The organism is Streptomyces sp. NPDC088785, from assembly GCF_044750685.1.
In the GTDB taxonomy this organism is placed as follows: Bacteria; Actinomycetota; Actinomycetes; order Streptomycetales; family Streptomycetaceae; genus Streptomyces.
On sequence record NZ_JBIVKH010000002.1, the window covers coordinates 169,862 to 623,155 of the forward strand.

Genomic DNA, 453,294 nt, shown 5'->3' on the forward strand with positions numbered 1-453,294 from the left:
GACGTGGTCGTCGAGGAGGGCGACGTCGTCTCCATCGACGGCTCCAGCGGCAAGGTGTACCTGGGCGAGGTGCCGGTCGTCCCGTCGCCGGTCGTCGAGTACTTCGAGGGCCGCATGCACGCGGGCGCCGACGACGCCGACGAGCTGGTCGGCGCGGTCCACCGGATCATGGCCTACGCGGACCGGGTCCGCCGGCTGCGGGTCCGCGCCAACGCCGACAACGCCGAGGACGCGCTGCGCGCCCGCCGGTTCGGCGCCCAGGGCATCGGCCTGTGCCGCACCGAGCACATGTTCCTCGGCGAGCGCCGCGAGATGGTCGAGAAGCTGATCCTCGCCGACACCGACGCCGAGCGCGAGGAGTCGCTGAAGCAGCTCCTGCCGTTGCAGAAGCGGGACTTCGTCGAGCTGTTCGAGGCGATGGACGGCCTGCCCGTCACGATCCGCCTGCTCGACCCGCCGCTCCACGAGTTCCTGCCCGACATCACCGAGCTGTCGGTGCGCGTCGCCCTCGCCGAGTCCCGCCAGGACGCCAACGAGAACGACCTGCGGCTGCTCCAGGCCGTGCACCGGCTGCACGAGTCGAACCCGATGCTGGGCCTGCGCGGCGTCCGCCTCGGCCTGGTCATCCCCGGCCTGTTCGCCATGCAGGTACGGGCCATCGCCGAGGCCGCCGCCGAGCGCAAGAACGCCAAGGGCGACCCGCGCGCCGAGGTGATGATCCCGCTCGTCGGCACCGTCCAGGAGCTGGAGATCGTCCGCGAGGAGGCCGACCAGGTCATCGCGGAGGTCGAGGCCACCAGCGGCGTCAAGCTGAAGCTGGCCATCGGCACCATGATCGAGCTGCCCCGCGCCGCGCTGACCGCCGGTCAGATCGCCGAGGCCGCCGAGTTCTTCTCCTTCGGCACCAACGACCTCACGCAGACCGTCTGGGGCTTCTCCCGCGACGACGTCGAGGCCAGCTTCTTCACCGCGTACCTGGAGAAGGGCATCTTCGGCGTCTCCCCGTTCGAGACGATCGACAAGGACGGCGTGGGCTCCCTGGTCCGCAACGCCGCAGAGGCCGGCCGCGCCACCCGCCCCGACCTCAAGCTCGGCGTCTGCGGCGAACACGGCGGCGACCCGGAGTCGGTGCACTTCTTCCACGAGGTGGGCCTCGACTACGTCTCCTGCTCGCCGTTCCGCATCCCGGTCGCCCGCCTCGAAGCGGGCCGGGCGGCCTCCACCTCGACGGGCAGCGACCACCGCTGACCCGAGGACCCCGGAGCCGCCGCCGGTCCCCGACCCTCACCGATCGGCGGCGGCTTCCGGTGCGCACGGCAAGGGCGGTACCCCTGTGCGGGGGGTGCCGCCCCTGCACGTGGTCCGGGGCGGACTTGAACGCGGTCCCGGGGCCCACTTGACTGTCGGGCGACCGCCTTCGCCGAACCGTTCAGGGAGCGCAGCCATGACCGGCTGGACCGCACGCGACATCCCCGGCCAGCGCGGCCGCACCGCCGTGGTGACCGGGGCCAACAGCGGCATCGGGTACGTCACCGCGCGGGAGCTGGCCCGGGCGGGCGCGCGGGTCGTGCTCGCCTGCCGGAACGCGCGGCGGGGCAGTGCGGCCGTGGACCGGATCCGGGACGAGGTGCCCGGCGCCGCCGTCGAGTTCGCCGCGCTCGACCTCGGCGACCTGGCCTCCGTGCGCGGATTCGCCGCGGGCTGGGCCGGGCGGCCGCTCGACCTCCTGATCGACAACGCCGGGGTGATGGCGCTGCCGTACAGCCGCACCGCCGACGGGTTCGAGACCCAGTTCGGCGTCAACCACCTGGGGCACTTCGCGCTGACCGGCCTGCTGCTGCCCAGCCTGCTGGCGGCGGACGCGCCCCGCGTCGTGGCCGTCTCCAGCATGCTGCACGGCCTCGCCGACCTCGACGTCGGCGACCTCAACAGCGAGCGGCGGTACCGGCGCTGGACCGCCTACGGCCGCTCCAAGACCGCCAACCTGCTCTTCGTCCACGAGCTGGCCCGCCGGGCGGCCGGCGGCGGCCCGCTCGCCGTGGCCGCGCACCCCGGCTTCGCCGACACCTCGCTCCACACGCGCGGCGCGCGCATGGAGGGCCGCAGGGGGCGGGAGCGGTTCTACGGGGCGGGCAGCCGGATCCTCGCCCAGTCCGCCGAGGGCGGCGCGCTGCCGACCCTGTACGCGGCGACCGCGCCCGGCGTGCGGGCCGACGCGTTCTACGGGCCGCGCGTGCTGATGTGGCGCGGGGCCCCGGCCCGCTCCTGGCGCGCGCCGTGGACCCGCGACGACGCGGCGGGGGAGCGGCTGTGGGCCGCCTCCGAGCAGCTGACCGGGGTCACGTACGAGGGGCTGAAGGGCTGAAGGGCCGACCGGGCGCCGTCCCCCGCGCCCCGGGGCGTCACAGCGTCGCCAGCAGGGCCCGGGCCCCCTCGCCGTCCACCCGCGCGCCCAGCTCCCGCAGCACCTCGTCCCCGGCGACCAGCAGCCCGCTCGCCCTGGCCCGCCCGGCGCCCGTCTCCAGGCGGTGCCACAGCACGGGGTTCGCGGTGAGCACCGCCGGATCCAGCTCCACCCGCGCGCCCAGGGCGTCGCGCAGCACGAGGCGCGGGGTGATGCCCTCGCCCCGGCGCACGGAGACCAGCAGGTCCGTGCAGACATGGCGGCGGCGCAGCAGCCCGCGCACGGCCAGCCAGCCGGGGCCCGCCGTGACGCGCGGCGGGTGCAGGACCGCGTACAGCAGCAGGGACAGGACCGCCCACAGCACCCCGCGGGCCGGGCCGAGCGTCCCGCTCGCCGCGTCGATCAGCGTGATCAGACCGAACAGCAGGACGGCGCAGAGCACCGCGGCCCGTCGTTCCCGCGCCCAGTTCCGGTCGATGAGTTCACCTGCCATGCGGGGCACGCTAGGCCGCACCGGAGCCCGCGGCGCCCGGCTTTGACGTTTCGCTGATGGGGGAGCACCGCACCTTTACCCTTCGCTGACGGCGACACGCGGCCGTATCGTCCCTGTCGCAATCCCGTTGCATGGTTGACCGTTGGGGCCGACGGCCCCACGGCGAAGCCACAGGGAACGGACAGGGGGACACCCGCGATGACCATCAGCCGCAGGGAACTGCTCGCCACCGGAGCCGCCGGCTCCGCGCTGGGCCTGCTCAGCGCGTGCGGTTCCCACACCGGACGCGACGACGGCGGCTCCGAGGACGGCCCGGCACTGTCGCAGTGGTACCACCAGTACGGCGAGCAGGGCACCGAGCAGGCGGTGAAGAAGTACGCGGCGGCGTACGGCAGGGCGCACGTCACCGTCCAGTGGCGCCCCGGCAACTACGACCAGCAGACCGCCGCCGCCCTGCTCACCGACTCGGGGCCGGACGTCTTCGAGGTCAACGGCCCGAGCCTGGACATGATCCGGGGCGACCAGGTCGCCGACCTGAGCGACCTCCTCAAGGGCGTCGAGGACGACTTCAACCAGGCCGTCCTCGCCCCGAAGCGCCACGACGGGAAGATCTGGGGCATCCCGCAGGTCATCGACATGCAGATGCTCTACTACCGCAAGAGCCTGCTCGACGACGCGGGCGTGCGGCCACCGGCCACGCTCGACGAACTCGTCGACGCGGCCGCCGAGACGACCACGAAGAAGGTCAAGGGACTCTTCCTCGGCAACGACGCGGGCGCCGGCGTCCTCGGCGGCACCCCGCTGTACGCGGCGGGGCTCAGCCTCGTCACCGACGACGGCGCCGTCGGCTTCGACGACCCGGCCGCCGCCCGCACGCTCGGCAGACTCCGCCGCCTCTACACGGACCGGTCGCTGCTGCTGGGCGCGCCCGCCGACTGGTCCGACCCGTCGGCGTTCACCCAGGGACTCACCGCCATGCAGTGGTCGGGCCTGTGGGCGCTCCCGGCCGTCCAGAAGGCCCTCGGCGACGACTTCGGCGTGCTGCCGTTCCCGAAGGACGGCCCGCACGGCGCACCGTCCGTGCCGGTCGGCGCGTACGCCGCCGCCGTCTCCACCCGCGGCAGGCACCAGCGGGCGGCCAAGGACTACCTGAAGTGGCTGTGGGTCGACCGCACCGACTACCAGGAGGACTTCGCGCTCGCCTACGGCTTCCACATCCCCGCGCGGATCTCGCTCGCCAAGAAGGCGGCGGCGCTGCGCGAGGGCGCGGCGGCCGACGCGGTCCGCTTCACCACCGACCACGGCTACGCCCAGCCCCTGCTGTGGACACCGGCCGCGCAGACCGCGTACCAGGACGCCCTCGACCGCGTCATCAAGAGCGGCGCGCACCCGGACAGCGAGCTGAGGAAGGTCGTGCGGAAGGTGTCGGCGGAGCTCGACCGCGTGAAGAAGAAGTGACCTCCGCGGCGGTCAGGCTCCGCGAGCGCCACCGGGCCCTGTGGTTCTGGGTGTTCGTCGGCCCGTTCGTGCTCGGGCTGCTCGTCTTCACCTACGTCCCGCTCGGCTGGAGCGTCTACCTCAGCTTCTTCGACGCGCACAACACCGTCACGCCCGACACCTTCGTCGGCCTCGACAACTACAGGGCGCTGCTCGGGGACGACGCCTTCACCAGCAGCCTGTGGACGTTCTGCGTGTTCACGCTCTTCATCGTGCCGGCCACCTACGCCGCCTCGCTGGCCCTCGCCCTCATGGTGAACCGGCTGCGGCGTGCGCAGGCGTTCTTCCGCTCGGTGTTCTTCCTGCCCGCCGCGTGCAGTTACGTCGTCGCGGCCCTGATCTGGAAGATGTCCCTCTTCAACGGGGTGCGCTTCGGGCTCGCCAACACCCTGCTCGGCTACGGGGGCGTGGACCAGATCGCCTGGCTGTCGACGACCGACCCGCCCTGGTACTGGCTCGTCATCGTCACCGTGCGGCTGTGGCTCCAGGCGGGCTTCTACATGATCCTGTTCCTGGCCGGACTCCAGCGCATCAGCCCCACGCTGTACGAGGCGGCGGCCGTCGACGGCGCCCGGCCCGGCTGGCAGGTGTTCCGGCACATCACCTTCCCGCAGCTGCGGGCCACGTCCGTCGCCGTCGTGCTGCTGCTCGTCATCAACGCCTTCCAGGCCTTCGACGAGTTCTACAACCTGCTCTCCGACGCCCGCGGCTATCCGCCCTACGCCCGCCCGCCGCTGGTCTACCTCTACTACACGGCCCTCGGGCAGGGGCAGAACCTCGGCCTGGGCAGCGCGGGCGCCGTGCTGCTCGCCCTGATCATCGCCGTGGTCACGGTCGGCCAGGCGCGCTGGTTCGGCCTCGGCCGGAAGGAGGCCGACTGATGGCCCGCGTCCGGGACGACGCCCTGGTCCGGGTGGGCCGCGCGCTGCGCCTCGCCCTCGTCGTGGCGCTCGCGCTGCTCTTCCTGATCCCCTTCTACCTGCTGGTCCGCAACGGTCTGGCGCGCGAGGAGGACATCACCTCGCCCGACTGGACGTTCTTCCCGACGGACATCCAGTGGGGCAACCCGGGCGAGCTGTTCGACGACACCTCGGTGCCCTTCCTGCGCTCGCTGCTCAACTCGGCGCTGATCGCGTCCGTCACGACCGCCGGCACGGTGCTGCTCGCGTCCCTCGCCGGGTACGGCCTCGCCCGCATCCCGTACCGGCACGCGAACACGGTGTTCTACGCGATCCTGGGCACCCTCATGGTCCCGGCGGCCGTCACCTTCGTCCCGACCTTCGTCCTGGTGTCGTCGCTCGGCTGGGTGTCGACGCTGCGGGGCCTCATCGTGCCGACCCTGTTCTCGGCGTTCGCGTGCTTCGTCTTCCGCCAGTACTTCCTGGGCTTTCCGCGCGAGCTGGAGGACGCGGCGCGCGTCGACGGGCTCGGCCACTGGCGCACGTACTGGCGGGTGGTCGTGCCGAACGCGCGGCCGGTCTTCGCCGCGGTCGGCACGATCGTCTTCATCGGGGCGTGGAACTCCTTCCTGTGGCCGCTGGTCATCGGGCAGGACCGCAACGCCTGGACGGTCCAGGTGGCGCTGTCGTCCTTCACCACGTCCCAAGTGGTGCGCCTGCACGAGCTGTTCATCGCCGCGGCCGTGTCGGTCGTGCCGCTGCTGCTGGTGTTCCTGCTGTTCCAGCGGTGGATCGTGGCGGGGGTGGAGCGGTCCGGGATCGACTGACCGCCCGCGCCCCGGGGGAGCGGGCGGGACGCGGCGCGGGTCAGGCCGCCGCGCCGCCGTCGATGACCAGATCGGCGCCGACGACCGCGGCGGCGTCGTCCGAGGCGAGGTAGAGGACGGCCGCGGCGACCTCGGCGGTGGCCGCGACCCGGCCCAGCGGCGACTCGTCCTTCATCCGGATCTCCCGCTCGGCCTCCGTCTCGCCCGGCCGCAGCGACATCGGGGTCGCGGCGGCGCCCGGGCTCACCGCGTTGATCCGCACGCCGTCGGCGATGTGGCCGAGGGCGGCGCCGCGGGTCAGGGCGGACACGGCGGCCTTGGCGGCGCCGTACGCGGTGACGCCCGGCAGGGTGCGGTGCGGGCCGATGTTCGAGGAGATGTTGACGATGGTCCCGCCCGATTCCTGGCCGCGCATCCGGGCGATCTCGGCCTGGAGCGCGTGGAGGACGCCCGTGACGTTGATGTCGAGCAGCGTGTGCCAGTCCTCGGCGGACAGGTCGGCGACCGGGGCGCCGCCGCGGAAGACGCCCGCGTTGTTCACCGCCACGTCCAGGGAGCCGAAGCGGTCGACGGCGGCGGCGACGAGGGCGTGGACGTCCTCGGCGCGGCTGACGTCGGCCGGATGCGCGAGCGCGGTGCCGCCCGCCGCCCCGATCAGGGCGACGGTCTGCGCCAGCGGGCCGGGGGTGCGGCCCGCGACGACCACGTTCGCGCCCTCCGCGGCGAGCGCCAGCGCGACGGCCCGGCCGAGGCCGGAGCCGGCGCCGGTGACGAGAGCGGTCCGGCCGGAGAAGCGTGTGCGGGACATGACTCACCTTTTCTAGAACGAGCGGTTCAGTTTGAGGGCGGGCGTCGTGACCGGACGCCGAGGGGGGCGGGATGTCTCAGTCCGGCAGGGTGTCTCGGTCCAGCAGCGTGAGGGCCTGCTCCGCCGCGTCGCGGACCCGGGCCGGGTCCTGCGACACCTTGCCGGTGACCCGCAGGCCCTGGAGCAGCACGAGCAGCATCCGGGCGAGCGCGCGCGGGTCGCGGCCGCCGGGCAGCTCGCCCCGGGCGCGGGCCCGGACGAGCGCCGAGTGCAGCAGCGTCTCGATCTCCTCCCAGGACCGCTCCACGCGGCGCGCGGCCGGGGCGTCGTGCGGGCCGAGCTCCGCCGCCGTGTTGGTGACCAGGCAGCCCAGTAGGCGCCGGTCGGGGTCGGCGGCCTCGGCCGCGAACCGGCGGACCAGCGCGCGCACGGCGTCCAGCGGCGGGCCGTCCGCCGACAGCTCGGCGACGGTCAGTGCGCCGGTCGTCTCGGCGTACCGGTCCATGGCCCTCAGGTACAGGTCGTGCTTGCTGCCGAACGTCGCGTAGAGGCTCGCGCGCCCGATGCCGAGGCGGTCGACGAGGTCCGCCATCGACGTCGCCTCGTAACCGCGCGCCCGGAACAGCTCCACGGCCGCCTGCAACGCCACGTCGGGGTCGAATTCCTTGGTCCTGGCCACGGAGCGACCCTACGGCTTTCTGGAACGGACGGTCAACTGCCGTGCGGCGGGGCGGAGGTGCGCGCCGGGTACACCCGCACGGCGACCCCGTCCTCGTCGAGGCAGCGCCCCGTCCCCAGGTCGAAACGCTGCTTCAGCAGCGGCGACGCCACGAACGGGCGCCCCTGCGCCGAGCCGACCAGGCCGCGCGCGAGCACGGCCGCGCCGGTGTACGGATCGGTGTTGTCGACGGCGTGCACCCGGCCGGCGCGGTCCAGGAACAGCGCCGCCTGTCCGCCGTCCGGCAGCAGGGCGGCGACCCCCCGGCCCGGCGTGAGGCACGCCAGCGCACACACCGTCAGCCAGCCGTCGTCCAGGCGGAGTTGCACCATGGCGGTCGTCCTCTCGGGGGCGGTCGTGGCCGGAGTCATCGGGCGATCGGTCCTTCCAGGGGGATCAGCGGCAGCTCGGGCCTGATCTGGTCGCGCTCGGGCACGAACCGGATCGTCGGGTCGGGGGTGCCGGGCGCGTTCACGAAGGACACGAAGCGGGCCAGCCGCCCGGGGTCGTCGAGGGTGTCCGCCCACTCGTCGCGGTAGTGCGCGACATGGGTCCGCATCAGGGCCTCCAGCTCGGCGCAGAGGCCGAGCGAGTCGTGCACGACGACGTCCCGCACGTGGTCGAGGCCGCCCGCGATCCGCTCCAGCCAGGCCGAGGTGCGCTCCAGGCGGTCGGCGGTGCGGATGTAGAACATCAGGAAGCGGTCGATCAGCCGGACCAGCTCCGTGTCGCTCAAGTCCTGCGCCAGCAGGTCGGCGTGGCGGGGCGTCATGCCGCCGTTGCCGCCCACGTACAGGTTCCAGCCGCTGGCCGTGGCGATGACGCCGAAGTCCTTCGACCGGGCCTCGGCGCACTCGCGGGCGCACCCGGAGACCGCCGACTTCAGCTTGTGCGGGGCGCGCAGGCCGCGGTAGCGCAGCTCCAGGTCGATCGCCATCCGGACGCTGTCCTGCACCCCGTACCGGCACCAGGTCCGCCCCACGCACGACTTCACCGTCCGCAGCGCCTTGCCGTACGCGTGCCCCGACTCGAAACCGGCGGCCACCAGACGCGCCCAGATCGCGGGCAGTTGGTCGACCCGGGCGCCGAACAGGTCGATCCGCTGCCCGCCCGTGATCTTCGTGTAGAGCCCGAAGTCGCGCGCGACCTCGCCGATGACGATGAGCTTCTCCGGGGTGATCTCGCCGCCGGGCACACGCGGCACGACCGAGTACGAGCCGTTCTTCTGGAGGTTCGCGAGGAAGTGGTCGTTGGTGTCCTGCAACGCGGCCTGCTCGCCGTCCAGGACGTGGCCCCGCGCGCCGATCGAGGGCGCCAGCGAGGCGATGACCGACGCCACCGCCGGCTTGCAGGTCTCGCAGCCGTCGCCGCCGCGCGCCGCCTCCCGCCCGTGCTCGTCGAGCAGCCGGGAGAAACCGGTGATCCGCCGCACGCGCACGATCTCGTACAGCTCCTCGCGGGTGTGCGCGAAGCAGCCGCACAGCCCGTCGTCGCCGCTCTTCGGCAGCAGCTGCCCGAGCAGTTTGACGCAACTCCCGCACCCGGTACCGGCCTTGGTGCACCGCTTCACCTCGGGCAGGGTGCCGTGCGCGCGGACGGCCGCCTTCGTCACGTTGTGGCAGGAGCAGACGACGGCCCCGTCGGGCAGCGCCTCGGGGCCGAGCGGGACGGCCCCGCCGGACCCGGCCGGGAGCACCAGCGACCCGGGGGCGACCGGCGGCACCGTGCCGGTGAGCGCGCGCAGCGTGCCGTACGCCTCCGCGTCGCCCACCAGGACCCCGCCGAGCAGCCGCCCGTCGTCGCCGATGACGAGCTTCTTGTACGTGCCCGAGCGCGCGTCCGCGTAGACGACGTCGAGACAGCCGTCGGCGGTGCCGTGCGCGTCGCCGAAGGACGCCACGTCCACCCCGAGGAGCTTCAGCCGGGTGGACAGGTCGGCGCCGGTGAACACGGCCGGGGAGGCGTCCGGGTCGGCGGCGGCGATGGCGCCGGCGGCGGTGCGGGCCATCTCGTAGCCGGGGGCGACCAGCCCGTACACCCGGCCGTCGCTCGCGAGCGCGCACTCGCCGATCGCGTAGACGTCCGGGTCGCTGGTGCGGCACCGGTCGTCGACCGCGATGCCGCCGCGCTCGCCGACCCGCAGCCCCGCCTCCCGCGCCAGCTGGTCGCGCGGGCGGATCCCGGCGGAGAACACCACGAGATCCACGGCGAGTTCCCGGCCGTCCGACAGCCGCATGCCGGTGACCCGCCCGGCGGCGTCCGTGACGACCTCCCGGGTGCCGACGCCGGTGTGCACGGCGAGCCCCAGGTCCGTGACGTTCCGCAGCAGCGCGGCGCCGCCGCCCGCGTCGACCTGGACCGGCATCAGGCGGGGCGCGAACTCCACGACGTGCGTCGCGAGGCCGAGCCCCTTCAGGGCGCCCGCCGCCTCCAGCCCCAGCAGGCCGCCGCCGACCACGGCGCCGACCGCCGCGCCCGACCGCGCGTACTCCTCGATGGCGTACACGTCCGCCATGGTCCGGTACACGAAGCAGCCGGTGGCGTCGCTGCCGGGCACCGGCGGCACGAAGGGGGCGGAGCCGGTGGCGAGCACGAGCGTGTCGTAGGCGAGGGTCAGGCCGGAGCGGGCGCGCACGGTCCGCGCCGCGCGGTCCACGGCCTCGGCCGGATCGCCGAGGTGCAGCTCGATGCCGTGCCGGGCGAGGAACTCCGGGTCCGTCATCGACAGCTCCTCGGGCGTGGTGCCCGAGAAGTACGAGGTCAGGTGGACGCGGTCGTAGGCGGGCCGGGGCTCCTCGCACAGCACGACCACCCGGTGCGAGGCGGTGAGCCCGCACGCGGCGGCCGCTTCGAGGAAGCGCTGGCCGACCATGCCGTGGCCGACGAGGACGAGGGTGGGCGGTGCCGGGTCGGCCGGGCCGGACACCGGGGCGGGGGCTCCGTCGTACGCGTGCGCTGCGGTCATGCACCGCAGCGTGTGCGGCCGGTGTTTCCCGGTGGCGTCCCGTCGGTTTCCCGGGAGGAACGGTGGGCTCAGCGGGCCGGACGGACGGATGTGAGGGATCGCCGGGATCGCCGGGGGCGCCGGGGGCGCCGGGAGCGCCGGGGGCGCCGGGGTCACGGACGGCGCCGGTGCGGACGCCGCGCCCCGGCGCACCGCCCGGGGGGCCAGGCTCAGATGTGCCTCAACTCTCCCGGGATCGATGGCCCGGGCACGTATCGCCTCCCTAGGGTCGTGGTCATGCCTGACATCACCCTGACCACCACCGTCGTCCTCTGCGTGGCCGCGCTCGCCGCCGGCTGGGTCGACGCGGTGGTCGGCGGCGGCGGTCTGCTGCTGCTCCCCGCGCTGCTGCTCGGACTGCCCAACGGCGCGCACGCGGGCCCGTACGCGCTCGGCACCAACAAGGCCGTCGCCATCGTCGGCACCACCGGCGCCGCCGTGACCTACGCCCGCAAGGCCCCCGTCGACGTACGCCTCGCCGTCCGCATCGGCCTCGCCGCGCTCGCCGGCTCCACCGGCGGGGCGGCGCTCGCGGCGGGCCTGAGCACGGACGTCCTCAAACCGGTCGTGATGGTGGTCCTGGTCGCGGTCGGCGCGTTCGTCATCTTCCGCCCGTCGTTCGGCACCGCCCCGTCCGCGGCGCCGGCCTCCGCCCGCCGCGTCCTCGCCGCGATCGGCTTCGCCGGCCTCGGCATCGGCTTCTACGACGGTCTGATCGGCCCCGGCACCGGCACCTTCCTGGTCCTCGCCCTCACCGCGATCCTCCACCTCGACCTGGTGACCGCCTCCGCCACCGCCAAGATCGTCAACTGCTGCACCAACGCGGGCGCGCTCGCCATGTTCGCCTGGAAGGGCACGGTGTACTGGCAACTGGCCGCGCTGATGGCCGTGTTCAACCTGGCCGGCGGCATGATCGGCGCCCGCACGGCGCTCAAGCGCGGCGCCGGGTTCGTGCGGATCGTGCTGCTCACGGTGGTGTGCGCGCTGGTGGTCAAGATGGCGTACGAGCAGTGGGTGGCCTGAGCGCCGCGGCTCAGCGGCTGCCCGTCAGGTGGGCGAAGACCACGACGTTCCCCTGATAGCCGGTCCGCCGCGAGTACGGGCCGCCGCAGGTGATCACCCGCAGCTCGGGCCGCCCGGCCGCCCCGTAGACCTTCCGGTCGGGGAAGGCGTCGGCCCGGTACACCTCGACGGCGTCGACCGTGAACACCGCCACCGAGCCGTCGCGCCGGTCCACCTCGACGGTGCTGCCGCGGGCGAGGGCGCCGAGGTCGTAGAAGACGGCGGGGCCCTCGGCGTTGTCGACATGGCCGGCGACGATCGCCGTGCCGCGCTCGCCCGGGCGGGTGCCGGCCTCGTACCACCCCGCGAGGTTCTTCCTGCGCGGCGGCGGGACGTCCAGGCTCCCGGCACGGTTCAGGCCGAGGCCCATCAGCGGGGCGTCCACGCGCAGCGACGGGATGCGGATGCGGTCGGGCGGCGACGGGGACAGCGGGGCCGCGCCGGGCGCGTCCGCCGGGCCGGTCCCGGGGTGGGCCTGCGCCGCGGACGGCTGCGGCGGCGGATGCCCCTCGGAGCCGCTGGCCAGGAGCCAGCCGCCCGCGCACAGGGCGAGCACGGTGACCGCCCCCATGACGGTGTTGGCCCGGCCGGGCCGGCGGGGGACGCGGCGGTCGGCGCGATCGCGCAGGCGCATGACGACTCCTGAACACTCCTGCCAGGGCCTGCCCCGGCCCCTTCCGGCCGCGAGGGGGGGTGCGGCCGGAAGGGGCGGGGAGGTGTGGCGGTACCGGTGGACGACGGACGGGCCGGGGACGGTCGCCCGCGGGCGGCGGAGGGAGCCCGCGCGGACCGTCGCCGCCGTCCGTCAGATCCCCTCGCCTCTCGCCCGGCGATGGAGGAGCCAGGTACCGCCCGCGGCGGCGACGGCCAGCGCCGCCACACCCGCCGCGGTCTGCACGGGGTCGGGGCCGAGTGCGCCGCCGACCCCCGTCTCGATGTGTCCGCGGGGCATCTGCGCGCCCGGCGAGCCCGCCCCGGCGAGGGACACGATCAGGTCGCCGGTGACCAGGGTGCCGGTGCCGGAACAGCGGGCGACGATCTCGTACGTGCCCGGCTGCGCCGACGGCGGCACGGTGAAGGAGCCCGCGGAATCGGTGTCCGTCCCCCTCGGCGCGAGGGTGAAGGTGCCCGCGCCGACCGCGCTGGCGTCGCCCGACGCCGTGCCCTGGGGGCCGCAGGCGGTGGTGTCCACGGTGACCCTGGCCCCCGGGGCCGTCGTCGCGGGGTAGACCTCGAGGCCGCCCTGCGCGGCTCCCGCGGGGGCGATCGCGAGGCCGGTGAGGGCGACGGCGAACGCGGCGGCGGTCAGCGGTCGGCCAGTGCGCATCGTTGCTTGCTCCTTGTGCGTCCAGCTCGGGCGGCGGACGCGCCCTGCAAGCACGAGCAAAGTGGCAGTCGCACCGCGACGCCTGCTGATGTGCCGTCAGAAAGGCGTTTCGGAGTACGTCGCTGACGGTGTGACGGGAACATTCCAGCAGGTCATCGGCGTGTCGGACGAGATTTGCCCGAAAGGCGGTGCCCGGCGTGCGACCGGGTGACTCTGGCGCCCCGTCAGTTCCGCCGGGCGGCCGGAGCCCGCACCGGCCCGCGGGTGAGGGGCTGCCCGGGGCGACGGGGGCGACGGGGGCGACGGGGGCGACGGGGGCGACAGGGGTGACGGAGGTGACGGGGGTGACGGAGGTGACGGACGGGCGGGGCGGCGACGGTCAGGGTGTCAACGCCGCCCGCACCCCGTCCTCCTGACGCCCCAAAAAGTGCGGATCCGGACGGAACGTCACATCCGCCAGGGCCTTGGCCGCCGCCAGAACCTCCCGCGCACCCCCGGCGTACCAGGTCGCGTCGTGCACCTCGTCGACCCCGACCCCGTAGGAGGACACCCCGGCCGCCTCGCACAGCGCCACCGCCCGCCGCACATGGAACCCCTGGGTGACCAGCACCGCCCGGTCCACCCCGAAGATCTTCCTGGCGCGCACGCACGAGTCCCACGTGTCGAACCCGGCGTAGTCCCGGACGACGGCCCGCGAGGGCACCCCGTGCCGGGTCAGATACGTCCGCATGGCATCGGGTTCGTCGTACTCGGCGCGACTGTTGTCCCCGGTGACGAGCAGCACCCTGACCCGCCCGGAGCGGTACAGCCCGGCCGCCGCGTCGAGCCGGTGCGCCAGGTACGGCGACGGCTCGCCGTTCCACAGCCCGGCGCCGAACACCACGGCGACATCGGTGCGCGGCACGTCCGACACGTCCCGCAGCCGGTCGCCGGACGCCGCGAACAGCCAGGTCGCCGGCGCCAGCGCCAGCACGCACAGCGCCATCACCACCTGCACGGCCCACCGTTGTTCCCGGCGGGTGCGGGGCAGTCTCGGGCGGGGCAGACGCATGGCACGACCTCCGGGCAGACAGCGGCTCTCGCAGGCACAGGACGCCGCCGCGGCCCCGGCGGTTCACGCTCACCGCCCCGGCCCCGGCACCGTGAACCCCGCGCAACGACCCGTCACCACCCCGCAACAGCCCGGCAACCCCCCTCGGGCAGGATCGCTCCATGACGGACGAGTCGTACGGCACCCCGCACCCCGGCACGACGCACCGCGACCCCGCCACGGCGGGCCTGGACAGCGCGGCGGGCCTCCTCGGCATGATCAGCACCCAACTCGGCGCCCAGCTCAGCAACCGGCGCCCCCCGCACCACCGCCCGCGGCCCCCGGCCCCGGCCCTGGTGCTCGTGGCGCACGGCAGCCGCCACCCCGGCGCCCTCGCCACCGCCACCGGACTGGCCGACCGGATCCGCGCCCTGCGCCCCGCGCTGACCGTCCGCCTCGCCCACATCGAGCTGACGGCCCCGCTGCTCGGCGACGCCCTCGCCGCGCTCCCCGCGGGCCGCGCCGTCCTCGTCCCCCTCCTGCTCTCCCGCGGCCACCACGCCGGCCGGGACCTCCCGGCGGCGGCCGCCGCCGCCCCCCACCTGCGCACCCGCGTCGCGGACCCGCTCGGCCCGCACCCGCTGCTCGTCGACGCGCTGCACGACCGGCTCGTGGAGGCGGGCTGGCCCGCAGGACCGCTGCCCGCACGCGACCTCCGGCGCACCGCGGTGGTCCTCGCCGCCGCCGGGTCCCGCGACCCGCTGGCCGCCGTCGACATCCGCCGCACCGCCGGCCTCCTGGCCCGCCGCCTCGGCGTCCCGGTCGTCCCCGGCCACGCCTCCGCCGCCGCGCCCGACGTGGCCACGGCCCTGCGCGCCCTCGCCGCACGCGGCCGCCCCCGGGTCGCCGTCGCCTCCTACTTCACCGCGCCCGGCCGCTTCGCCGACGGGGCCGCCGCGGCCGCCGCCCCGCACCGGGGCATCGCCGCGGCCCCGCTCGGCACCCACCCGGCGCTGGCCCGGCTCGTCCTGCACCGCTACGACAGCGCGCTCGCGGCGCCCGGCACCACCGCGGCCCCGCACCTCGCGTCCGCCTGAGCACCCGGGGCCCGGGTGCCCGCCGCCCTTTTGTCGGTGGCTGCGTCTACTGTCGACGCATGGAAGGCAGCGAGACGTACGACGAGGACGCGACCGAGCGCTGGGCCCCCGAGCCCGACAAGCGCCCCGGCCGCACCGCGTTCCAGCGCGACCGGGCCCGGGTCCTGCACTCGGGCGCCCTGCGCCGCCTCGCCGGAAAGACCCAGGTCGTCACCCCGGGGACCACGAGCCGCCACGGGGACGCCAGCCCCCGCACCCGCCTGACCCACTCCCTGGAGTGCGCCCAGGTCGGCCGCGAGCTGGGCGCCGCGCTCGGCTGCGACCCCGACCTCGTCGAGACCGCCTGCCTCTCCCACGACATGGGCCACCCGCCCTTCGGGCACAACGGCGAGCAGGCGCTCAACGAAGTGGCGCAGGACTGCGGCGGCTTCGAGGGGAACGCCCAGTCGCTCCGCCTCCTCACCCGCATCGAGCCCAAGCGCTTCGTGCGCGCCGAGGGCTCGGGCGAGCTGATCAGCGTAGGACTGAACCTGACCCGGGCGGCGCTCGACGCCGCGACCAAGTACCCCTGGCCGCGCGGCGAGCACCCCACCGACCCGCACTCCGTGAAGTTCGGCGTGTACGAGGACGACCGCCCCGTCTTCGACTGGGTGCGCAAGGCGTCGCCGGGCCGCCGCACCTGCTTCGAGGCCCAGGTCATGGACTGGGCGGACGACGTCGCGTACTCGGTGCACGACCTGGAGGACGGCCTGCACGCCGGCCACCTGGACCCGATCGTGCTGCACGCCGAGCCGGAGCGGGCCGACATCTTCGCGGTCGCCCTCGGGCGGTACGTGCCGGCGGACACCGACCCCGCCGAGCTGGCCGCCGCCCTCGACCGCCTCCTCGACCAGGAGTGGTGGCCGCACGGCTACGACGGCACGGCGGTCGCCCAGGCCCGCCTCAAGGACGCCACGAGCCAGCTCATCGGCCGGTTCTGCCTGGCGGCCGAGGGCGCGACCCGGACGCGGTACGGCACCGGGCCCCTCACGCGGTACGGCGCCGAGCTGGTCGTGCCGCGCGCCGCCCGGCACGAGTGCGCGGTGCTCAAGGCGGTCGCCGACCGGTACGTGATGCAGCGCCCGCAGCAGGAGGCGCTCCGCGCCGACCAGCGGATCGTGGTCGCCGAGCTGGCCGAGGCCCTGACGGCCCGCGCACCCGACGGACTCGACCCCCAGTTCCGCGCCCTCTTCGACGACGCGCCCGACGACCGGACGGGGAAGCGCGTGATCGTGGACCAGATCGCCTCCCTGACGGACGCCTCGGCCCGCACCCTGCACGCGAGACTCACCCGGCACGCCCCGCCACCGCACCCGGCGGTCGGCTACGGCGCGTAGGCACAAGACAGTGGGGGCATGCCCCGATAGGGCCACGCCCCCTTCCCCCATCACGCTCCGTGCGGGACGCTCGCATATGACGGCAGCGCAACGAGGAGGCATCAAGTGGTCGACGCGGACCAGACGTTCGTCATCGTCGGAGGAGGGCTCGCCGGTGCCAAGGCCGCCGAGACCCTCCGCTCGGAGGGCTTCACCGGCCGAGTGATCCTCATCGGGGACGAACGGGACCACCCGTACGAGCGCCCGCCCTTGTCCAAGGGCTACCTACAGGGCAAGGAGGACCGCGACAGCGTCTTCGTCCACGAACCGGCCTGGTACGCGAGCCACGACATCGAGCTGCACCTGGGCCAGACGGTGACGACCATCGACCGCGCCGCCCGGACCGTCCAGCTCGGCGACGCGACCGTCATCGGCTACGACAAGCTGCTGCTCGCCACCGGCGCCGAGCCGCGCCGCCTCGACATCCCCGGCACCCACCTCGCGGGCGTCCACCACCTGCGCCGCCTCGCCCACGCCGAGCGCCTCAAGCACGTCCTGGCCTCCCTCGGCCGGGACAACGGCCACCTGGTGATCGCCGGCGCGGGCTGGATCGGCCTGGAGATCGCCGCCGCCGCGCGCGAGTACGGCGCCGAGGTCACCGTCGTCGAGCCGGAGGCCACCCCGCTGCACTCCGTCCTCGGCCCCGAGATCGGCCAGATCTTCGCCGACCTCCACGGCGACCACGGCGTCCGCTTCCACTTCGGCGCCCGGCTCACCGAGATCACCGGCCACGACGGCATGGTGCTCGCCGCGCTCACCGACGACGGCGAGGAGCACCCGGCGCACGACGTGCTCGCCGCGATCGGCGCGGCCCCGCGCACCGCGCTCGCCGAGTCCGCCGGGCTCGACCTGGTGGACCGCGAGCACGGCGGCGGCATCGCCGTCGACGCGACGCTGCGCACCTGCGACCCCGACATCTTCGCCGCCGGCGACGTGGCCGGACTCCAGCACCCGCTGTACCGCCACCGCCTGCGCGTGGAGCACTGGGCGAACGCGCTGAACGGCGGCCCGGCCGCGGCCCGCGCCATGCTCGGCCAGGACGTCACGTACGACCGGGTGCCCTACTTCTTCTCCGACCAGTACGACCTGGGCCTGGAGTACTCGGGCTGGGCGCCCCCGGGCAGCTACGACCAGGTGGTGATCCGCGGCGACGCGGGCAAGCGCGAGTTCATCGCCTTCTGGCTCCGCGACGGCCAGGTCCTCGCGGGGATGAACGTGAATGTGTGGGACGTCACGGACCCCATCCAGCAGCTGATCCGCACCGGCGTGCGGCCCGGCACCGAGCGCCTGTCCGACCCGAGCGTCCCGCTCGGCGATCTGCTGGCGGAGTGACGGGAGTGTCGGCGGGTCACCGTAGACTTGCCGCGTGGCGGGCAGGATCAATGACGAGGACGTGAAGGCGGTTCGGGACGCGGTCCCGATCGACGCCGTGGTGTCCGAGTACCTCCAGCTGCGCAACGCGGGCGGCGGCAACCTGAAGGGCCTGTGCCCCTTCCACGACGAGAAGTCCCCGTCCTTCCAGGTCAGTCCGAGCAAGGGGTTCTTCCACTGCTTCGGCTGCCAGGAGGGCGGCGACACCATCACGTTCGTGATGAAGATCGACCACCTCTCCTTCTCGGAGGCGGTCGAGCGCCTGGCCGGCCAGGCGGGCATCACGCTGCGCTACGAGGAGGGCGGGTACAACCCCACCCACCAGCGCGGCGAGCGCATCCGCCTGGTCGAGGCGCACAAGGCCGCCGCCCAGTTCTACGTGGACCAGCTGGAGTCCCCGGAGGCCGAGATCGGCCGGGCGTTCCTCGCCGAGCGCGGCTTCGACCAGGCGGCGGCCGCCCACTTCGGCGTCGGCTACAGCCCGGCGGGCTGGGACCACCTCACCAGGTTCCTGCGCGGCAAGGGCTTCAGCGACAAGGAGCTGACCCTCTCCGGGCTCTCCCAGGAAGGCCGCCGCGGCCCCATCGACCGCTTCCGCGGCCGGCTGATGTGGCCGATCCGCGACATCGGCGGCGAGGTCGTCGGCTTCGGCGCCCGCCGCCTGCGCGAGGACGACAACGGCCCGAAGTACCTGAACACGCCCGAGACGCCGATCTACAAGAAGTCGCAGGTCCTCTACGGCATCGACCTGGCGAAGAAGGACATCGCCAAGTCCTCCCACGCCGTGGTCGTCGAGGGCTACACCGACGTCATGGCCTGCCACCTCGCCGGGGTCACCACCGCCATCGCCACCTGCGGCACCGCCTTCGGCGGCGACCACATCAAGATCCTCCGCCGGCTCCTGATGGACAACGGCTCGGCGCGCGTCATCTTCACCTTCGACGGCGACGCGGCCGGGCAGAAGGCCGCCCTGCGCGCCTTCGAGGACGACCAGAAGTTCGCCGCCGAGACCTACATCGCGATCGCGCCGGACAACATGGACCCGTGCGACCTGCGGCTCGCCAAGGGGGACGACGCGGTCGCCGACCTCGTCCAGCCCCGCACCCCGCTCTTCGAGTTCGCGCTCCGCCAGATCGTCGCGCGCTACGACCTGGAGACCCCGGCGGGCCGCGCCGCCGCGCTCGACGAGGCCGCGCCCGTCGTCGCCCGCATCAAGAACAGCGCCTCGCAGCACGAGGTCGCCGTCCAGCTGGCCGGCATGCTCGGCATCCTCGACACCCAGTTCGTCGTCAAGCGGGTGGCGCAGCTCGCCCGTTGGGCCCGCGACCGCGGCGGCAAGGGCCCGGCGCCCGCCCGCTCCGCGCAGGCCGCGCCGCTCGGCGCCGCCCCGCACGCCTTCGGCGGGCCCGCGCTCACCCTGCGCAACCCGGTCTTCACCACCGAGCGCGAACTGCTCAAGCTGGCCCTCCAGCACCCCGACCTGGTCTCCCCGATGTTCGACGCCTACGGGGTCGACGAGTTCACCGCCGCGCCGTACGCGGCCGTGCGCGCCGCCATCCTGGACGCGGGCGGCGCCGAGCAGGGCGTGCACGACTCGCACACCTATCTGGTGACGGTGCGGGAGGCCGCGCCGGACGACGCGGTGCGGGCCATGGTCACCGAGCTGGCCGTCGAGGCCATCCACCGCAAGACCGTCGACCAGGCCTACGCCGACATGCAGCTCGTCGCCGTGCGCCGCCGGGCCGTGGAGCGCCGCATCCGCGACGTGCAGGGCACCTTCACCCGCCTCCACTCGGCGGGCGACCCGGAGCGGCTGGCCGCGGTGCAGAACGAGCTGTGGATCCTCCAGCAGTACGACCAGTCCCTGCGGGAGCGCGGCGCCGACGCGCTCTAGGGCCTGTCGGCCCGGCGCGGCGCCGTTCGCGGGTGCGCGCGACGGCCGGGTCCCGGACCTCCGCGCGACCCCGCACACCCACACGCGCCGTTTGCCCGTGTTCCGGACCGGGAAGCAGGGGCACCCGTACAGCTCGGTAACCGATCGGTCACGCACCGGACTCAAAAAGTCATCGCACGCCCCTCGTGGCGGCACTGTGTCGTACTCCACACTGGGGGCGGTGCCTGAGTCCTCGGAGCGCGGCCGGAGCCCGGACAGCAAAGGGTCCGAAACCCCCGCGGTTCCGCTCATCGCGTACGGGCCGGACAGTGGCGTTGCTGCCGCTGCCGCCCCCCTGCCGCACGCCTCAGAAGCGATCACCCTGGAGGTCGCCCCCGTGCAGACCCAGACCCTCACCCAGAGCGACAGCACAGCGCAGGCCCTGTCCGACCCCGGTACCGCACAGGACACCGACGTCCTCGACACGGTGCCGCCACAGAGCCGCGTCACGCACCACCCCGAGTCGGACGACCCCCCGGCGTCCGAGTCCCCGGAGCCGCCCGAGCCGGTCCGCAGCACCCGCGCCGACACCAGCGGCCCCTCCTCCGACCTGTTCCGCCAGTACCTGCGCGAGATCGGCCGGATCCCGCTGCTCACCGCCGCCGAGGAGGTCGAGCTCGCGCGGAGCGTGGAAGCGGGCCTGTTCGCCGAGGAGAAGCTGGGCAGGGCGTCCGACCTCGGCTCCCGCCTCACCCTCGACCTGGACAAGCTGGTGGTGATGGGCCGGATGGCCAAGCGCCGCCTGATCGAGGCGAACCTGCGCCTGGTCGTCTCCGTCGCCAAGCGCTACGTCGGCCGCGGCCTGACCATGCTCGACCTGGTCCAGGAGGGCAATCTCGGCCTGATCCGCGCGGTCGAGAAGTTCGACTACGCCCGCGGCTACAAGTTCTCGACCTACGCCACCTGGTGGATCCGGCAGGCCATGAGCCGTGCCCTCGCCGACCAGGCCCGCACCATCCGGGTCCCGGTCCACGTCGTCGAGCTGATCAACCGGGTCGTCCGCGTCCAGCGCCGCATGCTCCAGGAGCGCGGCTACGAACCCACCCCCGAAGAGGTGGCCGACCACCTGGACCTGGCCCCCGAGCGGGTCAGCGAGGTCCTGCGCCTGGCCCAGGAACCGGTCTCGCTGCACGCCCCGGTCGGCGAGGAGGACGACGTCGCCCTCGGCGACCTCATCGAGGACGGCGACGCGGCGAGCCCCGTGGAGTCCGCGGCCTTCCTCCTGCTGCGCGAGCACCTGGAGGCGGTCCTCTCCACCCTCGGCGAACGCGAACGCAAGGTGGTGCAGCTCCGCTACGGCCTCGCCGACGGCCGCCCCCGCACGCTGGAGGAGATAGGCCGCATCTTCGGCGTCACCCGCGAGCGCATCCGCCAGATCGAGTCGAAGACCCTGAACAAACTCAGGGACCACGCCTTCGCCGACCAGCTGCGCGGCTATCTGGACTGAGGCCCCGTGCGCGGCGCGGGGGACGGGCCGGCCGGTCCCGCAGGACCGGCGCCCGCCCCTCCCCGCGCGCCCTAGTCCACCTCGGCCACGGCCTGCGCGAACTGGGCCTCGTACAACCGCTGGTAGGCGCCGCCGGAGGCGACCAGCGCGTCGTGCGAGCCCTGTTCGACGATGGCGCCGTTCTCCATGACCAGGATCGTGTCGGCATCGCGGATCGTCGACAGGCGGTGCGCGATGACGAACGAGGTGCGGCCGGCCGCGAGGCGGGCCATCGCCTTCTGGATCAGGACCTCGGTGCGGGTGTCCACCGAGCTGGTCGCCTCGTCGAGGACGAGGATCACCGGGTCGGACAGGAACGCCCGCGCGATGGTGATGAGCTGCTTCTCACCGGCGCTGACGCCGGTGCCGTCGTCGTCGATCACGGTGTCGTAGCCGTCGGGCAGCGTCCGGATGAACCGGTCCGCGTGCGCCGCCTTCGCCGCCGCCTCGACGTCCTCCCGGGAGACGTCCTTGGCGGCGCCGTACGCGATGTTCTCCGCGATGGTGCCGCCGAACAGCCAGGTGTCCTGGAGGACCATGCCGATCCCGGTCCGCAGGTCGTCGCGGGACATCGCCGCGATGTCGACGCCGTCGAGGGTGATGCGGCCGCCGCTGACGTCGTAGAACCGCAGCAGCAGGTTGACGAGCGTGGTCTTGCCCGCGCCCGTCGGCCCCACGATGGCCACCGTGTGGCCCGGCTCCGCGGTGAGCGACAGGTCCTCGATGAGCGGCTTGTCCTTCTCGTAGCGGAAGGCGACGTGCTCGAACTCGACGTGCCCGCGCAGGTTCTGCGGCTTCTCGCCGACGGCCGGGTCGGGCGTCTGCTCCTCGGCGTCCAGCAGCTCGAAGATCCGCTCGGCCGAGGCCACACCGGACTGCACCAGGTTCGCCATCGACGCGACCTGCGTCAGCGGCATCGAGAACTGGCGCGAGTACTGGATGAACGCCTGGACGTCACCGATCGACAGGGTGCCGGAGGCCACCCGCAGCCCGCCGACCACGGCGACCAGCACATAGTTCAGGTTCGAGATGAAGAACATCAGCGGCTGCATGATGCCGCTGTTGAACTGCGCCCTGAACGCGGCCTCGTACAGCGCCTCGTTCTGCTCGGCGAACAGCTCCGCCGACTCCTTCTGCCGCCCGAACACCTTCACCAGGTTGTGGCCGGTGTACATCTCCTCGATGTGCGCGTTCAGCCGGCCGGTGGTCTTCCACTGCTGCACGAACTGCGGCTGCGAGCGCTTGCCGACCTTCGCCGCGACGAACACCGACAGCGGCACGGTGACCAGCGCGACCAGCGCGAGCAGCCACGAGATCCAGAACATCATGGTCAGGACGCCGATGATGGTCAGCAGCGAGTTGAGCATCTGGCCCATCGTCTGCTGGAGCGTCTGCCCTATGTTGTCGATGTCGTTGGTCGCCCGGCTCAGCACCTCGCCGCGCTTCTGCCGGTCGAAGTACGACAGCGGCAGCCGCGACAGCTTGGCCTGCATGTCGGTGCGGAGCCTGGCCACGGCCAGGTTGATCGCCCGGTTGGCGAGCCGGGTGCCGATCATCATGGCCAGGCCCGCGCACGCGAACACCGCGAGCCCGAGCAGCAGCACCTGCCCGATCCGGTCGAAGTCGACGCCCTGGCCGGGCGTGAAGTCCACGCCGCCGAGCATGTCGGCCATGCCGCCGTCACCCTTGGCCCGCAGGCCCTCGATGACCTGCTCCTTGGTCTGCCCGGCCGGCGTCTGCCCGCCGATGATCCCGCCGAACAGCAGGTCGGTGGCGTGACCGAGGATCTTCGGCCCGACCACCGAGAGCCCCACGCTGATCACCACCGCGATCAGCACGGCCACCACCGACGCCCGGTGGGCGGCCAGCCGCTTCAGCAGCCGTTTGCCGGACCCCTTGAAGTCCATCGAGCGCGAACCGGGCGCACCGGCCGCCATCCGCGCCGCCATCGGCCCGCTCATCAGGCGGCCTCCGCTTCCGTCAGCTGGGAGAGCACGATCTCCCGGTAGGTCTCGTTGTCGGCCATCAGCTCGTGGTGGCGTCCGGAGCCGACGACCCGGCCCTCGTCGAGGACGACGATCCGGTCGGCGTCGCGGATGGTGGCCACCCGCTGGGCCACGATCACCACGGTCGACTCGGCGGTCTCGGCGCCGAGCGCCCGGCGCAGCGCCGCGTCGGTCGCGTAGTCCAGCGCGGAGAAGGAGTCGTCGAAGAGGTAGATCTCCGGCCGCTGGACCAGCGTGCGGGCGATCGCGAGCCGCTGGCGCTGGCCGCCGGAGACGTTCGTGCCACCCTGGGCGATCGGAGCGTCGAGGCCGCCTTCGAGCCGGCCGACGAACTCCTTGGCCTGCGCCACCTCCAGCGCGTGCCACAGCTCCTCGTCGGTCGCGTCGGGCCGCCCGTAGCGGAGGTTGGTGGCGACCGTCCCCGAGAACAGGTACGGCTTCTGCGGGACGAGGCCGACCGTCTTCGCCATCAGCTCGGGGTCGATCCCGCGGACGTCCTCACCGTCCACGTACACGGCCCCCGCCGTGGTGTCGTACAGCCGGGGGACCAGCCCGAGCAGCGTCGACTTGCCGCTGCCGGTCGAGCCGATGATGGCCGTGGTCTCCCCGGGGCGCGCCACCAGGTCCACCGCCCGCAGCACCGGCTCCTCGGCGCCCGGATAGCCGAACTCGGCGCCGCGCAGCTCCAGGTGCCCGCGCCGGCGCAGTTCCCGTACGGACGTGCCGGCGTCCGGCGGGACGACGCTGGACTCGGTGTCCAGCACCTCCTGCACCCGCTCCGCGCACACCTCGGCGCGCGGCACCTGCATGAACATGAAGGTGGCCATCATCACGCTCATCACGATCTGCATGAGATACGCGAGGAACGCCGTCAGGTCGCCGATCTGCATGCCGCCGCTGTTGATCCGGTGGGCGCCGAACCAGACCACGGCGATGGACGCCACGTTCACGATCGTCATCACGAACGGGAACATCAGTGCCATGATCCGGCCGGTGGCCAGCGAGGTCTCCGTCAGGTCCCAGTTGGCCCGGCCGAACCGGTCCTTCTCGAAGTCGTCGCGCACGAAGGCGCGGATGACGCGGTTGCCGGTGATCTGCTCGCGCAGCACCCGGTTCACGGTGTCCAGCTTGACCTGCATGGACCGGAACAGCGGCCGCATCCTGCGGATGATCAGCGACAGCACGATCGCCATGACGGGCAGCACGGCCAGCAGCACGCCCGACAGCGGCACGTCGAGCCCGAGGGCCATGATCACGCCGCCGACGCACATGATCGGCGCGGACACCATGAGCGTGAAGCCCATCAGCACCAGCATCTGGATCTGCTGCACGTCGTTCGTGGTGCGGGTGATCAGCGAGGGCGCCCCGAAGTGGCCGACCTCACGCGCGGAGAAGGACTGCACCCGGTCGAAGACCCCGGCCCGCACGTCGCGGCCGAGCGCGGCGGCGGTCCGGGCGCCGAAGTAGACGGCGCCGGTGTTGCAGACGACCTGGACGACCGTGACACCCAGCATCAGGGCGCCGTACGTGAGGATGTAGCCGGTGTCGCCGTCGACGACACCGTTGTCAATGATGTCCGCGTTCAGAGTGGGCAGATACAGGGCCGCGCAGGTCTGCAAGAACTGCAGCAGGACGAGCACCCCGATGGGTTTCTTGTACGGACCGAGGTGGGTCCGCAGGAGTCGTATGAGCACGCTCTGTCTCTCGGTGGTCGGCGATCTGGGGTGAGAGCGGTTGGGGAGGGGGAGACGTCCGCCGGGACGGAGGACGCATGGACCCCTATCGTCGGACACTCCCCCCGCGTTACCTCAACCGATTAACCCAAGAGAGCTCAAAGACCGGCCACGCGCGGACCGCGCACCCGCGGGCCCGCCGAGGTCCCGCGCCTACGACTGGGCGAACGCCCCGGGGTGGATCTGCTCGCGCACCGCGCGGAACTGCTGGCGCACCGCCTGCCCCACCGGTAGCTCCTCGCCGGGTTCGAGGACCTGGGAGGCCGCGCCCCGCCACATCGGCAACTGGCCGGACATCGCCCATGCGGCCTGCCGGGCGGCGCCGAGCGCCGCGTAGTCGGCGGGCTGCGGCACCACGACCTGGGTACCGAACAGCAGCGGCGCGACGGCCTGCACGGCGTGCAGCTCGGCGGCGGCCCCGAGCAGGAACACCCGCCGCACCTCGACCCCGCGCCCGCGCAGCACGTCCAGCGCGTCGGCGAGCCCGCACAGCATGCCCTCGAACGCGGCCCGCGCGAGGTGCTCGGGCTTCATCGACTCCCGCCTGAGCCCGCTGAGGGTGCCGGCGGTGTGCGGCAGGTTCGGCGTCTTCTCGCCCTCCAGATACGGCAGGAGTACGAGGCCGTGGGCGCCCGGCGTCGACTTCATGGCGAGCTCCGACAGCTCGTCGAGCCCGCCGTCGAGCCCCAGCATCTCCGCCGTGCCGCGCAGTGTGCGCACCGCGTTCAGCGTATGCACCACCGGCAGATGCATGCCGGTGGCGTCGGCGAGCGACGTAATGGAACCGCTGGAGTCCACCAGCGCCTCGTGGTGCACGGCCATCACCGACCCGGACGCGCCGAGCGAGACGACGGCGTCGCCGGGGGAGACGCCGAGCCCGAAGGCGGCGGCCATGGTCTCCCCGGTGCCGGCCGAGATGATCAGCCCCTCCGGGGTGGTGCCCGCCGCGTCGCCGGGGCCGAGCACCTCCGGCAGCGCGGCCCGCTGCCCGAGCGCCAGGTCCACCAGGTCGGGCCGCCAGGAGCCGGCGGCCGCGGACCAGTAGCCGGTGCCCGAGGCCCCGCCGCGGTCGGTGGTCCGGCGCGAGGGGCGGCCGAGCAGCTGCCACACGAGCCAGTCGTGCGCCTGCATGAGGAAGGCGACCCGCCGCGCGTTCTCCGGCTCGGTCCGCGCCAGCCAGCGCAGCTTGGTCACCGGCTGCGCGGCCTGCGGCACGCAGCCCACCGCCTCGGCCCACGCCTCGCGCGAGCCGAGCCGGTCGATCAGGTCGGCGGCGGCCACCTGCGCCCGCTTGTCGGCGCCCACCAGCGCCGGACGCACGGTGTTGCCCTGCGCGTCGAGCGGCACCAGCGCGTTCTGCTGCGCCGACACGCCGATGGCCTGCACGCCTTCCAGGAGCCCGCCGCCGGCCGCCTCGCCGAGCGAGAGCAGCCAGGCCTGGGGATCGACGTCACTGGGCCGTCCGCCGCCCTCCGCGGTCTCCAGCGGATGGGGCGCGTACCCCTGCCGGAGCACGGCTCCGGTGTTCGCGTCACAAACGACAATGCGCGTGAAATCGGGCGAACTGTCCAGCCCGGCGACTATCCCCATGCCGGAAATTCTGCCTGACCGCCGGGGCGCGCGTGCCGTCAGGTGCTGCTGGTGCCCCAGTCGTCCTCCTGGGTGCCGCCGCCGCGCTCCCGCAGCGACCGCACCCGCTCGGCCACGGAGTCCGGGACCCTGCCCTCGACCTTGGTGCTGACCGAGTGGAACGCCTTGCCCGCGTACTGGCGGGTCTGCTGCGCGGCGGACTCGGCCGTATTGCGTACGGCGGGGTTCTGGGAGATCTCGCGAGCCGCCTTCTTGAGCTTCTCGTACCGCTCCCGTCCGGCCTTGGTCCCCAGGACGTAGCCCAGGGCCAGACCGCCGATGAATGTGAGCCGGTAGCGCATGTCGGCCACCCTTTCCCTAGCGAGACGTCATGGACGATGCGGTCGTCGTGGCGATCATCGTCGTGCCCGATGATCGCCGGGGGATACCGATTGGCGGAGCACCCCCCTGCTTGCGCTAATGTATGTGTCGCAGCGAGCGCACGCCGCCTGGCAAGTACCCGGGTAGCGGCGTTCGAAGCAATCGAGGTCATTCCCCTGTAGCTCAATTGGCAGAGCAGCCGACTGTTAATCGGCAGGTTACTGGTTCGAGTCCAGTCGGGGGAGCTCGATCTCCTGTAGCTCAATTGGCAGAGCAGCCGGCTGTTAACCGGCAGGTTACTGGTTCGAGTCCAGTCGGGAGAGCTGTCGAACAAGCCCCTTCGGAGTCCACTCCGGGGGGCTTTTTCGTGCCCGCTGGAACCGGCCGGCCACGGAGGGTGTCCTCAAGGTCGTGCAGAGCCGAACCATCCGAGGCAGGAGATCGTATGAGCGGCTATGCTGCGGCAGACGGCGCGCACACATGTGCGCGGCGCGCCGTTACGGGGCGGTAGCTCAGCCGGTTAGAGCAGCGGACTCATAATCCGTCGGCCGTGGGTTCGAGTCCCACCCGCCCCACTCGCGGGTCCAGGCAGAAACGATCTGACCTGGGCCCTTCTTACCCCCGCCTGACGGCGTGTCAAAACAGGCCGGGGTTGACGCGGCAAAACATCCACTCGGATGGACGCGTTGCCCGAGCGTTGCCCGAAGCGTCAGGGCGTTGCCGGGCCGTCAACCTCAGGCTCTTCAGGATCCGTCACTGAGGGTGATTCCTGCGAGGTGCGAGCGCGAGCAACGATCGAAACCACGGCCTCCGCCTCGGCTGCGAGCAACTGTGGAAGCACGTGCGTGTAGGTGTCCGAGGTGATCTGAAGCGACCAGTGACCTAGCCGCTTCGAGATCACCTTCATCTCTGTTCCGCCCGCCAGAGCGAGCGTCGCCGAGCCGTGCCGGAGGTCATGCAGCCGGATCGGCGGAAGCCTGGCGAACTCGATCAGCCGCAGGAACCGGCGGGTGATCCACTCCGGAGAGAGCGGCTGGCCCACCTCGTCGACGAAGACGCGGCCGGAGTCAGACCAGGGCACCCCCAGCTCGGCCAGCTCTTCCTTCACCCGGCGCCGGCGGTCCAGCTCCGCTGTCAGCAGGCTGTGCAGCTCGTCGTCCACGGCCATGCTCCGTGCCGGGTCCGCCTTCGGCTTGCCGAGGAGTACGGCCTTCCCGAAGCGCACATACTGCTGCACGATGTGGATGAGGCGTGCTTGGAAGTCCATGCCGGTGTCCCAACGAAGGCCGGCGGCCTCACCGCGGCGAGGGCCGCGGAAGGTGAGCAGGTGCCACAGCGGGTGGAACGGGTCATCGACCACGGAGTCGAGAAACCGCCCGGTGAGCTCTGGCGTCCACACCATGACAGGGAGGGGCCGTACCCCGGTCTCCGGCCACGCCGCTACCAGGGATGGCGTCCACACTTCCGCGCGAGGACGCTCGGGGTCCGGCAGCTCGATCATGGCCGCCCAGTTGCGTAGGACGCCTCCGCCTTTCTCGACGGCAGTGTTGAGTGCCGACGAGAGGGTGTCCCGGATGCGGCGCATGGTGCTTGCTCCGGTGGTGCGCAGCCTCAGACCACGAGCTTCTACGAGAGCCGTCCATGCCTCACTCACCGCCCGACGCGCGTCGGCGCGCGCCAGGCGCTGCACCTCCGCTCCTCCTTCGTGCCCCCGCACCGCCGCCGCAAAGGCGAGAAACTCCCGGATTGGAAGGAGGAGCACAACCGCTCGCACAAACAGGTTCGTGCCCGAGTCGAGCGCACCTTCGCCCGTATGAAGGGCTGGAAGATGCTGCGAGACTGCCGACTCGAAGGCGACGGCGTCCACCATGCGATCCTCGGCATCGCCCGCCTGCACAACCTCGCACCCACCGGATAGGCCAACGGACGGCACCGCCGCCGACCCCGCCCTCACCAGGTCCAAGATCAGTTACGGGACAACCCTTAGATTGAGATATGTACCAACGGTGGGTGGTGTCATCCCGGCCCGCGCAGGGCCAAGTTTTCCGCTCGATCGAGAACGGGTTGGGACATAACCCCAGTTCAGCGTGATGGTGCCGGAAGACTTTGCTGTGTAACTGCGCCCTGGGCCAGACGTCCAGCTAAGATTCACGATGCTCGACCAGTTCTCCCCCGCAGAGGCCGAAACCTGGATCTGTTTGCAGGATCTGGTGGTTTCGGTTGGCCCGCCTGGGCCTGCCAGGCCATCGTCGGGAGAACTGGAGGAGTAGTGGAGGATCCGAACGAAGAGGAACCGTCGGAGAGTTGGACTAGCCCCGAGAGGTGGCAAGTCGGACTGGCTGCGGTAGCTCTGCTAGTAGCGGTGATCGCCACAGTGGGCCAGTTCCTCGTGCAGTAGCGAGACCCACGCATGAACCCGCCGGTGGCAGGGAGCGCTGATACGCAGCGAGCCCGGCCTCTACGAAGTCGGCCGGGCTCGTGACTGCTGCGCGGAGGGCCCGACTCGGGTGGTGCCGAGCGGGTCCTTCGTTCTTGCGGTACGTAGCTACAGATGCCGAAGCTTCGTAGCTCCATTCATTAATGTACCCCGAGAGGGTGTGACATTGCGCAATCTCGCGCAACCTGCCTGCTCAGCGGACCCGGGTGATCGAGACAAGTGCGTGTCGGGTGGTCCCAAGGTCGGACTGTCTGCAGGGGCCTTGATTGTGGGTGTGATCGCCCCAGGGAGTCAGTGACGGGTGTAGGTCTGCGAACCCGAAGCCCCGTCAGGTGCGTCCTGACGGGACTTCGGCACGTGGTGACGGCAGTAGTTGACGGCAACATCAGCGGACGGGGACCGCGCAGAGCCTGACGCCAGCGACATCTCGGCAGCCTTGAGAGGCTATCGATGGAGGCAAGAGTGATGGATATCGGGCAGCTCATGGATAAGTTGGGCCGCTCTGGTGTCACCGTCATCCTCAAGGTGGATGACGAGCGGATGGTGGAAGGCGGAGAGCCCTGGACGTTGGTCATGTCCGGCCCGGGGCTGGGGGAACAGGGGTTCATCCGTGCCGAATCCTTCACCCTCGATGACTGTCTGGAGCAAGGGTTCACGTAGCTGCGGGCCAGGCCCGGCGACTGGGATTGGCTGACGGGGATCCAGTAGTCATCGAAGTGGGGCCCTCCCGAGAATCTCGGGAGGGCCCCATGCCGATCGCCTGGCGCTGGGTGCCGCCCCACGCGGCCGGGTCCGCCTCCGGCGTCGTCGTCACCCCGGCGGCCCCGGCATCGACCGAGCACCCAGGTCGCCGGGTCACCGGAGTCGTCGTTCCGCAGGGAGCCGGGGGGCGCCCGATGCACCAGATGGTTGCGTTTCGCGGACAACGGTGCGCTTTGGGGAGGGACCCGCGGGCGCGCGCCCCCTAGACTCGTCAGAACCGCGATCGGCTCCCTCGGATCGGGCTCTCCCCCCCGGAGCGGTGATCGAGCGGTGATCGAGCGGTGTGCGTACGGGGATGAGCGGAGTCGGCGCCGGTCATCCCCGATGTACCGGCTCCCCCTTTTCCCGCTCACCCCTTACCCGGCCCACCCCGTACCCGGCCCACCGGACCTAGCGCCCCCGCGGAGACTGCCAGGTCACCGTCGTGCCCGTGCCGTCCCCGTGCTCCCCGTCGTCCGCCACGGTCAGCCGTACGCCCGGACGGCCGCCCGGCAAGGTGGCCCGCGCGTCGACGGTGACCTCGATGCGGGAGACCGCGCGCCGCCGGGACGCCGTGGCCAGGGCGCGGCGCAGCGCGGTCAGCAGCTGGCCCTCGACCGTGCCGTCCAGCACCCCCTCGACCGGCCCGGTGAACGTCACCGACGGCGCGAACCCCAGCACCGCGGCGGCCCCCGCCGTCTCGCGCAGCACCCGGCCGCGGAACGTCGTCGGGGCCTCGGCCGGCGGCTGTTGCAGGGCGAAGATCGTCGTACGGACCTCCTGGATCGTCGACTCCAGCTCGTCCACCGCCAGGGACAGCGCCTCGCGCACGTCACCGACCGTGGCCCGGCGCTGGGTCGACTCCAGCATCATGCCGGTCGCGAACAGCCGCTGGACCACCAGGTCGTGCAGGTCGCGGGCGATCCGGTCGCGGTCCTCGAAGACGGCCAGCCGCTCACGGCCCGCCTGCGCGTCCGCCAGCACCAGCGCGAGGGCGGCCTGCGAGGCGAACTGGGTGGCCAGCAGGTGATCGACGGACGTGTACGGGCGGGCCCCGCGCGAGCGCGGCAGGGCGAGGGTGCCGATCAGCTCGCCCCCGGCCCGCAGCGGCAGCATCATGCTCGGTCCGAAACGGGCCCTGACCTCGGTCGTCATCCGCGGGTCCGTCGCCGAGTCGTCGATGAACACCGGCTCGCCGGACAGGAGCTGGGCCAGGACGTCGCTGCCCGGCCGGATCGTCGCGCCGAGCAGGGCCCGCGGTTCGTCCGTGGCCGACGCCGCCACGATCGACATGCCGCCCTCCTCGGTGGGTTGCAGGACCACCCCGGCGGCCGCGTCGGCCAGCAGCCGGGCCCGGTCGGCGACCGTGGTCAGGGCGTCCTCGGCGCGGCCGGTGAGCAGCGCCGTGGTGACCGCGGCGGCGCCCTCGATCCACCGCTCCCGCTGCCGGGCGGTCTCGTACAGCCGGGCGTTGCCGATGGCGATGCCCGCCTGCGTCGCCAGCACCCGCAACAGCGCGTGGTCGTGGACGGTGAACGCCTTCCCGGTCAGCCGCAGCCGCCCGAACTCCGTCTCCTGTACGCGGACGGGGACGGTCAGCGAGCCCCGCCGGTCCCCTCCCGCCTCCCCGGTGCCGACCGAGTGGAGGAGGCTGCCGTGTCCGGGGTCGATCACGTCGAGCACCCCGTGGGGCGCGCCGGTCAGCGCCGCCGCGCTGTCCACCAGGTGCTGGAGCACCGTGTGCAGCTCCAGCTCGGTGCCCACGCCCAGCACCGCCTCCAGGAGGACGGGGAGCCCGGTGTCCGACGGTCCTGGTCGCCCGGTCACGGTGCGCGCGTCCCCCTCGGTGGCCCGGGACGCGCCGCGCGCGGCCCCGGGGTCCGTCGTCGTGATGTCAGCCGGCCAGCGGGTCGAGGACCATCGGCTGGATCCGGCCCTCCAGCATCGCGCCCAGGCCCTGCACCGCGCACACGTCGGGCCGCTCGGCGATCTGCACCGGCATGCCCGTCGCCTCGCGCAGCATGTGGTCGAGGCCGGGCAGCAGGGCCGAGCCGCCGACCAGCATGATGCCCCGGTCCGCGAGGTCGGCGACCAGGTCCGGCGGGCAGTCCCGCAGCACCCGGCCGATGCCGTCGAGGACCGCGGTCAGCGGGGTGTGGATCGCCTGCCGCACCGCGGAGGTGTCCACGTGCACGGAGCGGGCGAGGCCGGTCGCCACGTCCCGGCCGTGGATCTCGGTCTGCTCGGGGCCGTGCGGGGTCAGGCCGTTGCCGCTCAGGGCCAGTTGCAGGGGCCGCACCGACTGGGAGGGCAGCATCAGCTCGTGGTGCTGGCGCAGGTGCTGGACCACCGCGTGGTCGATGGCGTCGCCGCCGACCGGGATCCGGTCGGCGGTCACGATCGCACCGAGCGAGAGCACGGCGATCTGGGTGGTGGCCGCCCCACAGACGATGATCATGGTGGCCTCGGGCTGCTCGACCGGCAGCCCGCAGCCGACGGCGGCGGCGATCAGCGTGTCGACGAGTTCGACGCGGCGCGCGCCGAGCCCGACCAGGGTCTCCACGGCGGCGCGCTGCGCCAGCGGGTCCGCGTCGTGCGGGGTGCAGGCCGCCGCGCGCAGCCGGGGCTTGCGGCGCAGCGTGCGCCGCAGCTTCTCGCCGAGCAGCTGGCGCAGCATCCGCTGGGCCATCTCGATGTCGACGACCGTGCCGCCGGAGACGGGGCGGACGACGCGGATGTAGCCCGGGGTGCGGCCGGTCATCCGCTCCGCGAACTCGCCGACCGCGATCAGCGCCCCGGTGCGGGTGTTCACGGCGGCGCAGCTCGGCTCGTCGACGACGAGGCCCGCGCCCTTCACGTACACCCGGGTGCGCGCGGCACCCAGGTCGACGGCGAAGTGGCAGCGGCGCAACTGCTCCAGACTGACGGTCATGGCAGATCCTCCCGAGATCGCGGCCCCCAGAGAAGGCACGTCGGGTCGCGGGTCCGCGGCCCTTCTGGCATCGTGCGGCGGGGTCCGGGATTCCGCGCGCTGGAGTGGGCCGGACGGGGTGGAAGCACGAACAGGCCCGTCCCGACAGCGCATCTGACGCTCCGCCACCTGAGTGAGCCGGCCTCGTGCGGCGGCCCGCCCGGGGACGGGCGGCGATGGCGGGAACGCGCCAGGGCAGCACCCGCCAGCCCTCGGCAACTTCCCCGCAACACAAGGCTCCTGACACTCTTCCCAGCACTTGGGCGACACCCCCTGAGCCCGGGGCCCGGAAGAGAGGCAACGATGTCAAGAGGACCTGCCGCGAGACGTGGAGCGGCCCTGCTGTCCGCGGGGCTGGCGTTCGCGCTGCTGCCCGCCGGAGGCGCGCACACCGCACCCGGCAAGACCCCCACCAGGGCCGCGTCCGCCGCGCACACCGTCACCCTGGTGACCGGCGACAAGGTGACCGTGACCGACCTCGGCGGCGGCCGGAGGACCGTCGCCGTGGACCGGGCGCGGGGGGCCACCGGCGCCGTGCGCACCCAGGTGTCCGGCGACCGGGTGACCGTCGTGCCCGACGAGGCCCGGCGCTATCTCGCCGACGGCAGCCTCGACGCCCGGCTGTTCGACGTCAGCGAGCTGATACGGGAGGGGCTCTCGGACGGCAGGGCCGACGCGACGCCCCTCATCGTGACCTACGCGGGAAAGCGCGCCCGCGCCGCGGCCGCCCTGCCCGAGGGCGCCGAGCGGACCCGGGCCCTGCCCAGCGTCGGCGGCGCCGCCGTCGCCGCCGACAAGGGCCGCACCTTCTGGAACGGCCTCACCACCGCGAGCGGCTTCGGCGACGGCGTGGGCAAGGTGTGGCTCGACGCCCGGGTCACCGCCGACATGGCGGAGTCCAACGCGCAGATCGGCACCCCGCAGGCGTGGCAGGCCGGCCTCACCGGCAAGGGCGTGAAGGTCGCCGTCCTCGACACCGGCTACGACGCCACCCACCCCGATCTCGCCACGCGCGTCAGCGAGTCGAAGTCCTTCATCGAGGGCGAGGAGGTCGCCGACCGGCAGGGCCACGGCACCCACGTGACCTCGACGGTCGGCGGGTCCGGCGCCGCCTCCGACGGCAAGGAGAAGGGCGTCGCCCCCGACGCGACCCTCGCCGTCGGCAAGGTCCTCAGCGACGCGGGCTCCGGCTCCGAGTCGCAGATCATCGCCGGTATGGAGTGGGCCGCCAAGGACATCAAGGCGAAGATCGTCTCCATGAGCCTCGGCTCGGACACCGGCAGCGACGGCACCGACCCGATGTCCCAGGCCGTGAACACCCTCTCCGCGCAGACCGGCACCCTCTTCGTCATCGCGGCGGGCAACTACAGCGCACCCGGCACCATCGGCGCGCCGGGCGCCGCCGACGCCGCGCTGACCGTCGGCGCCGTCGACGCCGACGACCGGGCCGCCTACTTCACCAGCCAGGGCCCGCGCCTGGGCGACAACGCCCTCAAGCCCGACGTCTCCGCCCCCGGCGTGGACATCCTCGCCGCCCGCTCCTCCCTGGCGGAGGGCTCGGGCAGCTACACCACCATGAGCGGTACGTCGATGGCGACGCCGCACGTCGCCGGGGTCGCCGCCCTGCTCGCCCAGGAGCACCCCGACTGGACCGGCGCCCGGCTCAAGGACGCGCTGATGTCCAGCAGCAGGCAACTGGACGCCTCCGCCTACGCGCTGGGCTCGGGCCGGGTCAGTGTGCCGGACGCCGTCGGCGCCGACGTCACCGCCACCGGCAGCGCCGACCTGGGCTACTACAAGTGGCCCTACGACACCAACGCGCCGGTCACCCGGACCCTCACGTACAGCAACTCCTCCGACAAGCCGGTGGAGTTGAGCCTCGCCGTGCAGGGCGCCGCGGCCGGTGCCGCCACGCTCGCCGACTCCACCCTGACCGTGCCCGCGCACGGCTCCGCCGCCACGACCGTCACCGGCGACGGCGCGAAGGCCGCCGTCGGCACCAACAGCGGCCAGATCGTCGCCAGTTCGGGCGGCAAGACCGTCGCGCACACCGCGATCGGGCTGGTCAAGGAGGAGGAGCGGTACACGCTCACCGTCCATGTGAAGGACCGCGACGGCGCCCCCGCCGCCGCCTCCCTCGCCGTGCAGCAGCTCGTCGCGGACACCGACCCGGTCAGCTACGCCACCGGCGACGACGGCACCGTGGAGCTGCGGCTGAAGCCGGGCACGTACTACGTGGACACCTTCCTCGACGTGCGCGGCAGCCACGGCGAGGACTCCCTCGGCCTCGGCTACCTCGCCGACCCCGAGGTCACCCTCGACCACGACCGCGAGATCACCCTCGACGGGCGGCGGCTGAAGGAGGTGGCCGCCGACGTCGGGCGCACCGCCGAGACCCGGCAGCTGCTCATGGAGGCCCACCGCAAGGCCGGCGGCGCCGAGATCACCAACGCCGTCCAGGTCCCGCTCGTCTACGACAGCGTCTTCGCCGCCCCCACCCGCAAGGTCACCGAGGGCAGCTACGCGTACCGCACCGTCTGGCGGCTCGGGAAGCCGCTGCTCCAGGTCGACGGGGTGCGTGACGCGGTCGTGCAGTCCGGCGGCACGCTCGCCGAGGGCCGCCGCCGGCTCGCCGTCGTCGACGCGGGCGCGGGCACACCCGCCGACTACGCGCACCTGAAGGTGCGCGGCAAGGCCGTCCTGGTCCGGGCCGACGGCGCCACCGCGCCGGGCGCGCTCGCCCAGGCCGCCCAGGACGCCGGGGCCGCCGCGCTGTTCGTCACCGACGGCACGCCCGGCCGGCTCGGCGCGTACTTCGGCACCGACGACTACACCGACCGGCCGCTGACCATCGCGACCGTCGACGCGCGCGACGCCGGGGTCCTCGCCGCCGCCGCGAGGAAGGGCCGCACGCTCGGCACGACCGGCACCCGGTACACGCCGTGGGTGTACGACCTCGCCGACGAGCACACCGGATCGGTGCCCGGCGGCTCGCTGGCCTACCGCCCCGGCAGCCGCGAACTCGCCGTGCGCGACGTGCGGTTCCACGCGCCGAAGCCGCAGCAGGGCAGCGAGTTCCGGTACGCGCTCAGCGACGCCTTCCCCATCGGCCTCGGCTTCCAGGAGGCGGTCGCCTACCCGGCCGAGCGCACCGACCACATCTCCACCGGCCCGGGCCAGAAGTGGCACGAGTCCGTGCAGGCGGGCCCGGCGCTGTCCTGGGAGGAGCGCGGCGGACTCGTCGCCTACCGGGGCGGCTCGCACGAGCGGCTCGACTGGTTCCAGCCGGTCTGGCACCCGTGGCTGGGCACCGGTCTCGGCTGGGGCCAGACCCGCACCGGCGACAACCTGGAGTTCAACACCCCGGGCTGGGGCGACTCGGGACCGGACCACACCGGCTTCGGCGACCCGTTCAGCGCCGACTCCGGGATGACGCAGGAGACGGCCGTGTACGTCGACGGCGTGGAGGCGGACCGCAGGGTGAGTTCGGGGGTGTACGTCTGGGACGCCGATCCGGCCCCGCACACGTACAAGGTCACGACGGACACCGCGCTCGACCCGAAGCTGTGGGGCGTCGCCACCGAGGGGCACTCGGCGTGGACGGTGCGGTCGGCCCGGACGCCGGCGGACACCGCGACGCGGCTGCCGCTCATCAACCTCGGCTTCGACCTCGACACCGACCTGCGGGGCACGGTCGCGGCCGGCAAGCGGCTCGCGGTCGGACTGTCCGCCCAGTACGTCGTGGGCGCGGCCGACACCGGCACGATCGGCGGCGGCAGCCTGGAGGTGTCGTACGACGACGGCGCCACCTGGAAGAGCGTCTCGCTGAAGAGCGCGAAGGCTTCCTGGAAGGGCGAGTTGAACGTGCCGCGCGGCGCCCGGCACGTGTCGCTGCGGGCCGCGGCCCGGGACGACAGGGGCGGCAGCGTCCGTCAGGAGATCGTCCGGGCGGTCGCCGTGAGGTAGCCGCGGGGTAGTCGTGGGGTAGTCGTGAGACAGCCCGGCGACCGGGCCGCTCATGGACGACGCGACGGCGCCGCCTCCCCGTGGGACCGGGGGAGACGGCGCCGTGTGCGTGCGTCCGACGGTGTGTCACACCGTGGCGTCGCGCCGGGTGTTACACGAGCCAGCCGACGAAGTGGACGATGCCGGCGAGGATGTCGGTGAGCAGGTTCATGGTGGTGCGTTCTCCTCGGTATTGCGTCTTGCCTGTGTGTGGGACATGCACTGCATCGCGATGCGTTCGCCACGGTCTGCAGCCCGTTGCTTGCGCCCTGTAAGCATCGTTGCTGTTGCGTGCCCCAGGCAAACTCTGGAGCGACGACCACCTGTTCGAGGGAACAACTGCGCCCCTGTTCGTTTACGGCGGCGGCGCCGCGATCCCGCGCACCACACCCAGCTCCACCAAGTCCTGCGGCCTGAGCCGGAGTTGGTCCGCCGTGTGTTCCGCCTGGTCGGGGCGCCGTTTGAGGATCGCCGCCGCCAGCTCGGGCGCGATGACGGAGAAGTACGCGTCCGGCGCGATCCAGGTGTTCCCGGGCGCCGACAGCGCGAGCGCGCCGCCCGAGCCGCCCTCGCCGATCGCCAGCGTCGTGACCGGCACCGGCGACTCGGCGACCGCGAGGAACACCTCGGCGATCGCCGGACCCGCCGCCGCCCGCTCCGCCGCCGCGTCGTTCGCCGCCCCGGGGGTGTCGACGAGCGTCAGCACCGGCACGCCGAGCCGGCCCGCGAGCCGGATCAGCCGGGCCGCCGTCCGATAGCCCGCCGGGGTCGTCGCCGTACCGCACTGGGCCGCGTACGCGACGGTCACGGCCGCCTCGCCGTCCCCGAGCGCGCCGAACCCGCAGAGCATGCCCGGGTCCCGGCCGCCCGTGCGGTCGCCGCTCAGCTCCTCGCGGTGGCCGAAGTACGCCGCCAAGTAGGCCCGGGCACGCGGCCGTTCGGGGGCGCGGGCGCGCAGCACCGCCGACCAGCCGGTGGGCGGCGGGTCCGTGCGCCCCTGCGCGGCCGGGACCGGGGCGGCGCCCGGGGCGGGCCGTGTCAGCAGGCGCAGCCAGCGGCCGAGGACGGCGCGCAGCTCGCCGGGCGGCACGACCGCGTCGAGGGACCCGGCGGCGAACTGGCTCTCGGCCGTGTACGCGGCCGGGTCGGCGTCCGCCGGGCGGACCCGGGACCCCGCGAAGCCGATCTGGGCGCCGGGGCAGGCGAGCGTGATGTCGGCGCCCGCGCCCAGGGTCGCCCAGCCGCCGCCCGTCGTCGGATCGCAGGCCACCGTGACCTGCGGCAGGCCGGCGGCCCGGGTCAGCGCCATCTGGCCCGCGACCCGCTGGAGCTGGGTCAGCGCGATCATGCCCTCCTGCATCCGGCTGCCGCCGGTGGCGACCAGGGCCACCACCGGCAGCCGGTGCGCGCGGGCGTGGGCGTGCGCGGCCTCGACGCGGTCGCCCGCGCGGCGGCCGAGGGAGCCGCCCAGGAAGGTGAAGTCGAAGGCGAGGAGGACGACCGCGGTGCCGTCGACGGTGGCGGTCGCGGCGGTGACGGACTCGGTGCCGCCGCGCTCGGCCGCCCGCGCCAGCACCGTGTCGTAGTCCGGCCAGCCCAGCGGGTTCGGCTCGGCGGGCGGCGGGGGAGGGGGGAGCTCCCGGAAGGATCCGGGGTCGGCCACGCCCCTGGTCGCGTCAGACATCGCCGAGCGCCCGCTTCAGGATCTTGCCCATGTCGTTGCGCGGCAGGGACTCCAGGTAGTGGACCGTGCGCGGGCGCTTGTGCGGGGACAGCCGGGCGGCGACGTGGTCCGCCAGCTCCCGCGGCGTCGGACGCCGCGCGGCGTCCGCCGGGACGATCCACGCCACCACCCGCTCGCCGAGGTCGTCGTCGGGGGCGCCGGTGACCGCCGCCTCGCGCACGCCCGGGTGCTCCAGGAGCGCGTTCTCGATCTCGCCCGCGCCGATCTTGTAGCCGCCGCTCTTGATCAGGTCGGTGGCCCTGCGGCCGATGATGCGGACCTGGCCGTCGGCGTCGCGGACCGCCATGTCCCCCGTGCGGAACCAGCCGCCCGGCGCGAACGCCGCCTCGGTGGCGTCGGGGCGGTTGAGGTAGTGCAGGAACAGGTTCGCCCCGCGGACCTGGATCTCGCCGACCGCCTCCGGGTCGCCGGGCGGCACCTCCGTGACCCCGTCGTCCTCCGTGAGGCGCAGCTCCACGCCCGGCAGCGGCACGCCCACCGTGCCGGGGCGCGCCGCGCCGTCCACCCGCACGCTCGTGTTCATCAGCGTCTCGGTCATCCCGTACCGCTCGACGATCCGCTGCCCGGTGGCCGACGCGATCCGCTCGTGGTCGTGGACCGGCAGCGCCGCCGACCCCGAGACGAGGAGCCGGGCCCCCGCGAGCGCCTGCGCGAGCGCCGGGTCGTCCGGCAGGGCCTCCGCGATGCGGTGATACATGGTCGGGACGCCGAACAGCATCGTCGCGCCCGACGCCAGCTCGCGGGTGACGCCCTCGGTGCTGAACCGGCCCAGGTGGCGCACCGCGCCGCCGCGCCGCAGCGGGCCGACGACGCCCAGAATCAGACCGTGGACGTGGAACAGCGGCAGCCCGTGGACCAGGGTGTCCGCCGCCGTCCACCGCCAGGCGTCCTGGAGCGCGTCGAGCGTCGCCGAGACCGCGCGGCGCGGCAGCACCGCGCCCTTGGGCGGGCCGGTCGTGCCCGAGGTGTAGACGACGAACGCCGGGGTCGCGGGGTCCGGCTCCGGCGGCAGGGACGGCACGGCGGCCGGGACCGCGGCGTCCGCGTCCACGTCGACGCGCGGCAACCGCGCCAGGGCGGGCGGCAGTTCGGCGTCCGCCGCCGCCAGCACCGCCTCCGGGGCGCTGTCCCGCACGATGTGCGCCAGCTCACTCTCGCCCGACCTCGGGTTCAGCGGCACGGCGGCCACCCCGGCCAGCAGCGCCGCGACCACGCCGACCACCGTCTCCGGCGTGGGCGTCGCCCACACGGCGACCCGGGACGCGCCGCCGATCCGGGCCGCGAGCGGAGCCGCCACCGCCGCCAGCCCGCCGTGGGTCAGCGCCCGGTCGCCGAAGCGCAGCGCGGGCCGGTCGGGGGTGTCGAGCAGGGCGGGCAGCAGACGTGGCACGGGGCGCTCCTCGGTCGATCCTCGGCGTCGCGAAAAATTGGCTGATTGGCTCAGCCAATCCGAGCCTGACGTGTGGCAGGCGCCCGCGTCAAGGACGTACGCTGCGGGGCGGCAGCACGCCAGGAGAGGGCGGAGAAGGACCGGATGACCGACGCACTGCGGCCGATGGGGGCGCGCCCGCGCCTGTACGAGCAGGTGCTCGGCCGGCTGCGCGCGTACGTCGCCGAGGGCGGCCTGCGCGCGGGCGACCGGCTGCCCACCGAGCGGGACCTCGCCGCGCGGCTCGGGGTGAGCCGGGCCTCGGTGAAACAGGCCATCGTCGTCCTGGAGGTGCAGGGGCTCGTCGAGGTGCGGCAGGGCGGCGGCACCTATCTGGTGCGCGACGGACTCGACGTCGCCGAACCCGTCGAGCGGCTCGTGGAGCGCAGGAAGCGGCTGCCGGACGTGCTGGAGGCGCGCGAGGCCCTGGAGACGAAGCTGGCCGAGCTGGCCGCGGAGCGCCGCACCGACGCCGACCTCGCCGCCCTGCGCGCCGCGCTCGACTCGATGGCCGAGGACATCGCGGCGGGCGGCCTCGGCACCGAGGGCGACCGGCTCTTCCACGCGGCGGTGACCGCGGCGGCGCACAGCGCGCTGCTCGCCGCGTTCATGGCGGAGATCGACGGGCCGATCGCCGAGTCCCGCACCGAGTCGCTGCGCCAGCCCCGGCGCCCCGGCCGGTCGCTCGCGCAGCACCGGGCCATCCTGGAGGCCGTCGCGGCGGGCAACGGACGCGGCGCCGCCGCGGCCATGCGCCAGCACGTGCGGGCCGTGGCCGAGGTGCGGCTGCTGGACTGGGACCCCGGGCCGGAGCCGGGCACCGCCCCGTAACCCCGCCCGCGCTCCACGGGTTAGGGCTCCGTGGGAATCTGGCTGCTCAACAACTTCAGTACGTTCGCCCTCGCCGTGCTGCTCGGGGGCGGCGCCGTGGTCCTCGCGCTCGGGGGGTGCCTGCTGGTGCGGCGGAGGTTCCCGCGCCTGTCGGCGGGCACGTACAACGACATGATCGGGGTCGTCCTCGGCATGTATGCCGCGATCTACGGGATCATCCTCGCCTTCGTCGTCGTCGCCGAGTGGGAGGGGCTCAACGAGGCCGGGACCAATGTCGCCGCCGAGGCCAGCCAGACCGCCGAAGTGCTGCGCGACGCCTCCGCGTTCCCGCCCGAGCAGCAGCGCCGGGTGTCCGCCGCGATGGACGCCTACGTGCACGGCGTCGTCGACCGGCAGTGGCCGCTGATGCGGCAGGGACGCCCCGACCCCGGGCTCACCAACCGCGAGGTCGTCCGGCTCTACACCGCCTTCCAGGAGTACGAGCCGCGGACCAACGCCCAGCAGGCGTACTACGAGCAGGCCGTCAGCACCCTCGGAGAGGTCGCCGAGGCCCGCAGGACCCGGCTCGCCGACTCCGAGCAGTCCCTGCCGATGCTCCTCGACCTCCTCGTCTACGGCGGCGCCCTCGTCATGCTGCCCCTGACCTTCCTCTACGGCATGCGCAGCATCCGCGCGCAGCTGATGTTCGTGGCGTCGGTCGCCGCCCTGATCGGGGTGAGCCTGCTGCTCTGCCTGACCCTCGACCACCCCTTCGCCGGGGACATGGCGGTCTCCCCGCAACCGTTCAAGGAGGGTGTGCTCGCGCAGTACTGGCCGTAGGATCACCGCGACTGTCGACTGCTCAATCTCTCGTTCGACCAACGGTCGATCACCGTATCCGCCCGGTGTCGGAGTCGGCGTGGGGCGCGCGTCCCCACCCCACGCCCGCACTGGAAGGCTCCAGTCGCGATCACGGGCCGGTCCTCCGGACGCCGACGGCCCCGCTGTGACGCGGCCCGCCGGGCGCCGAAAGGGACGTGCCGTGTCCTCGACACCGGCCGACTACCGCACCGCGCTGCGCACTCCGGGCGCCGCCGCCTTCTTCCTCGCCGGATGCGTCGGGCGGGTCGGGCTCGCCATGACCGGGCTCGGCATCGTCTGGCTGGTGCACGACCGCACCGGCTCCTACACCACCGCGGGCCTGGTCACCGGCTGCTTCGCCGTCACCGACGCGCTGGCCGGGCCGCAACTCGGCCGGCTCGTCGACCGGTTCGGCGAACGCCGGGTCGTGCCGTACGCGCTCGGGGCGCACGGGGTGGCCGTGGCCCTGCTGTTCGCGGGCGGGCCGGTGCCCGTCGCCGCGACCGCGGGCGCCCTCGCCGGGGCCACCCTGCCGCAGCTCGGCGCCCTGTCCGCGGCGCGCTGGGCGGCCCTGCTGCGCGGCACGGGACAGGACGCCGTGCTGCCCGGCGCCTTCGCCCTGGAGGCGCTCGCGAACGGCCTGTCGTTCCTCGTCGGCCCGGCCCTCGTCAGCGCCGCGGGCGCCGCCGGACGGCCCGGGCTCGGCAGCGGGCTCGCCGCCGCGCTCGTGATCGGCGGCGGCCTCGCCTTCACCCTCCAGCGCCGCACCGCGCCGCCGGTCGCGGACCGCGCCGAACGGCGGCACGCCGGACGGGCGTTGCGCGCCCCCGCCTTCGTGGGGCTCGCCGCGAGCACCCTCGCGCTGGGCGTGTACTTCGGCGCGACCCAGGTCTCCGTCTCCGCCTACGCGGTCGGGCGCGGCACCCCCGACCTGGCGCCGCTGCTGTACGCGGTGTCCAACTGCGTCAGCCTGGCCGGGGGATGGGCCTACGGCGCCCGCCGGTGGCGGGCCGCGCCGGTGCGGCAGCGGGCGCTCGCCGCGGCGGCGCTGCTCCTGGCCTGCCTCCCGGCGACCGTGCTGGACGCGCCGGTCGCGCTGGCCTGCGCGCTCGCCCTGACCGGCCTCGCGGTGCCGCCGCTGCTGGCCGTCACGTCCGTCCTGACCGAGGCCGCGGTGCCCCGGGCCGTGCTCACCCAGGCCCTCACCTGGCTGGGCTCGGCGAGCGCGGCGGGCTCGGCGGCCGCGGCCGCCCTGGCGGGCCGGGCGGTGGACGCCGGGGGCGCCCACGCGGGGTTCACCGTCGCGGCGGGGGCCGCCGCGACGGTGGCGGCGCTGGCGGTGGCGGCGCGGCCGGCGCGGGGGGCCCGGGAGCTGTCGCCGTAGCGGCGGCCGGGCCCCCGCACGGGACGCCCAGGACGGACACCCGGGTGCGGTGGCGCGTCGGGTGCTCCGACTCGTCCAGGACCGCCACCGCCAGGTCCGCGTACGACAGCGGCGTGTCCCGCGCCGGCGCGTGGTCGCCGCCGAAGGCGTAGCGGCCGGTGCGGGGCAGGGCCGGATCGAGGGCCGCGGGCGGGGTGAGCGTCAGCCAGTCCGCGGCGGAGTCCGGCGCCGCCCGCAGACGGGCGAGGCCCGCCGTGTGGGCGCGGGCGAACGGGACGATCGGCGGGGGCAGCCGGGCCGGGTCCTCCAGGAGCGGGCGGCCCGCGCCGTCGAGGAGGTCCGCGAACAGGCCGATCACCAGCAGCCGCGGCACCCCGGACCCGAGCAGCGCGTCCGCCGCCTTCACGAAGAAGTCCGGATCGAGCCCGGCGAAGCCCTGCTCCGGGCCGCTGAAGGGGGAGACGGCGTGCACCGCCGCCCGGTGCCCGGGGGCCAGCTCCGCCATCCGGGCGGCGTCGGTGATGTCCCCGGCGACGAGGCGGACCCCGGGGTCCGCGGCCGGCGCGGCGTGCCGGTCCGGGTCCCGCACGACGGCCGTCACCCGGTGTCCGCGGGCCCGCGCCTCGGCGGTCACCGCCCGGCCCGCGCGCCCGGCCGCGCCCACGATCAGGATGCTGGAATCGGTGGTCATGGCGGGACGCTAGCCCCGCCCCCGCCGGTTACCGCAACGGTACCGGCGGTGACCTGGCAGGCCGTAGCCTCGGAGGGTGACCGCGCCCCGCGACCCGCGACCGCCCGACCCGCGACCGTTCGACCCGCGCTGCCCGTCCACCGCGATGCCGATCCGGATCGGCGACAAGTGGACCGGCATGGTCGTGCGCTGTCTCCAGGACGGCCCGCGCCGCTTCGGCGCACTGCGCGCGCCGCTGCCCGGCGTCACGGCGAAGGTGCTCGCGCAGACCCTGCGGGCCATGGAGCGCGACGGGCTCGTCGCCAGAACCGCGTACGACGAGAACCCGCCCCGCGTCGAGTACGCCCTCACCCCGCTGGGCCGCAGCCTGATCGGCCCGCTCGACGCGGCCCGCGCCTGGAGCGAGGAGCACCTCTCCGCGCTCCTCGCGGCGCGCACCGCGAGCGAACGACGTACCCGCACCACGAAGGAGCAGCCCCGCATGTCCCGCATAGCCCTGGTCACCTGCCGGCCCGCACCCGACATCAGCGTCGACCGCGACCTGCCGCCGCTCGTCGCGGAGCTGGAGCGCTGCGGCGCCGACGCGGTCGCCGCCGAGTGGGACGACCCGGACGTCGACTGGGCCGCCTTCGACCTGGTCGTCCTGCGCTCCACCTGGGACTACAGCTGGCGGCGCGCCGAGTTCCTGCGGTGGGCCGGGCACTGCGCCGCCGTCACCCGGCTCGCCAACCCCGTCGACGTGCTCCGCTGGAACACCGACAAGCGCTACCTCGGCGAACTGGCCCGCGCCGGCGTCCCCACCGTGCCCACCGTGTACGTCGCGCCCGGCGACACCCCGGCGCTGCCGGACGACCGCGCCTTCGTCGTCAAGCCGGCCTCCGGCGCCGGAGCCCGCTACGCCGCCCGCTACACGCCGGCCGAACGGGACACCGCGCTGGCGCAGGTGGCCCGCATGCACGCCGAGGGCCTGACGGCGATGGTGCAGCCGTACGTCGACGGGATCGACGCGGGCGGCGAGCGCGCCGTGCTGTTCTACGGCGGACGGTTCCTGCACGCCGTGCGCAAGGGCGCCGTCCTCGCCCCGGGCGTCGCCTTCGACGCGCGCAAGGTCGCCCATCCGGCGCTGGAGCCCTGGCGGCCCACGGACGCCGAACGCGCCGTCGCCGACCGGGCGCTGGCCGCCGTCCCGGGCGGCGCCGAGCGGCTCCTGTACGCGCGCGTGGACCTGGTCGACGGCCCCGACGGGCAGCCGTGCGTGATGGAGCTTGAACTCGTCGAGCCCAACCTCTTCCTGAGCGCCGTGCACCCCGGATCGCTCCCGGCGGTCGCCGAGGCGATCCTCAAGGCGGCCGGCTGAGCGTCCCGGCTACCCCTGCGTCCAGCGCTGGAGCAGCCCGTAGGTGAACTCGGCCCGCACCTCGCGCGGCACGCCGGCCGCGTCCGGCGCCGTGAACGCCAGGCCCCAGCGGGTGGGCGCCGAGCCCTCCAGGGGGCGGGCCGGGGGGAAGGCGCGGGCCGCCTCGTCGACCGTGCACGACCAGGGGGTGAGGTCGTCGAGGGTGCGCAGCTGCGGTCCCGGGGCGCCGGGGGCGCGGATCAGCCAGTCGTTCCAGACCGCCCCCTGCGGCGAGAGCAGCACCTCGAAGCGCAGGTCGGGCCAGAGCGGCACCGGCCACAGCAGCGCCTCGCACTCCAGGGCGCCGACCCGGCGGACCAGGGTCTGTTCCGGGGCGCCCAGGACCGCGCGGTAGCGGGAGACCGCCGCCCGCGCGCGCGGCGAGCGGACCATGGCCTGCCAGCGCCGGTTCGCCTCCCGCATGTCGGCGGCGGAGACGCCCAGCTCGGCGCGGGCGGCCTCGACCAGCTCGGGCCGGTGGTCGGCCATCCTGCGCAGCAGGACCAGTTGGAAGTGCAGCGGGGTGAAGGGCTCGGCGGGACCGGAGGACGGTGTGGGGCGGGGCATGCCCTCCATGGTCGCGCAGCGCCCGCCCATTGCCCGGTCAACGGCACTGTGCATAGCCTGTGTTCGCGATACCGACCGAGTGTTGACATACCGAACAAGGGAGGGGGGCGGCCGTGGGACGTCTCGTACCAGCCGTGACCCGGGCTCTGGACATCCTGGAGCTCTTCCTCGACGGGGACGGCACGCTGTCCGCCCCCGACATCGTCCGCAGGCTGGGACTGCCGCGCACCACGGTCCACGAGCTCGTCACCACGCTCGCCGCCCGCTCCTACCTGGTGCAGGTCCCCGGCGAGCCGGGCCGCTACCGCCTCGGGGTGCGCCCCTACCAGCTCGGCAGCCGGTACGCGGAGCAGCTCGACCTCGCCGCCGAGGGCCAGCAGGTCGCCCGCGCGGTCGCCGAGACGTGCGACGAGACGGTCCACGTGGCGATCCTCGAAGGGACCGACGTCATCTACATCGCCAAGGTCGACTCCACGCACGCGGTGCGGATGGTCTCGGCGGCGGGCCGCCGGCTGCCCGCGCACTGCACGTCCGTCGGCAAGATGCTCCTCGCGTCCCTGCCCGAGCCCGAGCTGGCCGCCCGGATCCCGGACACCGGCCCGCTCGCGGCCATGACGGAGAACTCGATCACCGACCCGGCCGCACTGCGCGAGGCCCTGCACGCGATCCGCGAGCGCGGGGTCGCCGTCGAGAGCCGGGAGTCCAACCCGGACGTGTCCTGCGTCGCCGCGCCGGTGCGCGACCGCACCCGCCGGGTCGTCGCCGCGCTCTCCATCTCCGTACCGATGATCCGCTGGACGGACGCCCGCGAGGAGGAGCTGGCACGGCTCGCCGCGCGGGGCGCGGCGGACCTGTCCGAGCGGCTCGGCCACCGGGGCGCGGCGTGAGGGCCGAGGTGGCGGTGCGCGCGAGCGCCGAGCTCGGCGAGGGGCCCACCTGGGACGCCGCCACCGGGCGGCTGGTCTGGGTGGACATCCTCGGCGCGCGCGTGCACACCTTCGCGCCCGGCACCGGCCGCCGCACGGTCCTCGCCACCGAGCAGCACGTGGGCGCCGCCAAGCCGTGCGCCGACGGCGGCCTCGTCGTCAACCTCCGCGACGGCGTGGGCCGTTACGCCCCCGGCGGCGCCTTCTCCTGGCTGCACCGCAGCCCGGTCCCCGGGCGCCGGGGCAACGACGCGGCGGTCGCCCCCGACGGCGCCCTGTGGGCGGGCACGATGGCGTACGACGAGACGCCCGGCGGCGGCGACCTGATCCGCCTCGCGCCCGACGGCACGGTGACGGAGGTGCTGGACGACGTCACCGTCTCCAACGGCACCGGCTGGAGCCCCGACGGCACGCTCATGTACTACGTCGACACGGCGACGGGCCGGATCGACGTCTTCGACGTGGAGGGCGAGCGCGTCGTGCACCGGCGCGGGCTGGCGCGCGTCGAGCCGGGTGCCGGACACCCCGACGGGCTCACCGTGGACGCCGACGGCTGTGTCTGGGTGGCCCTGTGGGACGGCGCGGCCCTGCGCCGCTACACGCCCGCCGGCGTCCTGGACCGGGTGGTCCCGCTGCCGGTGCGCCGCCCGACGGCCTGCGCCTTCGGCGGGCCCGGCCTGAGCGACCTGTACGTGACCTCCGCCCGGGTGGGCCTGGACCCCCCGTCGCCGCTCGCCGGTTCGCTGCTGGTGCTGCCCGGCATCGGCCGGGGGCTGCCGCAGCCCGCGTTCGGGTTTCCCGTGAGCCGGCTGTGAGACAGGTCAACTACCGTCCATCTACTGCTCGTTGAACCTGCCGGATTCCGCAAAGCGGAGGTCTGGATTCGACTCCTGCCCTTTTGAAGTGCACGCGCCAATCGGATGATCGGGGACAGCCGCCGAGGCCACCGCGTCGGCGGCCACGACATCCGCACCGCCCCTGTCCACCCTTCTCAGGAGGCTGTACGTTGCGCGACACACACCCCCCAAGAAAGCACGGCCGCGGCCGTGTGGGCGCCGGGATCCTCGGCGTCGCGGCGCTCGTCTTCGCCGGACTCGGCACGGCGGCCCAGGCCGACGCCGCCGCCCCCCGCACCCCGCACGTCACCTGGCAGCGGGCCTGCGCCCAGCCGGCCAGGGCCGGTGAGATGGCCTGCGGCGCCAAGCGGGTCACCGGCGGCACCACCGCCTACGCCCTCCAGCGCGCCCAGGCCGGACACGCCGCCCCCGACGCGGCCGACGCCTCCACCCCGTCCGGCTACGGACCGGCCGACCTCCAGGCCGCCTACGGCCTGACCTCGGCGGCGGCCGCCAAGGGCGCGGGCGAGACGATCGCCGTCGTCGACGCCTACGACGACCCGAACGCCGCGGCCGACCTCGCCAAGTACCGCTCCTTCTACGGCCTCCCGGCCTGCACCGCGGCGAGCGGCTGCTTCAAGAAGGTCGGCCAGACCGGCTCCACCACCTCCCTGCCCAGCGCCGACAGCGGCTGGGCCGAGGAGATCTCCCTCGACCTCGACATGGCGAGCGCGGTCTGCCCGAAGTGCAGCATCCTGCTCGTCGAGGCCAAGTCCGCCTCGATGGCCAACCTCGGCACCGCCGTGAACCGGGCCGTCACCCTCGGCGCCAAGTACGTGTCCAACAGCTACGGCGGCTCCGAGTCCTCCGCGGACAGCGGCTACGACTCCTCCTACTTCAACCACCCCGGCGTCGCCATCACCGTCAGCGCGGGCGACGAGGGCTACGGCGCCGAGTACCCGGCGGCCTCCCGCTACGTCACCGCGGTCGGCGGCACGGCCCTCACCCGGGCCGCCTCCACCACCCGCGGCTGGACCGAGTCCGTGTGGCGGACCAGCAGCACCGAGGGCACCGGCTCGGGCTGCTCCGCCTACGACACCAAGCCCGCCTGGCAGACCGACACCGGCTGCGCCAGGCGGACCGTCTCGGACGTCGCCGCCGTCGCCGACCCGGCCACCGGCGTCTCCGTCTACGACTCGTACGGCATCACCGCCGGCTGGTACACCTTCGGCGGCACCAGCGCCTCCTCGCCGATCATCGCGGCGGTCTACGCGCTCGGCGGCGTCCCGTCGGCCGGCTCATACCCGGCGAAGTTCCCGTACGCCGTGGCCGGGACCTCCGCGCTGAACGACGTCACGACCGGCAACAACGGCAGCTGCTCCAGCAGCTACCTGTGCACCGCGAAGACCGGCTACGACGGTCCGACCGGCTGGGGCACGCCCCAGGGCGTCTCCGGCTTCACCGGCTGACCGCCGCCCCGTGCGGGGTGCGGGCCGCGGCGAGGGGGCGCCGCGGCCCGCACCCGTGTCCGCCGCCGCCGGGCGCGCGCAGGAGGCGGAGGAGCGGGAGCCGTCCCCGACAATGACCCCATGAGGATCTCCGCCCGCGCCGACTACGCCGTCCGCGCCTGCCTGGAAATCGCCGTGCGCGACGGCGCCGAACCGGTCAAGGCGGAGACCGTCGCCGCCGACCAGGACATCCCGCACAAGTTCCTGGAAGGCATCCTCGGCGACCTGCGGCGCGGCGGCATCGTCGTCAGCAGGCGCGGCGGCAACGGCGGCTACCTGCTGGCCCGCGCCGCCGACACCATCACCGTCGCCGACGTCGTGCGCGCCGTCGAGGGCCCCATCGTCTCGGTGCGCGGCGAGCGGCCCACCGCCCTCGCCTACAGCGGCGCCGCCGAACCGCTGCTCCCGCTCTGGGTCGCGCTGCGCGCCAACGTCCGCAAGATCCTCGAAGGCGTCACCCTCGACGACCTCGCCCACGGCGGGCTCCCCGAACCGGTGCGGCAACTGGCCGACGACCCGGCCGCCTGGCACAACCCCTGACGCCGCCGCGCCCGGGTCCGGGCACGGCGGCGTCAGGGGCTGTCCGCAGGGGCGGGCCTAGCGACCGCCGCGCCGCTTGTTCCAGACGTCGAAGCCGACCGCGGCGAGCAGCGCCAGCCCCTTGATCACCGACTGCCAGTCGGAGCCGACGCCGAGCAGGTTCATGCCGTTGTTCAGCACGCCGAGGACGAGACCGCCGATGATGGCGCCGAGGACGGTGCCGACCCCGCCGCTCATGGACGCGCCGCCGATGAACGACGCCGCGATCGCCTCCAGCTCGAAGTTGAGGCCCGCCTTGGGCGAGGCCGCGTTCAGCCGGGCCGCGACCACCAGGCCGGCCAGCGCCGCGAGCACGCCCATGTTCAGGAAGACGTAGAAGGAGACCTTCTTGTCCTTGACGCCGGACAGCTTGGCGGCGGGCAGGTTGCCGCCGATCGCGTAGATGTGCCGGCCGAAGACGGAGTTGCGCATCAGATAGCCGTAGCCGACCACCAGGGCGCCCAGCACCAGGAGCACGATCGGGGTGCCCTTGTAGCTGGCGAGCAGCATGGTGACGACGGCGATGGCCGCGACGATCGCGATCAGCTTCAGGACGAACAGGTTGGACGGGACCACGTCGAGCGCGAACTCCCGCTGCCTGCGCCGGTCGCGCAGCTCCTGCCACACCACGGCGCCCGCGAGGAGCAGGCCCAGCAGCAGCGTCAGGTTGTGGTAGTTGGTCTCCGGGCCGACCTCCGGCAGGAAGCCGTTGCCCAGGTCCTGGATGCCGCTCGGGAACGGGCCGAGGGTCTGCCCCTTGAGCAGGATCTCGGTGAGCCCCCGCCACACCAGCATGCCGGCCAGGGTGACGATGAACGACGGGATGCCGCCGTAGGCGATCAGATAGCCCTGCACGGCACCGGCCGCGCCGCCCATCGCCAGGCAGATGATCATCGCGACCGGCCAGGACACGTCGTGCGAGACCATGAGCACCGCGGCCGTCGAGCCGACGAACGCGGTGAGCGACCCCACGGACAGGTCGATGTGACCCGCGATGATCACCAGCATCATGCCGATCGCGAGGATCAGGATGTAGCTGTTCTGGAGCACCAGGTTGGAGACGTTGCGCGGCAGGATCAGATCGCCGTCGGTCCACACGGCGAACACCGCGATGAGCAGGCCGAGCGCGATGAGCATGCCGTACTGGCGCATGTTGCGCCGCAGCCCGTCCACGACGAGGCCGAGCAGTCCGCCCCCGCCGCCGCTCCCGGCGCCCGCGCCGTCCTCGCCCGGCGGGGCCGCCGGGGTCTTCGTCAGGTCCGTACTCATCGCGCCACCTCTTTGTCCTTCGTCATCAGGCGCATCAGCGATTCCTGGGTCGCCTCGGCGCGCGGCAGCTCACCGGTCAGGCGGCCCGCGGCCATCGTGTAGACGCGGTCGCACATGCCGAGCAGTTCGGGCAGCTCGGAGGAGATGAAGACGACCGCCTTGCCCTGGGCGGCGAGCTTGTCGATGACCGTGTAGATCTCGTACTTGGCACCGACGTCGATCCCGCGGGTGGGCTCGTCGAGCAGCAGGATCTCCGGGCCCGCGAAGATCCACTTGCTGAGGACGACCTTCTGCTGGTTGCCGCCCGACAGCCTGCACACCGGTTCGAAGACCGTCGGGGCCTTGATGTTCATGGAGGTGCGGTACTCCTCGGCGACCTGCCGCTCCTCGTGCTCGTCGACGATGCCGCGCCTCGCGACCTTGCCGAGCGCGGCGAGGGAGATGTTGCGGTTGATGGTGTCGATGAGGTTGAGGCCGTAGTGCTTGCGGTCCTCGGTGACGTACGCGATCTTGTGGCGGACCGCCTCGGAGACCGTCCTGGTGCGGATCTCCCGCCCGTCCTTGAGGACCGTGCCGCCCGCGTACCGGCCGTACGTGCGCCCGAAGACGCTCATCGCCAGCTCGGTGCGGCCCGCGCCCATCAGGCCCGCGATGCCGACGATCTCGCCCCGGCGCACGGTCAGCGACACGTCGTCGACGACCTTGCGCTCCCGGTCGATGGGGTGGTGCACCGTCCAGTGGCGGATCTCCAGGGCGGGCGCCGAGCCGGCCTGCGGGGTGTGCGGGGTGCGGTCGGGGAAGCGGTGGTCGAGGTCGCGGCCGACCATGCCGGAGATGATCCGGTCCTCGGTGGTCTCCGGGGCCTTCACGTCCAGCGTCTCGACGGTGCGTCCGTCGCGCAGGATCGTCACCGAGTCGGCGACCCGGCGGATCTCGTTGAGCTTGTGCGAGATGATGATCGAGGTGATGCCCTGCTTCTTCAACTCCAGGATGAGATCGAGGAGTTTGCCGGAGTCCTCGTCGTTGAGCGCGGCGGTCGGCTCGTCGAGGATGAGCAGCTTCACCTCCTTGGAGAGCGCCTTGGCGATCTCCACGAGCTGCTGCTTGCCCACCCCGATGTCGGCGACGGTGGTGTTGGGGTTCTCGTCGAGCCCCACCCGGCGCAGCTGCCGCGTCGCGTGCCCGAGGGTCTCGTGCCAGTCGATGAGTCCGCGCGTGGCGTGCTCGTTGCCGAGGAACATGTTCTCGGCGATCGACAGGTAGGGCACCAGGGCCAGCTCCTGGTGGATGATGACGATGCCGCGCTTCTCGCTGGCGTTGATGTCCTTGAACGCGCAGGAGCGGCCCTCGAAGAGGATCTCCCCCGCGTAGCTTCCGTGCGGGTGGACGCCGGAGAGCACCTTCATCAGGGTGGACTTTCCGGCGCCGTTCTCCCCGCAGATGGCGTGGACCTCGCCGGCGCGGACGCTCAGGGAGACGTCCGACAGCGCCTTGACGCCGGGGAAGGTCTTGACGATCGAGCGCATTTCCAGGACGGGTCCCGCCATGGCTGTGCCCTTCAACTAGTCGCTGGTAGGGGGAGGTTCGGGCTACTTCAGGCCCAGGTCCTTCCTGGTGTAGTAGCCCCCGTCGACCAGGGTCTTCTCGTAGTTCTCCTTGGTGACGGCGACCGGCTCCAGGAGGTACGCGGGGACGACCTTGGCGCCGTTGTCGTACGTCTTGTCGTCGTTCGTCTCGGGCTTCTTGTCGTTCAGCACGTCGTCGACCATGGTCACCGCGCGCTTGGCCAGCTCACGGGTGTCCTTGTAGACCGTCGAGTACTGCTCGCCGGCGATGATCGACTTCACCGAGGCGACCTCGGCGTCCTGGCCCGAGACGGGCGGCAGCGGCTTGCCGGCGGAGCCGTAGCCGTCGGACTTGAGCGCGGAGATGATGCCGATCGAAATGCCGTCGTACGGGGACAGCACCGCGTCGACCCGGTCCTTGGCGTAGGCCGAGGTGAGGATGTCGTCCATGCGCTTCTGGGCGGTGGCGCCGTCCCAGCGCAGCGTGGTGACCTGGTTGAGCTTGGTCTGCCGGGACTTGACGACGAGCTGCTTCTTGTCGATGTAGGGCTGGAGCACCTTCATCGCGCCGTTGAAGAAGTACTTGGTGTTGTTGTCGTCGTTCGAGCCGGCGAACAGCTCCAGGTTGAACGGGCCCTTCTTACCGCTGGTCAGACCGATCTTCTCGATCAGCGAGGTGGCCTGGAGCTCGCCGACCTTCTCGTTGTCGAACGTCGCGTAGTAGTCGACGTTCTTGGAGTCCAGGATGAGCCGGTCGTAGGCGATCACCGGGATCTTCGCGTCCGCGGCCTCTTGCAGGACGTTGTTGAGCGACTTGTTGTCGATGGCCGCGACGACCAGCGCCGAGACCCCCTGCGTGATCATGTTCTCGATCTGTGAGACCTGCTGGTCGGGGTCGTCCTCACCGAATACCAGCTTGGTCTTGTAGCCCTTCGCCTTCAGCGACTTGACAACGTTGTTCCCGTCCGCGATCCAGCGCTCCGAGGACTTGGTCGGCATCGCGATGCCGACGGTGGACCCCTTGGCGCTGCCCTTCTTCTCGTCCTTGCCGCCCTCGCCGTTCTGGCCGCACGCGGCCAGGGTCAGGGTGAGCGTGGCGGTCGCGGCTATTGCGCTGAGGACGGCTCGGCGGTTTCGCATGGTCATCATCCTTGATGTGTGTGTGCGAACTCGGTCTGCGGTGTGAAGTCGCTTGCGCGGGGCGGGGATTGACCGAGTGAAGGTGTGTCGGATTGTGCGCGTCTGTGTTGTGTGCTGTGAAGTTGTGTTTCAAGAACGTTATTGACTGGTGTCGAAGCGCCGGAGGTCGCCGGGCAGCCGCGATCCGAGCGGCGACATCCCGCCGTCGGCCCCGTGCCGCGCCAGCAGATCCAGCGCGAGCCGGCCCCGGCGCACCCGCTCGCGGGCGGTGTCGAGGGTGACGCCGCGCAGCTGGGCGCCGTACGGGTAGAGGCCGGGAGCCTTGGCGAGCCCGAACTTCAGGTACAGGGGCGCGCCGCGGCGCACCAGTTCGGCGATCTCGTACATCCGGACATAGCCGCCGAGGTCGTCCGGGGCCTCCACATACATGTCCATCGGAGCGGCCGACACCCGGCGGATCTCCGTGAGATGAGCGAGCGTCAGGTCCGAGGGGACGTTCAGCGAGTCGGCGCCCAGGCGCTCGTACACGGCGTACGAGGCCGGGTTCACGGGCCCGACGAGCGCGGACACCTTGAGCGTGGTGTCGGCGGGGATGACGCCCCGGGCGCGGGCCCGGTGCAGCGTCCACAGCACGCCCTCGTCGGCGACGAGCAGACATCCGACGCCCAACTCGGTGGCTCGCACGGCGTCTTCGACGCATCCGGCGACGGCGTCGTGGCCGCGGGCGCGCAGCCCCGCGCCCCCGGAGCCGGTGCGCACGGAGGCGCCGGTGTCCCAGGTGCCGCGCGGCCCGGTGAACAGGCACAGCTCGATGCCGCGCGCGGCGGTCGCCTCGGCCATCTCCACGATCTCGGCGTCGCGCAGCATCCAGACGCCGCTGCCCTGGCTGATCCGGTGGACGGGCACGTCGAGCCGCGACGCCTCGTCGAGGACGACCCCGACGGCCTCGGGCCCCTCGACGGACGGGATCTCGACCCGCCAGCTGCCGCCGTCGGGGAAGGTGTGCGGGGAGGAGTCCGCCGGGTCGTGCGCGGGTGCGCCCAGGCCGAGTTCGGAGAGGGCGGGTTCGCCGGGGCGACGCGGTGATGAGGTCACGCTGGTCCTTTGCGTTGGCGTCTGTTCGGTATGTCGAATGAGGTTCGGGACCGCTCCCGCGGGCCCGTGCGACCGGCCGGGGCCGATGGCCCTAGGGCCGCAGCAGCACCTTCCCCACCGTCGGATCACCGGCCCCGACCAGCCCGATGGCGTCGGCGAACCGCTCCAGCGGCAGCTCGTGCGTGACGAGCGGCAGCGGATCGAGCAGCCCCGCCCCGAACGCCCGCACCGCGTGCGCCCACGCCCCGGACCCGGCCCCGAAGACGGTGCGCACCTCCAGCTGCCGCAGCACCAGATCCGCCGGGTCGAGCCCGTCCGCCCCGGCCGGCGGGAGGCCGGTGAGCACGAGCCGTCCGCCCCGCCGCAGCAGCGACGCGGCGGTCCGGGCGGCGGTGGTCGCTCCGGCGGCCTCGACGACGACGTCGAAGTCGTCCGGCAGGCGGTCGCCGTGCAGCCGGACGTCGCTGGCCCCGAACGTCCGTGCCAGGGACGCGCGTCCGCGCCCCGCGCCGACCACCAGCAGCTCGGCGGGGGAGTGCGCCGCCAAGAGCTGCACGGCGAGCATCCCGAGCGTCCCGTCCCCGACGACGGCCACCCGCTCGCCCGGGCGGACCCGCGCCTTCAGCGCGGCGGCGGCGACGCAGGCGGCCGGTTCCAGCAGCGCCGCCGCCGTGAGGTCGGCGGTGTCCGGCAGGACGTGCAGCAGCCGCGCCGGCAGCACCAGCGTGGCCGCCATCGCGCCCGGCCGGGTGAAGCCCGTCTCCTCGTACCCGGCGGTGCACAGGGTGGTCTCACCGGCGTGGCAGCGCGCGCACACCTGGCAGTTGCGGAACCCCTCGCCGACGGCCTTGCGCCCGACGAGCGCGCGCGGCACCCCGTCGCCGACCGCCACCACCACCCCGGACCACTCGTGGCCCGGGGTGAGCGGGTAACGCACGTACGCCTTGGGCCGGTTGCCCTGGTAGACCTCGCGGTCGGAACCGCAGATCCCCACCGCGTGCACCCGGACCAGCGCCTCGCCCGGGCCGGGCGCCGCCGGCTCGTGGGCGACGACGCGGTGCCGGCCCGGCGCGTCGACGACGACGGCGGCGCTCACGCGGCGCCGCCCCGGCCGCCGCCCCGGGGGTCGCGCTTCTCCCAGCCCTCGGCCCACAGGTCGAAGCGGGCCTGCTGCTGCGGGAACTCGGCGGCGGCGGCCACGTCCAGCTCGACGCCGAGGCCGGGCGCGTGGGACAGCTCGAAGTAACCGTCCACGACCTGCGGCGCCCCCGTGACGACCTTCTTGATGTCGGCGTCGGCGAAGTCGTTGAAGTGCTCCAGGATCTTGAAGTTCGGTGTGCTGAAGCCGACCTGGAGGGAGGCCGCGGTCAGCACCGGGCCCCCGACGTTGTGCGGGGCGACGAGGACGTAGTGCGCCTCGGCGGTCGCGGCGAGCTTGCGGGTCTCCCAGATCCCGCCGAGGTGGCCGACGTCGGGCTGGATGATGTCCGCCGCCTGGCTCTCGAACAGTTCGCGGAACTCGATCCGGTCGTGGATCCGCTCGCCGGTCGCGATCGGCATGTCCACCTTCGCGGCGACCTTCTCCAGCGCCTTCAGGTTCTCCGGCGGCACCGGCTCCTCCAGCCACGCGGGCTCGAACGGGGCGAGGTCGCGCGCCAGCCGGATCGCGGTCGCGGGCGAGAACCGCCCGTGCATCTCCAGCATCAGCTCGGCGTCCGGGCCGATCGCGTCGCGCACGGCCTCGATCAACGACACGGCGTACAGCGACTGTTCGTGGTCCAGCTCGAAGCGGCCGGTGCCGAAGGGGTCGATCTTCAGCGCCCGGTACCCGCGCTCCATCACGGCGCGCGCGGCCTTGTGGTACGCCTCCGGGGTCCGCTCGGTGGTGTACCAGCCGTTGGCGTACGCCTTGACCCGGTCGGTGACCTTCCCGCCGAGCAGCTGCCAGACCGGCACGCCGAGCGCCTTGCCCTTGATGTCCCAGCAGGCCATCTCGATGACCGCGACACCGGACATGACGATCTCGCCCGCCCGCCCGTAGTCGCCGTACTTCATCCGCTTGACCAGGTCCTCGACCGCGAACGGGTCGGAGCCGACGATGTGGTTGGCCAGCGCCTCGTGCAGGTAGCCGACGAGCGCGTCGGTGCGGCCCAGCATCCGGGTCTCGCCGATGCCCGTGAGCCCCTCGTCGGTGTGCACCTGGACGTAGGTGAGGTTCCGCCACGGAGTGCCGACGACGTGTGTGCTGATTCCCGTGATGCGCACGGCAGTTGCCCCCTGAGCCGTTCGATATTTCGTCACGCGTTCGAAATGCTGGCGTGACAGTAAGGACGGCCCCGCGGGGGTGTCAATGGGTGTGCGCGCACCGATCGCCGGACCGCCGCACCCGGCGCCGGAGTTGTCCGGCGGTGCGGTGAAGGCGAGGTCCGCCCGGGGTGCTCCGGGGAAGCGTCAGGCGATGCCGAGCATCCTGCGCAGCATGTCCCGGAAGGCCGTGCGCTCCTCGTGCGACAGTCCGGCCAGCGGCTCGCGCGCGAAGTCCAGGGAGTCCCGCAGGCCCCGCGCGACCCGCAGCCCCTCCTCGGTCGGCGCCGCCACCTTGACCCGGCGGTCGCCGGGCGAGGGCTGCCGCTCGACGAGGCCGCGGGTCTCCAGCCGGTCCACGATCCCCGTGATGTTCGACGGCTCGCACTTCAGGCGCTGGGCGATCTGCCGCATCGGCAGCGGCCCGAGCGTGAGCAGGCTCAGGACGCGGGCCTGCGCGCCGGTCAGCCGGTGCCGGGCGGCGGCCTCATCGTACTCCTGGTGGTAGCGCGCGACGACGCCCCCGATCAGCTCGACCACTTCGATCGTGAGCGGGTCCATTCGGCGGGAGCGGGAGGCGGTCATGGGTTCCAGAGTACCCATTTACTTGACATAGTGAAATATTCAGACGCATGGTTGTTTCAGGTACTGAAATAGTTCCGGGCCGAGCCGTCTCCTAGTCGAAGGGTCATCGCATGTCCGCCGACACCCCCCAGATTCCCGCCACCGGTCGCGAGTGGGTCCTGCTCAGCCGCCCGGTCGGCTGGCCCAAGCCCGAGGACTTCGAGCTGCGCGAGACCCCGGTCGCCGAGCCGGGGGCCGGCCAGGTCCTGGTCAAGAACCTCTACGTCTCCGTGGACCCGTACATGCGCGGCCGGATGTCCGCCGCCAAGTCGTACGTCGCCCCGTACGAGCTGGGCAAGGCCATGCAGGGCGGCGCGGTCGGCGTCGTCATCGCCTCGAACGACGAGGGCGTCGCGGTCGGCGACCACGTCCTGCACTTCTTCGGCTGGCGCGAGTACGCGACCTTCGACGCGAAGCAGGCCGTGAAGGTCGACCCCGAGGCCGCGCCCCTGTCCACGTACCTCGGCGTGCTCGGCATGACCGGCCTCACCGCGTACGCGGGCCTGCTGCGCACCCTGTCCTTCAAGGAGGGCGACAGCGTCTTCGTCTCCGGCGCGGCCGGCGCGGTCGGCGGCCAGGTCGGCCAGATCGCCAAACTCAAGGGCGCCTCGCGGGTCATCGGCTCGGCGGGCTCCGACGAGAAGGTGAAGCTGCTCCTGGAGGAGTACGGCTTCGACGCGGCCTTCAACTACAAGTCGGGCGACGTCCACACGCTGCTGAAGGAGGCGGCCCCCGACGGCATCGACGCCTACTTCGACAACGTCGGCGGCGACCACCTGGAGGCCGCCATCGCGCGCCTGAACCGCGACGGCCGCATCGCCATCTGCGGCGCGATCTCCGTCTACAACAACACGGAGCCGGCCCCCGGCCCGCGCAACCTCTCCCGCCTGATCCAGACCCGCGGCCGCATCGAGGGCTTCCTCGTCGGCGACCACTACGACCTCCAGCCGCAGTTCGTGCAGGAGGTCGGCGCGTGGGTCCGCTCCGGCGAGCTGAAGTACCGCGAGACGGTCGTCGAGGGCGTCGAGAACAACCTGGAGGCCTTCCTCGGTGTGCTGCGCGGCGACAACACCGGAAAGATGGTCGTAAAGCTCTGACCTGCCACAAGTGACCCCGGTCACATCCAGCAGTTCCATGATTCGGTAACCTCGTTCCGCCTAACGAAAAACAGTGAACGCGCGAACGAGGGAGCCGGTCCATGGCCATCACGCAGTCCGACGTCGTCTACACCGCCGTAGCCACCGCCGAGAACGGTCGCGACGGCCGGGTCTCCACCGATGACGGCAAGCTGGACGTCGTCGTCAACCCGCCCAAGGAGCAGGGCGGCTCGGGCAACGGCACCAACCCCGAGCAGCTCTTCGCGGCCGGCTACAGCGCCTGCTTCCAGGGCGCCCTGGCCGTCGTCGCCCGCCAGGAGAACGCCGACATCACCGGATCGACCGTCACCGCGAAGGTCGGCATCGGCAAGAACGACGACGGCTTCGGCCTGATCGTCGAGATCGCCGCCTCGATCCCGAACGTCGACCCGGCCGCCGCCCGGGCGCTCGTCGAGAAGGCCCACCAGGTCTGCCCCTACTCCAAGGCGACCCGCGGCAACATCACGGTCACGCTCTCGGCCTGACCGCCACGGCCCGATGCCCGTCCCGTAAAGTGCGCGCCATGCGTGATCTCGGGGCGGGCTTCGGCTATCTGATGAAGGGGCAGCGCTGGGTTGCCCGGCACGGCAAGCGGTACGGCTGGAGCCTGCTGCCCGGCCTGATCACGCTCGTGCTCTACGCCGTGGCCCTGGTCTGCCTGGCGCTCTGGGGCGACGACTTCGTCTCCTGGGCGACCCCGTTCGCCGACGACTGGTCCTCCCCGTGGCAGGGCCTGTTCCGCGGCTTCCTGACGGCGGTCCTGTTCGCCCTTTGCCTGCTGCTCGCGGTCCTCACCTTCACGGCCGTGACCCTGCTGATCGGCCAGCCCTTCTACGAGTCCCTCTCCGAAGAGGTCGACCGCAGCGAGGGCGACGGCTCGGTGCCCGAGTCGGGGCTGCCGCTCTGGCGCGACCTGTGGATCTCCGCCCGCGACAGCCTGCGCGTCCTGGTCCGCGCGGGCCTGTGGGGCATCCTCCTCTTCGCGCTCGGCTTCGTCCCGTTCGTCGGCCAGAGCGTCGTCCCCGTGCTCGGCTTCTTCGTCACCGGCTTCTTCCTCACGGAGGAGCTGACGGCGGTGGCCCTCCAGCGGCGCGAGGTGCAACTGCGCGACCGCCTGGCCCTGCTGCGCTCCCGCAAGGGCCTCGCGTGGGGCTTCGGCGCCCCGCTCGCGGTGGCCTTCCTGGTCCCGTTCGTGGCGGTGTTCCTGATGCCGGGTGCGGTGGCGGGGGCCACGCTGATGGTGCGCGACCTGGAGGGGGACGCCCGCCCGCCGGTGCCGGACGCCGCGGACCCGGCCGCGGGCGACCTCCACCCGGACCCCTACGGCCACGGGTCGGGCGGGTCCCCGCGCGGGGCGAGCGCGTAGCACCGTACGCGCGGTGGGCGGCCGGGCCCGGTCCGGCCGTGGCTACCGCTCCGCGCCGAGCAGCCCCAGGAAGTCCCGGAACGCCTCCGGCATGTCGACCTCGTCGGGGTCCAGCAGCCACTGGTACTGGAGCCCGTCCATCACCGCGACCAGCAGCGGCGCCGCCCGCTCCGGCGTGAGCCCGCCCGGCAGCCGCTCCCCGTACTCCTGGCGCAGCACCCGCGTCATCGCCTCGCGCACCCCGGCGTAGCGCTCGGTGAAGAAGGCCCGCGCCGGATGCCCGTCGGTCACCGACTCCCCGAGCAGCGCGGAGAAGGTCTGCACGACGCCGGGCCGCATCGCGTTGTACTCCACCAGCGAGCCCAGCAGGTCCAGCCGCCACCGGGAATCCGGCACCGCGTCCCACTGGTCCCGCTCCGCCAGGACGGCCACGAGCAGCGCCTCCTTCGACGGGAAGTGGTGCAGCAGCCCCTGCTGGGTCAGCCCCACCCGCTCGGCGACGGCCGCGAGGCTCGCGCCGCGGTAACCGCGCTCGGCGATCACTTCCAGCGCGGCCCGCAGGATCTCGGCCCGCCGCCCCTCGCTCCGGGCACTCCTGGTGCTGCTCATGCCCGTCACCGTACGACATGGACCGACGGCCGCCGGACCGTGAATATAACGGAGAGATAACGAAACCTACTGCTCTACAGGTAACGGGTGCAGGATGGAGGGACCAGACGTGAGGAACCCCGACGAGGAGGTGCCGGCATGGCGCAGCACACGGACGGAGACCGGCGGGACCGGGCCCGCGAGGCGGCCGTGGAGGCCGCACTCGGCAAGCTCGACCTCGACACCAAGGCCCGGCTGCTCGGCGGCCAGGACATGTGGTCGCTGCCCCCGGTCCCGGAGATCGGCCTGAGGTCCCTGGTGATGTCCGACGGCCCGATCGGCGTCCGCGGCACCCGCTGGACCGCCGACGACCCGTCGATCGCCCTGCCGTCCCCCACCGCGCTCGCCGCCACCTGGGACCCCGCGCTCGCCCGCCGGGCCGGCGCCCTCCTCGCCCAGGAGGCCCGCCGCAAGGGCGTCCACGTCCTGCTCGCCCCCACCGTGAACCTGCACCGCTCACCGCTCGGCGGCCGCCACTTCGAGGCGTACAGCGAGGACCCGTACCTCACCGGCGCCATCGGCACCGGCTACGTCCGGGGCGTGCAGTCCGGCGGCGTCGGCACCACGGTCAAGCACTTCGTCGCGAACGACGCCGAGACCGACCGCTTCACCGTGAACAACCTCGTCGGCGAGCGCGCCCTGCGCGAGCTGTACCTCGCGCCCTTCGAGGCCATCGTCGAGGGCGCCCGCCCCTGGGGCGTCATGACCGCCTACAACCAGGTCAACGGCACGACGATGACCGAACACCGCCACCTCGTGAACGGGATCCTGCGCGGCGAGTGGGGCTTCGACGGCTTCAACGTCTCGGACTGGCTCGCCGCCCGCTCCACCACCGGCGCCCTCCAGGGCGGCCTCGACGTCGCCATGCCGGGCCCCCGGACCGTCTACGGACCGGCGCTCGCCGCCGCCGTCCGCGCGGGCGAGGCCGACGAGTCGGCCGTCGACGACGCCGTCCGCCGCGTCCTGCGCCTGGCCGCCCGCGTCGGCGCCCTCGACGGCGCCGAGCCCGCCGTCACCGACCCCCCGGCCGGCATCGACGGCGAGGCACTGGCCCGCGAGATCGCCCGCCGCGCCTTCGTCCTCGTCCGCAACACCGGCGTGCTGCCGCTGCGCCCGGACACCCGCGTCGCGCTCATCGGCGCCGCCGCCCGCGACGCCCGCGTCCTCGGCGGCGGCTCCGCCACCGTCTTCCCCGCGCACGTCACCTCCCCGCTCGACGGCCTCGGCGCCGCGTTCCCCTCGCTCGCCTACGCCGTCGGCGCCGACCCGAGCGACGAACTCGCGCCCGCCGACAAGGGGTTCGAGCTGCGCGCGGTGTGCCGCGACGCCGCGGGCGAGATCCTCGGCGAGGGCACCCTGCCCAGCGGACAGCTCCAGTGGCTCGGCGACGACCTGCCCGCGGGCGTCACCCATGACGCCCTGCACAGCGTCGAGATCACCGGCACCTTCACCCCGCGCGAGAGCGGCGACCACGCCTTCGGCACCCGGGGCCTCGGCGCCTTCACCCTCACCGTCGACGGCACCGTCCTCTACGACGGCGTCCAGGCCATGGGCGCCGAGTCCGACCCCTTCGAAGCGGTCTTCGGCGCCCCGCAGGAGCGCGGCACGGCCACGCTCACCGCGGGCCGCCCGGTCGAGGTCTCCCTGGTCCACCCGCTCGACAGGTCCGTCGCGATGCCGCTGCCCGCGGTGCTGTTCAGCCTCGTCCACCTCGGCCCGCGCCGCGACGCCGACGCCCTGATCGCCGAGGCCGTCGAGGCCGCCCGCGACGCCGAGGCCGCCGTCGTCGTGGTCGCCACCACCGAACGCGTCGAGTCGGAGGGCTTCGACCGCACCGACCTGCGGCTGCCCGGCCGCCAGGACGACCTGGTACGCGCCGTCGCCGCCGTCAACCCGAACACCGTCGTGGTCGTCAACTCCGGCTCCCCGGTGGAGCTCCCGTGGCGCGACGACGTGGCCGCCGTGCTCCTGGGCTGGTTCCCCGGGCAGGAGGGCGGCGCCGCCCTCGCCGACGTGCTCACCGGCGCCGAGGAGCCCGGCGGCCGGCTGCCCACCACCTGGGGCGCGCTCGCCGACGCCCCCGTCACCCGGGTCACCCCGACCGACGGCGAACTCGACTACACCGAAGGCGTGTTCATCGGCTACCGCGCCTGGGACCGGTCCGGCGCCACCCCCGCCTACCCCTTCGGCCACGGCCTCGGCTACACCGACTGGAGCTACGAGTCGATCGACATCAACAGCGCCGACAGCACTGACAGCACCGGCGGCACCGACACCACCGGCGGCATCACGGTCACGGTCCGGGTGCGCAACACGGGGGAGCGGACCGGCCGCGAGGTCGTCCAGCTGTACCTGGCCCCCGCGCCCTCCGGCGCCGACACCGACCGCCCGGACCGCTGGCTGGCCGGCTTCGCGACCGTCACCGCCGCCCCCGGCGAGAGCGCCGAAGCGGTGATCGCCGTCCCGCGCCGCGCCTTCGAGACCTGGGACGAGAGCGCGGGCGCCTGGATCCGCCGGGAGGGCGCCCATGTCCTGACCGCCGGCCGCTCCCTCACCGACGGCCGCCTGCACGAGACGATCGTCGCCTGACGATCCCCCGGACGGGGGCGGCGGCACCTGACCCCGCCGCCCCTTCGGCCCCCGCCTCCCCGGCCGCCGACCCTCAGCGCACCCCGAACCCGTACACCGTCTGCGACCGGTACACCTCGCCCGGCCGCAGCACGGTGGACGGGAACTCCGGCCGGTTCGGCGAATCGGGAAAGTGCTGCGTCTCCAGCGCGATCCCGTCGCCCGGCGCGAACGGCAGCGACCCGTCGAAGTGGTCGGCCGTGTAGAACTGCACCCCCGGCTCGGTCGTCGCCACACTCAGCACCCGCCCCGACGCCGGGTCGAACACCTCGGCGACCTCCACGGCCGTCTCCCCGGTCCCCTTGTCGAGCACGTAGTTGTGGTCGAACCCGGGCCCCGCCCTGCGGGCCTTGCGCAGGTCGAACCGCGTCCCGTCGACCGCCCGCAGCTCCCCGGTCGGGATCAGGGTGTCGTCGACGACGCTCACCCGCCCGGCGTCGATCCGCACCTCGTGCCCGGCCACCGCGCTCCCCGCACCGGCCCCGCCCAGGTTCCAGTACGTGTGATTGGTGAGGTTCACCGGCGTCGCCGCGTCGGTGACCGCCTCGTACGAGATCCGCAGCGCGCCGCCGGCCTCCAGCGCGTACGTCACCGAGACCTCCAGGCGCCCCGGGAAGCCCTCCTCGCCGTCCGGCGACACCCGGCTGAGCCGCACCCCGTGCTCCCCGGCGGGCTCGGCCACCCACACCCGCTTGTCGAAGCCGCGCTCGCCGCCGTGCAGCGCGTTCGGCCCGTTGTTCGCGGCCAGCCGGTACTCCCGCCCGTCGAGGCGGAAGCGACCGCCCGCGATCCGGTTCGCGTACCGGCCGACCAGCGCGCCCAGATAGGGCTCCGGGTGGGCCAGATACCCCGCCAGGTCGGGGAAACCGAGCACGATGTCGGCGATACCGCCCGCCCGGTCGGGCACCTCCACCGACTGCACGACGCCCCCGTACGTCAGGACGCGTACCCGCACCCCGTCCCGTTCCAGGACCCACCGGTGGACGTCGATCGGGCCGCTGTCGTCGCTGCCGTCGGCCAGGGTGCCGAAGAGTTCACTGCGCATGATCGAGACCCTACGCCCGGCCCGCGCCCCGGCGGCCCCGGATGCCTCAGCCGGCGGGCTTCTCCGCGGTCACTCCGCGATACGCGATCTCCGCGAGCCTGGCCTGCCCGTTCACACTCGGGTGGAACCAGTCCCACTGGCTCAACTGACCCTGCCCGAAGCGGTAGCCGAAGACCGCGCCGCCGTCGTAGCGGCACCGCTTGTCGGCGGCGCACACGTCCTTCAGCACCCGGTTGTACGCCTCGACGCGCCGCTGCACGGCGCCGCGCCGGGCGGTCGCCGCCGCGTCCATCGCGTCGGGGTCGGCCAGCATCGACGAGCAGATGCCCAGCTTCCACACCTGCTTGCCCAGCGGGTTCTGCCGCCCCTGCGACCAGAGCCGCTTCAGATCCGGCACGCTCACCACGTACACCTGCGCCGTGGGCACCGTGCGCCGCAACTGCCGCAGGGCATCGGTGAAGTCGGAGCGGAACGCCGCCACCGGGGTCATGGCGTCCGCGCTGCCGCGGCACGCGTCATTGGCGCCGGCCATCACGGTCAGCAGCTCGGGGCGCCGCTGCGCGGCCCGCGCCACCTGCCCCGGCAGATCCGCCATCCGCGCCCCGGTGCGCGCGTAGTTCCAACTGTGCTTCTGCGCGCCGGTCCGGCCCAGCAGCCGCACGGAGAGGCTGTCGACGTCCTTGTCCGTGCCCGTCGCCCACGACACCTCGGGGCAGTCGGACAGCACCCCGCACGCGTCGAAGCCCCGGGTGATCGAATCGCCCACGGCGGCGACCGACCGCGGGCGGGTGTCCCACGTCGGAGTGGGCTTCGGCGACGCCTTCGAGGCGGACACCGAGCCCCGGGAACCGGGGGAGTCGGCCCCCGGCCCGTCGCACGCGGTGAGCCCCGCGGCGCCGAGCACGACGGCCGTCACGGTGGTCAGCACCGCCCGAACGGCGGTTGACCGATGACCTGGCTCTCGCATCCCGCGGCACCTCCATGCCCGACTGTGCGTCCCGCCGAGTGAAAGGTCGGCGTTTACGTGCCCCCGGACCGACAGTACGTCACACTCCTTGCACCGCTGCGCGATAGCCTCGCCACGGGGTCCCCGGTCGACCCGGTGGGACTCCGCTGTACCGGTTCCGCTAAATTACAACACGTCAGATGTGTCCCTTTTTGTCTGTACCCATCCGGTCCGGGCGACGAGGGAATGAAGGCTCGGCACGGGCGCGAGGCCGCTGGGGAAGGCGAACCTCGACCCACACTGGAGGTCCCGGTGACGACACGTGGAGTTCTGTACGTGCACTCCGCGCCGCGCGCGCTGTGCCCGCACGTCGAATGGGCGGTCGCGGGCGTACTCGGCGCGCGCGTCAGCCTCGACTGGATCCGGCAGCCCGCGGCGCCGGGCACCTGGAGATCGGAATTCTCCTGGCGCGGCGAGGCCGGCACGGCCTCGAAGCTCGCGTCCGCGCTGCGCGGCTGGCAGCTGCTGCGCTTCGAGGTGACGGCCGAGCCCTGCGCCGCCGCCGAGGGCGAGCGCTACAGCGCCACCCCCGAACTCGGCATCTTCCACGCCGTCACCGGCATCCACGGCGACATCCTGGTCCCCGAGGACCGGCTGCGTGCCGCCCTGGCCCGCTCCCAGGCCGGTGAGGTCCACCTGGAATCGGAACTCGCCCGGCTCCTCGGCAAGCCCTGGGACGACGAGCTGGAACCCTTCCGCCACGCGGGCGAGGGCGCCCCGGTCCGCTGGCTCCACCAGGTGGTCTGAGCCCACGACCGCGGCGGCCCTCCGCCGTCGCACCGCATACGCACACGGGCCCGCCCGGGGATTCTTCCCCGGGCGGGCCCGTGTGCGTATGCGGTGCGACGGAGCGTCAGACGGAACGGAAGGCCAGCACCACGTTGTGCCCACCGAACCCGAACGAGTCGTTCAGCGCGGCGATCCGCCCGTCGACCGGCAGCTTCCGGGCCTCACCGCGCACGATGTCGGCGGCCGCCTCGGCCTCGGGGTCGAGGTTCTCCACGTTGATGGTCGGCGGCGCCAGCCGGTTGTACAGCGCCAGCACCGACGCCACGGACTCGACACCACCGGCACCACCGAGCAGATGCCCGGTCATGGACTTGGTGGCGGACACCGCGAAGTGGTCGGCGTCGTCGCCGAACACCTTGCGCAGCGCCTTCAGCTCGGCCACGTCACCGGCGGGCGTCGACGTCGCGTGCGCGTTCACGTGCACGATCTCGGCCGGGTCCAGGTCGGTGTTGTCCAGCAGGTTCTGGAGGGCGTGCGCGATACCGCGGCCCTCCGGCTCCGGCTGCACGATGTCGTGGCCGTCGGCGGAGATGCCCTGGCCGACCGCTTCCGCGTAGACCCGGGCGCCGCGCGCCTCGGCGTGCTCGGCGGACTCCAGGACGATGACGCCGGCGCCCTCACCGAGGACGAAGCCGTCCCGGGCGACGTCGTAGGGGCGCGAGGCGCCCTGCGGGTCGTCGTTGTTCTTGGACATCGCCATCATGTTGCCGAACGCGGCGATGGGCAGCGGGTGGATGGCCGCCTCGGTGCCACCGCAGACGACGACGTCGGCGCGGCCCGTGCGGATCATCTCGATGCCGTAGCCGATGGCCTCGGCGCCCGACGCGCAGGCGGAGACCGGCGTGTGCACACCGGCCCGGGCGCCCACGAGCAGGCCCACGTTGGCCGACGGGCCGTTCGGCATCAGCATCGGAACGGTGTGCGGGGAGACGCGGCGGACGCCCTTCTCCTTCAGCACGTCGTACTGGTCGAGCAGCGTGGTGACGCCGCCGATACCGGACGCGATGACGGCGCCGAGGCGGTCGGGGTCGATGCTCTCGTCCTCGCCGGCCTTGGCGGTGAAACCGGCGTCGGCCCACGCCTCCTTGGCGGCGATCAGCGCGAACTGCGCGGAACGGTCCAGCTTGCGGGCCTGCGGGCGAGGGATGACCTCGCTCGGGTCCACGGCGGCCGTCGCCGCGATACGGACCGCCTGCTCGGCGGCCCACTCCTGGTCGAGGGGCTTGACGCCGGAACGTCCGGCGATCAGGCCCTCCCAGGTGGAGGTCGCGTCGCCACCCAGCGGTGTGGTTGCGCCGATACCGGTGACGACCACGGTGCGATTGGTCGGGCTCACAGGAATTCTTTCTCCAACGGATGCGAGGGATTCAGCGGCGCCACCGCCGGGTGGCGGAGCGACTGACCGGTCAGGTCGAGCTTGTGGCTCAGGCCTGGTGGTCGAGGATGTACTTCGTGGCGTCGCCGACGGTCTTCAGGTTCTTGACGTCGTCGTCGGGGATCTTGACGTCGAAGCGCTCCTCGGCGGCGACGACGACCTCGACCATGGACAGCGAGTCGACGTCCAGGTCGTCGGTGAAGGACTTGTCCAGCTGGACGTCCTCGGTGGGGATGCCGGCGATCTCGTTCACGATCTCCGCGAGACCGTCGACGATCTCCTTCTCGGTGGCGGCCATGTTGGCGCTCCTTCGGTGTGTTTCCAGAGGGTATGGCGGTACCCGCACGGATCGGGTGATCCGTACGTGATGCCTAGGGGAGGGTAACGACCGTGGCGGCGTAAACGAGACCCGCCCCGAAGCCGATGACGAGCGCGGTGTCGCCGCTCTTCGCCTCGCCGGTCGCCAGGAGCCGCTCCATCGCGAGCGGGATCGAGGCGGCCGAGGTGTTGCCGGTGGTGCGTACGTCCCGGGCGACCGTGACGTGCTCCGGCAGTTTGAGAGTCTTCACCATCGAGTCGATGATCCGCTCGTTGGCCTGGTGGGGAATGAAGACATCCAGGTCGTCCGAGGTGATCCCGGCCGCGTCCAGCGCCTGCTGGGCGACCTTCGCCATCTCGAACACGGCCCAGCGGAACACCGCCTGGCCCTCCTGCGTGATCGCAGGGAACTTGACGTTGCCCGCGGAGTCCAGGGGCAGCTGTGCGACGTCACCCACGCGGAACCGGTCCCACGGGATCGTCTGCTTGATGGTGCCGGCCTTGTCGCCCTCGGAACCCCACACGGTCGGGCCGATCGCGGGCTCCTGCGACGGGCCGACGATCACGGCACCGGCGCCGTCACCGAACAGGAAGGCCGTCGCGCGGTCCTCCAGGTCGGTCAGGTCGGACAGCCGCTCCACGCCGATGACCAGCACGTACGCGGCACTGCCCTCGACGACCATGCCCTTGGCGAGGGTCAGGCCGTAGCCGAAGCCGGCGCAGCCCGCGGAGATGTCGAACGCCGCGGCCTTCTGCGTACCGAGCTTGTCCGCGATCTCGGTGGCGATGGCCGGGGTCTGCGCGAAGTGCGAGACCGTCGACACCACCACGGCGCCGATCTGCTCCGGAGCGATGCCCGCGTCGGCGATGGCCTTGCCGGACGCCTCGATGGACATCATCGCCACGGTCTCGTCGTCGCCGGCCCAGTGGCGGGTGGAGATGCCGGAGCGCGAGCGGATCCACTCGTCGGAGGAGTCGATCTTCTCGAGGATCACCTCGTTCGGCACGACCCGCGTCGGCCGGTAGCCACCGACCCCGAGGATACGCGCGTACGGGGCGCCCTGACTGGGCTTGATCTTCGACATGCTGCTCGGGTCTCCTTCTCAGGCCGTTGCTTCGGTGCCCGCTGCGGGAGCAGCAGAATGATGCGTGGCGATCAGGGCGCGGGCCGCGTCGAGGTCGTCGGGGGTCTTCAGGGCCAGCGTCCGCACACCCGGCAGCGCACGCTTGGCGATCCCGGTGAGGGTGCCGCCGGGGCACACCTCGATCAGCGTGGTGACACCCAGGGCCTGGAACGTCTCCATGCACAGGTCCCAGCGGACCGGGTTCGCGACCTGGCCGACCAGGCGGGAGACCACCTCGGCGCCGGTGGCCACGGTCCGCCCGTCCTTGTTCGAGACGTACGTCACCGAGGGGTCGGCCGGGGACAGCGCCTCGGCGGCCTCCGCCAGCGTCGCCACGGCCGGTGCCATGTGCCGGGTGTGGAACGCCCCGGCCACCTTCAGCGGCACCACACGGCGCACACCCTCGGGCTTGTCGTCGTTCAGCGCGGCCAGCTCCTCCAGGGTGCCGGCGGCCACGATCTGGCCCGCGCCGTTCATGTTCGCCGGGGTCAGGCCCAGCTTCTCCAGATGCGGGACGGTGACCGCGGGGTCGCCGCCGAGCAGCGCCGACATGCCGGTGCGGGTGATCGCGGCGGCGTCGGCCATGGCGAGGCCGCGGGTGCGCACCAGGCGCAGCGCCGCGGTGTCGTCGAGGACACCGGCGAACGCGGCCGCGGTGAACTCACCGACGCTGTGCCCCGCCACCGCGTCCGGCGCGACGTCGCCGAGCGCGGAGGCGGACAGGAGGCCGGCCGCGACGAGCAGCGGCTGCGCCACGGCGGTGTCGCGGATCGCGTCAGCGTCGGCCTGGGTGCCGTAGTGGGCCAGGTCGAGTCCGATGGCGTCGGACCACGCGGCGACGCGGTCGGCGGCGCCGGGGAGGTCGAGCCAGGGAGTCAGGAAGCCGGGCGTCTGAGCGCCTTGGCCGGGAGCGACGAGTACGAGCACTCTCACACTCTCTCTTGTGGACGGTGCGGGCCGCCCGTGGGGACAGGGACGAAGAACCGAAGACGGAATTGTAGGCCCCCGACAAAAGCCTACGACTGGGGATCCCCATCGGCCAGACGCCCCAGGATGAGGGCGATCCGCAGGGTGAAGGCCGAGCGGACGTCCGACGGCGACCACCCGGTGACGTCGGTCACACGTCGGAGCCGGTAGCGGACGGTGTTCGGGTGGACGAAGAGCATCCGCGCCGCGCCCTCCAGGCTGCTCGCCTGTTCGAGATAGACGCTGAGGGTCTCCAGGAGCGCCGAGCCCGCCTCCTCCAGCGGTCTGTAGATCTCCTCCACCAACTGCTCGCGGGCGGACGGGTCGCCCGCGATGGCGCGCTCGGGCAGCAGATCGTCCGCCAGCACCGGGCGCGGCGCGTCCTGCCAGGCCCCGCACGCCTTGAGCCCGGCGGCCGCGGCCTGCGCGGACCGGGTGGCGGCGAGCAGGTCGGGAACGACGGGCCCGGCGACCACGGCACCGGCCGCGAACGGCCCGATCAGCGACTTCGCCACCGCCAGCGGATTGTCGCTGCCGCCCGCGATGACGACGAGCCGGTCCCCGAGCACCCCGGTGAGGACCTGGAGCTTGGCGTGCCGCGAGGCCCGCCGGATCGCCTCGACGGTCAGCTCGCTGTCCCCGTCGGGGGCCGTACCGAGCACGACGCAGACGTGCTCCGGGGAGTTCCAGCCGAGGGCCGCGGCGCGGCTGACGGCGCCCTCGTCGGCCTCCCCGGACAGCACGGCGTTCACGACGAGTGATTCGAGGCGTGCGTCCCAGGCGCCGCGCGCCTCCGCGGCCTGCGCGTACACCTGGGCGGTCGCGAAGGCGATCTCCCGCGCGTACACGAGCAGCGCCTCGCGCAGCACGCTCTCGTCGCCGGGCGCGGCCACCTCGTCGATGGCCGACTCCATGACCTCGATCGTGGTGCGCACCATCTCCACGGTCTGCCGCAGCGTGATGGCCCGCGTCAGCTCCCGCGGCGCGGTCCCGAACACATCCGTCGAGATCGCCTGCGGGGCGTCGGGGTGCCGGAACCACTCGGTGAACGCGGCGATACCGGCCTGCGCCACGAGCCCGATCCACGACCGGTTCTCCGGCGGCATGGCCCGGTACCAGGACAGCGTCTCGTCCATGCGCGTGATGGCCTGCGCGGCCAGCGCCCCGGACGACTTCTCCAGGCGCTTCAGGGTCGCCGAGTGCGGATGCGGGACCGCGTGGGCGTCCGGGCGGCGGTTCGCGGGGTCGTTCGCTGAGGGCTGCGCTGCTTCCGATGGGGGCACGGGGACAAGACTGCCTTATCGGAACGGCCCGGCGGAGTGGAGGGTCCGCCCCGAGCGGGTCCGTGGCCGGGAAAGGGCGGCTACCGTGGAGTACGTGATTGATGTACGTCGCTCCGGCGACCGCTACCCAGGAGGCGAGCCCGGGGCCGGGATCACCTCCTTCCACGCGTTCTCCTTCGGCCCGCACTACGACCCGGACAATCTGCGCTTCGGCGCGATCCTCGCCTGCAACGAGGAACACCTGGCTCCCGGCGCAGGCTTCGACGAACACCCGCACAGTCACACCGAGATCGTCACCTGGGTCGTCACCGGCGAACTCACCCACCGGGACACCGCCGGCCACGTCTCGATCGTGCGCCCCGGCGACGTCCAGCGGCTCAGCGCCGGCGGCGGCGTCCGCCACGTGGAACGCAACGACGGCACCGAGCCCCTGACCTTCCTCCAGATGTGGCTGGCCCCTCGCGACCCGGGCGGCGAGCCCGCCTACGAGGTGGTGCACGGCATCGCCGACTCCACCCCGTACGACGTGCCCGAGGCCGGCGCGCTGCTGCACGTGCGGCGCCTGACCGCGGGGGAGCGCGCCGCACTGCCCGCCGCGCCGCACGTCTACCTGCACGTGGTCCGGGGCGACGTGCGCCTCGGCGACAGCGCACTGGCCCCGGGCGACGCCGCCCGCCTCACCGGCGAGAGCGGCCCGGAGCTGCTGGCCGCGACGGACGCCCAGCTGCTGGTCTGGGAGATGAACTGACGCCGTCCCGCGCCGCCGGATCCGTCAGAGCTCGGCGCGCACCGCGTCGGTGAACCGCGGCCACACCTCGGCCGCCCACGGCCCGAACGCCCGGTCCGTCAGCGCCACACAGGCCGCCCCGGCGTCCGGGTCCACCCACAGGAACGTCCCCGACTGCCCGAAGTGCCCGAACGTCCGCGGCGACGACGAACTCCCCGTCCAGTGCGGCGACTTGTGGTCCCGGATCTCGAAGCCGAGCCCCCAGTCGTTCGGATTCTGATGTCCGTACCCCGGCAGCACCCCCTTCGTCCCCGGGTACTGCACCGTCATCGCCTCGGCCACGGTGCGCGGGTCCAGCAACCGCGGCGCCTGCACCTCCGCGGCGAACCGCACCAGGTCGTCCACCGTCGACACCCCGTCCTTGGCGGGCGAACCGTCGAGCGTGGTCGACGTCATCCCCAGCGGCTCGCACACGGCCTGCCGCGCGTACTCCGCGAACGGGATGTCCGTCGCCTTCGCCAGATGGTCCCCGAGCACCTCGAAACCCGCGTTCGAGTACAGCCGCCGCGTTCCCGGCTCCGATGTCACCTTGTGCTCGTCGAACGCCAGCCCGCTGGTGTGCGCCAGCAGGTGCCGCACCGTCGACCCCTCCGGCCCGGCCGGCTCGTCGAGCTCGATCGCCCCTTCCTCGTACGCGACCAGCGCCGCGTAGGCCGCCAACGGCTTGGTGACCGAGGCCAACGGGAAACGGTGGGTCGTGGGCCCGTACGTCCCCAGTACGGAACCGTCCGCACGGACGACGGCTGCGGCGGCGGTCGGGACCGGCCAGTTCTCGATCAACGCGAGGCTCTGCATGCCTCCGAGCCTAATTCCTTTCCGGGAGGGGGCGGGCTTGGGTGGGGGCGGGCTTGGGAGGGGTTGGGGTGGGGAGGGGCCGAGCTGCGGAGGGGGTGGGGTTGGGAGCGAGTGGGCTCGGGGGGTTGGGTTTGGGAGGGTGTGGGCTCGGGAGGGGGTGGGCTTAGGGGGGTCTGGGTGTGGGAGGGCCCGAGCCTGAGGGGGCCTGAGCCGGGAGGGGCGGCCCCGACTGTCTTGCTCACCTTGTCAGCCTCATCGCGGGCGCCGAGGTGCGGGCGAAACCGAGGGAGGCGTACAACGGCTCACCGTCCGCCGTCGCCAGCAGCTCCACCCGGCGCACCGCGCGCTCCTCGTACGAGGCCAGCAACGCCTCCACGCAGGCGCGTGAGTAGCCCCGCCGCCGGTGATCGGGATCGGTGCACACATTGAAGACGTGCGCGGAGACACCGGAGGGGTTGCCCGGACCGCCCAGGCCGCGCTGCACCACCCCGGCCGCACACGCGGCGAGCCGGCCCGAACCCCCCGGAGCGTCCACCACGAACGCCGTCAACTCGGCTTCCTCCCGCGCCAACTGGACCCGCAACACCTCCAGCGCCGGCCCCTGCCAGGCCACGTCGTCGCTGGGTCTCATCGAGTCCAGCATGATCTTGCGCAGGCGAACCAGTTCCTCGGCATCCGCGGGGACCGCACGGCGGGCAGGCGTCATGATCCAGACCGTAGCGAGGGCCCGCCCCGGCCGTCCTGCGGATTTCTCCCCGATCTGCTTGCCTGGAGTGCACTCCAAGGTTCTAGCGTGGGGCCCATGACGGTGATGGAGACCACGCCCGCACCCACCCAGGCCGGGGTCGACGCCTGCAAGTCGGCCCCCGAAGCGCATCCACGTCCCGACGGCCAGGACCGCTACACCATCAGCGAGGTCTCGGCCTCCACCGGGCTCACGGCGCACACCCTGCGCTGGTATGAGCGGATCGGCCTGATGCCCGACGTCGACCGCTCGCACACCGGCCAGCGCCGCTACAGCAACGGCGACCTGGACTGGCTCGCCTTCGTCAACAAGCTCCGGCTCACCGGGATGCCGGTCGCCGACATGGTCCGCTACGCCGAACTCGTGCGTCTCGGCGAGCACACCTTCGGCGAGCGCCGGGACCTCCTCGAATCGACCCGTCGCGATGTCCTGCACCGCATGGCCGAACTCCAGGACACCCTGGCCGTACTCGACCACAAGATCAACTTCTATGCGGGGGCCGCTGCGCCCTCGCCGTAGTGCGCCTCGCTCTTTCTGGTGGGGCCCACGGTCTCGGCGGGGGGTGCCGGATCGTGGGGCGGCCGGACAGAGCCGAGTGCCGCATGGCCGGGTGGCAGGGCAGCGCGGAGTGCCGCATAGCCGGGTGGCCGGGCAGCGCGGAGTGCCGCATGGCCGGGTGGCAGGGCAGCGGGGGACGCCGGACGGTCGGGTGGCCGGGGAGCGGAGGGCACCGGATGGTGGGGTGGCCGGGTAGCGCAGGGTGCCGGCTGGTGGGGCGGCCGGGGAGCGCTGGACGCCGGATGGTGGGGCGGCCGGGCAGCGCAGGGCGCCGGATGGTGGGGCGGCCGGGCAGCGCGGGACGCCGGGCGGTGGGGCGGCCGAGCGCCGGGGCAGGCACGGTGCGGTCATGGCCCTCATGCCAGCCCCAGCGCGAACACCGCGAACCCCGCCGCGAGCAGCCCGGCCAGTGCCCGGCGTCCACCCCGGGGCCGCCTCCACGGTGATTCGAAGCCGCGCGCACAGCGGCCGGTCAGCACGAGGAGCGCCGCGAACACCGGTAGCCACGCGATGCGGGCCGCTATCCAGCCGAGCGTGTCGGGCGGGGCGGTCAGGCCCGGTAGCGCACCGGCGAACGCCGCCGCCGGGACGGCCGCCGTGAGCATCGCCGTCTGGTGCCAGCACAGAATCGTCATCGCGGACAGGTTGATCACCACGACCGGTGCCCACAGCGCGGGCCGCCGGAGCAGCCTGCCGATGCGGTCCCGCAACAAGATCGCGGCGCCGCTCTGCGCGGCTGCCAGGGTCAGTACCAGCAGCGACGGCGGATGTGAGTTCGTCCGCGCCTCGCCCGGGACGCCGACCATCGACGCCGGGTAGTGGAAGGCGAGGAGCAGCAGGGCGAACAGGGCCGTCCCTGCGATCAGCAGAACCCGGGCGCCCCGCCGGCCGAGCCTCTTCTCGCCCCAACTGACGCCCAGTTGATAGGCGAACATCCAGCCGGGGAGCAGATTCAGCAGGCTCAACCAGGACGGCACGGCGGACGCGGCGGGCCCGTACCGCAGAACGTCGACGAGGGCGACGGAGCCGAGCAGCGGTGCCGCCGACCACGCCCCGAACCGCCGCGCGGCCCGCACGCACCAGGGGGTGAGCGCGGTGATCACCGCGTAGACCCCGACGAACCACAGCGGCTGTATCACCAGCGTTGCCCCGGTGCGCAGGGTCTGCCAGGGCACTCCGAGCGCGTGGAGCACGGGGATCGACGCCGCCCAGACCGCCGTCACACCCACCACCGGCCGGCCCAGCCGGGCGAGTCTTCCGCGCAACCAGTCGGCCTGCGACGTGCCGCGGTCCCGCGCCCGACGGTGGGAGAGCGCCGATGCGTAGCCGCCCACCAGGAAGAAGACGCCGAGCATCTGAAGCACCCAGCTCAGGGGGGCGAAGAAGCCGAAGTCCGTCAGGGGGCTGGCGTTGTGCAGCGCGCCACCGGAGTCGAGGACGAAGCCGCCGAGGAGCCAGTGGCCGACCGGGACGGCGAGCAGTGCCACGGCCCGCAGCCCGTCCACGGCCCGGTCGCGGTGGGCCGGGGTCCTGGCGTCGATCGAGGCGACCGCCCGGGAAGCGGCGGCTCGCAGTGAGGTGGGTGTCATGACGTATCTCCCGTGGAGTCTCCTGTGGCGATGTCGGTGAAGGCCCGCAGCGAATCGGTTCCGGGTGTGAAGTAACCGGTGTGACCCTCGGCCTTCTCGGCGGGTATGCGACGGGCGCCGAACGAGGAGGACGTCGGATCCGCGCCGTGCCCGAGGCCGAACAGCTCGACGTTGGGCACCTTGGCGATCCAGTCGCTGTCGTCGCGCGCCGCCCACACCCGGGCCCGGGTGTGCAGATCGGCCACGCTGTCGGCGCGCACCCCCGGCGAGGCGAACACCACGAGGTCCGACGCCGGGAGCCGGGCCGCGGCGAGCCCGCACACCACCGAGCCGTAGCTGTGGCAGAACACGGCGGGCCTCGGGGCTCCGACGGCGACGAGCCCCTGCGCGAAGCGGGCCAGCCGGGGCGCGCCGGCTTCGGCGAGGCGCCCGGTGGCGGCGTCGGGGCCGAGACCCACCGGCGTCGTGTATCCGACCCACGCCACCACCGCGGTCCGTGCGTCCGTCGCCCGATAGAGGGCCCGAGCCATGCCGGCGGGAGTGCCGTACGGGTCCCTGGCCCGGTCGAAGGAGTCCAGGTCGATGTCCGAACCCGGCACGATCACCGATACGTGCCGGGCCGTACCGAGGTCGCCGTAGACCTCGGCGACCTGGCCCCGTCCGCGCGGGTCGAAGGCGAGAATGCGGCGCTGCGGCGCAAGCAGTTCACCACAGCGCTCGGCACGGGCGCGGGCGGCCGATCGCTCCTGCTCGGTGCGGGTCGCGTCCCCGGCCACGGCGTGCGCCCGGTCGCGCTCGGCGCGCAGTGCGCGTGCGTTGGCCTCGTACCGCAGCGCGATCGGAGCGCCGTCCAGATTGCCGACGACCGAAGGGTGCCGGACGACCAGCTCATGCTGTTCGGAGGGGCTCAATCCGGCGAAGAAGGACCCGACTTGAGCTGGTGTCGCCGACGCCGGGTCGGGCATCCGGACGGGCAGGGCGTGGTCGGCGCGCCAGGACGCGGTGCCCGGCGGCGGGCCGGTGAGCGGACGCTGCTCGTGCGCCGACGCCCACCCCGCGGTACCGGCGATCACCGTCGTCGTGAGCGCGGCGGCGACCAGAGTGCGCCGGCCGCGACGCTTCCATGAGCTGAGGACCATCGTCCTTCTCCCCCTCGTCCGTTGGCTTGACGAGGGGAAGGTATGGATCCGGCCGAGCGCGGCACGTCACACCACGGAGCCAACTTGGGGGTGATACCTGGGTATCCATGAGGGATACCCCAGTAGGGGGTCGTGAGCGTGTGCGTCGCTCAGCAGGCAGGACGCGGTGATACCGGAGTGCCCGGCGCGTGGGGAGCGGGCATCGGCCGGCCGCTCGTCCGGAACGGGGTGCTACCCCGGTAGGGGTTACTGCTCCCCGGGTGTGACGAGCCCCGACTCATACGCGAAGATCACGACTTGGGCCCGGTCGCGCAACCCCAACTTGGCCAGCACGCGCCCGATATGGGTCTTCACGGTCTGCTCCGCGAGCACCAGCTTCTGGGCGATCTCCTGATTGGACAGGCCGCGTGCGATCAGCTCCAGGACCTCGAGCTCACGCGGAGTCAGTGACTTCAGGTGCGGCGAGCGGTCTCTGCGTACCGGCCTCGTCCGCGTGAAGTCCTCGATGAGCCGCTTGGTCACCGTCGGTGCCAGGAGTGCCTCGCCCGCGGCCACCACCCGCACCGCGGCGATCAGATCCGTGGGCGGTGCGTCCTTCAGCAGGAATCCGGAGGCTCCCGCCTGCAACGCCGCGTAGACATAGTCGTCCACGTCGAACGTCGTCAGCATCAGGACTTTGGGCCGGTGCACCACGCCGGGCGGCGGGTCCAGCAGCTCCCGCGTCGCGGCGAGCCCGTCCATCTCCGGCATCCGGACATCCATGAGGACCACGTCGGGATGCGTGGAGCGACTGACCTCGACACCCTGCCGGCCGTCGGGGGCCTCACCGACGACGTCGATGTCGCTCTGCGCCGCCAGCAGCGCGGCGAAACCCGCTCGCACCATGGTCTGGTCGTCGACGATGATCACGCGGATGGTCATGCGGGCCGAATTCCTTTACACCGTCGGGGAGTCGGGCACGGTCAGCGGAAGCCGGGCCGCGACGCGGAAGCCCCCGTCGGGCAGCGGGCCCACGTCCAACGTGCCGCCGACCAACCGTACGCGCTCGCTCATCCCCACGAGTCCGTGCCCGGTGCCGCTCGATTCGAGCGGAGCGGTCGGCTCCCGGGCAGGCCCGTTCACCACGAGCACCAACAGGGCGTCGGCGTCGAGCCCGATCGAGATCTGCGCCCTCGCGCCGGGCGCGTGCCGCACCACGTTCGCCAGCGCCTCCTGCACGATGCGGTAGGCGGAGAGGTCCACCGCCGGTGACACGTCGGCCAGTTCACGGACCAGGGTCAGCTCGGGGTACGACAACTCGGTCGGTACCCCGCCGCGTATCGTCGCCTCCACCAGCTGCCGCAGGTGTGCGAGGCCCGGCTGGGGTGTCAGGTCACCCTGCGCGTCCTCGCTGCGCAGCACCGCCAGCAGGCGCCGCATCTCCGTCAGTGAATCGCGGGCGCCGGCGGCGATCGAGGCGAACTCCTTGCGCACGTCCTTGCTCAGTCCCGGAAGTCGGTAGGGCGCGGAATCCGCCTGCACGGTGATCACCGACATGTGATGGGCGACGACGTCGTGCAACTCCCGGGCGATCCTCGCCCGCTCCTCCAGCAGGGTGCGCCGGGTCCGTTCCGCCTCGCTGATCGTCTCCTGCTCGACGAGCCTGCGCTGCGTCTCGCCGCGCTCGCGCATCAGAGCGCCCAGCAACAGCACCCCACCGCTCAGCACGATGAGCAGCACGCCGGTGTCCTGGCTGGTGCTGTCGCGGAAGAGACCGACGGTGATGCTGGCGGCGACGGTGATCACCCAGATCCCGATGAGGGCCCGTCTGCTCTGCCGCAGGGCGAGAGCGACGCACAACGCCAGGTACCCCACGACGACCATGGGCGTCCACGGCGAGGGGTGGTGGGCGTCTCCCCGAAGCAGCGGGATCGTCCCCAGCACATCCGCGACGAACATGATGTACCAGGCGCTCAAGGGCCGGGAGACCGCGAGCAGCAGGGGCGCCGTCTGGGCGACCGCGATCGCACCGGCGAGACCGCCGCCCACTCCGTAGTCGTTCGTCAGCACCTGGGCGGTGACCGGGATCAGGACAGCGACGAAGCCGAGCGCCAGCACGTATGGCAGCAGGCGGACCCAGCGCTGGGGCGCGCGGGACAGGAACGGCTCCGCCGCGGCGCCGTCGGCCGCCGAGGCGATCCGCGCCCCGGCCGACGCGAGCCTGCCTCCCACGGCGCGCAGACGCCGGCGCAGCGAATCTGTCGCGCGCTCGGGGCCCGGCCGGTCCGGATCGTCGTCCGGCGGGCGCGGGCTCTGGTCGGGGGAGTGCGGTGCAGTGCTCATGGCCCGTTCAGCGTAGGCAACGGTGCCACCGCGTGACGTCATACCGGGGTGCTCACCGCACCCCCTACCCAGGTATCACCGCCCCCGGCAGGAGCTGGCCGCCGCAGCCGACAGGCAGAGCCGGGCGCGCGACCGTCACCACCGGGAGCACGGCCGTCACAGCTCGGCGAGCAGCTCGGCCTTCTTCGTCGAGAACTCCGCGTCCGTGACCAGGCCCGCCTGGTGCAGCTCGCCGAGATGCCGTATCCGGTCGGCGATGTCCGCCGGGTCCCGGCGTGCGGGCACCGTGGCCTGCGCGGTGGGCTGGCCGGGAAGGGACGGAGTCGAGCCGGATGCGCGCACGGCCGCGAGCACGGACGCGGCGAACGGCAGCGACTCGTGGACGGGCCCGTAGCCGAGCCCGAAGACGACCGAGGCCGGATCCTGGTCGGCCTGCCCCGGCTGCTGTTCCGCGACGTCACGGTGCAGGAGCCGCAGGTGCCCCTCGAACAGCTCGGGCGAGCGCCATTCGACACCGCTCAGATCGCCGACCGGGAAGGTCTTGTCGCCGGCCTTCCACTTCGCGGACGACGCCCCCGTCCAGAACCAGCGGAAGGAGACCGCGGAGCCGTCGAAGGAAGCCTTGCCGTCATACGCCTTGAAGTGGAGCGGAGCCTCGGGAGGGGGCACCAGACAGCCGTCGCTCCGCACGTCCTCGTCGGCGACGAGCTGCCCGCGCAACTCGTCCGCGTAATACTCCGCGAGCGCCTCCCGCTCGGCCGGCAGCACGAGCCGGTACGGATCACTGCTTTCCTTCAGCTGCCCGGCGGCGGCGTCCATCAGCGGGTCGGCGCCCGGTCTCGGGACGGCCTGGAGCACCACCGTCCCGCGCTTGCCCGGAGTCAGGGTCACCGCCGCGATCGCTTCCAGAGGGATGCGGCGCTCGCCCAGCGCCTGAAGGAGCTTCGGCGTGCGGATCCCCCGTTCGAAGCGGATGCGCACGGAGTCGGACCCGAACTCCCAGGCGGCATGAAATCCAGCCAGTACGTCACCCATGCGGCTCATCGTATGCGGCACACCCGCCTCCGTCGCCTGTTGCGTCGGACCACTGTTCCGCCGTTCTCTACGCGCGTCAGGCCGACGCGTCGCCGGAAAATCCCTCCTGGCAGTCCTGGTCGGCGTCGGCACAGTGCACCGATCGGTACGAGCCAGTTCCGATCTCGGCGAAGTTCCGGAGGCTTTCGGTGCCCGGCTCGAAGTAGCCCGCGTGGCCCTTGGCGCCTCCCGCGGAGACGACCCGGGCCCCGAAGCCCGCCGAGACCGGGTCGGCGCCGTGTCCGAGGCCGCCCACTTCCATGTAGGGCACGTCCTGGATCCAGTCGTCCCGGTCCCGCATGGCCCACACGCGCGCGTGGGTGTGCAGCCCGGCGGCGCTCTGGGCCCGCATCCCGGGACTGCCCGCGACCGCGATGTCACCCACCCGCGACGGCAGGCCGCGTGCGGCGACGCCGCAGACCACCGAGCCGTAGCTGTGGCAGTACAGGGCGACCGGCGAGCGGCCGGGCAGGCCGCGCAGCATCGCGTTGAGCCGCACGGCGCCGTCCTCCGCGCGCATGGCCGTGGCGGCATCCACCCCCAGCCCCGCCGGGGCCGTGTAGTCGGCCCACGCGATCACCGCGGTGCGGGTGCGCGGGCTCTTCTCGCGCTCGGCGTCGTACAGAGAGCGCGCCATGCCCACCGGAGCCGAATACTTGCGGAACGTCCGCTGGAACGTCAGCACGTTCGTGTCGACGCCCGGAACCACGACGGAGACGCGCTGCGCCCGGTCGAGATCGCCGAACACCTCGGCCACCCGGCCGCTGCCCATGGGATCGAACGCGAGGATCTTGCGGTCGGGATCGGCCAGGAGCGAGAAACGCCGCATCCTCTGCCGCGCGTCGGAGTGACCGGCCGAGGAGAGCCGCTTGTCGTGCATGCGCTCGTGCTCCACCGTGCGCGCCTCGTCCAGCGCGATGCGGTTGGCGCGATAACGCAGCGCTACAGGCGCACCGTTCATGTTGCCGACCGCGAGCGGGTAGCGGTGGACGAGACGACCGCGCTGGTGGGGAGTCAGCGAGGCGAAGAAGTGCCCGAGGCGAGCGGGTGAGCCGTCGTGCGGGGGCAGCGCGTGCCGGCCTATGCGGCCGTGGTCCCAGGCGCTGAGAGCGGATCGGAGCGGCGTGTCGACGCCCCGCTGGTGACGCACGGCGGTCCAGCCGGTGGTCGCCAGCATGACGAACACGACGGCCAGCGCAAGCAGTGCGCGCCAGACGTTCAGTGGGGGGGATGAGTCGAAGGAAGTCACTGCGGAACACCCTAGGAGAAGCACGGGGCACGCCGTTAAACGAGTGAGACGTATCACGTTTCGTGAGGTGTATTTGGGTAAAAGCGGACGGAGTTGAGGTCAAGCCCTCACTCTGTGTAGAGATGCGAGGTGCCGGTCGTGCGCGGGCGCACGGCCCGCGGCACGGCGAATTCCTTATGCGCCGCTCACGTGCGGGTGTGCCGCCACCGTTCGCCGATGGTCGGCGTCAGGTGATCGAGATACGTCTCCGTGAGCGCACGGATGGCGTCGATGCTGGTGTCCTCGCCGGCCCCCCACAGCCGCCCGGCCAGACGCATCACGCCGCTGAACGCGGCCACGGCCACGCGCGGGCGCGGATCACTGTCCACGTCCACGCCCTCACGCTCGGCGATGACGCGCGCGATCTCCTCCTCCAGCTCGATGGACCGGCGCAGGTGCACGGCCAGCAGGGAAGGCGTCGACTCGATCAACTGATACGTGCGCATGTGGAGTTCGACCGGGATGACTTCTTCCACGGATCGGCTCAGCGCGTCCCAGGTGCCGAGAACGGTGTGCCGCAGTGCCTCGAACGGACTCTCCTGCGACGGGCGTTCGCGCAGGGCGGCGACGAAGCGGCTCTCCACCATGTCCTGCACCGCGAAGGCGGCCTCCTCCTTGTTCGAGAAGTACCGGAAGAAGGTGCGCTGGGACACCTCGCAGGCCTCTACGATCTCGTCGACCGTGGTGCGGTCGAAGCCCTGTGTCGTGAAAAGCTCAAGTGCCGAGCGCACCAGCGCTGTTCGTGTGCGCTGCTTCTTGAGTTCACGCAGGTTGAGTCGGGCGGCCATGTTCCTCTTTTTCCTCTTTCCGGCCGTTCGTGCGGCTCGGCGGCAGTGTGAGCGAGGCGACAGTTACCGAATGGTGAAATGCTTTGTCAACTGTCAGGAGCTGTCACTAGCCTCGAACGTATGACTAGTCAGATCACTGTCGACAAGGCGGACCGGGTTCCGGAGCCCGACCCGGCCCCGGCATCGGCCAAGGGATTTCGCGGCCACCCCTGGTTGACCCTCTTCTCTGTCGCGATCGGCGTGATGATGGTCGCCCTCGACGGCACCATCGTCGCCATCGCCAATCCGGCCATTCAGAAGGACCTCGGCGCGAGCTTCGCCGACGTCCAGTGGATCACCAACGGCTACTTCCTCGCCCTCGCGGTCACGTTGATCACCGCGGGCAAGCTCGGCGACCGGTTCGGCCACCGGCAGACCTTCCTCATAGGCGTGGTCGGCTTCGCCGCCGCCTCCGGAGCCATCGGCCTGTCCGACAGCATCGCTCTCGTCATCACCTTCCGCGTCTTCCAGGGCCTGTTCGGCGCGCTCCTGATGCCCGCCGCGCTGGGTCTGCTGCGCGCCACGTTCCCGGCCGAGAAGCTGAACATGGCGATCGGCATCTGGGGCATGGTGATCGGCGCCTCGACCGCGGGCGGTCCGATCCTGGGCGGCCTGCTCGTCCAGCACGTCAGCTGGCAGTCGGTGTTCTTCATCAACGTGCCCGTCGGCGTGCTCGCCCTGATCCTCGGGCTGGTCATCCTGCTCGACCACCGGGCCAAGAACGCGCCGCGTTCCTTCGACGTGCTCGGCATCGCGCTGCTGTCCGGCGCGATGTTCTGCCTCGTCTGGGCCCTCATCAAGGCCCCGACGTGGGGCTGGGGCGACGGGCTGACGTGGACGTTCATCGCCGCCGCGGTGGTGTGCTTCGTGCTCTTCGCGCTCTGGGAGACCAAGGTCGCCGAACCGCTCATTCCGCTCGGCCTGTTCCGCTCCGTGCCGCTGTCGGCCGGTGTGGTCCTGATGGTGCTCATGGCCATCGCGTTCATGGGCGGCCTGTTCTTCGTCACCTTCTACCTCCAGAACGTGCACGGCATGAGCCCGGTCGACAGCGGTCTCCACCTGCTGCCGCTGACCGGCATGATGATCGTCGCCTCCCCGCTGGCGGGCGCGATGATCACGAAGGTGGGTCCGCGGATCCCGCTCGCCGGCGGCATGACCTGCACCGCCGTCGCGATGTACGGCATGTCCACGCTCGAGGCGGGAACCGGCAGCGGCATCATGTCCGTCTGGTTCGGCCTGCTCGGTCTCGGCCTGGCCCCCGTGATGGTGGGCGCCACCGAGGTCATCGTGGGCAACGCCCCGATGGAGCTCTCCGGCGTCGCCGGCGGTCTCCAGCAGGCCGCGATGCAGATCGGCGGCAGCCTCGGCACCGCCGTGCTCGGCGCCGTGATGGCGTCGAAGGTCGACAGCGACCTCGCGGGCAACTGGGCGGGCGCGAAGCTCCCGCCGCTCACCCCGGCGCAGCTCGACCAGGCGTCGGAGGCTGTCCAGGTCGGTGTCGCCCCGGTCCCGGACCACACTCCGGCCGGCATCGCGGCGAAGATCACGGATGTCGCCCACGACACGTTCATCTCCGGCATGAGCCTGGCCTGCCTGGTCGCCGCCGGTGTCGGGGTCGTCGCCATCCTCGTCGCGCTGCTGACCAAGCGGGGCGACAACCCGGAGGCGGCAGGGGGCGCCGCGCACATCTAGCACCCGTCAGCCGAACGGGCGGGCGAGAAATCGCCCGTGTGGGGGAAGCCCTCGGGAACTTTCCGAGGGCTTTCGCTTGTCCGGGTGACGTCTCTCGACAGCCCTTCCCGGAATCGAATCCTCCGGGCCAGAGTGTGAGGCAAGCGATCAGTCGCGAACGCAACTGGTCGACATGACACGGGGGTTGATGCACATGCGTACATCCATGATGGTCAGGCTCGCGACGGCCGCGATCGCGATCGTCGCGCTCACACCGGGCTTCGCCACCGCGGCCGCGCCACCGACGCTCGGCGCGTGCGGGCCGGGGGAGCTGTGCCTGTGGTCGAAGACCGGCTTCAAGGGGGCCCGGCACACCTATGAACTGGCCGGGACCGACATCGAGAGCTGCGTCGCGCTGCCGGAGGGGAGCAGCGCGGCCTCCCTCGCCAACCGCACCCGCCGGCCCGTCACCACCTATCAGTCCGCGGAGTGTGCCGAGACCGGGGAGTTCCAGACCTACCCCGGCAGTGGGACCTGGGAGCCCGAAACCCCCTACCACGTGCGGGCGTTCAAGATCTGGGAGAGATAGCGGAGAGCCGCGCGCGGTAGACGGGGACAAGTGGGGTACTCGGTGGAGCGCCCGAGTCGACGAACCCAAGGAGTGATGATGGCGGGCTTCGGACACACCACGCGCAAACACCCCCGCTCACGTGACCACATGGGTCCACGGAGCGGGCCGGACCGCGCGACGCTCGGAATCATCGGAGTCATCTGCGCCGTCGTCGGATTCCTGACCCTGGGGATCGTGTTCGGACCGGTCGCCGTCGTCTGCGGCTGGCTGGCCATGGGGCGCCGCTGGACCGGCACCCAGTCGATACCGGCTCTGGTGGCGGTCGTCCTCGGCGCGATCGACACTCTGCTCGCGGTCATCTGGCTGATCACGTCGGCCGGCATCGCCGCAGGCGGACTGTTCTGAGCGCGACCGACGACCGACCGCCGAAAGCGGTCAACTCCCTTCAGCCCCGGGTACGTTCCCGGGGCTGACGGGGGCAGGACCATCCCTACGCGGGTGATCCTAAGGACCACCTCTGTGTTGGGCACATCCCTACGCGGAGCGCCCCGGGCGATCTAACGGGGAGCCCGGGCGATCACCGGGGAGCGGGGCGCCCGGACGATCCCCTAGGGAGCAAGGGCTGACGGGTCGGGGAACGCCGAAGGGCGGCGGGACCGAAGTACCCACCGCCCTCGGAAGAGCCGCTTGCCACCACTCCTGCTGAACATCCGCTGACGACACCGCTGATGTGATGCGCTCACCATGAGCGCATGCACCCCGGGGACGCCCTCGCGAGCGGCACGCGCTCCGGCTGGCGCGATCAGGAGCGCACGCGCTCCGCTGACACGCGCATCACCGAGTGCACACGCCCGGCGACGCACGCGACATGCGCCCCACTGACGCCCTCACGAGCGCACGCGCTCCGCTGATAGACATCTTCATCACGAGCACACACGCCCCGGCGACACCTTCACGAGCGCATGCCCTCACGAGCGCACGAAAGCCCTCACAAGAGCACGCGCTCCACTGACGCGGTCGCAAGCGGCATGCACCCCGCGGAGGTGCTGGCGAGCGCACGCGCTCCGCTGACCGACGTCCTCGTCACGAGCGCACACGCTCCACGGACACGTTGATCACCGGGCGGCGCGCGCCTTCCGGTGCGCGCCGCCCAGCAAGAAGCTACGCGTCGCCCCCCGCCGCACCGGGATCGGCGGCGGTGACGTCGAGCAGCTGATAGCGGTCGATCGCCTGCTTCAGGACCGATCGGTCGACCTTGCCCTCACGGGCGAGCTCGGTGAGTACCCCGACCACGATCGACTGCGCGTCGATGTGGAAGAAGCGGCGGGCGGCGCCCCGGGTGTCCGCGAAGCCGAAGCCGTCCGCACCCAGCGACTGGTAGGTGCCCGGCACCCAGCGGGAGATCTGGTCCGGCACCGAGCGCATCCAGTCGGACACGGCGATGAACGGGCCCTCCGCGCCGGACAGCTTCTGCGTGATGTACGGGGTGCGCTGCTCCTCCTCGGGGTGCAGGAGGTTGTGGCGCTCCACGTCCACCGCCTCGCGGCGCAGCTCGTTCCACGAGGTGGCGGACCAGACATCGGCCCGCACGTTCCACTCCGAGGCGAGGATCTGCTGGGCCTCCAGGGCCCACGGCACAGCGACACCCGACGCCATGATCTGTGCCGGGATCGTGCCCGACGTGCCCGTGCCGACGCGGTGGATGCCCTTGAGGATGCCGTCGACGTCGACGTCGGCCGGCTCCGCGGGGTGCTGGATCGGCTCGTTGTAGACGGTGAGGTAGTAGAAGACGTTCTCGCTGTCCGGACCGTACATCCGGCGCAGACCGTCCTTGACGATGTGCGCGATCTCGTAGGCGTAGGCCGGGTCGTAGGCGACACAGCCCGGGTTCGTCGACGCCAGCAGCTGCGAGTGGCCGTCGGCGTGCTGGAGACCCTCACCGGTCAGCGTCGTACGGCCGGCGGTCGCGCCGAGCACGAAGCCGCGCGCCAGCTGGTCGGCCATCTGCCAGAACTGGTCGCCGGTGCGCTGGAAACCGAACATCGAATAGAAGACGTACACGGGGATGAGAGGTTCGCCATGGGTGGCGTACGCGGAACCGGCGGCGATCAGCGAGGCGGTACAGCCGGCCTCGGAGATGCCGTCGTGCAGCATCTGGCCGGTCGGCGACTCCTTGTAGGCGAGGAGCAGCTCACGGTCCACGGACTCGTACTGCTGGCCGAGCGGGTTGTAGATCTTCGCGCTCGGGAAGAAGGAGTCCATGCCGAAGGTGCGGTACTCGTCGGGCGCGATCAGCACGAAGCGCTTGCCGATCTCCTTGTCCCGCATGAGGTCCTTGAGAAGCCGGACGAAGGCCATGGTCGTGGCGATCGACTGCTGGCCCGAGCCCTTCTTCACGCTCGCGTACGTCTTGTCTTCCGGCAGTTGCAGCGGCTTCGCGCGCACGACACGGGTCGGCACATAGCCGCCCAGTGCCTGGCGGCGGTCGTGCATGTACTGGATCTCCTCGGACTCGCGGCCCGGGTGATAGTACGGCGGGGCGCCGCCCTCCAGCTGCGCGTCCGTGATCGGGATGTGCAGCCGGTCGCGGAAGCCCTTCAGGTCGTCGACCGTGAGCTTCTTCATCTGGTGCGTGGCGTTGCGGCCCTCGAAGTTCGGGCCGAGCGTCCAGCCCTTGACCGTCTGCGCCAGGATCACCGTCGGCTGGCCCTTGTGCTCCTTGGCCGCCGTGAACGCCGCGAAGATCTTCTTGTGGTCGTGACCGCCGCGGCCCAGGTGCAGGATCTGGTCGTCGGTCATGTTCTCGACCATGGAGCGCAGGCGGTGGTCGTCGCCGAAGAAGTGCTGGCGGATGTACGAGCCGGGCTCGGTGGCGTACGTCTGGAACTGTCCGTCGGGGGTGGTGTTCAGCTTGTTCACCAGGACGCCGTCGCGGTCCTGCGCGAGCAGCGGGTCCCAACTGCGGTCCCAGACCAGCTTGATGACGTTCCAGCCGGCGCCGCGGAACTGGGACTCCAGCTCCTGGATGATCTTGCCGTTGCCGCGCACCGGCCCGTCGAGGCGCTGGAGGTTGCAGTTGACGACGAAGGTGAGGTTGTCGAGACCCTCTCGAGCGGCGATGGAGAGCTGGCCCAGCGACTCCGGCTCGTCCATCTCGCCGTCGCCGAGGAAGGCCCACACCCGCGACTTGGAGGTGTCGGCGATGCCGCGGGCCTCCATGTAGCGGTTCATCCGGGCCTGGAAGATGGCACCGAGCGGGCCGAGACCCATGGAGACGGTGGGGAATTCCCAGAAGTCCGGCATCAGGCGCGGGTGCGGATACGAGGACAGGCCGTTCGGCGCCTTCGACTTCTCCTGACGGAAGGCGTCCAGCTGGTTCTCGCTGAGCCGGTCCAGGAGGTAGGCGCGGGCGTAGATGCCGGGCGAGGCGTGCCCCTGGAAGAAGATCTGGTCGCCGCCGTCGCCCTCGTCCTTGCCGCGGAAGAAGTGGTTGAAGCCCACGTCGTACAGGGAGGCCGAGGAGGCGAAGGTCGCGATGTGGCCGCCGACGCCGATGCCGGGGCGCTGGGCGCGGGACACCATCACCGCGGCGTTCCACCGCGTCGCGTTGAGGACCTTGCGCTCGATCTCCTCGTTGCCGGGGAAGAAGGGCTCGTCCTTGGTGGCGATCGTGTTGATGTAGTCCGTGCTGCGCATCTCGGGCACGGCCACGCGCTTCTCGCGGGCGCGCTCGATCAGCCTGAGCATCAGATAGCGGGCCCGCTCGCGGCCGCGCTCGTCGACCGCCGCGTCAAGGGAATCGAGCCACTCCTGGGTCTCTTCGGGATCGAAGTCCGGGACCTGGCTGGGGAGGCCGCCAATGATGATCGGGTTGCGATCGGATCCGGATGCCACGCTGTTCCCTCACTGTCGGTGATGCCGCTGCTGCACTGCCGCTGCTGCACTGTCGGGTACGCCGCTGTCCATCGTGTACCGCGGAATCGGAATCGTCATCTCTACCGTGAGGAAATCCGGATTCCGTTCGGTACCCCCTACCCCGTGAGCGCGCGCACACAATTCGCAACGATACGCTCATGTCGTTCAGGTGTTTCGGGGGGCCGTTCGGCCCTGATCACCCACAGTGGTCGGGCAGGGCGGGCAAACCAGGCAGAATGCAGTGGCATACATCACTGACCTGGGGGGATCCTTGACTGGAGATGCGGTGACACAGCCGGGAACGTCACCGTTTCGGCGGTCTCGGCGGCCGGGTACTTGCGCGATCCGTCGCGCACGTGTGGACTACGGCCAACGCTTCGCGTGCGCGCGAAGCTGAAGACAACTTCGTAAACATGATCAGGAGGCAAACCGTGAGCGCGACCGCGGACCACGCGGAGACGAACCTTGCCGTGAGGCTTGGTTTCCAGCCCGACCAGGTGGTCCAGGAGATCGGCTACGACGACGACGTCGATCAGGAGCTCCGCGAGGTCATCCAAGGGACCATCGGCTCCGAGCTCGTCGACGAGGACTACGACGACGTGGCTGACGCCGTGGTGCTCTGGTTCCGTGAGGACGACGGGGACCTTACTGATGCGTTGGTGGATGCCATCGCGTACATGGAAGAGGGCGGGTCCATCCTGCTTCTGACGCCGAAGACCGGGCGGGACGGGTACGTCGAGCCGAGTGAGATCGGTGAGGCGGCCACGACCGCCGGACTCTCCGCGAGCAAGAGCATCAGCGCGGGCAAGGACTGGACCGGCAGCCGTCTTGCCACGCCGAAGGCAGCCGCCAAGAAGCGGTAAGCGTCCCGGCGGAACGGGAAATTAGGAGATGAGGCCCTGGTGGGCGCGCTTCGGTGCGTCCGCGAGGGCCTCAGGCATACCCCGGCCCGCCCCTGGGCCGAGCGGAGCCGCCCCCGCCGCCCCCGCCGCCCTCGCCGGGCCGGCCGGGCTCGCCGACCCCGGCCGGCCCGGCGAGGGGCCGCAGGAGCACACCGGCCGCGGGAACTAGGCTGAAGCCACCCGAACAGCCCCATCGAAGGGAAGCTTCACCATGGCGATCGAGGCCGGCACCAAGGCTCCGGAATTCGAGCTGAAGAACCAGCACGGCGAGAGCGTCAAGCTCTCGGACTTCCGGGGCGAGAAGAACGTGGTGCTGCTGTTCTACCCGTTCGCCTTCACCGGCGTGTGCACCGGCGAGCTGTGCGCCCTGCGCGACGAGCTGCCGAAGTTCGTCAACGACGACGTGCAGCTGCTCGCCGTGTCGAACGACTCCCCGTTCTCCCTGCGGGTCTTCGCCGAGCAGGAGGGCCTGGAGTACCCGCTGCTGAGCGACTTCTGGCCGCACGGCGAGACCTCGCGCGCGTACGGAGTCTTCGACGAGGAGAAGGGCTGCGCGGTGCGCGGCACCTTCATCATCGACAAGGAGGGTGTCGTCCGCTGGACCGTCGTCAACGGCCTGCCGGACGCCCGTGACCTGAACGAGTACGTCAAGGCGATCGACAGCCTGTAGACGCACTCTGTAAAGAAGCCCGCAGGGCGACACCCTGTAGGAAGCCTCGCGGGGTGCGGGAACCCGTCACTAGGATCCATACGTTGATCCGATGCCAGACGTACTACGGGGCTCCCCGCCCCCAAAGACCACAGGGAGGACTCGTGGGAGTCAGCCTCAGCAAGGGCGGCAACGTATCGCTGAGCAAGGAGGCCCCGGGCCTCACAGCGGTCGTCGTGGGCCTGGGATGGGATGTCCGCACCACCACCGGCGCGGACTTCGACCTCGACGCCAGCGCGATTCTGACGAATGCCGAGGGCAAGGTCCGCAACGACCAGGACTTCGTGTTCTTCAACAACCTGAAGAGCGCGGACGGCTCGGTCGAGCACACCGGTGACAACACGACCGGTGAGGGCGAGGGCGACGACGAGCAGGTCAAGGTCGACCTCGCGACCGTGCCGGCCGACGTCGACAAGATCGTGTTCCCGGTGTCGATCTACGACGCCGAGAACCGCCAGCAGTCCTTCGGCCAGGTGCGCAACGCGTTCATCCGCGTCGTGAACCAGACGGGCGGCGCCGAGATCGCCCGTTACGACCTCTCCGAGGACGCCTCCACCGAGACCGCGATGGTCTTCGGCGAGCTGTACCGGAACGGGGCGGAGTGGAAGTTCCGCGCCGTCGGCCAGGGTTACGCCTCGGGCCTGCGCGGTATCGCTCAGGACTTCGGCGTCAACGTCTGAGCCGTAGCGCACCACCACGTTCATCCGTCCGGCGTCGCACTCGTGCAGTGCGGCGCCGGACGCGCTGGACCCGGCAGAGCCAGCAGTTCCAGCAGAGCCAGTAGCTCCAGCAGGACCAGTAGTTCCAGCAGAGCCAGTAGTGCCCGCAGAACCAGCAGTGCCCGCAGAACCAGCAGTGCCCGCAGTGCCTACACCACGGGGAGGACCAGCAATATGGGCGTCACGCTCGCCAAGGGAGGCAATGTCTCCCTCTCCAAGGCCGCACCGAACCTCACGGAGGTGCTGATCGGCCTCGGCTGGGACGCACGCTCCACCACCGGAGCCGACTTCGACCTGGACGCCAGTGCGCTGCTGTGCAGCGGCGGCCGGGTGATGGGCGACGAGTGGTTCATCTTCTACAACCAGCTCACGAGCCCGGACGGGTCCGTCACGCACACCGGTGACAACCTGACGGGTGAGGGCGACGGCGACGACGAGTCGATCATCATCGACCTCGCCAAGGTCCCGGCCACCTGCGACAAGATCGTCTTCCCCGTCTCGATCCACGACGCGGACAACAGGGGGCAGACCTTCGGCCAGGTCAGCAACGCGTTCATCCGCGTCGTGAACCAGGCGGACGGCCAGGAGCTCGCCCGTTACGACCTCTCCGAGGACGCTTCGTCCGAGACCGCGATGATCTTCGGTGAGGTGTACCGGTACGGCGGCGAGTGGAAGTTCCGTGCGGTGGGCCAGGGGTACGCGTCGGGGCTCCGGGGCATCGCCCTAGACTTCGGAGTCAATGTTTCGTAAAGCCGTGCGCGGAGCGGGGGAGCCCCGTACAACCAGCACGGGGAAACCCGTACAGATGATGGGGTAGCCAGTGGTTCTGAAAACCTTCGGCTGGTCGTTCGCGATCACCGTGCTCGGTTTGATCGCGGCGGTGTTCTACGACGGCTGGACAGCTTTCGGGGTCGTCGCGATCCTCGCGATCCTCGAGATCTCGCTGTCGTTCGACAACGCGGTGGTCAACGCCGGAATCCTGAAGAAGATGAGTGCCTTCTGGCAGAAGATCTTCCTCACCGTCGGCGTGCTGATCGCGGTCTTCGGCATGCGGCTCGTCTTCCCGGTCGTGATCGTCGCGATCAGCGCCAAGATGGGTCCGGTCGAGGCCGTCGACCTGGCCTTCAACCAGCCGGACCGCTACCAGCAGCTGGTGACGGACGCGCACCCGTCCATCGCTTCCTTCGGTGGCATGTTCCTGCTCATGATCTTCCTCGACTTCATCTTCGAGGAGCGGGACATCCAGTGGCTGCGCTGGATCGAGCGGCCGCTGGCCAAGCTCGGCAAGGTCGACATGCTGTCGGTCTGCATCGCGCTGATCGTGCTCCTGGTCTCGTCGATGACGTTCGCGGTCCACGCCCACCAGCACGGCGGTGCGCACGCGGACAAGCAGTCCACCGTGCTCATCTCCGGTGTCGCCGGTCTCATCACGTACCTCGTCGTGGGCGGTCTCTCCAGCTTCTTCGAGAGCCGTCTCGAGGAAGAGGAGGAGCGGGAGCACGAGGAGGAGGAGAAGGCCGCGCGCGAGGGCAAGAAGAAGTCGGCGGTCGTGCTGGCCGGCCAGGCGGCGTTCTTCATGTTCCTCTACCTGGAGGTCCTCGACGCGTCGTTCTCCTTCGACGGCGTGATCGGCGCCTTCGCCGTCACCAACGACATCGTGCTGATGGCGCTCGGCCTCGGTATCGGTGCCATGTACGTCCGTTCGCTCACGGTCTATCTGGTCCGCCAGGGCACCCTGGACGACTACGTGTACCTGGAGCACGGCGCGCACTACGCGATCGGCGCGCTCGCCGTGATCCTGCTGGTCACCATCCGCTACGAGATCAACGAGGTCATCACCGGCCTCGTCGGTGTCGTCCTCATCGCCTGGTCGTTCTGGTCGTCGGTGCGGCGCAACAAGCGGCTGGCGACCGAGGAGGGGAACTCGGGGGACCCGGACCAGGCCGAGGTGCCGTCCGGGGTCTGAGCCACCGGGGCGCCGAGGTCCGGCCCGGACGCCCTTCCCGGCAGCCGAAGCCGTGCAGCGGGGCGGCCGGTTCGAGGACAACTCCTCGAACCGGCCGCCCCGCGGGCGTGTACGGGAGGCCGCGGATAGGTACGGGTAAGTACAGGCGGGGCACGCACGGCACGTACAGGCATGGGGGCGGTATGTCCTTCTGGGACAAGCTAGGGCGGGGCAACTCCGCGCAGTCCGACTTCGACTCGGGCAGCGCGGCCACCAACAGCATCGAACTCACCAAGCGGCACCCGGTCGTCTCGCTCTCCAAGCAGGGCGCGGCCACCGGCAATCTGCGGATCAACCTGTCGTGGCGGATGCGCACCTCGGACATCGGCGGGCCGGAGAGGAACAGCCTGCTGCGGCACCCGTTCAGCATGTTCAAGCCCGACGTCGTGCAGGCGCACACCCAGTCGATGGTCAACGTCGACCTCGACCTCGGCTGCCTGTACGAACTGGTGAGCGGCGAAAAGGGCGTCGTCCAGCCGCTGGGCGGCTTCCTCGGTTCGCTGAACGGGCCGCCGTACGTCAAGCTCAGCGGCGACGACCGGTTCGGTTCGGCGTCCGGCGAGACGATCTACATCAATCTCGACCACCGCGAGTCCATCAAGCGCCTGCTGGTCTTCGTCTACATCTACGACCAGACTCCGGCGTTCGACCGGACCCACGCCCACGTGACGCTCTACCCCAGCAACGGCCCGCGCATCGAGATCAGCCTCGACGAGCGCCAGCCGCAGGCCCGGTCCTGCGCGGTCGTCTCCATCGAGAACGTCAAGGGCGATCTCGTGGTGCGCCGCGAGGTCCGCTTCGTCTACGGCTTCCAGGCGGAGCTGGACCGCCTGTACGGCTGGGGACTCCAGTGGGGCCGCGGCTACAAGTCGAAGGTCTAGGCAGCGGCCCGACGCCCGGGCCGGGCGCCGGTCACCGGCCGATGAACTGCGGACCCTGCGGCGGGAGCCGGAAGGACGGGTCCGGGTAGGCCGGGGCGGCGACCGGCTGCGGATAGCCGTACGCGGGCTGGTGCTGCGGGGCCGGCTGCGTGGTGGGCTGCGGCGGGTAGCCGTACGCCGGCGGCCGCTGCGGCGGCGGCAGCGGGAACGACGCGGGCTCGGCGGGCCGTGCCCGCTGCGGGGCCGGGACCGGCTCGGTGGCCGGGGTGGGCGTCGGCGGCGCCGGCTCGTGGGCCGGGCCGGGGTCGGCCGCCTGCCGGGTCTGGGCGGACGCGGCGGACTCGTCGACCGAGATGCCGAAGTCGGTGGCGAGGCCGACCAGCCCGTTCGAATAGCCTTCGCCGACCGCGCGCAGCCGCCAGCCGTCCCCGCGCCGGTACAGCTCGCCGCAGATCAGCGCGGTCTCGGCGCCGGTCTCGGGCTTGATGTCGAAGAACGCGACCGGCTCGCCGCCGTCGACCGCCGCGTCGTGGACGGACATCCGCAGCGACGGTACGTGCTTGAACTCGACGTCCTCCGCGGAGGCCACCAGCAGGATGCTGCTGATCTCCGGGGGGATCCCGCCGAGGTCCGCCTGGACGGTGTCGGTGAGCCCGTCGGACACCCGCTTCTTGCCCAGCCGCCACACCTTGCCGGACGGATGCCGGGGCTGGTTGTAGAAGACGAAGTCCTCGTCGGAGCGGACCCGGCCGTCGGGGCCGAGCAGCAGAGCGGAGGCGTCCACGTTCGGCACGCCCTGTCCCAGTGTCCAGCGGAGCACGGCGCGCACGGCCGTGGCGTCGAGCGGGACGTTCGCCCCCTTGAGCATCGCGTGCGTCATGCCGTCATCCTGCCTTCCCCGCCCCGGCCGGGACAACGTGGGGTGCGCCGGGGCCCGCGACCTCGCCGGGATCCCCGCGGACCTCCCTGGACATGCACGGGTTACCAGAACTTCATTGCGGCCGGGAACCCTTGACATGGGTTTGTACGTACTATTACCGGCCACTCGTGCGTTTTACGTCGGGGAGTACCGGGCGGCTCGGAAGCCGCGACGGGTCGGGTCAGGTTCGGAGCAGGTCGTATCGGGGGAGTCTTATGCGTCATTTCGGGCACCTTGCCCCTCAGATGCGGAAGCGTCTGTTCCATCGGGAGCCGCAGCCCTTCGGCGCCGACTCCCCGCCCCGCATGCTCGCCGCGGCCCTGGGTGCCACGCTCTACAGCCCGGCCACCCGGCCACGCCTCGCGGACGACGTGCTCAAGCAGGCCGGCCGCGGAGTCGTCTCCATGGTGCTGTGCCTGGAGGACTCGATCGACGACTCGGAGGTCGAGGGCGCCGAGGAGAATCTGGTCCGCCAGTTCACCGACCTGCTCGCCAGGAGCGAGCGGGGCACCGTCGCCGAGCCGCCGCTGCTGTTCATCCGCGTCCGCACGCCCGAGCAGATCACCGACCTCGTCCACCGCCTCGGTCCGGCCGTGACGCTGCTGTCCGGATTCGTGCTGCCGAAGTTCACCGAGGAGCGGGGCGTGCCGTTCCTGGAGGCGCTGACCGCCGCCGAGGCCGCCTCCGGGCGGCGGCTCTTCGCCATGCCGGTCCTCGAATCCCCCGAGCTGCTGCACCTGGAGACCCGCACCGAGACCCTCGCCGGGATCTCCCGCACCGTCGACAAGTACCGCGACCGCGTCCTCGCGCTGCGGCTCGGCGTCACCGACTTCTGCTCGGCGTACGGGCTGCGCCGACCCGCCGACCTGACCGCGTACGACGTCCAGATCGTGGCCTCCGTCATCGGTGACGTGGTCAACCGCCTCGGCCGGGCCGACGGCACCGGCTTCACGGTGACCGGGCCGGTCTGGGAGTACTTCCGCCACCAGGAGCGGATGTTCAAGCCGCAGCTGCGGCGCAGCCCCTTCCTGGAGGAGGGCGCGGAGCCGCTGCGCGCCGCGCTCATCGAGCACGACATGGACGGCCTGCTGCGCGAGATCGCCCTCGACCGGGCCAACGGGCTGCTGGGCAAGACCTGCATCCACCCCTCGCACGTCCTGCCCGTGCACGCGCTGTCCGTGGTCAGCCACGAGGAGTACAGCGACGCGCGGGACATCCTGGGCCCCGGGCGCGACGGCGGGGGCGTCCTGAGGTCGGCGTACACGAACAAGATGAACGAGGTGAAGCCGCACCGCGCCTGGGCCGAGCGCACCCTCCAGCGCGCGGAGGCGTTCGGGGTGGCCCAGGAGGACGTCGGCTTCGTGGAACTGCTGACGGCGGGCCTGCCCGCATGACGACCGACACCACCACCCCCGAGACCAGCACCAGCACCGATACCGATACCGATACCGAGACGGGGACGAGCGACATAGCCGGCGAAGCACGCACGAACGTGGTGACCACAGGAGCCGCGAGACCCGCAGGGACCGCACCAGCAGCGACAGCCGCACCAGCCGCACCAGCGACAGGGACCTCGGGAGCCGGGGAGAGCGGGCGGGACGCGGTGTGGTCGGGGACCTGGGTGGCCGACCGGCTCGGTGTCGAGCTGGCCGGTGACCCGGAGCTGACCGGACTGCTCGGCCTCGCCCTGCGCCACAACCCCAAGCGCGCCCACCTCCTGGTGTCGAACGTGCTGGGCAAGCACGTCCCGCAGCGTCCGTCCGTGGTCTGGCGCACCGGCCACGACCTGGGCGTACGCGTCCGGGAACGGCTCGGCGACGAAGCGGCGCGGCGCTCCGTCGTGCTCGGCTACGCGGAGACGGCGACGGGCCTCGGCCACGCGGTCGCCGACGGCCTCGCCCTCGCCCCGTACCTGCACTCCACGCGCCGCCCCGTCGCGGGCGTGGCCCGCGCGGGCGGTTTCGAGGAGTCCCACTCGCACGCCACCTCGCACCTGCTGCTCCCGGAGAACCCGCGGCTGCTGGCCGGGGACGGCCCGCTGGTCCTCGTGGACGACGAGTTCTCGACCGGCAACACGGTCCTCAACACCATCCGCGCCCTGCACGAGCTGCACGCGCGCGAGCACTACGTGATCGTCGCGCTCGTCGACATGCGGTCGCCCGCCGACCAGGGCCGGCTCACCGCGTTCGCCGACGAGATCGGCGCGCGCGTCGACCTGATCGTGTCCGCGCGCGGCACCGTCCGGCTGCCCGACGGAGTCCTGGAGAAGGGGCAGGAGCTGGTCGCCGCCTACGAGAAGAGCGCGGCGGCCGCCCTTCCGCGCCCGCGCCGCACGCCGGGCGAGATCGTCCGGGTCGACGGTCTCGGCTGGCCCGAGGGCGTACCGGACGGCGGACGGCACGGTTTCCGCCCCGAGCACCGCGAGCGGCTGGAGGCGGCCCTGCCCGCCATGGCCGCGCGGCTGGCCCCGCACACCACCGGCCGCGTCCTGGTCCTGGGCAACGAGGAGCTGATGTACGCCCCGCTGCGGCTCGCCACGGCCCTGGAGGCGGCCGGCGCCGACGTCGCGTACTCCACGACGACCCGTTCACCCGTCCTCGCCGTCGACGACCCGGGCTACGCGATCCGCACCCGCCTCGTCTTCCCCGCGCACGACGCCCCGGCCGACGGGCCCGGCGAACGCTTCGCGTACAACGTGGCGGGCGGCGGCTTCGACACGGTCGTCGTCGTCCTCGACTCGGCGGGCGACACCGCCGAACTGGCCGCGCCCGGCGGGCTGCTGGAGCGCGTCGCCGAGCACACCGCGCGCGTGGTCGTCGCGGTCGTGCCCTCGTACATCCCCGAAAGGCCCGTCATGCCGTTGCCCGAGCCGCTGCGCGGCCCCGCCTTCTCCTCGTACGCGCCCGACGAGGTCGGCTGGCTGCTCCAGGACCTGTCCGACGTACGGCTGGAGGCGCCCACCGAGGAGCGCGAGGAGGCCGTGCAGAGCGGCGGCGCGCACTACGCGGAGTCGCTGCCGGTCGAGTACCAGCCCAGCGAGCAGTACCAGCGGTTGTTCCACGCGGCGCTCGACACGTCGGCCGCGCGGATCGCCCGGGCCGTCGGCGTGGTGACGGAGACGGTGCTCGCCGAGCGCGCGCCGCGCCGCCCGGTCCTCGTCTCGCTCGCCCGGGCCGGCACCCCGGTGGGCGTGCTCATGCGGCGCTGGGCGCTCGCCCGGCACGGCATGGAGCTGCCGCACTACGCCGTGTCCATCGTGCGCGGACGCGGCATCGACGCGACGGCGCTGCGCTGGCTGGCCGCGCACCACGACCCGGCGGACGTGGTGTTCGTCGACGGCTGGACCGGCAAGGGCGCCATCACGCGCGAACTGGCCGCCGCGATCGAGGAGTTCGAGGCGGGCGGCGGCCCGCGCGGCTTCGACCCGCAGATCGCGGTGCTCGCCGACCCCGGCTCCTGCGTGCGGACGTACGGCACCCGGGAGGACTTCCTCATCCCCTCGGCCTGCCTCAACTCGACGGTGTCCGGGCTGATATCGCGGACCGTGCTGCGGGCCGACCTGGTCGGGCCGGACGACTTCCACGGCGCCAAGTTCTACCGGGAGCTGGCCGGTTCGGACGTGTCGGTGGCGTTCCTGGACGCGGTGCAGGAGCGGTTCGAGGAGGTCGCCGACGCGGTGGTCGCCGACGTCAAGGAACTCCTCGACGCCGACCGCACGCCGACCTGGGAGGGCTGGGCCGCCGTCGAGCGGATCAGTGAGGAGTACGGCATCCACGACGTGAACCTGGTGAAGCCCGGGGTCGGCGAGACGACCCGGGTGCTGCTGCGCCGGGTGCCGTGGAAGATCCTGGCGCGGGCCGACGCGGGCGCCGACCTGGACCATGTGCGGCTGCTGGCGGAACAGCGCGGGGTGCCGGTGGAGGTGGTGGACCAACTGCCGTACACCTGCATGGGGTTGATCCATCCGCGGTTCACCCGGGGGGCCACCGGGGCCGACGGCAGGGCGGTCGCCAAGTGAGCGGGCGACCCGCGGTGACCGTCGTCGCCAGCGACCTCGACCGGACGCTGATCTACTCCGCGGGCGCGCTCGGGCTCACCGTGCCCGACGCGCGGGCGCCGCGGCTGCTCTGCGTCGAGGTGTACCAGGGCAAGCCGCTGTCGTACGTCACCGAGGACGCGGCCGGGCTCCTGGCGGAGCTGGGGCGCCGGGCGGTGTTCGTGCCGACCACGACGCGTACGCGCGAGCAGTACGGGCGGGTGCGGCTGCCGGGGCCGGCGCCGGCCTACGCGATCTGTGCGAACGGGGGGCACCTGCTGGTCGACGGGGTGTCCGATCCCGAGTGGGCGCGCGGCGTCCGGGACCGGCTGGCCGCCGAGTGCGCGCCGCTGGCCGAGGTGCGGGAGCGGATGGTCGCCGCCGCGGATCCGGCGTGGCTGCTCAAGGAGCGGGTCGCCGAGGACCTGTTCGCGTACCTCGTGGTCGACCGGGCCGCGATGCCCGCCGGGTGGGTCAAGGAGCTGGGGGAGTGGGCCGAGGGTCTTGGCTGGGGCGTGTCCCTCCAGGGGCGCAAGGTGTACGCCGTGCCGAAGCCGCTGACCAAGGGCGCGGCCGTCCGGGAGGTGGCCCGACGCACCGGCGCCGACCAGCTGCTCGGCGCCGGGGACTCGCTGCTGGACGCCGATCTCCTGCTGGCCGTGGACCGGGGCTGGCGTCCCGGGCACGGAGAGCTGGCGGACGCCGGGTGGACCGCCGCGGGCGTCACCGTGCTGGAGGAGCGGGGGATCGTCGCGGGGGAGGCGGTGCTGCGCGGCTTCCTCGGGGCACTGTAGAAACCCCGTCCGGGACGCGACTATCACGGCCGCGCGGCGACCCCGTCAGGCACACGAGATCCCCGCGCACGCCGGGCCCCGTCAGGCACACAAGGACCCCGCGCACGATCGCCCCGTCAGGGGCGCGGGGAACTGCGCGAGAAGCCCCACCGGCCGGCACCCGACCACGGCGCTGAACGGGCCGCACGAGCCGCCCGCCCCGCCCCGCCCACGCCCCCCGGCCCACGGAGTGTCAGCCGCAGCAGCCACCCCCGCAGCACCCACCACCCCCACCACCGGCCGACGGCGCCGGAGCCGGGGAGGAGGAGCCGGTGCCGGCCACGGACACCGTCGACAGGAGCTTGACGGTGTCGGGGTGGCCCGCCGGGCAGGTGGCGGGGGCGGCCGACTCGGCCATCGGACGGGACAGTTCGAACGTGTCTCCGCAGGAGCGGCAGCGATATTCGTAGCGAGGCATGGGCCAAGCCTAGCCAGCGCGTCAGCCGGCGTGGCGGGCCTTCCAGTACGGATTGTCGTGCGGCAGCCCGCCGCTGACCCGCCCGTACATCCCGAAGAACATCAGCAACAGCCCGACGACGAAGCTGAACAGGACGTTCTGCAAGCGGAAGGCGAGGAAGTTGTAGCGGGTGTCGAGCAGGGCGAGGTTCACGAACCCGCTCAGGATGAACAGGACGCCGAGGGTCATGTTCAGCGTCGACGCGACGGCACCGCCGGCCAGCATCCCGCCGATGAGCAGGAGCCCGGCACAGACGGACAGGACGCTGAGCGCGCCGTTGGTGTTCAGGCCCGCGACCGTGTCACCGCGGGTGTCGAAGAAACCGATCTTGTCGATGAACCCGAGGACGCCGAACACCACCAGCACCAGGCCCATCAGGCCCGCGCCGACGCGGTACACCATGCTCAGCCGGTGATCGACGGGCTGCCGCTCGTCGAGGGTGACGTGGTGCCGGGATCCCGGGTGAAGTACGTGCGTGGCCATCACGGCCTCGCCTCCTCCTCACAGCTCGCCCACGCCCCCTGCGCGCCGCGCGGCCGTGTGCGTACCTCCAGGGTCCGCCTGCCGGGCACCGGACGCCAACCGCACCGCCGGGCCCGCGCGGGGACGGCGCCGCAGGTCAGGCGCCGCCGCGCTCGTCGCGGATCTGGGAGACGACCCGGGCCACGGTCTGCCGCACGGCCTCCGTCTCGGTGAGGAAGTGCCAGTAGTCGGGGTGGCGGCCCTCCAGGCCCTGCACGGCGCGGTCGAGCCGGCCCACGGAGTCGTCGAGCGGCCGGGCGTGACGCGGGTCGGGCGTGGCGCGGCCGGTCATCGCCAGCCGCTGGGCGTCCCGGATCGCGAACCGGGTGCGGTCGATCTCCTGCTGCGGGTCCTTCGCCACCGCGTTCAGCCGCTGGAGGCGGTCGGAGGCGGCGGAGACCGATTCGTCGGTGCTGTTCAGCAGCGCGCGGACGGTGGAGAGGAGGGCCGTGGCGTCGGGCCAGCGCTGCTCGTCGCGGGCCGTGCGGGCCTCGGCGAGCTTGGTCTCGGCCTGCCGCACGTTCTCCTCCGCGAGGTCCGGGACGCGCTGGAGGTCCTGCCAGCACGCGGCGGAGAACCGGCGCCGCAGCTCGCTCAGGACCGGCTCGACCTGTCCGGCGCGGGTGGTCAGGGACTGCGCCCGGGTCCGTAGCGAAACGAGCCGGTGGTCGATCTCCGCGGCCTTCTCCGGAAGCCGCTCGGCCTCCACCCGGATCGTCTCGGCCTCCCGGGCGACGCGCTCCGCGCGCTCCAGCGTCTCGGGGACGCCGTGCCGGCCCGCGCCCTCGTTGAGCCGGGTCAGCTCCGGGCCGAGGCGGGCGAGCCGGGCGGCGAGGTCGTCGGCCTTGAGCCCCGCCTGCCGTACGCCGTCCAGGGCGGCCGTCGCGCCGAGCAGCGCCTGCCGGGCCCGCTCCACGGCGGGCGCGAGCCGGGCGAGCTGGGTCTCCGCCTTGCCGAGCAGCGGCCCGAGGCCCTGGGCGAAGCGGTCCAGGTCCGCCTTGGTGCGGGTCAACTGGTCCTTGGCCGCCGCCAGTTCGCCCCGGGCGCGGGTCGCCGTGCTCGCGTCGAGGTCGTCCCGGTCCAGGTCGTGGGCGTCGACGGCGGTGATGTACTGCGCGCTGACCTCGTCGATCCGGGTGCCGAGCTGCTGGAAGTCGCCGACGGCCCGGCGGGCGGCGGGGGAGTCGTCGACCGCTGTGATCGTCTCTATCGAGATGCGCAGGTCGCGCTGGGCGGTGTCCAGCTCGTAGAAGGCGGCGGCCGCGGCGTCCTTGGCCTCCTGGGCCTGGGCGCGCTGGGTCTCCGAGCGGCCCCCGAACCACTTGCGGGTGCCGCCTGCGCTGAACGCTCCGCCGAGCGCCGCGGTGAGCACCGGCAGAGGCAGCAGGGTGAGGACGAGGAGATCGCGGAGCGGTCCGGCCCGCCGCGCCCCGCGGCGCTGCCGCCGCAGCCGTGGACCGTGGGCGCGCGGTCGCTGAACAGCGGCGTCCCGCGTCTCGCCGGGGCGCTCGTCCGTCGCCGTCGTCACTAACTCTCCCGCGCTGCCTGTGCCGTCATCAGCCCTGCCCGCTGTCCATTGTCCCACCGGTTGATGACGAACACACGGGTCGGTCGGTTCGCGGTTCGTCGGCTGACATCCGTGTCCGGGGCGCGGTCGCCCGCCGTGGCACAGGTGTTTGCGGTACGGGCCCGTCGGCAGGGTAGGCTGTCGGCTCACCCTGGTCGCGGTACCAGGAGTGCGGGTGCGTAGCTCAGGGGTAGAGCGCCTGCCTTACAAGCAGGATGTCGGCGGTTCGAAACCGTCCGCGCCCACAGGTAGAAGTAGCAGGCCAGAGCCCCTCGGTGTGATCACCGGGGGGCTTCCGCTTTGTTCGAGTTTGTTCGAGATCCACAAAGAGTCCCCAGCCCCACCGGGAGCTTGCTCGGCCGGCGTGTGATCGAGCCCTGCCTCCAGGTCCGTAAGAGCCTGGGACGACGGGCCCTCATGCGGATCCACACCTGCCGTATCCACAGCATGAGTAGGACGCTGAGAAACCAGCAATCCGGCGGCGAGCTCGGGCTGTTCTCAGGTGCAGAAGTCGAACACCGAAACGACGGCCTGCATCAGCCGCCCGCGGCGCCGGTGGCCCGACGAGCAGTACCGGCGGAGGAACCATCGCCCGGTCTGCTTCACCGGTGCGCCGCAGTAGCACGTCTGCGGTTCGCGGATGCGCTCGATCGAGATCCACCCCATGAGCTGAAGGTACCCGGCCCGCGAGGTCGGCGAGGAGGTACCGAGATCGAGGTTCACGAGGAGGGCATCTCCGGCTCAGACGAGGATTGAAGGAGCCGGAACGGGAGACTCGGCCACGGACCGATACGCCTCGCCGACATCGTGGGCGGACCCGGTTGGCGCTCCCTTGGACGTCGACGGACTCCCGCCCGTTCACCTCCTCGGTCGAGGCGGGCCGGTCGCCCTGCAGGGGCGCGATCGGCCCGACGCCAGAACGCCCGGTCCCGGACCGTGGCCGGCGGACCGGCAGGGCTCAGGAGGACGGCCCGATGTGCTGGCCGAGGGCGGTCGAGTTCCCGAGTGCGCGGGCCAACTCGTGCTGTGCAGCGCCACGTTCGGCCGCCCCGCGCTCGCCCGCGCCGCCCCGGCGGCGCAGTACGAGCAGGCAGAGGCCGATGACGGCCGCGAGTGCGACCAGTGCGACGATCACGATGGTCATGTTTCCGCCCCGTTCTGCCGAGAGCCGCCCCCCGGCGGCCCATGCAGAGTGAATGTATCGCTGCCGACGGCCCAGCAGAAGGGTTCCTACCGGGTGGTAGGGGCGGTGGAGGTGGATTGGCCGGTGTGAGGCGTCATGTTCCCTATGTGGCTAGCTGTGGCTAGCTGTGGCTATATGAGGCGGGGGTGGCGTGCGCGGTATGGATGGGGGCACTCGCCGGTCATGGACACAGAGCGCCCCGAGGTGCGTGACGAGCAGGCGGATCCGGCCGAGTCCTTCTGGCTGAGCTCGCCGCTGCACGACGATTCCTGCATGTGGTGCACGCTCACGCGTGAGGCCGCCGGTCCGTCCGGTGCGGCCGGGGCCTGAGCGGGAGCCCCGGATCGCCGGGTCGCCCGGTGGCCCTTCGCGGGTACTCGGGTGGCATGGTGTGGCTGAAGGTGATGGCGTTGTGGGTCGGCGTCGGCCTGTTCTGGGGCGCGCTGGTGGGCATGGTGCTCGACCTGTCCTGGCCGGCGGCGCTGGGGTTCGGCGGGGCCTGGGGTGTGGTGGCCGGTCTGGTGTTCTGCGTGTGGATGCGGCGCCGGGCGCGGGCGGACGGGCGCTGACCGGATGGACATGGGCCGGTGAACCCGGGGCATGCGAGGCCCATGTGGAGACACGGGGCTGCGGGACATCGGGCGGATGCTGTGGTGGCCCCGGAGGGCCGGGCCGTGATGCGGTCCGTCGACCGGTTCCTCGTGTGGGCCGGTCCGGTGCTGGCCCTCGCGGGCGTCTGCCTGGGCGTCGCGTCACTGGTGGCCGGGGAGCCCGTACGAGCCGTCTGGCAGTTCCTGCTCGCGCTCCTCATGGGCGTCGTCGCGACCGGCGCCCGACTCCGGCTGCGGCGCACCGCGATGCCGCCCGAGCGACGCCGCTGACCTGGGGCGTCGGCCCCTGGGATGCCCGCGCGCCGGTGCTCCGGGGCCCCTGCGGGCCGCGCCGGTCCGGGCTTGCGTACGGGAACTGTCTAGGATCGTCCCGTGGATCTTCCTGACAATTTGATCGAATTGCAGCGCACGGCCGACGAAGAGGGCCGCAAGATCGAGCACCTCGACGACGGCGATCGGGAGCGGCAGCGGAGCATCTGGTTCGATGCCGCGGCTCGCGTGCAAGAAGCCGTCACCAGGTACGCGGAGGAGAACGGACTCGACTCCTACGACGTGGAGAAGCGGCTCCGGCAGGTCACCCGGCACCCTCCCCGCGCCGAGGGATAAGCCCGAGAGATAAGCCTGGGGGGTAGCCGAAGGGCGGGCGGCGGCCGGATCGGGCGGGTCGGATCCGGTGGACCTGAACACCTTTGCGGAGGAGTACGGGAGGAGCGGAAGGGTGTCAGGCGGCGTCGACCCGCGCCGTCGCCGTCCCGCAGCGCTCGGTGTGGGTGAGCCCGCGCGAGATGAAGGCGTCCGTGCAGCACGCCGCCTGGAGTTCGGCGTCCGGGTCGTGCGGGCGCAGGCAGCCGGGGCCGTGCACCTCGCCCTCGGACAGGCCCCACAGGCCGCAGCACGGCAGGCCGTCGTCGATCAGTTCGCCCTCCGCCAGCCGCCGGGCTCTCTCGTGTGCGGCGAGGATGCGGCGATGGTCCGCCCGGGACCGCTGGGCGCAGTAGGCGAGCAGCGCCGTGACGTAGGCGACGGTGGCGGCCCACCCCACGCCACCCGTGGCGGCCAGGTAGACCGTGGAGGCCAGGGCGAGGAGGGCGACGGCGGTGAGGGCGCGGGCGGTGCGGATGGCAGGAGTCATGCACACCAGATTCCCGGGCTTCGCGGCAACATGCTGACGCCGTCGCGGCCCCGGAGCGTGAGGTGCCGCGCCGAGGGCAGACGTACGGCATGAAGATACTGATCGTTCTGGTCGTCGTCGCCGTCGTCATCTGGTTCATCACCTCGCGCCGCAGCCGCTGACCCTCCGCGCCCGCCGCCGGGGGTGCTCAGTCCCCGGCGCCGGGCGCCGGCTCGTGTACGTGCTTCAGGCGGGCCCTGCCGTGCACCGCGTCGGCGCCGGTGAGGCTCGACCAGTGCCGGTGGCAGGTCACGAAGACCGCCAGCTCCAGCTCCCGGCGGCGGAGCTTCTCGACCGCCGCCTGCTCGTCCTCGCTCCACCCGGGCGACGCCGGGCGCTCCAGCCTGCGCCAGCCCTGGGTGTCACTGATCGCGTCGACCGGCTCGACCGACCACGGGAGCCGCTTGAGCAGGGCGATCAGCTCCGCCCGCACCTGGTGCAGTTCCTCCTGCCCGGCGACGAGGTCGCTCGGGAAGCCCAGGGTGCGGGTGGGGTCGTCGCTGTCATCTGTCGCTGCCACCCGGCAATGGTACGTCTGTTCGATTTTATGGGGCGAGCGACTTCGTAGACTTCGTGGGGGAGTTCACGCGAACGTGTGGCCGAGTGGCCGGATCGCGGCAGACTGGAGGCATGTGCCGCAGCATCAAGACCCTCCGCCCGCCCGCGCTCCCCGAAGAGGCCACCGAGGACGACATCCGGGCCGCAGCCTTGCAGTACGTACGGAAGGTGTCCGGGTTCCGGGCGCCGGCCGCGCACAATCGAGAGGTGTTCGAACGGGCCGTGGACGAGATCGCCCGGGCCACCGCCGAGCTGCTCGACGGCCTGGAGGTGCGGGGTGCCGCGAAGGCTCAGGCTTCCTGAGGGACCGGGCGGCGCATGATGAACGCCGCCACCGTGCCCGCGCCGATCAGCGCGAGGACGGACACGCCCGTGGACAGCCAGCTCGCGCCGAGCCACTGCGCGCCGAAGTAGCCGAGCGCCACGCTGTACGCGGCCCAGGCCACGCCCGCCAGCGCCGACCAGGGCAGGAACTCGCGGACCCGGCGGTGCGCCGTGCCCGCCGCGAACGAGACGATCGAACGGCCGGCCGGCGCGAACCGGGCGATGATCACGAGGAGTCCGCCGCTGGAGCGGGCCAGTGCCCCGCCGAGACGTTCCTGCGCGGTCGTGAGGCGGCGCGAGCGGGCGATGGCGCGGTCCAGGCGCTCACCGCCGCGCCAGGCCAGCCGGTAGGCGACGAGGTCGCCGAGGACCGAGGCCGTCGCGGCGCAGAGGGTGAGGGCCAGCAGCTCCGGGGTGCTGCTCGGCAGCTGCCCGGTGGCGGCGCCCGCCGTGCCGGCCGCCGCGGCGGTGGCGGCGGTGACCACGAGGACCCCGCTCGGCAGGACGGGCACGAACACGTCGAAGAGCACGGAGAGCGCCACGATCACGTAGATCCATGGGCTGTCGGCCAGCGACCCCACACTCTCCAGCACTGCGCGCCAACTTCCTGTACGAGCCGTTCCCTACGACCGTTCCCTCCACGCGGGAGCACACAGGGGCGGCTTCATGTCAGCTTTACAGCGTACGCGTCGGGTGTGGTGGAAGTGGCGAAAGTGGCACAGATGTTCCCCATCTCACGTCTCTCGTGTCCCGGTGTCCGGATGCCCCGGTTCCCGTTCACTCATGTGCGCGCGTGCACTCATATGCGGGTGCGCGGGACGGACGGGAGGAGCGGTGATGGTGACAGGGGTGCTGGCCGGTGCGCTGGCGGCGGCCGTGCTCGCGGTGGGCGGCGGGGCCGGGTGCGCCGCGGACTGCTACGGGACGCGGGCCGAGGGCAGATTCGCGCCGCCCGCGGCGTTCGTCCCGTCCCCCGCGGTCACGTACGACATGGGGCTGGTGCCCGCGGGGGCGTCGATCGCCGTCGAGCAGCGCGGTGACGCGTCCGGGACGACGGTGACCCTGGACGTCTCGGGGCTCGTTCCCGGCCACGCGTACGGGGCGCACGTGCACCAGAAGCCGTGCGGCGCGGACCCCGCGGCGGCCGGCGGGCACTACCAGAACGTGCCCGATCCGGGCCGGGCCGACGCCGGGAACGAACTGTGGCTGGACTTCACCGCCGATGCCTCGGGCAACGGTTCTGCGGCCGTGCGCACGGCGTGGGCGCTGCGCGCGGGCGGGGCGGGGTCGGTCGTGCTGCACGGCGCCCAGGGCGGCGCGGGGGACCGGGTCGCGTGCTTCTCGGTGCCGTTCGAAGGGGTTCCCGCCGCCCCTGGCCCCGGGGTGGCGTGACGCGCGCCGGGTGACCGGTGCGGCGCGACGGCGCCCGTCCTCTCCGCCTGCGCGGGGGAGGACGGGCGCCGCCGTGCGTCCGGGGTCCGCTCCGGGGGCGGGCCGGGGTCAGGCCGTCACGGTCTCCCGCTGCGGCGCGCTCCGCGGGGTCCGCGCGGCGCGGCGGGAGAACAGCCGGTCCAGGCCGAGGGCGCCCGAGCCGGTGAAGACGAGCAGCAGCATCGTCCAGCAGAACAGCGCCGAGGCCTCGCCGCCGTTCTCCAGCGGCCACAGGGCCGCGGGCTGGTGCACGTCGAAGTAGGCGTACGCCATCGAGCCCGACGCGACGAAGGCCGCGACGCGGGTGCCGAGGCCGAGCAGCACCAGGCCGCCGCCGACGAACTGGATGACGGCCGCGTACCAGCCCGGCCAGGTGCCGGCGGCCAGGGTGCCGCCGCCCTGCGCGCCGCCGAGCACGCCGAACAGGGCGGCCGCGCCGTGGCAGGTGAAGAGCAGGCCGACGACGATGCGGAACAGGCCGAGGGCGTAGGGCTGGGCGGTGTTGAGACGTCCGGTCATGGGGGGACTCCTTCGGTCGGTCGTCGGGACCCGGCCGAAAGAGGGGACGCGGCCGGATGCGCCGATGTGGCAGGCGCCGCCGTTGCCGCCGTTGCCACCGGTGGGGGAGTGGCCCAGATTAGGCGTGCCTAACTTGTGCTTGCAACTTCAACATTCGGCCATGTTCCGCCGTGAATGACCTCGACGGGAAGCCCCCTTTGCGCGCTTTCGGCCGTCTCGCGCAGGGCGGCCCGGGCCACCGCGTCGGCGTCCGAGAGCGTCACCGAGTCGACCCCGGGCCGGGCGCCGGCCGCCGTCACCCAGTGCACCCCCTCGGTCGGCACGCCGAAGGCGAACCGCCGCGCGTGCGCCCGCCCCTGACGGTTGATCAGGCGATACGGGCGCGGGGTGACGTCGAGGCCGCCGGTCTCGTGGCCGTCGACGGTGTGCGGGCGGGCCTGGCCGGTTCTCAGCAGCCGGGCGAGGAGGTCGTCGGCGGTGCGGCGCACGTCCGGTTCGGGGAGCCGGGCCTCGATGAGTGTGGTGGCCGTCACGGTCGACCCCGGCACGTCCGGCGAGTGCGCGACGAACCGGCCGCCCCGGGCGGTGACGTCCAGGCGCGGGCCGACGACGGTCAGCACGCCCGCCTCGATGAGGGCCGTCATCTCCTCGACGCGGCGGCGCGGCGGCCCGATGGACAGGAACGCGTTGAGCGGGGTGTACCAGCGGTCGAGGTGGTCGCGGCGCGAGGCGCCCGTCAGGCCGCCGTGGTCGACCACCAGGCGCAGTTCGTTGCGCAGGTCGCGCAGGACGTCGAGGGCGGCCTTCACGGGGCCCTCGACATTGCCGAGCGCGGCGTGGGCGGCGTCCCCGCGCAGGTGCGCCAGCAGCCAGTCGCGCCAGGAGGCGGGGGAGGCGGGGGAGGCGAGGGAGTCGGGAGAGTCGGGGGAGGCGAGGGAGGCCAGGGAGTCGGGGGAGGCCGAGGTGGGGAAGTGGGGTGCGTGGGGGTGCGAGATCCTGTCCCAGGACCAGTGGTCGGCCTCGGGTATCGCGAACTCCCGCAGGACGTCGGCCTCTTGAGGCTCTTCGGCCCCCGGCCGCCGGAGGGATGCCGGGAGCGGGGAGCGGCGCGCGGCGAGGTAGCGGTCGCGGAAGTCCGGGGCGGGTCGGCCTGCCGCCTTCAGCAGTGCCTCGTAGTAGACCGTCTCGACCTCTTTGGCGATCAGCGGCCAGATGTCGGCGAGGAAGTCGGGGGCGTCGCCGGAGTCGGCTCTCTTGCGGAAGCGGGCGATCGCCTCCGGGGTGAGCACCAGGGGCCGGTGCCGCCCGTACGGGCCCTTCGCGTTGTCGCCGCGCGCCTGGTACGGGACACCGCGGCGCGAACCGGCGTACAGGCGCGGTTCGGCGCCCGACGGGGTGTAGCGCAGGGTGCCCTGCGGCGTGCGGGTGTAGCGGCCGCCGCGGGCCTCGGTGAACAGGGCCATGTGGTCGAAGAAGTTGAGGCCCAGACCGCGCAGCAGGACCGTTTCGCCGGGGTGTACGCCGCTCAGGTCGAGGTCGGCCGGGTTGGCGGGCGGCACATGGCGCAGGCCGTGCCGCCGGGCGTACTCGGTGAGGGCGTGCTCGGTGCGGGTGGGGGAGACGGGGAGGTGGCCCTGGGTGAGGACGACGGCGTGCAGGCCGGTGAGGGTGCGGCCGTCGGCCAGGGTGAGGGCCTGGCGGCCGTCGGGGGCGTCGTCGAGGCGGACGGCGCGGGTGGCGTGGACGGTGACCGCGACGCCGGGCGGGGCGGCGGCGACCGTCTCGGCGAACACCCAGCGCAGGTAGCGGCCGTAGCGGGCGCGGGTGGGGTAGTCGTCGGGGCCGAGCGGCTCGTCGCGGGGGGTGTGGTGGGCCGCCCATTCGTGCAGGCTCGGGCCCGGGCGGATCGGGCCCGAGCAGTCGACGCTCTCGTCCGTGAACAGGGTCACCTGCGAGGCGACCGTGTTCATCAGCAGCTCCGGTGCCTGGTCCGTGCGCCAGACCGCGCCCGCGCCCGGGGGTGCCGGGTCGATCACGTGGACCGTGAGGCGGGCGCCGGGCGGCAGCAGCTCCTTCGCCGACGCCGTCAGGCGCTCCAGGGCGCTGGTGCCGCGGGGGCCCGCGCCGACTATGGCCAGGTCGAACTCGGGGGGTGCCGCTGCCCGTACCGGTGCCGGTACCGGGGTCGGTGTCGGGGTCGGCCGTGCCGTCGGTTCCGGGGCCGGTCCGGGGGTCCGACCGGCCGTGGGTCCGGGGGCCGGCCCGGGGGCCGGGTCGGCGGAGGGCTCGGTCGAGGTGCGGGGCAAAGCGGGACTCCCGGGGCATGTGGGGCTGCTGGAAGCGGATGGTCCGCCTCATCATGCCGTTTCGGGGGTGGGCGGGGTGTGCGGGTGTGGGGTGGATCACGGGTGGGGCGGGGTGGGGTGGGGTGCGTGGTTCCCCGCGGCCCTGGGGAGTGGTAGTGGTCTGGTGCGGGTCGGTGGGGGCTGGTCGCGCAGTTCCTCGCGCCCCTGATGGGGTGGTGGTCTGGTGCGGGTCGGTGGGGGCTGGTCGCGCAGTTCCTCGCGCCCCTGTGGGGGTTGCGTCCCTCGGGGGCTAGGACAGGGAGCGGGACGTGGTGCGGTGGAGGGTGGTGTCGGGGGTCGCCTGGTCCAGGGTGAGGTGGGCGGAGCGGGAGCGGAGGGTCAGGGTCATGAGCTGGTTGCCGAACCAGGGGCCGCCCGTCTTGCGCCAGCTCACCCGCGGAGCGGACGCGCGGGCGTGGCGGGCGAAGACGCGGCCGAGAGCGCGGCCCGCGCGGCTCCAGCCGAGGCGGAACCCGATTCGCATCCCGGCGGGGATGGAGTTGTGCACCGGCGAGCAGGTCAGCTGGAGGACGCGGGCCGAGGGCGCCGCCTCCGGCCAGCTCGGTTCGGCGATGTACGCGTGGTGGACGTCCCCGGACAGCACCGAGATCGTCGCCGGTGCGGCCGGACCCGACCCCGCCTCGGCGATCACGTCCGCGAGCCCGTCGAACGACACCGGGAACGCCCCCCAGTGCTCCAGATCCGCCCGCCGCCGCAGCCGCTCCCCGAACCGCGCCCACCGCGCGCCGCGCTCCCCGCGGCTCAGCGCCGCGTTCCAGTTCTCTATGTCGTGGATGAGGTGGGGCAGCAGCCACGGCAGCGAGGTGCCGATGAGCAGGTGGTCGTAGGGCTCGGTCCGGTCCAGGGCCTGGGTGCGCAGCCACTCGGCGGTCCCGGGGTCGATCATCGCGCGGTGCTGTTCGTCGAGGACGCGGGCCGCGCGGGTGTCCACCACCAGCAGGCGTACGCCCCCGAAGTCCCGGCGGTAGCTCCACCGGACCGAGGCGGGGTCGCTGTCGGCGCGGCTCGCGAACGCGCGGAGCGCGTCCGTGCCGTCGGGGGCCTCGCACACCGCGCGGTAGACGGGGTCGGCGGCCAGCTCGGACGGCGGCAGGTTCCCGATGTGCTGGTAGACCCAGTACGACATCAGGCCGCTGAGCAGGCGCTCCTGCCACCACGGCGTGGCCCGCATCTCGGCCAGCCACGCGGCGCTGGTGTTCCAGTCGTCCACGATGTCGTGATCGTCGAAGACCATGTTGCTCGGGACGGTGGACAGCAGCCAGCGGATCTCCGGGTCGAGCCAGGACTCGTAGTAGAGGCGCGCGTACTCCTGATAGTCCGCGACCTGGGTCCAGGGCGGTTCGGACAGGTCGCGGCGGCGGGCCAGCCACTCCTGGGTCGCCGGTGAGGTCTCGTCCGCGTAGATCTGGTCGCCGAGCAGGACCAGCACGTCGGGGCGGTCGGCGTCCGGGTCGGCGGCGAGGCGGGAGGCGAGCGTGTCCAGCGCGTCGGGGCCGACCGGGTCGTGGTCGCCGGCCGGCGGCGCCGCCCAGCGGCAGGAGCCGAAGGCGACCCGGGTCGTGTGACCGGCGCCGTGGGCGGGCGTGTGGATGGTGCTCGGCGGGAACCGGGAGTCCTGCTCGGGCCAGACCCGGCCGTCGTCGAGCAGCACCTCGTACGGGGTCGTGGTGCCCGGCGTGAGGCCGGTGACCGGGACGAGCGCGTAGTGGTGGCCGTCGATCTGGAACGTCCGGGCGCTGCCCCGCGCGCCGTCCGCGCAGCGCACCTCGGCGCGGCACGGCCGGCTCGTCTCGACCCAGACCGTCGCCGTCTCCTCGTCCACGTACCGCAGCAGTGGGCCCAGACGCAGGCTCGCCATGTCATGTCCTCCCCGGTCCTCCGACGTCTCCGTACCGTACGGAACGCCGGAGGTGAGCGGGGAGGTTCCGTGGGTCGGATCACTTCATGGACCCGTGCCCCGGATCGTTTCTCCGGAACGTTTCTCCCGGTCTCCGGGTCAGCAGCCGCTGAGGCCGGACTGGATCGCCGACTTCTCGGCCGAGTCGACCGACAGGCTGTAGTAGTGCTTCACCTGGACGTACATCCGCAGGTAGGTGCAGGCGTACGCGGCGCGCGGTGGCATCCACTCGGCCGGGTCCTGGTCGCCCTTGGACTGGTTGACGTTGTCCGTGACGGCGATGAGCTGCGGGCGCGTGAGGTCGTTGGCGAAGGACTGGCGCTGGGTCGTGGTCCAGCCGCTCGCGCCGGACTTCCACGCCTCGGAGAGCGGGACGACGTGGTCGATGTCGACGTCGGAGGAGGCCGTCCAGGTGGCGCCGTCGTACTCCGAGTACCAGCTGCCGGCCGTGGCGGCGCAGCTGGAGCTGGTGGTGACGTTCTTGCCGTCGCGCTTGAGGACGGTCTCGCGGGTGTCGCAGGTGCCGGACTGGGTGATCCAGTGCGGGAACTTGTCGCGGCTGTAGCCGTCGGAGGAGCCCTCGGTCTTCACGGTCAGCGTGGAGAGGTAACTGCGGGCCGTGGAGGCGGCGATGGGGGTGGGCGGGGAGGCCTGGGCCGGGGTCGCCGTGGCGAGGAGGGCGAGGGTGGCGGTGAACGCTGCCGCTGTGGCTGCGGCTGTGGTCAGGGCTGGAGTGCGGCGGTGGGGGCGGTTACGCGCGTAGATGGAGGGCGTGGAGTGGGGGGTGCGGGGCATGTGGACTCCCTTTGGGGTGGGGGGTGTTGGGGGTGCGGGTGGTTCGGGGTGGGGTGATGTCGGGGTGCCTGGCCATCGTGTGGGGGTGGGGTTTCGGGGAGATGTGCTGTGGATGACAGGGTCGCGTCAAGCTGGTGTGCGGGGCAAGGGGTGTGCCGGGTAACTGGGTTTTTGGTGGGGGGAGTTGAGGGGGCGGTCTGGGTGGGGGTGGGGGAGGAGTGGGTGGGGTGGGGTGGGGTGTTGTGGCTGGGCGTGCGGTTCCTCGCGCTTGTGGGTGGTTGTTCGGGTGCGGGCCGGTGGCCGCGTCTTGCCCAGTGCCCCGCGCCCCTGGGTCGTTTTTCGGGCGCGCCGCCGTGGGGGCTGGTCGTGCAGTTCCCCGCGCCCCTGGGTGGTTCGTCGTGTGCGGGCCGGTGGCCGCGTCTTGCGCAGTTCCTCGCGCCCCTGGGTCGTTTTTCGGGTGCGCCGCCGTGGGGGCTGGTCGCGCAGTTCCCCGCGCCCCTGAGGCATGCGCTGCGCGCAGCCTCCCCCTGAGGCTGCGCTCCGCGCGCCTCCACTGACGGGCGGGACGGGGCGCGCCTCTCCAGAGAGGCGGGATGGTGGTGCGCCTCTCATGGGGGGCGGGACGGTGGGGCGCCTCTCCTGGGGGCAGGGCGGGGGTGCGCCTCTCCTGGGAGGTGGGACGGTCGTGCGCCACTCCTGGGAGGTGGGGTGCTGGTGCGCCTCTCCTGATGAGATGGCGCACGCAGTGCGCATCTCAGGGGCGCGGGGAACTGCGCGATCAGCCACGACGGTGGCGCGCGTGACGAACTGCCCAGGGGCGCGGGGAACTGCGCGATCAGCCACGTCGAGAGCCGCACCCGAAGAACTGCCTAGCGGCGCGGGGAACTGCGCGACCGGCCACGTCGCGAGCCGCACCCGAAGAAGCGGCCAGGCAGGGGTGCGGGGAGGGGGGCGGTGGCTATTGAGGGGCTCGTTTTGTATCGTGTAGGAACAAAGTGGTTCCCGCCCGCTCTCCCTGACCGGTGGGCGGGGCCGCCTTGGTTCTTTCCGTCTTCGTTCTCTGGAGCCCGCCGATGACGGCCACGCCCACCGTGCTCTCCGCCCGCGCCCTCCTCCTCGACATGGACGGCACGCTGGTCAACTCCGACGCCGTCGTCGAGCGGATCTGGCGGCGCTGGGCCGCCACGCACGGCTTCGACGGCGACGAGGTCATGGCCGTCGCCCACGGCCGGCAGGGCCACGCCACCATGGCCGAGCTGCTGCCCGAGCGCCCCGTCGCACAGAACCGTGCCGACAACGCCCGCATGCTCGCCGAGGAGACCTCCGACATGGAGGGCGTCGTCCCCGTGCCGGGCGCGGCGGCGTTCCTGGACTCACTGATCTCGGGCGCGGTGCCGCACGCCCTGGTGACCTCCGCCGACGTGCCGCTGTCCACCGGGCGGATGGCCGCCGCCGGACTGCCGTACCCGCAGGTGCGGGTCACCGCCGAGAACGTCGGCGCCAGCAAGCCCGACCCCGAGGGGTTCCTGAAGGGCGCCGCCGAACTGGGCGTCGCCCCCGCCGACTGTGTCGTCTTCGAGGATTCGGGCGCCGGCATCGCGGCCGGGCGCGCCGCCGGGATGCGGGTCGTCGGGATCGGGCCCCGCGCCGGACAGCACGGGCCCACCGTGCACGTCCCGGACCTCACCGCCGTACGGGTCGAGGTCCTCGCCTCCGGGGAGATCCTGCTCCACGTGGGCTGACCTCCGGCGCCGGGCCGCGCCCGGCGCTCAGTGGGTCTCCGCCTCCAGGGCCCTGCGGGTCGCCGGGCCGTACGTACCCGCCTCGTCGCCCCGGACGCCGCGCGACATCTGGAAGTTGCGGACCCCGAACTCCGTCCGGCCGCCGTACCGGCCGTCCGGGTCCCCGAAGTACAGCGAGACCTGCTTCAGCCGCTGCTGGAGCGCGGACACCTCGGGGCCCTGGTCGCCCCTGCGCAGGGTCGCCGGGGCCTGTGTCGTCGGGGAGTGCGACGCCGACGGGGACGCGGGCGCCGACGACGTCGCCGACGCGCTGGGCGTGGCGGAGCGGCTCGCGCTGAGACTCGGCGACGGGGACGCCGTCGACGGCGTGGCCGACGGCGCCGACGCCGACGCGGTGGCCTGAGCCACGCGGGTCGTGGCCGACGCGCTCGGCTCGGCGCTGCTCGGCGCGGCCGACGCCGACAGCACCGCCGCCGAGGGGGCGCTCTCCGCCGTCGTCCGCACCTCGTCGCCGTCACCGCCGGACATCACCAGGACCGTCACCAGCGCCGCCGCGCTCAGCACCCCCGCCACCGCCGTCAGCAGCAGCACCGGGCCGCGACGGGCCGGCGGCGCCGGATCCTCGTCGTCCCCGCCGGGCGCGTCGAGGGGCGGCAGGTCCGCCAGGGTCGGCGGCGCCGGGGCGGGCGGGTGCGCGTACGGGTCGGTGACCCGGGGCGGCGGGGGCTGGGAGGGTTCGGGCAGGGTGACGTAGGGGCGCACCCGCAGCGGAGTGAAGTCCTCCGCCTCCCGGTCCGTCCCCTTCGCGCCCTCCGTCCCAGAGGCGACCGGTCCAGGCACGACCGTCGCCGACGCCCCTGTCCCAGAGACGCCCGCCCCAGGCACGCCCGCCCCAGGCACGCCCGTCGCAGGCACGCCGGTCCCCGAGGCGCCCGTCTCGGCTTCGACCGCCCCGGATGCGCCCGCCTCGGATTCGAGCCCGGATGCGCCCGCCTCGGACACCCCCGTCCCGGCATCGCCCGTCCCGCCGCCCCCAGCCCCGCGCCCACCGGCCCCACCGTCACCGGGACCGCCGCCGCCTTCAGGCCCGCGCTCACCGCCCCCACCGTCACCGGGACCGCCGCCGTCCCCAGCCCCGCGCTCACCGGCCCCACCGTTACCGGGACCGCCGTCCCCCACAGAAACGTCACGCCCATCGCGCCCGTTGTCATCCATCGTCCGCTCCCTCCCCAAGAGCCCCGCCCTCCCCCGAGAGCTGAGCGCATTATGCAGACCCCGCGCACCGGGCGCGCCGCCCACCCCGGCACAACCGGACATCCGGCCATCGCACAACCAGCCATCCGCCCCACCGCGACCAGACACCCGCCCCACCACACCCCGCCGCACCCCCGTCGAACCACCCCCACCACCCCACCCCACTCCACCCCACTCCACCCCGGAACGGCCCCGCCCCCTCCCTCAACAGGCCAAACCACCGCGCACCTACCAGGATGGAAGGACCAAGCCCCCGGGCCGGTCGGTGCCGGGGAGCCGTGGGAGGTGGACATGAGCAGCCCGGAGACCGGCGGCGACCCGGTGGGAGCGGCGGAGAGCGGCGGCGGCACCCGCAGCCACGATCCGGCGGCCGCCGACGCCGTCAAGAGCAGCAGCGTCCTCATCTCGATCGGCGCCCTGCTGCTCGGCATGCTGCTCGCCGCGCTCGACCAGACCATCGTGGCCACGGCCCTGCCGACGATCGTCAGCGACCTCGGCGGCCTGGAACACCTGTCCTGGGTCGTGACCGCCTACCTGCTCGCCTCCACGGCGGCGACGCCCCTGTGGGGCAAGCTCGGCGACCTCTACGGCCGCAAGAAGCTCTTCCAGATCGCCATCGTGATCTTCCTGATCGGTTCGGCGCTGTGCGGCATGGCGCAGAACATGGCCGAGCTGATCGGCTTCCGCGCGCTCCAGGGACTCGGCGGCGGCGGACTCATGGTCCTGTCGATGGCGATCGTCGGCGACATCGTGCCGCCGCGTGAACGGGGCAAGTACCAGGGGCTGTTCGGCGCCGTCTTCGGTGCGACGAGCGTGCTGGGCCCGCTGCTCGGCGGGCTGTTCACCGAGCACCTGAGCTGGCGCTGGGTCTTCTACGTGAACCTGCCGCTCGGTGTCGTCGCGCTCGCCGTGATCGCCGCCGCCCTGCACATCCCGGTCCGCTCCACCAAGCACCGCATCGACTACCTCGGCACCCTCCTCATCGCGTCCGTGGCGACCTGCCTGGTCCTCGTGGCGTCGCTCGGCGGCACCACCTGGGCCTGGGGCTCCGCGCAGATCATCGGGCTCGCGGTGCTCGGCGTCCTGCTCGCCGTCGTCTTCGTGTTCACCGAGTTCCGGGCCGCCGAACCGGTGCTGCCGATGAAACTGTTCCGCGTGCGCACCTTCACCCTGTGCGCCGTCATCAGCTTCGTCATCGGCTTCGCGATGTTCGGCGCGATGACGTACCTGCCGACGTTCCTCCAGGTCGTGCACGGCGTCTCGCCGACGATGTCCGGTGTGCACATGCTGCCGATGGTGGCGGGTGTGCTGATCGCGTCGACGGGGTCCGGGCAGATCGTCAGCCGCACCGGGCGCTGGAAGGTGTTCCCGATCGCGGGCACCGCCGTCACCGCGCTCGGCCTGCTCCTGCTGCACAATCTCACCGAGACCAGCTCCGCCTGGGAGATGAGCGGCTACTTCTTCGTCTTCGGCTTCGGACTCGGCCTCGTCATGCAGGTCCTCGTCCTCATCGTGCAGAACTCCGTCCCGTACGAGGACCTGGGCGTCGCCACCTCCGGCGCGACCTTCTTCCGCTCCATCGGCGCCTCCTTCGGCGTCGCGATCTTCGGCACGATCTTCACGAACCGGCTCACCGACCGGCTGGGCTCGGCGCTCGCCGGGCAGCCGCTGCCGCCCGGGGTGTCACCGGACTCGCTCGGCGCCGACCCGCGCGGCATCGCCGGGCTGCCGGCCGCGCTCCGGCCCGCCGTGCTGCACGCGTACGCCACCTCCATCACCGACGTCTTCCTCTACGCGGTGCCGATCGTGCTGGTCGCCTTCGTGCTGGCCTGGTTCCTGCGCGAGGACAAGCTGCGCGGCTCCGTCACCGCGCCCGACGCGACCCAGACCCTCGCCTCCAATCCCGTGGAGCGGTCCTCGTACGACGAATGCGCGCGCGCCCTGTCCGTGCTCGGGACGCGCGAGGGGCGGCGCGAGATCTACGAGAAGATCACCGCGAAGGCGGGCTACGACCTGCTGCCCGCGGCGAGTTGGCTCGTCCTGCGCATCAGGCGTTACGGCTGGGCCGAACCCTCCGCCCTCGCCGAGCGCAGCGCCGTGCCGCTGCCGGTGATCCTGGAGGCGGCCCGGCAGGTGGAGGAGCGCAGGCTCGCCGTCCGCGAGGGGCTCGACCTGGTCCTGACGGACGAGGGCCGGGCGGTCGCGGTCCGGCTCGGCGCGGCCCGCGAGGAGTCCCTCGCCGAGCTGCTCGGCGACTGGTGGGGGGACGAACGCCCCACGGACCTCATCCAGTTGGTGTCCGAGCTGAACGCCGAGATGTGCGGCTCGGACGCCGAGCGCCCGCACGACCCCGCCCGCACCCCGGCCGGTACGGCCACCTGATCCCCGTACCCGAACAACCGCCCCCGGCCCCGGCCCAGCCCTCCGCCCCGGCCCTCCGTCCAGCCCTCCGCCCCGGGCTGTGTCACGGCAGTTTCTTGGCGAACCAGTGCTCGGCGTAGACGTCGTCGTTGAACGGCTCGGTCTCCGCATACCCCAGCCGCGCGTACAGCGCCCGCGCCTCCGTCAGGTCCGCGCGCGTGTCGAGCCTGACCAGGCCCGCGCCGAGGGCCCGCGCCGCGTCCTCGGCGGCGCCCACGAGCAGGGCCGCGCCGCCCTTCCCGCGTACCTCCTCGCGGACGAACACGCGCGTCAGCTCCGCCGTGCCGCGATCCCCGCCCACCAGCCGCACCCCCGCGGTGCCGACCGGCTCGCCCGCGTACCGGGCGACCAGCAACTGGCCTGTGGGTGGGGCGAGTTGGCGGCCGGTCTCGCGCGCGATGCCGCGTTCGAGCTCCGCCGGGTCGGTCCTGCGGCCCTCGTGCAGCAGGTACCAACGGTCACTGACCTCGGTGTAGTACGCGCGCCAGAGCGCGGCGGCGACCGGGGAGTCGACGGGTTCGGGGGCGACGGTCCAGGTGGGGCGCATGGTGAATTGTGGGAGGGGCCGCCCGGGTGTCCGCAACCGATTTCACCGCCGGGCGGCCCGGATCTGTTTGGGGCGGTCAGGCGCGGCAACCCGGTGCGGGACGGACTCCGATACCGAAGCTGATACCGGGAAGGTCGGGAGACATCCATGTCGACAGGCGTGATCATCGCTCTGATAGTGGTGGGGATCGTGGTCGTCGCCGCTGCGGCCGTCTTCGCCGCGCGCACCGCATCCCAAGGCGGACACGGCCTCAAGCGCCGGTTCGGCCCCGAGTACGACCGTGAGGTGGCCCGGCACGACGGCGACACCAAGGCCGCCGAGCAGGTGCTCACCGAGCGGGTGCGGCAGCACGGCTCGCTGCGGGAGCACCCGCTGGAGCCCGCCGCCCGCGAGCGGTATCTGACGCGCTGGGCCGACGCCCAGGAGCGCTTCGTGGAGTCCCCCGACGAGGCCGTGGTCGAGGCCGACCGGATCCTGGCCGACCTCGCCAAGGAGCGCGGCTTCCCCGACGGCGCCCGCTACGACGAGCAGTTCGCCGCGCTCTCCGTCCACCACGGCCCGCACGTCCACGGCTACCGCCGGGTGCACCACGCGGCGCAGGGCCGGCCGGGCGCCGCCGAGGACAACCACTCCGGTACGGAGGACCTGCGCACGGCGATGGTCGAGGCACGGGCCCTCTTCGACGTCCTGCTCGGCACGGAGCGCACCGCGCACCGCACGCCCGACGACACCGCACCGCACCAGCAGAGCCGAGGCGGCCTCAAGGGCCGTCTGGCGAAGGGCAATTGAGGGGAGCCGAGGAACACGATGACGGACATAGAGCGCGAACGACAGGCCCGGCAGAGCGGCCTTCAGCACGACCCGGACGCCCGGCGCGACGACGCCGTCGCCCCGGACCGCGACCTGACCCGCGGCACGGACCCGGACCCGAACCGGGACACGACCCTCGACACGGGCCGCGACGTCCCCCTCGGCGCGAGCGCGGGCACGGGCACGGGCCGGGCCCCCGGTACGGGCACGGGAGTTGGCACGGGCGCCGGTACGGGCGCCGGTACGGGTACGGGGACCGGTCCCGGCAGGGCCGCCGGTACGGGTACCGGCACGGGCCTGGGCCCGGACGAGCCCCGCCACACCGCGGGCGACCGCCTCACCGACACCACCCTGGGCGCCCCCGGCGCCCCGGGCGCCGCACCGACGACGCCCCCGCCGCCGGCCACCGCCCCCGCGGCCACGCCGTCCCGGGACAAGACGGTCGGCCCGGGTGCCGACGAGCCGGGCCCGCTGGTCGCCGGGGCCAAGGGCCACGAGCGCAGCGCCTCCCCCCGCCACGGCGACAGCCACGGCCACGGCAGTCACGGCGGGCTGGGCACGACGGGCGGCGCGCGGCTCTTCGAGGCCGGTGCCCACGACGAGCTGAGCGACCGGCTGCGCCAGGCGGTCACCGGCTTCGTCGACCAGCCGCGGGCGGCCGTCGAGGAGGCCGATCACGTCCTGGAGGACCTGACGGCACGCCTCGCCGAGACCCTGGCCGGGCACCGCCGCACCCTGCGCACGACGTGGCAGGAGTCGACGGACGACACGGAGCAGTTGCGGCTCGCGCTGCGCGACTACCGCGAGACGGCGGAGAAGCTGCTCAACCTCTGACGCCGCCGGAACGGCAACAGGAACGAGAACAGGAACGGGAACAGGAACGGGCCACCTCCGCGAGGGGGGTGGCCCGTTCCGCTGTGCCCGGCGCCGCCTCAGCAGCCGCCGCAGTTGTAGTACGTCACGTCCCAGTGGTTGCCCTCGTCGGCGTAGATGTTGCCGGAGCCCGCCTTGTACTGCGGGGCGCCGTCGCCGCGCAGGCCGATGTAGGCGAAGTTGTTCTTGATGTAGTTCGTCAGGCAGGTGCTCTTGCCGAAGTCGAGCTTGTAGCCGTTCCAGTGCGAGTACGTGCCGCTCGCGTGGCCGGTCTCGGTGCCGCCGGTGATGTTCAGCGCGCAGCCGCTGGCCGACCTGAGCGTCTGGGCGCCCTGCGCGGTGGCCAGGTTGAGCTGGTCGAAGGACGTACACGTGGAGTTGTTGCGGTTGGAGCAGCCGCCGGACGACGACCAGGTGATGCCCGATGAGCTGAACATCGACGTCGCGGTCGCGTGAGTGATCTTGGAGACGGCGAACGCGTCGGTGGAGGTCGTCAGGACGCCGAAGCCGGGGGCCACGAGGGCGGCGGCGGAGAGCGCGAGAGCGGTGAGCGCGGAGCGAACACGCATGGGAGGTGGGGTCCTTCCTGCCAGAGCCGGTGCATGCGGTGGGGGAGCACGGGTGGGAGGTGCGGGGCGCCTGTGGTGCAGGTGGAACGGCTCAGATCGTGCCAGGGTCTACGCGCGTACGGAAGACCGCCGACGAAGCCTGGCGACACGGATGCCCCGCACCCCTCGACGGGAGTGCGGGGCATCCGTGCGTGCGGGACCGGGGGCGGACTACTCGCCCTTGGGCGCAGCCTGCTGCACGACCTCGAAGGACCACACCGAGGAACCGCTGGCGGCGGGCCTGGGGCGGTCGCCGCCGCCCTGGTGGGCCGCCTTCATCGGGCCCTCCATCCACGCCTGGAACGACTCCTCGTCGCGCCAGCGCGTGTAGACGAGGTAGTCGTCCGTGCCCTCGATGGGGCGCAGCAGCTCGAACCACTCGAAGCCGTCGGAGTTCTCGACGGCGCCCGCGCGGGACGCGAACCGCTTCTCCAGGACCTCGCGCTGTTCGGCCGGGACGGACAGGACGTTGATCTTCACGATGCTCATGCCCGCCATCCTGCCGCAGGGCGGGTACGGATCAGGTGAGCGGGGCGCCCTGCCCGTCGGTGACGCTCCAGCCCTCGGCCGCCGTCAGCCGCGAGCCGTCGGTGAACTCCACGACGAGCCGGCCGCCGGGGTGCACCACGGCCGCGACCGGCTCCGCGCCGACCAGGGCCAGCGCCGGGGCGACCCGCTGGGTGGCCGGGTCGAGCGGGGCCGTGCCGAGGGCGGCCGGGCCCGTCACGACGATCCGGGCGCCGGTCTCCAGGACGAGGGTGAGGTGGTCGTCCACCCGCACCTGGCGCACGGCGAGTCCGGCGACGGGCAGGCGGCGGCCCGCGCGGTCCAGCCGCCACCGCCGGACGACCTCGTCGACGTCGTACGGCTTCAGGCCGAGCGGCGGGCCGGGCGGCGGCTTGAACATCATGTCGCGGATCTTGTCGTTCAACTCCGTGAGCACCCGGCGGACCGTGTGCTCGGACGGGGTCATCGGGAAGGCCGCGAAGGCGTCCTCGACCTCTTTGCGCAGGGCCAGGGAGGGCGGCAGGACGGACAGGCCCTCGCGGGCCATCTTCCGCTTGATCCACCAGTTCTCGTCGTACGAGGTGGTGTCGTCGTCGGGCGCGAAGGGCTTGCCCGCGCCGGACAGGGCGGTGAAGTCGCCCCGGCGCTCGGCCGCGCGGATCTGCCGGTCGACGAATGACTCGAAGCTGACGCCTGGTGGTTTGCGTTCGGTCATGGACGCATTGTCCCGCACACCCCGCACGGCGGGGCGCTGGGGCTTAGGATTCGGCCGCTGCGCAGGACCGTCGGGACGACGTGAACGGTGGGGGGAACACGGTGCTCGAACTGACCATGGCCACGGTGACCGGAGCGGATGCGGGGGCGACGGCGGGGATGACGATGGCGGAGTCGCCGAGCGAGCCGGGGGCCGTGCTGCGGGTGGGCCGGGACGCCGGCGTGTGCCGGCTGGTCACGCCGGACGACTGGCTGTTCGTGTCGCGGGTGCACCTGGAGTTCCGGTGCGGGCCCGACGGGCGGTGGAGCGTCTTCTGGCTGCGCGGGTCGCAGGCCGACCCGTCGTCCGAGGTGCGGGTCCGCGCGGATCCGCTGGGCCCGCACGAGCCCGGTCTGCCGCTGCCCTACGGCGGGTCGGCCGAGCTGCCGCGCGGCGGCTCCGGCGAGGTCGTCGTCCTCGACCGGAGCGGGCCGCGCGGGGTGCACGTGGGCTTCTACCACGAGGCGTAGGCGGGCCGGCCGCCGTCGCGCGCTACTCCTGGCGCTGCTCCCGCCCTGCTCCTGGCGCTACTCCTGTACGTAGGCCAGGGCGAAGCCGTCGTGGCCCTTGGCGCCCACGGTCTGGACGGCCGTGGCGTCCAGCCGGGGGTGGTCGGCGAGGAGCTGGAGCGCGGTGCGGGTGCCGACGACGTCCGGGTCGGTGGTGTCGGGGTCGGTGACGCGGCCGCCGCGCACCACGTTGTCGACCACGATCACGCTGCCGGGGTGGGTCAGGCGCAGCGCCCACTCCAGGTAGTGCGGGTTGTTGGCCTTGTCCGCGTCGATGAAGACCAGGTCGAAGTCGTGCCCCTCCTCGACCAGTCGCGGCAGCGAGTCGAGGGCGGCGCCGACGCGGACCTCCACCGTCTCGTCCAGGCCCGCGCGGGCGAGGTTGGTGCGGGCCACCTGCGCGTGGTGGGGGCTGTACTCCAGGGTGATCAGGGTGCCGTCCGCCGGGAGGGCGCGGGCCAGCCAGATGGTGCTGTAGGCGCCGAGGGTGCCGATCTCCAGGATGGTGCGGGCGCGCTGGATGCGGGCGATGAGGTGGAGGAGTTTTCCGTTGACGGCCGAGACGCTGATGCGGGGGAGGCCGGCGGCGTCGCTGTCCGCCAGCGCGGCGGTGAGGGCTTCGTCTGCGGGGGCCAGCAGGTCGCTGAAGTACGTGTCCACTGCGGTCGGGATTCCCGGGGGCGGTGTCGTCATACCGGTCAGCCTAGATCTCCGGCTCCCGTCGCCGGCCGACGGCCGGTGGCCTCTTCTCGCGCCGGTCCCCGCGGCCCCTGACGGCAGACGCTGCGCGTCCGCGTCAGGGGCGCGGGGACCGTGTGGGGGGAGGGGGTCAGACGGCGGGCGGGGAGCCGGGGAGGGGGCGGCCGGCCGACTCGCGCATGCGCCATGCCGCCACTCCGCCCACGACGGCCGCGGCCATCATGTAGTAGGCCGGAATCATCAGGTTCCCGGTGCCGGCGATCAGCGCGGCGGCGATCAGCGGCGTCGTGCCGCCGAACAGGGAGACGGAGAGGTTGAAGCCGACGGACAGCGAGCCGTAGCGGACCTTCGTCGGGAAGAGGGCCGGGAGCGTCGACGGCATCGACGACGTGAAGCCGACCAGGAGCAGTCCGAGGCCGGCGAGGCCGAGGGCGATGGCCCAGGTCGAGCCCGCCCGGATCAGCAGCAGCGCCGGCACGGACAGGAGGACGAAGCCGAGGCAGGCGCCGCCGATGACCTTGCGGTGGCCGAAGCGGTCGTTGGCCATGCCCATCGGCAGCTGCACCAGCATCATCAGCAGCATCACGCCGATGAGGACGATCGTGCCGTGCGTGGCGTCGTAGTCCAGCTCCTCGCTCAGGAACGTCGGCATGTAGGACAGCAGCATGTAGTCCGTGACGTTGAAGACGAGGACCAGGGCGATGCAGGTGGCCATGGCGCCCGCGTTGCCGACGAACATCTCCTTGAGCTTCGGCTTCGGGAAGGACTTCTCCTTCGCCTCGGCCTCCTGCGCCAGCTTCTGGAAGGCGGGGGTCTCCTCCAGCTTCATCCGGACGTAGAGACCGACCAGGCCGATCGGGCCGGCGACGAGGAACGGGATGCGCCAGCCCCAGCTGTACAGGGAGTCGTCCGGCAGCGTCGTGATGAGGACGGTGGCCAGGGTGGCACCGGCGACGTACCCGGCGTTGGTGCCCAGCTCCAGGAACGAGCCGAAGAACCCGCGCCGCTTGTCCGGCGCGTACTCGGCGATGAAGGTGCACGCACCGCCGTACTCGCCACCGGTGGAGAAGCCCTGCACCATGCGCGCCACGATCAGCAGCACCGGCGCCCACACGCCGATCGACCCGTAGGAGGGGATCAGGCCGATCGACAGGGTGCCCGCCGCCATCATGATCATGGTGATGGCGAGGACGCGCTGCCGGCCGATGCGGTCGCCGAGCGGGCCGAAGAAGGCGCCGCCGATCGGCCGCACCAGGAACGCGGCGGCGAACGTGCCGAGCGTGGACAGCACCTGCGCCGAGCTGGACGCGGTCGGGAAGAAGACGTGGCCCAGGGTCGCGGTCAGATAGCCGTAGACACCGAAGTCGAACCACTCCATCGCGTTGCCGAGGGCCGCGGCCTTGACCGCCCGCTTGACGAGCGTGGGGTCGGTGACCGTGACGTCCTGCTCGGCCTTCCTGCCGCGGCCCCGCGCCGGAGCGTGGAGCCTGCTGGTACTTGCTGCGAGGGAAGCGGCGCTCGACAAGGTCTCGCTCGCCTGCCTTTCGTCGGGGACAACGGCAAGGCCGTTCACGCGTCAGCGGAACGGCCGAAAGCGACGATAGGGTGCACCACGATCATCGCGCTGCGTACCCGATCGGCTACGCTCCGCACGTAAACCGCCTCCGAGCTGGGGAAACGCCGAGCGTCGCAGACAGCCCAAACGGACTGAACTGTGAGCTATGTCGCGGAACCGGAACCGTGGAGCATGCAACTAAGTGGTCCGCACCACCGTCTTCCCGGGCATGTTTCGGGCATCTTCCGGTCAAATCCGGAGAGACGGACAGGTGAAGCGGGGGTTGCCTGCGTCTCACACCGATGGAGGCGGTGTGAGCCTCTGACGACGATGGGAGGGCGGGCAGCGCGTGGCGAATGTCGAGCACAGGGGTCCTGCGGGCCCCGCGGGAGCGGTGTCCGGGCGGACGAGTGCCCTGCGGGCGGGGCTGTGGCTGATCGCCGCCGTCCTCGCGGTGCGCCAGCTCGTCGCGGTCCTGAGCACCCCGCGCGGTGAACGCCTCACGGACCTGGAGACGTGGATCGGCCCGCAGGGCGTGCTGCACGTCAAGGACTCCCTCTACGACGCGCCCGACCGGTTCACCGGCACCCCCTTCTCCGGACTCGTCCTCAAGCCCTTCTCCCGCGCCGCCGAACAGGCGCTCGGCTGGGGCTGGACCTTCGGCTCGCTCGCCCTCGTCGTCGCCCTCGGCCTGGTGGCGGCCCGCGCGCTGCCGCAGCCCGTCTCCCGCCGCACGTCCCTGTTCGCCGCGCCCGTCGCGATCAGCCTGCTGATGCTGTCGCTGCCGGTGCGCAACGCGTTCACCACCGGCCAGACCAGCATCATCCCGGTCCTCCTCGTCCTGCTCGGCTGCTTCGCCGTGCGCGGCGAGCGGGCGTCGGGCGTCTGCGTCGGCGTCGCCGCCGCCCTCCAGCCGACCGTGCTGCTCTTCGCGCCGCTGCTGTGGTTCACCGGGCGCAGACGCGCGGCCGTCTCCTCCGCCGTCACCTTCGCCGCCGCCACCGCGCTCGCCTGGGCGGCGATGCCGCACGACTCGTGGACGTACTGGGTGCACCACCTGGCCGGCGCGGGCCTCGCCACCCACCCGGCGGCCAACGCCAACCAGTCCCTGCACGGCATGCTGCTCCGCTTCGGCCTCGAAGGCCCGCTGGAGATCGCCCTCTTCGCGCTGCTCGCCGTCACCGTCGCCGTGCTCGGCCTGCGCCGCGCCGTCACCTACGCCCGGGACGGCCAGCTGCTGCTCGCCGTCGCGATCACCGGCTGCGTCGCCGTCGCCGTCTCCCCGACCACCTGGCAGCACCAGCTTCTGTGGGTGCTGCTCGCCGTCGTCGGCCGGGTCGGCAAGCGCGCCTCCGACCGCTACATGTGGCCCGTTCTCGTCGTCCTCGCGCTCACCCTGCCGGCGACGATGATGCTGCCCAACATGACGTTCCTGGAGCCGGTCCGGGACAACATCGTGCTCATCGCGGCGCTCGCCGCCGCCTGTGTCGTCCCCTTCCTCTTCCGCACGTCACCGCTGTACGCGACGCCGGTGCCGACCGAGTACGCCGCGCCCGTGCCCGCCCGCTGGTCGTGGGTGCCGCTCGTCCCGGTCTGGCGGCGGGTCGTCGCCCGGCCCAACCTGATCCTGGAACTGCTCCTCATCCGCGTCGGCTACTCCGCCTACCAGCAGGTCCGGCTCGCCGCGACGGGCGGCACCATCTCGGGCGGGCGGGCCACGGCGGAGGCGCACGGGCGGCAGGTGCACTCGATCGAGCGGTTCCTGCACCTCGACATCGAGCACTGGGTCAACCACACGGTCTTCCACCACGCGGCGTGGCTGAAGGACTTCTTCAACTTCTACTACACGTCGTTCCACTTCGTGGTGCCGCTGAGCGTCCTCGGCTTCCTCTACCTGCGCCGCCCCGCCGACTACCGCTGGGCCCGCTCGGCCCTCGGCTTCGCCACCCTCCTCGCGCTGATCGGCTTCTGGGCGTACCCGCTCGCGCCGCCGCGCCTGATGCCCGGCCTCGGCTTCATCGACACGGTCCACGGCGTGCAGGACTTCTCGAAGCCGAACTACGGCACGCTGACCCAGCTCACCAACCAGTACGCGGCGATGCCCTCGCTGCACTTCGGCTGGTCGCTGTGGTGCGGTGTCGTGATCGTGGTCCTGTCCCGCCGCTGGTGGATCAAGGCCCTCGGCCTGGTCCACCCGCTGTGCACGGTCTCCGCGATCGTCGCGACCGGCAACCACTGGATCCTCGACGCGGTCGGCGGCGCGACGGTCGTCGGCGCCGGGTTCTTCCTGACGTACGCCCTTCAGGGGCCCCGGGCTCGGACGGTGCCGGATGAGACGCGAAAGACGGACGCCGACCCCGCCCGGGCGGTGGACGGGGCCGTGGCGGGGCGTGCGGCGGGGTCAGGCTGAGGGGGAGTCCGGCTGGGCCGGTTCGGCCAGGACGTCGTCGATGGTGGTGGCGGTGATGGCGCAGTCGAGCCAGCGGTCGAGGGTGTCGGGGTCGGTGCAGGAGGTGATCGTGGCGCGGGCGTCGTCCGGGACGGTGATGCCTCGGCGGTCGAGGATGCGCAGTATGGCCTTGACCTCCCCCTCGGCCCGGCCTTCGGCCAGGCCCTCGGTTCGGCCCTCGGCCAGGCCCTCAGTCCAGCCCTCGCTTCGGCCCTCGGCCCGGAGGTTCTGTGCGGTCTGTGAGCGGAAGAAGGAGAGGTCGACGGACATCAGGTTCCTCTGGAGATCTGCGGCCGAGGGCATCGGGTCAGGCTGAGGGGTGCTGCGGGGTCCCGGGCTCGGCCGGTTCGGCTAGGACGTCGTCGATGGTGGTGGCGGTGATGGCGCGGTCGAGCCAGCGGTCGAGGGTGTCGGGGTCGGTGCAGGAGGTGATCGTGGCGCGGGCGTCGTCCGGGACGGTGATGCCCCGGCGGTTGAGGATGCGCAGTATGGCCTTGGCCTCCCCCTCGGCCCGGCCTTCGGCCAGGCCCTCGGTTCGGCCCTCGGCCCGGAGGTTCTGTGCGGTCTGTGAGCGGAAGAAGGAGAGGTCGACGGACACCAGGTTCCTCCAGAGATCTGCGGCCGGGAGGGCTCCCAGGCCAAGTTCGGTGAGTTCGGAGAAGACCATCGCCGTGTCCCGGTCGGCGGTCTTCAGCGCGGCACCCAGCACTTTGAGTATGGCATCGATGTGCGGGTCCTTGCCGTGCGTGACGGCCGACAGCACGGCGAGCGGAAGGTCGGCCGCCGCCGCCTCCGGATCGGTGATCATCGGGACACTGCCCGGGCCCAGGACCAGCGGCCGGACGGTGAGCGTCGCCCACTGCGGCGGCCCGATGTCGATCGGCCGTGCCGCCCAGCGTTCGGTCGCCCGGTCCTGACACGTCACGAGCAGGACGGGCGGCAGCCCGTACTTCGCGTACAGGTGCGCCGCGTAATACGCCCACGCGCTCGGCTTCGCCTTGCTCTGCGCGCTCTGCGACTCCACGGCGAGGAGGTATCCGGAGCCGTCGGCGGAGTCGAAGCGCAGGAGGGTGTCCACCCGGCGCTCCAGTGGCCGTATCTCGGTCAGGTCCGTCGGCAGGAAGGACACGGCGACCGGGTCGGGGAAGGTGATGCCGAGCTTCCGGAGGGCCCGCGGGAACATCCCGGGGTCCTCCTGGAAGATGCGGTGCATCACCTCATGTGAAGAACTGACCATGGCCGGGACGGTAGGCGGGGTCGGGCATGTGCCGGTGGCGTATGCGGAGCGTTCACTCGGACGGGTTGGCTCTGGCCAGAGCTCCCGAGGATGCGGCGGCGACTGCGAGCGGGCACTCGAACCGCACAGTCTCGCGTGGGGGCAAACGGTGAGGTGCAGCGTGTAGACGTGGGGCTGCGCGGATTGGTGGTTCACGGGACGAGCGCGGCGAGGCGTGACTACGCTGAGCGATCGACTGGATACAACGGGCCCGACCATGGACCGAGTTGAAGGGGCTGCGCATGGTCCATATCAACGTCCTCGATCCGAGCGCCTCACCGCTCGACTACTACGGCTTCGAGCTGCGCCGGCACCGGGAGACCGCCGGGCTGACCCAGAAGCAGCTCGGGCAGATCGTCAATTACACCGGCTCACTGGTGGGACAGATCGAGACTGCCCGGAAGCTGCCCACCCCGGAGTTCAGCGAACGGTGTGATGCTGCCCTGGGGACTGACGGGTTGTTGTCGCGGCTGGTGGGGCTGGTGCTCAGGTCGCAACTGCCCTCGTGGTTCCAGCAGGTTGCCGTCCTTGAGGCGAAGGCTACGGAGATCTGCTCCTTCGAGTCGGGCATGGTGCACGGCCTTCTACAGACCCGCGCGTACGCACGGGCTGTGCTCGGCGCTCTCGTCAAGGAGAAGTTGGACGACCGGACTGAGGTGCGGCTGGCCCGGCAGCGCATTTTGCAGGCTGGGGACGAGCCGCCGCAGCTTTGGCTCATCCTGGGTGAGGCTGCGCTCTACCAGGACATGGGGGCGGGCATGAGCCAGATAATGCACGGCCAACTGGGCCACTTGTTGGGCTACGAGGACGATCCACGAGTCAACATCCAGGTACTGCCGTTCGCGGTGGGACCGCACGCCGGGATGACCGGCCCGTACAGCGTCTACCGGTTCCCGTCTGATCCGTCCATCGTCTACACCGAGGGGTATGGGCAGGGGCAGGCGACCGCCAACCCGGACACGGTCAAGGACTGTTCGCTCCGTTACGATCACTTGCAGGCGGCCGCGCTGTCCATTACGGACTCAGCGAAGCTGATCAGGCGCGTGATGGAGGAGCGTTATGGCGAGCATCCAGTGGCGTAGGTCGAGCTACAGCAGCGACCAGGGTGGCCAGTGCGTGGAGTGCGCGTCGCTCGGGGCGCTCGCCTGGGCCAAGTCCAGCCACAGCGGCGACCAGGGCGGCGACTGCGTCGAGGTCGCCGGAACGCCCTGCGCCTCCGTGGCCGTACGCGACTCCAAGGACCCGGCCGGCCCGCACCTGGCGTTCTCGCCGGAGGCGTTCGGTACGTTCGTGGCGGGCTACTCCGCGTCGTAGTTCTTGTCGCGCAGGTGCAGGGCGCGCAGCGCGGCCTCCAGGGCGAAGCGGTGTGTCGGGGTTTCGAGGCGGTCGCCGAAGTGGGCGTCGAGTTTGCGGAGCCGGTAGCGGACGGTCTGGGCGTGGACGCCGAGCGCGTCGCCGACCTGCTCCGCCGTGCCCCGGGTGGTCAGCCAGGCGTGCAGGGTCTCGACGAGCCGGGCGCGGCGGGTGCCGGAGGACTTGTCGAGCGGGGCCAGTTCGCGGGTGGCGATCTCGGTGACCAGCGCCTGATCGGCGAGCAGCCACAAGGTCACCAGGTGGTCGGCACAGTCGATGACCTGCTCATCGGCAACGATGTCATCATCGACGAGCTGAAGCACCTGCCGCGCCCAGCGCAGCGAGTCGGCGGCCTGCTCGGTCGGGATGGTCAGCCCGATCGCGTACGAGCTCTCCGGAGCCGCCGCCTCCAGCATCGCGCGGCGCTCCGGTGTGAGCGGTCCGGGGATGAGGAGATGGGGCTGCGGGGCGCCGAGATCGGCGAGGACGTCGACGGCCAGACCTGGCTGGATGTGTTCGGCCGGGGTGCGCAGCGCGATCATGGTCACTTCGGTCGGCAACTGCCAGCCGGTCTGCTCGCACAGGTTGTGGATGGTGGTGTGCCCCAACGGCGTTCCGGCGAGCAGCAGATGCAGTAACCGTCTGCGCACCACCTCGCCGGCCACGCCCGCTCGCGCCTGCACCTCCATGTATCCCTCGTGGGAGAGCGATTCGAGTTCGCCGATGTAGGCGAAGACGGCCTCCGCGAAGGTGAGGAGGAGAGTGGGGGAGAGGTCGAAGCGGCGGCCCAGGTCCTTGGCCCGGCGCAGGGCGACCCGGGCGCCGAGCCGGTAGGCACCCTGGAGGGTGGCCAGATCCCGGCCCTCGTACGCCTCGACCCGGCCGAACTTCTTGAGGAGTTCGTCCCGGGTCGCGGTCGACGCGTTCGGATCGGCGACCCGGTCCACGAAGGCGTACAGACTCTGCTCGACGCCCTGCCGGATCGCCGTCCCGCTCGGCCCGCTCAGCAGCTCCGCGTACTCCGGGAACGCGCGGGTCACCTCGACCCCGATCTCCTTGATGAGACCGGGGAGTTCGGGCCGCATGATGCGGGCGAACTCCTTGGGCAGCGGCCCCAGGGGGTCGTCGACATCCTTCGCGTGCGCGGGCAGGGGCATGGCCGCTTTCCTCGCTTGTCCGAGCGCCGGGTGGGGGCCGGGCGGGACGACGACGCACGGGTGCGCTGCTGTCCCACCCGCCAGGTGCATACCAACTGGGTCCATGAAAATTAGAACAACTACTGTGCGTTGTACATCTGTTGCGCAGAGATTGATCGCCGGGTGGGGGATGTGGCTGAAAGGTGATGGGGCGGTGGGGTGGTCACTCGGGCTTGGCTCCGGGCAGCGGCGGGATGATCGGGGGGCACTGGTTGGGCTCCGGCAGGTCGGGCAGGCAGGTCATGGCCTGGTTCATGACGATGCTGTTGCCGGGGCCGCTGAGCGAGGCCGTGAGCAGGCGGTCGAGGTTCTCGCCGTTCGCCTCGCAGCCGGAGAACGACGGGATGTCGACCTTGCCCTTGAGGATGCCGCCGGTCAGCACGTTGGTGTAGGCGTCGGTGGGCGAGGTGAAGTCGCCGCGCAGCGTGACCCGGTACTTCTTCGACGTGCGGCACTGGGAACCGACGTCCAGGGGTGTGCCGTTGACCTTCACGTCGTGGACGCGCAGCGACTGGAAGAACGTCGCGACGGCGAAGTTCTGCTGGTCGGGAAACGAGCCCTTGGTGCCGGTGGAGATGGTGATCTGGCCGTTGTCGAACGCCACCTTGGCGGTGACGGGGACGAAGCCGAAGTTGAGGATGGTCGAGTCGGCGTCCGGCAGGGTGAGTTCGCCCAGGGAGTCGATGCGGAAGTAGAACGGTCCTTCGGTGGCGAACTGGGACACCGCGCTGGCCTTGATGTTCATCAGGCCGGGGTCCTTGGCCGGATCATTGATGATCACGGAGCCGTTCGGCTTCCGGATGGTGGTCATGCCGACCGCGTAGGCGCAGGCCCGGGTTCCGTCGTTGATGTACGGCGGGGCGAGCACCGACCCGGGCAGCGGCTCCGGTATCTGGCTGGTGTCCATTTCCCCCGACGGCATCTCCGCCGCGCAGGTGGAAGCGCCGGCCGGGCTGTCGGAACCGTCCTCCGGCTCGACGGCTATCCCGTCCCGGGCGGTGTCCGACGGGTCGTCGGAGGCGCCGGGGGAGGACGCTCCCGGCTTCTCCGTCTCGGGCACACTGACGCCGGCGATCCGTCGCCCGGCCGCTTCCTTGCTCGCGGGTGTGCAGGTGACGGCGAAGGAAGGGGCGGCCGTCCCGTTCTCCGAGCCGCTCGCCAGCGGGCTGATCTTCAGGCCGAGTTCGCCCGCGAAGACCTCGACATCCCCCGCTTCGCTCACGGTGATCGTGGGTGCGCCGCCGGTGTGGCCCAGACGCAGGGTGCCGTCGGCCGGCGGGGTCGAGGCGCTCGCCGCCAGCGAGGCCCACGAGGCGTCCGCCGAGGACTTGCCCTGCTGCACCTGGACGCCCAGCGTCGCCTCACTGGTGATGCCGCTGACATCGCCGGGCAGCAGCGGAGCGAGTCCGGCGTAGGGAAGGGCTGCCTCCACCGTCACCGCCCCCGGATCGATCGGGGTGCCGGGCCGGGCGGACCGCGGCAGCTCGGTGGAGATCGTCACCGTCGCCCGTACCGTGGTGGGCGGGCCGGGCGTACCGGCGGTGGCCGATGTGCCGCCGTCCCCCTGCGTCTGCGCCGCTCCGTCCGTCTGCTTCTCCGCCGCCGGAGGAGGAACCGCACAGTCGTATGCGATCTCCACCGAGGCCGAGCCCTCGTCCGCGTGCGAGCCGGGACCCGACAGCAGACCGGCGGCGAGCGCGACCGAGGCGATCGGCACCACGCGCGCCAGGCGCACCGCCCGCGCACCGCCCGGCCGTCCGCTCCGCCTGCTTGGCGCTGTCATCCGTTGACCTCCATGGGTGGCGGGCACTGATCGGCCGGCCGCGCCGTGCCCCGGACGCGGCCGGCCCGCCGCCGGTGCGGGACCGGCGGCGGGCTGGGTCGAGAAGGGATCAGATCATCACGGGGACTTGATGACCGGGGAGGTGTTCAGGACGTAGTTGCCGAGGAAGTTCGCCTTGTCGCCGGCCTTGATCAGGCCGAGGCAGCTGGCACCCGCCTGGGCGGCGAGGGTGCCGCCACCGGTGACGTGCAGGGTGTGGGTGTTGTTCGTGTAGTTGCCGGTGACGCTGCCCGCGAACTTCGCGTTGCAGCCCACACCGGTGATGGTGGCGACGATACCGGTGATGGTGCCGTTGGCCTGGTTGGTGCCGGTCATGCTGGACACGTTGATGTTCCACGGCAGCGAGCTGGGGGCCACGGTGAAGGGGATGCCCGCCACGGTGCAGCCGCCGAAGCTGATGCCGGTGATGGTGCCGATGGGGGTTCCGGAGAGGCCCGTGCCGTTCGGAACGTTGCCGTTGGCCGTGGACGTCGCACACTGGAGCGTGGCGGCCGGCACGGACAGGGTCGGGTTGGTGGCCGTGGCCGTGTAGGCGCCGCCACCGGTCACGGTGAACGTGGCCAGCGAGGTGGCCGAGGCCGAGGAGACGGAGAGCCCGAGGGCCGCGCCCAGGGACGCTGCCGCGATCGCCGTGTTTCGGGTGAATCTGCGCACGGTTGATCCTTCCAGAGGGTTGAGTGCGAGCGGTACGGAATCCCGTCCGGCGTGGGCCGGTCGGGGGTGAACAGCGGTGCACACTCCACGCGGACGTTTTGGCCAAAACTGCGGGGATGGCTTGTCCGTCGCCTGCCGATGGACGTTACGAGCAAGTAACCTCGCCCCGCAATGGGGAATGCCCAGATTCCCACCGGCAGATTTATTCATCTCCTTTTCTTGTCCGCGGGCGCTCAGTTGATCTCTGGAGGTTTGTCGGCAGGTGAGTATTTCGCCGGCGGGCCCGTAAAACACTCAGCAAGTGCGCATCCGGGAACCGTGAATACTCACTCGCTGATAAACCGCTGGGTAGTAAAAATCCTGTCAGCAACTCCATTGCCGTCCTGGTTTCCTCGTGAGTAACGTCCCGGTTCCGGCCTCTGTCCGCTCGCGGCCCCGAGTCCCGCCTCCGCACCCCCCTCGCATCCGAAGGGAAACACCTCATGTCCGTAGTCAGACGTATGTCCGCCGCCCGAACCGCCCGCCTGGCCGCAGTAGCCGCCGCGACCACGCTCGCGACGCTGGCGGCGGTGGCCCCGGCCTCGGCCGCCGGCAGCCAACTGAACGGCAATTGGGCGCCGTTCAACCGCTGCCCGGTCGACAACGCGGCCATGCTGGGCGCCGACGGCATCGACAACCAGGCGACCTGTGTTTCCTCCAGCTCGCCCAGCGGTGTCATCAAGATCGGCAGTTCGGTCGTCCCGACCGGGAAGACCGACCTCCAGGTCGGCATCGTCACCCACTCCGACGGCACCAACTCGGTGATCGCACCGTCGGACGGTGCGCTCATCGCCGACCCCGCCGACCTCCCCGGCGGCCTGCTCGGGCTGATGTGCCCCAGCTCCGTGCCCGTCGTCAGCGCCGTCTGCGGACAGATCACCAACAGCACGCTCAACCGGATCGTCGCGACGGTCGAGTCCGTGGGCACCCCCTCGAACTTCCAGCTGCTCGCCGGCGTGTCCGAGGGTCAGCCGATCATCTCCATCCCGGTCCGCATCCACCTCAGCAACCCGCTGATCGGCGGCAACTGCTACATCGGCACCAAGTCCGCGCCGATCGTCCTGCGCCCGGGCAACGCCGCCGCGCCGAGCATCTCCGCGGACAACGCCACGTCCAACGGCACACCCGCCGCCGAGGGCCCCTTCGGCCGGCTCGCGCTGACCGGCTCGACCCAGCAGGACCTCACCTTCGCGGCACCGGGCGCCAGCGGATGCGGCCCCCTCGGGCTCGGCGCGTTCAACTGGGCCGTCAACCTCAAGTCCGGCCTCCCGGCCGCCTCGGGCGTCAACAGCGTCAAGCTCAACAACACCTCGACCTACCTGGGCACCCTGAACGACCCGGCGGCGTCCGCGCCGAACCAGGGCAAGGTGTTCTCCCAGTACTGGCACTCGGCGGTCAAGTAATGCGGTTGCCGCTGCGCAGGGCGGCGATGAGCGGGGTCGCGCTGGTCGCCGCGCTGGGGGCGTCGGGGACGTCGGCCTCCGCCGCGGGGAGCGGGGTGTGGACGGTCGGCCCGGGCGGGAGCTACACCGCGCACGCCTCCAGCCCCGCGTTCACGTTCCCCGCCGCGACGTTCGTCTGCACCTCGTCGACGGCGTCCGGATCGTTCGCGACCACGGACGCCGACGGAGTGGCCGCCGGGACGTTCACGCCGACCTCCTTCTCCGTCTGTTCCGTCGGGGGCATCCCCTTCACCTACACCGCGGGACCCACCCCCTGGAAGGTCAACCTCTTGCAGCGCAACGCTGCCAACCCCTCCAGGATCGACGTGTCCATCAGTGGCGTCACGCTCAAGTGGTCCGCGACCGGCTGCAACGTCACCTGGACCGGCACCGCCTACGGTCAGTACGACAACGGCACCGGCCAACTGCTCATCGGGCCCACCGGCGTGGCCGCCAGCCAACTGGTCGCCGGACCCGGGACGTCCTGCCTCGGGCTCGTGAAACCGGGCGACGTCCTCACCATCAAGGCCGCTTACGCCCTCACCCCGAAACAAACCATCACCCCACCCGCCTGACCCCGTTTATAACCCGGTGACAAAAAACCGGGCGCCCTTCTCGGACCGGCGCGAAATTGCTCGACCGCTCTTGCTAGCGCAGGTTACTCGGCCGTAACGTCTCCAAAAAGTACTTCGCTCCTGGTCGGCGTCCCCCGCCGTACAGGGGTCGTATGAGGGCCGACCGGAATCCTCCTTTCCGGTCGTCGCCTCGGTGGCGGGGTCCCGGTCTCTCGTCGTACCCCCGGCGGGACGGGGCCCCGCCACGCACTGTAAGGAGCCCTTGCGGGCTCCCTGGTTCTACTCATCTTCCGACAGGAGAGAACGGCTCTCTTGTCACCGGATGACAAGTTTCCAGGAAGATTCGGGGCGGCCGCTCCGGGATCTTGTCCGGCACGTATGAAGCGAATTACCGTGCGCTGCCGAGTTCGCTCGCTGAAGGTGAGAAGCGATGGGAATCGAAGTGAAGGTCGAGGGGCTCACCAAGTCCTTCGGCCGGCAGAACATCTGGCAGGACGTGAGTCTCACCCTGCCCGCGGGCGAGGTGAGCGTCATGCTGGGGCCGTCCGGCACCGGCAAGACCGTCTTCCTGAAGTCGTTGATCGGCCTGCTCAAGCCGGAGCACGGCCGCGTCCTGGTCAACGGCGTCGACATGGCGCGCAGCCCCGAACGGGACATCATGGAGGCCCGCAAGCTGTTCGGGCTGATGTTCCAGGACGGCGCCCTGTTCGGGTCGATGAACCTCTTCGACAACATCGCCTTCCCGCTGCGCGAGCACACCAAGAAGAAGGAGTCGGAGATCCGCCGCATCGTCATGGAGCGGATCGACGCGGTCGGCCTGCTCGGCTCCGAGGGCAAGCTGCCCGGCGAGATCAGCGGCGGCATGCGCAAACGCGCCGGTCTGGCACGGGCGTTGGTCCTCGACCCGCAGATCATCCTCTGCGACGAGCCCGACTCCGGACTCGACCCGGTGCGCACGGCGTTCATCTCCCAGCTGCTCATCGACCTGAACACCACCACCGACGCGACCATGCTCATCGTCACCCACAACCTTGACATCGCCGCGACCGTGCCGGACAACATGGGGATGCTGTTCCGCCGCGGGCTCGTCACGTTCGGGCCGCGCGAGGTGCTGCTCACCAGCCAGGAGCCGGTCGTCTCGCAGTTTCTGACGGCCAGTAAGCACGGGCCCATCGGGATGAGCGAGGAGAAGGACGAGGCCACGCTCGCCGCCGAGGCCTCCGGCGGGATGGCGGCACCGCAGCCCAAGGCGCTGGTGCCGCAGCTCCAGCCGACCCCCGGGCTCGGGGAGCGGGCCGCCGTGGCGCGGCGGCGGGAGCGGGTGCTCGGGATGCTGGATACGCTGCCGGGCTCCGCGCAGCAGGCCATCCGCTCCTCCTACGGTCGGCAGGACGTGCTCGCGCCCACCATGACGCTGCCCCAAAGGGGTGGAGCCTCGTGAGTGCGGATACACGTCTGCCCGCTCCGGAGGACACCCGTGTGCAGGAGCGCCGTAAGCGCTCGCGCAGTTCCCCGCGCCCCTACGGGACCCTTCTGGCCCCCCTCCGCCAGACCGGGCAGCTCTTCGCGCTCGCGCTGCGCGTCGTGCGGGACACCTTCCGGCGGCCCTTCCAGTTCCGGGAGTTCGTCGAGCAGTTCTGGTTCATCGCCAGCGTCACCATCCTGCCCGCCGCCCTCGTGTCCATCCCGTTCGGCGCGGTCATCGCCCTCCAGGTCGGCTCGCTGACCCAGCAGCTGGGCGCCCAGTCGTTCACCGGCGGCGCGAGCGTGCTCGCCGTCATCCAGCAGGCGAGCCCGCTGATCGTCGCCCTGCTCATCGCGGGCGCCGGCGGCTCCGCCATCTGCGCCGACCTCGGCTCCCGCAAGATCCGCGAGGAGCTGGACGCCATGGCCGTCATGGGCGTCTCGCCCGTGCAGCGGCTCGTCGTGCCGCGCGTGCTCGCCGCCATGCTCGTCAGCATCCTGCTCAACGGCATGGTGTCCGTCGTCGGCACCCTCGGCGGCTACTTCTTCAACGTCATCCTCCAGCACGGCACCCCCGGCGCCTACCTCCAGTCCTTCTCGGCGCTCGCCCAGCTCCCCGACCTCTACATCAGCGAGCTGAAGGCCCTCATCTTCGGATTCATCGCGGGCATCGTCGCCGCCTACCGCGGGCTCAACCCGCGCGGCGGCCCCAAGGGCGTCGGCGACGCCGTCAACCAGTCCGTCGTCATCACCTTCATCCTGCTGTTCTTCGTGAACATGGTGATGACCGGGATCTACCTCCAGATCGTTCCACCGAAGGGAGGTTGAGTCCCGCATGGCCTCTCCGCTCGTCTGGCTCGACCGAGGCGGTGACCAGCTCCTCTTCTACGTCCGGGCGCTGGTCTGGATACCGAGGACGCTCGTCCGGTACATCAAGGAGGTGCAGCGCCTGCTCGCCGAGGTCGTCTTCGGCTCCGGCGGCCTCGGCGTCATCGGCGGCACCATCGGCGTGATGATCGCGATGACGGCCGCCACCGGCACCGTCGTCGGGCTCCAGGGCTACGCGGCCCTGGACCAGATCGGCACCGCCGCCTTCACCGGCTTCGTGTCCGCCTACTTCAACACCCGCGAGATCGCCCCGCTCGTCGCCGGACTCGCCCTGTCGGCGACCGTCGGCGCCGGCTTCACCGCCCAGCTCGGCGCCATGCGCATCAACGAGGAGGTGGACGCGCTGGAGGGCATGGGCGTGCGCTCGATGCCCTACCTCGTGACCACCCGCATCATCGCCGGTGTCGTCGCCATCATCCCGCTCTACGCGATCGGGCTGCTCTCCTCCTACCTCGCCTCGCGCATCGTGACCGTCGTCTTCAACGGGCAGTCGCAGGGCACCTACGACCACTACTTCGACCTGTTCCTCTCACCCACCGACGTGCTGCTGTCGGTGCTGAAGGTGCTGATCTTCAGCGTCATGGTGATCCTCGCCCACTGCTACTACGGCTTCCGCGCCAGCGGCGGCCCCGCGGGCGTCGGCGTCGCGGTCGGGCGGTCGGTGCGCAACGCCATCGTCGTCATCGCCGTCACCGACTTCTTCCTCTCGCTGGCCCTGTGGGGCGCCACGACGACCGTGAAAGTGGCGGGGTGAGCGACCGTGGACACCATCCGACGCCGGCTCGCCGGCCTCGCCTTCCTCCTCGTGCCCGTCCTGCTGATCTGGCTGGCCGTCGCCGTGTACAACAAGGACTTCACCGACTCCGACGAGGTCACCGTCGACACCGGCTCCGTCGGCAACGAGATGCACCTCGGCGCCGAGGTGAAGATGCGCGGCGTCGTCCTGGGCGAAGTACGCGAGATCGAACCGACGGCCGACGGGGCCCGGCTCGTCCTCGCGCTCAAGCCCGGCGCCCTCGACCGCATCCCGGACGACGTGCACGCCCAGATGCTGCCGACCACGCTGTTCGGCGAGCGGTACGTCGCGCTCGTGCCCGACGCCGGCTCCACCACCACGGCGGGCGCCCGCACGCTGCCGGCCGGGGCGACCATCCCCCAGGACCGGTCCGCCAACGCCATCGAGCTCCAGAAGGTCCTCGACGACGTCCTGCCCATGCTCACCGCCGTCCAGCCGCAGAAGCTGTCCGCGACCCTGTCCGCCGTGTCCCAGGCCCTGGAGGGCCGCGGCGACCAGATCGGCGACACGCTCACCCAGCTCGACGCGCACCTGAAGAAGTTCAACCCGAACCTGCCGACGCTCAACGCGGACCTCAAGCAGCTCGTCCAGGTCTCCCACGTCTACGCCGACGCCGCCCCCGGCATCCTCGACGCGCTCACCGACTTCACCACCACCAGCGGCACCATCGCCGAGAAGGACAGCGCCCTCGCCGCCGCGTACGGGGACACCACCCGCGCCGCCGAGGACCTGGACGCCTTCCTGCGGGCCAACAAGGACAACATCATCCGGCTGTCCGCCACCTCGCGGGGCACGCTCGGGCTCCTGGAGAAGTACGCGCCGTCGTTCCCGTGCACCCTGCGCACCCTCGCCGAGTTCGTGCCGCGCATGGACAAGGCGCTCGGCAAGGGCACCGACCAGCCGGGCCTGCACGTCGACGTCACCACGGTCGCCTCCCGGGGCGCCTACCAGGCCGGACGCGACACCCCGTCCTACGGCTCCGGCGGCACCCCGCACTGCTACTCCGTGCCCTACCTCGGCGGCGCCTCCGCACGCACCCCGGCCGCCGCCACCGCGTCGGAGTCCGTCACCGGACAGGACCTCGGGACCGCCAACTCGCCGCAGGAGAACGACCTGGTGAACGAGCTGATCGCGCCCGCCGCCAAGACCTCGCCCGACGACCTGCCCGACTGGTCGAGCCTGCTCGTCGGCCCCGTCTACCGGGGAACGGAGGTGAAGCTCAAGTGACCGCCCCCGGAGGAGACTTCAGCCATGTGCGACGGCGCTCGATCGCCGGACCGCTCACGAAGTCGCTGATCTTCGTACTCGTCACCGCGCTCGCCACCACCGTGCTCGGCCTGTCCATCGCCAACAGCGGCGTCAACACCGACACCCGCAGCTACAAGGCGCTGTTCACCGACGTCACCGGCCTCATCGACGGCGACGGCGTCCGGATATCCGGCGTCAAGGTCGGCGAGGTCACCGACGTCCGCGTCGTCGACCACCGCACCGCCCAGGTCACGTTCACCGTCGAGAAGGACCGCACGCTGCCCGCCACCACCACGGCCGGCGTGAAGTACCTCAACATGGTCGGCCAGCGGTACGTGTCCCTGGGGCGCGGCACCGGCACGGCGGGCGCCGACCTCGCGCCCGGCGACACCATCCCGCTGGCCCGCACCACCCCCGCCCTCGACCTCACCCTCCTCTTCAACGGCTTCAAGCCGCTGTTCGAGGGCCTGTCACCGCGCGACGTCAACGACCTCGCCGGGTCCATCGTCAAGGTCCTCCAGGGCGAGGGCGGCACCGTCGACAGCCTCATCACGCACGTCGGCTCGCTGACCCAGACCGTCGCCGCGAAGGACAAGGTGATCGGCGAGGTCATCGGCAACCTCACCGAGGTGCTGTCGACGATCAACCACCGCGAGGACCAGTTCGACGACCTCGTCACCACCCTCCAGCGGCTCGTCTCCGGCTTCAACGAGGACCGCGAACCCCTCGGCCAGGCCGTCTCCGCACTGGGCGACCTGACGACCGTCACCGCCGGATTCCTCAAGGACACCCGCACCCCGCTGAAGGACGACATCCACCAGCTCGGCCGGCTGTCGAACCAGCTGAACGACGGGATCCCGCAGATCCAGAACTTCCTCGACAAGACCCCCGACAAGCTCAACGCCCTGTCCCGGCTGGCCAGTTACGGCTCCTGGTTCAACCTCTACCTCTGCGAGGCGCACGTCAGCGGGATCACCATGTCCGACGGGTCGAAGCCGCCCACCGGTATCTCCGTCAACGAAGCGAGGTGCCAGGGATGAGCCGGAAACGGCCGTGGCTGAAGCCCGTCCAGGAACGCAACCCCGTCCTCATCGCGGTCGCCGGACTGGTCGCCCTCGGGCTCGTCGCCCTCGCCGCGTTCAACGCGAGCAGCCTGCCCTACATCGGCGGCGGCACCTCCTACACCGCCGACTTCAGCGAGGCCGCCGGACTCGGCGACGGCGACGAGGTGCGCATCGCCGGCGTGAAGGTCGGCGAGGTCACCGGCGTCGGCCTCGACGGCGCCAAGGTCAAGGTCACCTTCAAGATCAAGGACGACGGCACCTGGATCGGCGACCGCACCACCGCCGCCATCGCCATCAAGACCCTCCTCGGCGACAAGTACGTCTCCCTCGACCCCGTCGGCACCGGCCGCCAAGACCCCGGCGCCCGCATCCCGCTGTCCCGCACCACCTCCCCGTACGACGTCACCCAGGCGTTCGAGGACCTCAGCGGCACCATCGACGACATCGACACCCGGCAGCTCGCCGCCAGCTTCGACACCATCTCGGAGACCTTCAAGGACTCGCCGCCCGACGTGAAGGCGGCCGTCAAGGGCCTGTCCGCGCTGTCGAAGACGGTCTCCTCCCGCGACACCCAGCTCGCCGAACTCCTCGCCGGCAGCAAGAAGCTGACGAAGACCCTCCAGACGAAGCAGTCCAGCTTCGAGACGCTCATCAACGACGGCGGCTCCCTGCTCACCGAACTGAAGAAGCGCCGCACCGCCATCAAGGCGCTGCTCAGCGGCAGCGAGGCGCTGGGCCGCGAACTCGACGGGCTCGTCGACGACAACGACCAGCAGCTCGGCCCGACGCTCACCGCGCTCGGCCGGGTCACCGCGGTCCTCGCCGAGAACAAGGGGAAGCTCGACAAGACCCTCTCCCTGCTCGGCCCCTACTACCGGCTCGTCGGCAACACCCTCGGCAACGGCCGCTGGTTCGACAGCTACCTGTGCGGCGTCGTACCGCGCACCTACCTGCCCGAGAAGTCGCTCCCCGCGAAGTCGTGCAGACCACCGAAGAACGGCAGTTACGGGAACGGGGGCTGATCGGGGCTCATGGCAACCACACGGACCAGGAAAAGGCTGCTCATCGGCTCCCTCGCGCTCGTCGTGCTGATCGCCGCCGGCATCGTCGGCGTCAGCGCCGCGAACGACGACGGGATGCGCGTCACCGCCTACTTCGACCGGGCCGTCGGCATCTACGACGGCTCCGACCTGCGCATCCTCGGCGTACGCGTCGGACGCGTCGACGGCGTGCACCCCGAGGGCACCCGGGTGCGGGTCACCCTCGACCTCGACGACGGGGTCAAGGTGCCCGTCGGGGCGCGGGCCGTCGCCGTCGCCCCGAGCGTCGTCGCCGACCGCTACGTCCAGCTCACCCCCGCCTACTCGTCGGGCGCGGCCCTCAAGGACGGCGCGGTGCTGCCCGCCTCCCGCAACCGCACCCCCGTCGAGGTCGACCAGCTCTACGACAGCATCACCGACCTCAGCAAGGCACTCGGCCCCGACGGCGCCAACCAGCAGGGCGCCCTGTCCGGGCTGCTCACCACCGGCGCCGAGAACCTCAAGGGCAACGGCAAGGACCTGGGCGACAGCATCGAGCAGTTCGGCAAGGCCGCCAAGACGCTCAACGGCAGCAGCGACGACCTGTTCACCACGCTCTCCCAGCTCCAGACGTTCACCACCATGCTGAAACAGGAGGACTCGGGCGTGCGCACCGCGCAGGAGACCCTCGACGACGTCACCGGCTACTTCGCCGAGAACCGCGACGACCTCGCCGGCGCCCTCAAGGAACTCGGGGCCGCGCTCGGCCAGGTCAAGAAGTTCATCGACGACAACCGCGCCCAGCTCAAGGACAACGTCGACAAACTGGTCCCGCTCACCCAGGCCCTCGTCGACCAGCGCGCCTCCCTGGCCGAAGCGCTCGACGCGGCCCCGCTCGCCGCGGGCAACGTCCTCAACGCGTACAACCCGAAGACGCGCACCCTCGACGGCCGCGCCAACCTCAACGAGCTGAGCCAGGGCGGCCCGCTGCTGCCGCTGCCCTCCGTGGGAGGCGACCAGTGAACCGGCGATCCACCGCCCGCACGGGCGCCGGCCTCGGCTGCGCCACCGTCATCACCGTCGCCTTCCTGCTCACCCTCGGCGTCATCAGCGTCCCCACGCCGTCCTTCGGCGGCCTGGAGGACGTGCCGCTGCCCGGCGGCGCCGACCTCGGCGCCCACCCGTACACCATCACCGCCGACATGAAGGACGTGCTCAGCCTCGTCCCGCAGTCCGCGGTGAAGGTCAACGACGTCGCCGTCGGCCGGGTCACCCACATCGAACTCGCCGGGAAGGACAGCTGGACCGCCCGGGTCACCCTGCGGATCAACGGCGACGTGCGGCTGCCCGCCGACGCCGGCGCCCGCATCGAACAGTCCAGCCTCCTCGGCGAGAAGTACGTCCAGCTCGTCGAGCCCGACAACGGCACCGGCACGCTGCACGCGGGCGACCGCATCCCCGTGGCCCGCACCGGCCGCAACACCGAGGTCGAAGAGGTCTTCGGCGCGCTGTCCCTGCTCCTCAACGGCGGCGGCGTCAACCAGCTCAAGACCATCACCCAGGAACTCAACAAGGCCGTCGGCGGCCGGGAGTCCGATGTCCGCTCCACCCTGCGCCGCGTCGACACCCTGGTCACCGACCTCGACGACCACCGCGGCGACATCACCGCCGCGCTCGACGGGGTCAACCGGCTCTCGGCGACCCTCGCGCACCGCAAGGAGGACGTCGACACCGTGCTGTCCGACCTCTCACCCGGCCTCAAGACCCTTGAGGAACAACGGGGTTCACTGATGACCATGCTGCGCTCCCTCGACCGGCTCGGGGACGTCGCCACCGACACCATCAACCGCAGCCAGGCCGACATGGTCGCCGACCTGCGCTCGCTCGCCCCCACCCTGAAGGCGCTCGCCGACTCCGGGCAGGACCTGCCGAACTCGCTCCAGGTGCTGCTCACCTACCCCTTCACCGACGAGGTGCTGCACGGCATCAAGGGCGACTACCTCAACACGTACCTGGACCTGGCGGCCGTGAAGGGGACCACGCTGATCCCGCCGCTGGTGGAGAGCACCGGCACGGCGACGCCCGGCACCGAGCGGCGTTCCAGCGGCGAGCGGTCCGGCAAGCGGTCCGGCGAGGGGGCCTCCTCCGACGCCTCGCCGCTGCCGCTGCCCGCCACCACCGCCCCCGGCCCGGGCGCCGGTACGGGCGCCGGTACGGGCGCGGGTGCCACGCCGAGCGGGGGTGCCTCCCGGTGATCACGCTCGCCATCCGGCTGAAGAACCTGGCCTTCCTCCTCATCGCCGTGCTCGTCCTCGGCTACCTCGGCATCCGCTACGCCGACCTCGGCCGCTACGTCGGGGCCGCCGACTACTACACGGTCAAGGTGCAACTTCCGCGCACCGGGGGCCTGTTCACCCACTCCGACGTCACCTACCGGGGCGTCTCGGTGGGCCGCGTCGGGCCGATCGACCTCACCGACGAGGGCGTCGAGGCCGAGCTGCGCATCAAGAAGTCCGCGCCGCACATCCCCGACGACGCCCGCGCGGTCGTGGCGAGCCTGTCCGCGGTCGGCGAGCAGTACATCGACCTGCGGCCCGAGCGCTCCGGCGGCCCTTACCTCGCCGACGGCGCCCGCATCGACCGGACGGCGACCTCCGTGCCCAAGCCGGTCACCGACGTCCTGTCGAGCGTCGACAACCTCACCACGTCCGTCCCGCTCGACGACCTCCGCACGGTCGTCGACGAGTTCGGCAAGGCCTTCGAGGGGCGCGGCGAGGACCTGCAACTCCTCATCGACAACGGCTCGCAGTTCGTCCAGGCCGCCGACCGGGCGCTGCCGGAGACCACCAAGCTCATGAACGACGGCGAGGTCGTCCTGCGCACCCAGGCCGAGGAGGGCGACGCCATCAAGTCCTTCGCGTCCGGCGCCAGCGACCTCGCGTCCACCCTCAAGGGCTCCGACGCCGACCTGCGCCGCCTGGTCATGGCGGCGCCCGACGCCGCCACCCGGATCAGCGGGCTGCTGCGCGACCTGAACCCCGAGGTCGGCGTCGTCCTCGCCAACCTCCTCACCACCTCCGAGGTCGCCGTCACCCGGCAGCGCGGCACCGAGGAACTGCTCGTGAAGCTGCCGGCGGCCGTCGCCGCGGGGGCCACGGCCGTCGACGGGAAGAAGGTCAACTTCGGTATGGCGGTCACGTTCTTCAAGCCCCTGCCGTGCACCGCGGGCTACTCGGGCACCACGTACCGGCTCGGTACGGACCTCGGCCCGGCGCCCGCCACGAACACCGGCGCCCGCTGCACGGCTCCCGCGTCGAGCGGCGTGGACGTCCGCGGCTCCGCGCACGCGCCGGGCGGCGGCGCCGTGCCGAAGCCCGCACGGCCCGGGGCGCTGTCGCTGCCCTCGGTGACCGACGCGTCCGGGACGGCCTCCGGGATGGCCGGGCTGCTCGGGCTCCCCGCGGGGAGCGCGCGGTGAGGCGGGCGCTGGCGGGAGCGGGGCTCGCCGTCGCGCTCGCGGTGTGCGGCACCGGTGCCTGGTCGTACGCGCAGGCCCGGGGGGACGACGACCTGGCGTACGGCCGGGCCCGGGACGCCGTGCTGTCCGACGGGCGGGCGGCCGTGGCCCGGCTGACGACCCTGGACGCGTCGACGTCGGCGCGGGCCGAGGCCGGGGTGCGCGAGTGGAAGGCGGTGACGACGGGACCGTTGCGGGCCGAGCTGGCCCGGGAGTCGCCGGCGGCCGGGGTCTCCTCGCGCGGGGTCGTCACGGACGCGGCGGTGACGTCGCTGGACGACCGGGCCGGGACGGCGAAGCTGATCGCGACCGTCCGGGTGACCTCCGGGTCGGCCGGCGCGGAGCGCAAGCGCCTGGAGGCGGTACTGAGCCGCTCCGCGGACGGCGCCTGGAAGGTCAAGTCGCTCGGCGCGGTGCCGGTGACGGGAGAGCAGAAGTGACCCACAGAACAAAGACCCAAGCCCGCGAGCAATCCGCCGGGCCACCTGAAGTCGAGCCGGAGCCCGATCCCACCCAGGGGCGCGGGGAACTGCGCAAGAAGCTCGCCGGGCCACCTGACGACGAACCCGATCCGGATCCCACCCAGGGGCGCGGGGAACTGCGCGATCAGCCACCGCCGGACGGGGAGTCGGAGACGAAGCGCGGGCGGGTCCGGGCGGGAGCCCGGCTCCAGCTCATCGCGATGGCCGTCGCCGCCGTACTCCTGGTGGCGACCGGCGCCACCCTCTTCACCCTCGCCCACCACCTCCGCACCGAACCGGCGACCCGCAACCACGCCCTCACGGACGCCGACGCCACCAACCGCGTCAACGGCGAGGTGAGCAGCGCCCTCGCCAAGATCTTCTCCTACTCGCCCGACGGCATCGAGGCCACCCGCCGCACCGCCGCCCAGGTCCTCTCCGGCAAGGCGGCCGCGCAGTACGCCCAGCTCTTCACCCAGGTGCAGAAGAACGCGCCGAGCCAGAAGGTCACGCTCACCACCGACGCCGTCCGCGTCGGCACGGCCGACCTGCACGGCGACACCGCGCACCTGCTCGTCTTCCTCGACCAGTCGACGCGCCGCGGCGACAGGAAGGCGGTCACGTCGGCCGCCCAGCTCTCCGTCACCGCCCGACTCCGCAACGACGTATGGCAGATCGTCGACATCAAGGCCAGGTGAACCATGCTGAAAAGACCGCTGCTCACCGTGGCGCTCGTGCTCTCCCTCGTCGCGGGCGGCTTCGCCGTCTGGGGCGGCTGGTCCTGGTACGGGGCCGCGCACGACGACACGGCCTCCTTCGCCGCCGCCCGTGACGAAGCCCTGGAGTCGGGGGAGCAGGCCGTGCAGAACCTGAACACCCTCGACCACCAGAAGCTCGCCGGCGGGCTCGACCTGTGGGAGAGCTCCACCACCGGCGCCCTCCACTCCCAACTGGTCAAGGGACGGCCGGAGTTCGAGAAGCAGGTGCGCAGTGCCAAGACGGTCAGTACGGCGAAGGTGCTCGACGGCGCCGTCACCGAACTCGACGAGCGGGCCGGCAAGGCCCGCGTCATGGTCGCGCTGCGGATCACCGTGAAGGCCGCCGGACAGAAGGCCACCGACAAGGACAGCCGGATGCTCGGCGAGCTCACCCGCACCGACGGTCACTGGAAACTCAGCGCCCTCGCCCAGGCCCAGGTCGGCGACTCGGCGTCGACCACCACCGACTGAGCGCGCGCCGCAGCCGCAAGAGGAGCCACCATGCCGTCGACCACCCGCCACACCCTCAACCGCCAGCGCCAGCGCCGGACCCAGAACCCGGCCCGCCCGTCCGCGCGGCCCACCGCAGAGGACACCACGGCCCCGGCCACCCCGGCCCCGGCCACCCCGGCCCCCGCCGCCCCGGCCCCCGCCACGAAGAGGACCCGCCCGGCCGCGGCCCCTGCGCCCACGACCGCCGGGAAGGCCGACGCGGGCGCCGCCCCGCGCCGCCTCCTGGCCGCCCTCTGCCTGCTCACCCTGCTCCTCGGCGGCTTCGCCGGCTGGGCGCACGCCAGGTCCCACGCGCTCACCGACACCGCCGCCGCGCGGAACACGGCGCTCACCGACCCGGCCCGCACCAGCGACGTCAAGGGCCAGGCGGAGAAGGCCGTCAACGCGCTCTTCTCCTACGACTACGCCAACCCGGCGACCGAGCGGAAGGCCGCCTCCACCCTCCTCACCGGCAAGGCCGTCGGCCAGCACCGCACCCTCCTGGCGCCGGTGCTCGCCCAGGCGCAGAAGCAGAAGACGGTCGTCACCACGACCGTCACCGACAGCGCGGTCGAGCGCATCGACGGCGACCGCGCCCGCGTGCTCGTCTACGCCGACCAGTCCAGCACCAGCACCGCGGCGAAGGCGAAGGACGCCGCCGGAAACTACGCGGGCGCCATGCTCGCCGTCGACCTCGTCCACCGTGACGGCCGCTGGCTGGTCTCCGCGATCGACACCTTCAGCAGCTGACGAAAGGCCCCCTCATGCCTACCCCCCCACCGAGCAAACGCCCTCGCCTGAGCCGACGACTGCGCGGCACCGCGGTCGCCGTCGCCGCGACGGCCCTGCTCACGGCTTCCCAGGCCCCGGGTGTCGTGGAACAGCTGACCAAGAGCCATGACAGCGGCACCGACCCGGTCGCCCTCGCGGGCGGCACCGGCGCCCTGCCCCAGGTCCCCTCGCAGGGCGACGACTCGTACCACACCGAGCTGCCGCCCCTGAAGACGCCGGACAACCCGGACCTGACGTTCCCGCCCGCCGAGATCCGCGCCGAGGCCGGTGTCCCCGCGACCGTCCTGGCCGCGTACCGCAGGGCCCAGGCGTCCGTCGGCCGCACCGACCCGGGCTGCCGGCTGCCGTGGCAGCTGCTCGCCGGGATCGGCAAGGTCGAGTCGGGGCAGGCGCGCGGCGGCGACGTCGACAGCAACGGCACCACCCGGCACCGCATCACCGGACCGGCCCTCAACGGCAACGGCTTCGCGCTGATCCTCGACTCCGAGGGCGGCCGGTGGGACGGGGACGCCGTCTACGACCGGGCCGTCGGGCCGATGCAGTTCCTGCCCGGCACCTGGCGCCGCTGGGGCGCCGACGGCAACGGCGACGGCACCGCGGACCCCAACAACATCTTCGACGCGGCGCTCGCGGCGGGCCACTACCTGTGCGCGGGCAACCGGGACGTCGGCACCGACAGCGGCCTGGAGCGGGCCGTCCTCAGCTACAACTACTCGCGCGACTACCTCCGTACGGTCCTGTACTGGATGGAGTTCTACCGCAAGGGCGTGCACCCGGTCGCCGACGGCCGGGGCGTCGTCCCGGACAGTCCCGGCGCGGGCTCCGACACCCCGGCGAGGAAGCCCGTCGCGGACCACAAGGGCGGCGGCATCGTCATCGGCAGCCCGCCGCCCACCCACCGGCCGAGCCCCCGCCCGAGCACCTCGCCGTCGCCCTCCCCCTCGCCGACCGGCGGGCCGAGCCCGAGCCCGACCCCCGGGCCCACCGACTCCGGGCCCGCGACGCCGCCCGTCACCAGCTCGCCGACGGACAGCACCTCGCCCCCGGCGACGGACGAGCCGGGCACCGGCACGCCGAGCGACGGCGGCTGCCCGTCCGACAGCGCGAGCCCGACGGACACCGCGAGCCCGACAGGCTCGCCCAGCCCCTCGCAGAGCCCGAGCGGGTCGGCCTCACCCTGCGCGACAGCCGGGAGCTGACGGCCGCGGCGACGGCGACTTCTCCCAGCCGGACCCGACCCGGTAGGTACCCGCCGCCGGGGCGACCAGCTCGGTGAACTCGCCGTCGCGCTGCCGCCGCACGGTCAGACAGCCGCCCTCGGCCCGCAGCCACGGCGAGTACGCGACCCTCAGCGTCGCCGTGCCCGCGCGGGCGAAGCGGACGACGACCCGCGCGCCGTCCGAGCGGACCACGGCGGCGGGCTCGGAGACCAGCGGGACCGCGCCGCGCACCCGGTAGATCCGCCAGTGCGGGCTGCGCCACACCGGCTCCAGATAGCCGGGCCCGGAGCGCACGAACGCGGCCTCCTGCTCGGCGAAGCCGTCCGGCGTGCCCCCGGACAGCACCACGAAGCCGACCGCCCACCGGTCAAGCCACTGCCGGTAGGTGGCCGCCGAGAACGAGCCGTCGTAGAAGAGCCGCCCCCGCTCCACGTCGAGCTGCCGGTTCCAGCCGCGCGCCATGTTCACGTACGGGGCCAGCGCCGTCGCCTCCCGGTGGTTGCGGGCCGGGATCACCTCCACCCGGGTGCGGTCCGCGCCGAGCCGCTCCAGTTCCCGTACGACGTCGCGGGTGTCGGCCGCCCAGGCGGGCACCCGCGTGGACACCCGCAGGTCGTCGGCCGTCTTCCGGGCCAGCCACGCCGAGGACAGCACGAGCGCCGCCGCGAGGACGAGCACCGGCAGCCGTCGGCGGTCCGCAAGACGGGCCTGGAGCGCCGCCAACAGCACGGCCGGGGCGAGGAGTTCGGCCAGCCGCTCGACGTTCGTGCCGACGGGGGAGGGGATCAGGTAGGTGAGGACGGTGCCCGCCGCGTAGACGCAGGCCGCCGCGCGCGCCACCCGCCAGGACCGGGGCCCGGCCAGGGCCAGCGCCAGCGCGAACACCACCGGTGGCCAGATCCGGTCCACCGGCATCAACTGCTCGCCCTTGAAAGGGAACAGCAGCGTCGTCGTGCCCACGACCGCGGCGGGCGGCGCCAGGTACGCGGCGGCCCTACCCCTGTCCCGGGCGCACAGGTACCCGGCGCCGACGACGGCCAGGAACAGCCCCGCCACCGGGGACGCCATCGTGGCGAGCGCCGCGCACAGCACCCCCGCCGGATACCGCCGTCCGGTCAGCGCCACGCCCGCGCCGAGCCCGAGGGCGACGCCGAGGGCGAAGGTGGTGCGGCCGGACGCCACGTCGCACCACAGGGCCAGCGACAGGAGCACGGCGGGCGGCAGCGGGCGGGCGATGCCGGTGCGCACCAGCAGGAGCGCGCCGAGCCAGGCGGCGGCGAGCCCGGACGCCACCGTGACCGGCCGCACCCCGAGACCGGCCATCAGATAGGGCGAGATCAGCGAGTAGTTGGCGGTGTGCATGCCGCCGTACCAGAACAGGTTGTACGCCGACGCGCCGTGGTCGGCGGCGAACCGGGCCCACGCCTGCTGGGCCGCGAGATCGCCGCCGCCGGTCGCGAGGAACAGCGCCCACACGGCGTACAGCGGCAGCGTCGGCGCGGTCGCGAGCAGCGGGACGCGGTGGCGTGCGGGCAGGGGCGCGCGGGGGCGTGCGAGGGGCAGGTCGACCGTGACCACGGGTACCGATCCGTCCGTTTCCGTCGTGTCGTGTCATCTCCGGGTGGGGCATGCTCCCCGGGAAAGACGCACGGTGCGACGCACGCGTTCAGCCGGCGCCCGGATCGGGCCGGAAGTTCACCCCTTCGCGGGCGTCGCCACCTGGAGCTCCTTCACGCCGTTGAGCCACGCCGCGCGCAGCCGGCGCGGATCGCCGACGAGCCGCAGATCGGGCAGGGCGTCGGCGATCGCGTTGAAGATCAGGTCGATCTCCAGGACCGCCAGCGACTTGCCGAGGCAGAAGTGCGGGCCGCCGCCGCCGAAGCCGAGGTGCGGGTTGGGGTCGCGGGTGATGTCGAAGGCGTCGGGGTCGGTGAAGACCTCCGGGTCGTGGTTGGCGGAGGAGTAGAAGATGCCGACCCGGTCGCCCTCCTTGATCTTCTGCCCGCCGAGTTCGGTGTCCTGGGTGGCGGTGCGCTGGAAGGAGACGACCGGGGTCGCCCAGCGCACGATCTCCTCGGCGGTGGTGGACGGGCGCTCGCGCTTGTACAGCTCCCACTGGTCGGGGTGGGTGAGGAAGGCGTGCATGCCGTGGGTGATGGCGTTGCGGGTCGTCTCGTTCCCGGCCACGGCGAGCAGGATCACGAAGAAGCCGAACTCGTCCGAGGAGAGGTTGCCCTGGTCCTCCGCCGCGACGAGCTGGCTGACGATGTCCTGGGCCGGGCAGCGCTTGCGCTCGGCGGCCAGGTTCATCGCGTAGCTCACGATCTCCAGGGCGGCCTCGGCGCCGATCTCCTCGGTGATCGCGTACTCCGGGTCGTCGTAGGCCACCATCTTGTTCGACCAGTCGAAGACCTTGGACCGGTCGTCCTGCGCGATGCCGATGAGTTCGGCGATGGCCTGGAGGGGCAGCTCCACGGCGACGTTCGTGACGAAGTCGAACGAGCCGTCGGGGCCGGCCTGTTCGCGGGCGGCGGCGACGATGGCGTGCGCCCGGGAGCGCAGGGCGCCCTCCAGGGAGCGGATGGCGCGCGGCGTGAAACCGCGCTGCACGATCTGGCGCACGCGGGTGTGCTCGGGCGGGTCCATGTTCAGCATGATCAGTTTCTGCACCTCGATCTGGTCGCGCTGGATCGAGGAGTTGAAGCGGATCACGGCGGTGTTGGTGTGCGAGGAGTAGAGCTCCGGATGCGTGGACACGAACTTGACGTCGGCGTGCCGGGTCACCGCCCAGTACCCCGAGTCGTCGAAGCCGGAGATCCCGCGTTCCTGTGGAATCCAGCGGACCGGTTCGGCCTGCCGGAGTTCGGCGAACTCCGGGTACGGCACGCGGTCCTGGAGCAGATCGGGGTCGGTGAAGTCGAACCCGTCGGGCAGCGCGGGGCACGGCATGGGGCCACTCCAGATTCTGTCTGACGCTCCGTCAGTTATGGCTCGAAAGGTAGTAACCGGTTCTAGAAGTGGCAAGGGGCGCGGGTGTGTCGGTTCCGTGTGTTGTCCTTGCACGGCCCTTGCGTACCCGGGGTAAGCGCACCGAGACTGCACACAGAACTGGTACGCGTTCTAGTTTCATCAGTCCGGGATTGCGTGGAGAGGACGACTGTCATGGCAGCCGAGCCCGTCATCGTCGAAGCCGTACGGACCCCGATCGGCAAGCGCGGCGGCGCGCTCGCCAATCTCCACCCGGCGTACCTGCTGGGGGAGACGTACCGCGAACTCCTCGGCCGGACCGGCATCCAGCCGGACTGCGTCGAGCAGATCGTCGGCGGCACGGTCACGCACGCGGGCGAGCAGTCCATGAACCCGGCCCGCACGGCCTGGCTGACGATGGGCCTGCCCTACGAGACCGCCGCCACCACCGTCGACTGCCAGTGCGGCTCCTCCCAGCAGGCCTCGCACATGACCGCCAACATGATCGCGGCGGGCGTCATCGACGTCGGCATCTCCTGCGGGGTCGAGGCCATGTCCCGCGTCCCCCTCGGCTCCGGGTCCAAGCACGGACCGGGCAAGCCGTTCCCGGAGGAGGGCAACGTCGACCTGCCCAACCAGTTCGAGGCCGCCGAGCGCATCGCCCGGCGGCGCGGACTGACCCGCGAGAACGTCGACTCGCTCGGCCTGATCTCCCAGGAGCGCGCCGCGAACGCCTGGTCCGAGGAGCGCTTCAAGCGCGAGACGTTCGCCGTGCAGGTGCCCACCACCGAGGCCGAACAGGCCGCCGGACAGGGCATGTGGCGCCTGGTCGACCGCGACGAGGGACTGCGCGACACCACCATGGAGGGCCTGTCCGGGCTCAAGGCCGTCATGCCGACCGCCGTCCACACCGCCGGCAACTCCTCGCAGATATCCGACGGCGCCGCCGCCCTCATGTGGGCGTCGAAACGGATGGCACGCGCGCTCAAGCTCCGCCCGCGCGCCCGCATCGTGGCGCAGGCGCTGGTCGGCGCGGACCCGCACTACCACCTGGACGGGCCCGTCGACGCGACCCGCACGGTGCTCGGCAAGGCCGGCATGACGCTCAAGGACATCGACCTCGTCGAGATCAACGAGGCGTTCGCGTCCGTCGTGCTCAGCTGGGCGCAGGTCTTCGACCAGGACCTGGAGAAGGTCAACGTGAACGGCGGCGCGATCGCCCTCGGCCACCCCGTCGGCGCGACGGGCGCCCGCCTCATCACCACCGCGCTGCACGAACTGGAACGCCGGGACAAGGAGTTCGCGCTCATCACCATGTGCGCGGGCGGTGCGCTCGCCACCGGCACGATCATCCAGCGGCTCTGAGGAGAACCCGAGACCCGGGGTGGGCCCAGCACCACCCCGGGCCCGGGGGCGGCTCGGATGTCGGCGGGCCGGGGCCGGTCCCTACTGTCGGATCATGACCTCAGAGACGAACAACTCCACCCCGGGCGGGCGCACTTCGGCGACGGCCCGGCGGGCCTGCGCCGTGACCCTCGCCCTGCTCCTCGCGGGCGGCGCGGCCCTCCCGGCGGCGGTCGCCGCCGACGGCGGACGGCACGCACGGCAGGCCCAGCACCCGGCGACGAGCGCGCGGGGGACGCTCGTCTCGCTGGAGCCCGTCACCGTCCTCGACCGCGCCGCCGTCACCCGATGGCTCGCCGACAAGGGCATGGCGACGACGACCGTACGGCAGGGGGTGCGGGCCTACCGGCTGACCTACCGCACCCTCGACGCGTACGGCGCACCCACCACCGCCACCGGCCTGTTCACCCTCCCCGCGGGCGGCGCCCACCGGCTCGACGTCGTCTCCGACACCCACGGCACGATGGTCGACCGAACCTACGCCCCCTCGGTCGGCGACGACTTCGGCCGCATCCCCTCCTACCTGTACGCGTCGTCCACCGGCAAGGCCGTCGCCGCACCCGACTACCTCGGCCTCGGCCGGGGCCCCGGCACCCACCCCTACATGGACACCGCGTCCTCGGTCACCGCCGCCGTCGACATGCTGCGGGCCGCCCGCGAGGCGGGCCGGCGCCTCGACCGCCCGCTCACCGGCGACGTCTACGCCACCGGCTTCTCCCAGGGCGGCCAGGTGGCGACGGCGCTCGGCCGGGCGCTGCGCGACGGCGCCGGGCACGGCCTGCGGCTGCGGGCGCTCGCCCCGGTCAGCGGCCCCTACGACCTGTCAGGCCAGGAGATCCCCGCGCTCTTCGACGGCCGGGTCAACCCCGTCAGCGGCGTCGTCTACACCTCGTACTTCCTGGTGGCCCAGAACCGGCTCGCCCCGCTCTACCGCGACCCCGCCGAGGCGTTCCGGGCCCCCTACGCCGACCGGGTCGAGGCGCTCTACGACGGCGCGCACACCGAGGAGGACATCGTCACGACGCTGCCGGGCTCGGTGAAGGAGCTGCTCACCCCCGCCTTCTACGCCCGCATGCAGCACCCCACCGGCGCCCTGAAGGCGGCCATCGACGCCAACGACCACTCCTGCGCCTGGAAGCCGGACGTGCCGGTCCGCCTGTACGCGGGCGAGGCGGACACGGACGTCCCGATCGCCAACGCGCGCAGCTGCGCGCGGCAGCTGGGCGGGGCCCCGGTCCTGAACCAGGGGGCGGTGGACCACTTCGGCAGCTTCCAGAGCGCGGCCCCGAAGATCGCCGCCTGGTTCCGGGGCCTCTAGGGACGCCGCTCCTCTAGGGACGCCGGTCCTCGAAGGTCACCGGGGCTTCGAAGGCGGCGCGGCGGGTGGCCCGGCGCAGGGCCTTCAGGACGGCGCCGCCGACGACCAGGGTCAGCACCACGGTGAGCGCCGCCCGGCCCAGGTCCCAGCCGAGCGAGGTGGCCAGGCAGTAGGCGAGGAAACGGGCCAGGTTGTCGTGGAGCGGGGCGTCCGGCTGGTACGCCACGGACGACGCGAGCGCGTTGATGAAGGGCCACCCGGAGAGGTTCATGATCGTGCCGTAGGCGAACGCGGCGAGGAACCCGTACCCGGCGAGCATCACGCGCTCCGCCCGCCCGCGCAGCGCGTGCGCCCCCGGCAACAGCCCGGCCCCCATCGTGAACCAGCCCATGGAGAGCATCTGGAACGGCATCCACGGCCCGACGCCGCCCGTCAGCAGCGCCGACGCGAACATGCTGAGCGAGCCGAGCACGAACCCGAAACCGGGCCCGAGCACCCGCCCGCTCAGCACCATCAGGAAGAACATCGGCTCGATCCCGGCCGTGCCCGCGCCGATGGGCCGCAGCGCCGCCCCGGCCGCCGCCAGCACACCGAGCATGGCGACCGCCTTCGGCCCCAGGCCGGACTCCGAGATCGTCGCGGCGACCACCGCGACGAGCAGGACGAGCAGCGCGGCGAAGAGCCAGGGGGCGTCCTGCGCGTGGGCGGTCACCTGCGACCCGGGCCCGGCGATCAGCGGCCAGCCGATCGAGACCACCCCGACGGCGCTGACCAGCAGCAGCGCGACGACGGAGCGCGGGCCCAGCCGCACGGGATCGACCCGCCGGTCGGACAGCGGGCTCATCCCAGCGCCTCCCCGACCTGGGCGACGGTCAGCCACCGCTGCGGCGCCAGCACCTTCGCCACCTGCGGCGCGAACGACGGCGACGACGTCACGATCTCCGGCGTCGGCCCGTCCGCGACGATCTCGCCGTCCGCGAGGATCGCCACCCGGTGCGCCAGCTCCGCCGCCAGTTCGACGTCGTGCGTCGCCAGGACGACGGCGTGCCCGCGCCCGGCGAGCCCGCGCAGGACCGTGACGAGGCGGGCCTTCGCCGCGTAGTCGAGCCCGCGCGTCGGCTCGTCGAGCAGCAGCAGCGGCGGCGCCGCGGTCAGCACGATCGCCAGCGCGAGGGTGAGCCGCTGCCCCTCCGACAGATCGCGGGGGTGCGTGTCGTCGGCGATCCCCGGCAGCAGGTCGCCGAGCAGGGCCCGGCAGCTGCCGGGCGCCGCGTCCGCGTCCTTGTCGGCCGCCGCGCACTCGGCGGCGACCGTGTCGGCGCAGAGCAGGTCCCGCGGTTCCTGCGGCACCAGCCCCACCTTCCGGATCAGGTCGCGGGGCGTCGCCCGGTGCGGCACCAGCCCGCCGACCCGGACCGAGCCGGTGGTCGGCGCGATCAGTCCGACGAGCGTGGAGAGCAGCGTGGACTTGCCGGCGCCGTTGCGCCCCATCAGGGCGACGATCTCCCCGGGCGCGACGGTCAGCCCGACGCGGCGCAGGGCGTCGACGCGCCCGCGCCGCACCCCGAGCCGGTCGACGACGGCGAGGGGAGCGCCCTCGGACCCGCGGGGGGCCGCGCGCCCGGCGGGCGGCCCGAGCGGCGCGAGCCGGTCCCGCAGCCCGGCCGCCGCGCGCCGCGCGTCGCGCACGGTGAGCGGCAGCGGCGACCACCCGGCCAGCCGCCCCAGCCCCACCACCGGCGGATACACCGGCGAGACGGCCAGCACGGCGGCCGGATCGCCGACCACCAGCGGCTCCCCCGGCGCGGGCAGCAGCGCCACCTGGTCCGCGTACTGCACCACCCGCTCCAGCCGGTGCTCGGCCATCAGCACGGTCGTCCCGAGATCGTGCACCAGGCGTTGCAGCACCGACAGGACCTCTTCGGCGGCGGCGGGATCCAGCGCCGACGTCGGCTCGTCGAGCACCAGCACCCGGGGGTGCGGGGTGAGCACGGAACCGATCGCGACGCGCTGCTGCTGCCCGCCGGAGAGCGTGGCGATGGGCCGGTCCCGCAGGCCGGCGAGGCCGAGCAGGTCCAGCGTCTCCTCGACCCGGCGCCGCATGACCGGCGCGGGCAGCCCCAGCGACTCCATGCCGTAGGCCAGTTCGTCCTCGACGGTGTCGGTCACGAAGTGCGCCAGGGGGTCCTGGCCGACGGTGCCGACGACATCGGCGAGTTCGCGCGGCTTGTGCGTCCGGGTGTCGCGCCCGGCCACGGTGACCCGGCCGGCCAGGATGCCGCCGGTGAAGTGCGGCACGAGCCCGCTGACCGCGCCCAGCAGAGTCGACTTGCCGACACCGGACGGGCCGGCCAGCAGCACCAGCTCGCCCTCGGGCACGTGCAGGTCGATGCCGCGCACGGTGGGCGCCCGCGCGTCGTCGTACGTCACGCGGACGTCCTCGAAGCGGATCATGACGACGCCTCCTGCTTTCGCTGGACGGATTCGGGAGCGGGCACCGGCGCGACGAACGCCGGGAGGAGCCCGACGAGGACCCCCGCCGCGGGCAGCAGAGGCAGCGCGGGCGCGGCCAGCGGCACCACGGACGGCTGGAGCGCGGCCGGGTCGCGGGCGGCGCTGAGGATCATCACGGCGGCGGCGACCGCGCCCGAGGCGGCGACGAGCCAGGCCCGCACACCCCACGCGTCGGGCCGGTAGCGGGTGCGCACCGAGCGCCGCCCGCCCAGCCACAGCCCGCCGAGCGCGGCGAGGACCCCGGCGAGCAGCACGGGCAGCCCGTACCCGGCGCCCGACGCGGCGAGCAGCCCGTACGTGCCCGCGCACACGCCGATCAGACCGCCCAGGGTGAGCACGGCGGTGGCCCGGCGCACGGCGGCCGGCACTTCTGCGGTGCGGCCGTAGCCCCGCGCGTCCATGGCCGCGGCGAGAGCCACCGACCGCTCCAGGGCGCCCTCCAGGACGGGCAGGCCGACCTGGAGCAGGCCGCGCAGACCGCTGTCCGGGCGGCCCCGCAGGCGGCGCGCCGCCCGCAGCCGCCGCACGTCGGCGACGAGGTTCGGCGCGAAGGTCATGGCGACGACCACCGCGACGCCCGCCTCGTACAGCGCGCCCGGCAGCGACTTCAGCAGCCGCGACGGGGAGGCCAGCGCGTTCGCCGCGCCGACGCAGATCAGCAGCGTGGCCAGCTTCAGCCCGTCGTACAGGGCGAACACCAGCCCCTCCGCGGTCACCCGCCCGCCGATCCGCACGCCCTGCGCCCAGTCGGGCAGCGGCACCTCGGGCAGCGTCACGACGACGTGCGAGCCCGGGACGGGGGAGCCGAGGAAGCAGGCGAAGACCAGCCGGATCCCGATGACCACCAGGCCCAGCTTCACGAACGCCCCGTACGAGCGGGCCCACGGCGCCTCCGTGCGGCGCGCCGCGACCACGTAACCGGCGACGCCGACGAGCAGCGCGAGCAGCAGCGGGTTCGTGGTGCGGGAGGCGGCCGTGCCGAGCCCGAGCGCCCAGATCCACCAGGCACCCGGATGCAGCGAACGGGAACGGCCGGCCCGCGGGGCCCGCAGCGCGTCGAGACCCATGACTCAGTCGCGGCGGCGCTTGGCCTGCCAGATCGCCGCGCCGCCCAGCGCGACGACGGCCACGACACCGGCGAGCACCCCGACCGACGGCAGCGACGACCCGCCGCCCCCGCCCGTGCGGTGCCCCTGATCCTGCTTCTGGCCCTGGCCCTGACCCCGGCCGCTCACCTGCTCGCCGCAGCCCGTGCGCGGGTACCCGGAGATGGCGCAGAGCAGCGCGCTGCTGTCGTAGCGCAGCGGTTCGGCGACGGCGGCCAGCGCCTCCGCGGCGGTCGCGTCCGTGCCGACCCGCGCGCACGCCGTCCGCGGCTTCGGCGGTGTCTCGCCGGACGGCGCGTCGGCGGCCGTCCCGAAGTCGACGACGACCGCGACCCGCTTCTTCCCGTCCCGCGGGTGCGTGCCGGAGCAGATGGTGCCGAAGTCGGCGGCCCCGCGCGGCTTCGTGGCGTCCTCGGAGTCCGCGCTCACCGCGAACCGGAACCCCTCGACGTCCCCGTCCGACGGCCTGTTCTGCCCGGGGCCGGTGGTCGCGTACGTCCAGGCGCCGTCGGCGCGCTCCCAGAACGACCAGTACCGGTAGCCCGCGGCCCGCGCGGGCGCGGCGGCGGCGAGAGCGAGCACGGCGGCGAGGAGGACGAGCAGGACGAGCAGCGGTCGGGCGGCGCGGCTCACTGCTGCCGCTTCTTACGCCCGCTGATCAGGATGCCGACGCCGACGGCGGCGATGAACATGACGCCGACGATCACCCAGGACACCGAGCCGCTGTCGTCGTCCTTCTTCTTCTCGTCGCCGGAGTCGGCCGATCCGGCGGAGGCCGGGTCGGGTCCCGTCCTGTTCAGCGCGGACACCAGGTCGGTGCCGCCGAAGTCGCGCGGGTCGTTGCCGGTGGCGTGCGCGGCGAAGATCAGCTGGGCGTAGGCGGCCGGACCGGCGCCCGCGGCCCAGTCCCGCGCGTTCTTCTCCAGCCAGGCGTAGGGGTCCTTCGTGTACTTGATGCCCTCGGCGGCGGCGACGGCCGTGACGGCGTCGGCGGTGTTGCCGTAGTCGGGCTGGTCCGAGGCGCCGGCCAGCTGTGACTTCAGGTACAGGTGGGTGGAGAGCTGGTTCTGGAGGTAGACGGCGCCGTTGTGCGCGATGCCGTCGGCGGTCTTCGCCGTCGCCCCGCCCTCGCAGGTGTACGCGTCCGGGGCGGTGCCCTTCTCGGCGGCGAAACCGGAGCCGAGGGCGCCGAGCACACCGGCGGCGGTGGCGTCGGCGTTCGCGACGAGGTCGCCCTTCTTGTCGGGCTGGTAGGCGAGCGCGCCGCCGTTCTTGCCGTCCGCGCAGGGCAGGGTCAGGGCGGCGAGGGCGTCGAGGCCGGACTTGCCGGACGCGGAGCGCACCTCGGCGGGCTCGTCGCCGGAGGTGGACAGGGCGCCGAGCACGACCGCGGTGGAGTTGCCGTCGCTGGCGCCGCCGGGGTTGTAGCCCCAGCCGCCGTCGGCGTTCTGGTTCTTCTTCAGCCAGGCCACGCCCTTGGCGACCTCGCCCTTGTGCCCGCCCACCGCGGTCAGGGCCTGTACGGCGGCGGCCGTGCTGTTGCTGTCCACCGGCGTCTTCGCGTCGCAGGCGGTGCCCGGCTCGGCCCGGAACGCGGCGAAGCCGCCGTTCTCGCACTGCTGGCCGGCCAGCCAGTCGACGGCCTTGGCGGCGGGGCGGACGCCTTCGGTGCGCTGCGCCACGAAGGCGAGGGACTGGCGCCAGACGCCGTCGTACGTGGGGTCTCCCGAGCCGTACAGGCCGCTGGGCACGGCGGTCTTGGGGGTCGCTGAGGGGGAGGCACCGTCCGCGAGGGCGGTCGGCGCCGCCGCGCCGCCGATCACGACGGTCGCGGCGACGAGCGCGGCGCTGCGGCGAATGTTCATGCTGGGGCGGGTGCCTCTCCCTGCGGGGAGCCGGGCGGCACGGCACGCTTCGGTTACCGGGCGGCGCCAGCTCCGTGTGCCTCGACGGTTCTGGGCCGATCATGGCGTGGGTGAGGCATTCCGGCTGTGACGGCTGCGGGTCAGCGCCGGAGTCGCACCGGCTTCCCCTCACACACGCGTGATGACGACGACCTTCACTGTACCGGGCCCCTCGCACACCTGACTGATCCCCGCCGCCCGGCGGGGGCCGGTCGCGCACCTGGGTGGTTCGTCGTGCGCGGGCCGGTGGCCGCTTCTCGCGCAGTTCCCCGCGCCCCTGAAGCGAGCTCCGCTCGCCCAGGAGCGCGCGGACCTCAGCCTCAAGCGCTGCCTCTGGGGGAGGCTGCGCGCAGCGCATGCCTCAGGGGCGCGGGGAACTGCGCGATCAGCCACGGCGGTGGCGCACCTGAAAGACGGCCCCAGGGGCGCGGGGAACTGCGCGATCAGCCACGGCGGTGGCGCGCGTGAAAGACGGCCCTAGGGGCGCGGGGAACTGCGCGACCAGCCACGGCGGTGGTGCGCGTGACAGACGGCCTAGGGGCGCGGGGAACTGCGCGACCGGCCACGGCGGTGGTGCACCCGGAAGACGGTCCCGGTGGCCACGATGGCGGCGCGCGGAAAGGGGGGGCGCCGCGCCATCGTGGCGGGTGGGGGAGGGGTCAGCGGACCTCTACCGGGCCGTCGTCCCCGCCCCGGGGCACCCCGAGATACCGCTCGACGGCAGCCCCGGCCCCGGCCGACCCGTCGTCCCCGTTCAGGTTCTTGCGGACGGAGTCGAGGATCGTCAGACCCTGCCCCACGAGCCCGGCGGCGATCTCGCCGAGCCCGTCCGCCCCGTTCAGGACGTTCACATTGGCCCCGGCGAGCCCGGCCGACGCCTCCTTCACGATCTGCGGCAACTGATCGATGAGCATGCGGTCCAGCGCGACCCGGTCGTAGGACGCCGCCGCCTCGGCCTGGATCTTCATGCGCTCGGCCTCGGCGAGGGCCAGCACCCGGATCCGCTCGGCATCGGCCTCGGCCGGCTTCACGATCTCCGCGATCAGCTCCTTCTCCCGCAGCTCGGCCTGGCGCAGCGCCAGCTCGGTCTGCGCGGCGAGCACCTCCTGCTGGGCGTGCGCGAGCGCGAGCGGCCCGGCCTGGTCGGCCTGCGCCTTGGCCCGGTCCACCTCGGCGCTGAACTCCGCCTGCACGATCGCGGTCTGCCGCGCGAACTCGGCCCGCTTGCGGGCCGCCGCCTGCTCCGCCTCGGCGGACGCCTGGTCGGCCTGCGCCTGCGCGATCTTCGCGGAACGCTGGATGGCCGCCTTGTGCGGCTGCGACATGGCCTCGATGTAGCCGGTGGCGCCGTCGTCGATGGACTGGATCTGGAGCGAGTCGACGTGCAGTCCGATCTTCGCCATCTCGGCCTTGGAGGTGTCCAGCACCTCCGTCGCCAGCTTCTGCCGCTCGGTGACGATCTCCTCGACGGTCATCGAGCCGATGATGGAGCGCAGGTGACCGGCGAAGATCCGCCCGGTGAGCACCGACATCTGCTCCTGGTCGGACAGGAACCGCTGCCCGGCGTTGACGATCGACTCCGTGTCGTTGCCGACCTTGAAGGCGATCACGGCCCGCACGGTCAGCGCGATCCCCTGCCGGGTCACGCACTTCTCGACGACCTCCGCCTCCGCCATCGCGAGGGACAGGAAGCGGGTCTTGCGGAACACGGGCAGCACGAACTTCCCGTGCCCGGTGACGACGCGGAACGGCGCTCCCCCAAGTCCCCGCCTGCCTCCCGAGATCAGCATCGCCTCGTCGGGTGCGGGAACGCGATATCCGAACATCCTTGACGTCTCCTTAGCGGGCGCCGCCGGCACCGTCGGCGCGGAGCGGATCGGCCCAGGCCATGACCACGACCTGCCGGGTGCCGCGTGATTCGATCACGAGCACGGTCGTCCCGCGCTCCAGGGGTTCGTCGGACCACGCGAGAAACGTCTCGGTCCCGCCCCTGACCCGTACCAGCACCTCGCCCGGCCCCCCGGCACCCCGGGTGCCGAGCACCAGCTCCCCCGTACAGCCGACCACAGCCTCGTCCGGCGCCATCGGCGGCCGCCCCCTTGTCGTTCCAGCTCAAGTGAGCTCTTGGGACCGGACGATACGCCTGCGCGTGCGCCCCCACCATCCACGCGCGGCAAAGATCGACGGCCCCGGTCAGGGCGCGGCGACGTACGCCGCCGGGTCGCTGCCGGCGACCGTCTCCGCCCGCCCCAGCTTCACCAGCCGGCGCAGATGGGCCTCCGCCTCGGACACCGCGATCGTCCGCGAGCCGTAGGGGATGTCGGCCCACGGACGGTTCCACTCCATGCGCTCCGCGAGCTGCCACGGGGTGAGCGGCACCGCGAGCAGGGCGAGCAGACCGGTCAGCCGGGACTCGTGGTGCTCCAGCAACTCCCGTACGCGGGCAGGCGCGTCGGTGAACGTGTGCTGGTGCGCCGGGAGGATCTCGGCGGGGGCCAGCCGCCCGACCCGCTCCAGCGAGTCGAGGTAGTCGCCGAGCGGATCGGTGACGGTGGCGTCGTCCGGATCCTCGTACAGGCCGATGTGCGGGCTGATGCCGGGCAGCACGTGGTCGCCGCTGAACAGCCGGCCGTGGCCCGGGAGCCGGTCCGGGTGCTCCTCCTCCAGGTGCAGGCAGACATGGCCCGGGGTGTGGCCCGGCGTCCAGATCGCGCGGAGCCTGCGGCCCGGCAGGGGGAGCAGGTCGCCGGGGGTGATCGTGCGGTCGGGCAGCGCCGGGTCCAGGCCGGGCAGGCGGCGCGGGACGCCGTCGTCGCGGGCGCGGGTGAGCGGGGCGACGTGCGCGTCGGGGGCCCCGGCCGCGATCAGCTTCCTGGCCATGTACGCGTACCAGCGCGACGGGTCGTTCTCCCGGGTGCGCCGCACCACCGCCGCGTCCGCCTCGTGCATCGCGATCCAGGCGCCGGACGCCTCGCGCACCTTCGCCGACAGGCCGTGGTGGTCGGGGTGGTGGTGGGTGATCAGGACGCCGGCGAGGTCGGTGACCGAGGTGCCGCAGTTCGCGAGGCCCGCCGTCAGCGTGTCCCAGGACTCCGGGTCGTCCCAGCCGGTGTCGACCAGGACGGGCCCCGCGTCGGTGTCGAGCACGTAGACGAGGGTGTAGCCGAGGGGGTTGTCGGGGATCGGGACCCGGATGCTCTGCACGCCGCCGCCGTGATCGGTCACCTGCGTCACGTTCGTCACCTCTGTCACCTCTGTCGCCTCTGTAACCGGGGGAGGGGGACCGTCGAACTCCCGCCACTGTAGGGCACCTTGTAGAACTTGTTTCAGTGGTCGCCCGGGTCGACCGTCCGGCCGGTCCAGACGTCCTCCCCGTCCGCGTCCACCTCGCCCGACGGCGTCAGACCGAGCGCGCGGGCCACCCGCGCCGACGCGTGGTGCCCGGGGTGGATGCGGGCCACGAGGTCCGGGGTGCCCCGGGCCGCCAGCCAGCGCGCCATCCCGAGCGCCGCCTCGCGCGCGAGACCGCGGCCCTGGGCGGCGGTGCCCACGACCCAGGCCACGTCCGCCGCCCCGGCCGCCACCGTGGCCTGCACGTACCCCGTGAGGCGGCCCGAGGCCTCCTCGCGCAGCACCCAGTTGTGCCACTCGGTGCCGGCGTCGGGGGCTCCCGCGACCTGCCGGGCGTAGCGGGCGCGCAGCTCCGCGGGCGCCGGCGGGCCGCCGCCGGTGAAGGTGTACAGCGCCGGGTCGGCGAGCACGCCCGCCATCTCGCCGGCGTGCTCCACGGCCAGCGGCACCAGGGTCAGGCGCCGGGTGCGGATCGGTTCGGTCGTCACCGTCGCACCCTACGTCCGGCGCCCTCCGGGACCCTTCCGTATCCCAACTAGAACTGGTATCAGTTCTGAGACACCGTCAGAAACGACCGGGAAGACGGGAAGCCGGACAGACGGGAAACCGGGACGTCGGGAAGAGGAAGTCAGCCATGACCGAGCTCGTGGAACACGGACAGCTGTTCATCGGCGGGGAGTTGACCGACCCCCTCGGCAAGGACGTCATCGAGGTCGTCTCCCCGCACACCGGAGAGGTCTTCGGCCGGGTGCCGCACGCCGCGCCCGCCGACGTCGACCGGGCCGTCGCCGCCGCCCGCCGCGCCTTCGACGAGGGGCCCTGGCCGCGCATGACGCTCGACGAGCGCGTCGCGGTCGTCACCCGCATCAAGGACGCCATCGCGGTGCGCCACGAGGAGATCGCCCGGGTCATCTCGCAGGAGAACGGCTCCCCCTACTCCTGGTCCGTCCTCGCCCAGGCGCTCGGCGCGATGATGGTCTGGGACGCGGCGATCAACGTCGCCCGCGGCTTCACCCACGAGGAGACCCGCGACGGCGCCCTCGGCAGGCTCCTCGTGCGCCGCGAACCGGTCGGCGTCGTCGCGGCCGTCGTCCCCTGGAACGTCCCGCAGTTCGTCGCCGCCGCCAAGCTCGCCCCCGCGCTGCTCGCCGGCTGCACGGTCGTCCTCAAGCCGTCCCCCGAGTCGCCCCTCGACGCCTATCTCCTCGGCGAGATCGCCCGGGAGGCCGGGCTGCCCGAGGGCGTGCTCTCCATCCTCCCGGCCGACCGCGAGGTCAGCGAGTACCTGGTCGGCCACCCCGGCGTCGACAAGGTCTCCTTCACCGGCTCGGTCGCGGCCGGCAAGCGGGTCATGGAGGTCGCCGCCCGCAACCTCACCCGCGTCACCCTGGAGCTGGGCGGCAAGTCCGCCGCCGTCGTGCTGCCCGACGCGGACGTCGCTTCCACCGTCGCCGGAGTGGTCCCCGCGGCCTGGATGAACAACGGCCAGGCCTGCGTCGCCCAGACCCGCATCCTGCTGCCGCGCTCGCGCTACGACGAGTTCGCCGAGGCGTTCACGGCCGCCGCCTGCGCGCTCGTCGTCGGCGACCCGCTGGACCCCGCCACCCAGGTCGGCCCGCTCGTCGCCCGCCGCCAGCAGCAGCGCAGCCTCGACTACATCCGGATCGGCCAGGAGGAGGGCGCCAAGGTCCTCACGGGCGGCGGCGCACCCGCCGACGCCGGTCTCGCCCACGGCTGGTACGTCGAGCCGACCCTCTTCGGCGACGTGCACAACGGCATGCGCATCGCCCGCGAGGAGATCTTCGGCCCGGTCATCTGCCTGCTCCCGTACGGCGACGAGGCCGAGGCCGTCACGATCGCCAACGACTCCGACTACGGGCTCAGCGGCAGCGTGTGGACCGCCGACGTCGCCCACGGCATCGACATCGCGCGGCAGGTGCGCACGGGCACGTACAACGTGAACACCTTCAGCCTCGACATGCTCGGCCCGTTCGGCGGCTACAAGAACAGCGGTGTGGGCCGGGAGTTCGGCCCCGAGGGCTACAGCGCCTTCCTGGAGCACAAGATGATCCACCTCCCGGCCGGCTGGGAGGGCTGAGGCGATGGGCGACCGGTGGCACGTGGAGGTCGACCGGGGCGTGTGCATCGGATCGGGCCTGTGCGTCAATCACGCGCCGGACGCGTTCCGACTGGACACCGCGCGCCAGTCGCATCCCGCCCGGCCCGACGCGGACGCCGGCGAGGAGATCCTCGCGGCGGCCGAGGGCTGTCCCGTCGAGGCCATCACGATCACGCTCCTGGGCAGCGGAGAGCCGGTGTTCCCGCCCGAGGAATGACCGGCGTGAGGACGCCTTCCCGAGGCCGGGACCGCCCCGCGGTCCCGGCCTCCGCCGTGCGGGCGGAAAGCGTATTCCCGAACAGGGCGAACAGATATTCCCCGTGCATTCCGCACAGTTTTCTCATGACAGCTGTGACTGTCCGGGCTCCTTCTCAGCGTGCGAATCTCGGTTCCGGTCGCCACCCGAGAAACGGGACGCCGAGGAGGGCAACGAACGCATGGACAAGCGGTACGAGATCTACGCGCTTGCCGACCCGCAATTCTACGAGACGCCGGAACGGCTCTCGGGGAACGGGCAGGCACGGACACTGCCCGAGTTCGACACCGCCCGCCGCCCGGTCCCCGCCGGTTGGCGCTCCGACAGCAACGGGGAGTGGCTGAATCTCACGCCCGTCGACGACGCCGGCGCCCCGGTCCAAGGCCCCAAGCAGGGCTGGAAGATCCACGCGACGGCGACCCGCGCGGGGGCCGACAAGACCGCCGAGATCATCTGGGACTACTGCGTACCGCGCGGGATACCGTTCAAATTCGTACCGGCCCCGCATCTGCTCCACCTGCGGAACGCGAAATACGCCGGGCGCGACACCAGTGGAAAATTCGCCACCATATATCCGGCCGACGATGCCCGATGTCGTCTCATTCTTGAAGAACTCGGCGAATTACTGACCGGATTTGACGGTCCGTACATCCTCACCGACCTGCGCTGGGGCGAAGGACCGCTGTACGTGCGCTACGGCGCGTTCGCCCGCCGCATGGTCGTCGACCCGCGCGGCACCCTCGTCAGCGCCGTCGAGGACGCGAGCGGACAGCTGGTGCCCGACAACCGGGAGCCCAGCTTCCACATACCCGAGTGGGTGTCCCTGCCCACCTTCCTGAAGCCGCACCTCGACGCCCGCAACGCCACCACCGTCACCGACCTGCCCTACCGCTTCGAGAAGGCACTGCACTTCTCCAACGGCGGCGGCGTCTACCGCGGCGTCGACACCCGCGACGAGCGGACCGTCGTCCTCAAGGAGGGCCGCCCGCACGCCGGACTGGCCGCCGACGGCGCCGACGCCATCGCCCGCCTGGAACGCGAGAAGGCCGCCCTGGAGCGGCTGTCGGGGCTCGGCGTCGCCCCCGAGGCCCGCGACTGGTTCCTCGTCGGCGACCACCGCTTCCTGGTCATGGACCACGTGCCGGGCCGCCCGCTCAACGCCTTCTTCGCCGAACGGCACCCGCTGATCGCCACCGACCCCGACCCCCGCAAGGTGGCCGACTACGCCGCCTGGGCACTGGGGATCGTCGCCGCCGTCGAGGCCGCCGTCGCCCGGGTCCACGAGCGGGGCGTCGTCTTCAACGACCTGCACATGTTCAACATCATGGTCGACCCCGACGAACACACGGTCACCCTCATCGACTTCGAGGCCGCCACCAGCGTCGAGGACAGCGGCGGCCAGATGCTCGCCCACCCCGGCTTCTGGGCGCCGCTCGACCGCTCCGGCACCGAGATCGACCACTACGCGCTCGCCTGTCTGCGCCTCGCGATGTTCCTGCCCGTCACCACGCTGTTCGTGGTCGACCGCGGCAAGGCCGCCCACCTCGCCGACGTGATAGCCGCCGAATTCCCGACCGTGCCTAGGAAGTTCCTCGACGAGGCCGTCGCGGAGATCACCCGGGACGCCGGCCCGCGCGGCACGGCCGCTCCCGCGGCCCCGCCGCGCACCGCCCCCGCCCTGCCGGAGCCCGCCGACTGGCCGCGCAGCCGCGACTCCATGGTCGCGGGCATCCTCGCCTCGGCGACCCCGGACCGCGACGACCGGCTCTTCCCCGGCGACGTCGTCCAGTTCGCCACCGGCGGCGGCCTCGGCCTCGCCCACGGCGCCGCCGGCGTCCTGTACGCCCTCGACCAGATCGGCGCCGACCGCTACGAACAGGGCGAACGCTGGCTCCTCGACCACACCGCGCCGACCCCGCGCGGCACCGCGCTCGGCCTCTACGACGGCCTCGCCGGCATCGCCTTCGCCCTGCACCACCTCGGCCACCCGCAGCGCGCCCTCGACCAGATCGACACCCTGCTGCACGAGAAGTGGCAGCGCCTGGCCGGGCAGTTGCACAGCGGACTCGCCGGAGTCGGCCTCGTCCTCGACCACCTCGCGCACGCCACCGGCGAGAGCGCCCTCGCCGACCGCGCCGCCGAGGCCACCGCGATCGTCGCCGAACGGATCACCGAGGCGGCGGCCGCCGACGGCAGGCCCGGGCCACCGCGCCGGGCGGGCCTGATGCGCGGACTGAGCGGACCCGCCCTGTTCCTGCTGCGCCGCCACCGCCGCACCGGCGACCCCGCGCTCCTGCGCCTGGCGCGACAGGCCCTTGAGCTCGACCTCCGGCGCTGCCGGACCTCGTCCGACGGCGGCCTCCACGTCGACGAGGGATGGCGCACCATGCCCTACCTCGCGGACGGCAGCGCCGGCATCGGCATGGTCGTCGACGACTACCTCGCCGTCGCCCCCGACGCGGAGCTGGACATGGCCCGCGCGGGCGTCGTCACCGCCGCCAGCTCCCGCTTCTACATCCAGCCCGGCCTGTTCGAGGGCCGCGCCGGGATGATCCTGCACCTCGCCCGCACCACCGCGCCCCAGGCCCAGGACCGCCACCTGGCCGCGCAGATCGACGGCCTCGGCTGGCTGTCGATGCGCTACCAGGACCATCTCGCCTTCCCCGGGCACCAGATGATGCGCCTGTCCATGGACCTCGCCACCGGAACGGCCGGCTGCCTGCTGGCCCTCGGCGCCGCCCACGGCGCCCCGGCCCACCTGCCGTTCCTCCCGCCGCCACGGCGGCCCTGAAGCCGGCTCCGGCACTGACCGGAACCGTGTCCCAACGCACCACCCGTCCCCATCGGCACGTACCCGCGTGCCGCAGACGAAAGGAAACCATCATGGCCCTTCTCGACCTGCAGAGCCTGGAAGCCGACGAGACCACCGGCGGCGGTGGCGGCGGCGGCGCCGGCAGCAACGTCAGCCTGCTGATCTGTGACAAGTTCAGCTCCAACAGCACCCTTCTGTGCCTGTGACCGACAGCAGCACCGCGGGCCCGTCCTCCTCGGAGGGCGGGCCCGCCCCTGGCGGCACCGGCCAGGGCGGCGACGCCCTGCTGCGCGCCGCGATCCGGCACAGCGCCGCCCGCTGCGCGACCCTGTGCCTGCTCAGCACCGCCGGCGCGGGCATCGGCCTGCTGCTGCCCTACGTGCTCGGACGCGCCCTGGACGCCCTGCTCCGCGCCCACGCGACGGGCGCCACCGGCGGCGACGCCGGCCACTGGCTGCTGATCTGCGCCGCGCTCGTCGCGGGCGTCACCCTGCTCGACTGCTGCGAGGACGTCCTCACCGGCACGACCTCCGCCCGCACCACCGCCTGGCTGCGCCACCGCCTCGTCCGGCACGTCCTGGACACCGGCCCGCGCGCCACCACCCGCTTCCCGGCCGGAGACCTGGTCGCCCGCCTGATCGGCGGCACCGCCCAGGCCGGGCCCGCCCCCGCGACCGTGGCCGCCCTCGTCGCCACCCTGCTCACCCCCCTCGGCGCGATCGTCGCCCTCGGCCTGATCGACCCCCGCCTCGCACTCGTGTTCCTGCTCGGCGCCCCCGCCCTCACCCTGCTGCTGCGGTCCTTCGCCCGTGCCTCGTCCGACTGCGTCAGCGGCTACCTGAGCGCCCAGGGCGACCTCGCGACCCGGCTCACCGAGGCGATCGGCGGCGCCCGCACCATCGCCGCCGCGCGCACCGCCGACCGGGAGACCGCCCGCGTCCTCGGCCCGCTGCCCGAACTGTCCCGGCAGGGCCTGCGGATGTGGCGGGTGCAGGGCCGGGCGAGCGCGGGCGCCGTCACCCTGGCCCCCCTGCTCCAGATCGCGGTCGTCGCCGCCGCCGGCCTGCTCGTGCTCCACCACGGCCTCTCCGTCGGCGAACTGCTGGCCGCCTCCCGCTACGCCGTCCTCGCCACCGGCGTCGGCGCGCTCGTCGGCGACCTCGGCGCCCTGGTCCGCACCCGGGCCGCCGCCCGCCGCGCCGCCGAGGTCCTCGACCTCCCCACGCCCGCCTACGGCACCGGCGAACTCCCCGCGCACGGCGGCCGCCTGGAGCTGCGCGGCGTGACGGCCCGGCGCGCCGGACGCACCGTGCTCGACCGCGTCGACCTGACCGTCCCCGCCGGCCGGACCCTCGCCGTCGTCGGCGCGTCCGGCGCGGGCAAGTCCACGCTCGCCGCACTCGCCGGCCGCCTCGCCGACCCCGACGAGGGCACCGTCCTCCTCGACGGCGTCCCGCTGCCCGCCCTGCGCCGCACCGCGCTGCGCTCCGCCGTCGGCCACGCCTTCGAACGCCCCGTCCTGCTCGGCGACACCCTCGCCGACACGATCGCTCTGGGCGCGCCGCGCGACCGGGTGGCCCCCGCCGCCCGCGCCGCCCGCGCCGACCCCTTCGTGCGCCGCCTCCCCGACGGCTACGACACCGCCTGCGCGGGCGTCCCGCTGTCCGGCGGGGAACTCCAACGCCTCGGCCTGGCCCGGGCGTTCGCGCACGGCGGGCGGCTGCTCGTCCTGGACGACGCGCTCTCCAGCCTCGACACCGTCACCGAACGCGAGATCGCCGCCGCGCTCCTCGACCACACCCCGGGCGCCACCCGCCTGATCGTCGCCCACCGGGCCACGACGGCGGCCCGCGCCGACCTGGTGGCCTGGCTCGACGGCGGCCGCGTCCGCGCCCTCGGCCCCCACGAGGGGCTGTGGCGGGACCCCGCCTACCGGGCGGTGTTCGCGGGGGAGGGCGGCCCCGCGTGACCCCCCTCTCCCGGCTCGGCCTGCGCTTCCTGCGGGGCCGCCGCGCCGTGCTCGGCCGGCTCGCCGCCTGGTCGGTCCTGGAGACCGGCCAGACGTTCCTGCTCGGCCAGGCCCTCGCCCGCGCCCTCGACGACGGCTTCCTCGCCGGACGGCAGCGCACCGGCCTGCTCTGGCTCGGCGTCGCCGCGCTCGGCGTCGCCGTGGGCGCCCTGGGCACCGCCCGGGTCTACGGCGCGGTCGCCGACCTCGTCGAACCGGCGCGGGACGCGCTCGTGCGCCGGGTCGTCGCGCGCGGGGTGCGGGACGCCGACGGGGGAGCGGTGTCCCGGCTGACCCAGCAGGTCGAGATCGCCCGCGACACTTTCGCCGGCCTGGTCATGGTCTCCCGGTCGTTCGTCTTCACCGCGGCGGGCGCCCTGATCGGCCTGTGCTCGCTCGCCCCCGTCCTGCTGCTCGTCGTCGCCCCGCCGCTGGTCGCCGGGCTCGCCCTGTTCCTGGCCACGCTGCGCCCGCTGGCCCGCCGCCAGGAGGTGTTCCTCACCGCCGACGAGGCGGTGTCCGCCCGCCTCGCCACGGTCTGCGCCGGCCTGCGGGACGTCACAGCGGCGGGCCACGAGGAGGCGACGGCCGACGCCACGGGCGTGCTCGTCGACCGCGAGGCGCGGGCCGCGCGCACCCTGGCCCGCTGGTCGGTGCCCCGCGTCCTCGCGCTCGCCGTCGGCGGCCACCTCCCGCTGCTGCTGCTCCTGTGCACGGCGCCCTGGACGCTGGAGCGCGGGGTGAGCGCGGGCGCCCTGGTCGGCGCCCTCGCCTACGTCACGCAGTCCCTGCTGCCCGCCTTGCAGAGCCTGATCCACGGCCTGGGCACCGGCGGCTCCCGCCTCGTCGTCGTCCTGCGCAGGCTGACCGCGCACGAGACCGTGCCGGAGCCCCGGGCGGCGGACGCCGGGCCCCCGCCGCCCGGCCCGCCGGCCCTGGAGGCCTCCGGCCTGACCTTCGCCTACGGCCCCGGCGCCGAGCCGGTGCTGCACGGCCTGGACCTCGCCGTCCCCGCGGGCGGCCACCTCGCCGTGGTCGGGCCCAGCGGCATCGGCAAGTCGACACTGGCCGGACTCGTCGCCGGGCTGCTCGTCCCCGACGCGGGCCGGGTCCGGGTCGGCGGACTCCCGGCCCGCTCGCCCGGGGCGGCCGCACAGCGGGTGCTGATCCCGCAGGAGGCGTACGTCTTCAGCGGCACCCTGCGCGCCAACCTCGCCTATCTGCGCCCCGACGGCGTCGGCGACGCCGAACTCGAATCAGCCATCGGGGCGTTGGGCCTCGGGCCGCTCCGGGAACGGCTCGGCGGGCTCGACGCCCCGCTCGGCCCGGCCGCGCTCGCGGCCCTCTCCGCCGGGGAGCGCCAGCTGATCGCGCTGGTCCGCGCCTACCTCTCGCCCGCGCCGCTGGCCGTGCTCGACGAGGCCACCTGCCATCTGGACCCGGTGGCCGAGGCGCGCGCGGAGCGGGCGTTCGCGGCGCGGCCCGGCGGCACCCTCGTCGTCATCGCGCACCGGATCAGCTCGGCCCGCCGGGCCGAGCTGATCCTCGTCATGGACGGGCGGCACGCCCTGTGCGGGGGTCACCGGGAGCTGCTCGCGCGCTCCGCGCTCTACCGGGACCTGACCGGGGTCTGGGACGGCGCCGCCCGCCCGTCGTCACAGCCAGCCCGCCCCTTGTGAGATGCGGATGGCGTCGACCCGGTTGCGGGCTCCCGTCTTGCGGGTGATGGCGGCCATGTAGTTGCGCACCGTGCCGTTGGACAGGTGCAGGCTGCGTGCTATCTCGGCCACCGACGCCCCCTCGGCGGCGAGCGACAGCACGCTGAACTCCCGCCTGGTCAAAGGATTCTGCGCGGCTTGCAGGAATCCGAACCCCAGCGACTCGTCGACGAAGCGCTGTCCCTGGGCGACCCGTCTTATCCCGGTGAGCAGTTGCTCGACGGGCCCGGCCTTGTCCACGTAGCCCAGCGCGTTCGCCTCCGCCGCCCGGCGCAGCAGGCCCGGCCGGCCGGTGGTGGCGAGCACCAGCAGGGCGCTCCCCGGGGTGCCGGCGTGCAGATCGTGCAGGGGCGGCATCCCGTAGTTCTCCTCGCAGTCGAGGTCGGCCACGCATATCTGCGGCCGCAGCGCGCCCGCGCGGCGGGAAGCGCCGCGCCAGGCCGCTTGATGCACCTCCAGATCAGGCTCCTTCGCCAGACGGTCGGCGAGAGCCGAACGTATGAGGCATAAGTCGTGCACGAGAAGTACCCGGATCACATGTCCCCCTCCAAGCGGCGGTCCGCTTCGGTGCGTCCCTTCCCATGTTCGTCGGTGCGAGGGCACCTTGGGCGGGGCGGGTTCCCGGAAGTCGACTCACAGAACGCGCCAAGGGGGAGTTAAGGGGCGCACGATATTCCGGCTGTGCGCCCCCGCAGGTCAGAGGGGCGCACGCCACCGGAGTCCGGCTCAATGGCGCGATTCGGTCGATGTCAGGTCGATCAGCCGGCACACCGTCTCGATGTCGATCTTGACCTGGGCTATCGACGCCCGGCCCGACAGCCAGGTGATCAGCGCCGAGTGCCAGGTGTGCTCGATGACCCGGACCGCCGACAGCTGCGCGGGGGTCGGGTCGTCCAGCTCCATGGCGTCCAGGATGATCGCCGTCGTCTGCCGGGACACCTGGTCCACCTCGGGGCTGACGCTGCGGTCCGCGAAGGTCAGCGCGCGGACCATCGCGTCGGCCAGGTGCGGCTCGCGCTGGAGGGCGCGGAAGGCCCGCATCAGCGTCTCGGCGACCCGCTCGGAGGGGGCGTCGGAGGACGGCGGACGCTTGCGGACCGTGGTGTGCATGTGCTGGAGCTGGTCCTGCATGGTCGCGACCAGCAGGTGCACCTTGCTCGGGAAGTAGCGGTACAGCGTGCCCAGCGCGACCTGGGACGACTCGGCGACCTCCCGCATCTGCACCGCGTCGAACCCGCCGCGCGCCGCGAGCTGCGCGCTCGCGTGCAGGATCCGGCGCCGCCGCGCCTCCTGCCGCTCGGTGAGCGCGGGCGCGCCCTGGGCGCCGCCGCCGCTCCTGGCATCCGGAGCTGTCATCTGCCTGCTTCCGTCTCCCGGGGCGGCGGCTCGTGGCGTGAATCACCCGAGCCGCCTGTCACAGCCCCGCTACCAGCCGGTAGATTCGATCCTCATTGAACGATCAAGTCTGAAACTTGTTCTAGATTAGCGTCCCCACGTAGTGTCCACTGGCAGGCCGGGATGTCCACGGGCAAGCAGGAGAGAAGGGTGGCCTGGAGTGACCGCGGAGTCGTTGCGCATCGCTCTCCTCACGTACAAGGGCAACCCGTTCTGCGGTGGCCAGGGCGTGTACGTCCGTCATCTCTCCCGTGAGCTGGCCCGGCTGGGCCACCGGGTCGAGGTCATCGGCGCGCAGCCCTATCCGGTGCTCGACGAGGTACCCGGCGCCGGGGGGCCCACGCTCACCGAACTGCCGAGCCTGGACCTGTACCGCAGCCCCGACCCGTTCCGCACCCCGCGGCGCGACGAGTTCCGCGGCTGGGTCGACGCCCTGGAATTCGCCACCATGCGCACCGGCGGCTTCCCCGAGCCCCTGACCTTCTCGCTGCGCGCCCGCCACCACCTGCGCGCCCGCCGCGGCGCGTTCGACGTCGTGCACGACAACCAGACGCTCGGCTACGGCCTGTTGGGCGACATCGGGGCCCCGCTGGTCACCACCATCCACCACCCCATCACCGTGGACCGGCAGCTGGAGCTGGATGCCGCCGGGAGCTGGCAGCAGCGGCTGTCCAAGCGCCGCTGGTACGCCTTCACCCGCATGCAGAAGCGCGTCGCGCGCCGGGTGCCCGCCGTGCTCACCGTCTCCGGCACCTCCCGCGACGAGATCGTCGAGCACCTCGGCGTGCGCCCCCAGCGCATCCGCGTCGTCCACATCGGCGCCGACACCGACCTGTTCTCCCCGGACCCGGCGGTCCCCGAGATCCCGGGCCGCATCGTCACCACCTCCAGCGCCGACGTCCCGCTCAAGGGCCTCGTCTTCCTCGTCGAGGCGCTCGCCAAGGTGCGCGCCGAACACCCCGACGCCCATCTCGTCGTCGTCGGCAAGCGCCCCGCGGAGGGCCCGGTCGCCCAGGCCGTGGAGCGGTACGGCCTCGAAGGCGCCGTCGAGTTCGTGAAGGGCATCAGCGACGCCGCACTCGTCGACCTGGTGCGGTCCGCGCAGGTGGCCTGTGTGCCCTCGCTCTACGAAGGCTTCTCCCTGCCCGCCGCCGAGGCCATGGCCACCGGCACCCCGCTCGTCGCCACCCGGGGCGGCGCGATCCCGGAGGTCGCCGGGCCCGACGGCGAGACCTGCCTCGCCGTGCCGACCGGCGACGCGGGCGCGCTCGCCACCGGCCTGAGCCGGCTGCTCGGCGACCCCGAGCTGCGGCGCCGCCTCGGCGCGGCCGGCCGCGCCCGGGTCCTCGACCGCTTCACGTGGGCGCGTGCCGCGCAGGGCACCGCCGAGCTGTACCGCGAGTCGATGGAGGGCGCCCCCGCCCACTCCGTCCGACCCCACCAGGAAACCCCAGAGGAAAGCAGGGCCACGTGCTGACCGTCGACTTCACCCGTTTCCCGCTCGCCGCGGGCGACCGCGTCCTCGATCTCGGGTGCGGGGCCGGACGGCACGCCTTCGAGTGCTACCGGCGCGGGGCCCAGGTCGTCGCCCTCGACCAGAACGCCGAGGAGATCGCCGAGGTCGCCAAGTGGTTCGCCGCGATGAAGGAGGCCGGCGAGGCCCCCGCGGGCGCCACCGCCACCGCGATGGAGGGCGACGCGCTCCACCTGCCCTTCCCCGACGAGTCGTTCGACGTCGTCATCATCAGCGAGGTGATGGAGCACATCCCCGACGACAAGGGGGTGCTCGCCGAGATGGTGCGCGTGCTCAGGCCGGGCGGCCGCATCGCCGTCACCGTCCCGCGCTACGGCCCCGAGAAGGTCTGCTGGGCGCTCTCCGACGCGTACCACGAGGTCGAGGGCGGTCACATCCGCATCTACAAGGCCGACGAACTCCTCGGCCGGATGCGCGAGGCGGGCCTCAAGCCGTACGGCACCCACCACGCCCACGCGCTGCACGCCCCGTACTGGTGGCTGAAGTGCGCGTTCGGCGTCGACAACGACAAGGCGCTGCCGGTCAAGGCGTACCACAAGCTCCTGGTCTGGGACATCATGAAGAAGCCCGCCCTGACCCGGGTCGCCGAGCAGCTGCTCAACCCCGTCGTCGGCAAGAGCTTCGTCGCCTACGCCACCAAGCCGCACCTGCCCCAGGCCGCCGGGACCACTGAGTGAGCAGCCCCGAGCGGACCGAACTCCTGGTCCTGCCGGGCGTTCTGACGGCGGATCAGGCCACCCGTACGGTGCACGGCATCCTCGCGGTGCAGCGCCCGGACGGCGCCCTGCCCTGGTTCCGCCGCCACCACCTCGACCCCTGGGACCACACCGAGGCCGCCATGGCGCTCGACGTGGCCGGCGAGCACGAGGCCGCCGAGCGGGCCTACGACTGGCTCGCCCGGCACCAGAACGAGGACGGCTCCTGGTACGCCGCCTACCACGACGGCGACCCGCACGACATCACCGACCGCGGCCGCGAATCGAACTTCGTGGCGTACGTGGCCGTCGGCGTCTGGCACCACTACCTGTCGACCGGTGACGACGCGTTCCTGGACCGCATGTGGCCCACCGTGCGCGCGGCCGTCGAGTGGGTGCTGCGGCTCCAGCAGCCCGGCGGGCAGATCGGCTGGAAGCGCGAGGAGGACGGCACGCCCGTCAAGGACGCGCTGCTGACCGGGAGTTCGTCGATCCACCAGGCGCTGCGCTGCGCGCTCGCCATCGCCGATCAGCGTGAGGAGCCGCAGCCCGACTGGGAGTTGGCGGTCGGCGCGCTGCGGCACGCGATCCGCCGGCACCCGGACCGCTTCCTCGACAAGAGCCGCTACTCGATGGACTGGTACTACCCGGTCCTCGGCGGCGCGCTGGAGGGGGACGAGGCCGAGGCGCGGATCGCGTCCGACTGGGACCGCTTCGTGGTGCCCGGGCTCGGGGTGCGCTGTGTGGTGCCCAACCCGTGGGTCACCGGCGGGGAGAGCGCCGAACTCGCCCTCGCCCTGTGGGCGATGGGCGAGTCCGACCGTGCGCTCGCGATCCTCCAGGACATCCAGCACCTGCGCGACCCGAAGACCGGCCTGTACTGGACCGGGTACGTCTTCGAGGACCGGGCGATCTGGCCGGAGGAACTGACGACGTGGACTGCGGGCTCCGTGCTCCTGGCCGTCGCCGCGCTGGGGGGAGACGAGGCGACGTGCTCCGTGTTCGGCGGCGTCGGGCTGCCGGGCGGAGTGGAGCCGGACTGCTGCGTCTAGGGCCTGTCCCGCGACAGGATCCGCCGGACGGGCCCTAGCGCCGGGTGCTCAGCGGAGCCGGCCGGCGATGGCGTGGCCGACGAGCAGGTAGACGACGGCGGCCAGACCGTAGCCGGCGACCACGCGCGCCCAGGCCTCGTCGAAGGTGAACAGATCGCGGGACCAGCCGGCCAGCCAGTTGGCCGCATGGTGGATGAACTGGACCAGGTCGTTGCCGCGATTGGCATCGAGCAGGTACATGAGTATCCACAGACCGAGTATCAGCGCCAGGATGTCGGCAACGACCACGATCGCTCGGGCCGCGCTGTTGCCGCTGCGAGTAGAGGACATGCTCTCCTTGTGACCGGAAGCCGTTCGATAAAACCCGAACGGTGGCGCTCGGGTGGTGGCGGTGTGAGGGACGGGTGACGCTGCGGGGACCTGTGCCGTTCCACCCCGGAGGTACCCGCGGTGTCCAGCTTCGCTCTTCCCGTCCGTCGTACGGTCGTGTCCGTCCTGCTGTGCGGTTCCCTGCTCGCGGGGACGACCGCGTGCGGTGGCGACGACAAGGACTCCGCCTCGTCCTCGTCGGCGTCGCCGTCCAGCTCGGCCGAGCGCCAGAAACTCGCCAAGACCCGCTTCGTGGCCAACGCCGGCATCGCGGCCGGGGCCACCTACCAGTGGATCGTGAAGCCGTGGCGCGCCGGCAAGTTCAAGAAGGGCGCCGACGGCCGGAAGTTCGCCCTGGTCAAGGCGGGTCTCGCGGGCGCCCTCACCTACAACCGGCTGAAGGCCGCCTCGAAGAACGCCCAGGGCGACCCCACGCTCTCCAAGGCCGTCGCCCCGCTCACCGCGGGCATCGACGCGCTCAAGGACCTGCCGAGCAAGCTGCGCAAGGGCGACGGCGTCGACTCGGTGGCCGGGTCGTTCGACGACATCATCAACAGCGTCAAGGACGCCGGAAAGAGCGCGGGCGCCGAGGTGAAGGACAAGGTGCCCTCCACCTCCCAGCTGACCGGCGGTTCCTGAACCCCCGGCGCGGCCTCAGGAGTTCAGCTCCGCGAGGACGCGCAGGGTGTGCGGGTCCGGCGACAGGACCAGCAGGTCCGTCACCGGGCCCTTGCGCCACAGCTCCAGGCGCTCGGCGATCCGGGCGCGCGGCCCGACGAGCGAGATCTCGTCGGCGAACGCGTCCGGCACCGCCAGCACGGCGTCCTCGCGCCGCCCCTCGGCGAACAGCTCCTGGACGCGGCGGGCCGCGTCCGCGTACCCCATCCGCGCCATGAGGTCGGCGTGGAAGTTCCGAGTCGCGTGGCCCATGCCGCCGATGTAGAAGCCCAGCATCGCCTTGACGGGCAGCAGCCCCTCGGCGACGTCGTCGCAGACCTTCACCCGGGCCATCGGGGCGACCATGAAGTGCTCGGGCAATTCGGTGAGCGACGCCTGGTACACGTCCGACCGGGTCGGCGACCAGTACAGCGGCAGCCAGCCGTCCGCGATCCGGGTGGTCTGCGCGATGTTCTTCGGGCCCTCCGCGCCGAGCAGGACCGGCAGGTCGGCGCGGAGCGGGTGCGTGATGGACTTCAGCGGTCTGCCGAGCCCGGTGCCGTCGTCGCCGCGGTAGGGGTGGGAGTGGAAGCGCCCCTCGGCCCGCACCGGCCCCTCGCGCCGCAGCACCTGCCGCACGACGTCGACGTACTCACGCGTCGCGGTCAGCGGTGAGCGGGGGAAGGGGCGGCCGTACCAGCCCTCCACCACCTGCGGCCCCGACAGGCCGAGGCCCAGCAGCGCGCGGCCGCCCGAGAGGTGGTCGAGGGTGAGCGCGTGCATCGCGGTCGCCGTGGGGGAGCGGGCCGCCATCTGCGCGATCGCGGTGCCGAGCCTGATCCGCGAGGTGTGCGCGGCGAACCAGGTCAGCGGGGTGAAGGCGTCGCTGCCCCACGACTCGGAGGTCCACACCGAGTCGTACCCCAGCTCCTCCGCCGCGCGCACCAGTGCGAGGTGGCCGGGGTCCGGTCCGCGTCCCCAGTAGCCGAGCGCGAGTCCCAGGCGCATGCGGTCAGCCCCTATCTGACGATGTGTCAGTTCCAGGGCGACTGTACGCGAAAGGCCCCCCGCCCGGAAGGTGGGCGAGGGGCCCGGGACTGCACGGGAAAGGCTCCCTGCCCGGGCGAACGGGCAGGGAGCCTTCGGCTGTTCGGCGCGGGTCAGCCGCGCTGGATCCCGCTGGTGTCCTGGAGGACGCCGCGACGGCCGTCCTGGGTCTGCGCGATCAGGCCGGGACCCCGCTGCTCGACGGCCAAGTACCAGGTACCCGGGGCCAGTTCGGCGATCGGCGTCGGGTTGCCGTCCTCCGCGTACAGCGGGCGCGGCACCGGGACGGCGAACCAGAACGGCGAGAAGTCCACGGAGCCGCCCTGCGTCGGGGCGGGCTGCGGCGTCGGGGCGGGCGCCTGCTGCTGGCCGTGCTGCTGGCCGTAGGGCTGACCGGGACCGGGCTGACCGTGCTGACCGGGCTGACCGTGCTGGCCGGGCTGACCGTGCTGGCCCGGACCCGGCTGCCCCGGCTGGGCGCCGTACGGCTGGCCCGGCTGCTGGGCGCCCGGGTAGCCGTAGCCACCACCCTGCGGCTGGCCGTAGGGCTGCGGCTGCTGGGGGCGCGGGGCGCCGACGAGCGCGGCCTTCAGGGCCGGGACCAGCGGAGTGGCGACGGCCGCGGCGGCCAGGACCAGGGCGGCGATGAGGCCGAGGATCAGGCCGGCACCGGCGCTGATGCTGTCCGGCAGGCTGTCGCTCCAGAAGCTGAACGGATCGAAGATCGTCCACAGCGCCGTCCACGCCGAGAAGATCGTCAGGGCGACACCGAACTGCCCGAGGTCGAGACCGACCACCTGACGCGGCTGTCCGAGACCACGCGCGACGACGATCAGTGCCGCACCGATGATGCCGGAGACGTACATCCCCATCACGAGGCCGAGGCTGTCCCAGGCATTCGGGATGTCGCCACCGGGGCTGTCGAACGCGTCGAGGAACGAGGCGATGAACAGCACTACCGCTGCTCCGATCACCACGCCGTCGCCTCGAGTGAGGGAGCGGATATTCACTTCAGGAGGTCCTTCGTCAGTCGGCTGGGTCTTCGGTGGAGGCGGCGCGGAGCGCAGGGGTGACGCCACACGGTACGGACGACACTATCGTCCGCGTCCTGCGGGTGTCTGCCGCGATCCACAGGGTGACAGCTACCCGCGCAGGAAACTCACGATTCCCTCAGAGATGCCCTGCGCCGCCTTCTGCCGCCACGCTCCCGAGGTGAGCCGGGCCGCGTCCTGCGCGTCCCGCATGTTGCCGCACTCGATGAAGACCTTCGGGACCGTCGAGAGATTGAGTCCGCCCAGGTCGGAGCGGGTGTCGAGGCCCGTCCCCCGGCCGATGTAGTTCGACGGCGGCTCGCCGGTGACCCGCAGGAAGGAGCCCGCGATGCGCTCGCCGAGCGCGCGCGAGGGACCCACGACGGGGCGGGTGTCCGCGGCGCCCGCCTGCACGGATGCGGGAAGGATCACATGGAAGCCGCGGTTGCCCGCGGCGGACCCGTCGGCGTGCACGGAGACCACGGCGTCGGCGTGCGCCGCGTTGCCGATGGCGGCCCGCTCGGTGACGCACGGACCCCAGGCCCGCTCGCCGTTCTGCGTCAACCGCACGGTGGCGCCCTGCTGTTCGAGGACCGTGCGCAGGCGGCGGGCCACGTCCAGGGTGAACTGCGCCTCCGTGTAACCCCCGTTGGTGGAGGTCCCGGTAGTGTCGCACTCCTTGCTGCCGTTGCCGACGTTCACCTTCCGGTTGATATCGGCCGGGTGCCGAAAGTTCCCCGGATTGTGACCCGGGTCGATGACGACGACCTTCCCGCGCAGCGCCCCGGAGCCGCCGCCGGCCGGCGCGGTCGACCTCTTCGGCGCGGTCCTCGACGGCGTGGGCGAGGACGTCGACGCGGACGCGGCCGGGGAGGAGGGGGCCGTGGACCGGGGGGACGCGGACACCGGCGGCGCCGAGGTCGACGCGGACTGACCGGCGGCGGGCAGCACCTTCGGCGGCTCGTTCTCGCCCGGCCCGTGCACGACCTGCCACAGCACCCAGGCCGCGAGGGCCGTCGGCACCAGGGCCGCGAAGGTCATCAGGACGGGCCGGCGGCCGAACCGGCGGCCGGGGCGGCCCCGCCGCGGATCGTCGTCGCGGTAGAAGTCTTCGAAGTCGTCAGGGTCCGGGCCTACGTATGACACGCCTCGACGATAACCGCGCCGTCAGCTCCCCGCGCCCGTTCGTCGCAGGACGCGCAGCGAGTCGTGCACCGAGACCTCGGTGAACGCCCCGGACGCGAGGGCCCGCAGGTACACGCGGTACGGGGCCTGCCCGGTCCACTCGTCGTGCTTGACCGGGAAGACGTCGTGGATGACGAGCAGCCCGCCGTGCGCGACGTGCGGCGCCCAGCCCTCGTAGTCGGCGTTCGCGTGCTCGTCGGTGTGGCCGCCGTCGATGAAGACGAGGCCGAGGTCGCCGCCCCACACCTTCGCCACCTGGGGCGACCTGCCGACGAGCGCGACGACGTGGTCCTCCAGACCGGCCGCGTGCAGCGTCCGCCGGAACGCGGGCAGGGTGTCCATCCGGCCGACGACCGGGTCGACGGTCTCCGGGTCGTGGAAGTCCCAGCCCGGCTGCTGCTCCTCGCTGCCGCGGTGGTGGTCGACCGTGAGGGCCGTGACCCCGGCCGCGCGGGCCGCGTCGGCGAGCAGGATCGTGGAGCGCCCGCAGTACGTGCCGACCTCCAGCAGCGGCAGCCCGAGCGCCGCCGCCTCGACGGCGGCGGCGTACAGCGCGAGCCCTTCGCCCAGCGGCATGAAGCCCTTGGCCCGCTCGAAGGCGGCGCGGACGTCCGGGCCCGGGGTGCTCCCTGAAACGGTCATGCGCCCATGCTGCCGTACGCCCCCGGGGCGCAGGTCAGCAGCCCTGCCACAACCGGGTCATCACCCGCACCCCGAACCGCAGGCCCTCCAGCGGCACCCGCTCGTCGACACCGTGGAACAGCCGCCCGTAGTCGAGGTCGGCGGGCAGCTTCAGCCCCTTGAAGCCGAAGCAGCGGATGCCCAGCCGGGTGAACGCCTTGGCGTCCGTGCCGCCCGGGTTGCAGTACGGCACCGGGTGGCCGTCCGGGTCCTCCGCGCGCACGGCGTCGCACATCGCGTCGACGAGCGGCCCGTCGAACGCCGTCTCCATCGCGACGTCGTGGTTGACCCACTCCCGGGACACGGAGGGCAGGAGCAACGCGTCGATGGCGTCGACGAGTTCCTGTTCATGGCCGGGCAGGAAGCGTCCGTCGACCCGGGCCGTGGCCCGCCCCGGGATGACGTTGGTCTGGTACCCGGCGGTGACCATGGTGGGGTTCGCCGAGTTGCGGAGCACCACCTGCATGAAGTCCGCGACGTGGCCCAGCTTGGCCAGCTCGGCGTCCAGGTCCTCGGCCTCGAAGTCGATCTGCACGTTCTGGAGGTCGGCGGCCGTGCGCAGCAGGGCGCGCACCGGCTCGATGAGACGTACGGGGAAGGTGTGACGGCCGATGCGGGTGAGGGACTCGGCGAGATCGGTGACGGCGTTCTCGTCGTTGGGGGAGGAGCCGTGCCCGGCCCGCCCGTGTGCGGTCAGCTCCATCCACGCCATGCCGCGCTGGGCGTTCTCGATGGGGTAGAGGCGCCGGGTGTCGTCGAGCGCGTAGGAGAATCCGCCGCCCTCGCCGATGGCCTCCGTGACGCCCTCGAACAGGTCGGGGCGGTGCTCGACGAGCCAGTGCGCGCCGAACTTCCCGCCCGCCTCCTCGTCGGCGAGGAAGGCGAGCACCAGGTCGCGGGCCGGCCTGACGCCCGTACGCGCGAAGTGGCGGGCGGTGGCCAGCATGACCGCCACCGTGTCCTTCATGTCGATGGCGCCGCGGCCCCACAGGTAGCCGTCGCGGATCTCGCCGGAGAACGGCGGCACCTGCCACTCGGCGGCGTCGGCGGGCACGACGTCGAGGTGCCCGTGGACCAGCAGGGCGCCGCGCGTGCGGTCGGCGCCCTCGATGCGGGCGATGACGCTGGCCCGGCCGGGCGCGCTCTCGACGAACTCGGAGGCGATGCCGGCCTCGGCGAGCGTGGCCTCGACCCAGCGGGCGCAGGCCCGCTCGTCGCTGGTCGGGTTGGAGGTGTCGAAGCGGATCAGCTCGGCGCACAGCTCGACGACGTCGCGCTGTGCGTCCTCGGACGCGAGGGTGGTCATGCCGCTCCTACGGGGGTCTGCTCGGCGGCGACGGGACGCGGGTCCTCGTCGTCGGCCAGGGTGGTGGTGCCGTACGTCCGGATCCAGCCGGGCAGTCCGAGCGCGGCGTAGAGGACGAAGGCGGTGGCCAGGGAGTTCAGGGCCGGGATGCCGCCGTCGTAGAACTTGCCGACGCAGAAGGCGGCGGCCCAGATCACGAGGGACATCGGCACCCAGGTCGGGGACGTGGCGGGCAGGGTGCCCGCGGCGCGGGTCGCTTCGAGCGGTCCGCGCATCCGGCGCACCACCCAGTACTCGGCGACGATGATGCCGCCGATGGGCGGGATGGCCACGCCGAGCACGGTCAGGAAGTCGGTGAAGTGGGTCATGATGCCGACCGCCGACAGGAGCGTGCCGGCGATGCCGAGCGCGATGGTGACGGCGCCGCGGTGCAGCCGCTTCTTGAAGACGACCTGGAAGAAGTTGACGACGCCGAGCGAGGAGCCGTACAGGTTCCAGTCGTTGATCTTCGCCGTCGACATCAGGACGACGAGGACCCCGAAGACGCCCGAGGTGGAGAGCACGATCTGCGAGACCTCGTTGCTCTTGACCAGGTGGCCGAGGAGGACGCCGGTCAGCCCCACGATGTACTCGGAGAGGATCATCGAGGACGCCGTCTGGAGGAAGACGTGCGAGCCCTTCTTGTTGTAGCGGGTCATCTCCGGGGCGACGATCGCGCCGGTCATGTAGCCGCCCGCGATGGCGGTCGCCGCGACGGACAGCGGGATCGCCTGGCCCGGCGGCGGGGAGCTGATCAGGTCGCCGAGCGAGTGCTCGCTCAGTGCGTCGATCACGGACCAGGCCACCATCGCGAAGAACAGCGGGGTCACGATCTTGGCGAAGACCGCCATGTACCGGAAGCCGAAGATGACCAGGACGGTGATGGCGAGCCCGGCGACGACGCACCACAGCCAGGAGGGGCCGCCGACCAGCGACGAGACGCTGTTGCCGAAGATCGTGTTCTGCACCCCGAACCAGCCCACCAGGCTGACCGCGATGACGAAGCTGACCAGCGCCGAGCCGTTGCGCCCGAAGCCGACCCAGCGGGTCAGCAGCGGTGTCGAGAGCCCCTCGCGCATCCCCGCGAAGCCGATCAGGAAGATGACGGCTTCGAGCACGACCGCGCCGAGCGTGAAGGCGAGGAAGGCGTCGCCGAAGGTCATGCCGACGCCGATGGTGGCGCCGAGGGTGAACTGCGAGATGGAGCCGGACTGGGCGAGCCACTGGAGCAGCATCGTCCAGAAGCCGAGCCGCTGGTCCCGCGGGACTCTGGACAGCGCGTAGTCGTCGCTGCCCACGTTCTTCTTCGTGGTGGCCATGGCGTCACGACTCCGTGGGTGTGGTGCCGAGGGTCTGGAGGTGGGTGAGCGAGCCGTAGCGGCTCACGAGGGCGTCGAACTCCGCCGCGTCGTGGAAGTCGAGGCGCCCGCCGCCGAAGCCCTTCGCGGTCTCGACGGCGAACCGGGCGGCGGCCGCGATGTCGCTCTCGTGGCTGGCGCCGGTCTGGCAGCCGGGGACCGCCGCGGCCGAGGTGACCGCGAGGCCGACGACCGGGGCCGCGGTGGCCGTGGCCGGCTGGAGGATCGAATTGATGTGGTGTGCACCGTTACCGTACGGGGTGATGTCCTGCGTGGTCACGGGGTACGTGACCAACGGCTCACCGGTGACGACCGCGAGGAGCTCGCCCAGCTGCTCGCTGACCCGCAGCACCCACCCCTCCTTGACCGTGGGGGACAGGGCGAGGCCCTTGTGGTTGATGATGCGGTTGCCCTTGGTGGTGTCGATGGAGAGCACGGCCTCCATGTCGGCGGTCACCTCGTGCCGGTTCATCGTGGCGATGTCGACCGGCGAGTCCATGAACGGCACCGGGTCGTGCGGCGCGGTCGGCGCGTCCGGGCAGACGTGCGTGGCGACGACGACGTCCCCGTCGAGCACGTCGCCGCGGCGGCGCATGTCGAGCAGCTTCGCGGCGGTGGCGAGCGCGGCGGCGGCGCCGTCCGCGTCGGAGACCAGGCCGATCGTCCCGGGCCGGGCGCCGACCCCGCCGAGCCGCCCGACGACGCCGAGCGTGCGGGCGTCGCCGCCCCGGCTGCGGCCCCGGGCGCCGGGGACGCGGACGAGCACGAAGTCGGTCGAGCCGCGCTCGCCCCGCACCGTGGTGACCTCGGCGCCGGACCCCTCCGGGCCCGCGACCGAGTCGAGATAGGCGACGGCGCGCTTGCCGTCGGCGTCGGGGTCGTCCAGCAGATCGACCACGTCCAGGACGTACTTCAGCATGCGGGTCCCTCTCCCTGCTCGGCGCCCGGTCGCGGGTTCCACCGGTGCTGACAGCAGGTTCGGGATCCGATAGCGTTGTCGGCAACTGTTTCCCGTTATCTGCAATACGAGTCTGGATGGTGAGATGCCGTGACCGAGATCCCGCTGGACCGGAAGACCCCGGCCGGCGCCCTCCAGACCGTCGACCGGGCGCTGCTCGTCCTGCTCGCCTTCGAGCGGACCCGGCCGGACTGGGGCGTCACCGAGGTCGCCGCCGAGTTCGGCTGGGACACCTCCGTCGCCCAGCGGCTGCTCTCCACGCTGGCCGGGCGCGGCTTCCTGGTGTCGGACCCGGCGACCCGGCGCTACCGGATCGGCCCGGCCGTGCTGCGGCTCGGCCGGCTCTGGGAGCGCTCCGGCTCCCTGGAGCTGCTCGCCGGACCGGTCCTGGAGGAGCTGCGCGCGGCGACCGGCGACACGGTCTTGTTCTGCCTGCCCGACAACGTCCACATGCGCTGCGTCGCGGCGGTGGAGGGGGAGGCGGGGCCGCTGCGCTACTACCCGCTGGTCGGCGAGCTGTACCCGGCGCACGCGGGCGCCACCGCCAAGTCGTACTACGCGTTCCTGCCCGACGAGCAGCGCCACCGGCTCTTCCGGGGCCGCCCCATGGCCCGCTTCACCGAGCGCACGGTGACCGAACCGGACGAGCTGGAGCGGGAGTTCCGCACCGTCCGCGCTCAGGGGTACGCCTGGACGGTCGGTGAGTACGACGCCGGGATCGGCACCGTCGCCGTGCCGGTGTTCCTCGGCCGCGAGCCCTACGGGAGCCTCAGCCTCGGCGCGGCCAAGGAGCGCTTCCCCGACGGTCCTGACGACCGGCTCGACGCGCTGCGCAGGGCGGCCCGCCTGCTGGAGCAGCGCCTGACCCACCCGCCGCAGCATCGGCGCCGCGCCCGCGCCACCTGACCCCGTCCGCACGACCGCCGTCTGGAGCCCCCCTCCCGTGTCATCCGTGAACCTGCTGCTGCTCTCCAACTCCACCCAGCACGGGCGGGGTTACCTCGCCCACGCCCTGGACACCGTCACCGGGTTCCTGCCCGCGCGGGCCCGCCTCGCGTTCGTGCCGTACGCGCTCGCCGACCACGACGCCTACACGGCGAAGGTGCGCGGCGCGCTGGAGGGGACGGGCATCGAGGTGCGCGGCGTCCACGAGGGCGGCGATCCGCGGGCCCGGCTGGCCGCCGCCGACGCCGTGTTCATCGGCGGCGGCAACTCCTTCCGGCTGCTGAGCGCGCTGTACCGCACCGGGCTGCGCGACGCCCTGATCGGGGCGGTCGGCGCCGGCCTGCCGTACATGGGCGCCAGCGCGGGCACGAACATGGCCGCGCCCACCCTGCGCACGACCAACGACATGCCCATCGTGCAGCCGCCGTCGTTCGCGACGCTGGGCCTGGTCCCGTTCCAGATCAACCCGCACTACCTCGACCCGGACCCGTCCTCCACCCACAAGGGCGAGACCCGCGAGCAGCGGCTGACCGAGTTCCTGGAGGAGAACGACGTCCCCGTGCTCGGGCTCCGCGAGGGCTCCTGGCTGCGGGTGGCCGGGGAGCGGGCGACGGTCGAGGGTGAGCGCCCCGCCCGCCTCTTCCGCCGGGCCGCCGAGCCGCGGGAGCTGCCCCGCGGCAGCGATGTGTCCGAACTCCTGCGCGGCGAGCCGCGGTTCGACGCCTGACGCGGGCCTCGGCCCTCAGGCGGCGGGGACGAGGGCCGCGGCGCCGACCGCGGCGGCGGGCAGCGGGCAGGCCGCGACCGGCACCTCCGCCCGGCGGCGGGCGAAGGTGACGAGCCGCAGCACCACGAAGCGCGCGACACCGGTGAGCGCGGAGGCGGACAGATAGACCGCCTGCTCCAGGGCCGGGCCCGGCGCGTCCACCGCGTACCGCAGGCCGGCCACCGCCAGGCACGTCACCACGTACGCGCCCACGGCCGACCCGGCCGACTGCGCGTGCTGGCTCCAGCTCGCCCGCCCGCCGGCGCCGAAGGTGAACCGGGCGTGCAGCTCGGTGGCCAGCAGCGTGGAGACCACGGTGACCAGCGCGTTCGCCAGCGCCCACGGGAGGTGGTGGGCGACGGCCGTCACGGCGAAGCTGGACGCGACCCCCACGCCGCCCCCGCAGAGCACGAACCGGGCGAACGCCACGGCGGCGCCCGGGGCCGCGCGATCCGCTCCGCGCCCCCGCTCCTGCCCGGTCGGCCCGGTCGGCCCGATCAGTCCGGTCGGTCCGGTCAGTCCGGTCGGTCGTCTCTGTCCGGTGTGCTGTCGCTTCCCGGTGTTCCCCATGGTCCCCGCCCCCGTCGATGCCCCGGCGCACCACTGCGCCCGGCCAGTGGTGCCACTATGGCACATCGATGGCGCCACGACGAGTCATTTATGGCGCGACGGGTGGCGGCCCCGTCCGGCGGCCGTCCCGCGCCCCGGCCGGCGGGCCGAGGACGGCGCGCGCCGCGTCGATGATGCCGAACGCCCGCGGGAAGTCCTTCAGTTGGGCCACCAGCGAGTCCAGCGCGACGAGCAGGCAGCGCGGTGGGACGCCCCGGGCGGTCAGGATGTCCGCGGACCACGCGGTGAACCGGGCGAACAGGTCGGCGGAGTCGACGTAGAGGGCGGTGGCGAGGTGCGTGACGAGGTGGTCGATGCCCAGGGCGGCGCGCTCGTTCTGGTACCGGCTGTAGCCGCGCGTCTCGGGAAAGCTCTCCTCGACGTCCGCCCAGGCCCGCGCGACCAGCTGCCGCTGGACCCGGCGGACCATCGTGTACTCCTCGTCCGCCAGGTGCGGCAGATCCGCCTCGGGCGGGCGGACCCCCTGCGCCCCGCGCGGCCGGCGCGGCTCCCCGGCGAGCAGGGCGGCGGCGCCGGGCGCGTCCCCGGCCCACTCGGCCCGCATCTGCCGGGCGTAGCGCCCCCGCGGGCCGAACGCCGGCCCGCCCGCGATCACCGGGAACCCGGCGCCCTGGCAGGAGCTGATCGCGTTGTGCGCGGCGGGCAGCAGCGTCTCGACGGACAGGGACAGCAGCACCGCCCGGGTCCGGGTGTACCGGGCGTGGGCGATCAGGTGCTCGGTGGGCACCTGCGCGCCGAGGTGGTCGACGCGCCAGCCGCGCAGCCGCAGCACCTCGCTGACCAGCCGCGCGGGCAGCGCGTGCCACTCGCCGTCGACGCACGCCACCAGGACCCGCCCCGCCGTCGTGCCGGGCAGCGCCGGGGCGGCGGTGTCGGCGACGGCCGCGACGCACCGCTCACTGATCGCCGTACCGGCGTGCTCCTGGGCCACCGTGATCTCGTTGGCCGCCCAGGCGTCGCCCAGCCGGACCTGGACCGGGGCGATCAGGCCGAGCAGGATCCGCTCGGCCGCGGCCCGCATCCCCGCCGCCGTGGCGGCGTCCGTGCCGAGCGCGCCGCGCACCACGGCGACGGCGCGCGTCTCGTCGCCCGCGTGGAGCGCCTGCCACAGCCGCTCGCGCGGCCCGGCGAGCGAGCCGGTCCCGCCGCCGTCGTCCGTGCCACCGCTCACGCCGCCCACCCTTCCCGGGCCGAGTCGTTCACCGGTCACCGCCCGGAGCCGGACCGGTCGCCGAGGTCGCCGGGGTCGCGCGGTCGGTGGGCGGTGCGGACGGCCGCCCGGGTGCGCCGATCGCGAGGACGGCCATGTCGTCGTGCGGGCCCTCGCCCAGCCACTGGGCGGCGATCATCTGCACGCGCTCGGTGACCGCCTCCGGCGGCAGGCCCGCGCACGGGGCCAGCACCGCGCGCAGCCGCTCCTCGCCGAACAGCACGCCGCCCAGCGGTCCGCCGCGCGCCTCGGTGATCCCGTCGGAGTACAGCAGGCAGGTCTCGCCCGGCTCCAGGACGACGTCGGCGCTGGTGAACTCCAGGTCGTCGACCGCGCCGAGCAGCGTCCCGCCGGCCGGCACCTCCTCGACCCGGCCGGTCGCGCGCACGACGAGCGGGGCGGGGTGGCCCGCGCTGGTCACGCGCAGGCGCACCCGGTCGCCCTCGCGGACCGCGCCGACCAGGACGAGCGTCACGAAGGGCGTCCGCCGGGCGGTCAGCAGCGCGCTGTTGAGGAGCGTCAGCAGCCGGGTGTGGTCGGCGGCGAACGGCAGGAGCGCCTGCACCGCGTGCCGCACCCGGCCCGCCACGACCGCGGCCTCGATCCCCTTGCCGCACACGTCCCCCAGCACCACCAGCGCCCCGTCCTGCGGCGCGGCCCCCGGGTGCAGGTCGTAGAAGTCGCCGCCGACGCGCTCGCCCGTGGTCGAGCTGCGGTAGCGGCCGGAGAAGCAGACGCCGTGCACCCGGCCGAGGTCGGGCGGCAGCAGATCGCGGGTCAGGACCTCCGCGAAGCGGGCCTGGCGGGCGTGGCTGCGGGCGAGGGAGAGGGCGGCGCCGGCGCGCGCCGCGAAGAGCCGGGCGAAGCGTTCCTCGGCGGGGGTGAACGCCGGGGTGCCGGGGCGGCGCAGCAGGACGAGACAGCCGGCCGGGGCGCCGTGTCCGGGCAGCGGCACCGCGACCACCGACCCGACGGCGCCCGCGCCCTCGTCCGCGAACCCCTCGGGCACCGCCCAGGGCGGCACCGTCCGCGGGTCGGCCCAGAGCGAGGACAGGCCGGGCAAGCCGCGTAACGCCTCGGCCAGGCCCGGCAGCCGGCCGGGATCGAGGGCGATCCGCTCCTCCGTCACCGGCCCGCCCGCGCCGCACCGGGTGACGGGGAAGGTCCGCCCGTCGCTCGTCCCGACGAGCACCGCCGCGTCCGCCAGTCTCCGGGCCGCCCACCGCACGGTCACCTCCCGGCAGTGCGCCACGTCCAGGGAGGCGAGCAGGTCGGCGGACAGCTCCTGGAGCAGCCCGGCCCGCGCCTGCGCCTGCGCCCGTTCCCGCTCCCGCGCGCCGTCGGACGGGGCGGCGTCGTCCACCAGCCACCAGGTCACCGTCCCCGCCGCGCCCGGCCCGGCCAGGGCCCTGACCGGCAGCTCCCCGATCCGGCCCGCGGCCCAGGGCGGGGAGCGGCGCGGCCCGTCGGCGGCGTGCCGCAGATGGGCCTCGGCCAGCCACGCCGGGCCCGCGTCGGCCAGCGCGGCACCGGCCGCGAGCCCGGGGAGCAGGGCGGCGGCCCGCTCGTTGTACGACAGCACGGTGCCCGCCGCGTCGGCCGTCACCGTCGGATACGGGTCGGCGCACCGCGTGGCGGCGGGTTCCGCGGCACACGAGTTCTTCTGCTTCGGCAAGGCGGTCATCCGTCCGGAACCCACGGGCCGGGGCCGCCCGCGGGTGCGGCCCAGATTACCGACGGCATATGACGCGTGGCCGCACTTCGCCATACTTCTGACAGCCTTCCCCGGCTGCTGAATAATCCGCCCCGCGCCGGGGCCGGTGCGCGGGGCCGGGACCGGCCGTGGCAGGCTTCCGGTATGCCGATCATCCCCGTGTCCGACGACGTGTCCCTGGCGTACGAGACCTTCGGCGACCCCGGGGATCCGCCGGTCCTGCTCGTGATGGGGTTCGGCGCCCAGATGATCGGCTGGCACGAGGACTTCTGCCGGGCCCTGGCGGCCGGCGGCCGGTACGTGATCCGCTACGACAACCGCGACTGCGGGCTGTCCACCAGCTTCGACGACCACCCGGTCGACGTGGGCGCGTTCGTCGCCGCCGTCGGCTCGGGCGACCTGCCCGCCGCCCTCGCGATGGCCCCCTACCGGCTGGCCGACATGGCCGACGACGGCCTCGGGCTGCTCACCGCGCTCGGCATCGACCGCGCGCACGTGGTCGGCGCCTCGATGGGCGGGATGATCGCCCAGACCATGGCCCTCTCCCACCCCGGGCGGGTGCTCACCCTGACCTCGATGATGTCCTCGACCGGCGAGCAGGAGTACGGCCGCCCGACCCCCGAGGCGCAGGCCGTGGTGTCCGCGCCGCGGCCCGCGGACCGCGCGGGCCACATCGCCGCGGCGGAGCGCGAACTGGTGTGGGCCTCGCGGCGGTACGGCGACGCGGCGGTGCTGCGCGACCTGGCGGCCCGCGGCTACGACCGCGCCCACCACCCGGCGGGCCTGGGACGGCAGCTCGCCGCGATGATCCTGAGCGGCTCCCGCGCCGAGGCCCTGCGCGGACTGCGGGTGCCGACGCTGGTGATCCACGGCCTGGACGACACGCTGATCGACCCCAGCGGGGGCCGGCGCACCGCCGAGCTGGTGCCCGGCGCCGAACTCCTGCTGCTCCCCGACATGGGCCACGACCGCCCCCGCCAGCTCTGGCCCCGGCTCATCGACGCCCTGCTGGCCCACACCGGCTGACCGGCCCGTCCGGCGCGTCCGGGAACGTGCCGAGGTCGGCCACCCGGAAGCCGTGCGGATAGCCCCGCACCTGGGGGCTCTGACGGGCGAAGCGCGGCACGCGGCGCGGCGGCAGCAGCCGCACCAGCCGGCCGCGCAGCCGCATCCCGCCGCGCACCGCGCGCTCCAGGACGGCGGGCGGCGCCCGGTAGCCGAAGGCCGCGCGCATCGGCGGGTCCATCAGGCACACGGTCGCCCGGCGCATCGCCGCGCCGAACGGGCCCGGGTACCAGGACGCCATCAGGTCGAGCGTGGCCTCCGAGACGGCGCGCCCGCCCTCGTCGTAGGCGAAGCTGCGGCGCTCGTAGTCGTCCATGAACTCCTCGAACTCCGCGTACGTCCGCGGGATGTCCTTGATGTTCATGCGCCGGCCCAGCGCCCGGTAGTACTGCGTGGACGCGCGGATCTCGTGGTCCGACAGCGGGCGCCAGCCGAACGCGTCGAGCCACCGCTTGGGGACCACGACGAAGGTGGCCAGGACGTACCGGAAGTCGTCGTCGGGGATGGCGTAGGCGCCGTGCATCCGGTTCATCCGGCGGATCGCGGTGCGGCCCTGCTCCGCGTCCATGCCGTGCTCGCCCACCGCGTCGAGGAGGAGCACCGTGTCGTCGTAGCGCTTCTGCGTGCGCTCGGTGAACTCGCCGGTGCGCGCGAGGAGCCGGCCGATGCTGGGGACGGCGTACGTGCGGTAGAGGGCGAAGCCGAGCGCCTGCATGAAGTCCCACGGGAACTCGTGGGTGGTGCTGATCCCGTAGATCTCCTCGTAGTCGCGGTCGGGGTCGAGGGCGAGGATCCGCCGGAGGTGGTCGTAACGCTGCACGGTGGGAGCACCCTTCGTCGTGCGGCGGCGCGGTCGCCGCGTTCTCCCTCCGCATGGTCGCGCCTCGGCACGGCTGAGCACAGAGCGCGAACGCGCCGGGCGGTCGCCCGGCGCGTTCGCGCTCTGTGCTGGGACTGGCTGGTGCGCTACGGCTGCGCGACCGCCGCCGCCTCCAGGGCCAGGTCCACGTCCACGGCGCGGTCCTCGCCGTGGTGGGTGGCCGCCGAGGCGCGCGGGGCGTGCCCGGCGGCGCTCGCCGCGAGGACGTAGGAGCCGCCCTCGGGGACCGCCAGGGAGTAGCGCCCCTCGGTGTCGGTGAGGGCCGCGCCCGCCCGGCGGCCGCGGCGGTCGATCAGGGTGACCCTGGCGCGGGGCACCGGCTCGCCCGCCGCGCCGAGCACCCGGCCGCGGAAGGCGGCGAGGGCCGCCTCGGCGCGCGCCAGGTTGGCGTCCTCCTCGCTGCTGGCCCGCAGCTGCACCGTCGCCGCCCTGCGCCGGGGCAGGAACAGCGCCAGCACCACGCCGACGGCGACGGCCGCCGTGGCGATCAGGAACGAGACGCGGAAGCCGTGCATCGTGGGGATGGTGGCGCCGCCGACGTGGTCGGCGGTGTTGGCCAGCACCATGCCGATGACCGCCGACGACACGGACGTGCCGATCGAGCGCATCAGCGTGTTCAGGCCGTTGGCCGCGCCCGTCTCGGAGGCGTCCACGGCGCCGATGATGAGGGCGGGCAGCGAGGAGTAGGCGAGGCCGATGCCCGCGCCGACGACCACCGCGATGACGATGGTCTGCCAGGCGGCGCTCATCAGGCCGAGGCCCGCGCCGTAGCCGACCGCGATGATCAGCAGGCCCAGGATGAGGGTGACCTTCGGGCCGAACCGGGCCGACAGGCGGGCGTAGACGGGGGCGGTGAACATCATCGTCAGGCCGAGCGGCGCCACGCACAGACCCGCGACGACCATCGACTGGCCCAGGCCGTAGCCGGTCGCCGACGGCAGCTGGAGCAGCTGGGGCAGGACGAGCGAGATCGCGTAGAAGGCGACACCGACCATGATCGAGGCCAGGTTGGTGAGCAGCACCTCGCGCCGGGCCGTGGTGCGCAGGTCGACCAGCGGCGCCTTCAGGCGCAGCTCCATCACGCCCCAGCCGAGCAGCACGGCGAGCGCCGCGCCGAACAGGCCGAGCGTCGTGCCGCTGCTCCAGCCCCAGTCGCTGCCCTTGGTGATCGGCAGCAGGAACAGCACCAGGCCGAGCGAGAGCCCGAGGGCGCCGGCTATGTCGAAGGTGCCCCGGGCGCGCAGCGGGCTCTCCGGGACGACGGCCAGCGTCAGGCCGATGGAGACGACGCCGAGGGCGGCGGCGCCGAAGAACAGCGCGTGCCAGTCGGCGTGCTGCGCGATCAGCGCGGCCAGCGGCAGGGCGAGACCGCCGCCGACGCCGATGGAGGAGGACATCAGGGCCATCGCCGAGCCCAGCTTCTCGCGCGGCAGCATGTCGCGCATCAGGCCGATCCCGAGCGGGATGGCGCCCATGGCGAAGCCCTGGAGGGCGCGGCCGACGATCATGACGAGGAGCTGGTCGGTGAAGCCGCACACCAGCGAGCCGACCACCATGATCGCGAGGCTGGTGAGCAGCATCCGGCGCTTGCCGTAGAGATCGCCGAGGCGGCCCATGATGGGCGTCGAGACGGCTCCGGCGAGGAGGGTCGAGGTCATCACCCAGGTGGCGTTCGAGGGTGCGGTGTCCAGCAGCTCGGGCAGGTCCTTGATCACCGGCACGAGCAGCGTCTGCATGACCGCCACGACGATGCCGGCGAAGGCGAGGACGGGGACGACGCCCCCGGTCCGTCGGGGAGTGGGCGTCGGCTGGGACGGTGCTGACATTGCGGAGGGCCTCCGGAGGGCAGGTTCGGATCGCCTGTGCGGGCGGAGTGCGAGCGGGGGTGCGTGTAGGTCGAACCTGTTCGCTCGGGCGACTATTCCGATGTTTGTCGTACGAGCGTGAACCTTGACCTTTTCATTACATGGGACCTCGCCGGGGTCGGGCGGCGGTGGATTCTGACTTGCCGTCAGATGTGCTCTTCCGCTCTACTGGAACGTGTTCTACCGTGCGCCGCATGGGGACCGCCGACAGTGCCTTCATCGCCATCACTCAGGACCAGCGGGAGCTCGCCGCCTCCGTGCGCGGCTGGATCGCCCGCGCCGCACCACCCGACGAAGTGCGCAAACTCCTGGACGCCCCCGCCGCGCCGGGCCACCGCCCCCCGTACTGGGACAGCCTCGCCGCGCAGGGCCTGCTCGGCGTGCGGCTCCCCGAGGCGTACGGCGGCGGGGGCGGGAGCCTGCCCGATCTCGCCGTGGTCGTCGAGGAGGCGGGCCGGGCCGCGCTGCCGGGACCGTTCCTGTCCACCGTCCTCGCCGCCGAGGTGCTGGCCCGCTCCGGCGCCCCGGACCTGGCCGGGCGGCTCGCCACCGGAGAACTGATCGGAGCCGTCGCCCTCACGGCCGGGGGCCTGAGCGCCGTCGCCGGACCCGACGGGCTCGTCCTCGACGGGACCGCGCCACCCGTCCTCACCGGCGCCGACGCCGACGTCCTGGTGCTCGCCGCCGACAGCGCGGACGGCGTCGTCTGGCTCGCCGTCGACGCGGCCACCCCCGGACTCGCCGTGCGCGCCCACGACAGCGCCGACCCGACCCGCCCCACCGCCGAGATCACCGCCCGCGGCGCCACCGTGCCCGCCGCCCGCGTCCTCGCCGCACCCGGCCCGACGGTCCGCGACCTCGCCGCCGTACTGTTCGCCGCCGACGCCTGCGGCACCGCCTCCTGGGCCCTGCGCACGGCCGCCGAACACGCCCGGGTGCGCGAGCAGTTCGGGCGGCCCATCGGACAGTTCCAGGGCGTCAAGCACCTCTGCGCCGACATGCTGCTCCGGGTCGAGCAGGCCGGCGCCCTCGTCTGGGACGCGGCCCGCGCCCTCGACGAACCCGACCCCGCCGCGGCCGGCGCCGGGCTCGTCGCCGCCCTCGCCGCCGCGACCGCCCTCGACGCCGCCCACAGCTGCGCCAAGGACTGCATCCAGATCCTCGGCGGCACCGGCTTCACCTGGGAGCACGACGCCCACCTCTATCTGCGGCGGGCCGTCGTCGCCCGGCAGCTGCTCGGCGCCGGCGACACCCACCGGCTGCGCGCCGTCCGCCTCGCCGAGACCGGCGTCCGCCGCGAGCTGCGCCTCGATCTGCCCGCGGCGGCCGGACCGTACAGGGCCGAGGCCCGCCGCGTGGCCGAGAGCGTCCGCGGCCTCGACCCGGGCGCCGCCCGCCGCGCCCTCGCCGCCACCGGCTACGCGGCCCCGCACCTGCCCGCGCCCTACGGACTCGGCGCGGGGCCGGTCCAACAGCTCGCCGTGCAGGAGGAATGGGCGAACGCCGGGGTGCGCGTCGCCGACCTCGGCATCGCCACCTGGGTCGTCCCCTCGCTGATCACCCACGGCACCGCCGAGCAGCGCGACCGCTACCTCCCCGCGACCCTGCGCGGCGACCTCCTGTGGTGCCAGCTGTTCTCCGAGCCCGGCGCCGGCTCCGACCTCGCCTCGTTGCGCACCCGCGCCGAACGGCTGCCGGACGGCCGGTGGCGGATCAACGGGCAGAAGGTGTGGACGAGCGCCGCGCAGTGGGCCGACCACGGCATCCTGCTCGCCCGCACCGACCCCGGCGCCCCCAAGCACAAGGGCCTGACGTACTTCCTCGTCGACATGAAGCACACCGCCGGCATCGACATCCGGCCGCTGCGCGAGATCACCGGCGACGCGCTCTTCAACGAGGTCTACTTCGACGACGTCCTGCTGCCCGCCGACGCCGTCGTCGGCGAGGTCGACGACGGGTGGCGGGTCGCCCGGCACACCCTGGGCAACGAACGGGTCCACATGGCCGACCAGCTGACCTTCGACACCGGCCTGGAGGCGCTGCTCGCCCGCGCCGGGGGGCTCGACGGTGCCTGCCGGGCGCGGATCGGGGTGCTTCTCGCCGAGGCGCATGCGCTGGCCTGTATCGGGCTGCGGACCACCCTGCGGCAGGTCGCCGGGGAGGCGCCGGGGGCCGGCGCCTCCCTCCGCAAACTCGTCCAGACCCCGCATCAGCAGCGGGTCGCCGAACTGGCCCTCGAACTCCTCGGCCCCGCCGGGGCGCTCCGCGAGGGGCCGGGGGAGCGCGCCCTGCACGGCTTCCTCCTGTCCCGCTGCCTCACCATCGCCGGCGGCACCACCCAGATCCAGCTCAACGTCATCGCCGAACGCCTCCTGAACCTCCCCCGAGACTGATTCCGTCCCCTCCCACGCGCGCCACCGTCGTGGCTGGCCGCGCAGTTCCCCGCGCCCTCGTTGCGGCTGGCCGCGCCCGTGGTTGGTCGGTCGGGCGCGCCACCGTCGTGGCTGGTCGCGCAGTTCCCCGCGCCCCTGAGGCATGCGCTGCGCGCAGCCTCCCCTTGAGGCAGCGCTCCGCGCGCCTCCACTGCCTGAGGCTGCGCTTCGCGCGCCTCCACTGCCTGAGGCCGTGCTCCGCACGCCTCTCCCAGGGGGCGCCTCCCAGATGAGATAGCGCACGCAGTGCGCATCTCAGGGGCGCGGGGAACTGCGCGAGAAGCGGCCACCGGGCCGCGGATGGAGAGCGACCCGGGGGCGCGGGGAACTGCGCGAGAAGCGGCCACCGGGCGTCAGGTGGAAGTGGACCCGGGGGCGGGGCGGCGGCAAAGGTGAAGGAGGGGCACCCGTATTGTCGCCGCGGTGGAGCTGAGACATCTCACCGGATTCGTCGCCGTCGCCGAAGAACTGCACTTCGGCCGCGCAGCGGAGCGCCTGCACATGGCCCAGTCGCCGCTCAGCCAACAGATCAGGCTCCTGGAGCGCGACCTCGGCGCCCGCCTCTTCGAACGCACGACGCGCACGGTCCGCCTCACCCCGGCGGGCCACGCCCTGCTCGACCCCGCCCGCAGCCTCCTGGCCGACGCGGCCACCCTGCGCCGCACCGTCCGCTCCGCCCACCTCGGCGAGACCGGCCGCGTCACCGTCGGCTTCGGCGGCGCCAGCGCCTACTCCGCGCTCCCGGCCCTCACCCGCGCCGTCAACTCCGAACTGCCGGGCGTGGAGCTGGTCCTGGAGAGCCAGATCTTCACCGGGGAGGCCCTCGCCCGGCTCATCGACGGCACCATCGACCTCGGCGTCGCCGCCCTGCCGGTCCGCCGCGGCATCACCGCCCGCGTCGTCCGCGCCGAGCCCCTGGTCTGCGCGCTCCCCGAGGGCCACCGGCTCGCGGCGAAGGACGGGGTCACCTTCGCCGACCTGCGCCGCGAACGGTTCGTGACGTTCCCCGTCGCCCGCGGCTCGGCCGTGCGCGAGGCGATGGTGCAGGGCTGCCACGACGCCGGGTTCGCGCCGCGCGTCGCGCAGGAGGCCCCGGACTCGTACAACCTGCTGGCGCTGGTCGGCGCGGGCGTCGGCGTGGCCGTGGTCGTGGGGTCCGCGCGCTCCATCCACCTGGAGCACGTCGTCTTCCGGCCGCTGGTGGGCGCCGACGTGCCGGTGCTGCCCATCGCGCTCGCCTGGCGCACCGGCAACGACAGCGCGGCCCTCGCCGCGGTCCTGGACGTGGCCGGGCGGGTCCTGCCCACCCCCGCCGACCATGTGGATTAGCGGCACACTCGTAGCCGTAATCAGTCTTGGACAGCACTTAATGCGCGGGGCACAGTGATCGGTATGACCGAGCCGCCCGCGCCGCCGCAGGCCGTACCGCTCGCCGGGATCAAGGTCGTCGACCTGTCGAAGATCCTCGCGGGCCCGTACGCCACCATGTCCCTCGCCGACCTCGGCGCCGACGTCACCAAGGTCGAGCACCCCGGCGGCGGCGACCCGACCCGCCGCTGGGGCCCGCCCTTCCAGGGCGGGGACGCCACGTACTACCTGGCCGCCAACCGCAACAAGCGCTCGGTGACGCTCGACCTCAAGACCCCCGAGGGGCAGGCCGAGGTGCACCGGATGCTGGCCGGCGCCGACGTCGTGGTGGAGAACTTCCGGCCCGGCTCCACCCTCGCCCGCCTCTTCGACCACCGGGCGCTCACCGAGCGGTACCCGCGCCTGGTCGTCCTGCACATCTCCGCGTTCGGCGAGAGCGGCCCGATGCGCGACGAGCCCGGCTACGACATGGTGGCGCAGGCCGCCGCCGGCCTGATGTCCCTGACCGGCGAGACCGAAGGACCGCCGGTCAAGGCCGGCTTCGCGATCGGCGACCTCGGCGCCGCGCTCTTCGGACTCGTCGGCGTCACCTCCGCCCTCGTCGAGCGGGCCCGCACCGGCCGCGGCCAGTACGTCACGACGTCCCTGTACGAGACCCAGCTGGCCCTGCACGTCAACTGGGCCACCGCCCACTTCGCCACCGGCGAGCGCCCCGCCCGCCTCGGCTCCGGCCACCCGAGCCTCGTCCCCTACCAGGCGTACGAGGCGTCGGACGGCCACTTCGTGATCGCGGTCGGCAACGACGACCTGTTCCGCGCGCTGTGCGCCGCCCTCGGCCTCGACGGGCTCGCCGACGACGAGCGGTTCGCGACGAACGCCGCCCGCGTCGCCCACCGGGCCGTCCTCAACGCCCGGTTGACGGACGTCCTCGCCCGGCGCACGGTCGGACAGTGGTGCGACGCGCTGAAGGCGGCCGGGGTGCCCGCGGCCCCCATCCGCCACCTCGACGAGGTGTACGCCTGCCCGCAGACCGCCGCCCTCGGCATGGTCCAGGAGGTCGAGCACCCGGTGGCGGGCACGATCCGCCAGGTCGCCTTCCCGGTCAGCTTCAACGGCGTACGGCCCGCCGTGCGCACCGCACCGCCCACCCTCGGCCAGCACGACGACGACCACCCCCGCACCCAGCAAGGAGCCCGAGCCTGATGCCGTTCCCCGCACTCGACCCCGTCGACCCGCTGCACCTCGAAGCCCTCCTCACCGACGAGGAGCGGGCGGTGCGCGACACCGTCCGGCAGTACCTCGACGACAAGGTCGAGCCGCACATCGCCGACTGGTTCGAGGCCGGCGAACTGCCCGATCTGCCCGGCCTCGCCCGGGAGTTCGGCACGATGGGCCTGCTCGGCATGCACCTGGAGGGCTACGGCTGCGCGGGCACCTCGGCGCGCGCGTACGGCATCGCCTGCCGCGAGCTGGAGGCCACCGACTCCGGCCTGCGCTCCTTCGTCTCCGTGCAGGGCTCGCTCGCCATGTTCGCGATCCACCGCTTCGGCTCCGAGGAACAGAAGCAGGAGTGGCTGCCGAAGATGGCCGCGGGCGAGGCCATCGGCTGCTTCGGCCTGACCGAGCCCGACCACGGCTCCGACCCGGCGTCCATGACCACCCGGGCCCGCCGCGACGGCGGCGACTGGATCCTCGACGGCCGCAAGATGTGGATCACCAACGGCTCCGTCGCGGCCGTGGCGGTCGTCTGGGCGCGGACCGAGGACGGCGTGCGCGGCTTCGTCGTGCCCACCGACACCCCCGGCTTCTCCGCGCCGCTCATCAAGCACAAGATGTCGCTCCGCGCGTCGGTGACCAGCGAGCTGGTGCTGGACGGCGTCCGCCTCCCCGCCGCCGCGGAGCTGCCGGCCGCGCGCGGCGTCGGCGCCCCGCTCACCTGCCTCAACGAGGCCCGCTACGGCATCGTCTGGGGCGTCACCGGCGCGGCCCGCTCGGCCTGGCGGTCGGCGCGCGACTACGCCCTCCAGCGCGAGCAGTTCGGCCGGCCGATCGCGGGCTTCCAGCTCACCCAGCAGAAGCTGGTCGACATGGCGCTCGAACTGCACAAGGCGACGCTGACGGCCCTGCACCTGTCGGCGCTCAAGGACTCCGAGGCCGGTGTGCACCCCGCGCAGATCAGCTTCGGCAAGCTGAACAACGTCCGCGAGGCCATCGAGATCTGCCGCACCGCGCGCACGATCCTCGGCGCCAACGGCATCTCCCTGGAGTATCCGGTGATCCGCCACGCCAACAACCTGGAGTCCGTCCTCACCTACGAGGGCACCACCGAGATGCACACCCTCGCGCTCGGCCAGGCACTGACGGGACACGCGGCCTTCCGTTAATCGCCCCGCCCTGCCACTATCTGACGATCCGTCAGCTAGTGGCAGGAGGGCCGCGCAGCCATGAGGTCGTACATCGTCGGCGTCGGCATGACCAGGTTCGAGAAGCCCGAGACCCGCGACTGGCAGTACTGGGACATGGCGAAGGAGGCGGGCGACGCAGCGCTCGCCGACGCCTCGATCACCTACGCGGACGTCCAGCAGGTCCCCGTCGGCTACTGCTTCCAGCCCTCCACGGCCGGGCAGCGCGCCGTCTACGAACTGGGGTTGACGGGCGTGCCCGTCTACAACGTCAACAACAACTGCGCGACGGGCTCGACCGCGCTGATGCTGGCCCGCCAGTTCGTCGAGGGCGGCGTCAGCGACTGCGTCCTCGCGCTCGGCTTCGAGAAGATGCGGCGCGGCGCGCTCGGCGGCGGCGCCGACGGCGGCGACTTCAAGACCTCCCCGGTCGCCCGCCACTACGCCGTCATGGCCGCCCGGCACGGCTTCGAGATGAGCCCGCCCACCGCCCAGATCTTCGGCGACGCGGCCCGCGAGCACGGGGAGCGGTACGGCACGACCGCGGCGCAGCTCGCCGCGGTCGCCGTCAAGAACCACCGCCACTCGGTCGGCAATCCGTACGCCCAGTTCCGGGACGCGTACACCGCCGACGAGATCCTCGCCGCCCGGACCATCCACGCCCCCCTCACCAAGCTCCAGTGCTCGCCCACCTCCGACGGCGCGGCGGCGGCCGTCGTCGTCTCCGAACGCTTCGTCGAGGAGCGGGGCCTGGGCGACCGCGCGGTCGAGATCGTCGCCCAGGCGATGACCACGGACACCGCCGAGTCCTTCGACTCCGGCTCCTGCGTCGACGTCGTCGGGCAGCCCGTGTCGCGGGAGGCCGCCCGGCAGGTCTACGAGGCGTCGGGGCTCGGCATCGACGACGTCGACGTCATCGAGCTGCACGACTGCTTCTCCATCAACGAACTGCTGACCTACGAGGCGCTCGGCATGTGCGCGCAGGGCGAGTCCGGCAAGCTCGTCGAGTCCGGTGCCACGACCTATGGCGGCCGCTGGGTGGTGAACCCCTCCGGCGGTCTCATCTCCAAGGGCCACCCGCTCGGCGCCACCGGCATCGCCCAACTCGCGGAGCTGACGTGGCAGTTGCGTGGCACGGCGGACGCCCGTCAGGTGCCCGGGGCCCGCGTCGGCCTCGCCCACAACATCGGGCTCGGCGGCGCGGCGGTGGTGACGATGGTGCGGCGGGCCGACGCCGGGGCGGCGGGCTGACGGCGGGTGGGCCCTAGGGCGGGTCCGGGAGGTCGCGCATGACGGCGATGACGGTGTCGGCGTCGCCGAAGACCACGCGCTCGGCCTTGCCGGGATTGACCCGGACCCCGAACCCGGGTCCCGCGCCCGCCCCCGCGTCGAGCCGGTAGCCGATGACGGAGCGACCGCGGCGGCGGCCGGCGGCCACGACGTCGGCGAAGGCGACCTCGCGGCCCAGCAGGACGTAGTCGGCGGCCGGGCCGAGGTGGATCCGGTTGCCGCCGGCGCTGAACAGCTCCTCGAACAGCGCGGCGGTCCGCGGGTTCTCGCTGATCTGCGTCATCAGGAGGCTGATGAGCCGCCCGCTGACGACGAAGTCGGTGCCGGGGCTCATGGGGGCGATCAGCCGGTCCCGGTCGTCGGACAGCTCGGCGGCCACGTGCAGGGAGCGGCCCGCGGCCCGCTCGGCGGCGCGCAGGTGCAGCAGGGTGTCCAGGACGTGGTAGTCGGAGTCCGCGGTGCCCGCGTCGCCCGTCGCCTCCGGGCCCAGCACGATCACACTGTCGTAGGCCAGGACGTCCAGGCCGGGCGGGAGCCGGGGCCCGCCGGCCACCAGGTCCAGGCGCGCGCCGGGACCCGCGTACCGGTCGAGCTGATCGATGATCAGCGGGGCCCTGCGGTTCCACCCCATGAGCAGCATCCGGGCCGGTCCGAGCGCGCGCGTCGCCGTCGCGGCGAGCACCGTCCCGTCGTGGGGGAGCGGCGCGTCCGACACCTGCGCGGTCGTGTCGTTCTCCGTGATGAGGACGATGCGGTCGTGCGGGGTGAGCACCGTGGCGGCGGGCGGGTTGAGCGCGGGCCCGCCGTCGGGGCGCAGCAGGCCGACCACGCAGGAGTGCGGGTACGACAGCAGCGCCTCGCCGTAGGTGCGGCCGGTCAGCGCGGGCTCGTGGACGGTGTGGAACTCGCTGCCCGCGAAGTCCAGCAACTCCTGGTGCACCACCGAAAGTCCGGGCTGGCGCGAGCACTGGGCGAGGAGGCGGGCGGTGATGGCGTCGATGTCCAGGACCCGGCCGCCGGGGCCCGCCGCGAGCACCGCGGCCGGGTGGTGCGCCGGTTCGCGCACGGCGGCGACGACGGTGGTCGCGGTGTCGTCGCCGACGACGACGCCGAGCGCCAGCAGCGTCCGTACCACCGTGCGGTCCCCGTCGCGGTCGCCGGGCGACAGGACGATGACCGCGGCGGCCGTGTGCGGGCTGACCCGGGCCAGCACGGCGGGGTCGGTGGGCGAGCCGCTGCGGCAGACCACGCGGGTGGTGCCGGTGGGCCCCACCTTGGTGGTGATCTCCTCCTCCATCTCCACCTTGTCCCGGGGCGCCAGCAGCGCCACGGTGGCCCGGCGCCGGTGGGCGTTGGCCGTCACCAGCTCGGAGATCACCGGGAACACCTGGTCCGACCAGCCGAGGACCACGGTGTGCCGCTCCTCCACGATCGTCGAGCGCCCGAGCCGCAGTTCGAGGATCTTGTCATTCATGCCGGTGGTGATCACGCTGACGAGGGTGGAGACGAACAGCAGGCTGACCAGCGCGAGCAGCACCGACAGCACGACGTAGGCCGGCGCCCCGACCGCGCCCCCGATGCGCAGGGTGGCGCCGACGGAGGCCCACACGGCCGCCGCCTGCCCCGCGAGGGTGGTGGGCACGGGCCGGCCGACCAGCACCTGGGCCACGCTCGCCGGCACGACGACGGCCAGGCAGGCGAGGGTCAGACAGGCCACCAGGGTGAGGGTGCTGCGGGCCAGGAAGTTGTCGAACCAGTACCGCAGCCGGGTACGGACCCCTCCTGTTGCCCGTCCGCGCATCCACCCGCCCTCCCGTCCCGCCCGGTGCGACGGATCGGTCCTACCCCCGGCGCCGGGCGCGGCCACCCCCGTGACCCGAAAGGATGCGAACCGCGCGATGCGGCAGAAGTCCGCCGGCCGGCGTGCTAGGGCCGGCCGGCGGGGTGGGTCAGGAGCCCGTCGGCACCTCGGGCGCGAGGGAGTTGCCCGCCGGGACCCGGCCGCAGTCCGACGGGGGCGTCTTCCCCGCGAACCTGTCGTTCAGCCAGTCCAGCGCGACGGGCGCCCACGGCACGGCGGTGCCGACGTGGCTGAGCGCGTCGTACTGCTGGTACTTGACGGCCGCGTCGCCCTTGTCGCAGTACTGCCGCACCAGCGCGCGCACGTCGGCCGCGACCATGACGCCGTCGCCCCGTCCGATGCCCGGGAGGTTGCTGAGCGTCCCCTCGAAGACACCGCCGTTGCCCTGCGCGATGTATCCGGGGGCCTTCGGCGTCGGGGCGGAGCCCAGGTTGAGCTTGTTCACGGCGGCGACGAAGGGCGGCACCGAGTTCGGGTCGGCGTACTGCGGCTTCACCAGCTTCTTCCACGTGAGGCCCGGGTACTGGCCGAGCGCGTTGACGATCGAGGCGTCCGCCAGCTTCTTGAAGACCGCCTGGCCGTAGCTGTTCAGGTAGGGCTCGAAGTCGATGTCGTAGGCGCGGGCGGCGCCGAGGACGGCCATGGGGGCCACCCCGGCCCACACCGAACTGCCGCTGATGTACTTGAGGTTGTGCGCCGGGTCGACGAGCAGCCCGCCCTCGGCGTAGCCGACCAGCCGCCGGTCGACGTCCGGCGCGTAGCTCGGGGCGAGCGCGGCCGCCCAGTGGGTGGCGATGGCTCCGCCGGAGTAGCCGGCGAGGCCGATGCGGGTGTCGGCGTTCAGCCCGGTCTGCGGGGCGCTGCTCGCGGCCCGGATCGAGTCCAGGGTGTTGGTGCCGTACTCGGGTCCGGCGGCGAAGTCGGCCCCCTGCCCCTCGCTGTCGGGGATGACGACGTTGTAGCCGGACAGCAGCAGCGGCACCAGGAGCAGCGACTCGCCGTTCGCGATCAGGCCGCCGAGCGAGACGTTGCCCGCGATGGCGCGGGACGGCGCGTCCTCGGGGTTCAGGGAGTCGTAGAACGACTGGTACGAGACCGCCTTGCTGCCGTCGCCGTTCGGGCTGCGCACGACCGAGGTCACCCCGGCGGACGGCCGGCCCTGCGCGTCCTCGGTGCGGTACAGCAGCTGCGTCGCCCTGACCGGGGTGGGGATCCCGAGGACGTGGTACTGGAGGGTCCGGGTCTTCAGCACCGTGCCCGGCGCGTACGACGCCAGGGGGGCGCTGCCGTCGTAGGTGTAGAACGAGTCGTCCGTGGCGGCCGTCGCGGACGGCGCGCCCGACGGCGCGGCCGCCGCGGCCGGCGGGAACGCGGTGACGGCCAGCACGGTGACGACCGCGCCGGCAAGGGTCCCAAGTGCGGAGCGATGCATGGTGTCCTCGGCCTTCGCCTCGTGGAGCATGGGGGACAGGGGGTGTACCTGTCGGTAACAGCGCCGCAAGTTACCAACAGGTAGACGAGTTGACCAGACTTCTAACAAGGGCTTGCGCCGAACGGCCGACGGCGAACGGCTGCTCGGGCGGGTTCCGCTCCCGGACGCGACAGCCACAGCTGAACCCGGCCCCGTGGCCGGCGCGGGCGTCGTGGTTCCCCGGACCTAGACCCAAGGGCGTACGGCCGGTGCCCCGAAATCCTGATGTACGGGGCACCCGCGGGCTGGGACCATGACGGACATGCCGCAGACCTCCCCCCTGGCCGCCGAGGCCGCCGACGCCGAGATACGGACCCGCAGGCCCGCCCCGCCCGCCTGGCTGGTGGTGGCCGTGGCCTGCGCCGGACAGTTCCTCGTCGTGCTCGACGTCTCCGTCGTCAACGTCGCGCTGCCCTCCGTGCGCGCCGACCTCGGGCTCAGCCCGACCGGCCTGCAATGGGTGGTCAACGCCTACTCGATCGCGTTCGCCGGCTTCATGCTGCTCGGCGGGCGGGCCGGTGACCTCTTCGGGCGCAAGCGGATGTTCCTCGTCGGGCTCGGCCTGTTCACCCTCGCCTCGCTCGCGGGCGGACTCGCCCAGCAGGACTGGCAGTTGCTCACCGCGCGCGCCGTGCAGGGCCTCGGCGCCGCCGTGCTCGCCCCCTCCACCCTCACCATCCTCACCTCGGCCGTGCCCGAGGGCGCCGCGCGCGCCCGCGCCATCGCCACCTGGACCGCCGTCGGCGCCGGGGGCGGCGCGGCGGGCGGGCTCGTCGGCGGGGTCCTCACCGAGGGGCTCGACTGGCGCTGGGTCCTGCTCATCAACGTCCCCCTCGGCGCCGTCGTCCTCGCGGCCGCCGCCCGCTGGATCAGGGAGTCCCGCGCGGGCGGCGAGCGCCGGCTCGACCTGCCCGGGGCGCTGCTCGTCACGGCGGGCACGGCGACCCTCGCCTACGCCGTCGTGCAGACCGAGGCCGCCGGCTGGGGGGCCACCGGCACGCTGGTGCCCATGGCGGTGGCGCTCGCGCTGATCGCCGCGTTCCTCGTCGTCGAGGCCCGTACGCGGGTGCCGCTGATGCCGCTCGGACTGTTCCGGGTGCGGTCGGTGGCGGCGGCCAACGCGGCGATGTTCGTGTGCGGCATGGGGTCGTTCGCCATGTGGTTCTTCATGACGCTGTACGCGCAGAACGTGCTCGGGTACTCGCCCGTCCAGGCCGGGCTCGCGCTGGTGCCCAGCTCGCTCGCGGTGGTCGCCGGGTCGAAGGCGGCGCCGCTGCTCATGCGGCGGTTCGGGGCGCGCAACGTCGCCGTGGGCGGGGTGCTGGTCACCGCCGCCGGGTTCGGGTGGCAGTCCACGATGAGCGCCCACGGGTCGTTCGTCCTCAGCATCATGCTGCCCGGGATCGTGATGATGGCCGGTGCCGGTTTCGCGATGACGCCGCTCGCGTCGCTGGCCACCTCGGGGGCGGCCGCCGGGGATGCCGGGCTGGTCTCGGGGCTGATCAACACGTCCCGCACGCTGGGTGGTTCGCTGGGCCTCGCCGTCCTCTCCACCGTCGCCGCCGGGCGCTCCGCGGGGGGTCTGGACGCCGCGTCCCTCACTCGCGGGTACGCTGCCGCGTTCCTGGTGGGGGCCGGGATTTTGCTGGTGGCGGTGGTGGTGCTGGTGGCGTGGATGCCCCGCCGTGACCGGTCGCACGATGCTCCGCGCTCTTGAGGGGGCCGGGGGGTGGGCCTCGGGTCGGGTACGCCGGCGGCCCGTCGCCCGCGGCCCCTCGCGCCCCTGGGTCGTTCTTAGCGCGCCCGCCCGGTGACGTTTCCCCGCACTTCTGGGTCGTTCGTCATCCGCGGGCCGGTGGCCGCTTCTCGCGCAGTTCCCCGCGCCCCTGAGGCATGCGCTGCGCGCAGCCTCCCCCAGAGGCAGCGCTCCGCACGCCTCTCCTGGGCGCGTGCCGCCGGGTGCGCCTCTCCTGATGAGATGGCGCACGCAGTGCGCATCTCAGGGGCGCGGGGAACTGCGCGACCAGCCACGACGAGAGCCGCACCCGAAGAGCTACCTAGGGGCGCGGGGAACTGCGCGGCCAGCCACGACGCGAGCCGCACCCGGAAGACCACCCAGGGGCGCGGGGAACTGCGCGGCCGGCCACGACGCGAGCTGCGCCCGGAAGTCAGAGCCAGCCCTGTCGGCGAGCGGAGCGCATGGCCTCCATGCGATTGCGGGTCCCCGTCTTCCCGATGGCCGAAGAAAGATAGTTGCGCACCGTCGACTCGGACAGATGCAACTTCCCGGCGATGTCGGAGACGGTCGCTCCATCGGCCGAAGCCCGCAACGCATCGGCCTCCCGCACCGTCAACGGACTCGGCCCCGCCGAAAGCGCCGCCGCCGCGAGCGCCGGATCGACCACCGTCTCCCCGCGCAGCACCTTGCGGATGGACTCGGCGAGATCCTCGACGGGCCCGTCCTTCACGAGGAACCCGGCCGCCCCGGCCTCCATGGCCCGCCGCAGATACCCCGGCCGCCCGAACGTGGTCAGGATCAGCACCCGGCAGTCCGGCACCTGATCCCGCAGCTCGGCGGCGGCGTCGAGCCCGCTGCGCCCCGGCAGCTCGATGTCGAGGAGGGCCACGTCGGGCCGGCAGGTCAGCGCGGTGTCGACGATGGTGTCGCCGGCCGAGATCTGCGCGACGACCTCCATGTCCTCCTCCAGGCCGAGCAGCAGCGCCAGCGCCCCCCGCATCATCCCCTGGTCCTCGGCGAGGAGGACCCTCACGGATTTTGCGGGGCGATGGTCCCGCGGCATCTCGTCCATGCGCTCAGAATACGGGCGGAGCAGGCGCCCGGAGCGGCGGAGGACCCTGGCCGCGCCGGACAGAACGGCGAACTTCCCCCGCGAGCAGCGCGACGGCGTGGGAGACACGCGCCCCGGGCCGGGCACGCACGGCACCTTCGCGCCCAGCTCCCACCGCAGCACGGCCCGGTGACGCCCGCGCACCGAGAGCCCGCCCGCCGTCGCCGCGCCCTACGCCGTCGCGCCCCACGCCGTCGCGCCCTACGCCGTCGCATCCGACAGCTCGCCCTCCCGCTCCGACTCACCGGCCCCGACAGGAAGTTCGGCCGTCACCGTGAAACCGGCGCGCACCCCCGGCCCCGCCGTCAGCGAGCCGCCCGCCGTGGCCAGCCGCTCGGTGAGGCCCTTCAGGCCGGTGCCGCCGACCCCGGAACCGCCCGCGCCCGCCGCCGCAGCCGGCCCGGTGCCGTCGTCGGCGACCCGCAGCCGCACCCGCTCCGCCGTCCCCTCGACGGTGATGGTGCAGGTGGTGGCCGCGCTGTAGCGGACCGCGTTGGTGACCGCCTCGCGCACCACCCAGCCCAGCAGCGCCTCCGACTGCGCGGACAGCGGCGGGCCCGACTGGCGTACGACGGGCTCGATCCCGGCGGCGGTGAGCGCCGAGCGCGCGTTGTCCAGCTCCGTCGCGAGGCTCCCCTCGCGGTACCCGGTGACGGCCTCGCGGATCTCGGTGAGCGCCTGCCGGCCCACCGCCTCGATGTCGGTGATCTGCTCCAGCGCGGCGTCCATGCTGCGCGGCGCGAGCCGCCGCGCCGCCTCCGACTTCACCACGATCACCGACAGGGTGTGCCCGAGCAGGTCGTGCAGGTCGCGGGAGAAGCGCAGCCGCTCCTGCTCCACGGCCTGCCGCGCCAACTCCTCACGGGCCGCGCGCAGTTCACGTACGGTCTCGGCCAGCGACAGGATCGCCGCCGTCACCATCGTGGACAGGAACGTCCCGTAGAAGACACTGATCGCGTCCCAGCCCTCCCGCAGCGCGCCGACCCCGCCGCCGAGCACGCTGAGCGCCAGGCCGATCCGGCCGATGTGCGGACCCCGGGCGAGCGCGCCCACCGCGAGGCCGAGCAGCGGGAAGAACGTCAGCCAGCTGCCGCCGTACCCGCCCGCGAGCGCACACGTCAGCACGGTCATCAGGCCGACCGCGACCCGCGTCGACGTCGCCTCCCGCGTCTCCTTGCGGAAGGCCCGGAACACCACGTAGATGTAGAGGGAGTTGAAGGTCAGCAGCGCGAGACCGCCGATCCACGGGTCGGGCGTCCTGCCCTGCACCAGGTTCGAGAACGCGCCCAGCCCCATCAGCAGCCACGGCAGCATCGTGAAGCCGTTGAGCGACGGGCCCAGCCGCTCGACCGGCCTGCCCTCCTTGCGGCAGGCCCGCTGCTCGGCCTTGACCCGCGCGTTCTCGGCCTTCCAGTCGTCGCGCGCGACCTGCCACGCCCGCCAGTGTTCCGTCAGCCTCATCGACCCGACTCCCCGTTCCCGTTCCGTGCCCCGCCGCCGTCCCGCCCCGTCGCGGACGGCGCTCGGGGGCTGCTCAGATGGTGCGCGCGGCCCTGCGGTACGAGACCACAGCGTACGAACCGAAGGCCAGCAGCCAGCCGGCCAGGATGCCGAGGGCGGCGGCCGACGGCGCGTGCCCGTCGGCGACGGCCGTCCCCAGTTGTGCGAACCGGTTCGTCGGCGTGAACGACGACACGTGCCGCAGCCAGTCCGGGAACAGCTCCACCGGGAACCACAGCCCGCCGAGCACGGCGAGCCCCAGATAGCAGAGCATGTTCAGCCCGCCCAGGGCCTGCGAGGTCAGCCGGTAGCCGTTGCCCAGGCCGAGCAGCGTGAAGGGCAGCGAGCCCAGCCACAGCAGCAGCGCGATGGCCGGCCACTTCCACGCGTCGAGCCGTACGCCGTTCACCGCCGCGCCCGCGACCAGCACCACCGTGACGGCGGGCAGCACAGTCACCGCGCCGGTCAGGGCCCGCCCGATCACGCCCTGGTGCGGCGCCATCGGCGTGATCCGCAGCTGCCGCAGCCAGCCGACCGCCCGGTCCTCGGCGACCCCGCCCGCCGTGTTCATCGCCGCGCCCAGCGCCCCGTACGCGGCCATTCCGACCATCGACACCGTCTTCCAACCGTCCTCCTCGGCGCCGAGGTTGGTGAACAGCAGGTACATCATCACCGGCATCGCGACCGTGCCGATCACATACCGTCCGTCGCGCAGCGTGCGCCGCACCTCAAGCCGCAGGTAGTCCCACATCACACACGCTCCAGCCGCTCGGCGGGACGGTCTTGGCCGGTCAGCGCCAGGAAGGCGTCGTCGAGGGAGGCCGGCGCGACCTCCAGGTTCCGTACGGCGTCCAGCGCGGCCAGCGCCAGCACGGTGGCGTCCGGGTCCCGCGAGCGCAGCCGCGCCCGGTCGCCGCGGACCTCCACCGCGCTCACCCCCGGCAGCAGCGCCAGGCCCTGCGTGCCGCGCCCGGCGAGGTCGAAGGAGACCAGGCTGCCGCCGCCCGCCCGGCGCAGCTCGTCCCCGCTGCCGTCGGCGACGGGCCGGCCGTGGTCGAGGACGACGATCCGGTCGGCGTGCGCGTCGGCCTCCTCCAGGTAGTGCGTGGAGAACAGCACCGTGTGGCCGCGCCGCGCGTAGGCCCGCATCGACGCCCAGAACGCGTGCCGGGCCTCCACGTCGAGCGCGGCCGTCGGCTCGTCCAGGACGATCAGCGCGGGATTCCCGGCCAGCGCCACCGCGAACCGCACCCGCTGCGTCTGGCCGCCCGACAGCCTGTCGACGCGCCGGTCCGCGAGCTCCTCGATCCCCGCGAGCCGCAGCGCCTCCGCGACGTCCATCGGCGCCGGGTAGCGGCGGGCCACGAAGCCGACCAGCTCGGCGACGGTGACCCGGGGCACGGCCCGGCCCTCCTGGAGCATCGCCCCGACCCGTCCGGCACGCACCGCGCTGTGCGGCGCCGTGCCGAACACCTCCACGCGCCCCTCGTCGGGCTCGTCCAGGCCGAGCAGCAGCGCGATGGCGGTCGACTTGCCCGCGCCGTTGCGGCCGAGCAGCGCGACGGTCTCGCCCGCGCCGATCCGCAGCGTCAGACCGTCGACCGCCCGGACGTCCCCGAATGTCTTGACGGCCCCCGTGAAGGACACCGCCGGTGTCGTTGTCGTCATGACAGCGACGGTACGGAGCGGGGGCCGCGCGCGGCAGGCACGACTGTCCGCGGTCCGCCGGTACAAATGTCACATCCGGGTGCGCCCCGCACCCTATCTGACGCATAGTCAGAAAGGTGCGGCCGGGGCCTTCCCAACCCGCCGCCTCTTGGCTATACATGAGGTCGCCGGGAGGATGAGAACACGTTCTACCGGTCCGCGACGACCTCGGTGCGGCCGACGGTGCGGACGGCCGCACCGAGGTCTTGACCCGTTCCGCCCGTCAGCCTGAGGAGCGCCTCCCCGATGCCCATCGACGCAGCGAAGGCCGTGGCCGCCGAACCCAGGTCCGCCGAGATCGCCTGGGACCACAAGGACATCCAGCTCTACCACCTGGGCCTGGGCGCCGGTCTGCCCGCCACCGACCCCGACGAGCTGCGCTACACCCTGGAGTCGGTGCTGCACGTCCTGCCGAGCTTCGCGACCGTCGCGGGCGCGGGCATGGGCGTCGTCGGCGGACTCGGCGCCCCGGGCGTCGACGTGGACCTCGCGCACGTGCTGCACGGCGGCCAGACGATCGAGGTGCACCGTCCGATCCCGGTCAGCGGCGCGGCGACCACCACCTCCCGGGTCGCCGCCGTCTACGACAAGACCAAGGCCGCCGTCCTCGTCCTGCGCACCGAGGTCGCCGACGGCGACGGGCCGTTGTGGACCGCCGACGCCCAGATCTTCGTCCGCGGCGAGGGCGGCTTCGGCGGCGAGCGCGGACCCTCCGAGCGGCTCGCGGTCCCCGAGCGCGCGCCCGACCGCACCGTCGACCGCCCGATCCGCGAGGAACAGGCCCTGCTCTACCGCCTCTCCGGCGACTGGAACCCGCTGCACGCCGACCCCGGGTTCGCCAAACTGGCCGGCTTCGACCGGCCGATCCTGCACGGCCTGTGCACCTACGGCATGACCCTCAAGGCCGTCGTCGACACCGTCCTCGGCGGCGACGTCTCCCGCGTCACCCGCTACGCCACCCGCTTCGCCGGTGTCGTCTTCCCCGGCGAGACGCTGCGCGTACGCATGTGGCAGGAGCCGCACCGGGTGCAGGTGACCGTGACGGCCGTGGAGCGCGACGAGGCCCCGGTCCTGGCGGACACGGTCGTCGACCACACCTGATTCCCGCACGTCGTCAGTCCCGTACGTCCACGTGAAGGAGCCGCACCCATGCGAGCAGCCGTACTGCACGAGATAGGCCAGGACAAACTGGAGGTGCTGGACGACGTCGAGGCGGTCGGCTTCGGCCCGGGCAAGGTGAGGATCCGGGTGCGGGCGACGGGCCTGTGCCACTCCGACGTCTCCGCGATGAACGGCGTCCTGCCGCAGCCCGCGCCGTTCGTCCCCGGCCACGAGGGCGCGGGCGAGATCATCGACGTCGGCGACGGGGTCGACGGGCTCGCCGTCGGCCAGCGCGTCCTGGTCTGCTGGCTGCCCGCCTGCGGCGCCTGTCCCGCCTGCAAGCGCGGCCAGACCCAGCTCTGCCTCGCCGGGTTCATGAACGCGGGCACCCCCAACTTCAAGCGGCCCGGCGGCGACGTCTTCGGCTTCGCGGGCACCGGCACCTTCACCGAGGAGGTCGTGGTGGACGCCGGCTGCGCGGTGCCGATCCCCGACGACGTCCCCTTCGACATCGCCGCGCTGATCGGCTGCGGGGTCACCACCGGACTCGGCTCGGCCATCAACACCGCCGACGTGGCGGCCGGTTCGTCGGTGGCGGTCATCGGCTGCGGCGGCGTCGGCATCTCCGCGATCCAGGGCGCCCGGCTCAAGGGCGCCGCCCAGATCGTCGCCGTCGACCCGGTGGCGTCGCGCCGCGAGGCCGCGCTGCGGTTCGGGGCGACCGAGGCCGTCGCACCCGACGGACTCGGCGACGCCAAGCAGCGGTTGACCGCCGGCGAGGGCTTCGACTACGTCTTCGAGGTCGTCGGCAGGTCGGCGACGGCCCGCACCGCGTACGAGACCACCCGGCGCGGCGGCACCCTCGTCGTCGTCGGCGCCGGCGCCATGGACGACTTCCTCCAGCTCAACATGTTCGAGCTGTTCTTCGACGAGAAGCGCATCCTGCCGTCCATGTACGGCGGCGGCGACGTCCTCGCCTCCTACGAGCGGGCCATCGCCCTGTGGCGGGCGGGCCGCATCGACCTCGCCTCGCTGATCACGCACCGGGTCCCGCTGGCCGGGATCAACGAGGCGCTGGAGCAGATGCGGACCGGCGCCGCCCTGCGCACCTGCATCGAGATCTAGCCCCCCCCGCACGGTCAACCGGCACCGGCGAAAGGAACGCCCCACCATGTCAACGCCGCTCAAGGGCCGCACGGCGATCGTCACCGGCGCGGGCCGCGGACTCGGCCGGGCCGAGGCGCTGGAACTGGCCCGGCTCGGCGCCCAGGTCGTCGTCAACGACTTCGGGCAGCCGGGACGCGACGGCTCGGGCGAGGCCGACACCACCCCCGCCGAGCGGGTCGCCCAGGAGATCCGCGAGGCGGGCGGCACGGCCACCGCCCACACCGGCGACGTCGCCGACCACCAGCAGGCCGGGGAACTGGTCCGGTCGGCGATCGACACGTTCGGCGGACTCGACATCCTGGTCAACAACGCCGGCATCCTGCGGGACCGCATGATCTTCTCGATGAGCGAGGACGAATGGGACTCGGTCATCCACGTCCACCTCAAGGGCCACTACAACACCACCCACTTCGCGGCCCGCCACTGGCGCGGCCGCGCCAAGGAGACCGGCGGCCCGGTCTACGGCCGCATCGTGAACACCTCGTCGGAGGCGTTCCTCGCGGGCAGTGCGGGCCAGCCCAACTACGCGGCGGCGAAGGGCGGGATCGTCGGCCTGACCACGTCCACCGCGCTGGCCCTCGCCAAGTACGGCGTCACCGCGAACGTCATCTGCCCCCGGGCCCGCACCCGGATGACGGAAGACGTCTTCGCCGGGTTCGCCCCGCCCGCCGACGGCCTCGACCCGCTCGCCCCCGAACACGTGGCACCCCTCGTCGGCTACCTCGCGGGACCGTCCGCGTCCCACGTCAACGGCCAGCTCCTCGTCGTGCACGGCGGCATGGTCGCCGTCGTCGAACGGCCCCGGGTACGGGCCAGGTTCGACACGCGGAAGGACGCGTTCACCTACGACGAACTCGACGCGCTGCTCACCCCGCACTACCGGGAGCGCCCACAGGGCGAGACCTTCGCGGCGGCCGAGGTCCTCGGCCTCAAGCACGGCTGAAGCACACCTGCGGCAAACGGAGAGGGCCCGGCGACCCCACCGGGTCACCGGGCCCTCCCACCGTCCTCGACGAACGCCTACGCCTCGTCGGCGCGGGCCCCGCGATGCCGCCCACGCGGCTCCGGCTGCTCGCTCGGCGCCGCCGACACGGTCACCGCGCCGCGGTGCCGCCCCGAGCCGCCGGAGGCCGGAACCCGTCCGCGCTCGTGGCGCTCCATGGTGTCCGTGCTGCCGTTCCTGCCCTTGCTTTCCCTCATCGGAAAACTCACCCCGTAAACCCTTACAAGATCGTTCACTTACAGCCCGGCGAGTCTAACCACCCGCCGTGCGCCCACCGAGCGGCGCCTGCCCCAGGGGGACGGGACGCGGTGCCGCCGCAGCCTCCGCGGCGGCCGGGACGGGCTGTCCGTCCGCGGCCGGAACCGATGGCTCAGGGGCGGATACCCGAGCGAGCGCGCATGACACCTCCCGCGTCACGCAGGGCAGCGAGAGCACCCCTTCGCGTGACCAGAAGCCGCTGCCCGCCAACCATCCGTCCGGCGCGGGCAGTTGCCGCATGGCTCCGTCGGACGGCCGCCACAGCCCGAGCCACGGCGCCCCGCCCGCCCCGTCCGCCGGGCCGTCGATCCGCAGCGCCACCGCGCACCCCTCCGGCAGCAGCGTCTGCCCCGGCTGCACGGCGAACGGCGTCACCGTGCACTCCGGGACCCGCAGCGCCTGCGGGAACCGCACCGGCAGCGTCGAGCCCAGCACCCCCCAGCCGAGCCGGGGCGCACCCGGCGTCGCCGCGTCCGAGCGGACCAGGATGAGCCCGCTGTCGAGGTCGGCGACGAGCAGCCGGTCGGCGCTCTCCTCGGTGATCTGGAGCAGCGGCGTCACCTCGCCGCCCCGCTCCAGATCGACCGCGACCGTCTTCACCGGCCCGCCCTCCGCCGGCTCCCGGTCCAGCGCCAGCAGCCGCCCCGCGCGGTCCAGCCACACCCCGCCCGAGCAGCGCCCCGGCACCTCGGCCACGTGCTCGGGGCCGAACGCGCCGCCCGCCACCAGCCACACCTGAGTGGACCTCGCACCCGGCTCAAGGGCGTACGCGCTGCGCCCGTCCGGCGCCGGCGGCAGCAGGTGGAGCTCCCCGCACTCCACCGCGCCGAGCGGCACCTCGCCGGTCTCCGGACCGGTCGGGTACAGCAGCGCGAACAGATGGCGCCGGCCGTCGGCCCGGCGCCGGATCAGCACCCGGCCGTCCGTCAGCGGCAGCACGTCGGTGTCCGGCTCCTCGGGCTGCCGGCCGGGCAGCGGCACCGCGTACGGCTCCGGCCCGTCCAGCGTCCACCGCTGCGGGAACCACGAGGTGCCGTCGTACGCGAGCCGTGCCGCGTACGACGCGTCCGCCGTGATCACACAGCCGGACCGCGGCGGCCGGGGCCGCATCTCCGGCGCGGTCTCCAGGGCCAAGGCCGTCATGGGGATCTGCCACCTCCGCTCGTCCCCCCTCTGGTGTTCTCCGGGCGAAGCTAGTTTTCGTCCGTACCTCCGGGGCGTGCCCGACCGCCCGCTTCACACCAAAGGGTGGCCGTGTCCGCAATCCGCTGAGAGGCGTGCGCCGGATGTGCTGGGGGAGCGGCCAAGAGCCCCCGGCGCGGCTGATGTTAGGTTTACCTAACTCATTGCTGTGCACATCTTGTGCGCCCGGAACTGGAGCAAAGCCATGCTCATACGCCCCCGTACGCGCGTCGCGGCCCTCGCCGCGACGGCGGCCGCCGCCCTCGCCCTCACCGCTTGCGGCTCCGGCGACGACGGCTCCGGCACGGCGGGCGGTGACCACGGCTCCGGCTCCAAGGCCGTGGCCCAGGGCGGCGACGACTTCTCCAAGGCGGCCGAGCAGACGGCGCGGATGGGCACGACGGCGAAGGCCGGCGAGTTCCCGCGCACCGTCACCCACGCGCTCGGCAGGACCGAGATCAAGAAGAAGCCGCAGCGCGTCGTCGTCCTCGACGTCGGCGAGCTGGACAACGTCGTCTCGCTCGGCGTCGAGCCGGTCGGCTACGCACCCACCGAGGGCGACGACGGCATCCCGTCCTACCTGAAGAAGGACGCGGGCAGCCCCAAGAACGTGGGCACCATCAACGCCCTCAACATGGAGGCCATCGCGGGTCTGCACCCCGACCTGATCCTCGGCAGCGAGCTGCGCGCCGCCAAGCTCTACCCGCAGCTGTCGAAGATCGCGCCGACCGTCTTCTCCATCCGCCCCGGCTTCACGTGGAAGGAGAACTACCTCCTCAACGCGTCCGCCCTCGACGAGAAGGCGCGGGCCGAGCAGAAGCTCGCCGCGTACGACGAGCGGGTGGAGCGGCTCGGCGCCGACGTGAAGAAGGCCAACGGCGGCACGGCGCCGACCGTGACGATGCTCCGCTACATGCCGGACCGCATCCGCCTCTACGCCAAGGCGTCCTTCATCGGCACCATCCTCGACGACGCCGGCATCCCGCGCCCCGAGAACCAGCGGATCGACGACCTGGCCACGGAGATCAGCCCGGAGAAGATCGACTCCGCGGACGCCGACTGGATCTTCACCGGCGTCTACGGCGACGCGAAGAAGACCCAGCGCGCGAGCGCCGAGGGCAACCCGCTGTGGAAGAAGCTCGGAGCGGTGAAGAAGGGGCGGGCCAAGGACGTCCCGGACGAGACCTGGTACCTCGGACTCGGCGTCACGGCGGCCGACGAGGTCCTGAAGGACCTGCGCGCCGACCTGGTCGGCTGACCGGGCCCCGCGCGGGCGGGAGCCCGGGGAACCTGTCTTAGGGAAGGGGCACGCGGCGCAGGTAACCTGTCTGCGTGCCCCGTCTGTCTGAAGTAACCGCCGCGCTCGCCGACCTCTGGCCCGCCTCCCTCGCCGAGGGATGGGACGCGGTCGGCACGGTCGCGGGCGACCCGGACGCCGAGGTCGGCCGGGTGCTCTTCGCCGTCGACCCGGTCCAGGAGATCGTCGACGAGGCCGTGAAGCTCGGCGCGGACCTGCTGGTCACCCACCACCCGCTGTATCTGCGCGGGACGACGACGGTCGCCGCGTCCACCTTCAAGGGCCGCGCCGTCCACACCCTCATCAAGAACGACATCGCGCTGCACGTCGCCCACACCAACGCCGACAAGGCCGACCCCGGGGTGAGCGACGCGCTCGCCGGCGCGCTCGGCGTCCGCGTGCTGCGCCCCCTCGTGCCCGACCCGGCGGACCCCTCGGGGCGCCGCGGGCTCGGCCGCGTCTGTGAGCTCGACCACCCGGTGACCCTGCGCGCGCTCGCGGGCACCGCCGCCGACCGCCTCCCGGCGACCGCGCAGGGCATCCGCGTCGCGGGCGACCCCGACGCGACGATCCGCACCATCGCGGTCTCCGGCGGCTCAGGCGACAGCCTCTTCGACGCCGTGCGCGCCGCGGGCGTCGACGCCTTCCTCACCGCGGACCTGCGCCACCACCCGGTGAGCGAGGCCCGCGAGCACTCCCCTCTCGCGCTGCTCGACGCCGCGCACTGGGCCACCGAATGGCCGTGGTGCGAACTGGCGGCGAGCCAGCTCGAGGCGGTCTCCGACCGCGAAGGCTGGGGCCTGCGCGTCCACGTCTCGCGCACCCCCACCGACCCCTGGACCGCCCACGCGGCGTCCAACAGCCCCCTCTCTACCTTTGGAGCCCCCAACTGAACGCCGCGCCCGCCGACCAGATCCGTCTCCTGGACGTCCAGGACCTGGACGTCCGCCTCCAGCAGCTCGCGCACAAGAAGAAGTCGCTGCCCGAGCACGCCGAGCTGGAATCCCTCGGCAAGGACCTCACGCAGCTCCGTGACCTGCACGTCGCCGCGACCACCGAGGAGAGCGACTGCTCCCGCGAGCAGACCAAGGCCGAGCAGGACGTCGACCAGGTCCGCCAGCGGGCCGCCCGCGACCAGAAGCGCCTGGACTCCGGGACCGTCAGCTCGCCCAAGGACCTGGAGAACCTCCAGCGGGAGATCGCCTCGCTCGCCAAGCGCCAGGGCGACCTGGAGGACGTCGTCCTGGAGGTCATGGAGCGCCGTGAGTCCGCGCAGGAGCGGGTGGGCGAGCTGAGCGACCGGCTCTCCTCCGTCCAGGCCAAGATCGACGACGCGACGGCCCGCCGCGACCAGGCCGCCGGCGCGCTGGACACCGAGGCGTCCTCGGTCGCCAAGGAGCGCGAGGCCGTCGCGGCCTCGATCCCGGCCGACCTGCTGAAGCTCTACGACAAGCTCCGCGAGAAGGAGGGCGGCGTCGGCGCCGCGAAGCTCTTCCAGCGCCGCTGCGAGGGCTGCCGCCTGGAGCTGAACATCACGGAGCTGAACGACGTCCGGGCCGTCGCTCCCGACACCGTCGTGCGCTGCGAGAACTGTCGCCGCATCCTGGTCCGCACCGCGGAGTCGGGCCTCTAGGCCCAGCCGTGCAGGGACAGTCCACCGGCGGGGCCCCGGGCCCCGCCGGCCCCGGCCCCGCGAGGGGCACCGAACCGGCGGCCCGGCCCCCGGACCTCGGCACCCCCACCACGTTCGTCCTGCTCCGGCACGGAGAAACCGCCCTCACCCCCGAGAAGCGCTTCTCGGGCAGCGGCGGCAGCGACCCGGAGCTGTCCGCGACGGGGCTGCGGCAGGCGGACCGGGCGGCGGCGGAACTGCACGCCCGGGCCACGGTCCAGGCGATCGTCACCTCGCCGCTGCGGCGCTGCCGCGAGACGGCCCGCGCCGTCGCCGAGCGGCTGCGCCTCGACGTGACGGTCGACGACGGCCTGCGCGAGACGGACTTCGGCGCCTGGGAGGGCCTGACCTTCCGGGAGGTGCGCGAGCGCCACCCGGCCGACATGAACGCCTGGCTGGCCTCGCAGGACGCGGCGCCCACCGGCGGCGGCGAGAGCTTCGCGCAGGTCGCGGCCCGCGTCGCCGGGGCCCGCGACCGGCTCGCCGGGATCCACCGGGGCCGCACGGTCCTCCTGGTCAGCCATGTGACGCCGGTCAAGACCCTGCTGCGGCTGGCGCTCGGCGCCCCGCCGGAGTCCCTGTTCCGGATGGACCTCTCGGCGGCGTCGCTCAGCGCGATCGCGTACTACGCCGACGGCAACGCCACCGTGCGCGCGCTCAACGAGACAGCTCACCTGCGGTAGCGCACGCCTCGCGGGCCAGCGCCTCGACGCGGCCCCAGTCCTTCGCGGCGATCGCGTCGCCCGGCAGCATCCAGCTCCCGCCGACACAGCCGACGTTCTTCAGCGCCAGGTACGCGCCCGCGTTGGCCGGCGAGACACCGCCGGTCGGGCAGAACCGGGCCTGCGGCAGCGGCCCCGCCAGGGACTTCAGATAGGCGGCGCCGCCCGCGGCCTCGGCCGGGAAGAACTTCATCTCGCGCACGCCCCGCTCCAGCAGCGCCACGACCTCCGACGTCGTGGAGACGCCGGGCAGGAACGGCACCCCGGACCCGCGCATCGCGACCAGCAGCGCGTCCGTCCACCCCGGGCTGACCAGGAAACGGGCCCCGGCGGCGACCGAGTCGGCGACGTTCCGGGGCGAGATGACCGTGCCCGCCCCGACGACGGCCTCCGGCACCTCGGCCGCGACCGCCCGGATCGCGTCGAGCGCGGCGGGCGTGCGCAGGGTCACCTCGATCGCGGGCAGCCCGCCCGCGACCAGCGCCCGCGCGAGCGGCACCGCGTCGGCGGCGTCCTCCACGACGACGACGGGGATGACGGGGGCGAGGTCCAGCACGGAGGCGGACGCGGCGGCGGCAGCGGCGGGGGAGGTCATGGCCTCATCCTGCCTCGCCCGCCGCAGCATGCGCAAAGGTCGTTGCGCATGCTGCAATGAACGGTCAGTGGATCTCGTCCACCAGCACGTCCAGGCTCCACGCCCGACCCGCCCGCGTCGGCTCCGCCACCTCGACCGTGTACCCCGACCGGCGCAGCACGTCGACCAGTTCGGCCGGAGTGGCCGGCGCGGCGCCGGACTGGAGCAGGGACCGCACGATCCGGCCCTTCGTCGCCTTGTTGAAGTGGCTGACGACCTTGCGGGTCGGCGCGTGCAGCACCCGCACCCCGGCCGTCCGCTCCGCCAGCTCACCCGTGGGCTTCCAGGCCGCCGCGTAGGCCGCCGAGCGCAGGTCGAGCACCAGCCCGTCCCCGGCCGCCGCGGGCAGCACCTCGGCCATCGGCGCCTTCCAGTACGGGCCGAGCGCGCCGAGCCCCGGCAGCTTCACCCCCATCGAGCAGCGGTAGGAGGGAATCCGGTCGGTCACCCGCACCGCGCCCCACAGGCCGGAGAACACCAGCAGCGAGCGCGCGGCCCGCTTCTTCGCGGCGGCGTCCAGCGAGGCCAGGTCCAGCGCGTCGTACAGCACCCCGGTGTAGATCTCCCCGGCGGGCCGGGCCCCGGCCGTGCGCAGCCCGGCGTTCTTCGCGACCTCCCCGCGCAGCCCCTCGCTCAGGCCCAGCACCTCGCGCGCCTTGGTCTCGTCGGCGGCGCACAGCTCGACCAGCTCGTCCAGCACCGTGGCCCGCGCCCGCGCCAGCCCCGGCAGCGACAGGCTCTCCGGCTTCAGCGGCGCCCCGCGTCCGGAAGCGGCCTTACCCTCCGACGGCGGCAACAGCACAAGCACGGGCTCTCCTCAAACACGTGGACGCACGTACGGAACCCCGGTACGGAACACACGTACGGCACGTCGGGCGACGACAGAAGCCCAGCGTACGGCGTGCCGACACCGCCACCTCCCCCTACGCTCGGTGCCATGCCCCTGCGCCCCCTCCGCGCGACCGGCGCGGCGCGCGAGCCCCTCGGCGCCGCGCTGCACGACCTGCGCGAGCGGCTGGACGTGCCCCGGGAGTTCCCGGCCGACGTGCTCGCCGAGGCCGCCGCGGCCGCCGCCGCGCCGCCGCCGCCCGCGTGCGACGCGACGGACCTCCCCCTCTTCACCATCGACCCGCCCGCCTCCACCGACCTCGACCAGGCCATGCACCTGGCGCGGCGGCCCGGCGGCGGCTACCGGGTGACGTACGCGATCGCCGACGTCGCCGCGTTCGTCGCCCCCGGCGGCGCGCTCGACGCCGAGGCCCACCGGCGCGTCACCACCCTGTACTTCCCCGACGACCGGACCCCGCTGCACCCGCCCGTGCTCAGCGAGGGCGCGGCCAGCCTGCTCCCGGACCGCACCCGCCCCGCCGCGCTGTGGACGATCGACCTCGACGCCGACGGGCGCACCGTCGCCGCCGACGTCGTCCGCGCCCTCGTCCGCAGCCGCGCGAAACTCGACTACGCGGGCGTGCAGCGGGCCATCGACGACGGCACCGCCGAAGAACCCCTCGCCCTGCTCCGCGACATCGGCACCCTGCGCGAACGCCTGGAGCGGGAGCGCGGCGGCATCTCCCTCGACGTCCCCGAACAGGAGATCGTCACCACCGCTGACGGCGACTACGCGCCGACCTTCCGCGCCCCGCTGCCCGCCGACTCCTGGAACGCCCAGATCTCCCTGCTCACCGGCATGGCCGCCGCCGACCTGATGCTCACCGCGGGCACCGGCGTGCTGCGCACCCTGCCCGCCCCCGACGGCGCCGTGGGCCGCCTGCGGCGCACCGCGAAGGCGCTGCGCATCGACTGGCCGCACCACGTCCCCTACTCCGCGCTGATCCGGTCCCTCGACCCGGAGAACCCGCACCACGCCGCCTTCCTCCAGGAGTGCACGACCCTGCTGCGCGGCGCGGGCTACACGGTGTTCACCGGCGGCGAGCGGCCCGCGCTCACCACGCACGCCGCCGTCGCCGCCCCCTACACGCACTGCACGGCGCCGCTGCGCCGCCTCGTCGACCGCTACGCCTCCGAGCTGTGCCTGGCCGCCTGCGCCGGGCAGGACCCGCCCGCGTGGGTGCTCGCCGCGCTGCCCGCCCTGCCCAAGGAGATGGCCGACGGCACCCGGCGCGCGAACACCGTGGAGCGCGAGTGCGTCGACATCGTCGAGGCGGCGCTGCTGCGCCACCGGATCGGCGACCTGTTCGACGCCGTCGTCGTCGACGTGAAGGAGCACGACCCGGCGACCGGCACCGTCCAGCTGACCGACCCGGCCGTCGTCGCCCGGATCGAGGGCGGCACCGCCGCGCTGCCGCTGGGGGAACCGCTGCGGGTGCGGCTCACGCAGGCGGATCCGGGACGGGCGAAGGTGCTGTTCGCTCCCGCGTGAGCGCGCCCGTCAGCGCCCGGTGCAGACCGTCGCCGTCCTCGGCGTGGAGCCGTACGACGCGCACTTCGCGGGGCCGTCCGAAGAATCCGACGTGCCGGACCGGAGGGTCGAGTTCGAGGGTGACGGTGGTCTGCGAGCCGATCGGCAGGTCGAGTTCGCCGTCGGCCGCGGGGTGGGTGAACCGGTTCTCGCGGCGCACCCGCGCGATCGCCTCCACCGGTACGCGCAGGTCGACCTGGGCCCCGCGGCGCACCCGCAGCGCGTCGGCCGTCAGCACGTGCGGCCGGGTGACGCAGGCCGCGTGCAGCCCGAGCACCATCACCACCGTGTAGCCGTCGAGGACGGTGACGACCGTGTGCAGCACCGGCATGCCGCGCAGCAGCACCCACATCCCGCACGACTCGACGACGCAGACGAACAGGAACGCGTACATCATCACGGCCTGCCCCCGCGCGTACGGGAAGCCGCGGGCCCCCGCCGGAACGCCGTGCCGCCGCCGCGCCGCCCACAGCCCGACGCTGACCAGCACCCGCAGCTCGTGCCCGGCGATCCGCCGGATCCGCGTCACCGGCCCTCCTCCGCCAGGCGCATCGCGAGCCGGACGGCGGCCGCCTGCCCGGGGGAGAAGTCCGCGAGGAAGGCGTCGACGAGCGCGTGCCCCCCGACGTCCCGCGGGGTCGGCAGGTCCGCCGGCAGGCAGGCGACCAGCGCGCGGGCCGCCCCGGCCACCCGCGGGTCGTCGGGCCCGGCACCGGCCAGCGCGTCGAGCAGCGCGTACACCTGCCGTACGGCGTCCAGGGCGCCCGGCGCGGTGAGGACGGGGGTCAGGACGGCCATCAGCCGGGCGCGGTCCTCGGGCGGGGCCGTCGCGTCCACGAGGGCCAGCACCTCACGGTCCTTCGCGGCCATCGGCGAGTCCGGGTCGACCTCGCCGAGCCCGGCGAGGAACGCGGCGAGCTCGGGGGAGAGCGGGCCGCCCGCGGGCAGCCCGCCCTGCCGCCGCGCGTCGTCGAGCAGCGCCCGCAGCCGCGCCCGCCGCTCCCGCAGGGCGCTCTCCTGGCGGGCGAGGTCGTCGTCCAGCTCGGTCAGCACCTCCACGAGGTCCCGCCCGGCGTCGTCGGCGAGCGCGTCGCGCACCTCGGCCAGCCCGAGCCCCAGCTCGGTCAGCCGCCGGATCCGCGCCAGCTCCACGGCGTGCCGCAGCCCGTAGTCCCGGTACCCGTTCCCCCGGCGTTCGGGCTCGGCCAGCAGCCCGAGGTGGTGGTAGTGCCTGATGGCCCGTGTGGTGATCCCGACGATCCGGGCCAGCTCTCCGATCCGCATGACGCCAGTAGAAACGTTGACGCTGCGGCAAGGTCAAGCGGAGCGACGCGTGCCGCCCGGCGCCGCGGGCCCGGGTAGGATGGCCGCACGGCAGACGAGCCGGGCGGGCGGCCGCGTGGGGTTCTTCGCGAACCTCCCGAGGAACGTCCGGGCTCCACAGGGCAAGGTGGTGGCTAACGGCCACCCGGGGTGACCCGCGGGACAGTGCCACAGAAAACAGACCGCCCGGTGCTTCGGCGCCGGGTAAGGGTGAAACGGTGGTGTAAGAGACCACCAGCGCCTGAGGTGACTCAGGCGGCTAGGTAAACCCCACCTGGAGCAAGGTCAAGAGGGAGCACCCCGGTGCTCCTGCGCGGACGATCGAGGGCTGCCCGCCCGAGTCCGCGGGTAGACCGCACGAGGCCGGTGGCAACGCCGGCCCTAGATGGATGGCCGTCACCCCGACGACCGCGAGGTCCCGGGGGACAGAACCCGGCGTACAGCCCGACTCGTCTGCCGCTCCACTCCGTGCACGCACGTCCTCACGAGGGCCGGCCCGATCCCGGGCCGGCCCTCGTGTGCGTCGGCGTCAGCGGGTCAGTGCGGTGACCCGGGGCGGGCGCGCGGCGGCGGGGGTGTGGGTCAGGGGGGCGAAGGCGGCCAGGAGGGCGAGGGCCGCCGCCGGGAGCAGGTCGAGGTCGACGGTGATCAGGACGAAGGCGAGGGCGGTCAGCGCCGGGGTCCTGGCGGGGACGTGACGGGCGGCGGCCAGCATCGTCAGCAGGGCCAGCAGCGCGAGCTGGAAGCAGAGCGGGCCGACCAGTCGCAGCGGGCCGGGCAGGGCGGGCAGGGCGGGGGCGAGGTCGCCGAGGATCACCCAGACGAAGCAGGCCGCGCCGAAGAGCCCGGCTCCCGTCGCGGTCTCGGTGGCGACGCGCCTGCTCAGGGAGGCAGCCGGCACCCGCGAGCGCAGCCGCACGACTAAGAGGCCGAGGAGGAGGAACGCGCCGAGGAAGCAGGTGTGCCCGAGGTTCCAGGCCACGCCGGGGCCGTGGCTGCCGTCCATGCCGTCGATCAGGCGCAGCACGCCGTACGACAGGAGCAGCAGGGGGATGGCGACGGCGAGGCGGCGGGCGGTGGGGGGCGTTGTGGAGGTCATGGTTCTACGGTCGCGGCCGCGGCCCCGCACCGGCATCGGGACCATCCCCGAGCGCACCCGGAGGGCCGCCCTAGGGGGCGGGCGGCGCGACTACCGGGGATGTCCCCGAGTTCGGGAGGCGCGGGCACGGGACGGGCATGAAATCTTCACCCCCTGCCTGTGAGGTCATAGGTGTACCGCGAGACCGCCGTCGATCCACAATCAGACGCCCGGTGAACGCGGCAGAGCGTTCACGCGACAGCGCGTGCAAGGGGTGGTTGTGATGTCGGACGAGGCCGACGGGGGGACTGTCGACCTCTGGTCGCTCGCCGAGGACGTGGTCGTCGAACCGGGAGCGCAGGAAGGTGAGTTGGTGCTCACCGGCCGCTGGGGAACCGAGCGGGTCAGCTTCTCGCACCCGGTGGTCGAGGAGGCGCTGCGCCGGATGGAGCTCGGTCCCGTCCTGCTGGCGAACCTCGAAGCCAAGTCGGCCGAGTCCGCCGAGGGCGGTGACGGTGGCGGTGGCGACGGTCGTGCGGACACCGACGGGGCCGACGGGGCGGACGACCACGACGAACGGGCCTGCCTGCTGGTGCAGTTGGAGCGGCTGTCCCATCTGATCGTCCGCACCCTCGGCGTCGACGACCTCGGCGGCCCGCTGCTCTCGGCGGCGCCGCTCTTCCCGCTCGCGCGCTTCAGCCTCACCCCGCTGCCCGGACGGCGGCCCGTACGGCTGCCCAGCGGGGCGTCCCTGACGGTCGGCCGCGGCGGCGTCACCGTGCAGGCGCCGGACTCCTCCTACCGGGTCCTGGTGCACCGGCCGGAGGCGGCGTGGGTGCTGGCGCGGCTCGCCTGGCCGGTCACCCCGGACCAGATGGCGGCGGCGCTCGCCCTGCCGGTCGGGGTCACGAAGCGGATCATGGACTATCTCGCGGCGGCGGGGATGGCCGCCGAGGCGGCGGACGACGAGCGGGTGCCGCCGCCGGTCCTGAGCGGCGGGGGCGGCGGCGGGGGCCGCGCGGTCCTGCGGGCCTCGGACGAGCCCGGCTGAACGCCGGGCGCCGGTCCCGACCGGCCCTAGGGGAGCCAGCCCGCCTCGCGGGCGATGCGGATGGCGTCGACCCGGTTGCGGGCCAGGAGCTTGGTGACCACGGTGGTGAGGTAGTTGCGCACGGTGCCGGGCGCCAGGTGCAGCTGCTTGGCGATCTCGCCGGCCTCCAGCCCCTCCGCGGCCAGCCGCAGCACCTCCGTCTCGCGTTCCGTCAGCGGGGTCTCCGCGGTGCCCCACACGGTGAGCGCGAGCTGCGGGTCGATGACCCGCTGGCCGGCCGCCACCCGCCGTACCGCGTTGGCCAGTTCGTGCGGCGGCGCGTCCTTCAACAGATAGCCGTTGACCTGCGCGCTCAGGGCGCGGCGCAGGGTGCCGGGCCGGCCGAGGCTGGTGAGGATCAGGGTCTTGCACGCGGGCAGCTTCTCCCTGAGCCGGGTGGCGGCGTTCAGGCCGTCGAGTCCCGGCAGGTCGATGTCGATGATGGCGACGTCGGGGCGGCAGGCGAGGGCGGCGTCCACGATCTCGTCACCGCGCTCCAGTTCCGCGACGACCTCCAGATCGTCCTCCAGGTTGAGCAGCGCCACCAGGGCGCCGCGCACCATGTTCATGTCCTCGGCCAGCAGCAGGCGTAGGGCCACCGACGCGCTCCTTTCCGGCTCAGGCGGCCGGTTCTCTGGGCTCCGGCACGACGGCGTCGCCACCGGACGGGATGCGTTCGGGGAACGCCGGTGCCTCGGCGACGAGACGGAAGGTGTGGTCGGGGCCGGTGTCGGTGCGCAGTTCGCCGCCGATCTCGTGCATCCGGGTCGTCAGGTTGCCCAGGCCGCTGCCGCTGTGGGCCGACGGATCCCGGTAGTCCGGGTCCACGCCGTTGTTCTCGACGCGCATCCGGACCCGGCCGTTCTCCTGGACCGTCTCGATCAGACAGGTGTCCGCCTTGGAGTGGCGCAGCAGATTGGTGATGGCCTCGCGCAGCACGGCCGCGAGCACGGTGCTGACCTGCTGGCTCATCGCACCGGCGTGCATCTCGACCCGGACGTTGACCTCCGCCGCCGTCAACAGCCCCTCGGCGTTGGCCACTTCCTCCACCAGGGACATGTCGCGCAGCCCGCTGGCGACGGTCCGCACGTCGGCCAGGGACTGCCGGGAGATGGCGAGCACGTCGTGGATCTCGGTCAGGGCGCGCTGCGGATGGGTCGGCACCAGGCGGTGGATCAGCTCGGTCTTCAGGGTGATCGCGGAGAGGCTGTAGCCGAGCAGGTCGTGCAGGTCGCGGGAGAACCGCAGGCGTTCCTTGGTGACCGCCATCCGGGCCAGCTCGCCCCGGGTGTCGTGCAGCACCCGCACCAGTTCCGTGAGCCGGGTCAGGCCGAACACCACCAGCCCGGTCAGCAGGGTGGACTGGCCCAGATAGAAGCTGTCGAGGAACGGGCGGCCCTCGAAGGCCGGCGGCAGCGCCATCGACAGGCCCACCGCGGCGTACAGCGCCCAGCCCAGGCGCGAGGGCAGCAGGAGCAGCAGCGAACCGGCCAGGAACCCGGCCATGCCGCCCCACTGGGCCTTGAAGACGAAGATCGGCAGATACGTCAGAAGCGCCTGGGCCCCCAGGGCGGCCACTTTCTCCCGCCAGGGGGCCCGGTGCGCCTGAGGACGCGAATGTCTGAGCTGGAGCGCGAAGATGGCGAGCACGCAGGCCAGGGCCGCCAGGTCCAGGCCGGCGCCGAGGCCGGCGCTCAGCACGTTGAGCATCGTGATGCACAGGAAGCTGAGCAGCGCCCCCATGAGGATGATCCGGGCCAGGCGCGGCGCGAGCATGTGCGGCGCCAGGGACTCCGGGTGCTCCTCGGATGGATCGGACGCTCCGGACGGCGTCGGGCGGTCCCCGGCTCCGACGCTCGAAAGATGTGAACCGTTCTGTGGCGACATTGCCCTACCGGCCCCCTCCGCTAGCACGCGGTCACCGCACACCGGAGGGATCATAGATCAAGTACCTGTCTGTGCCCAGAAGTTGAGGAACTAAACGAACATCGGTACGGGGTTGAGATCGGCATAACGCGTCGGTTCGGCCTGTTGGCCGAGGGCGACCGGTATGTCGAAGAGCCTTCCAGGGGCGAATCTCGGCCAGAAATGACGCATCCCGGGAATCACCACCTTCACTACCGGAAGATCCAGGTCCGGACGGGTCTGATCGAGGACCAGCAATTCCATTCCGCGCCCCCGGACCAATTCGGTTACAGCCATGACGTCGTCCCGCAGATCAGTGTGTGGCCGATAGCCGCGACCGTGCGCGGGGACCGGCGACATGGCCGGATCTGGCGCCAGGTATGGCTGATTGGCGAGCGTGGCGGTACGCCACCAGCGCACCGGCTCCGGGTCCGCGACCGCGTACCCCGAGCCGCCCCCGCCGGGGCCGAGCGCGGGCAGCAGCTGACCCATCTCGGTGAGCGCGCGGCGCAGCGCGATCCGCGGATCGAAGTGCGCGCCGAAGCCGAACACGATGTCCTCGGTGGGGCCGGCGGTGCGCCGGGACAGCGCCACCACGACCGGGATGCCGAAGTCGGAGGTGAGGTCGAGCGCCCACAGGGCCCGCCCGGCCCGCGCGCAGCCGGTCCGGATCCGCTCGACGTACGGGTCGTCGCTGCTGTCGAGGTCCACGCCGGGTCTTCGGGTGCGGTTGTACCACCACAGGGCCACCGCGTCGCGCTCCACCAGTTCGAGGAACCCCTGGAGCAGGGCGTCCTCCGGGCTGCTGCCCGCGGCGTTGCCGTTGGAGTCGGCGCACAGCCCGTCGGCGGCCGGCTCCTGGGCGAAGTACAGCAGGGACGTGGGCAGCAGCCGCTGGGTGCCGCCGGTGAGGGACCACACCGGCGTCCACTCCGTCGGGCGGTGCTCGTCGAACGGCGCGGGTACGTGGGTCAGCGCCGACCCGGTGCTGTTCCACCGCTGCCGCTCGCGCAGCTGCCGGTCGGAGTAGAGCTGGCAGTCGGCGGGGTGGACCGCGGCCGGGCCGAGCGCGGCCCAGCTGTCCCGCACCACCGGCTCGTCGCCGTGCCGGGTGCCGCTGTACCGCTCGACCGCCTCGCACAGGGCGCTGGTCCTGGCCTCGGTCTCGGTGGCGCCCTTGCCGCCGCTGAGCGCGCGCAGCCCGGCGCGCAGCCCCGACAGGGAGGCCGAACCCATCGCCAGGTTCTGCCCGGAGAGGTAGGACTCCACGAAGTCCGGGCAGTCGCGGGCCCGCCTGATGTCCTTGACGATGCCGGTGACCGGGTCGACGAGCGCGCCGTAGCGGTCGAGCATCTGGCGCGGGGTGAGCGCCCGGTGGCCGCCCGAGTCCTGGTCGGCCTTGGGCCGGGAGGCGGGGACGAAGGGGGCCCGCACCCGCCGGGTGACCAGCTGCGCGTCCCCGCACACCGGGCACTGCGGCAGCCGGGCCACCTGGTGCGCGCCGGTGGTCAGCCGCAGGGTGTCCAGGACGTGCACGGCGCTCTGGCCCGCGTGCCGCAGGCCTGCCAGCCACTTCGCGGTCTCCAGGGCGGCGAACCCGGCCGCCGCCGACTCGCCCGCGGGCAGTCCGGCGGCCGGCCGGCCCGCGGGGCCCGCCAGTCCGAGGTGGCGCTGGAGCGGCAGCTCCGAGCGGCGGTGGCCGCGCAGCCGGACGGCCAGGCAGGACCAGCAGGGCCCGGTGCCGGGCCGGAAGACGGGGCCCACCCAGGGGTCGGCGCCCCCGGTGCGGGCGAGCAGCCAGGGGGTGCCCTGCGCGCGCAGGGCGGCGTCGACGTCCTTGAGGCCGGGGGCCAGGTAGTCGTCGCACAGGACGAGGGCGAAGGCGGCGTCCTGCGCGCCCTCGGCGACCTGGATCCCGGAGTCCCGCAGGGTGCCGTGCAGCCGGGCCGGGTCGCAGCCGGGCAGCGCCACGACCCGGACCCGGGCCGTGGCCACGTCGCGTGCGGCCCGGCCGCCGTCGAGGCCGGCGAGGTCCCAGTAGGCCTCGGCGGACGCGTCCGCGGGGGTGGCGCCGAGCCGGAGCAGGCCGGCCGCCTCCAGGGCGTCGAGTGCCGAGCGCGCCGCCTCGTGGGAGAGGCCGGGAGCGGCGTCCCTGATCACCGTCTCCCGGTCGCGGGTGCCGTCCAGCAGAGGCGTCAGGACCTCGGCCGAACGCCCCCGCAGCGCGGTGACCCCGCGCTGCGAGAGCAGATAGGCGGCTTCTCCGGGCACGAGTGCGGCCCGCAGGTGGCTCTTGAAGCCGAGGAGGCCGGCGGAGCCGCGGTGTGTCCCGGAGAGGGTCATGCGGTGTGGTCCCCGACGGCCGGGGCGACGTGGGTGTAGGTCACGGTGAACAGCGCGCCGCTCTGGTCGGACGGCGCGTCCAGGTTCTCTATGACCAGCGCGCCGGCCTGCGCGGCGATGATCTGGGGGGTACCGATGCAGCTCTGGAGCGGGGTGTGCGGGGTCATCGCGATCAGGTCCCTTCGCCGTGCGCTGACATGGAGGAGTACGGGAGAGATTCTGCGAAGACTTGAGGGGCGGACCCAGTGCGGTCGTCATCACCCTGGGGTGAAGATTTCACAGTGAATTCTTCATGATCCATCACCTGACGAACACACGGCGGACCCGTTATGCCGGCACTGGGGGACGGCGTCCGCGGCTGGCACTGTCGACATGAACAGGCCTCGGCCCAAGGAGACCTCGGCCCAGGGAGACACAGATAGGAGCTGACTATCCGTCATGTTGGAGTTCCGCGTTCTCGGTCCCGTCGGGCTGTGGTCTGCCGCAGGTGAGGCCCCGCTGGGCGGCTGTAAGCAACGGACCATTCTGGCCACCCTCCTGCTCGCCGACGGGTGGATCGTCTCCGACTCCGACCTCGGCGGGGTGCTGTGGGAGCGAAGACCACCCGCCACCTACCAGGCGCAGATCTACACCTACGCGTCCCGGCTCCGCGGGCATTTCGCCGGCGGCGCCACCATCACGCGCTGCGGGCGCGGATACCGCATCGAGAAGGGGGACGCCCGGTTCGACCTGGACGACTTCTACCGGCTCGCCAAGGAGGGGCAGTCCCTGACGCGCGCGGGACGGGTCGGCGACGCGGCCGCCCGCTTCCGCTCGGCGCTCGACCTGTGGAGCGGGCCCACCCTCACCGGGGTGACCGACGCGCTGGTCGACAACGAGCGGTCGCGGATCGAGATGGCGCGGATGGAGGTTCTGGAGAGCCGGATCGACGCCGACCTCCAGCTGGGCCGGCACCACGATCTGGTCGGCGAGCTCACGCAGTTGGTGGGAGCGCACCCGCTGCGCGAGACGTTCCGGGCGAAGCTGATGATCGCGCTGCACCGCAGCGACCGGCAGGCCGAGGCGTTCGAGACGTTCCACGCGGGCTGCACCCTGCTGCGCGAGCAGCTGGGCGTCGACCCCGGACCGACCCTGCGCCAGGCCCACCAGTCCATCCTGGCGGGCGACTTCGAGCCGGCGCTGCCCGGCCGGGGCGACCTGGTGGCCGGTTCGGCCGGATGAGCCCGACGGCTCCCGGCCCGTACGCGAGGTCCAGTGCGTACGGGCCCGGGAGCCGCGTCCGTTTCCGGGGCGCCGGAGACGGGGGGAGCGCGAAGCGCCGGGGCCGTCGGGACGACCGGGACTGTCGGGACTGTCGGGACTGTCGGGATTTCCGGGGCTGTCGGGGCAGCCAGGACCGCCGGGATCGCCGGGACAGCCAGGATCGCCGGGACGACCGCGACCGCCGGGGCTGCCGGGGCTGTCGGGGCTGTCGGGGCTGTCAGGATCGCCGGGACAACCAGGACAGCCGAGGCCGCCAGGGCCGCCGGGACAACCGGGACGACCAGGACAGCCGAGGCTGCCAGGGCCGCCGGGACAGCCGGGACAGCCGGGATCGCCGGGACGACCGCGACCGCCGGGACTGTCGGGGCTGTCAGTACTGTCAGGATCGCCAGGACCGCCGGGGCCGGCGGGACAGCTAGGACAGCCAGGACCGCCGGGGCCGCCGGGATCGCCGGGACAGCCGGGGCCCCGGGAGCGTCGGGAGTGTCAGGCGGCCGCGGGTTCCGGGGCGCGGCGCAGTACCACCGGGCCCGCGTGCGCCGACGCGCGGGCCAGCGCCGCCGACAGGCCGGATCCCACGAACAGGTCGTAGACCTCCCAACTGCCGCCGATGCGCGGCTCGTTGTGGTCGATCCGGAGCGGGCCGCCGCCACCGGGCGTGAGTGCGTCGAGATCGCGCAGGTCCGCGACGATGCCGACCCCGGTGGCCTTCAGCACCGCCTCTTTGCGGGTCCACGCGCGCAGGAACAGCTCCTCGCGCTCCCGCTCGTCCCCGATGCCGCGCAGGAGGCCCAACTCGCCCTCCGACAGCGCGACGTCGGCCGCCTCGTCCACCCCCGCGCGCCCGGTGACCTGCTCGATGTCGATGCCCACGGGGCCGCCCGCGGTGACGGCGAGCAGCCAGTAGGGCCCCGAGCGCGACAGGCTGAAGTCCAGCCGGGTGGCGGGCGCCACGATCCGGGGCCGGCCGTGCGTGGGGTCGGCGCACCGCGGGCACGGGTGGCGGCCGAACCGGACCGCCGCGGGCGGGCAGCCGAGATAGTGGTCGGCGACGACCCGCCGCAGCGCCGCGTGCGCGCCCGCGTAGTGCCCGTCGAACGGGGCGCTGCGCCTGCGGAACGTCGCGTGTTCGTTCGCGTCGAGCAGGGCGACGTCGGCCGGGTCGGGCAGGTCGGGGACCCGGCCGTGCCAGACGTGGACGGCGTGGTTGCGGCTGAACCGGGCGATGCCCCGGTCCGACGCCGGCCCGCTCATCCGACGGGCTCCCGGTCCGCGGCCGTCCGACGGGCGCCGTCGGCGGCCGCGGGGAAGAGGGCTCCGGCGCGCGGGACGCCGGGGTGTCGTGCGCCGGGTTCGAGCGGGACTGCGGACATGGGATGCCTTTCTGCGAGGGGCCGCGGCGGCGGCAGCGGCCGGGGCGTGCGGCGAGAAGGAGGAGGGGGCCAGGACCGGGCGGGGGAGGTGCCGGTCCTGGCCCCCGGTCGGGGGGTGGGGCTGGGGAGGTCAGTCCGGCAGGAAGCCGCTCACCTCGACCCCCAGTCCCTGGGCGCGGGCCGCGGTGAGGAGGTGGTCGGCCAGGGCGATGTCCAGGACGCCGAGACCGAACGGCGCGTAGACGACCGTCCGGTCCGGCGCGGGCGCGTACCTCCCCCCGGCGGCGTCGTCGGCGTCGTCGAGGAGTAGCCGGCCGATCGTCGGGGCGATGAACGCGCGGTGGCCCGCCGCCTGGACGGCGAGGTCGAGCGAGGTGCGCTCGCGCAGCGCGTGCTCGGTGTCGTCGACGATGTTGTCCGCGTCGATCAGCGACTCGGGCAGCAGGTCCCGCAGCGAGATGTGCAGGACCACGGTGCCCGGCGCGGCCGCTTTGAGGTCCAGGTGCGGCTCGATGGCCGAGGTGGCGATCGAGACCAGACCGTGCGCGGCCAGCGCCTGCTCGGCGCTGTCCACCAGCCGCACCCGGGCCCCGGGCAGCATCTCGGCCGCCCGCGCGGCGAACTCGGCGGCCCGGCGCGGCGAACTGTCGTACACCGCCAGCGAGCCGAGGCCCGGCAGCGTGGCGCGGACGTGCCGCAGGATCTCCAGGTTGATGACCCCGCAGCCGATCAGCGCGAGGCCGTCGGGGCGCCGGTCGCGGGTGAGCAGCTCCGCCGCGAGGGCGGCGCTGGCCGCGGTGCGGGCGGCCGAGATCAGCGACCCCTCGATCACGGCCTCGGGGCGCCCCGTCTCCAGGGAGTTGAGGATGATCGAGGCGCTGGCCCGCTGCGTGCCGCGCTCGATGTTGGCGGGGAAGGAGGCGATCCACTTCATGCCGGCGGCCGGGCGCGGCCCGCCGCGGTAGGCGGGCAGCCCGATGATGCGGTTGCGCGGCTGCCCGGGGAACCGCAGGAACGTGGAGTGCGGGACCGCGGTGTCGCCCTGCTCGTGCAGGCGGTAGGCGTCCGCGACGACCTCGACGGTGTCGGACTCGCGGCCGTCGAGGAGCTGCGCGACCTCACGGTGTCGCAGGATCAGCATGGCGGGATCAGTACCTTTCCGGGAGGTGCGGGACCGGGGTCACCGGGTCGCCTTGAGGGTGCCCAGATACGGGTGCCACAGGTGGTCGGGGTTGGCCTCGACCGCGGCCACCGCCTCGCGCATCGCGGTCAGCGCCTTGGGCTCCTCGTCGTCGTACACGTCGCCCTGGAGCATCTTCAGGACGTCCTTGCGGTAGCGGGGGTCCTGGACGAAGGCGGTGAAGAGCACGTTCAGCCGGTAGTAGATCGAGATGAACTCGTACCAGTACTTCACCGCGCTGCGGATCTTGCGCTCGTAGGTGTCGAACCGCTCCTTGGCGTAGTCGCCCGCGGCGTGCGCCGCGATGATGTCCCGCGAGGCGATCCGGGCGCTGTTGAGCGCCACGCTGACACCGCTGGAGAAGATCGGGTCCACGAAGCGGGCGGCGTCGCCGATCAGGACGTAGCGGTCGCCGGTGATCTCCTTCACCGAGTAGCTGTAGTCGCCCTCGGCCTTCAGCGGGCGGACCTGGCGGCAGCCCTTGAGCGCGTCCTGGAGTTCGGGGCGGCTGCCGACGAAGTCCCAGAAGAACTCGTCCAGATCGCCGCTGCCCTCCTTGAAGCGCTTCTTCTGGGTGACCACACCGATGCTGGTGATCTTGTCGGTGATCGGGATCTGCCAGACCCAGGAGTCCTTGATCGGCAGGAAGTGCACGTAGATGTGTTCGGCCTGGGCCGCGGAGGTCGACAGCGCCTCCCGGTCGAGCCCCTCGAACCAGGCGTGCACGGCGTACTGGTCGAAGACCGGGTCCGCCACCTTGGTCCTGAGCTGGCGGCCGAGCACGGTCGAGCGGCCCGAGGCGTCCACGACCATGCCGACCGTGTACGCGACCGGCTTGCCCGCGATGCGGGTCCGCACGACGACCTCGGGGTCACCGAAGTCGACGCCGAGCACCCGGGCGCCGTTGATCACGGTCGCGCCCTGCTCCTGGGCGTGGCGCAGCAGGATCGAGTCGAAGCGGGAGCGGTCGACGTGGAACGTGTAGTCGCGGTCCACGCCCTGCTGGTCGCGCTCGACGAACTGGATGTCGGCCGTCCAGTCGTGCTGGAGGCCGCTGAAGCCGAGCCGGGGGATGTCCCGCGATTCGGCCGAGGTCCACGACGCCCCGTACTTGCGCGGGAAGTCGGCCTCGTCGATCTTGTCGAGGGCGTCGATCTCCAGGAGCACGGGAGTGGTGGCGGGCACCAGCGACTCGCCCACGTGCGGCCGGGGGAAGGTCTCGCTCTCCAGGACGATCACGGAGAGCCCGGCGCGGGCCAGGTAGGAGGCGGCGGTCGAGCCGGCGGGCCCGCCGCCGAGCACGGCGACGTCGAAGTCGAGGGCGGCCATCAGACGGTCTCCTTGTCCAGCTCGCAGATCATCGCGGCGATCGAGCCCGCGTTCTTGAAGTTCTTCGCGTCGATCCGGGCGGCGGGCACGGAGACGTCCCACTCGTTGAGGATGAAGGCCTGGAGCAGCGCGATCCGCAGCGAGTCGACGATCCCCCATTCGAGGAGCGGGGTGGTGGCGTCGATCGTGACCCCGTCGTCGGACCAGAGGAACTCGGTCCTGATGAAGTCCAGCAGTCGGCCGGTCACGGCATCGGTGTTCATGAGCGTCCTTTCGAGAGGGTCAGATGCCGCCGGACCAGCTCCGGGCGGTCGATCTTTCCGTTACGGGTTCTGGGCAGGTCGGTCAGGAGGTGCACGTGGTCGGTGATCATGTAGCTGGGCAGCCGCTCCGCGAGGTGCCGGCGCAGCGCGAGCGCGCCGGGCCGGGCGCCGTCCACGGGGACGACGAAGGCGACGAGCCGGGCGTCCATGCCCTCGCCGGCCACCACGACGGCCGCGCTGTCCACCTGCTCGTGGGCGTCGCAGGTCGCCTCGATCTCGCCGAGTTCGATCCGGTGGCCGCGGACCTTCACCGCGTGGTCGCGGCGGCCCACGTAGTCGAAGGAGCCGTCGGGCAGCACGGTGACGATGTCGCCGGTGGCGTACTCCTCGGGGCAGGGGCCCCGGCCCCAGTAGCCGAGCATCACCGTCGGGCCCGCGACGATCAGTTCGCCCTGCTCTCCCGGGGCGGCGACGGTGCCCGCGTCGGTCCTGGCCCAGGCCTCGTCGCCGCTCGCGGCCCGGCCGATCGGCACGGGACGGTCCCGGTCGAGGTCGGCCGGGCTCACCTCGTGCCAGGTGCACACGTTGGTCTCGGTCGGGCCGTACAGATTGAGCAGCCGGGCCCGCGTCCACGCGGCGAGCCGGCGGACGTGGGTGATCGGGAACGGCTCCCCGGCGAACAGCACCGCCCGCAGGTCCGCGGGCGCGGGCCGGTCCAGCAGCCCGCCGCCGCGGATCATCAGGATCAGCGCCGACGGCACCGAGTACCAGACGGTGATCCGCTCCCGGTGCAGGAAGTCCACCAACTCGCCCGGTGCATAGGCCAGTTCGGCAGGCACCAGGTGGACCGCGGCGCCGACCGAGAACGCGGCGTACAGATCGAGGACCGACAGGTCGAAGACGAGCGGCGCGTGATTGGCGAAGCGGTCGCCCGGCCCGGCGCCGAGCAGCTCCACGGCCCAGTCGACGAAGGCGCGGGCGTTGCGGTGGCTGATGCACACGCCCTTGGGCGTGCCGGTGGAGCCGGACGTGTAGAGGATGAACGCCGGGTCGTCGGGCTTCACCTCGGCCTCGGCGACCGGCACCTGGGCGCCGCCGTGCAGCGTCTCCTCCAGGTCGAGCACCGCGACGCCGGCCCCGAGCGCCGAGCGGATCCCGGCCAGGCGCGGCCCCGTCGAGCAGACGACGCGGGCGCCGCTGTCGCGGGCCACGGTGACGACCCGGGCGAGCGGCGCCGTGCCGTCCTGGGGCACGTAGACGGCGCCCAGGCGCAGCGCCGCCTGCATCGCCACCAGGACCGAGGGCGCCTTGTCGCCCCACAGGACGACGCGGTCGCCGCGGCCGACGCCGGCCCGGGACAGGAGCCGGGCGAAGGCGTTCGCCCGGCGGTCGAGTTCCCGGTAGCTCAGCTCGCGGCCGGCGGCCGAGACGGCCACGCGGTCGGGATGCAGCCGGGCGGATCGTGCGACCAGCTCGTGCAGGTTCACAGCCCTCTCTCCCTTGCTATGACGCTCCGGTGGATCTCGGTCGTGCCGGAGAACAGCGTGCTGGGCACGGCGTCGCGCAGCTGCTGCTCGATGCCGGTCGAGGCGAGGTAGCCGATGCCGCCGAACACCTGGACGGCGTCCCGGGCGTTGGCGACGGCGGCCTCGGAGACCGCGACCTTGGCCAGGGACACGGCGCCCGCGTCCGCGCCGCCCTGGTCGGTGAGCCAGCACGCGCGGTACAGCAGCAGCCGCGCGCCCTCCAGGCGCTCCGACATGACCGAGATCTTGTGCGAGACGGCCTGGAAGTCGGAGAGCCGGCGGCCGAACTGCTTGCGCGAGCGGACGTGGGCGACGCACCGCTGGAGCTGGTACGTCATCACGCCGAGGTAGATCGCGAACAGGCAGGCCCGCTCCCAGCCCATCGAGTGCTGGAAGATCATCCGGCCCTGGCCCTCGGTGCCCAGCAGGTACCGGGCCGGGACCCGCACCCCGTCGAAGGTGATGCGCCCGGCCGGGCAGCCGTGCAGGCCCATCTTCTCCAGCGGCGGCCCGATGCTCACGCCGGGCAGCTCGCGCGGGACCGCGAAGCCGCTGGTGCCGAGGAAACCGGCCGCGGGCTGGGTGACCGCGTAGGTCACGATCACGTCGGACAGCGGGGCGTTGCTCGCGAACGACTTCACCCCGTCGATCACGTAGTGGTCGCCGTCGCGGACGGCCGTCATCTCCAGCCGGGCCGAGTCGGAGCCCGCCGCGTCCTCGGTGATGGCGTTGGACGCGATCAGCGAACCCGCCGCGAGCCCCTTCAGGAGTTCGTCCCGCACCTCGGCGCCGGCGAAGTCGCGGATCGGCACCGCGCAGGCCAGCAGGTGGGCCGCGACCCCGAAGGCGAGCCCGGTGTCCAGGCAGCCCTGGCCGAACGCCTCCAGGCACAGCGCGGTGTCCAGGGCGCCGAGCCCGGCGCCGCCGGACTCCTCCGGCAGGCACAGGCCGGTCAGCCCGAGGGCCGCGGCCCGGCCCCAGTCGTCCCGGTCGAAATGGTCCGCCGGGTCCGTGCGCCGGCGGCCCGGCAGTTCGGTCTCGATGGCGGCCAGCAGATGGTCACGACGCTGCTGCTGCTCGCTCGTCAGGGCGAAGTCCATCGACGTCCTCCTTTCCGTAGGCGGTCAGCTCGGCATCGGACATGGCGTCGAGCTCGGAGCGGATCAGTTCCTCGATCAGCGACGCCAGTTCGGCGACGCTCGGGCCCTCGAAGACGGCCCGGATCGGCAGGTCCACGTCGAAGGCGTCCTGGAGGGCGGCGACCAGCCGGATCGCGAGGATCGAGTTGCCGCCGGCCCGGAAGAACCCGGTGTGCGCGCCGACCGGGACCGCGAGCAGCTCGGCGAAGATCTCCGCGACCCGCTCCTCGACGACGCCGCGCGGCGCCACGAGCCCCTCGGCGGGGGCCGCCGGGCGGGGGAGCGCCGAGCGGTCGATCTTGCCGTTGGCGTTCAGCGGCATCGCGGCCAGCGCGGTGAACGCGGTGGGCAGCATGTACGCGGGCAGCCGGGCGGCGCACAGCTCCAGGAGCGAGGGGTCGGCGGGCGCCTCCCCGTCCGGGACGTAGGCGACCGCGATCCGGCCGTCGTGCGCGGTGGCCACGGCCTGCCGCACCCGCGGGTGCTCGGTGACCACCGCCGCGATCTCGGCGAGCTCGACGCGGTAGCCGCGGATCTTGACCTGGGTGTCGGCGCGGCCGAGGAACTCCACCGCGCCGCCGTCCAGCACCCGCACCAGGTCCCCGGTCCGGTACAGCCGCTGCCCCGCCTCCCCGAAGGGGTCGGGCACGAACCGCCGGGCGGTCAGCGCCGGCCGGCCGGTGTAGCCGCGGGCCACCCCCGCGCCGCCGACGCACAGTTCACCGACCGCGCCGATCGGCACCGGCCGGAGCCAGGAGTCGACCACGTGCATCCGCACCCCGGGCAGCGGCCGCCCGATCGGGACGCTGCCGCGCACCGGGCCCGCCGGGACCGGGTGCACGCAGGTGCCCACGGACGCCTCGGTCGGCCCGTATTCGTTGATCAGCCGGCCGGGGCCGAGGAGCGACGCCCAGCGTTCGGCGAGCGCGGGCGGCAGCGCCTCGCCCGCGACGACGATCCGGGCGGCGAGACCCGCGATCCGCTCCTCGGGGAGGCCGGAGAGGATCTCCAGGTGGCCGGGGGTGAGCTTGAGGAAGGCCAGCGGGGCGGCGGCGGTCAGCCGGTCGCCCAGCTCGGTCAGCTCCAGGTCCTGCGGCAGCAGCGTCGTCGGTCGGCCCGCCAGCAGGCCCGCCCACAGGTTGGGGACGCCGAGGTCGAAGGCGACCGAGGTGAACACCGCCGCGCCCCCGGGCGCGGCGAGCGCCAATGCGTCGACGGCCCACCGCAGATGACCCGCGAGCCCGGCATGGGTGATCTCCACGCCCTTGGGCCGGCCCGTCGAGCCGGAGGTGTAGATCACGTAGGCGAGCCGGTCCGGATCGGCCGACCGGGCGGGCCGCGAGGCGTCGCCCGTGCGGTGCGCGGGCGACAGCGTCGTCACCCCGTCGGCGGCGACGCCCTCCGGGGCGGTGTCGCAGACCAGCAGCCGCGCCCCGGAGTCGGCCAGCATGTACCGCACGCGCTCGGCGGGGGTGCCCGGCTCCATCGGCAGGTACGCGGCGCCCGCCTTCCAGACGCCGAGCAGCGCGGCCATCAGGTCGGCGCCCCGGTCGACCAGGACGCCGACGACCGTGTCGGGGCCCGCGCCGTGCTCCCGCAGCCGGTGCGCCACCCGGTTGGCCCGCCGGTCGAGTTCGGCGAAGGAGACCTTGCCGGCCTCGGTCGCCAGGGCCGTCGCGTCGGGCGTGGCGGCGGCCTGCCGCTCGAAGAGTCCGGGGGCGTCGGCCGTGTACGCGGGGGCGGGGGTGCCGCTCCAGCGCAGCAGGGCCGCGCGCTCGGCGGCCGGGAGCAGGCCGAGGGCGTCGAGACGGTCCCGGGGCCGGCCCGCGGCCTGCCCCAGCAGCAGCACGAACTGGGCCGCCATCCGCTCGACGGTGTCCCGCCGGAACAGCGAGGTCGCGTACTCGAGACCGCCGGACATCCCGCCGTCGGGACGGCGGCGCAGGTACAGGGTCAGGTCCGTCTTCGCGATCCGCGAGACGTCGACCAGCGTCGCGAGGTCGGCCGGGTCGGTGGCGGAGCCGGTCGACTCCTCGTCGTGCAGGTCGAAGGCGACCTGGTACAGCGGGGTGCGGGCGGCGTCGCGCTCCGGCGCCAGCGCGGCGACGAGCTGCTCGAAGGGCAGCTCCTGGTGGGCGAACGCCTCCCGGCACGCGTCCTTGACCCGGTCGAGCCCGGCGCCGAAGGACAGCGAGCCGTCCAGGCCGAGCCGCAGCACGAGGCTGTTGAGGAAGAACCCGACGACGCCCTCGGTCCCGGGCCGGTCGCGGCCCGCCACCGGGGTGCCGACCACCACGTCCCACTGCCCGGTCTGCCGCGCCAGCAGCGTGGCGAAGCCGGTGAGCAGCGTCATGAACGGGGTCGCGCCGTGGGCCCGGCCCAGCTCGGTGAGGGCCGCGGTGACCTGCGGCGAGAGCTCCAGCGCCACCATCGCGCCGCGGCCGTCCCTGGTCGCCGGACGCGGGTGGTCGGCGCGCGGCTCCAGCGGCACCGCGCCCTCCAGCGCCTTGCGCCAGTACGTCAGTTCCCGCTCGGCCCGGTCCGGCGTGATCCGGTCCCGCTGCCAGGAGGCGTAGTCGGCGTACTGGATCGCCAGCGCGGGCAGGCCGGCCGGGCGGCCGGTGCGCACCGCGTCCAGGACGGCGGCGAACTCGCGCTCCAGGACGGAGGAGGACCAGCCGTCGCAGATGATGTGGTGCACCGAGAGCACCAGCACCCGGCGGCCCCCCGGCGCGGGGTCGGTCGCGAGCAGCGCCCGGGCCAGCGGCCCGCCCGCCAGGTCGAAACCGCGCTCCAGCTCCCGGTCGAGCACGGCGGGCAGCTCCTCGGCGGCGGCCGTGACCGTGGTCAGCTCCAGCGGGGCCGGCGCCTGGATCAGCTGCATCGGCTCGCCGTCCTCGACGACGAAGGCGGTCCGCAGCGCCTCGTGCCGCTCCACCAGGAGGCCGAGCGCGGCGGCGATCTGCTCCTCGCCGGCGCCGTCCGGCACCGGCAGGAACAGCGCCGACACCCACTCGCGGCTGCGCGGCCGCATCCGGTCGAGGACCCACAGGCGGCGCTGCCCGAACGACAGCGGGAGCGGGCCGGTGCGCGGCAGCGGCGTCGGGCCCTCGGGCTCGGCGGGCCCGGCCAGCAGGCGGGCCTGGGCGGCGATCGTGGTCGCGTTCAGCAGATCGCCGAGGGCCAGGTCCTGCCCGGTCGCCTTGCGCAGCCGGTTGACCAGCCGGGTGAACTGGAGCGACGTCCCGCCCAGTTGGTAGAAGTCCGTGTCCACGTCGATGGCGTCGGTCCGGAACAGCTCGCACCACACCCGCGCCACCGCCCGCTCGGCGGCGGACTCCTGGCGGGCGGGCCCGGCCGGGGCGGCCGGGACGGCCGGGACCGCCAGTGCGGCCAGCGCCGTGCGGTCCAGCTTGCCGCTGGACGTCGTCGGGAACCGCTCGACCGCCGTCAGCACCGACGGCACGTGCGTGCCGGGCAGCCGCTCGGCGAGATGGTCGCGCAGCCCGTCCGGGACCCGGTCCGCCCGGACGAAGGCGGCCAGCGCCGCTCCGCCGCCCGGCGCCTCGACCGGGACGACGGCGGCGCCGCCGACCCCGGGGTGCGCCTCCAGGACGGCCTCGATCTCGCCGGGCTCGATCCGGACCCCGTTGATCTTGACCTGCCGGTCGATGCGCCCCAGGTACTCCAGGACGCCGTCCGCACCCGCCCTGACCAGGTCGCCGGTGCGGTACAGCCGCGCCCCGGCGGGCCCGGCCGGGTCCGGCACGAACCGCTCGGCGGTCAGGTCGGCGCGGCCCAGGTACCCGCGGGCGACGCCCGCCCCACCCGCGTACAGCTCGCCCGCCGCCCCCGCGGCGACCGGCGCGCCGTCCTCGTCCAGGACGAGGACGCGCATGCCGTCGATCGGCCGGCCGATCGGCACCGGCCCGGACCGCTGGGCCGGGTCGAAGCGGTGGGCGGTGATGTCGATGGAGCACTCGGTCGGCCCGTACGTGTTCCACAGCGCGAGCCCGGGCGGCGCCAGGGCGAGCAGCCGCTGGGCCGGCTCGGCGTGCAGCGGTTCCCCGGCGCAGGCCACCACGCGCAGGGCGGAGCAGCGCTCCCAGCCGTCCGCGTCGAGCAGCTCGCGCAGCACGGACGGCACCACCTGGAGCACGCTCGTGCCGGTGTCGGCGACGGCCTCCAGCAGCGCAGCCGGGTCCCGCTCGGCGCCGGGCGGCGCGAGCACGACCGTGCCGCCGACGGTGAGCGGCGCGAAGATCTCCCAGCCCGCCGCGTCGAACGTCACCGGCGTCTTCTGGAGCACCCGGTCGGCGGCGCGCAGGCCGAGCCCCTCGACGGCCCACCGGATGCGGTTGGCGAGGCCGGCGTGGTCGACGACGACGCCCTTGGGGCGGCCGGTCGAACCCGAGGTGTGCAGCACGTACGCCGCGCCCCGCGGGTCGGCGGGCACCGGCGCGGACCCGGCGGCCGGGGCGGCGTCGCCGGTGAGCACCGGCGTCGCGCCGGTGGCCGTGACGGTGTCGTGCCCGGCGCCGTCGGTGACGATCAGGGCGGTCCCGGACCGCCCGACCAGCCCGGACAGCCGGGCGGGCGGATGGCCGGGGTCGAGCGGCAGGTAGGCGGCGCCCGCCCGCCAGACGGCGAGCAGGGCGACGACGAGGTCGACGCCGCGCGGCAGCAGCACGCCGACCGGGCGGTCGGGTTCGGCGCCGCGGGCGATGAGGCGGTGGGCCAGGGCATCGGCCCTCGAACCCAGCTCGGCGTAGGTCAGCTGCCTGCCGGCCGCGGCAACCGCCGGCCGGTCCGGGGTCAGCGCGATCTGCCGGGCCACCAGCTCGGGGACGGGCATCGGGGCACTCATGACAGGTCTCCTTCGGAGGTACGGGGGAGCGGGTCAGGACGTGAACTGCGGGACGCCGTAGCGGGCGAACCGCCGGGCGATGTCCGGGGCCTGCCGGGTGGTGGCGAGGGTGAGCAGCAGCAGGATCCGGGCCTTCTGCGGCAGCAGGTCCTCGGCGGGCAGCACCCCGGGGGCGTGGGCGTCGTAGACGGCACCGGACCCGGTGCGCGTCGCGGCCACCACGGTCACGCCCCTGCCGAGGACCTTGCCCAGCGCGGCGGCCTCGCCGTCCGACGGATCGCCGGCGACGACGATGCCCCGCACGCCCGCGTCGGCGAACGCGGTGATCGCCTCGCCGCCGGCGTCCGGGTAGGAGGCGACGACCTCGGTACGGGGCAGCGCGTCGCGCCGGATGCCGGACAGGTCGAACGGGGTGCGCCAGCCGTCCTCGCCGCACCGCTGGATCCGGGCGGGCGCCCGCAGCAGGCGCACCCGGTCGCCGTCGACGGTGCCGAGCGCGCCCACGTCCCTGGCCTGGAAGGCGTCGGGCCGCACGGTGGTGGTCTTGGTCGCCTCGCGCGCGGCCAGGATCTCGTTGTTGAACGTGACGACGGTGCCGAAGCACCGGGTGCGCCCGCTGGCGGCGAGCAGCACGGCGTCGTACAGGTTCGCGGGGCCGTCCGCGCCGAACACGTTGGACGGCCGCATCGAGCCGGTCACCACCACGGGCTTGGGACTGCGGACCGTCAGGTCGAGGAAGTAGGCCAGCTCTTCGAGGGACTTGGTGCCCGAGGTGACGACGACGGCGTCCGCCGAGCGCAGCGCCCGGTCGACCTGCCGGGACAGGTCGTAGTAGTCGGTCATCGCGGTCTCCTCCGGGCCCTCCTGGGCGGAGACCGCGGCCACCGCGTCGAGTTCGGGCCGCAGCCCGTCGACGACGTCCGCGATCGGCAGCGCGCTGCCGTCGTAGTCCTCGAATTCGGCCCGGTCCTTCGCGACGCCGGTGATGGTGCCGCCGGTGCCGATCACGGCCACCTCCGGCCTGCCGGACCGCTCGCCGCCGCCCGCCGCGGCGGGCACCGCGGGGACCAGGCCCAGCACGAGGGCCGCGAACAGCAGGACGGGCCGCTTCACGACAGCACCTGCCCGTTGTCGGCGCGCAGCGCGCGCGAGCGGCGGTGGTCGAGGTGGATGAAGGTCCGGTGCAGCCAGCGGTCCTCGCCGTCGTAGCGCGGCGTGAAGTGGGTCCTGCCGTGCAGGGTGACCCGGTTGTCGACGACCGCGAGGTCGCCCGGGCGCAGGTAGACGGCCCGGGTGACGGTGTCGAGGGCGGCCCGCAGCACCGTCATCGCCTCGGCCGCCCCGTCGTCCGCCGGGTGCGTGGCGTGGAAGTCGACGCGCACGTCCGGGTCGTCGAAGTCGCCGTGCAGGATCGCGTGCGGCGACGCCTGGCCGCCGGGGGCGCCGAAGGACGGCGGCACCTCGGTGCGGAACCGCTCCTCGCCGAGCACCTTGCGCACGTCGTGCGGGAGCAGCGCCGCGGCCCTGCGCACGGAGGCGACCCGCAGCCCCGCGCCGCCGTCGTGATCGGGGCGCACGCAGAACAGCGAGACCATGTCGGGGCGGTGCGGGTGGAACGCGTTCTCGACGTGCAGTTCGAGCGGGACGGAACCGGCGTTGCTCTGCTGCTCCTCGCGCCCCGCCACCGGGACGACGTTCTGCACCAGGGCGCCGCTCTTCTCGTCGCGGTACGCGATGACCTCGCCGATCTGCATGGAGACCAGGGCGGTGGTGCCGGCGGCCGGGGTGGCCGTCCGCTCGACCGAGTCGTAGACCGTCGGGGTCGGCGCGAGGGCGGGGCCCACGGGCAGATTGCGGACCAGCAGCACCCCCTCCAGCAGGGGGTCGTGCCGGAAGTCGCGCAGCCGGCGGCGCAGCCGCTCCGGCAGCCGCTCCGACATGCCGCGGCAGGCGTCCAGCCAGGTCCGGTCGTCGACCAGGCGGGGCTCCACCTCGGCGAGCGCCCCGGCGACGGCCGCGATCTCGTCCCGCTCCGCCGCGGTGAGGGTGAATATGTGGTCCTCGGTCATGACGTGCCTTCCGTGAGAAGAGTGGACAGCTCGCGCACCAGGGGGTCCGGGCCGAGCGCGACCGCTTCGAGCACCCGCGCGCAGCGGGCGGCCAGCCGGTCCGCCTCGGCGTGGCCGAAGGCGTCGGGCCGGTACCCGAGCCGCAGCGAGAGCCGGGCGCCCGGGACGACCGCGAGGCGCAGCGGGAAGTGGGTGTCGTCCGCCGCCTCGAACGCGGTGATCCGCAGCCGGCCGTCCAGCGCCGCGGCCCAGGAGGCCGGATCCATCGGGTAGTTGACGAACAGCGTGGTGGTGTCGAACAGCGTGCGCAGGCCCGCGGCCCGCTGGATCTCGGCCAGGCCGAGATGGTCGTGCGGCTGGAGGGCGGCCTGCTCCCGCTGGAGCCGGTGCAGTGCGCCGAGGAACGGCTCGCCGTCGGTGAACCGGACCCGGACCGGGACGGTGTTGGTGAACAGGCCGACCATGCCCTCGACGCCGGGCAGTTCGGGCGGCCGGCCCGACACCGACGACCCGAAGACCACGTCGCGGCTGCCGGTCAGCTCCCCGACGACCAGGGCCCAGGCGCCCTGGACGACCGTGTTCAGCGTCAGCCCGTGCGCCGCGGCCCGCGCCGTCAGCTCCCGGGTGGTGTCCTCGTCGAGTGCGCGGACGGCCAGCTCGTGCGCCACCTCCGTCCGGGCCTGCGCGCCGACCAGCGTCGGCCCGGGCAGCCCGGCCAGGGCGTCGCGCCAGGCGGTGCGCGCGGCGTCCCGGTCCCGGCCGGCGAGCCAGGACGCGTAGCGCCCGTACGGGGTGAGCGGCGGCAGCTCCCGGCCCGCGTACAGGGAGCACAGCTCCCGGACGAGCACCGACGTCGACCAGCCGTCCCACAGGATGTGATGGACCGTCAGCACCAGTCGGTGGCGGCGCGCTCCGAGGCGCAGCAGCCGCAGCCGCAGCAGGGGCGGCCGGGCCAGGTCGAAGCGGTCGGTGCGGTCCGCCGCGGCGAGCCGCGCGGCCTCGGCCGCCGGATCGGGCAGCCCGCTCACATCGCCCTCCCGCCACGGCAGTTCGACCCGCGCGGGCAGCACCTGGACCGGCTCGTCGAGATCGCCGTAGTAGAAGGCGGCCCGCAGATTGGTGTGCCGCTCCAGGGCGGCCTCGGCCGCCGCCCGCATCCGGGCGGCGTCCAGGTCGCCGTCGAGATCGAGGCTCAGCTGGGCCGCGTACACGTCGAGCGTGCTCTCCGTGCGCAGGCTGTGGACCAGGAAGCCCTCCTGCAACGGGGAGAGCGGCAGCAGGTCGGTGAGCGGCCCGTACTCCTCGGCCAGCTCGTCGATCGCGGTCTGGTCCAGGCCGGTCAACGGCACGTCGGACGGGGTGAGTCCGCCCGCCCCCGGGGCCCTCCCGTGCGCGGCCAGGGCCTCAAGGGCCGTCCGGAACAGGCCGGCCAGCCCGGCGATCCGCTCCTCGGTGAACAGCGCCCGCGGCCAGTGCAGGGTGGCGGTCAGCTCGGGCCCGGCCGGGCCGTCGAAGGTGGCCGCGACGATCTCCACCTCGTGCGCGCAGGGCATCCGCGGATCGGCGTCGGCGTGGAACCCGCCCTCGGCCAGCTCCCAGTCGGCGTCCCGGCCCGACGCGAACCGGCCCAGGTAGTTGAAGCCGAGGCGCGGCGCGGGCAGCGCCGCCAGCCGGGCCCGCGACGGCTCGTGCAGATGGCGCAGCAGGCCGTAGCCGATGCCGTGGTCGGGCAGCGCCCGCAGCTGCTCCTTGACCTGCTTCAGCGCGTCGCCCAGGGCCGGGCCCGCCGCCTCGACGTCGGGCCAGGAGACCGCGCCCGGGTCGACCCGGACCGGGTACATGCTGGTGAACCAGCCGACCGTGCGGTCGAGCCGGGCGCCGGGGACGATGTCCTCGCGGCCGTGGCCCTCCAGGTCGCACAGCACCGCGCCGTCCGCCCCGCGCCAGCGCCGGTAGGCCAGCGCGAGGGCGGTGAGCAGCACCTCGCCGACCCCGGCGCCGAACGCGGCGGGCACCTCGGTGAGCAGCGCGCCGGTCGTCCCCGGCGGGAGCGTCACCTCCAGGGTGCGGGCGGTGGCGAACAGGTCGGTCGCCGGGTCGAGCCCGCGGGCCGCGGTCCCCGGGTCGGGGGTCCGCGCGATCCCCTCCCACAGGGGCAGTTCGGCGGCGCGGGCGGGCGCCGCCTCGGTGAGCCGGTGCGCCCAGGTGCGCAGCGAGGTGCCCACGGCGGGCAGCGGGTCACCGGCCGTCGCCGCCGCCAGGTCCTGGAGGAGCACCCGCCAGGACACCCCGTCGACGGCCAGGTGGTGCACGGTCAGTTCGAGCCGGCCGGGCGCGCCGGGGCCGCCGGGGAACCAGACGGCCTGGTGCAGGACGCCGCGCGCCGGGTCGAGCCGGTCCCGCGCCGCCGCCCGCTGCTCGGTGCCCGGCTCCGCGACGCTCAGTTCGGGGGCGACCGTGCCGGGCGCCCCGACCTCCAGGCGTCCGCCGTCCCGCACCCGCAGGCGCAGCGCGTCGTGGTGGTCCACGAGGGTGCGCAGCCCCTGCCGCAGGCCGTCGGGAGTGGTGCCCGCGGGGGTGCGCACCAGCACCGACTGGCTGAAGCGGTCAGTGGGGACGTCCTGCTCGGCGAGCCAGGCGACGATCGGGGTGGGCGGCACCTCGCCGACCCCCGCGCCCGCCGGCTCCGCGACCTCGTCGTCGGCCAACGGGCGTGCGACCTGCGCGAGTTCGGTGACCGTCGGGTGCAGGAACACCTCGCGCGAGGTGATGACCAGCCCCGCCCGGCGGGCCCGGCTGACCAGTTGCAGCGCCATGATGCTGTCCCCGCCCCGGTCGAAGAACGACACCCGGGTGCCGACCCGCTCCAGGCCCAGCACCCCGGCGAACAGGGCGCACAGCGTCTCCTCGACGGGGGAGCCGGGCCGGTCCGCGGCGGCCGCCGGCTCCGGCACCGCCGCCGGGGCGGGCAGGGCCCGCCGGTCGACCTTGCCGTGCGGGGTCAGCGGCAGGGCGTCGAGCACCACCAGCACCTCGGGCACCATGGCCTCCGGCAGCACCCGCCGGGCCGCCTCCCGCACCTCGGCCGGGTCGAGCGGCCCCGCCGGGACCAGATAGCCGACCAGCCGCCTGGCGCCCGGCCGGTCCTCGCGGACCGCGACGGCCGCGGCCCGCACCCCGGGGTGCCGGCCGAGCACGGCCTCGATCTCGCCCGCCTCCATCCGCAGCCCGCGCAGCTTGAACTGCCCGTCACCGCGGCCGAGATACTCGATCGCGCCGTCCGGACGCACCCGGACCCGGTCCCCGGTCCGGTACATGCGCGCCCCGGCCGGGCCGAAGGGGCAGGGCAGGAAGCGGTCCGCGGTCAGCGCGGGCCGGTCGTGGTAGCCGCGGGCCACTCCGGCACCCGCGATGTACAGCTCCCCGGGGCAGCCGACCGGCACCGGGTCGAGCCGCTCGTCAAGCACATGGACCCGAACGCCCCTGACCGGGCGGCCGATCGGCGGCCGGCCCCCGCCGCGCAGCGGCCCGTGACCGGTCGCCGCGACCGTCGTCTCGGTCGGGCCGTACATGTTGAACATGCGCCGCCCCGGCGCCCAGCGGGCCACCAGCGCCTCGTCGACGGCCTCGCCGCCGACGATCAGCACGTCCAGGTCCGGCAGCCGCACCTCGGGCAGCGAGGCGAGGACGGCGGGCGGCAGCGCGAGATGCGTGATCCGCGCGGCGCGCAGCAGCACCGCGAGGTCGTCCGGGGCGAGCGTCCGGGTCTCCGGGGCGAGCACCAGGGCGGCACCGGAGACCAGCGCGGGCCAGATGTCGCCGCCGGCCGCGTCGAACCCGGGCGAGAGGTACTGCAACACCCGGCTGCCGGGCCCCAGACCGAACCGCCCGGCGTGGTCCAGCGCCAGGTTGGCGAGCGGCCCGTGCGGGACGACCACCCCCTTGGGCAGGCCGGTCGAGCCCGAGGTGTAGATGACGTACGCGGCCGTGTCCGGATCGGGGGAGGGGAACCCACCGCCCGGCGCACCGCCGGCCCCGGCCCCGGGCTCCCGGTCCTCCTCGGTGAGCACGCACACCGGGGCGGCGTCCGCCAGCAGATGGTCGATCCGCTCCCGCGGGTAGCCGGGGTCGATCGGCACATAGGCGGCGCCGGCCCGCAGGCAGGCGAGCATCGCGACGATCAGCCGGTCGGTACGCGGCATCAGCAGCGCGACCCGGGTGTCGGGGCCCGCGCCCGCGGCCCGCAGCGAGCGGGCCAGCGCGTCGGCCCGCGCGTTGAGTTCGCCGTACGTCACCGCGGTGTCCCCGCACTCGACGGCCGTGGCGTCGGCGGGGCCCGCGGCGACGAGCCCCGGCACGTCCGCGCCGTCCGCCGCGGCGGGCCCGCCCGCCATGGACAGCGTCGCCCGGTCCCGTTCGCTCAGCAGCTCCAGTTCGCCGATCGGCGTGTGCACGGAACCGGCCACCCGCGCCACGAACGCGGCCAGCCGCCCCGCGTGCGCCGCCAGCCCCTCGGCGTCGTGCAGCCCGGGGTCGGCGTCGAAGAGCAGCGCGCCCGGCGAGCCGTCGGAGCGGCCGCTGACCGCGATCGACACATCGGGCGCCGGACCCGCGGCGAGGTTCGTCACGCGGCCCGGGACACCGCCGAAGTCGAGATCGCGCTCGTACGGCATGAAGTTGACCAGCGGACCGAGCAGCCCGGCGTCGCGTCCGGTGACACCGAGCGCGCGGCACAGGTCCTCGTGCCGGTAGCGCTCGTGCCGCAGCGCCGCCGCGAACTCCGCGGCCACCACCGGGACCAGCTCGGCCAGCGACGCCGTCAGCGGGACGGCGAGCCGCAGCGCGACCGTGCCCGTCGCCATCCCCGGCACCCGCCGCGAACGCGGACCGCGGCGTCCGGAGACCGGCAGCCCGAGGATCACGTCGTCGTCGCCGGTCACCCGCCGCACGTACGCGGCCGTCGCGGCGACCAGCACCGTCTGCCAGGTCACGCCGACGGCCTGCGCCGCCGCGGCGAGCGCCGCCCGGCCGGCCGCGGGCAGCGGATCCTCCCGGCGCAGCCTCGGCGGCCGGTCGCCGGCCGGCGCGGCGCCGGGCAGCAGCGTGGGCTCCGGGCGGTCCGCGAACCGGTCCGCCCAATAGCGGGCGTCGGCCTCGAACGCGGGCGAGGAGCGGTACTCCGCCTCCTCCTCCACGAGGGACCCCAGCGGCTCGAAGCGCGCCTCGCCCGGCGTCCGGCCGCACAGCTCGGCGAGCCGGCCGCGCAGCAGATGGACACCGTAGGCATCCACCAGCACGTGGTGAATCCGGTAGAAGAACAACAGCCGCCGCGGGCCGAGCCGGAAAACGACCGCGTGCGAGAGCGGCCCTTTCTCCAGATCCACGGAGGTCGCCAGATCGGCGTCCATCCAATTCCCGGCCGCCTCCAGCGGATTCGCGAGATGGCTCAGATCGATCAGGGGCGGCAGCTCGGCCGATGGCGCGATCACGTACTGCCGCAGACCCTCGGCGTCCTCGCCGACGGACGCCACGCGCAGCACCTCGGCCTCGGCGCGCAACCGCACCCAGGCCCGCCTCAGCACCGCGGGATCCAGGTCGCCGCGGATGTCGATCTGCTCGCCGCAGTTGTAGCGCGTCCCGGAGGGATCCAGCTGATGGGCGAACCAGACGCCCTGCTGCGCCACGGAGAGGGGAAGCCGCCGTTCGTAGTCCATGGCCGAGATCGTGTGGCGCCGGACTATCAGCGGCCTATAGCAAAACCACCGCGCGACCACCCCGGACGACGGCACCCGAAAGGTATGGCCGGAATATGGATCCGTCATCGCGGGCGACTCGACCCTCGCCCACATGAATATCGCTGTGAACCCCGTGGCGCCCTTGCCCGCGGATCAAGTGCTGACGTTCCTGTTGCAGGCCGGCGCGCTTCTGGGCACCGCGCTGCTCCTCGGGCGGCTCGCCCGCCGGGTCAACCTTCCCGCCATCGTCGGTGAACTCCTGGCCGGCGTGCTCCTCGGCCCCTCCGTGCTCGGCGCGCTCGGCGTCTGGCACGGACCGAGCCCCGACCAGATGCACCTCCTCGACGCCGCGGGGCAGATCGGCGTCCTCCTCCTGGTCGGCCTGTCCGGCTTCGAACTGGACCTGCGCCTGGTCCGCACCCGCGGCGCGACCGCGGCCCGGATCAGCCTCGGCGGCCTGCTCCTCCCGCTCGCCCTGGGCGTGGCGGCGGGGTTCGTCATCCCGCTGTCGCTGCTGTCGGGCGGCGCGGACCGGCCGGTCGTCGCCCTGTTCCTCGGGGTGGCCATGTGCGTGAGCGCGATCCCCGTGATCGCCAAGACGCTCCTCGACATGAACCTGCTGCACCGCAACGTCGGCCAGCTCACCCTGACCGCGTCCGTCATCGACGACGTGTTCGGCTGGCTGCTGCTCTCGGTGGTCTCCGCGATGGCCACGACCGGGCTGCGCGCCGGAACCGTACTGACCTCCGTCCTGGAGATCGCCGCCGTGCTGCTGGTCGCCGCGTTCGTGCTGCGGCCCGTCGCCCGGACCGTGCTGCGCCGCGGGCCCTCCATCGCCCCGGTCACCGTCATCATCCTGCTGGGCGCCGCCGCCACCCAGGCCCTCCACATCGAGGCCGTGTTCGGCGCCTTCGTCTGCGGGGTCGTCATCTCCTCGGTGCTGCCCCGCCCGGAGAGCCTGGCGCCGCTGCGCACCGTCGTCCTGACCGTCCTCGCCCCGCTGTACTTCGCCCTCGCGGGCCTGCGGATGGACCTCACCGCGCTGGGCGACCCCCGGATCGCCCTGACCGCCACGGCCATCCTCGTCCTCGCCATCGCGGGCAAGTTCGTCGGCGCCGGGGTCGGGGCCTCGCTCAGCGGCCTCAACCGCTGGGAGGCACTGGCCTGCGGCGCGGGCATGAACGCCCGCGGGGTGATCGAGGTGATCGTCGCCATGACCGGGCTCCGGCTCGGCGTGCTCAACGGCGCCGCCTACACCGTGATCGTGCTCGTCGCGATCGTCACCTCCCTCATGGCACCACCCCTGCTGCGCAAGTCGATGGACCGCGTCGAGCACACCGCGGAGGAACAGATGCGCCTCAACTGGCCGTCGGCCCCCGAGACCAAGACGGAGATACCGTGAGCGAGCTGCCCCACATCGTCGAAGGGGCGCCCGGCGCCCCGCCCCTGGCCGACTTCGCCGCGCACCACCGCGACGACCTGCGCGACCGGCTGACCCGGCACGGCGCCGTGCTGCTGCGCGGCTTCACCGCCGGACCCGATCTGCTGGCCGGCGTCGACCGCACGGTCCGCGCCTTCGCGGGCGCGCCCCTGGAGTACGCGGAGCAGTCGTCGCCGCGGACGGCCCTGCAAGGCAACATCTACACGTCGACGGACTACCCGCCGGACGAGGAGATCTTCCTGCACAACGAGAACTCCTACCAGGCGTCCTGGCCCGGCGTGCTCTTCTTCACCTGCGTCGAACCGCCGCTCACCCGGGGGGCCACCCCGCTCGCCGACACCCGGCGGATCCTCGCCGCCCTCGACCCTGCCGTCCGCGCCGAGTTCGAGGCGCGCGGCTGGATGGTCGTCCGCAACTACCGGCCGCGCTTCGGCGTCGACTGGCGGGTCTCCTTCGGCACCGACGACCGCGCCGCGGTCGCCCGCCTCTGCGAGAGCCGCGACCTGCGCTGGTCGTGGCAGGACGGCGACGTGCTGCGCACCGAGGGCGTGCGCGGGGCGGTCCACCGGCACCCGGTCACCGGGGAGTCCGTCTGGTTCAACCACATCACCTTCTTCCACAACAGCACGCTGCCGCCCGACGTCCGCGAAGGGCTGCTCGAACTGTTCGGCCCCGACGGCCTGCCCACCAACAGCTACTACGGGGACGGCGGCACCATCCCCGACGACGTCGTCGCCCATCTGCGCGCCTGCTACCGGGCGGCCTCCCGCCGGTTCGACTGGCGGCGCGGGGACGTGCTGATGGTCGACAACATGCTGTCCGCGCACGGCCGGGAGCCGTTCACCGGGCCGCGCAGGATCGCCGTGGCCATGGCCGAGCCGATCGTCCCGGCCGGTCTGCGGTGAGCTGGCTGCGCACCTTCCACAGCCGGCCCCGGGCCCGGGTCCGGCTGGTGTGCCTGCCGTACGCGGGTGGGGGCGCGGGCCTCTACCGCACGCTCGCGCAGCGGCTCGGGCCCGGCATCGAGGTCGTGGCGGTGCAGTACCCCGGTCGGCAGGACCGGCGCGCCGAGGCGCCCGTCGACGACCTAGAGGTGCTCGCCGAGCGGATCGCCCAGGAGCTCAGCCTCCTGGACGGTCCGCCCGTCGCGCTGTTCGGGCACAGTCTGGGCGCCACCGTCGGCTTCGAGGTGGCCCGCCGGATGCTGCCGCGCTTCCCCTCGCCCGTCACCCGGCTGTTCGTCTCGGCGCGGATCGCGCCGGCCGATCACCGGCCCAGCGGGCGGGACTTCCGGGAGGACGCCGTGTTGCGGGCCTGGGCGCGGGGGGCGGGGGACGCCGCGCGGCAGGCTGTCGCCGATCCGGATCTGTGGCAGCTGGCGGCGCCGTCGCTGGCCGCCGATCTGATGATGTCGGAGACCTACGCCGGGCGGGCCGCGTCGAAGGTGACCTGTCCGGTCACCGCGATCGCCGGCAGTCGTGACCGTGGGTGCGGGGTGGTGGAGATGGGGCGGTGGGCCGCGCACACCATCGGGGGGTTCGAGGTCGCCGAGGTGGCGGGCGACCACTATTTCGTCGACACCGCGCCGGACGACCTCTGCGCCCTCATCGAGGCCGCCGTCTGACTCCTCCTCCCCCAGGCGCCGCGAACTCGTCCCCGAACGAGCCCGCGGCGCTTTCCCGTCCCTCCGAACGCCGCCACCCTTCTGGTCGCTTCACCGTCCACGGCCCGGTGGGGCTTCTCGCGCAGTTCCCCGCGCCCCTGGGCGGTTCTTCGGGCGCGGCTTTCGTGGCGGCTGGTCGCGCAGTTCCTCGCGCCCCTAGGTGGTTCCTCGGGTGCGCCACCGTGGTGGCTGGTCGCGCAGTTCCCCGCGCCCCTGGGCAGTTCGTCGTCTGCGGCCCGGTGGCCGCTTCTCGCGCAGTTCCCCGCGCCCCTGAGATGCGCACTGCGTGCGGCATCTCATCGGAGAGGCGCAGGGCCGTCCCGTCCTCCGGGAGAGGCGACGAAGCGCAGCCCCAGGCAGGGCGGCGCGCGCAGCAGGCCTCAGGTGTGGAGGCAAGCGCGGCAGGGCCTCAGACGCGGAGGCACGCGAGGCGCAGCCTCAGGGGGAGGCTGCGCGCAGCGCATGCCTCAGGGGCGCGGGGAACTGCGCGACCAGCCACGACGGTGGCGCGCGTGAGAGAGCACCCCAGGGGCGCGGGGAACGGCGCGAGAAGCCCCACCGGGCCCGCGGACGAGATGCGACCCAGGGGCGCGGGGAACTGCGCGAGACGCGGCCACCGGCCGGTAGGTGACGAACCACCCAGGGGCGCGGGGAACTGCGCGAGAAGCGGCCACCGGGCCGCACCCGAAAGGCCGTCCAGGGCGCGGGAAGCACGCCAGAAGGGGGCGGTGCCGGAGGTCGGCGCCGCCCCCTTGGGGGAAGGTCAGTCTCCCTTGGTGATCAGGTCCAGGAGCCGGCCCCGGAGAAAGAAGCGCGTGGCCACCACAGCCACGCTCACGGCGACGACGGCACAGGCCACCGCCACGGCGAGGATCGACCCCCAGGGCACGACGACGGCGAAGTCACCGGCCAGCTCGGTCAGAGCCAGCCGCTGCCCGCCCACGACGAGCCCGGCGGCGACGGCCCCCAGAACACACCCGGCGACGGCGGCGACCCCGGTCTCGGCGGCGACGTACTTCAGGGTGTCGCCCCGCGTCGCCCCGGACAGATTCAGCGCCGCGAGCTCCCGCCGCCGCCCGGGCGCCGCCATCACCAGGGTGTTGGCGATCGCCAGCAGCGCATAGCCCAGGGCGAGCGCGAAGATGATCAGCGTCGCGAGCCGGGCCTGCTTCTGCTGGCCGGACCGCAGGTCGTCGAGGTAGTCGCCCATGGCGGCGACCTCGACCGGCTGCCCCCGCGTCGCCTTGCGCAACGCCGCCCCGACCGCGGCCACGTCACCGCCCCGGTCCACCGAGACGTCGATCCGGGTCGCCGCGCCGCCGGCGGCGTGGGCGGCGGAGACGTAGCCGGTCTCGCCCAGCACCGAGGGCCCGGTCAGCGCGGCGACCGTGAGGTCCACCGCCGAGCCGTCGGGCAGCCCGGCCCTGACCCTGTCCCCGGCCGCGATGCCGAACTCGCCCGCGGTGTCCGCGTCGAGCACCAGCTGGTCGTCGCCGAACCGGGCGAGCGAACCGTCCGTGACCTTCAGGTTCTGCGTGGCGGACAGCGCCTTCGGATCCACCGCCCAGCTGGACAACGTACCGATGTAGCGGTCCTTCTCGCCGGACAGCCGCAGCTCGCCCGGCGTCAGCGCGGCGACCCGCACACCGTGCAGGCCGAGCACCTCGTCCCGTACCCCGTCGCCGATGGTCGCGCCGTCGTCGGCCACCACCGTGAAGTCCGCCCGGGTCGCCGCCCGCAGCCCCGCACTGCCCGCGTCGCCGGCGGCGAGCGGCGCCGTGAGCAGCGCACCGCCCAGGCCGAGGGCGAGGACCACCGGAGCGGCGACCGACGCGGTGCGGCGGCCGGCGAACAGCGCGCCCTCCCGCACGATCATCGCCCCGGCGCCGAGCCGGCTCAGCGGCCAGGACGCGAGGAACAGCACCGGGCGCAGCAGCAGCGGCGTCAGCAGCGCGCAGCCGCCCACGATCAGCACGGGCACCGGGAAGTAGTTCTGCATGCTCATCGCCGTGAGCGGGCTGTCCACGGCGGAGGCGCTCTTCTGGAGCCCGAGGCCGAGCAGGACCACGCCGAGCACGAGCCGGACCGGCGTCAGCGCGCCGCGCCGCCCGGTCGCCTCGCGCAGCGCCTCGGCGGGCCGCACCCGGCCCGCCTTCCACGACACCGCGACGGTGCCGATCATCGACGACAGCAGGCCGGCGGCGAAGGCGATCACCAGCGGCGGCCAGACGACGTCGATCTCGTACCAGGCCGGCGCGATGTCCTTGTCGATCATGAAGTCCTGGAGCATGGACGCCCCCTGAGTGCCGATCAGGCAGCCCAGGGCCGAGGCGACCACGGCCAGCAGCAGCGCCTCGAACAGCACCATCCGCCGCACCTGTCCGGGCGTCGCCCCGATGGTGCGCAGCAGGGCGAGCTCGCGGCGCCGCTGGTCGACCACGAAGGCGAACGTGGCGATCACCACGAAGATCGCGACGAAGGCCACGATCATCAGCGAGGTCCCCGCCATGCCCTCGGCGTCCCGCAGCTGGTCCCGGCCGCCCTCCTGGTCGGCCTCGGCGAGCAGCCGGTCCGCACCGGTCAGGACGCTGGCCCGGCCGGCCGCCGCCCGCACCTCGGCGGGGGAGGCGTAGGCCACCACGGCCTGCACCCCCGGCGACAGCTTTTTCGCCTCGGCGTCCGTGAAGAACAGCGCGTCCTCGAACCAGACCAGCCGGGTGACGCCGACGACCCGGTAGCCGGTGAAGGCGCCGTCCACGGCCACCCGCACCGTCCGGCCGACCAGCGACGGATCGCCGCCGCCGACCACGATCTCGCCGTCGGCCCGCGGCGCCCGCCCCGATGCGAGGTGGTACGGGGTGAACGCGGCCGTCGACCACGGGTGTCCGACCTGGTCGCCGGGACCGTCCGCGAGACGGGCGGAGAACGACCGGTCCTCGACCGTCCTCCCGGTGCCGGCCAGCGCCTTCACGGTCGCCGCGGGCAGCTCGCCGGGGCGCGCGATCGGGAACTCGCGCGGATCCCCGTCGTCGTCCTTCAGCCGGTAGGTGACCGGCTGGGTCACGACGGCCGGCGCGGCGGCGTACCGCTGCGGACCCGACAGGTCGGTGGAGCCGACGGCCCACAGGGCGAGGGTCATCATCGCGATGATGCCGACGCCCAGGGCGAGCGCGAGGAACGCCCCCGCGTAACTGACCGCGCGGCTGCGCACGGTGGCCAGCGCCAGCCTCACCATGACTGCTCCAGCTTCGTGATGCGCTCGGCGGCCAGCTCGGGCGTCGGCGACTCCAGCAGACCCGCCGGGCGGCCGTCGGCGAGGAAGACGATCTGGTCGGCGTACGAGGCGGCGACCGGATCGTGCGTGACCATGATGATCGTCTGGCCGTCGCGGTCGACCAGCTCGCGCAGCAGCTCCATCACCTGGCGCGAGGACTTGGAGTCGAGCGCGCCGGTCGGCTCGTCGGCGAACAGCACCTTCGGCCCGGTCAGCAGCGCCCGCGCGATCGCGACCCGCTGCTGCTGGCCACCGGACAGCTCGCCGGGGCGGTGCTGCTTGCGCTCGCCCAGACCGAGCCGCTCCAGCGCGGCGTCCACGGCCTTCCGCTTGGGCTTGCGGCCCGCGAGCATCAGGGGCAGCGCCACGTTCTGACGCGCGGTCAGCGCCGGGATGAGGTTGAACGTCTGGAAGACGAAGCCGACGTGGTCGCGGCGCAGCCGGGTCAGCGCCGCCTCGCTCAGTCCGCGCAGCGGCGTGCCGGCCAGTATGACCTCGCCGGAGTCGACCCGGTCGATGCCGGCCGCGCACTGGAGCATGGTCGACTTGCCCGAACCCGAGGGGCCCATCACCGAGGTGAAGACGCCCGCGGGGAAGTCGAGGGTCACCTTGTCGAGGGCCGTGACCCGGTTGTCGCGTTTACCGAACCCTCTGCTGACGGCTTCGAGTCGCACCATCGCCGTTCCCGTATCCATGCCGTCAACGCTAGGAGGGCGATCTATATCCGGCCCATAGTCCGCGCGGCCGGGGCCCGCCGGGCTCGCGGTATCTGGCGAATATGGATCGGTTATGGCGCGCTCCCGAAGCTCTGAAGGGTCCGTGCACACACGCGGACTCCTTGTTCACCGGAGGTGGGAAGAATGCACGCTGAGGAAGCCGACGACCGCCGTTATCTCGTGGTGCTCAACGACGAGGAGCAGTACTCGGTCTGGTGGGCCGACCGGGAACTGCCCGCCGGCTGGCACCCGGAGGGCACCGAGGGCAGCAAGGCCGAGTGCCTGGACCACATCGGCCGGATCTGGACCGACCTGCGGCCCGCGAGCCTGCGCCGCCGGATGGCCGCGGCCCGATGAACACCTCCCGCAGTCTGGTGTCCCTGGAGGACCTGGGCGACGACGACCTGGAGCGGATCGTGCGCCGCGGTGTCGCCCACTCCGCGGGCACCTCCACGCACCGGTCGCCGCTGGCCGGCCAGGTGGTCGGCATCTACTTCGCGATGACCTCGACCAGGACCAGGACCGCGTTCTGGTCGTCGGCGCTGCGGCTCGGCGCCCACGTCATCAACTTCGGCCCCGGCGACCTCCAGACCAACACCGGCGAGGCGTCCTCGGACACCGGCCGGGTCCTGGCGGGCATGCTCGACCTGCTCGTCGCCCGCACCGGCCGGCCCACCGGCGAGCTCGCCCAGTGGGCGGGCCGGCACCGGATGCCCGTGGTCAACGCGATGACCGAGGAGGAGCACCCGACCCAGGCGCTCGCCGATCTCACCACCCTGCGACGGCAGTTCGGCTCGCTCGACGGGCTGCGCGTGCTGTACGTCGGCGAGGGCAACAACACCGCCGCGGCCCTGGCCCTCGCCCTCGGCAGGACCGCCGGGGTCGAACTGGAGCTGCGCACCCCGCCCGGCTACGGCCTGGACCCGGCCGTCCTCGCGACGGCCCGGGACCACGCCCTGCGGCACGGCGCGAAGATCACGGAGCGGCACACGATGGACCCCGCGCCCCGCGGCTTCCACGTCGTGTACACCACGCGCTGGCAGACCACCGGCACCAGCAAGCCCGACGCGGACTGGCGGCGGATCTTCCAGCCGTTCCAGGTCACCCGGGCGCTGTGGCAGGGCAGTCCGGACGCGGTCTTCATGCACGACCTGCCCGCCCACCGGGGCGAGGAGGTCACCGCGGACGTCCTCGACGGGCCGATGAGCATCGCCTTCCAGCAGGCCGAGAACAAGATGCACAGCGCCATGGCCGTCCTCGAATGGTGCCGCGGCGCCGTCGTCGAGGACGGCGCCGCGAACGAGAAGGCATCGCTGTGGTGACCGAGGTCGGTTCCAGCGGCGCGTCGGCCCCGGCCGGCGCGCCGCCGCCGTTGCGGCGCAACCGCGACTTCCTGCTGCTGTGGACCAGCGCGGGCGCCGCCCAGTTCGGGGCGCGCATCAGCGTGATCGCCTATCCGCTGCTGGTCCTGTGGGGCGACGGCACGGCCTCCGACGCCGGTCTCGTCGCGTTCGCCGGACTGCTGCCCATGCTGGTGCTCCAGCTGCCCGCCGGGGTGCTGGTGGACCGCTGGGACCGCCGCCGCCTCATGCAGATCTCCAACGCGGTGGGCCTGCTGGCGATGGCCAGCGTCGTCGCCGCCGTCCTCGCCGACGCGGTGTGGCTGCCGCACATCATCGCGGTCGCCTTCGTCGACGGCTCGGCGACGATCTTCTACCAGCTGGCCGAGCGCACCGCCGTGCGCAACGTCGTGCACGCCGACCACCTGTCCTCCGCGCTCGCCCAGAACGAGGCGCGGGGCCGGGCGGCCGGCCTGCTCGGCCAGCCCATCGGCGGCGCCGCGTTCGCCGCCGCGAGCTGGCTGCCGTTCGGCGCCGTCGCGGCCGGGCACCTGCTGTCCCTCGTCAACCTGAGCCTGGTCCGCACGCCCTTCCAGGAGGAGCGCGCACCGGGCGGACGCGACTGGAAGGAGGAGGTGCGGCAGGGCCTGTCCTGGCTGTGGGGCCAGCGGTTCCTGCGCGCGGCGATCGCGGTGGTGGCGGGCACCAACCTGCTGTTCCAGATCGTCAACATGGCACCGCTCGTGATCATCAAGGCCCAGGGCGGCTCGGCGGCCCAAGTGGGCCTGATCGGGCTCGTGTCGGGGATCGGCGGGGTGGCCGGCGCGCTGTCGGCGAGCAAGCTGATGACCGGCGTCAGCCTGCCGGCCATCCTGATCGGCACCCTGGCGAGCTGGACCGTCCTGGTCCCGGCGGTCGCCCTGACCACGCAGTACTGGGCCATGCTCGCGCTGTTCGCGGCCATGTCCTTCAGCGGCGCCGCGCTCAACGTCGGCGCGGGCGCCTACATGGCGCAACTGGTGCCCGACGAGATCCACGGAAAGGCGATGAGCGCGGTCATGCTGGCCTCCTGGGGCGCCAACTCCCTCGGCGCGCTCGCGGCGGGCTTCCTGCTGGCGGCCTTCAGCACCTTCGCCGTCCTGATGGGGGTCGCCGTGGCCATGCTCCTGTGCACGCTCACCGCCGCCGCCAGCCCCGCGATCCGCAATCCCTGACCGCGACGCACCACCCGCTCGACCGCCACGCACCAGGGCCCGCCTCCCGACCGGGAGGCGGGCCCTGATGTCGTCCCGCTAGGCGATGGCCGTGCAGAGCCGGGCCGCCGTGCGGTACTCGAACACCTCGCGCACCGAGACCCCGACCCCCGCGCGACGCAGGATCTCCGTCGCCCGGTAGGCCCGGATCGAGTCACCGCCGAGGTCGAAGAAGTCGTCCTCGACCCCGACCCCGTCCACCGGGAGGACCGACTGCCAGACGGCCACCACCTGCTCCTCCAGCGGCGTCCGCGGCGCCAGCGGCTCGGCCCGCACGTATGCCTCGGGGCCCGGCGCGGGCAGCCCGAGCCGCCCGGACTTGCCCGCGACCGTCCGCGGCACGCCGTCCACCCGCACGTACGCGACCGGGACCATCGGCTCCGGCAGCACCCGGGCCAGCGCCGCGCGCAGCTGCGCCGGACCCGCGTCCCGGGCCACCACGTACGCCACCAGCTCGCCGTCGACGCCGGCCACGGCGGCGTCGGTGACCAGGCCGGTGGCGAGCAGGGCGGCGCGCACCTCGGCGGGCTCCACCCGGTGGCCGCGGATCTTCAGCTGGTCGTCGAACCGGCCGAGGAACTCCAGCCGGCCGTCGGCCAGCCGCCGCACCCGGTCGCCGGTGCGGAACCAGCGGGCACCCGGCGCGCCCCCCGGATCGGGCACGAACCGTTCGGCCGTGGCCCGCGGATCGCCGCGATAGCCCTCGGCCACCCCGGCCCCGCCGATGTACAGCTCGCCCGGCACCCCGGCGGGGACCGGATGGCCCGCCGCGTCGCGCGGTTCGGCACGCACCCCCCGAAGGGGCCCGCCGATCACGCTGCGGCCGCCGCCGGCGATGTCCCCGGCGGTGATCCGGTGCGCCGTCGCGTACACGGTGGTCTCCGTCGGCCCGTACACGTTGAACAGCGCCGTACGCTCCAACAGGTCCCGCCAGGGCGCCAGTTCGGTGGCGTCGAGCCGCTCCCCGGCCAGCAGCACCGTCCGCAGCCCCGGCCGGGCGCCCTGCGCCACGAGACCGGTCAGGCCGCGCAGGGCCGTCGGGGTCTGGCACAGCACGCTCACCCCGTGCTCGGTGATCGTGGCGAGCAGTTCGCGCGGCGAGCGGGTGCTCTCGCGGTCCGGGACGACCAGCGTGCCGCCCGAGACCAGCGCCCCGAAGATCTCGAACACCGAGACGTCGAAGGCGGGGGAGTGGGCCAGCGCCCACACCTCGCCCGGGCCGACGCCGAGCCGCTCCAGGGTCGCCGTCACGACGGCGACGGCCTGGGCGTGCCCGACCGCGACCCCCCGGGGCCGCCCGGTCGAACCGGACGTGTGGACGAGGTACGCCGGTCCGTCGGCCGGCGCCGGGGACAGGGCCACCGCCGCGGCGTCGTCGCCCTCGACCGGTACGCCGACCGTGCCGGGCAGCGCGAGCCCCGCTCCGGTCACCACGCACCGCACGTCCGCGTCGGCCGCGTACCCGGTGAGCCGGCCGGCCGGCAGCGCCGGGTCGAGCGGCAGATAGGCGGCGCCCGCCTTCAGGACGCCGAGCAGCGCGACGACGAGATCGGCGCAGCGCCCCACGTGCACGCCGACCCGGTCGCCGGGCCGGACCCCGCGGGCGGCCAGCCGCCGGGCCAGCCGGTCCGCGCGCCGGTCCAGCTCCTCGTAGGACAGGGTGACCGGCCCGGACACGACGGCGGTGGCGTGCGGGGTGCGCGCCGCCTGCTCCCCGACCAGCTGGTGCAGCGTCGCCGTCACCGGGGCCGCGGCGTCGGCCGGCGGCTCGGGCGCGGGGTCGGGCAGGACCGGGCCGCGGGCGTCGCCCTCCGGGTCGGCGGCCATCGCCTCCAGCACGCGGCGCAGCATCCGCCCGATCAGCTCCGCCTCGGCGCGGGACACCGTCCGCGCGTCGTGGCTGAGCCCGAGCCGGTCGGGACGGGCGATCACATTGAGGCCGAACTCGGTGCGCACACTGCCGCCACGGCCCGCCGCGACATCGACCACGTCCGTGTCCACCTGGTGGAAGTCCACGAAGTTGAAGATCGTGTCGATCAGCCGGCCCGCGCTCCAGCCGCGCTGGAGCGCCGACATCGGATAGCGCCGGTGCGGCCACAGCTCGACCTCGCGCCGGAACACCGACCCGACCAGCTCCCGCCAGGTCGCGGCCTGCCGGTCCACGGGGAACGGCACGGTGTTGAGGAACATGCCGTGCACCCGGTCGGCGCCGATCCGCTCCGGCCGGGTGTCGCAGACCAGCCCGACATGGACGTCGCGCTCCTCGGTGAGCGCCCCCATGACCTTGCCGAACGCCGCGAGGAGCACGCTCTTCACGGACGCCTGGGCGCCCGCGGCGAGTTCCCTGAGCGCGGGCTGGAGGTCCGCGAGGCCGACGACGACGTCACCGGCGTCCGCCGGCTCGTCCGCGCCGCCCCAGCTGTCGGGGAAGGCGAACGGGGTGCGGCCCGCCAGGACCCCGTCCCAGTAGGCGCGGTCCTCCCGCGAGGTGAGGGAGGCCCGTTCCTCCGCGACGAAGTCGGCGAACCGGACGGCGGGCGGCCGGTGCGGCTCGGGCTCCAGACCGTCCCGCAGCCGCCGGTAGCAGGCCACCAGCTCCATCAGCAGCTGGTGGTAGGTCCAGCCCTCGGTGATCAGATGCGCCTGGGTGAAGACGACGGTCCAGTGCGCGTCCGGTTCGAGCAGCACGGTCATCCGCATCAGCGGCGCCCTCGCGAGGTCGAACAGGTCGCCCCGCCCGGCCATCGCGCGCACCGCGGCCTCGATCCCGGCCGCGGTCTCCGCGCGCAGGTCGCGCACCTCCACCGGGATGCGCGCCCGCTCGTGGACGCAGCTCATCGGCACCGAGTACCCGGTCAGGTGCAGCGAGGTCCTGAGCATCTCGTGCCGTGCCGTCAGCTCGTCGACGGCACGGCGGAACGCCTCCGCGTCGAAGGGCGCCCCGTCCTTGATCCGGAACGAGGTGACGTCGTGATAGCTGTCGCGGCCGTCCCCGGAGAGCATCTCCACGGCCATGCCGATCTGGTTCTGCGCCAGCGGATAGGCGTCGGCCAGACCGTCCGGCAGCAGCGCCCGGTCCTCGGCGGACACCAGCGCGAACGGCGCGACGACCTGCTGGAGCGCCGCGTCCAGCAGCGGCCGTTCCGCCAGGACGGCGCAGAGCGCGGCGACGGTCCGCAGCTGGAAGATGTCGCGCACCGTCACGTCAAGACCCTCGGCGCGCAGCACACCGGCGACGGTGACCGCCCGGATCGAGTCGCCGCCCAGGTCGAAGAAGGCGTCCTCCACCCCGATCCGGCCGACCGGCAGCGCGTCCTGCCACGCCGCGGCCACCCGCCGCTCCAGGGCGGTGCGCGGCGCGACGTGCGCGGCCCGAGCGAACGCCGACGAGCCGGGCTCCGGCAGCGCCTTGCGGTCGACCTTGCCGTTCGCGGTCAGCGGTACGCCGTCCAGCGCGACGAACGCGGCCGGGATCATGTACTCGGGCAGCGTGGGGGCCAGCGCCGCCTTGAGCGCCGCCGGGTCGACCGCGGTGTCCCCGGCCGGCCCGTCCTCCGGGCCGGCGACCACATAGCCGACCGGCTGGCCCGCCCGGACCGCCACGACGGCCTGGCGCACCAGGCCCGTCGCGACCAACGCGGCCTCGATCTCGCCCAGTTCGACCCGGTGCCCGCGGATCTTCACCTGGTCGTCGATCCGGCCGAGGTACTCCAGGCTGCCGTCGGGCCGCCAGCGGGCCAGGTCACCGGTCCGGTAGAGCCGGTCGCCCGGGCGCCCGCCGAACGGGTCGGGCACGAACCGCTCGGCGGTCAGCGCCGGCCGGCCGCCGTACCCGCGGGCGACCCCGACACCGCCCGCGTACAGCTCGCCCGCGATGCCCGCGGGCAGGGGGCGCAGCTCGCCGTCGAGGACGTACAGCTCGGTGTTGCGGACCACCGTGCCGATGGGGACGCGCTGCACGGGGGCGTCCGCCACCGTCAGCACCGCGTGCGTGATGTCGTCCGAGCACTCGGTCGGCCCGTACGCGTTCACCAGCGGGATGCCGGGGAACCGCGCGAACCAGCGGGTGCACAGGTCCGCGGGCAACTCCTCGCCCGTGACCACGAGATGCCGCAGCGGCGCCAGCGGGGGCGCACCGGCGCCCAGGTCCCACAGGTCGAGGGCGGCCCGCAGCAGCGAGGGCACCACTTCGAGCACCGTGACGCCCTCCGCGTCGACCAGCCCGAACAGGGCCTTCGGGTCGAGGGCGAGGGAACGGCCGGCGACCCGGGTGCGGCCGCCCGTCACCAGCGCCGCGAGCATCTGCCACACGGAGATGTCGAAGCCCTGCGAGGCGTTCTGCACGATCGTGTCGGCGGCCGTCAGACCGAGGTCCTCGGCCTTGGCCAGCAGGTGGTTGCCCATGCCGCGCCGGTGCACGAGAACACCCTTGGGCAGGCCGGTGGAGCCCGAGGTGTAGATGACGTACGCGAGCTGGGCGGGATCGGCGCCGCCGCCGTCGAGCACCGGCCCCGCGTCGGGCCCGGCCGCCTCCACGACGGTGTCCGCGCGCAGGCCGTCCGGGGCGCCGCGGCCCCGCACCAGCAGCCGGGCCCCCGAGTCGTCGAGCATGTACGCCAGCCGGTCCGCGGGCAGTTCGGGATCGAGCGGCACATAGGCCCCGCCCGCCCTGAGCACCGCGAGGACCGCCACGACCAGCTCCGCCGAGCGCTCCATGCACAGCGCGACCACCGTGTCCGGGCCGACGCCCAGGCCGGCGAGCCGGTGCGCGAGGCGGCCCGCGCGCTCGTCCAGCTCCCGGTACGTCAGCGTGTCCGCGCCGTCCGTCAGGGCCACCGCGTCCGGGGTCCGCCGGGCGAAGCCGGCGACCTTTCCGGGCACGTCCAGGGTGAGCGGGGCCCGCACCTTCGTGGTCCACGCGGTGAGCTGCTCCCACTCGCCCTCGGGCAGCCGGATCGCCCGGGCGTCGCCCTCCGGGTCGGCGGCCATCGCCTCCAGGACGGCCCGGAACATCCCGGCGACCCGGTCGGCGTTGTGCGCGTCGACGAAGCGCGGGTCGGCCGTCACCCAGATGTGGCCCACCCGGGAGGAGACCGTCAGCGGGAACTCGGTCGGACTGTCGTCGGTCCCGGCCATCCCGACCAGATCGGTGTCGACCTGCCGGAAGTCCTGGTAGTTGAAGTACACGTTGACCAGGCGCTGGCGCCCCGGCACGTCCCGCTGGATCTCCGCGAGCGGGAAGCGGCGGTGCGGCCACAGCTCCACCTCCCGCTCGAAGGTGCGCCGGACCAGGTCGCGCCAGGTCCCCGCGGACCGCTCGACCGGGAACGGCAGCGTGTTCAGGTACATGCCGTAGACCCGGTCGGCGCCGACCGCCTCCGGGCGCGCGTCGCAGATCAGACCGGTGTGGAAGGCGGCCTCGTCGGTGAGCTGGCTCATCACCTTCGTGTACGCGGCGACCATGACGCTCTTCAGCGACGCGTCGGCCGCCGAGGCGAGCCGGCGCAGCCCCGCCTCCAGGTGGGACCAGGGGGTGCGGCGCACCAGATAGCGCGAGCCGGCCGGCAGCGCCGGATCGCCCCAGCCCGCGGGCACCCGCATCGGCGCGTGGGCGCCGGTGACGCCCTTCCAGTACGCGCGGTCCTCGTCCGAGGCGACCGAGGCGAGTTCGGCGGCGATGAAGTCCGCGAACCGCACGGCGGGCCGCTCGAACGGCGCGGGCGCCCGGCCGTCCCGCAGCCGGTCGTAGAGGTCGAGCAGCTCCATGATCAGGGTGTGGTGGCCCCACCCTTCGAGGATCGGGTGGCACTCGGTGATCGACAGCCAGTACCCGCCGTCGTCCGTGACGTGGGCGAACACCCTCATCAGGGCCGGGGTGTCGAGGTCGAAGAGGTGGGCGCGGTCGCGGGCGGCGAACGCGGCCAGCGCCCGCTGGACGTCCTCCTCCGCCGGCGGGCCGTCCGCCGAGAGCACCTCCATGTCCACCGGCATCACCGCCTGCGCGTGCACGACCTGCATCGGGACCGAGAACCCGGACAGATGCAGCGAGGTGCGCAGGATCTCGTGCCGCGCCACCGCGATCCGGGCCGCCTCGCGCCACGCGGACAGCGAGAACGGCTTGGGGTCCTTGATCCGGAACGAGGTGACGTTGTGATAACTGTTCTGGTCGTCCGCGAGCATCTCGACGAGCATGCCGATCTGGTTCTGCGACAGCGGATACGCGTCGGCGGCGCCCGCCGGCAGCCGCTCCCGGTCCTCGTCCGAGATCAGCGCGAACGGCGCGACCCCCTCGTCCGACCCCGTCAACTCCGGCCGCTGCGACAGCAGTGCGCACAGCTCGGCGACCGTGTGATGGGCGAACACGTCGCGGACCGAGACGTCGAAGCCCGCCGTGCGCAGCGCGCCGACCAGCGCGACCGCCCGGATCGAGTCGCCGCCGAGGTCGAAGAAGCTGTCGTGGACACCGACCTCGCCGGCCTCCAGCACCCGCGTCCACACCGCGGCGATCCGCTCCTCCAGCGGGGTGCGCGGCGCCGTCCTGGCCGTGCCCTCGTCCAGGCCGGGAGCGGGCAGCGCCGCGACGTCCAGCTTGCCGTTCGCGGTGAGCGGGATCCGCTCCAGCGCCTGGAACGTGCCGGGGATCATGTACGCGGGCAGCGACAGCGCCAGCCAGGCGCGCGCCGCACCGGGCTCCAGCTCCCCCTCCGCGCCCACGTAGTACGCGGCGAGCCGGCCGTCCACGGCCAGCACCCGCGCCTCGGTGACCGCGGGATGCGCGGCGAGCGCGGCCTCGACCTCGGCGGGCTCGACCCGGTAGCCGCGGATCTTGAGCTGGCGGTCGACGCGCCCCGCGAACTCGACGGTGCCGTCCGCCAGGACCCGGCCCAGGTCGCCGGTGCGGTACAGCCGGGAGCCGGGCGGGCCGTACGGGTCGGGCAGGAAGACGCCGGCGGTCGCCCCGGGCCGGCCCGCATAGCCGCGGGCCACCCCGGCGCCGCCGACGCAGACCTCGCCGACGACACCGGGCGGCACCGGCGAGAGGGTCTCGTCCAGGACGTACATGGTGGTGCCGGGGATGGGCCGCCCGATCGGCACGACCTCGCGCTGCGGGCCGCTCACCGCGTGCGTGGAGTTGCCCACGGTGATCTCGGTGGGGCCGTATTCGTTGATCAGCCGCCCCGCGCCGAGGAGGGCGCCCCAGCGCTCGGCGGTCGGCCCGAGCAGCGCGTCGCCTCCCGTGACGACGGTGTGCGCCAGGCCCGCGATGTCGGCGTCGGCCAGCTGGTGGCCCAGCAGTTCGAGGTGGCCCGGGGTGAGCTTCACGAACGCGTAGGGGGCGCCCCCGCTCAGCAGCGCGCCGAGATCGGCGAGGTCCAGGTCCTGCGGCAGCATGTGCACCGGCCGCCCCGCGAGCAGCGGCCCGAACAGCACCGGGACGACGACGTCGGAGGAGACGGTGGAGAACAGCGGGGCGCCCGCGCCCGCGGGCCCGCCGACGTACGCGGCCCGCACCCAGTCGAGGTGGACGGCCAGCGAGGCGTGCGAGATCTGCACCCCCTTGGGGCGGCCCGTCGAACCGGAGGTGTGGATGACGTACGCCAGCGCGTCCGGCGCGGGCAGCACCCGCGGACCGGGGCCGTCGGCGTCCCGCGGGTCGGCCTCGTCCACCACCACGACGGTGCCGGAGAAGACCTCGGCCAGCCGGGCCGCGCGGGCCCGGTCGGTGACGGCGACCCGCGCCCCGGCGTCGGCGAGCAGCGCCGCCCACCGCTCCGCCGGGAAGTCCGGATCCAGCGGCAGGTAGGCGCCACCGGCCCGCCAGGTGCCCAGGAAGGCGGCGAGCAGATCCGGCCCCCGATCCAGCAGCACGCCGACGACCGACTCCACGCCCACCCCGGCGCGCGCCAGCCGCCCGGCGACGAGCCCGGCACGGTCGTCGAGCTCCTGGAAGGTGGCGGTGCCCGCACCGGTGACGGCGGGGGCTTTTGGGGTGGCCGCGACCTGCTCGGTGAAGCGTTCGAGGGCGGAGCGGTACGGCGCGGCGGCCGCGCCCCGGCCCGCGGCGAGGAACCGGTCCCGCTCGGCGTCGTCGAGGAGCGGCACGGCGGACAGCGGCCGGCCGGGGTCCGCGGTGAGCCGGTCCAGGAGCCGCACGAGGTGACGGCCCATCGCCTCCACCGTCCCGCGGTCGAACAGGTCGGTGGCGTAGATCAGCCGCCCCGCGAAACCGTCCTCGCGCGCGTCCCGCACCTGGAGTTCGAGGTCGCAGCGCGCCGTGCCGCCGTCGGCGAGGAACGGCTCGGCCGTGATCCCGGGCAGCCCGGGATCCGCGCCGCCGGCCTCGTGCAGGGTGAACACCGCCTGGTAGAGCGGCGTACGCGACAGATCGCGCTCCGGCTCGACCTCGGCGACCACCCTGGCGAACGGCACCGCCTGGTTGTCGAACGCGTCAAGTCCGGTCGTCCGGGCCCGGGCGACGAGCGCGGCGAACGAGTCGTCGGCGGCCCACTCGCCCTTCATCACGAGCGTGTTGACGCCGTAGCCGACCATGCCCTGCAACTCCGGCCGGGTGCGCCCGGAGACGACGGTGCCGACCGCCACCTCCCGGCGGCCCGCGTACCGGCCGAGCAGCAGCTGGTAGGCGGCGAGCAGCACGGTGAAGACCGTGGTGTCCTGCGCGTCGGCGACGGCCCTGACCCGCTCGGCGAGCCCGGCCGGGAAGACCAGGCCGACCTCGGCCCCCTCGTGGCCGCGCACCGCGGGACGCGGCCGGTCGAAGGGCAGCTCCAGCGGCTGCGTGCCGGTCAGCCGCGCCTTCCAGTACGCGAGCTGCCGCGCGAACCGGTCACCGGCGGCCTGCTCGCGCTGCCAGGCCGCGAAGTCGGCGTACTGCACCGCGGGAGCGGCCAGCGGCAGCGGCTGCCCGGCGGCGAACGCCGCGTAGATCTCGGCCAGTTCGGACATCAGGATGCCGGTCGACCAGGCGTCGCAGGCGATGTGGTGGGACAGCAGCAGCAGGACGTGGTCATCGGCCGCGATCCGGACCAGCAGAGCCCGGGTCGGCCAGTCGCGCGCCAGGTCGAAGGGGCGGGCGCAGGCCTGCCGCACCGCGGCGCGGGCACCCTCCTCGTCCGCCTCGGCCACCGCGAGGGTGCCCGCGCGCGGCGGGTCGACGAGCTGCTCGGGCTCCGCGCCGTCCAGCACGTGCCGGGTCCGCAGGATCTCGTGCCGCTCGACCAGCGCGTCCCAGGCCCGCCCGAACACGTCCGCGTCGAGCGCCCCGCGCAGCCGGAGCGAGACCGGGACCAGGTACTCGGTGCTCCCCGGGTCGAGCCGGCTGAGGAACCACATCTGCTCCTGTCCGAACGACAACGGCAGCGGGCCGGACCGGTCGGCGGGCCGGATGACCGCCCGCGCCCGCCGCCCCCCTCCGGCCAGCCGCTGACGCAGCAGTCGCGCGCGCACATCGTCCTCGGGCGGCGCCATCACGGAATCTCTCGGGGTCATCTCGGCCTCTCCCAGTCAAGGATCCATATCAGCCTTCCGATGCTGGCGACGGCCGCCATACCCACTCCATATTCGGGCCGTCGGGCCGTCGGGCCACGGCCCGACCGGCCCCGCGGCGGTGGAAGGCAAAAGGGCCCGCGGTGCTCACCCGGGCCGGATGCCGACACCCCGTCGCGGGGGCCGGACATGACACATCGGTACGTTCCGGGCCCCGCGGCTACGGCGCCGCCACGGGCGCCTCCGGCTTCCAGAGCTGCGAGACCTCGCCGAACCGCTCGCCGACCCACACGTCGTCGTAGATGGTGTCGAGATAGCGGTCCCCCCGGTCCGGGAAGATCAGCACGCAGTGCGAGCCGGCCGGGATCTCCCCGCGCAGCTGGTGCAGCGCCGACACCACGGCGCCGGACGAACCGCCCGCGAGCACCGCCTCCTCGCCGACCAGCCGGCGGCAGCCCACGACGCAGTCCAGATCGGTCACGTGGACCACCCGGTCGGCCGCCGACGCGTCGAACAGGTCGGGCCTGACCGACGCGCCGTGCCCGGGGATCAGCCGCCGGACCCCGCCGGCCTCGCCGAAGAGCACACTGCCGACGGCGTCGACCGCGACCATGGTCGTCATCAGGCCGTGGGCCCGGGCGTACTGGGCGCAGCCCTGGAGGGTGCCGGTGGTGCTGGTCGCGCAGAACAGGTAGTCCACCTTGCCGTCCAGCGCCTCGGCGATCTCGCGCATGGTGCGCCGGTGCGCCGCCGGATTGAGCGGATTCCCGTACTGGTTCGGCCAGAAGGCGTGCGGGATGGTCGCCACGAGCTGGCGGACCCGCTCCAGCCGGCGCCCGAGATATTCGCCGGTCCGCGGATCCGGCTCGGTCACCTCCTCGATCTCGGCCCCGAACGCCCGCAGGATCGCGAGATTCTGCCGGGGGGTCTTCGCGTCCACCACGCAGATGAAACGGACGCCGTGATACCGGCACAATTGGGCGATCCCCACGGCGAGATTGCCCGAACTCGATTCGACCACGACCGAGCGGGCCGGGTCGATCTCGCCGCTGCGGATCCGGTCGAGGACCATGCTCGCCGCGGTCCGGTCCTTGATGCTGCCGCCCGGATTGAAGCCTTCGATCTTGGCGAACACCCTCCCGTCGAAGCCCGGCAGAAGCCGGGGCAATTCCACCAGGGGCGTGCCCCCGACGGTATCGAGGATGCTGCCCGCAGCCGTTCTCTCCATAGCCACTCCTCTTTGAAGTACCTCCTTCAACCGTTGGTCCGGACGCTATAAGTGCCCTATACGGAAACGGATATGGCTGGAATGTAGGAATGGGCTCCAAGGTCTTGTCGAACACCCCGAGAGGAGGCCGAATGAACAACAACCTGAACAACAACGCGAACAACAACAACGCGAACGTGAACAACAACGCGAACGCGAACAACAACTGAGCGGCGCCACCCACAAAGCCCGGCTCCACGATCGTGGAGCCGGGCTTTGTGGGGCCGGGGGAGGGGGAATTCAGTCGGACATCGCCACCAGGACACGGCGCGCCCCCGCGTACGGCCGGCGCCCGTGGGCCACCAGCACGTTGTCGACGACCAGCAGGTCGCCGGCCCGCCAGTCGACGTCCACGGCGGTCTCCAGGCCCCGGTCCCGGATCTCCAGGACGTACGCGGGGTCGATCGGCCTGCCGTCCGCGAAGGTGACGTGCTGCGGCAGGTCCTGCTCCGGCATGATCCGGGCCAGCGCGGCGGCGGTCTCGTCGCCGAGCGCCGCGTGGTGCCACTGGTCGGCCTGGTTGAACCAGACCTCGGTGCCCGTGACGGGATGGGTGACGGTGGCCGGGCGTATCTGCGAGATCCGCAGGCCGCCGTCGCGCTTCCACTCCCACGTCGTCCCGGACAGCGTCGCCAGGTGCGCCTCCGCCGCCGCCCGCTCGGACACCTCGAAGGTGTCCTGCCAGCTCTTGCCGAAGCCGTGCCCGTCGTGCAGGTTCTGGGTGTAGCGCACCCCGCCCGCGAAGGCGGCCCGCAGCCGCGGCGAGAGCGCCGCCAGCCACGCATCGCCCCGCACGACCGGGGTGGCGCCCCCCGACCCCGGCGCCGTCTGGCAGTAGAAGGCGAGCCGGGAGGGCCAACGCGCCGAGTACGACAGCTCGTTGTGCATCGAGATCGTCTGCCCGGCCGGGTACTCCGTCGACGTGTAGATCCGGTCGCCCACATGGCTGCGGGGGGAGTTGCCGTGCACGTAGGCGAGCCGGTTGCGCAGGACGCGGTCGAGCACGCCGTCCAGGGCGGCGGGCGTGATGTCGAAGCCGCGGAACACCACGGCGCCGTTGCGCAGCAGTGCCTCGTCGAGGCTCGCGGTCAGGTGGTCGGGCAGCGGCCCTCGCTCGGGAGTGATCTCCGTCGGGGCCCAGGTCATGGTGTCGGTCATGAGCACGAGCGTCCCGCCGCGGGCTATACGGCTCCGATATCCCCGTCCTCCCCGTCCTCCCCGTCCTGCCCGTCCTGTCCGGCCTCCCCGTCCTGCCCGTCCTGTCCGGCCTCCCCGCCCGGCCCGGCGTTCCGGTGCGGCCGGACCGGCACCACCAGCGGTGTTCCCGTCCGCGGATGCGCCAGCACCTCCACCGGGTGCCGGTAGACCTCGCTGAGCAGGGCGTCCACCAGGACGTCCTCCGGCGGCCCGCAGGCCGTGATGCGCCCCGCGTGCAGCACCGCCACCCGGTCCGCGTGCGCGGCGGCCAGGCCCAGGTCGTGCAGGACCACGACCACCGCGTCACCGGCGGCGGCCCGCTCCCGGCAGACGCGCAGGACCAGTTCCTGGTGGCGCAGGTCCAGGGCGGCCGTCGGCTCGTCCAGGAGCAGCAGCTGGGCGGACTGGGCGAGGACCCGGGCCAGGGCGACCCGGGCGCGCTCGCCGCCGGACAGCGCGGCGAAGGGGCGGGCGGTGAAGGCCGTCGTCTCCGTCGCCGCCAGCGCCGCCGCGATCACCGCGTCGTCCTCGTCCTCGCGCGCCGTGCCCGCCCAGGGGGCGCGCCCCATCCGCACCACGTCCGCCACCGGGAACGGGAAGGACAGCGTCGCCGACTGGGGCAACAGGGCCCGGCGCAGCGCCAGTTCGGGCGCCGACCAGGCGGCGGCCGGCCGGCCGTGGACCAGCAGCCCGCCGGAGACCGCGGGCAGGTCGGCGGCCAGCGCCGCCAACAGGGTCGACTTCCCGGCGCCGTTGGGCCCGACCAGGGCCAGCACCTCGCCCGCCCGCACCGTCAGGTCCACGCCCGACAGGACGGCCCGGCCGCCCAGCTCCACGCGCAGGGCGCGGGCCTCGGCGACCGTGTCGCCCGGCGCGAACCGCCCGGGGAGCGTCCGTGAGCGGGTCCATCTCCTCATGCCCAGCCTCCTTGCCTGCGGCGGGTGCGGCGCAGCAGCCAGAAGAAGAACGGGCTGCCGGTCAGGGCCGTGAGCACCCCGATGGGGAGTTCGGCGGGCGCCGCCACCGTGCGCGCGGCGAGATCGGCCGCCACCAGCACGACCGCGCCGCCGAGCGCGCTGCCCGGCACCAGGAAGCGGTGCCCGGGACCGGCCAGCATCCGCAGCAGGTGCGGGACGACCAGGCCGACGAAGCCGATGACGCCGGACACCGCGACGGCCGCCGCGGTGAGCAGGGCGATGACGAGGATCAGCGTGACGCGCAGCTTCTCCACGTCCACGCCCAGGTGGCGCGCGGGGCGTTCGCCGAGGGAGAGCAGGTCCAGCCGCCGGGAGAAGAACGGCGCGACGAGCAGGCCGGCCGCCGCGCAGGGCAGCACGGCCAGCACCTTCGGCCAGGTCGCCTGCGCCAGCGAGCCGAGCTGCCAGAACGTGATCTGGTTGACGGCGGCCGTGTCCGCGTAGGACAGGAACAGGCCGATCAGCGCGCCCGCGAAGGCGTTCACGGCGATGCCGGTCAGGATCAGCGTGACGATCTCCGTGCGGCCGCCCGAGCGGGACATGACGTAGACGACGAGCACCGTCGCGAGGCCCGACACGAACGCGCAGACCGTGATGGTCCACGTACCGAGGAAGTTCAGGCCGAGCGCGATGCAGCCGACGGCGCCGACGGCCGCGCCCGACGAGATGCCGATGACGCCGGGCTCGGCGAGCGGATTGCCGAACACGCCCTGCATCAGGGCGCCCGCGCAGCCGAGCGAGGCGCCGACGAGGAGGGCGAGCACCACGCGCGGCAGGCGCACGTTCCACAGCACCGACTCGCCGACCCGGTCGAGCGCGTGCCCGCCGAGGCCGGTCCGGTGCTGGACGGAGGCCAGGATGTCGCCGGGCGCGATGTGGTAGGCGCCGATCCCCGCCGAGACCAGGGCGAGCAGCAGCAGGGCCAGGGCGAGTCCGGCCGTCAGCAGCCAGGCGGTGCCGCGCCGGGCGGCCGGCGCATCGGCGGGCGCCTCCCGGCCGGCCGTGCGCGGGGTGGCGGTCGCCGTCATCTCAGGCACCGCCCGTTCCGTAGAGCTGCCGCACGATGGAGCGCAGCACCTGGTCGGTGCGGGGGCCGTAGTTGAGGAGCACGCCGTCCTCGACGGAGACGACCCTGCGGTCCACGCCCGCCGGGGTCTCGGCGACGCCGGGGATCTTCACCATGCCGTCGACGCCGCCGACCGAGTCGAGTCCCTTGCTCATGACGAGGATCGCGTCCGGCGCCGCCTTCGCCAGCGCCTCGCTGGTGATCGCGGTGAAGTCCTTGCGCAGGCCCGATGCGGCGCCCGCGTCGACGGCGCCCGCCGCTTCGAGCAGCGAGGTGGCGCCGGACTCTTTGCCGCCGAGGAGGTAGACGGAGGCCGAGCCGCGCAGGTAGAGGAAGGCCACCCGGGGCCGGTCCCGGCCGCTCTTCGGCTCGGGGATCGTCCTGCGCACGGCGGCGATCCGGTCCTCGGAGCGCCGGGTCAGCTCCGTGCCGGCCGCCGGGACGCCGAGGGTGTCCGCGACGGCCCGGATCCGGGTGCCGACGTCGGCGAGGCCGGTCGCCGGGGCGATCACGACGACGGGGACGCCCGCGTCCCGGATCTGCCGCATCGCCTCGGCGGGGCCGGTCGTGGCCTCCGCGAGGACCAGGTCCGGCCGCAGGGAGAGCACGCTCTCCGCGGACACGTCGTGGTTGCGGGTGACCACCGGCAACTTCGCGGCCTGCGCGAACGTGGCGGTGATGTCGCGCGCGACCACGTGTGCGCCGAGTCCGAGCGTGAACACCAGCTCGCTGAGGCTGCCGGAGAGCGGCACGATCCGGTCGGCCGCGCGGACGGTGACCCGCTCGCCGTCGGCCGAGGTGACCGTGGCGGGCAGTGCGGGGGTGGGCGCCGGGCTCAGCGGCTCGACGCGGTTCGGGGCCGCCGCCCCGGCGGTGGCGCGCGGTGCGGCGGCCCCGGTGGTGGTGCCCGAGCAGGCGGTGGCGAGCAGCGCGAGGGCCAGGAGCAGTACGCAGATCAGCACCCCCGTCCGTCGGGGGGAGTGCGCGAGGGCGCCGTGCGTGGACACGCGGACACCGTCCTGTCGTGGTGGGAGGGGCTGTTGACGAGAGCGAGCATAGTTTAGGTTAGCCTTACCTAAGTCGCCAGGGTCTGGTGACGTCACCCGGAGGAAGAGCCATGCCCCGACGCGCCCGGATACGTGTCCGCGTCCTCGCCGTCACCCTGTTCACCGCGCTCCTCGGCGCCCTGCTGCCGGTCGCCGGCGCGCACGCCGCCGCCCGTACCGTGCAGGGCGGCCGGCTCGACTGGGGCGTGAAGTCGTCCTTCCAGAGCTACATCACCGGGCCCATCGCCCAGGGCACGTACTCGCTGACGGGCGGCGCCGCCACGGTCGGCGCCAGCCAGTTCCGCTTCCACTCGGCGCGCGGCTCGTACGACGGATCGACCGGCGCCTTCACCTCCTCGTTCTCCGGCGGCGTGCACTTCGTCGGCCACAAGAAGTCCGACGGAACCCACGAACTCGACATGACGCTCAGCAGCCCGACCGTCCGCATCGCGGGCGGCGCCGGGACGCTGTACGTCGATGTCGTGAGCAGGGCGAAGGGCACCGGGGCGGTCACGTCGTCCCGCCAGGTGCCCTTCGCCTCCCTCTCCCTCGGCGGGATCGACATGAGGGGCGACGGCACGGCCGTCACGCTCAACAACCTGCCCGCCACGCTGACGTCGCAGGGCGCCCGGTCCTTCGCCGGCTACTACACGGCGGGCACCGCGCTCGACCCGGTGAGCCTGTCCGCCGACGTCGCGCCGCGGAAGGCCGAACCCTCCGCCACGGCCACGAAGAAGGCCGCGCCGAAGGGCGCGAAGGAGAAGAAGGCGGCGAAGGCCGCGCGGGACGCCGGGAGGATCCGCGACGGAGCGGTCGACTGGGGCGTGCGGCGCACCTTCCGCGAATACGTCACCGGGGACATCGCCCAGGGCGGATGGACCCTCGGCGACGGCGCCCAGGACGGCGGCGCGCTGTTCCGCTTCCCCCAGGGGGACGGCACGTACGACAAGAAGAAGCGGACCCTGCGGGCCGCCTTCGACGGCTCCGTCCGCTTCACCGGCGAACACGGCCTCGACCTGCGACTCGCCCGCGTCAGGATCTCCGTGACGGACGGCAGGGGCACCCTGCGCGCCGACACGGGCGGCGCCGGCGGCACCACGAGGAACACCGCGCTCGTGACGTTCGAGGCCGGTGACCTCAAGGCCGACGACGGGCTCGTGCAGGTGCGCGAGGCGCCGGCCGTGCTCACCGCCGCCGGGGCGAAGGCGTTCGGCGGGATGTACCGCGCGGGCACCGCCATGGACCCCGTCTCGCTGGCCGTCGCCCTCGACGCGAACGTACGCCTGCCGGCCCTGCCCGACCTCGGCAGCTCGGCGTCACCGGCCCCAGCCCCCGGGGCGACGGCGCCCCGGTCCGCCGCTCCGGCCGCCGCCGCGACGGACAGCGGCCTGTCCGGGGGAGCGGTCGCCGAGATCACCGCCGCCGGCGTGATCGCCCTGGCCGCCGCGGCCGGCCTGCTGGTCCGCCGGCGCCGCCGCACCCCCGAGGACTCCTGACCCGGCCGCCCCCGCGGCCCCGAACTCCCCACTCCGCAGCGGCTGTCCACCCCCCCCCGGCAGCCCACCTGAACCAGGATCCACCCAAGGAGGAACCACCCCCATGGCACGCATCGCCAGACACCCGATGGCCCTCGCCGCCGCCACGGCCACCGTCGTCGCGCTCGGAGCCGGCGCGCTCGTCCTGCCCGCCGCGGCGGCCGACGGGGCCCCGGCCGGCATCGAGTTGAAGAACGGCACCCTCGACTGGGGCATCAAGCAGTCCTTCCGCTCGTACGTGACCGGTGCCGCCGCGGGGTCGATCGCCGCGACCGACGGCGCCACGCAGGCCGCGGGCAACGGCCCGTTCACCTTCACCGGCGGCACCGGCACCTACGACACCGCCACGCACGGCACCGACACCTCCTTCAAGGGCGCCGTCCGCTTCTCCTCCAAGGCGCACGGCTTCGACATCCGGGTCAGCGACGTGAAGGTGGTGACGTCCGGCACCACCGGCCACATCGACGCCGACGTCTCCCTCAACGGCACCGTCCAGAACGACATCGAGTTCGCCACCCTCGACCTCTCCGGGGTCCGGCCCGGCCAGGGCGCCGGCGGCGCGATGACCTTCAAGGACATCCCCGCGACGCTGACCGCCAAGGGCGCGGCCGCCTTCAACGGCATGTACAAGGAGGGCACCGCGCTCGACGCGGCGACGCTGACCGTCACGGCCGGCTCGGCGCCCACCGCCTCGCCGACCCCGACCAGGACGCCCCAGCCGACCCCCACGGCCACGGCGACCACCACCCCGGCGCCGTCGACGACCGCCCCCGCCCCGTCGACGACCGCCCCGACCAGGCCCGCCGCGGCCTCCGGCGAGATCGCCGACGGCAATCTGGACTGGGGCGTCAAGGAGTCCTTCCGTTCGTACATCACCGGCCCCGTCGCGAAGGGCAAGGTCGAACTGAGCGGCGGCGCCGCCAGGAACGGCTCGGTCTACCGGTTCGGCGACGCGAGCGGCGTCTACGACGCCGACGCCAAGTCCCTCGACGCGAAGTTCGCGGGCGGGGTCCGCTTCCTCGGCCACGAGGAGGGCGGCGCCTACTCCCTCGACCTGCGGTTCAGCGACCTGCGCGTGACGGCCAGGGGCACCGGCGGGAAGCTCGTCGCCGACGTCTCCAGCAAGGACCGCGAGAGCGGCAGGGTCACCACGTACGACAACCTGACGGTGGCCACGCTCAAGGTCGGCGCCGGCGCCCTGACCGCCAAGGACGACGTCGTCGAGCTGGACGGCGCCGCGGCCACCCTCACCGCCGCGGGCGCCAAGGCGTTCGGCGGGTTCTACCAGGCGGGCGCCGCGCTCGACCCGGTCACGGCCGCCGTCTCCCTCGACGCGGACGCGACCCTCCCGGTCGGCTCGGGCGGCTCCGACGGCGGTACGTCCGGCGGCACTTCGGGCGGCACCGGCACGACCGGCTCCACCACCACGGGCGGGACCGGCACGACCGGCTCGACCACCGGCGGCTCCCTCGCCGCCACCGGCGCCGACGTCCCCGCCGGCCCGCTCGCCGCGGCTGCCGCGCTGGTCGTCGCCGCGGGCGCGGGCACCGTGTTCGCCACCCGCAGGCGCCGCACCCGGCAGGGCTGATCCACACCGGCCCCGGCCGCCCCGGCCGTCCCCGGGGGCGGCCGGGGCCACCGCGGTCAGATCAGCGGCGGGCGCCCGAGCCGCGTCATCCGCCACACCGTGCTCCACCGCATCGGCCGCCGCTCACCTGCCGACGTGCGCACGCCCTCCACGAAACCGGCCGCCCACGCGCGCAGACCGCCCAGCGAGCGGGTGCGCAGCAGGGTGATCGCCGTCCAGACGCCCAGGTATACGGGGATCAGCGGGAGCGGCAGGCGGCGCCGGGCCAGCCACACCCGGTTGCGGGCGGTCATCCGGTGGTAGACCGCGTGCCGCGCCGGGGACGTCTTCGGGTGCTGGAGCAGCAGCGACGGCTCGTAGAGGACCTTCCAGCCCGCGTCCAGCGCCCGCCAGGCCAGGTCCGTCTCCTCGTGCGTGAAGAAGAAGTCGGCGGGCCAGTCGCCCGTCTCGGCGAGCATGTCCATCGAGAAGGCGTGCCCGCCGCCCAGGAACGCGGTCACGAGCCCGCGCCGCATCGGGTCCTTGGCGCGCAGCCGCGGCACATGGCGGCGCTGCGTCTCGCCGAGCTCGTCCGCGATGCGGAACCCCACGACGCCGAGCCGGTCGTCGGCCGCGTACAGCCGCTGGAGGGTGGAGAAGACGTCGGCGGCGACGAGCAGTCCGTCGTCGTCCAGTTCGACCGCCACGTCCACGTCGCCGAACGCGCGCAGGCGGGCCAGCGCGACGTTGCGGCCGCCCGGGCAGCCGAGGTTGTCGTCCAGCTCGACCGTCGTGACCTCGAAGGGGTATCCGGTGTACGCGGGCAGCACCGTGCCGTTGCCGATCAGCACGACGCGGGCGGGCGGCGCGTCCTGCACGGCCACCGAATCCAGCAGCGCGTCCACGTCCTTGGGACGGTTGCCCATGGTGACGATCGCCACGCCCAGGCGGGGGAGTTCGGAGATTCGGTGCCTGTCTGTCATGGCGGCGATGGTAGCTGTTCACCTGCGGGCGCCCGCGAGCGCGTCGGGCCGCGGGCGCCGGGCCCGGCGGATCAGTCCGTGCCGAAGGCGCGGTCCGCCAGCCCGGCCACATGGGCGCCGAGGGCGGCCCGCGCGTCCGGGGTGAGCGTGCCGAGCGCCACCAGCGCCGTGACGATCACGTCGCACAGCTCCGACTCGACGTCCTGCCAGGTGTGGCTGACGCCCTTGCGCGGGTTCTGGCCGACGGCCCCGATCACCGCCTCGGCGACCTCGCCGACCTCCTCCGACAGCTTCAGCACCCGCAGCAGCAGCGCCTCCCGGGGCGGCTGCCGGTCGCTGTCGTCGAGCCAGCCGCGGAGCCGGTCCACGGTGCTCCACAGGGCGGCGTCGGGATCGTCGGCCCGCGGACCGGTGTCGCTCGTCGTCATGGGCGCCGAGTGTACGAGCGCCGGGCGGGCGCGAGGACTACGCCTGCGGTTCCTCGGCCCGCTTGTTGCGCGAGCCGACCACCGCGAGCGCCGCCGCCCCGGCCCCGACGAGCGCGGCGGGCACCATCCAGTGCCGGTCCAGGGCGTGGCCCAGCGCGTGGTCCAGGGAGTAGCGGCCGGGCCCGGTCACCGCGAGACCCGCGGCGACGAACCCGAGGAACGCCGCGTACTCGTAGCCGCCGTTCATCGCGAAGAAGCCGTTCGGGGCGTGCACCGCGGAGGCCGCCACCATGGTCCCGGCCGCGGCGGCGCCGCCCACCGGCGTCGCCAGGCCCAGCGCGAGCAGCGCGCCGCCGCCCACCTCGCCGAGCCCGGCGGCCAGCGCGCTGGCCCGGGCCGGGGCGAACCCCATGGAGTCCATGGCCGCGGTCGTGCCGGAGACCCCGCCGCCGCCGAACCAGCCGAGCAGTTTCTGCGCTCCGTGCGCGAGCAGCACCCCGCCGGTGCCCGCGCGCAGCGCGAGCAGTCCGAGGCCGGTGCGGTCGGGGCCGGAACGCCGGGAGCGTATGCAGGTCGTCATCATGGTTCCACCGTCCGCCCCGGGCGCGCCGGGCACCCGGTGGCCGGGCCCGTTCGGGTGGCGGCCCCCACCGCCCGGTGCGACGCTGACCGCATGCCCATCCAGACCGCGAAACTCAGCGACCCGGCGGTCCGCGCCTTCGTGGCGGCCCTGAACGCCCACGACAAGGACGCCTTCCGGGCCGTCCTCGCCCCCGGCGCCACCATGGCGGACGACGGCAGCGCCCGGGACCTCGACGAGTGGACCGACCGCGAGATCTTCGACTCGCACGGCCATCTGGAGGTCGAGAAGGAGACGGCCCGGGGCCGCGGCCTCGTCGCCCGCTACCGCAACGACACCTGGGGCGAGATGCGCACCCGCTGGAGCTTCCGGGTGGAGGACGGCAAGGTCGCCCACTTCGAGACCGGCCAGGGCTGACCGCCCCGCCGGGTCCTAGGCGATCGGCACCGCCGTGCCGCTCACCCGCACCCGCGCGTCGCCGGCGACCAGCGTCACCGTCAGCTCGCCGGGGCGGCCCATGTCGGCGCCCTGGTGCAGGGTGAGCACGGACGCCTCCGGGACGAAGCCGAGCGTGCGCAGGTACGCGCCGAACGCCGCGGCCGCCGCACCCGTCGCCGGGTCCTCCACGACCCCGCCCACCGGGAACGGGTCGCGGACGTGGAAGACGGACGCGCTCTCGCGCCACACGAGTTGGACGGTGGCCAGGTCCAGGCGGTGCATCAGCGCGGTCAGCCGGTCCATGTCGTAGTCCAGGTCGGCCAGGCGCTCCCGGCTGCCCGCGGCGAGCACGAGGTGGCGGGCGCCCGCGTAGGCGATCCGCGGCGGGAACGCCGGGTCGAGGTCGGCCGCGGGCCAGTCCAGCGCCGCCAGCGCCTCGGTGACGTCCTGCGCCCGGACGTCCTCGACGTGCGGGGCGACGCTGGTCAGGGTCGCGCGCAGCGGGGTGCCGGGGGCGCCCTCGACGGTGACCGGGACCTCGCCGGCCCGGGTGTGGAACAGGAAGTCGCCCGTGCCGTGCCGCTCCGCGAGGGCCACCGCCGTCGCCACGGTGGCGTGGCCGCAGAAGGGGACCTCGGCCTTGGGGCTGAAGTAGCGCACGTGGTAGGCGCGGTCGCCGGCCGGGGCGGGCGCCGGGGTCACGAACGCCGACTCGCTGTAGCCCAGGTCGGCGGCGATCCTCAGCATGCCGTCGTCGTCCAGCCCGGAGGCGTCGAGGACGATCCCGGCCGGGTTGCCCCCGGCGGGGGTGGTGGCGAAGGCCGTGTAGCGCAGCGGGGTTGTCATCCCCCCATTCTGGCCCAGCCCCCCGAACCCCCCCGGCCGGCCGGTCATCCCCGGCCCACGTACGGCATGTTCGTGGCGAGCACCGTCGCGAACTGCACATTGGCCTCCAGCGGCAGCTCGGCCATGTGCCGCACGGTCCGCGCCACATCGCCCGCGTCCATGACCGGCTCGACGGCCAGCTCCCCGTTCGCCTGGAGGATCCCGCTGCGCATGCGCTCGGTCATGTCGGTGGCCGCGTTGCCGATGTCGATCTGCCCGCACGCGATCCGGTAGGGCCGCCCGTCGAGGGAGAGCGACTTGGTCAGCCCCGTCACGGCGTGCTTGGTCGCGGTGTACGCGAGCGAGTGCGGCCGGGGCGTGTGCGCGGAGATCGAGCCGTTGTTGATGATCCGCCCGCCCTGCGGCTCCTGCTCCTTCATCAGCCGGAACGCGGCCTGCGCGCACAGGAACGCCCCGCCCAGGTTGACGTCGACGACCTGCCGCCAGTCCTCGTAGGACAGCTCCTCGACCGGCACACCGCCGGGCCCGAACGTCCCCGCGTTGTTGAACAGCAGATCGAGCCGCCCGAACCGGTCGCGCACGGTGCCGAACAGCGCCGTGACGTCGTCGGGGCGGGAGACGTCGGCGCGGACGGCGACCGCCTCCGCGCCGGGGGCCAGGCCCGCCGTCTCCTCCAGCGGTCCGGGGCGGCGGCCCGCCAGGGCCACGCGCCAGCCGGCGCGCAGCAGTTCCAGGGCGACGGCCCGGCCGATGCCGGAACCCGCGCCGGTGACCACGGCGCTCCTCGTCGGTACCGGTGCGTTGTGCGAAACGTCCATGCGCCGCAGGGTACGGGCGCCCCGGCATCCGGAGATCACCGATCCGCCATGTGGCTGTTGTGTACGCGACAGGCAGTGGTCGTCCCGTGACACTCCAATGCACCTGACACCACACGACAGCAGCAGTCAGGGGAGGGGCTTCATGCCACACGCACCCGCACTCCGCGCCGCCGCCCAGCACGTGGGCCGCCGTCGCTTCCTCACCGTCACCGGCGCCGCCGCCGCGCTCGCCTTCGCGACGAACCTGCCCACCGCGGGCACGGCGGCCGCCGCCGAACTGGACGGCGCGAGGATCGGCGACGACCCCTTCACGCTCGGCGTCGGCTCCGGCGACCCGCTCCCCGACTCGGTGCTGCTGTGGACCCGGCTCGCCCCGGCCCCCTTCGAGACCGGCGGCGGACTGCCCGCCCGCCGCGTCGAGGTGCGCTGGGAGCTGGCCCACGACGCGCGCTTCCGCCGGATCGTCCGCCGGGGCAGCGCCACCGCGCACCCGGAGTTCGACCACTCCGTCCACGTCGAGGTCCCCCACCTCGACGCCGGCCGGGTCTACTACTACCGCTTCCGCGCCGGATCCTGGGTGAGCGGCACCGGCCGCACCCGCACCGCGCCCGCCGCCGACGCCCGGCACGTCCCGGCGCTCACCCTCGCCGCCGTCTCCTGCCAGGCCTACCACGACGGCTACTTCACCGCGTACAAGCACCTCGCCGAGGACGACGTCGACGTGGTCCTCCACCTCGGCGACTACCTCTACGAGTACGCCGTCGACTCCGCCGGCGGCGCCCGCAAGTACACCGACCGGTCGCTGCCCGACGTCTTCGACCGCGAGACCGTCACCCTCGACGACTACCGGTTGCGCTACGCCCTCTACAAGTCCGACCCGGACCTGGTGGCCGCGCACGCCGCGCACCCCTTCGTCGTCACCTGGGACGACCACGAGACCGAGAACAACTACGCCGACGACACCTCCGAGAACGACGACCCGCCGGCCGAGTTCCTGCTGCGCCGCGCCGCCGCCTACCGCGCCTACTGGGAGAACCAGCCGCTGCGCCGCCCCCAGCTGCCGCACGGCCCCGACGCCCGGCTCTACCGTCGCCTCCAGTGGGGCCGGCTCGCCCAGTTCGACATCCTGGACACCCGCCAGTACCGCACCGACCAGGCCAACGGCGACGGCTGGAAGGCCCCGACGCCCGAGTCCGAGGCCGCCTCGCAGACCCTGCCCGGCTTCACCCAGGAGCGCTGGCTGGTCGACGGCTGGCGCCGCTCGAAGGCGCTGTGGAACGTCGTCCCGCAGCAGGTCACCTTCGGCCGCCGCAACAACCCCGACGGCACCGGCACCCTCTCCATGGACTCCTGGGACGGCTACCCGGCCTCCCGCGAGCGGCTCCTGCGCGGGGCCCGCTCCGCGGGCGTCGAGAACCTGATGGTCCTCACCGGCGACGTGCACGTCTCGTACGGCATGGACATCAAGCAGGACTTCGACGACCCGGACTCCGCGACCGTCGGCACCGAGATCGTCACCACGTCGATCACCAGCGGCAAGGACGGCTCCGCGAAGCCGGCCAACTGGGCCGCCTACCTCGCCCGCAACCCGCACATGAAGCACTACAACGGCCAACGCGGTTACGTCACCGTGCGGCTGGGCGAGAGCGAGGCCCGCGCCGACTTCAAGACGGTCCCCGCGGTGACGGTCCCCGGCGCCCCCCTCACCACGGCGGCCTCCTTCCGCACCGAGCCGGGCAACCCGGGCCTGCACCGCGCCTGACCGGCGCGCCCCCGGACCGCCCCTCCGCCGCGGGGCGCGACCCGGGGGCGCGGCCGGCGCGCGCCGGTGACCGACGCCTCACACCTCCCCGGGGTAGCGCACGCCGATCGCCGCCCGCACCCGGTCCAGCGTCCGCATCACGGCCAGGGTCCCCTCCAGCGGCACCAGCGGCGACTCGGTGTCCCCGGCCCGCAACCGCCGCATGACCTCCAGCGCCTCGTGCCGCAGGGAGTCCCGCGGCCCGTCCTCCGGCACCCCCGTGAACTCCTCGGGCTCCCGCCCGTCGCGGTGCAGGACGAACCGCTCCGGATGGAAGAACCCGCCCGGCACGTCGATCCGCCCGGCGGACCCGGTGACCGACGCGGTCACGCCCGTACCGGCGTTGATGGCGCAGTGCAACAGCCCCCGCGCCCCGTTCGCCCAGGACAGCAGCATCCCGGTCTGGAGGTCGACGCCCTCGTCGGACAGCTGCGCCGACGCGGCGACCTCCGTCGGCTCCCCGAGCAGCAGATGGGCGAAGGACACCGGATACACCCCGAGATCCAGCAGCGCGCCCCCGCCCTGCGCGGGATCCCGCAGCCGGTGCGCGGGCGGGAACGGCCCGGCGAGCCCGAAGTCGGCCTGCACGGTGCGCACGTCACCGATCGCCCCGTCGTCGACGAGCCCCTTCAGCCGCCGCACCAGCGGATGGCAGTACATCCACATGGCCTCCATCAGGAACAGCCCGCGCGACCGCGCCAGCGAGACCAGCTCCTGCGCCTCCCGCGCGTTCAGCGCGAACGCCTTCTCGCACAGCACCGGACGGCCCGCCTCCAGACAGAGCCCGGCGGCCCGCCGGTGCGCGGAGTGCGGCGTCGCCACGTACACCACGTCGACCTCGGGATCCGCGGCGAGCGAGGCCCAGTCGCCGTACGCGCGCGGAATGCCGAACCGCTCCGCGAACGCCTTGGCCGACGCGTCCGACCGGGACCCCACCGCCACCACCTCGGCGTCCGGCAGATCGAGCAGATCCGCGGTGAACGAAGCGGCGATACCGCCCGTCGCGAGGATCCCCCACCGCACGCGTTCCACTGTCATCGCTGCCCACCTCAGTTTGGTCTCGACCAGTCCTCCGAGCTGAGAGCATAGGTAATCGTACGAACGGCCGGGAGGGAGCCAGGATGACGGACAGGGCGGACAGAGCGGTGCGGCAGGCGGTGCAGGCACCGACCCCGGCGGCGGCCGGCACGGCGCAGCCCCCGGCCGCCGCACCCCGCACGGCCGTCCGCACCGGACTCCTGGTCACCCTGGTGCTCGGCGGCCTCACCGCCGTGCCCCCGCTGTCCATGGACATGTACCTCCCGGCACTGCCCGAGGTCACCGGCTCCCTGCACACCTCCACAGCCACCGCCCAGCTGACCCTCACCGCCTGCCTCACCGGCATGGCGCTCGGCCAGCTCGTCGTCGGACCCATGAGCGACCGGTGGGGACGGCGCCGCCCGCTCCTCATCGGCCTCCTCGTGTACGTCGCCGCCACCGCGATCTGCGCCGTCGCCCCCGACGCCACCCTGCTCATCGCCTTCCGGCTGCTCCAGGGCCTCGCCGGCTCCGCGGGCATCGTCATCGCCCGCGCCGTCGTCCGCGACCGCTACGACGGCATCGCCATGGCCCGCTTCTTCTCCACCCTCATGCTGATCTCCGGCGTCGCCCCGATCGTCGCGCCCCTCATCGGCGGCCAGATCCTGCGCTTCACCGACTGGCGCGGCGTCTTCGTCGTCCTCACCGGCATCGGCCTCGCGCTCACCGCACTGGTCTGGAAGTGCCTGCCCGAGACGCTGGCACCGCAACAGCGGCACGACGGCGGCGTCGGCACCGCGCTGCGCACCATGCGCGCCCTGCTCGCGGACCGCGTCTTCGCCGGGTACACGCTCGCGGGCGGCTTCGCGTTCGCCGCGCTGTTCGCCTACATCTCGGCGTCGCCGTTCGTCCTCCAGGACCTGTACGGGGCGTCGCCGCAGACCTACAGCCTGCTGTTCGGGCTGAACTCGGTCGGCCTGATCGCGACGGGCCAGATCAACGGCAAGATCCTCGTCGGCCGCGTCGACCTCGACAAGGTCCTCGGCATCGGCATCGCCCTGATCATCGCCGCGTCCGTCTTCCTGCTCCTCGTCGCCACCGGCACCTTCGGCAGCCCCGAGGAACTGGGGCTCGTGCCCATCGCCGCCGGCCTGTTCGTCCTCATGGCGTCGATGGCGCTGACCACCCCGAACACCAACGCCCTCGCGCTGATGCGCACCCCGCACGCCGCCGGGTCGGCCTCCGCGCTGCTCGGCACCTCCTCCTTCCTCATCGGCGCCGTGGCGTCCCCGCTGGTCGGCATCGCGGGCGCCGACGGCGCGCTGACGGCCGTACCGATGGCACTGGTCCAGCTCGTCGCCGGTCTTGCGGCGGCGCTCGCGTTCGTGGTGTTGTGCCGCCCGTGGCGGCGCACGGGGGAGGTGAGGGAGGCCTGAGCTCCCCAAGACTGCGGCACGGCACGCCCGAGCGGGCCGGCCTCGACCCGGCCGAACTCACCACCCTCGTCCGCGAGGTGCGCCGGCTCCCCGAAGGACCGCGGCCCTGGTGCGCGGGCGCCGTGCTGGTCGCCGGACGCGGTCCGGTCGTCGCCGCCGAGGCCGTCAGCGGCTGGGCCGTGCGCTACGCCGCCTACGACGAGAACACCGACCGCGGCGTCGAACTCCCGGCGGACGCCCGCGTCCCCATGACCCTCGACACCGCCTTCGACCTGGCCTCGCTCACCAAGCTGTTCACCTCCATCGCCGCCGTCCAGCAGATCGAGCGCGGCACCCTCGGCATCGACGCGCAGGTCGGCGCCTACCTCCCCGACTTCACCGGCGCCGCCCGGCACGCCGTCACCGTCCGGCAACTCCTCACCCACACCTCGGGCCTGCGCCCCGAACTCCCGCTGTACGAGGCCCGGAACCGGCCCGCCCGGCTCGCGGCCCTGCGCGCCGAGTTCCCCTCCTCCAAGCCCGGCCACTACCGCTACTCCGACCTGAACATGCTGCTGCTCCAGCACCTCCTGGAGCGCCTCACCGGCAGGTCCCTGGACGCCCTCGTCCACGACGGCATCACCCGGCCCCTCGGCATGGCCGCCACCTCGTTCGGCCCGCGTCCGCGCGCCGCCGCCACCGAGGACCAGCGCCGCCCCTGGGCCAAGGCCGACCGGGGGCCGCTGCGCGGACAGGTGCACGATGAGAACGCCTGGGCGCTCGGCGGTGTCGCCGGGCACGCCGGGCTGTTCTCCACCGCGCACGACCTGGCGGTCCTGTGCCGGACGCTGCTCAACGGCGGCTCGTACGGCACCGCCCGCATCCTCGGCCCCGACTTCGTCGACCTGATGCTGCGCGCGCCCGGACTCGGGTTCCTGGTCGACCAGCCCTGGTTCATGGGCGAGCTGGCCGGGCGCGGGGCCGCCGGGCACACCGGGTTCACCGGGACCTCCCTGGTCCTGGACCCCGTCACGGACACCTTCCTGGTGCTCCTGGCCAACACGATCCATCCGCGCCGCCGCATCCCGGACAACGGCCCCCGCTCCCGAGCGGCCACCCTCCTCTCCCGCTCAGTAGTCCCCCTGGGCCCACCCCTCCCCTAACCCCCTACGCCCCGGCGACGGCGTCTCGCGCAGTTCCCCGCGCCCCTGGGTGGTCGGTCGTCTGCGGCCCGGTGGCCGCGTCTCGCGCAGTTCCCCGCGCCCCTGGGGGGTCTTTCGGGTGCGGCTCTCGTGGTGGCTGGTCGCGCAGTTCCCCGCGCCCCTGAGATGCGCACTGCGTGCGGCATCTCATCAGAGAGGCGCGCCACCGTCCCGTCCCCGGGAGGGGCGGGGCAGCACGGTCTCTGGTGGGAGAGGCGCGCAGCCCAGCCTCAGGCAGTGGAGGCGCGCGGAGCGCTGCCTCTGGGGGAGGCTGCGCGCAGCGCATGCCTCAGGGGCGCGGGGAACTGCGCGACCAGCCACGACGGTGGCGCGCCCGACAGACCACCCAGGGGTGCCGCCTGGCCACAAAGGCGGCGCACGCACAAGCCACCCCAGGGGCGCGGGGAACTGCGCGAGAAGCGGCCACCGGCCCGCGGACTAGCAACGGACCCAGGGGCGCGGGGAACTGCGCGAGAAGCGGCCACCGGCCCGCACGTGAAGAACCCGCCCGGGACAGCCCCGGCCCAGCCCTCCGGCGAGGGACCGTAAAATCGCCGGGTGAACGACCCCACCGCCGCCACCCTCCGCACCGCCCTCGCCACCCTCCTGGACGGCCTCCCGCCGAGCCAGGCGACCCGCGCCGTGGACCGGCTCATCGCGAACTACCGGGGCACCACCCCCACCGACGCCCCGATCCTGCGCGACCGCGCGGACGTGGCGGCCTACGCGGCGTACCGGATGCCGGCCACCTTCGAAGCCGTGCGCACCGCACTCGACGCCCTCGCCGGCGCGGCCCCCGACTGGACGCCCGCCGGACACCTCGACATCGGCGGCGGGACCGGCGCCGCCGTGTGGGCCGCCCAGGACGTCTGGCCCGGGCCGCGCCCGACGACCGTCCTCGACTGGTCCGAGCCCGCCCTCGCGCTCGGCCGCGAACTGGCGTCCGCGGAACCCCGGCTGGCGACCTCGGTGACCTGGGAACGGGCCCGGATCGGTGCCTCCTCGCCCCCGGCCGCCACCGCCCTGGTCACCATCTCCTACGTCCTCAAGGAACTGACCGGCACCGACCGGGCGGCCGTCGTCGACCTCGCCGCCCGGGCCGCCACCGACGCCGTCGTCGTCGTCGAACCCGGCACGCCGGACGGCTACACGCGCGTCATCGAGGCCCGCGACCGGCTGATCGCGGCCGGCTTCCACATCGCGGCCCCCTGCCCGCACAGCGCGCCCTGCCCGATCGTCCCCGGCACGGACTGGTGCCACTTCTCGGCGCGGGTCAGCCGCTCCTCCCTGCACCGGCAGGTCAAGGGCGGCTCGCTGGCGTACGAGGACGAGAAGTTCGCGTACGTCGCGGCGACCCGCGACGCCCCGCACCCCGCCCCGGCCCGCATCGTCCGCAGGCCCCAGATCCGCAAGGGCCAGGTCCTCCTCGACCTCTGCGAGACCCGGGGCGCCCTGACCCGGACCACGGTCACCAAGAAGCACGGGGAGAGCTACCGCCGGGCGCGGGACGCGGAGTGGGGGGACGCCTGGGACGCCACCCCGCACTCCTGAACGGGCGGGACCGGGGCCCCACAGGCCGCCCGATCCTCACAGCCCTCGCAGTTCGAGCGTGCAGCACTTCACGCTCCCGCCCCCCTTCAACAGCTCCCCGAGATCCATCCCCACCGGGATGAACCCGCGCTCCCGGAGCGGCTCGAACAGCCCGACGGCGGCCTGCGGCAGCAGCACGTGCAGCCCGTCCGACACCGCGTTCAGGCCGAAGGCGACGGCCTCGGCCTCGGCCACGACCAGCGCGTCGGGGAACATCCGCCGCAGCACGGCCCGGCTCCCGGCCGAGAACGCGCCGGGGTAGTACATGACCTCGTCCGCCGCGTCGTCCAGCACGGCCAGCGCCGTGTCCAGGTGGTAGAAGCGCGGGTCGACGAGGTCGAGCCCGATCACCGGCCGCCCGAACACCTCCTGCGCCTCCCCGTGCGACAGCGGCGACGCCCGGAACCCGCGCCCCGCGAGCAGGTACGACGCGGTGACGGCGAAGTCCCCCTCGCCCTCGTTGACGTGCACCGGCTCGTGCACCTGCGCGCATCCCCGGCCGCGGAACCACTCCAGGTGGGCGACGGCCTCCAACTCCCGCTCGGGGTGGGCGAACCGGGCCCCGAGCACCCGCCCGTCGACGACCGTCGCGCCGTTCGCGGCGAACACCATGTCGGGCAGGCCCGGCCGCGGGTCGAGGACGTCGACGGTGTGCCCGAGCGCGCGGTAGCGGTCGCGCAGGTCCTCCCACTGCGCCACGGCGAGGCGGACGTCGACGGGTTTCGCCGGGTCCATCCACGGGTTGATCGAGTACGTGACCTGGAAGTGTGCCGGTGGGCACATCAGATAGCGCCGGGGTGTGGCGCGCCGTTCGGCGATACGCGGACTACGCAATGAGTGCTCCTCACGACCGCAGGGCTGTTGACGCCCATGGTGCGGCCGGAGGAGCCCGCGGGGCTGTGAACCGAACGGGTGGTTCACGGCGGCGCGGCCGGGCCATGACCCGGCCGACCTTGTCGAGACGGTACGTCTCGGTTCGCGCGCTGCTACATTCGGACCATGGCAGCCACACCGACGTCCTCGGACAAGAAGACGCCCCCCGACAAGAAGGCGGCACCCGACTCCACCCGCCGCAGCGAGCGCTCCCGCCACGCCATCTATGACGCGGCCCTCTCCCTCGTGGGCGAGATCGGCTACCCCCGCACCACCATCGAGGGCATCGCCGCCCGCGCCGGAGTCGGCAAGCAGACCATCTACCGCTGGTGGGGATCGAAGGCGGAGGTCCTCCTGGAGGCCTTCCTCGACCTGGGGGAGCAGGCGGCCCGCGAGGCCGGCGGCGACGCCGCGTACGCCATCCCGGACACCGGGGACCTCGCCGCCGACCTCAAGCGCGTCCTGCGACTCACCGTCGACCAGCTCACCGACCCCCGCTTCGAGGCCCCGTCCCGCGCGCTGGCCGCCGAGGGCGTGGTCAACGAGCAGGTCGGCCGGAACTTCACCGAGAAGCTCCTCATGCCCTCGCTCCAGCTGTACGTCGACCGGGTGCGCGCCGCGCAGGAGGCCGGCCAGGTGCGCGCCGGGATCGACCCGCGCATCGCCCTCGAACTCTGGGTCTCGCCGCTCGCCCAGCGCTGGCTCCAGTTCACGGGCCCGATCTCGTACGAGTACACCGACACGCTCGTCGACTACGCCCTCTACGGCATCGCGCCCCGCTGAGGCGTCCGGGCCAGCAGCCCCGGGGCGTCGGAGACGACCCCGTCGCAGCCCAGCCGCAGCACCCGGTCCCGCTCCCGGGGCGTGTTCACGGTGTGCGCCCACACGTGCGGCACCCCCGACGCGAGCGCCCGCAGCAGGTCCGCGTCCCGCGCCCGGTGGTCCAGGTCCAGCACGTCGACGTAACCGGCCCAGCGCGCGGGCCGGTCCGTGCGCAGCTGCCGGGCCGACCGCCACAACTGGGCGATCAGGCCCAGCCGGTGGGCCCGGCGCGCGACCGCCGGGCGGTTGGAGTTGACCAGCACCGAGCGGGTCAGCCCGCGCGCCCGGATCAGCCCGGCGAGCCGGCCGAGGCTGTCGGGGTCCTTCGCCTCCAGCATCAGCACCGACCGGCCGCCGAACCGGTCCAGCACCTCCGCGACCGTCGGCGGCCGCTCGGCGCGCCAGTGTCCCGGCAGCGCCGCCCGGGGCCGCAGCCGCACCGCCCGCCAGTGCCGCAGGTCCAGGGCGCGCACCGGGCCCGCCGACGTGGTCGTGCGGTCCAGGGTGGCGTCGTGCATCACCACGAGGGTGCCGTCGCGCAGCATCCGCGTATCGAAGTCGAGGACCTGCGCGCTCCCGCGCCCGTACGCCGTCGCGAGCCCCGCCATGCTGTTCTCCGGCACCTCCAGGGCGCCGCCGCGATGGGCCGCGTACGTCACGCGGGGCAGCGCGTCCACGGTGGGGGCGGCCCGGCCCCACTCCGGCGGGGCGACGGCCGCCAGGCCGCTGACGCAGAGCAGGCCGGCCGCACCGGCGAGCGGCAGCGCCCCGCGCAGCCGGGCGGGCAGGGCTCTCGGGGCGGTCATACGCCTCACGGTAAAGCCGCAAATGCCGCACATCACCTCAAGAGCGGCCATGAGGTCTCATGACCCGTCATATCGGTGGCCCCGGTACCCCCGGATGTGGACTGTGGCCCCCCGGGGCGCAGGATGGTGGGAGCATGTTGGTCCGGGATTCATCCGGTACCCGTCGGCGGCACAGGCCGCCGTGGTCGGCACGCGGGCGACGACGAGGAGTTAGATGGGCACGGAGCGGAGCGGACGGTACGGACTGGGCCGGATCTCCCAGTGGCTGAAGAGCGGCCGGGCCCCCAAGGAGGCGGAGACCGACACCGAGCGCGAGCCGCTGCTGCTGGCCGCCGCCGGCGCCGGACTCCCGCTGGCCCCGGCCGCGTACCCCTCGGACTACCGGTGCTCGTGCAACCGCATCGGCTGTCCGACGCCGGGCAGGCACCCGGTGTCCTTCGCCTGGCAGACCCAGTCCACGACCGACCGGTCCCAGATCGAGCGCTGGGCCCGGCACCAGCCGCTGGCCAACTTCATCACCGCGACCGGCATGGTCCACGACGTCCTGGACGTCCCGACCGAGGCCGGCCGGGAAGCCCTGGAGCGGCTGCTCTCCTCCGGCGTCGACGTCGGCCCGGTCGCCCTCAGCGGCGATGACCGGATGCTCTTCTTCACCGCGACCCGCGGCACCCCGGCCGACGAGGACGAGTGGTGGCCCTGCGAGCTGGACTGCCACCCCGAGACGATGGACGAGCACCCCGGCCTGCGCTGGCACTGCCGCGGCAGCTACGTCCTGGTCCCGCCGGCCCGGCTCCCCGCCGAGCGGTCGGTGCGCTGGCTCCGCGGCCCGGAGCACCCGCTCCCGGACCCGCTGACCCTGCTGGAGCCCCTGACCGACGCCTGCGCCCGCCACGCGGGAGCGGAACCCGACTTCACGACGGCCTGGCCGTAGCGGTCCCGGCCGTAGCGGTCCCGGCCGGGACGGCCGCGGCCGCGCCCGGCGTCACGACCCCTCGGCCGACGTGATCCCTTCGAGCCGGGCCCGCACGTCGACCCCCGCCCCGGCGGAGCCCTTCGCGGGGACCACCGCCGCCTGGTTCGACACGTACCCGTACGTCGCGGACTGCTTGGCGTCCCCGGTCATCAGCGCCTTCACCCGGATGTTGACCGCCGGCAGATCGCTGCCGGGCGACGCGGTCTGCTTCTCGTAGCGGCGCGTGGTGAAGAAGACGAGCGCCCCGCCGTCGGCGGTGCGCAGCGCGACCGGCGCGTAGTCGCCCGACGTCAGCGGCTCGTCGATGTACTGCGTGGCGAGACCGGGCCGCGAGAGGTTCTTCTTGCGGTTGGCGAGCCACTGCGTGGTGAACGTCCCCCCGGCGAACGCGTCCCCGCCCCCCGTCTTCGGGTCCAGGTAGTCGGCGTAGGTCCGGCTGAGCGCCGACGGCTTCACGGCGAGGCCGGCCGTGTCGTTGCCGACGGCCTCGCCGAGACCGGCCGCGTCCGTCCGGAACTTCGGCACCGTGCCGTCGCGGAACAGCGTCAGGTACGACACCGCCCACGGCTCGCCCACGTCGTTGCGGGTGAAGACCATGACCCAGCGGTAGCCCGCGAGCCGGTTGTTGTCGGCGTCGGCGACGAACCAGCGCGGCCAGCCCGCCTTCTTGGGGATCGTGTACCGCACGTCGGTGAGCTTCAGCGGCCGGGGGTTCTTGTTGCCGTCCGGGCTGAGCTTGTGCGCCGCCTTCAGCTTCGCCGTGTCGATCGCGCCGAGCGGCCCGGTGACGTACGCGGCGTCGGCGGACCGGTCGTAGGTCCGCTCGGCCTTGGTGTACGCGGCCACGAACGCGTCGAGCGCACGCGCGGCCCGCGCCTTCGTCGTCGTCGGCACGACCTCCAGCTCCCCGTGCACGGTCACGCAGCCGCTCGCCGTGAGGGTCAGCGCGACCGCCGTCACCGCCGTCGCGGCGGGCCTGCCGAGCCTGTTCGTGACCTTGCTCATGACGTTGACCTCACCCTTCGCTCCCCTGCCCCTCCACGGGGCCGAACCCTACCGGGAAGAGGAGGCCCGCACCGCCCCGGCCCTCTCGGAGCCGCGGCCCGTGCGGCCGAGGAAGATCGCCATGGTCGGCACCAAGTACAGGCACCAGACGACGACTTGCACGACGGTGGGGTCGGGCTGGAAGTTGAAGACGCCCTTGAGGAGCGTGCCGAGCCAGCCGTCGGGCGCGATCGTCGAACTGATGTCGAAGGCCAGGTCGTTCAGCCCGCCGATGAAGTCGGCCTCCTGGAGGTCGTGGAAGCCGTACGCGAGGACACCCGCGGCCACGACGACGAGCATGCCGCCGGTCCACGTGAAGAACTTCGCCAGGTTGATGCGCAGCGCGCCCCGGTAGAACAGCCAGCCGAGCACCACCGCGGTGGCGAGCCCGAGCAGCGCGCCGACCACCGGCTCCGTGGTGCCGTCACTGGTGGCGTGCACCGCCGTCCACACGAACAGCGAGGTCTCCAGGCCCTCCCGGCCCACCGCGAGGAACGCGGTGACGACCAGCGCCGTCGTGCCCATGCTCAGCGCCGAGTCGAGCTTGCCCTGCAACTCCGTCTTCAGGTGCCGGGCGGTGCGCCGCATCCAGAACACCATCCACGTCACCAGGGCCACGGCGATGATCGACAGCGAACCGCCCAGCGCCTCCTGCGCCTTGAACGTCATCTCCTGCGAGCCGAACTCCAGGCCCGCGCCGAACGCCAGCGCCAGGAAGACGGCGGCCCCGATGCCCAGCCACACCGGCTTCAGCGCGTCCCTGCGGTCCGTCTTCACCAGGTAGGCGACGAGGATGCAGACGATGAGGCTCGCCTCCAGGCCCTCGCGCAGCCCGATCAGATAGTTCGCGAACATCCCTCACACATCCTTCGCTGCGAAGAGGCCGCGGCCCCACCAGTCACTCGCGTCCCGCACGCCGGGCGGCACGGCGAACACCGCGGACCCCACGTGCTGGATGTACTCGTTGAGCGCGTCGTGCGCCGCGAGCGTGCGCTGCACGGGGATGAACCCCTTGCGCACGTCCTTCTGGTACGCGAGGAAGAACAGCCCCGCGTCGAGCCGGCCGAGCCCGTCCGTGCCGTCGGTGAACGAGTAGCCGCGGCGCAGGATCGTCGCCCCGTGATGGGAGTCCGGGTGCGCGAGCCGCACGTGCGCGGTCGGCTTCATCGCCTTCAGGAACGGCGCGTCGTGCTCCTTCGCCCGGCCGACCGGCGCGCCCTCGCCCTTGTCCCGGCCGAAGACGTCCTCCTGCTCCTGGAGCGAGGTGCGGTCCCACGTCTCGATGTTCATGCGGATGCGGCGGGCGACGAGGTACGAGCCGCCCCGCATCCACCCGGCGTCGCCGACCCAGATGTGCCGGTCGAGAGCGTCGGTGTCGGTGCCCGCGACGTTGCGCGTGCCGTCCTTGAACCCCATGAGGTTGCGAGGGGTCTGCGCGTCCGGCGTCGTCGAGGACGTCTTGCCGAAGCCCAGCTGCGACCAGCGGATGGCGACCTTGCCGAAGCCGATCCGGGCCAGGTTGCGGATCGCGTGCACCGCGACCTGCGGGTCGTCGGCGCAGGCCTGCACGCACAGGTCGCCGCCGCTGCGCGACTTCTCCAGGTTGTCGCCGGGGAACTTCGGCAGCTCGACCAGGGCCGCCGGCCGCCGGTCCGCGATCCCGAACTCCTTGCCGTACCGCTCGAAGAGGGAGGGCCCGAAGCCGACGGTGAGGGTGAGCCGGGACGGCTTCAGGCCGAGCGCCTCCCCGGTGTCGTCCGGGGGCGCCTCGGCGATCCCGCCGTAGGCGCCCTCGCCGACCGGCCGCCCCTCGGTCATCAGGGCGGCGGCCTTCGTCCAGTCCTTCAGCAGCTGGACGAACTCCTCGCGGTCGTCGGTCTTCACGTCGAACGCGGCGAAGTGCAGCCGGTCCTGGACGGCCGTGGCGATGCCCGCCTGGTGCGCTCCGTGGAAGGGCACCGCGCCGCCCGACTCGGCGGCGGGCGTCATGTCGGAGCCGCCGTCGGCCCGGGTCAGGGCGACGGCGCCGCCCGCCGCCGCGGCCCCGAGCGCCAGCCCGGCACCGCCGACGGTGAGCAGGGCCCGCCGCGAGGGCGGCGCGGGGGACGCGGGCGCGGACGGGGAGGGGGCCGTGGAGGGGGCCGTGGAGGGGTCCGGGGAGTGGTCCGTCATCGGGCGCTCCTGTTTCCTGCTCGATCTGCCTGCTCGATCTGCCTGCTCGACGCCTACTTGACGACCGCCGCGGCGAGCTTCGACAGCGGCTCGGCGAGCGCGTTCACCCCGTCGGACAGCTCCTTGCGGTCCGCCTTGCCGACCTTGTCGTAGGAGGTGAACTCGTACGAGGCGGTGTCGCCCTTGTCGGTGCGGAACCGGTCGAGGAGGGCGTCCAGGGCCGCGAACTGCTTGTCGAGCTCCTTGGTCAGCGCGGCGTCGTTCTCCGAGGCGACCGGCTTCAGCAGGGCGTAGGCCTTCTCGGCGCCCTCGACGTTGGCCTTGAAGTCGACCAGGTCGGTGTGCGAGTAGCGCTCCTCCTCGCCGGTGACCTTGCCGGTGGCGACCTCGTCGAGGAGTTCCTTGGCGCCGTTGGCCATGGAGGTGGGGGTGATCTCGGCCTTGCCGACGCGCTGCTGCCAGTCGGTGAGGTCCTCATCGAGCTGGGTGGCGAGCGTCTTCTCGGCCGCGCCGATCTTCTTGTCCTGCCACAGCGCCTTCTCCAGGCGGTGCCAGCCGGTCCACTTCTGGCCGTCCTCCAGGCCGTCGGCGCGGGTGTCGGTCTTCGGGTCGATGTCGCCGAACGACTCGGCGACCGGCTCGGTGCGCTCCCAGCCGATGCGCGAGGGCGCGTACGCCTTCTTCGCGGCGTCGAGGTCGCCCGCGCGCACGGCGTCCGTGAAGACCTTCACCTTCGGCAGCGTCGCGTCGGCCTGCGCCTGCGCGTACTGGCGGTAGCCGGCGACGGCCGCGTCCAGGCGCGGGTCGCGCTTGGCGGCCTTGCCGCCGGTGGCCTTGACGTCCTGGCGGTGGCCCTTGCCCTTCATGCCGGGGATGCAGGCGATGCGGTAGTCACCGCTCTTCACCTCGGCGGTCAGGGTGTGCTTGGTGCCGGGGCCGATGTTCTCGCGCTCGGAGACGATCCGGTCGTCGGGGAAGAGGATCTCCACCTCGGTGACCCGCGAGCCCTTGTTCTCCACGGCCAGCTCGACGTGCCCGGCCGGGAACGCGGTCTTCGACACCTTGCAGCTGTCGTCGGTCGCGGTCACCCGGATCGCCCCGGCGTCACCGCTCTTGGCGTCGCTCTTCTCGGTGCAGCCCGTGACGACGGTCAGGGCCGCCACCGTGGCGACGGCGGTGGTGACGGAGAAACGGACGGCTCGCATGCGGGCTCCAAGGGGGCGTACAGATCGTGCACAGCTCGACTAAGGCGGCCCTAACTTATATGAGGCTTGCCTAAGTGCTACCCCCTTCTTTCGTGATTCACCTCTCACTGGAAGACGCCGGTCGCGGGGCGGACACGAGCGACCCATGGGCGACCCGAGGGAGGGTCAAGAGCAGGTCAAATGGGGGAGGTTGGGCGTCCTGGCGCTTCGTGGTTCACTGCCGCCATGAACGAGTACGACGTCCTGTCCGTCTTCTGCGGCCCCGACGGCCGGTACGGCAACGCACTCGGGGTCGTGCGCGACGGCTCCCTGGTCCCGGACCCGCGGGAGCGCCTGCGGATCGCCGCCGGCCTGGGCTTCAGCGAGACCGTCTTCGTCGACGACCCCGAGCGCGGCGCGATCGACATCTGCACGCCCTCGACCCGCCTGCCGTTCGCCGGTTACCCGTGCGTGGGCGTCGCCTGGCTGCTCGACGTGCCGGAGCTGGTCGTCCCCGCCGGTGTCGTCGGGGCGCGGCTGGACGGCGAGTTCAGCTGGATCGAGGCCCGCGCGGACTGGGCGCCGCCGCGCACCCTGCGCCAGTACGCCTCGGCCGCCGAGGTGGACGCGCTCCCGGTGCCGCCCGCGGGCGAGTGGATCTACGCCTGGGCCTGGGAGGACGAGGCGGCGGGCCGCGTCCGGGCGCGCGGCTTCCCCGGCCGCGGCGACGGCATCGAGGAGGACGAGGCGACCGGCGCGGCGGCGCTCCTGCTCACGGACCGGCTCGGCCGGGCCCTCAACATCCGCCAGGGCAGGGGCTCCCAGCTCCTGACGGCGCCCCAGCCGGAGGGCTTCGTCGAGGTGGGCGGCCGGGTGCGGATCCTCCACACCCCCTGAGCCCCCGCGCGCCGGTCAGGCCGCGCTGGAGAACTCCTCGCCGAGCGCCGCGAACACCGCCGTGTTCAGGGAGAACGCCCGCTTGCACTCGGCGATCACCCGCTGCCGCTCCAGCTCGTCGACCCCGATGGCGTCCAGCAGTTCCCGGTACTCCCGCTTGAACGCCGCCGGGTTCCCGACCCCCTCGAACACGTAGAACCGCACCCCGTCGCCCTTGCGCGCGAAGCCCCAGGCCTTCTCCGCCCTGTCGCGGATGATCTGCCCGCCGGACAGGTCGCCCAGGTAGCGGGTGTAGTGGTGCGCCACGTATCCGGCCGGCCAGGTGCGCGCGCACTCGGCGATCCGGGCCGCGTACGCCTCGGTCGCGGGCAGCGCGGTGATCCGCTCCCGCCAGTCGGGGCCCCGCAGATGGGCGAGGTCGCGCGCCAGCTCGGGCACGCGTGCCAGCTCGGTCCGGACGAAGGGGCCGGCGACCGGGTCGCCCGCGAGCCGCTCTATGCCGTCCTCCAGCGCCTGGTAGACGAACCACAACTGCTCCGTGTACCGCGTGTAGGCGTCCACGCCGAGCGACCCGCCGAGCAGGTCGCTCATGAACGTCGACGTCTCGGCCTCGGTGTGCTGCTCGTGCGAGGCGGTACGGATCAGGGTGGAGAACGGGGTGTCCATGAGGCCTCCGCCGGAGAATGTTAGTTAGGTTAGGCTCACCTAAGATAACAGTCCCTCCGGCTTTCCCGACAGGCTGTCGGGAAAAAAGATACCGGCATTCCCCGGAGCGCCGACAGTCACGCGAAAGCCCGCCCCGCGAAGCGGGACGGGCCGGTGCGGTGCGGGTGCGGGCTACGGCAGGGTGAGGATCTCCGTGCCGGTCTCCGTGACGACGAGCGTGTGCTCGAACTGGGCGGTCCGCCTGCGGTCCTTGGTGACGACGGTCCAGCCGTCGTCCCACATGTCGTAGTCGTGCGTGCCCAGCGTCAGCATCGGCTCGATCGTGAACGTCATGCCGGGCTGGATCACCGTCGTGGCGTGCGGGCTGTCGTAGTGCGGGATGATCAGGCCGCTGTGGAACGACGAGTTGATGCCGTGCCCGGTGAAGTCGCGCACCACCCCGTAGCCGAAGCGCTTGGCGTACGACTCGATGACCCGGCCGATGATGTTGATCTGGCGGCCCGGCTTCACGGCCTTGATCGCGCGGTTCAGCGACTCCCGGGTCCGCTCGACCAGCAGCCGGGACTCCTCGTCGACGTCGCCCACGAGGTACGTCGCGTTGTTGTCGCCGTGCACGCCGCCGATGTACGCGGTCACGTCCAGGTTGATGATGTCGCCGTCGCGCAGCACCGTGGAGTCGGGGATGCCGTGGCAGATGACCTCGTTCACACTCGTGCACAGCGACTTCGGGAAGCCCCGGTAGCCGAGCGTCGAGGGATAGGCGCCGTGGTCGACCATGTACGCGTGCGCGATCCGGTCCAGCTCGTCGGTGGTGACGCCCGGCGCGATCGCCCTGGCCGCCTCCTCCATCGCCCGCGCCGCGATCCGCCCCGCGGTCCGCATCGCCTCGATCGTCTCCGGGGTCTGCACCTCCGGCCCCTTGTACGGGGTCGGCGCGGGCCTGCCGACGTACTCGGGGCGCCGGATGTTCCCGGGCACGGGACGGGTGGGGGAGAGATCCCCGGGTACGAGCAGCGACGACTGCGACTGGCCAGACATGCCAGCGAGTGTAACGAGCGGGACTGGGGGAGCATGGCCCTGAGCGCCCCGAGGAGAGGAGTCGGACATGGCCCTGTTCAAGAAGCGGACCGTGGGAAAACCGGGCGAGTGGTACTACTGCCTGGAGCACCAGAAGGTCGAGGAGGGCCCGGACTGCCCCGCCAAGGACCGGTTCGGACCCTACGCGTCCCGGGCCGAGGCGGAACACGCCATGGCGACCGCGCGCGAACGCAACCTCGAATGGGAGAACGACCCGAAGTGGCATGACGCGGGCGCGTCCGGCGAGCCCGACAAGGACTGAGCCGGGCCGGCCGACGGCCGCCTCCCGCGCCGGGGCGGCCGGCGGCCCGGGCGCGACGCGCTACCAGCGCGCGGGCGGCGGCGACGTCAGATGGTCCGCCAGCCGCGACAGCCGGTCCCGGAACCGCCGCTGCCCGCGGGGCGCCGGCACCGCGTTCTCCCCGGCCGCCGCGCTCACCAGGTGCTGCACGGTGTCCAGGTCGAGGTCGGTCCCGCCGGGCACGGCCAGGGCGTCGTGCGCCAGCGACCGCAGATCCGCGTTGCCCGGCCCCTGCCCGTCCAGCGCCAGCACGGTGGCCCCCGCCCGCCGCGCGTCGTGCACCCGCTCCAGCAGCCCCGCCCCCACCGCGTCCGGCGTCACCACCAGCAGCGTCTCCCCGCGCCTGGCCGCCGCGAGCCGCCCGAGCCCGACGGCGAGATGCGCCGGATCCCCGGGCCGCGCGGCGTGCCGCACGAGCGTCGGGGCCAGCTCCGGCACGCCCGACCAGGCGGCCTCGTCCACCAGGTGCGCGGCCAGGTGCCAGGGCTCGTACTCCTCGGTGCCCACCAGCAGCAGCCCGCCGCCGTGCGCCCCCACCGAGGACCGCAGCGCCCCGGCGAAGCGACGCGTGGCGGCCGGCCACTCGGTGCCCGCGAGAACCTCGCGCAGCAGCGCTACTCGTACCGCGTCCATGGGGCTGCATGGTGCCCCAAGTGCGCCGCCCCGGTGTGACGTTCGCGGCAGGACCGCCCGTACGGGTCGCCGCCCGGTGCCGCTGAGTAAGGTCGCTCCATGACTACCAGTGATGACAGCGCACAGACCGCCCCCAAGGCCCCGGCCAAGGACCCCTGGGAGCTGCCCGACGTGTCCGGGCTCGTCGTCGGCGTGCTCGGCGGCACCGGCCCGCAGGGCAAGGGGCTCGCCTACCGGTTCGCGCGGGCCGGCCAGAAGGTGATCCTCGGCTCCCGCGCCGCCGAACGCGCCCGCGCCGCCGCCGAGGAGCTGGGCCTCGGGATCGAGGGCGCCGACAACGCCGAATGCGCCCGGCGCAGCGACATCGTGATCGTCGCCGTGCCGTGGGACGGGCACGGCGCCACCCTCGAAGCGCTCCGCGACGACCTCGCCGACAAGCTCGTCGTCGACTGCGTCAACCCGCTCGGCTTCGACAAGAAGGGCGCCTACGCCCTGAAGCCCGAGGAGGGCAGCGCCGCCGAGCAGGCCGCCGCCCTGCTCCCCGGCTCCCGGGTCACCGCCGCCTTCCACCACCTCTCGGCCGTGCTGCTCGCCGACCCCGGGGTCGAGGAGATCGACACCGACGTGATGGTGCTCGGCGAGAGCCGCGCCGACACCGACCTGGTCCAGGCCCTCGCCGCCCGCATCCCGGGCATGCGCGGCGTCTTCGCGGGCCGGCTGCGCAACGCCCACCAGGTGGAGTCCCTGGTCGCCAACCTCATCTCCACCAACCGCCGCTACAAGGCGCACGCGGGCCTGCGCATCACGGACGTATAACCACCGGATCACCGCATAGCGGGTGGTACGGGGCGCCTTCGGACGCCGGCGGGGCATGGGGGACACTGGTCGGCGAACACCAGCCGTGTATTGGAGCCGACCCCATGCCCCGCATCGCACTCTTCGCTCTCGTCGTCTGCCTGCTCGCCGTCGTGGCGGCCGTGGTCTCCTTCGTCCAGGGCAGTTTCCTCGGGATCGTGTGGGTGCTCATCGCGGGCGTCACCTCGAACATGACCTGGTTCTACGCCCGCAGGGCCAAGGCCGAGAAGGCGCGGAGCGCCCCTACTGGCTGAACACCGGGATCTCCGGGGTGCCCTCCCAGAAGCGGTAGAGGCGCTGCCCCCAGTAGGTGTCCCCTCCGTTCACCCCGAGCGCGCGCAGCAGCGCGTCCACCACGTCGAAGAACACATGGTTCACCGACGGGATCCACAGCAGCGCGAACACGGCGATCAGGCCGAACTGCCCGAACGGCTCCAGCTGCCTCCTCGTCCTGTACGACAGCCAGGGCTCCAGGACGCCGTAGCCGTCCAGGCCCGGCACCGGCAGGAAGTTCAGGATCGCCGCCGTCACCTGGAGCAGTGCCAGGAAGGCCAGCGCGTAGCGGAAGGTGTCCGGCACGCCGTCCAGCAGGTCCAGCCAGAACGGGGCGGTGCACACGAGCGCGAACAGCACGTTCGTCAGCGGGCCCGCCGCCGAGATCAGGCTGTGCTTCCAGCGTCCCCGGACGCGGCCCCGCTCGATGAAGACCGCGCCGCCCGGCAGACCGATGCCGCCCATGATCACGAAGAGGACCGGCAGCACGATGCTGAGCAGCGCGTGCGTGTACTTCAGCGGGTTCAGGGTCAGATAGCCCTTCGCGCCGACCGAGGTGTCGCCGCTGTGCAGGGCGGTGCGGGCGTGCGCGTACTCGTGCAGGCACAGCGAGACGATCCACGCCCCGGTCACGAACAGGAAGACCGCGAAGCCGGGCTGCGAGGCGAACCCCGTCCACACCGCCCACCCGGCCACGGCCGTGATCGCGGCGATGCCGAGGAAGACGGGGCTGATCCTGCTGTCGCCGCGTCGGGATGTGGCGGTGCTCATGAGGGCGGGACTCCCGGGTCGGAGGTCGGGGGGGCGTGCCTGAACGTACCCGCCCCACGGGGGAAACGCGTCGCGCGGGCGCGGGAGTTCCGCCGCGCCCCCGGCCGCTTTCCACGCTCTGGGCGGACCCGGCGGCCGGAGCGCGCGCGGGCGGGGACAATGGGCCGGTGCGCTATCGCCTGCTCGGCACCACCCAGGCACTCCGCGACGACGGCTCGGCCGTCCCCGTCGGCGGGGCGCGGCTGCGTGCCCTGCTCACCGTGCTCGCCCTGCGACCGGGGCGGACCGTGCCGGTCACGACGCTCGTCGACGAGGTGTGGGGCACCGACCCGCCCGCCGACGCGCAGGGCGCGCTCCAGGCGCTCGTGGGACGGCTGCGCCGGGTGCTCGGCGCCGCCGCCGTCGCCTCCGACGAGGGCGGCTACCGGCTCGCGGCAGGCACCGACGACATCGACCTGTTCCGCTTCGAGCGGCTGACCGCCGACGGCGCCCGCGCCCTCGCCGACGGCGACCCGGGCAAGGCCGCCGAAGTGCTCGACGAGGCGCTCGCGCTGTGGCGCGGTCCGGCCCTCGCCGACCTGCCGGACCGGGTGGCCGGGGCCGCCCGCTGGGACAGCCGCCACCTGGACGCCCGGCGCACCCGGCTCGCCGCCCGGCTCGCCCTGGGCCGCGCCGAGGAGGCACTGCCCGAGCTGACCGCGCTGTGCGACGCGCACCCGCTGGACGAGGCCCTCCAGGTGCTGCGGCTGCGCGCGCTGCGCGACGCGGGCCGCACCGCCGAGGCGCTGGCCGCCTACGACGGGGTGCGCCGCGTCCTCGCCGACCGCCTGGGCACCGACCCCGGCGCCGCCCTCCGTGCCCTGCACGCCCAGCTGCTGGATCCGACAGGTCCTGACGGCCCCGGCGACCCGGGCGGCCCCGGTGGCCCCGGTGGCTCGGCCGGCCCGCGGCCCGACCCGGCCGCCGCCGTCCGCGCCGAAGCCGCCACCCCCGGCAATCTGCGCGCCCGCCTCACCTCCTTCGTGGGCCGCGCGTCCGACCTCGACACCATCCGCGAGGACCTGGCCCGCACCCGGCTGCTGACCCTGCTCGGCCCGGGCGGCGCGGGCAAGACCCGGCTGTCGCAGGAGGCCGCCGAGGGCCTCGCGCGCAGCCTGGCCCCGGACGGCGTCTGGCTCGTCGAACTGGCCCCCGTCAGCGACCCCGCCTCCGTCCCCGAGGCCGTCGTCAGCGCGCTCGGCGCCCGCGAGACCGTGCTGCGCGGCGCCGGCGCCGAGGAGCTGCGCGTCGCCGGGGAACGGCAGGGCGACGACCCGCTGGTCCGGCTCGTGGAGCACTGCGCCGACCGCCGCATGATCGTCGTGCTCGACAACTGCGAGCACGTCATCGAGGCCGCCGCCGCCCTCGCCGAGCACCTGCTCGCCCGCTGCCCCGGCCTGACCGTGCTCGCCACCAGCCGCGAGCCCCTCGGCGTGCCCGGCGAGGTCCTGTACCCCGTCGAACCGCTGCCCCAGCCGTACGCACTGCGCCTGTTCGGCGAGCGCGGCGCCACCGTCCGCCCCGGCTTCACCGTGGACCGGTCGCCCGAGACGCTGGCCGCCGTCACCGAGATCTGCCGCCGCCTCGACGGGCTGCCGCTCGCCATCGAGCTGGCCGCGGCCCGGCTGCGCATGCTCACCCCGCGCCAGATCGCCGACCGCCTCGACGACCGGTTCCGCCTGCTGACCAACGGCGCCCGCACCGCGCTGCCCCGCCAGCAGACCCTGCGCGCCGTCGTCGACTGGTCCTGGGACCTGCTCGACGCACCCGAACGCGCCGTCCTCGCCCGGCTCTCCGTGTTCAGCGGCGGCTGCGACCTGACCGCCGCCGAGACCGTCTGCGGACCCGACGCGCTGGACGCGCTGGACGCGCTGGACGCGCTGTCCTCCCTCGTCGACAAGTCCCTCGTCGTCGCCGCCCCCGACGACAGCGGAGAGATGCGCTACCGCCTCCTGGAGACCGTCGCCGAGTACGCGGGCGACCGGCTCGACGAGGCCGCCGACCGCGCCGCCGCCGAACGCGCGCACCTCACGTACTACCGCGAACTCGCCCGCACCACCGACCCGCTGCTGCGCGGCGCGGGCCAGCGCGCGGCCATCGCCCGGTTCGAGCGCGACTACGAGAACCTGCGCACCGCCCTGCGCCGGGCCGCCGCCGCCCGCGACGAGCAGGAGATGCTCAGCCTGGTGCTGTCCCTGCTCTGGTTCTGGATGATGCGCGACCTGCGCACCGACGCCCGGACCTGGAGCCTGGAGGCGGCGGCGCTCGGCCCCGACCCGTTCGGCCCGGACGCGCGCCCCGCCCCGCCGCTCTACCAGCGCTGCACCGACGTCCCGCCGCCGCTCACCGGCGACCTCCTCGACCAGGCCCGCCGCGAGGTGCACCTGACCCGGCTCGGCTACATGGACATGGAGCTGGAGATGTGGCAGAGCGACGAGGGCCGGGCCCGGCTGGAGACCATCGTCGCCACCCTCGCCCCCGACCTCCCGCAGTCCTGCCGTCCCCCCGGCCACCTGTGGTACTTCGCGGTGCTGATGTCGGGCCAGGGGGAACGGATGGAGGAGCTCAGCGGGCGCACCGTGCGCACCTGCCGGACCCTCGGCTACGAGTGGGAACTCGCCCACATGCTGCAACTGCGGGCCAACCTGCGCGCCAACCGCGTCCAGACCGCCGAGGACGGCCTCGCCGACGCCGACGAGTCGCTGGCCGTCTTCACCCGGCTCGGCGACGAGTGGGGGATGGCCGAGGCGCTGTCGGTGCGCGGCGAGTCGCACGAGAAGCTCGGCCGGTACGACGCCGCGGCGGCCGACTTCATCCGGGCCCAGGAGGTCGCCGAGGAGGTCGGCGCCCATGCGCAGGTCGCGATCCTGCGCGTGCGGCTCGGCAACGTGCTCATCGAGAAGGGCGAGGGCGAGCGCGGCGAGCAGCTGCTCCGCGACACCCTCGACCCGGCCCGCAAGTTCCACAACGAGGCCTGGCCCGCGGCCCGGATGATGCTGCTCACCCGGCTCGCGTCGACGGACCGCACGGCGGAGGCGCGGGAGATCCTGGAGCAGCTGCGCGCCGAGTTCAAGGTCGCCGAGGTGCTGTTCTTCCGGTCCCTGCTCCTCGGCCTCGAAGGCATGCTCGACCTGCTGGAGGGCGAACCCGGGCTCGCGCTGGCGAAGTCCGCGCAGGCGCTCGCCGTCGCCGACGACCCGCTGGCCTCGATGCTCGAACCGCACATGGGGGCGCTGTACCTGCTCACCGCGGCGAACGCCCTGAGCCTGCGCGGCGCCGCGGGCGACGCGGTGACGGCCGCCCGGCTGATCGGCGCCTCGGACGCCTCGCTGCCGCCCGGGCACGTGCGCAGCGTCATGGAGGGGGAGTCGCGGGAGAAGGCCGAGCGCGCCGCGCGCGCGGCGCTGGGCGACGACGCGTACGTACGGGAGCACGCCGAGGGCGGCGGCCTCTCCGTGGAGGAGGCCACCGCCCTGCTGGGACGCGATCCGACCGACTGACGCACCGCTGGTGCGCGGTGCCCGGTCAGTTCTTGGTGGTGAACTTGCGGATCGCCACCGGTGCCATGACCGCGGTCAGCGCCGCCGTCCAGGCGAGGGTCACCCACAGGTCGTGGGCCACCGGGCCGCCCGTCATCAGGGCGCGGCAGGTGTCGGCGAGCGCCGAGATCGGGTTCCAGCTCGTGAAGGACTGGAGCCAGCCCGGCATGGACTGGGTCGGCGCGAAGATCGACGAGCCGAACTGCAACGGCATCATCACCAGGAAGCCCATGGCCTGGACGGCCTGCGCGCTCTTCATGGTCACGCCGAGCACCAGGAAGATCCACATCAGGGAGGAGCCGAACAGCGCGGTCAGGCCGATCGCGCCGAACAGTCCGGCCCAGTTGGTGATGTCGAAGCCGACGAGCAGCGCGACGATCATCAGGACGGTGGTGGCGCACAGCAGGCGCAGCATCTCCACGGCGACCTTGGCGACGAGCACCGAGCCGCGTCCGATGGGCAGGGACCGGAAGCGGTCCATGATGCCCTTCTGGAAGTCCTCGTTGAAGCCGGTGCCGACGCCCTGCGCGATGTTCATCGACATCATGGCGACCATGCCCGGGATCACGTACTGGACGTAGGCGTCCTGGCCGCCGCCCATCGCGGAGCCGATGGAGCCGCCGAAGACGTACACGAACAGCAGGGTGAAGACGACCGGCATCAGGATGGCGTCGAACATCGACTCCGGGTCCTGCTTGATCCACAGCAGATTGCGGCGGATCAGGGCGCCGGTGTGGCGCAGATGGCCGCGCAGGCCGATCTTGGGGTCGGCGTCGACCTTGATGGTGGGCGCCGTGCGGGTCAGGGTGGCGGTACTCATACGGCGACCTCCGCGAGTTCGGGCCTGGCGTCCTGCGGGGCGGAGGCCTTCTGGCCGGTGATGGAGAGGAACACCTCGTCCAGGCTGGGCAGTTCGGTGGCGATCGAGCCGATGGTGATGCCGCGCGCGGTGACCGCGCCGACGACGGCCGTCAGCTGCTCGTCGCTGAGGATGGGGACCAGGACGGTGCCGGACTCGGCGTCCACCGTGGTCGTGGCGATGCCGGTGATGCCCAGGTCGTCCAGGGCGTGGGCGAGCGGGCGCAGCTCCAGCGGGTCGGCCGGGCGGATGCGCAGGGTGCGCCCGCCGACCTTCGCCTTCAGCTCCTCGATGCCGCCCTCGGCGATCACCTTGCCGCGGTCGATGACCGTCAGCTCGGAGGCCAGCTGCTCGGCCTCCTCCATGTACTGGGTGGTCAGCAGGACGGTGACGCCCTCGCGGACCATGCTCTTGACCTCGTCCCACACCTCGTTGCGGGTGCGGGGGTCGAGGCCGGTCGTCGGCTCGTCCAGGTACAGCACGTGCGGGCGGCCGATCATCGACGCCGCGAGGTCGAGGCGGCGGCGCATGCCGCCGGAGTAGGTCTTCGCGGGGCGGGTGGCGGCGTCCGTCAGCGAGAAGCGCTCCAGGAGGCTGTCGGCCCGGGTCCGCGCCTCCTTCTTGGACAGGTCGAGCAGCCGCCCGATCATGTACAGGTTCTCGCGGCCGGAGAGCTTCTCGTCGACCGAGGCGTACTGGCCGGTGAGGCCGATCACGCGGCGCAGCTGCCGGGGCTGCTTCACCGTGTCGTAGCCGGCGACCACGGCCGTGCCGGAGTCGGGCGTGATGAGGGTGGACAGGCAGCGTACGAGGGTGGTCTTGCCGGCGCCGTTCGGCCCGAGGACACCCATCACGGTGCCTTCGTGCACGTCCAGGTCCACGCCGTCCAGAGCCTTGGTCTCGCCGTAGTGCTTGGCCAGTCCCCGTACGGACACGGCCACCGGGCGGCCCTGGAGGCCACCGTCTGGGGTCTTGTCGTTTCGCGTCATGCCCTCAAGGTGTCACCCCCCACCGACAATCCACCGACAGCCGACCGACAGCCCCGATATATCGCTGACAGGTCGCCGTAGGTGGTCTCGGTGGCCGGTGGGCGCGCCCGTGGCCACCGGGGGCCGGCCGCCCTCGCGCGGACGGCCGCGGCCCGCCGACGGGGGAAGATCGGCGGGCCGCGTTGGTGCCGCGATGGATCAGGGGGTGGGCCGGTTCACGGGGTGGCCCGGGCCCGGTGCGGGTCAGTGCACGGAGTGCTCCTCAAGAGGGAACGTTCCGCCAACCACGTCCTCCGCAAACGCCTTCGCCGCGTCGGACATCACGGCACGCAGATTGGCGTAGGTCTTCACGAAGCGCGGCATCCGGCCCCCGGTGAGCCCGAGCGCGTCCGTCCAGACCAGGACCTGCGCGTCCGTCTGCGGCCCGGCGCCGATCCCGACCGTGGGGATCTGGAGGATCCGCGTCACCTCGGCCGCCAGCTCCGCCGGCACCAGCTCCAGGACGACCGCGAACGCGCCCGCGTCCTGCACCGCCTTCGCGTCCCGCAGCAGCTGCTGCGCCGCCTCCTCGCCCCGGCCCTGCACGCGGTACCCCTGCGTGTTGACCGACTGCGGGGTCAGCCCGATGTGCGCCATGACCGGGATGCCGGCCTCGGTGAGGAGCTTGATCTGGCTGTGCGAGCGCTCGCCGCCCTCCAGCTTCACGGCCCCGACCCCGGCCTCCTTGACCAGGCGCATCGCCGACCGCAGCGCCTGCGTCGGGCTCTCCTGGTAGGAGCCGAACGGCAGGTCGCCGACGATCATCGCGCGCGACGTGCCGCGCACCACCGCCGCCGACAGCATGATCATCTGATCCAGGGTGACCGGCACCGTCGTGTCGTAGCCGAGGTGGCAGTTGCCCGCCGAGTCGCCGACCAGCATCACGGGGATGCCGGACTCGTCGAAGACCGAGGCCGTCATCGCGTCGTACGCGGTCAGCATCGGCCACTTCTCGCCGCGCTCCTTGGCGAGCGAGATGTCCCGCACCGTGATGCGCCGGGTGCTGGTGCCTCCGTACAGCGCCTTCGGGTCGCCGGAGGCCCCGGAACCCGTACCGCTGCTGTCGGAGGACTGCTCCCGGGCAGCCTGGAGTGCTGTGTGTTGCGTCATCGCAACCGCTCCTTCAAAGACGTCGTCTCGAGGCGCCCTGACGGCGTCCCCGGATCCCCTCCATGGTCGCACCCGGCGTCGCCGTCGCGCCAGAGGCCGCCCGCACCGCCCTCCGCCGGCCCGAAACCCTTCCGCGTAAAGGCCGGGTAAGGGCTTCGCCCGGATACTTTCAATACGAGACGGGTCCGTATCGAAACGAGTCTAGGGTCGGGACATGACCACTCCCGCCGCTCCCGCGGCCCCCCGGATACCGGAGGCCGTGCATCGCCGTCGCTGGGCGATCCTCGGCGTGCTCATGCTGAGCCTGCTGATCGTCGTGCTCGACAACTCCATCCTGAACGTCGCGATCAAGACGATCTCGACCCCCGCGCCCACCGGCCTCGGCGCCACGCAGAGCGAGCTGGAGTGGGCGATCAACGCATACACCCTCGTCTTCGCCGGGCTGCTCTTCACCGCCGGACTCCTCGGTGACCGCCTCGGGCGCAAGAAGGTCCTCATCGGGGGACTCGTGGTGTTCGGCATCGGCTCCGCGCTCGCCGCCGAGTCCGGCTCGCCGGCCCAGCTCATCGCGTTCCGCGCCGCGATGGGCCTCGGCGCCGCCTTCGTCATGCCGGCCACCCTCGCCGTGCTGATGAACGTCTTCGAGCGCGAGGAGCAGCCGAAGGCCATCGGCATCTGGGCCGGCGGCGTCGGCCTCGCCATCGCCATCGGGCCGATCACCGGCGGACTGCTCCTCGACCACTTCTGGTGGGGCTCGGTCTTCCTGGTGAACGTGCCCATCGTGATCCTCGCCGTCGTCCTGATGCTCGCGCTCGTGCCCGACTCCAAGGACCCCCGGCCGGGCCGCATCGACCTGATCGGCGTCGCGCTGTCCATCGTCGGCCTGGTCCTGCTGGTCTACGGGATCATCAAGGGCGGCGACGAGGGCGACTTCACCGGGCCCGAGGTCCTCGCCACGATCGCCGCGGGGCTCGTCGTCCTCGCCGCGTTCGTGCTCTACGAGAAGCGCAGCGACCACCCCTCGATCGACGTCGACTACTTCAGGAACAAGGTCTTCTCCGCCGCCATCGCCGCGATCGCCCTCGTCTTCTTCGCGCTGATGGGCGTCACGTTCTTCTCCGTCTTCTACACGCAGAGCGTGCGCGGCTACTCGCCCCTCCAGACCGGCGCCCTGATGCTGCCGCTCGCCGTGGCCCAGCTGATCTTCGCGCCGCGGGCCCGGATCGTCGTCGACAGGATCGGCGTGAAGGCCACCACCACGGGCGGCCTGGTGCTGCTCGCCGGGATGCTCGCCGCCTTCACCGTCCTGGACGCGGACACCCCGATCTGGCTCCTGGAGGTCGTCTTCTTCCTCATGGGCACGGGGATGGCGCACGTGATGACGCCGACCAGCGTCGTCATCATGCAGGCGCTGCCGCGCGAGAAGGCGGGCTCCGCCTCCGCCCTGAGCAACACCTTCCGGCAGGTCGGCGGCGCGCTCGGCATCGCCGTGCTCGGCTCCGTGCTCTCGACCACGTACCGCAACGGGCTGGAGAGCCACACCGACGGACTCGCCCTGCTGCCGCCGGGGCTGCGGGACGCCGCGGGCGGGTCCATCGAGGCCACCCTCGGCGTCGCCGAGAAGATCGGGCCGCGCGCCCAGAGCCTGGTCGGCGCGGCCGACGACGCGTTCCTGCACGCCATGCACGTCACCGCGCTGTGGGGTGCGGGCATCGCCCTGCTGAGCGCCGTGGTCACCGGGCTCTTCCTGCCGGGCCGGCCGCCCGCCGCGCCCGCCGCCCGCAGCGACGAGACGGAGAAGGTCGGCGCGGGCGGCTGAGCCGGGTGCGCCGGGGCGGGCGGCGCTGAGACAATCGCCCCGGGCCCGCCCGGAGCACGGCGTTCCGGTCGGCGGGCCGCACTCCGGGCCGCAGCGCGGTGCGGGGCGGACGATGCGCGAGGTGGAGAGCGTGGGAAGCATGGAGGGCGTCGGTACGGGGCGCGGCACGCGTCGGGCGGCCCGACGCCCGCCGCCGGGCACCCGGACCCCGGCCCGGGACACCCCGGCGCCGGCTCCCGCGGTCCCGACCTCCGCGTCCCCGGACGCCGTAGCCGCTCCGGACCCCGTGGCCGCCCCGGCACCCGCCCGCGGGCGTCCGCGCAGCGAGGCCGTCGAACTGGCCATCGTCGAGGGTGTCGTCCGGCTCCTGGAGGAGGGCGTGCCGCTCGCCGAACTGTCCATCGAGCGCATCGCCCGCACCGCCGGAGTCGGCAAGGCGACCATCTACCGGCGCTGGTCCGGCAGGGAGGCGCTCTTCGTCGACGTGGTCGCCTCCATCGAGGAGCCCGACCCCGACCTGCCCGGCACCTCGCTCCGCGACGACCTGGTCCGGCTCCTGGAGCACATGCGCAGGCGCGGCCTCAACCTGCGCACCTCGGCCCTGCTCCACAACGTCTTCGCGCAGATGAAGACCCTGCCGAAGCTCTGGGACGCGTACCACGCGGTCGTCGTGCAGCCCCGGCGCGAGCTCCTGTGCGACGTCCTGCGGCGCGGCGTCGCCCGGGGCGAACTCCCGGCCGGCATCGACATCGAGCTGTCCGGGGACCTGTTCACCGGCCCGATGCTGCTGCGCTCCATGCTGCGCGCCGACGCGCCGCTCGCCGCCGACCTCTCCGAGCGCATCGTCGACACGGTCCTCGCCGGACTGACGGCGCGGGGGCCGCGGCCCGATCCCACGGCCCGCGGGGGCCCGGCCGGGTGAAGTGCCCGGCGAATGTGCAGGTTTCGTCACAGACCGGTTCGCAAACCTCCATGAGCGGAACTCCGCATGCCGCCCCGCTCGTCCTCGTGGCAGTACGGACGTCATCGAACCGCCCCCCGAGGGGTGTGACGGGACGGAAAGCCGCCGCGCATCGCCTAGGGTCGGACGGGCGAGAACGGCGGGCACGGCAGGCAGTGAGGCGACGAAGGCATGGCGCAGGCGTACGACGGCGGGGCCGCCGAGGGATCCGGGCGACAGGGGCCGGGTGCCCGGTTGCGGCGCCTCGGGGAGCGGCTGCGACACGATCGCGGGTACTGGCGGCGCGGCATCGTGCTGGCGGTCGTCGCGGTGCTGGTCGCCCTGGTCATGCTCTTCCACGCGCAGATCCCCAACACCATCGGCAACCTCGGTTCGTTGACCGAGACCTTCCTGCCGTGGCTGGGGCTGTTCGTCCCGGTCCTGCTGGTCCTCGCGCTCGTCCGCAGGTCGGCGACCGCGGTGATCGCGGTGCTCGTCCCGGTGATCGTGTGGTTCAGCGTCTTCGGCGGGCTGCTCACCGACAAGCAGGAGAGCGGCGGTGACCTCACGGTCGCCACCCACAACGTGAACGCGGACAACCCCGACCCGACCGGCACGGCCAGGGACGTCGCCGCCTCGGGCGCCGAGGTCGTCGCCCTGGAGGAGCTGGCGGGCGACGACCTGCCGACGTACAAGAAGGCCCTCGCGCCGACGTATCCGTACCACGCGGTCGCGGGCACCGTCGGACTGTGGAGCAAGTACCCGCTCTCCGCCACCGCGCCCGTCGACATCAAGCTCGGCTGGACGCGCGCCCTGCGCACCACGGTGGCGACGCCCGAGGGCAGGGTCGCCGTCTACGTCGCCCACATGCCGTCGGTCCGGGTCAAGCTCGACTCCGGGTTCACGGCCAGCGAGCGCGACAAGAGCGCCGACGCGCTGGGCGAGGCCATCGCCGACGAGCCGCTCGGCAAGGTCATCCTGCTCGGCGACCTCAACGGCACGATGAACGACCGCGCCCTGAGCCCCGTCACCTCCCAGATGCGCTCCACCCAGGGCGCGGCGGGCAGCGGCTTCGGCTTCAGCTGGCCGGCCGGGTTCCCGATGGCGCGGATCGACCAGATCATGGTCAGGGGCGTCGAGCCGGTGTCGTCGTGGACGCTGCCGAGGACGGGCAGCGACCACCTGCCGATCGCGGCGCGCGTCCGCGTGTGACCCGGGGCGCCCGCGGCGCGGACGCCCCCCTCGTGAGGCACCGTCCCGCCGGGCCGGAATACTCGCTGCGGCCGACTTTGTTCCGCCGGTAAACTTACGAGTTCCGCCCCCTCCAGCACCCGGGAAGATCCCTCATGCCCCTCGCCCTGCTCGCGCTGTCCGTGGGCGCCTTCGGCGTCGGGTAGCCGAGTGAGGTTTGCGTTCCAGATGGTTCTGTCTTCCTGACCAGCGCAAACGCGAGACCCCCGGATCGTCCGGGGGTCTTTTGTATGGAGGGGCGATGACCGAACCGGCCTGGAAGGCCGGGCTGACCGCCGGCCGCAGCCAGGCGGGCTATCGGCTGGTCAAGGAGAACGAGCGCCTGCAAAAGGAGCCGGCGCGCTACGAGAGCGAGGAGCCGCGAAGGGGCAGGTACTCGATCTGCGGCAAGCCCTTCCCATGCCTGGACCACTGAGACGCCCATGCGCAGACCACAGAAGCTGATCATTCGGGCCGCCCTCGTGGCGGCCTTCGTCGTGTGCGGGGTGCCGCACTGGAGGTGAGACGTGGGCGAGCGCATCGCCGACCGCATCTGCCTGGAGCTGTTCCGGTGGACCCGATGGAACACCGCCGTGGTCATCGTCGCCGCCGCGGTCGGCGTCCTGGCCGGGACCCTGTGGGGCCGGGGACGACTGTTCTGTTCGACGTGCGGCGGCCCTGGTGGCCGCAACACGCCTGCCAGGCAGAGGACTGGCAGCTGTTCTTCGCCGAGGGCGGCATGGCCAGCCGGCCGCCCGGTGCCGGAACGCAGAAGAAGTGGGACCAGGGCAAGGAGATCTGCGCCGGATGCCCCGTGCTGACGCAGTGTCGCCGGGACACGCTGGGCGAGGAGTACGGCGGCCTGGACCAGTACGAGCGCTGGTCCTGAGGGATCGGGGCCGTTCCCAGAAGGAGCCTACCGACGTCTGGCGAACCATCGGCATGGCGAACCGGCCATCGAGCCGGACGAGGTCGGGCGTCCGGCCGGCTGCCCGGTCGAGAGCAAGGGCTACGTTGACCTGATCTTCCACGACGACATGTTCGACAACCGCATCGTCGTGGACCTGAAGAGCGGCAAGAGGCTGCCGAAGTCCCCGGCCCAGTTCGGCACCTACAGCGCGCTCACGCGCGCGAAGTACGGCCTGGCCGTGGATCTCGGGGCCCCTTCATGAACCGCAGGGCACCGTCGGCCGGGTCTACGACAGGACCGAGTACACGCCCGAGGTCGTCGGCGAGAGCTACGGCAAGGCGTGGGAGCGGGTGCAGGCCGGCGACTGGACCGCCGACCCCTCGGACTGCTCCATCTGCGACGTCCAGGCGTCCTGTGCCGCCAAGGGCGGGCCCCTGGCGATCCACGACGACCCGGTAGGGCCGGGCGACCCCGCACCCCTGATTGCGGAGCCATGATCCGCAAGCTGATTCACCGCCTGGCCACTCTGACGAACGGGCCCTGGTTCTGCCAGTGGTGCGGAGCGCAGTGCGAGAGTGACGTATAGGGCGCGGCCCACATGGCCTCTGCCCACCCGCACCTGGCTTGAACTGCGACTGAGGTACGTGCTGTGAGTCCTGAGGCCACTACCTGGGCTGCATCAGCGGGAAAGGGCGGCCTGATGCCGATTCTTAGCCTGTGCACCGGCTACAAGGGTCTCGACGTGGCCGTGGAGGCCCTGACCGGTGTCGTCCAGCGTTGGGTCCGGCCCGAGGCCACTCTTCAGTGATGGAGGTGGGGGTGTTCGTGACCCGGGCCAGGATGCGGGACTCGATCGTCGTTTCGACGTACACGGGCCCGCAAGGAACACCATGCAGGCGCACGACGCGAAGGCCCGGGGGGGGAGTGAGGGAGTGGCTGTGAGAGCACTTCAAGGACGATCCGGAGCCGAAGGTCACTCGTACGTGGACTGTGACCGAAGAGTCCAACTCCGCTGCACTCGCTTGGGTGTTGTAAATGCTCTTTGCGCCACAGCCGGGTGACCAAGCGGCATGATGCGGGCGAATGAGTGACCCCGGGGTGCGGCTAACACTCCCGGGGCCCGGACGGCGCAGGCCGTCCGGCCAGTCGCGAAGGGACTGACATGACCAAGGCTCTCACAGGTGCCCTCGACGTCATCGAGAAGACCACCCGACCCCAGGTGCTGCGCGCTGTTGACTACCTGCGCGTGTCTACGGAGGAGCAGGTGAAGGGGTACGGCATCTCCTACACCGGCAAGAGCACCGCCCGATACATCAAAAAGAAGGGCTGGGTGCACGTCGACACCTTCACCGACGAAGCCAAGTCGGGGACTCTGTCCTGGCAGGAGCGGTGGGACGCCAAGAAGCTGATGGAGCTTGCCCATCAGGAGCCGCGGCCCTTCGACATGGTGGTGGTGGAGGAAACCCGGGCCATCGGGCGGGAGGACCGGGCGTTCTTCCGCTGGTACTGGGAGCTGGAAGACCTGGGCATCTTCGTCGCCGTGGTCGAAGAAGATCTCGATACTTCCACGGAGTCCGGCCGGACTCGGATGCTGGACAAGGCCAACGAGTCGTTCAAGGAACTCGTGAAGATCCGTAAGCGCACTCAGGGCGGCATCCAAGACAAGGCTGAAGAGGGCGGCTACACGGGCGGCAAGGTCCGTTACGGCTATCGCATCGAAAACCAGGGCAAGGTGGGCGAATCCCGGCTCGTGGTCGACGAATGCGCCGAGGGCGAGGAGCCGGAGAAGTGCGAGGCTCCGCACGAAGGCTGTGTCCTGCGCCGAGGGCGGCAGTTGTTCATCGAGTACAAGGGCGACAAGCGAAAGACGGTCGTTCAGCTGAATGCGGAGCGCAAGTTCAACCGCTCCGGCAATCCGTGGAGCGTGCAGACGTTCTTCGACAAGATTCTGAACGACGACCTGCTGGAGGGCCGTCTGATCTGGCGCAACCCTTCCCGGGTCCATCGCAAGCGCGGTGTCAAGGTCGACGCCGACGGCCGTCCCCTGTACGGCGAGACCGTCACCATTCAGCTTCCCCGCATCTTCACCCCCGCCGAGGTGAAGGAGCTGCGGGCTGTGGCCGAACTCTCCATGGTCACCAGGGCGCCGGCCGTGTCACATGGGGTGTACACCCTCTCCAAGCGGATCGTGAGCCCTTGCGGCTCGATCTACACCGGCTTCGGGCGCAAGGGCTCCGACGTCCGTTACTACCGGTGCAAGATGAAGGACCCCCGCTTCCCGGGCGGGCCCATCTGCTCCTGTGCAGTACTCGGCGCGTCGGCGGCTGAGCAGCGCGTGTGGCGGGAGGTGGCCGACTTCCTGGGCGACGCGGAGCGTCTGGAAGCGTTGGTTCGCAAGTGGCTGGGCACGGCCGAGAAGTCGAAGGTCGACTACCCGGCGCGTATCGCCGGGCTGGACCAGCAGATCGAGGAGCAGAACGACATCATCGCGGCGACGGAGGGTGCCGCCGTGGCCCGTGCCATCCGTCGCGGCATGAGCCGGGGTGAGGCTGTGGACGCCGCAGCGAAGGCCGTCCTGCCCCTAGAAGGCGTTCTCGCTGACCTGGAGAAGCAGCGGGCGGAGGCCGAGGCGTGGCAGAAGGAGGCCCTGGTTGTCGAAGAGCGGGTGGACAGTATGCGTCGCCTTGCCGCCCAGGCCAAGGGGCGTCTGGACACTCTGGAGGACGCACAGCGGAAGGTGTTCTTCGCCGTCCTGAAGGTCAAGGTCACGGTGCTGGCGAACCCGGAGCCGGTGCGCTCCGGCGCCCGCTGTTCGCTGCTGAAGTGGTTCGCCAGTCAGGGGCGTTCGGTGCCCCATCTGACCGATCAGGCATGGGCCAGGGTGCGAGAGATCGCCGAGGACCGGGCCTATCGCAAGCTGACGGCACGGCAGATCCTCGGTGGGCTGCTCTACAAGGCCCGTACGGGCTGCCGCTGGCCGGAGCTGCCCGAGGAGTTCGGAAACAATGAGTCCGTCAAGACGTACTGGCGTCGGTGGGCCAAGAACGGCACGTGGGAACGGATCATGGACCGTCTTGCCGACGAACCCGGCGTCCCTCCTTACGAGGGGCTGACCCCGCTGCCTCCGATGCACATTGAGGGAGAGCTGTTCTCGGAACTGCTCTTGGACGCGGAACGTCACTTGGGGCAGGTATACCTTTCGGCATCGGCACCACTGAGTTCCTGATGATGGGCCTGCGCCGGCCGGCGCGGCCCTCGCCGTGCTGGGCCTCGCCGTGGCGGCGGTCGCCTTCGCGGTCGACCGGCGCCGGGCGCCCGGCCGCGCGGGACGGCTGGTGGCGGGCAGCGCCGCGGTGACGGCCGAGGCGGAGTCCGTCCCCGGCTGACCCGGGCCCCGCCCCGGCTCTCCGGGGCCGAACGGCAGCGGCCCGGCGGGGGCGTCGCGCGCCGTCCCCCGCGCCCCGGGAGGGGCGGGGAACGGCGCGACCGGCTCCCACCGGGCCGCTGCCGCGGGCACGGGCCGCCGACGTGGTGCCGGCGGACCGCCCGGATCAGTGGCGGCGGAACGACGAGACGTAGCCCGGCGCCGGCGAGCCGACCCCGGTGACGTCGTCGTAGCCGCGGACCGCCTTCAGCGAGGCGTCCTTGCCCAGGCTGCGCACGGAGGTGAGCAGGCCGTCGGCGGCGTCGAAGCCGTTGGCGAAGTCCACGCGGGCCACCGCGAGGTCCTTGCCGGTCGGCTTGTCCGTCACGTCGTGGTAGATCCGCGAACCGTAGTGGTCGTAGATCGCCGGGTTGGCGAAGCCGATGGCCCGGCCGCCCCGCGTCTGCTGCGCGAGCGCCTGGACGCCCGCGATCACCGGAGCCGCCAGCGACGTACCGCCGATGCGGTACTGGTCGTAACCGAGCGAGCCGTCGGGCAGCGTCTGCGTCTGGCCCACCAGGAAGCCGGTGTTGGGGTCCGCGACGGCCGAGATGTCGGGGACGACGCGGTTGCTGCCGCCGTTGGCCGAGGACAGCGCCTTCGGCACGACGCCCTTCTGGTAGAAGGGCTCCGCGACGGTCCTGCTGGTGCCGCCGCCCGCGCCGGAGGTGTAGGCGCCCGGGAAGTCGGTCCAGCTCTTGCCGTCCGCCGACAGGTTCGCCTTCAGGGTGCCCCAGCCGGTCTCGAACTGGTACCTGTCGTGCTTGCCGACGGCCAGCGAGGTACCGCCGACCGCGGTCACCCACGCCGAGTTGGCGGGCGTGTCGACCTGCTTCGTCCCGGTGTTGGCGACCTCGTCGCCGTTGTCGCCGGAGGAGAAGTAGAAGCCGATGCCCTCGATCGCGCCGAGCTGGAACACCTGGTCGTAGGCGGCGGCCAGTTCGGGCGTCTGGTTGGCCTCGATGTCGCCCCACGAGTTGGAGACGATGTCGGCCAGGTGCTTGTCGACGACCTTCTGGAGCGAGTCCAGCAGGTCGTCGTCGTAGCAGGACGACGCGCCGACGTAGGTGATGCCCGCCTGCGGGGCCAGCGCGTGCACGGCCTCGACGTCGAGGGTCTCCTCGCCGTACCAGCCGGCGGCGCCGCACTCCTCGGTCTTGGTGTAGTCCGCCGGCAGGACCTGCTTGAACTGGCCCTTCGTGTACGGCGCGTCACCGTTCTTGGCGGCGTACCGCTTCGCGTCCTTCTCGATGTACGGCGAGGCGTACGCGTCCGTGATGGCGACCCGGACCCCCTTGCCGGTCGCCTTGCCCGCGCCGTAGGCGGCGCGCAGCTGCTTGCCCGTGTAGCCCTTGACGGCGTACGGGATCTTCTGGCCGTAGGCCTTCGGCAGCGTCGAGGCGGTCTTCGAGCCGTAGTACGAGGAGAACGGCCCCGCGTTGCGGAACACCGCGTCCGGCGGCGGCAGTTCGTCCTTCTTGGCCGCCTTGTGCGGGGCGCTGTCCAGACCCGTCACGGTGAGCACGGCGCCGTCCAGCCCGGCCGGCACGGAGGCGGTGCCGGAGGGGGCGCGGTACGTGTGCTTGCCCTTGGCGTAGTTGTGCAGCTGGGTGCCGAAGGCGCGCTCGGCGGCGGCCACGTCACCCGAGACGGTGAGGTAGTGCGCGGTGGTGCCGGTGACCGTCAGACCGGAGTCCTTCAGCCACTGCGTGACCTCGGAGACCTGCTCCTTGGTCGCACCGAAGCGGGCCTGCGCCTGAGCGGCGCTCAGGTACTTGCCGTACGAGGCCGACGCCGGGTCGGAGACCGCCTTCGCGTACGCGGCCAGCCCCTTGGCGTCCCGCCCGGCCAGGTACACCCGCGCGGTGACCTTGTTGCCGTTCGCGGTGGCGCCCTGGTCCGCGGAGTCGGTCGCCCACGTCGGCCTGGTGCCGGCGAGGCTGTCGCGCGGAGTCGCGGCGTCCGCCGGACCGGCGAGCACGAGCGCGCCGGCGACCAGTGGCAGTGTCGCTGCGATGGCGAGACCGGTGCGGTTGCGGCGTATGCCGCTGATGGATCTCATGGAAACCCCCTGGGTGAGGTGCACGTGTAATGCACACGCAGAGGGGTCCCACTCTCGTCACGAACCGTTCACGCGGGGGGAATGGATCGATCAAGAAGGCGTCAAGTCGGTTCAACTCGGGGTGAGATGAACCGATTTGGACTCACGGCCGGGCGCCGCGCTCCTTGAGCATCGCCGTCATGAGATCGATCTCGGACCGCTGGGCCGCCACCATCCCGCGCGCCAGCCGCCGTTCGGCCCCGACCTCGCACCGCTCGACGCAGCCCTCGGCCATGTGCACCCCGCCCCGGTGGTGGGCGATCATCAGCCGCAGGAACATCACCTCGGCCGACTTGCCCCGCGCCCCGCGGAGTTGGCCGAGCTGGGTGTCGGTCGCCATGCCCGGCATCAGCGCGCCGTCCTCGCCGGCCGGCATGTCGGCCATGCCCATCCAGGCCATCGGGCCCTTCTCCGAGACCTTCGGCAGCTCCCACAGATCGAGCCAGCCGAGCATCATGCCGCGCTGGTTGGCCTGCGTCTGCGCGATGTCGTAGGCGAGCCGGCGCACGTCCTCGTCGCGGGTCGCGTCGCGCACGATGTACGCCATCTCGACCGCCTGCTGGTGGTGCACGGACATGTCACGGGCGAACCCGGCGTCCGCCGACTCGGCCGCGGGCACCTTCAGGTCCTTCGGCCCGCCGTCCCCGTCGGCCGCCGCGTAGGTGACGGCGCCCGCCGTGACGGCCAGCGCCGCCCCGGCCGACACCAGCCATCCGGTGCGGCGCCTCACCGGCCCAGCCCGCCCGTACAGGGCGCGCCCTGCTCCGGCGTCTGCTTGCCCTGCACGAAGGCCGCGAAGAACTTGGCCGCCGCCGGGTCGCTCGCGGACTTCACCGTGCGCTGGTGGCCCCAGGCGCTCAGCATGATCGGGTCCTTCTGGTCCTCGATCGGGCTCATCAGCGTGTACGGCGTCTGCCCGACCTTCGCCGCCAGCGCCTTGACGTCCGCCGCCGCGGCCTTGTCGTTGTACGTCACCCAGACGGCGCCGTGCTCCAGGGAGTGCACCGCGTGCTCCTTGGCGAGGGGCTTTTCGTATACGTCGCCGTCGCAGTTCATCCACACCTGGTTGTGGTCACCGCCGACCGGCGGGTTCATCGGGTAGCTCGGCTTGCCCCCGACGTGATTGCGGGTGAGCCGGCCGCTCCAGGTGCCCACGCCGTCGGCCGCGTACGTGAAGTGCCCGGCGGACTTCGCGGGCGCCTTCGCGTCGGACCCCTCGTCGGAGTCCCCGCCCCGGGTCACCGCCCACGCGCCCACTCCTATGAGGGCGGCCACGACGACGGTGCTCACCGAGATGACGGCGATCCGGCCGCGCCGGGCGCGGGCGCGCTCGGCGCGGCGCATCCCCTCTATGCGCTCCCTGCGGTCCGGGGCGGAGGGCGTGGAGGTGTTCTTGGCGGATCCCATGGCAAGTCCTTATGAGAAAAGGAGTGAGACGGGGCTGGCCCGCTGATCGTAGTGGGGAACGCGGAGTCGCGGGAGCACGCGCACGGCACGCGGCCCGGGCCCGCTGTCGTGGTCACGGCGAACGGCAGGCACTATGGCCAAAGGGGGTCCAGCAGGCACTATGAGTGCGACACCGGCCGGTCAATGACGATCATGGTCGGCAACGCGCTCGAAACGGGCGTGTGGTGGGATGTGACCAGGCCCTTTTACGGTTTCTTTTCGAGGTCCCCCCGATGGCGCCCGCGGGCGTGGGAGCAGGCGGCCTGACCAGCAAGGATGGGTGGAAACGGAAGATGGACAAGCAGCAGGAATTCGTGCTCCGTACCTTGGAGGAGCGCGACATCCGGTTCGTACGCCTGTGGTTCACGGACGTTCTCGGCTTCCTGAAGTCGGTGGCCGTGGCCCCGGCCGAGCTGGAGCAGGCCTTCGACGAGGGCATCGGCTTCGACGGCTCCGCGATCGAGGGCTTCGCGCGTGTCTACGAGTCCGACATGATCGCCAAGCCGGACCCGGGCACCTTCCAGGTCCTGCCGTGGCGCGCCGAGGCCCCCGGCACCGCCCGCATGTTCTGCGACATCCTGATGCCCGACGGCTCGCCGTCCTTCGCCGACCCGCGCTACGTCCTCAAGCGCGCCCTCGCCAAGACCTCCGACCTCGGCTTCACCTTCTACACCCACCCCGAGATCGAGTTCTTCCTGCTCAAGGACAAGCCGCTGGACGGCTCGCGCCCCACCCCGGCCGACAACTCCGGCTACTTCGACCACACCCCGCAGAACGTCGGCATGGACTTCCGCCGCCAGGCGATCACCATGCTCGAATCCATGGGCATCTCGGTCGAGTTCAGCCACCACGAGGGTGCCCCCGGCCAGCAGGAGATCGACCTGCGGTACGCGGACGCGCTCTCCACGGCCGACAACATCATGACGTTCCGCCTGGTCATGAAGCAGGTCGCGCTGGAGCAGGGGGTCAACGCGACGTTCATGCCGAAGCCGTTCTCGGAGTACCCCGGCTCGGGCATGCACACCCACCTCTCCCTCTTCGAGGGCGACCGCAACGCGTTCTACGAGTCCGGCTCCGAGTACCAGCTCTCCAAGGTCGGCCGCTCCTTCATCGCGGGCCTGCTCAAGCACGCGGCGGAGATCTCCGCGGTGACGAACCAGTGGGTCAACTCCTACAAGCGCATCTGGGGCGGCTCCGAGCGCACCGCGGGCGCCGGCGGCGAGGCCCCCTCGTACATCTGCTGGGGCCACAACAACCGCTCGGCCCTCATCCGGGTCCCGATGTACAAGCCCGGCAAGACCGGCTCGGCCCGCGTCGAGGTCCGCTCGATCGACTCCGGAGCCAACCCCTACCTGACCTACGCCGTCCTGCTGGCCGCCGGCCTCAAGGGCATCGAGGAGGGCTACGAGCTCCCGCCGGGCGCCGACGACGACGTGTGGGCCCTCTCCGACGCCGAGCGCCGCGCCATGGGCATCGAGCCCCTTCCGCAGAACCTCGGCGAGGCGATCGCCCTGATGGAACGCTCGGAACTGGTCGCCGAGACCCTGGGCGAACACGTCTACGACTTCTTCCTGCGCAACAAGAAGCAGGAGTGGGAGGAGTACCGCAGCGAGGTCACCGCGTTCGAGCTGCGGAAGAACCTGCCGGTGCTCTAAGCGCGCCGCCCGAGGCCGTCGGACCCGTTCCCGGAGCGGGCCGGCGGCCTCGGGTGCGTGGTGGGGGCGATCCGGTCAGGAATCCGGTCAGGAATCGAGAAGCGGCCGGGGTCCGGCGCCGCTAATTTGAGGTTCATGGACCTCACCATTCATACGACCTCGCTCCCGCACGACGACCCCGACGCCTCCCTCGCCTTCTACCGCGACGTGCTCGGGTTCGAGGTGCGCAGCGACGTGGGGCAGGGGGCGATGCGGTGGATCACCGTCGGGCCGCCCCAGCAGCCGGGGACCAGCATCCTGCTGGCGCCGCCCGCCGCCGACCCGGGGGTCACCGACGAGGAGCGGCGGGTCATCACCGAGATGATGGCCAAGGGGACCTACGGCTGGATCATGCTGTCCACCCGGGACCTCGACGGCGTCTTCGACAAGGCGCAGGCCGCCGACGCCGAGGTCGTGCAGGAGCCGACCCGGCAGCCCTACGGCGTCCGTGACTGCGCCTTCCGCGACCCGGCGGGCAACATGGTCCGCATCCAGGAGACCGACGGCACCACCGGCCAGGGCTGAGCCGCCGTGTGCCCGCCCGCCTGGCGACAGGCCCTCGTCGCCGCGCAGCACCTGCGCGACCTGGCCCGGCTGCGCCGGGTCCGCGACCGCATCGACCGCGACTGCGGCCGGCCCCTGGACGTCGAGGCGCTGGCCCGCGCCGCCGGACTCCCCGGGCGGCAGCTCACCCGGGAGTTCACCGCGGCCTACGGCAGGTCCCCGTACGCGTACGTCACCGCGCTCCGGGACCGGCGCGCCGCTTTCCCGCGCCACTCCACGCACCCCGAGAGGCAGACCTCATGAGCAGTGACACGCCCACCGGACAGCAGGGGGCCTTCTCCGCCGAGGAGCGCGCCGCGATGAAGGAGCGCGCGAAGGAGGTGAAGGCCGCCCGCCCCCGCGGCGCCGAGGCCGACACCGAGGCCGACTGCCTCGCGAAGATCGGCGAGCTGGAGGGCACCGACCGCGCGCTCGCCGAGGGCGTCCACGCCCTGGTCAAGAGGCACGCGCCGCACCTGATCGCCAAGACCTGGTACGGCATGCCCGCCTACGCCCGGCCCGGCAAGGGCGGCAAGCCGATCTGCTTCTTCCAGCCCGCCGCGAAGTTCAAGGCGCGCTACGCCACCCTCGGCTTCGACGGCGCGGCGGCCCTCGACGACGGGGCGATGTGGCCGACCGCGTTCGCCCTCACCGAGCTGACCGCCGACGTCGAGGCCCGGATCGCCGCGCTCGTCGAGCGGGCGGCCGGCTGACCGTCACGGCGCGGGGACGATGGCCTCCCGCAGCGGCACCTCGGCGCGCACCCGGTACTCCTGCACCGACCAGCCGTTGCCGTCCGGGTCGGAGAAGTACATGAACGTGCCGCCGTCGTCCGTCCCGAACGACACCGGCTCCGACACCTCCACACCCCGCCCGGTCAGCTCGGCGCGGGCCGCCTGGATGTCGCTGACCACCAGTTGCATGCCGTGGTAGGTGCCGGGGACGGGGGTGCCGGTCGGGGTCGGGATGCCCGCCGCCAGGACGACGGAGCAGCCCGAGCCGGGCGGGGTCAGCTGCACGATCCGGGCGCCCGGCATCACCTCCCGGTCGACGTCGCAGCGGAAGCCGACCCGGTCCACGTAGAAGGACTTCGCCCGGTCGATGTCCGAGACGGGCAGCGGGATCACTTCGAGGGTCATTTCCATCGGTCAAAGGTAGGCGGGTGAGACGCCCGCCGTCAGCAGCCTGCGCGGCGCGCCCGTGCCGTCGGCGGGGACGCTGAACAGGTCGGCGCCGTAGTCGCCGGGCAGCGCGTACGTGACGTGCCCGTCGTCGCTCCACACCGCCTGGTCGTCGACGCTGCGGGACTCGGCCAGCGCGGTCTCGTGGAAGGTGGCCAGATCGAGCACGTACAGGTGCCAGGGGGCGTCGGCGGGCAGCCCGTCGACGCGCTTCTTGTACGCGATCCGGGTGCCGTCGGGGGAGAGCGACGGGCACTCGACGTTGCCGTGCAGGGTGGTGACGGTGCGGGTGCGCAGGTCGCCGCGGACCAGGTAGGTGCTGCCGTGCGTGGCGAGCGTCGCGTAGAAGTGGCGGTCGTCGGCGGCGAAGGTGACGCCCCAGAAGTTCACGTCGGCGGCGCGGTAGGGGTGCCCGTCCTTGACGATCCGGTACGCCTCAAGCGTCGGCGTCAGCCGGCCCGTCGCGGTGTCGAGGATCGCGGCGCGGGTGGAGAAGTCCGTGCCCGCGTAGCTGTCGCCGCCGACGAACGCCGTCCAGGCCGCGTACCGGCCGCTCGGCGAGACCCGGGCGCGGGAGGGGATGCCGGGCACCGGGTAGTGCGCCTTCTCGTGCAGCCCGGCGTCCAGGAGCGTGGCGCGGTAGGTGTCGGAGACGGCGCCGTGGACGGCCTGGAGGCAGATGCCGGTGCCCGCGGCGGCGTGGAAGCGCAGGCAGGTGAGGCCGGTGGCGGTCGCCCGGCGCGGTCCCGAGGGCGCGTGCGCCGGGGTCGTCGCCAGCTCGTCGCGGTGCGGTCCCCAGGCCATGTTCCGGAACACCAGCCGGTGTTCCCCGGCCCCGAGCCGGACCGCGCCGGAGGTGACGGCGGGGCCGCCGGGCCGGGCCCGGTCGCGGCGGTCGGCGCGGGCCGACGCGTGCAGCACGGCGGCGGTGGCGACCACCGCCAGGACGAGGACGGCGGCGATCAGGACGGTGAGTCGGGTGCGGTGCGTCATGCGGTCGCTTTCGTCGGGGCCGGGCGCAGCAGGCAGACGGCCGCCACGCAGCCGGCCAGCAGGAGTGCGGCGGCGCCGACCGCGGTCCGGTCGCCCCACGCCGTCCAGGCCGCGCCGAACCCGAGGGAGCAGCCGAAGCGGGCCGCGGCCTGCCCGGTCTGGACGACGGCGAGGCCGGAGCCGCGGCGCTCCGGCGGGACGGCGGCGGAGGCCGCGGCCATCAGGACGCCGTCCGTCGCGGCGTAGAAGGCGCCGTGCAGCAGCAGGACGGCGCAGGGCAGTGCGGGGCTGTGGGCGTGCGTGAGCAGCAGCCCGTACACGGCGAGCAGCGCGCCGTGCCCGCCGAGGAACACCGGCCAGGCGCCGACCCGGTCGGAGAGCCGGCCCAGCGGCGCGGCCAGCAGCAGGAACGCGGCGGCCGTGCCCAGCGGGAGCAGCGCGAACCAGCGCTCGGGGACGCCCAGTTGGCGCTGGAGGACGAGGTAGACGAAGGCGTCGCTGACGGTGGCGAGACCCAGCAGGGCCGCGCACGCGGTGGGCCGGACCAGCGCCCGGGGGAGCAGCCCCGCGGGCGGGCGGGGCGCGGGGGCGGGGGCGGGGGCGGGGGGGGGGGCGGGGACGCCGCCCGGGGTCCGGGGCACGAACAGCACCAGGACCACGACCCCGAGCGCCGCCACGCAGAAGCTGACGGTGAACACGGCGTCGTACCCGTCCACCGTCCGGCGCAGGATCACGAAGGCCACCAGCGGTCCGAGCAGTGCGCCCGCGGTGTCCATGGCGCGGTGCACGCCGAACGCCCGGCCCCGCGCCTGCGGGGTGCTGGACAGCGAGATCAGGGCGTCGCGGGGCGCGGTGCGCAGGCCCTTGCCGGTCCGGTCGGCGGCGAGCACCGCGCCGATCAGGGGCAGGGTCCCGGCGAGCAGGAGCAGCGGCTTGCAGAGGGCGGACAGGCCGTAGCCGGCGACCGCCACCGCCTTGTGCCGCCCGCCGCCGCTGTCCGCGAACCGGCCGCCGGCCAGCCGGACCAGCGCCGAGAAGCCGTTGTAGACCCCGTCGAGCAGGCCGAAGCCGAGCGGGCTCAGGCCGAGCCCCGCGACGAGGTACAGCGGCAGCACCGCCGTGACCATCTCCGACGACACGTCCGTGATGAGACTGACCGTGCCGAGCGCGAGCACGGTGGAACCCACGGCGCGCCGCCGCCCGGCCGGGGGCCGGACGGCGGGCTCCGCGGACGCCGGCGCCGTACCGCTCGCGCGACTGTCCGCTACGTACATGTCAGGACGTCCAGATGCCGGTGATGTCCTTGGCCGTCGCCGCGTTGCCCGCGTGCGAGGTCAGCCCGTACATGTCCTCCAGGGTGCGCAGCAGGTCGTAGTGGTTGTACGTCGTCGAGGACGTGGCACCCGGGGTGACCTTCTGCCCGTAGAAGACGGTCGGGATCTTGTTGCCGCTGAGCCGGTTGTCCTCGTCGAAGGTGACGACGAGGAGGCTGTTGTGGGTCTTGGCCCAGGTCGCGTACGCGCCCAGCTTGTTCTTCAGCCAGGTGTCACCGGTGGCCACCGAGCAGTCGTGCATGTCGCTGCACAGGTTCGGCACGACGTAGGAGACCTGGGGCAGCGTCGTGTAGTCGGCCGGGAACTGGGCGAAGGTCTTCGCCGACGACGTCGGTACGTTGCTGAACCCGAACCAGGGGTTGTGCTTGCGGGCGTAGTCGCCGGAGGAGCAGGTCGTCGAGCCCTGGCTCGGCAGCGTCTCGTTGTAGCTGCCCCAGGTCCGGCCCGCCGCGATCAGCTCGGAGGCGAGGTTCGGGGCGGCGGAGAAGCCGGGCGTGTAGCAGCTGTCGTCCGTGATGCCCTGGGTGGAGCCGGAGAACATCGCGAAGTAGTTGGGCTGGCTGGGGTGCGTCTCGGCGTACGAGGCCGTCAGGTTGGCGCCGCCGGTGCGCAGGCTGTTGAGGTACGGCGCGCTGGAGGAGCCGATGACCTGGCTGTACGCGTGGTTCTCGAAGACCACGACGACCGTGTGGTCGGGGGTGGGCACGGTCGCCGCGGCGTGGGCGGGCGAGCCGCCGCCGAGCGCGAGCCAGCTGCCCGCGGCGGCGGCCGTCAGCGCGAGCGCCGAGAGGAACGCCTTGCCGCGGGTGCGGACGGGGAGAGGACTGCCGGGCACGTGGAACCTCCGGTGTGGGGGAGGGGGTGGACGCTGGCGGTGCGAGGCAGAGCATGCACACGCCAAGTCGCCGCGGTGTCACGTGTTCCGGTTCGGCCCGGTGAACCGTCGGTGAATCCTCGGGGGCGGCCCGCCCGGTCCGCCCGGCCCGCCGCCCGCCGCCGCCGCCCGTCGCTCAGCGCTCGGCGAGGGGCGCGGGCGCCTCCTGCACCGTCCAGCCGTTCCCGTCCGGGTCGGAGAAGAACAGGAAGGAGTTCCACTCCCCGCCCGGCCCGTTCTCCCAGCCGCCCGCGCCCGCGTGCCGCACCGGCGACACGTCCACGCCCCGCGCCACCAACTGCTCGTGGGCGGCCGCGATGTCGGTGACGCAGAGCTGGAGCCCGCTCAGCGACCCGGGCGCCATGCCCTCCTGGCCCGGCGCGCCGGGCAGCCCCCGCGTCAGCGAGACGGAGCAGCGCGATCCCGGCGGGGTCAACTGCACGATGCGGACGCCGGGAGCCACCTCACGGTCCAGGTCCACCGTGAAGCCCACCCGGTCCGCGTAGAAGTCCTTGGCGCGGTCCACGTCCGAGACGGGGAGCACGACGACCTCCAGGGTCCATTCCATGGTCGGTCCTTTCCTGCGGCACGAGGGACCGTCCCTCGGGAGGGAGGACCGCGCACGCGGCCACGACTCATCGGTCCGGCCCGCCGAGCAGTAGGCTCAGCACCACTGAGTGATCGAACAGGAGGCCGGGCGATGTCGGTGCCGCAGGGGAGAAGGAGCAGCACGTTCACGCGGCTGCTGCGGCACGGATTCACCGATCCGTCCGGCGCCGAGCGGCTGCTGGACGCCGACGCCCTCTCGGCGGTGCGCTCCGACCCGCTGCTGCTGGACGCGCTCGGCGCCACCGCCGACCCCGATCTGGCCCTGCTCGGCCTGGTCCGGCTGGTCGAGGCGCAGCCCGACGCCACCGCCCGCCGGGAACTCCTCGACACGCTGATCACCGCCAAGCCGCTGCGCGACCGGCTGCTCGGGGTGCTCGGCGCCTCCGAGGCGCTGGCCGACCACCTCGCCCGGCACAGCGGCGACTGGCGGGCCCTCGTCACGTACGAGCCGAGCGACCTGCACCCGGGGATCACCGAGTTCGAGCGGGGCCTCGCCGACGCCACCGACCCGGTGTCGCTGCGCGTCTCCTACCGGCGGTGCCTGCTGTCACTGGCCGCCCGCGACGTGTGCGGCACCACCGACCTCGTCGAGACCGCCGCCGAACTGGCCGACCTGGCGACGGCGACGCTGCGCGCGGCGCTCGCCATGGCGCAGGCCGCCGCGCCCGCCGACGCCGCGCTGTGCCGCCTCGCCGTGATCGCGATGGGCAAGTGCGGGGGCCACGAGCTGAACTACGTGTCCGACGTCGACGTCATCTTCGTCGGCGAGGCCGTGGAGGGCGCGGCGGGCAGCGAGGGCGCCGACGAGGGCAAGGCCGTCCAGGCCGCCACCCGGCTCGCCTCCCACATGATGCGGATCTGCTCGGACACGACCGTCGAGGGCACCATCTGGCCCGTCGACGCGAACCTGCGCCCCGAGGGCCGCAACGGCCCGCTGGTGCGCACCCTCTCCTCCCACCTCGCCTACTACCAGCGCTGGGCCAAGACCTGGGAGTTCCAGGCGCTGCTCAAGGCGCGGCCGGTCGCCGGCGACCCCGAGCTGGGACAGGCGTACGTCGACGCCGTGTCCCCGATGGTCTGGCAGGTCGCCGAGCGCGAGAACTTCGTGCCCGACGTGCAGAAGATGCGCAAGCGCGTCGTCGACAACATCCCGCTGGGCGAGGTCGAGCGCGAGCTGAAGCTCGGCCCCGGCGGCCTGCGCGACGTCGAATTCGCCGTCCAGCTCCTCCAGTTGGTGCACGGCAGGTCCGACGCCTCGCTGCGCAGCGGTACGACGCTCGACGCGCTGGCCGCGCTCGCCGACGGCGGCTACGTGGGCCGGGTCGACGCCGTCCAGCTCGACGACGCCTACCGCTTCCTGCGCACGCTCGAACACCGCATCCAGCTCTACCGGCTGCGCCGCACCCACCTGATCCCCGAGGACGAGGCCGACCTGCGCCGCATCGGCCGCTCGATGGGCATGCGCACCGAACCCATCACCGACCTCAACCGCGCCTGGAAGCGGCACACCTCCGTCGTCCGGCGGCTCCACGAGAAGCTGTTCTACCGCCCGCTGCTCGACGCCGTCGCCCAACTGGCCCCGGGCGAGATCCGGTTGAGCACCGAGGCGGCCCGCGAGCGGCTGGTCGCCCTCGGATACGCGGACCCCGGCGCGGCCCTGCGCCACCTGGAGGCCCTGTCCTCGGGCGTCTCCCGCAAGGCGGCCATCCAGCGCACGCTGCTGCCGGTGCTGCTCGGCTGGTTCGCCGACTCGGCGGACCCGGACGCCGGACTGCTCAACTTCCGCAAGGTCTCGGACGCGCTGGGCAAGACGCCCTGGTACCTGCGGCTGCTGCGCGACGAGGGCGCCGCCGCGGAGAACCTGGCCCGCGTCCTGTCGGCCGGCCGGCTCGCCCCCGACCTGCTGATGCGCGCCCCCGAGGCGGTCGCGCTGCTCGGCGACGCCCAGGGCCTCCAGCCGCGTCCGCACGCCCAGTTGGAGCAGGAGGTGCTGGCCGCCGTGGGCCGCGCGCCGGGCGGCGAACAGGCCGTGGTCGCGGCGCGCGGGGTGCGCCGGCGCGAGCTGTTCCGCACCTGCGCCGCCGACATCATCGCCTCGTACGGCACCGAGGACACGCCCGCCGTCGCCGACCAGGGCGCGCTCGTCGACCAGGTGGGCGGCGCCGTCTCCGACCTGACGGCGGCCACGCTCGCCGCGACGCTGCGCGCGGTCGTCCGCGACGGCTGGGGCGACACCCTGCCGACCCGGTTCGCCGTCATCGCCATGGGCCGCTTCGGCGGACACGAACTCGGCTACGGCTCCGACGCCGACGTCCTGTTCGTGCACGAGCCGCGCGAGGGCGTCGCCGACCAGGAGGCGGCCCAGGCCGCGAACAAGGTCGTCGCCGAGATGCGCCGCCTGCTCGCCCTGCCGAGCGCCGACCCGCCGCTGCTCATCGACGCCGACCTGCGCCCCGAGGGCAAGTCCGGCCCGCTCGTGCGCACGCTCGGGTCCTACGAGGCGTACTACCGCCGGTGGTCTTTGGTCTGGGAGTCGCAGGCGCTGCTGCGCGCCCAGTACGTCGCCGGTGACGCGGATCTGGGGCGGTCCTTCATCGAGCTGATCGACCCGTTGCGCTACCCGGCCGAGGGGCTCGGCGACGACGCCGTGCGCGAGATCCGCCGGCTCAAGGCGCGGATGGAGACCGAGCGCCTGCCGCGCGGCGCCGATCCCACGCTCCACACCAAGCTGGGCCGCGGCGGTCTGTCCGACGTGGAGTGGACCGTGCAGCTCCTTCAGCTCCAGCACGGCTGGGCCGAGCCGGGGCTGCGCACGACCCGGACCCGGGAGGCGCTGGCCGCGGCCCGCGCCGCCGGGCTGCTCGGCACCGAGGACGCGGCCACCCTCGACGAGGCCTGGGTGCTGGCGACCCGGGTGCGCAACGCGGTGATGCTCGTGCGCGGGCGGGCCGGGGACACCTTCCCCTCCGACGGCCGTGAGCTCGGCGCCGTGGGGCGCTACCTGGGCTACGATCCCGGGCACGTCGGCGACATGCTGGACGACTACCGCCGCACCACCCGCCGGGCCCGCGCCGTGGTGGAGGACCGCTTCTACCAGTAGCCCCGCCCCTGAACACCCGAACTGCGCGTCCTGCGTACGCGAGCGGGGGCCGAGGGGCCCCCGCCTCCACGGGGGCTGGCCGCGCGGTTCCCCGCGCCCCTGGGTCCGTCTTCCACGCGCGCCACCGTCGTGGCTGGTCGCGCAGTTCCCCGCGCCCCTGGGTGGTCGGTCGTCTGCGGCCCGGTGGCCGCTTCTCGCGCAGTTCCCCGCGCCCCTGAGATGCGCACTGCGTGCGCCACCTCATCAGAGGCGCCCCACCGTCCCGCCCCCAAAGGAGAGGCACGCCACCGTCCCGCCTCCCAGGAGTGGCGCGCGGAGCGCAGCCTCAAGGGGGAGGCTGCGCGAAGCGCACGCCTCAGGGGCGCGGGGAACTGCGCGACCAGCCCCCACCGGGCCGCGGACGAAGAACCACCCAGGGGCGCGGGGAACTGCGCGACCAGCCCCCACCGGGCCGCGGACGAAGAACTACCCAGGGGCGCGGGGAACTGCGCGAGAAGCGGCCACCGGCCCGCGGACGAAGAGCTACCCAGGGGCGCGGGGAACTGCGCGAGAAGCGGCCACCGGCCCGCGGATGAAGAGCTGCCCAGGGTCTCGGGATGCGGCCACCGGCCCGCGCGGGAAGAATCACCCAGGGGCGCGGGGAACTGCGCGACCGGTCGCGGCGAGAGGCGGGGCGGGGAGGGGGCGCTGGCCCGCCTAGGGGCCCAGCAAATCCCGCACGCCCCCCACGAACGCCCCGAGCGCCAGCTCGAACGCCGCGTCGGACCGACCCCCCGCCATCGCCGCGAGCGCCCGCCCCAGCAACGGCATCGGCACCTCGTCCGTCAGCTCCCACATCGCCTCCGGCGCCGCCATGTCCAGCGCGGACCCGAGCACGACGTTGTCCAGCCCGATGATCACCGTCATGACGTCCCCGAGCGCGAACCCGGCATCGAGCAACAGCCCCACCGCCAGCTCGTACTGCGCGAGCACCCGAGGCGCCCGCACCGGATTGGTGGTCAGCAGCGGAATGGCCCGGGGATGCGCGGCGAACGCGGCGCGATAGGCGCGGGCCCACGCGGTCAGCGCCTCGTCCCACGGCAGCCCCGAGCGGAGCGCCCCGGCGTCGATGCCGCCCGCCACCCGGTCCCGCAACAGCTCCACGATCCCGTCCCGGCCGTCCACGTGGTGGTACACCGAACCGGTCTGCACCCCGAGCCGCCGCGCGATCTGCGGCACGCTGAAATCGCCCTGCTCGTCGACGAGGGCCAGCGCCGTCGCACCGATGCGCTCCCGGTCCAGAAGTGGCTTGCTCGGCCGGCCCATCCGCTGCGCTCCTCCGTCAGATCCCCGCCCCGTCCCCGGAGAACGGGTCTTCCCGTACTGCCCAACGGGAGGTTACATTGCGGAAACCGAAAGGCTTTAGGTTTACCGGCGCCGCCGGCTCACACCTGTCCCCGTCCTCTGCTGCCCGCCACCAGAAGGGCCTCCTTCCGCATGCCCGCAACCTCCCCGCCGTCCTCCCCGACGACCGCCACGCCGTCCGTCCCCGCCCCCGCCGGACCCGGCCTGCGCACGGGCTCCCTCGGCACCTCCGACATCGCGTTCTTCGTCGTCTCGGCCGCCGCCCCGCTCACCGTGATGGCCGGCGTCGCGCCGCTGGCCATCGCCCTCGGCGGCATCGGCGCCCCGGCCGGCTACCTCCTGGCCGGCCTCACCCTCGCCGTCTTCGCCATCGGCTTCACCGCGATGAGCCGCCACGTCACCGGCGGCGGCGCCTTCTACGCGTACATCACCCAGGGACTGGGCCGCCCGGCCGGCATCGGCGCCGCACTGCTCGCCATGATCGGCTACAACGGCATGGAGATCGGCGTCTACGGCCTGCTCGGCTCCGCCACCCAGGACACGGCCCGCTCCCTGTTCGGCGCGGACATCCCCTGGCTCCCCGTCTCCCTGATCGGCCTGGCCGTCATCTGGTACGGCGGCTTCCGCTCGATCGACTTCGGCGCGAAGCTGCTCGGCGTGCTGCTCGTCGCCGAGACCGGCATCCTCGTCCTCCTCGCGGCCGGCGTCCTCCTCAAGGGCGGCGCCCACGGCCTGTCGGCGGCCTCCTTCACCCCCGAGCACGTCCTCGTGCCCGGCACCGCGGCCGTCCTGGCCTTCGCCTTCGCCGCGTTCACCGGGTTCGAGTCGACCGTCATCTACCGCCGCGAGGCCCGCGACCCGGACCGCACCGTGCCCCGCGCCACGTACATCGCGGTCGCCTTCCTCGGCCTCTTCTACGCGTTCACGGTCTGGATCGCCATCCAGTCCTTCGGCGACGCGCGCGTGGTGGGGGAGGCCGGCCGCAACCCGGCGGACCTCTTCTTCACCGCGATCACCACCTTCGTCGGCGGGTGGGCGGCCGACGTGATGCACGTCCTCATCGTCACCAGCGTCATCGCCTCGCTCCTCGCCTTCCACAACGCGATCAACCGCTACGGCCTCGCCCTCGCCGACGAGGGCGTCCTGCCGCGCGCGTTCGGCCGCATCCACCCCCGGCACGGCTCCCCGTACGCGGCGGGCCTCGCGCAGACCGCCCTCGGCGCGGTCGTCGTCCTCGTCTTCTGGGCCGCGGGACTCGACCCGTACGCGCAACTCCTGCTGTGGGTGAACACCCCGGGCATGCTCGGCCTCATGGCCCTGCAACTCCTCGCCGCGATCGCCGTCCCGTTCTTCTTCCGCCGCATCACCCACCAGGAGGGGGCGCTGCGCACGATCGTGGCCCCCGCGGTGGCGACGCTGCTGCTCGGCGCCGCCATCGCCCTGGTCATCACGCACATCGACCTCTTCACCGGGGCGTCGCCGACGGCGAACGCGGTCATGGTGGCGGTGGCCCCCGCCGTCTTCGTCCTGGGCTTCCCCCTGGCCCGCCGGCTGAAGCACACCCGCCCGGAGGTCTACGCCAGGTTCGGCCAGTCCTAGCCGCCCCCCCGAGGGGCCCGTTCTCCCACCCGCACCCGATCCGCCCGCAAGGAGCCCGCACATGGCACCCCCGGCCGACCTCCTCCTCACCGACACCCACCTGCGCACCCTGGACCCGGCCCGGCCGCGGGCCACCGCCCTCGCGGTCACCGACGGCCGCATCACGGCGGTCGGCGACACCGCCACCCTGGTCCGCGACTGCGCGGGCCCCCGCACCGAGCGCCTGGCCCTCGCGGGCGCCACCGTCACCCCGGGCCTCGTCGACGCGCACAGCCATCCCGTGTGGGGCCTGCGCATGGCGACCGGCACCGACCTCAGCGGCGTACGGGACCTGGACGCCCTGCGGGACGCCCTGCGCCGCGCGGAGCGGATCGACGGCTGGGTCGTCGGCTGGGGCCTGGACCACAACGCGTTCGGCGGCCGACCCGTCCACCGCGACCTCGTCGAGGACGTCCTCGACGGCGCCCCCGCCTTCCTGCGCCTGTACGACGGCCACTCCGCGCTCGCCGACGGCGCGGCCCTGGCCGCCGCCGGGATCACCGGCCCGCGCTCATTCACCCAGCGCTCCGAGATCGTCTGCGGGCCCGACGGCCGGCCCACCGGCCACCTGATCGAGCACGCCGCGATGGACCTGGTCGACGCGATCGTGCCCGAACCCTCCTCCGACGACCGCCGCACGGCACTGGTCGACCTGCTCGCCGCCATGGCCGCCACCGGCCTCACCGGCGCCCACGTCATGGACGGCACCGGCCTCGACCTGCTCGCCGCGGTCGAGGCGGAGACCGACCTGCCGCTGCGGCTGACCCTCGCGCCCTGGTGCATGCCGGGCGTCGACCGGGCCGGCCTCGACGAGCTGGTCGCGCTCCAGCGCCGGCAGGGCCGCGACTGGCGCGTCGGCGCCGTCAAGTTCTTCATGGACGGCACCGTCGAGGGCGGCACCGCCTGGCTGGAGCACCCCGACTGCCACGGGCAGGGCACCGACGCGTTCTGGCCCGACCCGCAGGCGTACAGCGCCGCCGTACGGCACCTGCACGCCGCCGGGGTGCGCACCGCCACCCACGCCATCGGCGACGCCGCCGTGCGGCACGTCCTGGACACCGTCGAGGCGCTCGGCGCGAGCGGCCGCGGCGCCCACCGCGTCGAGCACATCGAGTCCGTGCCCGACGACACCCTGCCGCGGTTCGCCGCGCTCGGCGTCGCCGCGTCCATGCAGCCGCCGCACACCGCGTACACCAAGGGCGACCACAGCGACGAGTGGTCCAGGCGGCTCGGCGCGGAGCGCGCGGGCCGCGCCTGGCGCACCCGCGACCTGCGCGCCGCGGGCGCCACCCTCGCCCTCGGCTCGGACTGGCCGATCGCCCCCTACGACGTACGGCGGGTGCTCGCCATGGCCCGGGTGCCCGCGGGCGCCGCCGGACCGGGCCAGGGCCTCACCGGCCTGCAAGCGCTCGAAGGAGTGACCGCGCACGCCGCCGTCGCGGCCGGGGAGGCGGCCCACGCGGGCCGGATCGCGGTCGGGATGCGCGCCGACCTCACCGTGCTCGGCCTCGACCCGGTGGCGGCGCCCGCCGACGAACTGGCCGAGGCGCCCGTGCTGCTGACCACCGTGGGCGGCAGGATCACGCACCGCGCCCGCTGAGCACCCCGCCCGGTGCGGGCTTCCCCGGTGCGGAACACGCCTTCCGAAGGATCTTCCATAGGATCTGCGGAGAAATCGCCCTAGGCCTTGATCGGGAGGCCGGGGCGGCGCACCGCCACCCGGCGGGGCAGCGCGTACGGCAGCGCGCCGTACCAGACCCGCGCCACCAGGAAACCGAACGCCAGACAGGCCATGCCGCCCACCGCGTCCAGCCAGAAGTGGTTCGCCGTCGCCACGATGACCGTCAGGGTCGCCGCTGGGTAGAGGAGCCCCAGGATCCTCGCCCACGGCGCCGAGGCGAGGGCGAAGATCGTCAGGCCGCACCACAGCGACCAGCCGATGTGCATGGAGGGCATGGCCGCGTACTGGTTCGACATGTTCTTCAGGTTCCCGGAGGCCATCGACCCCCAGGTCCGGTGCACCGCGACCGTGTCGACGAAGTGGCCGCCGGTCATCAGGCGCGGGGGCGCCAGCGGGAAGAAGTAGTAGCCGACCAGGGCGACCGCCGTCGTCGCGAACAGCACCATCCGGGTCGCCGCGTAGCGGCCCGGATGGCGGCGGAACAGCCACACCAGCACCCCGAGCGTGATCACGAAGTGCAGGGTCGCGTAGTAGTAGTTCATGCCGATGATGAGCCAAGTCACCGCGTTCACCGCATGGTTGACGCTCTGCTCCACGGCGATGCCGAGATGCTGCTCCAGGGACCAGATCCAGTCCGCGTTGCGCAGCGCCTTCGTCCGCTGTTCCGGGACCGCGTTGCGGATCAGCGAGTACGTCCAGTAGCTCACCGCGATCAGCAGGATCTCGAACCAGAGCCGGGGACGCCGCGGCACCCGCAGGCGGCGCACGAAGCCCCGGACGCCTCGCGTCGCGCGGGGTTTCTCCCCGTCGGGCGAGGCGGCGGGTCCTGGTCGGCCGTCCAGAGTTGTCACGGTCGTTTCACCCATAGTCACCGAGTCTGCCAGATTTCCGGCCCCAGCCAGATCATCCCCCGGTCGGGTCCGGCCCGCACCCGCTACGCCTTGCGGACGAGGCCGTCCCCCCGGGGGACGGGGCCGTCGACCCCCACGCCACCGGCTCCGGCGGGGCCGGGAACCCGCGGCGCCGCGCGGCCGCCCCGGCCGTGCGGCCCCGGTCCGGGAGCGGCACGACCGCTGCGCGACCACCCTCACGTGTGTACGGAGCGTGTTCGAGGCGATCGCGCCCGCGCGGCGGCGGCGGACGGTCCCGCCGGGTCGCCGCCCGCGCCACGACCCGGGCGGGCGCGCGAAGGATCCGGGCGCGTCGGCCCCGGGGCGCGCGGCCCGACCGGACCCGCGCCGCGCCGCCGGGTGGCGCGGCGGTCAGCCGCGTGCCCGGCGGCGGGCGCGGGGTCCGCGCGGGGGGACCGCACCCGCCGCCGGCCGGATTGCCCCCTGCGTGCCGCTTCGCGCAACTTCGTTACGGGTGCCGGGGGTTGGGAGCGGTCCCGCGCGGCTCCATCCGGACCGGTGAAGGGCCGCGAACGGCTCACGCCGCCCTGGTGGGCGGCGGTAGCGTAAGGGGTGCGGGCCACCGGAGCCCGCGCCGGCCTGTCGCGAGGGGCTGTTGGATGTGAGCGCCGCTGCCCTGGATCCCCGCGAGGGGGAGCGCAGTACGGTCCTGGTGGTCGACGACACCGCCGCGAACCGCTTCGCGCTGAGCGCCGTGCTCAGCCGCGCCGGGCACGTCGTGGTGCCCGTGGCCTCCGCGGGCGAGGCCCTGCTCGAACTCGACACCCGGTTGCGGGCGGGCCGCCTGCCCGACGTGGCACTCGTCGACGTGGGCCTGCCCGACCTGAGCGGCTTCGAACTGTGCCGCAGGGTCAAGGCCCTGCCCTCCCTGGCCGGCATCCCGGTCGTCCACTTCTCCGCCCGCCCCTCCGACTCGATCGACCGCTGCCAGGGGCTCGACGCGGGCGGCGAGGCGTATCTGACCGTGCCCGCGGAGCCGGAGGAGATCCGCGCGGTGGTCCGGGCGGCCCTGCGCGGCGCCCGCGAACTCACTGACGCGCAGAACCAGTTCACCCGCCTCACCCTGCTCTCCGAGGCCGTCGTCGAGGTGCAGGGCGCCCGCTGCCTCGCCGAGCTGGCCGCCGCGGCGGCCGACGCGACGGCCCGGCTGACCGGCCACCCGGCCGCCGTGTTCGTCCTCGGCGGCGACAGCGACGTGCACGTCGGCCTGTCCCGCTGGGCCGCACGCCACGAGCTGCCCGGCGCGCACGACGAGGAGCGGGCCGCCGCCCTCGTGCGGCGGGTGCTGTGCGCCCGCGGCGGGGTCCGCTCCTCCGTGCTGCCCGCGGCGCTGTGGCCCGAGGCGTACGTCGGGCCCGGCGACGTCCGGCTGGTGCTCGCCCGCAGCCGCGACGGCCTCACGGTGTGCCTGGTCACCCCGGTCCACCCCGACACGGGCCGCGTCGGCCCGCCCGTCACCCAGCTGGCGCGGGCCGCCGTGCTCGCCGCCGAACCCCTCCTGCGGTACGAGCAGGAGCGCCACGTGGCCCTCACCCTGCAACGCAGCTTCCTGCCCGCCCAGTTGCCCCTCATGCCGGGCCTCCAGGTCGCCTTCCGCTACGAACCGGCCTCCCAGCAGGCCGAGATCGGCGGCGACTTCTACGCCGCGCTGCCCACCCCCGCCGGCGTCCTGGCCGGCATCGGCGACGTGGTGGGGCACTCCCTCGACGCCGCCACCGTGATGGTCGAGATCCGGCACGCCCTGCGCGCGTACAGCATCGAGGACCCGCACCCCGGCCGGCTGGTGGACCGCATCGACCGGATGCTCCGGCACTACCACCCCGACACCACGGCGACCCTCTGCCTGACCCTCGTCGACCCGGCCACCGGCCACGTCCAGGTGGCGAACGCCGGACACATCCCGCCGCTGGTCCTGCCCGAGCACGGCGAGCCGTACTACGCCCGGGCCGCGGGCCCGCTGCTCGGGCTCGGCCTGCCGCACCCCGGGCCCGCCGGGCTGCGCCTCGGCCCCGGCGACCGGCTGCTCCTGGTCACCGACGGCCTCATCGAGACCCGCGGCACCGACCTGGCCGTCTCCATGGAGCAGCTGCGCACCGCCGCGGGCGCCGCCCCGGCCGACCCCGACGCCCTGTGCGACGCCCTGATGGCCGGCTTCGGCCGGGACCGCGCCGACGACATCGCGCTGCTCGCCCTGCGCGTCACCCCAGGGGTCTCTCCCACAGCGTGACCCCGTAACCACTGCCGCCCGCACCGGTGCCGGCCGGGGCCCCGCGCCGCACCATGAGCCGGTGCACGCAGCCGGCGACGGGCGGCTGCGGCCCGACTTCCACTGGTCGATGCCCCGCGCCACCATCCACCGGGCCGCGTCGTCGTAGAGGGAGACGAGAACACCCAGGTCGCCGGTGTCCGCTCCGCGGAACGCGAGTTGTGCCGTCAAGCCGATCACCGTAAGGGTGTGGGGCAGAACGTCCGCACGCGACCCCACGGAGTCCCCATGCCGAACATCACCGTCGACCACTCCGCCGGCCTCGACGGCCGGATCGACCGCGCCGCCCTGGCCGGCGCCGTGCACCAGGCCTGCGTCGACACCGTGGCCGCCCGCACGGCGGCCTGCAAGACCCGCTTCCGGCGGGCCGACGAGACGGTCGTCGGCGACGGCGCCGAGCCGGCCGACCTCGTGCACGTCGAGATCGCCCTCCTCGCGGGCCGCACCGCGGAGGCGAAGACGGCCCTGGCCGAGTCGGTGCTCGCGCTGCTGCCCGAGCACGTCGAGGACCCGCGGGGCGCCCATCTGTCGGTGGAGGTCCGCGATCTGGAACCCGCCTACACGTCGGCCCGGGGGCAGTAGGGCGCGGCGGGCGGCCTGCGGCTCACACCGGTGCCAGCGCGGCGAGCCGCCCGATCAGCTCGGCGAACGGACCGTCGGCCGGCTCCCCGGCGAGCAGCCGGCGCAGCAGCGCCCCCATCTCCTCGTCGTACGCGGCGCTGACCGCCGCCAGCGCCGCGAAGTCGTGCACCAGCTGGCGCTCCAGCTCGCCGCGCGGGATCCGGCGGCCGTCGAGCCAGATCAGCGCCGTCGACTCGGCGAGCGAGATCCAGGAGCGGACGACGAGTTCGAGCCGCGCGGACGGGGCGCCGACGCCCAGGTGCGCCAGAATCTGCTCGTACGCGGCCTGCCGGACCGAGTCGATCAGCGCGTTCGTCGCCGAGGAGCCGACGGCCGGGCCGCCGCGCATCAGCGCCGAGAAGCCCGGCCCGTGCTCGTCCACGAAGTCGAAGAACCGGCCCATCACCCGCAGCAGCCGGACGCCGAGCGGCCCCTCGCGCGGCTCCTCGAACCGCTCCGCCAGATCCTCGGCGGCCCGCTTCAACGCCGCCTCGTACAGGCTGAGTTTGCCCGGGAAGTAGTGGTAGACCAGCGGTCGCGAGATGCCCGCGGCGGCCGCTATCTCGTCGATGGAGACCTCGTCGGGGGAGCGGTGGCTGAACAGTTCGAGGGCGACCCCGATCAACTGCCGTCGCCGCTCCTCGACTCCCATTCTGCGCCGCACCCCGGTCGTCATACCGAACACTCTACCGAGCGGATCACCCCGGCCGCCGTGGCGGTCGCTACAGGTCCAGGACCAGCCGCTCACCGCGCGCCCGCGACACGCAGATGAGCATCGAGCCGGCCCGCTCGGCGTCGGTGAGCAGCTCGTCGCGGTGGTCGATCTCGCCCTCCAGGACGCGCTGTTGGCACGTCCCGCAGAATCCCTGCTCGCAGGAGTAGGCGACGCCGGGCACCGCCGCACGGACCGCCGCGAGCACGCTGGAGCCGGCCGGGACGTCCACGACCCGGCCGCTGCGCCGCAGCTCCACCTCGAACGGGCCGTCGCCGTCGGCGGTGCCGCGGGGCGCGAACCGCTCCAGGTGCAGGGTCCGGCCCTGCGGCAGCGCCGCCTCCACGGCCGCCATCAGCCCCTCGGGCCCGCAGCAGTAGACGGCGGTGCCGGGCGCGGTGGCGGTGAGCGCCGCGGCGAGGTCCGGCAGCCCCGCCTCGTCCTGGGCGACGATCTCGACCCGGTCCCCGCCCAGCTTCGTCACGTCCTCCAGGAACGGCATCGAGGCCCGGTCGCGGCCCCCGTACAGCAGCCGCCACCGGGCGCCGCGCGCCTCCACTTCGCGCAGCATCGGCAGGATCGGCGTGATCCCGATGCCGCCCGCGACGAACAGGTAGGCGGGGGCGTCGGCGTCCAGCGCGAAGCGGTTGCGCGGCCCGCGCACCTCCACCTCCGCGCCCTCGCGCAACCGCTCGTGCACCTCGCGCGATCCGCCCCGGCCGCCCTCGGCCCCCGTGATCAGCCGGGTCGCGACGGTGTACGACGAGGTGTCCTCCGGGTCGCCGCACAGCGAGTACTGCCGTACGAGACCGGACGGCAGCACCAGGTCGAGATGGGCGCCCGGCCGCCAGGCGGGCAGCCCGTGCCCCTCCAGGCGGAGCTGGACGACCCCGTCGGCCACCTCCTCGTGCCGCGTGACCAGCAGGCGCAGCGCGCGGGCGCGCGGCCGCCCCGAGACCGGCTCCTCCAGGGCGGGCATCGGCCACAGCGGCGAGCGGCGCACCCGGCTGCGCAGCGCGCGCCGCGCGACGAGCGCGGCGCCCGCGACGACGGCGGCACCGGTCAGCGCGCGGGCGCTCATCCGGCGGCCCCCGTCCGGGCGGCGGTGCGGGCCTCGGCGGCGGTCGCCGCGGGCGAGGTGGCGAGATAGGCGACGGCCTGCGCGGTGTCGCCCTCCTGCTCCGGGTGGTAGCCGCGGCTGAGATAGCGGGGGATGGACCGCATCATCGCGCCGGTCGACGGCAGCACGCCCTGCTTGCCGCCCCGGTAGAAGTCCTTGAAGCTCGCCCTGCCGTTTGGCAGCGTCGGGTCGTTCTCCATGAAGAACCGGGCGCCGCGCTGCCACAGGAAGACCAGCGCCGTGAAGGCGGTGGCCCAGGTGCGCACCCGGCGCCGGTAGCTGCCGTCCAGGTGCTCGAACAGCTCGAAGGCCACCGAGCGGTGCTCGACCTCCTCGGCGCCGTGCCAGCGCAGCAGGTCGAGCATGGTCGGATCGGCGCCCCGCCGGTCCAGCTCGTCCGCGTTCAGCACCCAGTCGCCGAGGAACGCCGTGTAGTGCTCGATCGCCGCGATCAGCGCGACCCGCTCCATCAGCCACCACTGGCGCGCCCGGCCCGGCGGCAGCGTGCGGTCGCCGAGCAGCTTCTCGAAGAACCAGTCCACCTGCGCCGTGTACGGCGTCGGGTCCAGACCCTGCTCGCGCAGGTGCGGCAGCACCTCGTCGTGCGCCTGCGAGTGCATGGCCTCCTGGCCGATGAACCCGATGACGTCCTCGCGCAGCCGGTCGTCCCGTATGGCGGGCAGGACCTGCTTGTACACGTGCACGAACCAGCGCTCACCGGCCGGCAGGAGCAGGTGCAGCACGTTGATGGTGTGCGTGGCGAACGGGTCGTCCGGGAGCCAGTGCAGCGGGGTCCTGTCCCAGGCGAAGGACACCTGGCGTGCCTTCAGCGTGACGCGCTTATTAGACATGACGTCAATCTACTGACGGGTACACGCGAGGGTACAGCCCCCTGCGGGACTTTCTTTACGTGATCGTCAGCAAGCCCGGACGGGCGGCGCCGTCACCGCAGCGTGGCCACCTCCGTGCCCCCCGCCGTCCTCCCCGTCAGCGACACCTCGGCACCCCGTGCCACCTTCACCGCCAGCAGGTTCCCCGCCACCGTGGAACCCGCCGCGCGCACCGAGCCCACCTTCGCGCTGCCCGCCGCGACCAGGTACCAGACGCCCGAGCGCGACTTCCAGCGCACCCCGGCCAGGACCAGCGGGTCACGGGCGCCGCACGCGGCCGCCGTCTGCGACTTCGCGGCCACCACCGAGGCGCTCGCGCCGGGCGTGCGGAACAGGGCGAGGGTGCGCGGGCCGCCGCCCTGCCAGGTCTCGGCCCGGGTGCACACCCACCGCGCGGTGCCGTTGCCCTCCGGCAGCGGCTGGCGCGCGTACGACCAGGAGTTGACCGACCGCACCCCGTGCGAGCGGGCCGCCGCGAGCGAGCAGGCGGTGGCCGCCCAGTCGGCGGGCGCCGAGTCGTGCGGCGCGACCGGGCTGCCCGAGGTGAGCCGCGCGGGGACCAGCTCACCCAGGTCGGTGGTGAGCCGGGTGCCGGTGGCGTCGGTCAGCGCCAGCGCGTTCCACGACGTGCAGGACGCGGCGAGGGCCGGACTGGCGAACGGCGCGGTGGTGCCGTCCGCCGCACGGGACAGCCGCTGGGCCTTCGCGCCCGGCTCCAGCAGGTCGTGGACGGACGCCCGCGTCACCCAGGGAGCCGTCAGATAGCGGACGTTGCCGTCCGTGCGGTCCAGGACGACCGCCCCCGACAGCCCGGCGTCCGCCCCGTCGACCCGGGCGAAGTCCAGCGCGGCGCCGCCCGTGCCGTCCCGCGGCTCGGCGTAGCGGACGACGCGCAGACCGTCGTAGAGGACGACGACCCGCGCCTGGTCGATCCCGCCCGCGTACAGCAGCTGCGCCGGCCCGGGCGGCGCGCCCGCCGCCGTGCCGGGCGTCGCCGAGACCCGCACCGACGGGCCGGGCCGCGCCCACACCGCGAGGGCGCGCCGCAGCAGGGCGGTGTCCCCGGTGAGCGGCCCGCGCGCGGGCCACACCGAGAAGTCGGTGCGCGCCGAACTCTCCCAGGCCGTCGGCGCCACCCGGGTCAGCTTCTGCGGGTCCAGCGCGGCCTGCCCCGCCGGGTTGCGCGCGTACGGGGGCGCCGCCGCGCCGTCCGGGCCCCAGCTCCCGCCGCCGGGCAGCCCGAGCAGCGCCCCGCACACCACGAGCGCCGCGAGCCCGGCGACGGCCGCCTTCGCGTGCTGGCGGCGGCGCATCAGGTCCGTGGGCCGGGCGTGCAGCGAACAGGGGTCGAACTCCGGGGAGGCGAGCAGCGCGGGCTCCGCCCCGATCGCCGCCGCGGTGACCAGCGCCGTCGAGACGGTCCCGGGAGCGCAGCCCGCCGCGAGCAGCGTCGCGCGGATCGCGGGCTCGTCGAGCCGCTCGAGACCGCGCAGCACGTACGCGGCGCGCGCCGGACCGTCGAGCGCGGACAGCCGCTGGTCCAGGGCGAGTTCGTCGGCGCCACCGGACTTGGGGAACAGCCGCAGCCCCCACACCTGCGGCAGCAGCGGCGGCAGCTGGGACCGCCGGGGCCAGGCCGCGCGGCGCAGCGGCAGCCCGGCCTCCAGGGCGCCGCGCAGCACCCGGAGCCGCACGTACCCGTAGCCCGGGTCGCCGCCCGTCGGCGCCGACGTCGTCCGCGCCCGCGGCAGCGACCGCTGGGCGACGGAGTGGGCGGTGAGCACCCGGCGGTGGCGGCCCAGGCGGGGCGGCAGCACCAGATAGGCGAGCCGGACCAGGCGGGGGTAGTGCTCCACCAGGGCCGCCTCCGCCTGCTCGACGTCGATCACGTCGGCCGGGGCGGGTGCGGCGGGGGACGAGGGGTCGGGTTGCTGCACCTGTGACTGCACGTTCAGCTGAACGAGCGAATCGTGCGATGGTCACAGGGCCCGCCGCCCGCCGCCCGCCGTCCCTAGGTCAACTCCCAGCCGCTGAACTCCACGGTGCCGCGCGCCCCGTTCCCGCCGTTGGTCGCGCTCATGAACATCCCCACGTCCTGGGCGGCCGCCGCACCCGGCACGGCGGCGGTGGCCACGGTCCGCCAGGTCGCGCCGCCGTCGGTCGAGCACGCGCCGGCGACGGAGCCCCCGGACCGGGTCAGCCGCAGCAGCACCGGCGCCTTGATCCCCGTGAGGCGCTTGTAGGTGTCCAGGGTGCCGTCGCCGTTGGTGTCGTAGGACAGGACGACCCCCTGCGCGGGTGTCACCGACAGATTGACGAAACCCGCCGAGCCGGGCGTGTCCAGCGCGTTGCGCACGATGATGCCGGCCCGCGCCCAGGCGCCGGTCACGTCCTGGCGGTCGACGCGGAGCACCACCGACGTGCCGTCCACGAAGGCGCCCGGCCGGTACACCGTGCCGAACTCCGCGGTGCCCTTCCACAGGTCGGCGCCGCCGCCGTCGATGGCGAACGCGTCCCCCAACTGCCCGAAGAACGCGTCGTTGCCGCTGTACGTCTCCCAGCCCGCCGCCAGCGGCCCCGCCTCGAAGAGGGTGCCCCGCTGCACGGCGGTGATCCGCTTCTCGCCCGCGGGCCCGTAGGTGACGTCGACCTCGTACGGCAGCGGGCGCAGCGGCCGGTCGAGCGGGGCGGCGGGCGCGCTCGCCCGCCAGGCGACCGTGCCCTCGCCCGCCGCGGGGACCCTCTCCAGGCGGGTGGCGCCCTCCGGCTCGGCGTCGATGCCCTTCAGCGCGAAGTCGACGCGGCCCGTGGCACGCAGCCCGTTGACGTTGCGGAAGGTGGCGGCCACGCGCGCGTGCCCGTTCGGCGGGAACACGCGCGGCTCCGCCGTGACCGTCACGGTGCCCTGGTAGGGGGCGGCCGCCAGCACCGCACGGACCCGCGCCGCCGTCCGGTGGGCGTCGCCGTGCGGGCGCAGCGGATAGTCCTTCGTCTCCCGCGTCCACGGCTCCTCGAACGCGAACCAGTCCACCGCCACCGGCTCGCGCCCCGCCGCCAGCGCGTCCGCCAGCTCGTCGAGCCACTTCTGCCAGCGCGGCAGGTAGAAGTCGGCCATCAGGCCATGCCATTCGCGGTTGGCGTACTCGTGCAGACTGCCCGGGTCGGAGGTGGCCCGGTCGCCCCAGACAGTGATCAGCACCCGGGCGCAGCGCTCGAACTCGGCGCGCTCCGCGCCGTTCGTCGCCAGGTCGCGGGCGTCCTGGAGCCAGGGCCCGAGCAGGAACGCCGGATCGGTGCCCGTCACGTCGTCCGACAGCCGCATCAGCCTCAGCCACAGCGTGGCGAGCGCGCTGAACGCCGGCCGGTCCTTCGCCGCGTACGCCGCCTTCAGCTGGGGCAGGAGCTGACGGCTGCGGTGCGCGAGGGCCTGGCGGGCGACGTCGACGAGGTCGTACCGGTAGGCGGCGCTGCCGCGCAGCGCGGGCGCCACGTCCAGCAGCCCGGCGAACGCCGCGTCGAAGCGGGCCGGGTCGTAGGTCAGGGCGCGCGGCGCGTAGGCGGCGGCCCGGTCGGCGGACAGGTCGGGGCGGGCGGCGAACAGCGAGTCGTGCGGGTCGGAGCGCTCCACCGCCCGATGCTGGTACGCCGTCTCGTGCAGCGCCCGCCAGGCCGCGCGGGCGGCCCGGTCCCGGCCGCCGTACCGGAAGTCGGCGTACCCGGCGAACCAGCGCGCCCGGTCCAGGCCGCCGTCCGTCCAGGCCAGTTCGGACCACAGCTCGAAGGCGGCCGGGTCCCGGTCGGTGCCCTCGGGCATGTACGCGGTGCCCGCCAGCGCGCTGCCGGGCTTGTCGCGCCAGGCGAAGAACTTCTCCTGCCAGATGTGGGCGCGCGCCCCGATCGTGGTGCGGCCGCCGAAGTTCGGGATGGTGCCGAACGCGTACGGGGTGCCCGCCCAGTCCTTCTCGCGGTCCGTGACCGTCGTGTACCGGTCGGAGATGCCGTCGACGATGAGCATCTTCGCCTTGTCGACGGCGTCGATCACCTCCGGCAGCGGGTTCGCCTCCCAGCCGAGGATCACCCAGGTCGCGTCCGGCCGGTGGGTGCGCAGCGCCGTCTCCACCCCGCGTGCCGCGTCCGCCACCGGCACGTCGCCCGCGGTGCCGCCCTCGTGCAGCAGGTCCATCTTGTACGCGTCGATGTCGCCGAACAGGTCCCGCTGGTGGCGGTAGAACGACGCGGCGACCGCGGCGAACGACCCGGTGCGCGGGTCGAGCCAGTCGGGCCGCCGGAAGCCGTGCCAGACGCCCTGCGGGACGACGTGCGCGTCGCCGCCGTTGCGCTCGACGAACCCCGCCGGCACATGCCCGTAGTAGCCGGGCAGCACCGGGCTCATGCCCAGCTCGCGCAGCCGGTCGGTGATCCTGCGGCCCAGCGCGGCGCGCTCGGCGATCAGCTCGGCGGAGAGCGGGCCGCCGTACCCGTACAGGTTCTGGAGCAGCCACCACGGCTGGTGCGACGGCGCGGGCAGCCAGGCCCGCGACTCCTCGTCGCTGTAGCCGAAGTCCTTCAGGACCCGGTGGTAGACCGCCTCCATGCCGGCGACGACCAGCACCTCGTTGCAGCCGTGCAGCGCGAGGATGTCCAGCTCGCGCTCCCAGTACGGCCAGTCGGCGAACGGCGCGGTGTACCCGTCGTTGGTGTCGTTCAGCGCGAAGCGGTGCGGCAGCGCCGAGGACCGCTCCAGCGGCCGGGACGGCGCCGGCAGCAGCCGCGGCAGGTCCAGCTGGCTGCCGTTCCAGGCGATGTGCGCCCCGCACGTGTACTTCAGATACCAGTGGACCCCGGCGAGCAGCACCGCCGGGGTCGTCCCGTACACCTCGATGCGGCCCCGCGTCCCGGACACCCGGAAACGGTCCGCGCCGGCCCGCGCGCCGACCAGTCTGAGTCTGAACTGGTCCGCGTGACGCGGCAGGTGCCGGTTGAGCACGGCGCGCGCCGCCGACGTATCAAGGGCCTGAGCGGCGTGTGCGGCCGGCGCGGCGGCCCCGATCCCGAGGGCCGAGCCGAGACCGATGGCACCTGCCGTGCCGATGACCGTGCGTCGCGTTGGCGCGGACATACCTGCTACCCCCTGTGCGTCGCGGATGGTGCGGCGCACGCTAACCGGGTGCAGGTCCGTGCTCAACGGTGCGCGCGGAGCTGGCGGGAACACAACGGACCGCCGGTCACGTACCGGACAGGAGGGCACGATGAGGAAGCTGCTGGTGGCAGGGGTTCTGCTGGTCGCGGCCGCGGTCGGCTGCACCGCGGGCGGAGCCGACGGCGACGCACCGAAGATCCCCCGAACGGCCACCGGGACACTGGAGCGGATCGCCCGCCGCGCGGGCTGTGACCCCCAGGTCCAGACCGACGCCACCGATCTGCGCCAGGCCACCTGCGGCTCCGGCGGCGGCCGCTACGTCCTCGCCACCTTCGCCACCGACCGGGGGCAGGCGGAATGGCTGGACATCGCCGACGACTACGGCGGCGACTACCTCGTGGGCGCCAAGTGGATCGTCGTCGGCCCGGACGCGGTCGTGACCCGGCTGCGCGGCCGGCTCGGCGGGACCGTGGAGCATGCTGCCTCGCACCACTCGGGCCACCACTGAACCGGCCGCGCGGCGGCCGGTCAGGTGCACCGGTTGCCGCGGTTGATGCAGTCTGTCGCCCGCCGCATCAACCGGTCGGAGAAGACGTTGATGAAGTCGTCGTGGTCGGTGACCGGCTTGTGCAGCTGCTCGGGGAAGCCGTCGACCGCGTACGCGTTCGTCACCCGGCCGTTCGCGACGCGCGGCGCGGGCACGTCGTAGACGAGCCGCATGGTCAGCTGCGGGATCGCCGTGAAGCCGGCCGGGCAGGCGCCCCGCGCGTCGGCGAACGCCACGTGCGTGCGGTGGTTGGCGCTGTCGGTGTCGCGGCCGTTCCAGCAGCTCTGGAACCTGAAGCTGCGCACCACCTTGCTGCCGCGCGGGCAGATCGGGTACTTGTCGGTCAGCTGCCGGTTCTCGAAGCCGGTGCAGCTCCAGTGCGCGTTGGCGTTCGCCGTGCCGTTGGTGAACGCCTTGGCGTCACCGGTGATGATCCGCAGGAACCTCGGCATCGCGGCGACCTTGCCGCGCGGGCTGCCGACGAACGTGATGCCCGCCGACCGCACGGGCAGGATCCTGCCGATGTTGCCCTCCTTGCCGCCGCCGTCCCGGTCCGCGTCGGCCTCCCGCGTGCCGTCCTGCACGCGCAGCACCGGCCAGTAGTACGTCGAGCGGTCGTCCTGGTCGCGGCAGCTGGTGGCGGCGCCCGCGAAGGTGTCGTTGGTCGCGAAGGCGTCGTTGCTCTGGTTGCCGACGTAGTCGTGCATGTGGTGGGCGCCGTTGGTGACGCCGGGCGCGACGATCACGTTGTCGCTGTTGCGGAGCTTGCCTGCATTGGTGCCGCACGCGCTGGTGAAGGTGCCGGTCGACGCGGAGCGGCCGGCGCGGGGCCGCTGGACGTTCGGCCGGACCGTGGTGATGTCCTGGAAGTCGGCGGCCACCGGGCCGCCGACGGCCGCGCCGCCCTGCGGCGGTGCGGAGGAGCCTGACGGTGCTGAGGGGGCCGACGGTGCCGAGGGGGCCGACGGCGCCGAGGGGGCCGGGGTGGCCGGTGCGGGGGAGTCGGCGCCGTCGTCGTCCGTGGCGCGCTGGGTGCACGGCGCCAGGTCGCCGAGCCGTCGCGGCGCGCTGCCGCCCGAGCGCCGGATGTCCTGCCCGATCCGGTCGAGGGCGGCGCCCCGCTTCGCCTTCAGCGGGCCCAGGACGCTGTCCCGGACCCAGCCGGGGTCCTGGGCGGCGGTGTCCCGGTTGCGGGCGAGGCGCTGGTAGGCCCGGGTGATCTGGGTGTCCATGGCGGCCAGTTCGCCGTCGACCCGGCCGCGGGCGCCGCCCGGCACGTCGGGCAGCGCGGTGCCGACGTCCGGGCAGTCGATGGTGGTCGTCTTCGCCACGGCGCCGCCGCCCTGCCGCCCGGTGTCCGCGGAGTCCTCCTCGTGGGCCTGCGCGTGCACGTTCACCGCGACCAGCCCACCTCCGCCCAGGAGCAGTGCGGCCGACGCCATGGTCATCCGCGTCGTCAGCGACGAGCGCCTTTTCCGTGAGGTGCGTCCCATGGGTCTACGTACGCACCGCCCGTCGCCCCCGTTCAACGCGCTCCCCTGATTTTGCCTAGGGGGCGCCGTCCAGATAGGCCAGGACGGCCAGCACCCGCCGGTTGTCGTCGTCGGAGACCGCGAGGCCCAGCTTGGCGAAGATGTTGGAGGTGTGCTTGGCGACGGCGCGCTCGGTGACGACGAGCTGGGCCGCGATCGCCGCGTTCGACCGGCCCTGGGCCATCAGCTCCAGCACCTCCCTCTCGCGCGGCGTCAGCCCGCCCAGCGGCTCCCGCACCGACCGGCGGGCCAGCAGCTGCTGGATCACCTGCGGGTCCATCGCCGTGCCGCCGGCGGCGACCCGCCGCACCGCGTCCACGAACTGCTCGGCGTCGAACACCCGGTCCTTCAGCAGGTATCCCACCCCGCCGTTGCCGTCCGCCAGCAGCTCGCGCGCGTACAACTGCTCCACGTGCTGGGACAGTACGAGCACCGGCAGTCCGGGCCGCGCCCGGCGCGCGGCGAGCGCGCACTGCAACCCCTCGTCGGTGTGCGAGGGCGGCAGCCGCACGTCGACGACCGCGACGTCCGGCGCCGACTCCGCGAGCGCCCGGGTGAGTTCGGGTCCGCTCTCCACGGCGGCCACGATCTCGAAGCCGTACGCCTCCAGCATCCGCACGAGCCCGTCCCGCAGCAGGAACAGGTCTTCGGCTAGGACAACACGCAAGGGATCTCCATGGTCACCATGGTCGGACCGCCGGCGGGAGAGCTGACGGCGAGGACACCGTCGAATGTAGCGAGCCGGCGCTCCACCCCGTCCAGCCCGCCGCCCGCCCGCGGCGCCGCCCCGCCCCGGCCGTCGTCGGTGACCGTGATCCGCAGCCGGCCGTCCGCGTGGCCGATGTCGACCCAGATCCGGTCCGCGTCCGCGTGCTTCACCGCGTTCGTCAGCACCTCGCTGACCGCGAAGTACGCGGCCGCCTCCACGGGCGCCTCGGCCCGCCCGGTCCGCGCGAGCGCCACCTCCGTCGCGACGGGCAGCCGCAGCGCGAGCGACCGGACGGCGTCGCCGAGTCCCCGCTCGGCGAGCACCGGCGGATGGATGCCGCGCACCAGGTCGCGCAGCTCGGTGAGCGCGTCGGCGGACGACTGCCGGGCCCTCGCCAGCAGCTCCTTCGCGCGCGCCGGGTCCTTCTCGACCAGCGCCTCGACGGTCCCCAGGTCCATGCCCATGGCGACCAGCCTGGCCTGCGCCCCGTCGTGCAGGTCCCGCTCGATGCGGCGCAGTTCGGCCGCGGAGGTGTCCACGGCCTCCCGCCGGGTCCGCGTCAACACCCGGACACGCTCGGCCAGTTCGCCGTCCGCGGGGGCCAGCACCGCCCGGGTCAGGAGGAAGTGCGCCCGCAGCAGCGCGGGCGCGGTGTACAGACCCGTGGCGAGGAGCGCGGTCGCCAGGACGCCCGCGAGCAGCGCCGTCCCCTGGCCGCCGATGGGCACGAACCCGTACCACCAGCCGACCTCGGAGCCGTCCGTGAAGACCCGCCACAGCCCGGCCGCGAGCGCGTAGCCCTCCAGCGGGTAGAGGACCAGGGCCGCGGGCAGCAGCGCCGTCACGAACCCGGCGGTCATGTCGACGAGCAGCCAGCGCAGGTCCCGCCAGGTCGCCGGATCGCCGAGCAGCAGCCGGCACCGCTCCAGCTGTCCCACGACCCCGCCGCGCACGTCGTCGGGGAAGGGCCGGTACGCCGCCGGGATCCGGACCCCGCACCACTCGGCGGCGACCAGCCGCCGCCCGTTCGCCCAGTGTCTGACCAGGCCGAGGACCCAGGGCGTGGTGAGCGCCCCGACGCCCGCCGCGACGAGGGCGATCGACACGACCGACAGCACGAACAGCGCGATCGACCCGGCGAGCCCGGCCGCCGCGAGCCCCAGGCTCCGCACCCCCGCCGCGACCGCGCCGCGTACCCGCGCACCCATCCCCGCACCCCGTCCCGCTCCGCCGTCCGACCCGCCGTCCCCCCAGTGTGGGCCGCCGGGACCGTCCGGGGCAGTGGTGCGGGCCCCCGTCCCGGGGGTGGTGCGGGCACCACCCCCGGGACGGTCCGGGCTCAGCGGGCGGCGGGCGGCGCGTACTTGTAGCCGACCCGGCGCACCGTCTGGATCGCCTTGCGGTGCTCGGCGCCCAGCTTGCGGCGCAGCCGGGCGACGTGCACGTCCACGGTGCGGCCGTCGCCGACATGCCCGTAGCCCCACACCGTGGTGACCAGCTGATCGCGCGAGTGCACCCGGTGCGGGTGCGCGACGAGATGCGCCAGGAGCTCGAACTCCAGGTAGGTCAGGTCCAGTTGCCGCCCGTCGACGCTGGCGGTGCGCTCGGTGTTGTCGATGCCGATGAGGTCGTCGCCGCCGGCCGGGGCCGGGGCGCGCTCCGCGACGGCGGGCCGGGCCGGCAGCAGCGGCTGCTGGTCGGCCGGTACGAGGACCAGGTAGCCGATCATCGGCGGGTTGCCCGGCAGCGACGGCAGGGTGTGCGGCGGCGCGGGCAGCAGGGTGGCGCCCGGCGGCAGGAACTCCGAGACGTCGACCAGCCGGTCGACCTCGTCGCTGCCGACGGCGCGCAGCCGGGTGCGGGCGGGGGAGGGGGCAACGGAGAGAGAGCGGGCGTGAGCCATGAGTGGTCAACCTTCGCGCGAGAAGCCGTCAGGGAGGACGTACGTCATGCGCGCGGACCGAAGGCCGTCCCGCTCACGCGGAGGAGCGGCGGCTTTAGAGGGCCTGCGCGTTCACGCGCGGCAACACACCCGGTCGAAGTCGTGGTGCTGGCGGGAAGGCCAGAACGGCTCGAGGTCGTGACGACGACCCCGTGCGCTGAGGTTCTGGAAGCTGGCCATACCCGTATTGAAGCAGATGGAGTACGCGAAGGAGAGGGCGCCCGCACAAGACGCGGGCGCCCTCAAGCGCTTCATGGCCGAAACTCAGCCGTTCCTCAGACCTGTCCGGCCTTCTCCAGCGCGGAGCAGCAGGTGTCGACGAGGAGCCGGGTCACGACGTACGGGTCGACGTTGGCGTTGGGACGACGGTCCTCGATGTAGCCCTTGCCGTCCTGCTCGACCTGCCACGGGATGCGGACCGACGCGCCGCGGTCGGAGACGCCGTACGAGTACTCGTTCCACGGGGCGGTCTCGTGCAGGCCGGTGAGGCGGTCGTCGATGCCGGCGCCGTAGTGCTTGACGTGGTCCATCGGCTTGGAACCCTCGCCCAGCGACTCGCACGCGGTGATGATCGCGTCGTAGCCCTCGCGCATGGCCCTGGTGGAGAAGTTGGTGTGCGCGCCCGCGCCGTTCCAGTCGCCCTTGACCGGCTTGGGGTCGAGGGTCGCGGAGACCTTGAAGTCCTCGGCGGTGCGGTAGAGCAGCCAGCGGGCCACCCACAGCTGGTCGGAGACCTCCAGCGGGGCGAGCGGGCCGACCTGGAACTCCCACTGGCCGGGCATGACCTCGGCGTTGATGCCGGAGATGCCGAGACCGGCCTTCAGGCAGTTGTCGAGGTGGGCCTCGACGACGTCGCGGCCGTGGATCTCGTCGGTGCCGACGCCGCAGTAGTAGCCGCCCTGCGCGGCCGGGAAGCCGCCGACCGGGAAGCCGAGCGGGCGGTCGCCCTCGAAGAAGGTGTACTCCTGCTCGATGCCGAAGATCGGCTCCTGCGTGCCGAACCGGGCCTCGACGGCGGCGAGCGCGGCACGGGTGTTGGACTCGTGCGGGGTCATGTCGATGTCCAGGACCTCGCACATGACGAGGACGTCGTCGCCGCCGCGGATCGGGTCCGGGTACACGGCGACCGGCCGGAGCACGCGGTCCGACGCGTGGCCCTCGGCCTGATTGGTGCTCGACCCGTCGAAGCCCCAGATCGGCAGCGTGGCCAGGCCGTCCGGAGTACCGGCGATTATCTTCGTCTTCGAACGAAGCTTGGCCGTCGGCTCGGTGCCGTCGATCCAGATGTACTCAGCCTTGAACGTCACGGGCCACATCCTCCGGGAGCGGGTCTCTTTCCGGCCGGAAGCATGTCAACGGGCGATTTCCCGACCATTGCCCGTCCGTGAACCCCGTGTTACCGCGACCGCCCGCGCGGCGGCGCCCCGGGCGGGCCGTTCCGGGGCGGGTCCCTCTGGGGCCAGCGGTGCGCGAGAGGCCCCCGCAACCCCCTTCTGGCCAGCGGCTTTTGTCAGTGGCGGGCAGTAGAATAGAAGCAGTGTTCGAGAGCTTCGGGGGCTCTTGAGAATGCGCGTCAGGAGGATGCCCGTGCCCGCTGCCGCACCCATGCTGATCGATCTTCCGTACACACCACTGGCCAGGAAGGCGCTCCCCGCGGGGCAGCCCCGCGACTGGTACATCACGCACAACCGTCGGCTCAAGGCCATGCGCCTGGCGATCGCCCTGCTCGACTCCGGTGTCTACCTCCCCCAGCAGGCCCACAACCGAAGGATCCGCGCCACCGCCGACCTCGTCGGCATCCACCCGCCGTCCGACACGACGTGCCACATGGTCCGCGCCCTGATGCGCTACAGCCGCTGACCTCCCCTCGCCCGTCCGGCCGTGCGGTCCCACCCCGCACGACCGGCCGGCCGACCCCACGCACGCCGACGAGAGCCACCGCCCCGGGGGCGCGAGAAGCGGCCACCGGCGGCCGATCGGGTGGATGGGTGCCGCCGGTCGAGCGGAGCTCGCCCTGGGGCCGCGGGGAACGGCGCGAGAAGCGGCCACCGGGGGTCGGTCGGATGGCGGCCGATCGGGTGTCTGGGAGCCACCGGTCGAGCGGAGCTCGTTCCGGGGGCGCGGGGAACGGCGCGAGAAGCGGCCACCGGGGGTCGGTCGGGTGGGCGGCCGATCGGGTGTCTGGGTGCCGCCGGTCGAGCGGAGCTCGCCCTGGGGGCGCGGGGAACGGCGCGAGAAGCGGCCACCGGCGGTCGGTCGGGTGGGCGGCCGATCAGGTGTCTGGGAGCCACCGGTCGAGCGGAGCTCGCCCTGGGGGCGCGGGGAACGGCGCGAGAAGAGGCCACCGGCGGTCGGTCGGGAAGCGACCGATCAGGCGCGAGAAGCGGCCCGCGCCCGGCGACCCCCTCACCCCCGCCTCCAGATCACTCGGAGAGCTCCCGCTCCAGAGGCGTCCGGAAACGCGGAGTCACCCGGGTCCCGCCCAGCCACGCAGTGACCCGCGCGGCCTCCTCCGCCACGGCCCGCGCGGCCCCACCGCCCCCCGCCCCGTCCAGCAGCCGCCACACCACCTCACCCGCGGCACCCCGCTGCGCCCAGCCCCCCACGATCCGCCCGTCCCACCACACGGTCGGCCCGATGTTCCCGCTCCCGTCGAAGAGCGCGGAGCGCACCTCGGGCGGGCAGTACCAGTCCCGCTCCCGCCACCCCATGGCCGTCGGATCGAGCGCGGGCAGCAGCGCCGCCCACGGCTCGGGCGCCCCGCCCGGCGCCGCCACGTCGTCCGCGAGGACGTACCCGGTGCCGCCGCCGTCCAGCGACACCACGACCGCCCCCACCGCGGCGAGCGCCGCCCGCACCTCCGTCACCTTCCACCCCGTCCACCACTTCAGATCCGCCTCCGTGGCGGGCCCGCACGCCCGCAGCCAGCGCCCCAACAGCTCCGACCGGGCCTCGGCGACCGGCAGTTCGGGGTGCGGCGGCGCCACCGCCCAGCGGAATCGCGTCGAGGTCCACGACCCGAGCGGCCGCCCCCGCACCACCCGCCCCTCGACCCCCAGCACCCGCATCAGCCGCGACGAGACGGTGTGCGTGGCCTCGGAGCCGCGGCCCCGCCCGTACGTGAACCGCTCCGTCAACCGCGGCTCGTCGGCGCTCAGTTCGACGACCGTGGCCTGCCCGCGCCGCTCCAGCGCGGCCAGCGCCGACGCCTCCACCTCCGCCAGCCACTCGGGCGTGAGCCGCCCGTCGCTGCCGCCGACCATGTCCTTGAGCAGCCCGGCCCGCGCCTTCGCCGCCACCGCGAGCCCCGTCGAGGCGTGCACCGTCGCGGCCAGCTCCGAGGGGAACACGAACACCGTGTGCCGCATCCCGTGCATCCGCACCAGCGACCGCTCCTCGTACAGCGCCGCCTCCACCCGGCCGACCGTCCCCGACGCGTCGGCGAGCCGCGCCCCGACCGCCAGGTACACCGTCGCCGGGTCCGTGCCGTGCAGCGCCACCAGGGACCGCGCCACCTCCAGGGGCGTCGCCGCCCGGTGCGCGGGGGAGAGCAGCTGCGCGCGGGCCAGCCGCCCCCGCCGCTCCTCGTCGCCGATGTGCCGCACCGTCGCCGCCGTCGCCGCCGTCGCCGCCGCCGCCGTTGTCGTAGGGCCCATGGTCGGCCATCCTCGCGCAGCGGCCACCCGTTTGCCGTACCCGGCATGCGGGCGGGCCGTCCGCCGCCGTTGACTGGTTCGACCAGGCGGAGCAGCGGTCGAGCGGAGGTGTTCGGGATGTTCGGGACGGCGGACAGGCGAAGCGGCGTACGGGCGACGGGCATGGCGGTGGCCGCGGCGGCGCTGGCCCTCGCCGCGGCCGGCTGCTCCGACAGCGACACCAGCCCCTCCGACGCGGCGTCGAAGGCCGCGTCCGTCGCCTCGTCGGCCGCCTCCCGCGGCGCCGACGCGGTCGCCTCCGCGACCGCCGAGGCGAGCCGGAAGCTCGACGAGATCAAGGGCGGCGTCGACGCCAAGGGCGACGTGAAGCTCGGCGACGTGCGCAGCGACGACGGCCGCGCCACGGTCCAGGTCACCGTCGACAACGGCCAGTCGTCCAGCAAGTCGTACGTCGTCCAGGTCGCCTTCCGCGACAAGGGCGGCAACCTCCTCGACACCGTCGTGGTCAGCGTCGACGACGTCGGCGCCGGCACGTCGAAGAAGGCCACCGCCCGCTCCAACCGCTCCCTCGACGGCGACGTGAGCGCCGACGTGGCCCGCGCGCTGCGGCACTGACCGGCGGGGCGCGCACGCCATGAGCAGCCCCGACGAACGCGCCGCGCACGGCAGACGGGCCCGCAGGCACGCCCCCCGCTCCTCGCACGGCCCCTGGATCCCGTCGGCCGACCGCCCCGACCCCGTCGTCGTCCTGGAGCGCCAGGGCGCCGACCGCCTCGCCGACCTGCTGCCCCTCCGGTACGGGCGGATGGCGGCGAGCCCCTTCGCGTTCCTGCGGGGCGCCGCCGCCGTGATGGCCGCCGACCTCGCGACCGGCACCCACACCGGCCTCACCGTCCAGCTCTGCGGCGACGCGCACCTGCTGAACTTCGGCCTGTTCGCCTCGCCCGAGCGCGCCCTGCTGTTCGACCTGAACGACTTCGACGAGACCTGCCCCGGCCCCTTCGAGTGGGACGTCAAACGGCTCGCGGCCTCCGTCGCCGTCGCCGCCCGCGACAACGGCCACGGCGACAAGCGGGCCCACGGGGCCGCCCGGGCGGGCGTGAGCGCGTACCGCACCACCATGCGGCGGCTGGCCGGCCTCGGCGAGCTGGCCGTCTGGTACGAGCGAATAGACGCCCACGACCTGCTGCCCCTGGTCCGCTCCGCCCGCCACCGGACCCGCGTCGAACACACCCTCGCCCAGGCCACCCGGCGCACCAGCCTGCACGCCCTCGCCAAACTCACCGAGACCACCCCCGACGGGCGCCGCCGCATCCGCCACGACCCGCCGCTGCTCGAACCGGCGGGCGTCTCCGACGCCGCCGCGATCCGCAAGATGTTCGGCGACTACCGCTCCACCCTCGCCGAGGAGCGCCGCCGCCTCCTCGACCGCTACCGCTTCGTGGACGCCGCCCGCAAGGTGGTCGGCGTCGGCAGCGTCGGCACCCGCTGCTTCGTCGTCCTGCTCGCCGGCCGGGACGCCGACGACCCGCTGTTCCTCCAGATCAAGGAGGCGACCCGGTCCGTCCTGGAGGAGTACGTCCCCCAGGCCGGCGCCCCCCTCCACCCCGGCCACCGCGTCGTCTCCGGACAGCGCCTCATGCAGGCCGCGGGCGACATCTTCCTCGGCTGGATGAGCGGACCGCAGGGCCGCGCCTTCTACTGGCGGCAACTGCGCGACATGAAGGGCTCCGCGGACGTCGCGGGCATGCCCCCGGACGAACTCCTCGCCTACGCCCGCCTCTGCGGCACCGCCCTGGCCCGGGCCCACGCCCGCTCCGGCGACCGCATCGCCATCGCCGCCTATCTCGGCGGCGCGGACACCTTCGACCGCGCCGTCGCCGCCTTCGCCCTGCGCTACGCCGACCAGACCGCCCGCGACCACACCGCCCTGCGCCGGGCCGTCGCCGACGGGGTGCTGAGCGCCGACCAGGGCCGCTGACACCCGCTCGCGGCACGCCGGGGGCGTTAGGCTGGGCGACGTGTCGCAGCCCGAGCACCGTCCGCCCGACGGCTTCGCGGTCGTCGCCGTCGCCACCTCGGCCGGCGGGGTCCACGGCCTGACCGTGCTGCTGTCCGGCCTGGACGCGGACTTCCCCCTTCCGGTCCTCGTCGTCCAGCACCTGGACCCCCACCACCGCACCGTCCTCGCCGGCATCCTGGACCGCCGCACCGGCCTGGAGGTCAAGCTCGCCGAGGAGGGCGACACGGTCCGCCCCGGCACCGTCCATCTCGCGCCGCCCGACCGGCACCTCCTCGTCGGCGCCGACGGGACGCTCACCCTGTCCCGGAGCGAACCGGTGCACTTCCTGCGCCCCTGCGCCGACCTGCTGTTCGAATCCGTAGCCGAGGCCTACGGCGCCCGTGCCGTCGCCGTCGTCCTGACCGGCACCGGCCGCGACGGGGCGACGGGCGTGGACGCCGTGAAGAGCCGGGGCGGTACGGTGATCGCCCAGGATTCGGCGACGGCCCAGTTCGGGGGCATGCCGGAGGCGGCGGTGGACACGGGATCGGTCGACCTCGTGCTACCTCTGGAGGAGATCCCCGCGGTCATCCGCGGACTGGCCGACAGGTGAAGACAGTAGGTAGGCGACGATGAGCCAGGCACCCCGCGACGCGGAGACGGACGAGGAGCTGGAAGAGCTGCTCGGCTTCCTGCGGGACGCCCGAGGTTTCGATTTCACCGGGTACAAGCGCTCCTCCCTGGGCCGTCGCATCCGCAAGCGCATGGCCGACGTCGGCATCGCCTCGTACGCCGACTACCGGGACCAGCTGGAGACGAACGCCGACGAGTTCGGCGCGCTGTTCAACACCATCCTCATCAACGTCACGTCGATCTTCCGCGACACCGACGCCTGGACCTTCCTCCAGAGCGAGGTGGTCCCCGAACTCCTCGCCTCGATCGCCCCCGAGGAGGAGATCAGGGTGTGGAGCGCGGGCTGCTCCAGCGGTGAGGAGGCGTACTCGCTGGCGATCATGTTCGCGGAGATCCTCGGCATCGAGGAGGCCCTCAACCGGGTGAAGATCTACGGCACCGACGTCGACGACGAGGCGCTGCGCGACGCCCGCTCCGGCCTCTACCCGGCCCGGTCCCTGGAGCCGCTCCCCGCCGAACTGCGCGAGAAGTACTTCGAGCAGAACGGCTCGCAGTTCAGCTTCCGCTCCGACCTGCGGCGCCGGGTCATCTTCGGCCGCCACGACATCACCCGCGACGCCCCGATCTCCCGGCTCGACCTGCTGGTGTGCCGCAACACGCTGATGTACTTCAACGTGGAGGCGCAGATCCAGATCATCGACCGGTTCCACTTCGCCCTGCGCGAGAACGCCTTCCTCTTCCTCGGCAAGGCCGAGATGCTGCTCAACGACGCCGACCGGTTCGACGTCGTCAGCATGCGCCAGCGCATCTTCCGCCGCCGGCACGGCACCGCCGCCACGCCCTACCAGCCCGCCCCGCTGAAGCTGCGGGTCAGCGGCAGCGGCGAGCCGCAGAACGTCGCGCGCACCCGGCAGCTGCGCGACATGATCCTCGACGCCTCGCCCGGCGCCGCCCTCGCCGTCGACGCCGAGGGCATCGTCGTCCTCGTCAACAACCACGCCCGCGTCCAGTTCGGGCTCACGGCCAACGACATCGGCCGCCCCTTCCAGGACCTGGAGATCTCCTACCGGCCGGTCGAACTGCGCTCCCTGATCGACCAGGCGACGCACGAGCGCCGCACCCTGCGGGTCAACGGGGTGGAGCGCAGGCTCGGCGACGAGGTCCAGTTCCTGGACATCCTGGTCCAGCCGCTGGTCGCCAGCGCCAACGGACAGCCCGCCGCCACCAGCATCACGTTCACCGACGTCACCGTCACCACCCGGCTCAAGGCCGAGATCAAGCGCGTGCGCGAGGACCTGGAGACGGCCTACGAGGAACTCCAGTCCACGAACGAGGAACTGGAGACGACCAACGAGGAACTCCAGTCCTCCATCGAGGAACTGGAGACCACCAACGAGGAACTCCAGTCCACCAACGAGGAGTTGGAGACGACCAACGAGGAACTCCAGTCCGGCAACGAGGAACTGGAGACCATGAACGAGGAGATGCGGATCCGCAGCGAGGAGCTGGACGAGGCCCGCGCCTTCCTGGAGGGCGTCCTCACCTCCATCGCGGCCGCCGTCGTCGTCCTCGACAAGGACCTCAAGGTCAAGAGCTGGAACCGCGGCGCCGCCGACCTGTGGGGCCTGCGCCAGGACGAAGTGGTCGACGAGCCCTTCTTCGGCCTGGAGTTCGGGCTGCCCACCCAGACGCTGCGGGCCACGGTCGAGGAGTGCGTGAAGGCCCGCAAGCGCGCCGTCCCCGTACGGATCGCCGCCGTCAACCGCTTGGGACGCAGCATGAACTGCCTCGTCCATTGCAGCCCCTTCGACGGCCACCGCGGGGGCGTCGTCCTCCTGATGGAAGAAGTCCGTGATCCGGATGCGGACCGGTCCTGAGGCGTACGCTGACGGCATGGACCTCGACGGCGATTCGCCCGGTCAGGCCGCGCTGGCCCGCCGGCGCGCGGTCAGGGCGCGTGAGCGCGCCGAGCGGGCGCTGCTGCTGGCGGAGGGGTACGAGTCACTGTCGGCAGGCTCCGCCGGCGCCACGTTCCGGCGCCTCGCCGAGCTGCACCGGAGCACCGCCGTCCGCCATCAGGTGGCCGCGGAGCTGCTGGAGTCGCACGCCCGCCGGGCCGGTCAGTGGGTGCGCGGGGGCGGGCCGCCGCCGCTGTTCATGACGGGTGTCGCGGAGGCGTGCGGCACCCCCAGCGTCGCCGTGACCCTCGTCGACGCCGACCGCAGGCAGGTGGCGACCGCCTCGTCCGACCGGCCCTCCCGCGACGCGCAGGACCTGGAGTTCGTCCTGGGGGAGGGCCCGGCGCAGGACGCGGTGCGCGAGCGCGCGCCGGTCGAGGCGGACGCCGCCGCGCTCGGCCGCCGCTGGCCCGGGTACGGCCCGGCCGTCGCCGCGCTCGGCGTCGGGCACGTGGTGGCCGTCCCGCTGGAGGCACCCGGCGAGTGCGTCGGCGCCCTCGCGGTCTTCGACCCGAGCCCGGACACCGCGTCGACGGTCCTTTTCAGCCGGATCGCCGACGCCCTGACCCGCAGCGTGCTGCTCGGCGGCGACACCGCCCCCGTCCTGTTCGGCGGTATCGACTACCGGGCCGTGGTCCACCAGGCAGCGGGGGTCGTCGCCGTCCAGCTCCGCTGCTCCGTGAACGACGCGCTGGAACTGGTCAAAGCACGGGCGTTCGCCGACGGGCGGCCCATCGGCGACGTGGCGAGGGATATCGTCGACCGGCAACTCAAAATCGGCTGAGGGGGGTTCGTCACCATGGCACCGGAGGGGCAGGAACTCGCGTCGATCTTCGCCCGCTTGACGGGCGAGGCGGCCCGCGATCCGCTCGACACGCAGCCGCTCCTGACCGCCCTGGTGGACGGCGGCCGCAGGCTGTTCGGAGCCCGGGGCGCGAGCGTGCACCACCTCTCCGCCGTCGGCCGCACCACGCGGACGGAGGGCACGGTCCGCGCCCTGCGCGGCCTGGAGGACGACGCCACCGGCTGGCGCGAGGGGCCGGGCCACGACGCGCGGACGACCGGCTGCGCCCTCATCGACGTGGACCTGGGCACACCGGTCGCGCACGTGCGCTGGCCGCGCTGGGCCGCGCGCGCCACGGCCCTGGGCCACGGCCGGGTCACCGCGCTGCCGCTGCCCGCCAAGGAGGGGCCGACCGGCGCCCTCGTCCTGTTCGACGCCCGCGGGCGGCGCCTCGACGAGCGCGCCCTGACCCTGGCCCGCCTCTTCGCCGACGCCGCCGCGCACACCCTCTCGCTCCAGCACGAGGTGTTCGAGAGCCGCGTCCTGGCGGACCAGTTGGAGCACGCGCTGTCCAGCCGGATCGTCGTCGAACAGGCCAAGGGCATCGTCGCGGCCCGCCGCGACGTCCCGCTGGACGAGGCGTTCGAGCGGCTGCGCCGGTACGCGCGCTCCCACCGGCGCAAGGTGGCCGACGTGGCCCGGCAGATCACGGAGCACCCGAACGACCTGCCGTTCCAGTGACCGCCGGAGCCCGGGCCCGAGGGCTCAGCCCCGCGGGACCGGCTGCTGCTCCGCCGCCGAAGGCTCCTGAACCTGCTGCTCCTGAACCTGCTGCTCCTGAACCTGCTGCCCCTGCCCTTGTGCCTGCTGCCCCTGGGCCGCCTGCTCCCGGGCCTTCCGCTGGGCGCCCTGCGCCATCTCGCGCAGCGCCTCCTCTTCCTCGGTGCTGAGCGAGGTCTGCACCAACTGACCGCCGAACGCCGCGAGTTCCGGGACGACCTTGTCCTGGGCGGCCTGCTTCACCAGCGCGAACACGGCGGCGGCGCCCGGCCTCAGGTTCTGGCTCAGTTCCCGCATGAAGTCGTCGTTGATCCCGGTGTCCGTGACGGCGCCGCCGGCGGCCCCGGCGGCGGCGCCCACGGCGGCGCCCACGAACGGCACCAGGAACAGCATCCCGATCACCCCGCCCCACAGGGCGCCGCCCGCGGCCCCGGTCACCGTGTGGTTCACGGCCTGGTGCAGCTTGATCTTCCCGTCGCTCTCCCGCCGCTCGACGACGACGATGTCCTCCAGCTCGACCAGGTGCTCACGGGTCATCGACAGGATCTTGTCGCGGACCTGGTTGGCGGTGGCGAGGTCGTTGTACGCGACGACGAACAGGTTGCTCATGGGGCACTCCTCCGAGGCTGCTTCAGCGTGTGCGACGTGCCCGAGTTTAAGTGTTTTGTCTATTTCATGCCTGCCGGGAAGTGCCCGGGGCCCGGCGGTCGCGGAGGAAGAGGGCCGCGAGGACGACGCCGAGGAGGACCAGGGCGGCGTTGACCGCGAGGGCGACGGTCACCCCGTGGTGGACGGCGGAGGCGGTGGCCGCGCCGGCCGTCGACGCCGTGACGACGGCGGACATGACGGGCGTGCCCAGGGTGATGCCGACCTGCTGGGACATGGCCGCGAGCCCGGTGGCCAGGCCCTGTTCGGCGTCGGGGAGTCCGCTGGTGGCGGTGACCATGAAGCCGACGATGACGAGCATGTTGCCGACGCCGCCGAAGAAGGTGGCGGGCAGCAGCAGGGCGAGGGAGCCGCCGGCCGTCGTGCCGAGGAGGAGCAGCGCGGCGGTGAACACCGCCTGGACGAGTCCGCCCGCGACCAGGGCCGTCAGCGTCGACGTCCGCGCGATCACCCTGGGGGCGGCCAGACCGCCGGCGACGGTGCCCAGGCCCAGGACGCCGAACGTGATCCCGGCTTCGAGCGGGGAGAAGCCGAGCGTCTTCTGCAAGTACAGGGTGAGCAGGTAGACGAGCGAGGTCTCGGTGACGAAGGCGAGCAGACCGGCCACGTTGCCCCAGGCCACGGTGGGCCGCCGGAGCGTGCGCAGCGGCACGAGGGGTGCGGAGACCTTCCGTTCGACCAGGAAGAAGGCGGCCAGGAACACGGCGCCGGCGCCGAGCCCGAGCAGCGCGTGGGGGTGCGTCCAGCCGAACTCGCCGGCCTGCGTCAGCCCGTAGACGAGCCCGAGCAGGCCGAGGGTGACGGTGAGCGCGCCGGGCAGGTCGAGGCGCGGGCGGACGGCGGGCCGGGACTCCTTGATGACGCTCGGGGCGACCAGGACGACGGCGAGCGCGACGGGCACGTTGACGAAGAACGCCCAGCGCCAGGAGAGCAGGTCGGTGAGGACGCCGCCGAGGACGGCGCCGGTCGTGAAACCGGCCGACATCAGCGCGCCGTTGATCCCCAGGGCCCGCTGCCGCAGCGGCCCTTCGGCGAACGAGGTCGTCAGCAGCGACAGCCCCGCCGGCGTCGCGGCGGCCGTGGCCAGCCCCTGGGCGACCCGGGCGGCGAGCAGCACCCCGGGACTGACGGCGAGCCCGCCGACCAGGGACGACAGCCCGAGCAGCGCGAGACTCCCGATGAAGATCCTCTTGCGTCCAACCAGGTCGCCGATCCGCCCGAAGAAGAGGGTGAACCCGGCGGCGGACAGCGCGAACGCCGTGGCGATCCACTGGAGATCCGCCAGCGAGAACCCGAGCCCGTCGCCGATCGCGGGCAGCGCCACGTTCAGGATCGAGAAGTCGACGGCCAGCATGAACTGGGCGACGAGCAGCACGGCGAGGACCAACTTCGGCCGCCGGGCGCGCTGTTGGCCCTGCTCGTGCCGCTCGGGGCCGGTACCGGCGGCCGTGGCCGAGGGCTGTGCGGTGGTGGACATGGCACTCCAGAGGTGAGGGCGACCGACTAATGGGTCACCAGTACCGTTACGCAAGCGAAAGTAGCACGCTGCGCAAGATAAAGGAACCAGAATCCCATTAGTGCTGGACGCCTCTATGCCCTGTGCATGTCCTGTGCGCGGGTGACGTGTGCGTGCGGGCGCCCTACCAGTCGCGCCACTCATCGGTGAGCTCGTAACGCTCCAGCCCGCGCCGGCCGGTCAGCGCGGCGACGTCGACCCCCCGCTCACCGAGGCTCAGATCGATGTACGCGCACAGCAACTCCCGCTCGCCGGTCTCGTACGCGGCGCCGTCATGCCCCTCGTCGACGTCGTTCAGCGCGAGCACGACCCGCCGGACCACCCCGAACACCGCCTCGTCGGACCCGACACGGACCCCCGCCAACTCGGACTCGAACACGTCCAGCACCGCGTCGGTGGCCCGGATCAGCCGCTCGGGGAACAACCGCGCCATGACGGCGTCCCCGGCCGCCAACACCCCGGCCTCCACCTACCGCCGCTCCCGGTCCACACCGCGCCGCCACTGCTCCGTAGGCCTCTCACTCATGGCCGGGAACGTACCGCGGGGGACCGACATCACCGGTCGAACCCGCACTCCGCACGGCCGCCCGTCCCTGAGCATCACACCGGCAGGACACGCCTCGATCCTCGTCCGACGGGGTCTCCCGGCACCCCCGACGACCCGGCGCGCGCAGCTCGTCGCGGACGGTCCGCCAAGCGCGGATGACCTCGGGGAGCTTCGACAGCACCTCGCCCAGCTGCGCCAGTACGAGCGTGAGGCAGCCGAAGGCCGCGAGGATGACGAGGCTCAGGTCGTCCCAACTCATGGCGCACCACCGAACAGAGCCTGGCGACAGACCCAGTCGAGGGCGTCCACCCCGAGCCGGTCGGGCGCCTCCAGCAGAGCGGCCTCCACCGCATCGAGATCGGTGAGCGACGCGGGCGCCCCGGAGCGGTCCCGCGCGGCGATTCGCTCCATCGCCGTGCCGACGGCACCGGGCCAGCCCGGCATGCCGAAGTGATGGAGCGCCTTGAACGCGGCGGAGGCCGCCCTGTGCAACAGCGCGGCGTGCCAGCCTTGTTCGCGCATCACCTCCCCGGTGAACCAGGTCCGGTCGTCGACCTGCCGGGCCAACCCCGCCACCCACTCCTGCGGGGCCATCCGCAGCGCGAAGCGCGACCCTCCGGCCCAGGGGAGGTCGGCGTCCGAGGCGACCCTCACAAACGTGAGCAGCGACTCGGGGCCGCCGTCCCGTGCGGCCGTGAGAGCGGCACGGGCCCTGCGATACAGATCGACGCTCTGCGCGAAGACCTCCCCGTCGCTCGGCCCGCCGGTCGCCTCGCGGATCTCATCCAGCGGCCCCTCGCGCCAGGCGTCGACGACCAGGCCGACCGCCGCCGCATCCACCAGGGCATCCGTGTCGTCCGCCGTGATACCCAGGTGCGCGAGGACCGCCCGCGCGTGCCCTTCGATGTCAGGGAGTGGCGGGGAGGTCTCCTCGGCCGTGTCCTTCGCCAAGAGGGCGGCAAGGCGCGGGGAGAGAGGTCCGGGCCCCGGTGGCTCCACGGTGACTCCGTGCTCCGCCAGATCGTCGAAGACGGCGTCGGGGCCGCAGTCGATGTGCGAGGAGTCATGGCGCCCCGAACAGTCGTCGGCGCATTCCAACTCCCCGCACAGCTCCGGTTCCTGCGGCTGCGCCTCATTGACCAGGTGGTAGGCGAGCCGCCGCGCCACCGTCTCCCGTGCGGTGACCATGGCCAGGTCGAGCCGGAACGCCTCGTCCCTCAACTCCGTATCCCCGGGATCCGCGGAAGGAGGTGGCTCCGGCGCTTCCGGGATCCAGGTGTTCGCCGACTCCAGCGAGATGAGCAGCCAGGCGATGCGGAGAGCCGCCGTCTCCTCGTCCCCGGCCACCGCCGCCACGGCCTCAGCGGCTTCGCGTACACGGTTCAACCGGGCAAGGTGGTGCTCGCGCATCGGCAACCAGGCCGCGGACTCGGCGCGGGCCCGCTCGGCGTCCTGCGCCAGCGCGGCGTCCCGGGCTCTGCGTGCCCGGGTGACCAACCGGGTCAGGCAGGGGCGGCATCCGAACAGGCCGGATGCCGGGGCCGGCCCAAGGGGAACGGCGGCGAGATCCGGCCCGAAGGGCCTCCCGCACAGGCGGCACTCCAGGCCACCCACCTGCCGGGCCGTGGGCACGCCGGACAGCACGGCGGCACGGATCATGTCATGGGCGTAGGAAGGAAGGTGCATGTTCGGCGACTCCTTGCGCGGGGCGCTCCGCCGGCGCCGTCTCCATGCTCACGTCGCCGGGCAGCCGCGAGTCACCGTTTGGCGTGCGGGACGGGGAACTTGACGAATCCTGTCTCAGCTCTGGCCTGCGACTTCTACCGTATGGGCGGAACTTGACACCTGAGCCGGAGGAATCCCGTTGCCCGCTTCCGACACCGCTCCTCAACCTTCGGCCGCGCACCGGGAGCTGACCGAGGCCCTGCAAGAACTGCACCGCTCCACAGGCCGGTTGAGCTTTCGGAAAGTGAGCGAACTCATCGATCGCCGGGAGGACCGGCTGTCGGCCGCGAGTCATGAGACCGTTCGCTCCGCGGTCAACGGGCTGCGCGTGCCGCGCTGGGAGACCGTTCACGACATCGTCCTGGTGCTGGCGGGGCGGTGCAGTCCACTCCGCGACGAGAAGATGGAGACGGCCAGGTTCTTCCCGCTGTGGCGGGCGGTCGGCGAAGGGGAGTCCGGAGCCCTCAAGTCGTTCCAGGAACTCCTCGTCGGAGGCTGGGGAGGTGAGGACGGCCGGTGGACCCCGGAACTGGCCATGGGTACGCTGATCAACCCCTTCAGCGCCATCGAGATCCACCCCTCGCTGGCCGCGCCGCACGAGCCGCTGGTCTCGGAGGACGAGTGGGTCCACGGGATGCTGCGACTCGTCGAGGAACAAGGGGTCGAACATGTACTGCGGGTTCTGCTGCACCTGCTGAAGGGCCATTACGTCGGCGAGGACGAGGGCTCACCGTACGGCTACCGCAACCCCGACCGGGAGGCCCTGGAGACACAGGCGGCCTTCCAGTACGGCTGCCAAGAGATCCTTCGGCGCCTGAACCGTGAGCCGAACCTTCTCGCGGAGTCGATCCGCGCCATGCGCGCCGACCCGACGATGGACCGGGACATCAGGGCCGAGATGCTGGAGAACGAATCGGATCCGAGCTTGATGCGCGAGGTGATGATCGTGACCCCCGACACCTGGGACGAGGTCTCGGAAGAGGCCCAGCACATGGTTTCCGGCTACCTGATCCGGCAGATCAGCGCCGTACGCCCGGTCGGCCCTCCGGGCTCGGACCGGTTCACGATCGTCTGGCGGATCCCCGAACCGTTCGACGAGTAGCCCGCTCACGCCGAAGGCCGCCACCCTGGAGCAGGGCGGCGGCCTTCGTGCGGAATCCGCGTTTTAGATGTCGAAGTAAAGCTCGAACTCGTGCGGGTGCGGGCGGAGCTGGATCGGGGCGATTTCGTTCGTGCGCTTGTAGTCGATCCACGTCTCGATCAGGTCGGACGTGAAGACGCCGCCCGCCTGGAGGTACTCGTTGTCCGCCTCCAGGGCGTCGAGCACCGCGGGGAGCGAGGTCGGGACCTGCTGGACGTTGGCGTGCTCCTCGGGAGCCAGCTCGTAGAGGTCCTTGTCGATCGGCTCGGCCGGCTCGATCTTGTTCTTGACGCCGTCGAGGCCCGCCATGAGCAGCGCCGAGAACGCGAGGTACGGGTTCGAGGACGGGTCCGGCGCGCGGAACTCGACGCGCTTGGCCTTCGGGTTCGAGCCCGTGATCGGGATGCGCATGGCCGCCGAGCGGTTGCGCTGCGAGTAGACCATGTTGACCGGGGCCTCGAAGCCGGGGACCAGGCGGTGGTACGAGTTCACCGTCGGGTTCGTGAAGGCCAGGAGGGACGGGGCGTGCTTCAGGATGCCGCCGATGTAGTAGCGCGCCATGTCCGAGAGGCCCGCGTAGCCCTGCTCGTCGTAGAACAGCGGGTCGCCGCCGGCCCACAGCGACTGGTGGACGTGCATGCCCGAGCCGTTGTCACCGAAGATCGGCTTCGGCATGAAGGTCGCGGTCTTGTTGTTGCGCCACGCGACGTTCTTCACGATGTACTTGAAGAGCATCAGGTCGTCGGCCGCGGCGAGCAGCGTGTTGAACTTGTAGTTGATCTCGGCCTGGCCGGCGGTGCCGACCTCGTGGTGCTGGCGCTCGACCTGGAGGCCGTTCTTGTCCAGCTCCAGGGAGATCTCGGCGCGCAGGTCGGCGAAGTGGTCGACCGGCGGGGCCGGGAAGTAGCCGCCCTTGTAGCGGACCTTGTAGCCGCGGTTGTTCTCCACCGCGCCGGTGTTCCAGGCGCCGGCCTCGGAGTCGATCTCGTACAGCGAGCGGTTCGCGGAGGTCTCGAAGCGGACCGAGTCGAACACGTAGAACTCGGCCTCGGGGCCGAAGTACGCGGTGTCGGCGATGCCGGTCGACGCGAGGTAGGCCTCGGCCTTCTTCGCCACGTTGCGCGGGTCGCGGGAGTACTGCTCGCCCGTGATCGGGTCGTGGATGAAGAAGTTGATGTTGACCGTCTTGTCGCGGCGGAAGGGGTCGACGCGCGCGGTGGACAGGTCGGCGCGGAGCGCCATGTCGGACTCGTGGATGGCCTGGAAGCCGCGGATGGAAGAGCCGTCGAAGGCGAGCTCCTCGGCCGGGTCGAACGCCGCAGCCGGCACCGTGAAGTGCTGCATCACACCCGGCAGGTCGCAGAAGCGGACGTCGACGAACTTGACGTCCTCGTCCGCGATGAACTTCTTGGCGTCATCGGCGTTCTGGAACATCCAACTCCTCCTACTCCCACCCGGGGAGGGGCGGGGTTGCAGCTCGGTGGTGCGGCCAGTGCGGTGGCACACGCTGGGACCCGACCATAGGCAGACGGGATTTCTCAAGCATGACCCATTTGTTTCGCAGAAGTTAACCGGACCAGGGGCACGGGTCGGCGCAGGGACGCGGCGCAGTACCGTGGAGGCGTGGACAACAGGGAAGCAATGGGTTCGTGGTTGTCGGGGCCTCGCGAGGCCCTGGAGAACGCGGGAGCGGACTTCGGTTACCGCGGTGAACAGCTCGGGCTCCCGCAGTCGGGGCCCGGCTCGATCGCGCGGCCCGGGCGGCGCATCGGAGCGCTCGTGGTCGACTGGGCGCTGTGCATGCTGATCGCATACGGCCTGGTCACGCACGGCTACGACCAGGCTACGGGGAACTGGGCGCTGCTCATCTTCTTCGTGCTCGGGGTGCTCACCGTCGGGACCATCGGGAGCACGCCGGGCAAGCGGCTGTTCGGGTTGCGGGTCGTGTCCGAGGCGGGTGGGCGGCTGGGGATCGGGCGGGTCGTCGTGCGGACGCTGCTGCTGTGTGTCGCCATTCCCGCGCTGATCTGGGACCGGGACGGGCGCGGGCTGCACGACCGTCTCGCCCGGTCCGTAGAGGTCCGTATCTGATTTCTCGGCTCTCAGCTCTCAGCTCTCAGCTCTCAGCTCTCGGCTCTCAGCTCTGAGCGTCGTGGGCTGAGGGGGGCTGAGAGGGTGTCTTCCCTGTGCGCCGCCGTCGTGGCCGCTCGCGCCGTTCCCCGCGCCCCTGAGACCTGCGCTGCGCGCATCTCAGGGGCGCGACCAGTTCCCACCCGGTCGCCCCACCCGTTCGCCAGGTCGCACGAACTGAGGCGGGCCGGAACCCGCATGGGTTCCGGCCCGCCTCAGTCACGTAGCGACACCCGCAGTGTGTCAGCGGGTCTTGCCGCCCCCCTTGGGCATCCGCATCCCCTTGGGCATCGGGCCCTTCGGCAGGGGCATGTTCGACATCAGGTCGCCCATGGCGCGCAGTCGGTCGTTCGTCGACGTCACCTGCGGGCCGTTCAGCACGCGGGGCAGCTTCAGCATGGTGGTGCGGAGCTTCTTCAGCGGGACCTGGCCCTCGCCGTTGCCCACCATGATGTCGTGCACCGGGACGTCCGCCACGATGCGCGCCATCTTGCGCTTCTCGGCCGCCAGCAGCGACTTCACCCGGTTCGGGTTGCCCTCCGCGACGAGCACGATGCCGGCCTTGCCGACGGCGCGGTGCACGACGTCCTGGCTCCGGTTCATCGCGACCGCCGGGGTCGTCGTCCAGCCGCGGCCGATGTTGTCGAGCACCGCGGCCGCCGCTCCGGGCTGGCCCTCCATCTGGCCGAAGGCCGCTCGCTCGGCGCGGCGCCCGAAGACGATCGCCATCGCGAGGAAGGCGAGCAGGAGGCCGAGAATGCCGAGATAGATGGGGTGACCGATCAAGAAGCCGATCGCGAGAAGGACACCGAAGGTGACGATTCCCACACCCGCGAGGACAAGACCGATCTTCGGATCGGCCTTGCTGGTCATCTTGTAGGTCAGAGCGATCTGCTTGAGTCGCCCCGGGTTCGCAGCGTCCGCTGCCGTGTCCTTCCGCGCCATGGGGCGAAGTCTACGTGGCGCGGGACGCCGCATGAACAGCAGTACGGTCCGGCGGGGGTCAGCCCCGGGCGGAGACGGCCTCCAGGACCTGCTGGGCCTCGACGCGGTCCTTGGCGCGGCGGCGGTCCTCCAGGACGGAGGTCCAGGCATTGCGGCGGGCGTGGCGCTGGCCGCCGCTCATGAGCAGTGACTCCACGGCGCGCAGGGCGCCGGTGAACGTCGGAATGGCGGTGGCGCGAACGGGCGTGGCCTGCATCGTGGAGGTCCCCCCTCAGAGACGGGTCAGCGTGGGCGGTGGCGTGACGGCCTGATGTGCACGAGCGGTGATTTCAGGGTCACTGATTGGTGTTACCAGCGCATGACCGGACGGTCAAACACCCATGAAACCTTGACGCCCGGGCCGAAAACGCTGACGCGGCCCTGACGGCCGCCCTCATCTGCGAGGACGGCCCGGGCCGCGGCGTACCGGCTCTTACCTGCCGGTAAGGGTTTGTGCGTGAATTCACACGGGCGGAGGCCCGCGTTCCCACCGGGCGGTCAGACCGCCTGTGAGGCGACGTACGCGCCGCGCTTCTCGATGGCCATCTGATACAGCCGGCCGGCGCGGTACGAGGAGCGCACCAGCGGGCCGGACATGACGCCGGAGAAGCCGATCTGCTCGGCCTCGTCCTTCAGCTCGACGAACTCGGCCGGCTTGACCCAGCGCTCCACGGGGTGGTGGCGCACGGAGGGCCGCAGGTACTGCGTGATGGTGATCAGCTCGCAGCCGGCGTCGTGCAGCTGGCGCAGCGCCTCGGAGATCTCCTCGCGGGTCTCGCCCATGCCCAGGATCAGGTTCGACTTGGTGACCAGGCCGACCTCGCGGGCCTCGGTGATGACCTTCAGCGAACGCTCGTAGCGGAAGCCGGGCCGGATCCGCTTGAAGATCCGCGGCACCGTCTCCACGTTGTGCGCGAAGACCTCGGGGCGGGAGGAGAAGACCTCGGCCAGCTGCTCCGGCACCGCGTTGAAGTCCGGGGCGAGCAGCTCGACCTTGGTGCGGCCCTCGGCGCGCTCGGCGGTCTGCGCGTGGATCTGGCGGACCGTCTCCGCGTACAGCCAGGCGCCGCCGTCCGCCAGGTCGTCGCGGGCGACGCCGGTGATCGTGGCGTAGTTCAGGTCCATCGTGACGACGGACTCGCCGACGCGGCGCGGCTCGTCGCGGTCGAGGGCCTCGGGCTTGCCGGTGTCGATCTGGCAGAAGTCGCACCGGCGCGTGCACTGGTCGCCGCCGATGAGGAACGTGGCCTCGCGGTCCTCCCAGCACTCGTAGATGTTGGGGCAGCCCGCCTCCTGGCAGACCGTGTGCAGGCCCTCGGACTTCACGAGGTTCTGCATCTTGGTGTACTCGGGGCCCATTTTCGCCCGCGTCTTGATCCACTCGGGCTTGCGCTCGATGGGGGTCTGGGCGTTGCGGACCTCCAGGCGCAGCATCTTGCGTCCGTCGGGTGCGACTGCGGACACGACCGGCTCCCTAAAGCTTCGATTCCTCGGCGTACCTCAGGGTACGCCCGTGATGTTCATGGCCCTCACGGGTGGCCAACCTCTGGCCAATGGGGCGCATTCCCCGCCGGGGCGGTCAGGCGGTGGCCCGCTCGACGGCGCGCGGCCTCAGATCCGCTCCGCCCAGGACGCGCTGGAGGTGCTCCTCCGCGACCGGCAGCACCTCGTCCATGGTGACCTCGCGGCCCAGTTCGTACGAGAGCGAGGTGACGCCCGCGTCCCGGATGCCGCACGGAATGATCTTGTCGAAGTTCGACGTGTCCGGGTTCACGTTCAGCGCGAAGCCGTGCATCGTGACGCCCTTGGCGACCCGGATGCCCATGGCGCAGATCTTGCGGTCCTCGTGCCGCTGGCCCGCGTTCGACGGCGCGTACTCGGGGCCGACCAGGCGGTGGTCGAACTCCTCGTCCTCGCTGCTCAGGCGCGGGTCGAAGTCCAGCGACAGGCCGCCGAGGCCGGTGCGCCGCTCGATCGGGTCGCCGAGGACCCAGACGCCCGCCCGGCCCTCCACGCGCGCGGCCTCGATGCCGAACGCGGCGCAGACCGCGATCATCACGTCCTCCAGCCGGCGCAGGTGCGCGACCACGTCCACCGGGCGCGGCAGCTTCTGGATCGGGTAGCCGACGAGCTGGCCCGGGCCGTGCCAGGTGATCTTGCCGCCGCGGTCCACGTCGATGACGGGGGTGCCGTCCAGCGGGCGCTCGTCGGGAGCGGTGCGCCGGCCCGCGGTGTAGACCGGCGGGTGCTCCAGGAGCAGACAGGTGTCGGGGATCTCGTCGGCGAAACGCGCGGCGTGCACCCGGCGCTGCTCGTCCCAGGCGACCTGGTAATCGACCATGTCCGCACCGAACCCCAGCCGGACGAACCGGAACTCACTCACCGAAAGCGCCTCCTCGCAACCAGAACCTTCACCGTGCGCGTACCTTCACCGTGCACGTGTCGCGCCCCCGGCAAGCGTACGGCGCCTCAATGCGTCGGGTGGAGGCGGTACGAGGCGTCCAGATCGCGCACCTCGACCGAGTACGTCACCCCGGGGACCCCGGACAGATGTTTGTCGAGGAGGGCCAGTACGTCCTCGGCGAGCGCGTTCTTGACGGACTGCGGACGGCCGGGCAGCAGACCCACCGACACGTGCGCGAAGGGCGCAGTCGCCCCGTCCACGTACGAGGGCGAGGACCGGGCGAACGTCTTGCCGACCCCGACCGACCCCACCCGCTCGACGACGAGCGGGTGCAACTCGCTGACCAGCGCGGATACGTCGAGACCAGGGTCCGCACCGACGAGACGGTCGGAGTAGTCGATGTCGATGTGGGGCACGGGGAACCTCGAACCTTCCGGTGTAGCGCACACGCATCGTATGACTGTTTCGGGCGGGAACCCGCACGCGGCCGGGTCGCCCCCGCTGGTCCGCGCGTTGTCCACCTTCCCCACCGTTCGTCACACGATCGGATGAAGGGCGGGTGAAGCTCCCGCCCAGGCCTGATATCGCCGTTACAGTCGCGCCGTTCCATGAGGGCTGCACCCCGGCCCGGAAGGCAGGAGACCGCACAGCTGATGACGGAACGACCTCCGCAGCGCACCCCGAACCGCCAGCTCGCCGCGCTCATCGCGGAGGCGGGTTTCTCCAATGCGGGGCTCGCGCGCCGCGTGGACCAGCTAGGGCTGGAACACGGTCTCGACCTGCGTTACGACAAGACCTCGGTGACCAGATGGCTGCGTGGCCAGCAGCCGCGGGGAACCACACCCGCACTGATCGCCGAGGTGTTCACCCGACGGCTCGGCCGCCGCCTCTCCGCCCAGGACCTCGGGCTCGACGCGTGCGCACCCGTGTACGCGGGCCTGGAGTTCGCCGGCTCGCCCGAGGAGGCCGTCGACATCGTCAGCGGCCTGTGGCGCAAGGACTCGGGCAGCCATGTCGAACTGCGCAAGATCGCCTTCACCCCGGCCGGGCTCGTGGTGCCCAGCCGGGACTGGCTGATCGGCCGCGCCGACGACCGGGTGGGCCGGGGCGAACTGCCGCCCCGCGTCCCGCCCCAGGGCCGGCCCGGCGTGCCCCGCCAGCGCACCCAGACCGAGCGCGGCCCCGGCCAGAAGGTGACCGGCGGCGACATCGCGGCCCTGCGCTCGGTCGGTGAGCTGTTCCGCGCCCTCGACCACGCCTACGGGGGCGGGCACGCCCGGCAGGCCCTGGTCCGGTACCTGGAGCACGAGGCCGAGCCGATGCTGCGCGGCACCTACGGCGAGCAGACCGGCCGGCGCCTCTTCGACGCCGTCGCCGACCTGACCCGGCTCGCCGGCTGGACCTCGTACGACATCGCGGCGCACGGCCTCGCGCAGCGCTACTTCGTGCAGGCGCTGCGGCTCGCGCAGGCCGCCGCCGACCGGATGTACGGCTCGTACGTCCTGGTCACCATGAGCCGCCAGGCCGTGTACCTCGGGCACGGACGGGAGGCCGTGCAGCTCGCGCGGGTCGCCCAGCAGGGGGTGGGCACCGCGGCGCCCCCGGCGGTCCAGGCCATGCTGCACTCCGTGGAGGCGCGCGGGCACGGCGTCCTCGGCGAGGTGCGGGCCTGCACCTCCTCGCTGGTCCGGGCGGAGCGGGCGCTCGACGCCGTGCGGCCCGGGGACGAGGTGCCGCACTGGGCGCGGTTCTTCGACGAGGCGCAGATGTCCGACGAGTTCGGGCACTGCTACCGCGACCTCCAGCAGTACCGGGCGGCCGCCCAGCACGCGGAGCGCTCGCTGCAACTGCGCTCGCCGGGCTTCGCGCGCAGCCGGCTGTTCTGCCGGGTGGTGCTCGCCTCGGCCCGGCTCGGGCTCGGCGAGCTCGACGCGGCGTGCGCGCTCGGCGCGGAGGCGGCCGCCGCGGCCGCCGACATGCGCTCGGTGCGGGCGCACGAGTACGTGCGCGAGTTCGAACGACGGCTGGAGCCGTACCGGGACGCCGGTCCCGTCCGCGGCTACCGGGACAAGGTGGCGACGCTCGGCTGACGGCCCCGGGGCGCCACCGCCGGGGAATGGGGGCGCCCGCCTCCGGAATGTGCCACGGAGACGGGCGCGATCTTGGGGCGCCCCGACGGATGGAACCAGACGGAGGGCCGTGGGCTCAAGCGGCTTTCTCCTCCGCGGCGTCCCGCGGGGCCTGCCGGGCCGCCGCTCCCAGGTCCGCCAGGACGGCCCGGGCCGCCCGCCGGCCCGAGTGCAGCGCGCCCTGCACGGTGCTGGTGTCCCGGTGGTCCCCGCACACGTACAGGCCGTCGAGCAGGCGCACCGGGCGGCGCGGATCGTGCGGGGCCGGCATCGCGGGCACCGCGCGCGCCGCGTGGTGCACGGCGAGGGTCTCCCAGCTGCGGGTCGACGTGCCGTAGAGCACGGCGAGCTGCGTGCGCAGCTCGCCCTCGCGCGGCGGCGGGCCGAGCACGGTCGAGGAGACCAGCGCGCGGCCGGCCGGGGCGCGGCTCGGGTCCACCTGGCTGATCACGGCGGTGTGCGCGACCGGCCCGAGCCGGTCCGCGTCGAGCAGCAGCGCCGGTTCGGTGAGCGGCGGTTCGGGCGCCGCGTGATGCACCACGGTGACCTGGTGGAAGCGGGGCACGCGCAGGCCGGGCAGCAGCTCCGCGGCGGCCGCCGCGTCGGTCGCCAGCACCACGCCGCGGCAGGCGAACTCGCCGTGCTCGGCGGTGGTGATCCGGTTCGCGGCGACGGCCGTGACCCGGACCCCGGTGCGCACGGTGCCCGGCGGCAGGCCCGCCGCGAGCAGTTCGGGCAGGGCGTCGGCGCCGCCCTCGGGCACGGCCAGGCGGCCGTTCGCGTACGCGTGCAGGGCCAGGTCGGCGATCCGGCTCGACGTCCGCAGGTCCGGGTCGCAGAGCAGGGCCGCGAGCAGCGGCCGCAACAGGCCGTGCACCGTCCTCGGTGACAGCCCGCGCTCCGCCAGGGCGCGTCCCGCGGGCTGTTCGGGCCGGGCCAGCAGCCGCGCGGGCTCCGTCGCGGCGATCCGGGCCAGCGCGGCGCCGAGCCGCGCGTGGTCGAGCGGGCCGCCGAGCGGCGGCCGGACGCCCCGCGCCGGGCGGGGGGCGCTCGCCAGGGCGCGTGCCGCGTTCAGCGCGCCCCTCGCGCGCCGGGCGCCGGACGGTTCTCCCGCGCGGTGGCGGCGGCCCTCGCTGTGCACCAGCACGCCGGAGGAGAAGGGGCGCAGGACGAGGCCGTCGAGGCCCGGCGTGCGGCGCAGTTCCGGGTACGAGGTGGAGAGCAGCCGGCCGATCCGGTCGAGCCGGAATCCGTCGATCTTCTCCGTGGACATGCGGCCGCCGACGCCCGATGCGGCCTCCAGGACCAGGGTCCTCACGCCTGCCCTGGTCAGGTGCTGGGCCACCGAGAGCCCGGCGATCCCGGCTCCCACGACGACGACGGTCCCTGGTGCTGCGTGTGCGGGCTCAAGCACGTGCGCCTCCCCGAGGTTGCGCGGCTGTTTGCTGGAGGCGTGTGCCCCCGACTCGGCCCCGGAATACCTGAGTTCGGGTCGAGGGTAGGTCGCGTTCCGGTGGAGGCGGGGCCGCGCATCGGGGCGGCACGGGCGCACGTGACCCGCGCGCGGTGCGCCCCGTGGCGGGACGCGGCGCTACGGGGCGCTAGGGGGCGCTACGCGGCGCTACGGGGCGGTGGCGGCCGGGGTGCCGCTCCCGGGGGCCGCCACGCGGTGCGCCGCGCCGCCGAGGGCGCGTGCCACCAGATCCGCCGGGGAGCCGGGGCCCGCCACGTCGGCGTCCGAGGCCGCCCAGACCTCCAGGGACACCCGGATCGCGTCCGTCGCGGCGGCGGCGATCAGGCGCAGCTCCAGCTCGTCCGTCGCGGGGTCCACGAGCCGGGCCACGACCGGCAGCAGCCGCTCCTCGGACTCCTGGTTCACCCGGTACCAGACGGCGCGCAGGGCCGGATCGTCCTGCGCCGCCCGCAGCAGGCCGCGGGTCCAGCGCAGCGCCTCCGCCGCCGCCTCGCCGGGCTGGGAGAGCGAGGCCACCGCCGCGGCCTCCAGGGCCCGGGGGAGGGGGGTCCCGGGCTCCGTCGCCGCCAGCAGCTCGCGCCACCGGGCGCCGCCGGTGGAGAGCAGCGGGCCCACGGCGTCCTGCTTGTTGCGGAAGTACCGGTAGAAGGTGCGCAGCGCGACCCCGGCGCGGCCCGCGATCTCCTCCGCCGTGGTGCCGTCGGGGCCCTGCTCGGTGAAGAGCTCGGCGGCGGCTTGCGCGATGTCGAGCTGGGTCGCGGCCTTGCGGCGCTCGGTCAGCGACAGGGGCGGGTTCACGGGTCGGCTCACCCGAGGAAGCCTAACCGGCGACGGCCAGGTCGGCACGTGGCGCCACTGTGGCAAAACGTGTCACCTAGGCGTACGGTGAAGCCGCATCTCAGAACGAGACCCTCAGGGAGTCGACATGAACCGTTACGAAGGCCGCCGCGCACTCATCACCGGCGGGGGCTCGGGCATCGGCCAGGCCACCGTGCTGCGCATGCTGACGGAGGGCGGCAGCGTCGTCGCCGCCGACGTCAGCGAGGCCGGCCTGCGGGACACCGTCGCCAAGGCGGGCGACAGCGCCGGGCGGCTCACCACGGTCGTCGTGGACATCGCCGACGAGGGGTCCGTACGCGCGGGTGTCGCCGCCGCGCTGGGTGTCCTCGGCGGGCTCGACGTGCTGGTCAACGCGGCCGGCATCCTGCGCTCCTCGCACACCCACGAGACCTCGCTCGCCGACTTCGGCCAGGTCGTCGCCGTCAATCTGACCGGCACCTTCCTGATGATCCGCGAGGCCGTCCCGGCGCTCCTCGAAGGGAACTCCGCCGCCGTCGTGAACTTCAGCTCCACCTCCGCGCTCTTCGCCCACCCGTACATGGCGGCCTACGCGGCCAGCAAGGGCGGCATCCAGTCCATGACGCACGCGCTGGCCGCCGAGTACAGCAAGCAGGGCATCCGGTTCACCGCCGTGCAGCCCGGATCCATCTCGTCCGGGATGACCGACGGCTCCGGCGAGAGCAAGCAGAGCCAGGGGCCCGGGCTGCCCGCCGACACCGACTGGAGCCTCTTCGCGAAGCTGTCGCCCGCGCTGGGGGACGGGGGGTTCGCCGGGCCGGACGCCGTGGCCGGGGTGGTGGCGATGCTGGCCTCCGACGACGGCCGCTTCATCACGGGCACCGAGGTACGCATCGACGGCGGTACGCACTTCTAGGCTCCCGGTGATGTCGGGGCCCTGGCCGATTGGGCCTGGCCGGGGCCGATCGCGCAGTTCCCCGCGCCCCTGGGTGGTCCGTCGTCTGCGGCCCGGTGGGGGCTGGCCGCGCAGTTCCCCGCGCCCCTGGGTCCGTCCTCGGCTGACGGCCGGTGGCCGCTTCTCGCGCAGTTCCCCGCGCCCCTGAGATGCGCACTGCGTGCGCCATCTCATCGGGGAGGCGCGTCGGTGTCCCGCCTCCGTCCCACCCCCTCCGGAGGCGCGCGAAGCGCAGCCTCAAGGGGAGGCTGCGCGCAGCGCATGCCTCAGGGGCGCGGGGAACTGCGCGTCCAGCCACGACGAGAGGCGCGCGTGAAACACGGCCTAGGGGCGCGGGGAACTGCGCGAGACGCGGCCACCGGGCCGCAGACGACGGACCACCCAGGGGCGCGGGGAACTGCGCGACCAGCCACGACGGTGGCGCGCCTGGAAGACGGCCCAGGGGCGCGGGGAACTGCGCGAGCAGCCACCACGAGAGCCGTACCCGAAAGAGGGCCCCAGGGGCGCTGAAGAAGAAGGGTCCAGGGGGGTCGGGTCAGGAGGAGATCAGGGAGCCGGTGTTCACCGGGGTCGTCGCGGAGGCGGCGCGGGTGGCGTCGGCGGAGACCTCGGCGGCGGTCAGCACGTACCCGGTCCCGGCATCGGAGGTGGACCGCGCGAACACGACCCCGTACACCTCACCGGAGGTGGTGAGCAGCGGCCCGCCCGAGTTCCCCGGCCGCACGGTGGACCGGATCGAATAGATCTCGCGGGTGACCCCGCTCCGCCCGTAGATGTCCTGCCCCCCGGCATCGATGGTGTCGGCGACCGTCGCCGCCTGGAGATCGAGCCCGCCGTTCTGCGGATACCCGGCGACCACCGCGGCGTCCCCCCGCCCCGCACCGCCGTCGAACCTCAGCACGGGCGCGTCGAGCCCGGGCACGTACAGCACCGCCACGTCCTTGTCGGAGTCGAAGAGCACCACGCGCGCCGGATACGCCCGCCCGACCCCGCCCACCCGGACCGTCGGCTCGTCGATGCCGGCCACCACGTGCGCGTTGGTCATCACGTGCCGGGCCGCGTACACGAAACCGCTGCCCTCGCGGCCCTGGGTGCCCGACGAGCCCTCCACCTTCACGGTGCTCCGGGTCGCGGCCCGGGTGGCGGCCGCCGTGACGCTGTCCCCGGACGGCTCGGCGACCTCGGCCGACGGCTCGTGCGAGAACGGGTCGAAGACCTGCGGGAACCCGGCCGAGGTGAGCGCCCCGGAGGCCCGCGAGAACCAGGACGGGGTCGTCGACGGCATCGAGTCCTGCACGGCGCCCAGCACCGAGGAGCCCCGGATCGCCTGGTTCAGCGCCGTGGACGACGACGACGCCAGGACACTGCCCGCCACCCACGCCACGACCAGCACGGCGACGGTGCCCGCCGCGGCCCCGCCGACCCCGTCCGCCACCCGCAGCGGCCCCGGCGCCCGCTCCATCCCGAACCGCACCCGCGCGGCGAGCAGCCCGGCCAGCGCGTGGCCCGCGAGCGCGGGCAGCACGACCGTCAGCACCGCGACGACCGTGGCCGTCGACGTGCCCGGCGTGACGGCGTCCATCACGAACGGCAGCAGCCACACCCCGACGGCGGCGCCGCCGACGAACCCGGCCAGCGACACACAGCCCGCCAGCAGGCCGCGGCGGTAACCGGACGCCGCGTAGGCCACGGCCACCACGATCAGCGCCACGTCGAGTACGTGAAGGTGCAGGTCCATATCGGTAACAAACGACTGCGCCCCCGCCGGTGGTTCCGCCGACTGGCAGACATGTGGCCGACCGCACAGCGTCCGGGCCCGGACAGTGGAGGAATGCGTGTGCTGCGAAGGGTGCTGTGCTGTCTGCCCGGGGCCCTGGCCCTCGGACTGCTCGTGCTGTGCGCCGTCGGCGCCGACCGGCCCGGGCCCGGCCCCGCCCGGGCCGTGGCGGGCCCGGTGATGCCGGCGGCCGCGCTGCCGGTGCGGGCCCGCACCGCGTCCGGCGGGGCGTACGCGAGCGCCGCGCCGCGGATCGTGCCGCGCGGCCGGTGGCTCGCGCGGGCCGACACCTACCACCGCGACCCCGTCCGCTACGCCGACCGGGTCGTGGCGGTCTTCGTCCACCACACCGACTCGCCGAACGGCTACGACTGCGCCGACACCCCGCGCATCATCCGCCACCTGTACGCGGGCCAGGCGGGCGGCAGGGCCTGGGACGACATCGGCTACAACTTCCTCGTCGACCGCTGCGGCACCGTCTACGAGGGCCGGGCCGGCGGCGTCGACCGGCCCGTCGTCGGCGCCCACACCCAGGGCTTCAACCGGAACACGGCCGGGATCGCCGCCATCGGCACCTTCACCGAGGGCACCCCCGTGCCGCGCGCCATGACCGACGCCATCGCCGCCGTGGCCGCGTGGAAGCTGGGCCTGTCCGGCGTCGACCCGCGCGCCACCGTGCGGCTGGTCTCCAGCAACGGCCACAGCCGCTACCCGGCCGGCGCCACCGCCGGCTTCCTGGCCGTCTCCGGACACCGGGACGGCTACGAGACGTTCTGCCCGGGCCTCGCCCTGATGGCGGAACTGCCCGCGATCCGCGCACACGCCGCCCACCTCCAGGGGCGCGCATGACGTGCCTGCCGCGGCTCAGGCGGGCTTCAGCGTGCCGCCGTCCTTCAGCCGGTAGGACCGGCCGCCCAGCTGCGGGCTGGACGCCGGGTCGTACGTCACCGCGTACCCGTTCCCGTCGATCGCCCGGGCGACCTTCTTCGCCACGCCGTCCGTCGACCGCCCGTCGCCGAACGCCAGCCCCTTCAGCGACGACGTCCCGGCCACCGACCAGCGCGCCGCGCCGGACAGCGTCAGCGACGCGCCCCTGACCCTGCCGTCGAGCACCGTCGACCCGGTCAGCTCCACATCGGCCGTGGAACCGTCCGCGACCAGCACCGAACCCCTCAGCTTCTCGTCGTCCGCCCGGAACGTCGCGTCGGCCATCTCCCCGACCCGCAGCAGCGCCCCGCCCTTGGTCTTCACCTCGGCGCCGCCCGTCAGCTCGATCTCCGCCGTGCTGCGCCGCACGCGGAACAGATCGCCGTCCGTCGCCAGCAGCGCCCCGTCCGCCATCCGGTACGAGGTCCGCCCGCCGCCGCGCAGCACGACACCGCCCGCCGCCGCGGTCGCCCGGACGTTCTTCAGGGACAGCGACCCGCCGGCCTCCAGCGTGAACGCCTCCGAGTTCGCCAGGTCGAACAGCGTCCCGGACAGCGAGACGTCCCCGGACGTGTGCACCCCCGGCGACCCGCAGCCCGCCGACGTCATCGTGCCGCCCGACACCGTCACCTTCCCGCCGCCGGGCCCGGTCGCGACCGGCGCGGACTGCGCGCCCATGGTGACGATCTGCACATACGTCAGGTCCAGCGCGCCCCCGTACGACGCCAGCACCCCGTGCGAGGACGCGCCCTGCGCGTTGATCCCGCCGCCGCTCATCGTGGCCCGCGACTTCCCGCCCGTCGCCACCACGCCCGACGACCCCTTGCCGGTCGTGTAGTAGACGCCGCCGGACAGGTCGAGCAGGCCGCCGTCACGGGCCAGCAGCCCCGCGTTCACCCCGCGGCCGTCCGCCACGGCCCGCGCCGAGGCACCGCCCTCCTTCGTCACCTTCGCGTCGTACAGCGACAACCGCCCCGGCCCGGACACCAGGACCGCCGACCGGTCGGCCCGGTGCGCCGTGAACGTCTTCCTGCGCGGCGCCTTCCGCGTACCGCTGTCCACCGTGTACACGCCCGTCGCCGCGGGCTGCCCGGCCGGGTCCGCCGCCCCGGCCTCCGGCGCGATCGGCTTCGTCACGCAGCGCGCGCCGCTCGCCGTCGCGGCGGGCGAGGCCACCGGCGGCGCGGCCGTGTCGCCGTCGTCGGAGCAGGCGGTCAGCGCGGTCACGGCGAGCGGCAGCAGCAGGACGGAGGCGGTCGCCGTGCCGCGGCGGTGTCCCGGGCGCCGCGAGGGTCGCAGGTGATTCATGGGCTCTACGTTCACATCTCGTGTTCCCCGGGGCACCACCGGCACCCCGATAGCGGATCGGGCGGTGCCCGGATCGGCGCCACCGCCACCCCGCAGGACGCGGTCCGCGCCGGGCCGCCCGCTACAGGGCGCGGCCCATGAAGACATCGTCCACATAGCCGCCCTCCAGCAGGAACTCCTCCGGCAGCACCCCCTCGACGACGAAGCCCTCCGACGCGTACAGCGCCCGCGCCGGAGCGTTGTGGCCCAGGACCCGCAGCGTGATCCGGCGCGCGCCCTGCCGCCGCGCCAGGCCGACCGCCGCCCGCACCAGCATCCGGCCCACGCCGCGGCCGCGCGCCGCGTCGGCGACGGCCAGCCCCTGGATCTGCCGGACGTGCGCGTTCGCCACGAGGCCCGTGGGGTACCCGACCCGGACGTAGCCCACCAGGGCGCCGTCCAGCTCCGCCACGATGTGGTCCCGCGGACCGAACCGGTCGGAGAAGAACGGCGGATAGGGCGGCCGCGGCGCGGGCAGCACCGCGTGCAGCGGAGACCACGTCGCCCGGTCGAGCCGGCCGAGCGCGTCCTCGTCGTCCTGGGCGGCGAAACGTATCCGAGGCTGTGGCTGCGACATGCGGGCCACCCTATGACCGGCAGGATGGAGCCATGACACGTATCGCGGTGGCAGGTGCCTCAGGACTCATCGGCTCGGCCCTCGTCCGGTCCCTGACCGGGGACGGACACGACGTGCTGCGCCTGGTGCGGCGCGCACCCCGGACGGCGGACGAGGTCCGCTGGGACCCCAAGGGCGGTGAGCTGGACGCGTCCCGGCTCGCCGGGTGCGAGGCGATCGTCAACCTCGCCGGGGCCGGCGTCGGCGACCACCGGTGGACGGCCGCCTACAAGCAGGAGATCCGGGACAGCCGGGTCCTGGGCACCACCGTGCTCGCCGAGGCGGCGGCCGCGCTGCCCGAACCGCCCCGCGTCTTCCTCAACGGCAGCGCCGTCGGCTACTACGGGGACACCGGGGCGCGGGCCGTCGACGAGAGCGCACCGGCCGGCGACGGGTTCCTGGCCGGGGTGTGCGTGGAGTGGGAGGCCGCCACCGCGCCCGCGCACCAGGCCGGCATCCGGACCGTGCTGGCCCGCACCGGGCTCGTCGTCTCCCGGGACGGGGGCGCCTGGGCCAAGCTGTTCCCGCTGTTCAGGGCGGGCCTCGGCGGGCGGCTCGGGGACGGGCGGCAGTACTGGCCGTACATCGCGCTGCACGATCACGTCGCCGCGCTGCGGCACCTCCTGGACACGGAGTCCGTCGCCGGGCCGGTGAACCTGACGGCGCCGCACCCGGCCACCAACCGCGAGGTTACCGCCGCCATGGGACGCGTGCTGCGGCGGCCGGCCCTGTTCCCCGTCCCCGCCGCGGTGCTCCGCACGGCGCTCGGGGAGATGGCCGGGGACGTGCTCGGGTCGAGCCGGGCGGTGCCCACCCGGCTCCTGGAGTCCGGGTTCGACTTCGCCTTCCCGGGCCTGGACGACGCCATCCGGGCGGCGTGACGCCGCCCGCCTATCCGAAGCGCTCCGTCAGGCCCGGGTACAGGCGGGCCAGGGCCGCCGGGTCCTCGAAGTCGATCGGGGTGCCCGCCGGCTCGGGCGGGGCCGCGGGGACACCGAGATCGGCGGCGACGGCGCCGGTCAGCTCCTCGTAGGCCTCGTCGGCCGCGTACCCGAGCTCCTCCCCGTCGCCGTCCACCTCGTCGTCGAACCCGGGCAGCAGCTCGGCCAGCGCGTCGGGATCGTGCAGCGCCCCCTCGAAGACCTCCCGGCCCTGCCCGATCAGCCAGCACCGGAAGTAGTCGAACGCGTCGTCGCTCGCGCCGCCGAGCAGCACCCACGCGGCGCCCCACAGATCCCACCGGTACGCGCGGTTGTAGCGGGACTCGAAGTGGCGGGCGAAATCGAGCACCCGGTCGGGATCGAACTGGAGCAGTCTCTCGACGAGCAGGTCGGCATGGTCCTCGGGGTCGCCCCCGGCGGCCTCGCGGGTGCTGTCCACGATCTCCCAGAACTCGGTCTCGTCCATCACGGGACAAGCATCTGCCCTGGACCCTGACGACGCACGCGGAGCGGAAGACGAACGCCACTTCGTTATGCACGCACATGCCCAGGGCACCCGCCGCTCACCCGTACCACCCGCCCATCCGCCGCGCCGCGACCGCGAACCGCTCCCGCAACGCGTCCGGGGCCACCACCTCCGCCTCCGGCCCCAGCGTCATGAGCTGCGTGTACGCCACCGCCTCCGACTCGACCGGCAGCGTCACCGTCACCCGCCCGTCGGCCCCCTCGACCGCCGTGGCCAGGGCCTCCCGCGCGGACGCCCGCCCGGTGGCGTACGGCAGCTGCCGTACCCCCGAAGCCGTCAGCCGCACCACGACCTCGGCCCGCAGGATCGCCCGCGCGAACTCGTCGGCCCGCTCCGCCCAGAACGCGGGCAGCTCGAACGCCGGGTCCCGCGCGAACCGCCGGGCGTCCGCCGTCACCGCCACCGACTCGATCCGGTCGACGCGGTACACCCGGAAGCCGGCGCCGTCGCCGCGCACCCGCGCCGCCAGATACCAGACCCCGGCCTTCAGCACGAGCCCGTACGGCTCCAGCTCCCGCTCCACGACCGCGTCCCGCCGGGTGTACGAGACCCGCAGCACCAGGTCGTCCCAGACCGCCTCGGCGATCGCCGGCAGCAGCTCCGGCGTCACCGGCTCGTGGAACCAGCCGGGGGCGTCCAGATGGAACCGCTGCGCCGCCGTCCACGACGCGTCCCGCAGCGACGGCAGCAGCGCCGCCGACACCTTCAGCCGGGCCGCCGACGCCGCGTCGTCCAGCCCCATCTCGCGCAGCGCGCCCGGCACCCCCGACAGGAACAGGGCCTCCGCCTCGCTGCGCGCCAGCCCCGTCAGCCGGGTGCGGTAGCCGCCGATCAGCCGGTAGCCGCCGGTGCGGCCCCGGTCCGCGTACACCGGCACGCCCGCCTCGCTCAGCGCCTGCGCGTCGCGCGTGACGGTCCGCTCGGAGACCTCCAGCTCGCGCGCCAGCTCGGCCGCGGTCATCGCGGACCGGGACTGGAGCAGGAGCACCATCTTGATCAGGCGGGCAGCACGCATGCCGCCATCATGCCGCCCGGGTACGACAACGCCCCCGCCACGCGAGGGGGCGGGGGCGCCGTCGTGGACGGGCGGGTCCTACAGGCCGTAGCGCTCGCGCGCCTCCTTCACGGCCGTCGCCTTGACCTCGCCGCGCCGGGCGAGCTGGGCCAGGGCCGCGACGACGATCGACTCGGCGTCGACACCGAAGTGGCGGCGGGCGTCCTCGCGGGTGTCGGAGAGGCCGAAGCCGTCCGCCCCGAGCGAGGAGTAGTCCTGCTCGACCCACTGCGCGATCTGGTCGGGGACCTGCCGCATGTAGTCGGAGACGGCGAGCACCGGACCCTGCGCACCGGCGAGCGCCTGGCGGACGTACGGGATCCGCTCCTCGCCCTTCAGTAGCGCGTCGTCGGCCTCCAGGGCGTCACGGCGCAGCTCGGTCCAGGAGGTCGCCGACCAGACGTCGGCGGCGACGCCCCACTCCTCGGCGAGCAGCCGCTGCGCCTTGAGGGTCCAGTGGATGGCCGTACCGGACCCGATGAGGTTGAGCCGCGGCGCGTTCGCCACCGGCGAGAGACCGGCGCTCTCCGCGGTGTTGAACCGGTAGAGGCCCTTGATGATGGCCTCGTCCAGACCGGCCACGGCCGGCTTGGCCGGCTGCGGCATCGGCTCGTTGTAGACCGTCAGGTAGTAGAAGACGTCCTGGTCCTCGCCCGGCCTGGCCTCGCCGTACATGCGGCGCAGGCCCTCCTTCATGATCGTGGCGATCTCGTAGGCGAAGGCCGGGTCGTACGTCAGGGCCGCCGGGTTGGTCGCCGCGATCATCGGCGAGTGGCCGTCCGCGTGCTGGAGGCCCTCACCCGTCAGCGTCGTGCGGCCGGCGGTGGCGCCGACGACGAAGCCGCGGCCCATCTGGTCGGCGAGCTGCCAGAACTGGTCGCCGGTGCGCTGCCAGCCGAACATCGAGTAGAAGATGTACAGCGGGATCATCTGCTCGCCGTGCGTCGAGTACGACGTGGCGGCGGCGATGAAGTCGGCGAGCGAGCCCGCCTCGTTGATCCCCTCGTTGAGGATCTGGCCGGACGTCGACTCCTTGTAGTACATGAGCTGGTCGCGGTCGACCGGGTCGTACGTCTGCCCCTTGGGCGAGTACAGGCCGAGCGACGGGAACAGCGACTCCATGCCGAAGGTGCGCGCCTCGTCGGGAATGATCGGCACCCAGCGCTTGCCGGACGTCTTGTCCCGTACGAGGTCTTTCAGGAGCCGGACGAGCGCCATCGTCGAGGCGACCGGCTGGTTGCCGGAGCCCTTGTCGAACGCGGCGAAGGACTTGTCGGCGGGCGCGGGCAGCGGCGCGAGCGGCTGCGTGCGGCGGGCCGGGGCCGGGCCGCCCAGCGCGGCACGGCGCTCGGCGAGGTAGCGCAGCTCGGCGGAGCCCTCGGCGGGACGCGCGTACGGCACGACGCCGTCCTCGAAGCGGCTGTCCGGGATCGGCAGGTCAAGGAGGTCACGCATGCCCTTGAACTCGTCGATCGTCAGCTTCTTCATCTGGTGGTTGGCGTTCTTGGACTCGAAGCCCTTGCCGAGCGTGAAGCCCTTCACGGTCTGCGTGAGGATGACCGTCGGCGCGCCCTTGTGCTCGACGGCCGCGCGGTACGCCGCGTACACCTTGCGGGGCTCGTGACCGCCGCGCGAGACGTGGAAGCACTCGGAGATCTTGTCGTCGGACAGGACCTTCGCGAGCTCGACGAGCGCGGGGGAGGTGCCGAAGAAGTTCTCGCGGATGTAGGCGACGTCGCGCGTCTGGTACGTCTGGAACTGGGCGTCCGGGACCTCACGGAGCCGCTCCTGGAGCGCGCCGGTGGTGTCGAGCCGGAACAGCTCGTCCCACGCGTTGCCCCACATCGACTTGATGACGTTCCAGCCGGAGCCGCGGAACTGGGCCTCCAGCTCCTGCACGACGCGGAAGTTCGGGCGGACCGGCCCGTCCAGGCGCTGGAGGTTGCAGTTGATGACGAACGTCAGGTTGTCGAGACCCTCGCGGGCCGCGAGGGTGAGCGCCGAGGTCGACTCGGGCTCGTCCATCTCGCCGTCGCCGAGGAAGGCCCAGACGTGCGAGTGGGAGGTGTCCTTGATGTTCCGCGCGCTCAGGTAGCGGTTGAACCGCGCCTGGTAGATCGCGGAGAGCGGGCCGAGGCCCATGGACACGGTCGGGAACTCCCACAGCCAGGGCAGGCGGCGCGGGTGCGGGTACGACGGCAGGCCGTTGCCCCCCGCCTCGCGGCGGAAGTTGTCCAGCTGCGCCTCGGAGAGGCGGCCGTCGAGGAAGGCGCGGGCGTAGATGCCCGGCGAGGCGTGGCCCTGGATGTACAGCTGGTCGCCGGAGCCGTCGCCCTCCTTCCCGCGGAAGAAGTGGTTGAAGCCGGTCTCGTACAGCCAGGCGGCGGAGGCGAAGGTGGCGATGTGGCCGCCGACGCCGTGCTTGCTGCCGCGGGTCACCATCGCCGCCGCGTTCCACCGGTTGTAGGCGGTGATCTTGGCTTCCAGCTCCTCGTCACCGGGGAAGTCCGGCTCGGCGGAGGTGGGGATCGAGTTGATGTACTCGGTCGACAGGAGCTTGGGCAGCGGCAGGCCGCCGGCCTCGCCGCGCTCCAGCGTGCGTCGCATCAGCTGCGCGGCACGGTGCGGCCCGGCCGCCTGGGTAACGGCGTCCAGGGAGGCCTGCCATTCGGCGGTCTCCTCGGGGTCGCGGTCCGGGAGCTGGTCGAGCTCGCTCGGCTGGATGCGCATGGGGTCGGTCATAGTCGCCGCACGCCTTCCTGAGTCGAAGGGGGTGGGGTTGGGGGTGCCCGTTGTCTTTGGCAGGACAGGGCGAGGTCCCGGTGGGGACCCGTCGGTGACTGTAACTCCCTGATCGATGATCGATCAAAGGGTTGAAGGGCAAAACCTCTTCAGTTCGAGAAAGTAGGCACAAGGTGCCACGGGGAGGGGCACGGAGTGCCCCTTCGGGGGGCGTGAGGACCACGCACGGTCCGCACGCCGCGACCCACCGTCACCCGTCGGGTGAGACGCGGATCACGCGCGGGGCGCACATCCCAGGACATGCGCCTTGACCAGCGCGGCGATGTCCGGATCACGCCGCTGGAACGCGGCGACGAGGTCCGCGTGCTCCTCCGCGTACGACTGCTGCACGGTGCCCAGCCACCGGATGGACAGCGCCGTGAACACCTCGATCCCGAGCCCCTCCCAGGTGTGCAGCAGCACCGAGTTCCCGGCGGCGCGCACCATCTCCCGGTGGAAGCCCACGGTGTGCCGCACCTGGGCGGTGCCGTCGGTCTCCCGGTCGGCGACGTACAGCGCGCTGACGTGCGGTTCGAGGGCGGAGCAGTCCCCGGCGAGCCGCTCGGCGGCCAGCTCGGCCGCGATGGCCTCCAGGCCCGCGCGCACCGGGTAGCTCTCCTCCAGGTCCGCCGCGGAGAGGTTCCGCACGCGCACCCCCTTGTTCGGCGCCGACTCGATCAGCCGCAGCGACTCCAGCTCGCGCAGGGCCTCCCGCACGGGCGTCTGGCTGACCTCCAGCTCGGTGGCGATGCGCCGCTCCACGATCCGCTCGCCCGGCTTCCAGCGACCGCTGACGATCCCCTCCACGATGTGCTCGCGGATCTGCTCGCGCAGCGAGTGGATGACGGGCGCGGTCATGAGGGGCTCCTTGGCTGTACGGACCCGGTGGCTCGGCAGGGACCCTTAGACAATACGGCCGGGCCCCTGGACAGAAAGGGCACCGTCGCGCATGCCGCGGGTGATGCCGGTTACAGAGACGTACCCGGCATCACCCGGCCGGCCGGCGGGGCGGCGGCGCGCGGCGGCCGCGGACACGACGGGGCCCCCGCCCGGAGCCGAGCTCCGGAACGGGGGCCTCGTGGTGACGGGAGCCGCTTACAGACCCAGCTCGGCGGTGAACTCGCCGGCCTCGAGGATCTGCTTGACCGTGGTCAGGTAGCGGGCGGCGTCCGCGCCGTCCACCAGACGGTGGTCGTAGGAGAGCGTCACGTACGTCATGTCACGGACGGCGATGGTGTCGCCGAGCTCCGGGTCGGAGATGACGACCGGGCGCTTGACCGTGGCACCGATGCCCAGGATGGCGACCTGGTTCGGCGGGACGATGACCGTGTCGAAGAGCGCGCCGCGCGACCCCGTGTTGGAGATCGTGAAGGTGGCGCCCGACAGGTCGTCCGGGGCGATCTTGTTCGTGCGGACCTTGTTGGCCAGCTCCGCGGTCTTCTTGGCGACGCCCGCGATGTTCAGGTCACCGGCACCCTTGATGACCGGGGTCATCAGGCCCTTCTCCGAGTCGACGGCGATGCCGACGTTCTCGGAGTCGAAGTAGGTGATGGTGCCCTCGTCGTAGTTCAGGCGGGCGTTGATGACCGGGTGGGCCTTCAGCGCCTGGACGGCGGCCTTGACGAAGAACGGCATCGGGGAGAGCTTGACGCCCTCGCGGGCGGCGAAGCCGTCCTTGGCCTTGTTGCGGAGCTTCATCAGCTTGGTGATGTCGACCTCGATGACCGAGGACAGCTGGGCCTGCTCCTGGAGCGCCTTGTGCATGTTGTCCGCGATGGCCTTGCGGATGCGCGGCAGCTTGACCGTCTGGCCGCGCAGCGGCGAGGCCTCGAGGGCGGGGGTCTTCGGCGCGGACGCGGCGGCCGGGGCGGCGGCCGGGGCCTTCGCCTTGGCGGCCTCGGCGGCGGCGATGACGTCCTGCTTGCGGATCCGGCCACCGACGCCGGAGCCCTGGACGCCGGACAGGTCCACGCCCTGCTCGGACGCCAGCTTGCGCACCAGCGGGGTGACGTAGGCGCCGTCGTCCGCCGGGGTGGCGGCCTTGGCCGGTGCGGCCGGGGCCTGCGGGGCGGCCGGGGCGGGCGCCGGAGCCGGAGCGGCCGGGGCCGGGTCGGGCGCCGGGGCCTCCTGCTGCTGCGGGGCCGGGGCCGAGGGGGCCTGCGGCGCCGGAGCCTGCTGGGCCGGGGCGGCCTGCTGCGGGGCCGGGGCCTCCTGCGCCGGGGCGGCCGGCTGCGCGGGGGCGGCGGCCGGGGCGGAACCGGGAGCACCGACGACGGCGAGCTTGGCGCCGACCTCGGCGGTCTCGTCCTCGGCGACGACGATCTCCAGGAGAACGCCGGCGACGGGGGAGGGGATCTCGGTGTCGACCTTGTCGGTCGAGACCTCCAGCAGCGGCTCGTCCTCCGCGACCTCCTCGCCGACCTCCTTCAGCCAGCGGGTCACGGTGCCCTCGGTGACGGACTCGCCCAGGGCGGGCAGCGTCACGTCGGTGCCCTCGGCGGAACCACCCGACGAAGCGGGGGCCGCGGGGGCCTCCTGCGCGGGGGCGGGCTGCTCCTGCGCCGGGGCCGGGGCCTCGGCGGCGGGGGCGGCCTCCTGCTGCGGGGCCTCCTGCTGCGGGGCCTCCTGGGGGGCGGGGGCGCCCGAGCCGTCGTCGATGACGGCCAGCTCGGCGCCGACCTCGACCGTCTCGTCCTCGGCGACCTTGATGGAGGCCAGGACGCCGGCGGCGGGGGAGGGGATCTCGGTGTCGACCTTGTCGGTCGAGACCTCGAGCAGCGGCTCGTCGACCTCGACGCGCTCGCCCTCCGCCTTCAGCCAGCGGGTGACAGTGCCCTCGGTGACGCTCTCACCGAGCGCCGGAAGGGATACGGAAACCGCCATGGTTTCTGTTGCTCCTTAACGATGTGCAGTGCGCGGCAACGCAGTGCGGAAGTCTGGTGGTCGGTCGTCGCGCCCAGTTGCGACGGGGGCGGGGCTCAGTCGTGCGAGTGCAGCGGCTTGCCCGCGAGCGCCAGGTGGGCCTCGCCGAGCGCCTCGTTCTGCGTCGGGTGGGCGTGGATGAGCTGGGCGACCTCGGCGGGCAGCGCTTCCCAGTTGTAGATCAGCTGGGCCTCGCCGACCTGCTCGCCCATGCGGTCGCCGACCATGTGGACGCCGACCACGGCACCGTCCTTGACCTGGACGAGCTTGATCTCGCCCGCGGTCTTGAGGATCTTGGACTTGCCGTTGCCCGCCAGGTTGTACTTCAGAGCGACGACCTTGTCCGCGCCGTAGATCTCCTTGGCCTTGGCCTCGGTGATACCGACGGAGGCGACCTCGGGGTGGCAGTACGTCACCCGCGGCACGCCGTCGTAGTCGATCGGCACGGTCTTGAGACCGGCCAGTCGCTCCGCCACCAGGATGCCCTCCGCGAAGCCGACGTGCGCGAGCTGGAGCGTCGGGACGAGGTCACCGACGGCCGAGATGGTCGGCACGTTGGTCTGCATGTACTCGTCGACCAGGACGTAGCCGCGGTCCATCGCGACGCCCTGCTCCTCGTAGCCGAGGCCCTGCGAGACCGGGCCGCGGCCGATGGCGACGAGGAGGACCTCGGCGTCGAAGGTCTTGCCGTCGGCCAGGGTGACGCGGACGCCGTCCTGCGTGTACTCGGCCTTCTCGAAGAAGGTGCCGAGGTTGAACTTGATGCCGCGCTTGCGGAACGCGCGCTCCAGGAGCTTGGAGCTGTTCTCGTCCTCGAGCGGGGCGAGGTGCTTGAGGCCCTCGACGATGGTGACGTCCGTGCCGAAGGACTTCCAGGCACTCGCGAACTCGACGCCGATGACGCCGCCGCCCAGGATGACCGCGGTCTTCGGGACGCGGTCCAGCGTCAGCGCGTGGTCCGAGGAGATGATGCGGTTGCCGTCGATCTCCAGGCCCGGCAGCGACTTCGGCACGGAGCCGGTCGCGAGGAGGACGTGGCGGCCCTGGACACGCTGGCCGTTGACGTCGACGGACGTCGGCGAGGAGAGCTTGCCCTCACCCTCGATGTACGTCACCTTGCGGGACGCGATGAGCCCCTGGAGGCCCTTGTACAGGCCGGAGATGACCTCGTCCTTGTACCGCAGCACGGCGGGCATGTCGATGCCCTCGAAGGTGGCCTTCACGCCGAACTGCTCGGACTCTCGCGCCTGGTCGGCGATCTCACCGGCGTGCAGCAGCGCCTTGGTGGGGATGCAGCCGACGTGCAGGCAGGTACCGCCGACCTTGTTCTTCTCGATCAGGGCGACGTCCAGGCCCAGCTGCGCTCCGCGCAGGGCCGCGGCGTAACCGCCACTGCCACCGCCGAGGATCACTAGGTCGAAAACGGTGCTGGCGTCGTTCGCCACGTCACGTCCTCCATGCATGTGCGCCGTACGCCGGTCTCCAGTGACCGCGCGGCGGCTGGTGTTCGGCCGCTCGATGATTCGGCCCTCGGGTGGGGCCCTGTCCTGCCGCCCCCCATCCTCGCACTTGTCGAAGGCATGCGGGACGTCGGGCCGGGCGGTGAGACCCCTGTTACACCGCAAACGCGAGCGACAGGGTCGTCATTCCTGCGGATTTCGTCGAAAGCGAACAGCCCCGGGGGTGCGCCCCCGGGGCTGTCATCAGCGGTTCGGCGTCAGCCGAGGTCGCCGGCGGCGGTGCGCTCGGCGAGGCGGACCAGCGTGCGGACCGCGGATCCGGTGCCGCCCTTCGGCGTGTAGCCGAACGGTCCGCCCTCGTTGAAGGCCGGTCCAGCGATGTCGAGGTGGGCCCAGGTGATGCCCTCGCCGACGAACTGCTTCAGGAACAGGCCGGCGACCAGGCCGCCGCCCATCCGCTCGCCCATGTTGGCGATGTCGGCGGTCGGCGAGTCCATGCCCTTGACCAGGTGGGCCGGGAGCGGCATCGGCCAGGCCGGCTCGCCGACCTCCTCGGCGATCTCGTGGATCGACGTACGGAACGCGTCGTCGTTGGCCATGATGCCGAAGGTGCGGTTGCCGAGCGCGAGCACCATCGCGCCGGTCAGCGTCGCGACGTCGATGATCGCGTCCGGGGTCTCCTCGGAGGCCTTGGCGATGGCGTCGGCCAGCACCAGGCGGCCCTCGGCGTCCGTGTTCAGGACCTCGACGGTCTTGCCGGAGTACATGCGCAGCACGTCACCCGGGCGGGTGGCCGAGCCGGACGGCATGTTCTCGGCGAGCGCCAGCCAGCCCGTCACGTTGACGTCGAGCTTGAGGCGGGCCGCGGTGACGACGGCGGCGAACACGGCGGCGGCGCCGGCCATGTCGCACTTCATCGTCTCGTTGTGGCCGGCCGGCTTCAGCGAGATGCCGCCCGAGTCGTACGTGATGCCCTTGCCGACGAAGGCGAGGTGCTTCTTGCCGCGTCCCGCCGAGTAGGCGATCTTCACCAGCCGGGGGCCGGCGGCGGAACCGGCGCCGACGCCGAGGATGCCGCCGTAGCCGCCCTTCTCCAGCGCCTTCACGTCGAGGACCTGGACCTTGAGGCCGTGCTCCTTGGCCGCGGCCGTGGCGACGGCGGCGAAGGCCTCCGGGTTCAGGTCGTTCGGCGGGGTGTTGATCAGGTCGCGGGCGCGGTTCAGCTCCTCGGTGAGGGCGAGGGCGCGCTCGATCTCGGCCTTGTACGCCTTGTCGCGCGGCTTGCCGCCGAGGATCGCGATCTCGGCGAGCGGCGCCTTGGCGTTCTTCGCGTCCTTGGCGTCCTTCGCGGACTCCTTGTAGGCGTCGAAGGAGTACGCGCCGAGCAGCGCGCCCTCCGCGATCGCACCGGCGTCCTCGGCGTCCTCGACGGGCAGCGCGAACGCGGCCTTCTTCGCGCCGTTCAGCGCGCGGGAGGCGACACCGGCGGCCCGGCGCAGCGCGTCGGCCTCGTAGATCTCGTCCTTCGCGGGCTCGCTGCCGAGACCGACCGCCAGCACGACCGGCGCCTTGAACCCGGAGGGCGCGGGGACCTTGGTCACCTCGCCCTCGGCGCCGGTGGCGCCGAGGGTCTCCAGGACGGAGGCGAGGTTGCCGTCGTACGCCTTGTCGACGGCCTCGGCGCCGGGGGCGACGACCGGGCCGGCGGCACCCTTCGCGATACCGACGACGATCGCGTCGGCGCGCAGGCCGGCGGCCGCGGCGGTGCTGAGAGTCAGAGCAGTCACGGTGGTGAGGTCTCTCTTTCATCGGTGGGTCCGGCATCGTTGCCGATTCCCTGGGGGTGTGTGGCCCGCGGTCGAGCCTACGCCGGGTCCCGCGGAACGCACCGCCGAGGTCTGCCCCCCTCTCACCACGGGCCCGCCCGCGCGCCGCCGTGATGACTGGCACCGCGCTTCCCCGCACCCCTGGGGTGCTCTCTCACGCGCGCCACCGCCGTGGCTGGTCGCGCAGTTCCCCGCGCCCCTAGGTCGTCGGTCACGCGCGCCACCGTCGTGGCTGGTCGCGCAGTTCCCCGCGCCCCTGGGTCGTCTGTTACGCGCGCCACCGTCGTGGCTGGTCGCGCAGTTCCCCGCGCCCCTGAGGCATGCGCTGACGCGCAGCCTCCCCTTGAGGCTGCGCTCCGCGCGCCTCTGGAGGGGGTGGGACGGAGGCACGCCTCTCCGATGAGATGGCGCACGCAGTGCGCATCTCAGGGGCGCGGGGAACTGCGCGAGAAGCGGCCACCGGCCGTCAGCTGAGGACGGACCCAGGGGCGCGGGGAACTGCGCGAGAAGCGGCCACCGGGACGCAGGGGCGCGGGCGGGGTGTCAGAAGGACAGGGTCAGGAGGGCCGTCGTGGCGGAGATCTCGGCGACGGCGCCGAACACGTCACCGGTCACCCCACCGAACCGCCCGACACACCGCCGCAGCACCAACTCCCCGGCACCACACCCCACGACGACGGCGGCAGCCCCCCGCAGGGACACCCCGGCGACGGCCACGACGACCACGACCCCGACGATCAGCGCGGCCCGCCGGGAGACGGTCTCGGCGACGGCGGCGCCCAGCCCCTCCGGCCGGGCGGCCGGCACCCCCGCCCGGGAGGCGAAGGTCAGCGCCAGACGGGCCGTCACCGCGCACACGGCCGCCGCGACCACCCCCCGCGTCCACGACTCGGCGTACAGCTGCGCCAGCACGGCGACCTGCGCCAGCAGCACGAGGACGAGCGTCACGACGCCGAACGGGCCGATGTCCGACTGCTTCATGATCCGCAACGCGTCCTCGGCCGGCCGGCCACTGCCGAGCCCGTCCGCGACGTCCGCGAGCCCGTCCAGGTGCAGGCCCCGGGTGAGGGCGGCGGGCACCGCGACGGCGGCGACCGCGCACAGCGGCGCGCCCGCGCCGAGGAAGGACAGCGCCGCCCCGAGCGCGGCCGCGCACAGCCCGACGACCAGCCCGGCCAGCGGCGCCGCCAGCATCCCGGCGCGGGCCGCGACGCGGTCCCAGCGGGTGACTCGGACGGGCAGCACGGTCAGGGTGCCGAAGGCGAAACGGATGCCGTCGGCGAGGGAGGCGCGGGGGTTCGTTGCGGACACCGGGGGAGATTACCCGGGGTGGCCCACCGGGCGGGCGTCGCCCGCCCGCCGCCCGCAGGATGGGGCCATGGGCGACTGGTGGCACCGCAACATCACGGAGCCGGGCAAGCTGCCGGTGCTGCTTGCGCTGCTCACGTTCATCGCGACGTTCCTGATCACCCGCATGGTCACCCGGCTGATCCGGGCCGGCCGCGGCCCGTTCCGCAACATCTCGCCGGGCGGGCTGCACATCCATCACGTGGTGCCCGGCATCGTGCTCATGGTGGTCGGCGGGTTCGGCGCGGTGGGCAGCGACCGGCACGGCTTCGGCGCGGGCCTCTTCGCCGTCGTGTTCGGGATCGGGGCGGGCCTGGTGCTCGACGAGTTCGCGCTCGTCCTGCACCTGGACGACGTCTACTGGACCGACCAGGGGCGCCAGAGCGTCGAGGTGGTGGTGCTCGCGGCGGCCCTCGGCGGCCTGGTGGTGAGCGGGTTCTCGCCGCTCGGCGTCAACGACATGACGCAGGACGAGCAGCACGACCGTACGGCCCTCATCGTCACGCTCGCCCTGAACTTCCTGTTCGTGCTGGTCACCCTGCTCAAGGGCAAGCCGCGGATGTCGCTCGTCGGCGTCCTGGTGCCGTTCGTCGCCTGGTTCGGCGCGGTCCGGCTGGCCCGGCCCGGCTCGCTCTGGGCCCGCCGCTGGTACCGCCGCAGGCCGCGGGCGCGGGCCCGCTCGACGCTGCGGGCCTTCCGGCACGACCGGCGCTGGCTGCGGATCAGCCGGCGCTTCCAGGATCTGGTCGGCGGATTCCGCGAACCGTCCGGCGCGCCGCGCACACCATGAGCACGGCGGCGATCGCGGCGAGGTGCTCCCGGCCCGCGAGGTTCGGCTTGAGCGCGCACTCGACGACCATCGTGACGACGACCAGCGCGCAGGTGAACCGGGCCCGGTAGCGCCAGCACACGTACACGGCGAGCCCGACGACCGCCGCCGACGGCCCGGTGTCGACGATCCGCGCGTCGGAGGCGGGCAGCCATCCCGCGGCGATGGCGAGGCGCGCGTACAGGGTGCCGCCGAGCGTGGCGACGTACGCGAGGCACAGGGTGCGCGGGCGGCCCAGGCAGATCTCCGCGATCCCGAAGACCAGCAGGATCTGCGCGAGCGCGCCCCACACGGGCAGGTCGAGCGCGGGCACGAACAGTGACAGCGGGGTGCGCAGCAGGGCGAGCGGCAGCGGGTCGGCGGCCCGCACGGCGCCGACGTCCTGCACGAACCCGTACCCCCAGGGCTGGTTCTGCACGTACTGGAAGGCCGCCGTCAGGCAGACCGCGGCCAGCGTCAGCGGGATCGCCCGCAGCCGGCGCGCGACGAGCCCGTCCCGTACGGCGGTGAAGAGCGGGCCCCACTCCGCGCGGGCCGCTCTCCTCACCGGCGCGCCAGCCGCTTCGGCAGCCCGGGTACTTCGAGGAAGCCCTCGGCGCGGGCCGAGGCCAGGCCGATGCGGGGCAGGTCGGCGCTCTTCTCGAAGAGCAGGAAGCGGGGTTCCCAGATGGGCCGGTACTTGGCGTTGGCCCGGTACAGCGATTCGATCTGCCACCACCGCGAGAAGAAGCTGAGCAGCGCGCGCCACAGGCGCAGCACCGGGCCCGCGCCGAGGCGCGCGCCGCGTTCGAAGACGGAGCGGAACATGGCGAAGTTCAGCGAGACCTGGGTGATCCCGATCTCGGGGGCGCGGTGCAGGAGTTCGATCACCATGAACTCCATCAGGCCGTTCTCGGCGTCGCGGTCACGGCGCATCAGGTCGAGGGAGAGTCCGTGCGGGCCCCACGGCACGAAGGAGAGCAGTGCTCTCAAGTCGCCCTCGCCGTCGGTGCATTCCAGCATCATGCACTGTCCGTCGCCCGGGTCGCCCAGCCGGCCGAGCGCCATGGAGAAGCCGCGCTCGGTGGCGCCGTCGCGCCAGTCGTCGGCGCGCTTCAGCAGGTGCGTCAGTTCGTCGGCGGGGATGTCCTCGTGGCGGCGGACGCGGACCGTGTAGCCCGCCCGCTTGACGCGGTTGTAGGCCTGGCGGACGGTGCGCATGGCCCGTCCTTCGAGGGTGAAGTCGGCGGTCTCGACGATGGCCTCGTCGCCGAGTTCGAGGGCGTCGAGGCCGTGCCGGGCGTAGATGGTGCCCGCCTCCTCGCCGGCGCCCATCACCGCGGGCAGCCAGCCGTGCTCGCGCGCCTCGGCGAGCCAGGGTTCGATCGCGCCGGGCCACGCCTCGGGGTCGCCGATCGGGTCGCCGGAGGCCAGCGAGACCCCGCCGACGACCCGGTAGGTCACCGCGGCCTTGCCGGTCGGCGACCACACGACGCTCTTGTCGCGGCGCAGCGCGAAGTAGCCCAGCGAGTCCCGCTCGCCCTCCTTGGCGAGCAGGGCGCGCAGCCGCTCCTCGTCGTCGGCGGTGAGCGGGTCGACGGCGCGGCGGGAGCGGAACGCGGCCCAGACCACGGCGATCAGCAGCGCCGTGGACAGCACGTTGATGACGACGTTGGTCCAGTTCGGGGTGGTGATGCCGGGGAAGCGGGAGTCGTCGGTGGCGACCGAGATCAGCCGCAGCGTGCCGTAGCGCCAGCGTTCCAGGAACGTCGAGCGGTGCGGCTCGTGCGCCTGGTTGGTGACCGTCACCAGGAACGTCGCGACCAGCGACGTCACCAGCAGTCCGCCGACCGCGACGACCGCCGCGAGCCGGGCGTTGGAGCGGTCGCCCTTCGCGTAGAACTCGCGCCGCCCCAGCAGCAGCGCCACCACGAACGCGGCGGTCAGGGCCAGCGAGATCCAGTTCTGCGCGTACTGCCGGACCTCGGGGAAGACCATCACGACGGCGAACAGCAGGAGGAACAGGCCGCTCAGGACGAGGTTCAGGATCCAGGCCGCGCGCTTGCGGCGGCGCATCGTGATCGCCAGGAACCAGGCGACGACGGCCGACGAGAAGCCCGCGGCGAGCAGGTACGGGGTGAAGTAGTTCTCCGAGTTGTGGCGGCGCAGGTCGTTGCCGAAGGAGACCCACACGGCGCTCAGCAGGTCGACGAAGGTGACGATCCGCAGATACCAGACGGTGAAACTCGCGGCGCGACGCGAAGTGAGTGTGCTTGTGCGGGCGGCTCCCATGTCGGGAGCTTATGGGTGATTTGCCCCCGAATCCGGCAGGGGCGCGGGGATCCGCGCGTGGTTCCCCGCGGGCCCTAGCGGGGCGCGTCGACCTCGGGGAGTTCGGCGGCCAGGGCCGCCGCCGCCTGGACCAGGGGGAGGGCGAGGAGCGCGCCCGCGCCGCCGCCCACCGTGACGCCCTGGTCGAGCATCGGCTCCATGGCCATCCGGTCCAGCGCCTTGGCCTGCGCCGGCTCCCCGCTGGCCTGGCCCGCGAGCCACCAGTCCGGCGCGCGGAACGCCACGCGCTGGCCGACCAGCGCGCAGGCCGCCGAGACGACCCCGTCCAGGATCACCGGCGTACGGCGCACCGCGCACTGGAGCAGGAAGCCGGTCGCGGCCGCGAGGTCGGCGCCGCCCACCGCCGCGAGCAGTCCCAGCTGGTCGCCGAGGACCGGACGGGCCCGGCGCAGCGCGTCCCGCACGGCCGCGCACTTGCGCATCCAGGCCAGGTCGTCGATGGGGTCGCCGCCGCGCCCGGTGACCACGGAGGCGTCCGTGCCGCACAGCGCGGCGACGAGGGTGGCCGCCGCCGTCGTGCCGCCGACGCTGAGGTCGCCGAGCACCACCAGATCCGTACCGGAGTCGGCCTCCTCGTCGGCGACGGCCATGCCCGCGCGGAACGCCTGCTCGGCCTCCTCCGGGGTGAGCGCGTCCTCGGTGTCGATCCGGCCGGAGCCGCGCCGCACCCGGCGGTCCTCCACGGCCTCGGGCAGCTCGTCCCGCTCGCAGTCCAGGGCCAGGTCGACGATCCGCACCCCGAGGCCGAGGCGCCGCGCGAGCACCGCGCCCGCCGAGCCGCCCTCGACGGCCTCGCGCACCAGCTCCGCCGCGGTGCCCGCCGCCCGCTTCGACACGCCCAGCGAGGCCACCCCGTGATCACCCGCGAAGACGACCACCCGGGCCCGCGCCACCGGCCGCACCGGCACGGCGCCCTGCGCGGCCGAGAGCCATTCGCCCAGCTCGTCGAGGCGGCCGAGCGCGCCGGGCGGCACGGCGAAGCGCGCCCTGCGCTCCTCGGCGTCGCGGCGCGTGCCGCCGTCGGGACGCTCGATCAGGTCGGTGAAGTCGTCGAGATTCAGCGAGCTCATTCGCCGAACAGTACCGGCCGCGATCCCCGCCGGTCCCTGCTGTCCCACCCGTCACGGAACCCGGCCCCGACCGGCCGCCCGCGACGGGTTACGCCATGCGATGGAGCGACCTCGGAGCGTCATTGAAAGGCTGCTGATGATCCCTTACGTTCCCTTTCGTATCGGATTGCCGTTCGGATTGTCGTATCGCGGCCGTCGTCCCGCCCGAGCCGAAGGAGTCCCATGCCCCCCACAGCCCAGGCCGTGGCCGAGCGCCGCCCCGCCTACCTCACCGAACTCGCCCGCGGCACCGAGCGCTTCCACGAGCCGCGCCGCCCCGACTGCCCCTGGTGCGGCTCCACCCGCCTGCGCACCCGGCTGCGCACCACGGACCTCCTCCAGCACAAGCCCGGCACCTTCACCCTCGACCAGTGCCGGGCCTGCGGCCACTCGTTCCAGAACCCGCGGCTGACCCCCGAGGGGCTGAACTTCTACTACCGGGACTTCTACGACGGCCTGCGCGCCGGCCCCGCCGAACGGATCCTCGGCGGACACCCCTCGGCCAAGCGCCACCGGGAGGCCGCCCGCGCCATGTTCCGGCACATCGAGCCGGAGAGCTGGCTGGACGTCGGCACCGGCCCCTGCCACTTCCCGGCCGCCGCCAAGGAGGTCCTGCCCTACACCGCGTTCGACGGCCTCGACATCGGCGACGCCGTCGAGGCCGGGCGCAGGGCCGGGCGGATCGAGGAGGCCCACCGCGGCTTCCTCACCGAACTCGCGCCCCGGCTGGCCGGCCGCTACGACGCGATGAGCATGTTCCACTACCTGGAGCACTCCCTCGACCCGCGCGAGGAGCTGAAGGCCGCCCGCCGCGTCCTGCGCCCCGGCGGCCACCTGATGATCGAGCTGCCCGACCCCGAGAGCCGCTGGGCGGCCCTGCTCGGCAAGTGGTGGGTCTCGTACTTCCAGCCGCAGCACCTGCACCTCATCCCGCTCGGCAACCTGCGCACCGAACTCACCGCGCTCGGCTACACCGTCGTCGCCGTCGACCGCCGCGCCCCCCACCGGCCGGTCGACCTGACGGCCGGCTGCGCGCTCCTCCTCGGCCACCTGCTGCCCGCCGCCGACAACCCGTGGCGCACCAAGGCCCCCGGCGACCTCCAGCGCGGCCTGCGCCGGGCCCTGACCTGGGCGGGCACCCCCGCCGTCGGCGCCGCCCACGCCGCCGACCGGCTGCTCGCCCCGCTGGCCGGCCGCACCGGCCTCTCCAACGCCTACCGGGTGCTCGCCCGCCGCAACCCCGACCCGGCCTGAACCCCCCGCCCCGGGCCACCGGGGCGGCGGGCCACCGGGTCGGCGGGCCACCGGGTCGGCGGGCCACCGGGTCGGCGGGCCACCGGGTCGGCGGGCTACCGGGGCGGCGGGCTACCGGGTCGGCGGGCCACCGGGTCGGCGGGCCACCGGGTCGGCGGGTCCCCGGGTCAGCCGCGCAGGGGGAGCGCCTGACCGGCCACGACGAGCAGCACGTGCTCGCACTCGGCGGCGAACGCCGCGTTCAGCCGGCCCAGCTCGTCGCGGTAGCGCCGCCCGGACGCGGTGGCGGGCACGATCCCCGACCCCACCTCGTTCGACACCGCCACCACCGTGCGCCGGGTGCGCCGCACCGCCGCCACCAGCGCGGCCGTCCGCTCCCGCAGCGCCTTCTCCCCGCCGCCCGCCCACTCGGCGTCGTCCCAGGCGCCGACCTCGTCCATGGCGTACGTCAGCCACAGCGACAGGCAGTCGATCAGCAGCGGCGCCGGGTCCGAGGCGTCGGCCAGCAGCGGTTCGAGGTCGCAGGTCTCGGCGGTGCGCCACGACCCCGGCCGCCGCTCCCGGTGCACGCCGACCCGCCGCGCCCACTCGGCGTCGCCGCCCCGGGTGCCGCCCGTCGCCACGTACAGCACGTCGGGGAAGGACTCCAGGCGCCGCTCGGCCTCGACCGACTTGCCCGAGCGGGCGCCCCCGAGCACCAGCGTCCTGCGCGGCACGTCGGGCACCTCCCGGTACGCGCCGACGTCCAGCGTCGTCCCGTCCGGCACCGCGCGGGCACCGGCCGCCGCGAGCCGCCGGGTCAGCTCGGCGCCCGGCGGGACGTCGTGCCCGAGGTGCACGGCGACGACGTCGGTGGCCGGCCCCACCGCACCGGCGGCCCGCAGCCGCGCCAGCGCGTCGGGGCGGCCGGCCACGTCGGCGAGGACCAGCTCGTAGGGGGCGCGCACCGCGTCGAGCCCGGCGGGCGCGGCACCCGGCGGCAGGTACAGCACCCGCTCGCCGCCCGGCCCCGCCACCTCGTAGCCGGTGCCGGGGGCGTCGAGCGGCAGCGCCCGCACCCGGTGGCCGCCGATCAGCGCCAGCTCGCGCCCGTCCGGCACCCGCACCGGCTGCGGCAGCCCGGCCGGGACCTCCACGGCGGGCCCGTCGTGCGGGTGCGAGAGCAGCACCTGGCGCACCCCGGCGAGGCTGCGCCCCGCGCGGGCGGCGGCGAACACCGCGCCCGGCGTCAGGTCGAGCAGCAGCACCTGGTCGATGAGCAGCGACGTCGCGCCGCGGGCCGCCGTGCCGAGGGCGCCCGCGCAGGCGGCGCAGGGGCAGTCGGGGCGGGGCAGTCCTTCGGGGGCGCCGGTGCCGAGCAGTGTCAGTTCCACAGGAAGATCCTCCCGCGCGGCCTCGGGTGCCGCGCGCCCGGCTAGGCTTCCAGGGACATCGCGCATCGGACATCCGATACCGGGAGGCTGGCATGGCGGCGTGGACGTGGCGGTTCGAGAAGTCCGACGGGACGGAGGTGGCTCCGGCGGTCCAGCCCGAGGAGTTCACCACCCAGGGCGACGCGGAGTCCTGGATCGGGGAGTACTGGAAGGAGCTCGCGGAGGGCGGCGCCGACCAGGTGACCCTCTTCGAGGACACCAGCGAGATCTACGGCCCGATGAGCCTCCACGCCGAGGAGACCGGCGCCCCGGAGACCAGCGCCCCGTAAGGACAGCGGGGCGCCCACGGCCGGCGACGCGGGAGCCGCGGACGCGTCCGCGGCTCCCGTCGCGGTCGTCCGCGCCGGGGCCTACATCTCCCCGAGGGTGACGTCGGCCGTCCTCCTGTCGCCGTCCCGGGTGAAGGTGATCTTCGCCTTGTCGCCCGGCTTCTCGGCGGCCAGGGCCTCCTGGAGCGAGGTCATGGTGGTGATCTTCTCGTCGCCCAGCGCGGTGATGACGTCGCCGGGCCTCAGCCCGGCCCGGTCCGCGGGGCCGCCGTCGGTCACGGAGACCACCGAGACGCCGGCCGCCCGGAGGTCGCCGTCGACGACCGCCCGCGCCGTGATGCCCAGCTCGGCCCGGCCGGAGTCCGTCACCTTGCCGTCCTTGACGATCTGGTCGGCGATGACCGTCACCGTCGACGCGGGGATCGCGAACCCGATGCCCGGCGCCGCGCCCTCCCCGAGCCCGGGGTCGGTCGCCGCCAGCGTCGGGATGCCGATGACCCGGCTGTCCAGGCCGACCAGGGTGCCCCCGCTGTTGCCGGGGTTGATCGCCGCCGACGTCTGCACCATGTTGGCGATGGTCGCGCCGGTGCCGCCGCCCGAGCGGCCCTCGCTCACCGTCCGCCCGGTCGCCGACACGATGCCCTGGGTGACGCTCGACGACAGCCCTAGCGGCGAGCCCATCGCCAGCGTGATCTGGCCGACCTCGACCTTCGACGAATCCCCGAACCGGGCCGGCTTCAGCCCGTCCGGCACCTTGTCCAGCTTGATCACGGCGAGATCCTGCTCCGGGTACGCGGAGACGAGCCGCGCCGTCAGCTCGTCCTCGCTCGTCGACGTCGTCACCTTGAACGACTTCTCGTCGCCGACCACATGGGCGTTGGTCACGATGTGCCCCTTGTCGTCGTACACGACCCCCGAACCGAGGTCGGACGAGGCCTGCACCTGCACGACGGACGGCAGGACGTCCTTGATGACGTCCTGGTACGCGTCCTGCAACGCGTTCCCCGAGGCGGCGGCGGCCTGTGTGGTCGAGCCGGACGACGACACGTCCGAGGAACCGGAGTCGGAGCAGCCCCCGACGAGCGCCGCCGAGCAGACGACGGCGGCGACGGGGAGCGCGAGGCGCGCACGCGAGGAACGCGAAGAACGCGAGGAACGCGAAGAAGCAGTCATGCCCGGATTGTCGCGTCCGTCCCGGGCGGGCGCCCCCGCTGCGCCGCCGAACAGCGGACCCCGTCCGCCGGAGGCGGGCCCCGGCTCAGCCCCGCACGCCGCACAGGTGCAGCAGCGCGGCCACCCGCCGGTACGGATCGCTGCGCCCGGCGCGCTCCTCGGCGGCGAGCAGCGTCTGGAGCTCCCCGCGCTCCGGCACCGGCGCGCCGTCGCCCGCCTGGTCGGTGAAGACCCGCACGCCGTACCAGGCGTGCAGCGGCGCCCCGATCCCGGCGAGGGTCTCGGTCAGCGCGCCGAGCCGGTCGGCCCGCACGTCCAGGCCGAGCCGGTTGGTGTACTTCAGCGAGTCGAAGGCGCCGAGCGCCGTGACCCAGTCGCCGGCCAGTCCCGGCCGCATCGCCAGCGCGTCCGCGTTGCGCACCAGCAGGGAGAGCAGGCCCCCCGGCGCCAGCATCCGCGCGAGCCCGGCCAGCAGCGCGTCGGGCTCGTCGACGTACATCAGGACGCCGTGACAGAGCACGACGTCGAAACTCCCGGGCAGGAAGTGGACCCCCGTCTCCATGCCGCTGCCCTCGACGAACCGCACCCGCTCCTGGACGCCCGCGGGCTCCGCGGCGAGCGCGGCCCGCGCGACGGAGAGCATCGCGGGGTCCTGGTCCACGCCGGTCACCTTGTGGCCGGCCTTCGCCAGCCGCAGCGCCTGGGTGCCCTGGCCCATCCCGACGTCGAGCACCCGCAGCCGCTGCCCGACGGGAAAACGCCCGGCTATCTGCTCGTCGAGCTGCCGGGACACCAGCTCCTGCCGTACGACGTTGCGCAGACCGCCCAGCTTCTCCAGCCAGGCGCCCGGCGCGTCCCCGGCGAAGGCGTCCGTGCTCAGGGCCGCTCTCCGCGCTTGACCTGCGGCTTGGGCAGCCGCAGCCGCTTCATCTGGAGCGTGCGCATCAGCGCGTACGCGACCGCGCCCTTGCGGCGCTCGTCGGGGAACCTCTCCGCCAGGCGCTTCTTCAGCCGGAAGCCGGTGATGGCCGAGTCGATCACGATCGCGAGGATCACGAACAGCCACAGCAGCAGCGCGATGTTCTGGAGCGAGCCGACGCGGACCATGCTCAGGACGAGGATGATCACCGCCATCGGCAGGAAGTACTCGGCGATGCAGAACCGCGAGTCGACGAAGTCGCGGGCGTAGCGCCGCACCGGACCCTTGTCGCGCGCGGGCAGGTAACGCTCGTCGCCGCTGGCGAGCGCGGCGCGCTGCTTCTCCATCGCGGCGCGCCGGTCCCCGCGCTGGCGGGCGCGGGCCTCCTTCGGCGACATCTTGGTGTTGGCCACGCTGCGGCGCTGCGACTGGGCCGCGCTGCGCTTGGGCGTGGGGCGGCCCTTGGGCGCCTGCGGGTCACGGGTCTGCTGGGACAGAGAGGTCACCGGGGCCTTGTCGGCCGGCGCCTTGTCGTCCTGGGATCGGCTACGGAACACAAAAGCCAAGGGTACGTGGTGGACGTGCATGGACCAGGTGCCCACCGGGAACGATCCGGCAACACCGTGCGTCCCTAGAGGCGGACGGCGGGGCGGATGAGGGTGCCACCTACTCCTTGCGCCGGAGCGCGACCGTCGGCAGTCGTCCTTGGGGATGAGCGCATCCGCACCTGGACAGTGCGGTAATAGATGCAGGACCCGTACTGTGGGTTGTGTCGCAGTGCCGGAGCTGGACCGTCGGCTTGATCAGTCAGTAGAAGGGGGCGCGCGAAGCCCATGAGCGGTGTCATGAAGCGTATGGGGATGATCTTCCGCGCGAAGGCGAACAAGGCCCTTGACCGGGCCGAGGACCCGCGCGAAACCCTCGATTACTCCTACCAGAAGCAGCTGGAGCTGCTCCAGAAGGTGCGCCGTGGCGTCGCGGACGTCGCGACCAGCCGCAAGCGCCTGGAGCTCCAGCTGAACCAGTTGCAGGGCCAGTCCTCCAAGCTGGAGGACCAGGGCCGCAAGGCGCTCGCGCTCGGCCGCGAGGACCTGGCCCGCGAGGCGCTGTCGCGCCGCGCCGCGCTCCAGCAGCAGGTCACCGACCTGGAGACGCAGCACCAGACGCTCCAGGGCGAGGAGGAGAAGCTCACCCTCGCGGCCCAGCGCCTCCAGGCCAAGGTGGACGCCTTCCGCACCAAGAAGGAGACCATCAAGGCCACCTACACCGCGGCGCAGGCGCAGACCCGCATCGGCGAGGCGTTCTCCGGCATCTCCGAGGAGATGGGCGACGTCGGCATGGCGATCCAGCGCGCCGAGGACAAGACCGCACAGCTCCAGGCGCGGGCCGGCGCCATCGACGAACTGCTCGCCTCCGGCGCCCTCGACGACTCCTCCGGGCTCGCCAAGGACGACATCCAGAGCGAGCTGGACCGGCTCTCCGGTGGTACGGATGTAGAGCTGGAGCTGCAACGCATGAAGCAGGAGCTGGCCGGCGGCTCGTCCTCGTCCCAGCAGGCGATCGAGGGCAGCCAGGGCCAGCCCCAGCAGGCGCCGCAGCCGACCGACACCCCGCGCTTCGACAAGCAGTAGCAGCAGCCCGAGGAGGCCGACGTGATCGTACGGATCATGGGGGAGGGCCAGGTGGAGCTGGCCGACAGCCACTTCACCGAACTCAACACGCTGGACGACGAACTGCTGGCCGAGATGGAGACCGGCGACGAGGAGGGCTTCCGGCGCACGCTGGCCGCGCTCCTCGACGCCGTGCGCCGTCTGGGCCGGCCGCTCCCGGACGACTCCCTCGAACCGTCCGAGCTGATCCTCCCGGCCCCGGACGCCACCCTCGAAGAGGTCCGCGAGATGCTCTCCGACGACGGCCTCATCCCGGGCTGACCTCCGGCAGAAGCACCCAGGAGCGCGGGCGACCGCGCGATCGGCCGCGAGGGGGGCCAGCTACCGTGACCCCGGTGACCCCCCTCGTACGCTGGGCCAGAACCCACCCCCTGGCCCTCGACGCCACCCTCGCCCTCGCCGTGCTGGCCTGCATGATCGCCGGTTCCTTCGTGGACCACAGCAACGCGGACGGCGGCAGCTACATCTGGGGGGCCCGCACCCCCGACCCGCTCAGCCTCGTCCTGATGGTGCTCGGCGCCACCGCCCTGGTCTTCCGGCGGGTCGCCCCCCGCTGCGTCCTCGCCGCGACGGCCGCGGTCTCCCTGGTCGAGCTCGGCACCGGCGAACCCCGCACCCCGGTCGTGATGTCCGCCGTCATCGCCCTGTTCACCGTCGCCGCGCACACCGACCGGCCCACCACCTGGCGGGTGGGCCTGGCCACGATGGCGACGCTCACCGGCGTCGCCATGCTCGCCGGCCCGCTGCCCTGGTACGCGCAGGAGAACCTCGGCATCTTCGCCTGGACCGGCATGGCCGCGGCGGCCGGTGACGCCGTCCGCTCCCGGCGCGCCTTCGTCGACGCCATCCGGGAGCGCGCCGAACGCGCCGAGCGCACCCGCGAGGAGGAGGCCCGGCGCCGCGTCGCCGAGGAGCGGCTGCGGATCGCCCGCGATCTGCACGACGTCGTCGCCCACCACATCGCCCTGGTCAACGTGCAGGCCGGGGTCGCCGCGCACGTCATGGACAAGCGCCCCGACCAGGCCAAGGAAGCCCTCGCGCACGTCCGCGAGGCCAGCCGCTCCGCGCTCAACGAACTCCGCGCCACCGTCGGCCTGCTGCGCCAGACCGGCGACCCCGAGGCGCCGACCGAGCCGGCCCCGGGCCTGGACCGGCTCGACGACCTCGTCGGCACCTTCCGGCACGCGGGCCTGCCCGTGGAGGTGGCCCGCGACCAGGACGCCCCGCCGCTGCCCGCCGCCGTCGACCTCGCCGCGTTCCGCATCGTGCAGGAAGCGCTGACGAACGTGCAGAAGCACGCGGGCCAGGGCGCCAAGGCGGAGGTCAGCGTCGTGCGGGTGGGGCCCAACGTCGAGGTCAGCGTCCTCGACGACGGCCCCGGCGTCGCTCTTCCCGCCGGCCCGCGGGACCGCGACGGCGGACACGGGCTGCTCGGCATGCGCGAACGGGTCACCGCCCTGCGCGGCACCCTCACCGCGGGCGAACGCTACGGCGGCGGCTTCCGCGTCCATGCGATCCTTCCCGTCAAGGACCGGGCCACCGACACCACCTCAGGGGACGCCACCACATGACCAGCGGCACGATTCGGGTCCTCCTCGCCGACGACCAGGCCCTGCTGCGCAGCGCCTTCAGGGTCCTCGTCGACTCCGAACCGGACATGGAGGTGGTGGGGGAGGCGTCGGACGGCGCGGAAGCGGTCCGGCTCGCCCGCTCCGAGCGCCCCGACGTGGTCCTCATGGACATCCGGATGCCCGGCACCGACGGCCTCGCCGCGACCCGCGAGATCAGCGCGGACCCCGAACTCGCCGCCGTCCGCGTGGTCATGCTGACCACCTTCGAGGTCGACGAGTACGTGGTGCAGTCCCTGCGGGCCGGCGCCTCCGGCTTCCTCGGCAAGGGCGCGGAACCCGAGGAACTGCTCGGCGCCGTCCGGATCGCGGCCGCCGGCGACGCCCTGCTGTCACCCGCCGCGACCAAGGGGCTGATCGCCAAGTTCCTCGCGCAGGGCGAGGGTTACGACGACGACGGCCGGTCCCCGGGGGCCCACGCCGAGCGGCTGGCCGCGCTCACCGTCCGCGAGCGCGAGGTCCTCGGACAGGTCGCGGGCGGCCACTCCAACGACGAGATCGCCGAACGCCTCGAAGTCTCCCCGCTCACCGTGAAGACCCATGTGAACCGGGCGATGGCCAAGCTCGGCGCCCGCGACCGGGCCCAACTCGTCGTGATTGCCTACGAATCGGGCCTGGTCCGCCCCCGGGTGGAGTGACCCGCACCCGCCGCGTACTACGGGCGCAGTAGGGAGCGGATAAGTAACGGGACCTGGGAGCGACGCCCCGCACCGCTCGCGTACCCCAGGGTGTACTCGTGCCCCGTGTGTGTCCGCACACCGGGGCCCTGCCCACCGCACACCGCTCCCCGGGGAGACCTGTCACCATGTCCTGGCTGTCGAGATTCAGTCTCGCCCAGCGTGCCCTGATCGGCCTGATGTCGATCATCGCGATCGTCTTCGGCGCGATAGCGATCCCCCAGCTCAAGCAGCAGCTGCTGCCCACGATCGAACTGCCCATGGTGTCGGTGATCGCCCCCTACCAGGGCGCGTCCCCCGACGTGGTGGAGAAGCAGGTCGTCGAACCGCTGGAGAACTCCCTCGACGCCGTCACCGGGATCACCGGCGTCACCTCGACGGCCAGCGAGGGCAACGCCCTGGTCATGGCGTCGTTCGACTACGGCACCGGCACCAAGCAGCTGGTCGCCGACGTCCAGCAGGCCGTCAACCGGGCCCGCGCCCAACTGCCCGACGACGTCGACCCGCAGGTCGTCGCGGGCTCCACCGACGACATCCCCACCGTGGTCCTCGCGGTCACCTCCGACCAGGACCAGCAGGCCCTCGCCGACCAGCTCGACAGGACCGTCGTGCCGTCCCTCAAGGACATCGACGGCGTCGGCCAGGTCACGGTCGACGGCGTCCGCGACCTCCAGATCGACGTCACGCCGGATCCCGCGAAGATGGCCGCGGCCCGCGTCGGCGTCCAGGCGATCGGCCGGTCCCTCCAGGCCGGCGGCGCCACCGTGCCCGCGGGCTCCTTCGACGAGGCCGGCAAGAACCGCACGGTCCAGGTCGGCGGCGGCTTCACCTCGCTGGCGCAGATCAAGAACCTGATGATCTCGGGCGAGGGCGTCAAGAAGCCCGTACGCCTCGCCGACATCGCCACCGTGCGGCAGCAGCCGTCCACGGCCGACTCGCTCACCCGCACCGACGGCCGGCCCAGCCTCGCCGTCGCCGTGACCATGGACCACGACGGCTCCGCCGTCAGCATCTCCGACGCGGTCGCCGACAGACTGCCCGGCCTGCGCCAGGACCTGGGCAAGGGCGCCGACCTGACGGTCGTCAGCGACCAGGGCCCGGCGGTCTCCAAGTCCATCTCGGGCCTGACCACGGAGGGCGCGCTCGGCCTGCTCTTCGCCGTCATCGTCATCCTGGTCTTCCTGGCGTCGCTGCGCTCGACCCTGGTGACGGCGGTCTCCATCCCGCTGTCCGTGGTCCTCGCCCTGATCGTCCTGTGGACCTGCGACCTGTCGCTGAACATGCTGACGCTGGGCGCGCTGACCATCGCGATCGGCCGGGTCGTCGACGACTCGATCGTCGTCCTGGAGAACATCAAGCGCCACCTCGGCTACGGCGAGGAGCGCAAGGAGGCCATCCTCACCGCGGTCCGCGAGGTGGCCGGCGCGGTCACCTCCTCGACGCTGACGACGGTCGCCGTGTTCCTGCCGATCGGCCTGGTCGGCGGCATGGTGGGCGAACTGTTCGGCGCGTTCTCCCTCACCGTCACCGCGGCGCTGCTCGCGTCCCTGCTCGTGTCGCTGACGGTCGTCCCGGTGCTGTCCTTCTGGTTCCTGCGCGCGCCCAGGGCGGTCCAGGGCGTCGACCCCCAGGAGGCGCGCCGCCTGGCCGAGGAGAAGGAGGCCAGGTCCTGGCTGCAACGCGCGTACGTCCCCGTGCTGCGCTTCGCGACCCGGCGCCGCCTCACCAGCCTGGCGCTCGCCGTCGTGGTCCTGATCGGCACGTTCGGCATGGCCCCGCTGCTGAAGACCAACTTCTTCGACCAGGGCGAGCAGGAGGTCCTGTCCATCAAGCAGGAGCTGGCGCCCGGCACCAGCCTGGCCGCCACCGACGCGTCCGCGAAGAAGGTCGAGAAGGTGCTCCGGGGCATCGACGCGATCAAGGACTACCAGGTCACCGTCGGCTCGTCGGGCTTCATGGCGGCCTTCGGCGGCGGCACGGACACCAACCAGGCCTCGTACTCGGTGACGCTGAAGGACAAGGCGTCGTACGAGGACACGCAGGACCGCGTCGAGCGCGAGCTCGGCAAGCTGGACGGCGTCGGCACGACGACGATCTCCGCCGGTGACGGCTTCGGCAGCCAGGACCTGAGCGTGGTCGTGAAGTCCGCCGACGGCGAGGTCCTCGACCGGGCGGCCGAGCAGGTCAAGGACGCCGTCGCCACGCTCGACGACGTCACGGACGTCACCAGCGACCTGTCGCAGTCCGTCCCGCGGATCTCGGTCAGGGCCAACACCCGGGCGGCCGCCGCCGGGTTCGACGACACGACGCTCGGCGCCGCCGTCACCCAGGCGGTGCGCGGCACGACGAGCGGCAAGGCGATCCTGGACGACACCGAGCGCGACATCGTGGTCAGGTCGGCGAAGCCGGCGCGGACCACGGCGCAGCTGAAGAAGCTGCCGATGGGCCCGCGCGGCCTGACCCTCGGCGACATCGCCACCGTGAAGCTGGTCGACGGGCCGGTCTCGATGACCCGGATCGACGGCGCCCGCGCGGCGACGATCACGGCCAAGCCCACCGGGGACAACACCGGCGCGGTCAGCGCCGACCTCCAGTCGAAGATCAAGGCGCTGGACCTGCCGGAGGGCGCCACGGCGACGATCGGCGGGGTCACCTCCGACCAGGACGACGCGTTCAAGAAGCTGGCGCTGGCGATGCTCGCGGCGATCGCGATCGTCTTCCTGCTGCTGGTGGCGACGTTCCGCTCGCTGGCGCAGCCGCTCATCCTGCTGGTCTCGATCCCGTTCGCGGCCACCGGCGCCATCGGCCTGCTGGTCGCCACCGGTACGCCGATGGGCGTCCCGGCGATGATCGGCATGCTGATGCTCATCGGCATCGTGGTCACGAACGCGATCGTGCTGATCGACCTGATCAACCAATACCGCGGGCAGGGCCTGGGCGTGGTCGAGGCCGTGGTGGAGGGCGGCCGGCACCGGCTGCGGCCGATCCTGATGACGGCCCTCGCCACGATCTTCGCGCTGCTCCCGATGGCGCTCGGCGTCACCGGCGAGGGCGGCTTCATCGCCCAGCCGCTGGCCGTGGTCGTGATCGGCGGCCTGATCACGTCGACGCTGCTGACCCTCCTGCTCGTGCCGACGCTCTACGCGATCCTGGAGCTCCGCAAGGAGAAGCGGGCGAAGAAGCGCGCGGCGAAGCGGGACGCCGGGGTGCCGCCCCAGGCCGGGACCCCGGAGCCGGAGACGGAGCGGGCCGGAGTCTGACCACCCCGCCCCCTGGGGGCCCCACCGGCGAAGCCCCACCAGGGCGGGCGTTCGATCGAGCGCCCGCCCCGGTGGGGCTTCTCGCGCGGTTCCCCGCGTTCCCGCCGGTCCGTGCGCTACGGCAGCGCCAGCATGCGCTCCAGGGCCAGCTTCGCGAATCGTTCCGTCTCGGGGTCGACCTCGATGCGGTTGACGAGCCGGCCGTCGGCCAGCGACTCCAGCGTCCAGACCAGGTGCGGCAGGTCGATCCGGTTCATGGTCGAGCAGAAGCAGACCGTCTTGTCGAGGAAGACGATCTCCTTGCCCTCGGGCGCGAACCGGTTCGCGAGCCGCCGGACCAGGTTCAGCTCGGTGCCGATGGCCCACTTGGACCCGGCGGGCGCGGCCTCCAGCGCCTTGATGATGTACTCCGTCGACCCGACCTGGTCCGCGGCGGCGACGACCTCGTGCCTGCACTCCGGGTGCACCAGCACGTTCACCCCGGGGATGCGGGCCCGCACGTCCGCCACGGACTCCAGCGAGAACCGCCCGTGCACCGAGCAGTGCCCGCGCCACAGGATCATCTTCGCGGCCCGCAGCTGCTCGGCGGTCAGTCCGCCGTTCGGCCGGTGCGGGTTGTAGACGACGCAGTCGTCCAGCGACATCCCGAGGTCGCGCACCGCGGTGTTGCGCCCGAGGTGCTGGTCGGGGAGGAAGAGCACCTTGTCGCCCTGCTCGAACGCCCAGTTCAGCGCGCGCTCGGCGTTCGACGACGTACAGATGGTGCCGCCGTGCCTGCCGGTGAACGCCTTGATGTCGGCCGAGGAGTTCATGTACGACACGGGCACGACCGATCCGGCGATCCCGGCCTCGGTCAGCACGTCCCAGCACTCGGCGACCTGCTCGGCGGTGGCCATGTCGGCCATCGAGCAGCCGGCGGCGAGGTCCGGCAGCACGACCTTCTGGTCGTCGCCGGTCAGGATGTCCGCCGACTCCGCCATGAAGTGCACACCGCAGAAGACGATGTACTCGGCCTCGGGGCGCGCGGCGGCGTCGCGCGCCAGCTTGAAGGAGTCGCCGGTGACGTCGGCGAACTGGATGACCTCGTCGCGCTGGTAGTGGTGCCCGAGGACGAACACCTTGTCGCCGAGCCTCTCCTTGGCCGCGCGGGCGCGCTCCACCAGGTCCGGGTCGGACGGGGAGGGCAGGTCGCCGGGGCACTCCACGCCGCGCTCGCTCGTGCTGTCGGCCTCGCGGCCGAGCAGGAGCAGCGCCAGCGGAGTGGGCGACACATCCAGGTCAACGGGGGTCTGGGCCGTGGTCACGTCACGCACCCTTTCTTGAGTTCTGCCGAACACTTCTCGTCGAAATGACGCTATCTATCATACGTGCTTCACGTCAGTTTGACGATGCCGATGTCGTCGATGTGACGCAATCCGCGCGAGACGGCCCGTGCCCCGCAAGCCCCCGGTGTGCGAGCATGAAAAGAAGAAGTGCGAAACCCTCGGCGGATCCGGAATGGATCCGGGCCTTTGCCGGTTGCAATGGTCGGCAAGCAGTCTCCGTACAACCCGGGAGAGATGTAGATGTCCGTATCGGACGAGACCACCACCGTCAGCGACGGCATCATCCTCAGCGACGAAGCCGCGGCCAAGGTCAAGGCGCTGCTCGACCAGGAAGGCCGTGACGACCTGGCCCTGCGTGTGGCCGTTCAGCCGGGTGGCTGCTCGGGTCTGCGCTACCAGCTCTTCTTCGACGAGCGCTCGCTCGACGGCGATGTCGTCAAGGACTTCGGCGGCGTCAAGGTCGTCACCGACCGCATGTCCGCCCCGTACCTGGGCGGCGCCTCCATCGACTTCGTCGACACCATCGAGAAGCAGGGCTTCACGATCGACAACCCGAACGCGACGGGCTCCTGCGCCTGCGGCGACTCGTTCAGCTAGACAGCACCAGCAGGACGAAGGGCTGCGGCACCCCCACGGGGTGCCGCAGCCCTTTTGTCATGAGGCGGTGGCGGACGCTAGTCGCGCGGCGCCGGTCCGCCGCCCGGCTGGTTCTTCTCCGCGGCCGGCACCGCCGCTCCGGCCGTGGAGACGACCTTGCGCCCGTCGAGCGGGGCGTCGAGCGTCACCGGCAGCGTGTAGAACTTCGCCATCTTCACGCAGACGGTCCCCTTCCGCTGGGTCCCGGTGACCCGCACGGTCACCGCCTTCCCCGACTCGTCCGCCGACGCCCGGTACGTGGCACACACGCCGCCCGTGAAGTGCAGGGTCAGCTTCTTCCCCGACGCGTCCGCGCGGTACCCCTGCACCCGCACGTCACGGACCTCGGACCCCGGCGCCGACCCCGAGGCCGAGTCCGAGGCCGACGGCTGCGGCGGCGCCGTCGAACTCCCCGGCGCCGTCAGGTACTTCGGCGCGACGGCCGGATGGGTCACCGTCATCGGACGCCCGGCCCCCGGCCGCTCCACGGTGAACAGCCACGACGGCACGAGCGCCTGCTCGCCGCCGGTGGCGTACGCGGCCAGCCCGAACCTGGCGCCGGTGACGCGCACCGTCGTCGACGCGGGCGGCCGCTGCGACGACGGCGTGCAGCCCGGACCGCCGCCGGCGGCGGGGGAGTCGCCGTCCAGCGGCACCGCGCTCGCGCACGCGTCGGCCGGCACCCGTCCGCCCGCCGACCCGCCGTTCATGTTCCGCAGCGTCTCCCGCGCGCCGACCGTCGGATACGTGACGCCCTCGACCGGCGCCTTCAGCTGCCCGCTACCGCCCACGACCTGGCCGTCGGCGCCGACCTGGATCCCGGTCGACCAGCCGTACGTCGGCAGGCCGCCCACCTCCGGATCGGCGTTCACCACCCGGGTGGCGCCCATGACCTGGCTCGCGTCGAGCTTCGCGCTCCGCTGCCCGAGCGCGTCGAGCACCGGCGCCGCGGCCTTCCGCGCCGCCGCCCCGCTCACCGCGTCCCGCTCGTCCCCGCTGCCCACCCCGCCCGCGCAGCCCGCGGCGCCCGGACACTTCTTCCCGGTCGCCGACGGCGCATAGCGCGCGTACGTCCAGGTGCCCGGCGCCTTCCCGGTCACCTCCAGGGACGGACCCGAGCCGTCCGGCGTCCCTCCCAGCCGCCAGGTCCCGCCCCGCAGCCTCGGGGTGCCGGCCACGTCGAGCGCCCTGCCCAGCGCCGCCACCTCGGCGGCGGTCACCGAGCCCGTCGCCCGGTACACCGGCGCCTCGTCCGGTCCGTCGGGCAGCGCACCGCCGGCCTCGTACCGCGAGCCGTTCGGATCCGGCTCGCCCGGCGCGATCCCGTTCGACGCCCCCGGACCGCCGCCCTCGCCGAAACCGTCCAGGGCCAGCGGCGGGGGAGCGCCGCCGCTCCCGGCGCCGTCCGTGCGTCCCGGGTCGTCGTCCGACACGGTCGTCGCCCAGTACGCGCCGCCGCCCCCGGCCAGGAGGACGGCCGCCAGGGCCGAGGCGACCGCCAGCGAGCGCCGCCGCCCGTGCCGCTCCCGCGTCCGCTCTTCGGTGCTCACCGCATCGCTCCTTCGCCTTCTGCGTCGTCTCCGGTGTCCGCACGACGGTGGACACCGGACGGGACAGCGATGGGACGTGGCAGGGGAGCGCGCGGTTCCCTCCCGTGCGCCGTCAGTGGTCGAAACCGGCCAGGGAGTCGACGAGCCGGGCGGACGAATCGGGCACCACGACCCCGTGGATCCCGGCCGCGCCGACCACCGCCACCCGCGACTCCACCTCCCAGGGCGCCCGCGGCAGCACCCAGTGCGGCACCATCCGGGCACAGTCGCCGCGCAGCGCGGCCAGTCCGTCCTGCGTCAAGAAGGAAACGTCGTAGGTCATGTACGCACCGTAGGCACGCGGCGTCTCCGGAAAAAAGGCCTACTATCAGGTAGTTTCCGCACTTCAGGGGGAGGGCGTCGACCGGGTAGCGTGAACTGTCAACCGCCGCCCCTCAGGAAGCGTGTTCCCGCCGTGCGAATCGCAGTCACCGGCTCCATCGCCACCGACCATCTGATGACCTTCCCCGGCCGCTTCGCCGACCAGTTCGTCGCCGACCAGCTGCACACGGTCTCCCTCTCCTTCCTCGTCGACAACCTCGACGTGCGCCGGGGCGGGGTCGGCGCCAACATCGCCTTCGGCATGGGCCAGCTCGGCACGGGCCCGGTGCTCGTCGGCGCGGCCGGCTCCGACTTCGACGAGTACCGCGCCTGGCTCGACCGCCACGGCGTGGACACCACGTCGGTCCGGATCTCCGAGACGCTGCACACGGCCCGCTTCGTGTGCACCACGGACGCCGACCACAACCAGATCGGCTCCTTCTACACCGGCGCGATGAGCGAGGCCCGCCTCATCGAGCTGAAGACCGTCGCCGACCGGGTGGGCGGCCTCGACCTCGTCCTCATCGGCGCCGACGACCCGGAGGCGATGCTGCGGCACACCGAGGAGTGCCGCAGCCGCGGCATCCCCTTCGCCGCCGACTTCTCGCAGCAGATCGCGCGCATGGGCGGCGACGAGATCCGCACCCTGCTCGACGGCGCCACCTACCTCTTCTCGAACGAGTACGAGAAGGGGCTCATCGAGTCGAAGACCGGCTGGAGCGAGGCCGAGATCCTCGGCAAGGTCGGCCACCGCGTCACCACCCTCGGCGCGCGCGGCGTGCGCATCGAGCGCGTCGGCGAGGAGCCCGTCGAGGTCGGCTGCCCGGACGAGGAGGCCAAGGTCGACCCGACCGGCGTCGGCGACGCGTTCCGCGCGGGCTTCCTGTCCGGCCTCACCTGGGGCGTCTCCCTGGAGCGCGCGGCCCAGGTCGGCTGCATGCTCGCCACGCTGGTCATCGAGACCCTCGGCACCCAGGAGTACGCGCTGCGCCGCGTCCCCTTCATGGAGCGCTTCCGCAAGGCCTACGGGGACGCCGCCGCCGAGGAGGTCGAGTCGTACCTCGGCTGAGGTGAGCCCCGCCGGGGGCGCGGTTCCCCGCGCCCCTCAGGCGGCGCCGCCCCTGCGGACCCGGTAGGAGACGGCGCCGTCGGCGCCCGGCACGGCCCCCAGATACGTGTGGCCCTGCGTGAAGCACCACGCCGGAATGTCCACGGCGGCGACCTCGTCGTCGGCGGTCACGGTCACGGTGCCCCCGGCCCGGACCCGGCCGATCGCGCGGGCCAGCTCGATGACCGGCTGCGGGCAGGTCAGGCCCAGCGCGTCCACGGTGACGGCGTCCGCGTCCCCCGGCGCCGGGGCGGCCGGCGCCCCGAGCCGGTCGCGCACCTCGCGCACCACGCCCGGCAGCACGTCGAGGAACCGCTCGACCTCCGACTCCGGCGTCCCGAGCGGCAGCGACACCCGCACGTTCCCCTCGCTCACCACCCCCATGGCCCGCAGCACGTGGCTGGGCGTCAGCGTGCTGCTGGTGCAGGACGAACCCGACGACACCGAGAAGCCGGCCCGGTCCAGGCCGTGCAGCAGGCTCTCCCCGTCCACGTACAGGCACGAGAACGTCAGCAGGTGCGGCAGCCGGCGCACCGGGTCCCCGACGACCTCCACGTCCGGCACCAGCCGGGGCAGCCGGGCCCGCAGCAGGTCCGTCAGCCCGCGCAGCCGCGCCGCCTCCGCGGCGGCCTCGGCGCGGACCGCCCGCAGCGACGCCGCGGCGGCCACGATGCCCGGGATGTTCTCGAACCCCGGCGCCCGGCCCGACTCGCGCTCGTCCCCGGGCCCTTGGGGCGCGAACCGCACCCCCTTCCGCACGGCGAGCAGCCCGACCCCGGCGGGCCCGCCCCACTTGTGGGCGCTGCCCGCCAGCAGCGACCAGGCGCCCGGCACCGGCCCCCACGCCAGCGACTGCGCGGCGTCCACGAAGAGCGGCACACCGGCCGCCCGGCAGGCGTCGGCGGCCTCCTCGACCGGCTGCACGGTGCCCACCTCGTGGTTGGCGGACTGGAGACAGGCCAGGGCGGTGTCCGCGCGCAGCGCCTCCCGGAAGGCCCCGGCCGGCACCGCGCCGGAGCGCTCCACGCCCACTTCGGACACCGAACCGCCGTGTCGCTCGTGGGCCGCGGCCGAATGGAGTACGGCCGAGTGCTCCACCGCCGATACCACCACGTGCTGTCCGACACGCCGACGTGCGGCGAGTGCGCCGGCGACCGCGGTGTGCACGGAGGCCGTTCCCGAGGGGGTGAAGACCAGCTCGTCGGCCCGGCAGCCGACGGCCTCCGCGGCCGTCTCGCGGGCGGCGTCGAGCAGCATCCGGGCCCGCCGCCCCTCCCGGTACAGCCGGGACGGATCGGCCCAGCCCTCGTCCAGAGCGGCGTGCAGGGCCTGACGGGCCACGGGATGCAGGGGCGCGGCCGAGGCCACATCGAAGTACGACACGCAGTGAGGCTAGAACGCGGGCCCGGGGAACCGCCGCGCAGGGGCGCGGGGGACCGCGCGGACGGCCGTGCCCGGCCCGCCCCCGCCCACCGGACAAATCCCCCGCCCGCAGGAGGCCCCCGACCCCCCGTCAGAAACCTCCCGGAGCAGGCACATCCCACCCTTCGGAGTGACCCGCGGCGCGTTAGGCACCCTCCCCGCGCGACCCCAAATAGCGTCCAGTAGGGTTTGGTCCGCATAAACATCCAAACCCCTGCCCGTGTGCCAGGGCGGCGAGCGACCAGCGAGATGGCGGCCGTAGCCAACCAAAGAGCGCGGGCGAGACTCTCGGGAAGGCGCTACGTGAGTCCCAACGGCTCCGACCGCTCGTCGCGGCGCCCGATGCGGCGGAAGCTGCCGCAGGTGCTGACTGCGGGCCTGATCCTGGTAACCGCTACCGGTTGCACATACAAGGACTTCCCTCGTCTTGGTATGCCCACCCCGGTGACGGAAGAAGGTCCTCGGATCCTCTCCCTCTGGCAGGGCTCGTGGGCGGCAGCGCTCGCCACGGGCGTGCTGGTGTGGGGGCTGATCCTGTGGAGCATCATCTTCCACCGGCGCAGCCGCACCAAGATCGAGGTTCCGACCCAGACCCGGTACAACATGCCCCTCGAGGCGCTGTACACGGTGGTTCCGCTCATCATCGTCTCGGTCCTCTTCTATTTCACGGCTCGAGACGAGTCGAAGCTCCTCAAGCTCTCCGACAAGCCGGACGTGACCGTCAACGTCGTCGGCTACCAGTGGAGCTGGGGCTTCAACTACGTCGAGAACGTGCCCGGCGTCTCCGGTGACGCGAAGACCTCCGAGGAGCTCTCGGGAATCCCCGAGCGCTTCAAGAAGGACTTCCCGGCCAACGCCGGCGGTGTCTACGAGGTCGGTACCCCCGGTACGCGGAACCCGCAGACCAACAACCCCGGCCCGACCCTCTGGCTCCCCAAGGGCAAGAAGGTCCGGTTCGTCCTCACTTCGCGTGACGTCATCCACTCCTTCTGGGTGGTGCCGTTCCTCATGAAGCAGGACGTCATCCCGGGCCACACCAACTCCTTCGAGGTGACCCCCAACAAGGAGGGGACCTTCCTGGGCAAGTGCGCCGAGCTCTGCGGCGTCGACCACTCCCGGATGCTGTTCAACGTGAAGGTCGTCTCTCCGGAGAAGTACGAGCAGCACCTCAAGGACCTCGCGAAGAAGGGGCAGACCGGTTACGTCCCGTCTGGCATCGCCCAGACGGAGCACGAGAAGAACCGGGAGACGAAGACAACGTGAGCATCCTCAATGAACCCCAGGGTGCCGCGGCAGCAGACGACTCGTACGAGAACGAGCTGCCGGCCCGGCCCAAGCGCCCCGGCGCGACGGTGATCAAGTGGCTGACCACCACTGACCACAAGACGATCGGCACGCTGTACCTGGTCACCTCGTTCGCGTTCTTCTGCATCGGCGGACTGATGGCGCTCTTCATGCGCGCCGAGCTGGCCCGTCCCGGCACGCAGATCATGTCGAACGAGCAGTTCAACCAGGCGTTCACGATGCACGGCACGATCATGCTGCTGATGTTCGCGACGCCGCTGTTCGCGGGCTTCGCGAACTGGATCATGCCGTTGCAGATCGGCGCCCCCGACGTCGCGTTCCCGCGGCTGAACATGTTCGCCTACTGGCTGTACCTGTTCGGCTCGCTGATCGCGGTGGGTGGCTTCCTCACCCCGCAGGGCGCGGCCGACTTCGGCTGGTTCGCCTACAGCCCGCTGTCGGACGCCGTCCGCTCGCCGGGCATCGGCGCCGACATGTGGATCATGGGTCTGGCCTTCTCCGGCTTCGGCACGATCCTCGGCTCGGTCAACTTCATCACCACGATCATCTGCATGCGCGCTCCCGGCATGACGATGTTCCGCATGCCGATCTTCGTCTGGAACGTCCTGCTGACCGGTGTCCTGGTCCTGCTGGCCTTCCCGGTCCTCGCGGCCGCGCTGTTCGCCCTGGAGGCGGACCGCAAGTTCGGTGCCCATGTGTTCGACGCCGCGAACGGCGGCGCGCTCCTATGGCAACACCTCTTCTGGTTCTTCGGACACCCAGAGGTGTACATCATCGCCCTGCCCTTCTTCGGAATCATTTCCGAAGTGATCCCGGTGTTCTCGAGAAAGCCGATGTTCGGCTACTCGGGTCTCATCGGGGCCACCATCGCCATCGCCGGTCTGTCGGTGACGGTGTGGGCGCACCACATGTACGTCACCGGTGGCGTGCTGCTCCCGTTCTTCTCCTTCATGACGTTCCTGATCGCCGTACCGACAGGCGTGAAGTTCTTCAACTGGATCGGAACGATGTGGAAGGGCTCGCTGTCCTTCGAGACACCGATGCTCTGGGCGATCGGCTTCCTGATCACCTTCACCTTCGGCGGTCTGACCGGTGTGATCCTGGCGGCCCCGCCGCTGGACTTCCACATCTCCGACTCGTACTTCGTGGTGGCGCACTTCCACTACGTCGTCTTCGGAACGGTCGTCTTCGCGATGTTCGCCGGCTTCCACTTCTGGTGGCCGAAGTTCACCGGCAAGATGCTGGACGAGCGGCTCGGCAAGATCACGTTCTGGACGCTGTTCTGCGGCTTCCACGGCACGTTCCTGGTGCAGCACTGGCTGGGTGTCGAGGGCATGCCGCGCCGGTACGCGGACTACCTCGCGGCCGACGGCTTCACCGCCCTGAACACGATCTCGACGATCTCCTCGTTCGTGCTCGGTCTGTCGATCCTGCCGTTCTTCTACAACGTGTGGAAGACCGCCAAGTACGGCAAGAAGATCGAGGTCGACGACCCGTGGGGCTACGGCCGCTCGCTCGAGTGGGCCACCTCCTGCCCGCCGCCGCGGCACAACTTCCTCACCCTGCCGCGCATCCGTTCGGAATCGCCGGCGTTCGACCTGCATCACCCTGAGATCGCGGCCCTGGACCAGCTGGAGAACTCCGGCCACGGCTCCAAGGCCCTCGCTGGCGGCAAGGAGGCCGGCAAGTGAAGGTCCAAGGCAAGATGTTCATCTGGCTGAGCCTCTTCGTCCTGATCATGGCGGCCGTGTACGGCGTCTGGTCGAAGGAGCCGGCCGGTACGACGGCGCTCTTCCTGGCGTTCGGCCTGTGCATCATGATCGGCTACTACCTGGCCTTCACGGCCCGGCGGGTCGACACCGGTGCCCAGGACAACAAGGAGGCCGACGTCGCGGACGACGCCGGCGAGGTGGGCTTCTTCAGCCCGCACTCCTGGCAGCCGCTCTCCCTGGCCGTCGGTGGCGCCCTCGCCTTCCTGGGCGTCGTCTTCGGCTGGTGGCTGCTGTACTTCGCCAGCCCGGTGATCCTGTTCGGCCTGTGGGGCTGGGTCTTCGAGTACTACCGCGGAGAGAACCAGAACCAGTAGGGCGGACCGCGTTCCGAACTGCCGTGCGCGAAGGGCCCGGACACCCCCGAGAGGGGGCGTCCGGGCCCTTCCGTGTGTCCGACATGCCCCGTGCGGCCCAATCACCGCGCCACGGGTGATGAACCTTCATACGGTTCTGTTCATGAACCACTCACCGCGCATCCGTACGGTTCTGGGCTGCACCCTCGGTGTGGCGGCCCTCGGTGCGGGCCTCACGGCCTGCGGCAGCTCCTCGCACCCGCTCTCCGCCGCGCCGTACGACGCGGCGGACCAGATCGCCTTCAGCGGGCCCGTGGGAGCCAAGAAGGCGGATCCGGACAAGCCGCTGGAAGTCACCGCACAGGGCGACGAGGCACGCATCACCGATGTGACCGCCACAGACGCCATGGGCCGCTTCGTCGCGGGCGAACTCGCCGCCGACGGACGCCGGTGGCACTCCACCGCTCCGCTGGCCGCAGAGGCCCAGTACACGGTCCGGGTCTCCACCGAGGACGAGGACGGCGCCCAGGGGCGCAAGGTGCTCACCTTCGAGACCGGCAACCCGACCAAGGAGAAGGCCCTCAAGGTCACCTTCGGTCCCGACGCGGGCAAGTACGGCGTGGGCCAGCCCCTGGTCGCCGAGCTGAACAAGCCCGTCAAGGACAAGAAGGCCCGCGCCATCGTGGAGCGGTCCCTGAAGGTCGAGTCCAAGCCGGCCGTGGACGGCTCCTGGTACTGGGTGGACAGCAAGGAACTGCACTTCCGCCCCAAGGAGTACTGGCCCGCCCACGCGACCATCACGGCCCGCAGCAACCTCCAGGGCATCAAGGTCACCGACCGGCTGTGGGGCGGCGCGTCCAAGCCGCTGACCATCACCACCGGCGACAAGCTGGTCGCCATCACCGACGCCGGCTCGCACTACATGACCGTGTACCGCAACGGGGAGGAGATCAACTCCATCCCGATCACCACGGGCAAGCCCGGCTTCGAGACCCGCAACGGCACCAAGGTCGTGCTCGGCCAGGAGTACTACGTACAGATGCGCGGCACCAGCATCGGCATCGCCGAGGGCTCGTCGGACTCGTACAACCTGCCCGTGTACTACGCCACCCGGGTCACCTGGAGCGGTGAATACGTGCACGCCGCCCCGTGGTCCACCGGCTCCCAGGGCGCCGAGAACGTCAGCCACGGCTGCACCGGCATGAGCACCGGGAACGCCGAGTGGTTCTTCGACACCTTCCGCAAGGGTGACATCGTCAAGGTCGTCAACAGCTACGGCGACGACATGGACCCCTTCGGCAACGGCTTCGGGGACTGGAACCTCGGCTGGAAGGACTGGAGCGAGGGCAGCGCCCTCGCCGACCCGGACACGCCCGACCCGGCCCGGCAGGCGCGGCTCAGCCCGCAGCTCTGAGCACGCCGGATGTGAGACTTCCGACTCCCGTACGCGCACCGCGTACGGGAGTCGCGGGCCGTCAGGCCCCCACGGCCTGCCGCGTGCGGAGCAGGGCGGCCAGCGCGGCGGCGAATTCGACCGGTTCGACCGGAAGGGTCACCGCGGCCTCCGCGCGGCTCCAGGTGGCCAGCCAGGCGTCCTGCGGGCGGCCGATCAGGAGCAGCACCGGCGGGCAGCGGAAGACCTCGTCCTTGATCTGCCGGCAGACCCCCATGCCCCCGGCCGGCACGGCCTCGCCGTCCAGCACGCACACGTCGATCCCGCCCCGGTCCAGCTCCTTCAGCACCGCGGGGAGCGTCGCGCACTCGACGAACTGGACCTCCGGAGCGTCGGACGCGGGCCTGCGGCCGGCCGCGAGCCGGACCTGCTCGCGCGTGTTGGCGTCGTCGCTGTAGACCAGAACCGTCGCGGTCGACTGCATCGTTCCTCCGAGGCGTCGTGTGTCGAGGGGCTTCCCAGGGCGTCTTAGGCGCGGAGCCTACTCCTCCCGACACCCCGTCAACACCGGTTCGCGCACGCCTCCGATGGGCCATATGGGCTGGACACACCCCCCAGACACTCCGAACGGCACCCCCCGGAGTGAGGGCGAGATAAGCGACCGACATAATGTCGGTCGTGGCGACAGCAACGACAGTAGAAACCGGGCACGCGCACCCGTCGGTCAATCGACCGAACCTCACCAGCGTCGGAACCATCATCTGGCTGAGTTCCGAGCTGATGTTCTTCGCGGCCCTCTTCGCGATGTACTTCACCCTGCGATCGGTGACAGGACCGGATCACTGGAAGGAAATGGCGTCCAGCCTGAACCTTCCGTTCTCCGCGACGAACACCACGATCCTGGTGCTCTCCTCCCTGACCTGCCAGCTCGGCGTCTTCGCCGCCGAGCGCGGGGACGTGAAGAAGCTCCGGATGTGGTTCATCGTCACCTTCATCATGGGTGCGATCTTCATCGGCGGTCAGGTCTTCGAGTACACCGAGCTGGTCAAGAAGGACGGGCTTTCGCTCTCGTCCGACCCGTACGGCTCGGTGTTCTACCTGACCACCGGCTTCCACGGCATGCACGTGACAGGTGGCCTCATCGCCTTCCTGTTCGTCCTCGGCAGGACGTACGCGGCCCGGAAGTTCACCCACGAACAGGCGACCGCCGCCATCGTCGTGTCCTATTACTGGCACTTCGTCGACGTCGTCTGGATCGGCCTCTTCGCCACGATCTACCTGATCAAGTAGTTCGACGATCACAGCATCGGGCGAAGCACCCGACACATTCCAGAAGCACCGACGCAGAAGATCCTGACACCGGGGTAATCCGTGAAAAAGCTCTCCGCACGACGACGCCATCCGCTGGCGGCGGTCGTCGTCCTACTCCTCGCGCTGGCGGCCACCGGGGGGCTGTACGCCGCGTTCGCGCCCGCGGACAAGGCGCAGGCCGACGAAACCGCCCAGTCCCTCGCCATCGACGAGGGCAAGAAGCTCTACTCCGTGGGCTGCGCCAGCTGCCACGGAACCGGCGGTGAGGGCACATCCGACGGGCCGCAGCTCGTGGGCGTCGGCTCCGCCGCCGTCGACTTCCAGGTCGGCACCGGCCGGATGCCGGCCCAGCAGCCGGGCGCCCAGGTCCCGAAGAAGAAGGTCATCTACTCGCAGGCCGAGATCGACCAGCTCGCCGCGTACATCGCCTCCCTCGGCGCCGGTCCGGTCGCGCCGACCCGGGAGGACTACGACCCGAGCGGGGCGGACGTCGCCAAGGGCGGCGAACTGTTCCGCACGAACTGCGCCCAGTGCCACAACTTCACCGGTGAAGGTGGCGCACTGACGCACGGCAAGTTCGCACCGAGCCTCGAGGGCGTCAGCCCGAAGCACATCTACGAGGCCATGCAGACCGGCCCGCAGAACATGCCGTCCTTCCCGGACACGACGATGACCAAGCAGAACAAGAAGGACATCATCGCGTACCTCGACGCGGTCAACGGTGACAAGTCCGAGAGCCCCGGTGGCCTCAAGCTGGGCGGGCTCGGCCCGGTCAGCGAGGGTCTGTTCGCCTGGATCTTCGGTCTCGGCGCCCTGATCGCCGTCGCCATCTGGGTTGCCGCTCGGACCGCAAAGGCCAAGAAGTCATGAGTAGCCAAGACATTCCAGAAGAGAACCTGCCGGCAGAGCAGGGTGCCGGGCACGGCGCCGTGGAGCCGGCGAAGGACAACCCCTTCGCCGACCCGGGCCTGCCCCCGCACGAGCACCGCATCCAGGACATCGACGAGCGGGCCGCCCGGCGGTCCGAGCGTGTCGTGGCGATGCTGTTCACCGTCTCGATGCTGGCCACCATCGGCTTCATCGCGTCGTATGTGACCATCGGCGCCCACACGAGCGTCTACATCTTCCCTCTGGGGCACATCAGCGCGCTCAACTTCGCCCTGGGCACCACCCTGGGCGTGGCGCTGTTCTGCATCGGCGCGGGCGCGGTCCACTGGGCCCGCACCCTGATGTCGGACGTCGAGGTCGCGCAGGAGCGCCACCCGATCGAGGCCGAGCCCGAGGTCAAGGCCAAGGTTCTGGCCGACTTCGCGGACGGCGCGCGGGAGTCCCAGTTCGGCCGGCGCAAGCTGATCCGCAACACGATGTTCGGCGCGCTGGCCCTGGTGCCGCTCTCCGGCGTCGTCCTGCTGCGCGACCTCGGCCCGCTGCCCGAGAAGAAGCTCCGCACCACGGCCTGGAAGAAGGGCCTGAAGCTCGTCAACATGAACACGAACGAGCCGCTGCGCGCTTCGGACATCGCGGTCGGCTCGCTCACCTTCGCCAAGCCCGAGGGCCTGGAGGAGCACGACGAGGAGTTCCAGAAGGAGATCGCCAAGGCGGCTCTGATGCTGGTCCGTCTCCAGCCGGAGAACATCAAGGACAAGCAGGAGCTCGAGTGGTCGCACGAGGGTGTGGTCGCGTACTCCAAGATCTGCACCCACGTCGGCTGCCCGATCTCGCTGTACGAGCAGCAGACGCACCACGTGCTCTGCCCCTGCCACCAGTCCACCTTCGACCTCTCCGACGGTGCCCGGGTCATCTTCGGCCCGGCCGGTCACGCCCTTCCGCAGCTGCACATCGCCGCTGACGCCGAGGGTTACCTCGTGGCGCAGGGCGACTTCGCGGAGCCCGTCGGTCCTGCCTTCTGGGAGCGCGGATGAGTACTGCGACCACCAACGACGCGCCTTCTCGCGAGAAGGCACCGGCCGGCGAGCGGGTGGCCGACTGGGCGGACGGACGCCTCGGGATCTACTCCCTGGCCAAGTCCAACATGCGCAAGATCTTCCCGGACCACTGGTCCTTCATGCTCGGCGAGATCTGCCTCTACAGCTTCATCATCATCATCCTCACGGGTGTGTACCTGACCCTGTTCTTCCACCCGTCGATGAACGAGGTGGAGTACCACGGCAGCTACATCCCGCTGCAGGGCCAGCTGATGTCCGAGGCGTTCAACTCGACCATGCACATCTCCTTCGATGTGCGCGGTGGCCTGCTGATCCGGCAGATCCACCACTGGGCGGCGCTGATCTTCCTCGCCGGCATGTTCGTGCACATGATGCGCGTGTTCTTCACGGGTGCGTTCCGCAAGCCGCGTGAGGTCAACTGGCTGTTCGGCTTCCTGCTGTTCGTCCTGGGCATGTTCACCGGCTTCACCGGTTACTCGCTCCCCGACGACCTGCTGTCCGGCACCGGTGTGCGCTTCATGGAGGGCGCGGTCCTGTCCGTGCCGATCGTGGGCACGTACCTGTCGTTCTTCCTGTTCGGCGGCGAGTTCCCGGGCGGCGACTTCGTCGCGCGGTTCTACTCGGTCCACATCCTCCTGCTGCCGGGCATCATGCTCGGCCTGGTGGTGGCCCACCTGATCCTGGTCTTCTACCACAAGCACACGCAGTTCGCGGGTGCCGGCAAGACCAACAAGAACGTCGTGGGCATGCCCCTGCTGCCGGTCTACATGGCCAAGGCGGGCGGCTTCTTCTTCCTGGTCTTCGGTGTCATCGCGGTGGTCGCGGCGATCGCCTCGATCAACCCGATCTGGGCCATCGGCCCGTACCGCCCGGACCAGGTGTCGACCGGCGCCCAGCCCGACTGGTACATGGGCTTCTCCGAGGGCCTGATCCGCGTCATGCCGGGCTGGGAGATCAACCTCTGGGGTCACACGCTCGTCCTGGGTGTGTTCATCCCGCTGGTGATCTTCCCGCTGGTCCTGGTCGCGATCGCGGTCTACCCGTTCATCGAGTCCTGGGTCACCGGCGACAAGCGCGAGCACCACATCCTGGACCGCCCGCGCAACGCGCCGACCCGCACCGCCTTCGGCGCCGCGTGGATCTCCTGGTACTTCGTGCTGATGATCGGTGGTGGCAACGACCTCTGGGCCACGCACTTCCACCTGTCGATCAACGCGATCACCTGGTTCGTCCGCGTCAGCTTCTTCGTGATGCCGATCGTGGTCTTCATCGCCACCAAGCGGATCTGCCTCGGCCTCCAGCGCCGCGACAAGGACAAGGTGCTGCACGGGCGCGAGTCCGGCATCATCAAGCGCCTGCCGCACGGTGAGTTCGTCGAGGTCCACGAGCCGCTCGACCCCGAGTCCCTGCACGCGCTCACCGCGCACGAGCAGTACCGGCCCGTCGAGATCGGCCCGGGCGTCGACGAGAACGGTGTGGAGCGCAAGGTGTCGCGTACGCAGAAGCTGCGCGCGAAGCTGTCGAAGGGCTACTACGGGGAGCACAACCAGATCCCCAAGCCCACCGCCGAGGAGTACAAGGAGATCACCAGCGGCCACGGCCACCACTGATCCCCGAGGTTCGAACTCCGAAGCCGTTCGCCACGGCAGGAGCCCCCGTCCAGGCACTGGACGGGGGCTCTTTGCCGTCCGCACGGCTCGATAAGGTGGGTTCGTTCCCCACGTCGTACCGACAACACCACAGGAGCGGCCATGAGCGCTTTGACCCCCGCTGGAGGCGACACCGCGGCGGGCCGTTCCTGGCCCAGTGTGCTGAACGGGCTGCTGGACGGGCGTGACCAGAGCGCCGACGACACCGCCTGGGCGATGGACCGCATCATGACCGGCGAGGCGACCGACGCGCAGATCGCCGCGTTCGTGGTCGCGCTGCGCGCCAAGGGCGAGACGGTCGAGGAGATCACCGGCCTGGTCCGCGCCATGTACGCGCACGCCAACACCATCGAGGTGCCCGGCGAGAGCGTCGACATCGTGGGCACGGGCGGCGACGGCGCGAAGACCGTGAACATCTCCACCATGTCCGCCATCGTGATCGCGGGCACCGGCACCAAGGTCGTCAAGCACGGCAACCGCGCGGCCTCGTCCGCCTCCGGCTCCTCCGACGTCCTGGAGAAGCTGGGCGTCAATCTGGACCTGGCGCCGTCCCGCGTCCCCCAGGTGGCGGAGGAGGCGGGCATCACCTTCTGCTTCGCCGTCAAGTTCCACCCCGCCCTGCGGTACGCGGGCGCGGCCCGCGGGCAGATCGGCATCCGTACGGTGTTCAACCTGCTGGGCCCGCTGACCAACCCGGCCCGGGTGAAGGCGCAGGCCGTCGGGGTCGCCGACGCGCGGATGGCGCCGGTGGTGGCCGGGGTCTTCGCCGAGCGCGGCAACTCCTCGCTGGTCTTCCGCGGCGACGACGGACTCGACGAACTGACCATCACCGGGACCTCCCGGATCTGGGCGGTGCGCGACGGAGCCGTCCGCGAGGAGGTCTTCGACCCGCGCGACGTCGGCATCGAGCCCGTCGGCATCGAGGCGCTGCGCGGCGGCGACCCGTCGTTCAACGCCGAGGTCGCCCGGCGCGTCCTCGACGGGGAGCGGGGGCCGGTGCGGGACGCCGTGCTGCTGAACTCCGCCGCCGCGCTGGTCGCCGTGCGCCCCGGCGCCGGCGCGCTCGCCGAGCAGATCCGGGCCGGCATGGAGCGGGCCGCCGAGTCCATCGACTCCGGTGCCGCGAAGGCGACCCTGGAACGGTGGGTCGTCGCCAGCAACCGCTGAGTGCGGCGCGGGGCGCGGTCCGGCCCGTCTCAGGAGATGGACCGCGCCCTTGCCGTACCGCGAAGGTGTGGCAAGATGCTTTTCAAGGTCATGAGTGACAGCGATCGAGGCCCCAGCCCGCTGTCCGGCAACCCTCCGTCCGTGGCGGGGTGCCCTGGGTGAAGACCAGGCCGTAGGCAGCGAGGTCTATGGCAAGCGCGGACCCCTGCACACCCTGGGGTCCTGGTCCTCGAGGGAGCAGTCTCGTGAGCAAGCGAATGCGCTAGGGCACTCCGCCCCTTCACCACACCTCCGCACGGCACGACACGTCAGCGCCCTGCGTCCGAGGTCGACACCCCCGCGCCCGGAGCCGGTCGCCGTGCCCGCGCGGGGTCCCCGAAGCCACTTCGCCCTGTCCTGCCGGGAGATCGCCATGTCCGCTCACGCCACCGCCACCGCCACCGCCGTCGCCGCCGAGTCCACCGACCCCGCCTGTGGCGCCCCGCTGCCGGTGCTCGGCCGGGACGTCACCGTGCCGCTCGTCACCGGCGGCGAGGTGACCTACGCGGCCCTCGACTACGCCGCCTCCGCCCCCGCCCTCCAGCGGGTGTGGGACGACGTCGCCGCATACGCCCCCTACTACGGCAGCGTGCACCGCGGCGCCGGATACCTCTCGCAGCTGTCCACCGACCTCTTCGAGAACTCCCGGACGACGGTGGCCGAGTTCCTGGACTGCCGCGACGGCGACCAGGTCGTCTTCACCCGCTCCACCACCGACTCGCTCAACCTGCTGGCCGCCGCGCTCCCCGCCGGCTGCCAGGTCTTCGTCTTCGAGACCGAGCACCACGCCTCGCTGCTGCCGTGGCGGGACGCCCGCGTCACCTACCTGAACGCGCCGCGCACCCCGGACGAGGCCGTCGCCACCCTGGAGCGGGCGCTGGCCGACCGGGACCCGTACGGCCCCGCCCTCGTCTGCGTCACCGGTGCCTCCAACGTCACCGGTGAACTCTGGCCGGTGCGCGAGCTGGCGGCGGCCGCTCACGCGCACGGTGCCCGCATCGTGCTCGACGCCGCCCAGCTCGCGCCCCACCACCCCGTCTCCGTGCGCGACCTGGACGTCGACTGGGTCGCCTTCTCGGGGCACAAGCTGTACGCGCCGTTCGGCTCCGGCGTGCTCGCGGGGCGCTCCGACTGGCTGACCGCCGCCGAGCCGTACCTCGCCGGGGGCGGCGCCTCCCGCAAGGTCGCCCGGCGCGCCGACGGCGGCGTGGACGTCGAGTGGCACGAGAACGCCGCCCGGCACGAGGCCGGTTCGCCGAACGTCATCGGGGTCTACTCCATCGCCTCCGCCTGCAAGGCGCTGACCGAGGCCGGCTTCGAGGGGCTCGTCGAGCGGGAGCGGTACCTGATCGACAAGGTCCGCGCCGGGCTCGCCGGGGTGCCCGAGGTGAAGGTGCTGTCGCTGTTCGGGGACGACGCCCCGCGCGTCGGCGTCATCTCGTTCGTGGTGGAGGGCTGGAACTCCTCCCACTTCGCCGCCGCGCTCTCCGCCGAGTACGGCATCGGGGTCCGCGACGGCCTGTTCTGCGCCCACCCGCTGGTGCGCACCCTGCTCGGCTCCGACCCGCAGACGCAGGGGGAGTGCGGGGCGCCCGAGGCGGCGCCCGGCGAGAAGTCGCTGAACGCGATCCGGGTCAGCTTCGGCGCCGGGACGCCCGACGAGCACGTCGACCGGTTCGTCGCCGCCGTCGCCGAGCTGGTCCGGGACGGCGCCGCGTGGAGCTACCGCACCGAGCAGGGGCGCTGCGTCCCGGCGTCGTGAGGTGCGGCCCCGCCCCGGACCGGCCCTAGCCGTCCAGGCCGATGGAGAAGGCGGCCTCCAGGTCGTGCTGGGAGTAGGTGCGGAACGCGACGTGCGTGTCCGTGCCCTCCACGCCCGGGATCTTGCTGATGCTGCCGGGGATGATGTCCGCGAGGTCGTCGTGGCGGGCGACCCGGACCATGGCGATCAGGTCGTAGGTGCCGGTGACGGAGAAGACCTCGCTGACGCTGTCCAGGGCCGCGATCGACTCGGCGATCTCGGGGATCCGGTCCACGCTGGTCTTGATGAGCACGATCGCGGTGATCACGGCTGGCTGTCTCCCTCGGTGGCCGTGGCATGGGTCGGCTCAACCTTAGCCCGGCCCCGGTAGCGCACCCACGCGTAGAGGAACCCGAGGGAGAAGCCGACGAGGTGCGCCAGGTAGGCGACCGCCGGCCCCTGGGTGTCCTGCCCGGCCGCCGCCCACTGCAACGCCACCCAGAACGGCAGCACCACCCACGCGGGAAAACGCAGCGGCAGGAAGAGCAGGAACGGGAACAGGCTGGTCACGCGCGCGTCGGGGAACAGATAGAGGAAGGCGCCGAGGACCGCCGAGATCGCTCCGGAGGCGCCGACCAGGCTCTGGTCGGACTCGGGGTGGGCGAGCGCGTACGCGAACAGCGCCAGGTAGCCGGTGATCAGGTAGAAGAGCCCGTACTGAAGGCGGCCCATGCGCTCCTCGGCCATCGCGCCGAAGACATAGAGGAAGAGCATGTTGCCCAGCAGGTGCAGCCAGCTGCCGTGCACGAACAGGGCGGTGAGCGGGGTGAGGGCGGCGCGTGCCGATCCGGTGAGGAGTTCGGCGGGCACCACGCCCCAGCGGTCGAAATAGGCGGTCTGTTCCGTCAGCAGCCGGGCACCCGTGCCATAGGTCGGGTTGAAGCCGGAGGCCGGCGACAGCACGAAGACCCCACAGCACAGCGCGATGATCCCGTAGGTGACCGGGGCCGGGTGTCCCCTGAGGAATGCGGTCACTTTTCCGAGTTTTCCGGTCGCGTCGCGCCCGTCGCCGATCATGGGAAGAGCATGACGCAAGGCGGGGAGCGGGCGACGTACGGCAGGCCGTAGGGTTACGGGCAATACAGCAAGCACCCCGCACCACGCCGTGCACGCGAGGAAGAGATGCTCTGAGATGACGGTTCCCCTGCCGACCGCCACCACCCGCTGGCGCTGCACGCTGTGCGGCAACCTGACGCGGTTCGACGTGACGCGTTCGTCGAAGGTCGTCGAGTACGTCCATCTCGACCTGGCCGGTGAGCCGAAGGTCGAGGAACGCGAGGTGGTCAGTGAGACCATCGAGTCGGTCCGCTGCCGCTGGTGCAACGCGGTGGACCAGGTGGAGCTCGTCGACAGGCCGGGCACCGACTCCTGACGGAGCCGGTGCACTTCAAGACAGTTGGGGTGACGGATGGTGCAGAGCACGGGCGGGGAGGCCAAAGACCCTGAGCAGGCCGCCGCCGAGGTGCTCGACCGGCCGTTGCCCGAAGGCGTACGGCGGCGGGTCGTGCAGATCGTCTCCGACGGCTTCGGCGGGCTGACCCTCGGCGAACTGCCGTCCCCATTGCGGCAGTATGCCCGCTTCACCCCCACGCGGCGCGCCAAGTTCGCGGGCAACGCCATGGCCGCGGCGGTGGAGAGCGACACGATCTTCCGGCAGCGGATCGCCGAGCGGTTCCGCGAGGCGCAGCCCGAGCTGGCGGGCGCCCTGGAGTCGGGGTCGCCGCCGCCCGCGGCCGACCCCCTCGACGTCGCCGCCGCCGCGTACGTGCTGCGGCCCACGGGCTGGGTCAAGCTCGTCGCCGCCGCCGGCGAGGAGGCGCAGCGGGCCGACGCCGAGCGCGCCGACGAGGAGACCCGCGCCGAGCTGGAGCGGCTGCGCGCCGAGCTGGCCGAGGCGCACGCCCAGACCAGGGCCGAGACGGAACGATTGCGCGCCGAGCTGGACGCGGCCCGGCGCGAGCTCGACGCCGTGCACCGCAAGCTGCGCTCGGCGCAGAGCGACGTCAAGCGCGGCGAGGCCGCGGTGCGCAAGGCGCGCGGCGAGATCGACGGGGCGCGGGCCGAGGCGCAGGCGCAGGTGTCGGCCGCGGAGAGCGAGGCGCGGCGGGTGAAGGGGCGGCTCGGCGAGGTCGAGGCGGCCCTGGAGGCGTCCCGGCGCGCGGCCCGGGAGGGGCGCAGCGTCGAGGACATGCGGGTCCGGCTGCTCCTGGACACCGTGCTCGACGCGGCCCAGGGGCTGCGCCGGGAGCTGGCGCTGCCGCCCGTGTCGGCGCGGCCCGCCGACTCCGTGGACGCCGTGGAGCCGGGGAGGATGAGCCCGAAGGACATCGCGGCGCGCGCCCTGCACGAGCACGACCCGGCGATCCTGGACCAGTTGCTGGCGCTGCCGCAGGCCCACCTCGTGGTCGACGGCTACAACGTCACCAAGACCGGCTATCCGACGATGCCGCTGGAGAAGCAGCGGCTGCGGCTGCTCGGCTCGCTCTCGCAGCTGGCCGCCCAGACCGGCGCCGAGGTGACCTGTGTCTTCGACGGGGCGGAGCTGGCCGCGCCGGTGCTGCTCGCGCCGCCGCGCGGGGTGCGGGTGCTGTTCTCCAAGGCGGGTGTCACGGCCGACGAGTTGATCCGGCAGCTGGTGCGCGCCGAGCCGTCCGGGCGGCCGGTGATCGTCGTCTCCACGGACCGCGAGGTCGCCGACGGGGTGGCGAAGGCCGGGGCGCGCCCGGTCGCGTCCGTCATGCTGCTGAAGCGGCTCTCCTGGGGCTGATGTCCCCAATCGGCGGAACTGCAAGCTCCGTTCCGCTTGCCCGAATTGGCGAAACCTTCACGCAACGTAGCGTCAAACCGACATCACTGCATGTGAGTTGAGTGCAAAGAATGCAAGCGGTGACCGAGTTTTTTCCCGGCAGGATTTGAACTGATCACAGGAAGGTCACTAGGGTCGAGCCTCGAACCTCCGCTCGGTTGATCACTCACATGAGGTGAGTGACGGTGGAGGGGCACCGCCCATCGGGTGTTCTATGGGCGGCTGGAGGAAGAAGGAGCTCGCCTTCGTGGCGTCCCACCGTCGACCCAAGCAGCCGAGCCGCACCCGTGTGACCGTGCTCACCGCGACCGCCGCCGCTGCCGTGGCCCTCACGTCGCAGGCGGCCAACGCCGCGCCCAAGCCCGACAAGAGCGAAGTCAAGGCCAAGGTCGACAAGCTCTACGAAGAGGCGGGCAAGGCCACCGACCTCTACAACGGGGCCAAGGAGAAGCAGAAGAAGCTCGAGAAGGAGATCGGCGACCTCCAGGACAAGGTCGCCCGCGAGCAGGACGAGCTCAACGAGCTGCGCACCGGCATCGGCGCGATGGCCAGCGAGCAGTACCGCTCCGGCGGCATCGACGCCTCCGTCCAGCTCTTCCTCTCGGCGAACCCGGACGACTACCTCGACAAGGCGTCCACCCTCGACTCGCTCTCCGCGCAGCAGCTGGAGTCGCTGAAGAAGGTCCAGGCGAAGCAGCGCACGCTCGCCCAGGAGCGCGCGGAGGCCGCCGAGAAGCTGAAGGACCTCGCCGACACCCGCACCGAGCTCGGCAAGAAGAAGAAGGAAGTCCAGGGCAAGCTGGGCGAGGCGCAGAAGCTCCTCAACTCCCTGACGGCCGCCGAGCGTCAGCAGATGGCGTCCGCCGAGACGCGCGCCAGCCGCTCCTCCGCGAGCCGCGTCGACCTCGGCAACGAGGCCGCCGCCTCCAAGTTCGGCGCCGCCGCCCTGAGCGCCGCCGCCACCCAGCTCGGCAAGCCGTACGTCTCCGGCGGCACCGGCCCCAACTCGTACGACTGCTCGGGTCTGACCCAGTTCGCGTACAACCAGGCCGGCGTCGGCATCACCCGGACCACGTACACGCAGCAGAACGACGGCACCAAGATAGGCATGAGCCAGCTCAAGCCCGGTGACCTCGTCTTCTTCAACAACCTCGCGCACGTCGGCCTGTACGCCGGCAACGGCCAGGTGCTGCACGCCCCGCACCCCGGTGCCGTCGTCCGCTACGAGTCGATGAGCACGATCGGCAGCTTCCAGTTCGGCGTCCGCATCTGATCCTCGTACCGACGACGCGAGGAGATCGAGAAACGCGCCCGTTCGGGCGAATCCCGACACCTTTCGCTGACCCCGCGCCCCGCCCATGACCTGCGTCAGAGGCGGGGCGCCGGTGTGTGCGGCCCGTGCGGGGTCTTTGGTGAGGGGGTGCTCGCGCGGCTACTGTCGGCCCGCACTTCCCCCGAGCTGAAGCACGGGGGACCGTCAGCGGAAGGGAGAGCTGCCGCCCGTGGGGTCCCATCGCCGTACAGCGCACTCTCGGCACTCAGGGTTCGACCTCGGTACGCGTGTCACCGTCCTGACCGTGGCCGCCGCGGGGGCCGTCGGCGCCCTCGGCGCCGCCCCGGCGGGCGCGGCGCCGCAGGACCGGCCCGCCGACACCAAGGCGGAGGTGGACCGCCTCTACGAGCAGGCGGAGCAGGCCACGGAGTCCTTCAACAAGGCGGACGAGCGCGCCGACCGGCTCCGCAGGAGCCTCGCCGGGACGCAGGACGAGGTGGCCCGCGGGCAGGAGCGGATCAACCGGATGCGGCAGGCGCTCGGCATGGTGGCCGGCGCGCAGTACCGCTCCGGCGGGATGGACCCCTCGCTCGTGCTGATGCTCTCCTCCGACCCCGAGGGCTATCTCGACCGGGCCGGCACGATGGACCGGATCAGCGCCCGGCAGGCCGACGAACTGGCCGAACTCCAGGACGCCCAGCGGCAGCTGGCGCAGCGCCGGGCCGAGGCCCGGCACGAGCTGACCGAGCTGGAGCGCAGCCGCAAGGCCGTCGCCCGGCACAAGCACACCGTCGAGAAGAAGCTGGCCAGGGCGCGCAGGCTGCTCAACTCCCTCGACGCGCCCGACCGGGCCGCCTACGAGCGGGCCTCGCGCGGCGGCGCCCGCCCCGATCTCGCGGGCGCGGGCCCGGCCTCCTCGGCGCGCGCCGCCGCCGCCCTGGCCGCCGCGCAGTCCGCCCTCGGCAAGCCCTACGTCTGGGGCGCCAACGGACCGTCCGGGTTCGACTGCTCGGGCCTGACCCAGTGGTCGTACGCGCAGGCGGGCGTCGGCCTGCCGCGCACCTCGCAGGAGCAGCGGTACGCGGGACAGCAGGTCTCCCTGTCGCAGGCCCGGCCCGGCGATCTGGTCACCTACCGCAGCGACGCCAGCCACGTCGGCATCTACGCGGGCAACGGGCAGGTGATCCACGCGCCCTACCCGGGCGCCGCCGTCCGCTACGACCCGGTCGGCATGATGCCCGTCTCATCCGTGACCCGGCCGTAGGCACCCCGGGCCCCGTCCCCCGTACGATCGGCAGGATGGCTGGTCGACGGCGTGCGATGAGCAGGGCGGGTTCCTTCGTGGCGCTCGGCGCCCTGCTCGCCGCCCTGCCCGCCTGCGGCGGGGGAGCGCCCGCCGACGCCCGCTCGACCGCCGTGCAGCACGTCCTCGACCGGCGGGCCGCGGCCGTCATCGCGGGGGACAGCACGGCGTACCGGGCCACCGGCGGCGCGGAGCCGACGCTCCTGGCCGACCTGGCGGAGGTGCCGCTCGACGGCTGGAGCTACCGGCTCACCCGGCTCGGCCGCACCCGGCACGCCCGCGCCACGGCCACCGCCGAACTGCGCTACCGCATCGCGGGCTACGACAAGGCGCCCGTCGTCACCGAGCGCACGCTCACGCTCCGCCAGGACGCCGGGCACTGGACCGTCACGGGCGACCGGCCCGCGCAGAAGTCCGCCCAGCAGCTGTGGGAGCAGGGCCGGGTGACCGTGGTGAAGGGCGCGCACAGCCTGGTCCTCGGTGTGGGCCAGCGCCGCGCGGTGCTCCGCTCCTACGCCGCCGACGCCGACGACGCGGTGCCCGCCGTCGACAGCGCGTGGGGCGCCGACTGGGCGCGGCGCGTGGTCGTCGTCGTCCCCAGGTCGCTGGACGGCATGGGCGGGCTGCTGGGGGCGCCGGCCTCCGGCTACCAGGGGATCGCGGCCGTCACGACGGGCGAGGCGGGCGGCTCGCCCACCGCGCCCGCGGACCGGGTGATCGTCAACCCCGAGGCGTACGGCGTGCTCGGCTACTTCGGCAAGCAGGTCGTCCTCACGCACGAGACGACGCACGTGGCGACCCGGGCGTACACCTCGGCGGCGACACCGCTGTGGCTGTCGGAGGGGTACGCGGACTGGGCCGGCTACCGGGGCAGCGGCCGCGCCCCCGGCCAGGCGGCCCCCGAGTTGCAGCGGGCGGTGCGCGGCGGCGCGGCCCCCGGCTCCCTCCCGGACGACGACGCCTTCGGCTTCAGCGGCGACGCGGCCGACCTCGCGCAGGCCTACGAGTCCGGCTGGCTGGCCTGCCGGATGATCGCGGACGCCTGGGGCGAGGGGAAGCTCAACGCCTTCTACAAGGCGGTCGGCGGCCACCGGCAGCGGGCCGGGGCCGTGGACGACGCGGCGCAGAGCGTGCTCGGCATCGACGAGCGGGAGTTCGAGGCGCGCTGGCGGGCCTACGTCCGGGACCAGCTGGGCTGAGCCGGGCCGGGCGCCGCGCCCGGCAGCCGGGCCCGGGTGCCGGGCCGCGGGCCGCTCAGGACGCGACCACCGAGCTCTCGCGGGCGCTCTGGGCGGGGAGCTGCCGGTGTCCCTCGGCGGCGCGGCGCGGTTCGGTGACCGTCGCCCGCCACAGGCGGCGGCAGGCCGAGGCGGACGCCGCGACCAGCAGCCCGTTGCGCACGAGCAGCAGCGTCAGGCCCAGCCCGTCGCTCGCGACCACGTGCGAGAACCAGAGCGGGAACTCCAGGAAGGTGACGAGCGTCGCCGCGAGCACCAGCCACACCGGGAGCGTCATCCGGCTGTCGCGGAACAGCAGGCAGACCGCCGCGAGCCCGACCAGCCACAGCATGTACTGCGGGCTGATGACCCGGCTGGTCGTCGTGAACAGCAGCACCGCCGTGAGCGCCGCGTCGGCGAGCGTGGCCGGTCCCCAGGCGCGCGCCTTGAGCCGCCACAGCAGCAGCCAGCCGAAGGCGAGCGCGGTCAGCACCTGCGCGAGCGTGCTCACCAGGTCCACGTACGGGCCGAGGAACTCCACCGAGCCGTAGTTCAGCTGCACCGTGCCCGACCAGCCGAACTGCCGTGCCACGTGGAAGACGAGCGCCCCCAGGGACTCGACCTCGGTGCCGCGGTCCCGCTGGAAGGTCAGGAAGGCCATGGCGCCGGGCATCGCCAGGACGAAGGCCAGGAGCAGCCCGCCCGCCGTCAGCGCGGCGGCGCCCCAGGACTCCTGGGTCGCGCGGCCGCGCCGGGTGCCGAGCAGCAGCAGCGCGGGCCACACCTTGAGCAGCGCGCCGATCGCGGCCAGCACGCCCGCGGCCCTCGGGTGCCGGGCGGCGGCGAGCAGCGCGGCCACCGCGACCGCGGTGACCATCACGTCGTAGCGCGCGTAGACCGTCTGACCGAGCAGCGGCAGCCCGGCGACCCACACCCACACGCCGCGCCGCGAGCCGCCCTCCCGGCCGGACAGGTGGAGCAGCATCAGGAGGACGACCGCGTCCGCCAGGAAGGCCAGCAGGAAGAACGCGGAGGCGTAGGACAGGAACGGCAGCAGGGCCGGCGAGAGGATCGCGACCGCCGCGGCCGGGGGGTACTGCCACGTCACGTCGTCCAGAGGGAACGTTCCGCTGCGCAGGATGTCGGACCAGCCGTGGTAGATCACCGAGACGTCGCTGGTCACGTCCGGGCCCGGGACGACGACGACCTTGAAGACGCAGAGCAGGAGCAGGGTCCTGGTCAGGGCCCAGGTGAACAGGAGTGCGGCGGGATTTCGCGTCTTCATTCGAGTCATCATGCCGGGGGGAACCGTGCCCTGGCCACGGAACCCGGCGGCGTGGCGCGATCGGCCGCCCGGTTCGGTACTGTCTGCGGCGATGCACCAGACACCCAAGACGCTGCTCGTGACCAACGACTTCCCGCCCCGCCCCGGCGGGATCCAGGCGTTCCTGCACAACATGGCGCTGCGGCTCGATCCGGAACGGCTCGTCGTGTACGCCTCGACGTGGAAGCACGGCCGGGAGGGCGCCGAGGCGACCGCGGCGTTCGACGCCGAACAGCCCTTCACCGTCGTACGCGACCGTACGACGATGCTGCTGCCGACCCCGCGCGTGACCCGGCGCGCGGTGGGCCTGCTGACGGAGCACGGCTGTACGTCGGTGTGGTTCGGGGCGGCCGCTCCGCTCGGGCTGATGGGCACCGCGCTGCGCAGGGCGGGCGCGCGGCGGATCGTCGCCACGACGCACGGGCACGAGGCGGGGTGGGCGCAGCTGCCGGCCTCGCGGCAACTGCTGCGCAGGATCGGCGAGTCGACGGACTGCGTCACGTACCTGGGCGAGTACACGCGCTCGCGGATCGCCGCCGCGCTCACGCCCGGGGCCGCCGCGCGGATGGCGCAGCTGCCGCCCGGGGTCGACGAGAAGACCTTCCATCCCGGGTCCGGCGGGGAAGCGGTCCGGGCCCGGCTCGGGCTCACCGAGCGGCCCGTCGTGGTGTGCGTCTCGCGGCTCGTGCCGCGCAAGGGGCAGGACACGCTGATCCTGGCCATGCCGCGGATCCTGGCCGCCGTGCCGGACGCGGTGCTGCTCATCGTGGGGGGCGGGCCGTACGAGAAGGAGCTGCGGCGGCTCGTCGCGGAGACCGGGGTCGCGGACTCCGTGCGGTTCACCGGGGCGGTGCCGTGGGAGGAGCTCCCCGCGCACTACGGCGCCGGGGACGTGTTCGCCATGCCGTGCCGGACCCGGCGCGGGGGGCTGGACGTCGAGGGGCTCGGCATCGTGTACCTGGAGGCCTCCGCCACCGGGCTGCCCGTCGTCGCCGGGGACTCCGGCGGGGCGCCGGACGCCGTGCTCGACGGCGAGACGGGGTGGGTCGTGCGGGGCGGCTCCGCCGAGGCCGTCGCGGACCGGGTGGTGCCGTTGCTGGGCGATGCCGAGCTGCGGGCGCGGATGGGGGAGCGGGGACGCGCCTGGGTGGAGGAGAAGTGGCGCTGGGACCTGCTCGCCGAACGCTTGCGGGAGCTGCTGTGACGCCGGTCCCCAGCCGGTCCCCAGCCGGCCGCCGGCCGCTCCGCGCGCGGCTCTCCGGCGCTCCTGAGCCAGCACTTTTGAAGCAGTGCCCCTGAAGCAGCGCCCCAGGGGCACGCGGGGGTCAGCCCCGGTAGAGGGCCTCGATCTCGTCGGCGTAGTCCTTCGCCACCACGTTGCGCTTCAGCTTCAGCGACGGCGTCAGGTGCCCGGAGTCCTCGGTGAACTGCGCCCCCAGGACCCGGAACTTGCGCACCGACTCGGCCTTGGACACCGCCGCGTTCCCGTCGTCCACCGCCGACTGGACGGCGGCCAGCAGATCGGCGTCCTCGCGCAGCGACGCCACCGTCGACCCGGCGGGCTTGCCGTGGTCGGCGAGCCACTTGCCGAGGAACTCCTCGTCGATCGTGACGAGCGCGCCGACGAACGGCCGCCCGTCGCCGACCACCATGCACTCGGCGACCAGCGCGTGCGCGCGGATGCGGTCCTCGATGACGGCGGGGGCGACGTTCTTGCCGCCGGCCGTCACGATGATCTCCTTCTTGCGCCCGGTGATCCGCAGATAGCCGTCCTCGTCGAGGGTGCCGATGTCACCGGTGTGGAACCAGCCGTCGGCCAGCGCCTCCTCGGTCGCGCCCTCGTTGTTCCAGTACCCGGTGAACAGGTGCTCGCCGTGCAGCAGCACCTCGCCGTCGTCGGCGATCCGGACCACCGAGCCCGGCAGCGGCTGCCCGACCGTGCCGATCTTCTGCCGGTCCCACGGGTTGAAGGCGGTGGCGGCGCAGGACTCGGTCAGGCCGTAGCCCTCCAGGACCGTGAAGCCGATGCCGCGGAAGAAGTGCCCGAGCCGCTCACCGAGCGGGGCGCCACCGGAGATGGCGTGCTCGCCGCGCCCGCCGAGCACCGCCCGCAGCTTGCTGTAGACCAGCTTGTCGAACGTCTTGTACTTGAGCCGCAGCCCCAGCGACGGGCCCTTCGGCGTGTCCAGCGCCCGGCTGTACTCGATCGCCGTGTCGGCGGCCTTGTCGAAGATCCTGCCCTTGCCGTCGGCCTGCGCCTTGGCCCGCGCCGAGTTGTACACCTTCTCGAAGACGCGCGGGACGCCCAGGATCAGCGTGGGGCGGAACGCGGCGAGCTCGTCCGTGAGGTTCTTGATGTCGGGGGCGTGGCCCAGCTTGATCGGGGCCATCAGCGAGGCCACCTGGACCAGCCGGCCGAAGACGTGCGCCACCGGCAGGAAGAGGAGGACCGAGCACTCGCCGGTGCGGAACAGCGGTTTCAGCCGCTCCACCACGTTTCCGCACTCCGCGAAGAAGCTGCGGTGGGTCAGCACACAGCCCTTGGGGCGGCCGGTGGTGCCCGAGGTGTAGACGATGGTCGCCGGGTCGTCGGCCTTCGCGACGGCGCTGCGCTCGTCGACCGTCGCGTCCGGCACCTCGGCGCCCGCCCTGTCCAGCTCCTCGACCCCGCCCGCGTCGATCTGCCAGACGTGCGCGAGCTGCGGCAGCCCGTCCCGTACGGAGGCGACGGCCGCGCTGTGGCCGTCCGACTCGACGACGATGCCGACGGCGCCCGAGTCGCCGAGGATCCACTGGATCTGCTCCGGCGAGCTGGTCTCGTAGACGGGCACGGTGACCGCGCCCGCGCTCCAGATCGCGAAGTCGAGCAGCGTCCACTCGTAGCGCGTACGGGACATCAGGGCGACGCGGTCGCCCGCCCGCACGCCGGAGGCGATCAGGCCCTTGGCGGCCGCGCGCACCTCGGCGAGGAAGACGGTCGAGGTGATGTCCTGCCAGGCGCCGTCGACCTTGCGGCCGATGACGGCGACGTCCGGATGCTGCGCGGCGTTTCTGCGGACGATGTCGGTCAGGTTTCCGTCGGCAGGGACCTCGTACAAAGCCGGAAGGCTGAACTCGCGCAAGACTGCTGCTCCTCGTAGGGCGCCGGCGCCACGACTCTGTGTGCTGCGTCGGTGCGGTCCAAGATCGGGCAGGTGCTCAGCCCCTGAACTGGTCGATCCGGTTGAACTGAGCACGACTGGACTGCCCGGACGTTACCCACCAGTACTGCTTTTTCGGTAGGGGGTCCAGGTCAGATGTTCGCTGCGTCACACGTCATGGCGGTGCTCTGCGCACAGTAGTCCAGCAGATTCCCGACTCGGAAGTAACCGCAGGTCCGGCGGGCTCTACCCACTCCGGGCCGGTCGTCCTAGGGTGATCGCATGCGCGTACATGTAGTCAGCGATGTGCACGGGAACTCCACCGGCCTCGCCCGGGCGGGCGACGGGGCGGACGCCCTCGTCTGCCTCGGTGACCTGGTGCTCTTCCTCGACTACGCGGACCACTCCCGCGGCATTTTCCCGGACTTGTTCGGAAAGGAGAACGCCTCGCGGATCGTGGAGCTGCGCACCGCCCGCCGCTTCGAGGAGGCGCGGGAGTTCGGCAGGCGCCTGTGGGCCGGTGTCGACCGCGGGCCCGCCATCGAAAAAGCCGTGCGCAAGCAGTACTCGGAGCTGTTCGCCGCCTTCCCCACTCCGACGTACGCCACGTACGGCAACGTCGACATCCCCCACCTGTGGAGCGAGTACGCCGGACCGGGCACGACCGTGCTCGACGGGCAGCGCGTCGAGATCGGCGGCCGCGTCTTCGGATTCGTCGGCGGCGGCCTGCGCACCCCGATGCGCACCCCGTACGAGATCGACGACGAGGAGTACGCCGCCAAGATCGAGGCCGTGGGCGAGGTCGACGTCCTGTGCACCCACATCCCGCCCGAGGTGCCCGACCTGGTGTACGACACCGTGGCACGGCGGTTCGAGCGCGGCAGCCGGGCCCTGCTCGCCGCCATCCGCCGCACCCGCCCCCGCTACGCCCTGTTCGGACACGTCCACCAGCCACTGGTCCGGCGCATGCGGATCGGCTCCACGGAATGCGTCAACGTCGGCCATTTCGCGGGTTCCGGCAGGCCCTGGGCCCTGGAGTGGTGACGGCGCCGGGGCCCGCGCGCGATAGCCTGCACGCGACGCGCGGGCTCGCACACACCCCGTCGCGGCACACCTACCCCTGACCGGTATCCGGAGGAGCCACGGCGATGGCGGAACACACCAGTTCGAGCATCACGATCGAGGCGGCACCGGCCGACGTCATGGGGGTGATCGCCGACTTCGCCCGCTATCCGGACTGGACGGGCGAGGTGAAGGAGGCCGAGGTCCTCAGCTCCGACGACGCCGGCCGCGCCGAGCAGGTCCGGCTCGTCATGGACGCGGGCGCGATCAAGGACGACCAGGTCCTCAAGTACACCTGGGCCGGGCCCAACGAGGTGTCCTGGTCCCTGGTGAAGTCGCAGATGCTGCGCTCCCTCGACGGCTCCTACGTCCTCACCCCCGCCGGCTCGGGCACCGAGGTCACCTACTCGCTGACCGTGGACGTCAAGATCCCGCTGCTCGGGATGATCAAGCGCAAGGCCGAGAAGGTCATCACGGACCGCGCCCTGGCCGGACTGAAGAAGTGGGTGGAGTCGGGCGCCCCCTCCTAGGCCCCTCCCGGGCTAGGGCTCCCTCCCCAGCCCCCTCCCGGGTCCACCCGCCGGTGCCCGCCGGCCCCCGCCGGCCGGTCGGTACCCTGCACTCTCATGCGCACCCTCCTGGTCACCGGCCCCGGCGGTTCCGGCACGACGGCCGTCGCCTCCGCCACCGCCCTCCGGGCCGCCCGGGACGGCGCCCGCGTCCGGCTGATCACCGGGGACGCCGCGGCCGAACCGCCCGGCGTCACCGTCACCCGGCTCACCCCGGCCGACGACTTCCGCGCCGACCTGCTCGCACTCCAGGAGCGGGCCGCCGCAGGACTCGACCTGCTGGGCGCCGCCCGGCTCGACGGCGACGAACTCACCCCGCTGCCCGGCGCCGCGGAGCTGGCCCTGCTGCGCGCCCTGCGGGACAGCGCCGACGGACCGGACGACCTGGTCGTCGTCGACCTGCCGGCCGCCCCGCGCGCCGTCGCCCTGCTCGCCCTGCCCGAACAGCTGCGCCGCTACCTGCGCCGGCTGCTGCCCGCCGAACGGCAGGCCGCCCGCGCCCTGCGGCCCGTCCTCGGCCGCCTCGCCGGGGTGCCGATGCCCGCGGAGTGGCTGTACGAGGCCGCCCGCCGCTGGGACCGCGAACTCGCCGCCGCGCAGGCCGTGATCGACTCCGACGACACCTCCGTCCGCCTCGTCGTCGAACCCACCGAGGCCGGCGCCGAGACCCTGCGCACCACGGTCGCCGGGCTCGCGCTGCACGGCCTGCGCCTCGACGCGGTGCTCGCCAACCGGCTGCTGCCCGACGGCTCCACCGACCCCTGGCTCGCCGACGCCGCCGCCCGGCAGCGCAAGGTGATCGCCGCCTGGCAGCACGAGACGCACGGCATCGCGCACCTGGGACGCGACCCGGGCCCCGCCGACCTGGACGTCCCGCCGCCGCCCGCGGCGCCCGTCCCCGCGGCGCCCTGGCCCGTCGAGGACCGGCTCGCGGACGACGGGGTGCTGGTCTGGCGGATCCCGCTGCCCGGCACCGTGCGCGAGGAGCTGAGCCTGGTGCGCCGGGGCGACGAGCTGGTCATCAGGGCCGGCCCCTTCCGGCGGATCGTCCCGCTGCCCTCCGCCCCGCGCCGCTGCACCGTCGCCGGGGCCGGCCTGGTCGACGGTGAGCTGTGCGTACGGTTCGCGCCCGACCCGGATCTGTGGCCGCACGCACGGTGAACGCCCCGCACCCGTTCGGGTACCGTCGAAGGTGCAACCGGTTCAGGAAACCCTCAGCTCTCCGCAGGAGTCAGCCCCATGAGCGACGCCACCGAGAAGCCCGTAGACGCCGACGCGTGGGAGAAGGCCTGTGCCGAGGACCTCGCCGAGGAGAAGGCCCGCCGCCGTGCCGAGCACGGCGCCCCGCCCGGCTCCGCCGCCGAGGAGCTGAAGAAGCTCGTCGACGCGGTCGCCGACAAGCTCTCCGGATTCGCCGGGACCCCCGGCGCGCAGGCCCCCTTCCTGGGCGCCGTCGCCCAGGGCACCGCCGAACAGGCCGCCCGGCAGGTCGTCCGGCAGGTCCGCAATGTCGTCGAGCCGGTCATCGAGCGCAACTCCGACGTCTTCGACCACCTCGCCGCCGCGGGGTCCGAGCTGCTCGCCGCCTACCGCTCGGCCGTCGAGAACCAGGAGCGGCGCTGGACCCAGCGCCCCGCGGACACCCGGCCCCCCGAGCCCCGCGGCCCCGGCGACGAGGGCCCCGGCGGGGAGCACATCGACCTGGACTGAAGCCCGCTCGGGTACGGTGGGCCGTAGCGGGGCTCGACCGAACTGAGGGATTCATGGGACTCACCATCGGCGTCGACATCGGCGGCACGAAGATCGCGGCCGGCGTGGTCGACGAGGAGGGGAACATCCTCTCCACGTTCAAGGTGCCGACGCCTTCCACGCCTGACGGGATCGTGGACGCGATCGCCTCGGCCGTGGAAGGCGCCAGGGCCGGTCACGAGATCGTCGGCGTCGGCATCGGGGCCGCCGGATACGTCAACCGGCAGCGCTCCACCGTGTACTTCGCGCCGAACATCGACTGGCGTCAGGAACCGCTCAAGGAGAAGGTCGAGGCACGCGTCGGCCTGCCCGTCGTCGTCGAGAACGACGCGAACGCGGCGGCCTGGGGCGAATACAGGTTCGGCGCGGGCAAGGGCCACCGCAACGTCATCTGCATCACGCTCGGCACCGGCCTCGGCGGCGGCATCATCATCGGCAACAAGCTGCGCCGCGGCCACTTCGGCGTGGCCGCCGAGTTCGGCCACATCCGCATGGTGCCGGACGGGCTGCTGTGCGGCTGCGGTTCGCAGGGCTGCTGGGAGCAGTACGCCTCCGGCCGCGCCCTGGTCCGCTACGCACGCCAGCGGGCCAACGCGACGCCGGAGAACGCGGACTACCTGCTGTCGCTCGGCGACGGCACCCCCGACGGCATCGAGGGCAAGCACATCTCCATGGCCGCCCGGCAGGGCGATCTGGTGGCCGTCGACTCCTACCGCGAGCTGGCCCGCTGGGCCGGCGCGGGCCTGGCCGACCTGGCCTCGCTCTTCGACCCGTCGGCGTTCATCGTCGGCGGCGGCCTGTCGGACGAGGGCGAGCTGGTCCTCGACCCGATCCGCAGGTCCTACAAGCGCTGGCTGGTCGGCGGCAACTGGCGGCCGGTGGCCGACGTGATCGCGGCCCAGCTCGGCAACAAGGCGGGCCTGGTCGGCGCCGCCGACCTGGCGCGGGAGCCCGACCCCGTCATGTGACATCCGCACGGCCCGGTGCCCGTCGTACCCTCCGGGGGCGGCGGGCACCGGCGTATCTTGATCTTCATGGATTCCGGTTCCCTCAGCGATCGCTCCGAACTGCCCAACTCCGGTACGGAAGAAGACGGTTCGGTCGTCATCCGCGTCCTCAGCTACAACATCCGCTCGATGCGGGACAGCCCGGTGGCCCTCGCCCGCGTGATGAAGGCCTGCGCCCCCGACCTGGTGCTCATCCAGGAGGCCCCCCGGTTCTTCCGCTGGCGCAAGCGGCTCGCGCGGCTGGCCCGCGCCTCGAACCTGGTGATCCTCTCCGGCGGCGGCAGCGCGGCCGGGCCCGCGCTGCTCTGCTCCCTGCGCGCGACCGTCGAGCGGACCGAGGACGTGCTGCTCCCGCTCACCCCCGGCCTGCACCGGCGCGGCTTCGCCACCGCCGTCGTGCGCTTCGGGGACGCCCGGGGCCCGCGCCTCGGCGTCGTCAGCTGCCATCTGAGCCTTCAGAAGGACGAGCGCTACGCGCAGGGCGGGCTGCTGCTCGACCGGATCGCGGAGCTGGGCACCGAGCACGCCGTCGTGGGCGGCGACCTCAACGAGCGGCCGGACGGGCGGACCTTCCGCCGGCTGGCCGCCACCCTCCAGGACTGCTGGGCGAAGGCGCCCTGGGGCGGCGAATACACCTCGACGCCGGCCGACCCCCACCAGCGCATCGACGCGATCCTGGCCACCGAGGGCCTGGAGGTGCTGGGGTGCGGGGTGCCGGACTTCCTGGACACGGACGAACTGCGGGCGGCCACGGACCATCTCCCGGTCCTGGCCGCCCTCCGGATCCCCGCCGTCTGACCGGGGCCGGTCCGGTTCTGTCCGGCCCTGTCCGGTTCGGTCCGGTGCGGTCCGGCCCCGGCTCCGTACGGGCACGGAGCCGCGAGCCGTCGCGTACCGGTGTGGGTCAGACGACCGCGCCGCGCCCCGGGTCGTCGTCCTCCTCGTCGCCCGACTGCATCCGGGCGACCAGGGTCGCGAAGCCGCCTAGGAAGCCGCCGATGCACAGCGTCGCCAGCCACCACGTCATGTCCCAGCCGAGCAGCACCGCGAGGAGCAGCAGCACCGGGCCGCCGACCACGGCCAGCCAGGCGAACTTCGCCGTGACGTCGGCCTCCGGGAGCTGCGGGTCCGGCGGGACGAAGTGGCCCTCGTCGTCGTCCCCGAGGTCGTCGTCCGCGGGCTCGGCCACCGAGTGGTCCCGCGGGCCGGGGGCCGCGGCGACGCCCGGCGCGAAGGACACCGAGGAGCCGAGCGGGCCCGGGGTGTCCCGGCCCGGCGCGGTCCCGGGGGCCTCGGAGGTATCGGAGGCGTCGGGGGTGTCGTTGGTGTCGGGGTCGAGGAGCGCCAGGTCCTCGACCGACTTGAACGGCTTGGCGCCCGGCGGGTCCGGCGGCTCGTCGCCGTACCCGGCGACGATCGCCGCCCAGGCGGCGTCCTCGTCCGGCGGCAGCAGGGGGTCCGGCTGCGGGCCGTCCGTGTGCTCCGGGTCGTGCGGCTCGGGGTTCTCGGGCTCCCGCCGCTCCTCCTGCTCAGCCACCGCTGGCCGTCCCTTCCGCGCTCTCGCCGGGGCGTGTCCCACCCTCGCCGGGGATCCTGCCGACACGAGGGGCGATCCGGTCGATGAACGCGAGGCTCTCGTCGAAGATCCGGTCCGCGTCATGGTCCAACGTCGCGACGTGGTAGCTCTGTTCCAGCAGGATCTCGGTGACGTCCGTCGACGAGACACGGCTGAGCACGCGCGCGGAGTCGGCGGGCGGCACCACGTGGTCGCGCACGCTGTGCAGCACCAGCAGCGGCTGGGTCACCTCGGGCAGCTCCCGGTCGACGAGGCGGAAGAAGTGGCGCAGCTGGTGGGCGGCGTGCAGCGGCACCCGGTCGTAGCCGATCTCCCGCGAGCCCTCCTTGGCGATGTCGCTGGCGATGCCCTTGACCGTGCGGACCAGGTGCCGGGCGACGGGCAGCGCGTGCGCGGACAGGCCGTGCACCTTGTTCCCCGGGTTCACCAGAACGAGGCCCGCCACCTCGTCCCCGTGGCGGGCCGCCAGCCGCAGCGCGAGCGCGCCGCCCATCGACAGGCCGAAGACGAAGACCCGCGCGCAGCGCTCCCGCAGGTCGCGCAGGGCGCGGTCCACCTCCGCGTACCAGTCCTGCCAGGCGGTGACCGACAGGTCCTCCCAGCGGGTGCCGTGCCCGGGCAGGAGGGGCAGCGACACGCTCAGACCGTGCTCCGCCAGGTACTCCGCCCAGGGGCGCAGGGACTGGGGCGTTCCGGTGAAGCCGTGACAGAGGAGGACGCCGATCTCGCCGCCGTCGTGGCGGTACGGCTCGGCTCCAGGAAGGACCGGCACCTTCGGTCTCCTGTTCGTGGGTGTGTCGAGGGGGCATCGGGACAACGCGCGTGAGGTCTTCACCGTACGCGACCGGACTGACACCGACCAGGGTCGTCGGGCCCCGTACCGGCCCTGCGGGTTAAGGTCTGATCCTCGGACCGATCCGCGTACGAGTCCGTGTACGGGGTCCGAGAACGAGGGAAGGCAGAGGGTTGATCTACGGCGCGATGAAGGTGGCCATCGGGGGCCCGCTCAAGCTCGGATTCCGGCCGTGGGTGGAGGGCATGGAGAACATTCCGGCCACCGGCGCGGCGATCCTCGCCAGCAACCACCTCTCCTTCTCCGACTCCTTCTTCCTGCCCGCGGTCCTCGACCGGAAGGTCACCTTCATCGCGAAGGCCGAGTACTTCACCACCCCGGGGGTCAAGGGCAAGCTGACGGCCGCCTTCTTCAAGGGCGTCGGCCAGCTGCCGGTGGACCGTTCGGGTTCGCGCGGGGCGGGCGAGGCCGCGATCAAGAGCGGGATCGACGTGCTGGAGCGCGGCGAGCTGTTCGGCATCTACCCCGAGGGCACGCGCTCGCCCGACGGCCGGCTCTACCGCGGCAAGCCGGGCGGCCTCGCGCGCGTGGCGCTCGCCACCGGCGCGCCCGTCATCCCGGTCGCGATGATCGACACGGAGAAGATCCAGCCGCCGGGCAAGGTGATGCCGAAGCTCATGCGCCCCGGCATCCGCATCGGCGAACCGCTCGACTTCAGCCGCTACCAGGGCATGGAGGGCGACCGGTTCGTGCTGCGGGCCGTGACCGACGAGGTCATGTACGAGATCATGAAGCTCTCCGGCCAGGAGTACGTCGACATGTACGCGACCGCCGCCAAGCGGCAGATCGCGGACGCGGCGAAGGCCGAGAAGGAAGCCCAGAAGGAAGCACAGAAAGAAGCGCAGAAAGAGGCGCAGAAGGCTGTGGAGAAGGACGGGGAGCGGGGCGGCAGCTAGCCGCGCCGTTCCCGGGGGGACTGGGGGACGGGGGGGGACATGGGGAGCGCGACCCGGCGGGAACGCGTGGTCCGGATGTCGGTGGAGCAGCCGCTGTGGCGTGCCCTGACGGCCTACCGGGTGCTGACGATGG

Annotated in this window: 396 protein-coding genes, 4 tRNA genes, 1 other RNA gene, 3 pseudogenes and 2 riboswitches (2 of these 406 only partly in view); of the genes and pseudogenes, 193 read left to right on the forward strand and 211 right to left on the reverse strand. The window is 73.2% G+C overall.

Translation table 11 applies throughout. The features are described 5' to 3' along the window. On the forward strand, positions 1-1,248 hold the final stretch of the coding sequence (gene ppdK, locus ACIP5K_RS06440) for a pyruvate, phosphate dikinase (RefSeq protein ID WP_401405628.1). 1,470 nt of this gene lie to the left of the window's left edge; only the last 1,248 of its 2,718 coding nucleotides appear in the window; the start codon falls outside the window, past its left edge; its stop codon occupies positions 1,246-1,248. A 196-nt stretch (positions 1,249-1,444) separates the two neighbouring features. Next, positions 1,445-2,365 (forward strand): oxidoreductase, encoded by a 921-nt coding sequence (locus ACIP5K_RS06445; protein ID WP_401405631.1) that lies wholly within the window; start codon positions 1,445-1,447, stop codon positions 2,363-2,365. A 37-nt stretch (positions 2,366-2,402) separates the two neighbouring features. On the opposite strand, the gene ACIP5K_RS06450 is transcribed toward ACIP5K_RS06445, so the two are convergent. After that, entirely contained in the window at positions 2,403-2,897 is a 495-nt protein-coding gene (locus ACIP5K_RS06450) for a hypothetical protein (protein ID WP_401405634.1), read from the reverse strand. Positions 2,898-3,095: 198 nt separating this feature from the next. Here ACIP5K_RS06450 and ACIP5K_RS06455 point away from each other — a divergent pair, with 198 nt between their 5' ends. Genes ACIP5K_RS06455 through ACIP5K_RS06465 form a run of 3 tightly spaced genes read left to right on the forward strand, consistent with a single transcriptional unit; the run spans position 3,096 to position 6,120 of the window. After that, a complete protein-coding gene (locus ACIP5K_RS06455; RefSeq protein WP_401405636.1) occupies positions 3,096-4,355 on the forward strand; it encodes an ABC transporter substrate-binding protein in 1,260 nt (419 codons plus the stop codon). Beyond that, positions 4,352-5,275: a carbohydrate ABC transporter permease gene (locus tag ACIP5K_RS06460; protein WP_401405640.1), complete on the forward strand. Its 924-nt coding sequence runs from the start codon at positions 4,352-4,354 to the stop codon at positions 5,273-5,275. Before ACIP5K_RS06455 ends, ACIP5K_RS06460 begins: the two co-directional genes overlap by 4 nt. Then, a complete protein-coding gene (locus ACIP5K_RS06465) occupies positions 5,275-6,120 on the forward strand; it encodes a carbohydrate ABC transporter permease (protein ID WP_401405643.1) in 846 nt (281 codons plus the stop codon). The genes ACIP5K_RS06460 and ACIP5K_RS06465 overlap by 1 nt, the downstream gene beginning before the upstream one ends. Before the next feature lie 40 nt (positions 6,121-6,160). Here the strand turns inward: ACIP5K_RS06465 and ACIP5K_RS06470 are convergent, their stop codons facing one another. The 4 genes from ACIP5K_RS06470 to nirB all read right to left on the reverse strand — a co-directional run bounded on the left by ACIP5K_RS06470 (position 6,161) and on the right by nirB (position 10,611). Continuing rightward, a complete protein-coding gene (locus ACIP5K_RS06470) occupies positions 6,161-6,928 on the reverse strand; it encodes an SDR family NAD(P)-dependent oxidoreductase (protein WP_401405646.1) in 768 nt (255 codons plus the stop codon). Between the two features lie 76 nt (positions 6,929-7,004). Then, complete coding sequence (locus ACIP5K_RS06475; protein ID WP_401405649.1) at positions 7,005-7,607, reverse strand: TetR/AcrR family transcriptional regulator; 603 nt, start codon at positions 7,605-7,607, stop codon at positions 7,005-7,007. A 32-nt stretch (positions 7,608-7,639) separates the two neighbouring features. Further along, positions 7,640-8,017: a nitrite reductase small subunit NirD gene (gene nirD, locus ACIP5K_RS06480; protein WP_401405652.1), complete on the reverse strand. Its 378-nt coding sequence runs from the start codon at positions 8,015-8,017 to the stop codon at positions 7,640-7,642. Beyond that, entirely contained in the window at positions 8,014-10,611 is a 2,598-nt protein-coding gene (gene nirB / locus ACIP5K_RS06485) for a nitrite reductase large subunit NirB (RefSeq protein ID WP_401405654.1), read from the reverse strand. Before nirB ends, nirD begins: the two co-directional genes overlap by 4 nt. A gap of 276 nt (positions 10,612-10,887) precedes the next feature. Here nirB and ACIP5K_RS06490 point away from each other — a divergent pair, with 276 nt between their 5' ends. Beyond that, positions 10,888-11,673, forward strand: a complete 786-nt coding sequence (locus tag ACIP5K_RS06490) for a sulfite exporter TauE/SafE family protein (protein WP_401405657.1) — start codon at positions 10,888-10,890, stop codon at positions 11,671-11,673. A 10-nt stretch (positions 11,674-11,683) separates the two neighbouring features. Here the strand turns inward: ACIP5K_RS06490 and ACIP5K_RS06495 are convergent, their stop codons facing one another. The 3 genes from ACIP5K_RS06495 to ACIP5K_RS06505 all read right to left on the reverse strand — a co-directional run bounded on the left by ACIP5K_RS06495 (position 11,684) and on the right by ACIP5K_RS06505 (position 14,090). Further along, on the reverse strand, positions 11,684-12,346 hold the full coding sequence (locus ACIP5K_RS06495) for a class F sortase (protein WP_401405660.1): 663 nt from the start codon (positions 12,344-12,346) through the stop codon (positions 11,684-11,686). 171 nt (positions 12,347-12,517) lie between these two features. After that, positions 12,518-13,039: a hypothetical protein gene (locus ACIP5K_RS06500; protein ID WP_401405663.1), complete on the reverse strand. Its 522-nt coding sequence runs from the start codon at positions 13,037-13,039 to the stop codon at positions 12,518-12,520. A gap of 379 nt (positions 13,040-13,418) precedes the next feature. After that, a complete protein-coding gene (locus ACIP5K_RS06505; RefSeq protein ID WP_401405666.1) occupies positions 13,419-14,090 on the reverse strand; it encodes a vancomycin high temperature exclusion protein in 672 nt (223 codons plus the stop codon). 161 nt (positions 14,091-14,251) lie between these two features. Here ACIP5K_RS06505 and ACIP5K_RS06510 point away from each other — a divergent pair, with 161 nt between their 5' ends. From ACIP5K_RS06510 to ACIP5K_RS06530, 5 genes are all read left to right on the forward strand, one after another. After that, the gene (locus tag ACIP5K_RS06510; RefSeq protein WP_401405668.1) at positions 14,252-15,166 is read left to right on the forward strand and encodes a sirohydrochlorin chelatase; all 915 of its coding nucleotides are present in this window, start codon (positions 14,252-14,254) and stop codon (positions 15,164-15,166) included. Positions 15,167-15,225: 59 nt separating this feature from the next. Beyond that, positions 15,226-16,542 (forward strand): deoxyguanosinetriphosphate triphosphohydrolase, encoded by a 1,317-nt coding sequence (locus ACIP5K_RS06515; RefSeq protein ID WP_401405671.1) that lies wholly within the window; start codon positions 15,226-15,228, stop codon positions 16,540-16,542. A 105-nt stretch (positions 16,543-16,647) separates the two neighbouring features. Beyond that, the gene (locus ACIP5K_RS06520; RefSeq protein WP_401405674.1) at positions 16,648-17,913 is read left to right on the forward strand and encodes an NAD(P)/FAD-dependent oxidoreductase; all 1,266 of its coding nucleotides are present in this window, start codon (positions 16,648-16,650) and stop codon (positions 17,911-17,913) included. A gap of 34 nt (positions 17,914-17,947) precedes the next feature. Then, on the forward strand, positions 17,948-19,846 hold the full coding sequence (gene dnaG, locus ACIP5K_RS06525; RefSeq protein ID WP_401405677.1) for a DNA primase: 1,899 nt from the start codon (positions 17,948-17,950) through the stop codon (positions 19,844-19,846). Between the two features lie 220 nt (positions 19,847-20,066). Next, positions 20,067-21,332, forward strand: coding sequence for an RNA polymerase sigma factor (locus ACIP5K_RS06530; protein WP_401405680.1), 1,266 nt, complete (start codon positions 20,067-20,069; stop codon positions 21,330-21,332). A gap of 71 nt (positions 21,333-21,403) precedes the next feature. Here the strand turns inward: ACIP5K_RS06530 and ACIP5K_RS06535 are convergent, their stop codons facing one another. The 4 genes from ACIP5K_RS06535 to ACIP5K_RS06550 all read right to left on the reverse strand — a co-directional run bounded on the left by ACIP5K_RS06535 (position 21,404) and on the right by ACIP5K_RS06550 (position 27,041). Then, the gene (locus ACIP5K_RS06535) at positions 21,404-23,332 is read right to left on the reverse strand and encodes an ABC transporter ATP-binding protein (protein WP_401405683.1); all 1,929 of its coding nucleotides are present in this window, start codon (positions 23,330-23,332) and stop codon (positions 21,404-21,406) included. Continuing rightward, a complete protein-coding gene (locus tag ACIP5K_RS06540) occupies positions 23,332-25,071 on the reverse strand; it encodes an ABC transporter ATP-binding protein (RefSeq protein ID WP_401405686.1) in 1,740 nt (579 codons plus the stop codon). The genes ACIP5K_RS06535 and ACIP5K_RS06540 overlap by 1 nt, the downstream gene beginning before the upstream one ends. 192 nt (positions 25,072-25,263) lie before the next feature. Further along, the gene (locus ACIP5K_RS06545) at positions 25,264-26,700 is read right to left on the reverse strand and encodes an FGGY-family carbohydrate kinase (protein ID WP_401405689.1); all 1,437 of its coding nucleotides are present in this window, start codon (positions 26,698-26,700) and stop codon (positions 25,264-25,266) included. A 38-nt stretch (positions 26,701-26,738) separates the two neighbouring features. Continuing rightward, positions 26,739-27,041 carry a YtxH domain-containing protein gene (locus ACIP5K_RS06550; RefSeq protein ID WP_401405691.1) on the reverse strand — a complete coding sequence of 101 codons (303 nt, stop codon included), beginning with the start codon at positions 27,039-27,041 and terminating at the stop codon, positions 26,739-26,741. Between the two features lie 191 nt (positions 27,042-27,232). Between ACIP5K_RS06550 and ACIP5K_RS06555 the strand changes: the two genes are divergently transcribed. The 3 genes from ACIP5K_RS06555 to ACIP5K_RS06565 all read left to right on the forward strand — a co-directional run bounded on the left by ACIP5K_RS06555 (position 27,233) and on the right by ACIP5K_RS06565 (position 27,635). Next, positions 27,233-27,305: transfer RNA gene (locus ACIP5K_RS06555), tRNA-Asn, on the forward strand. A gap of 5 nt (positions 27,306-27,310) precedes the next feature. Next, a tRNA-Asn gene (locus tag ACIP5K_RS06560) sits at positions 27,311-27,383 on the forward strand. A 178-nt stretch (positions 27,384-27,561) separates the two neighbouring features. After that, positions 27,562-27,635: transfer RNA gene (locus ACIP5K_RS06565), tRNA-Ile, on the forward strand. Positions 27,636-27,769: 134 nt separating this feature from the next. On the opposite strand, the gene ACIP5K_RS06570 is transcribed toward ACIP5K_RS06565, so the two are convergent. Beyond that, positions 27,770-28,645, reverse strand: a complete 876-nt coding sequence (locus tag ACIP5K_RS06570) for a tyrosine-type recombinase/integrase (RefSeq protein WP_401407516.1) — start codon at positions 28,643-28,645, stop codon at positions 27,770-27,772. Positions 28,646-28,756: 111 nt separating this feature from the next. On the opposite strand from ACIP5K_RS06570, the pseudogene ACIP5K_RS06575 reads away from it, so the two are divergent. Beyond that, a pseudogene (locus ACIP5K_RS06575) lies at positions 28,757-28,978 on the forward strand (transposase); the annotation flags it as partial. A gap of 981 nt (positions 28,979-29,959) precedes the next feature. Continuing rightward, complete coding sequence (locus ACIP5K_RS06580) at positions 29,960-30,157, forward strand: hypothetical protein (protein ID WP_401405694.1); 198 nt, start codon at positions 29,960-29,962, stop codon at positions 30,155-30,157. A 492-nt stretch (positions 30,158-30,649) separates the two neighbouring features. On the opposite strand, the gene ACIP5K_RS06585 is transcribed toward ACIP5K_RS06580, so the two are convergent. Continuing rightward, on the reverse strand, positions 30,650-32,065 hold the full coding sequence (locus ACIP5K_RS06585; RefSeq protein WP_401405697.1) for a GAF domain-containing protein: 1,416 nt from the start codon (positions 32,063-32,065) through the stop codon (positions 30,650-30,652). 67 nt (positions 32,066-32,132) lie between these two features. Then, a complete protein-coding gene (locus ACIP5K_RS06590) occupies positions 32,133-33,170 on the reverse strand; it encodes a rod shape-determining protein (RefSeq protein ID WP_401405700.1) in 1,038 nt (345 codons plus the stop codon). Positions 33,171-33,512: 342 nt separating this feature from the next. On the opposite strand from ACIP5K_RS06590, the gene ACIP5K_RS06595 reads away from it, so the two are divergent. Beyond that, complete coding sequence (locus ACIP5K_RS06595; RefSeq protein ID WP_401405703.1) at positions 33,513-37,175, forward strand: S8 family serine peptidase; 3,663 nt, start codon at positions 33,513-33,515, stop codon at positions 37,173-37,175. Positions 37,176-37,569: 394 nt separating this feature from the next. Here ACIP5K_RS06595 and ACIP5K_RS06600 read toward each other — a convergent pair whose 3' ends face one another. Together ACIP5K_RS06600 and ACIP5K_RS06605 are read right to left on the reverse strand one after the other, a co-directional pair. Beyond that, positions 37,570-38,898 carry a carboxyl transferase domain-containing protein gene (locus ACIP5K_RS06600; RefSeq protein ID WP_401405706.1) on the reverse strand — a complete coding sequence of 443 codons (1,329 nt, stop codon included), beginning with the start codon at positions 38,896-38,898 and terminating at the stop codon, positions 37,570-37,572. Continuing rightward, positions 38,891-40,348 (reverse strand): acyl-CoA synthetase, encoded by a 1,458-nt coding sequence (locus ACIP5K_RS06605; RefSeq protein WP_401405709.1) that lies wholly within the window; start codon positions 40,346-40,348, stop codon positions 38,891-38,893. Before ACIP5K_RS06605 ends, ACIP5K_RS06600 begins: the two co-directional genes overlap by 8 nt. A gap of 144 nt (positions 40,349-40,492) precedes the next feature. Between ACIP5K_RS06605 and ACIP5K_RS06610 the strand changes: the two genes are divergently transcribed. The 3 genes from ACIP5K_RS06610 (at position 40,493) to ACIP5K_RS06620 (ending at position 43,442) form a co-directional block, all read left to right on the forward strand. After that, positions 40,493-41,218 (forward strand): FadR/GntR family transcriptional regulator, encoded by a 726-nt coding sequence (locus tag ACIP5K_RS06610; RefSeq protein WP_401405712.1) that lies wholly within the window; start codon positions 40,493-40,495, stop codon positions 41,216-41,218. Positions 41,219-41,248: 30 nt separating this feature from the next. Beyond that, positions 41,249-42,037, forward strand: a complete 789-nt coding sequence (locus ACIP5K_RS06615) for a DUF4239 domain-containing protein (protein ID WP_401405715.1) — start codon at positions 41,249-41,251, stop codon at positions 42,035-42,037. 202 nt (positions 42,038-42,239) lie between these two features. Further along, positions 42,240-43,442 (forward strand): MFS transporter, encoded by a 1,203-nt coding sequence (locus ACIP5K_RS06620; RefSeq protein WP_401405718.1) that lies wholly within the window; start codon positions 42,240-42,242, stop codon positions 43,440-43,442. On the opposite strand, the gene ACIP5K_RS06625 is transcribed toward ACIP5K_RS06620, so the two are convergent. After that, positions 43,354-44,133: an NAD(P)-dependent oxidoreductase gene (locus tag ACIP5K_RS06625; protein WP_401405720.1), complete on the reverse strand. Its 780-nt coding sequence runs from the start codon at positions 44,131-44,133 to the stop codon at positions 43,354-43,356. The two genes, ACIP5K_RS06620 and ACIP5K_RS06625, sit on opposite strands and share 89 nt — an antisense overlap. 145 nt (positions 44,134-44,278) lie before the next feature. Between ACIP5K_RS06625 and ACIP5K_RS06630 the strand changes: the two are divergent. Both ACIP5K_RS06630 and ACIP5K_RS06635 read left to right on the forward strand, forming a co-directional pair. After that, positions 44,279-44,539 (forward strand): annotated as a pseudogene (locus ACIP5K_RS06630) (winged helix-turn-helix transcriptional regulator); the annotation flags it as partial. A 75-nt stretch (positions 44,540-44,614) separates the two neighbouring features. Continuing rightward, a complete protein-coding gene (locus ACIP5K_RS06635; protein ID WP_401407518.1) occupies positions 44,615-45,490 on the forward strand; it encodes a RimK family alpha-L-glutamate ligase in 876 nt (291 codons plus the stop codon). Between the two features lie 9 nt (positions 45,491-45,499). Here the strand turns inward: ACIP5K_RS06635 and ACIP5K_RS06640 are convergent, their stop codons facing one another. Continuing rightward, entirely contained in the window at positions 45,500-46,096 is a 597-nt protein-coding gene (locus tag ACIP5K_RS06640) for a hypothetical protein (RefSeq protein WP_401405723.1), read from the reverse strand. Positions 46,097-46,209: 113 nt separating this feature from the next. Between ACIP5K_RS06640 and ACIP5K_RS06645 the strand changes: the two genes are divergently transcribed. The 4 genes from ACIP5K_RS06645 to ACIP5K_RS06660 all read left to right on the forward strand — a co-directional run bounded on the left by ACIP5K_RS06645 (position 46,210) and on the right by ACIP5K_RS06660 (position 49,906). Continuing rightward, positions 46,210-46,983, forward strand: a complete 774-nt coding sequence (locus tag ACIP5K_RS06645; RefSeq protein ID WP_401405726.1) for an IclR family transcriptional regulator — start codon at positions 46,210-46,212, stop codon at positions 46,981-46,983. Continuing rightward, complete coding sequence (locus ACIP5K_RS06650; protein ID WP_401405729.1) at positions 46,980-47,837, forward strand: SMP-30/gluconolactonase/LRE family protein; 858 nt, start codon at positions 46,980-46,982, stop codon at positions 47,835-47,837. The genes ACIP5K_RS06645 and ACIP5K_RS06650 overlap by 4 nt, the downstream gene beginning before the upstream one ends. A 191-nt stretch (positions 47,838-48,028) precedes the next feature. Then, positions 48,029-49,327, forward strand: a complete 1,299-nt coding sequence (locus ACIP5K_RS06655) for a peptidase S8 (RefSeq protein WP_401405732.1) — start codon at positions 48,029-48,031, stop codon at positions 49,325-49,327. Between the two features lie 120 nt (positions 49,328-49,447). Beyond that, positions 49,448-49,906 carry an RrF2 family transcriptional regulator gene (locus tag ACIP5K_RS06660; protein WP_401405735.1) on the forward strand — a complete coding sequence of 153 codons (459 nt, stop codon included), beginning with the start codon at positions 49,448-49,450 and terminating at the stop codon, positions 49,904-49,906. A 57-nt stretch (positions 49,907-49,963) separates the two neighbouring features. On the opposite strand, the gene mmsB is transcribed toward ACIP5K_RS06660, so the two are convergent. The 7 genes from mmsB to ACIP5K_RS06695 all read right to left on the reverse strand — a co-directional run bounded on the left by mmsB (position 49,964) and on the right by ACIP5K_RS06695 (position 57,903). Next, positions 49,964-51,214 carry a multiple monosaccharide ABC transporter permease gene (mmsB, locus tag ACIP5K_RS06665; protein WP_401405738.1) on the reverse strand — a complete coding sequence of 417 codons (1,251 nt, stop codon included), beginning with the start codon at positions 51,212-51,214 and terminating at the stop codon, positions 49,964-49,966. After that, the gene (mmsA, locus tag ACIP5K_RS06670; RefSeq protein ID WP_401405741.1) at positions 51,211-52,761 is read right to left on the reverse strand and encodes a multiple monosaccharide ABC transporter ATP-binding protein; all 1,551 of its coding nucleotides are present in this window, start codon (positions 52,759-52,761) and stop codon (positions 51,211-51,213) included. Before mmsA ends, mmsB begins: the two co-directional genes overlap by 4 nt. 42 nt (positions 52,762-52,803) lie before the next feature. Then, positions 52,804-53,925 carry a multiple monosaccharide ABC transporter substrate-binding protein gene (gene chvE / locus ACIP5K_RS06675; RefSeq protein ID WP_401407520.1) on the reverse strand — a complete coding sequence of 374 codons (1,122 nt, stop codon included), beginning with the start codon at positions 53,923-53,925 and terminating at the stop codon, positions 52,804-52,806. 132 nt (positions 53,926-54,057) lie between these two features. Continuing rightward, a complete protein-coding gene (locus ACIP5K_RS06680) occupies positions 54,058-55,014 on the reverse strand; it encodes a hypothetical protein (protein WP_401405744.1) in 957 nt (318 codons plus the stop codon). A 91-nt stretch (positions 55,015-55,105) separates the two neighbouring features. Then, positions 55,106-56,110: a zinc-binding dehydrogenase gene (locus tag ACIP5K_RS06685; protein ID WP_401405747.1), complete on the reverse strand. Its 1,005-nt coding sequence runs from the start codon at positions 56,108-56,110 to the stop codon at positions 55,106-55,108. Further along, complete coding sequence (locus ACIP5K_RS06690; protein WP_401405750.1) at positions 56,107-57,279, reverse strand: mandelate racemase/muconate lactonizing enzyme family protein; 1,173 nt, start codon at positions 57,277-57,279, stop codon at positions 56,107-56,109. Before ACIP5K_RS06690 ends, ACIP5K_RS06685 begins: the two co-directional genes overlap by 4 nt. A 186-nt stretch (positions 57,280-57,465) precedes the next feature. Next, positions 57,466-57,903: a MarR family winged helix-turn-helix transcriptional regulator gene (locus ACIP5K_RS06695; RefSeq protein ID WP_401405753.1), complete on the reverse strand. Its 438-nt coding sequence runs from the start codon at positions 57,901-57,903 to the stop codon at positions 57,466-57,468. Positions 57,904-58,013: 110 nt separating this feature from the next. On the opposite strand from ACIP5K_RS06695, the gene ACIP5K_RS06700 reads away from it, so the two are divergent. The 3 genes from ACIP5K_RS06700 to ACIP5K_RS06710 all read left to right on the forward strand — a co-directional run bounded on the left by ACIP5K_RS06700 (position 58,014) and on the right by ACIP5K_RS06710 (position 60,444). Continuing rightward, entirely contained in the window at positions 58,014-59,039 is a 1,026-nt protein-coding gene (locus ACIP5K_RS06700; protein WP_401405756.1) for an NADP-dependent oxidoreductase, read from the forward strand. A gap of 101 nt (positions 59,040-59,140) precedes the next feature. Beyond that, positions 59,141-59,563: an organic hydroperoxide resistance protein gene (locus tag ACIP5K_RS06705; RefSeq protein WP_401405759.1), complete on the forward strand. Its 423-nt coding sequence runs from the start codon at positions 59,141-59,143 to the stop codon at positions 59,561-59,563. 38 nt (positions 59,564-59,601) lie between these two features. Continuing rightward, positions 59,602-60,444 (forward strand): EI24 domain-containing protein, encoded by an 843-nt coding sequence (locus ACIP5K_RS06710; protein ID WP_401405762.1) that lies wholly within the window; start codon positions 59,602-59,604, stop codon positions 60,442-60,444. 42 nt (positions 60,445-60,486) lie between these two features. Here ACIP5K_RS06710 and ACIP5K_RS06715 read toward each other — a convergent pair whose 3' ends face one another. Then, the gene (locus tag ACIP5K_RS06715; RefSeq protein WP_401405765.1) at positions 60,487-61,053 is read right to left on the reverse strand and encodes a TetR/AcrR family transcriptional regulator; all 567 of its coding nucleotides are present in this window, start codon (positions 61,051-61,053) and stop codon (positions 60,487-60,489) included. A gap of 138 nt (positions 61,054-61,191) precedes the next feature. Between ACIP5K_RS06715 and ACIP5K_RS06720 the strand changes: the two genes are divergently transcribed. Further along, positions 61,192-63,681, forward strand: coding sequence for a glycoside hydrolase family 3 protein (locus tag ACIP5K_RS06720; protein ID WP_401405768.1), 2,490 nt, complete (start codon positions 61,192-61,194; stop codon positions 63,679-63,681). 73 nt (positions 63,682-63,754) lie between these two features. On the opposite strand, the gene ACIP5K_RS06725 is transcribed toward ACIP5K_RS06720, so the two are convergent. Together ACIP5K_RS06725 and ACIP5K_RS06730 are read right to left on the reverse strand one after the other, a co-directional pair. After that, on the reverse strand, positions 63,755-64,765 hold the full coding sequence (locus ACIP5K_RS06725; protein WP_401405771.1) for an aldose epimerase family protein: 1,011 nt from the start codon (positions 64,763-64,765) through the stop codon (positions 63,755-63,757). Positions 64,766-64,811: 46 nt separating this feature from the next. Then, positions 64,812-65,732, reverse strand: a complete 921-nt coding sequence (locus ACIP5K_RS06730; protein ID WP_401405774.1) for an SGNH/GDSL hydrolase family protein — start codon at positions 65,730-65,732, stop codon at positions 64,812-64,814. 291 nt (positions 65,733-66,023) lie between these two features. Between ACIP5K_RS06730 and ACIP5K_RS06735 the strand changes: the two genes are divergently transcribed. Further along, a complete protein-coding gene (locus ACIP5K_RS06735) occupies positions 66,024-66,518 on the forward strand; it encodes a DUF3145 domain-containing protein (protein WP_401405777.1) in 495 nt (164 codons plus the stop codon). A gap of 106 nt (positions 66,519-66,624) precedes the next feature. Here ACIP5K_RS06735 and ACIP5K_RS06740 read toward each other — a convergent pair whose 3' ends face one another. The 5 genes from ACIP5K_RS06740 to fasR form a co-directional block, all read right to left on the reverse strand. After that, positions 66,625-67,896: a beta-ketoacyl-[acyl-carrier-protein] synthase family protein gene (locus ACIP5K_RS06740; RefSeq protein ID WP_401405780.1), complete on the reverse strand. Its 1,272-nt coding sequence runs from the start codon at positions 67,894-67,896 to the stop codon at positions 66,625-66,627. An 88-nt stretch (positions 67,897-67,984) separates the two neighbouring features. After that, positions 67,985-68,233, reverse strand: a complete 249-nt coding sequence (locus ACIP5K_RS06745; RefSeq protein ID WP_111662126.1) for an acyl carrier protein — start codon at positions 68,231-68,233, stop codon at positions 67,985-67,987. 73 nt (positions 68,234-68,306) lie between these two features. After that, on the reverse strand, positions 68,307-69,338 hold the full coding sequence (locus ACIP5K_RS06750) for a ketoacyl-ACP synthase III (protein WP_401405783.1): 1,032 nt from the start codon (positions 69,336-69,338) through the stop codon (positions 68,307-68,309). Positions 69,339-69,356: 18 nt separating this feature from the next. Continuing rightward, entirely contained in the window at positions 69,357-70,304 is a 948-nt protein-coding gene (locus tag ACIP5K_RS06755; RefSeq protein WP_401405786.1) for an ACP S-malonyltransferase, read from the reverse strand. Positions 70,305-70,393: 89 nt separating this feature from the next. Next, complete coding sequence (gene fasR, locus ACIP5K_RS06760; RefSeq protein WP_401405789.1) at positions 70,394-71,626, reverse strand: fatty acid biosynthesis transcriptional regulator FasR; 1,233 nt, start codon at positions 71,624-71,626, stop codon at positions 70,394-70,396. A 97-nt stretch (positions 71,627-71,723) separates the two neighbouring features. Between fasR and ACIP5K_RS06765 the strand changes: the two genes are divergently transcribed. Further along, positions 71,724-72,374, forward strand: a complete 651-nt coding sequence (locus tag ACIP5K_RS06765) for a pirin family protein (RefSeq protein WP_401407522.1) — start codon at positions 71,724-71,726, stop codon at positions 72,372-72,374. Between the two features lie 24 nt (positions 72,375-72,398). Here ACIP5K_RS06765 and ACIP5K_RS06770 read toward each other — a convergent pair whose 3' ends face one another. Together ACIP5K_RS06770 and ACIP5K_RS06775 are read right to left on the reverse strand one after the other, a co-directional pair. Then, the gene (locus tag ACIP5K_RS06770) at positions 72,399-73,208 is read right to left on the reverse strand and encodes a serine hydrolase domain-containing protein (RefSeq protein WP_401405792.1); all 810 of its coding nucleotides are present in this window, start codon (positions 73,206-73,208) and stop codon (positions 72,399-72,401) included. Between the two features lie 238 nt (positions 73,209-73,446). Next, positions 73,447-73,914: a GNAT family N-acetyltransferase gene (locus ACIP5K_RS06775; protein WP_401405795.1), complete on the reverse strand. Its 468-nt coding sequence runs from the start codon at positions 73,912-73,914 to the stop codon at positions 73,447-73,449. Positions 73,915-74,010: 96 nt separating this feature from the next. Between ACIP5K_RS06775 and ACIP5K_RS06780 the strand changes: the two genes are divergently transcribed. Continuing rightward, positions 74,011-74,472, forward strand: coding sequence for a MerR family transcriptional regulator (locus ACIP5K_RS06780; RefSeq protein ID WP_401405798.1), 462 nt, complete (start codon positions 74,011-74,013; stop codon positions 74,470-74,472). A 395-nt stretch (positions 74,473-74,867) separates the two neighbouring features. On the opposite strand, the gene ACIP5K_RS06785 is transcribed toward ACIP5K_RS06780, so the two are convergent. The 7 genes from ACIP5K_RS06785 to ACIP5K_RS06815 form a co-directional block, all read right to left on the reverse strand. Then, a complete protein-coding gene (locus tag ACIP5K_RS06785) occupies positions 74,868-76,100 on the reverse strand; it encodes an acyltransferase (protein WP_401405801.1) in 1,233 nt (410 codons plus the stop codon). After that, on the reverse strand, positions 76,097-77,239 hold the full coding sequence (locus tag ACIP5K_RS06790; protein WP_401405804.1) for an alpha/beta hydrolase: 1,143 nt from the start codon (positions 77,237-77,239) through the stop codon (positions 76,097-76,099). The genes ACIP5K_RS06785 and ACIP5K_RS06790 overlap by 4 nt, the downstream gene beginning before the upstream one ends. Positions 77,240-77,485: 246 nt before the next feature. After that, positions 77,486-78,160: a response regulator gene (locus tag ACIP5K_RS06795; RefSeq protein ID WP_401405807.1), complete on the reverse strand. Its 675-nt coding sequence runs from the start codon at positions 78,158-78,160 to the stop codon at positions 77,486-77,488. A 15-nt stretch (positions 78,161-78,175) separates the two neighbouring features. Then, positions 78,176-79,561, reverse strand: a complete 1,386-nt coding sequence (locus tag ACIP5K_RS06800; protein WP_401405810.1) for a sensor histidine kinase — start codon at positions 79,559-79,561, stop codon at positions 78,176-78,178. A 156-nt stretch (positions 79,562-79,717) separates the two neighbouring features. Further along, positions 79,718-80,596 carry a DUF4429 domain-containing protein gene (locus tag ACIP5K_RS06805; RefSeq protein WP_401405813.1) on the reverse strand — a complete coding sequence of 293 codons (879 nt, stop codon included), beginning with the start codon at positions 80,594-80,596 and terminating at the stop codon, positions 79,718-79,720. 76 nt (positions 80,597-80,672) lie between these two features. Further along, positions 80,673-81,884: an alpha/beta hydrolase gene (locus ACIP5K_RS06810; protein ID WP_401405816.1), complete on the reverse strand. Its 1,212-nt coding sequence runs from the start codon at positions 81,882-81,884 to the stop codon at positions 80,673-80,675. A 185-nt stretch (positions 81,885-82,069) separates the two neighbouring features. Next, complete coding sequence (locus ACIP5K_RS06815) at positions 82,070-82,711, reverse strand: TetR family transcriptional regulator (protein WP_401405819.1); 642 nt, start codon at positions 82,709-82,711, stop codon at positions 82,070-82,072. Between the two features lie 120 nt (positions 82,712-82,831). Here ACIP5K_RS06815 and ACIP5K_RS06820 point away from each other — a divergent pair, with 120 nt between their 5' ends. The 3 genes from ACIP5K_RS06820 to ACIP5K_RS06830 all read left to right on the forward strand — a co-directional run bounded on the left by ACIP5K_RS06820 (position 82,832) and on the right by ACIP5K_RS06830 (position 85,397). Then, positions 82,832-84,442 (forward strand): MFS transporter, encoded by a 1,611-nt coding sequence (locus ACIP5K_RS06820; protein WP_401405822.1) that lies wholly within the window; start codon positions 82,832-82,834, stop codon positions 84,440-84,442. Between the two features lie 193 nt (positions 84,443-84,635). Beyond that, positions 84,636-85,010, forward strand: coding sequence for a peptidase inhibitor family I36 protein (locus ACIP5K_RS06825; RefSeq protein WP_401405825.1), 375 nt, complete (start codon positions 84,636-84,638; stop codon positions 85,008-85,010). 75 nt (positions 85,011-85,085) lie between these two features. Then, positions 85,086-85,397: a small hydrophobic protein gene (locus ACIP5K_RS06830; protein WP_401405828.1), complete on the forward strand. Its 312-nt coding sequence runs from the start codon at positions 85,086-85,088 to the stop codon at positions 85,395-85,397. A gap of 756 nt (positions 85,398-86,153) precedes the next feature. On the opposite strand, the gene aceE (ACIP5K_RS06835) is transcribed toward ACIP5K_RS06830, so the two are convergent. After that, positions 86,154-88,886: a pyruvate dehydrogenase (acetyl-transferring), homodimeric type gene (gene aceE / locus ACIP5K_RS06835; protein ID WP_401405831.1), complete on the reverse strand. Its 2,733-nt coding sequence runs from the start codon at positions 88,884-88,886 to the stop codon at positions 86,154-86,156. A gap of 452 nt (positions 88,887-89,338) precedes the next feature. Between aceE (ACIP5K_RS06835) and ACIP5K_RS06840 the strand changes: the two genes are divergently transcribed. The 6 genes from ACIP5K_RS06840 to ACIP5K_RS06865 all read left to right on the forward strand — a co-directional run bounded on the left by ACIP5K_RS06840 (position 89,339) and on the right by ACIP5K_RS06865 (position 94,123). After that, positions 89,339-89,770 (forward strand): DUF3052 domain-containing protein, encoded by a 432-nt coding sequence (locus ACIP5K_RS06840; RefSeq protein ID WP_401405834.1) that lies wholly within the window; start codon positions 89,339-89,341, stop codon positions 89,768-89,770. A gap of 250 nt (positions 89,771-90,020) precedes the next feature. Next, positions 90,021-90,479 carry a peroxiredoxin gene (locus ACIP5K_RS06845; protein WP_401405837.1) on the forward strand — a complete coding sequence of 153 codons (459 nt, stop codon included), beginning with the start codon at positions 90,021-90,023 and terminating at the stop codon, positions 90,477-90,479. 143 nt (positions 90,480-90,622) lie between these two features. Continuing rightward, positions 90,623-91,198, forward strand: coding sequence for a TerD family protein (locus tag ACIP5K_RS06850; protein WP_401405840.1), 576 nt, complete (start codon positions 90,623-90,625; stop codon positions 91,196-91,198). A gap of 213 nt (positions 91,199-91,411) precedes the next feature. Continuing rightward, positions 91,412-91,987 carry a TerD family protein gene (locus ACIP5K_RS06855; protein ID WP_401405843.1) on the forward strand — a complete coding sequence of 192 codons (576 nt, stop codon included), beginning with the start codon at positions 91,412-91,414 and terminating at the stop codon, positions 91,985-91,987. Positions 91,988-92,057: 70 nt separating this feature from the next. Continuing rightward, on the forward strand, positions 92,058-93,203 hold the full coding sequence (locus ACIP5K_RS06860; RefSeq protein ID WP_401405846.1) for a DUF475 domain-containing protein: 1,146 nt from the start codon (positions 92,058-92,060) through the stop codon (positions 93,201-93,203). 182 nt (positions 93,204-93,385) lie between these two features. Further along, positions 93,386-94,123, forward strand: a complete 738-nt coding sequence (locus tag ACIP5K_RS06865; RefSeq protein ID WP_401405849.1) for a Tellurium resistance — start codon at positions 93,386-93,388, stop codon at positions 94,121-94,123. Between the two features lie 31 nt (positions 94,124-94,154). On the opposite strand, the gene ACIP5K_RS06870 is transcribed toward ACIP5K_RS06865, so the two are convergent. Beyond that, complete coding sequence (locus ACIP5K_RS06870; protein WP_401405852.1) at positions 94,155-95,003, reverse strand: TerD family protein; 849 nt, start codon at positions 95,001-95,003, stop codon at positions 94,155-94,157. 254 nt (positions 95,004-95,257) lie between these two features. On the opposite strand from ACIP5K_RS06870, the gene ACIP5K_RS06875 reads away from it, so the two are divergent. The 3 genes from ACIP5K_RS06875 (at position 95,258) to ACIP5K_RS06885 (ending at position 99,872) form a co-directional block, all read left to right on the forward strand. Next, positions 95,258-96,436: an HpcH/HpaI aldolase/citrate lyase family protein gene (locus ACIP5K_RS06875; protein WP_401405855.1), complete on the forward strand. Its 1,179-nt coding sequence runs from the start codon at positions 95,258-95,260 to the stop codon at positions 96,434-96,436. A 227-nt stretch (positions 96,437-96,663) separates the two neighbouring features. Continuing rightward, positions 96,664-99,060 carry a phosphoribosyltransferase gene (locus ACIP5K_RS06880; RefSeq protein WP_401405858.1) on the forward strand — a complete coding sequence of 799 codons (2,397 nt, stop codon included), beginning with the start codon at positions 96,664-96,666 and terminating at the stop codon, positions 99,058-99,060. Continuing rightward, positions 99,057-99,872 carry an HAD family hydrolase gene (locus tag ACIP5K_RS06885; RefSeq protein ID WP_401405861.1) on the forward strand — a complete coding sequence of 272 codons (816 nt, stop codon included), beginning with the start codon at positions 99,057-99,059 and terminating at the stop codon, positions 99,870-99,872. The genes ACIP5K_RS06880 and ACIP5K_RS06885 overlap by 4 nt, the downstream gene beginning before the upstream one ends. 232 nt (positions 99,873-100,104) lie before the next feature. On the opposite strand, the gene ACIP5K_RS06890 is transcribed toward ACIP5K_RS06885, so the two are convergent. From ACIP5K_RS06890 to ACIP5K_RS06900, 3 genes are all read right to left on the reverse strand, one after another. Next, on the reverse strand, positions 100,105-100,329 hold the full coding sequence (locus ACIP5K_RS06890) for a zinc ribbon domain-containing protein (RefSeq protein WP_401405864.1): 225 nt from the start codon (positions 100,327-100,329) through the stop codon (positions 100,105-100,107). Between the two features lie 21 nt (positions 100,330-100,350). Continuing rightward, entirely contained in the window at positions 100,351-100,851 is a 501-nt protein-coding gene (locus ACIP5K_RS06895; protein WP_401405867.1) for a DUF4383 domain-containing protein, read from the reverse strand. Between the two features lie 136 nt (positions 100,852-100,987). Then, positions 100,988-102,340 carry a hypothetical protein gene (locus tag ACIP5K_RS06900; RefSeq protein ID WP_401407524.1) on the reverse strand — a complete coding sequence of 451 codons (1,353 nt, stop codon included), beginning with the start codon at positions 102,338-102,340 and terminating at the stop codon, positions 100,988-100,990. 290 nt (positions 102,341-102,630) lie between these two features. Here ACIP5K_RS06900 and ACIP5K_RS06905 point away from each other — a divergent pair. Then, positions 102,631-102,702, forward strand: a tRNA-Val gene (locus tag ACIP5K_RS06905). Between the two features lie 253 nt (positions 102,703-102,955). On the opposite strand, the gene ACIP5K_RS06910 is transcribed toward ACIP5K_RS06905, so the two are convergent. After that, on the reverse strand, positions 102,956-103,123 hold the full coding sequence (locus ACIP5K_RS06910; RefSeq protein WP_401405870.1) for a hypothetical protein: 168 nt from the start codon (positions 103,121-103,123) through the stop codon (positions 102,956-102,958). Between the two features lie 292 nt (positions 103,124-103,415). Continuing rightward, positions 103,416-103,601, reverse strand: a complete 186-nt coding sequence (locus ACIP5K_RS06915) for a hypothetical protein (RefSeq protein ID WP_401405873.1) — start codon at positions 103,599-103,601, stop codon at positions 103,416-103,418. A gap of 222 nt (positions 103,602-103,823) precedes the next feature. Between ACIP5K_RS06915 and ACIP5K_RS06920 the strand changes: the two genes are divergently transcribed. From ACIP5K_RS06920 to ACIP5K_RS06935, 4 genes are all read left to right on the forward strand, one after another. Beyond that, complete coding sequence (locus ACIP5K_RS06920; RefSeq protein WP_401405876.1) at positions 103,824-103,970, forward strand: hypothetical protein; 147 nt, start codon at positions 103,824-103,826, stop codon at positions 103,968-103,970. Between the two features lie 56 nt (positions 103,971-104,026). After that, entirely contained in the window at positions 104,027-104,209 is a 183-nt protein-coding gene (locus tag ACIP5K_RS06925) for a hypothetical protein (protein ID WP_401405879.1), read from the forward strand. 81 nt (positions 104,210-104,290) lie between these two features. Beyond that, positions 104,291-104,521, forward strand: a complete 231-nt coding sequence (locus ACIP5K_RS06930) for a hypothetical protein (protein WP_401405882.1) — start codon at positions 104,291-104,293, stop codon at positions 104,519-104,521. 102 nt (positions 104,522-104,623) lie between these two features. Further along, complete coding sequence (locus tag ACIP5K_RS06935; RefSeq protein WP_401405885.1) at positions 104,624-104,857, forward strand: hypothetical protein; 234 nt, start codon at positions 104,624-104,626, stop codon at positions 104,855-104,857. 115 nt (positions 104,858-104,972) lie between these two features. On the opposite strand, the gene ACIP5K_RS06940 is transcribed toward ACIP5K_RS06935, so the two are convergent. Together ACIP5K_RS06940 and ACIP5K_RS06945 are read right to left on the reverse strand one after the other, a co-directional pair. Next, the gene (locus ACIP5K_RS06940) at positions 104,973-105,383 is read right to left on the reverse strand and encodes a hypothetical protein (RefSeq protein ID WP_401405888.1); all 411 of its coding nucleotides are present in this window, start codon (positions 105,381-105,383) and stop codon (positions 104,973-104,975) included. A gap of 187 nt (positions 105,384-105,570) precedes the next feature. Continuing rightward, on the reverse strand, positions 105,571-105,942 hold the full coding sequence (locus tag ACIP5K_RS06945) for a hypothetical protein (protein ID WP_401405891.1): 372 nt from the start codon (positions 105,940-105,942) through the stop codon (positions 105,571-105,573). Between the two features lie 110 nt (positions 105,943-106,052). Here ACIP5K_RS06945 and ACIP5K_RS06950 point away from each other — a divergent pair, with 110 nt between their 5' ends. After that, positions 106,053-106,283 (forward strand): DUF2277 domain-containing protein, encoded by a 231-nt coding sequence (locus tag ACIP5K_RS06950; RefSeq protein ID WP_401405894.1) that lies wholly within the window; start codon positions 106,053-106,055, stop codon positions 106,281-106,283. Here ACIP5K_RS06950 and ACIP5K_RS06955 read toward each other — a convergent pair. Beyond that, a complete protein-coding gene (locus ACIP5K_RS06955; RefSeq protein WP_401405897.1) occupies positions 106,271-106,897 on the reverse strand; it encodes a DedA family protein in 627 nt (208 codons plus the stop codon). The two genes, ACIP5K_RS06950 and ACIP5K_RS06955, sit on opposite strands and share 13 nt — an antisense overlap. Before the next feature lie 244 nt (positions 106,898-107,141). On the opposite strand from ACIP5K_RS06955, the gene ACIP5K_RS06960 reads away from it, so the two are divergent. Beyond that, on the forward strand, positions 107,142-107,696 hold the full coding sequence (locus ACIP5K_RS06960) for a superoxide dismutase family protein (RefSeq protein ID WP_401405900.1): 555 nt from the start codon (positions 107,142-107,144) through the stop codon (positions 107,694-107,696). Between the two features lie 108 nt (positions 107,697-107,804). Here ACIP5K_RS06960 and ACIP5K_RS06965 read toward each other — a convergent pair whose 3' ends face one another. From ACIP5K_RS06965 to ACIP5K_RS06980, 4 genes are all read right to left on the reverse strand, one after another. Then, positions 107,805-108,254, reverse strand: a complete 450-nt coding sequence (locus ACIP5K_RS06965) for a DoxX family protein (protein WP_401405903.1) — start codon at positions 108,252-108,254, stop codon at positions 107,805-107,807. Between the two features lie 128 nt (positions 108,255-108,382). After that, positions 108,383-110,392, reverse strand: coding sequence for an FAD/NAD(P)-binding protein (locus ACIP5K_RS06970; RefSeq protein ID WP_401407526.1), 2,010 nt, complete (start codon positions 110,390-110,392; stop codon positions 108,383-108,385). Positions 110,393-110,849: 457 nt separating this feature from the next. Continuing rightward, positions 110,850-112,478, reverse strand: coding sequence for an alkaline phosphatase D family protein (locus ACIP5K_RS06975; protein ID WP_401405906.1), 1,629 nt, complete (start codon positions 112,476-112,478; stop codon positions 110,850-110,852). A 138-nt stretch (positions 112,479-112,616) separates the two neighbouring features. Further along, positions 112,617-113,312, reverse strand: coding sequence for an HNH endonuclease family protein (locus tag ACIP5K_RS06980; RefSeq protein WP_401405909.1), 696 nt, complete (start codon positions 113,310-113,312; stop codon positions 112,617-112,619). 1,073 nt (positions 113,313-114,385) lie between these two features. Here ACIP5K_RS06980 and ACIP5K_RS06985 point away from each other — a divergent pair. Next, entirely contained in the window at positions 114,386-115,054 is a 669-nt protein-coding gene (locus ACIP5K_RS06985; protein ID WP_401405912.1) for an HAD-IA family hydrolase, read from the forward strand. A gap of 27 nt (positions 115,055-115,081) precedes the next feature. Here the strand turns inward: ACIP5K_RS06985 and ACIP5K_RS06990 are convergent, their stop codons facing one another. Beyond that, a complete protein-coding gene (locus tag ACIP5K_RS06990; RefSeq protein ID WP_401405915.1) occupies positions 115,082-115,894 on the reverse strand; it encodes a peptidoglycan-binding protein in 813 nt (270 codons plus the stop codon). Between the two features lie 705 nt (positions 115,895-116,599). Between ACIP5K_RS06990 and ACIP5K_RS06995 the strand changes: the two genes are divergently transcribed. After that, entirely contained in the window at positions 116,600-118,690 is a 2,091-nt protein-coding gene (locus ACIP5K_RS06995; protein ID WP_401405918.1) for a DHA2 family efflux MFS transporter permease subunit, read from the forward strand. 82 nt (positions 118,691-118,772) lie between these two features. On the opposite strand, the gene ACIP5K_RS07000 is transcribed toward ACIP5K_RS06995, so the two are convergent. Continuing rightward, positions 118,773-119,276, reverse strand: a complete 504-nt coding sequence (locus ACIP5K_RS07000; RefSeq protein WP_401405921.1) for a GNAT family N-acetyltransferase — start codon at positions 119,274-119,276, stop codon at positions 118,773-118,775. Positions 119,277-119,423: 147 nt separating this feature from the next. On the opposite strand from ACIP5K_RS07000, the gene ACIP5K_RS07005 reads away from it, so the two are divergent. Together ACIP5K_RS07005 and ACIP5K_RS07010 are read left to right on the forward strand one after the other, a co-directional pair. Beyond that, entirely contained in the window at positions 119,424-120,065 is a 642-nt protein-coding gene (locus tag ACIP5K_RS07005) for a hypothetical protein (protein WP_401405924.1), read from the forward strand. Between the two features lie 18 nt (positions 120,066-120,083). Continuing rightward, positions 120,084-120,920: a hypothetical protein gene (locus ACIP5K_RS07010; RefSeq protein ID WP_401405927.1), complete on the forward strand. Its 837-nt coding sequence runs from the start codon at positions 120,084-120,086 to the stop codon at positions 120,918-120,920. 98 nt (positions 120,921-121,018) lie between these two features. Here ACIP5K_RS07010 and ACIP5K_RS07015 read toward each other — a convergent pair whose 3' ends face one another. The 3 genes from ACIP5K_RS07015 to ACIP5K_RS07025 all read right to left on the reverse strand — a co-directional run bounded on the left by ACIP5K_RS07015 (position 121,019) and on the right by ACIP5K_RS07025 (position 122,789). Next, positions 121,019-121,528, reverse strand: a complete 510-nt coding sequence (locus ACIP5K_RS07015) for a hypothetical protein (RefSeq protein ID WP_401405930.1) — start codon at positions 121,526-121,528, stop codon at positions 121,019-121,021. Between the two features lie 210 nt (positions 121,529-121,738). Continuing rightward, complete coding sequence (locus ACIP5K_RS07020; RefSeq protein WP_401405932.1) at positions 121,739-122,056, reverse strand: antibiotic biosynthesis monooxygenase family protein; 318 nt, start codon at positions 122,054-122,056, stop codon at positions 121,739-121,741. Positions 122,057-122,087: 31 nt separating this feature from the next. After that, positions 122,088-122,789, reverse strand: a complete 702-nt coding sequence (locus ACIP5K_RS07025; RefSeq protein WP_401405935.1) for a DUF6188 family protein — start codon at positions 122,787-122,789, stop codon at positions 122,088-122,090. A 101-nt stretch (positions 122,790-122,890) separates the two neighbouring features. Between ACIP5K_RS07025 and ACIP5K_RS07030 the strand changes: the two genes are divergently transcribed. Then, positions 122,891-123,298: a hypothetical protein gene (locus ACIP5K_RS07030; RefSeq protein WP_401407528.1), complete on the forward strand. Its 408-nt coding sequence runs from the start codon at positions 122,891-122,893 to the stop codon at positions 123,296-123,298. A 57-nt stretch (positions 123,299-123,355) separates the two neighbouring features. On the opposite strand, the gene ACIP5K_RS07035 is transcribed toward ACIP5K_RS07030, so the two are convergent. Both ACIP5K_RS07035 and ACIP5K_RS07040 read right to left on the reverse strand, forming a co-directional pair. Beyond that, on the reverse strand, positions 123,356-124,030 hold the full coding sequence (locus tag ACIP5K_RS07035) for an O-methyltransferase (RefSeq protein WP_401405938.1): 675 nt from the start codon (positions 124,028-124,030) through the stop codon (positions 123,356-123,358). Between the two features lie 136 nt (positions 124,031-124,166). Continuing rightward, positions 124,167-125,561 carry an MFS transporter gene (locus tag ACIP5K_RS07040; protein WP_401405941.1) on the reverse strand — a complete coding sequence of 465 codons (1,395 nt, stop codon included), beginning with the start codon at positions 125,559-125,561 and terminating at the stop codon, positions 124,167-124,169. Positions 125,562-125,940: 379 nt separating this feature from the next. On the opposite strand from ACIP5K_RS07040, the gene ACIP5K_RS07045 reads away from it, so the two are divergent. Next, complete coding sequence (locus ACIP5K_RS07045; protein ID WP_401405944.1) at positions 125,941-128,001, forward strand: bifunctional glycosyltransferase 87/phosphatase PAP2 family protein; 2,061 nt, start codon at positions 125,941-125,943, stop codon at positions 127,999-128,001. On the opposite strand, the gene ACIP5K_RS07050 is transcribed toward ACIP5K_RS07045, so the two are convergent. Continuing rightward, positions 127,993-128,343: a hypothetical protein gene (locus tag ACIP5K_RS07050; RefSeq protein ID WP_401405947.1), complete on the reverse strand. Its 351-nt coding sequence runs from the start codon at positions 128,341-128,343 to the stop codon at positions 127,993-127,995. The two genes, ACIP5K_RS07045 and ACIP5K_RS07050, sit on opposite strands and share 9 nt — an antisense overlap. 4 nt (positions 128,344-128,347) lie before the next feature. Beyond that, positions 128,348-129,277 carry a hypothetical protein gene (locus tag ACIP5K_RS07055; RefSeq protein ID WP_401405950.1) on the reverse strand — a complete coding sequence of 310 codons (930 nt, stop codon included), beginning with the start codon at positions 129,275-129,277 and terminating at the stop codon, positions 128,348-128,350. Positions 129,278-129,558: 281 nt separating this feature from the next. Here ACIP5K_RS07055 and ACIP5K_RS07060 point away from each other — a divergent pair, with 281 nt between their 5' ends. After that, entirely contained in the window at positions 129,559-130,398 is an 840-nt protein-coding gene (locus ACIP5K_RS07060; RefSeq protein WP_401405953.1) for a helix-turn-helix domain-containing protein, read from the forward strand. Continuing rightward, positions 130,376-130,630: a DUF397 domain-containing protein gene (locus ACIP5K_RS07065; RefSeq protein ID WP_401405956.1), complete on the forward strand. Its 255-nt coding sequence runs from the start codon at positions 130,376-130,378 to the stop codon at positions 130,628-130,630. Before ACIP5K_RS07060 ends, ACIP5K_RS07065 begins: the two co-directional genes overlap by 23 nt. On the opposite strand, the gene ACIP5K_RS07070 is transcribed toward ACIP5K_RS07065, so the two are convergent. From ACIP5K_RS07070 to ACIP5K_RS07080, 3 genes are all read right to left on the reverse strand, one after another. Then, positions 130,615-131,826, reverse strand: coding sequence for a helix-turn-helix domain-containing protein (locus tag ACIP5K_RS07070; protein ID WP_401405959.1), 1,212 nt, complete (start codon positions 131,824-131,826; stop codon positions 130,615-130,617). The genes ACIP5K_RS07065 and ACIP5K_RS07070 overlap by 16 nt on opposite strands. Positions 131,827-132,028: 202 nt before the next feature. Continuing rightward, positions 132,029-133,648: a DUF6801 domain-containing protein gene (locus ACIP5K_RS07075; protein WP_401405962.1), complete on the reverse strand. Its 1,620-nt coding sequence runs from the start codon at positions 133,646-133,648 to the stop codon at positions 132,029-132,031. A gap of 117 nt (positions 133,649-133,765) precedes the next feature. Continuing rightward, entirely contained in the window at positions 133,766-134,362 is a 597-nt protein-coding gene (locus ACIP5K_RS07080; protein WP_401405965.1) for a hypothetical protein, read from the reverse strand. Between the two features lie 500 nt (positions 134,363-134,862). Between ACIP5K_RS07080 and ACIP5K_RS07085 the strand changes: the two genes are divergently transcribed. The 16 genes from ACIP5K_RS07085 (at position 134,863) to ACIP5K_RS07160 (ending at position 150,116) form a co-directional block, all read left to right on the forward strand. Then, positions 134,863-135,804, forward strand: coding sequence for a hypothetical protein (locus ACIP5K_RS07085; protein WP_401405968.1), 942 nt, complete (start codon positions 134,863-134,865; stop codon positions 135,802-135,804). Next, positions 135,804-136,418, forward strand: a complete 615-nt coding sequence (locus tag ACIP5K_RS07090) for a hypothetical protein (protein ID WP_401405971.1) — start codon at positions 135,804-135,806, stop codon at positions 136,416-136,418. Before ACIP5K_RS07085 ends, ACIP5K_RS07090 begins: the two co-directional genes overlap by 1 nt. Before the next feature lie 430 nt (positions 136,419-136,848). After that, a complete protein-coding gene (locus tag ACIP5K_RS07095) occupies positions 136,849-137,859 on the forward strand; it encodes an ABC transporter ATP-binding protein (RefSeq protein ID WP_401405973.1) in 1,011 nt (336 codons plus the stop codon). A 92-nt stretch (positions 137,860-137,951) separates the two neighbouring features. After that, on the forward strand, positions 137,952-138,710 hold the full coding sequence (locus ACIP5K_RS07100; protein ID WP_401407530.1) for an MlaE family ABC transporter permease: 759 nt from the start codon (positions 137,952-137,954) through the stop codon (positions 138,708-138,710). A 7-nt stretch (positions 138,711-138,717) separates the two neighbouring features. Continuing rightward, complete coding sequence (locus ACIP5K_RS07105; RefSeq protein ID WP_401405976.1) at positions 138,718-139,524, forward strand: MlaE family ABC transporter permease; 807 nt, start codon at positions 138,718-138,720, stop codon at positions 139,522-139,524. A gap of 6 nt (positions 139,525-139,530) precedes the next feature. Beyond that, positions 139,531-140,793, forward strand: a complete 1,263-nt coding sequence (locus ACIP5K_RS07110; protein WP_401405979.1) for an MCE family protein — start codon at positions 139,531-139,533, stop codon at positions 140,791-140,793. Beyond that, positions 140,790-141,854, forward strand: a complete 1,065-nt coding sequence (locus ACIP5K_RS07115) for an MCE family protein (protein WP_401405982.1) — start codon at positions 140,790-140,792, stop codon at positions 141,852-141,854. The genes ACIP5K_RS07110 and ACIP5K_RS07115 overlap by 4 nt, the downstream gene beginning before the upstream one ends. Beyond that, positions 141,851-142,900 (forward strand): MCE family protein, encoded by a 1,050-nt coding sequence (locus tag ACIP5K_RS07120; protein WP_401405985.1) that lies wholly within the window; start codon positions 141,851-141,853, stop codon positions 142,898-142,900. Before ACIP5K_RS07115 ends, ACIP5K_RS07120 begins: the two co-directional genes overlap by 4 nt. Positions 142,901-142,909: 9 nt before the next feature. Next, positions 142,910-143,920 carry an MCE family protein gene (locus ACIP5K_RS07125; RefSeq protein ID WP_401405988.1) on the forward strand — a complete coding sequence of 337 codons (1,011 nt, stop codon included), beginning with the start codon at positions 142,910-142,912 and terminating at the stop codon, positions 143,918-143,920. Further along, positions 143,917-145,152 carry an MCE family protein gene (locus tag ACIP5K_RS07130; RefSeq protein WP_401405991.1) on the forward strand — a complete coding sequence of 412 codons (1,236 nt, stop codon included), beginning with the start codon at positions 143,917-143,919 and terminating at the stop codon, positions 145,150-145,152. The genes ACIP5K_RS07125 and ACIP5K_RS07130 overlap by 4 nt, the downstream gene beginning before the upstream one ends. Then, a complete protein-coding gene (locus tag ACIP5K_RS07135) occupies positions 145,149-146,375 on the forward strand; it encodes an MCE family protein (protein ID WP_401405994.1) in 1,227 nt (408 codons plus the stop codon). Before ACIP5K_RS07130 ends, ACIP5K_RS07135 begins: the two co-directional genes overlap by 4 nt. Beyond that, positions 146,372-146,854: a hypothetical protein gene (locus tag ACIP5K_RS07140; protein WP_401405997.1), complete on the forward strand. Its 483-nt coding sequence runs from the start codon at positions 146,372-146,374 to the stop codon at positions 146,852-146,854. Before ACIP5K_RS07135 ends, ACIP5K_RS07140 begins: the two co-directional genes overlap by 4 nt. Further along, the gene (locus ACIP5K_RS07145) at positions 146,851-147,573 is read left to right on the forward strand and encodes a hypothetical protein (RefSeq protein WP_401406000.1); all 723 of its coding nucleotides are present in this window, start codon (positions 146,851-146,853) and stop codon (positions 147,571-147,573) included. The genes ACIP5K_RS07140 and ACIP5K_RS07145 overlap by 4 nt, the downstream gene beginning before the upstream one ends. Positions 147,574-147,576: 3 nt before the next feature. Next, positions 147,577-148,104, forward strand: coding sequence for a nuclear transport factor 2 family protein (locus ACIP5K_RS07150; protein WP_401406003.1), 528 nt, complete (start codon positions 147,577-147,579; stop codon positions 148,102-148,104). 30 nt (positions 148,105-148,134) lie between these two features. Next, a complete protein-coding gene (locus ACIP5K_RS07155) occupies positions 148,135-148,875 on the forward strand; it encodes a hypothetical protein (protein ID WP_401406006.1) in 741 nt (246 codons plus the stop codon). Between the two features lie 14 nt (positions 148,876-148,889). Next, on the forward strand, positions 148,890-150,116 hold the full coding sequence (locus tag ACIP5K_RS07160) for a lytic transglycosylase domain-containing protein (protein WP_401406009.1): 1,227 nt from the start codon (positions 148,890-148,892) through the stop codon (positions 150,114-150,116). On the opposite strand, the gene ACIP5K_RS07165 is transcribed toward ACIP5K_RS07160, so the two are convergent. Both ACIP5K_RS07165 and ACIP5K_RS07170 read right to left on the reverse strand, forming a co-directional pair. Next, complete coding sequence (locus tag ACIP5K_RS07165) at positions 150,090-151,715, reverse strand: hypothetical protein (protein WP_401406012.1); 1,626 nt, start codon at positions 151,713-151,715, stop codon at positions 150,090-150,092. The two genes, ACIP5K_RS07160 and ACIP5K_RS07165, sit on opposite strands and share 27 nt — an antisense overlap. Before the next feature lie 117 nt (positions 151,716-151,832). Then, complete coding sequence (locus ACIP5K_RS07170) at positions 151,833-153,086, reverse strand: cytochrome P450 (RefSeq protein WP_401406015.1); 1,254 nt, start codon at positions 153,084-153,086, stop codon at positions 151,833-151,835. Between the two features lie 213 nt (positions 153,087-153,299). Here ACIP5K_RS07170 and ACIP5K_RS07175 point away from each other — a divergent pair, with 213 nt between their 5' ends. Together ACIP5K_RS07175 and ACIP5K_RS07180 are read left to right on the forward strand one after the other, a co-directional pair. After that, complete coding sequence (locus tag ACIP5K_RS07175) at positions 153,300-154,469, forward strand: steroid 3-ketoacyl-CoA thiolase (protein WP_401406018.1); 1,170 nt, start codon at positions 153,300-153,302, stop codon at positions 154,467-154,469. 94 nt (positions 154,470-154,563) lie between these two features. Beyond that, entirely contained in the window at positions 154,564-155,826 is a 1,263-nt protein-coding gene (locus ACIP5K_RS07180; RefSeq protein ID WP_401406021.1) for an alpha/beta hydrolase, read from the forward strand. A 13-nt stretch (positions 155,827-155,839) separates the two neighbouring features. Here ACIP5K_RS07180 and ACIP5K_RS07185 read toward each other — a convergent pair whose 3' ends face one another. The 9 genes from ACIP5K_RS07185 to ACIP5K_RS07225 form a co-directional block, all read right to left on the reverse strand. Next, on the reverse strand, positions 155,840-156,670 hold the full coding sequence (locus ACIP5K_RS07185) for an ECF transporter S component (RefSeq protein ID WP_401406024.1): 831 nt from the start codon (positions 156,668-156,670) through the stop codon (positions 155,840-155,842). After that, positions 156,667-158,280 carry an ABC transporter ATP-binding protein gene (locus ACIP5K_RS07190; RefSeq protein WP_401406027.1) on the reverse strand — a complete coding sequence of 538 codons (1,614 nt, stop codon included), beginning with the start codon at positions 158,278-158,280 and terminating at the stop codon, positions 156,667-156,669. Before ACIP5K_RS07190 ends, ACIP5K_RS07185 begins: the two co-directional genes overlap by 4 nt. Continuing rightward, entirely contained in the window at positions 158,277-159,407 is a 1,131-nt protein-coding gene (locus ACIP5K_RS07195) for a CbiQ family ECF transporter T component (protein ID WP_401406030.1), read from the reverse strand. Before ACIP5K_RS07195 ends, ACIP5K_RS07190 begins: the two co-directional genes overlap by 4 nt. Positions 159,408-159,410: 3 nt before the next feature. Further along, a complete protein-coding gene (locus tag ACIP5K_RS07200; RefSeq protein ID WP_401406033.1) occupies positions 159,411-160,079 on the reverse strand; it encodes an SCO2322 family protein in 669 nt (222 codons plus the stop codon). After that, entirely contained in the window at positions 160,076-161,311 is a 1,236-nt protein-coding gene (locus ACIP5K_RS07205) for a prenyltransferase/squalene oxidase repeat-containing protein (RefSeq protein ID WP_401406036.1), read from the reverse strand. Before ACIP5K_RS07205 ends, ACIP5K_RS07200 begins: the two co-directional genes overlap by 4 nt. Positions 161,312-161,425: 114 nt before the next feature. Further along, a riboswitch (cobalamin riboswitch) is annotated at positions 161,426-161,478 on the reverse strand. 531 nt (positions 161,479-162,009) lie between these two features. After that, positions 162,010-163,176 (reverse strand): flotillin family protein, encoded by a 1,167-nt coding sequence (locus tag ACIP5K_RS07210; protein WP_401406039.1) that lies wholly within the window; start codon positions 163,174-163,176, stop codon positions 162,010-162,012. Between the two features lie 13 nt (positions 163,177-163,189). Beyond that, positions 163,190-163,435 (reverse strand): hypothetical protein, encoded by a 246-nt coding sequence (locus ACIP5K_RS07215; protein ID WP_401406042.1) that lies wholly within the window; start codon positions 163,433-163,435, stop codon positions 163,190-163,192. Between the two features lie 108 nt (positions 163,436-163,543). Beyond that, positions 163,544-164,584 carry an MBL fold metallo-hydrolase gene (locus ACIP5K_RS07220; protein WP_401407532.1) on the reverse strand — a complete coding sequence of 347 codons (1,041 nt, stop codon included), beginning with the start codon at positions 164,582-164,584 and terminating at the stop codon, positions 163,544-163,546. A gap of 92 nt (positions 164,585-164,676) precedes the next feature. Further along, positions 164,677-165,189, reverse strand: a complete 513-nt coding sequence (locus tag ACIP5K_RS07225) for a GNAT family N-acetyltransferase (RefSeq protein WP_401406045.1) — start codon at positions 165,187-165,189, stop codon at positions 164,677-164,679. 146 nt (positions 165,190-165,335) lie between these two features. Between ACIP5K_RS07225 and ACIP5K_RS07230 the strand changes: the two genes are divergently transcribed. The 6 genes from ACIP5K_RS07230 to ACIP5K_RS07255 all read left to right on the forward strand — a co-directional run bounded on the left by ACIP5K_RS07230 (position 165,336) and on the right by ACIP5K_RS07255 (position 173,575). Next, the gene (locus ACIP5K_RS07230) at positions 165,336-166,799 is read left to right on the forward strand and encodes an aldehyde dehydrogenase (protein ID WP_401406048.1); all 1,464 of its coding nucleotides are present in this window, start codon (positions 165,336-165,338) and stop codon (positions 166,797-166,799) included. A 4-nt stretch (positions 166,800-166,803) separates the two neighbouring features. Next, entirely contained in the window at positions 166,804-167,037 is a 234-nt protein-coding gene (locus ACIP5K_RS07235) for a ferredoxin (RefSeq protein WP_401406051.1), read from the forward strand. A 220-nt stretch (positions 167,038-167,257) separates the two neighbouring features. Further along, positions 167,258-169,867: a class III lanthionine synthetase LanKC gene (lanKC, locus tag ACIP5K_RS07240; RefSeq protein WP_401406054.1), complete on the forward strand. Its 2,610-nt coding sequence runs from the start codon at positions 167,258-167,260 to the stop codon at positions 169,865-169,867. 92 nt (positions 169,868-169,959) lie between these two features. Next, on the forward strand, positions 169,960-170,094 hold the full coding sequence (locus tag ACIP5K_RS07245; RefSeq protein WP_401406057.1) for a SapB/AmfS family lanthipeptide: 135 nt from the start codon (positions 169,960-169,962) through the stop codon (positions 170,092-170,094). Then, complete coding sequence (locus ACIP5K_RS07250) at positions 170,091-171,857, forward strand: ABC transporter ATP-binding protein (RefSeq protein ID WP_401406060.1); 1,767 nt, start codon at positions 170,091-170,093, stop codon at positions 171,855-171,857. Before ACIP5K_RS07245 ends, ACIP5K_RS07250 begins: the two co-directional genes overlap by 4 nt. Beyond that, on the forward strand, positions 171,854-173,575 hold the full coding sequence (locus ACIP5K_RS07255; RefSeq protein WP_401406063.1) for an ATP-binding cassette domain-containing protein: 1,722 nt from the start codon (positions 171,854-171,856) through the stop codon (positions 173,573-173,575). The genes ACIP5K_RS07250 and ACIP5K_RS07255 overlap by 4 nt, the downstream gene beginning before the upstream one ends. Here ACIP5K_RS07255 and ACIP5K_RS07260 read toward each other — a convergent pair. Then, complete coding sequence (locus ACIP5K_RS07260; RefSeq protein ID WP_401406066.1) at positions 173,552-174,151, reverse strand: LuxR C-terminal-related transcriptional regulator; 600 nt, start codon at positions 174,149-174,151, stop codon at positions 173,552-173,554. The two genes, ACIP5K_RS07255 and ACIP5K_RS07260, sit on opposite strands and share 24 nt — an antisense overlap. Before the next feature lie 189 nt (positions 174,152-174,340). Next, positions 174,341-174,970, reverse strand: a complete 630-nt coding sequence (locus ACIP5K_RS07265) for a TetR family transcriptional regulator (RefSeq protein ID WP_401406069.1) — start codon at positions 174,968-174,970, stop codon at positions 174,341-174,343. A 199-nt stretch (positions 174,971-175,169) separates the two neighbouring features. On the opposite strand from ACIP5K_RS07265, the gene ACIP5K_RS07270 reads away from it, so the two are divergent. Genes ACIP5K_RS07270 through ACIP5K_RS07280 form a run of 3 tightly spaced genes read left to right on the forward strand, consistent with a single transcriptional unit; the run spans position 175,170 to position 178,290 of the window. Next, positions 175,170-176,486, forward strand: a complete 1,317-nt coding sequence (locus ACIP5K_RS07270) for a glycosyltransferase family 4 protein (RefSeq protein WP_401406072.1) — start codon at positions 175,170-175,172, stop codon at positions 176,484-176,486. Continuing rightward, entirely contained in the window at positions 176,480-177,220 is a 741-nt protein-coding gene (locus ACIP5K_RS07275; protein WP_401406075.1) for a methyltransferase domain-containing protein, read from the forward strand. The genes ACIP5K_RS07270 and ACIP5K_RS07275 overlap by 7 nt, the downstream gene beginning before the upstream one ends. After that, positions 177,217-178,290 (forward strand): prenyltransferase/squalene oxidase repeat-containing protein, encoded by a 1,074-nt coding sequence (locus tag ACIP5K_RS07280; RefSeq protein WP_401406078.1) that lies wholly within the window; start codon positions 177,217-177,219, stop codon positions 178,288-178,290. The genes ACIP5K_RS07275 and ACIP5K_RS07280 overlap by 4 nt, the downstream gene beginning before the upstream one ends. 48 nt (positions 178,291-178,338) lie before the next feature. Here the strand turns inward: ACIP5K_RS07280 and ACIP5K_RS07285 are convergent, their stop codons facing one another. Further along, entirely contained in the window at positions 178,339-178,620 is a 282-nt protein-coding gene (locus ACIP5K_RS07285) for a hypothetical protein (protein ID WP_401406081.1), read from the reverse strand. A gap of 120 nt (positions 178,621-178,740) precedes the next feature. Here ACIP5K_RS07285 and ACIP5K_RS07290 point away from each other — a divergent pair, with 120 nt between their 5' ends. Then, positions 178,741-179,298 (forward strand): hypothetical protein, encoded by a 558-nt coding sequence (locus tag ACIP5K_RS07290; RefSeq protein WP_401406084.1) that lies wholly within the window; start codon positions 178,741-178,743, stop codon positions 179,296-179,298. Positions 179,299-179,313: 15 nt separating this feature from the next. On the opposite strand, the gene ACIP5K_RS07295 is transcribed toward ACIP5K_RS07290, so the two are convergent. From ACIP5K_RS07295 to ACIP5K_RS07325, 7 genes are all read right to left on the reverse strand, one after another. Further along, entirely contained in the window at positions 179,314-180,324 is a 1,011-nt protein-coding gene (locus tag ACIP5K_RS07295; protein ID WP_401406087.1) for an LLM class F420-dependent oxidoreductase, read from the reverse strand. Between the two features lie 152 nt (positions 180,325-180,476). Next, a complete protein-coding gene (locus ACIP5K_RS07300; protein WP_401406090.1) occupies positions 180,477-181,373 on the reverse strand; it encodes a hypothetical protein in 897 nt (298 codons plus the stop codon). 132 nt (positions 181,374-181,505) lie between these two features. Then, a complete protein-coding gene (locus ACIP5K_RS07305; protein WP_401406093.1) occupies positions 181,506-182,540 on the reverse strand; it encodes an N-acetylmuramoyl-L-alanine amidase in 1,035 nt (344 codons plus the stop codon). A gap of 21 nt (positions 182,541-182,561) precedes the next feature. Further along, the gene (locus ACIP5K_RS07310) at positions 182,562-183,221 is read right to left on the reverse strand and encodes a class I SAM-dependent methyltransferase (RefSeq protein ID WP_401406096.1); all 660 of its coding nucleotides are present in this window, start codon (positions 183,219-183,221) and stop codon (positions 182,562-182,564) included. 34 nt (positions 183,222-183,255) lie between these two features. Then, on the reverse strand, positions 183,256-184,566 hold the full coding sequence (locus ACIP5K_RS07315; protein WP_401406099.1) for a M20/M25/M40 family metallo-hydrolase: 1,311 nt from the start codon (positions 184,564-184,566) through the stop codon (positions 183,256-183,258). Beyond that, positions 184,563-185,924, reverse strand: coding sequence for a cytosine permease (locus tag ACIP5K_RS07320; protein ID WP_401406102.1), 1,362 nt, complete (start codon positions 185,922-185,924; stop codon positions 184,563-184,565). Before ACIP5K_RS07320 ends, ACIP5K_RS07315 begins: the two co-directional genes overlap by 4 nt. A 4-nt stretch (positions 185,925-185,928) precedes the next feature. After that, positions 185,929-186,882 (reverse strand): DUF1177 domain-containing protein, encoded by a 954-nt coding sequence (locus ACIP5K_RS07325; protein ID WP_401406105.1) that lies wholly within the window; start codon positions 186,880-186,882, stop codon positions 185,929-185,931. A gap of 129 nt (positions 186,883-187,011) precedes the next feature. Between ACIP5K_RS07325 and ACIP5K_RS07330 the strand changes: the two genes are divergently transcribed. Both ACIP5K_RS07330 and pepE read left to right on the forward strand, forming a co-directional pair. Continuing rightward, the gene (locus ACIP5K_RS07330) at positions 187,012-187,827 is read left to right on the forward strand and encodes an IclR family transcriptional regulator (RefSeq protein WP_401406108.1); all 816 of its coding nucleotides are present in this window, start codon (positions 187,012-187,014) and stop codon (positions 187,825-187,827) included. Between the two features lie 46 nt (positions 187,828-187,873). Continuing rightward, positions 187,874-188,593 carry a dipeptidase PepE gene (pepE, locus tag ACIP5K_RS07335; protein WP_401407534.1) on the forward strand — a complete coding sequence of 240 codons (720 nt, stop codon included), beginning with the start codon at positions 187,874-187,876 and terminating at the stop codon, positions 188,591-188,593. Positions 188,594-188,608: 15 nt separating this feature from the next. Here the strand turns inward: pepE and ACIP5K_RS07340 are convergent, their stop codons facing one another. The 3 genes from ACIP5K_RS07340 to ACIP5K_RS07350 form a co-directional block, all read right to left on the reverse strand. Further along, positions 188,609-189,202, reverse strand: a complete 594-nt coding sequence (locus ACIP5K_RS07340; RefSeq protein WP_401406111.1) for a GtrA family protein — start codon at positions 189,200-189,202, stop codon at positions 188,609-188,611. A gap of 88 nt (positions 189,203-189,290) precedes the next feature. Continuing rightward, the gene (locus tag ACIP5K_RS07345) at positions 189,291-190,433 is read right to left on the reverse strand and encodes a B12-binding domain-containing protein (protein ID WP_401406114.1); all 1,143 of its coding nucleotides are present in this window, start codon (positions 190,431-190,433) and stop codon (positions 189,291-189,293) included. A 28-nt stretch (positions 190,434-190,461) separates the two neighbouring features. Then, a complete protein-coding gene (locus ACIP5K_RS07350; RefSeq protein ID WP_401406117.1) occupies positions 190,462-192,156 on the reverse strand; it encodes a PP2C family protein-serine/threonine phosphatase in 1,695 nt (564 codons plus the stop codon). 174 nt (positions 192,157-192,330) lie between these two features. On the opposite strand from ACIP5K_RS07350, the gene ACIP5K_RS07355 reads away from it, so the two are divergent. Then, positions 192,331-193,212, forward strand: coding sequence for an alpha/beta fold hydrolase (locus tag ACIP5K_RS07355; protein ID WP_401406120.1), 882 nt, complete (start codon positions 192,331-192,333; stop codon positions 193,210-193,212). Here the strand turns inward: ACIP5K_RS07355 and ACIP5K_RS07360 are convergent. Both ACIP5K_RS07360 and ACIP5K_RS07365 read right to left on the reverse strand, forming a co-directional pair. Then, positions 193,181-194,071 carry an oxygenase MpaB family protein gene (locus tag ACIP5K_RS07360; RefSeq protein WP_401406123.1) on the reverse strand — a complete coding sequence of 297 codons (891 nt, stop codon included), beginning with the start codon at positions 194,069-194,071 and terminating at the stop codon, positions 193,181-193,183. The two genes, ACIP5K_RS07355 and ACIP5K_RS07360, sit on opposite strands and share 32 nt — an antisense overlap. Before the next feature lie 146 nt (positions 194,072-194,217). Beyond that, a complete protein-coding gene (locus ACIP5K_RS07365) occupies positions 194,218-195,957 on the reverse strand; it encodes an MFS transporter (protein WP_401406126.1) in 1,740 nt (579 codons plus the stop codon). 233 nt (positions 195,958-196,190) lie between these two features. Between ACIP5K_RS07365 and ACIP5K_RS07370 the strand changes: the two genes are divergently transcribed. The 5 genes from ACIP5K_RS07370 (at position 196,191) to ACIP5K_RS07390 (ending at position 203,449) form a co-directional block, all read left to right on the forward strand. Then, positions 196,191-198,389, forward strand: a complete 2,199-nt coding sequence (locus ACIP5K_RS07370; RefSeq protein WP_401406129.1) for an acyl-CoA dehydrogenase — start codon at positions 196,191-196,193, stop codon at positions 198,387-198,389. Positions 198,390-198,851: 462 nt separating this feature from the next. Then, on the forward strand, positions 198,852-199,757 hold the full coding sequence (locus ACIP5K_RS07375) for a LysR substrate-binding domain-containing protein (RefSeq protein ID WP_401406132.1): 906 nt from the start codon (positions 198,852-198,854) through the stop codon (positions 199,755-199,757). Positions 199,758-199,820: 63 nt separating this feature from the next. Continuing rightward, positions 199,821-200,999 (forward strand): CaiB/BaiF CoA transferase family protein, encoded by a 1,179-nt coding sequence (locus tag ACIP5K_RS07380; RefSeq protein ID WP_401406135.1) that lies wholly within the window; start codon positions 199,821-199,823, stop codon positions 200,997-200,999. Next, complete coding sequence (locus tag ACIP5K_RS07385) at positions 200,999-202,180, forward strand: acyl-CoA dehydrogenase family protein (RefSeq protein ID WP_401406138.1); 1,182 nt, start codon at positions 200,999-201,001, stop codon at positions 202,178-202,180. Before ACIP5K_RS07380 ends, ACIP5K_RS07385 begins: the two co-directional genes overlap by 1 nt. Positions 202,181-202,240: 60 nt before the next feature. Continuing rightward, on the forward strand, positions 202,241-203,449 hold the full coding sequence (locus ACIP5K_RS07390) for a lipid-transfer protein (RefSeq protein ID WP_401406141.1): 1,209 nt from the start codon (positions 202,241-202,243) through the stop codon (positions 203,447-203,449). A 13-nt stretch (positions 203,450-203,462) separates the two neighbouring features. Here ACIP5K_RS07390 and ACIP5K_RS07395 read toward each other — a convergent pair whose 3' ends face one another. Together ACIP5K_RS07395 and ACIP5K_RS07400 are read right to left on the reverse strand one after the other, a co-directional pair. After that, positions 203,463-205,289: an NAD-binding lipoprotein gene (locus ACIP5K_RS07395; protein ID WP_401406144.1), complete on the reverse strand. Its 1,827-nt coding sequence runs from the start codon at positions 205,287-205,289 to the stop codon at positions 203,463-203,465. 148 nt (positions 205,290-205,437) lie between these two features. After that, positions 205,438-206,811 (reverse strand): lipase family protein, encoded by a 1,374-nt coding sequence (locus tag ACIP5K_RS07400; RefSeq protein WP_401406147.1) that lies wholly within the window; start codon positions 206,809-206,811, stop codon positions 205,438-205,440. A gap of 271 nt (positions 206,812-207,082) precedes the next feature. On the opposite strand from ACIP5K_RS07400, the gene ACIP5K_RS07405 reads away from it, so the two are divergent. Continuing rightward, complete coding sequence (locus ACIP5K_RS07405; protein ID WP_401406150.1) at positions 207,083-208,537, forward strand: MFS transporter; 1,455 nt, start codon at positions 207,083-207,085, stop codon at positions 208,535-208,537. A gap of 451 nt (positions 208,538-208,988) precedes the next feature. Here the strand turns inward: ACIP5K_RS07405 and ACIP5K_RS07410 are convergent, their stop codons facing one another. The 4 genes from ACIP5K_RS07410 to ACIP5K_RS07425 form a co-directional block, all read right to left on the reverse strand. Then, positions 208,989-209,630 carry a response regulator gene (locus tag ACIP5K_RS07410; RefSeq protein WP_401406153.1) on the reverse strand — a complete coding sequence of 214 codons (642 nt, stop codon included), beginning with the start codon at positions 209,628-209,630 and terminating at the stop codon, positions 208,989-208,991. Between the two features lie 240 nt (positions 209,631-209,870). Continuing rightward, positions 209,871-211,130 carry a sensor histidine kinase gene (locus tag ACIP5K_RS07415; RefSeq protein WP_401406156.1) on the reverse strand — a complete coding sequence of 420 codons (1,260 nt, stop codon included), beginning with the start codon at positions 211,128-211,130 and terminating at the stop codon, positions 209,871-209,873. 73 nt (positions 211,131-211,203) lie between these two features. Continuing rightward, positions 211,204-211,920, reverse strand: a complete 717-nt coding sequence (locus tag ACIP5K_RS07420) for an ABC transporter permease (RefSeq protein ID WP_401406159.1) — start codon at positions 211,918-211,920, stop codon at positions 211,204-211,206. Next, positions 211,920-212,837: an ABC transporter ATP-binding protein gene (locus ACIP5K_RS07425; protein ID WP_401406162.1), complete on the reverse strand. Its 918-nt coding sequence runs from the start codon at positions 212,835-212,837 to the stop codon at positions 211,920-211,922. Before ACIP5K_RS07425 ends, ACIP5K_RS07420 begins: the two co-directional genes overlap by 1 nt. 285 nt (positions 212,838-213,122) lie before the next feature. Here ACIP5K_RS07425 and ACIP5K_RS07430 point away from each other — a divergent pair, with 285 nt between their 5' ends. From ACIP5K_RS07430 to ACIP5K_RS07440, 3 genes are read left to right on the forward strand one after another with little or no spacing between them, the layout of a single operon-like run. Further along, on the forward strand, positions 213,123-213,977 hold the full coding sequence (locus tag ACIP5K_RS07430) for a MaoC/PaaZ C-terminal domain-containing protein (protein ID WP_401406165.1): 855 nt from the start codon (positions 213,123-213,125) through the stop codon (positions 213,975-213,977). A 48-nt stretch (positions 213,978-214,025) separates the two neighbouring features. After that, positions 214,026-215,102: a Zn-dependent alcohol dehydrogenase gene (locus ACIP5K_RS07435; protein WP_401406168.1), complete on the forward strand. Its 1,077-nt coding sequence runs from the start codon at positions 214,026-214,028 to the stop codon at positions 215,100-215,102. A 46-nt stretch (positions 215,103-215,148) separates the two neighbouring features. Then, positions 215,149-216,087, forward strand: a complete 939-nt coding sequence (locus tag ACIP5K_RS07440; protein ID WP_401406171.1) for a 3-oxoacyl-ACP reductase — start codon at positions 215,149-215,151, stop codon at positions 216,085-216,087. A gap of 77 nt (positions 216,088-216,164) precedes the next feature. On the opposite strand, the gene ACIP5K_RS07445 is transcribed toward ACIP5K_RS07440, so the two are convergent. Beyond that, a complete protein-coding gene (locus ACIP5K_RS07445) occupies positions 216,165-216,344 on the reverse strand; it encodes a hypothetical protein (RefSeq protein ID WP_401406174.1) in 180 nt (59 codons plus the stop codon). A 55-nt stretch (positions 216,345-216,399) separates the two neighbouring features. Next, a complete protein-coding gene (locus tag ACIP5K_RS07450; protein WP_401406177.1) occupies positions 216,400-217,548 on the reverse strand; it encodes a hypothetical protein in 1,149 nt (382 codons plus the stop codon). Between the two features lie 244 nt (positions 217,549-217,792). Here ACIP5K_RS07450 and ACIP5K_RS07455 point away from each other — a divergent pair, with 244 nt between their 5' ends. The 4 genes and pseudogenes from ACIP5K_RS07455 to ACIP5K_RS07470 all read left to right on the forward strand — a co-directional run. Further along, on the forward strand, positions 217,793-218,845 hold the full coding sequence (locus ACIP5K_RS07455) for an ABC transporter substrate-binding protein (protein WP_401406180.1): 1,053 nt from the start codon (positions 217,793-217,795) through the stop codon (positions 218,843-218,845). A gap of 74 nt (positions 218,846-218,919) precedes the next feature. Then, positions 218,920-219,777 carry a Nif3-like dinuclear metal center hexameric protein gene (locus ACIP5K_RS07460; RefSeq protein WP_401406183.1) on the forward strand — a complete coding sequence of 286 codons (858 nt, stop codon included), beginning with the start codon at positions 218,920-218,922 and terminating at the stop codon, positions 219,775-219,777. Beyond that, the gene (locus ACIP5K_RS07465) at positions 219,774-220,517 is read left to right on the forward strand and encodes a zinc ribbon domain-containing protein (protein ID WP_401407536.1); all 744 of its coding nucleotides are present in this window, start codon (positions 219,774-219,776) and stop codon (positions 220,515-220,517) included. Before ACIP5K_RS07460 ends, ACIP5K_RS07465 begins: the two co-directional genes overlap by 4 nt. An 86-nt stretch (positions 220,518-220,603) precedes the next feature. Continuing rightward, positions 220,604-221,239 (forward strand): annotated as a pseudogene (locus tag ACIP5K_RS07470) (histidine phosphatase family protein); the annotation flags it as partial. Here the strand turns inward: ACIP5K_RS07470 and eda are convergent. Then, positions 221,214-221,873, reverse strand: coding sequence for a bifunctional 4-hydroxy-2-oxoglutarate aldolase/2-dehydro-3-deoxy-phosphogluconate aldolase (gene eda / locus ACIP5K_RS07475; RefSeq protein WP_401406186.1), 660 nt, complete (start codon positions 221,871-221,873; stop codon positions 221,214-221,216). The pseudogene ACIP5K_RS07470 and the gene eda sit on opposite strands and share 26 nt — an antisense overlap. A gap of 64 nt (positions 221,874-221,937) precedes the next feature. Further along, entirely contained in the window at positions 221,938-222,720 is a 783-nt protein-coding gene (gene yaaA / locus ACIP5K_RS07480; RefSeq protein WP_401406189.1) for a peroxide stress protein YaaA, read from the reverse strand. A gap of 129 nt (positions 222,721-222,849) precedes the next feature. On the opposite strand from yaaA, the gene ACIP5K_RS07485 reads away from it, so the two are divergent. Then, complete coding sequence (locus tag ACIP5K_RS07485; RefSeq protein WP_401406192.1) at positions 222,850-224,292, forward strand: RNB domain-containing ribonuclease; 1,443 nt, start codon at positions 222,850-222,852, stop codon at positions 224,290-224,292. Here ACIP5K_RS07485 and ACIP5K_RS07490 read toward each other — a convergent pair. Both ACIP5K_RS07490 and ACIP5K_RS07495 read right to left on the reverse strand, forming a co-directional pair. After that, on the reverse strand, positions 224,243-224,860 hold the full coding sequence (locus ACIP5K_RS07490; protein WP_401406195.1) for a hypothetical protein: 618 nt from the start codon (positions 224,858-224,860) through the stop codon (positions 224,243-224,245). The two genes, ACIP5K_RS07485 and ACIP5K_RS07490, sit on opposite strands and share 50 nt — an antisense overlap. Continuing rightward, positions 224,857-225,615, reverse strand: a complete 759-nt coding sequence (locus ACIP5K_RS07495) for a MerR family transcriptional regulator (RefSeq protein ID WP_401406198.1) — start codon at positions 225,613-225,615, stop codon at positions 224,857-224,859. Before ACIP5K_RS07495 ends, ACIP5K_RS07490 begins: the two co-directional genes overlap by 4 nt. Before the next feature lie 95 nt (positions 225,616-225,710). Here ACIP5K_RS07495 and rnpB point away from each other — a divergent pair. After that, an RNA gene (gene rnpB, locus ACIP5K_RS07500) (RNase P RNA component class A) lies at positions 225,711-226,110 on the forward strand. Positions 226,111-226,183: 73 nt separating this feature from the next. Here rnpB and ACIP5K_RS07505 read toward each other — a convergent pair. After that, positions 226,184-226,753: a hypothetical protein gene (locus ACIP5K_RS07505; protein ID WP_401406201.1), complete on the reverse strand. Its 570-nt coding sequence runs from the start codon at positions 226,751-226,753 to the stop codon at positions 226,184-226,186. A gap of 262 nt (positions 226,754-227,015) precedes the next feature. On the opposite strand from ACIP5K_RS07505, the gene ACIP5K_RS07510 reads away from it, so the two are divergent. After that, the gene (locus ACIP5K_RS07510; RefSeq protein WP_401406204.1) at positions 227,016-227,783 is read left to right on the forward strand and encodes an NADH oxidase; all 768 of its coding nucleotides are present in this window, start codon (positions 227,016-227,018) and stop codon (positions 227,781-227,783) included. A gap of 26 nt (positions 227,784-227,809) precedes the next feature. On the opposite strand, the gene ACIP5K_RS07515 is transcribed toward ACIP5K_RS07510, so the two are convergent. The 4 genes from ACIP5K_RS07515 to ACIP5K_RS07530 form a co-directional block, all read right to left on the reverse strand. Then, positions 227,810-228,421: a response regulator transcription factor gene (locus tag ACIP5K_RS07515; RefSeq protein WP_401406207.1), complete on the reverse strand. Its 612-nt coding sequence runs from the start codon at positions 228,419-228,421 to the stop codon at positions 227,810-227,812. A gap of 19 nt (positions 228,422-228,440) precedes the next feature. Continuing rightward, the gene (locus tag ACIP5K_RS07520) at positions 228,441-229,598 is read right to left on the reverse strand and encodes a sensor histidine kinase (protein ID WP_401406210.1); all 1,158 of its coding nucleotides are present in this window, start codon (positions 229,596-229,598) and stop codon (positions 228,441-228,443) included. A gap of 201 nt (positions 229,599-229,799) precedes the next feature. Continuing rightward, entirely contained in the window at positions 229,800-232,070 is a 2,271-nt protein-coding gene (locus ACIP5K_RS07525; protein WP_401406213.1) for a TOMM precursor leader peptide-binding protein, read from the reverse strand. After that, positions 232,067-232,237: a hypothetical protein gene (locus ACIP5K_RS07530; protein ID WP_401406216.1), complete on the reverse strand. Its 171-nt coding sequence runs from the start codon at positions 232,235-232,237 to the stop codon at positions 232,067-232,069. Before ACIP5K_RS07530 ends, ACIP5K_RS07525 begins: the two co-directional genes overlap by 4 nt. 271 nt (positions 232,238-232,508) lie before the next feature. On the opposite strand from ACIP5K_RS07530, the gene ACIP5K_RS07535 reads away from it, so the two are divergent. Next, positions 232,509-233,291, forward strand: coding sequence for a BTAD domain-containing putative transcriptional regulator (locus ACIP5K_RS07535; RefSeq protein ID WP_401406219.1), 783 nt, complete (start codon positions 232,509-232,511; stop codon positions 233,289-233,291). 528 nt (positions 233,292-233,819) lie between these two features. Here ACIP5K_RS07535 and ACIP5K_RS07540 read toward each other — a convergent pair. The 10 genes from ACIP5K_RS07540 to ACIP5K_RS07585 form a co-directional block, all read right to left on the reverse strand. Next, entirely contained in the window at positions 233,820-234,587 is a 768-nt protein-coding gene (locus tag ACIP5K_RS07540) for a 4'-phosphopantetheinyl transferase family protein (RefSeq protein WP_401406222.1), read from the reverse strand. Positions 234,588-234,836: 249 nt separating this feature from the next. Then, positions 234,837-235,847, reverse strand: coding sequence for a 2,3-diaminopropionate biosynthesis protein SbnB (gene sbnB, locus ACIP5K_RS07545; RefSeq protein WP_401406225.1), 1,011 nt, complete (start codon positions 235,845-235,847; stop codon positions 234,837-234,839). 39 nt (positions 235,848-235,886) lie between these two features. Beyond that, positions 235,887-237,215, reverse strand: a complete 1,329-nt coding sequence (locus ACIP5K_RS07550; RefSeq protein ID WP_401406228.1) for an NAD(P)/FAD-dependent oxidoreductase — start codon at positions 237,213-237,215, stop codon at positions 235,887-235,889. Further along, on the reverse strand, positions 237,215-237,478 hold the full coding sequence (locus ACIP5K_RS07555; RefSeq protein WP_401406231.1) for an acyl carrier protein: 264 nt from the start codon (positions 237,476-237,478) through the stop codon (positions 237,215-237,217). Before ACIP5K_RS07555 ends, ACIP5K_RS07550 begins: the two co-directional genes overlap by 1 nt. After that, on the reverse strand, positions 237,475-238,965 hold the full coding sequence (locus ACIP5K_RS07560) for an amino acid adenylation domain-containing protein (RefSeq protein WP_401406235.1): 1,491 nt from the start codon (positions 238,963-238,965) through the stop codon (positions 237,475-237,477). Before ACIP5K_RS07560 ends, ACIP5K_RS07555 begins: the two co-directional genes overlap by 4 nt. After that, positions 238,962-240,104 (reverse strand): acyl-CoA dehydrogenase family protein, encoded by a 1,143-nt coding sequence (locus ACIP5K_RS07565; RefSeq protein ID WP_401406238.1) that lies wholly within the window; start codon positions 240,102-240,104, stop codon positions 238,962-238,964. The genes ACIP5K_RS07560 and ACIP5K_RS07565 overlap by 4 nt, the downstream gene beginning before the upstream one ends. Beyond that, a complete protein-coding gene (locus tag ACIP5K_RS07570) occupies positions 240,064-245,010 on the reverse strand; it encodes an amino acid adenylation domain-containing protein (protein ID WP_401406241.1) in 4,947 nt (1,648 codons plus the stop codon). The genes ACIP5K_RS07565 and ACIP5K_RS07570 overlap by 41 nt, the downstream gene beginning before the upstream one ends. A gap of 33 nt (positions 245,011-245,043) precedes the next feature. Further along, positions 245,044-246,123: an asparaginase gene (locus tag ACIP5K_RS07575; RefSeq protein ID WP_401406244.1), complete on the reverse strand. Its 1,080-nt coding sequence runs from the start codon at positions 246,121-246,123 to the stop codon at positions 245,044-245,046. Beyond that, positions 246,120-247,079 (reverse strand): TauD/TfdA family dioxygenase, encoded by a 960-nt coding sequence (locus ACIP5K_RS07580; RefSeq protein ID WP_401406247.1) that lies wholly within the window; start codon positions 247,077-247,079, stop codon positions 246,120-246,122. The genes ACIP5K_RS07575 and ACIP5K_RS07580 overlap by 4 nt, the downstream gene beginning before the upstream one ends. Continuing rightward, the gene (locus tag ACIP5K_RS07585; RefSeq protein WP_401406250.1) at positions 247,076-252,793 is read right to left on the reverse strand and encodes an amino acid adenylation domain-containing protein; all 5,718 of its coding nucleotides are present in this window, start codon (positions 252,791-252,793) and stop codon (positions 247,076-247,078) included. The genes ACIP5K_RS07580 and ACIP5K_RS07585 overlap by 4 nt, the downstream gene beginning before the upstream one ends. Before the next feature lie 133 nt (positions 252,794-252,926). Here ACIP5K_RS07585 and ACIP5K_RS07590 point away from each other — a divergent pair, with 133 nt between their 5' ends. Genes ACIP5K_RS07590 through ACIP5K_RS07600 form a run of 3 tightly spaced genes read left to right on the forward strand, consistent with a single transcriptional unit; the run spans position 252,927 to position 255,879 of the window. Continuing rightward, a complete protein-coding gene (locus ACIP5K_RS07590) occupies positions 252,927-254,216 on the forward strand; it encodes a cation:proton antiporter (protein WP_401406253.1) in 1,290 nt (429 codons plus the stop codon). Then, positions 254,213-255,160, forward strand: a complete 948-nt coding sequence (locus ACIP5K_RS07595; RefSeq protein ID WP_401406256.1) for a TauD/TfdA family dioxygenase — start codon at positions 254,213-254,215, stop codon at positions 255,158-255,160. The genes ACIP5K_RS07590 and ACIP5K_RS07595 overlap by 4 nt, the downstream gene beginning before the upstream one ends. Further along, positions 255,157-255,879, forward strand: a complete 723-nt coding sequence (locus ACIP5K_RS07600; protein ID WP_401406259.1) for a thioesterase II family protein — start codon at positions 255,157-255,159, stop codon at positions 255,877-255,879. Before ACIP5K_RS07595 ends, ACIP5K_RS07600 begins: the two co-directional genes overlap by 4 nt. 802 nt (positions 255,880-256,681) lie before the next feature. On the opposite strand, the gene ACIP5K_RS07605 is transcribed toward ACIP5K_RS07600, so the two are convergent. Both ACIP5K_RS07605 and ACIP5K_RS07610 read right to left on the reverse strand, forming a co-directional pair. Continuing rightward, positions 256,682-259,153, reverse strand: a complete 2,472-nt coding sequence (locus tag ACIP5K_RS07605; protein ID WP_401406262.1) for an FtsX-like permease family protein — start codon at positions 259,151-259,153, stop codon at positions 256,682-256,684. Further along, positions 259,147-259,887 (reverse strand): ABC transporter ATP-binding protein, encoded by a 741-nt coding sequence (locus tag ACIP5K_RS07610; RefSeq protein ID WP_401406265.1) that lies wholly within the window; start codon positions 259,885-259,887, stop codon positions 259,147-259,149. The genes ACIP5K_RS07605 and ACIP5K_RS07610 overlap by 7 nt, the downstream gene beginning before the upstream one ends. Positions 259,888-260,052: 165 nt before the next feature. Between ACIP5K_RS07610 and ACIP5K_RS07615 the strand changes: the two genes are divergently transcribed. The 3 genes from ACIP5K_RS07615 to ACIP5K_RS07625 are packed head-to-tail and all read left to right on the forward strand — an operon-like array spanning position 260,053 to position 262,462. Continuing rightward, positions 260,053-260,265, forward strand: coding sequence for an MbtH family protein (locus ACIP5K_RS07615; protein WP_401406268.1), 213 nt, complete (start codon positions 260,053-260,055; stop codon positions 260,263-260,265). Next, positions 260,262-261,230, forward strand: coding sequence for an ornithine carbamoyltransferase (locus ACIP5K_RS07620; RefSeq protein ID WP_401406271.1), 969 nt, complete (start codon positions 260,262-260,264; stop codon positions 261,228-261,230). The genes ACIP5K_RS07615 and ACIP5K_RS07620 overlap by 4 nt, the downstream gene beginning before the upstream one ends. Continuing rightward, positions 261,224-262,462, forward strand: a complete 1,239-nt coding sequence (locus ACIP5K_RS07625; protein ID WP_401406274.1) for an MFS transporter — start codon at positions 261,224-261,226, stop codon at positions 262,460-262,462. Before ACIP5K_RS07620 ends, ACIP5K_RS07625 begins: the two co-directional genes overlap by 7 nt. Positions 262,463-262,540: 78 nt before the next feature. Here ACIP5K_RS07625 and ACIP5K_RS07630 read toward each other — a convergent pair whose 3' ends face one another. The 6 genes from ACIP5K_RS07630 to ACIP5K_RS07655 all read right to left on the reverse strand — a co-directional run bounded on the left by ACIP5K_RS07630 (position 262,541) and on the right by ACIP5K_RS07655 (position 277,519). After that, entirely contained in the window at positions 262,541-272,008 is a 9,468-nt protein-coding gene (locus ACIP5K_RS07630) for an amino acid adenylation domain-containing protein (protein ID WP_401406277.1), read from the reverse strand. A 217-nt stretch (positions 272,009-272,225) separates the two neighbouring features. Then, positions 272,226-273,233: a 2,3-diaminopropionate biosynthesis protein SbnA gene (gene sbnA, locus ACIP5K_RS07635; protein ID WP_401406280.1), complete on the reverse strand. Its 1,008-nt coding sequence runs from the start codon at positions 273,231-273,233 to the stop codon at positions 272,226-272,228. A 279-nt stretch (positions 273,234-273,512) separates the two neighbouring features. After that, positions 273,513-274,430 (reverse strand): TauD/TfdA family dioxygenase, encoded by a 918-nt coding sequence (locus ACIP5K_RS07640; RefSeq protein WP_401406283.1) that lies wholly within the window; start codon positions 274,428-274,430, stop codon positions 273,513-273,515. 23 nt (positions 274,431-274,453) lie between these two features. Then, positions 274,454-275,386 (reverse strand): heme ABC transporter ATP-binding protein, encoded by a 933-nt coding sequence (locus tag ACIP5K_RS07645; RefSeq protein ID WP_401406286.1) that lies wholly within the window; start codon positions 275,384-275,386, stop codon positions 274,454-274,456. Continuing rightward, positions 275,383-276,474, reverse strand: coding sequence for a FecCD family ABC transporter permease (locus ACIP5K_RS07650; RefSeq protein WP_401407538.1), 1,092 nt, complete (start codon positions 276,472-276,474; stop codon positions 275,383-275,385). The genes ACIP5K_RS07645 and ACIP5K_RS07650 overlap by 4 nt, the downstream gene beginning before the upstream one ends. Position 276,475: 1 nt before the next feature. Further along, positions 276,476-277,519: a hemin ABC transporter substrate-binding protein gene (locus tag ACIP5K_RS07655; protein ID WP_401406289.1), complete on the reverse strand. Its 1,044-nt coding sequence runs from the start codon at positions 277,517-277,519 to the stop codon at positions 276,476-276,478. A 110-nt stretch (positions 277,520-277,629) separates the two neighbouring features. Here ACIP5K_RS07655 and ACIP5K_RS07660 point away from each other — a divergent pair, with 110 nt between their 5' ends. Together ACIP5K_RS07660 and ACIP5K_RS07665 are read left to right on the forward strand one after the other, a co-directional pair. Next, entirely contained in the window at positions 277,630-279,054 is a 1,425-nt protein-coding gene (locus tag ACIP5K_RS07660; protein WP_401406292.1) for an HtaA domain-containing protein, read from the forward strand. A gap of 103 nt (positions 279,055-279,157) precedes the next feature. Continuing rightward, positions 279,158-280,681, forward strand: coding sequence for an HtaA domain-containing protein (locus ACIP5K_RS07665; RefSeq protein ID WP_401406295.1), 1,524 nt, complete (start codon positions 279,158-279,160; stop codon positions 280,679-280,681). A gap of 56 nt (positions 280,682-280,737) precedes the next feature. On the opposite strand, the gene ACIP5K_RS07670 is transcribed toward ACIP5K_RS07665, so the two are convergent. The 3 genes from ACIP5K_RS07670 to ACIP5K_RS07680 all read right to left on the reverse strand — a co-directional run bounded on the left by ACIP5K_RS07670 (position 280,738) and on the right by ACIP5K_RS07680 (position 282,654). Beyond that, complete coding sequence (locus ACIP5K_RS07670; RefSeq protein ID WP_401406298.1) at positions 280,738-281,643, reverse strand: glycosyltransferase family 2 protein; 906 nt, start codon at positions 281,641-281,643, stop codon at positions 280,738-280,740. Positions 281,644-281,714: 71 nt separating this feature from the next. Then, complete coding sequence (locus ACIP5K_RS07675) at positions 281,715-282,071, reverse strand: MazG-like family protein (RefSeq protein WP_401406301.1); 357 nt, start codon at positions 282,069-282,071, stop codon at positions 281,715-281,717. 37 nt (positions 282,072-282,108) lie between these two features. Beyond that, the gene (locus ACIP5K_RS07680; RefSeq protein ID WP_401406304.1) at positions 282,109-282,654 is read right to left on the reverse strand and encodes a DoxX family protein; all 546 of its coding nucleotides are present in this window, start codon (positions 282,652-282,654) and stop codon (positions 282,109-282,111) included. A gap of 90 nt (positions 282,655-282,744) precedes the next feature. Between ACIP5K_RS07680 and ACIP5K_RS07685 the strand changes: the two genes are divergently transcribed. Beyond that, positions 282,745-283,068, forward strand: coding sequence for a nuclear transport factor 2 family protein (locus tag ACIP5K_RS07685; RefSeq protein WP_401406307.1), 324 nt, complete (start codon positions 282,745-282,747; stop codon positions 283,066-283,068). 15 nt (positions 283,069-283,083) lie between these two features. On the opposite strand, the gene ACIP5K_RS07690 is transcribed toward ACIP5K_RS07685, so the two are convergent. Together ACIP5K_RS07690 and ACIP5K_RS07695 are read right to left on the reverse strand one after the other, a co-directional pair. Continuing rightward, the gene (locus tag ACIP5K_RS07690; protein ID WP_401406310.1) at positions 283,084-283,935 is read right to left on the reverse strand and encodes a PhzF family phenazine biosynthesis protein; all 852 of its coding nucleotides are present in this window, start codon (positions 283,933-283,935) and stop codon (positions 283,084-283,086) included. Between the two features lie 44 nt (positions 283,936-283,979). Then, positions 283,980-284,753, reverse strand: coding sequence for an SDR family oxidoreductase (locus ACIP5K_RS07695; RefSeq protein ID WP_401406313.1), 774 nt, complete (start codon positions 284,751-284,753; stop codon positions 283,980-283,982). Between the two features lie 142 nt (positions 284,754-284,895). Here ACIP5K_RS07695 and ACIP5K_RS07700 point away from each other — a divergent pair, with 142 nt between their 5' ends. Next, on the forward strand, positions 284,896-286,515 hold the full coding sequence (locus ACIP5K_RS07700; protein WP_401406316.1) for an alkaline phosphatase D family protein: 1,620 nt from the start codon (positions 284,896-284,898) through the stop codon (positions 286,513-286,515). 78 nt (positions 286,516-286,593) lie between these two features. Here ACIP5K_RS07700 and ACIP5K_RS07705 read toward each other — a convergent pair whose 3' ends face one another. Continuing rightward, entirely contained in the window at positions 286,594-287,592 is a 999-nt protein-coding gene (locus ACIP5K_RS07705) for a Gfo/Idh/MocA family protein (RefSeq protein ID WP_401406319.1), read from the reverse strand. 2 nt (positions 287,593-287,594) lie between these two features. Between ACIP5K_RS07705 and ACIP5K_RS07710 the strand changes: the two genes are divergently transcribed. The 3 genes from ACIP5K_RS07710 to ACIP5K_RS07720 all read left to right on the forward strand — a co-directional run bounded on the left by ACIP5K_RS07710 (position 287,595) and on the right by ACIP5K_RS07720 (position 291,739). Then, positions 287,595-289,007: a multidrug effflux MFS transporter gene (locus ACIP5K_RS07710; RefSeq protein ID WP_401407540.1), complete on the forward strand. Its 1,413-nt coding sequence runs from the start codon at positions 287,595-287,597 to the stop codon at positions 289,005-289,007. Then, positions 288,974-290,149 (forward strand): serine hydrolase domain-containing protein, encoded by a 1,176-nt coding sequence (locus tag ACIP5K_RS07715; protein WP_401406322.1) that lies wholly within the window; start codon positions 288,974-288,976, stop codon positions 290,147-290,149. The genes ACIP5K_RS07710 and ACIP5K_RS07715 overlap by 34 nt, the downstream gene beginning before the upstream one ends. A gap of 597 nt (positions 290,150-290,746) precedes the next feature. Further along, on the forward strand, positions 290,747-291,739 hold the full coding sequence (locus ACIP5K_RS07720; protein WP_401406325.1) for a small ribosomal subunit Rsm22 family protein: 993 nt from the start codon (positions 290,747-290,749) through the stop codon (positions 291,737-291,739). Positions 291,740-291,775: 36 nt separating this feature from the next. On the opposite strand, the gene ddaH is transcribed toward ACIP5K_RS07720, so the two are convergent. After that, a complete protein-coding gene (ddaH, locus tag ACIP5K_RS07725) occupies positions 291,776-292,612 on the reverse strand; it encodes a dimethylargininase (RefSeq protein WP_401406328.1) in 837 nt (278 codons plus the stop codon). 165 nt (positions 292,613-292,777) lie between these two features. On the opposite strand from ddaH, the gene ACIP5K_RS07730 reads away from it, so the two are divergent. Beyond that, positions 292,778-293,434: a TetR/AcrR family transcriptional regulator gene (locus ACIP5K_RS07730; protein ID WP_401406331.1), complete on the forward strand. Its 657-nt coding sequence runs from the start codon at positions 292,778-292,780 to the stop codon at positions 293,432-293,434. Here ACIP5K_RS07730 and ACIP5K_RS07735 read toward each other — a convergent pair. After that, positions 293,413-294,279 (reverse strand): glycerophosphodiester phosphodiesterase, encoded by an 867-nt coding sequence (locus ACIP5K_RS07735; RefSeq protein ID WP_401406334.1) that lies wholly within the window; start codon positions 294,277-294,279, stop codon positions 293,413-293,415. The genes ACIP5K_RS07730 and ACIP5K_RS07735 overlap by 22 nt on opposite strands. Before the next feature lie 214 nt (positions 294,280-294,493). Between ACIP5K_RS07735 and ACIP5K_RS07740 the strand changes: the two genes are divergently transcribed. Continuing rightward, positions 294,494-295,210 carry a bifunctional DNA primase/polymerase gene (locus tag ACIP5K_RS07740; protein ID WP_401406337.1) on the forward strand — a complete coding sequence of 239 codons (717 nt, stop codon included), beginning with the start codon at positions 294,494-294,496 and terminating at the stop codon, positions 295,208-295,210. 51 nt (positions 295,211-295,261) lie between these two features. Here the strand turns inward: ACIP5K_RS07740 and ACIP5K_RS07745 are convergent, their stop codons facing one another. From ACIP5K_RS07745 to efeO, 4 genes are read right to left on the reverse strand one after another with little or no spacing between them, the layout of a single operon-like run. Beyond that, positions 295,262-296,257: a hypothetical protein gene (locus tag ACIP5K_RS07745; RefSeq protein WP_401406340.1), complete on the reverse strand. Its 996-nt coding sequence runs from the start codon at positions 296,255-296,257 to the stop codon at positions 295,262-295,264. Positions 296,258-296,305: 48 nt separating this feature from the next. Continuing rightward, positions 296,306-297,151, reverse strand: a complete 846-nt coding sequence (efeU, locus tag ACIP5K_RS07750; RefSeq protein WP_401406343.1) for an iron uptake transporter permease EfeU — start codon at positions 297,149-297,151, stop codon at positions 296,306-296,308. A gap of 3 nt (positions 297,152-297,154) precedes the next feature. After that, complete coding sequence (gene efeB, locus ACIP5K_RS07755) at positions 297,155-298,468, reverse strand: iron uptake transporter deferrochelatase/peroxidase subunit (RefSeq protein ID WP_401406346.1); 1,314 nt, start codon at positions 298,466-298,468, stop codon at positions 297,155-297,157. A 53-nt stretch (positions 298,469-298,521) separates the two neighbouring features. Then, positions 298,522-299,673: an iron uptake system protein EfeO gene (efeO, locus tag ACIP5K_RS07760; protein WP_401406349.1), complete on the reverse strand. Its 1,152-nt coding sequence runs from the start codon at positions 299,671-299,673 to the stop codon at positions 298,522-298,524. Positions 299,674-299,898: 225 nt separating this feature from the next. Between efeO and ACIP5K_RS07765 the strand changes: the two genes are divergently transcribed. Then, a complete protein-coding gene (locus ACIP5K_RS07765) occupies positions 299,899-300,549 on the forward strand; it encodes a PhzF family phenazine biosynthesis protein (protein ID WP_401406352.1) in 651 nt (216 codons plus the stop codon). 15 nt (positions 300,550-300,564) lie between these two features. Here the strand turns inward: ACIP5K_RS07765 and ACIP5K_RS07770 are convergent, their stop codons facing one another. Both ACIP5K_RS07770 and map read right to left on the reverse strand, forming a co-directional pair. Then, positions 300,565-301,215, reverse strand: coding sequence for a heme oxygenase (biliverdin-producing) (locus ACIP5K_RS07770; protein ID WP_401406355.1), 651 nt, complete (start codon positions 301,213-301,215; stop codon positions 300,565-300,567). 171 nt (positions 301,216-301,386) lie between these two features. Next, entirely contained in the window at positions 301,387-302,253 is an 867-nt protein-coding gene (gene map / locus ACIP5K_RS07775) for a type I methionyl aminopeptidase (protein WP_401406358.1), read from the reverse strand. 67 nt (positions 302,254-302,320) lie between these two features. On the opposite strand from map, the gene ACIP5K_RS07780 reads away from it, so the two are divergent. Further along, positions 302,321-302,554: a hypothetical protein gene (locus ACIP5K_RS07780; RefSeq protein WP_401406361.1), complete on the forward strand. Its 234-nt coding sequence runs from the start codon at positions 302,321-302,323 to the stop codon at positions 302,552-302,554. Between the two features lie 60 nt (positions 302,555-302,614). Here the strand turns inward: ACIP5K_RS07780 and ACIP5K_RS07785 are convergent, their stop codons facing one another. After that, a complete protein-coding gene (locus ACIP5K_RS07785) occupies positions 302,615-303,226 on the reverse strand; it encodes a hypothetical protein (RefSeq protein WP_401406364.1) in 612 nt (203 codons plus the stop codon). Positions 303,227-303,325: 99 nt separating this feature from the next. On the opposite strand from ACIP5K_RS07785, the gene npdG reads away from it, so the two are divergent. Beyond that, positions 303,326-304,042 (forward strand): NADPH-dependent F420 reductase, encoded by a 717-nt coding sequence (npdG, locus tag ACIP5K_RS07790; protein WP_401406367.1) that lies wholly within the window; start codon positions 303,326-303,328, stop codon positions 304,040-304,042. 104 nt (positions 304,043-304,146) lie between these two features. Continuing rightward, the gene (locus tag ACIP5K_RS07795; RefSeq protein ID WP_401406370.1) at positions 304,147-304,335 is read left to right on the forward strand and encodes a hypothetical protein; all 189 of its coding nucleotides are present in this window, start codon (positions 304,147-304,149) and stop codon (positions 304,333-304,335) included. On the opposite strand, the gene ACIP5K_RS07800 is transcribed toward ACIP5K_RS07795, so the two are convergent. Then, on the reverse strand, positions 304,325-305,125 hold the full coding sequence (locus ACIP5K_RS07800) for a site-2 protease family protein (protein WP_401406373.1): 801 nt from the start codon (positions 305,123-305,125) through the stop codon (positions 304,325-304,327). The two genes, ACIP5K_RS07795 and ACIP5K_RS07800, sit on opposite strands and share 11 nt — an antisense overlap. A 167-nt stretch (positions 305,126-305,292) precedes the next feature. Between ACIP5K_RS07800 and ACIP5K_RS07805 the strand changes: the two genes are divergently transcribed. Then, positions 305,293-308,664 (forward strand): AfsR/SARP family transcriptional regulator, encoded by a 3,372-nt coding sequence (locus ACIP5K_RS07805; protein WP_401406376.1) that lies wholly within the window; start codon positions 305,293-305,295, stop codon positions 308,662-308,664. Positions 308,665-308,689: 25 nt separating this feature from the next. Here ACIP5K_RS07805 and ACIP5K_RS07810 read toward each other — a convergent pair whose 3' ends face one another. The 3 genes from ACIP5K_RS07810 to panB form a co-directional block, all read right to left on the reverse strand. Next, complete coding sequence (locus ACIP5K_RS07810) at positions 308,690-309,523, reverse strand: ABC transporter permease (protein ID WP_401406379.1); 834 nt, start codon at positions 309,521-309,523, stop codon at positions 308,690-308,692. Then, positions 309,520-310,551 (reverse strand): ATP-binding cassette domain-containing protein, encoded by a 1,032-nt coding sequence (locus ACIP5K_RS07815; protein ID WP_401406382.1) that lies wholly within the window; start codon positions 310,549-310,551, stop codon positions 309,520-309,522. Before ACIP5K_RS07815 ends, ACIP5K_RS07810 begins: the two co-directional genes overlap by 4 nt. A 243-nt stretch (positions 310,552-310,794) precedes the next feature. Further along, positions 310,795-311,700, reverse strand: coding sequence for a 3-methyl-2-oxobutanoate hydroxymethyltransferase (gene panB / locus ACIP5K_RS07820; RefSeq protein ID WP_401406385.1), 906 nt, complete (start codon positions 311,698-311,700; stop codon positions 310,795-310,797). 214 nt (positions 311,701-311,914) lie between these two features. Between panB and ACIP5K_RS07825 the strand changes: the two genes are divergently transcribed. The 8 genes from ACIP5K_RS07825 (at position 311,915) to ACIP5K_RS07860 (ending at position 319,985) form a co-directional block, all read left to right on the forward strand. Beyond that, positions 311,915-313,519: a DHA2 family efflux MFS transporter permease subunit gene (locus tag ACIP5K_RS07825; RefSeq protein WP_401406388.1), complete on the forward strand. Its 1,605-nt coding sequence runs from the start codon at positions 311,915-311,917 to the stop codon at positions 313,517-313,519. A 130-nt stretch (positions 313,520-313,649) separates the two neighbouring features. Next, entirely contained in the window at positions 313,650-314,441 is a 792-nt protein-coding gene (locus ACIP5K_RS07830) for a TetR/AcrR family transcriptional regulator (RefSeq protein ID WP_401406391.1), read from the forward strand. A gap of 210 nt (positions 314,442-314,651) precedes the next feature. Beyond that, on the forward strand, positions 314,652-315,671 hold the full coding sequence (locus tag ACIP5K_RS07835) for an endonuclease/exonuclease/phosphatase family protein (protein ID WP_401406394.1): 1,020 nt from the start codon (positions 314,652-314,654) through the stop codon (positions 315,669-315,671). A gap of 280 nt (positions 315,672-315,951) precedes the next feature. Beyond that, entirely contained in the window at positions 315,952-316,125 is a 174-nt protein-coding gene (locus ACIP5K_RS07840; RefSeq protein WP_401406397.1) for a hypothetical protein, read from the forward strand. Positions 316,126-316,356: 231 nt separating this feature from the next. After that, complete coding sequence (locus tag ACIP5K_RS07845) at positions 316,357-316,578, forward strand: WhiB family transcriptional regulator (RefSeq protein ID WP_401406400.1); 222 nt, start codon at positions 316,357-316,359, stop codon at positions 316,576-316,578. 148 nt (positions 316,579-316,726) lie between these two features. Then, the gene (locus tag ACIP5K_RS07850; RefSeq protein ID WP_401406403.1) at positions 316,727-316,861 is read left to right on the forward strand and encodes a hypothetical protein; all 135 of its coding nucleotides are present in this window, start codon (positions 316,727-316,729) and stop codon (positions 316,859-316,861) included. 900 nt (positions 316,862-317,761) lie between these two features. Next, on the forward strand, positions 317,762-319,825 hold the full coding sequence (locus ACIP5K_RS07855) for a recombinase family protein (protein WP_401406410.1): 2,064 nt from the start codon (positions 317,762-317,764) through the stop codon (positions 319,823-319,825). Positions 319,826-319,859: 34 nt separating this feature from the next. Continuing rightward, complete coding sequence (locus ACIP5K_RS07860; protein ID WP_401406413.1) at positions 319,860-319,985, forward strand: hypothetical protein; 126 nt, start codon at positions 319,860-319,862, stop codon at positions 319,983-319,985. A 165-nt stretch (positions 319,986-320,150) separates the two neighbouring features. Here ACIP5K_RS07860 and ACIP5K_RS07865 read toward each other — a convergent pair whose 3' ends face one another. The 3 genes from ACIP5K_RS07865 to ACIP5K_RS07875 form a co-directional block, all read right to left on the reverse strand. Next, a complete protein-coding gene (locus ACIP5K_RS07865) occupies positions 320,151-322,085 on the reverse strand; it encodes a protease pro-enzyme activation domain-containing protein (protein WP_401406416.1) in 1,935 nt (644 codons plus the stop codon). A 142-nt stretch (positions 322,086-322,227) separates the two neighbouring features. Continuing rightward, complete coding sequence (locus ACIP5K_RS07870; protein ID WP_401406419.1) at positions 322,228-322,854, reverse strand: DUF305 domain-containing protein; 627 nt, start codon at positions 322,852-322,854, stop codon at positions 322,228-322,230. Beyond that, on the reverse strand, positions 322,851-323,531 hold the full coding sequence (locus ACIP5K_RS07875) for a DUF3105 domain-containing protein (RefSeq protein WP_401406422.1): 681 nt from the start codon (positions 323,529-323,531) through the stop codon (positions 322,851-322,853). The genes ACIP5K_RS07870 and ACIP5K_RS07875 overlap by 4 nt, the downstream gene beginning before the upstream one ends. Positions 323,532-323,863: 332 nt before the next feature. Between ACIP5K_RS07875 and ACIP5K_RS07880 the strand changes: the two genes are divergently transcribed. The 4 genes from ACIP5K_RS07880 (at position 323,864) to ACIP5K_RS07895 (ending at position 326,520) form a co-directional block, all read left to right on the forward strand. Next, positions 323,864-325,225 carry a glutamine synthetase family protein gene (locus ACIP5K_RS07880; RefSeq protein WP_399062743.1) on the forward strand — a complete coding sequence of 454 codons (1,362 nt, stop codon included), beginning with the start codon at positions 323,864-323,866 and terminating at the stop codon, positions 325,223-325,225. Positions 325,226-325,360: 135 nt separating this feature from the next. After that, on the forward strand, positions 325,361-325,789 hold the full coding sequence (locus tag ACIP5K_RS07885; protein WP_401406425.1) for a VOC family protein: 429 nt from the start codon (positions 325,361-325,363) through the stop codon (positions 325,787-325,789). Positions 325,790-325,795: 6 nt separating this feature from the next. Next, complete coding sequence (locus ACIP5K_RS07890) at positions 325,796-326,071, forward strand: hypothetical protein (RefSeq protein ID WP_401406428.1); 276 nt, start codon at positions 325,796-325,798, stop codon at positions 326,069-326,071. Continuing rightward, positions 326,068-326,520 (forward strand): iron chaperone, encoded by a 453-nt coding sequence (locus ACIP5K_RS07895; RefSeq protein ID WP_401406431.1) that lies wholly within the window; start codon positions 326,068-326,070, stop codon positions 326,518-326,520. Before ACIP5K_RS07890 ends, ACIP5K_RS07895 begins: the two co-directional genes overlap by 4 nt. A 3-nt stretch (positions 326,521-326,523) precedes the next feature. On the opposite strand, the gene ACIP5K_RS07900 is transcribed toward ACIP5K_RS07895, so the two are convergent. From ACIP5K_RS07900 to ACIP5K_RS07920, 5 genes are all read right to left on the reverse strand, one after another. After that, positions 326,524-326,952 carry a VOC family protein gene (locus tag ACIP5K_RS07900; protein ID WP_401406434.1) on the reverse strand — a complete coding sequence of 143 codons (429 nt, stop codon included), beginning with the start codon at positions 326,950-326,952 and terminating at the stop codon, positions 326,524-326,526. A 3-nt stretch (positions 326,953-326,955) separates the two neighbouring features. Then, positions 326,956-327,981 (reverse strand): TolB family protein, encoded by a 1,026-nt coding sequence (locus tag ACIP5K_RS07905; RefSeq protein ID WP_401406437.1) that lies wholly within the window; start codon positions 327,979-327,981, stop codon positions 326,956-326,958. Further along, positions 327,978-329,255, reverse strand: coding sequence for an MFS transporter (locus ACIP5K_RS07910; protein WP_401406440.1), 1,278 nt, complete (start codon positions 329,253-329,255; stop codon positions 327,978-327,980). Before ACIP5K_RS07910 ends, ACIP5K_RS07905 begins: the two co-directional genes overlap by 4 nt. Position 329,256: 1 nt before the next feature. Continuing rightward, on the reverse strand, positions 329,257-330,150 hold the full coding sequence (locus tag ACIP5K_RS07915; RefSeq protein WP_401406443.1) for an alkaline phosphatase family protein: 894 nt from the start codon (positions 330,148-330,150) through the stop codon (positions 329,257-329,259). Between the two features lie 175 nt (positions 330,151-330,325). Continuing rightward, on the reverse strand, positions 330,326-330,757 hold the full coding sequence (locus ACIP5K_RS07920; protein ID WP_401406446.1) for a VOC family protein: 432 nt from the start codon (positions 330,755-330,757) through the stop codon (positions 330,326-330,328). Positions 330,758-330,889: 132 nt separating this feature from the next. Here ACIP5K_RS07920 and ACIP5K_RS07925 point away from each other — a divergent pair, with 132 nt between their 5' ends. After that, the gene (locus ACIP5K_RS07925) at positions 330,890-333,898 is read left to right on the forward strand and encodes a bifunctional [glutamine synthetase] adenylyltransferase/[glutamine synthetase]-adenylyl-L-tyrosine phosphorylase (protein WP_401406449.1); all 3,009 of its coding nucleotides are present in this window, start codon (positions 330,890-330,892) and stop codon (positions 333,896-333,898) included. 696 nt (positions 333,899-334,594) lie between these two features. Here ACIP5K_RS07925 and ACIP5K_RS07930 read toward each other — a convergent pair. Then, positions 334,595-335,203, reverse strand: a complete 609-nt coding sequence (locus ACIP5K_RS07930; RefSeq protein WP_401406452.1) for a TetR/AcrR family transcriptional regulator — start codon at positions 335,201-335,203, stop codon at positions 334,595-334,597. 171 nt (positions 335,204-335,374) lie between these two features. Between ACIP5K_RS07930 and ACIP5K_RS07935 the strand changes: the two genes are divergently transcribed. Together ACIP5K_RS07935 and ACIP5K_RS07940 are read left to right on the forward strand one after the other, a co-directional pair. Beyond that, entirely contained in the window at positions 335,375-336,841 is a 1,467-nt protein-coding gene (locus ACIP5K_RS07935) for an APC family permease (RefSeq protein WP_401406455.1), read from the forward strand. Between the two features lie 61 nt (positions 336,842-336,902). Then, positions 336,903-338,480, forward strand: a complete 1,578-nt coding sequence (locus tag ACIP5K_RS07940; RefSeq protein WP_401406458.1) for an amidohydrolase — start codon at positions 336,903-336,905, stop codon at positions 338,478-338,480. A gap of 80 nt (positions 338,481-338,560) precedes the next feature. Here ACIP5K_RS07940 and ACIP5K_RS07945 read toward each other — a convergent pair whose 3' ends face one another. Next, on the reverse strand, positions 338,561-339,427 hold the full coding sequence (locus tag ACIP5K_RS07945) for a phosphatase PAP2 family protein (RefSeq protein ID WP_401406461.1): 867 nt from the start codon (positions 339,425-339,427) through the stop codon (positions 338,561-338,563). Positions 339,428-340,073: 646 nt separating this feature from the next. Between ACIP5K_RS07945 and ACIP5K_RS07950 the strand changes: the two genes are divergently transcribed. Continuing rightward, positions 340,074-341,699 carry a SpoIIE family protein phosphatase gene (locus tag ACIP5K_RS07950; RefSeq protein ID WP_401406464.1) on the forward strand — a complete coding sequence of 542 codons (1,626 nt, stop codon included), beginning with the start codon at positions 340,074-340,076 and terminating at the stop codon, positions 341,697-341,699. A 267-nt stretch (positions 341,700-341,966) separates the two neighbouring features. Beyond that, on the forward strand, positions 341,967-342,320 hold the full coding sequence (locus ACIP5K_RS07955) for a 5-carboxymethyl-2-hydroxymuconate Delta-isomerase (RefSeq protein WP_401406467.1): 354 nt from the start codon (positions 341,967-341,969) through the stop codon (positions 342,318-342,320). Between the two features lie 22 nt (positions 342,321-342,342). On the opposite strand, the gene ACIP5K_RS07960 is transcribed toward ACIP5K_RS07955, so the two are convergent. The 5 genes from ACIP5K_RS07960 to ACIP5K_RS07980 all read right to left on the reverse strand — a co-directional run bounded on the left by ACIP5K_RS07960 (position 342,343) and on the right by ACIP5K_RS07980 (position 350,200). Further along, positions 342,343-343,035, reverse strand: coding sequence for a TetR/AcrR family transcriptional regulator (locus ACIP5K_RS07960; RefSeq protein WP_401406470.1), 693 nt, complete (start codon positions 343,033-343,035; stop codon positions 342,343-342,345). 46 nt (positions 343,036-343,081) lie between these two features. Then, entirely contained in the window at positions 343,082-344,152 is a 1,071-nt protein-coding gene (locus ACIP5K_RS07965) for a PDR/VanB family oxidoreductase (protein ID WP_401406473.1), read from the reverse strand. Further along, positions 344,149-345,042 carry a metal-dependent hydrolase gene (locus ACIP5K_RS07970; protein WP_401406476.1) on the reverse strand — a complete coding sequence of 298 codons (894 nt, stop codon included), beginning with the start codon at positions 345,040-345,042 and terminating at the stop codon, positions 344,149-344,151. The genes ACIP5K_RS07965 and ACIP5K_RS07970 overlap by 4 nt, the downstream gene beginning before the upstream one ends. 92 nt (positions 345,043-345,134) lie before the next feature. Then, positions 345,135-347,018 carry a hypothetical protein gene (locus ACIP5K_RS07975; protein WP_401406479.1) on the reverse strand — a complete coding sequence of 628 codons (1,884 nt, stop codon included), beginning with the start codon at positions 347,016-347,018 and terminating at the stop codon, positions 345,135-345,137. Between the two features lie 74 nt (positions 347,019-347,092). Continuing rightward, entirely contained in the window at positions 347,093-350,200 is a 3,108-nt protein-coding gene (locus ACIP5K_RS07980) for an alpha-N-acetylglucosaminidase (RefSeq protein WP_401406482.1), read from the reverse strand. A gap of 130 nt (positions 350,201-350,330) precedes the next feature. Between ACIP5K_RS07980 and ACIP5K_RS07985 the strand changes: the two genes are divergently transcribed. Then, positions 350,331-350,729: a hypothetical protein gene (locus ACIP5K_RS07985; protein WP_401406485.1), complete on the forward strand. Its 399-nt coding sequence runs from the start codon at positions 350,331-350,333 to the stop codon at positions 350,727-350,729. A gap of 20 nt (positions 350,730-350,749) precedes the next feature. Here ACIP5K_RS07985 and ACIP5K_RS07990 read toward each other — a convergent pair whose 3' ends face one another. The 5 genes from ACIP5K_RS07990 to glnII form a co-directional block, all read right to left on the reverse strand. Continuing rightward, entirely contained in the window at positions 350,750-352,216 is a 1,467-nt protein-coding gene (locus tag ACIP5K_RS07990; protein ID WP_401407542.1) for a DUF1996 domain-containing protein, read from the reverse strand. Between the two features lie 100 nt (positions 352,217-352,316). After that, a complete protein-coding gene (locus tag ACIP5K_RS07995) occupies positions 352,317-352,967 on the reverse strand; it encodes a LuxR C-terminal-related transcriptional regulator (RefSeq protein ID WP_401406488.1) in 651 nt (216 codons plus the stop codon). Then, positions 352,952-354,217, reverse strand: coding sequence for a sensor histidine kinase (locus ACIP5K_RS08000; protein WP_401406491.1), 1,266 nt, complete (start codon positions 354,215-354,217; stop codon positions 352,952-352,954). Before ACIP5K_RS08000 ends, ACIP5K_RS07995 begins: the two co-directional genes overlap by 16 nt. Positions 354,218-354,348: 131 nt before the next feature. Further along, on the reverse strand, positions 354,349-354,912 hold the full coding sequence (locus ACIP5K_RS08005) for a winged helix-turn-helix domain-containing protein (RefSeq protein ID WP_401406494.1): 564 nt from the start codon (positions 354,910-354,912) through the stop codon (positions 354,349-354,351). Positions 354,913-355,226: 314 nt separating this feature from the next. Continuing rightward, positions 355,227-356,258: a glutamine synthetase gene (glnII, locus tag ACIP5K_RS08010; RefSeq protein WP_401406497.1), complete on the reverse strand. Its 1,032-nt coding sequence runs from the start codon at positions 356,256-356,258 to the stop codon at positions 355,227-355,229. A gap of 274 nt (positions 356,259-356,532) precedes the next feature. Between glnII and ACIP5K_RS08015 the strand changes: the two genes are divergently transcribed. After that, positions 356,533-356,811: a hypothetical protein gene (locus ACIP5K_RS08015; protein ID WP_401406500.1), complete on the forward strand. Its 279-nt coding sequence runs from the start codon at positions 356,533-356,535 to the stop codon at positions 356,809-356,811. Between the two features lie 563 nt (positions 356,812-357,374). Here ACIP5K_RS08015 and ACIP5K_RS08020 read toward each other — a convergent pair. Beyond that, the gene (locus tag ACIP5K_RS08020) at positions 357,375-358,607 is read right to left on the reverse strand and encodes a winged helix DNA-binding domain-containing protein (protein ID WP_401406503.1); all 1,233 of its coding nucleotides are present in this window, start codon (positions 358,605-358,607) and stop codon (positions 357,375-357,377) included. 117 nt (positions 358,608-358,724) lie between these two features. Between ACIP5K_RS08020 and ACIP5K_RS08025 the strand changes: the two genes are divergently transcribed. The 6 genes from ACIP5K_RS08025 to ACIP5K_RS08050 are packed head-to-tail and all read left to right on the forward strand — an operon-like array spanning position 358,725 to position 364,725. Then, entirely contained in the window at positions 358,725-359,222 is a 498-nt protein-coding gene (locus tag ACIP5K_RS08025; protein ID WP_401406506.1) for a hypothetical protein, read from the forward strand. Positions 359,223-359,241: 19 nt separating this feature from the next. Further along, positions 359,242-360,588 (forward strand): DUF2252 domain-containing protein, encoded by a 1,347-nt coding sequence (locus ACIP5K_RS08030; RefSeq protein ID WP_401406509.1) that lies wholly within the window; start codon positions 359,242-359,244, stop codon positions 360,586-360,588. Positions 360,589-360,628: 40 nt separating this feature from the next. After that, positions 360,629-361,222 (forward strand): chemotaxis protein CheB, encoded by a 594-nt coding sequence (locus ACIP5K_RS08035; RefSeq protein ID WP_401406512.1) that lies wholly within the window; start codon positions 360,629-360,631, stop codon positions 361,220-361,222. 19 nt (positions 361,223-361,241) lie between these two features. Then, positions 361,242-363,119, forward strand: a complete 1,878-nt coding sequence (locus tag ACIP5K_RS08040) for a CheR family methyltransferase (RefSeq protein WP_401406515.1) — start codon at positions 361,242-361,244, stop codon at positions 363,117-363,119. 16 nt (positions 363,120-363,135) lie between these two features. Beyond that, a complete protein-coding gene (locus ACIP5K_RS08045) occupies positions 363,136-363,984 on the forward strand; it encodes a GAF and ANTAR domain-containing protein (protein WP_401406518.1) in 849 nt (282 codons plus the stop codon). A 15-nt stretch (positions 363,985-363,999) separates the two neighbouring features. Then, positions 364,000-364,725: a GAF and ANTAR domain-containing protein gene (locus tag ACIP5K_RS08050; protein ID WP_401406521.1), complete on the forward strand. Its 726-nt coding sequence runs from the start codon at positions 364,000-364,002 to the stop codon at positions 364,723-364,725. A gap of 24 nt (positions 364,726-364,749) precedes the next feature. Here the strand turns inward: ACIP5K_RS08050 and ACIP5K_RS08055 are convergent, their stop codons facing one another. The 4 genes from ACIP5K_RS08055 to ACIP5K_RS08070 all read right to left on the reverse strand — a co-directional run bounded on the left by ACIP5K_RS08055 (position 364,750) and on the right by ACIP5K_RS08070 (position 369,179). Beyond that, on the reverse strand, positions 364,750-365,373 hold the full coding sequence (locus ACIP5K_RS08055) for a DUF1269 domain-containing protein (protein ID WP_401406524.1): 624 nt from the start codon (positions 365,371-365,373) through the stop codon (positions 364,750-364,752). 64 nt (positions 365,374-365,437) lie between these two features. Then, positions 365,438-366,907, reverse strand: coding sequence for an MFS transporter (locus ACIP5K_RS08060; RefSeq protein WP_401406527.1), 1,470 nt, complete (start codon positions 366,905-366,907; stop codon positions 365,438-365,440). A 163-nt stretch (positions 366,908-367,070) separates the two neighbouring features. After that, entirely contained in the window at positions 367,071-367,379 is a 309-nt protein-coding gene (locus ACIP5K_RS08065) for a hypothetical protein (protein ID WP_401406530.1), read from the reverse strand. Between the two features lie 369 nt (positions 367,380-367,748). Beyond that, positions 367,749-369,179, reverse strand: coding sequence for a hypothetical protein (locus tag ACIP5K_RS08070; RefSeq protein ID WP_401406533.1), 1,431 nt, complete (start codon positions 369,177-369,179; stop codon positions 367,749-367,751). Positions 369,180-369,357: 178 nt separating this feature from the next. Between ACIP5K_RS08070 and ACIP5K_RS08075 the strand changes: the two genes are divergently transcribed. Further along, positions 369,358-370,320: a hypothetical protein gene (locus ACIP5K_RS08075; protein WP_401406536.1), complete on the forward strand. Its 963-nt coding sequence runs from the start codon at positions 369,358-369,360 to the stop codon at positions 370,318-370,320. A 63-nt stretch (positions 370,321-370,383) separates the two neighbouring features. On the opposite strand, the gene glnA is transcribed toward ACIP5K_RS08075, so the two are convergent. Continuing rightward, positions 370,384-371,793, reverse strand: coding sequence for a type I glutamate--ammonia ligase (glnA, locus tag ACIP5K_RS08080; protein WP_018532933.1), 1,410 nt, complete (start codon positions 371,791-371,793; stop codon positions 370,384-370,386). A 189-nt stretch (positions 371,794-371,982) separates the two neighbouring features. Here glnA and ACIP5K_RS08085 point away from each other — a divergent pair, with 189 nt between their 5' ends. Next, the gene (locus ACIP5K_RS08085; RefSeq protein WP_401406540.1) at positions 371,983-372,450 is read left to right on the forward strand and encodes an RDD family protein; all 468 of its coding nucleotides are present in this window, start codon (positions 371,983-371,985) and stop codon (positions 372,448-372,450) included. 282 nt (positions 372,451-372,732) lie between these two features. Here ACIP5K_RS08085 and ACIP5K_RS08090 read toward each other — a convergent pair whose 3' ends face one another. The 5 genes from ACIP5K_RS08090 to ACIP5K_RS08110 all read right to left on the reverse strand — a co-directional run bounded on the left by ACIP5K_RS08090 (position 372,733) and on the right by ACIP5K_RS08110 (position 376,293). After that, positions 372,733-373,434, reverse strand: a complete 702-nt coding sequence (locus tag ACIP5K_RS08090; protein WP_401406543.1) for a DUF4191 domain-containing protein — start codon at positions 373,432-373,434, stop codon at positions 372,733-372,735. Between the two features lie 58 nt (positions 373,435-373,492). Beyond that, positions 373,493-373,690: a hypothetical protein gene (locus tag ACIP5K_RS08095; RefSeq protein WP_401406546.1), complete on the reverse strand. Its 198-nt coding sequence runs from the start codon at positions 373,688-373,690 to the stop codon at positions 373,493-373,495. Between the two features lie 281 nt (positions 373,691-373,971). Next, positions 373,972-374,937 carry a lipoyl synthase gene (lipA, locus tag ACIP5K_RS08100; protein ID WP_401406549.1) on the reverse strand — a complete coding sequence of 322 codons (966 nt, stop codon included), beginning with the start codon at positions 374,935-374,937 and terminating at the stop codon, positions 373,972-373,974. Between the two features lie 115 nt (positions 374,938-375,052). Then, positions 375,053-375,856, reverse strand: coding sequence for a lipoyl(octanoyl) transferase LipB (gene lipB, locus ACIP5K_RS08105; protein WP_401406552.1), 804 nt, complete (start codon positions 375,854-375,856; stop codon positions 375,053-375,055). A gap of 86 nt (positions 375,857-375,942) precedes the next feature. After that, positions 375,943-376,293, reverse strand: coding sequence for a 5-carboxymethyl-2-hydroxymuconate Delta-isomerase (locus tag ACIP5K_RS08110; protein ID WP_401406555.1), 351 nt, complete (start codon positions 376,291-376,293; stop codon positions 375,943-375,945). Between the two features lie 237 nt (positions 376,294-376,530). Between ACIP5K_RS08110 and ACIP5K_RS08115 the strand changes: the two genes are divergently transcribed. Then, entirely contained in the window at positions 376,531-377,967 is a 1,437-nt protein-coding gene (locus ACIP5K_RS08115; RefSeq protein WP_401406558.1) for a regulator, read from the forward strand. Positions 377,968-378,082: 115 nt separating this feature from the next. On the opposite strand, the gene ACIP5K_RS08120 is transcribed toward ACIP5K_RS08115, so the two are convergent. Both ACIP5K_RS08120 and ACIP5K_RS08125 read right to left on the reverse strand, forming a co-directional pair. Further along, complete coding sequence (locus ACIP5K_RS08120) at positions 378,083-379,420, reverse strand: NAD(P)/FAD-dependent oxidoreductase (protein WP_401406561.1); 1,338 nt, start codon at positions 379,418-379,420, stop codon at positions 378,083-378,085. Positions 379,421-379,627: 207 nt separating this feature from the next. Next, positions 379,628-380,290, reverse strand: a complete 663-nt coding sequence (locus ACIP5K_RS08125) for a TetR family transcriptional regulator (protein ID WP_401406564.1) — start codon at positions 380,288-380,290, stop codon at positions 379,628-379,630. Positions 380,291-380,405: 115 nt separating this feature from the next. Between ACIP5K_RS08125 and ACIP5K_RS08130 the strand changes: the two genes are divergently transcribed. Next, positions 380,406-381,194 carry an SDR family NAD(P)-dependent oxidoreductase gene (locus ACIP5K_RS08130; RefSeq protein WP_401406566.1) on the forward strand — a complete coding sequence of 263 codons (789 nt, stop codon included), beginning with the start codon at positions 380,406-380,408 and terminating at the stop codon, positions 381,192-381,194. 574 nt (positions 381,195-381,768) lie between these two features. Here ACIP5K_RS08130 and ACIP5K_RS08135 read toward each other — a convergent pair. Continuing rightward, positions 381,769-382,971: a MarP family serine protease gene (locus tag ACIP5K_RS08135; RefSeq protein ID WP_401406569.1), complete on the reverse strand. Its 1,203-nt coding sequence runs from the start codon at positions 382,969-382,971 to the stop codon at positions 381,769-381,771. A gap of 93 nt (positions 382,972-383,064) precedes the next feature. On the opposite strand from ACIP5K_RS08135, the gene ACIP5K_RS08140 reads away from it, so the two are divergent. Further along, positions 383,065-383,859 (forward strand): peptidoglycan recognition protein, encoded by a 795-nt coding sequence (locus ACIP5K_RS08140; protein ID WP_401406572.1) that lies wholly within the window; start codon positions 383,065-383,067, stop codon positions 383,857-383,859. Between the two features lie 15 nt (positions 383,860-383,874). On the opposite strand, the gene ACIP5K_RS08145 is transcribed toward ACIP5K_RS08140, so the two are convergent. Then, a complete protein-coding gene (locus ACIP5K_RS08145) occupies positions 383,875-385,245 on the reverse strand; it encodes a hypothetical protein (protein ID WP_401406574.1) in 1,371 nt (456 codons plus the stop codon). 121 nt (positions 385,246-385,366) lie between these two features. After that, positions 385,367-385,861, reverse strand: a complete 495-nt coding sequence (locus ACIP5K_RS08150; protein ID WP_401406577.1) for a GNAT family N-acetyltransferase — start codon at positions 385,859-385,861, stop codon at positions 385,367-385,369. Between the two features lie 32 nt (positions 385,862-385,893). On the opposite strand from ACIP5K_RS08150, the gene ACIP5K_RS08155 reads away from it, so the two are divergent. Further along, on the forward strand, positions 385,894-386,781 hold the full coding sequence (locus tag ACIP5K_RS08155) for a TIGR01777 family oxidoreductase (RefSeq protein WP_401406580.1): 888 nt from the start codon (positions 385,894-385,896) through the stop codon (positions 386,779-386,781). 10 nt (positions 386,782-386,791) lie between these two features. Here the strand turns inward: ACIP5K_RS08155 and ACIP5K_RS08160 are convergent, their stop codons facing one another. The 8 genes from ACIP5K_RS08160 to cobS form a co-directional block, all read right to left on the reverse strand. Further along, on the reverse strand, positions 386,792-387,307 hold the full coding sequence (locus tag ACIP5K_RS08160; protein WP_401407544.1) for a DUF4240 domain-containing protein: 516 nt from the start codon (positions 387,305-387,307) through the stop codon (positions 386,792-386,794). A gap of 97 nt (positions 387,308-387,404) precedes the next feature. Continuing rightward, a complete protein-coding gene (locus ACIP5K_RS08165; protein ID WP_401406583.1) occupies positions 387,405-388,382 on the reverse strand; it encodes a helix-turn-helix transcriptional regulator in 978 nt (325 codons plus the stop codon). Positions 388,383-388,460: 78 nt separating this feature from the next. Beyond that, on the reverse strand, positions 388,461-391,163 hold the full coding sequence (gene aceE / locus ACIP5K_RS08170) for a pyruvate dehydrogenase (acetyl-transferring), homodimeric type (protein WP_401406586.1): 2,703 nt from the start codon (positions 391,161-391,163) through the stop codon (positions 388,461-388,463). A 273-nt stretch (positions 391,164-391,436) separates the two neighbouring features. After that, complete coding sequence (locus ACIP5K_RS08175; RefSeq protein ID WP_401406588.1) at positions 391,437-392,060, reverse strand: GntR family transcriptional regulator; 624 nt, start codon at positions 392,058-392,060, stop codon at positions 391,437-391,439. Positions 392,061-392,297: 237 nt separating this feature from the next. Next, the gene (gene sucB, locus ACIP5K_RS08180) at positions 392,298-394,085 is read right to left on the reverse strand and encodes a 2-oxoglutarate dehydrogenase, E2 component, dihydrolipoamide succinyltransferase (RefSeq protein ID WP_401406591.1); all 1,788 of its coding nucleotides are present in this window, start codon (positions 394,083-394,085) and stop codon (positions 392,298-392,300) included. A 95-nt stretch (positions 394,086-394,180) separates the two neighbouring features. Next, positions 394,181-395,569, reverse strand: a complete 1,389-nt coding sequence (gene lpdA, locus ACIP5K_RS08185; RefSeq protein WP_401406594.1) for a dihydrolipoyl dehydrogenase — start codon at positions 395,567-395,569, stop codon at positions 394,181-394,183. 272 nt (positions 395,570-395,841) lie between these two features. Continuing rightward, positions 395,842-397,371: a leucyl aminopeptidase gene (locus tag ACIP5K_RS08190; protein ID WP_401406597.1), complete on the reverse strand. Its 1,530-nt coding sequence runs from the start codon at positions 397,369-397,371 to the stop codon at positions 395,842-395,844. Positions 397,372-397,953: 582 nt separating this feature from the next. Continuing rightward, positions 397,954-398,721: an adenosylcobinamide-GDP ribazoletransferase gene (gene cobS, locus ACIP5K_RS08195; RefSeq protein ID WP_401406600.1), complete on the reverse strand. Its 768-nt coding sequence runs from the start codon at positions 398,719-398,721 to the stop codon at positions 397,954-397,956. 67 nt (positions 398,722-398,788) lie between these two features. Here cobS and ACIP5K_RS08200 point away from each other — a divergent pair, with 67 nt between their 5' ends. Beyond that, positions 398,789-399,547 (forward strand): hypothetical protein, encoded by a 759-nt coding sequence (locus ACIP5K_RS08200; protein ID WP_401406603.1) that lies wholly within the window; start codon positions 398,789-398,791, stop codon positions 399,545-399,547. Here the strand turns inward: ACIP5K_RS08200 and ACIP5K_RS08205 are convergent. From ACIP5K_RS08205 to ACIP5K_RS08215, 3 genes are all read right to left on the reverse strand, one after another. After that, positions 399,480-400,133 (reverse strand): hypothetical protein, encoded by a 654-nt coding sequence (locus ACIP5K_RS08205; RefSeq protein WP_401406606.1) that lies wholly within the window; start codon positions 400,131-400,133, stop codon positions 399,480-399,482. The two genes, ACIP5K_RS08200 and ACIP5K_RS08205, sit on opposite strands and share 68 nt — an antisense overlap. After that, a complete protein-coding gene (locus ACIP5K_RS08210) occupies positions 400,130-401,857 on the reverse strand; it encodes a phosphatidylglycerol lysyltransferase domain-containing protein (RefSeq protein WP_401406609.1) in 1,728 nt (575 codons plus the stop codon). The genes ACIP5K_RS08205 and ACIP5K_RS08210 overlap by 4 nt, the downstream gene beginning before the upstream one ends. Before the next feature lie 74 nt (positions 401,858-401,931). Next, positions 401,932-402,987 carry a nicotinate-nucleotide--dimethylbenzimidazole phosphoribosyltransferase gene (locus ACIP5K_RS08215; RefSeq protein ID WP_401406612.1) on the reverse strand — a complete coding sequence of 352 codons (1,056 nt, stop codon included), beginning with the start codon at positions 402,985-402,987 and terminating at the stop codon, positions 401,932-401,934. Between the two features lie 222 nt (positions 402,988-403,209). Between ACIP5K_RS08215 and ACIP5K_RS08220 the strand changes: the two genes are divergently transcribed. After that, positions 403,210-404,280 carry a class I SAM-dependent methyltransferase gene (locus ACIP5K_RS08220; RefSeq protein WP_401406615.1) on the forward strand — a complete coding sequence of 357 codons (1,071 nt, stop codon included), beginning with the start codon at positions 403,210-403,212 and terminating at the stop codon, positions 404,278-404,280. 167 nt (positions 404,281-404,447) lie between these two features. On the opposite strand, the gene ACIP5K_RS08225 is transcribed toward ACIP5K_RS08220, so the two are convergent. After that, a complete protein-coding gene (locus ACIP5K_RS08225) occupies positions 404,448-405,653 on the reverse strand; it encodes a bifunctional adenosylcobinamide kinase/adenosylcobinamide-phosphate guanylyltransferase (RefSeq protein WP_401406618.1) in 1,206 nt (401 codons plus the stop codon). 92 nt (positions 405,654-405,745) lie between these two features. Between ACIP5K_RS08225 and ACIP5K_RS08230 the strand changes: the two genes are divergently transcribed. Further along, a complete protein-coding gene (locus tag ACIP5K_RS08230) occupies positions 405,746-405,982 on the forward strand; it encodes a hypothetical protein (protein WP_401406621.1) in 237 nt (78 codons plus the stop codon). 81 nt (positions 405,983-406,063) lie between these two features. Here the strand turns inward: ACIP5K_RS08230 and ACIP5K_RS08235 are convergent, their stop codons facing one another. From ACIP5K_RS08235 to ACIP5K_RS08245, 3 genes are all read right to left on the reverse strand, one after another. Beyond that, the gene (locus tag ACIP5K_RS08235; RefSeq protein WP_401406624.1) at positions 406,064-407,155 is read right to left on the reverse strand and encodes a S1C family serine protease; all 1,092 of its coding nucleotides are present in this window, start codon (positions 407,153-407,155) and stop codon (positions 406,064-406,066) included. Positions 407,156-407,240: 85 nt separating this feature from the next. After that, positions 407,241-407,948: a class I SAM-dependent methyltransferase gene (locus tag ACIP5K_RS08240; protein WP_401406627.1), complete on the reverse strand. Its 708-nt coding sequence runs from the start codon at positions 407,946-407,948 to the stop codon at positions 407,241-407,243. An 83-nt stretch (positions 407,949-408,031) separates the two neighbouring features. Beyond that, the gene (locus ACIP5K_RS08245) at positions 408,032-408,661 is read right to left on the reverse strand and encodes a DUF3043 domain-containing protein (protein ID WP_401407546.1); all 630 of its coding nucleotides are present in this window, start codon (positions 408,659-408,661) and stop codon (positions 408,032-408,034) included. A 246-nt stretch (positions 408,662-408,907) separates the two neighbouring features. Between ACIP5K_RS08245 and ACIP5K_RS08250 the strand changes: the two genes are divergently transcribed. The 5 genes from ACIP5K_RS08250 (at position 408,908) to ACIP5K_RS08270 (ending at position 415,309) form a co-directional block, all read left to right on the forward strand. Next, positions 408,908-409,705, forward strand: a complete 798-nt coding sequence (locus ACIP5K_RS08250) for a PspA/IM30 family protein (protein ID WP_401406630.1) — start codon at positions 408,908-408,910, stop codon at positions 409,703-409,705. Between the two features lie 21 nt (positions 409,706-409,726). Further along, on the forward strand, positions 409,727-410,005 hold the full coding sequence (locus tag ACIP5K_RS08255) for a hypothetical protein (RefSeq protein ID WP_401406633.1): 279 nt from the start codon (positions 409,727-409,729) through the stop codon (positions 410,003-410,005). 74 nt (positions 410,006-410,079) lie between these two features. Next, positions 410,080-411,315: a sensor histidine kinase gene (locus ACIP5K_RS08260; RefSeq protein WP_401406636.1), complete on the forward strand. Its 1,236-nt coding sequence runs from the start codon at positions 410,080-410,082 to the stop codon at positions 411,313-411,315. Further along, positions 411,312-412,010 (forward strand): response regulator, encoded by a 699-nt coding sequence (locus ACIP5K_RS08265; RefSeq protein WP_401406639.1) that lies wholly within the window; start codon positions 411,312-411,314, stop codon positions 412,008-412,010. Before ACIP5K_RS08260 ends, ACIP5K_RS08265 begins: the two co-directional genes overlap by 4 nt. A 167-nt stretch (positions 412,011-412,177) precedes the next feature. Then, positions 412,178-415,309 (forward strand): efflux RND transporter permease subunit, encoded by a 3,132-nt coding sequence (locus ACIP5K_RS08270; RefSeq protein WP_401406642.1) that lies wholly within the window; start codon positions 412,178-412,180, stop codon positions 415,307-415,309. A 116-nt stretch (positions 415,310-415,425) separates the two neighbouring features. Here ACIP5K_RS08270 and nadA read toward each other — a convergent pair whose 3' ends face one another. Further along, on the reverse strand, positions 415,426-416,613 hold the full coding sequence (nadA, locus tag ACIP5K_RS08275) for a quinolinate synthase NadA (protein WP_401406645.1): 1,188 nt from the start codon (positions 416,611-416,613) through the stop codon (positions 415,426-415,428). Positions 416,614-416,874: 261 nt separating this feature from the next. On the opposite strand from nadA, the gene ACIP5K_RS08280 reads away from it, so the two are divergent. After that, positions 416,875-417,231 (forward strand): iron-sulfur cluster assembly accessory protein, encoded by a 357-nt coding sequence (locus ACIP5K_RS08280; RefSeq protein WP_111661853.1) that lies wholly within the window; start codon positions 416,875-416,877, stop codon positions 417,229-417,231. Between the two features lie 77 nt (positions 417,232-417,308). On the opposite strand, the gene ACIP5K_RS08285 is transcribed toward ACIP5K_RS08280, so the two are convergent. Then, positions 417,309-418,820: a hypothetical protein gene (locus ACIP5K_RS08285; RefSeq protein WP_401406649.1), complete on the reverse strand. Its 1,512-nt coding sequence runs from the start codon at positions 418,818-418,820 to the stop codon at positions 417,309-417,311. Positions 418,821-418,932: 112 nt separating this feature from the next. Then, positions 418,933-419,142, reverse strand: a complete 210-nt coding sequence (locus ACIP5K_RS08290; RefSeq protein WP_401406652.1) for a hypothetical protein — start codon at positions 419,140-419,142, stop codon at positions 418,933-418,935. Between the two features lie 132 nt (positions 419,143-419,274). Between ACIP5K_RS08290 and ACIP5K_RS08295 the strand changes: the two genes are divergently transcribed. Continuing rightward, a complete protein-coding gene (locus ACIP5K_RS08295) occupies positions 419,275-420,249 on the forward strand; it encodes a carbohydrate kinase family protein (protein ID WP_401406655.1) in 975 nt (324 codons plus the stop codon). Between the two features lie 36 nt (positions 420,250-420,285). Here ACIP5K_RS08295 and ACIP5K_RS08300 read toward each other — a convergent pair whose 3' ends face one another. Next, complete coding sequence (locus ACIP5K_RS08300; protein ID WP_401406658.1) at positions 420,286-421,671, reverse strand: cysteine desulfurase/sulfurtransferase TusA family protein; 1,386 nt, start codon at positions 421,669-421,671, stop codon at positions 420,286-420,288. Between the two features lie 342 nt (positions 421,672-422,013). Between ACIP5K_RS08300 and coxB the strand changes: the two genes are divergently transcribed. The 4 genes from coxB to ACIP5K_RS08320 all read left to right on the forward strand — a co-directional run bounded on the left by coxB (position 422,014) and on the right by ACIP5K_RS08320 (position 426,494). Beyond that, positions 422,014-422,973 carry a cytochrome c oxidase subunit II gene (gene coxB, locus ACIP5K_RS08305; RefSeq protein ID WP_353942121.1) on the forward strand — a complete coding sequence of 320 codons (960 nt, stop codon included), beginning with the start codon at positions 422,014-422,016 and terminating at the stop codon, positions 422,971-422,973. Then, entirely contained in the window at positions 422,970-424,706 is a 1,737-nt protein-coding gene (gene ctaD / locus ACIP5K_RS08310; RefSeq protein WP_401406662.1) for a cytochrome c oxidase subunit I, read from the forward strand. Before coxB ends, ctaD begins: the two co-directional genes overlap by 4 nt. After that, positions 424,703-425,101 (forward strand): cytochrome c oxidase subunit 4, encoded by a 399-nt coding sequence (locus tag ACIP5K_RS08315; RefSeq protein ID WP_111661846.1) that lies wholly within the window; start codon positions 424,703-424,705, stop codon positions 425,099-425,101. The genes ctaD and ACIP5K_RS08315 overlap by 4 nt, the downstream gene beginning before the upstream one ends. A 142-nt stretch (positions 425,102-425,243) precedes the next feature. Beyond that, a complete protein-coding gene (locus ACIP5K_RS08320) occupies positions 425,244-426,494 on the forward strand; it encodes an Ig-like domain-containing protein (protein ID WP_401406666.1) in 1,251 nt (416 codons plus the stop codon). Positions 426,495-426,555: 61 nt separating this feature from the next. Here the strand turns inward: ACIP5K_RS08320 and ACIP5K_RS08325 are convergent, their stop codons facing one another. Then, positions 426,556-426,957 carry a hypothetical protein gene (locus ACIP5K_RS08325; protein ID WP_401406669.1) on the reverse strand — a complete coding sequence of 134 codons (402 nt, stop codon included), beginning with the start codon at positions 426,955-426,957 and terminating at the stop codon, positions 426,556-426,558. Between the two features lie 185 nt (positions 426,958-427,142). Here ACIP5K_RS08325 and ACIP5K_RS08330 point away from each other — a divergent pair, with 185 nt between their 5' ends. The 6 genes from ACIP5K_RS08330 (at position 427,143) to ACIP5K_RS08355 (ending at position 434,347) form a co-directional block, all read left to right on the forward strand. After that, entirely contained in the window at positions 427,143-427,763 is a 621-nt protein-coding gene (locus ACIP5K_RS08330; RefSeq protein WP_026246331.1) for a heme-copper oxidase subunit III, read from the forward strand. Between the two features lie 81 nt (positions 427,764-427,844). Next, complete coding sequence (locus ACIP5K_RS08335) at positions 427,845-428,654, forward strand: c-type cytochrome (protein WP_401406672.1); 810 nt, start codon at positions 427,845-427,847, stop codon at positions 428,652-428,654. Beyond that, positions 428,651-429,706: a Rieske 2Fe-2S domain-containing protein gene (locus tag ACIP5K_RS08340; protein WP_401406675.1), complete on the forward strand. Its 1,056-nt coding sequence runs from the start codon at positions 428,651-428,653 to the stop codon at positions 429,704-429,706. The genes ACIP5K_RS08335 and ACIP5K_RS08340 overlap by 4 nt, the downstream gene beginning before the upstream one ends. Then, complete coding sequence (locus ACIP5K_RS08345; RefSeq protein WP_401406678.1) at positions 429,703-431,340, forward strand: cytochrome bc complex cytochrome b subunit; 1,638 nt, start codon at positions 429,703-429,705, stop codon at positions 431,338-431,340. The genes ACIP5K_RS08340 and ACIP5K_RS08345 overlap by 4 nt, the downstream gene beginning before the upstream one ends. A 141-nt stretch (positions 431,341-431,481) precedes the next feature. Then, complete coding sequence (trpD, locus tag ACIP5K_RS08350; protein WP_401406681.1) at positions 431,482-432,546, forward strand: anthranilate phosphoribosyltransferase; 1,065 nt, start codon at positions 431,482-431,484, stop codon at positions 432,544-432,546. 86 nt (positions 432,547-432,632) lie between these two features. Continuing rightward, a riboswitch (SAM riboswitch) is annotated at positions 432,633-432,750 on the forward strand. Between the two features lie 208 nt (positions 432,751-432,958). Then, positions 432,959-434,347, forward strand: a complete 1,389-nt coding sequence (locus tag ACIP5K_RS08355) for an aminotransferase class V-fold PLP-dependent enzyme (RefSeq protein WP_401406684.1) — start codon at positions 432,959-432,961, stop codon at positions 434,345-434,347. A 25-nt stretch (positions 434,348-434,372) separates the two neighbouring features. On the opposite strand, the gene ACIP5K_RS08360 is transcribed toward ACIP5K_RS08355, so the two are convergent. Together ACIP5K_RS08360 and ACIP5K_RS08365 are read right to left on the reverse strand one after the other, a co-directional pair. Beyond that, positions 434,373-434,654 carry an Lrp/AsnC ligand binding domain-containing protein gene (locus tag ACIP5K_RS08360; RefSeq protein ID WP_361548249.1) on the reverse strand — a complete coding sequence of 94 codons (282 nt, stop codon included), beginning with the start codon at positions 434,652-434,654 and terminating at the stop codon, positions 434,373-434,375. Continuing rightward, positions 434,651-435,403: a rhomboid family intramembrane serine protease gene (locus tag ACIP5K_RS08365; RefSeq protein ID WP_401406687.1), complete on the reverse strand. Its 753-nt coding sequence runs from the start codon at positions 435,401-435,403 to the stop codon at positions 434,651-434,653. Before ACIP5K_RS08365 ends, ACIP5K_RS08360 begins: the two co-directional genes overlap by 4 nt. A 115-nt stretch (positions 435,404-435,518) precedes the next feature. Between ACIP5K_RS08365 and ACIP5K_RS08370 the strand changes: the two genes are divergently transcribed. The 5 genes from ACIP5K_RS08370 to ACIP5K_RS08390 all read left to right on the forward strand — a co-directional run bounded on the left by ACIP5K_RS08370 (position 435,519) and on the right by ACIP5K_RS08390 (position 440,967). Next, positions 435,519-435,758, forward strand: coding sequence for a hypothetical protein (locus ACIP5K_RS08370; protein ID WP_266600749.1), 240 nt, complete (start codon positions 435,519-435,521; stop codon positions 435,756-435,758). Between the two features lie 36 nt (positions 435,759-435,794). After that, positions 435,795-437,153 carry an NYN domain-containing protein gene (locus ACIP5K_RS08375; protein ID WP_401406691.1) on the forward strand — a complete coding sequence of 453 codons (1,359 nt, stop codon included), beginning with the start codon at positions 435,795-435,797 and terminating at the stop codon, positions 437,151-437,153. Positions 437,154-437,439: 286 nt separating this feature from the next. Continuing rightward, on the forward strand, positions 437,440-438,465 hold the full coding sequence (locus ACIP5K_RS08380) for an NlpC/P60 family protein (protein ID WP_401406694.1): 1,026 nt from the start codon (positions 437,440-437,442) through the stop codon (positions 438,463-438,465). Positions 438,466-438,694: 229 nt separating this feature from the next. After that, positions 438,695-439,729 carry an NlpC/P60 family protein gene (locus tag ACIP5K_RS08385; protein ID WP_401406697.1) on the forward strand — a complete coding sequence of 345 codons (1,035 nt, stop codon included), beginning with the start codon at positions 438,695-438,697 and terminating at the stop codon, positions 439,727-439,729. Between the two features lie 35 nt (positions 439,730-439,764). After that, positions 439,765-440,967, forward strand: coding sequence for a hypothetical protein (locus ACIP5K_RS08390; protein WP_401406700.1), 1,203 nt, complete (start codon positions 439,765-439,767; stop codon positions 440,965-440,967). A gap of 55 nt (positions 440,968-441,022) precedes the next feature. On the opposite strand, the gene ACIP5K_RS08395 is transcribed toward ACIP5K_RS08390, so the two are convergent. Continuing rightward, entirely contained in the window at positions 441,023-442,270 is a 1,248-nt protein-coding gene (locus ACIP5K_RS08395) for a glycosyltransferase 87 family protein (RefSeq protein ID WP_401406703.1), read from the reverse strand. A gap of 91 nt (positions 442,271-442,361) precedes the next feature. Between ACIP5K_RS08395 and ACIP5K_RS08400 the strand changes: the two genes are divergently transcribed. Further along, entirely contained in the window at positions 442,362-443,513 is a 1,152-nt protein-coding gene (locus tag ACIP5K_RS08400; RefSeq protein ID WP_401406706.1) for a glycosyltransferase family 4 protein, read from the forward strand. 121 nt (positions 443,514-443,634) lie between these two features. On the opposite strand, the gene ACIP5K_RS08405 is transcribed toward ACIP5K_RS08400, so the two are convergent. Then, complete coding sequence (locus ACIP5K_RS08405; protein WP_401406709.1) at positions 443,635-445,431, reverse strand: AMP-dependent synthetase/ligase; 1,797 nt, start codon at positions 445,429-445,431, stop codon at positions 443,635-443,637. Between the two features lie 300 nt (positions 445,432-445,731). Between ACIP5K_RS08405 and ACIP5K_RS08410 the strand changes: the two genes are divergently transcribed. From ACIP5K_RS08410 to ACIP5K_RS08435, 6 genes are all read left to right on the forward strand, one after another. Further along, positions 445,732-446,493, forward strand: coding sequence for a metallophosphoesterase (locus ACIP5K_RS08410; RefSeq protein ID WP_401406712.1), 762 nt, complete (start codon positions 445,732-445,734; stop codon positions 446,491-446,493). Positions 446,494-446,597: 104 nt separating this feature from the next. Next, positions 446,598-447,041, forward strand: a complete 444-nt coding sequence (locus tag ACIP5K_RS08415; RefSeq protein ID WP_401406714.1) for an SRPBCC family protein — start codon at positions 446,598-446,600, stop codon at positions 447,039-447,041. A 96-nt stretch (positions 447,042-447,137) separates the two neighbouring features. After that, complete coding sequence (locus tag ACIP5K_RS08420) at positions 447,138-448,241, forward strand: ArsA family ATPase (RefSeq protein WP_401406717.1); 1,104 nt, start codon at positions 447,138-447,140, stop codon at positions 448,239-448,241. 78 nt (positions 448,242-448,319) lie between these two features. Next, positions 448,320-448,790 (forward strand): DUF5304 domain-containing protein, encoded by a 471-nt coding sequence (locus tag ACIP5K_RS08425; RefSeq protein WP_401406720.1) that lies wholly within the window; start codon positions 448,320-448,322, stop codon positions 448,788-448,790. 53 nt (positions 448,791-448,843) lie between these two features. Beyond that, positions 448,844-449,797 (forward strand): ROK family glucokinase, encoded by a 954-nt coding sequence (locus ACIP5K_RS08430; RefSeq protein ID WP_401406723.1) that lies wholly within the window; start codon positions 448,844-448,846, stop codon positions 449,795-449,797. Positions 449,798-449,863: 66 nt separating this feature from the next. Next, positions 449,864-450,634: an endonuclease/exonuclease/phosphatase family protein gene (locus tag ACIP5K_RS08435; RefSeq protein WP_401406726.1), complete on the forward strand. Its 771-nt coding sequence runs from the start codon at positions 449,864-449,866 to the stop codon at positions 450,632-450,634. A 106-nt stretch (positions 450,635-450,740) separates the two neighbouring features. Here ACIP5K_RS08435 and ACIP5K_RS08440 read toward each other — a convergent pair whose 3' ends face one another. Both ACIP5K_RS08440 and ACIP5K_RS08445 read right to left on the reverse strand, forming a co-directional pair. Next, positions 450,741-451,373: a hypothetical protein gene (locus ACIP5K_RS08440; protein WP_401406729.1), complete on the reverse strand. Its 633-nt coding sequence runs from the start codon at positions 451,371-451,373 to the stop codon at positions 450,741-450,743. Beyond that, positions 451,366-452,184: an alpha/beta hydrolase gene (locus tag ACIP5K_RS08445; RefSeq protein ID WP_401406731.1), complete on the reverse strand. Its 819-nt coding sequence runs from the start codon at positions 452,182-452,184 to the stop codon at positions 451,366-451,368. Before ACIP5K_RS08445 ends, ACIP5K_RS08440 begins: the two co-directional genes overlap by 8 nt. Before the next feature lie 197 nt (positions 452,185-452,381). Between ACIP5K_RS08445 and ACIP5K_RS08450 the strand changes: the two genes are divergently transcribed. Together ACIP5K_RS08450 and macS are read left to right on the forward strand one after the other, a co-directional pair. Then, a complete protein-coding gene (locus ACIP5K_RS08450) occupies positions 452,382-453,161 on the forward strand; it encodes a lysophospholipid acyltransferase family protein (RefSeq protein ID WP_401407548.1) in 780 nt (259 codons plus the stop codon). Between the two features lie 39 nt (positions 453,162-453,200). Beyond that, a protein-coding gene (macS, locus tag ACIP5K_RS08455; protein WP_401406734.1) for a MacS family sensor histidine kinase crosses the window boundary here: on the forward strand, positions 453,201-453,294 show its 5' portion. 1,220 nt of this gene lie beyond the right edge of the window; 94 of the gene's 1,314 nt are visible here — the first part of the coding sequence; it begins with the start codon at positions 453,201-453,203; its stop codon lies beyond the right edge, outside the window.

What these genes read in the sequence shown, in the direction of transcription:
- ACIP5K_RS08250 (WP_401406630.1), top strand. Translation starts at nt 408,908, where the DNA reads ATGAGCGGTGTCATGAAGCGTATGGGGATGATCTTCCGCGCGAAGGCG.
- ACIP5K_RS06870 (WP_401405852.1), bottom strand. Translation starts at nt 95,003, where the DNA reads ATGACGCACGCGATGCTCAAGGGGGCGAACGTCCCGCTCGACGCCACG.
- ACIP5K_RS08030 (WP_401406509.1), top strand. Translation starts at nt 359,242, where the DNA reads ATGAGCAGCCCCGACGAACGCGCCGCGCACGGCAGACGGGCCCGCAGG.
- ACIP5K_RS07925 (WP_401406449.1), top strand. Translation starts at nt 330,890, where the DNA reads ATGTCGGTGCCGCAGGGGAGAAGGAGCAGCACGTTCACGCGGCTGCTG.
- ACIP5K_RS06975 (WP_401405906.1), bottom strand. Translation starts at nt 112,478, where the DNA reads ATGGCGAGCCTGCGTCTGGGCCCACTGCTGCGGTACGTGGACGAGGAG.
- trpD (WP_401406681.1), top strand. Translation starts at nt 431,482, where the DNA reads ATGAGCGCTTTGACCCCCGCTGGAGGCGACACCGCGGCGGGCCGTTCC.
- ACIP5K_RS06720 (WP_401405768.1), top strand. Translation starts at nt 61,192, where the DNA reads ATGGCGCAGCACACGGACGGAGACCGGCGGGACCGGGCCCGCGAGGCG.
- ACIP5K_RS07905 (WP_401406437.1), bottom strand. Translation starts at nt 327,981, where the DNA reads ATGACGCACCGCACCCGACTCACCGTCCTGATCGCCGCCGTCCTCGTC.
- ACIP5K_RS07320 (WP_401406102.1), bottom strand. Translation starts at nt 185,924, where the DNA reads ATGGCCACCACGAAGAAGAACGTGGGCAGCGACGACTACGCGCTGTCC.
- nirB (WP_401405654.1), bottom strand. Translation starts at nt 10,611, where the DNA reads ATGACCGCAGCGCACGCGTACGACGGAGCCCCCGCCCCGGTGTCCGGC.
- ACIP5K_RS08130 (WP_401406566.1), top strand. Translation starts at nt 380,406, where the DNA reads ATGAACCGTTACGAAGGCCGCCGCGCACTCATCACCGGCGGGGGCTCG.
- ACIP5K_RS07955 (WP_401406467.1), top strand. Translation starts at nt 341,967, where the DNA reads ATGCCGAACATCACCGTCGACCACTCCGCCGGCCTCGACGGCCGGATC.
- ACIP5K_RS07430 (WP_401406165.1), top strand. Translation starts at nt 213,123, where the DNA reads ATGCCCATCGACGCAGCGAAGGCCGTGGCCGCCGAACCCAGGTCCGCC.
- ACIP5K_RS07405 (WP_401406150.1), top strand. Translation starts at nt 207,083, where the DNA reads ATGCCGCAGACCTCCCCCCTGGCCGCCGAGGCCGCCGACGCCGAGATA.
- ACIP5K_RS06590 (WP_401405700.1), bottom strand. Translation starts at nt 33,170, where the DNA reads ATGACCGTCAGTCTGGAGCAGTTGCGCCGCTGCCACTTCGCCGTCGAC.
- ACIP5K_RS07940 (WP_401406458.1), top strand. Translation starts at nt 336,903, where the DNA reads ATGGCACCCCCGGCCGACCTCCTCCTCACCGACACCCACCTGCGCACC.
- ACIP5K_RS08065 (WP_401406530.1), bottom strand. Translation starts at nt 367,379, where the DNA reads ATGGCGCGGTTGTTCCCCGAGCGGCTGATCCGGGCCACCGACGCGGTG.
- ACIP5K_RS08220 (WP_401406615.1), top strand. Translation starts at nt 403,210, where the DNA reads ATGCCCCCCACAGCCCAGGCCGTGGCCGAGCGCCGCCCCGCCTACCTC.
- ACIP5K_RS07800 (WP_401406373.1), bottom strand. Translation starts at nt 305,125, where the DNA reads ATGAGCACCGCCACATCCCGACGCGGCGACAGCAGGATCAGCCCCGTC.
- ACIP5K_RS08420 (WP_401406717.1), top strand. Translation starts at nt 447,138, where the DNA reads ATGCGCACCCTCCTGGTCACCGGCCCCGGCGGTTCCGGCACGACGGCC.
- ACIP5K_RS08410 (WP_401406712.1), top strand. Translation starts at nt 445,732, where the DNA reads ATGCGCGTACATGTAGTCAGCGATGTGCACGGGAACTCCACCGGCCTC.
- ACIP5K_RS06845 (WP_401405837.1), top strand. Translation starts at nt 90,021, where the DNA reads ATGGCGATCGAGGCCGGCACCAAGGCTCCGGAATTCGAGCTGAAGAAC.
- ACIP5K_RS07620 (WP_401406271.1), top strand. Translation starts at nt 260,262, where the DNA reads ATGAACACCTCCCGCAGTCTGGTGTCCCTGGAGGACCTGGGCGACGAC.
- ACIP5K_RS08230 (WP_401406621.1), top strand. Translation starts at nt 405,746, where the DNA reads ATGGCGGCGTGGACGTGGCGGTTCGAGAAGTCCGACGGGACGGAGGTG.
- ACIP5K_RS07670 (WP_401406298.1), bottom strand. Translation starts at nt 281,643, where the DNA reads ATGACAGACAGGCACCGAATCTCCGAACTCCCCCGCCTGGGCGTGGCG.
- ACIP5K_RS06805 (WP_401405813.1), bottom strand. Translation starts at nt 80,596, where the DNA reads ATGGGTGACGTACTGGCTGGATTTCATGCCGCCTGGGAGTTCGGGTCC.
- ACIP5K_RS07525 (WP_401406213.1), bottom strand. Translation starts at nt 232,070, where the DNA reads ATGACCCTCTCCGGGACACACCGCGGCTCCGCCGGCCTCCTCGGCTTC.
- ACIP5K_RS07410 (WP_401406153.1), bottom strand. Translation starts at nt 209,630, where the DNA reads ATGGACGAGATGCCGCGGGACCATCGCCCCGCAAAATCCGTGAGGGTC.
- ACIP5K_RS07520 (WP_401406210.1), bottom strand. Translation starts at nt 229,598, where the DNA reads ATGCTCGCGCCGCGCCTGGCCCGGATCATCCTCATGGGGGCGCTGCTC.
- nirD (WP_401405652.1), bottom strand. Translation starts at nt 8,017, where the DNA reads ATGACTCCGGCCACGACCGCCCCCGAGAGGACGACCGCCATGGTGCAA.
- ACIP5K_RS07190 (WP_401406027.1), bottom strand. Translation starts at nt 158,280, where the DNA reads ATGATCCGCTTCGAGGACGTCCGCGTGACGTACGACGACGCGCGGGCG.
- ACIP5K_RS07985 (WP_401406485.1), top strand. Translation starts at nt 350,331, where the DNA reads ATGAGGAAGCTGCTGGTGGCAGGGGTTCTGCTGGTCGCGGCCGCGGTC.
- ACIP5K_RS07235 (WP_401406051.1), top strand. Translation starts at nt 166,804, where the DNA reads ATGGGCGACCGGTGGCACGTGGAGGTCGACCGGGGCGTGTGCATCGGA.
- mmsA (WP_401405741.1), bottom strand. Translation starts at nt 52,761, where the DNA reads ATGGCGGGACCCGTCCTGGAAATGCGCTCGATCGTCAAGACCTTCCCC.
- ACIP5K_RS07690 (WP_401406310.1), bottom strand. Translation starts at nt 283,935, where the DNA reads ATGACAACCCCGCTGCGCTACACGGCCTTCGCCACCACCCCCGCCGGG.
- ACIP5K_RS08135 (WP_401406569.1), bottom strand. Translation starts at nt 382,971, where the DNA reads ATGGACCTGCACCTTCACGTACTCGACGTGGCGCTGATCGTGGTGGCC.
- ACIP5K_RS07350 (WP_401406117.1), bottom strand. Translation starts at nt 192,156, where the DNA reads ATGACCGCCTTGCCGAAGCAGAAGAACTCGTGTGCCGCGGAACCCGCC.
- ACIP5K_RS07000 (WP_401405921.1), bottom strand. Translation starts at nt 119,276, where the DNA reads ATGCGCCCCACCTGGACCGTCGCCCCCGAACCCGTCGACTCCCCGGTC.
- ACIP5K_RS07035 (WP_401405938.1), bottom strand. Translation starts at nt 124,030, where the DNA reads ATGACGACACCGCCCCCGGGAATCCCGACCGCAGTGGACACGTACTTC.
- ACIP5K_RS07310 (WP_401406096.1), bottom strand. Translation starts at nt 183,221, where the DNA reads ATGACCGTTTCAGGGAGCACCCCGGGCCCGGACGTCCGCGCCGCCTTC.
- ACIP5K_RS06550 (WP_401405691.1), bottom strand. Translation starts at nt 27,041, where the DNA reads ATGCGCTACCGGCTCACATTCATCGGCGGTCTGGCCCTGGGCTACGTC.
- ACIP5K_RS07120 (WP_401405985.1), top strand. Translation starts at nt 141,851, where the DNA reads ATGAGCCGGAAACGGCCGTGGCTGAAGCCCGTCCAGGAACGCAACCCC.
- ACIP5K_RS07660 (WP_401406292.1), top strand. Translation starts at nt 277,630, where the DNA reads ATGCCCCGACGCGCCCGGATACGTGTCCGCGTCCTCGCCGTCACCCTG.
- ACIP5K_RS07395 (WP_401406144.1), bottom strand. Translation starts at nt 205,289, where the DNA reads ATGCGCGGACGGGCAACAGGAGGGGTCCGTACCCGGCTGCGGTACTGG.
- lanKC (WP_401406054.1), top strand. Translation starts at nt 167,258, where the DNA reads ATGGACAAGCGGTACGAGATCTACGCGCTTGCCGACCCGCAATTCTAC.
- ACIP5K_RS06445 (WP_401405631.1), top strand. Translation starts at nt 1,445, where the DNA reads ATGACCGGCTGGACCGCACGCGACATCCCCGGCCAGCGCGGCCGCACC.
- ACIP5K_RS07745 (WP_401406340.1), bottom strand. Translation starts at nt 296,257, where the DNA reads ATGAGCAAGGTCACGAACAGGCTCGGCAGGCCCGCCGCGACGGCGGTG.
- ACIP5K_RS07435 (WP_401406168.1), top strand. Translation starts at nt 214,026, where the DNA reads ATGCGAGCAGCCGTACTGCACGAGATAGGCCAGGACAAACTGGAGGTG.
- ACIP5K_RS06915 (WP_401405873.1), bottom strand. Translation starts at nt 103,601, where the DNA reads ATGACCATCGTGATCGTCGCACTGGTCGCACTCGCGGCCGTCATCGGC.
- ACIP5K_RS08425 (WP_401406720.1), top strand. Translation starts at nt 448,320, where the DNA reads ATGAGCGACGCCACCGAGAAGCCCGTAGACGCCGACGCGTGGGAGAAG.
- ACIP5K_RS07425 (WP_401406162.1), bottom strand. Translation starts at nt 212,837, where the DNA reads ATGACGACAACGACACCGGCGGTGTCCTTCACGGGGGCCGTCAAGACA.
- ACIP5K_RS08280 (WP_111661853.1), top strand. Translation starts at nt 416,875, where the DNA reads ATGTCCGTATCGGACGAGACCACCACCGTCAGCGACGGCATCATCCTC.
- ACIP5K_RS08175 (WP_401406588.1), bottom strand. Translation starts at nt 392,060, where the DNA reads ATGACCGCGCCCGTCATCCACTCGCTGCGCGAGCAGATCCGCGAGCAC.
- ACIP5K_RS08150 (WP_401406577.1), bottom strand. Translation starts at nt 385,861, where the DNA reads ATGTCGCAGCCACAGCCTCGGATACGTTTCGCCGCCCAGGACGACGAG.
- ACIP5K_RS06495 (WP_401405660.1), bottom strand. Translation starts at nt 12,346, where the DNA reads ATGCGCCTGCGCGATCGCGCCGACCGCCGCGTCCCCCGCCGGCCCGGC.
- ACIP5K_RS07230 (WP_401406048.1), top strand. Translation starts at nt 165,336, where the DNA reads ATGACCGAGCTCGTGGAACACGGACAGCTGTTCATCGGCGGGGAGTTG.
- ACIP5K_RS06490 (WP_401405657.1), top strand. Translation starts at nt 10,888, where the DNA reads ATGCCTGACATCACCCTGACCACCACCGTCGTCCTCTGCGTGGCCGCG.
- ACIP5K_RS06950 (WP_401405894.1), top strand. Translation starts at nt 106,053, where the DNA reads ATGTGCCGCAGCATCAAGACCCTCCGCCCGCCCGCGCTCCCCGAAGAG.
- ACIP5K_RS07265 (WP_401406069.1), bottom strand. Translation starts at nt 174,970, where the DNA reads ATGACAGCTCCGGATGCCAGGAGCGGCGGCGGCGCCCAGGGCGCGCCC.
- ACIP5K_RS06595 (WP_401405703.1), top strand. Translation starts at nt 33,513, where the DNA reads ATGTCAAGAGGACCTGCCGCGAGACGTGGAGCGGCCCTGCTGTCCGCG.
- ACIP5K_RS06600 (WP_401405706.1), bottom strand. Translation starts at nt 38,898, where the DNA reads ATGTCTGACGCGACCAGGGGCGTGGCCGACCCCGGATCCTTCCGGGAG.
- ACIP5K_RS06800 (WP_401405810.1), bottom strand. Translation starts at nt 79,561, where the DNA reads ATGAGCACTGCACCGCACTCCCCCGACCAGAGCCCGCGCCCGCCGGAC.
- ACIP5K_RS07935 (WP_401406455.1), top strand. Translation starts at nt 335,375, where the DNA reads ATGCCCGCAACCTCCCCGCCGTCCTCCCCGACGACCGCCACGCCGTCC.
- ACIP5K_RS08245 (WP_401407546.1), bottom strand. Translation starts at nt 408,661, where the DNA reads ATGCACGTCCACCACGTACCCTTGGCTTTTGTGTTCCGTAGCCGATCC.
- ACIP5K_RS07770 (WP_401406355.1), bottom strand. Translation starts at nt 301,215, where the DNA reads ATGGACACCCCGTTCTCCACCCTGATCCGTACCGCCTCGCACGAGCAG.
- ACIP5K_RS07865 (WP_401406416.1), bottom strand. Translation starts at nt 322,085, where the DNA reads ATGAGATCCATCAGCGGCATACGCCGCAACCGCACCGGTCTCGCCATC.
- ACIP5K_RS06570 (WP_401407516.1), bottom strand. Translation starts at nt 28,645, where the DNA reads ATGCGCCGCATCCGGGACACCCTCTCGTCGGCACTCAACACTGCCGTC.
- ACIP5K_RS07195 (WP_401406030.1), bottom strand. Translation starts at nt 159,407, where the DNA reads ATGGGTCTCGACGCGCTGCGGGCCCCGCGGGCCGGCCGTTCCCGTTCG.
- ACIP5K_RS08140 (WP_401406572.1), top strand. Translation starts at nt 383,065, where the DNA reads ATGCGTGTGCTGCGAAGGGTGCTGTGCTGTCTGCCCGGGGCCCTGGCC.
- ACIP5K_RS07180 (WP_401406021.1), top strand. Translation starts at nt 154,564, where the DNA reads ATGACCTCAGAGACGAACAACTCCACCCCGGGCGGGCGCACTTCGGCG.
- ACIP5K_RS06500 (WP_401405663.1), bottom strand. Translation starts at nt 13,039, where the DNA reads ATGCGCACTGGCCGACCGCTGACCGCCGCCGCGTTCGCCGTCGCCCTC.
- ACIP5K_RS07160 (WP_401406009.1), top strand. Translation starts at nt 148,890, where the DNA reads ATGCCTACCCCCCCACCGAGCAAACGCCCTCGCCTGAGCCGACGACTG.
- ACIP5K_RS08090 (WP_401406543.1), bottom strand. Translation starts at nt 373,434, where the DNA reads ATGGCGCGGAAGGACACGGCAGCGGACGCTGCGAACCCGGGGCGACTC.
- ACIP5K_RS06660 (WP_401405735.1), top strand. Translation starts at nt 49,448, where the DNA reads ATGAGGATCTCCGCCCGCGCCGACTACGCCGTCCGCGCCTGCCTGGAA.
- ACIP5K_RS08370 (WP_266600749.1), top strand. Translation starts at nt 435,519, where the DNA reads ATGACGGTTCCCCTGCCGACCGCCACCACCCGCTGGCGCTGCACGCTG.
- ACIP5K_RS07640 (WP_401406283.1), bottom strand. Translation starts at nt 274,430, where the DNA reads ATGACCGACACCATGACCTGGGCCCCGACGGAGATCACTCCCGAGCGA.
- ACIP5K_RS06695 (WP_401405753.1), bottom strand. Translation starts at nt 57,903, where the DNA reads ATGACCGCCTCCCGCTCCCGCCGAATGGACCCGCTCACGATCGAAGTG.
- ACIP5K_RS07875 (WP_401406422.1), bottom strand. Translation starts at nt 323,531, where the DNA reads ATGGGATCCGCCAAGAACACCTCCACGCCCTCCGCCCCGGACCGCAGG.
- ACIP5K_RS08290 (WP_401406652.1), bottom strand. Translation starts at nt 419,142, where the DNA reads ATGACCTACGACGTTTCCTTCTTGACGCAGGACGGACTGGCCGCGCTG.
- ACIP5K_RS07795 (WP_401406370.1), top strand. Translation starts at nt 304,147, where the DNA reads ATGCCCCGCATCGCACTCTTCGCTCTCGTCGTCTGCCTGCTCGCCGTC.
- ACIP5K_RS06470 (WP_401405646.1), bottom strand. Translation starts at nt 6,928, where the DNA reads ATGTCCCGCACACGCTTCTCCGGCCGGACCGCTCTCGTCACCGGCGCC.
- ACIP5K_RS07680 (WP_401406304.1), bottom strand. Translation starts at nt 282,654, where the DNA reads ATGATGACGACCTGCATACGCTCCCGGCGTTCCGGCCCCGACCGCACC.
- ACIP5K_RS08390 (WP_401406700.1), top strand. Translation starts at nt 439,765, where the DNA reads ATGGCTGGTCGACGGCGTGCGATGAGCAGGGCGGGTTCCTTCGTGGCG.
- ACIP5K_RS07370 (WP_401406129.1), top strand. Translation starts at nt 196,191, where the DNA reads ATGGGGACCGCCGACAGTGCCTTCATCGCCATCACTCAGGACCAGCGG.
- ACIP5K_RS08025 (WP_401406506.1), top strand. Translation starts at nt 358,725, where the DNA reads ATGTTCGGGACGGCGGACAGGCGAAGCGGCGTACGGGCGACGGGCATG.
- ACIP5K_RS07695 (WP_401406313.1), bottom strand. Translation starts at nt 284,753, where the DNA reads ATGGACGTTTCGCACAACGCACCGGTACCGACGAGGAGCGCCGTGGTC.
- ACIP5K_RS06985 (WP_401405912.1), top strand. Translation starts at nt 114,386, where the DNA reads ATGACGGCCACGCCCACCGTGCTCTCCGCCCGCGCCCTCCTCCTCGAC.
- ACIP5K_RS06820 (WP_401405822.1), top strand. Translation starts at nt 82,832, where the DNA reads ATGACTAGTCAGATCACTGTCGACAAGGCGGACCGGGTTCCGGAGCCC.
- ACIP5K_RS07010 (WP_401405927.1), top strand. Translation starts at nt 120,084, where the DNA reads ATGACGGACATAGAGCGCGAACGACAGGCCCGGCAGAGCGGCCTTCAG.
- ACIP5K_RS08375 (WP_401406691.1), top strand. Translation starts at nt 435,795, where the DNA reads ATGGTGCAGAGCACGGGCGGGGAGGCCAAAGACCCTGAGCAGGCCGCC.
- ACIP5K_RS07210 (WP_401406039.1), bottom strand. Translation starts at nt 163,176, where the DNA reads ATGTTCGGATATCGCGTTCCCGCACCCGACGAGGCGATGCTGATCTCG.
- ACIP5K_RS07205 (WP_401406036.1), bottom strand. Translation starts at nt 161,311, where the DNA reads ATGAACATTCGCCGCAGCGCCGCGCTCGTCGCCGCGACCGTCGTGATC.
- ACIP5K_RS07880 (WP_399062743.1), top strand. Translation starts at nt 323,864, where the DNA reads ATGGACAAGCAGCAGGAATTCGTGCTCCGTACCTTGGAGGAGCGCGAC.
- ACIP5K_RS07585 (WP_401406250.1), bottom strand. Translation starts at nt 252,793, where the DNA reads ATGGACTACGAACGGCGGCTTCCCCTCTCCGTGGCGCAGCAGGGCGTC.
- ACIP5K_RS08055 (WP_401406524.1), bottom strand. Translation starts at nt 365,373, where the DNA reads ATGAGCAACCTGTTCGTCGTCGCGTACAACGACCTCGCCACCGCCAAC.
- ACIP5K_RS07175 (WP_401406018.1), top strand. Translation starts at nt 153,300, where the DNA reads ATGGCAGCCGAGCCCGTCATCGTCGAAGCCGTACGGACCCCGATCGGC.
- ACIP5K_RS07385 (WP_401406138.1), top strand. Translation starts at nt 200,999, where the DNA reads ATGCCGTTCCCCGCACTCGACCCCGTCGACCCGCTGCACCTCGAAGCC.
- ACIP5K_RS06725 (WP_401405771.1), bottom strand. Translation starts at nt 64,765, where the DNA reads ATGCGCAGTGAACTCTTCGGCACCCTGGCCGACGGCAGCGACGACAGC.
- ACIP5K_RS07170 (WP_401406015.1), bottom strand. Translation starts at nt 153,086, where the DNA reads ATGCCGTGCCCCGCGCTGCCCGACGGGTTCGACTTCACCGACCCCGAT.
- ACIP5K_RS08325 (WP_401406669.1), bottom strand. Translation starts at nt 426,957, where the DNA reads ATGCAGTCGACCGCGACGGTTCTGGTCTACAGCGACGACGCCAACACG.
- ACIP5K_RS07295 (WP_401406087.1), bottom strand. Translation starts at nt 180,324, where the DNA reads ATGCGCCTGGGACTCGCGCTCGGCTACTGGGGACGCGGACCGGACCCC.
- ACIP5K_RS07285 (WP_401406081.1), bottom strand. Translation starts at nt 178,620, where the DNA reads ATGTCCTCTACTCGCAGCGGCAACAGCGCGGCCCGAGCGATCGTGGTC.
- ACIP5K_RS07765 (WP_401406352.1), top strand. Translation starts at nt 299,899, where the DNA reads ATGAACGAGTACGACGTCCTGTCCGTCTTCTGCGGCCCCGACGGCCGG.
- ACIP5K_RS07550 (WP_401406228.1), bottom strand. Translation starts at nt 237,215, where the DNA reads ATGGCCGCCCTCGACTTCGACGTCGCCGTGCTCGGCGGCGGGCCCGCC.
- ACIP5K_RS08070 (WP_401406533.1), bottom strand. Translation starts at nt 369,179, where the DNA reads ATGCACCTTCCTTCCTACGCCCATGACATGATCCGTGCCGCCGTGCTG.
- ACIP5K_RS06745 (WP_111662126.1), bottom strand. Translation starts at nt 68,233, where the DNA reads ATGGCCGCCACCGAGAAGGAGATCGTCGACGGTCTCGCGGAGATCGTG.
- ACIP5K_RS07565 (WP_401406238.1), bottom strand. Translation starts at nt 240,104, where the DNA reads ATGGACTTCGCCCTGACGAGCGAGCAGCAGCAGCGTCGTGACCATCTG.
- ACIP5K_RS07155 (WP_401406006.1), top strand. Translation starts at nt 148,135, where the DNA reads ATGCCGTCGACCACCCGCCACACCCTCAACCGCCAGCGCCAGCGCCGG.
- ACIP5K_RS08330 (WP_026246331.1), top strand. Translation starts at nt 427,143, where the DNA reads ATGTCGGTCGTGGCGACAGCAACGACAGTAGAAACCGGGCACGCGCAC.
- ACIP5K_RS08200 (WP_401406603.1), top strand. Translation starts at nt 398,789, where the DNA reads ATGGGCGACTGGTGGCACCGCAACATCACGGAGCCGGGCAAGCTGCCG.
- ACIP5K_RS07920 (WP_401406446.1), bottom strand. Translation starts at nt 330,757, where the DNA reads ATGGAATGGACCCTGGAGGTCGTCGTGCTCCCCGTCTCGGACGTGGAC.
- ACIP5K_RS07730 (WP_401406331.1), top strand. Translation starts at nt 292,778, where the DNA reads ATGGCAGCCACACCGACGTCCTCGGACAAGAAGACGCCCCCCGACAAG.
- ACIP5K_RS07990 (WP_401407542.1), bottom strand. Translation starts at nt 352,216, where the DNA reads ATGACCATGGCGTCGGCCGCACTGCTCCTGGGCGGAGGTGGGCTGGTC.
- ACIP5K_RS07095 (WP_401405973.1), top strand. Translation starts at nt 136,849, where the DNA reads ATGGGAATCGAAGTGAAGGTCGAGGGGCTCACCAAGTCCTTCGGCCGG.
- ACIP5K_RS07650 (WP_401407538.1), bottom strand. Translation starts at nt 276,474, where the DNA reads ATGACGGCGACCGCCACCCCGCGCACGGCCGGCCGGGAGGCGCCCGCC.
- ACIP5K_RS06610 (WP_401405712.1), top strand. Translation starts at nt 40,493, where the DNA reads ATGACCGACGCACTGCGGCCGATGGGGGCGCGCCCGCGCCTGTACGAG.
- ACIP5K_RS07615 (WP_401406268.1), top strand. Translation starts at nt 260,053, where the DNA reads ATGCACGCTGAGGAAGCCGACGACCGCCGTTATCTCGTGGTGCTCAAC.
- ACIP5K_RS06750 (WP_401405783.1), bottom strand. Translation starts at nt 69,338, where the DNA reads ATGTCGAAGATCAAGCCCAGTCAGGGCGCCCCGTACGCGCGTATCCTC.
- ACIP5K_RS06625 (WP_401405720.1), bottom strand. Translation starts at nt 44,133, where the DNA reads ATGACCACCGATTCCAGCATCCTGATCGTGGGCGCGGCCGGGCGCGCG.
- ACIP5K_RS08020 (WP_401406503.1), bottom strand. Translation starts at nt 358,607, where the DNA reads ATGGGCCCTACGACAACGGCGGCGGCGGCGACGGCGGCGACGGCGGCG.
- ACIP5K_RS06980 (WP_401405909.1), bottom strand. Translation starts at nt 113,312, where the DNA reads ATGCCCCGCACCCCCCACTCCACGCCCTCCATCTACGCGCGTAACCGC.
- ACIP5K_RS06505 (WP_401405666.1), bottom strand. Translation starts at nt 14,090, where the DNA reads ATGCGTCTGCCCCGCCCGAGACTGCCCCGCACCCGCCGGGAACAACGG.
- ACIP5K_RS07495 (WP_401406198.1), bottom strand. Translation starts at nt 225,615, where the DNA reads ATGCGGATCGGAGAGCTGGCCCGGATCGTCGGGATCACCACACGGGCC.
- ACIP5K_RS07400 (WP_401406147.1), bottom strand. Translation starts at nt 206,811, where the DNA reads ATGCTCCACGAGGCGAAGGCCGAGGACACCATGCATCGCTCCGCACTT.
- ACIP5K_RS07630 (WP_401406277.1), bottom strand. Translation starts at nt 272,008, where the DNA reads ATGACCCCGAGAGATTCCGTGATGGCGCCGCCCGAGGACGATGTGCGC.
- ACIP5K_RS07930 (WP_401406452.1), bottom strand. Translation starts at nt 335,203, where the DNA reads ATGGGCCGGCCGAGCAAGCCACTTCTGGACCGGGAGCGCATCGGTGCG.
- ACIP5K_RS07440 (WP_401406171.1), top strand. Translation starts at nt 215,149, where the DNA reads ATGTCAACGCCGCTCAAGGGCCGCACGGCGATCGTCACCGGCGCGGGC.
- ACIP5K_RS07700 (WP_401406316.1), top strand. Translation starts at nt 284,896, where the DNA reads ATGCCACACGCACCCGCACTCCGCGCCGCCGCCCAGCACGTGGGCCGC.
- ACIP5K_RS06875 (WP_401405855.1), top strand. Translation starts at nt 95,258, where the DNA reads ATGCGTCATTTCGGGCACCTTGCCCCTCAGATGCGGAAGCGTCTGTTC.
- ACIP5K_RS06895 (WP_401405867.1), bottom strand. Translation starts at nt 100,851, where the DNA reads ATGGCCACGCACGTACTTCACCCGGGATCCCGGCACCACGTCACCCTC.
- ACIP5K_RS06925 (WP_401405879.1), top strand. Translation starts at nt 104,027, where the DNA reads ATGGTGTGGCTGAAGGTGATGGCGTTGTGGGTCGGCGTCGGCCTGTTC.
- map (WP_401406358.1), bottom strand. Translation starts at nt 302,253, where the DNA reads ATGTCTGGCCAGTCGCAGTCGTCGCTGCTCGTACCCGGGGATCTCTCC.
- ACIP5K_RS07675 (WP_401406301.1), bottom strand. Translation starts at nt 282,071, where the DNA reads ATGACGACGAGCGACACCGGTCCGCGGGCCGACGATCCCGACGCCGCC.
- ACIP5K_RS06635 (WP_401407518.1), top strand. Translation starts at nt 44,615, where the DNA reads ATGTCCCGCATAGCCCTGGTCACCTGCCGGCCCGCACCCGACATCAGC.
- ACIP5K_RS07970 (WP_401406476.1), bottom strand. Translation starts at nt 345,042, where the DNA reads ATGTCTAATAAGCGCGTCACGCTGAAGGCACGCCAGGTGTCCTTCGCC.
- ACIP5K_RS08040 (WP_401406515.1), top strand. Translation starts at nt 361,242, where the DNA reads ATGAGCCAGGCACCCCGCGACGCGGAGACGGACGAGGAGCTGGAAGAG.
- ACIP5K_RS06890 (WP_401405864.1), bottom strand. Translation starts at nt 100,329, where the DNA reads ATGCCTCGCTACGAATATCGCTGCCGCTCCTGCGGAGACACGTTCGAA.
- ACIP5K_RS07840 (WP_401406397.1), top strand. Translation starts at nt 315,952, where the DNA reads ATGACCGAACCGGCCTGGAAGGCCGGGCTGACCGCCGGCCGCAGCCAG.
- ACIP5K_RS07355 (WP_401406120.1), top strand. Translation starts at nt 192,331, where the DNA reads ATGCCGATCATCCCCGTGTCCGACGACGTGTCCCTGGCGTACGAGACC.
- ACIP5K_RS07015 (WP_401405930.1), bottom strand. Translation starts at nt 121,528, where the DNA reads ATGCGTGTTCGCTCCGCGCTCACCGCTCTCGCGCTCTCCGCCGCCGCC.
- ACIP5K_RS08095 (WP_401406546.1), bottom strand. Translation starts at nt 373,690, where the DNA reads ATGCAGGCCACGCCCGTTCGCGCCACCGCCATTCCGACGTTCACCGGC.
- efeO (WP_401406349.1), bottom strand. Translation starts at nt 299,673, where the DNA reads ATGCGAGCCGTCCGTTTCTCCGTCACCACCGCCGTCGCCACGGTGGCG.
- ACIP5K_RS07340 (WP_401406111.1), bottom strand. Translation starts at nt 189,202, where the DNA reads ATGGGGAACACCGGGAAGCGACAGCACACCGGACAGAGACGACCGACC.
- ACIP5K_RS08045 (WP_401406518.1), top strand. Translation starts at nt 363,136, where the DNA reads ATGGACCTCGACGGCGATTCGCCCGGTCAGGCCGCGCTGGCCCGCCGG.
- ACIP5K_RS06825 (WP_401405825.1), top strand. Translation starts at nt 84,636, where the DNA reads ATGCGTACATCCATGATGGTCAGGCTCGCGACGGCCGCGATCGCGATC.
- ACIP5K_RS07665 (WP_401406295.1), top strand. Translation starts at nt 279,158, where the DNA reads ATGGCACGCATCGCCAGACACCCGATGGCCCTCGCCGCCGCCACGGCC.
- ACIP5K_RS07380 (WP_401406135.1), top strand. Translation starts at nt 199,821, where the DNA reads ATGACCGAGCCGCCCGCGCCGCCGCAGGCCGTACCGCTCGCCGGGATC.
- ACIP5K_RS07965 (WP_401406473.1), bottom strand. Translation starts at nt 344,152, where the DNA reads ATGAGCGCCCGCGCGCTGACCGGTGCCGCCGTCGTCGCGGGCGCCGCG.
- ACIP5K_RS07885 (WP_401406425.1), top strand. Translation starts at nt 325,361, where the DNA reads ATGGACCTCACCATTCATACGACCTCGCTCCCGCACGACGACCCCGAC.
- sbnB (WP_401406225.1), bottom strand. Translation starts at nt 235,847, where the DNA reads ATGCTGATCCTGCGACACCGTGAGGTCGCGCAGCTCCTCGACGGCCGC.
- ACIP5K_RS07075 (WP_401405962.1), bottom strand. Translation starts at nt 133,648, where the DNA reads ATGACAGCGCCAAGCAGGCGGAGCGGACGGCCGGGCGGTGCGCGGGCG.
- ACIP5K_RS07610 (WP_401406265.1), bottom strand. Translation starts at nt 259,887, where the DNA reads ATGGATACGGGAACGGCGATGGTGCGACTCGAAGCCGTCAGCAGAGGG.
- ACIP5K_RS06960 (WP_401405900.1), top strand. Translation starts at nt 107,142, where the DNA reads ATGGTGACAGGGGTGCTGGCCGGTGCGCTGGCGGCGGCCGTGCTCGCG.
- ACIP5K_RS08060 (WP_401406527.1), bottom strand. Translation starts at nt 366,907, where the DNA reads ATGTCCACCACCGCACAGCCCTCGGCCACGGCCGCCGGTACCGGCCCC.
- ACIP5K_RS07645 (WP_401406286.1), bottom strand. Translation starts at nt 275,386, where the DNA reads ATGAGGAGATGGACCCGCTCACGGACGCTCCCCGGGCGGTTCGCGCCG.
- ACIP5K_RS07855 (WP_401406410.1), top strand. Translation starts at nt 317,762, where the DNA reads ATGACCAAGGCTCTCACAGGTGCCCTCGACGTCATCGAGAAGACCACC.
- ACIP5K_RS07505 (WP_401406201.1), bottom strand. Translation starts at nt 226,753, where the DNA reads ATGACCTCCACAACGCCCCCCACCGCCCGCCGCCTCGCCGTCGCCATC.
- sbnA (WP_401406280.1), bottom strand. Translation starts at nt 273,233, where the DNA reads ATGGAGAGAACGGCTGCGGGCAGCATCCTCGATACCGTCGGGGGCACG.
- ACIP5K_RS08435 (WP_401406726.1), top strand. Translation starts at nt 449,864, where the DNA reads ATGGATTCCGGTTCCCTCAGCGATCGCTCCGAACTGCCCAACTCCGGT.
- ACIP5K_RS07740 (WP_401406337.1), top strand. Translation starts at nt 294,494, where the DNA reads ATGGGCACGGAGCGGAGCGGACGGTACGGACTGGGCCGGATCTCCCAG.
- ACIP5K_RS07315 (WP_401406099.1), bottom strand. Translation starts at nt 184,566, where the DNA reads ATGACCACCCTCGCGTCCGAGGACGCACAGCGCGACGTCGTCGAGCTG.
- ACIP5K_RS08050 (WP_401406521.1), top strand. Translation starts at nt 364,000, where the DNA reads ATGGCACCGGAGGGGCAGGAACTCGCGTCGATCTTCGCCCGCTTGACG.
- ACIP5K_RS06535 (WP_401405683.1), bottom strand. Translation starts at nt 23,332, where the DNA reads ATGAGCGGGCCGATGGCGGCGCGGATGGCGGCCGGTGCGCCCGGTTCG.
- ACIP5K_RS06705 (WP_401405759.1), top strand. Translation starts at nt 59,141, where the DNA reads ATGGCCATCACGCAGTCCGACGTCGTCTACACCGCCGTAGCCACCGCC.
- ACIP5K_RS07390 (WP_401406141.1), top strand. Translation starts at nt 202,241, where the DNA reads ATGAGGTCGTACATCGTCGGCGTCGGCATGACCAGGTTCGAGAAGCCC.
- ACIP5K_RS06545 (WP_401405689.1), bottom strand. Translation starts at nt 26,700, where the DNA reads ATGGGGATAGTCGCCGGGCTGGACAGTTCGCCCGATTTCACGCGCATT.
- ACIP5K_RS06795 (WP_401405807.1), bottom strand. Translation starts at nt 78,160, where the DNA reads ATGACCATCCGCGTGATCATCGTCGACGACCAGACCATGGTGCGAGCG.
- aceE (WP_401406586.1), bottom strand. Translation starts at nt 391,163, where the DNA reads ATGACCGACCCCATGCGCATCCAGCCGAGCGAGCTCGACCAGCTCCCG.
- ACIP5K_RS06455 (WP_401405636.1), top strand. Translation starts at nt 3,096, where the DNA reads ATGACCATCAGCCGCAGGGAACTGCTCGCCACCGGAGCCGCCGGCTCC.
- ACIP5K_RS08155 (WP_401406580.1), top strand. Translation starts at nt 385,894, where the DNA reads ATGACACGTATCGCGGTGGCAGGTGCCTCAGGACTCATCGGCTCGGCC.
- ACIP5K_RS06700 (WP_401405756.1), top strand. Translation starts at nt 58,014, where the DNA reads ATGTCCGCCGACACCCCCCAGATTCCCGCCACCGGTCGCGAGTGGGTC.
- ACIP5K_RS07415 (WP_401406156.1), bottom strand. Translation starts at nt 211,130, where the DNA reads ATGAGGCTGACGGAACACTGGCGGGCGTGGCAGGTCGCGCGCGACGAC.
- ACIP5K_RS08355 (WP_401406684.1), top strand. Translation starts at nt 432,959, where the DNA reads ATGTCCGCTCACGCCACCGCCACCGCCACCGCCGTCGCCGCCGAGTCC.
- ACIP5K_RS07510 (WP_401406204.1), top strand. Translation starts at nt 227,016, where the DNA reads ATGTCGGACGAGGCCGACGGGGGGACTGTCGACCTCTGGTCGCTCGCC.
- ACIP5K_RS08265 (WP_401406639.1), top strand. Translation starts at nt 411,312, where the DNA reads ATGACCAGCGGCACGATTCGGGTCCTCCTCGCCGACGACCAGGCCCTG.
- ACIP5K_RS07325 (WP_401406105.1), bottom strand. Translation starts at nt 186,882, where the DNA reads ATGCTGAAGTACGTCCTGGACGTGGTCGATCTGCTGGACGACCCCGAC.
- ACIP5K_RS08270 (WP_401406642.1), top strand. Translation starts at nt 412,178, where the DNA reads ATGTCCTGGCTGTCGAGATTCAGTCTCGCCCAGCGTGCCCTGATCGGC.
- ACIP5K_RS07535 (WP_401406219.1), top strand. Translation starts at nt 232,509, where the DNA reads ATGTTGGAGTTCCGCGTTCTCGGTCCCGTCGGGCTGTGGTCTGCCGCA.
- ACIP5K_RS06790 (WP_401405804.1), bottom strand. Translation starts at nt 77,239, where the DNA reads ATGGTCCTCAGCTCATGGAAGCGTCGCGGCCGGCGCACTCTGGTCGCC.
- ACIP5K_RS07185 (WP_401406024.1), bottom strand. Translation starts at nt 156,670, where the DNA reads ATGAGCCCGCTGTCCGACCGGCGGGTCGATCCCGTGCGGCTGGGCCCG.
- ACIP5K_RS07530 (WP_401406216.1), bottom strand. Translation starts at nt 232,237, where the DNA reads ATGACCCCGCACACCCCGCTCCAGAGCTGCATCGGTACCCCCCAGATC.
- sucB (WP_401406591.1), bottom strand. Translation starts at nt 394,085, where the DNA reads ATGGCGGTTTCCGTATCCCTTCCGGCGCTCGGTGAGAGCGTCACCGAG.
- ACIP5K_RS07020 (WP_401405932.1), bottom strand. Translation starts at nt 122,056, where the DNA reads ATGAGCATCGTGAAGATCAACGTCCTGTCCGTCCCGGCCGAACAGCGC.
- mmsB (WP_401405738.1), bottom strand. Translation starts at nt 51,214, where the DNA reads ATGAGTACGGACCTGACGAAGACCCCGGCGGCCCCGCCGGGCGAGGAC.
- ACIP5K_RS07420 (WP_401406159.1), bottom strand. Translation starts at nt 211,920, where the DNA reads ATGTGGGACTACCTGCGGCTTGAGGTGCGGCGCACGCTGCGCGACGGA.
- ACIP5K_RS06775 (WP_401405795.1), bottom strand. Translation starts at nt 73,914, where the DNA reads ATGACGCCTGCCCGCCGTGCGGTCCCCGCGGATGCCGAGGAACTGGTT.
- ACIP5K_RS07910 (WP_401406440.1), bottom strand. Translation starts at nt 329,255, where the DNA reads ATGTACGTAGCGGACAGTCGCGCGAGCGGTACGGCGCCGGCGTCCGCG.
- ACIP5K_RS07780 (WP_401406361.1), top strand. Translation starts at nt 302,321, where the DNA reads ATGGCCCTGTTCAAGAAGCGGACCGTGGGAAAACCGGGCGAGTGGTAC.
- ACIP5K_RS07150 (WP_401406003.1), top strand. Translation starts at nt 147,577, where the DNA reads ATGCTGAAAAGACCGCTGCTCACCGTGGCGCTCGTGCTCTCCCTCGTC.
- ACIP5K_RS06995 (WP_401405918.1), top strand. Translation starts at nt 116,600, where the DNA reads ATGAGCAGCCCGGAGACCGGCGGCGACCCGGTGGGAGCGGCGGAGAGC.
- efeB (WP_401406346.1), bottom strand. Translation starts at nt 298,468, where the DNA reads ATGACGGACCACTCCCCGGACCCCTCCACGGCCCCCTCCACGGCCCCC.
- ACIP5K_RS07785 (WP_401406364.1), bottom strand. Translation starts at nt 303,226, where the DNA reads ATGGACGCGGTACGAGTAGCGCTGCTGCGCGAGGTTCTCGCGGGCACC.
- ACIP5K_RS07605 (WP_401406262.1), bottom strand. Translation starts at nt 259,153, where the DNA reads ATGGTGAGGCTGGCGCTGGCCACCGTGCGCAGCCGCGCGGTCAGTTAC.
- ACIP5K_RS08210 (WP_401406609.1), bottom strand. Translation starts at nt 401,857, where the DNA reads ATGGGAGCCGCCCGCACAAGCACACTCACTTCGCGTCGCGCCGCGAGT.
- ACIP5K_RS08165 (WP_401406583.1), bottom strand. Translation starts at nt 388,382, where the DNA reads ATGCGTGCTGCCCGCCTGATCAAGATGGTGCTCCTGCTCCAGTCCCGG.
- ACIP5K_RS06450 (WP_401405634.1), bottom strand. Translation starts at nt 2,897, where the DNA reads ATGGCAGGTGAACTCATCGACCGGAACTGGGCGCGGGAACGACGGGCC.
- ACIP5K_RS08395 (WP_401406703.1), bottom strand. Translation starts at nt 442,270, where the DNA reads ATGAAGACGCGAAATCCCGCCGCACTCCTGTTCACCTGGGCCCTGACC.
- ACIP5K_RS07090 (WP_401405971.1), top strand. Translation starts at nt 135,804, where the DNA reads ATGCGGTTGCCGCTGCGCAGGGCGGCGATGAGCGGGGTCGCGCTGGTC.
- ACIP5K_RS08000 (WP_401406491.1), bottom strand. Translation starts at nt 354,217, where the DNA reads ATGGGTGCGCGGGTACGCGGCGCGGTCGCGGCGGGGGTGCGGAGCCTG.
- ACIP5K_RS06855 (WP_401405843.1), top strand. Translation starts at nt 91,412, where the DNA reads ATGGGCGTCACGCTCGCCAAGGGAGGCAATGTCTCCCTCTCCAAGGCC.
- ACIP5K_RS06640 (WP_401405723.1), bottom strand. Translation starts at nt 46,096, where the DNA reads ATGCCCCGCCCCACACCGTCCTCCGGTCCCGCCGAGCCCTTCACCCCG.
- chvE (WP_401407520.1), bottom strand. Translation starts at nt 53,925, where the DNA reads ATGACCATGCGAAACCGCCGAGCCGTCCTCAGCGCAATAGCCGCGACC.
- ACIP5K_RS08400 (WP_401406706.1), top strand. Translation starts at nt 442,362, where the DNA reads ATGCACCAGACACCCAAGACGCTGCTCGTGACCAACGACTTCCCGCCC.
- ACIP5K_RS08430 (WP_401406723.1), top strand. Translation starts at nt 448,844, where the DNA reads ATGGGACTCACCATCGGCGTCGACATCGGCGGCACGAAGATCGCGGCC.
- ACIP5K_RS08365 (WP_401406687.1), bottom strand. Translation starts at nt 435,403, where the DNA reads ATGATCGGCGACGGGCGCGACGCGACCGGAAAACTCGGAAAAGTGACC.
- ACIP5K_RS07070 (WP_401405959.1), bottom strand. Translation starts at nt 131,826, where the DNA reads ATGCCCCTGCCCGCGCACGCGAAGGATGTCGACGACCCCCTGGGGCCG.
- ACIP5K_RS08005 (WP_401406494.1), bottom strand. Translation starts at nt 354,912, where the DNA reads ATGGCTCACGCCCGCTCTCTCTCCGTTGCCCCCTCCCCCGCCCGCACC.
- ACIP5K_RS07065 (WP_401405956.1), top strand. Translation starts at nt 130,376, where the DNA reads ATGGCGAGCATCCAGTGGCGTAGGTCGAGCTACAGCAGCGACCAGGGT.
- efeU (WP_401406343.1), bottom strand. Translation starts at nt 297,151, where the DNA reads ATGTTCGCGAACTATCTGATCGGGCTGCGCGAGGGCCTGGAGGCGAGC.
- ACIP5K_RS07945 (WP_401406461.1), bottom strand. Translation starts at nt 339,427, where the DNA reads ATGGGTGAAACGACCGTGACAACTCTGGACGGCCGACCAGGACCCGCC.
- ACIP5K_RS06465 (WP_401405643.1), top strand. Translation starts at nt 5,275, where the DNA reads ATGGCCCGCGTCCGGGACGACGCCCTGGTCCGGGTGGGCCGCGCGCTG.
- ACIP5K_RS06710 (WP_401405762.1), top strand. Translation starts at nt 59,602, where the DNA reads ATGCGTGATCTCGGGGCGGGCTTCGGCTATCTGATGAAGGGGCAGCGC.
- ACIP5K_RS06920 (WP_401405876.1), top strand. Translation starts at nt 103,824, where the DNA reads ATGGACACAGAGCGCCCCGAGGTGCGTGACGAGCAGGCGGATCCGGCC.
- ACIP5K_RS06515 (WP_401405671.1), top strand. Translation starts at nt 15,226, where the DNA reads ATGGAAGGCAGCGAGACGTACGACGAGGACGCGACCGAGCGCTGGGCC.
- ACIP5K_RS06965 (WP_401405903.1), bottom strand. Translation starts at nt 108,254, where the DNA reads ATGACCGGACGTCTCAACACCGCCCAGCCCTACGCCCTCGGCCTGTTC.
- ACIP5K_RS07445 (WP_401406174.1), bottom strand. Translation starts at nt 216,344, where the DNA reads ATGAGGGAAAGCAAGGGCAGGAACGGCAGCACGGACACCATGGAGCGC.
- ACIP5K_RS06940 (WP_401405888.1), bottom strand. Translation starts at nt 105,383, where the DNA reads ATGACTCCTGCCATCCGCACCGCCCGCGCCCTCACCGCCGTCGCCCTC.
- ACIP5K_RS07245 (WP_401406057.1), top strand. Translation starts at nt 169,960, where the DNA reads ATGGCCCTTCTCGACCTGCAGAGCCTGGAAGCCGACGAGACCACCGGC.
- panB (WP_401406385.1), bottom strand. Translation starts at nt 311,700, where the DNA reads ATGACGCAACACACAGCACTCCAGGCTGCCCGGGAGCAGTCCTCCGAC.
- ACIP5K_RS07960 (WP_401406470.1), bottom strand. Translation starts at nt 343,035, where the DNA reads ATGACGACCGGGGTGCGGCGCAGAATGGGAGTCGAGGAGCGGCGACGG.
- ACIP5K_RS07125 (WP_401405988.1), top strand. Translation starts at nt 142,910, where the DNA reads ATGGCAACCACACGGACCAGGAAAAGGCTGCTCATCGGCTCCCTCGCG.
- ACIP5K_RS08215 (WP_401406612.1), bottom strand. Translation starts at nt 402,987, where the DNA reads ATGAGCTCGCTGAATCTCGACGACTTCACCGACCTGATCGAGCGTCCC.
- ACIP5K_RS07900 (WP_401406434.1), bottom strand. Translation starts at nt 326,952, where the DNA reads ATGGAAATGACCCTCGAAGTGATCCCGCTGCCCGTCTCGGACATCGAC.
- ACIP5K_RS08145 (WP_401406574.1), bottom strand. Translation starts at nt 385,245, where the DNA reads ATGAATCACCTGCGACCCTCGCGGCGCCCGGGACACCGCCGCGGCACG.
- ACIP5K_RS06815 (WP_401405819.1), bottom strand. Translation starts at nt 82,711, where the DNA reads ATGGCCGCCCGACTCAACCTGCGTGAACTCAAGAAGCAGCGCACACGA.
- npdG (WP_401406367.1), top strand. Translation starts at nt 303,326, where the DNA reads ATGACTACCAGTGATGACAGCGCACAGACCGCCCCCAAGGCCCCGGCC.
- ACIP5K_RS06780 (WP_401405798.1), top strand. Translation starts at nt 74,011, where the DNA reads ATGACGGTGATGGAGACCACGCCCGCACCCACCCAGGCCGGGGTCGAC.
- ACIP5K_RS07980 (WP_401406482.1), bottom strand. Translation starts at nt 350,200, where the DNA reads ATGTCCGCGCCAACGCGACGCACGGTCATCGGCACGGCAGGTGCCATC.
- ACIP5K_RS08345 (WP_401406678.1), top strand. Translation starts at nt 429,703, where the DNA reads ATGAGTACTGCGACCACCAACGACGCGCCTTCTCGCGAGAAGGCACCG.
- ACIP5K_RS06865 (WP_401405849.1), top strand. Translation starts at nt 93,386, where the DNA reads ATGTCCTTCTGGGACAAGCTAGGGCGGGGCAACTCCGCGCAGTCCGAC.
- ACIP5K_RS08235 (WP_401406624.1), bottom strand. Translation starts at nt 407,155, where the DNA reads ATGACTGCTTCTTCGCGTTCCTCGCGTTCTTCGCGTTCCTCGCGTGCG.
- ACIP5K_RS06830 (WP_401405828.1), top strand. Translation starts at nt 85,086, where the DNA reads ATGATGGCGGGCTTCGGACACACCACGCGCAAACACCCCCGCTCACGT.
- ACIP5K_RS07580 (WP_401406247.1), bottom strand. Translation starts at nt 247,079, where the DNA reads ATGACCGAGGACCACATATTCACCCTCACCGCGGCGGAGCGGGACGAG.
- ACIP5K_RS06785 (WP_401405801.1), bottom strand. Translation starts at nt 76,100, where the DNA reads ATGACACCCACCTCACTGCGAGCCGCCGCTTCCCGGGCGGTCGCCTCG.
- ACIP5K_RS07540 (WP_401406222.1), bottom strand. Translation starts at nt 234,587, where the DNA reads ATGAGCGGGCCGGCGTCGGACCGGGGCATCGCCCGGTTCAGCCGCAAC.
- ACIP5K_RS07895 (WP_401406431.1), top strand. Translation starts at nt 326,068, where the DNA reads ATGAGCAGTGACACGCCCACCGGACAGCAGGGGGCCTTCTCCGCCGAG.
- ACIP5K_RS06910 (WP_401405870.1), bottom strand. Translation starts at nt 103,123, where the DNA reads ATGGGGTGGATCTCGATCGAGCGCATCCGCGAACCGCAGACGTGCTAC.
- ACIP5K_RS07455 (WP_401406180.1), top strand. Translation starts at nt 217,793, where the DNA reads ATGCTCATACGCCCCCGTACGCGCGTCGCGGCCCTCGCCGCGACGGCG.
- ACIP5K_RS07450 (WP_401406177.1), bottom strand. Translation starts at nt 217,548, where the DNA reads ATGACGGCCTTGGCCCTGGAGACCGCGCCGGAGATGCGGCCCCGGCCG.
- ACIP5K_RS07060 (WP_401405953.1), top strand. Translation starts at nt 129,559, where the DNA reads ATGGTCCATATCAACGTCCTCGATCCGAGCGCCTCACCGCTCGACTAC.
- ACIP5K_RS06730 (WP_401405774.1), bottom strand. Translation starts at nt 65,732, where the DNA reads ATGCGAGAGCCAGGTCATCGGTCAACCGCCGTTCGGGCGGTGCTGACC.
- ACIP5K_RS07215 (WP_401406042.1), bottom strand. Translation starts at nt 163,435, where the DNA reads ATGGCGCCGGACGAGGCTGTGGTCGGCTGTACGGGGGAGCTGGTGCTC.
- ACIP5K_RS07685 (WP_401406307.1), top strand. Translation starts at nt 282,745, where the DNA reads ATGCCCATCCAGACCGCGAAACTCAGCGACCCGGCGGTCCGCGCCTTC.
- ACIP5K_RS06715 (WP_401405765.1), bottom strand. Translation starts at nt 61,053, where the DNA reads ATGAGCAGCACCAGGAGTGCCCGGAGCGAGGGGCGGCGGGCCGAGATC.
- ACIP5K_RS08340 (WP_401406675.1), top strand. Translation starts at nt 428,651, where the DNA reads ATGAGTAGCCAAGACATTCCAGAAGAGAACCTGCCGGCAGAGCAGGGT.
- ACIP5K_RS08160 (WP_401407544.1), bottom strand. Translation starts at nt 387,307, where the DNA reads ATGGACGAGACCGAGTTCTGGGAGATCGTGGACAGCACCCGCGAGGCC.
- ACIP5K_RS08115 (WP_401406558.1), top strand. Translation starts at nt 376,531, where the DNA reads ATGACGGAACGACCTCCGCAGCGCACCCCGAACCGCCAGCTCGCCGCG.
- ACIP5K_RS06770 (WP_401405792.1), bottom strand. Translation starts at nt 73,208, where the DNA reads ATGCAGAGCCTCGCGTTGATCGAGAACTGGCCGGTCCCGACCGCCGCC.
- ACIP5K_RS06510 (WP_401405668.1), top strand. Translation starts at nt 14,252, where the DNA reads ATGACGGACGAGTCGTACGGCACCCCGCACCCCGGCACGACGCACCGC.
- ACIP5K_RS07485 (WP_401406192.1), top strand. Translation starts at nt 222,850, where the DNA reads ATGCCCCTGCGCCCCCTCCGCGCGACCGGCGCGGCGCGCGAGCCCCTC.
- glnA (WP_018532933.1), bottom strand. Translation starts at nt 371,793, where the DNA reads ATGTTCCAGAACGCCGATGACGCCAAGAAGTTCATCGCGGACGAGGAC.
- ACIP5K_RS07850 (WP_401406403.1), top strand. Translation starts at nt 316,727, where the DNA reads ATGTTCGACAACCGCATCGTCGTGGACCTGAAGAGCGGCAAGAGGCTG.
- ACIP5K_RS07835 (WP_401406394.1), top strand. Translation starts at nt 314,652, where the DNA reads ATGGCGCAGGCGTACGACGGCGGGGCCGCCGAGGGATCCGGGCGACAG.
- ACIP5K_RS07825 (WP_401406388.1), top strand. Translation starts at nt 311,915, where the DNA reads ATGACCACTCCCGCCGCTCCCGCGGCCCCCCGGATACCGGAGGCCGTG.
- ACIP5K_RS07105 (WP_401405976.1), top strand. Translation starts at nt 138,718, where the DNA reads ATGGCCTCTCCGCTCGTCTGGCTCGACCGAGGCGGTGACCAGCTCCTC.
- ACIP5K_RS08320 (WP_401406666.1), top strand. Translation starts at nt 425,244, where the DNA reads ATGAACCACTCACCGCGCATCCGTACGGTTCTGGGCTGCACCCTCGGT.
- ACIP5K_RS07735 (WP_401406334.1), bottom strand. Translation starts at nt 294,279, where the DNA reads ATGACCGCCCCGAGAGCCCTGCCCGCCCGGCTGCGCGGGGCGCTGCCG.
- ACIP5K_RS07555 (WP_401406231.1), bottom strand. Translation starts at nt 237,478, where the DNA reads ATGAACACCGATGCCGTGACCGGCCGACTGCTGGACTTCATCAGGACC.
- ACIP5K_RS07055 (WP_401405950.1), bottom strand. Translation starts at nt 129,277, where the DNA reads ATGGTCAGTTCTTCACATGAGGTGATGCACCGCATCTTCCAGGAGGAC.
- ACIP5K_RS07050 (WP_401405947.1), bottom strand. Translation starts at nt 128,343, where the DNA reads ATGCCCTCGGCCGCAGATCTCCAGAGGAACCTGATGTCCGTCGACCTC.
- ACIP5K_RS08015 (WP_401406500.1), top strand. Translation starts at nt 356,533, where the DNA reads ATGCCCGTGCCCGCTGCCGCACCCATGCTGATCGATCTTCCGTACACA.
- ACIP5K_RS07085 (WP_401405968.1), top strand. Translation starts at nt 134,863, where the DNA reads ATGTCCGCCGCCCGAACCGCCCGCCTGGCCGCAGTAGCCGCCGCGACC.
- ACIP5K_RS07815 (WP_401406382.1), bottom strand. Translation starts at nt 310,551, where the DNA reads ATGACGCGAAACGACAAGACCCCAGACGGTGGCCTCCAGGGCCGCCCG.
- ACIP5K_RS07705 (WP_401406319.1), bottom strand. Translation starts at nt 287,592, where the DNA reads ATGACAGTGGAACGCGTGCGGTGGGGGATCCTCGCGACGGGCGGTATC.
- ACIP5K_RS07005 (WP_401405924.1), top strand. Translation starts at nt 119,424, where the DNA reads ATGTCGACAGGCGTGATCATCGCTCTGATAGTGGTGGGGATCGTGGTC.
- ACIP5K_RS07810 (WP_401406379.1), bottom strand. Translation starts at nt 309,523, where the DNA reads ATGAGTACCGCCACCCTGACCCGCACGGCGCCCACCATCAAGGTCGAC.
- ACIP5K_RS07365 (WP_401406126.1), bottom strand. Translation starts at nt 195,957, where the DNA reads ATGTCAGCACCGTCCCAGCCGACGCCCACTCCCCGACGGACCGGGGGC.
- eda (WP_401406186.1), bottom strand. Translation starts at nt 221,873, where the DNA reads ATGACCTCCCCCGCCGCTGCCGCCGCCGCGTCCGCCTCCGTGCTGGAC.
- ACIP5K_RS08415 (WP_401406714.1), top strand. Translation starts at nt 446,598, where the DNA reads ATGGCGGAACACACCAGTTCGAGCATCACGATCGAGGCGGCACCGGCC.
- ACIP5K_RS07570 (WP_401406241.1), bottom strand. Translation starts at nt 245,010, where the DNA reads ATGAGTGCCCCGATGCCCGTCCCCGAGCTGGTGGCCCGGCAGATCGCG.
- ACIP5K_RS07025 (WP_401405935.1), bottom strand. Translation starts at nt 122,789, where the DNA reads ATGACCGAACGCAAACCACCAGGCGTCAGCTTCGAGTCATTCGTCGAC.
- ACIP5K_RS07590 (WP_401406253.1), top strand. Translation starts at nt 252,927, where the DNA reads ATGAATATCGCTGTGAACCCCGTGGCGCCCTTGCCCGCGGATCAAGTG.